This is a genomic window from Marinomonas spartinae (genome assembly GCF_016461715.1).
GTDB lineage: Bacteria > Pseudomonadota > Gammaproteobacteria > Pseudomonadales > Marinomonadaceae > Marinomonas > Marinomonas spartinae_A.
Map to the genome: position 1 here is coordinate 1 of NZ_JAEMUI010000002.1, position 389,511 is coordinate 389,511.

The 389,511-nt window shown below is 44.3% G+C and carries 359 protein-coding genes, 3 tRNA genes, 1 other RNA gene and 1 riboswitch; of the genes, 246 read left to right on the top strand and 117 right to left on the bottom strand.

What is annotated here, in order from left to right; translation table 11 throughout:
* The 5 genes from JHD45_RS01865 to JHD45_RS01885 all read left to right on the top strand — a co-directional run.
* Positions 1-1,631, top strand: a 1,631-nt coding sequence (locus JHD45_RS01865; RefSeq protein ID WP_199474509.1) for a putative Ig domain-containing protein, incomplete at its 5' end; no start/stop codon positions are given.
* A 7-nt stretch (positions 1,632-1,638) separates the two neighbouring features.
* Positions 1,639-2,976 carry an efflux RND transporter periplasmic adaptor subunit gene (locus JHD45_RS01870; protein ID WP_199474510.1) on the top strand — a complete coding sequence of 446 codons (1,338 nt, stop codon included), beginning with the start codon at positions 1,639-1,641 and terminating at the stop codon, positions 2,974-2,976.
* Positions 2,977-5,097, top strand: coding sequence for an HlyD family efflux transporter periplasmic adaptor subunit (locus JHD45_RS01875; protein ID WP_199474511.1), 2,121 nt, complete (start codon positions 2,977-2,979; stop codon positions 5,095-5,097). It begins immediately after the preceding gene.
* A 15-nt stretch (positions 5,098-5,112) separates the two neighbouring features.
* A complete protein-coding gene (locus JHD45_RS01880; protein WP_233407519.1) occupies positions 5,113-5,916 on the top strand; it encodes a hypothetical protein in 804 nt (267 codons plus the stop codon).
* A 105-nt stretch (positions 5,917-6,021) separates the two neighbouring features.
* A complete protein-coding gene (locus tag JHD45_RS01885) occupies positions 6,022-6,525 on the top strand; it encodes a hypothetical protein (protein WP_199474513.1) in 504 nt (167 codons plus the stop codon).
* Between the two features lie 77 nt (positions 6,526-6,602).
* Here JHD45_RS01885 and JHD45_RS01890 read toward each other — a convergent pair whose 3' ends face one another.
* From JHD45_RS01890 to dbpA, 8 genes are all read right to left on the bottom strand, one after another.
* The gene (locus JHD45_RS01890; RefSeq protein ID WP_199474514.1) at positions 6,603-7,139 is read right to left on the bottom strand and encodes an NADPH-dependent FMN reductase; all 537 of its coding nucleotides are present in this window, start codon (positions 7,137-7,139) and stop codon (positions 6,603-6,605) included.
* Between the two features lie 295 nt (positions 7,140-7,434).
* Positions 7,435-7,962 (bottom strand): menaquinone-dependent protoporphyrinogen IX dehydrogenase, encoded by a 528-nt coding sequence (gene hemG / locus JHD45_RS01895; RefSeq protein WP_199474515.1) that lies wholly within the window; start codon positions 7,960-7,962, stop codon positions 7,435-7,437.
* Between the two features lie 108 nt (positions 7,963-8,070).
* Positions 8,071-9,372, bottom strand: a complete 1,302-nt coding sequence (gene guaD, locus JHD45_RS01900) for a guanine deaminase (RefSeq protein WP_199474516.1) — start codon at positions 9,370-9,372, stop codon at positions 8,071-8,073.
* 10 nt (positions 9,373-9,382) lie between these two features.
* Positions 9,383-11,749: a xanthine dehydrogenase molybdopterin binding subunit gene (gene xdhB, locus JHD45_RS01905; RefSeq protein ID WP_199474517.1), complete on the bottom strand. Its 2,367-nt coding sequence runs from the start codon at positions 11,747-11,749 to the stop codon at positions 9,383-9,385.
* Positions 11,742-13,187 carry a xanthine dehydrogenase small subunit gene (xdhA, locus tag JHD45_RS01910; RefSeq protein WP_199474518.1) on the bottom strand — a complete coding sequence of 482 codons (1,446 nt, stop codon included), beginning with the start codon at positions 13,185-13,187 and terminating at the stop codon, positions 11,742-11,744. The genes xdhB and xdhA overlap by 8 nt, the downstream gene beginning before the upstream one ends.
* A 166-nt stretch (positions 13,188-13,353) precedes the next feature.
* Entirely contained in the window at positions 13,354-14,643 is a 1,290-nt protein-coding gene (locus tag JHD45_RS01915) for a glycerate kinase type-2 family protein (RefSeq protein ID WP_199474519.1), read from the bottom strand.
* Between the two features lie 279 nt (positions 14,644-14,922).
* Positions 14,923-15,282, bottom strand: coding sequence for a hypothetical protein (locus JHD45_RS01920; protein WP_199474520.1), 360 nt, complete (start codon positions 15,280-15,282; stop codon positions 14,923-14,925).
* A gap of 45 nt (positions 15,283-15,327) precedes the next feature.
* Positions 15,328-16,710, bottom strand: a complete 1,383-nt coding sequence (dbpA, locus tag JHD45_RS01925) for an ATP-dependent RNA helicase DbpA (protein ID WP_199474521.1) — start codon at positions 16,708-16,710, stop codon at positions 15,328-15,330.
* Positions 16,711-17,150: 440 nt separating this feature from the next.
* Between dbpA and JHD45_RS01930 the strand changes: the two genes are divergently transcribed.
* Entirely contained in the window at positions 17,151-19,391 is a 2,241-nt protein-coding gene (locus tag JHD45_RS01930) for an EAL domain-containing protein (protein WP_199474522.1), read from the top strand.
* A gap of 44 nt (positions 19,392-19,435) precedes the next feature.
* Here the strand turns inward: JHD45_RS01930 and JHD45_RS01935 are convergent, their stop codons facing one another.
* The 6 genes from JHD45_RS01935 to JHD45_RS01960 all read right to left on the bottom strand — a co-directional run bounded on the left by JHD45_RS01935 (position 19,436) and on the right by JHD45_RS01960 (position 26,007).
* Complete coding sequence (locus JHD45_RS01935; protein ID WP_199474523.1) at positions 19,436-20,374, bottom strand: LysR family transcriptional regulator; 939 nt, start codon at positions 20,372-20,374, stop codon at positions 19,436-19,438.
* A 43-nt stretch (positions 20,375-20,417) separates the two neighbouring features.
* A complete protein-coding gene (locus JHD45_RS01940; protein WP_199474524.1) occupies positions 20,418-21,434 on the bottom strand; it encodes an ABC transporter ATP-binding protein in 1,017 nt (338 codons plus the stop codon).
* The gene (locus JHD45_RS01945) at positions 21,431-22,471 is read right to left on the bottom strand and encodes an ABC transporter ATP-binding protein (protein WP_199474525.1); all 1,041 of its coding nucleotides are present in this window, start codon (positions 22,469-22,471) and stop codon (positions 21,431-21,433) included. The genes JHD45_RS01940 and JHD45_RS01945 overlap by 4 nt, the downstream gene beginning before the upstream one ends.
* A gap of 2 nt (positions 22,472-22,473) precedes the next feature.
* The gene (locus JHD45_RS01950; protein WP_199474526.1) at positions 22,474-23,412 is read right to left on the bottom strand and encodes an ABC transporter permease; all 939 of its coding nucleotides are present in this window, start codon (positions 23,410-23,412) and stop codon (positions 22,474-22,476) included.
* Complete coding sequence (locus JHD45_RS01955) at positions 23,409-24,389, bottom strand: ABC transporter permease (RefSeq protein WP_199474527.1); 981 nt, start codon at positions 24,387-24,389, stop codon at positions 23,409-23,411. Before JHD45_RS01955 ends, JHD45_RS01950 begins: the two co-directional genes overlap by 4 nt.
* A gap of 76 nt (positions 24,390-24,465) precedes the next feature.
* Positions 24,466-26,007, bottom strand: coding sequence for an ABC transporter substrate-binding protein (locus JHD45_RS01960; protein WP_199474528.1), 1,542 nt, complete (start codon positions 26,005-26,007; stop codon positions 24,466-24,468).
* 267 nt (positions 26,008-26,274) lie between these two features.
* Here JHD45_RS01960 and JHD45_RS01965 point away from each other — a divergent pair, with 267 nt between their 5' ends.
* From JHD45_RS01965 to JHD45_RS01990, 6 genes are all read left to right on the top strand, one after another.
* Positions 26,275-26,844 (top strand): ACP phosphodiesterase, encoded by a 570-nt coding sequence (locus tag JHD45_RS01965; RefSeq protein WP_199474529.1) that lies wholly within the window; start codon positions 26,275-26,277, stop codon positions 26,842-26,844.
* Positions 26,845-27,188: 344 nt separating this feature from the next.
* Positions 27,189-28,184: a ribosome biogenesis GTPase YlqF gene (gene ylqF / locus JHD45_RS01970; protein WP_199474530.1), complete on the top strand. Its 996-nt coding sequence runs from the start codon at positions 27,189-27,191 to the stop codon at positions 28,182-28,184.
* An 11-nt stretch (positions 28,185-28,195) separates the two neighbouring features.
* The gene (locus JHD45_RS01975; protein ID WP_199474531.1) at positions 28,196-28,576 is read left to right on the top strand and encodes a YacL family protein; all 381 of its coding nucleotides are present in this window, start codon (positions 28,196-28,198) and stop codon (positions 28,574-28,576) included.
* A 68-nt stretch (positions 28,577-28,644) separates the two neighbouring features.
* Positions 28,645-29,244 carry a hypothetical protein gene (locus JHD45_RS01980; protein WP_199474532.1) on the top strand — a complete coding sequence of 200 codons (600 nt, stop codon included), beginning with the start codon at positions 28,645-28,647 and terminating at the stop codon, positions 29,242-29,244.
* 142 nt (positions 29,245-29,386) lie between these two features.
* On the top strand, positions 29,387-31,738 hold the full coding sequence (locus tag JHD45_RS01985) for a fatty acid cis/trans isomerase (RefSeq protein WP_199474533.1): 2,352 nt from the start codon (positions 29,387-29,389) through the stop codon (positions 31,736-31,738).
* A gap of 236 nt (positions 31,739-31,974) precedes the next feature.
* Positions 31,975-32,979, top strand: coding sequence for an LLM class flavin-dependent oxidoreductase (locus tag JHD45_RS01990; protein WP_199474534.1), 1,005 nt, complete (start codon positions 31,975-31,977; stop codon positions 32,977-32,979).
* Between the two features lie 81 nt (positions 32,980-33,060).
* Here the strand turns inward: JHD45_RS01990 and JHD45_RS01995 are convergent, their stop codons facing one another.
* Entirely contained in the window at positions 33,061-33,990 is a 930-nt protein-coding gene (locus JHD45_RS01995) for a lysophospholipid acyltransferase family protein (protein WP_199474535.1), read from the bottom strand.
* Positions 33,983-34,693: a 3-deoxy-D-manno-octulosonic acid kinase gene (locus tag JHD45_RS02000; RefSeq protein ID WP_199474536.1), complete on the bottom strand. Its 711-nt coding sequence runs from the start codon at positions 34,691-34,693 to the stop codon at positions 33,983-33,985. Before JHD45_RS02000 ends, JHD45_RS01995 begins: the two co-directional genes overlap by 8 nt.
* Before the next feature lie 163 nt (positions 34,694-34,856).
* On the opposite strand from JHD45_RS02000, the gene JHD45_RS02005 reads away from it, so the two are divergent.
* A complete protein-coding gene (locus JHD45_RS02005; protein WP_199474537.1) occupies positions 34,857-35,882 on the top strand; it encodes a glycosyltransferase family 9 protein in 1,026 nt (341 codons plus the stop codon).
* A gap of 65 nt (positions 35,883-35,947) precedes the next feature.
* Here the strand turns inward: JHD45_RS02005 and JHD45_RS02010 are convergent, their stop codons facing one another.
* The gene (locus JHD45_RS02010) at positions 35,948-36,910 is read right to left on the bottom strand and encodes a methylenetetrahydrofolate reductase (protein WP_199474538.1); all 963 of its coding nucleotides are present in this window, start codon (positions 36,908-36,910) and stop codon (positions 35,948-35,950) included.
* 217 nt (positions 36,911-37,127) lie between these two features.
* Here JHD45_RS02010 and JHD45_RS02015 point away from each other — a divergent pair, with 217 nt between their 5' ends.
* The 4 genes from JHD45_RS02015 (at position 37,128) to JHD45_RS02030 (ending at position 40,534) form a co-directional block, all read left to right on the top strand.
* A complete protein-coding gene (locus JHD45_RS02015; protein ID WP_199474539.1) occupies positions 37,128-37,736 on the top strand; it encodes a DUF1285 domain-containing protein in 609 nt (202 codons plus the stop codon).
* A 96-nt stretch (positions 37,737-37,832) separates the two neighbouring features.
* The gene (locus JHD45_RS02020; protein ID WP_199474540.1) at positions 37,833-39,182 is read left to right on the top strand and encodes a DEAD/DEAH box helicase; all 1,350 of its coding nucleotides are present in this window, start codon (positions 37,833-37,835) and stop codon (positions 39,180-39,182) included.
* Positions 39,183-39,310: 128 nt separating this feature from the next.
* Complete coding sequence (gcvA, locus tag JHD45_RS02025; RefSeq protein ID WP_199474830.1) at positions 39,311-40,201, top strand: transcriptional regulator GcvA; 891 nt, start codon at positions 39,311-39,313, stop codon at positions 40,199-40,201.
* A 42-nt stretch (positions 40,202-40,243) separates the two neighbouring features.
* Entirely contained in the window at positions 40,244-40,534 is a 291-nt protein-coding gene (locus JHD45_RS02030; protein WP_199474541.1) for a pyrimidine/purine nucleoside phosphorylase, read from the top strand.
* A 72-nt stretch (positions 40,535-40,606) separates the two neighbouring features.
* On the opposite strand, the gene JHD45_RS02035 is transcribed toward JHD45_RS02030, so the two are convergent.
* Both JHD45_RS02035 and gloB read right to left on the bottom strand, forming a co-directional pair.
* Positions 40,607-42,268, bottom strand: coding sequence for a lytic transglycosylase (locus tag JHD45_RS02035; RefSeq protein WP_199474542.1), 1,662 nt, complete (start codon positions 42,266-42,268; stop codon positions 40,607-40,609).
* Positions 42,269-42,322: 54 nt separating this feature from the next.
* Positions 42,323-43,096, bottom strand: a complete 774-nt coding sequence (gene gloB / locus JHD45_RS02040) for a hydroxyacylglutathione hydrolase (RefSeq protein ID WP_199474543.1) — start codon at positions 43,094-43,096, stop codon at positions 42,323-42,325.
* Positions 43,097-43,197: 101 nt separating this feature from the next.
* On the opposite strand from gloB, the gene JHD45_RS02045 reads away from it, so the two are divergent.
* Genes JHD45_RS02045 through dnaQ form a run of 3 tightly spaced genes read left to right on the top strand, consistent with a single transcriptional unit; the run spans position 43,198 to position 45,091 of the window.
* Positions 43,198-43,938, top strand: a complete 741-nt coding sequence (locus JHD45_RS02045) for a class I SAM-dependent methyltransferase (protein WP_199474544.1) — start codon at positions 43,198-43,200, stop codon at positions 43,936-43,938.
* Complete coding sequence (rnhA, locus tag JHD45_RS02050; RefSeq protein ID WP_199474545.1) at positions 43,935-44,378, top strand: ribonuclease HI; 444 nt, start codon at positions 43,935-43,937, stop codon at positions 44,376-44,378. Before JHD45_RS02045 ends, rnhA begins: the two co-directional genes overlap by 4 nt.
* Positions 44,375-45,091 (top strand): DNA polymerase III subunit epsilon, encoded by a 717-nt coding sequence (gene dnaQ / locus JHD45_RS02055; protein ID WP_199474546.1) that lies wholly within the window; start codon positions 44,375-44,377, stop codon positions 45,089-45,091. Before rnhA ends, dnaQ begins: the two co-directional genes overlap by 4 nt.
* Before the next feature lie 78 nt (positions 45,092-45,169).
* Here the strand turns inward: dnaQ and nhaB are convergent, their stop codons facing one another.
* The gene (gene nhaB, locus JHD45_RS02060; RefSeq protein ID WP_199474547.1) at positions 45,170-46,669 is read right to left on the bottom strand and encodes a sodium/proton antiporter NhaB; all 1,500 of its coding nucleotides are present in this window, start codon (positions 46,667-46,669) and stop codon (positions 45,170-45,172) included.
* Between the two features lie 155 nt (positions 46,670-46,824).
* Here nhaB and sohB point away from each other — a divergent pair, with 155 nt between their 5' ends.
* Positions 46,825-47,865, top strand: a complete 1,041-nt coding sequence (gene sohB, locus JHD45_RS02065; protein ID WP_199474548.1) for a protease SohB — start codon at positions 46,825-46,827, stop codon at positions 47,863-47,865.
* A gap of 208 nt (positions 47,866-48,073) precedes the next feature.
* Here sohB and JHD45_RS02070 read toward each other — a convergent pair whose 3' ends face one another.
* The 3 genes from JHD45_RS02070 to JHD45_RS02080 all read right to left on the bottom strand — a co-directional run bounded on the left by JHD45_RS02070 (position 48,074) and on the right by JHD45_RS02080 (position 51,091).
* Entirely contained in the window at positions 48,074-49,411 is a 1,338-nt protein-coding gene (locus JHD45_RS02070) for a TRAP transporter large permease (RefSeq protein ID WP_199474549.1), read from the bottom strand.
* Positions 49,404-49,961, bottom strand: a complete 558-nt coding sequence (locus JHD45_RS02075; protein ID WP_067343449.1) for a TRAP transporter small permease subunit — start codon at positions 49,959-49,961, stop codon at positions 49,404-49,406. Before JHD45_RS02075 ends, JHD45_RS02070 begins: the two co-directional genes overlap by 8 nt.
* A 95-nt stretch (positions 49,962-50,056) precedes the next feature.
* Positions 50,057-51,091, bottom strand: a complete 1,035-nt coding sequence (locus JHD45_RS02080) for a TRAP transporter substrate-binding protein (RefSeq protein WP_199474550.1) — start codon at positions 51,089-51,091, stop codon at positions 50,057-50,059.
* Between the two features lie 824 nt (positions 51,092-51,915).
* On the opposite strand from JHD45_RS02080, the gene JHD45_RS02085 reads away from it, so the two are divergent.
* Positions 51,916-52,137, top strand: a complete 222-nt coding sequence (locus JHD45_RS02085; protein WP_199474551.1) for a VF530 family DNA-binding protein — start codon at positions 51,916-51,918, stop codon at positions 52,135-52,137.
* Positions 52,138-52,374: 237 nt separating this feature from the next.
* Here JHD45_RS02085 and JHD45_RS02090 read toward each other — a convergent pair whose 3' ends face one another.
* The 7 genes from JHD45_RS02090 to JHD45_RS02120 all read right to left on the bottom strand — a co-directional run bounded on the left by JHD45_RS02090 (position 52,375) and on the right by JHD45_RS02120 (position 59,734).
* Positions 52,375-52,857, bottom strand: coding sequence for a MarR family winged helix-turn-helix transcriptional regulator (locus JHD45_RS02090; protein WP_199474552.1), 483 nt, complete (start codon positions 52,855-52,857; stop codon positions 52,375-52,377).
* A gap of 163 nt (positions 52,858-53,020) precedes the next feature.
* Positions 53,021-53,782, bottom strand: a complete 762-nt coding sequence (locus JHD45_RS02095) for a class II aldolase/adducin family protein (protein ID WP_199474553.1) — start codon at positions 53,780-53,782, stop codon at positions 53,021-53,023.
* A 27-nt stretch (positions 53,783-53,809) separates the two neighbouring features.
* The gene (locus JHD45_RS02100; RefSeq protein ID WP_199474554.1) at positions 53,810-54,787 is read right to left on the bottom strand and encodes a ketopantoate reductase family protein; all 978 of its coding nucleotides are present in this window, start codon (positions 54,785-54,787) and stop codon (positions 53,810-53,812) included.
* 87 nt (positions 54,788-54,874) lie between these two features.
* Positions 54,875-55,636, bottom strand: a complete 762-nt coding sequence (locus JHD45_RS02105; protein WP_199474555.1) for an ABC transporter ATP-binding protein — start codon at positions 55,634-55,636, stop codon at positions 54,875-54,877.
* A complete protein-coding gene (locus tag JHD45_RS02110) occupies positions 55,636-57,435 on the bottom strand; it encodes an ABC transporter permease subunit (RefSeq protein WP_199474556.1) in 1,800 nt (599 codons plus the stop codon). The genes JHD45_RS02105 and JHD45_RS02110 overlap by 1 nt, the downstream gene beginning before the upstream one ends.
* A complete protein-coding gene (locus JHD45_RS02115; RefSeq protein WP_199474557.1) occupies positions 57,436-58,473 on the bottom strand; it encodes a branched-chain amino acid ABC transporter permease in 1,038 nt (345 codons plus the stop codon). It abuts the gene before it with no gap.
* Between the two features lie 115 nt (positions 58,474-58,588).
* Positions 58,589-59,734, bottom strand: coding sequence for an ABC transporter substrate-binding protein (locus tag JHD45_RS02120; protein ID WP_199474558.1), 1,146 nt, complete (start codon positions 59,732-59,734; stop codon positions 58,589-58,591).
* Between the two features lie 649 nt (positions 59,735-60,383).
* On the opposite strand from JHD45_RS02120, the gene JHD45_RS02125 reads away from it, so the two are divergent.
* The 10 genes from JHD45_RS02125 to JHD45_RS02170 all read left to right on the top strand — a co-directional run bounded on the left by JHD45_RS02125 (position 60,384) and on the right by JHD45_RS02170 (position 68,315).
* A complete protein-coding gene (locus JHD45_RS02125; protein WP_199474559.1) occupies positions 60,384-61,583 on the top strand; it encodes an acyl-CoA dehydrogenase family protein in 1,200 nt (399 codons plus the stop codon).
* Between the two features lie 60 nt (positions 61,584-61,643).
* Positions 61,644-62,006 (top strand): IacB protein, encoded by a 363-nt coding sequence (locus JHD45_RS02130; protein WP_067015367.1) that lies wholly within the window; start codon positions 61,644-61,646, stop codon positions 62,004-62,006.
* Positions 62,007-62,036: 30 nt separating this feature from the next.
* Positions 62,037-62,555, top strand: a complete 519-nt coding sequence (locus JHD45_RS02135) for a nuclear transport factor 2 family protein (RefSeq protein ID WP_199474560.1) — start codon at positions 62,037-62,039, stop codon at positions 62,553-62,555.
* Positions 62,556-62,608: 53 nt separating this feature from the next.
* Entirely contained in the window at positions 62,609-63,898 is a 1,290-nt protein-coding gene (locus JHD45_RS02140; protein WP_199474561.1) for an aromatic ring-hydroxylating oxygenase subunit alpha, read from the top strand.
* 1 nt (position 63,899) lies between these two features.
* On the top strand, positions 63,900-64,382 hold the full coding sequence (locus JHD45_RS02145; RefSeq protein ID WP_199474562.1) for an aromatic-ring-hydroxylating dioxygenase subunit beta: 483 nt from the start codon (positions 63,900-63,902) through the stop codon (positions 64,380-64,382).
* A 33-nt stretch (positions 64,383-64,415) separates the two neighbouring features.
* A complete protein-coding gene (locus tag JHD45_RS02150) occupies positions 64,416-65,171 on the top strand; it encodes an SDR family NAD(P)-dependent oxidoreductase (protein WP_199474563.1) in 756 nt (251 codons plus the stop codon).
* Between the two features lie 86 nt (positions 65,172-65,257).
* Positions 65,258-66,211 carry a PDR/VanB family oxidoreductase gene (locus JHD45_RS02155; protein ID WP_199474564.1) on the top strand — a complete coding sequence of 318 codons (954 nt, stop codon included), beginning with the start codon at positions 65,258-65,260 and terminating at the stop codon, positions 66,209-66,211.
* Between the two features lie 28 nt (positions 66,212-66,239).
* A complete protein-coding gene (locus JHD45_RS02160; protein WP_199474565.1) occupies positions 66,240-66,743 on the top strand; it encodes a flavin reductase in 504 nt (167 codons plus the stop codon).
* Positions 66,744-66,761: 18 nt separating this feature from the next.
* On the top strand, positions 66,762-66,890 hold the full coding sequence (locus JHD45_RS02165) for an alpha-hydroxy-acid oxidizing protein (protein ID WP_199474566.1): 129 nt from the start codon (positions 66,762-66,764) through the stop codon (positions 66,888-66,890).
* A 135-nt stretch (positions 66,891-67,025) separates the two neighbouring features.
* Positions 67,026-68,315, top strand: a complete 1,290-nt coding sequence (locus JHD45_RS02170; protein WP_199474567.1) for an amidase — start codon at positions 67,026-67,028, stop codon at positions 68,313-68,315.
* A 210-nt stretch (positions 68,316-68,525) separates the two neighbouring features.
* Here the strand turns inward: JHD45_RS02170 and feaR are convergent, their stop codons facing one another.
* The 4 genes from feaR to JHD45_RS02190 all read right to left on the bottom strand — a co-directional run bounded on the left by feaR (position 68,526) and on the right by JHD45_RS02190 (position 73,712).
* A complete protein-coding gene (gene feaR, locus JHD45_RS02175; RefSeq protein ID WP_199474568.1) occupies positions 68,526-69,425 on the bottom strand; it encodes a transcriptional regulator FeaR in 900 nt (299 codons plus the stop codon).
* Between the two features lie 165 nt (positions 69,426-69,590).
* A complete protein-coding gene (locus tag JHD45_RS02180; protein ID WP_199474569.1) occupies positions 69,591-71,072 on the bottom strand; it encodes an NAD-dependent phenylacetaldehyde dehydrogenase in 1,482 nt (493 codons plus the stop codon).
* Positions 71,073-71,086: 14 nt separating this feature from the next.
* A complete protein-coding gene (locus tag JHD45_RS02185) occupies positions 71,087-72,691 on the bottom strand; it encodes a GMC family oxidoreductase (RefSeq protein ID WP_199474570.1) in 1,605 nt (534 codons plus the stop codon).
* A 313-nt stretch (positions 72,692-73,004) separates the two neighbouring features.
* On the bottom strand, positions 73,005-73,712 hold the full coding sequence (locus JHD45_RS02190) for an XRE family transcriptional regulator (protein WP_199474571.1): 708 nt from the start codon (positions 73,710-73,712) through the stop codon (positions 73,005-73,007).
* A gap of 193 nt (positions 73,713-73,905) precedes the next feature.
* On the opposite strand from JHD45_RS02190, the gene JHD45_RS02195 reads away from it, so the two are divergent.
* The 14 genes from JHD45_RS02195 to JHD45_RS02260 all read left to right on the top strand — a co-directional run bounded on the left by JHD45_RS02195 (position 73,906) and on the right by JHD45_RS02260 (position 83,606).
* On the top strand, positions 73,906-74,190 hold the full coding sequence (locus tag JHD45_RS02195; protein WP_067015323.1) for a helix-turn-helix domain-containing protein: 285 nt from the start codon (positions 73,906-73,908) through the stop codon (positions 74,188-74,190).
* A 250-nt stretch (positions 74,191-74,440) separates the two neighbouring features.
* Positions 74,441-76,630, top strand: a complete 2,190-nt coding sequence (locus tag JHD45_RS02200; protein WP_199474572.1) for a Mu transposase C-terminal domain-containing protein — start codon at positions 74,441-74,443, stop codon at positions 76,628-76,630.
* Entirely contained in the window at positions 76,627-77,343 is a 717-nt protein-coding gene (locus JHD45_RS02205) for an AAA family ATPase (protein WP_067015317.1), read from the top strand. Before JHD45_RS02200 ends, JHD45_RS02205 begins: the two co-directional genes overlap by 4 nt.
* Positions 77,340-77,729 (top strand): hypothetical protein, encoded by a 390-nt coding sequence (locus tag JHD45_RS02210; RefSeq protein WP_067015314.1) that lies wholly within the window; start codon positions 77,340-77,342, stop codon positions 77,727-77,729. Before JHD45_RS02205 ends, JHD45_RS02210 begins: the two co-directional genes overlap by 4 nt.
* Positions 77,719-78,369 carry a DUF3164 family protein gene (locus JHD45_RS02215; RefSeq protein ID WP_199474573.1) on the top strand — a complete coding sequence of 217 codons (651 nt, stop codon included), beginning with the start codon at positions 77,719-77,721 and terminating at the stop codon, positions 78,367-78,369. The genes JHD45_RS02210 and JHD45_RS02215 overlap by 11 nt, the downstream gene beginning before the upstream one ends.
* A 170-nt stretch (positions 78,370-78,539) precedes the next feature.
* Positions 78,540-79,250: an AHH domain-containing protein gene (locus JHD45_RS02220; protein ID WP_199474574.1), complete on the top strand. Its 711-nt coding sequence runs from the start codon at positions 78,540-78,542 to the stop codon at positions 79,248-79,250.
* Entirely contained in the window at positions 79,247-79,834 is a 588-nt protein-coding gene (locus JHD45_RS02225) for a hypothetical protein (RefSeq protein ID WP_199474575.1), read from the top strand. Before JHD45_RS02220 ends, JHD45_RS02225 begins: the two co-directional genes overlap by 4 nt.
* Positions 79,835-79,875: 41 nt before the next feature.
* A complete protein-coding gene (locus tag JHD45_RS02230; protein WP_199474576.1) occupies positions 79,876-80,463 on the top strand; it encodes a hypothetical protein in 588 nt (195 codons plus the stop codon).
* 143 nt (positions 80,464-80,606) lie between these two features.
* Complete coding sequence (locus JHD45_RS02235) at positions 80,607-81,050, top strand: Mor transcription activator family protein (RefSeq protein ID WP_083200887.1); 444 nt, start codon at positions 80,607-80,609, stop codon at positions 81,048-81,050.
* 546 nt (positions 81,051-81,596) lie between these two features.
* A complete protein-coding gene (locus tag JHD45_RS02240) occupies positions 81,597-82,091 on the top strand; it encodes an N-acetylmuramoyl-L-alanine amidase (RefSeq protein WP_199474577.1) in 495 nt (164 codons plus the stop codon).
* A complete protein-coding gene (locus JHD45_RS02245; RefSeq protein WP_083208285.1) occupies positions 82,078-82,578 on the top strand; it encodes a holin family protein in 501 nt (166 codons plus the stop codon). Before JHD45_RS02240 ends, JHD45_RS02245 begins: the two co-directional genes overlap by 14 nt.
* Positions 82,579-82,598: 20 nt before the next feature.
* Positions 82,599-82,799: a TraR/DksA C4-type zinc finger protein gene (locus tag JHD45_RS02250; RefSeq protein WP_199474578.1), complete on the top strand. Its 201-nt coding sequence runs from the start codon at positions 82,599-82,601 to the stop codon at positions 82,797-82,799.
* Positions 82,796-83,101, top strand: coding sequence for a hypothetical protein (locus JHD45_RS02255; RefSeq protein ID WP_199474579.1), 306 nt, complete (start codon positions 82,796-82,798; stop codon positions 83,099-83,101). Before JHD45_RS02250 ends, JHD45_RS02255 begins: the two co-directional genes overlap by 4 nt.
* Before the next feature lie 67 nt (positions 83,102-83,168).
* Entirely contained in the window at positions 83,169-83,606 is a 438-nt protein-coding gene (locus tag JHD45_RS02260) for a type II toxin-antitoxin system PemK/MazF family toxin (protein WP_199474580.1), read from the top strand.
* Between the two features lie 326 nt (positions 83,607-83,932).
* On the opposite strand, the gene JHD45_RS02265 is transcribed toward JHD45_RS02260, so the two are convergent.
* The 3 genes from JHD45_RS02265 to JHD45_RS02275 form a co-directional block, all read right to left on the bottom strand.
* Positions 83,933-84,553, bottom strand: a complete 621-nt coding sequence (locus tag JHD45_RS02265; protein ID WP_199474581.1) for a DUF6881 domain-containing protein — start codon at positions 84,551-84,553, stop codon at positions 83,933-83,935.
* Positions 84,554-84,842: 289 nt separating this feature from the next.
* On the bottom strand, positions 84,843-85,871 hold the full coding sequence (locus tag JHD45_RS02270) for a methionine synthase (RefSeq protein ID WP_199474582.1): 1,029 nt from the start codon (positions 85,869-85,871) through the stop codon (positions 84,843-84,845).
* Positions 85,872-85,897: 26 nt separating this feature from the next.
* Positions 85,898-86,875: a DUF1852 domain-containing protein gene (locus JHD45_RS02275; RefSeq protein WP_199474583.1), complete on the bottom strand. Its 978-nt coding sequence runs from the start codon at positions 86,873-86,875 to the stop codon at positions 85,898-85,900.
* Between the two features lie 434 nt (positions 86,876-87,309).
* On the opposite strand from JHD45_RS02275, the gene JHD45_RS02280 reads away from it, so the two are divergent.
* From JHD45_RS02280 to JHD45_RS02360, 17 genes are all read left to right on the top strand, one after another.
* Positions 87,310-87,825, top strand: coding sequence for a phage protein Gp37 (locus JHD45_RS02280; RefSeq protein ID WP_199474584.1), 516 nt, complete (start codon positions 87,310-87,312; stop codon positions 87,823-87,825).
* A 75-nt stretch (positions 87,826-87,900) separates the two neighbouring features.
* Positions 87,901-88,071 carry a DUF2635 domain-containing protein gene (locus tag JHD45_RS02285; protein ID WP_083200885.1) on the top strand — a complete coding sequence of 57 codons (171 nt, stop codon included), beginning with the start codon at positions 87,901-87,903 and terminating at the stop codon, positions 88,069-88,071.
* A 2-nt stretch (positions 88,072-88,073) separates the two neighbouring features.
* Complete coding sequence (locus tag JHD45_RS02290) at positions 88,074-89,531, top strand: phage tail sheath subtilisin-like domain-containing protein (RefSeq protein WP_199474585.1); 1,458 nt, start codon at positions 88,074-88,076, stop codon at positions 89,529-89,531.
* 98 nt (positions 89,532-89,629) lie between these two features.
* The gene (locus JHD45_RS02295) at positions 89,630-89,986 is read left to right on the top strand and encodes a phage tail tube protein (RefSeq protein ID WP_067015274.1); all 357 of its coding nucleotides are present in this window, start codon (positions 89,630-89,632) and stop codon (positions 89,984-89,986) included.
* 95 nt (positions 89,987-90,081) lie between these two features.
* Positions 90,082-90,456, top strand: a complete 375-nt coding sequence (locus JHD45_RS02300) for a phage tail assembly protein (protein WP_199474586.1) — start codon at positions 90,082-90,084, stop codon at positions 90,454-90,456.
* Positions 90,457-90,574: 118 nt separating this feature from the next.
* Positions 90,575-92,083, top strand: a complete 1,509-nt coding sequence (locus JHD45_RS02305; RefSeq protein ID WP_199474587.1) for a hypothetical protein — start codon at positions 90,575-90,577, stop codon at positions 92,081-92,083.
* Positions 92,080-93,294, top strand: coding sequence for a DNA circularization protein (locus JHD45_RS02310; RefSeq protein WP_199474588.1), 1,215 nt, complete (start codon positions 92,080-92,082; stop codon positions 93,292-93,294). The genes JHD45_RS02305 and JHD45_RS02310 overlap by 4 nt, the downstream gene beginning before the upstream one ends.
* Entirely contained in the window at positions 93,291-94,388 is a 1,098-nt protein-coding gene (locus JHD45_RS02315) for a phage baseplate assembly protein (RefSeq protein ID WP_199474589.1), read from the top strand. The genes JHD45_RS02310 and JHD45_RS02315 overlap by 4 nt, the downstream gene beginning before the upstream one ends.
* A 2-nt stretch (positions 94,389-94,390) precedes the next feature.
* Positions 94,391-95,020: a phage baseplate assembly protein V gene (locus JHD45_RS02320; protein WP_199474590.1), complete on the top strand. Its 630-nt coding sequence runs from the start codon at positions 94,391-94,393 to the stop codon at positions 95,018-95,020.
* Entirely contained in the window at positions 95,020-95,487 is a 468-nt protein-coding gene (locus JHD45_RS02325) for a phage GP46 family protein (protein ID WP_199474591.1), read from the top strand. Before JHD45_RS02320 ends, JHD45_RS02325 begins: the two co-directional genes overlap by 1 nt.
* 3 nt (positions 95,488-95,490) lie before the next feature.
* Positions 95,491-96,546, top strand: coding sequence for a baseplate J/gp47 family protein (locus tag JHD45_RS02330; RefSeq protein ID WP_199474592.1), 1,056 nt, complete (start codon positions 95,491-95,493; stop codon positions 96,544-96,546).
* A complete protein-coding gene (locus JHD45_RS02335; RefSeq protein WP_199474593.1) occupies positions 96,531-97,181 on the top strand; it encodes a YmfQ family protein in 651 nt (216 codons plus the stop codon). The genes JHD45_RS02330 and JHD45_RS02335 overlap by 16 nt, the downstream gene beginning before the upstream one ends.
* A gap of 2 nt (positions 97,182-97,183) precedes the next feature.
* Entirely contained in the window at positions 97,184-98,509 is a 1,326-nt protein-coding gene (locus JHD45_RS02340; RefSeq protein ID WP_199474594.1) for a hypothetical protein, read from the top strand.
* 12 nt (positions 98,510-98,521) lie between these two features.
* Positions 98,522-99,025, top strand: coding sequence for a phage tail assembly chaperone (locus JHD45_RS02345; protein ID WP_199474595.1), 504 nt, complete (start codon positions 98,522-98,524; stop codon positions 99,023-99,025).
* Positions 99,026-99,228: 203 nt separating this feature from the next.
* Positions 99,229-100,221: a hypothetical protein gene (locus JHD45_RS02350; RefSeq protein ID WP_199474596.1), complete on the top strand. Its 993-nt coding sequence runs from the start codon at positions 99,229-99,231 to the stop codon at positions 100,219-100,221.
* 276 nt (positions 100,222-100,497) lie between these two features.
* Complete coding sequence (locus JHD45_RS02355) at positions 100,498-101,565, top strand: hypothetical protein (protein ID WP_199474597.1); 1,068 nt, start codon at positions 100,498-100,500, stop codon at positions 101,563-101,565.
* A 12-nt stretch (positions 101,566-101,577) separates the two neighbouring features.
* Positions 101,578-101,958: a hypothetical protein gene (locus JHD45_RS02360; RefSeq protein ID WP_199474598.1), complete on the top strand. Its 381-nt coding sequence runs from the start codon at positions 101,578-101,580 to the stop codon at positions 101,956-101,958.
* Positions 101,959-102,153: 195 nt separating this feature from the next.
* Here the strand turns inward: JHD45_RS02360 and JHD45_RS02365 are convergent, their stop codons facing one another.
* The 5 genes from JHD45_RS02365 to folX form a co-directional block, all read right to left on the bottom strand.
* Entirely contained in the window at positions 102,154-103,260 is a 1,107-nt protein-coding gene (locus JHD45_RS02365) for a class II histone deacetylase (RefSeq protein ID WP_199474599.1), read from the bottom strand.
* Positions 103,261-103,371: 111 nt separating this feature from the next.
* On the bottom strand, positions 103,372-104,370 hold the full coding sequence (locus JHD45_RS02370; RefSeq protein WP_199474600.1) for a helix-turn-helix transcriptional regulator: 999 nt from the start codon (positions 104,368-104,370) through the stop codon (positions 103,372-103,374).
* Positions 104,371-104,659: 289 nt separating this feature from the next.
* Entirely contained in the window at positions 104,660-105,505 is an 846-nt protein-coding gene (locus JHD45_RS02375) for a hypothetical protein (RefSeq protein WP_199474601.1), read from the bottom strand.
* Positions 105,502-108,912 carry a transcription-repair coupling factor gene (gene mfd / locus JHD45_RS02380; RefSeq protein ID WP_199474602.1) on the bottom strand — a complete coding sequence of 1,137 codons (3,411 nt, stop codon included), beginning with the start codon at positions 108,910-108,912 and terminating at the stop codon, positions 105,502-105,504. The genes JHD45_RS02375 and mfd overlap by 4 nt, the downstream gene beginning before the upstream one ends.
* Before the next feature lie 4 nt (positions 108,913-108,916).
* Positions 108,917-109,288: a dihydroneopterin triphosphate 2'-epimerase gene (gene folX / locus JHD45_RS02385; RefSeq protein WP_199474603.1), complete on the bottom strand. Its 372-nt coding sequence runs from the start codon at positions 109,286-109,288 to the stop codon at positions 108,917-108,919.
* Between the two features lie 473 nt (positions 109,289-109,761).
* Between folX and JHD45_RS02390 the strand changes: the two genes are divergently transcribed.
* The 8 genes from JHD45_RS02390 to sthA all read left to right on the top strand — a co-directional run bounded on the left by JHD45_RS02390 (position 109,762) and on the right by sthA (position 117,608).
* Positions 109,762-111,099 (top strand): Na(+)-translocating NADH-quinone reductase subunit A, encoded by a 1,338-nt coding sequence (locus JHD45_RS02390; RefSeq protein WP_199474604.1) that lies wholly within the window; start codon positions 109,762-109,764, stop codon positions 111,097-111,099.
* 3 nt (positions 111,100-111,102) lie between these two features.
* On the top strand, positions 111,103-112,299 hold the full coding sequence (locus JHD45_RS02395) for an NADH:ubiquinone reductase (Na(+)-transporting) subunit B (protein WP_199474605.1): 1,197 nt from the start codon (positions 111,103-111,105) through the stop codon (positions 112,297-112,299).
* Entirely contained in the window at positions 112,292-113,092 is an 801-nt protein-coding gene (locus JHD45_RS02400; RefSeq protein WP_199474606.1) for a Na(+)-translocating NADH-quinone reductase subunit C, read from the top strand. The genes JHD45_RS02395 and JHD45_RS02400 overlap by 8 nt, the downstream gene beginning before the upstream one ends.
* Complete coding sequence (locus tag JHD45_RS02405) at positions 113,092-113,754, top strand: NADH:ubiquinone reductase (Na(+)-transporting) subunit D (RefSeq protein ID WP_067015188.1); 663 nt, start codon at positions 113,092-113,094, stop codon at positions 113,752-113,754. Before JHD45_RS02400 ends, JHD45_RS02405 begins: the two co-directional genes overlap by 1 nt.
* Positions 113,755-114,363 carry an NADH:ubiquinone reductase (Na(+)-transporting) subunit E gene (nqrE, locus tag JHD45_RS02410; RefSeq protein WP_067015186.1) on the top strand — a complete coding sequence of 203 codons (609 nt, stop codon included), beginning with the start codon at positions 113,755-113,757 and terminating at the stop codon, positions 114,361-114,363.
* A 39-nt stretch (positions 114,364-114,402) separates the two neighbouring features.
* Positions 114,403-115,626, top strand: coding sequence for an NADH:ubiquinone reductase (Na(+)-transporting) subunit F (nqrF, locus tag JHD45_RS02415; protein WP_199474607.1), 1,224 nt, complete (start codon positions 114,403-114,405; stop codon positions 115,624-115,626).
* A gap of 330 nt (positions 115,627-115,956) precedes the next feature.
* Complete coding sequence (gene nqrM / locus JHD45_RS02420; RefSeq protein WP_199474608.1) at positions 115,957-116,193, top strand: (Na+)-NQR maturation NqrM; 237 nt, start codon at positions 115,957-115,959, stop codon at positions 116,191-116,193.
* Between the two features lie 20 nt (positions 116,194-116,213).
* A complete protein-coding gene (sthA, locus tag JHD45_RS02425) occupies positions 116,214-117,608 on the top strand; it encodes a Si-specific NAD(P)(+) transhydrogenase (protein WP_199474609.1) in 1,395 nt (464 codons plus the stop codon).
* A gap of 122 nt (positions 117,609-117,730) precedes the next feature.
* Here sthA and JHD45_RS02430 read toward each other — a convergent pair whose 3' ends face one another.
* Together JHD45_RS02430 and JHD45_RS02435 are read right to left on the bottom strand one after the other, a co-directional pair.
* Positions 117,731-118,282 carry a hypoxanthine-guanine phosphoribosyltransferase gene (locus JHD45_RS02430; RefSeq protein ID WP_199474610.1) on the bottom strand — a complete coding sequence of 184 codons (552 nt, stop codon included), beginning with the start codon at positions 118,280-118,282 and terminating at the stop codon, positions 117,731-117,733.
* A gap of 35 nt (positions 118,283-118,317) precedes the next feature.
* Positions 118,318-119,160 carry a YihY family inner membrane protein gene (locus JHD45_RS02435; RefSeq protein ID WP_199474611.1) on the bottom strand — a complete coding sequence of 281 codons (843 nt, stop codon included), beginning with the start codon at positions 119,158-119,160 and terminating at the stop codon, positions 118,318-118,320.
* 366 nt (positions 119,161-119,526) lie between these two features.
* On the opposite strand from JHD45_RS02435, the gene JHD45_RS02440 reads away from it, so the two are divergent.
* The 8 genes from JHD45_RS02440 (at position 119,527) to JHD45_RS02475 (ending at position 128,038) form a co-directional block, all read left to right on the top strand.
* Positions 119,527-119,603, top strand: a tRNA-Arg gene (locus tag JHD45_RS02440).
* Between the two features lie 117 nt (positions 119,604-119,720).
* Positions 119,721-121,049, top strand: coding sequence for a trigger factor (gene tig, locus JHD45_RS02445; RefSeq protein WP_199474612.1), 1,329 nt, complete (start codon positions 119,721-119,723; stop codon positions 121,047-121,049).
* A gap of 74 nt (positions 121,050-121,123) precedes the next feature.
* Positions 121,124-121,756: an ATP-dependent Clp endopeptidase proteolytic subunit ClpP gene (gene clpP / locus JHD45_RS02450; protein WP_199474613.1), complete on the top strand. Its 633-nt coding sequence runs from the start codon at positions 121,124-121,126 to the stop codon at positions 121,754-121,756.
* Positions 121,757-121,770: 14 nt separating this feature from the next.
* Positions 121,771-123,054, top strand: coding sequence for an ATP-dependent protease ATP-binding subunit ClpX (clpX, locus tag JHD45_RS02455; RefSeq protein ID WP_199474614.1), 1,284 nt, complete (start codon positions 121,771-121,773; stop codon positions 123,052-123,054).
* Between the two features lie 206 nt (positions 123,055-123,260).
* A complete protein-coding gene (gene lon, locus JHD45_RS02460; RefSeq protein WP_199474615.1) occupies positions 123,261-125,648 on the top strand; it encodes an endopeptidase La in 2,388 nt (795 codons plus the stop codon).
* 129 nt (positions 125,649-125,777) lie between these two features.
* Positions 125,778-126,050, top strand: a complete 273-nt coding sequence (locus JHD45_RS02465; RefSeq protein ID WP_199474616.1) for an HU family DNA-binding protein — start codon at positions 125,778-125,780, stop codon at positions 126,048-126,050.
* A 7-nt stretch (positions 126,051-126,057) separates the two neighbouring features.
* Positions 126,058-126,134 (top strand) — tRNA-Asp (locus tag JHD45_RS02470).
* A 77-nt stretch (positions 126,135-126,211) separates the two neighbouring features.
* On the top strand, positions 126,212-128,038 hold the full coding sequence (locus tag JHD45_RS02475; RefSeq protein WP_199474617.1) for a SurA N-terminal domain-containing protein: 1,827 nt from the start codon (positions 126,212-126,214) through the stop codon (positions 128,036-128,038).
* Positions 128,039-128,129: 91 nt separating this feature from the next.
* Here JHD45_RS02475 and JHD45_RS02480 read toward each other — a convergent pair whose 3' ends face one another.
* Genes JHD45_RS02480 through JHD45_RS02510 form a run of 7 tightly spaced genes read right to left on the bottom strand, consistent with a single transcriptional unit; the run spans position 128,130 to position 136,117 of the window.
* On the bottom strand, positions 128,130-129,059 hold the full coding sequence (locus tag JHD45_RS02480) for a Dyp-type peroxidase (protein WP_199474618.1): 930 nt from the start codon (positions 129,057-129,059) through the stop codon (positions 128,130-128,132).
* A gap of 56 nt (positions 129,060-129,115) precedes the next feature.
* A complete protein-coding gene (locus JHD45_RS02485; RefSeq protein WP_199474619.1) occupies positions 129,116-130,948 on the bottom strand; it encodes a BatD family protein in 1,833 nt (610 codons plus the stop codon).
* Positions 130,942-132,753 (bottom strand): vWA domain-containing protein, encoded by a 1,812-nt coding sequence (locus JHD45_RS02490; RefSeq protein WP_199474620.1) that lies wholly within the window; start codon positions 132,751-132,753, stop codon positions 130,942-130,944. The genes JHD45_RS02485 and JHD45_RS02490 overlap by 7 nt, the downstream gene beginning before the upstream one ends.
* The gene (locus tag JHD45_RS02495; protein WP_199474621.1) at positions 132,750-133,763 is read right to left on the bottom strand and encodes a vWA domain-containing protein; all 1,014 of its coding nucleotides are present in this window, start codon (positions 133,761-133,763) and stop codon (positions 132,750-132,752) included. Before JHD45_RS02495 ends, JHD45_RS02490 begins: the two co-directional genes overlap by 4 nt.
* Entirely contained in the window at positions 133,756-134,232 is a 477-nt protein-coding gene (locus JHD45_RS02500) for a DUF4381 domain-containing protein (RefSeq protein ID WP_199474622.1), read from the bottom strand. The genes JHD45_RS02495 and JHD45_RS02500 overlap by 8 nt, the downstream gene beginning before the upstream one ends.
* Positions 134,232-135,140 (bottom strand): DUF58 domain-containing protein, encoded by a 909-nt coding sequence (locus JHD45_RS02505; protein WP_199474623.1) that lies wholly within the window; start codon positions 135,138-135,140, stop codon positions 134,232-134,234. The genes JHD45_RS02500 and JHD45_RS02505 overlap by 1 nt, the downstream gene beginning before the upstream one ends.
* Before the next feature lie 8 nt (positions 135,141-135,148).
* Complete coding sequence (locus JHD45_RS02510; RefSeq protein WP_199474624.1) at positions 135,149-136,117, bottom strand: AAA family ATPase; 969 nt, start codon at positions 136,115-136,117, stop codon at positions 135,149-135,151.
* A 129-nt stretch (positions 136,118-136,246) separates the two neighbouring features.
* On the opposite strand from JHD45_RS02510, the gene JHD45_RS02515 reads away from it, so the two are divergent.
* Complete coding sequence (locus tag JHD45_RS02515; protein WP_199474625.1) at positions 136,247-136,468, top strand: DUF2835 domain-containing protein; 222 nt, start codon at positions 136,247-136,249, stop codon at positions 136,466-136,468.
* Positions 136,469-136,508: 40 nt separating this feature from the next.
* Positions 136,509-137,549 carry a quinone-dependent dihydroorotate dehydrogenase gene (locus tag JHD45_RS02520; RefSeq protein ID WP_199474626.1) on the top strand — a complete coding sequence of 347 codons (1,041 nt, stop codon included), beginning with the start codon at positions 136,509-136,511 and terminating at the stop codon, positions 137,547-137,549.
* Between the two features lie 152 nt (positions 137,550-137,701).
* Here JHD45_RS02520 and rmf read toward each other — a convergent pair whose 3' ends face one another.
* The gene (rmf, locus tag JHD45_RS02525; RefSeq protein WP_199474627.1) at positions 137,702-137,911 is read right to left on the bottom strand and encodes a ribosome modulation factor; all 210 of its coding nucleotides are present in this window, start codon (positions 137,909-137,911) and stop codon (positions 137,702-137,704) included.
* A gap of 120 nt (positions 137,912-138,031) precedes the next feature.
* Here rmf and rlmKL point away from each other — a divergent pair, with 120 nt between their 5' ends.
* The 3 genes from rlmKL to JHD45_RS02540 all read left to right on the top strand — a co-directional run bounded on the left by rlmKL (position 138,032) and on the right by JHD45_RS02540 (position 141,591).
* Entirely contained in the window at positions 138,032-140,206 is a 2,175-nt protein-coding gene (gene rlmKL / locus JHD45_RS02530) for a bifunctional 23S rRNA (guanine(2069)-N(7))-methyltransferase RlmK/23S rRNA (guanine(2445)-N(2))-methyltransferase RlmL (protein WP_199474628.1), read from the top strand.
* A 98-nt stretch (positions 140,207-140,304) separates the two neighbouring features.
* Positions 140,305-141,162 carry a formyltetrahydrofolate deformylase gene (purU, locus tag JHD45_RS02535; RefSeq protein WP_199474629.1) on the top strand — a complete coding sequence of 286 codons (858 nt, stop codon included), beginning with the start codon at positions 140,305-140,307 and terminating at the stop codon, positions 141,160-141,162.
* 168 nt (positions 141,163-141,330) lie between these two features.
* On the top strand, positions 141,331-141,591 hold the full coding sequence (locus tag JHD45_RS02540; RefSeq protein WP_199474630.1) for a formyltetrahydrofolate deformylase: 261 nt from the start codon (positions 141,331-141,333) through the stop codon (positions 141,589-141,591).
* A gap of 115 nt (positions 141,592-141,706) precedes the next feature.
* Here the strand turns inward: JHD45_RS02540 and JHD45_RS02545 are convergent, their stop codons facing one another.
* On the bottom strand, positions 141,707-142,792 hold the full coding sequence (locus JHD45_RS02545) for a DUF3549 family protein (protein WP_199474631.1): 1,086 nt from the start codon (positions 142,790-142,792) through the stop codon (positions 141,707-141,709).
* Positions 142,793-142,861: 69 nt separating this feature from the next.
* On the opposite strand from JHD45_RS02545, the gene JHD45_RS02550 reads away from it, so the two are divergent.
* The 5 genes from JHD45_RS02550 (at position 142,862) to can (ending at position 147,789) form a co-directional block, all read left to right on the top strand.
* Positions 142,862-143,224: a YqcC family protein gene (locus JHD45_RS02550; protein WP_233407522.1), complete on the top strand. Its 363-nt coding sequence runs from the start codon at positions 142,862-142,864 to the stop codon at positions 143,222-143,224.
* On the top strand, positions 143,221-144,114 hold the full coding sequence (locus tag JHD45_RS02555) for a DUF1853 family protein (RefSeq protein ID WP_233407527.1): 894 nt from the start codon (positions 143,221-143,223) through the stop codon (positions 144,112-144,114). Before JHD45_RS02550 ends, JHD45_RS02555 begins: the two co-directional genes overlap by 4 nt.
* A gap of 60 nt (positions 144,115-144,174) precedes the next feature.
* Positions 144,175-146,181, top strand: coding sequence for a putative bifunctional diguanylate cyclase/phosphodiesterase (locus tag JHD45_RS02560; RefSeq protein WP_233407529.1), 2,007 nt, complete (start codon positions 144,175-144,177; stop codon positions 146,179-146,181).
* Positions 146,182-146,302: 121 nt separating this feature from the next.
* On the top strand, positions 146,303-147,142 hold the full coding sequence (locus tag JHD45_RS02565; RefSeq protein WP_199474632.1) for a putative RNA methyltransferase: 840 nt from the start codon (positions 146,303-146,305) through the stop codon (positions 147,140-147,142).
* Positions 147,143-147,153: 11 nt separating this feature from the next.
* Positions 147,154-147,789 (top strand): carbonate dehydratase, encoded by a 636-nt coding sequence (gene can, locus JHD45_RS02570; protein WP_067015100.1) that lies wholly within the window; start codon positions 147,154-147,156, stop codon positions 147,787-147,789.
* A 120-nt stretch (positions 147,790-147,909) separates the two neighbouring features.
* On the opposite strand, the gene JHD45_RS02575 is transcribed toward can, so the two are convergent.
* Together JHD45_RS02575 and JHD45_RS02580 are read right to left on the bottom strand one after the other, a co-directional pair.
* Positions 147,910-148,863 (bottom strand): LysR family transcriptional regulator, encoded by a 954-nt coding sequence (locus tag JHD45_RS02575; RefSeq protein ID WP_067015098.1) that lies wholly within the window; start codon positions 148,861-148,863, stop codon positions 147,910-147,912.
* A gap of 86 nt (positions 148,864-148,949) precedes the next feature.
* Positions 148,950-150,155: an AGE family epimerase/isomerase gene (locus JHD45_RS02580; RefSeq protein WP_199474633.1), complete on the bottom strand. Its 1,206-nt coding sequence runs from the start codon at positions 150,153-150,155 to the stop codon at positions 148,950-148,952.
* 193 nt (positions 150,156-150,348) lie between these two features.
* On the opposite strand from JHD45_RS02580, the gene JHD45_RS02585 reads away from it, so the two are divergent.
* Together JHD45_RS02585 and JHD45_RS02590 are read left to right on the top strand one after the other, a co-directional pair.
* The gene (locus JHD45_RS02585) at positions 150,349-151,551 is read left to right on the top strand and encodes an ROK family transcriptional regulator (protein WP_199474634.1); all 1,203 of its coding nucleotides are present in this window, start codon (positions 150,349-150,351) and stop codon (positions 151,549-151,551) included.
* 120 nt (positions 151,552-151,671) lie between these two features.
* The gene (locus JHD45_RS02590; RefSeq protein ID WP_199474635.1) at positions 151,672-153,162 is read left to right on the top strand and encodes a TyrR/PhhR family helix-turn-helix DNA-binding protein; all 1,491 of its coding nucleotides are present in this window, start codon (positions 151,672-151,674) and stop codon (positions 153,160-153,162) included.
* Between the two features lie 167 nt (positions 153,163-153,329).
* Here the strand turns inward: JHD45_RS02590 and JHD45_RS02595 are convergent, their stop codons facing one another.
* The 4 genes from JHD45_RS02595 to JHD45_RS02610 all read right to left on the bottom strand — a co-directional run bounded on the left by JHD45_RS02595 (position 153,330) and on the right by JHD45_RS02610 (position 156,471).
* Entirely contained in the window at positions 153,330-153,491 is a 162-nt protein-coding gene (locus JHD45_RS02595) for a hypothetical protein (RefSeq protein WP_199474636.1), read from the bottom strand.
* Positions 153,492-153,736: 245 nt separating this feature from the next.
* Positions 153,737-154,588: an HAD-IIB family hydrolase gene (locus JHD45_RS02600; protein ID WP_233407531.1), complete on the bottom strand. Its 852-nt coding sequence runs from the start codon at positions 154,586-154,588 to the stop codon at positions 153,737-153,739.
* An 82-nt stretch (positions 154,589-154,670) separates the two neighbouring features.
* The gene (locus JHD45_RS02605; protein ID WP_199474637.1) at positions 154,671-155,024 is read right to left on the bottom strand and encodes a HopJ type III effector protein; all 354 of its coding nucleotides are present in this window, start codon (positions 155,022-155,024) and stop codon (positions 154,671-154,673) included.
* Positions 155,025-155,268: 244 nt separating this feature from the next.
* Positions 155,269-156,471, bottom strand: a complete 1,203-nt coding sequence (locus JHD45_RS02610; protein ID WP_199474638.1) for a Bcr/CflA family multidrug efflux MFS transporter — start codon at positions 156,469-156,471, stop codon at positions 155,269-155,271.
* Between the two features lie 277 nt (positions 156,472-156,748).
* Between JHD45_RS02610 and JHD45_RS02615 the strand changes: the two genes are divergently transcribed.
* Both JHD45_RS02615 and JHD45_RS02620 read left to right on the top strand, forming a co-directional pair.
* Complete coding sequence (locus JHD45_RS02615) at positions 156,749-158,602, top strand: ABC transporter ATP-binding protein (protein ID WP_199474639.1); 1,854 nt, start codon at positions 156,749-156,751, stop codon at positions 158,600-158,602.
* Between the two features lie 82 nt (positions 158,603-158,684).
* Positions 158,685-159,014, top strand: a complete 330-nt coding sequence (locus JHD45_RS02620; protein WP_199474640.1) for a DMT family transporter — start codon at positions 158,685-158,687, stop codon at positions 159,012-159,014.
* A gap of 70 nt (positions 159,015-159,084) precedes the next feature.
* On the opposite strand, the gene JHD45_RS02625 is transcribed toward JHD45_RS02620, so the two are convergent.
* From JHD45_RS02625 to JHD45_RS02640, 4 genes are all read right to left on the bottom strand, one after another.
* Complete coding sequence (locus JHD45_RS02625; RefSeq protein WP_199474641.1) at positions 159,085-160,845, bottom strand: alpha-amylase family glycosyl hydrolase; 1,761 nt, start codon at positions 160,843-160,845, stop codon at positions 159,085-159,087.
* A 94-nt stretch (positions 160,846-160,939) separates the two neighbouring features.
* A complete protein-coding gene (locus tag JHD45_RS02630; protein WP_199474642.1) occupies positions 160,940-162,169 on the bottom strand; it encodes a glycosyl transferase in 1,230 nt (409 codons plus the stop codon).
* A 79-nt stretch (positions 162,170-162,248) separates the two neighbouring features.
* Positions 162,249-163,085, bottom strand: a complete 837-nt coding sequence (locus JHD45_RS02635; protein ID WP_199474643.1) for an HAD-IIB family hydrolase — start codon at positions 163,083-163,085, stop codon at positions 162,249-162,251.
* Between the two features lie 683 nt (positions 163,086-163,768).
* Positions 163,769-164,194, bottom strand: coding sequence for a DUF3010 family protein (locus JHD45_RS02640; protein WP_199474644.1), 426 nt, complete (start codon positions 164,192-164,194; stop codon positions 163,769-163,771).
* A gap of 357 nt (positions 164,195-164,551) precedes the next feature.
* Here JHD45_RS02640 and JHD45_RS02645 point away from each other — a divergent pair, with 357 nt between their 5' ends.
* The gene (locus tag JHD45_RS02645) at positions 164,552-165,784 is read left to right on the top strand and encodes a pyridoxal-phosphate-dependent aminotransferase family protein (RefSeq protein ID WP_199474645.1); all 1,233 of its coding nucleotides are present in this window, start codon (positions 164,552-164,554) and stop codon (positions 165,782-165,784) included.
* Between the two features lie 67 nt (positions 165,785-165,851).
* Here JHD45_RS02645 and JHD45_RS02650 read toward each other — a convergent pair whose 3' ends face one another.
* The 3 genes from JHD45_RS02650 to JHD45_RS02660 all read right to left on the bottom strand — a co-directional run bounded on the left by JHD45_RS02650 (position 165,852) and on the right by JHD45_RS02660 (position 168,525).
* Positions 165,852-166,757, bottom strand: coding sequence for a DMT family transporter (locus JHD45_RS02650; protein WP_199474646.1), 906 nt, complete (start codon positions 166,755-166,757; stop codon positions 165,852-165,854).
* A 128-nt stretch (positions 166,758-166,885) separates the two neighbouring features.
* Positions 166,886-167,605: an AraC family transcriptional regulator gene (locus JHD45_RS02655; RefSeq protein ID WP_199474647.1), complete on the bottom strand. Its 720-nt coding sequence runs from the start codon at positions 167,603-167,605 to the stop codon at positions 166,886-166,888.
* A gap of 11 nt (positions 167,606-167,616) precedes the next feature.
* Complete coding sequence (locus JHD45_RS02660; protein ID WP_199474648.1) at positions 167,617-168,525, bottom strand: DMT family transporter; 909 nt, start codon at positions 168,523-168,525, stop codon at positions 167,617-167,619.
* A 333-nt stretch (positions 168,526-168,858) separates the two neighbouring features.
* Here JHD45_RS02660 and JHD45_RS02665 point away from each other — a divergent pair, with 333 nt between their 5' ends.
* From JHD45_RS02665 to JHD45_RS02690, 6 genes are all read left to right on the top strand, one after another.
* Entirely contained in the window at positions 168,859-169,851 is a 993-nt protein-coding gene (locus JHD45_RS02665; RefSeq protein ID WP_199474649.1) for a Bug family tripartite tricarboxylate transporter substrate binding protein, read from the top strand.
* A gap of 102 nt (positions 169,852-169,953) precedes the next feature.
* Complete coding sequence (locus JHD45_RS02670) at positions 169,954-170,394, top strand: tripartite tricarboxylate transporter TctB family protein (RefSeq protein WP_199474650.1); 441 nt, start codon at positions 169,954-169,956, stop codon at positions 170,392-170,394.
* A 2-nt stretch (positions 170,395-170,396) separates the two neighbouring features.
* Entirely contained in the window at positions 170,397-171,905 is a 1,509-nt protein-coding gene (locus JHD45_RS02675) for a tripartite tricarboxylate transporter permease (RefSeq protein ID WP_199474651.1), read from the top strand.
* A gap of 163 nt (positions 171,906-172,068) precedes the next feature.
* Entirely contained in the window at positions 172,069-172,749 is a 681-nt protein-coding gene (locus tag JHD45_RS02680) for a response regulator transcription factor (protein ID WP_199474652.1), read from the top strand.
* Positions 172,715-174,181 carry a sensor histidine kinase gene (locus tag JHD45_RS02685; protein WP_199474653.1) on the top strand — a complete coding sequence of 489 codons (1,467 nt, stop codon included), beginning with the start codon at positions 172,715-172,717 and terminating at the stop codon, positions 174,179-174,181. The genes JHD45_RS02680 and JHD45_RS02685 overlap by 35 nt, the downstream gene beginning before the upstream one ends.
* Complete coding sequence (locus JHD45_RS02690) at positions 174,178-175,248, top strand: ABC transporter substrate-binding protein (protein ID WP_199474654.1); 1,071 nt, start codon at positions 174,178-174,180, stop codon at positions 175,246-175,248. The genes JHD45_RS02685 and JHD45_RS02690 overlap by 4 nt, the downstream gene beginning before the upstream one ends.
* Before the next feature lie 48 nt (positions 175,249-175,296).
* On the opposite strand, the gene JHD45_RS02695 is transcribed toward JHD45_RS02690, so the two are convergent.
* On the bottom strand, positions 175,297-176,793 hold the full coding sequence (locus JHD45_RS02695) for an ArnT family glycosyltransferase (RefSeq protein WP_199474655.1): 1,497 nt from the start codon (positions 176,791-176,793) through the stop codon (positions 175,297-175,299).
* Positions 176,794-177,451: 658 nt separating this feature from the next.
* Between JHD45_RS02695 and JHD45_RS02700 the strand changes: the two genes are divergently transcribed.
* The 8 genes from JHD45_RS02700 (at position 177,452) to JHD45_RS02735 (ending at position 183,999) form a co-directional block, all read left to right on the top strand.
* Positions 177,452-178,132, top strand: a complete 681-nt coding sequence (locus tag JHD45_RS02700; RefSeq protein WP_199474656.1) for a response regulator transcription factor — start codon at positions 177,452-177,454, stop codon at positions 178,130-178,132.
* Complete coding sequence (locus JHD45_RS02705) at positions 178,129-179,385, top strand: sensor histidine kinase (protein ID WP_199474657.1); 1,257 nt, start codon at positions 178,129-178,131, stop codon at positions 179,383-179,385. The genes JHD45_RS02700 and JHD45_RS02705 overlap by 4 nt, the downstream gene beginning before the upstream one ends.
* A 122-nt stretch (positions 179,386-179,507) precedes the next feature.
* Positions 179,508-180,524: a pirin family protein gene (locus tag JHD45_RS02710; protein WP_199474658.1), complete on the top strand. Its 1,017-nt coding sequence runs from the start codon at positions 179,508-179,510 to the stop codon at positions 180,522-180,524.
* A 190-nt stretch (positions 180,525-180,714) separates the two neighbouring features.
* Positions 180,715-181,230, top strand: a complete 516-nt coding sequence (locus JHD45_RS02715) for an NADPH-dependent FMN reductase (RefSeq protein ID WP_199474659.1) — start codon at positions 180,715-180,717, stop codon at positions 181,228-181,230.
* Between the two features lie 108 nt (positions 181,231-181,338).
* Positions 181,339-181,878: an MOSC domain-containing protein gene (locus tag JHD45_RS02720; RefSeq protein ID WP_199474660.1), complete on the top strand. Its 540-nt coding sequence runs from the start codon at positions 181,339-181,341 to the stop codon at positions 181,876-181,878.
* A 291-nt stretch (positions 181,879-182,169) separates the two neighbouring features.
* The gene (trpS, locus tag JHD45_RS02725; protein WP_199474661.1) at positions 182,170-183,234 is read left to right on the top strand and encodes a tryptophan--tRNA ligase; all 1,065 of its coding nucleotides are present in this window, start codon (positions 182,170-182,172) and stop codon (positions 183,232-183,234) included.
* Positions 183,235-183,271: 37 nt separating this feature from the next.
* Positions 183,272-183,694: a GFA family protein gene (locus JHD45_RS02730; RefSeq protein WP_199474662.1), complete on the top strand. Its 423-nt coding sequence runs from the start codon at positions 183,272-183,274 to the stop codon at positions 183,692-183,694.
* A gap of 191 nt (positions 183,695-183,885) precedes the next feature.
* The gene (locus JHD45_RS02735) at positions 183,886-183,999 is read left to right on the top strand and encodes a hypothetical protein (protein WP_418903769.1); all 114 of its coding nucleotides are present in this window, start codon (positions 183,886-183,888) and stop codon (positions 183,997-183,999) included.
* 34 nt (positions 184,000-184,033) lie between these two features.
* Here the strand turns inward: JHD45_RS02735 and JHD45_RS02740 are convergent, their stop codons facing one another.
* Positions 184,034-185,482, bottom strand: a complete 1,449-nt coding sequence (locus JHD45_RS02740) for an NCS1 family nucleobase:cation symporter-1 (RefSeq protein WP_199474663.1) — start codon at positions 185,480-185,482, stop codon at positions 184,034-184,036.
* 247 nt (positions 185,483-185,729) lie between these two features.
* On the opposite strand from JHD45_RS02740, the gene JHD45_RS02745 reads away from it, so the two are divergent.
* Both JHD45_RS02745 and JHD45_RS02750 read left to right on the top strand, forming a co-directional pair.
* A complete protein-coding gene (locus tag JHD45_RS02745; protein ID WP_199474664.1) occupies positions 185,730-186,398 on the top strand; it encodes a GntR family transcriptional regulator in 669 nt (222 codons plus the stop codon).
* Positions 186,399-186,414: 16 nt separating this feature from the next.
* On the top strand, positions 186,415-187,143 hold the full coding sequence (locus JHD45_RS02750) for an aspartate/glutamate racemase family protein (RefSeq protein WP_199474665.1): 729 nt from the start codon (positions 186,415-186,417) through the stop codon (positions 187,141-187,143).
* 108 nt (positions 187,144-187,251) lie between these two features.
* On the opposite strand, the gene JHD45_RS02755 is transcribed toward JHD45_RS02750, so the two are convergent.
* Entirely contained in the window at positions 187,252-191,241 is a 3,990-nt protein-coding gene (locus JHD45_RS02755; RefSeq protein ID WP_199474666.1) for a non-ribosomal peptide synthetase, read from the bottom strand.
* Positions 191,242-191,655: 414 nt separating this feature from the next.
* On the opposite strand from JHD45_RS02755, the gene JHD45_RS02760 reads away from it, so the two are divergent.
* Together JHD45_RS02760 and JHD45_RS02765 are read left to right on the top strand one after the other, a co-directional pair.
* Positions 191,656-192,537: a DMT family transporter gene (locus tag JHD45_RS02760; RefSeq protein WP_199474667.1), complete on the top strand. Its 882-nt coding sequence runs from the start codon at positions 191,656-191,658 to the stop codon at positions 192,535-192,537.
* Positions 192,538-192,574: 37 nt separating this feature from the next.
* A complete protein-coding gene (locus JHD45_RS02765; RefSeq protein WP_199474668.1) occupies positions 192,575-192,922 on the top strand; it encodes a VOC family protein in 348 nt (115 codons plus the stop codon).
* 78 nt (positions 192,923-193,000) lie between these two features.
* On the opposite strand, the gene JHD45_RS02770 is transcribed toward JHD45_RS02765, so the two are convergent.
* From JHD45_RS02770 to JHD45_RS02780, 3 genes are all read right to left on the bottom strand, one after another.
* Positions 193,001-194,032, bottom strand: coding sequence for an asparaginase (locus tag JHD45_RS02770; RefSeq protein WP_199474669.1), 1,032 nt, complete (start codon positions 194,030-194,032; stop codon positions 193,001-193,003).
* Positions 194,029-195,561 carry an aspartate ammonia-lyase gene (locus tag JHD45_RS02775; RefSeq protein ID WP_233407532.1) on the bottom strand — a complete coding sequence of 511 codons (1,533 nt, stop codon included), beginning with the start codon at positions 195,559-195,561 and terminating at the stop codon, positions 194,029-194,031. Before JHD45_RS02775 ends, JHD45_RS02770 begins: the two co-directional genes overlap by 4 nt.
* Positions 195,562-195,647: 86 nt before the next feature.
* The gene (locus tag JHD45_RS02780; protein WP_199474670.1) at positions 195,648-197,114 is read right to left on the bottom strand and encodes an alanine/glycine:cation symporter family protein; all 1,467 of its coding nucleotides are present in this window, start codon (positions 197,112-197,114) and stop codon (positions 195,648-195,650) included.
* Positions 197,115-197,339: 225 nt separating this feature from the next.
* Here JHD45_RS02780 and JHD45_RS02785 point away from each other — a divergent pair, with 225 nt between their 5' ends.
* Positions 197,340-198,191: a helix-turn-helix domain-containing protein gene (locus tag JHD45_RS02785; RefSeq protein ID WP_233407533.1), complete on the top strand. Its 852-nt coding sequence runs from the start codon at positions 197,340-197,342 to the stop codon at positions 198,189-198,191.
* A gap of 3 nt (positions 198,192-198,194) precedes the next feature.
* Here JHD45_RS02785 and JHD45_RS02790 read toward each other — a convergent pair whose 3' ends face one another.
* Together JHD45_RS02790 and JHD45_RS02795 are read right to left on the bottom strand one after the other, a co-directional pair.
* Entirely contained in the window at positions 198,195-198,392 is a 198-nt protein-coding gene (locus tag JHD45_RS02790) for a DUF2986 domain-containing protein (protein WP_199474671.1), read from the bottom strand.
* Positions 198,393-198,531: 139 nt separating this feature from the next.
* Positions 198,532-198,616, bottom strand: a tRNA-Leu gene (locus tag JHD45_RS02795).
* 179 nt (positions 198,617-198,795) lie between these two features.
* Here JHD45_RS02795 and queA point away from each other — a divergent pair.
* The 5 genes from queA to secF all read left to right on the top strand — a co-directional run bounded on the left by queA (position 198,796) and on the right by secF (position 204,262).
* Positions 198,796-199,857, top strand: a complete 1,062-nt coding sequence (queA, locus tag JHD45_RS02800) for a tRNA preQ1(34) S-adenosylmethionine ribosyltransferase-isomerase QueA (protein WP_199474836.1) — start codon at positions 198,796-198,798, stop codon at positions 199,855-199,857.
* Between the two features lie 32 nt (positions 199,858-199,889).
* Positions 199,890-201,008: a tRNA guanosine(34) transglycosylase Tgt gene (gene tgt, locus JHD45_RS02805; RefSeq protein WP_199474837.1), complete on the top strand. Its 1,119-nt coding sequence runs from the start codon at positions 199,890-199,892 to the stop codon at positions 201,006-201,008.
* A gap of 75 nt (positions 201,009-201,083) precedes the next feature.
* Entirely contained in the window at positions 201,084-201,410 is a 327-nt protein-coding gene (yajC, locus tag JHD45_RS02810) for a preprotein translocase subunit YajC (RefSeq protein WP_067015003.1), read from the top strand.
* A gap of 77 nt (positions 201,411-201,487) precedes the next feature.
* Complete coding sequence (secD, locus tag JHD45_RS02815; protein WP_199474672.1) at positions 201,488-203,338, top strand: protein translocase subunit SecD; 1,851 nt, start codon at positions 201,488-201,490, stop codon at positions 203,336-203,338.
* A gap of 9 nt (positions 203,339-203,347) precedes the next feature.
* Positions 203,348-204,262, top strand: a complete 915-nt coding sequence (gene secF, locus JHD45_RS02820; RefSeq protein ID WP_199474673.1) for a protein translocase subunit SecF — start codon at positions 203,348-203,350, stop codon at positions 204,260-204,262.
* Between the two features lie 160 nt (positions 204,263-204,422).
* Here the strand turns inward: secF and asd are convergent, their stop codons facing one another.
* Positions 204,423-205,280, bottom strand: coding sequence for an archaetidylserine decarboxylase (gene asd / locus JHD45_RS02825; protein ID WP_199474674.1), 858 nt, complete (start codon positions 205,278-205,280; stop codon positions 204,423-204,425).
* Positions 205,281-205,305: 25 nt separating this feature from the next.
* Entirely contained in the window at positions 205,306-206,790 is a 1,485-nt protein-coding gene (locus tag JHD45_RS02830; protein WP_199474675.1) for an HDOD domain-containing protein, read from the bottom strand.
* 95 nt (positions 206,791-206,885) lie between these two features.
* Between JHD45_RS02830 and motA the strand changes: the two genes are divergently transcribed.
* Entirely contained in the window at positions 206,886-207,740 is an 855-nt protein-coding gene (gene motA, locus JHD45_RS02835) for a flagellar motor stator protein MotA (protein WP_199474676.1), read from the top strand.
* 33 nt (positions 207,741-207,773) lie between these two features.
* On the top strand, positions 207,774-208,685 hold the full coding sequence (locus tag JHD45_RS02840) for a flagellar motor protein MotB (protein WP_199474677.1): 912 nt from the start codon (positions 207,774-207,776) through the stop codon (positions 208,683-208,685).
* An 85-nt stretch (positions 208,686-208,770) separates the two neighbouring features.
* On the opposite strand, the gene rsgA is transcribed toward JHD45_RS02840, so the two are convergent.
* The gene (gene rsgA / locus JHD45_RS02845) at positions 208,771-209,808 is read right to left on the bottom strand and encodes a small ribosomal subunit biogenesis GTPase RsgA (RefSeq protein ID WP_199474678.1); all 1,038 of its coding nucleotides are present in this window, start codon (positions 209,806-209,808) and stop codon (positions 208,771-208,773) included.
* Between the two features lie 74 nt (positions 209,809-209,882).
* Here rsgA and orn point away from each other — a divergent pair, with 74 nt between their 5' ends.
* The 35 genes from orn (at position 209,883) to mutT (ending at position 248,855) form a co-directional block, all read left to right on the top strand.
* Positions 209,883-210,434, top strand: coding sequence for an oligoribonuclease (orn, locus tag JHD45_RS02850; RefSeq protein WP_199474679.1), 552 nt, complete (start codon positions 209,883-209,885; stop codon positions 210,432-210,434).
* A 79-nt stretch (positions 210,435-210,513) separates the two neighbouring features.
* Positions 210,514-212,028: an NAD(P)H-hydrate dehydratase gene (locus JHD45_RS02855; RefSeq protein ID WP_199474680.1), complete on the top strand. Its 1,515-nt coding sequence runs from the start codon at positions 210,514-210,516 to the stop codon at positions 212,026-212,028.
* Between the two features lie 73 nt (positions 212,029-212,101).
* A complete protein-coding gene (gene tsaE / locus JHD45_RS02860; protein WP_199474681.1) occupies positions 212,102-212,554 on the top strand; it encodes a tRNA (adenosine(37)-N6)-threonylcarbamoyltransferase complex ATPase subunit type 1 TsaE in 453 nt (150 codons plus the stop codon).
* A 176-nt stretch (positions 212,555-212,730) separates the two neighbouring features.
* Complete coding sequence (locus JHD45_RS02865) at positions 212,731-214,059, top strand: N-acetylmuramoyl-L-alanine amidase (protein WP_199474682.1); 1,329 nt, start codon at positions 212,731-212,733, stop codon at positions 214,057-214,059.
* Between the two features lie 53 nt (positions 214,060-214,112).
* Entirely contained in the window at positions 214,113-216,065 is a 1,953-nt protein-coding gene (gene mutL / locus JHD45_RS02870) for a DNA mismatch repair endonuclease MutL (RefSeq protein WP_199474683.1), read from the top strand.
* 1 nt (position 216,066) lies between these two features.
* Positions 216,067-216,999, top strand: coding sequence for a tRNA (adenosine(37)-N6)-dimethylallyltransferase MiaA (gene miaA / locus JHD45_RS02875; protein ID WP_199474684.1), 933 nt, complete (start codon positions 216,067-216,069; stop codon positions 216,997-216,999).
* Positions 217,000-217,086: 87 nt separating this feature from the next.
* On the top strand, positions 217,087-217,332 hold the full coding sequence (gene hfq / locus JHD45_RS02880; protein WP_199474685.1) for an RNA chaperone Hfq: 246 nt from the start codon (positions 217,087-217,089) through the stop codon (positions 217,330-217,332).
* A gap of 34 nt (positions 217,333-217,366) precedes the next feature.
* Complete coding sequence (gene hflX / locus JHD45_RS02885; RefSeq protein ID WP_199474686.1) at positions 217,367-218,662, top strand: ribosome rescue GTPase HflX; 1,296 nt, start codon at positions 217,367-217,369, stop codon at positions 218,660-218,662.
* A 39-nt stretch (positions 218,663-218,701) separates the two neighbouring features.
* Positions 218,702-219,952, top strand: a complete 1,251-nt coding sequence (gene hflK, locus JHD45_RS02890; RefSeq protein WP_199474687.1) for an FtsH protease activity modulator HflK — start codon at positions 218,702-218,704, stop codon at positions 219,950-219,952.
* Entirely contained in the window at positions 219,952-220,839 is an 888-nt protein-coding gene (hflC, locus tag JHD45_RS02895) for a protease modulator HflC (RefSeq protein ID WP_199474688.1), read from the top strand. The genes hflK and hflC overlap by 1 nt, the downstream gene beginning before the upstream one ends.
* 117 nt (positions 220,840-220,956) lie before the next feature.
* Positions 220,957-221,154, top strand: a complete 198-nt coding sequence (locus JHD45_RS02900; protein ID WP_067014946.1) for a DUF2065 domain-containing protein — start codon at positions 220,957-220,959, stop codon at positions 221,152-221,154.
* A gap of 14 nt (positions 221,155-221,168) precedes the next feature.
* On the top strand, positions 221,169-222,344 hold the full coding sequence (locus JHD45_RS02905) for an ATP phosphoribosyltransferase regulatory subunit (protein ID WP_199474689.1): 1,176 nt from the start codon (positions 221,169-221,171) through the stop codon (positions 222,342-222,344).
* A 37-nt stretch (positions 222,345-222,381) separates the two neighbouring features.
* Complete coding sequence (locus JHD45_RS02910) at positions 222,382-223,680, top strand: adenylosuccinate synthase (RefSeq protein ID WP_199474838.1); 1,299 nt, start codon at positions 222,382-222,384, stop codon at positions 223,678-223,680.
* A gap of 208 nt (positions 223,681-223,888) precedes the next feature.
* Positions 223,889-224,587: a response regulator transcription factor gene (locus JHD45_RS02915; protein ID WP_067014940.1), complete on the top strand. Its 699-nt coding sequence runs from the start codon at positions 223,889-223,891 to the stop codon at positions 224,585-224,587.
* Positions 224,588-224,593: 6 nt separating this feature from the next.
* Positions 224,594-225,940: a sensor histidine kinase gene (locus JHD45_RS02920; protein ID WP_199474690.1), complete on the top strand. Its 1,347-nt coding sequence runs from the start codon at positions 224,594-224,596 to the stop codon at positions 225,938-225,940.
* A gap of 87 nt (positions 225,941-226,027) precedes the next feature.
* Positions 226,028-226,376, top strand: an RNA gene (rnpB, locus tag JHD45_RS02925) — RNase P RNA component class A.
* 307 nt (positions 226,377-226,683) lie between these two features.
* Positions 226,684-227,139: a division/cell wall cluster transcriptional repressor MraZ gene (gene mraZ / locus JHD45_RS02930; protein WP_199474839.1), complete on the top strand. Its 456-nt coding sequence runs from the start codon at positions 226,684-226,686 to the stop codon at positions 227,137-227,139.
* Positions 227,136-228,074 carry a 16S rRNA (cytosine(1402)-N(4))-methyltransferase RsmH gene (rsmH, locus tag JHD45_RS02935; protein ID WP_199474691.1) on the top strand — a complete coding sequence of 313 codons (939 nt, stop codon included), beginning with the start codon at positions 227,136-227,138 and terminating at the stop codon, positions 228,072-228,074. Before mraZ ends, rsmH begins: the two co-directional genes overlap by 4 nt.
* Positions 228,067-228,345, top strand: coding sequence for a cell division protein FtsL (ftsL, locus tag JHD45_RS02940; RefSeq protein WP_199474692.1), 279 nt, complete (start codon positions 228,067-228,069; stop codon positions 228,343-228,345). Before rsmH ends, ftsL begins: the two co-directional genes overlap by 8 nt.
* Positions 228,342-230,105: a peptidoglycan D,D-transpeptidase FtsI family protein gene (locus tag JHD45_RS02945; protein ID WP_199474693.1), complete on the top strand. Its 1,764-nt coding sequence runs from the start codon at positions 228,342-228,344 to the stop codon at positions 230,103-230,105. The genes ftsL and JHD45_RS02945 overlap by 4 nt, the downstream gene beginning before the upstream one ends.
* Positions 230,106-231,587: a UDP-N-acetylmuramoyl-L-alanyl-D-glutamate--2,6-diaminopimelate ligase gene (locus JHD45_RS02950; RefSeq protein ID WP_199474694.1), complete on the top strand. Its 1,482-nt coding sequence runs from the start codon at positions 230,106-230,108 to the stop codon at positions 231,585-231,587.
* Positions 231,581-232,927 (top strand): UDP-N-acetylmuramoyl-tripeptide--D-alanyl-D-alanine ligase, encoded by a 1,347-nt coding sequence (locus JHD45_RS02955; RefSeq protein WP_199474695.1) that lies wholly within the window; start codon positions 231,581-231,583, stop codon positions 232,925-232,927. The genes JHD45_RS02950 and JHD45_RS02955 overlap by 7 nt, the downstream gene beginning before the upstream one ends.
* Before the next feature lie 14 nt (positions 232,928-232,941).
* A complete protein-coding gene (gene mraY / locus JHD45_RS02960) occupies positions 232,942-234,024 on the top strand; it encodes a phospho-N-acetylmuramoyl-pentapeptide-transferase (protein ID WP_199474696.1) in 1,083 nt (360 codons plus the stop codon).
* A gap of 12 nt (positions 234,025-234,036) precedes the next feature.
* Entirely contained in the window at positions 234,037-235,386 is a 1,350-nt protein-coding gene (gene murD / locus JHD45_RS02965; RefSeq protein WP_199474697.1) for a UDP-N-acetylmuramoyl-L-alanine--D-glutamate ligase, read from the top strand.
* Positions 235,383-236,600, top strand: a complete 1,218-nt coding sequence (gene ftsW, locus JHD45_RS02970; protein WP_199474698.1) for a putative lipid II flippase FtsW — start codon at positions 235,383-235,385, stop codon at positions 236,598-236,600. The genes murD and ftsW overlap by 4 nt, the downstream gene beginning before the upstream one ends.
* Entirely contained in the window at positions 236,593-237,663 is a 1,071-nt protein-coding gene (murG, locus tag JHD45_RS02975) for an undecaprenyldiphospho-muramoylpentapeptide beta-N-acetylglucosaminyltransferase (RefSeq protein ID WP_199474699.1), read from the top strand. The genes ftsW and murG overlap by 8 nt, the downstream gene beginning before the upstream one ends.
* A complete protein-coding gene (murC, locus tag JHD45_RS02980) occupies positions 237,660-239,084 on the top strand; it encodes a UDP-N-acetylmuramate--L-alanine ligase (RefSeq protein WP_199474700.1) in 1,425 nt (474 codons plus the stop codon). The genes murG and murC overlap by 4 nt, the downstream gene beginning before the upstream one ends.
* Positions 239,085-239,088: 4 nt before the next feature.
* Positions 239,089-240,042: a D-alanine--D-alanine ligase gene (locus tag JHD45_RS02985; RefSeq protein ID WP_199474701.1), complete on the top strand. Its 954-nt coding sequence runs from the start codon at positions 239,089-239,091 to the stop codon at positions 240,040-240,042.
* A gap of 3 nt (positions 240,043-240,045) precedes the next feature.
* Positions 240,046-240,723 (top strand): cell division protein FtsQ/DivIB, encoded by a 678-nt coding sequence (locus JHD45_RS02990; protein WP_199474702.1) that lies wholly within the window; start codon positions 240,046-240,048, stop codon positions 240,721-240,723.
* A gap of 76 nt (positions 240,724-240,799) precedes the next feature.
* Positions 240,800-242,074 carry a cell division protein FtsA gene (gene ftsA / locus JHD45_RS02995; RefSeq protein ID WP_199474703.1) on the top strand — a complete coding sequence of 425 codons (1,275 nt, stop codon included), beginning with the start codon at positions 240,800-240,802 and terminating at the stop codon, positions 242,072-242,074.
* A gap of 39 nt (positions 242,075-242,113) precedes the next feature.
* Positions 242,114-243,355 (top strand): cell division protein FtsZ, encoded by a 1,242-nt coding sequence (ftsZ, locus tag JHD45_RS03000; protein WP_199474704.1) that lies wholly within the window; start codon positions 242,114-242,116, stop codon positions 243,353-243,355.
* A 120-nt stretch (positions 243,356-243,475) separates the two neighbouring features.
* Positions 243,476-244,393 carry a UDP-3-O-acyl-N-acetylglucosamine deacetylase gene (gene lpxC / locus JHD45_RS03005; protein ID WP_199474705.1) on the top strand — a complete coding sequence of 306 codons (918 nt, stop codon included), beginning with the start codon at positions 243,476-243,478 and terminating at the stop codon, positions 244,391-244,393.
* Between the two features lie 143 nt (positions 244,394-244,536).
* Positions 244,537-247,239 carry a preprotein translocase subunit SecA gene (gene secA / locus JHD45_RS03010; RefSeq protein WP_199474706.1) on the top strand — a complete coding sequence of 901 codons (2,703 nt, stop codon included), beginning with the start codon at positions 244,537-244,539 and terminating at the stop codon, positions 247,237-247,239.
* A gap of 15 nt (positions 247,240-247,254) precedes the next feature.
* Positions 247,255-248,475, top strand: a complete 1,221-nt coding sequence (gene argJ, locus JHD45_RS03015; protein WP_199474707.1) for a bifunctional glutamate N-acetyltransferase/amino-acid acetyltransferase ArgJ — start codon at positions 247,255-247,257, stop codon at positions 248,473-248,475.
* Positions 248,475-248,855, top strand: a complete 381-nt coding sequence (gene mutT, locus JHD45_RS03020; protein WP_199474708.1) for an 8-oxo-dGTP diphosphatase MutT — start codon at positions 248,475-248,477, stop codon at positions 248,853-248,855. Before argJ ends, mutT begins: the two co-directional genes overlap by 1 nt.
* A 149-nt stretch (positions 248,856-249,004) precedes the next feature.
* Here the strand turns inward: mutT and gatB are convergent, their stop codons facing one another.
* From gatB to gatC, 3 genes are read right to left on the bottom strand one after another with little or no spacing between them, the layout of a single operon-like run.
* Positions 249,005-250,450 carry an Asp-tRNA(Asn)/Glu-tRNA(Gln) amidotransferase subunit GatB gene (gene gatB / locus JHD45_RS03025; RefSeq protein ID WP_199474709.1) on the bottom strand — a complete coding sequence of 482 codons (1,446 nt, stop codon included), beginning with the start codon at positions 250,448-250,450 and terminating at the stop codon, positions 249,005-249,007.
* Between the two features lie 2 nt (positions 250,451-250,452).
* On the bottom strand, positions 250,453-251,913 hold the full coding sequence (gatA, locus tag JHD45_RS03030) for an Asp-tRNA(Asn)/Glu-tRNA(Gln) amidotransferase subunit GatA (RefSeq protein WP_199474710.1): 1,461 nt from the start codon (positions 251,911-251,913) through the stop codon (positions 250,453-250,455).
* Between the two features lie 14 nt (positions 251,914-251,927).
* Positions 251,928-252,215 (bottom strand): Asp-tRNA(Asn)/Glu-tRNA(Gln) amidotransferase subunit GatC, encoded by a 288-nt coding sequence (gene gatC / locus JHD45_RS03035; RefSeq protein ID WP_199474711.1) that lies wholly within the window; start codon positions 252,213-252,215, stop codon positions 251,928-251,930.
* Between the two features lie 236 nt (positions 252,216-252,451).
* On the opposite strand from gatC, the gene JHD45_RS03040 reads away from it, so the two are divergent.
* The 7 genes from JHD45_RS03040 to JHD45_RS03070 all read left to right on the top strand — a co-directional run bounded on the left by JHD45_RS03040 (position 252,452) and on the right by JHD45_RS03070 (position 261,703).
* Entirely contained in the window at positions 252,452-253,495 is a 1,044-nt protein-coding gene (locus tag JHD45_RS03040; protein ID WP_199474712.1) for a rod shape-determining protein, read from the top strand.
* A 67-nt stretch (positions 253,496-253,562) separates the two neighbouring features.
* The gene (mreC, locus tag JHD45_RS03045) at positions 253,563-254,351 is read left to right on the top strand and encodes a rod shape-determining protein MreC (protein WP_325097257.1); all 789 of its coding nucleotides are present in this window, start codon (positions 253,563-253,565) and stop codon (positions 254,349-254,351) included.
* On the top strand, positions 254,348-254,821 hold the full coding sequence (gene mreD, locus JHD45_RS03050) for a rod shape-determining protein MreD (protein ID WP_199474713.1): 474 nt from the start codon (positions 254,348-254,350) through the stop codon (positions 254,819-254,821). The genes mreC and mreD overlap by 4 nt, the downstream gene beginning before the upstream one ends.
* A 49-nt stretch (positions 254,822-254,870) precedes the next feature.
* Positions 254,871-255,503, top strand: coding sequence for a Maf family protein (locus JHD45_RS03055; RefSeq protein ID WP_199474714.1), 633 nt, complete (start codon positions 254,871-254,873; stop codon positions 255,501-255,503).
* On the top strand, positions 255,496-256,950 hold the full coding sequence (gene rng / locus JHD45_RS03060) for a ribonuclease G (RefSeq protein WP_199474715.1): 1,455 nt from the start codon (positions 255,496-255,498) through the stop codon (positions 256,948-256,950). The genes JHD45_RS03055 and rng overlap by 8 nt, the downstream gene beginning before the upstream one ends.
* Before the next feature lie 14 nt (positions 256,951-256,964).
* Positions 256,965-260,867, top strand: coding sequence for a YhdP family protein (locus JHD45_RS03065; RefSeq protein ID WP_199474716.1), 3,903 nt, complete (start codon positions 256,965-256,967; stop codon positions 260,865-260,867).
* Positions 260,864-261,703: a carbon-nitrogen hydrolase family protein gene (locus tag JHD45_RS03070; RefSeq protein WP_199474717.1), complete on the top strand. Its 840-nt coding sequence runs from the start codon at positions 260,864-260,866 to the stop codon at positions 261,701-261,703. The genes JHD45_RS03065 and JHD45_RS03070 overlap by 4 nt, the downstream gene beginning before the upstream one ends.
* Before the next feature lie 123 nt (positions 261,704-261,826).
* Here JHD45_RS03070 and yjgA read toward each other — a convergent pair whose 3' ends face one another.
* The 9 genes from yjgA to JHD45_RS03115 all read right to left on the bottom strand — a co-directional run bounded on the left by yjgA (position 261,827) and on the right by JHD45_RS03115 (position 268,838).
* On the bottom strand, positions 261,827-262,360 hold the full coding sequence (yjgA, locus tag JHD45_RS03075) for a ribosome biogenesis factor YjgA (RefSeq protein WP_199474718.1): 534 nt from the start codon (positions 262,358-262,360) through the stop codon (positions 261,827-261,829).
* Positions 262,361-262,366: 6 nt separating this feature from the next.
* Positions 262,367-263,719, bottom strand: a complete 1,353-nt coding sequence (gene mgtE, locus JHD45_RS03080) for a magnesium transporter (protein WP_199474719.1) — start codon at positions 263,717-263,719, stop codon at positions 262,367-262,369.
* Between the two features lie 8 nt (positions 263,720-263,727).
* Complete coding sequence (locus JHD45_RS03085) at positions 263,728-263,997, bottom strand: HPr family phosphocarrier protein (protein ID WP_199474720.1); 270 nt, start codon at positions 263,995-263,997, stop codon at positions 263,728-263,730.
* Positions 263,998-264,021: 24 nt separating this feature from the next.
* Positions 264,022-264,474, bottom strand: coding sequence for a PTS sugar transporter subunit IIA (locus tag JHD45_RS03090; protein WP_199474721.1), 453 nt, complete (start codon positions 264,472-264,474; stop codon positions 264,022-264,024).
* Between the two features lie 17 nt (positions 264,475-264,491).
* Positions 264,492-265,982, bottom strand: coding sequence for an RNA polymerase factor sigma-54 (locus JHD45_RS03095; RefSeq protein WP_199474722.1), 1,491 nt, complete (start codon positions 265,980-265,982; stop codon positions 264,492-264,494).
* An 87-nt stretch (positions 265,983-266,069) separates the two neighbouring features.
* Entirely contained in the window at positions 266,070-266,795 is a 726-nt protein-coding gene (gene lptB, locus JHD45_RS03100) for an LPS export ABC transporter ATP-binding protein (protein ID WP_199474723.1), read from the bottom strand.
* A complete protein-coding gene (lptA, locus tag JHD45_RS03105) occupies positions 266,796-267,326 on the bottom strand; it encodes a lipopolysaccharide transport periplasmic protein LptA (protein ID WP_199474724.1) in 531 nt (176 codons plus the stop codon).
* On the bottom strand, positions 267,310-267,876 hold the full coding sequence (lptC, locus tag JHD45_RS03110) for an LPS export ABC transporter periplasmic protein LptC (RefSeq protein ID WP_199474725.1): 567 nt from the start codon (positions 267,874-267,876) through the stop codon (positions 267,310-267,312). Before lptC ends, lptA begins: the two co-directional genes overlap by 17 nt.
* Positions 267,876-268,838, bottom strand: coding sequence for a calcium/sodium antiporter (locus JHD45_RS03115; RefSeq protein WP_199474726.1), 963 nt, complete (start codon positions 268,836-268,838; stop codon positions 267,876-267,878). Before JHD45_RS03115 ends, lptC begins: the two co-directional genes overlap by 1 nt.
* A gap of 157 nt (positions 268,839-268,995) precedes the next feature.
* Between JHD45_RS03115 and JHD45_RS03120 the strand changes: the two genes are divergently transcribed.
* The 9 genes from JHD45_RS03120 (at position 268,996) to JHD45_RS03160 (ending at position 275,993) form a co-directional block, all read left to right on the top strand.
* Positions 268,996-269,808, top strand: a complete 813-nt coding sequence (locus JHD45_RS03120) for an ABC transporter ATP-binding protein (protein ID WP_199474727.1) — start codon at positions 268,996-268,998, stop codon at positions 269,806-269,808.
* A complete protein-coding gene (gene mlaE / locus JHD45_RS03125; protein ID WP_199474841.1) occupies positions 269,808-270,590 on the top strand; it encodes a lipid asymmetry maintenance ABC transporter permease subunit MlaE in 783 nt (260 codons plus the stop codon). Before JHD45_RS03120 ends, mlaE begins: the two co-directional genes overlap by 1 nt.
* Position 270,591: 1 nt before the next feature.
* Positions 270,592-271,065 carry an outer membrane lipid asymmetry maintenance protein MlaD gene (mlaD, locus tag JHD45_RS03130; protein ID WP_199474728.1) on the top strand — a complete coding sequence of 158 codons (474 nt, stop codon included), beginning with the start codon at positions 270,592-270,594 and terminating at the stop codon, positions 271,063-271,065.
* 20 nt (positions 271,066-271,085) lie between these two features.
* The gene (locus JHD45_RS03135; RefSeq protein ID WP_199474729.1) at positions 271,086-271,706 is read left to right on the top strand and encodes an MlaC/ttg2D family ABC transporter substrate-binding protein; all 621 of its coding nucleotides are present in this window, start codon (positions 271,086-271,088) and stop codon (positions 271,704-271,706) included.
* Between the two features lie 228 nt (positions 271,707-271,934).
* Complete coding sequence (locus JHD45_RS03140; RefSeq protein WP_199474730.1) at positions 271,935-272,171, top strand: BolA family protein; 237 nt, start codon at positions 271,935-271,937, stop codon at positions 272,169-272,171.
* Between the two features lie 23 nt (positions 272,172-272,194).
* Positions 272,195-273,457 (top strand): UDP-N-acetylglucosamine 1-carboxyvinyltransferase, encoded by a 1,263-nt coding sequence (gene murA, locus JHD45_RS03145; protein ID WP_199474731.1) that lies wholly within the window; start codon positions 272,195-272,197, stop codon positions 273,455-273,457.
* A 1-nt stretch (position 273,458) separates the two neighbouring features.
* Positions 273,459-274,103, top strand: coding sequence for an ATP phosphoribosyltransferase (hisG, locus tag JHD45_RS03150; protein WP_199474732.1), 645 nt, complete (start codon positions 273,459-273,461; stop codon positions 274,101-274,103).
* On the top strand, positions 274,103-275,434 hold the full coding sequence (hisD, locus tag JHD45_RS03155; protein ID WP_199474733.1) for a histidinol dehydrogenase: 1,332 nt from the start codon (positions 274,103-274,105) through the stop codon (positions 275,432-275,434). Before hisG ends, hisD begins: the two co-directional genes overlap by 1 nt.
* The gene (locus JHD45_RS03160) at positions 275,424-275,993 is read left to right on the top strand and encodes an SRPBCC family protein (protein ID WP_199474734.1); all 570 of its coding nucleotides are present in this window, start codon (positions 275,424-275,426) and stop codon (positions 275,991-275,993) included. Before hisD ends, JHD45_RS03160 begins: the two co-directional genes overlap by 11 nt.
* A 98-nt stretch (positions 275,994-276,091) precedes the next feature.
* Here JHD45_RS03160 and JHD45_RS03165 read toward each other — a convergent pair whose 3' ends face one another.
* Positions 276,092-277,144 carry a S1C family serine protease gene (locus JHD45_RS03165; protein ID WP_199474735.1) on the bottom strand — a complete coding sequence of 351 codons (1,053 nt, stop codon included), beginning with the start codon at positions 277,142-277,144 and terminating at the stop codon, positions 276,092-276,094.
* Between the two features lie 16 nt (positions 277,145-277,160).
* Between JHD45_RS03165 and JHD45_RS03170 the strand changes: the two genes are divergently transcribed.
* Complete coding sequence (locus JHD45_RS03170) at positions 277,161-277,922, top strand: Nif3-like dinuclear metal center hexameric protein (RefSeq protein WP_233407535.1); 762 nt, start codon at positions 277,161-277,163, stop codon at positions 277,920-277,922.
* A gap of 99 nt (positions 277,923-278,021) precedes the next feature.
* Here JHD45_RS03170 and JHD45_RS03175 read toward each other — a convergent pair whose 3' ends face one another.
* Positions 278,022-278,480 (bottom strand): ZapG family protein, encoded by a 459-nt coding sequence (locus JHD45_RS03175; protein WP_199474736.1) that lies wholly within the window; start codon positions 278,478-278,480, stop codon positions 278,022-278,024.
* A 128-nt stretch (positions 278,481-278,608) separates the two neighbouring features.
* Here JHD45_RS03175 and zapE point away from each other — a divergent pair, with 128 nt between their 5' ends.
* The 9 genes from zapE (at position 278,609) to JHD45_RS03220 (ending at position 286,679) form a co-directional block, all read left to right on the top strand.
* Entirely contained in the window at positions 278,609-279,709 is a 1,101-nt protein-coding gene (gene zapE, locus JHD45_RS03180) for a cell division protein ZapE (RefSeq protein WP_199474737.1), read from the top strand.
* A gap of 152 nt (positions 279,710-279,861) precedes the next feature.
* Entirely contained in the window at positions 279,862-280,290 is a 429-nt protein-coding gene (rplM, locus tag JHD45_RS03185; protein WP_067014800.1) for a 50S ribosomal protein L13, read from the top strand.
* Between the two features lie 14 nt (positions 280,291-280,304).
* Positions 280,305-280,697 (top strand): 30S ribosomal protein S9, encoded by a 393-nt coding sequence (gene rpsI, locus JHD45_RS03190; RefSeq protein WP_067014797.1) that lies wholly within the window; start codon positions 280,305-280,307, stop codon positions 280,695-280,697.
* 159 nt (positions 280,698-280,856) lie between these two features.
* A complete protein-coding gene (gene petA / locus JHD45_RS03195) occupies positions 280,857-281,453 on the top strand; it encodes a ubiquinol-cytochrome c reductase iron-sulfur subunit (RefSeq protein WP_199474738.1) in 597 nt (198 codons plus the stop codon).
* Complete coding sequence (locus JHD45_RS03200) at positions 281,453-282,694, top strand: cytochrome b (RefSeq protein WP_199474739.1); 1,242 nt, start codon at positions 281,453-281,455, stop codon at positions 282,692-282,694. Before petA ends, JHD45_RS03200 begins: the two co-directional genes overlap by 1 nt.
* Before the next feature lie 14 nt (positions 282,695-282,708).
* Positions 282,709-283,428 (top strand): cytochrome c1, encoded by a 720-nt coding sequence (locus tag JHD45_RS03205; protein ID WP_199474740.1) that lies wholly within the window; start codon positions 282,709-282,711, stop codon positions 283,426-283,428.
* A gap of 97 nt (positions 283,429-283,525) precedes the next feature.
* The gene (locus tag JHD45_RS03210; RefSeq protein WP_199474741.1) at positions 283,526-284,158 is read left to right on the top strand and encodes a glutathione S-transferase N-terminal domain-containing protein; all 633 of its coding nucleotides are present in this window, start codon (positions 283,526-283,528) and stop codon (positions 284,156-284,158) included.
* 327 nt (positions 284,159-284,485) lie between these two features.
* On the top strand, positions 284,486-284,869 hold the full coding sequence (locus JHD45_RS03215; RefSeq protein ID WP_199474742.1) for a stringent starvation protein B: 384 nt from the start codon (positions 284,486-284,488) through the stop codon (positions 284,867-284,869).
* Positions 284,870-285,101: 232 nt separating this feature from the next.
* Positions 285,102-286,679 carry an ABC transporter ATP-binding protein gene (locus JHD45_RS03220; RefSeq protein WP_267905945.1) on the top strand — a complete coding sequence of 526 codons (1,578 nt, stop codon included), beginning with the start codon at positions 285,102-285,104 and terminating at the stop codon, positions 286,677-286,679.
* Positions 286,680-286,717: 38 nt separating this feature from the next.
* Here the strand turns inward: JHD45_RS03220 and JHD45_RS03225 are convergent, their stop codons facing one another.
* The 3 genes from JHD45_RS03225 to JHD45_RS03235 are packed head-to-tail and all read right to left on the bottom strand — an operon-like array spanning position 286,718 to position 289,582.
* Entirely contained in the window at positions 286,718-287,311 is a 594-nt protein-coding gene (locus tag JHD45_RS03225) for an SIS domain-containing protein (protein WP_199474744.1), read from the bottom strand.
* A 5-nt stretch (positions 287,312-287,316) separates the two neighbouring features.
* On the bottom strand, positions 287,317-287,700 hold the full coding sequence (locus tag JHD45_RS03230; protein WP_199474745.1) for a YraN family protein: 384 nt from the start codon (positions 287,698-287,700) through the stop codon (positions 287,317-287,319).
* Positions 287,651-289,582: a penicillin-binding protein activator gene (locus JHD45_RS03235; RefSeq protein ID WP_233407536.1), complete on the bottom strand. Its 1,932-nt coding sequence runs from the start codon at positions 289,580-289,582 to the stop codon at positions 287,651-287,653. Before JHD45_RS03235 ends, JHD45_RS03230 begins: the two co-directional genes overlap by 50 nt.
* Here JHD45_RS03235 and rsmI point away from each other — a divergent pair.
* Positions 289,539-290,399, top strand: a complete 861-nt coding sequence (gene rsmI, locus JHD45_RS03240) for a 16S rRNA (cytidine(1402)-2'-O)-methyltransferase (protein ID WP_233407537.1) — start codon at positions 289,539-289,541, stop codon at positions 290,397-290,399. The two genes, JHD45_RS03235 and rsmI, sit on opposite strands and share 44 nt — an antisense overlap.
* Positions 290,400-290,431: 32 nt before the next feature.
* Complete coding sequence (locus tag JHD45_RS03245; RefSeq protein WP_199474747.1) at positions 290,432-291,223, top strand: transporter substrate-binding domain-containing protein; 792 nt, start codon at positions 290,432-290,434, stop codon at positions 291,221-291,223.
* A 195-nt stretch (positions 291,224-291,418) separates the two neighbouring features.
* Here JHD45_RS03245 and JHD45_RS03250 read toward each other — a convergent pair whose 3' ends face one another.
* The 3 genes from JHD45_RS03250 to JHD45_RS03260 form a co-directional block, all read right to left on the bottom strand.
* The gene (locus JHD45_RS03250; RefSeq protein WP_199474748.1) at positions 291,419-292,684 is read right to left on the bottom strand and encodes an Nramp family divalent metal transporter; all 1,266 of its coding nucleotides are present in this window, start codon (positions 292,682-292,684) and stop codon (positions 291,419-291,421) included.
* A 100-nt stretch (positions 292,685-292,784) separates the two neighbouring features.
* Positions 292,785-293,705, bottom strand: a complete 921-nt coding sequence (locus JHD45_RS03255; protein ID WP_233407538.1) for a dihydrodipicolinate synthase family protein — start codon at positions 293,703-293,705, stop codon at positions 292,785-292,787.
* A gap of 32 nt (positions 293,706-293,737) precedes the next feature.
* Positions 293,738-294,535, bottom strand: coding sequence for an IclR family transcriptional regulator (locus JHD45_RS03260; protein ID WP_199474750.1), 798 nt, complete (start codon positions 294,533-294,535; stop codon positions 293,738-293,740).
* 206 nt (positions 294,536-294,741) lie between these two features.
* Positions 294,742-294,846: riboswitch (TPP riboswitch) on the top strand.
* 182 nt (positions 294,847-295,028) lie between these two features.
* Here JHD45_RS03260 and thiC point away from each other — a divergent pair.
* The 7 genes from thiC (at position 295,029) to JHD45_RS03295 (ending at position 302,128) form a co-directional block, all read left to right on the top strand.
* Positions 295,029-297,065 carry a phosphomethylpyrimidine synthase ThiC gene (gene thiC / locus JHD45_RS03265; RefSeq protein WP_199474751.1) on the top strand — a complete coding sequence of 679 codons (2,037 nt, stop codon included), beginning with the start codon at positions 295,029-295,031 and terminating at the stop codon, positions 297,063-297,065.
* A gap of 15 nt (positions 297,066-297,080) precedes the next feature.
* Positions 297,081-298,613: a thiamine phosphate synthase gene (gene thiE, locus JHD45_RS03270; RefSeq protein WP_199474752.1), complete on the top strand. Its 1,533-nt coding sequence runs from the start codon at positions 297,081-297,083 to the stop codon at positions 298,611-298,613.
* The gene (gene thiS / locus JHD45_RS03275; RefSeq protein ID WP_199474753.1) at positions 298,610-298,807 is read left to right on the top strand and encodes a sulfur carrier protein ThiS; all 198 of its coding nucleotides are present in this window, start codon (positions 298,610-298,612) and stop codon (positions 298,805-298,807) included. Before thiE ends, thiS begins: the two co-directional genes overlap by 4 nt.
* A 1-nt stretch (position 298,808) precedes the next feature.
* Positions 298,809-299,585 carry a thiazole synthase gene (locus JHD45_RS03280; RefSeq protein WP_199474754.1) on the top strand — a complete coding sequence of 259 codons (777 nt, stop codon included), beginning with the start codon at positions 298,809-298,811 and terminating at the stop codon, positions 299,583-299,585.
* Positions 299,582-300,754: a 2-iminoacetate synthase ThiH gene (thiH, locus tag JHD45_RS03285; protein WP_199474755.1), complete on the top strand. Its 1,173-nt coding sequence runs from the start codon at positions 299,582-299,584 to the stop codon at positions 300,752-300,754. Before JHD45_RS03280 ends, thiH begins: the two co-directional genes overlap by 4 nt.
* Positions 300,755-300,981: 227 nt before the next feature.
* Positions 300,982-301,446: a Spy/CpxP family protein refolding chaperone gene (locus tag JHD45_RS03290; protein WP_199474756.1), complete on the top strand. Its 465-nt coding sequence runs from the start codon at positions 300,982-300,984 to the stop codon at positions 301,444-301,446.
* 196 nt (positions 301,447-301,642) lie between these two features.
* On the top strand, positions 301,643-302,128 hold the full coding sequence (locus JHD45_RS03295; protein WP_199474757.1) for a DUF192 domain-containing protein: 486 nt from the start codon (positions 301,643-301,645) through the stop codon (positions 302,126-302,128).
* Positions 302,129-302,267: 139 nt separating this feature from the next.
* On the opposite strand, the gene aroA is transcribed toward JHD45_RS03295, so the two are convergent.
* Entirely contained in the window at positions 302,268-303,545 is a 1,278-nt protein-coding gene (aroA, locus tag JHD45_RS03300; protein WP_199474758.1) for a 3-phosphoshikimate 1-carboxyvinyltransferase, read from the bottom strand.
* A gap of 57 nt (positions 303,546-303,602) precedes the next feature.
* Positions 303,603-304,496 carry a MurR/RpiR family transcriptional regulator gene (locus tag JHD45_RS03305; RefSeq protein ID WP_199474759.1) on the bottom strand — a complete coding sequence of 298 codons (894 nt, stop codon included), beginning with the start codon at positions 304,494-304,496 and terminating at the stop codon, positions 303,603-303,605.
* Between the two features lie 374 nt (positions 304,497-304,870).
* On the opposite strand from JHD45_RS03305, the gene alc reads away from it, so the two are divergent.
* From alc to JHD45_RS03325, 4 genes are all read left to right on the top strand, one after another.
* Positions 304,871-305,857 carry an allantoicase gene (gene alc, locus JHD45_RS03310; RefSeq protein ID WP_199474760.1) on the top strand — a complete coding sequence of 329 codons (987 nt, stop codon included), beginning with the start codon at positions 304,871-304,873 and terminating at the stop codon, positions 305,855-305,857.
* A 62-nt stretch (positions 305,858-305,919) separates the two neighbouring features.
* Positions 305,920-306,450, top strand: coding sequence for an ureidoglycolate lyase (locus JHD45_RS03315; RefSeq protein ID WP_199474761.1), 531 nt, complete (start codon positions 305,920-305,922; stop codon positions 306,448-306,450).
* A 30-nt stretch (positions 306,451-306,480) separates the two neighbouring features.
* A complete protein-coding gene (locus JHD45_RS03320; protein WP_199474762.1) occupies positions 306,481-307,380 on the top strand; it encodes an aldo/keto reductase in 900 nt (299 codons plus the stop codon).
* A gap of 234 nt (positions 307,381-307,614) precedes the next feature.
* Positions 307,615-308,124: a molybdopterin-dependent oxidoreductase gene (locus tag JHD45_RS03325; RefSeq protein WP_199474763.1), complete on the top strand. Its 510-nt coding sequence runs from the start codon at positions 307,615-307,617 to the stop codon at positions 308,122-308,124.
* A gap of 11 nt (positions 308,125-308,135) precedes the next feature.
* Here JHD45_RS03325 and JHD45_RS03330 read toward each other — a convergent pair whose 3' ends face one another.
* Positions 308,136-308,654: a YchJ family protein gene (locus JHD45_RS03330; protein WP_199474764.1), complete on the bottom strand. Its 519-nt coding sequence runs from the start codon at positions 308,652-308,654 to the stop codon at positions 308,136-308,138.
* An 80-nt stretch (positions 308,655-308,734) separates the two neighbouring features.
* On the opposite strand from JHD45_RS03330, the gene sbcB reads away from it, so the two are divergent.
* Positions 308,735-310,186: an exodeoxyribonuclease I gene (sbcB, locus tag JHD45_RS03335; RefSeq protein ID WP_199474765.1), complete on the top strand. Its 1,452-nt coding sequence runs from the start codon at positions 308,735-308,737 to the stop codon at positions 310,184-310,186.
* Between the two features lie 16 nt (positions 310,187-310,202).
* On the top strand, positions 310,203-311,261 hold the full coding sequence (locus JHD45_RS03340) for an AI-2E family transporter (protein WP_199474766.1): 1,059 nt from the start codon (positions 310,203-310,205) through the stop codon (positions 311,259-311,261).
* A 131-nt stretch (positions 311,262-311,392) separates the two neighbouring features.
* Here JHD45_RS03340 and JHD45_RS22145 read toward each other — a convergent pair whose 3' ends face one another.
* Together JHD45_RS22145 and JHD45_RS03350 are read right to left on the bottom strand one after the other, a co-directional pair.
* A complete protein-coding gene (locus JHD45_RS22145) occupies positions 311,393-313,153 on the bottom strand; it encodes a methyl-accepting chemotaxis protein (RefSeq protein WP_199474767.1) in 1,761 nt (586 codons plus the stop codon).
* A 168-nt stretch (positions 313,154-313,321) separates the two neighbouring features.
* Complete coding sequence (locus JHD45_RS03350) at positions 313,322-314,062, bottom strand: hypothetical protein (RefSeq protein ID WP_199474768.1); 741 nt, start codon at positions 314,060-314,062, stop codon at positions 313,322-313,324.
* Between the two features lie 242 nt (positions 314,063-314,304).
* On the opposite strand from JHD45_RS03350, the gene JHD45_RS03355 reads away from it, so the two are divergent.
* Both JHD45_RS03355 and JHD45_RS03360 read left to right on the top strand, forming a co-directional pair.
* A complete protein-coding gene (locus tag JHD45_RS03355) occupies positions 314,305-315,039 on the top strand; it encodes a response regulator (RefSeq protein ID WP_199474769.1) in 735 nt (244 codons plus the stop codon).
* 177 nt (positions 315,040-315,216) lie between these two features.
* The gene (locus tag JHD45_RS03360; protein ID WP_199474770.1) at positions 315,217-315,918 is read left to right on the top strand and encodes a dienelactone hydrolase family protein; all 702 of its coding nucleotides are present in this window, start codon (positions 315,217-315,219) and stop codon (positions 315,916-315,918) included.
* A gap of 108 nt (positions 315,919-316,026) precedes the next feature.
* On the opposite strand, the gene JHD45_RS03365 is transcribed toward JHD45_RS03360, so the two are convergent.
* Positions 316,027-317,133 (bottom strand): ABC transporter ATP-binding protein, encoded by a 1,107-nt coding sequence (locus JHD45_RS03365; RefSeq protein WP_199474771.1) that lies wholly within the window; start codon positions 317,131-317,133, stop codon positions 316,027-316,029.
* Positions 317,134-317,142: 9 nt separating this feature from the next.
* Positions 317,143-317,931 carry an IclR family transcriptional regulator gene (locus JHD45_RS03370; RefSeq protein WP_199474772.1) on the bottom strand — a complete coding sequence of 263 codons (789 nt, stop codon included), beginning with the start codon at positions 317,929-317,931 and terminating at the stop codon, positions 317,143-317,145.
* Between the two features lie 209 nt (positions 317,932-318,140).
* Here JHD45_RS03370 and JHD45_RS03375 point away from each other — a divergent pair, with 209 nt between their 5' ends.
* The 14 genes from JHD45_RS03375 (at position 318,141) to JHD45_RS03440 (ending at position 335,357) form a co-directional block, all read left to right on the top strand.
* Positions 318,141-319,016, top strand: a complete 876-nt coding sequence (locus JHD45_RS03375; protein ID WP_199474773.1) for a carbohydrate ABC transporter permease — start codon at positions 318,141-318,143, stop codon at positions 319,014-319,016.
* Positions 319,016-319,867, top strand: coding sequence for a carbohydrate ABC transporter permease (locus tag JHD45_RS03380; RefSeq protein ID WP_199474774.1), 852 nt, complete (start codon positions 319,016-319,018; stop codon positions 319,865-319,867). Before JHD45_RS03375 ends, JHD45_RS03380 begins: the two co-directional genes overlap by 1 nt.
* A 5-nt stretch (positions 319,868-319,872) precedes the next feature.
* Complete coding sequence (locus JHD45_RS03385) at positions 319,873-322,014, top strand: alpha-galactosidase (protein WP_199474775.1); 2,142 nt, start codon at positions 319,873-319,875, stop codon at positions 322,012-322,014.
* Positions 322,015-323,778, top strand: a complete 1,764-nt coding sequence (locus JHD45_RS03390; protein ID WP_199474776.1) for an IlvD/Edd family dehydratase — start codon at positions 322,015-322,017, stop codon at positions 323,776-323,778.
* Entirely contained in the window at positions 323,778-324,584 is an 807-nt protein-coding gene (locus JHD45_RS03395) for an SDR family NAD(P)-dependent oxidoreductase (protein ID WP_199474777.1), read from the top strand. Before JHD45_RS03390 ends, JHD45_RS03395 begins: the two co-directional genes overlap by 1 nt.
* Positions 324,584-325,570 (top strand): 2-dehydro-3-deoxygalactonokinase, encoded by a 987-nt coding sequence (locus JHD45_RS03400; RefSeq protein WP_199474851.1) that lies wholly within the window; start codon positions 324,584-324,586, stop codon positions 325,568-325,570. The genes JHD45_RS03395 and JHD45_RS03400 overlap by 1 nt, the downstream gene beginning before the upstream one ends.
* On the top strand, positions 325,570-326,214 hold the full coding sequence (locus JHD45_RS03405; protein ID WP_199474778.1) for a 2-dehydro-3-deoxy-6-phosphogalactonate aldolase: 645 nt from the start codon (positions 325,570-325,572) through the stop codon (positions 326,212-326,214). Before JHD45_RS03400 ends, JHD45_RS03405 begins: the two co-directional genes overlap by 1 nt.
* A gap of 39 nt (positions 326,215-326,253) precedes the next feature.
* Positions 326,254-327,114, top strand: coding sequence for an SMP-30/gluconolactonase/LRE family protein (locus JHD45_RS03410; protein WP_199474779.1), 861 nt, complete (start codon positions 326,254-326,256; stop codon positions 327,112-327,114).
* 1 nt (position 327,115) lies between these two features.
* The gene (locus JHD45_RS03415) at positions 327,116-329,086 is read left to right on the top strand and encodes a beta-galactosidase (RefSeq protein WP_199474780.1); all 1,971 of its coding nucleotides are present in this window, start codon (positions 327,116-327,118) and stop codon (positions 329,084-329,086) included.
* A gap of 56 nt (positions 329,087-329,142) precedes the next feature.
* Positions 329,143-330,375, top strand: a complete 1,233-nt coding sequence (locus tag JHD45_RS03420; RefSeq protein WP_199474781.1) for an ABC transporter substrate-binding protein — start codon at positions 329,143-329,145, stop codon at positions 330,373-330,375.
* Positions 330,376-330,665: 290 nt separating this feature from the next.
* On the top strand, positions 330,666-332,237 hold the full coding sequence (locus tag JHD45_RS03425) for an ABC transporter substrate-binding protein (RefSeq protein ID WP_199474782.1): 1,572 nt from the start codon (positions 330,666-330,668) through the stop codon (positions 332,235-332,237).
* On the top strand, positions 332,234-333,169 hold the full coding sequence (locus JHD45_RS03430; RefSeq protein ID WP_199474783.1) for an ABC transporter permease: 936 nt from the start codon (positions 332,234-332,236) through the stop codon (positions 333,167-333,169). The genes JHD45_RS03425 and JHD45_RS03430 overlap by 4 nt, the downstream gene beginning before the upstream one ends.
* Entirely contained in the window at positions 333,166-333,966 is an 801-nt protein-coding gene (locus JHD45_RS03435) for an ABC transporter permease (protein ID WP_233407539.1), read from the top strand. Before JHD45_RS03430 ends, JHD45_RS03435 begins: the two co-directional genes overlap by 4 nt.
* Positions 333,963-335,357, top strand: coding sequence for an ABC transporter ATP-binding protein (locus JHD45_RS03440; protein WP_199474784.1), 1,395 nt, complete (start codon positions 333,963-333,965; stop codon positions 335,355-335,357). The genes JHD45_RS03435 and JHD45_RS03440 overlap by 4 nt, the downstream gene beginning before the upstream one ends.
* Positions 335,358-335,434: 77 nt before the next feature.
* Here the strand turns inward: JHD45_RS03440 and JHD45_RS03445 are convergent, their stop codons facing one another.
* Complete coding sequence (locus tag JHD45_RS03445; protein WP_233407540.1) at positions 335,435-336,232, bottom strand: outer membrane protein OmpK; 798 nt, start codon at positions 336,230-336,232, stop codon at positions 335,435-335,437.
* Positions 336,233-336,645: 413 nt separating this feature from the next.
* Here JHD45_RS03445 and JHD45_RS03450 point away from each other — a divergent pair, with 413 nt between their 5' ends.
* The 3 genes from JHD45_RS03450 (at position 336,646) to JHD45_RS03460 (ending at position 341,905) form a co-directional block, all read left to right on the top strand.
* Positions 336,646-336,891 carry a hypothetical protein gene (locus JHD45_RS03450; RefSeq protein WP_199474786.1) on the top strand — a complete coding sequence of 82 codons (246 nt, stop codon included), beginning with the start codon at positions 336,646-336,648 and terminating at the stop codon, positions 336,889-336,891.
* 80 nt (positions 336,892-336,971) lie between these two features.
* The gene (locus JHD45_RS03455; RefSeq protein ID WP_199474787.1) at positions 336,972-341,465 is read left to right on the top strand and encodes a response regulator; all 4,494 of its coding nucleotides are present in this window, start codon (positions 336,972-336,974) and stop codon (positions 341,463-341,465) included.
* Positions 341,465-341,905, top strand: coding sequence for a response regulator (locus tag JHD45_RS03460; protein WP_199474788.1), 441 nt, complete (start codon positions 341,465-341,467; stop codon positions 341,903-341,905). The genes JHD45_RS03455 and JHD45_RS03460 overlap by 1 nt, the downstream gene beginning before the upstream one ends.
* A gap of 96 nt (positions 341,906-342,001) precedes the next feature.
* Here JHD45_RS03460 and leuA read toward each other — a convergent pair whose 3' ends face one another.
* Positions 342,002-343,690 (bottom strand): 2-isopropylmalate synthase, encoded by a 1,689-nt coding sequence (leuA, locus tag JHD45_RS03465; RefSeq protein ID WP_199474789.1) that lies wholly within the window; start codon positions 343,688-343,690, stop codon positions 342,002-342,004.
* A 212-nt stretch (positions 343,691-343,902) separates the two neighbouring features.
* Between leuA and JHD45_RS03470 the strand changes: the two genes are divergently transcribed.
* Entirely contained in the window at positions 343,903-344,376 is a 474-nt protein-coding gene (locus JHD45_RS03470; RefSeq protein ID WP_199474790.1) for an Lrp/AsnC family transcriptional regulator, read from the top strand.
* 97 nt (positions 344,377-344,473) lie between these two features.
* Positions 344,474-345,079, top strand: coding sequence for a GTP cyclohydrolase II (ribA, locus tag JHD45_RS03475; protein ID WP_199474791.1), 606 nt, complete (start codon positions 344,474-344,476; stop codon positions 345,077-345,079).
* Positions 345,080-345,217: 138 nt separating this feature from the next.
* On the opposite strand, the gene JHD45_RS03480 is transcribed toward ribA, so the two are convergent.
* Positions 345,218-346,426, bottom strand: a complete 1,209-nt coding sequence (locus JHD45_RS03480; RefSeq protein WP_199474792.1) for a DEAD/DEAH box helicase — start codon at positions 346,424-346,426, stop codon at positions 345,218-345,220.
* 172 nt (positions 346,427-346,598) lie between these two features.
* Here JHD45_RS03480 and JHD45_RS03485 point away from each other — a divergent pair, with 172 nt between their 5' ends.
* Positions 346,599-347,156 (top strand): DUF1415 domain-containing protein, encoded by a 558-nt coding sequence (locus tag JHD45_RS03485; protein WP_199474793.1) that lies wholly within the window; start codon positions 346,599-346,601, stop codon positions 347,154-347,156.
* Between the two features lie 58 nt (positions 347,157-347,214).
* Complete coding sequence (locus tag JHD45_RS03490) at positions 347,215-348,048, top strand: S1 RNA-binding domain-containing protein (protein ID WP_199474794.1); 834 nt, start codon at positions 347,215-347,217, stop codon at positions 348,046-348,048.
* Positions 348,049-348,084: 36 nt separating this feature from the next.
* Here the strand turns inward: JHD45_RS03490 and JHD45_RS03495 are convergent, their stop codons facing one another.
* Entirely contained in the window at positions 348,085-349,029 is a 945-nt protein-coding gene (locus JHD45_RS03495) for a ketopantoate reductase family protein (RefSeq protein ID WP_199474795.1), read from the bottom strand.
* Between the two features lie 85 nt (positions 349,030-349,114).
* Here JHD45_RS03495 and JHD45_RS03500 point away from each other — a divergent pair, with 85 nt between their 5' ends.
* Positions 349,115-349,600 carry a YajQ family cyclic di-GMP-binding protein gene (locus tag JHD45_RS03500; protein WP_199474796.1) on the top strand — a complete coding sequence of 162 codons (486 nt, stop codon included), beginning with the start codon at positions 349,115-349,117 and terminating at the stop codon, positions 349,598-349,600.
* A 59-nt stretch (positions 349,601-349,659) separates the two neighbouring features.
* Here JHD45_RS03500 and JHD45_RS03505 read toward each other — a convergent pair whose 3' ends face one another.
* A complete protein-coding gene (locus JHD45_RS03505; protein WP_325097258.1) occupies positions 349,660-350,010 on the bottom strand; it encodes an MGMT family protein in 351 nt (116 codons plus the stop codon).
* Between the two features lie 49 nt (positions 350,011-350,059).
* On the opposite strand from JHD45_RS03505, the gene JHD45_RS03510 reads away from it, so the two are divergent.
* The 14 genes from JHD45_RS03510 (at position 350,060) to JHD45_RS03575 (ending at position 365,194) form a co-directional block, all read left to right on the top strand.
* The gene (locus JHD45_RS03510) at positions 350,060-350,539 is read left to right on the top strand and encodes an FxsA family protein (RefSeq protein ID WP_199474797.1); all 480 of its coding nucleotides are present in this window, start codon (positions 350,060-350,062) and stop codon (positions 350,537-350,539) included.
* A 130-nt stretch (positions 350,540-350,669) separates the two neighbouring features.
* Positions 350,670-350,960, top strand: a complete 291-nt coding sequence (locus tag JHD45_RS03515) for a co-chaperone GroES (RefSeq protein ID WP_067014631.1) — start codon at positions 350,670-350,672, stop codon at positions 350,958-350,960.
* 57 nt (positions 350,961-351,017) lie between these two features.
* Positions 351,018-352,664 (top strand): chaperonin GroEL, encoded by a 1,647-nt coding sequence (gene groL, locus JHD45_RS03520; RefSeq protein WP_199474798.1) that lies wholly within the window; start codon positions 351,018-351,020, stop codon positions 352,662-352,664.
* A 253-nt stretch (positions 352,665-352,917) separates the two neighbouring features.
* The gene (locus JHD45_RS03525) at positions 352,918-355,221 is read left to right on the top strand and encodes a FimV/HubP family polar landmark protein (RefSeq protein ID WP_199474799.1); all 2,304 of its coding nucleotides are present in this window, start codon (positions 352,918-352,920) and stop codon (positions 355,219-355,221) included.
* Entirely contained in the window at positions 355,214-356,131 is a 918-nt protein-coding gene (truA, locus tag JHD45_RS03530; protein WP_199474800.1) for a tRNA pseudouridine(38-40) synthase TruA, read from the top strand. Before JHD45_RS03525 ends, truA begins: the two co-directional genes overlap by 8 nt.
* Entirely contained in the window at positions 356,115-356,732 is a 618-nt protein-coding gene (locus tag JHD45_RS03535) for a phosphoribosylanthranilate isomerase (RefSeq protein WP_199474801.1), read from the top strand. The genes truA and JHD45_RS03535 overlap by 17 nt, the downstream gene beginning before the upstream one ends.
* A complete protein-coding gene (trpB, locus tag JHD45_RS03540; RefSeq protein ID WP_199474802.1) occupies positions 356,725-357,936 on the top strand; it encodes a tryptophan synthase subunit beta in 1,212 nt (403 codons plus the stop codon). Before JHD45_RS03535 ends, trpB begins: the two co-directional genes overlap by 8 nt.
* Positions 357,933-358,754 carry a tryptophan synthase subunit alpha gene (gene trpA / locus JHD45_RS03545; RefSeq protein WP_199474803.1) on the top strand — a complete coding sequence of 274 codons (822 nt, stop codon included), beginning with the start codon at positions 357,933-357,935 and terminating at the stop codon, positions 358,752-358,754. The genes trpB and trpA overlap by 4 nt, the downstream gene beginning before the upstream one ends.
* A gap of 23 nt (positions 358,755-358,777) precedes the next feature.
* On the top strand, positions 358,778-359,641 hold the full coding sequence (gene accD, locus JHD45_RS03550; RefSeq protein ID WP_199474804.1) for an acetyl-CoA carboxylase, carboxyltransferase subunit beta: 864 nt from the start codon (positions 358,778-358,780) through the stop codon (positions 359,639-359,641).
* 4 nt (positions 359,642-359,645) lie between these two features.
* Positions 359,646-360,929, top strand: a complete 1,284-nt coding sequence (gene folC / locus JHD45_RS03555; protein WP_199474805.1) for a bifunctional tetrahydrofolate synthase/dihydrofolate synthase — start codon at positions 359,646-359,648, stop codon at positions 360,927-360,929.
* Positions 360,923-361,585, top strand: coding sequence for an SPOR domain-containing protein (locus JHD45_RS03560; protein ID WP_199474806.1), 663 nt, complete (start codon positions 360,923-360,925; stop codon positions 361,583-361,585). Before folC ends, JHD45_RS03560 begins: the two co-directional genes overlap by 7 nt.
* A 45-nt stretch (positions 361,586-361,630) precedes the next feature.
* Complete coding sequence (locus tag JHD45_RS03565; RefSeq protein ID WP_199474807.1) at positions 361,631-362,164, top strand: CvpA family protein; 534 nt, start codon at positions 361,631-361,633, stop codon at positions 362,162-362,164.
* Between the two features lie 83 nt (positions 362,165-362,247).
* Positions 362,248-363,759: an amidophosphoribosyltransferase gene (gene purF, locus JHD45_RS03570; RefSeq protein ID WP_199474808.1), complete on the top strand. Its 1,512-nt coding sequence runs from the start codon at positions 362,248-362,250 to the stop codon at positions 363,757-363,759.
* Between the two features lie 262 nt (positions 363,760-364,021).
* Complete coding sequence (locus JHD45_RS03575) at positions 364,022-365,194, top strand: O-succinylhomoserine sulfhydrylase (protein ID WP_199474809.1); 1,173 nt, start codon at positions 364,022-364,024, stop codon at positions 365,192-365,194.
* Positions 365,195-365,318: 124 nt separating this feature from the next.
* On the opposite strand, the gene JHD45_RS03580 is transcribed toward JHD45_RS03575, so the two are convergent.
* The 4 genes from JHD45_RS03580 to JHD45_RS03595 all read right to left on the bottom strand — a co-directional run bounded on the left by JHD45_RS03580 (position 365,319) and on the right by JHD45_RS03595 (position 371,371).
* On the bottom strand, positions 365,319-366,122 hold the full coding sequence (locus tag JHD45_RS03580; RefSeq protein WP_199474810.1) for an OmpA/MotB family protein: 804 nt from the start codon (positions 366,120-366,122) through the stop codon (positions 365,319-365,321).
* 3 nt (positions 366,123-366,125) lie between these two features.
* A complete protein-coding gene (locus JHD45_RS03585) occupies positions 366,126-366,893 on the bottom strand; it encodes a motility protein A (protein WP_199474811.1) in 768 nt (255 codons plus the stop codon).
* Between the two features lie 167 nt (positions 366,894-367,060).
* Entirely contained in the window at positions 367,061-370,171 is a 3,111-nt protein-coding gene (locus JHD45_RS03590) for an efflux RND transporter permease subunit (protein ID WP_199474812.1), read from the bottom strand.
* Positions 370,172-370,216: 45 nt separating this feature from the next.
* Positions 370,217-371,371: an efflux RND transporter periplasmic adaptor subunit gene (locus tag JHD45_RS03595; protein ID WP_199474813.1), complete on the bottom strand. Its 1,155-nt coding sequence runs from the start codon at positions 371,369-371,371 to the stop codon at positions 370,217-370,219.
* 300 nt (positions 371,372-371,671) lie between these two features.
* On the opposite strand from JHD45_RS03595, the gene JHD45_RS03600 reads away from it, so the two are divergent.
* Genes JHD45_RS03600 through JHD45_RS03615 form a run of 4 tightly spaced genes read left to right on the top strand, consistent with a single transcriptional unit; the run spans position 371,672 to position 378,804 of the window.
* The gene (locus tag JHD45_RS03600) at positions 371,672-373,618 is read left to right on the top strand and encodes an ATP-binding cassette domain-containing protein (RefSeq protein ID WP_199474814.1); all 1,947 of its coding nucleotides are present in this window, start codon (positions 371,672-371,674) and stop codon (positions 373,616-373,618) included.
* Positions 373,619-373,639: 21 nt separating this feature from the next.
* A complete protein-coding gene (locus JHD45_RS03605; RefSeq protein WP_199474815.1) occupies positions 373,640-374,248 on the top strand; it encodes a DUF2760 domain-containing protein in 609 nt (202 codons plus the stop codon).
* Positions 374,249-374,251: 3 nt separating this feature from the next.
* Positions 374,252-376,021, top strand: a complete 1,770-nt coding sequence (locus JHD45_RS03610; RefSeq protein WP_199474816.1) for an Hsp70 family protein — start codon at positions 374,252-374,254, stop codon at positions 376,019-376,021.
* Positions 376,022-376,023: 2 nt separating this feature from the next.
* Positions 376,024-378,804 (top strand): hsp70 family protein, encoded by a 2,781-nt coding sequence (locus JHD45_RS03615; RefSeq protein ID WP_199474817.1) that lies wholly within the window; start codon positions 376,024-376,026, stop codon positions 378,802-378,804.
* Positions 378,805-378,844: 40 nt separating this feature from the next.
* Here the strand turns inward: JHD45_RS03615 and JHD45_RS03620 are convergent, their stop codons facing one another.
* The gene (locus tag JHD45_RS03620) at positions 378,845-379,714 is read right to left on the bottom strand and encodes a lipase family protein (protein WP_233407541.1); all 870 of its coding nucleotides are present in this window, start codon (positions 379,712-379,714) and stop codon (positions 378,845-378,847) included.
* 182 nt (positions 379,715-379,896) lie between these two features.
* Here JHD45_RS03620 and JHD45_RS03625 point away from each other — a divergent pair, with 182 nt between their 5' ends.
* Positions 379,897-380,640, top strand: a complete 744-nt coding sequence (locus JHD45_RS03625) for a class I SAM-dependent methyltransferase (protein ID WP_199474819.1) — start codon at positions 379,897-379,899, stop codon at positions 380,638-380,640.
* A 105-nt stretch (positions 380,641-380,745) separates the two neighbouring features.
* Positions 380,746-381,195 carry a GyrI-like domain-containing protein gene (locus tag JHD45_RS03630; protein WP_199474820.1) on the top strand — a complete coding sequence of 150 codons (450 nt, stop codon included), beginning with the start codon at positions 380,746-380,748 and terminating at the stop codon, positions 381,193-381,195.
* A gap of 316 nt (positions 381,196-381,511) precedes the next feature.
* On the opposite strand, the gene JHD45_RS03635 is transcribed toward JHD45_RS03630, so the two are convergent.
* Positions 381,512-382,429, bottom strand: a complete 918-nt coding sequence (locus tag JHD45_RS03635) for a ParB/Srx family N-terminal domain-containing protein (RefSeq protein ID WP_199474821.1) — start codon at positions 382,427-382,429, stop codon at positions 381,512-381,514.
* Positions 382,430-382,560: 131 nt separating this feature from the next.
* On the opposite strand from JHD45_RS03635, the gene JHD45_RS03640 reads away from it, so the two are divergent.
* Together JHD45_RS03640 and JHD45_RS03645 are read left to right on the top strand one after the other, a co-directional pair.
* The gene (locus JHD45_RS03640; RefSeq protein WP_199474822.1) at positions 382,561-383,040 is read left to right on the top strand and encodes a GNAT family N-acetyltransferase; all 480 of its coding nucleotides are present in this window, start codon (positions 382,561-382,563) and stop codon (positions 383,038-383,040) included.
* Positions 383,041-383,148: 108 nt separating this feature from the next.
* Complete coding sequence (locus JHD45_RS03645; protein WP_199474823.1) at positions 383,149-383,760, top strand: MarC family protein; 612 nt, start codon at positions 383,149-383,151, stop codon at positions 383,758-383,760.
* Between the two features lie 22 nt (positions 383,761-383,782).
* On the opposite strand, the gene JHD45_RS03650 is transcribed toward JHD45_RS03645, so the two are convergent.
* Complete coding sequence (locus tag JHD45_RS03650; RefSeq protein WP_199474824.1) at positions 383,783-384,268, bottom strand: putative 4-hydroxy-4-methyl-2-oxoglutarate aldolase; 486 nt, start codon at positions 384,266-384,268, stop codon at positions 383,783-383,785.
* Positions 384,269-384,410: 142 nt separating this feature from the next.
* Positions 384,411-384,929, bottom strand: coding sequence for a hypothetical protein (locus JHD45_RS03655; protein WP_199474825.1), 519 nt, complete (start codon positions 384,927-384,929; stop codon positions 384,411-384,413).
* Between the two features lie 36 nt (positions 384,930-384,965).
* Here JHD45_RS03655 and JHD45_RS03660 point away from each other — a divergent pair, with 36 nt between their 5' ends.
* From JHD45_RS03660 to JHD45_RS03675, 4 genes are all read left to right on the top strand, one after another.
* Positions 384,966-386,120, top strand: a complete 1,155-nt coding sequence (locus JHD45_RS03660; RefSeq protein ID WP_199474826.1) for a M14 family metallopeptidase — start codon at positions 384,966-384,968, stop codon at positions 386,118-386,120.
* Position 386,121: 1 nt separating this feature from the next.
* On the top strand, positions 386,122-386,475 hold the full coding sequence (locus JHD45_RS03665) for a nucleotide pyrophosphohydrolase (RefSeq protein ID WP_199474827.1): 354 nt from the start codon (positions 386,122-386,124) through the stop codon (positions 386,473-386,475).
* 158 nt (positions 386,476-386,633) lie between these two features.
* Positions 386,634-387,206 (top strand): elongation factor P-like protein YeiP, encoded by a 573-nt coding sequence (gene yeiP, locus JHD45_RS03670; protein WP_199474828.1) that lies wholly within the window; start codon positions 386,634-386,636, stop codon positions 387,204-387,206.
* A gap of 451 nt (positions 387,207-387,657) precedes the next feature.
* A complete protein-coding gene (locus JHD45_RS03675) occupies positions 387,658-389,424 on the top strand; it encodes a methyl-accepting chemotaxis protein (protein ID WP_199474829.1) in 1,767 nt (588 codons plus the stop codon).
* Positions 389,425-389,511 lie beyond the last annotated feature (87 nt).

The following is a 389,511-nucleotide window of genomic DNA, read 5'->3' on the forward strand; positions in this document are numbered from 1 at the left end:
ATTTATTAGATATCAACGCGGTGACAGGTGCGGTGACTCTCAAAGCGTCAGCGGACTTCGAAACCAAGTCCAGCTACAGTTTTAATGTGATTGCGACCGATAATGGTGCTGGAAACCTTAACTCTGGTAGTTTAAGTGTGAGTAAGGCGGTTGTCGTCAATGTGAACGATCTGAATGACAACGCCCCAACGGTCAGCGCAAGTACCGCGACAGCAACTCTAGTGGAAGCTGGAGGTATCAGTAACGCGACGCTAGGAACAAGTAAGGCTTCCATTACCTTAACTAAAGCAGATGTTGATACTGTTGGGACAGTCCATTACGATGCTGCTTATCTTCTTAGTAATGGGTGGAGTACCACGAATGGGGGCTTGAGTTACTCAAAAATAGGTACCTATGGTACGGCAACGTTAACACTGGCAACGGACACTGTCAGTTATGAATTGTCTAATAGTAATAGTGACACACAAGCCTTGACTGCCGGGCAGTCAGTGAGTGATAGCTTTACCATTGAAGTGACCGATGGCAATGCGACGCAAACGACCAAGGCTGTATTTAACATTGTTGGTTCGAATGATGCCCCTATTGCTTCTGGTGTGGTTGGCTCTTTAACTGCGATAAGCGGTCAGGCTTTTTCTCCAGTCACCTTGCCCGCCAATTTATTTAGAGATTTGGACAGCGGCGAAACCAGTAAGCTGGTCTGGCGTGTTGAGAATTTGCCGACAGGGATGGTGTTTAACGCAGAAACACATACCATTTCAGGTAACCCTGTAGGTGGTTTTGAGGGCGTAAACACATTACAAATTATTGCAACGGACCCTCATGGCGCTGAAGTAAAAGTTCCCGTTACTCTAACGATTTCCCCTGCGCCAGTCATTGTACCTGTTGTGCCGACAATTATTCCCACGCCGCAAGCTGAACCACAGGATACGACGGTTCAGCTTGATGCACCAACAGCGACTACCACACCGTTACCTACAGGAACGATTGTATCAGAGCAAGGGGTGAGTGGTTTTGCGGGAGCGCCAGACATTCCTAATGCCAATATAAACACGATAGACAATGGTAATATAAATGTGGGTAACAGCGTGCCAAATGCTATTGGTACTGGTCAGCCAGCGGCTGTTATATCGACATCCCGAGTTGCGGTGAATGTGGGGGCGGATGGACAGGTTCAGGTAACACCCGCATCTGGTGTAGCGGCTAATACGACAGGTTTAAGCATTGCCAATTTGTCCACTCAGCCAGACCGAGTATCCATTGCTATAGCGGATTCAGGCTCGGCGAGTAACTACAGTGCCACATTATCAGATGGCTCGACTTTACCAAGTTGGGTACAAGTCGATCCTGTTACGGGGGAAGTCTCTATGACGCCTCCACCCGGGCAAGGAAAGATATCGTTGAAAATTAATGCGGTGGATGCAAATGGTAATACTCGTGTACTTGAAGTGGATCTAGATCTGGATAAATTGCCAACTTCTCCGCAAGGTCAGCAATCGACAGAGCCTGCACCAGCACCAGCCAGTGCAGCAGGTAATGGGGTGACTTTTATGTCATTGGATGAGCAGTTAAATAAAGCGGCTGGTCAACTTGATGATTATGGTCGTGACTTAATGAAATTATTGGTGTCTTAAATAGATTATGTCAGATCACGTTGTAGCGCAGCTGTTGCAAATAGAGCAACAGGTTAGGCGTTGTGAAACATTAACGGAATTGAGTTTTGTGATGGTCAATATGACCAAAACCCTCGTCCCTTATGAACAAGCGGCCTATTTAATAGGCAGCGAGATTGAACGGCTTACCGTCAATGCTTTGAGTGATCTGTCATTGGTGGATCGAACCACACCGTTTTGTGCTTGGCTGGAACAAATTGCTAAGCGGGAGGACGGTCTTGAATCAGCGGCCAATACGCATACGATAGACAGTGCGTCTTGGCCTGCTGAGTTAGTAAATGACCTAGGTGAATTCTCACCTAACTGTATGCTTTGGTTGCCGCTTTTTATCCCCTCTAAACCCAATCAGCGAGTGGGTGTGCTGTGGTTGGCAAAATCTCAACCATGGACGGAGAAAGAAATAGGTTTGCTGCAGCATTTAGCATCAAGTTATGCCCATGCATTGCAATTTTTTGTTTCTCGTACTGGTTGGCGTTATTGGAGGAGACGCTTTTTTTCTAAACGTGTGCAATGGATACTCTTGATGGCACTGGTTGTCTTGAGTTTTGTGCCTGTTCGTTTAACCGTATTAGCACCTGCTGAAATTGCGGCTAAGGATCCTCTTTTAATTACCTCTCCTTTGGCGGGCGCTGTCAGTCAGGTTTTAGTGAAACCAGGGGAGCATGTGACCAAAGGGCAATTAGTCGTAGAGATGGATAAAACGGAATTTAAGGGGCGCTTTGATGTGGCTCAGCGGGAGTTGGAGCGAGCTCAAGCGGAGTTAAGAACCGCTGAGCAAGCGGGTTATGTTGATCGTAAGAAAAAGTCTGAACTGGCGCAATTGGAATCACAAGTTGAATTAAAAACTATTGAGCGTAATTATCTGAAAACGAAACTTACGCAAACGGATATTCTGGCAGATAAAGCAGGGGTGGCGGTGTTAGATGACCCAGATAAGTGGAAAGGTCATCCAGTAGTAGTCGGTGAGCGCATTTTATCCATTGCTGACCCAAATCATGTGCAATTAAATATTATGTTGCCAGTGAAAGATGCCATTTCACTGAGTCATGGTAATAAAGTAACCTTTTATTTGGATACAGACCCACTCAATCCGATCCCATTTAGTGTGGATTATTCGTCTTTTGAGCCAAGTTTAACACCTGATCAAGTGGTGGCGTATCGAATCGTAGCGAATATTGAGGATCATCATCTTCCCCCAAGAATTGGTTTACGGGGCACTGCCAAGTTGTACGGTAAGCAGGTATCGTTGGCTTACTACTTGTTACGCCGTCCCATCACCTTTGTCCGACAACGTTTGGGTTTGTAGATGCTTGCCGACACAGCGCATGGGGTTAGAGAGCTTCCACTGCTACGTCAAAATTTACGCTTAATGACGGCGTCTCCTGATGAAGATGGTGAGCCTCGTTGGCAAATTTTTGACCCTCTTTCTAATAAGTTTTTTTTCTTATCTCGGACTGGTTTTTATTTGTTTCGGGAATGGCGTCACGCAAAGACGGATGAAGAATTATTAGCGTCAGTGGAAGGTCGCGGGCTTGATATTGACCCGCATGAGCTGGACTTTTTTATTCGCTTTTTAGAAATTAACCATCTTATCGAGGCTCATACTAAAAACGATTTAGCACGCCTTCAGCAAGAGGTTGTTAAGCGTCAACAACACGCTTTAATGTGGCTTTTACATAACTATTTGTTTATCAAGATTCCCTTAGTAAGACCGGACTTGATTTTGAGTCGGTGTTTTTCAAAAATAAAATTTCTATTTCGGCTGCGCTTGCATTGGATCGCTTTTCTATTAGGTGTATTGGGTCTCGTGATGGTGTTACGCCAATGGGATACCTATACCCATACTTTGCAAAACTTCTTTGATGTCTCCTCGATCATTTACTATCTAGGAGCCTTGGTCGTGGTCAAAACGGCCCATGAATTAGGTCATGCATTTGTCGCTAAACGCTATGGTTGTCGTGTTAGCTCCATGGGGCTGGCATTTTTGCTGATGACACCGATCTTATATACAGATACGACAGACGCTTGGCGCTTGCGTTCTCGATTTCAGCGCTTAAGCATTGTCACTGCAGGTGTGCGGGTAGAAATCTATATTGCCTGCGTAGCGACCTTTTTATGGGGTATCGTGCCCGACAGTGGTTTTCGAAGTGTGTTGTTTTTTGTGGCGACGACCAGTTGGATTTCATCGTTGCTAATCAATACTAGCCCCTTTATGCGTTTTGATGGTTACTATGCCTTGTCAGATTTTTTGGGCATGGAAAACCTACAGCCTCGCTCTTTTTTGGTGGGTAAATGGTTTTTGAGAGAGCACTTATTTGGTTTTGGTTTTGCCCCACCTGAGCCTTTAAATCGAAAGAAATGTTTGTTAATGGTCTCCTATGCTTGGGCGACTTGGGTGTATCGTTTTTTCCTCTTTATTGGTATTGCCGTTCTCGTTTATTACTTCGCGTTTAAACTGTTGGGGATTGTGCTGTTTTTAGTGGAAATATTATGGTTTTTGGTGCTGCCCATTATCAAAGAAATAGGGGTTTGGTTCAAATTGAGAAAAGACATGACGATAAATAGAACCAGTATAGTGACCTTAGGTTTCGGTATACTTATTGTAGGGGCTTTGTTGATACCTTGGCAGGGTCAGATAAGTGCGCCAGCGGTGGCTACTTTTGAACGCCATCAAACCTTTTACCCCAGTGAGCCTGCGAAAGTAGTGAACTGGCAGATAGCGCCTGATCAAAAAGTGAAGCAAGGGCAATTGCTTATTTTGTTAGAATCTGCCGAAGTTGAGCAAGATATTCATTTAACGCAAGTTAAATTAGATGCTTTGCAAACCCAATGGCAGCGCGCAAGTTCAGGTGCCTCATCCAGTGATGAGCAATTAACCTTACAAACACAACTATCTCGGGAACAATCCCGTCTACAGTCGCTATTAGAGCGCCGAGAACGGTTAGTGATCCAGGCCCCTTTTAATGGTGACATTGGGGAAACCCTATCGCTCAAAAAAGGCGACTATGTTAATGAAAAAATGCCCTTAGCGACCTTGTACGATACACAAAGTGGTATCGTGAAAGCCTATATTGATAGTCGCTCAGTGAGTCGCTTGAAAATAGGCAGTGAGGCGAGTTTTATTGGTAATGATGGCACGCCGTTACCCACTCAATTAGTGGTGGAAAAAGTGCTTCCTACTGCCATTACGCATCTTAATTATCCAGGTCTATCCTCGGTTTACGGTGGTCCTATTGCGGCGCAGAAAATGCAGGACCAAATCATTCCAGATACCTCCATTTATGAAGTTATTTTATCCTTCAAAGGTAAGTCACCCATAACTCGACAACAATATGGTCGAGTGGATTTATCTGTTGAGCCAACCAGTTTCTTAGTGAATGGGTTGCGCTATATTTATGGAATTTTTATAAGAGAGTCAGGTTTTTAGCGGATGGTAAAAAAGATGAGTGACTCCATTCAATGGGATGAAAAACAGGTCGATATCATTGCGAGAGATTTGGCTTATTTACGTTTGCAGGTGGATTTAGAATTAGTACCTCGTTATCCGATGTTCTTAGATAAAGCTTATCCTTTAGGGCGTTGTAAAGAAATCCGTGATGAAGTGTTTGCTCTTTTGCAGGAAGCATTACCGAAGGCGACTGAACCTGGGCTGGTGTTAATGCGCAAGGCGTTAGCAAAAGGCGCAACATTGAAGAAAGTTTGGGGCTCCCTTCGTGATGAATATTTTCAGAATGCGATGGTGTTAGGTGATTGGTATATTGATGTCTCGAACGATACCGTTAATCCGAATAAACCTAGGGTGGAAATCCTTCCATTAGCCCAGTCTCGTTTCTCTAGTATTGCCAGCTTTGAGCAGTTTATTAAGATCGCAGGATCTTATTGGGGGGTTGAGGTCTATCGTAATGATATTTGTCCAGCCTTAGCGCCATTTTTGCCACTGATGTATGTCGATGCAAAGGGGGGCTGCTGGATGGGAGAGGCGAATGATGACATGCTCTCTCTGACAATGGATAGCCAGTTTCTTCTTTCTGAGCGTATTTTGACGGGACTACCTGCCCTGCCAACGGTGTTTAGTAACAAATGGAAAAACAGCTTGGACTCAATAAAAAATAACGCGTTTATCCATGGAGAAGGTCTATCATTGGATTTTTGCCGAGCGTATCGCCAGCAGCAAAGGTATCTTGATATGTCCTTTCGAGATGACGCTGTGATGGCGTATTTGTCTTTGCCTAAGCGTGTTAGTTAGCTCTTTTAGGACTAAGCTCCCCAATAAAACGCATGTGATGGGTTAGCATTCTTGTGATAAGTTGATGTTATAGTGAGGCCAGTGGGAGCGTTGGTAGGAAGACTTATGCATCAAAGTGAAGAAGAGAAAATCGAGCTCGAGCATCAAGCAGCGAAGATTTTCATGCGCTGGTATGAGAAAAATACCGGTAAGCCTATTCGTCATATTTGGCACAATGAACCAATTCGACCAGATGTTTCCTGCATGCTGGAAGGTGAGCGTTTGGATCTTGAAATTGCCCATTTATATGGCTCGGAAGAAGAAGCGATGGCGATTCTTGGACGGGAACTCACTGATAAAACTCGGCAGGCTATCAGAGATCTAGCTCACGATGAGGTCAATTCTCGATTATTAAAAGCATTAAACCGTATATTAGAAAACAAATCCGGTAAGCGTTATGACTCAAAAAGAGTGTGGCTGGTGATTCGTAACGCGCATCCAGCATGGAGTAAAAATGAGATTAAAGCACTTGAGCACCTTATTACGATCCCGGAACCCCATGCGTTTGAGAAAGTTTGGATTGTTGGGGATATGGAAGGCAAAACCGGAATTGTCAGACTATATCCTTAAATCTCTTTGTGAAAAGAAGGCTTTGTTAAGAAAAGACGCTTGGAAAGCAAAGCGTCTTTGCTGTGTTTCAAAATAACTTAGCGGCGCTTTTCAATAAAACGTAAAAAATCCGTTACGTGCCTTTCTAATCGAGAAAGTGTTTTCTCGTCACTTATCACGCCATTGGTAATAACCTTGCTGATAGGCGTAATCATCATCTCATGGGACACGTGAATGTCCGATAAAATCGCATCCATAATTAATTTTACGTGAGCCTGAGCGCGAGCGCCGCCTACAGGGCTATCAGCCTGCGTAATGATGGTGACGGGCTTGTCTTTTAAGCATGAATTAAACGCGGGACGAGAAGCCCAATCCAAGGCATTCTTCAATACTGCAGGAATACTGTGATTATACTCTGGTGTACAAATGACAATACCATCGGCGTGTTCAATGCTGTCCATTAACCCCACGATACTTGCTGGTTTGTTTTTGTTTAGATCTTCATTAAAGAAAGGCAAGGTATCGAGTTTGGGCGTTTCGGTTGTGTGACCAGACAGTAAATTTTCAACAGATTTGAGTATCGCTAGGCTTTTGCTTTGGGAATGAAAACTCCCAGATAGTAATAGTAATTTCATGTTTTTCCTACAAGGTTTTAGCTAAGGAAGGTAATGGTAGTGCCCAAGTATCTTCATACTTGTGTATAACTACCATACCTTGAGGCATGAAGGAAAAGTCATGAGGAAAGGGAAAGAAGTATGGAAATTTTGTCTGCTATTTCTTTTCTCTGTGCTTTTTGAACAAAAATATAGCAATGATTAATGCAAAACAGAAAAATAGAATGGCAAAGGCACCCAATGCCATCACAGCTAAGTTCATAGTGGCTTCCTTAAATGAATTTTTTATTATTCTAGCAGACTTCTCTTCTGTCTTTTAGTGTTCCGCAATTTGCTGACTAAAGGTTTCAACCAATTGCCAATCGGTATAATCAATCACCGATGTTAGATCGGTTGGGCCTTTTGTCATCCACATAATCAGTTGGATCATGATTCGATCAAAAAAAGCGTACTTTTGGTAATCCACCTTCCCGGCAAAAACGCTTAATAAGCTAGGCTTCCAGTCTAATTCTTGCAGTAATTTCTGCAAATAGGGGTTAGTTTCAGGTGTGTTCTTATCGGCTTTGCGGGCCACGAGATTGACGCTAAAAAAACAGCAGGTTTTATCGTCTAAGATGGCTTTGTTCGAACGGATAAATTCAATAAGATTCTTGCGATGTTTGCCATAACGAATACTAGCACCAATGACGATTTTCCCGTATCGGGTGAGCAATTCGGTTGTTGCTTGCTCGATAGCAATCAAGTGTGTGTGATGGCCTTGTTGTTCTAGATTACGAGCAATGGTGTCGCAAATCTTAAGTGTATGACCATCGACACTGGAATAAAGAATAAGAGTATTTTTCATGATGATTGAGACCACAACAATGGCAAAATGTTCCATTCTCTTCATATATAAGTATGAAAAGAATAAAGAAAAACCACTTCAAGAGAGCGGTTTTTCTTTGCTAAACCCCTAGCGCTGGTGGACACATTGCCCTGCGGAATAGGTTGCTTGAATCGCTCTATCATCACCAAGGGTCATAAAGACAAATAAACTTTCTTCAATGGATTGGGCAAGGGCAAGGCGTGATGTTAATAATGGCGTGGCTTTCTTATCCAGAATCACAAAGTCGGCTTCGCTACCAGCAACAAGGTTACCAATTTTATGTTCTAGGCGAAGGGCTTTGGCACCACCAAGAGTCGCAAGATAAAGCGATTTAATGGGGTTGAGGTTTTCATTCTGCAGTTGAACCACCTTATAGGCTTCATTCAGGGTTTGCAGAATGGAGAAGCTGGTTCCTCCCCCTACATCGGTGCCCATGCCCACATTGACCTTATACTCCTCTGCTTTGCTCAATTTGAACAAGCCACTACCAATAAATAGGTTGGAGGTTGGGCAGAAAGCAATTGCCGAGCCAGTCTCGTGTAGGCGATGGTATTCGCTGTCACACAAGTGGATACCATGGGCAAACACAGAGCGCTCGCTTAACAGCTGGTTTTGGTCGTAGACATCTAAGTAGTTTTTGCTGTTTGGGAATAACTCGTGAACCCAAGCACATTCGTCCACGTTTTCAGAGAGGTGAGTGTGCATGTAGACATCATCGTATTCCCCTAGTAATTTACCCGCCAGTTGTAGTTGTTCATCTGAGCTGGTTGGCGCAAAGCGAGGCGTAATTGCGTAGTGTAATCGGCCTTTATTATGCCAAGTGTCTATCAGTTCTTTGCTTTCTTGATAGCTGCTTTCAGGCGAGTCAGTCAGGTAATCTGGTGCATTGCGATCCATCATCACCTTGCCGCAAATCATGCGTAAGTTTTGTTCTTCACAAGCTTCAAAAAAGGCTTCTACAGACACTTTATGCACTGTACCAAAGACTAACGCAGTCGTTGTTCCGTTGCGCAGTAATTCTTTTAGGAAGCGTTCTGCAACGTCACGAGCATGGGTTTTATCTGCAAACTTACCTTCTTCAGGGAAGGTGTAAGTGTTTAGCCAAGTGAGCAATTGCTCGCCATAAGAGCCTATCATATCCGTTTGCGGATAATGAATATGGGTATCGATGAATCCAGGGGTGATCAAACCATCGGGGTGATGTTCAATCAATATATCGTGTGGCAGAGTGGGTAATAGTGTGTCTGCATCACCAACGGCGCGGATGGTATCGCCATCGACTACTAATAAACCGTCGGCAAAGTATTCGTAGGCGTTTTCAATGCCTACTTCTTTTGGATCAGCAATACAGTGTACGATGGCAGCGCGCCATGCTTTTAGTTGGCTCATGGGTTCTCTCTTAGGCGTTTTTCATTTGTTTGCGAATGGCTTCAATGCCCATTAGTACTCTTTCTGGCGTCGCAGGGGCGTCAATATTAGGGTGAAATTGATAGTTGCCAATTGATGCTACGGCATCCTTGATGGCGCACCACGCGGCAATGCCGAGCATAAAGGGTGGCTCGCCCACGGCTTTAGAATGGTACACCGTGTCTTCTGGGTTTTTGTGACTTTCCACCAGAGAGACTCGTAAATCATTTGGCATATCGGCGATGGCGGGGATTTTATAGCTCGCTGGGCCACTTGTCATAAGACGACCTTGCTCATTCCAAACTAACTCTTCACTGGTGAGCCAGCCCATACCTTGAATAAAGCCACCTTCAATCTGACCAATATCAATGGCAGGATTTAATGTGGCACCCACATCGTGAAGAATGTCGGTACGAGTAAAGTGATATTCGCCAGTGAAACTGTCTACTAAGACTTCGCAGCAGGCTAAACCATAAGCAAAGTAGTAGAAGGGGCGACCACGGGCCTTATCCCGGTCATAATAGATCTTCGGTGTTTTGTAATAACCTGTGCTCGATAAGGAAATCTGATTGACGTAAGCCATTTCTATTAAGCTTTCGAACGACAAGTAGGTTTCACGCACTCTGACTTGTCCGTTACGGAACTCGATTTCCTCAGGATGGACTCGGTAGTAACCCGCTAAAAAATCAATCAAGCGTTGCTTAATGGTTAGTGCCGCATTTTGTGCCGCTTTACCGTTTAGATCGGTACCAGACGAGGCGGCTGTAGGTGAGGTGTTAGGAACTTTTTCCGTATTGGTTGCGGTGATTTGGATTTTATCCGTTTCAACTTGAAACACTTCGGCAACGATTTGCTGCACCTTGGTGTTCAAACCTTGGCCCATTTCGGTTCCACCATGGTTTAGATGAATGGTACCGTCCGTATAAATATGGATCAGCGCTCCCGCTTGGTTGAGGAAGGAGTTAGTAAAGGAAATGCCGAATTTCACTGGCGTTAATGCCAAGCCTTTTTTCAAAATAGGGCTGGTTGCATTAAAGGCTTTAATGGCTTCGCGACGTTCGTAGTAATCGCTGCTGGCCAACAGCTCGTCGGTAATTTCCGGCAGAATATTGTGCTCGACGATTTGGTGATAAGGCGTGATGTTTCGGTCTTCTTTACCGTAATAATTTAATCGACGCACATCTAAAGGATCTTTACCTAGCCTGCGGGCAATGGCGTCCATAATGTCTTCCGTTGGTACCATGCCCTGTGGGCCACCAAAACCACGGTAAGCCGTATTGGATGCGGTGTTGGTTTTACAGCGATACCCAGTAATCGTTGCATGCTCAATAAAATAGGCGTTATCCGCGTGGAACATGGCGCGGTCGACAATGGAACCAGATAAGTCGGGGGAATAACCACAGTTCCCTGCAAGGTCCATATCAAGCGCCAAAATACGGCCAGCATCGTCATAACCCACATCGTAGCGCGCATAGAAAGGGTGGCGTTTGCCTGTGATGGTCATATCTTCCATACGTGGCAGGCGCATTTTGGTTGGGCGTCCAGTGAGATGAGCCACCAAGGCACACAAACAAGCAATCGGCGCGGCTTGGGTCTCTTTGCCGCCAAACCCGCCGCCCATACGGCGCATGTCCACCAGCACCTTATTCATGGATATGCCCAATACGCTCGCCACCAGTTTTTGCACTTCGGTTGGGTTTTGTGTGCTGGAATACACAATCATGCCACCGTCTTCAGTTGGCATAACGGACGCCACTTGAGTTTCTAAATAAAAGTGCTCCTGGCCGCCGATGTGCAGTTCGCCTTGAAAGCGATACTTGGCTTTTTCTAGGGCACTAACACTATCACCTCGTTTAAGCTGATGGCTTTCTTGGACAAAGTGCTCTTTTTCCAGCGCCTCTTTCACATCCAAAATGGGGGTTAGAGGCTCATAATCAATCTTAATGGTTTTCGCGGCTTTTAGAGCGGCTTCGTGGCTGGTCGCGGCAACGGCGACAATGGGCTGACCGTAGTATTCCACAAGTTCCTCTACCAGCAGAGGGTCGCCTTTTAATATCGGACCAACGTCCAATTCACCAGGAACATCTTTTGCGCTGACGACTTGCACCACGCCTGGCATGGTAAGGCATTCTGAGATGTCGATATTGGTCACTTTGGCGTGGGCGTAATCGCTGGTGCGAACATACACATGAAGTTGATTGGGAAACTCTAATTTGTCGTCTATGTATTGGGCTTCGCCACTAACGTGTTTGTCGCCACTTTCGTGTTTAATGCCTTTACCAACACCCGTTTTAAGATTGGCCTTAAACAAGGCTTCCAATTCGGCTTGGCTAAGTTGAGGGGCTGAATGATTAGACATGGGCCGTTACTCGCGTTGTCAGGTAATCTTGGGACGCCGTGGTGGTTTCAACAAAGTATTTGCGCAGCAGGTTTTGTGCGACCAGCTGGCGATATGCTTTGCTGGCACGAAAATCCGTCAGTGGGGTGAAATCTTTTGCGAGGGCGCTGCAAGCTTGCTCAATCGTCTCTTGTGTCCATGTTTGACCAACTAGGGCTTGTTCGCAATGGGAGGCGCGCTTTGGCGTCGGTGCCATGCCACCGAAGGCTAAACGAGCATCCACCACTTTTCCGTCTGCCACCTGAATATTGATAGCCGCGCAAACGGCGGAAATATCATCATCAATGCGTTTAGAGACCTTATAGGCTTTAAATACCACAGCGTTTGGTTTAGGAATGATGATTTTCTCGATAAATTCACTCGATTGGCGAACCGTCTTTTTGTAATCCAAAAAGTAACTTTCCAGAGGAATCCGGCGAGTTTTATTCCCTTGCCTTAGCTGGATGTGCGCATCCAAGGCAATTAATAATGGCGGCGAATCACCAATGGGTGAGGCATTGGCGATATTGCCGCCAAGGGTGCCTTGATTACGAATTTGTAATGAGGCAAAGCGATGTAGCAGTTCGCCAAAATCTGGATAATGTTTTGCTAAGACTTGGTAGCAGTCAGTTAATGGGGCCGCTGAGCCAATTTCAATATGGCTGTCTGTTTCGACAATTTGCTGCATGTCAGACACATTGCCTAGATAGATAAGAGTGCCGAGTTCACGGTGAAACTGAGTGACTTCAAGGGCAAGGTCGGTACCGCCAGCCAGAAGGTGTGCATCAGGATGGTTGAGATAAAGATCGGCAAGTTCGGCGGTGCTCGTTGGTAAATAGGCTTGATGTCCTTTGCCTGCGAATTGATCGCCACTTTGGGGGGCAATGGCTTGCAGTCTTGCAATGGTTTGCGCTTCAACGGCATCAAAGTGGTCTGACGGCTTGTTTGAGCAGCTTTGCTGGGCGGCGTCATAAATAGGGCGGTAGCCCGTGCAACGGCATAAATTACCCGCTAAGGCTTCACTGGTTTGGGCTACATCGTAACTGTCGGCGTTTTTCTGCAGGGCAAACAGAGACATGACAAAGCCGGGGGTACAAAAACCACACTGAGAGCCATGACAGTCCGCCATGGCTTGTTGTGTGCTGTGAAGTGTCTGCTGATGCTTTAAGTCTTCAACGGTGATGAGCTGTTTACCATGTAGAGCAGAGACAAAGGTTAGGCAGGAATTCACACTTCGATAGCGTAGTTTGCCATTAATAACCTCGGCTAAGACAACACTGCATGCGCCGCAGTCGCCAGAGGCACAGCCTTCTTTGGTGCCTGTTTTTCCTAGTGTGTTACGTAGATAATTCAACACCGTGGTGTTTGGATCCAGATTGTCTTCTTGGCGAAGCTCTTGATTTAATAAAAATTGGATCACGGCGTTTCTCCTGAAAATGGTGGCCATATCGGGTAAACTTTGACCGATAGGTTAATGTTTGTCAAACCTTTGTTGCTCATCATGTTTTTGCCCCAAAATGAAAAGGTTTGACACTATTTTGGGGCAGGTTTTTGGGACAGAGAGTAGGGCACTCACTAATCGTGTTTCAGCGAATAAAAATAGCGCGAAAATCATTCACATTGGTCAGTGTCGGGCCTGTTATTAATGAATCATTAAGGGCTTGAAAAAAACTATGAGCATCATTGTTTTTTAAGTAAGCGACGGGATCGAGTTGCGCCTGAAAGGCTCGTTCTAGTGTGGTGTCATCGATGATGGCGCCCGCGATGTCGGCAGCACCATCCACACCGTCTGTGTCGGCAGCAAGTGCGGCAATCCCCGATCGGCTTTGCAAGCTAATGGCGAGTGATAAAAGGTATTCCACATTGCGCCCACCAATACCATTGCCTTTCATTGTCACCGTCGTTTCACCACCAGAGAGTAGCACGCACGGTGGCTTAATAGGCTGGTCAAAGGTGGCGACTTGTCGTGCAATGCCTGCCATCACCAGACCCACTTCGCGAGACTCTCCTTCAATGCTGTCTCCTAAAATAAGACTTGGAATGCCCCATTCTTGTGCGTGGTGGGCGGCGGCTTCTAAGGCCATTTGAGGCGTGGCAATCATGGTTGTCGTGCAGCTCGTGAGGCGTTTATCGTCTGGTTTTATGCTTTCGTAAGCGCCATTCGATAGGTTATCTAGAATGGTTTGAGAAACAGGAATTTGATATTTCTCGATAATATTCAGGGCATCATGGCAGGTAGTCACATCGCCTACTGTCGGGCCGGATGCAATGGACGGTAGGTCGTCTCCTGGCACATCAGAGATTAATAAGGTGGTGACTTTAGCTGGGTAACAGGCAGCGGCTAGCCGTCCACCTTTTAAAGCCGAAAGGTGGCGGCGAACCGTGTTCATTTCGATAATATTAGCACCGCTTTTTAGCAGGGCTTGATTGATGGCTTGTTTTTCTTCAAGACTAATGCCTTCGGCCGGGAGGGGCATCAACGCAGAGCCACCACCAGAGATCAAGACAATGACCTGATCTTCAGCAGTTAAATCCGAAACCGTTTCTAGAATACGCTTCGATGCAGCCAACCCCGCGACATCGGGAACAGGGTGTGCAGCCTCTAAAATGTCAATTTGCTGGCAAGGAACGGCATAACCATAACGCGTGACAACAACGCCCGATAATGCATCCCCTGGATATTTGTCTAGCCATGTGTCCTCTAAGGCTTGTGCCATCGCAGCAGATGCTTTGCCAGCGCCAATAACGATGGTTCGACCTGCGGTTCTTTCTGGGAGATAACGAGGAATGCATTTATTGGGCTGGGCAACGTCTAGGGCCGCTTGGAAAAGCGAGGTTAAGAATTCTTTCGATGAGAAGGTGTCCGATAGCGTCATAGTGTAATCCCTTCTTGCAATAAAATTGATCTATCTGATGTGTTGTACATAGGCAATTGCAAAAGCCTAGCAATAAAAAGCCACCATCAGAAGGTTGTTTTTTTGTATGCAGGTTCTATACCAATGGTTTTGATAGGGTGTCGCCAAACTACTGAGCTTGATCTTTCTGTGTTAAAAACGCCTAAAAATGCTCATTTATAGGCATAAACTCCGCTTTTTCGGTGATTTTTGCCTTGTCTTATCTTTGCTCACTACCTTTTGTGAATCCACTTTAAGGGGTTAAGAGCGTTGTCGAGTAATTAGAATAGCAGGGAGTAAAACGCATAGAACGCCAACACCATCGGCAACAAAGTCGGCAAATTCACGATGGCGGTTAACATAGGGCTGAATCATCTCAATGGCACCGCCCCAGAAGAAGATAAACAAAGCCATCCAGAAAAAGCGTTTTCGAGAGCCAAACACGCAGAGAAATGACCATCCCGCAAACCCCAGAATATGATGAAGTTTATCCGTACCGGGCACTGGCGGGAGTTCATCCATGGGCGTGAGTGTGGCAATGCTAATCATTACCCAGCCTAGAAGAAAGCCTATCCATTGTACTTTAGTTGATTGCCAAATAGGCTGGTTGCGAGTTTCCACGATGCCTTTCCTAAGAGAGGGTTCTTGCCACGTTAATCAGTAAAATTAGCGAAGAATGCGCGCACGAATATTACGACCTTTGATTTTCTTATTTGCCAATTCTTTCACAACACGTTTGGCTTCACGACCATCCACAGAAACATAGGCGTGAAAATCAAAAATATCGATCTTGCCTACCTGGGATTTATCTAAACCAAGACCCGCCGTTAATGCGCCAAGAATGTCACCAGGGCGAAGTTTATTCTTACGACCAGCATCAAAAGCAATGGTGGCTTTTTCAGGAACAAGACGATAACTCGGATCCGCTGCGTCTAGGTTTAAGAAATTTGCCGTGATCCCAAAACGCTCCTCGATATCTTTCACTTTGTAATCTTCTTTATTGGTCACAAGGTTAACGGCTATACCGGATGCCCCAGCACGACCCGTACGGCCAATACGGTGGGTGTGCACATCAATGTCACGAGTGGTGTCGTAGTTCACTATAAGGTCGATTTCTTTCACATCAATACCGCGCGCGGCCACATCGGTTGCGACTAATACACAGCTGCTTTGGTTACTGAATTTGACGAGAACCTGGTCACGTTGCTTTTGTTCCAGGTCTCCATGAATGGCCTGTGATGCGACTTTATGGTCATCCAACCAATCTGCGACCGCTTGAGATTCCGCCTTGGTATTACAAAAGACAATTACTTGGCGCGGGGCAAAATGTTGTAGTGTCGCTAGTAGGGTCTCGCATTTATCCGCATTTTCACTGCGCACGAAGAACTGCTCGATATTTGGCTTTAGATTTTCTTGCTCTTCAATTTTGATGGAGACCGGGTTCTTCTGAAATTCATGACTTAATTCCGTAATGGTGTCACCGTAAGTGGCGGAGAAGAGAAGCGTTTGGCGATTAGTTGGTGTCAGTTCGACCACTTCACGGATGCTGTCGACAAAGCCCATATCCAACATGCGATCAGCTTCATCTAACACTAAAGTGTTGAGCGCATTGAGCTTTAGGGTGCCTTTTCGAAGGTGTTCTAGTAAGCGTCCGGGCGTACCGACAACAATGTGTGCGCCATGCTCTAATGAACCAATTTGTGGTCCAAATGGCATGCCGCCACAAAGGCTCAATACTTTGATGTTGTCTAAATAACGTGCGACTTTGCGAATTTCTTTGGAAACCTGATCAGCCAGCTCACGTGTTGGGCACATAACTAGGGCTTGAACGCCAAAGAAGCGAGGATTGATTTTCAATAACAGGCCAATCGCGAAAGCTAATGTTTTACCACTACCTGTTTGAGCTTGCGCTAGAATGTCTTTGCCATCAATCATAGGAGGCAAACTTTGTTCTTGAATCGGCGTGAACGCGGTAAACCCCATGTCAGAAAGCAGGGCGGTTAATGGACTAGGAAGGGATAGGTTGGAAGAATGAGAAAATTGGGTCACAAAAGGCCTGTCTACATCAGAATAATGAATCTGCGAACAATAGCAGAAATTGTTTTAAATTGCTGGCTTTTGCAAATAATTACGTGTCTCAATATGCTCTTTTATGTAAAGTACTAAGGAATTGTGTCTATAAGTTTTTAAATTGCAGCCTATTAATATGAAACGTCATGTGTGTTGGGAACGGTGGGGAATGTACTGTTTGGGCATGTAGATAAAAGCTTGCTATTCAGATCTTGCCGAGTCTGTTTATTCCAATGACTTAGTTGTATAGGAGGAGGTTATTTGAACTTAATATTAGCTTGCGATGCTCAAAACGGTGAAGAATGTTCGATTCAAAACGTCATTTAAAGAGTTCATATTGGGTAATATCCTGCTTAATTGTTTTGTGCGGTCTGGTGGTGTCCTGTACAAACTACTTTTATGAATTAGAACAATCTAAAGTGAGTCAATTTAAGGCAGGTCAGGTATTTGTCCAAAAAATCTATACTGCTTTGGAAAAAAAAGGCATACAAGTATCTGCCATGGTGTCGTTTATCCAGTCCTTGAATGAGCCTATGAGCCCTGAACAGTTTGACCGTATGACGGCCAGCTTGCGCAGTGAGTTCCATAGCCCGAAAACGGTATATTTTTTCTCTAAATACGTTGGACAAAATAATAAGCAGCAGTATGAACAACAACAAAGAAAGTTCATGAAGGATCCTTATTTTGCCATTACTCCACCAGGCAATCGCCCTGAATACTTGCCTCTGACTTACACTTCGCCAAACGATTTTCCTCTTGGGTATGATCTTTTTTCGCCTTATTTTACGGACCGCGAGCAGAATATATTGGCCCGTAATAATCACAGTTTGTTGCTGTCCAAGCCTACCTATATTGGTTTTAATAAAGGCCCAAATGAACAAATATTATCGCCGAATGCCCTGTTGATACACCATTCCATTTATCTGCCGATCGATTTGAGAGGGGATAACTTCACTGATGAGAATGGATTCTATGGGGTTGTGGGGTTGCATGTGAAGATTAAGTCCTTTTTGGGAGGGCTGGGCGCAGGCTCGAATGGGTTAGCTTTTCGCATTACTGATACGACGGACAAAAGGGCGCCGGGTATCCTTGTCTATGATAGTGAGAGTGGAAACGATTCTTCGCTCTGGCAGAAAGATCGATTCAATCGCTACGCTTTTTCCTATGGTGGTCGTCAATGGCAGATCGATACCTGCCCATACAGGCTTAATCATGCCATTAATTGGTTTCGGGTATTTTTGCCTTTATTGGTTTCTTTGTTATTGGCTTTTTTGATGGGGTCTTATATTCGCATGTTTTATTTTGCCTACAAAAAAAGCTTGCGTTCCATTAGTTATCGCATTGAGACGGATGAATTGACAGGGTTATCGAGTCGTTATCATGTGCAAAAGCAATTCGACCATTTACTGGCCGAGTGTAAAGAGAGCTCGTCTAAATTGGCCGCGTTGTTTCTGGATCTGGATCATTTTAAAACCATTAATGATGCATTTGGGCACGAGACAGGGGATAAACTCTTACTTAAAGTGTCACAACGTTTGACCTCTGTTTTGCCTGATAATGCCTTGGTAGGACGTCTAGGTGGCGATGAGTTTTTGGTGCTGATTAAATTCAAGGAGGAGCAAGATGACTTTTCTGTCGATAGCATGTTGAAAGAAATGATTCTTCAGCTTAGTCAGAGCTACTTCATTGATAATCGTAACTTAAATATTGGTTGTTCCATTGGGGTAGCGTTTTATCCAGAAGATGGGCAAGACTCGGAAACTTTGGTGAAGAAGGCGGATATGGCCATGTACCAAGCTAAGCTGGCAGGTCGTTCTTCATTTCGTTTTTATGATAAACAGATGGGAGCTCAGTTTGCCCGCAATGTGCGCATTGAAAATCGATTAAGACGTGCTTTACGACATGAATTTTTAGAGTTGCACTTTCAACCTAAGGTAGACCTTAAAACTGAGCGTTGTGTTGGCATGGAAGCATTAATGCGTTGGAATGATGAAGAGTTAGGGGTGGTATCGCCTGCTGAGTTTATTCCAGTAGCGGAGCAAACGGGGGTCATTCTTGCTTTGGGGGATTGGGCATTTGAACAAGCCTGCCGTCATATTGTGCAGTGGCAACAAGAAGGTCTTCAGGTTCCACCTATCGCGGTCAATGTTTCAGCCGTTCAGTTAAAACGTCCTGAGTTTTTAACGAATCTTTTGGGACTGTTAGATAAATACAATGTCTCACCATGCTCCCTAGAGCTTGAAGTCACAGAATCGATTTTAATTGAAGATGCTAAAGGCTGTGCTGAATTATTGAGGCAGTTAAGCCGCTTGGGTATCAAGTTGTCGATTGATGATTTTGGCACAGGGTACTCAAGTTTGAGCTACCTAAAAGACCTGCCATTTGATTGCGTTAAAATTGATCAAGTCTTTATCAGAGACATGATTGAAGATCATAGTCATGCGGCTTTGACAAGGGCAATTATTCGTTTGAGCCATGATTTGAATTTACAAGTCATCGCCGAGGGGATAACAAATCAAGCACAATTGGACTTATTGCGCGAATATGGCTGTGATATCGGGCAAGGTTACCTATTCAGTAAAGCGTTGGGGGCCAACTCCATGGCAAGTGATCCGATCATTATGGCTTTGAATCAACATCAGGGTGATAGCGACCATTGAGTCGTTGTCATCCCTATGTAGACAAGATGTTAGGTGTTGCGATTTTATAGGAGCTGATTAGTGCGGCTAATGTGCTCTTTTAATAGCTGCCAAAACTGGTTCAGGTTGGGGTTCGTGTTAAAGCGTGAACGGTACAGGCGTATTTCTAATGGAATATGCCAGTTTTCTTCCCCCGCGAGCGCGACTCTCCCATAATTAAGCGTGTCAGACATTAATCTTTTCGGGATCCAGCCTACACCATAACCTTCTTTCACCATGGCTTTAACACTAATGGCATGATAGTTCTCATTGAGCGTTTGTAGCTGTGGAACATCCCTTTGGCGTTGTAGATGGTGAGTAATAATCGGCTGTAAAAAGGAATTTTCATAATAACCAATATAAGGGAGCGGTTTGCGTCTCATGCCAGGTAATTGGAATTTAGCTTCGCCGTTCGAATCGGTTGCACTGCATGGAATCAGTGTTTCTTGACCAATAACCAAGTGCTCATATTGCTCTTCATCTAGTGCGCGAATAAAGTTGATGGCGGGATGCCAATAACACAGCATCAAGTCACATTGCTTATTCACCAATGAGTTAACGAAGTCGATACCGAGCCAAGAGCTAGATTTCATATTAACGTCCATGTCCATATTGATGCTGTTGCAAAAGGGTTCAATGGCATCTTTATAAAAACTCAAAAATAGTGTCTGTGTTGAAATAAAGCGAATTTGTGATTCTTCTTGCTTGCGAATCTCTTGGCAACGCTCTTTCGTATCACGCAGTTGACGGGTAATCAGCTCCGCGCTTTGTAAAAAAACTTCCCCTGCAGGTGTGAGCGAGAGTGGAAGCGTGTTGCGGTCGATCAAGGTAACGCGCATCTCCTCCTCTAGCAGCTTAATACGGCGACTGAAGGTTGGTTGAGTGACGTTTTGCTCATCAGCTGCGCGGGAGAAGTGTCGTGTTTTTGCCAAAGCAATAAAATCTTCAAGCCATCTTATTTCCATGAGTGACCCCCATGGGATGTTTGCTGTAGGTCAGGTGCGATCATCATGATAAGCGACCCTCCTCAATGGCATGGCAAGCCACACTGCTACCGTCTGTTTGTCGCAGCATTTTAGGCGATGTCTCATAGCAGCGTTGGTTGGCGTAAGGGCAGCGGGCTTGGAATACGCAACCAATGGGCTTTTCTATTTGTGTTGGTACTTCACCGATCAGTCTAATCGGTTGTGTCATGTTGGTGTCTAACCTCGGAATGGCAGACAACAGCGCCCGAGTGTAGGGGTGCTTTGGGGTGCTAAATAAAGTCTTAGTGCTGGCGAGCTCACAGACTCTACCAAGGTACATGACGGCAACGCGTGTAGCAAAATGTTCTACTACCGCTAGATCATGGGTAATAAACAGATAAGTGAGATTGCGCTCCTCTTGTTTGTCCATCATTAAGTTGAGTACTTGCGCTTGTACAGAGACATCAAGGGCTGATAGGGGTTCATCTGCCACGATAAAATCGGGTTCGACAGAAAGTGCTCGTGCCAAGCTAATACGCTGGCGTTGCCCCCCCGAGAATTCGTGTGGGTAGCGATCAGCGCTGGAAGGACTGATGCCAACGGATTCTAATAAGTGTTCTATTTGGCTGTTTATTTCTACACGGTTGAGCTGCTGGTTGTGAAAAGAGATAGGTTCACTCAATGTTTGATAAACGGTCATTCTTGGGTTTAACGACGCATAAGGGTTTTGGAAGACCATTTGCATGCGACGACGAAACATCATGCGTTTATGATCGTTTAGGTGATCGATACGTTGATCTTGGTAGTGTATTTCGCCGCTGGTGGCGGGTGTTAGCCCCATGAGGACACGCGCAAGAGTGGATTTACCACACCCAGTTTCCCCAACAATGCAAAGCGTTTCCCCTTGATTGATCGTCAGGTTAACACCATTCAAAGCATGTACGCTTTCTTTGCGGCGGTGTATTTTTCCCCTACGGAGTTGCCACTGTCCTAACCAGCTGCTTTTGGTTACAAACGATTTTTCAAGATGGCTAATTTGGATGAGAGGGGTTGCGTTCATGCTTGGCCCTCATCATGGGATGTTGTGTATTCGATGTCTAATAGGTCTATGTCTTCTTCTGATTTTTCTTCTTCGAGCATGTCTTCCACAAGAAAACAAGAGACGCTTGAAATGCCATTATAGATAAAGTTGGGCTGTTCTGTACGGCACTTTTGCGTGGCATACGGGCATCGAGGATGGAAAGCACAACCGCTAGGGCGATCATTCAATGCGGGCATGTTACCTCGGATTTGATTGAGTCTTTGACCCGGTAATGACATTTGCGGAAGGGCATTCAGCAAGCCTTGAGTATAGGGATGCTGTGGGTCATTTATCAGCTCCAGAGTCGGTGCTTCCTCTACGATTCGTCCTGCATACATGACTAATGTGCGTTCCGCAACGCGCGACACCACACCAAGGTCATGGCTGATGAGAATTAAAGCCATGCTGTTGTCGTGACACACGTCTAATAAAAGTTGAATAATTTCAGCTTGAATAGTCACATCCAATGCGGTGGTAGGCTCGTCTGCGATAATGATGTCGGGATTCAGTAATAGTACGCTGGCAATGATGACGCGTTGGCGCATGCCGCCGGAAAGTTCATGGGGATACTGATCAAAACGGCGTTCTGGAGAAGCAATTTGTACACTATGCAGTTTTTCAATAGCAATATTTCTGGCATCTTTAAAAGAAATGCGCGTATGGCTGCGAATGGCTTCGACCAATTGAGCGCCAATGGTCAGCACGGGATTTAGCGTCATCATTGGGTCTTGAAAAATCATGGCAATACGTTTGCCACGTATCTCTTGCAGCTGACGCGTGTTCATTTTACTGAGTTCTTTGTTTTCCAATTTGACAGAGCCGGATTTGATGTAGCCTGGCTTATCCAAAAGGTTGACGATAGAGAGCCCAAGGATGGATTTGCCAGCACCTGATTCCCCGACAATAGCAATGCGCTCTCCTCGATTCAGGGTAAAGCTCACATCGATTAAGGCGGCTAGTTCAATGCCTTTGATACGAAAACTGACGTTCAGGTTATTGACAGTTAGTAAGTTCATAGTTAATCCCTGTACGTCCTTGGGTTGAGATAGCTTCGAAGCCAATCACCTAATAGGTTCATCACTAGAATTAAGACAATTAGGGCAATACTGGGAAAAATACAAATCCACCAAGAGCCAGAAAACATGTAATTAAACCCTGCCGATATTAGCGAACCCAGAGAGGGGTCAGAGGAAGGCATACCGAGCCCTAAAAAGGATAAAGCGGCCTCTGTTGCGATAGCGCTGGCTATTTGCACGGTGAAAATGATTAAGACTGGCGATAGGGTGTTAGGTAAAATGTGCTTGAACATGATGCGTTTCGTACCAATGCCCATAATACGGGCTGCATCAACGTATTCCTTTTGCTTTTCGGCTAATACTGAAGCACGTACGGTTCGAGCGAAAATTGGCCACTCTGCTAACCCAATGACTAAAATCAACATTAGCATGGCCAGCTGCTGATAAAGTTCTACACCAAATAGTGTCTGAAAAATGGCCAAAAAAACAATGGCTACCATCATGGTGGGGAAGGATAGTTGAACATCGGCACAACGCATCAAAAAATTATCAATACGCCCACCTAAGTAGCCTGCAGTTAAACCAATACATATGCCTAATGTGACTTGGATGAGAACCGCACAGATCCCGATGGTTAGCGAGAGTCGAGTGCCATACAAAATAACGGATAATAAGTCACGTCCCTGAGCGTCTGTGCCAAGTAAAAAACGCGGGTCGCCACTGATCCAGCTCGGTGCAATCTCTGCGTTATTCAAGTTCATAAAGTTAGGGCTGTTAATATCATAAGGCGCAAGTAACGGCGCGAATAACGCGATAATGCAATAAAAAATAAACACAGCTAGGGCCAAGGTTGCCAACTTATCCCCAAGAAAACCGGACCAGATACGCTGCCATCGACTACCAGCAGAAGGGTGAACAATGTCCTTTTTTAAGTAGCTCATAATCCATGATTCTCTAATTTAACGGTTGGGTTCACCAAACCATAGATGAGGTCAACGACTGTATTGGTTGTCACAAAGATGCCGCCTACGACCATTAAATAGGCAGAGATGAGCGGCGTATCAACTCTGCTCACTGCATCTATGAATAAAAACCCCATACCGGGCCATTGAAAAATGGTTTCTGTTAGAATGGTATAAGCAATCAGTGTCCCAGCTTGAATTCCCCCAACGGTGATAACGGGGAGCATGGTATTTTTCAGGGCATGGATAAAATAAATACGATTGGTTGATAGCCCTTTGGACCAAGCAAAGCGAATGTACTCTGAGTGCAATACTTCCATCATTTCTGAGCGTATTAAACGAATAAAAATGGGCATTAGTGCAAAGGCCAGGGTAATGCTGGGAAGCATTAGGTGGTGTAGGCCACTTTTCGTGAAAAGGCCACTTTTCCATATGCCAAATACATCAACGGTGTGTCCACGGCCAAAGCTTGGCGCCATATGCAGTTGAATAGAAAATACGTAGACTAAAAATATGCCAACAATAAAAATGGGCACAGACAGGCCAAGGGTACTAAACGCCATAATCAGACGAGACAATAGACTACGAGGACGGATGGCGGCGTATATGCCAAACGGGGTGGCAAAAATAGCCACTAATATAATCGCACAAAAAGCCAACTCTAGTGTCGCGGGCATTCTCTCAAATATAAGATCCAGTACTGGCTTTTTGTAGTAATAGGATATGCCAAAATTACCATGGGCAGCGTTTTTTAAAAAATGCCAATATTGCACAGCAAAACTATCATTCAGGCCAAGCTCTTGTCTGAGGTGTGCACGTTCGGCGGGTGACACTGTCATACCGACCATTTGTTGGACTGGGTCGCCCAGCTTTCCTTGTATAGCAAAGCTGATCACGCTAATGGTGAGCATGACAAAGAAGGCTTGTATTAAGCGACGAAAAAGGAAAGCGAGCATCAGTCCTTTGGAACTCCATGTTGTACGAGCATATTAATGAAACTCATAAAGTATTAAGTCATCGGTATCATGTTGGCTAGTTTGACTTAGGGGGCGTTATGACCAAGTCCCCTAGATGGGGGTAATTCTGTTCATTAACGATGTCTTTTATTCCTATGTTGTCCTTCGCTGCCCATGTTAGGTCTTGCCAATAAAGCGGAACCACCGCAGCAGAGTCTGCCACTTTGGTTTCAATGTCTTGCAAGATTTTCGTGCGTTTCTTGAGATTCATTTCCCGGTTAGCTTGAGTGATTTCACTGTTGATACCAGGCACACAATATTCGCTGGCATTATAAGCACCTAAACCGGATTTGGCATCAGGACAAGCGGTTAAAAACTCAAATAAATTATTTGAGTCCATCGTATCTGATTGCCAGCCAAGCATCATAATATCGGCGGCACGAGCATCATATTGTTGAAAATATTGCGCTTTTGGCAGTGTTTTTAAATCGACTGTAATATGCAGCCTGCCAAGCATAGCAGCGACGGCTTGTGCGACTTTCTCATCGTCCATATAGCGATTATTTGGAGCCATCATGCTGACTCGAAACCCATGTGGGTAGCCTGCTTCTTTCATCAATTGCAATGCTTTTTTCAGATTGTATTCAGGTTTGATCGTATCCACATAGCCTAAAAGGGAGCTAGCGCTTAGTTGTCCTGCGGGTCTGGCATACCCTCTCAAGATTTTTTTGACAATGAGTGGTTGGTTAATCGCTAAGTTGATGGCCTCTCGAACTCGAATATCACGGAATTCTTTACGGCGTTTTTGGTTTAGTTGGAGCAATAACAAGCGGCTGGTTGGTAAGGTAATGACTTGTATGTTATCGGCTTCTTTTGCACGGGCAATGTCTACCGGGGAAACGGGAAAGATAAAGTCTACATCACCAGACAACAGGGCGGCTAGACGAGTCGAATCATTTCTAATGGGGGTCAATATCAGTTTATCGACATTGCCTTTTGATTTTGTGTCCCAATAATCTTTATTACGGACTAATACCATACGTACGCCTGGATCACGTTCTTTGATGATAAAAGGGCCTGTTCCTGAGGTATGTTGTGAAGCAAAAGTGCGGCCAAATTTTATAATTTGGTCCCGCCCTTCATAGAACTTTTTGTCCATAGGGAAAACATAGGTCAGGATATTGAGTAGCAAAGGGGTTGGGTGATTACAATGTATATCAACCGTGTATTCATTGACCTTGGTGACCGAATCAATAGAAGTGAACAAGGCGCGAAAGTCTGGTGAACGTTTTAAGCGATCAATAGTGTAGACCACATCTTTTGCCGAAAAGAGATTGCCGTTATGGAAGTGAACATTCTTGCGTAAATAGACTCGAGTTGTGGTTGGCGATATTTGCTTCCAGCTTGTCGCAAGCCGTGGTTGAATTTTTCCATCTTGTGTCCAGCGCACTAATGGATCAAAGACCATGTGTGAAAACTGTAACGTGCTTTCGGAAAGTTGTTCTTGCGGGTCCAAGGAAATTGGCTCAGAGTCGAACGCCATACGTAAGGTGGCAGCAGGCAGAGTATGGCTAATAAGAAGTGCCAAGAAAGACACCAAAAAGGCAAAGTATCTCATTATTCAGTACTCCTATTTATGCGCTATCTACTGCGCGTGGGTATATCGGTGCGAAATATGGGGTGCTGGCTGTATTGCCCGTTTTTCAACATTGAGCTATTCAGATGAACCAACTTGATGATGTTGAGAAACTGAGAAGAAGTTTGTCCAAGCAGTTAACACACTATAATGTCAAAAAATGAGCGCGAAATACAGCAAATAAGAAGATATTACGCACTTTGATTGTGTGACAATTCGCCATGATCAGTCGCTTGAAAGGAATGTAGCTTGAATTACTTTGCACATTTACATATAGCAGAACGGACTCAAACCTCATTTGCGGGGAATTTGTTGGGGGATTTCTCTGTCCAGGTCAATACTCTGCCAGACGATTTATTGAAAGGTTGGCGTCTGCATCAAAAAGTGGATGTGATGGTGGACGAGCATGAGCAAAGTGCTTTGTTTCGTTCTATGGCACGAACCGGTCGGCGTCGTTTTGCGGGCATTGTTCAAGATATTGTGATGGATTATTGGCTGATTCGCTATTGGACGCAGTTCAGTGATATACCTCTACCCCTTTTTTGTCAGCAGGCCGTTATGGCATTGATGGCGGATGTTCATCGTTGTCCTGAGCGTTTGCAAAGAATGATTTTTTCTTTAGAGCAACATAACTGGTTGGCTGATTTAGGCACACAACAAGGTGTGGAGAATGCCATTCGTTCCATCATGAGGCGTTGGCGTCATGGCCAACATTTGCAGCCTTTTATTGAGGAATTACCAGAGGTATTGGCTCAGGGAGAAACGCCTTTTCTGCGACTGTATCCTGATTTATTAGCATTTGTTGATCGCCAAGCATAAAAAAAGCCAAGGCCACACACAGCCTTGGCTAATCGGGGCACAAAGGCCCAATCGAGAGAATATCCTCATGGCGCTGTGGCATTTGTTTGACTAAAAATGCGTCAGGCCACTCGGATAAGGTCTATCTTAAAGAGACGAGTATTTTTTGTTTTGATGTAGATCACAAAAAGATTCAGCCAATGGATAAAGGCGTAATTGATGATGATTATTCGCAGAGTCCTTAACAATTTGTTTTTTAAAAAAGTGGGGCCATATATTAAGAGGACTTATTCACACCTTCTCGAAGAAGTTGTGATAGACTGCGCAGCCGCAAAAATAGATGCAATACAGAGAGGTAAACAGGGGTGAGCGTTCAGTGGTATCCAGGACACATGAACAAAGCGCGTCGAGAAATCGAACAGGTGATGACGCAAGTCGATGTGGTCATCGAGGTGTTGGATGCGCGCATTCCAGATTCAAGTCAAAATCCAATGTTAACAACCTTGCGAGCAGGCGTGCCTGTGCTGCGTTTGTTGAATAAAAAAGATTTGGCCGATAAAGCACGTCTTGCGTTGTGGCTAGAGCACTGGCAGGGGAATGATACGATTTTAGCTCACCCTTTTTCGACTCAGGATAAAGCCGATGTGGCAAAGATTGCTCAATGGGTGAGTCAGTTGGTACCACATCGCGGCACGGCAGAAAAACCGATACGCGCTATGATTGCTGGCATTCCAAATGTTGGTAAATCCAGTTTGATGAATGCTTTATTAGGCCGTCGCGTTGCAAAAGTTGGCGATGAGCCTGCTGTCACAAAAGCGCAGCAAAAGTTAAAAGTGACAAATGGTTTTGTTTTACTGGATACGCCAGGCATTCTTTGGCCTAAAATAGAGAATCCAGACGCCAGTTATCGTTTAGCAGTTACCGGTGCGGTGCGTGATACGGCGATTGATTATGAAGATGTGGCCTTAGTTGGCTTGCGCTTTTTTATTAAGGATTATCAAGACGCATTAGTAACGCGCTACAAGCTTAAAGACTTGAGTAGCGATCCTTATGAAGTATTAAAAGTGATTGGCTCTAAGCGCGGCGCGTTACGAGCAGGTGGCAAAATAGACATGCATAAGGCAGCTGAAGTGTTTTTGAACGATGTAAGAACCGGTGCGATTGGCCCTTATGTAATGGAAACGCCTGAGATGATTGCTTATGAAGAGCAATTGGTAGAAGAGGCGAAGGCCAAAAAAGAAGCAGAAAAGCAGGCTCGATTGGCAGCTGCCATACCGCAGCGTCAGCAGGAAAAAAACCGAGAATACCGAAACCAACAAGCCCAACAGCAGGATGCTAAAGCAGGTGATGAGACTGAGTGAGGTTTAAGGCTATGGATTATAATATTGCCTTTGATCAGGATGAAAATTCCTATCGTATTTATACAGATTATGAATTTGCGGCCATTGCAGAATGGGTGGCATTGTATTTAACAGGTAAGGAAGATATTCAGCGTGTGTTAATGGCCACTACATTGGCGGAATCTGAAAAGGAAACCACCAAAATGAAATATGGCCCTTTCGATGTGTTGATCAACGAAGAGGGAGTCTCAGTATCACGGCAAGTTGACTGGGACTCAGCCGCTGAAGAAATCAAAGCTATGTTTGATACGCAAGAGAGTTTTTACCAAACGTCTTCCGATGGTGTTCAAGCGGAATGCGGACTAGAAGATTTTATGGATTTATTAGAAAATTGGTATGATGTGTTGCAGTAGTTGTTCGATACGTTGGCTGGGTTTACACTAGCGCCTGTTTATTCTTTTTACGCATTAAGGGAGCCGATATGCTCATCGAATTGGAAAAAGCCCGTGCCCGAAATAATGTTGTCCGCATTTTTCGTGAGGATTTAGACGGTCCAGATAATTGGACGGACGGCTTTGTTGTGGATGCCAATGAGGAGATGGTATTACTCCAATTAGTGGATGATGGTGTTCATCTAAATGGCTATCAAATTTTATTTTTAGAAGACATTAGTGATTTTGTTCATCCGGCTCCTTTTAATGATTTTCAAAAACGGGTTTTGGCGCTCCGCGGTGAAGAAGTTGAAGATCCAGAGGTGGATTTAGATGATTTAGCGGTTTTGTTGATTGATATCAGCGAGGAATATGGTCTTGTGACCTTGCACCGTGAAGAGGTCGAACCTGACAGCTGTGAAATTGGTCGTGTCGTAAAAGCCGATGCGGTGACCTATGAGCTTGAAGAAATAGGATCGGATGCACGCTGGTTCGATGATACTTTTGAATACGATCTATACGACATTACGCGTATTGAGTTCGGTGGCGCTTATGAAGAAGCTCTTATCATGGCCAATGATGATATGGGGGATGACGCTTACGAGCTTGCCGATGAATATGAAGATGATGGTTTGCTTGTAGAAGAATAGCTAGCGGGTTACAAATTGTAAGAAAACGCCCATATTATGGGCGTTTTTTTTGTCTTCGTGCTATGTTCCTTTTTTATAATCGGGACTGAGTTTAGTGGTGCGAATTTTCTGACTACTCATTTATTATATTAGGACTGTTCTTATGCCAAGGGCGTTGATCGTTGTTCTTTGTGTTTTGCTTTTTTCCGGCTGTGCGCTATTTGCCAGTCAGCAATTAGATAGTAGTTTCGGCGTGGAAAAAGTCGCAAATCGTGAAGGCCAGTCGGTCTCAGAGGCAGATGCTGAATTTTATAATGATCAGGTTCGCCCCATTTTGGATAACCGTTGTGTTACTTGTCATGCCTGTTATGACGCCCCTTGCCAACTAAAATTCACTGCGCCTGAGGGGATTGAGCGGGGCGGTTCAAAAGAGTTGGTGTACGATGGCACACGCCTGCTTGCGGCGACGCCCACGCGGCTTTTTATTGATGCGCAAACGACTCAACAATGGCGTGATAAAGGTTTTTACCCAGTTTTAAATGAACGCAGACAGTCACCTGCAGCCAATTTAGACGGTAGCTTAGTGTATCGTGCGATAGCCTTACGAAAAAAACAGGGGAATTTTACCCAAGCGGTTTTGTCGGATGATTACGACTTTTCCATTTATCGTAATCAACAGTGTCCTACCATAGAAGAGTACTCTTCTTTCGAGCATGCCTTTCCAAGGTGGGGGATGCCATATGGTCTTCCTGCCTTAACAGACAACGAATTTAATATTTTAGTACGTTGGCTTGCGTCAGGCGCCAAAATGCCAGCAGCTAAGCCCCTGCCGGACCGCGTTCAACAACGTGTAGCTTTGTGGGAAAGCCGATTAAATGGCAATACACTAAAAGAACGCTTGGTAGATCGCTATATTTATGAGCATGTCTTTTTGTACAGCTTGTACTTAGGTAATGATAATGATATCCGCTTTAAGCTAGTGCGATCAAAGACGCCTCCAGGCCAGCCAATTGATCGTATCGCGACGCGTCGCCCCTATGATGACCCGGGTGTAAAGCGTGTGTATTATCGTTTATGGCGAGATCCTGAAGTGAAAGTTCAAAAGAATCACATTCCTTTTGAATTGAATGAGACGGTATATAAACGCTGGCAGTCTGATTTTTATTCTCAGGATTATAAGGTAACGAAAGATCCAGGTTATTCGCCTGAGGTTGCGACCAATCCCTTTAAAGCATTTGCTCAGCTGCCAGTTGGTGGACGTTATCGCTTTATGCTTGACCATGCTCAAGACACTATTATGTCGTTTATCAAAGGGCCGGTTTGCCATGGGCAAGTCGCTGTCAATGTGATTAATGATCATTTTTGGGTGTTTTTTGTGAATCCTGAAAAGGGCATTAATCAGGAAACAGCGAAGTTTCTAGAGACACAAGTACAACATTTAGATCTGCCAGCAGAAAGCAGTAGTAATGCATTGCCTTTATCTTCATGGGTGCGTTTTTCCCAGCAACAAAAAGAGTATTTGTCGGCTAAGGCGAAGCTGATTGATAACAATTTAGGTAATAAAATTCCACTTAATCTGAGCTTAATCTGGAACGGTGATGGCCACAATGAGAATGCGGCTTTAACGATTTTCCGGAATTTTGACAATGCCAGTGTGGTTAAAGGCTTGGTTGGGCAAGATCCCAAAACGGCTTGGGTGATTGATTACCCCTTATTAGAACGTATTCATTACTTGTTGGTGGCCGGATTTGATGTTTACGGAAATGTTGGTCATCAATTAAATACTCGCTTATACATGGACTTCTTGCGTATAGAGGGTGAAATGAACTTTTTGATGCTCTTGCCCAGGGATGAGCGTTCGACTATTCGCCAGTATTGGTATCGTGGTGCGAACCAGACAATTAAGGATTATATTTTTAGTGCTTACTTTAAGATCAGTGCTCAGTCGCAGATTCATTATACGACGTCTCACCACGAGGCTGAATTATTTAATAAATTGAAAGAGCGGTTGGCTAAGGTGCTTAACCATGCTTACGATTTGGATGAAACAAATTTGTCTGAGCATGACATTGCATTACTGAAAAGTTTGCAAACATTGCAAGGTAAAGGTTTGCAGTATTTGCCGAACACTGCGTTGGTGTTAGTAACGACTCATGGTAAGCCAAAAGAGTTGTTAACGCTGATTTTAAATCAGGCGCATAGTAATATTTCAAGTTTATTGAACGAGTCGGCCACACGTTTACCTTCTGAAGACACAGTAACAGTGACAAAAGGTGTCGTTGGTGATTATCCAAACCTCTTGATGCGGGTAGAAGAAAGTGATATTCCGGATTTGGTGCATAGAGTTTCAGCTTTGCAAACGCGAGAGGATTTCACCCAGTTAGTGAATCAATATGGGATACGTCGTACTAACCCAGCATTCTGGACGGTGAGTGATGAAATTGCTGAGCTGAATAAAGAAGAGCGGCCTCGGGCCAGTGGTATTCTGGATTACAATCGACTAGAAAACCGCTAATGTTTCGATAGATCAAAACTGATATCGATAGCGTGTAGATATGGGCTCATGGCTTAACGGCTTTGGGCCCATTTACTTTGTTGGAAACGCCTTCTTGGATATAAGCGGTTCTTTGTTTGATTTTATTCTTATATATCGAAATATTTCGAACTTACACTTTTTCTGCAAACTCTTAGACTTGTCTATTGGTAATTGTCCCCAATTTAAGATGTATAAAGATTAAACGGATATATATTATGATACCTTTTTCCATACTTGATTTGTCGCCGATAGGGCAAGGCAAATCCATTTCAGAATCCTTCTCTTTGAGCTTAGCAATGGCTCAAAGGGCAGAAACTCACGGTTATCAGCGTTACTGGCTGGCAGAACATCATGGGATGTCTGGTGTTGGAAGCTCTTCCCCTGCTGTTTTGCTATCTCATATCGGCGCGGGTACCTCGACCATTCGGTTGGGAGCTGGTGGCATTATGTTGCCGAATCACGCGCCATTGGTTGTGGCCGAGCAGTTTGGTACCTTGGCGGAGCTGTATCCAAATCGAATTGATTTGGGGTTAGGTCGAGCCCCTGGGACAGATATGCTCACTGCGCGAGCATTACGTCGTAATATGCAGGCCTCTGTTGATGACTACCCGCAGGATGTGCAAGAGTTAGAACGTTTGTTAGGGGACGGGCCTTTTGATAAAGGTATTGTTGCCGTGCCGGGCCGACAGACGAATGTGCCACTTTGGTTACTAGGGTCAAGTTTGTATAGTGCGCAAGTGGCTGCCGAGTTTGGTTTGCCTTATTCCTTTGCTTCTCATTTTGCCCCAGATCAATTGATGCAAGCTTTGACGGTGTATCGACGACACTTTAAACCCAAAAAAGAGGGGGATAAGCCCTATACAATGGCTGGCATTATGGCGGTGTTGGCCGATACACAAGAAGAAGCGGATTACCTGTTCACTTCTGCTCAGCAACAGTTTGTTAATTTACGCCGTGGTGGAAACCATGCTTTTCCTGCTCCGGTTGAATCGATGGATACGATTTGGTCTCCCAGCGAAAGTCATATGGTGTCCCATGCGTTGCAATTTGCTGTGGTGGGGACGAAAGCCTCAGTAGCACATCAACTCAGTAGTTTTATTGAAAAAACGGAGATTGATGAGTTGATTATCTCGTTTCCTATTTATGATGGTGAGAAACGACTCGCGTCTCTTGGTTTGATGTCCGAGTTGCGTCATGAAATGGTGGATTATGTGGCTTAACGGCTAGTCTGCTCCCTTTATAAATAAACGCCTTACGGGCTTCCCTGTAAGGCGTTTGTTGTTTTAAATAGATAAATTTGACTACATGGTATCGTACGGCGATGGATCACCATGATTCACCGGGGTTTTAAAGCGGCGGTGAGACCATAAGTATTGCTCTTTTTTGTTCTCAATGGCTTTTTCCATCAGTTGGTTAATGATGGTGGCGTTGATAACATCATCATCCGTTGGATAATCCGGTACTTCGCTAAAGCGATAAGTATAACCCGTCTTTGTACGACCATAATCCAATAACAGCACTGGGGCTTTAGTCATTTTCGCAATGCGTCCAATATGAGAGATGGTCGCGCATTTGCGTCCAAAGAAGGGGGCAAATACCGAATGTTTGCGGCCATAATCTTGGTCAACCGCGTACCAGACGGGTTTATTTTGCTTAAGCGATTTGAGAACTTCGCGCATATCCGAGCGCTCAATGGTTTTGCTATAGACCTTTTTACGCTGATGTTCCATTACCCAATTAAAAACAGGGCTATTTTGGCGCTTATAAATAGGGTGGAGGTCTAAGTGACTGGCGATTAAGGTGCCACATAAATCCAATGGTGAAAAATGGCCACTGATTAAAATACAGCCTCTGCCTGCTTCGAGGGCTTTATCCACCACATATTGAGAGTCAAACTCCACTCTCGGCAATAATTTTGATGCAGGCTGATACCACGCATCGAAGGTTTCCAATAAGCCTTTGCCAGCACTGATAAAGTGTGCTTTGGTAAGGCTCTCACGTTCTTGTGCGTTCATTTCTGGGTAGCAAATTTTAAAGTTTACATCGCAGATATGGCGACGTTTGCGTGCCAGTTTGTATACTAACAAGCCAAGGTATTTTCCAAGGGTTTGTTTGGCTTGCCAGGGTAAAAAGCTGATTAAATAGGTGATGCCCATGACGATCCAAGTGAACCAATATTTGGGTGCTAATAATTGCTTCAAAGTTAAGTCTTTCGTGCTTTTATCAGCCACGATATCCCTCCAGTAAGTCGTGCCACTGCTCGTCAGAGACGGTAAAGTGGGCATGTTTTTGTGATTCTTTATTGAGTGAGCGTTTGAGGCGGTCTAGGTTGTTTTGTGGCCACTCTTCATTAATAGGTCGTTGATCACATTTATCAAAGTCAATCACCCATACCTTTTTATTATCGTCGATCATGATGTTATGGCAATTTAGATCGGAATGATGAATGCCATGGTCGTGAAATTGTCTGATTACTCGGCCAATGTCATACCAATTTATTTCACTGCTGAAACCGTCTTTTAGTATGTCAAAAAGATCTCGGGCACAATCAATAGTTTCTGTGATCAGGGTGGCTTTGTAGTAACCTTTTTTAACGGTATATATTCCACCGATGGGTCTTGGCACAGGCAATCCTATGTCTCGCATGGTTTCTAACAAACTAAGCTCTAACCAAGGGCGTGTTTTTTTGTGCCCTGAAAAGAGGAAATACGATTTGTTAAATTTAGCAACCAATCCACCACGGCGGTAGCGTCGCATAACAAACTGGCCGTAGTTACTGATAATAAACCAGACGGCACCACGACCTTGGGCCGTACCTGTGAGCGCGCCCTGTTTTTTCCAATAGTCTGGAGTGAACCAGTTGGTGTCAATTGGCAAGGACGTATCGCTGGTTAACAATACGGTATGAGCATCAATAATGTGTGTATCAGGCATAACACTCGCTTGAAAATGATACGGATTAAGAATTTGTTGTTCGCATTAATGGTTCTGGTGCGAGACTCTATTATGTCGTTTTCTTTTTGCGGATTATTTTCGACACATTCAAAGCTGGCTATTCTATAATACTCGCCGATTTTAAACAGCCTTTGAGGACAAGATGACACAAGAAAGCATTCAACGTATCGCCGTCGTTCGATTATCCGCTTTGGGGGATGTGTGTCATGCGATGTCCGTAGTCAGTGCAATTCAAAAGCGTTACCCTCAAGCATCCATTACTTGGATAACAGGGCCAGCCGAAGCACAATTGGCTCGGCTTATTCCCAATATCGATGTCCGTGTCTATGACAAAAAATCCGGTTTCAAGGGAATGTTTGCATTAGGAAAGTCGTTAAAAGGGCAAGAGTTTGATGTCTTACTTCATATGCAATGGTCATTGCGTGCCAGTCTGTTAACGCGTGTATTAAAAGCAAAGCGTCGTATTGGTTTTGCTCGGTCTCATTCACGAGAAAAACAACATTGGTTTGTGAATGAATTAGCCCCTGAGCCAAGTGGCAAACATGTGTTGGATGCTTTGATGTCTCTTGCCCGCGCTATTGATGTGCCTGAGCAAGCGCCTGTGTGGCATGTGGACATCCCGCCTAGTGGTCTTGATCTACCTAAGCGTTATGTGGTTGTGAATCCATGTGGTTCAAAAGTGACAAAAGATTGGACACTTGAAGGCTATCGAACCTTGATTGCTTCGTTGTTAGAAAACCACATCGATGTGGTCGTGACAGGGGGGCCGAGTAAGCGTGAGGTGCAGGTTTGTCAGGCGGTAAGCGAGGGGTTTGATGTGCTGAACCTCGTGGGACAGACGAGTATTACCTCGTTGTTTGATGTGATTCAGCGTGCCGAATTGGTGATTAGTCCCGATACTGGTCCTGCGCATATGGCCACTGTGGTGAATACACCTGTCATTGCCTTGTTTGCTTTATCAAACCCAATGCGAACAGGACCTTATAATGATCAAGAGAACGTCGTGAGCGTTTATCGTGAATTGGTCGAAGAGGAAAAGGGCAAGCCTGTGGAAATGCTGCCTTGGGCAACGACGGTTCATCGTGAGGATGCGATGGCACAATTACCGATAGATCGTGTAATGAAAAAGGTCAACAAGGTAATTCGTCAATTGGATTTGGTTAGTTAGTGTGTTGCAAGTCTCTGAAATGACTTCCGCTCAATAGAACTGATGGTCTATTGAGCGGATGTATTTTATTCATCGGCAAACTCTTTTTCTGCCAATTTCAAATCGAGAGTCGCTTTGAGTAGTTTGTAAAGATGAATAGAGGCATCAATCTCTTCTTTACGATTGGTTAAACTTTCAATGTTTAGCCCTAGTGGGACGCCATCCGGTAGGGCTGTTTCGATAATTTGCTCTAAAGCGCTGCGGCAAATCTTGATGGATTCTGCCAAGGGAGCGTCTGAATTTAGGATGCGATTTTTCGTTGCAACAGGCACGGAAATGCCTAACCACTCCATAAACTCTAATGTCTTCGCACTGCCACATGGGGTAAAAGTAAGAATAATACGCTTTGGTGCAACCCCTTGTTCCTTACAGATTTGGGCATATTGGCTGATAAGATCTGCCGTGGCTTGCGGGTTGTATACAGCTTGAGAAATAAAGAATTCACAGCCTGCTTTAGATTTGTTCATCAAACGTACGTGTTCGTCTTTCTTTTTGGCGTGGCGTTCAGCAATGGTGACGCCACCAAGATGAAAGGCTTGAGGCGCATGCTGTAAGGCCAAGTAGGCTTCAGAAAGTGGTAGCTTGATATTGCCTTCAGACGATGGCGAGCCAACTAAAACAATGTCTCTAATATCGAACTCATCCCATGCTTCTTGTAGCCAACCAGAAAATTCTTCTGAAGAGCGTGAAGAGACCGATTTGTAGGTGATGACAGGTGAGCCTGAGGCCTCTTTTAAGCGTTTTGACCATGCCCGTGGGTCATGAGTTTCCAAATAGGGAAAAGGACGAGGTTTATCGATGCGGCTGCTTTCATCTTGAATATCGTAGACAATCAATCCATCAATATCGATGCCATTGAGACGTTCTAGCAACTTTTGACTGATTTGTACAAGTTGTTCATCATCCACAGAAGATTTAGGTGGCGTGGTACCAATAAAATAAACACCTCGGCTAGGGTCTGCAAATTTGGTTGCTAGTTGCGTTTTCATAATGCCACACTCTTCTCTTGTTCTGTATTAGGTCTTTTAAAGTGCATCTGGTTGGGCACTTTTTATAGGATTATTCTGATGGGTGGTATCCTATCAGTGAATCACTTTCAAGATAACTGTCTAGCGATGAATAAAACTAAAGACTAATTGAGATGGATTAATCTGCTCAATAAACATGACATGATGAATATTGTTTTTATCGAAAAAGGAGGGCGTTATGCTGGATGTATCGAAAATTTCGGAATGGCAGACATCTGCTTTACCACCGGTGCATTTATGGTCACCACCATTCTGTGGCGATATGGATTTGATCATTAAGGCCAATGGCGATTGGATTCATGAAGGCGGGAAAATTAAGCGAGAAAAGATGGTGACCCTTTTTTCTCGTATTTTATGGTTTGACAATAACGAATACTTTTTGGTGACTCCCAGTGAGAAAGTACGAATACAGGTGGAAGATGCCCCATTTCTTATTACCCAGTGGCGCTTTCTTGAGAATGAACAGGTTGAGAGTGAACAAGGGCGTATCATAGAGTTTACGTCTCTTACCCATGATGTGGTGCAGTTAGGTGTTGATTGTGACATCTGGATGGCACCGTCAAATGTGGCTCAAAAGAAAAGCGTTAGTCAAAACACAAGTTCGGAAGAAAGGCCTTATATATCCATGCGTTACGGGATGAAAGCGATGCTACATCGTAATGTGTTTTATGATCTTACAAAGTATCTAGAGCCTGTCTCGAACGAACAAGGGGAGGGGCTTGGGCTGGTGAGTGCAGGTAAGTCTTACTTATTAATAGATGAAGCCTCATTAATCCGTGATGAGTAAAGAATCTCCGTGTGTGCTGGTGCTTGGCTGAGGTATAATGCGCAAAACTAACGTGTGTCAAACACATGTATGTCATGTCTTAAAGAGGAAGGTTACTTGTTATTTAAAGAATTTGGTTTTGATAATCGTATTATGAAGTCCATTGCGCATATGGGCTTTGAAGAAGCAACGGAAATACAGGCTCGCGCCATGCCTGAGGCGATGGTCGGGCGGGATTTGCTGGCTTCCTCGAAAACCGGTTCAGGAAAAACGCTGGCCTACTTGTTACCTGCTTTGCATCGTGTTTATAAAACAAGAGCGCTATCAAAGCGGGATCCGCGAGTGGTTGTGTTAGTACCAACGCGAGAATTAGCAAAACAGGTCTACAGTCAGTTGCGTTTGTTGTTAGCGGGAACAAGCTTTTCGTCCATCCTGATTCAGGGCGGTGAAAACTTTAACGATCAGCACAAATCACTGCAAAAAGATCCGCATTTTGTGGTTGCGACTCCAGGTCGTTTAGCGGATCACATTAAGCATCGCCATGTATTTTTAGAAGGGCTGGAGCTGCTAATATTGGACGAAGCGGATCGTATGTTGGATTTGGGGTTTGCTGACGCGGTGCGCGCGATTAACGCTGCCGCGAATCATCGATTAAGACAAACCTTGTTTTTTTCGGCGACACTGGATAATACCGACGTTAATACTATTGCTGCGGAGCTATTGAAAGAGCCTTCACGAGTGGCAATCGGCCAAGGTTACGATGAACATAAAGACATTGAACAGCATGTTTATTTGTGTGATCACCTCGATCATAAACAAGATATGTTAAAGCACCTATTAACCACCCAGACAATTAAGCAGGCTATTGTCTTTACTGCAACAAAAAGTGATACCGTTCGTTTAGCAGAAATGATTGAAGGGTGGGGGTTAACTACGCGCGCTTTAAATGGCAATTTATCACAAAGTGCTCGAAATAAGGTGATGGAAAGCTTTTCAAAGGGGCAGTTTACCGTGCTGGTTAGTACAGATTTGGCGTCTCGTGGTTTGGATATTGCCAGTGTCTCCCACGTGTTTAATTTTGATTTGCCAAAACAAGCGGAAGAATTTGTTCATCGTACGGGACGAACAGGACGAGCGGGTTTTAAGGGAGATGCTTACTCTCTGGTAGGCCCCAAAGATTGGCTTAACTTCAAAGCGATTGAAGCCTTTTTGCAGCGCCAGTTTGCTGTAGATGTTATCGAGGGCCTAGAAGCAAAATTTAAAGGGCTTAAGCCAGAAAAAACCATCAAAAAAGAGGTTAAAAAAGCCCCAGCGAAGAAACTAAAAGCGGTGAAGAAGGCGCCTCGTAAGGCGGCTCCAACCAAGGGTAAGTTTCATGATAATACCCAAGATGGCTTTGAGGCATTCAAATTGCCACCCAAGCGTTTTTCAACGCAACAAACGACCTCAGATGACGAAGAGTCTTAAAGATGGCCTTCTGTTGGCGTTATTATGATCGGCTCTTGTTGCAAAACGGCTGTCTGGTGGGTTGATTTGTTGACAGATTAACCTAATACCAGCTATTTGTTAACTAAGAAACTATTGGAGATTAGCCTATTAATCGTTTACCGCCATTAAACTCATTGAAGTGTTTTGAATCAGCTGCGCGTCATGGCAGTTTCAATAAAGCGGCTAAAGAATTATCCGTTACACCTTCTGCGATTAGCCATCAAATTAAAGGATTAGAAGGGTTTCTTGGGGTTGAATTGTTTCGTCGAACGAAGCGAAAGGTGATTTTAACCGATGCCGGTGAAGCGTATCTTAAGCCGATTAAACGCATATTTGAGCAATTAGAAAGTGCCACGGCAGAGCTTAAAAGCTCACAGCGGGTTGGTTCGCTTCGTTTAGCGGTGGCGCCTGCGTTTTTAACCCGATGGTTGATGCCACGGATGGAGCGCTTTCAATCACAATACCCAGATATAGAGATTGAAATTAGCTCCTCGACTGGGTTGATTGATTTCTCAACTGGTGATATCGATATGGCGGTGTATTTTGGTTATGGTGATTGGGATGATGTGGAGTCTCATTTTCTAACACCTGCTAAATTATCACCAGTATGCAATCCTAAATTGATTCGTGCAGATCAGCCGATCAATACCCCAGAAGATATGCGTTTCTATCCCTTATTGCACGTGACAAAGCGTAAGGATGAGTGGCATGATTGGCTTAAACAAAATGGCTTAGACCCTAAGGTATTCCGCCGGGGGTTGATGTTTTCGAGTGGGTCTTTGACGGCTGGTGCAGCGGCTCAGGGGTTGGGTATTTCTTTGTCTAATGTGGATCTGGTGATGCCAGAGATTGCAGCAGGTACGCTTAAGGTATTGTTTGATCAGCCTTTGGTAACCGCGCGTTCTTTCTATTTAGTATATGAGAAACGTCGCAGTGTCACACCGGCCATGTTGGCTTTTAAAGAATGGATCATCGAAGAGATGGTTGGCAATAAGTGAGTTTTACGTTGTTGTTATTCGTTGAATGGAGTGGTTGTAAACATGAGTAAAGGTCTAACAGTAAATAGTTATTTCGATGATCAGGTGAAGTCCATTGCCTTGGAAAACCAAGAAGGGGTGTCTACTGTCGGTGTCATGATGGTGGGGGACTATGAGTTTGGTACCAGCAAAAGAGAATATATTACCGTGGTCTCTGGTGAGCTGACAGTAAAATTACCGGATGAAGACGATTGGAGAACGTTTTCTAAAGGCGAGAGTTTTATGGTGGAAGCGAATCAAACTTTTTCACTTCAAGTGAAGCAAGCCACTGCCTATCTTTGTCGCTACGAATAAATAACGTATGCAGCACATGGCAAGCATAAAAAAGGCTGATCGAATCAGCCTTTTTTATGCTTAAAGAGAGGGTTAGCCACCAACCACATTGACCAGCAATGTCACCTTGTCGCCAGGCTGAACGTATTTCTGTTCGCCAACTTCAGGGTTCCACTTTTTGATTTCATTCAATGTCACTTTAAATTTATTGGCGACCATCGCTAAAGAATCCCCTGAGCGAATCGTATAGACGACTTTTTTAATGATGCTGCGGTTGCTACTGTTAGCTTGTCGTTTTGGCTCAAGCCAGATGACAAGTTTCTTCCCTGGGCGTAATGGATCAGCCAATCCCATATTATTCCAGCGCGCTAGGGTTGTTGAGTCGGTATCGTATTTATTGGATATCGCCCATAAGCTATCGCCTGGTTGAACGGTATAGTTGATTTTAATGCGATTACGACCTGGTGCTCTGTCTTGCTTGGCGAGCAAGCGTTGATGTGAGCTTAGTGTATAGCTACTGATTTTATTGCCAGCCACAGGAATCATTAATTCCTGACCGACACGAATCAATGTGGAGGACATCTTATTGACGTCTTCTATGACATTGACTGTTGTGTTGTGACTCTTAGCAATGGCTCGTAAATTGTCGCCTGCTTCCACGCGATAGCGAATCCATGTTACACGATCTTTTTTCGGTATCTTCGCTAGGTTGGCGCGAAATAGAGCCGCTTTTTTAACCGGTATTAGCAGTCTATGGGGACCGTCTGGTGCGGTAGCCCATTGATTGAATGCAGGGTTTAACAAATACACCTCGTCAATACTGATGTCAGCCATTTTGGCTGCTTGGGCTAGGTCAAGTTGTCCGCCAATATTCACGCTTTCAAAGTAGGGTTTGTTGGGGATAAAAATAGGTTTGTAATGGTACTTGGCTGGATCTTTGATGATTTTGGCCAGAGCAAGCAGTTTAGGTACATAAGCACGGGTTTCTTTGGGTAAGTCCAAGGCCCAAAAATCAGTTGGTTTGCCTTCCCGTTTGTTTTTCTGTATCGCGTTTAAGACCGTCCCTTCGCCTGAATTATAGGCCGCTAATGCTAATAACCAATTCCCATCAAACATTTTGTTTAGACGGGTTAGATAGGCAATGGCTGCGTGGGTTGAGTCGATAATGTCACGTCGTCCATCATACCACCAGTCTTGGTCCAAACCGTACATGCGCCCGGTCGAAGGGATAAATTGCCAAGGGCCAGAGGCTTGACCATGGCTGTAGCCAAAGGGATCAAAACCACTTTCAACAATCGGTAAAAGCGCGATTTCTGTAGGAATGTGAGCTTTTTGCAGTTGATCCACAATATAGTATAAATAACGTTCACCACGTTTTGAAACACGATCAAGATAGCCAGGATGAGAGCTAAACCAGCGCAACTGAGAAGAGAGTCTAGGTTTGTCAACATTTAAGTTCAGCTTAAAACCATTACGAATTCTGGTCCAAAGGTCTTTGGGAGGCTGTGGTTTACTTGCCTTTTGTTGTTCCTGTGTATTGACGTCTTGAGTTGATGAAGACGTATCATTGTCATCAGGCGAAACAGGTGGAACCGTATCAATAAAGCCGATTTTGTTAACATCGGCAGGAGTGGCATCTGAATCTGCGTCAGCTTCAAGGTCTGTTTTGCTGTTGCTATTCTGGATATTTGAGGCTGTTTGGCAGCCTGTTAGTACTAGGCTTATCAACAAAACCCAAAAAAAATGTTTACTCATAGCTATCACAAATTGATTAAAAGTCGCAACATTTTAAAGATGTGGTATTTTAAATCAACCATAAGTGTCCTTTGCACGCCTTACTTGACTAAATGCAGACGCAGGATCTTGGGCGATTGCTTCGCCAAGTTGTTGGGCTGCGTTCTCAATAATGTGAGTAGAATCAGTCCTTAGAAACGGATTGGTCGCTTTTTCGAGGCCCATTTCACTGGGTAAAGTGACTTGGTTATTTCCTCTTTTTTCTTCACAAATTTTTTGTGTTTTTTTCAGTATAAGGTTGTTTGGATCAAGATGTTCTGCAAATCGGTAGTTTGCTAGAGTATATTCGTGGGTGCAATAGACGAGTGTATTGTCAGGCAATTTGGCTAATTTATTCATGGCGGCAAGCATTTGTGCCGGTGTGCCTTCCATGATCCGACCACAGCCTCCTCGAAAAAGGGTGTCGCCGCATAACAGAATGGGAGTGTCTAAGCTGGAAAAGTAGCATAAATGATCCAGTGTATGCCCAGGTGTCTCTAACACGCTAAATTGACGAGAGAATATGGAAACGCTATCGCCCTCATAGACAGGGTGTGTGACGAGGTGTGAGAGGTGTTCTGGTCCGAATACATCGCAATTGAAATGAGATTTTAACTCAGCAACACCCCCCGTGTGATCGTGATGATGGTGAGTAATGAGAATACCACTTAAGGTTAAGGCTTCTTGTTGACAGTATTGGAGGACGACATCGGCGTCACCAGGATCCACCGCCCAGACTTGTGAACTATCTTTCTCTTTGATTATCCAGATATAATTGTCATTAAAAGCGTGAAGTGGAATCAGTGTCATTGTCACCCTATCCTTATTTCGTGTTATGGGCATTGGCTCATGGGCTTATGTATCCATGTGTTGCTGAAGAGAACGCCAAAATTAATTAGAGATTTCATTGTATGTTGGATGAGCAATCAAGACAATTATTTCAAGCTTGGTATGAAAGCGATCTTGGGCAGCATCTTCGTCATATTGAAGTAACCGAAGTAGAAAGCGAAATCGATCATGAGGTGGGTTATTATTTGGTGATCCAATCTCCAGTCCAAAAGATTGTTCTTGAGAGCCATCGTTTGCGTGAAACGATGGTGATTGCACCAGAGCTTGAGCTAGGGGCACCTAAAAATACAGTAGTCGCCAAATCGAATGAGCTACCTTTTGAATCGGATGGAATTGATGTGCATGTGATGCATCACACACTCGACTTGTCTTTAATGCCTCACGATGATCTTCGTGAAGCGGCGAGAACCTTGTTGCCAAGTGGTAAATTAATCATAGTGGGTTTTAATCCATGGAGCTTGTGGGGGTTGCGGCGTTTTTTCTCAAAACGTACGAGCGCACCTTGGAATGCCCAGTTCATTAATCATCGTCGTTTGGAGGATTGGCTGAAAGTGGCAGGGTTGTCATTAGACAACAAGCGCTTTGTGTCTTTTGAACCACCATTTCATAACAGCCGTTGGCGTCGCCGCTTTTCTTGGGTTCGGTCTTTGCTAAAACCATTAAAGCTCCCATTTGGTGGCGTTTACATTATGACAGCTACCAAGTTGTCACCACGCTATATACCATTGAAGCCTCGTTGGAAAACGGCAAGGGTACATGTGCCACCCTTTACTAAGCCGACAACAAAAGGAATGAAAGATTGAAAAACGTTATTTTATATACCGATGGGGCTTGTAAAGGCAACCCAGGTATTGGGGGCTGGGGCGCTTGGCTCACTTTCGGGCAGCACGAAAAACGCCTTTGTGGCGGAGAGCGTGATACAACCAATAATCGCATGGAGCTAATGGGAGCCATTGAAGGGCTAAAGGCGCTGAAAGAAAAATGCCAAGTGACACTGTATACCGATTCATCTTATGTGCAAAAAGGCATTACGGAATGGCTGGCTGGCTGGAAGCGCAAAGGCTGGAAAACGGCCTCAAAGCAGCCAGTGAAAAATAAAGACCTGTGGCAAGCCTTAGATGAATTATGCCAGTTTCATGATGTAACCTGGAAATGGGTAAAAGGTCATGCTGGTATCGAAGGGAACGAAATTGCGGATCAATTGGCAAATCAGGGTATTGAAGAGTTGAGAGCGAAATCATGAGACAAGTCATTCTGGATACAGAAACTACAGGTATTGACCCTAAGCAGGGGCATCGCATTATTGAAATCGGTTGCGTCGAAATGGTAGATCGCAAACTGACCAATAACCACTTTCATGTTTATATCAACCCAGATCGCGAAGTAGAAGAAGAGGCGTTTAAAGTTCACGGCATCAGTAATGAGTTTTTGGCCGATAAGCCGAGATTTCGTGATGTTGCGCAAGCGTTTTTTGATTTTATCAAAGGAGCGGAATTAATCATTCACAACGCGCCGTTTGATATTGGCTTTATCGATCATGAGTTCTCCCTGTTAGGGGGGTATCCCAAGGTTGCAGACGTTTGTGACGTTTTTGATAGCTTGGTGTACGCCCGTAAAAAACACCCAGGTCAGAAAAATAGCCTTGATGCTTTGTGTAAGCGTTATGGTATTGATAATTCACACCGTGAATTACACGGGGCTTTGTTAGACTCTGAGATCTTAGGGGATGTCTACCTATTAATGACGGGTGGGCAAACCAGTTTAGGATTAAGCAGTGGTTCAGAGCAAGATTCTAAAAGAAATGATGAAACGGGCGGCACCATCTATCGTCTCAGCTCTGACCGTCCAAAGCTAAAAGTCATTCGAGCCAATGAAAATGAGTTGAAAATGCATGAGGAACGCTTGGATCTAATAGAGAAAAAGTCTGGCCAAGCGTTATGGCGCATAAAGCATTAACGATTTCATCCCACTAATCCCTCTGTTGTGGTAACAGAGGGATTTTTTTGGGTTAAATCACCTGTTCATTTCGTGTTTTTACAGTAAGTACGTCACACATAATCCCCCCGTCACACTTAAGATAACCGTGTAAGGCAAGGCCATCCATACCATTTTTCCATAAGAAAGGCGTAGCAGCGGAGCAATGGCAGAAGTCAGCAAGAATAGAAAAGCCGCTTGACCATTTGGTGTGGCGACACTGGGTAAGTTTGTGCCTGTGTTAATGGCAACTGCGAGAGTATTAAAGTGCTCAAGACTGATCATGCCAGACTGCAAAGCGGCTTTGACTTCTGTGATGTATACCGTTGCAACGAAAACGTTATCACTAATCGCCGACAAGAGACCATTCGCAATAAAGAACATGAGGGGTTGAGAATGGGTTGGCATATGCAAAACCGTATCAATGATCGGCTGAAAAAGATGTTGAGAATGAATGACAGAGACAATGGTAAAAAACACCACTAATAGCGCGGTGAAGGGTAGGGCTTCTTCAAAGGCATGACCAATACGATGCTCTTCTGTGATGCCATTAAAGGCCGTCAGTAAGACGATGACCATTAAACCGACTAGCCCCACTTCTGCAACATGAAAAGCCAGTGCGAAGATTAATAGCACCGCAACGATCCCTTGTATGACTATCTGTGCTTTGTGTTTCGGAGTGCTTTTTTTGGACTCTTCCTCTTCGAAGTTTTGCAAAATATTGCGTACGTTCTCAGGTAACGTAGCACCATAGCCGAACCAGGACATCTTTTCTAATACGATGACAGTGAGTAGTCCCATAATCAACACAGGGATAGAAACTGGAGCTATGCGCAGGAAGAATTCAATAAAATCCCAACCAGCGACTTTGGCAATCAATAAGTTTTGTGGCTCTCCTACTAATGTTGCAACACCACCTAAAGCGGTACCAATGGCGCCGTGCATCAATAGACTGCGTAAAAAAGAACGAAATTGTTCTAGATCATTAGCATTGACCGGCAAGATAGTATCATCATTAGTATGATCGTATTTTTCGCTGGGTTGTCCTGAGGCCACTTTATGGTAAACCGAATAGAACCCAATGCTGACGCTAATCAGTACAGCGGTCACCGTTAACGCATCTAAAAAAGCGGACAGCAAGGCCGCAGCAAGGCTAAAAAACAGTGAAATGGCAATTTTAGAGCGAACTTTCACTAAGAGTTTATTGAAAATAAACAGCAGCATGTCTTTCATAAAGTAGATGCCAGCCACCATGAACATCAATAACAGTATAACTTCAATGTTGCTCGTTACTTCATGATAGACCCCTTCAGAGCTGGTCAGGTTTAGCATGACTGCTTCAATGGCAATCAGCCCCCCAGGTTGAAGTGGATAACACTTTAGTGCCATGGCAAGGGTAAAGATAAATTCGACAATCAATAGCCAGCCTGTCACAAAAGGCCCAAGCAAAGCTAATGATAGAGGGTTTAAAATAAGAAAGGCGATAATGACTTGTTTGTACCAAAGGGGTGATCCCCCAAGAAAGTTATGACCAAATGCTTGTGAAAGAGTGCCTTTCATTCGTTGCTCCTTGATGTGCTAGTTGCGGTTGTTGCATATACGATTCTTATTCAGTTGATAATAGCTTATTCGCTCATAATCTTACGCTAGATGTTGCTATTTTTTTCATTTGCCCCAATATCATCAAGAACTTATCACGTTAGAGGAAGAGAATATTGGAAATTTTGACAGATTATGCAGGTTTTTTATTAAAGCTCGCCAGTATCGTGATTGCGATTGGTGTAGTGCTGACCATGATTGGCAACAGTAAAGGTAAATCTCGTTCAGGAAGCCTGTCTGTTACTAAGCTAAATGACAGCTATGATCAGATGAAATCAGAGCTGGATCAGCAACTGTTAGATAAAAAAGCGTTGAAAGAGAAAGCCAAAGCCCGTAAAAAACAGAAAAAAGAAGAGAAGAAAACGCATAAAAAAATGCATTCGCTTGATGCAGAGAACATAAAAAAACGTCTTTATGTATTGGATTTCGATGGTGACATCAAAGCCTCAGCGGTGACCACTATGCGTGAAGAGATCACGGCGATTTTGAGTGTTGCTCGCCCTGAAGATGAAGTGGTGGTTCGCCTAGAAAGTGGTGGCGGTGTGGTGCATGGATACGGCTTGGCGGCCTCTCAGTTGCAACGTATCCGTGAAGCGAATATTCCGTTGACGGTATGTGTGGATAAGGTTGCCGCCAGCGGTGGTTATATGATGGCTTGCGTGGCCGATAAGATTATCGCCGCGCCTTTTGCTATCTTGGGTTCCATTGGTGTTGTGGCGCAAATTCCTAACGTCCATCGCTTGTTAGATAAAAATATGATCGATGTTGAGTTACATACTGCGGGTCGTTACAAACGTACACTGACCATGCTGGGTAAAAACACAGACGAAGGTCGTGAAAAGTTCAAACAAGATTTAGAAGACACTCATGATTTATTTAAGCGTTTTGTATCAACACAGCGCCCTGCGTTGGACATCGATGCGATTGCTACTGGTGACACTTGGTATGGTTCCGAAGCGGTAGATAATAGGCTGGTTGACCAAGTGATGACCAGTGATGCTTACCTCGTCTCTCATTATGAGCAAGCAGATGTTATTCATATTGCTTATAAACAGCGTAAGGCCATGAGTGAGCGTTTAGGTCTGTCTTTGTTTTCAGCCTTTGAGCAAAAAGCCGTCGCTTGGATCAGTAAAGTGATCCAGTCTCGAGGCTATTAAGGTTGACTGAGCAGTCTTACTATCATTTAGCCTTTGTATAGAGTCATTGGGTACGCCGAGGTTCGTACCCGATAACTCATTTATTTATAATCATTAGGATGGTGGACTTTCCTGAGTTTGCATCACCATGAAGTTATCTAAATCTTTCAAGAATTTCTTCTTATCAGAAGGGCGAATCATCAAAGATGTATTCGCCCATATCAATCTCTTAGTTCGGCAGCCAAGTAACCAATGATGGGTAAAGGGCGACGATGGTTAGCGTTAATAGTTGCAGCATGACAAAAGGGATTGCGCCTTTGTATATCTCAGCCATACTGATGTTGCTCGCTGCACTTCGTATGTAGAACAGTGCCATACCTACGGGAGGTGTCAGGAAGGATGTTTGCAGACACAAGGCCATTAGAATCGCGACCCATACCGGATTAAAGCCAAAATTTACTAAAATTGGCATAACCAGAGGGGCCACGATCAAGACGATTTCCATCCAATCTAAGAAAAAGCCTAATAGAAATATGATGAAAATAACGCAGAACAACACACCTTCCGGACTCAATGGTAAGGCGTGAAGCGCGTTTTCAATCACTTCATCGCCACCGTAACCACGTAAGACGACAGAGAAGCAGGACGCACCAAAAATAAGTGCGTATAAGAAGGCGACAGATCGACCTGTTTGATAGCAGACGATACGTAAATCCATCCATTTTAATCGGCCAGAGCTCCAAGCCAAAAAGGTGGCTCCAGCTGCACCAATCCCAGACGCTTCTGTAGGTGAAGCAACACCGGCAATTATGGACCCTAATACGGTTAACACTAATAGGAGTGGTGCAAATAATGCTTTAGATATGTCTAAAATAATGTCGAATTTACTTATGTTGCTCTCTTGATCTAAAACAAGTTTAGGCATATTAGCGGGTTTAAGCAGGGCATAAATAAAGATAAAAACTACGAAACTGGTTGCGAGTAACAGCCCTGGAATGATGGCCCCCATAAACAGGTCACCAACAGGGATTCGTAACTGATCTCCCATCACAACCAGCATAATAGAAGGTGGAACAAGAATACCCAGACAGCCTGTTGCTCCGACGGTCCCAGCGCTGATCCATTTGGCGTAGCCAGCTTTAAACATAGTGGGTAAAGCTATGGTGGAAAGCAAAACCACAGATGCCCCAATAATACCAGTAGAAGCGGCCAGTACGACGCCAATCAAGACCACGGCGATAGCCAATCCGCCGGGGGTTTTACCTAAGACACGACGCATTGCTCCAATTAAGCGCTCAGCAATTCCGGAGCGATCAAGCATGAATCCCATAAAAATAAACATTGACATGGGAATGAGAGAATAGCTTGAAATAGTAGAAAATGTTCGGTTAGCGACAAACCCAATGGTGCGTAATTCTGCTACGTCGTAGATGTTAAATGAGACAAGGATGCTGCCTAAAGTGGCAAATAATACCCCGACACCACCTAAAATAAAGGCAACTGGAAAGCCTGAAAAGAGGATGAGCATAAAGATGGAAAACAGTAGAAAAACGAATAACTCACTCATGATGCGTCCCTTTATTCACTGGAGTTGATGGTGTGGATGTGCTGTTGGGTTGAATCAAAAAAGCCACATTGTGTAGCAGAATAGCCACACCTTGGAGTGCTAAAAGGCTTAATCCAAGGGCCATAACGCCTTTGATAAGGTAGCGAGCGGGTAAGCCAGAAGGCATTGGGGAGCCTTCACGTAATGACCAAGAATAGCTGGCCATTTCCCATGCATGCCATGAGACGAGAATAATATAGGGGAAAAACAAAAATAAAATGCCAAGAATCTCGACCCAAGCTCGGCGCTTAGGGCTGAACCTACAATGAAAAATATCAACGCGAATGTGTTCATCAACTTGATAGGTGTAAGCCAAGCAGGACATGACCACTATAGCATTTAGATGCCATTGTACTTCTTCTAATTCCACCAAGCCGATATTGAACACATAGCGTAATATCACATTAACCAAGATGGTAATGATGAGAATAGGCAAAATGAGAGAGCCCGCTTTGCCGATAGCAACAGATAAGGCTTCTATTTTTTTAACAATGGAGTTTACGCAGCGCATCAAGAAATACTCCGATTATGTATGATTAGGATGGGGAGCTGGTGTTAAAGGTAAAACCGAGCATTACTGAGGGCGATGCTCGGTTTTATTAGGCTTTAATTGCCTTTATATTCAGTCCATAAAGACACTTTTTTACGATAGCTATTGAGTGAGTCTAAGGTGCGTTTGAAATCTGCATCTTTGCTTGCTTCTTCACTCATGACTTCGTCTGTGCTTTTTTTGAAGGCGGCTAGAACGGCAGGAGGGAATGATTTAATTTTGGTACCTGCGGCTTTGAATTTCTTAATGGCTTCGGCGTTGGCGATAGTGGTAGAAGAGATTGTCCATAGTTGAGTTTCACGACAAGTATCTTCAATTAGGCCTTGTTGGGCTGTACTCATAGAGTCCCATTTTCGCTTATTAATAATGAGCTCATTGATTGCAGCAGGTTGATGCCAGCCGGGTAAATAGTAATATTTGGCAACTTTTTCAAAGCCCATTGCAGCATCAATCGCAGGCATGGAAAACTCCGTTCCATCTATGACGCCACGTTCTAAATTAGGGTAGATATCGCCACTACCGAGTAGTACAACTGACGCGCCAGCTTTTTTCATTACTTCACCAGCCAGTCCTGCGAAGCGAATTTTTTTGCCTTTTAAATCATTCGGAGTGTTGATCTCGAAGTTATACCAGCCACCAGCTTCCGAATCCATTAAGCCACATGGGACGGTCACAACGCCTTGTTTGGCATATATATCACGCCATATTTTTAAGCCGCCGCCGTTATAAATCCAATCCAAATACTCTAATGCTGATGGGCCAAATGGTATGCCGCCAAAAAGTTGTAGAGCAGGGAATCGTCCGGCAACGTAGAGTGGTGATGTGTAGCCAGCATCCAGAGTTCCTTGTTGAACCGCGTCAAAGATTTCTAGCGGTGAAACCAGTTTTCCCGCTGAATAAAGTTTTACTCTTATGTCTTTTGAGGTGGCTTTGAGTCTGTCAGCTAAATGCTGAGCACTTTGTCCACTGGCAGGTAGTGTAAGAGGCCAGGCACTTTGAATATCTAGACGGACTGTGGAAGCACTTGCTTCGATGGATCCCATTAGGGCAATGGATGAAAGAAATGTAGTTACTAATGGCTTGTAATGCATTGGGTGTCTCCTTGACGGTGCTCACTATCTAGAGATAGTTTGAGCTGCATTTGGCGGTTTGATCCGCAATAATTTTTATTTGAACTTTAATTCGACTCGCCTGAGAGGGAGTTATAATGCATTTTTATAAAAGCATATTTTTAATTGAATGTTCAAGTAAATGTTCATTCATTCAAGTATTGTGCCAAGCTATATTGTGTCGATTATTTTATTTGGAAGAGTAAGAAATAGCGTGCTCTGAATATTTTTTGATTGAGTTTTTTGATTTTAAGTTTTTGATTTTTAATCTTTTATTCATTATTTATTGGTTTCTAGAGAGGGGCGAGGAAGTTATTGTCGCTTGTCTGATGTGAAAATTTTATATTTTAAAAAATATGTTTCTGATTGCAAAAAAATGTAAGCGCCCCGTGGTTGAGCGATAATCTCACAGGAAATAACTTTGGCGAGTTAGGAGTGTGCAGGTTGGGGGGAGAAGATAAAGTGTTCCGGTTAGCTCTGTGAAGCTTTGTCTCTGCCAGTGCTCTTGATACACAGGGTGGTGTCACCTGATTGCCCTTCCTTATCTGCATCACTTAGAACGTAATAGCTATAATCTACTTCACCTTCTAGGGCAGTACCAGTTCATTCACAGGTTTGGCATATTCCATTCCATCACGGAAGAAAAAAGAATCATAATCCCCGATTGTTTGAGTGTCTCCAATAAACTGGCTTTACTAGGAACTCGCTAGGTGGAGCCTTTTGGTCGCATTATCTTTAAGCGGCTTTTTTTTGCTTGCTGTATACTCTCTATTAAATAGCCAATTGATCGATAGGAATAAAGAGATATGGTCGGAACACAAGTTAATAACCCTTTACACGGTATAAAACTGGAAAAAATTGTCACAGATTTGGTTGAGCATTACGGCTGGGACGAGTTAGCGACTCGTATCAATATTAATTGTTTTAAAAGTGACCCCTCGGTGAAGTCCAGTTTAAAGTTTCTACGTAAAACCGAATGGGCTCGGGGTAAGGTTGAAACACTTTATATAGAGACGTTTGCCTCTTAAGTGGTCAAAGAGTGACTATTTCTCCGAAACTTAAGGTTTAGTCACTTACTCCAATGCTTGTCATAAGCCATGTTGTCTTTGTCTAGTGACCTTGTACAACAGGTTTTTTTATAGCGTTTTCTTTTGAAGAAAAATGAAAAAGTGCACCGAGTTCTAACGAGAGTTTCGCTTAAAATAACTGTGCTGCTTTAAAAGAATGGTGTCGCAGGCGTGGATAAAGTGTTTAAGCTTTTCGTTTTAGTGTTCTGGTAAATTATGGAATAGTTCTTCAAGTAATTTATTGAGTCTTTGTATTTTTGCTTCTGTCATGCCTTTAAAACTTTGTTTGAATAAATCTTTGGTGGCAAAGCGGATATCTTCAACAGCAGCGATGCCTTTTTCAGTGATCAATACTTCTGTGACGCGGCCGTCATCACTTCTTACCCTGGTGTCTACAAGGCCATCTTGTTTCATGCGTTGAATGATTTTTGTTACAGTGGGCAGCTTTGCAATAGCGTGAACTGCAATCTGCGAGACACTGCAGGTGCCTTCTTCTTTTAGCGTGAATAAAATTCGCCATCTTGGGATGTCAAGGTTCACTTTTTTTAATGCTTTTTCAATGGCAGCACTGTAACGACCATGAACTTGATTTAACCAATAAAATGGAAAATCTTCTTTATGGAAGTCATCACTTGCGGGATTAAATCGTTGACTTCGCGGTGTTCTAGGTTTGCTGCTCATTAAGAGTCCTTGATTTTAAGAAGGGTGAAAATGTACAAAAAATGACGTTTTTAGTCAATTGAATTATCAAGTGTTTATATCAATAATGATTCTCATTTGCAACTATTCTGTGAAGTATGCCATGTAAAAGAACCAGCCATAGGCTGGCTCTTTTAAGGTTGTATTACCAACAAGGGCCTTTTTCAGATTCCATTTTGCGTACCATTGCACTGTAAAACTTGTCAGCAAAGCCACTATCTTTAATGAGCATTTGTGTTAGATCAGCACACTTCTTGCTTATGCTTTGTTCTAGTAATACATCTTCACCACCTAGCGCTCCAGACGTTACCTGAATTTCTGCAGCACGTTGTACTGTCCAGAGAAGGAAGAAGGTGCGCTCTATATCAAATTCTCCCACTGCGATACCATGATTTCGTAAGACAAGAATGTGCTTTTGTCCTAGGCTCTCCAGCATGCGGCTTTTTTCATCATCAAATAAAGTAATGCCTTCAAAATCATGATAACCAACACGCCCATAAAGTTGCGCGCCGTAAAAACTGTCATGGCTGAAACCTTGTTTTTTCATGGCGATGGCTGAAACTTCATTGGTATGAGTGTGGATGACACAATGTATGTCTTCTCGTGCAGCGTGAATGGCGCCGTGAAGAGCAAAACCAGCCGGGTTACCATCGTATGGAGAGTCGTCTAATTTATGGCCGTTAACATCCACCTTGATTAAATTTTCCGGGGTGATTTCAGTGTAATTTAACCCGAATGGATTCACTAAATATTCGCCTTCAATGTGGGGTAGGCGGGCTGAGATATGATTAAAAATCGTCTCAGTCCAGCCGAAAAAGTCTATTAAGTGGTAGCAATGAGCCAATTTTACGCGAAGCGCCCATTCTTCTTCGCTAATGTGGGTGGGGCGTTTTGTTGAATTGTTCATGAGTTTGTTCCCTCCATTTCGTCAGTGTTAAGAATTTGCTTGGGGTTGTGAGGCAATAAAGTGGGTAAGATCCAGCAACTGTTGTGTAGTCGCCATTGGAATGCTTACTTTGTTTGCTAGCTCTAAGACGGTGTAGCCGATTGCGTCAAGTTCTAAGGGTTGGCCTGCCTCGTAGTCTTGTAACATAGAGGTTTTAACTGCACCCATGCCTGCTCCAAGTTCCATGAAGGTATGAGGGTCAAAACGAATTCGGGCACCATAGGCCGCGGCAACCAGCAAAACTTCATCGAGTACTTTGCGCACGAGAGGTTTTAAGCGAGTGTCGCTATAGAGTTGCTCAAGTGTGCCTTTGGTCACCACAGAAAGTGGGTTAGAGGTGATATTTGCAGCGACTTTGGTCCATATCTGGTCGCGAATATTGTCTGTGGCTCGCGCTTCGATACCAGCGTCTTCCATTACCTTTCGCACTTGCTCAAGTCGTTCACTCATTTGGTGATTGATTTCACCAAATACGATGAGGTGAGGGTTGGTTGAGGTGACGACACCTGGTGAGTTTCTAAATGCGGTAATAAATACCACGCAACCAATGAGGTGATTGTAAGGTAGCAATTTGCTAACACTGCCTTCAGGGTCGATGGCTTGAATGCAATCACCAGAAAAGCGTCCCTCAATGCCTTGGAAATACCACCATGGAATGCCGTTTACCACAGGAATAACCATGGTTTTTTCCTGCAGCATAGGAGCGATCAGTTTTAACATCGTTGGCAAGGCGGGGGCTTTGCTACAAATAAAAATAAGATCTTGTGAGCCTAACTCTTCTGCAGAGTCTGAGGCAATGACGTTGACTCTGTGTTTGCCGTCTATATCTGTGAGATGGATACCTTTCTTTTGAAGAGCCTCAAGCGTTGCACCTCTGGCAAGTACTTTAACATTTTGACCTGATTGGGTTAGGCGGGCAGCGAGCGTACATCCAATAGCGCCAGCGCCTGCAATACAAATGTTCATAATTCATTTTTCCATTAAAAAATGAGAGAGCCTCAAAGATGAGAGCTCTCTCCGGCTGTTGGTAAACTCTGTTTTTTTGGGATCTCCTTAGCTGGAAAGCAGTTCTTGGTGCTTGCTTGCTAATCCTAAATAGGCTTCGATCACCTTGGGGTCATTGGCAAGCTCTGCTGCTGGGCCTTGCATGGCAATTTGCCCACCTTCTAGAACATAGGCGTAATCCGCTACTTTTAGTGCTGCGCGAGCGTTTTGTTCCACCAGAAGTATTGAAACACCTTGGCTGCGTAAATCGGCAAAAATACGAAAAATCTCACGTGTAATTAATGGCGCTAACCCGAGGCTAGGTTCATCTAGCATTAAGAGTTTTGGTTTGCTCATCATGGCGCGACCAATCGCTAGCATTTGTCGTTCGCCACCGGATAAAGTGCCGGCCTGCTGTTGGCGGCGTTCCCATAGGCGAGGGAAGAGCTTATAAATTTCGTTCAAGGTTTGGTCGTAACTTTTATCCCCGCGGCGGTAACGCTGGAACGCACCCAGTAATAGATTGTCCTGAACGCTCATGGTGGAGAAAAGCTCGCGCTTTTCTGGAACCAGACCAAGTCCATGGCCAACCAGGGTTTCAACATTTGGGCAGATAAAATCTTGGCCATTAAAGTGAATTGTGCCTTTGGAAGGCAATATTCCCATGATAGCCGACAGTAGTGTGGTTTTGCCGGCGCCGTTCGGGCCGATAACGGTGACCAAATTTCCTTCCTTGAGGGTTAGGTCGATACCGGTAAGGGCTTCCACTTTGCCATAGGCAACGTGGAGATCGCTGATGTCGAGTAGGTTTTTTTCTGTGGCTTGAGTCATTATTCTGCACCTCCCAAGTAGGCTTCTAAAACAGCTGGGTTGGATTGGACCTCTTCGGGTAAACCTTCCGCAATCTTTTCACCAAATTCCATTACCACAATTCGATCGGCAAGATTCATAACAAAGTCCATGTCATGTTCAACCAATAAAATGGCTAAGCCTTCTTGTCGTAGTTTCTTGAGTAGTTCTGCAAGGGCTTGTTTTTCCTTGTGGCGAAGCCCCGCTGCTGGTTCATCCAGTAGCAACACGCATGGATCGGCACAAAGCGCACGAGCAATTTCAAGGATGCGCTGTTGCCCAAGAGATAGGCTGCCTGCTTCTGTGTAGAGGTGTTCGCCTAGACCAACTCGCTCAAGTTGGTATTGCGCTTCTTTTAGAAGGCGTTGCTCTTCTTCACGCTCAATGTGAAGTGCTGAGCTGATAATACCTTTGTTGCCGCGCATGTGAGCACCCAGTGCGACGTTTTCTAACACTGTCATTGTGGTGAGTAGCTTTACGTGTTGGAAGGTACGGCTCATGCCCATATGGGCCACTTGGCGAGAGCTTTTGCCTTTTAAGCTTTGGTTCAAAAACAGTATTTCACCATCACTTGGTGTATCGACCGCTGAAAGCTGGTTAAACATGGTGCTTTTGCCTGCGCCATTTGGACCGATTAGCGCGAGTACTTCGCCAGCATGCAGTTTTAGATTCATTTGGTTGTTGGCAACCAAACCACCAAAGCGGCGAGTAACGTTACAGGCTTCTAGTATCAATTTGCCTTTTTGTGGCAAATCTCGACGTGGTAGTTCGGCGGCGGAAGAGGTGATCTTTATATGGTTTTGCTTGCGCCATGAGGCAGGTGCAAGCTTCACTAATAGAGGCCAAATGCCACCAGGTGAGCGTTGCATCATGAAAATAATTAACAACCCCAAAACAATGGTTTCGTATTGGCCATTGCCGCCCATGACAAGGGGTAACCAATCCTGAAGCCATTGCTTGAGCATGGTTAAAATGCCTGCGCCAAGCAGTGCTCCCCAGACGCTGCCAACACCACCAACCAATGCCATAAACAGGTAATCAATCCCCATGCTAAGGCCAAAAGGGGTTGGATTGACAAAGCGTTGAGTGTGCGCGTAAAGCCAACCTGAAATAGCGGCGAAAAGAGCGGAAATTAAGAAAATCACCATTTTTGAGCGAAAAGTGTTCACGCCCATGGATTCTGCCATTAATTGACCGCCTTTAAGGGCTCGAATGGCACGGCCTTCACGGGAATTAAGTAGGTTGCTGGTAATCCAGACAGCTACCATCAAAATGGTCCAAATCAAGTAATAAATCTTTTCGCCCTTATCGAGAAGAACTCCAAACAGGCTCAAAGACGGTAATCCACTGATGCCTGTGTAACCGCCCATGGAGCTCATGGTGCCAAACAAGTAATACAGTGAAATGCCCCAAGCAATGGTGCCTAATGGTAAATAGTGTCCTGATAATTTAAGGGTAAGGGCACCAAGGAATAAGGCAACGGCAGCGGTTAATAGTAAGCCGATAAGTAGCCCCACCCAAGGTGACCCTGCCGACCAAGCGAGCCAACTTGGTAGTTGTTCTGTGGTGGTTAGATAGGCAGAGGAGTAGGCGCCAAGTCCAACAAAAGCCGCTTGACCAAAGCTGGTCATACCACCTACGCCAGTGAGTAATACCAAACCCAATACAACCAGTGCATATAGACCAATATAGTTAAGTAGAGTGATCTGAAATGTGGGTAATACTTGGGGGGCAATGGCAAGTATGACTAAGACAATAATAATTAAATTACGCGATTTCATTTATTCGTCATCCTCTACATTGTGGCTATTCATCGAGCGCCAGATTAAGAATGGAATAATCAGGGTGAAAACGATGATTTCTTTGTAATTACTTGCCCAAAACATGGAGAAAGCTTCGATCATGCCCACCGCGACGGCACCAATGGCGGCAATGGGGTAGCTGACAAGGCCACCAATAATGGCCCCGACGAAACCTTTTAGGCTGATGATGAAACCGGAGTCGTAATAAAGGGTGGTGATGGGGGCGATCAAAATCCCCGATGCGCTGCCGATAAAGGCGGCTAGGGCAAAAGTGGCCTTGCCAGCAAAAATAGGTGAGATGCCCTGTAAACGAGCTCCCATTCTATTTACCGCTGTGGCGCGAAGTGCCTTGCCATATAGCGTGCGCTCAAAAGCGATGAATAAAGCCACAATGAGGAAGATAGAAACCAGAATGACCCATAGTGTTTGGCTTTTTAACAAGACGGCACCTAAGCGGAAGCCCGTGTCTGAAAAAGGTTGTGTGCGAGCCCCTTCAGGACCAAACAATAATAAACCCACGCCTACCATGGTGACATGAAGGGCAATGGAGACAATCAGCAAAACCAGTGCGGGAGCATCTGCTAATGGCTGGAAAAATAAACGATATATAATGGGGCCAATGGGCACGATTAAGCAAAGTGTTAATGCTATTTGGGCGATCATTGGGATTTCTGATAATGACAAATTATTTAGCAAGGCGATTATGATCACGGCATAGCCAAGTTTGAGAGCGACCATTTTCATTTTGTTTCGATCAATGTGGCGTTTGATTTGTTGGTATATATCAAGTGCGCAATCGATTAAAACTAGACCTAATAATAGCCATTCCAATTTTGGTGTTTTGCCCATCTGCATGGCGGCCATTGTTAACGCGCCAAATGTCACGAATTCTCCTAGTGGGATGAGAAGTATTCGTGTGACCGTAAAAACCAGCAAAATTGATAGGGCCAATAAGGCGTAAATGGCCCCATTGGTTAGGCCATCCTGTCCAAGCAGTGTGGCAATCTGAAAGTTCATTTAGTGTGATTCCTTTTGTTCTCATTGATTTTTGTGGCTTCGTGGCAACAAATTTTTAGTTTTTCTTATGGAGGTGGGCTGGCTGGAGTGTGCCCACCTCTTTATAGGGTGGGAGTTATTTTAATAGTGTCCATTTGCCATTTTTGACAGTAATTAAAACGCGGCCGCGCTCGTCAAAGCCGCTGTGGTCTTCTGCTGTCATGTTATAAACGCCCTGTGTAGCAGGCATTTCTTTGGTTTTTTCCAGTGCATCACGGAGTGCGCTACGAAATTCCGCTGAACCTGGTTTGCCTGACTTTAGTGCGCTTGGAATGGCGTTCTCAAGGAGTAGGCCTGCATCTAACACATTAGCGCCGAAGGTAGCGGGTGCTTCGCCATAAAGTTTTTTGTAGTCTGCGATGTATTTTGTGGCGATTTCTTTGGAGGGGCTGTCTGGTACTTCATCTAAAACCAGCATGGAGCTTGCGGCTAGGATGGTACCTTCAACGGCTTTGCCGCCAAGACGGAGGAAGGGGTCGAGTGCTGCACCGTGTGTTTGGTAAATTTTACCGCTATAACCTTGGTCTTTAAGTGTGGTTTGTGGCATTACCGATGAGCTTCCAGGTGCGGCAATCAGAACGGCATCAGGATTGGCCATTAGGATTTTTAAGCCTTGACCTGTCATGGAAGTGTCTTGGCGCTGAAATTGTTCGTTCGCGACAATTTGAATGCCTGCCTTTTGGGTTAGGTCTTTCATTACCTTGGCCCAGTTTTCACCATAGGGGTCTGCTGTCCCGATAAGTCCAATGGTTTTTATGCCAGTTGCTTTCATTTGTTCGACCAATGCTTTGGCAATTAGGTCGTCATTCTGTGTGGTTTTGAAAACCCATTTCTTTTGTTCTGTCATTGGCAATACAACGGCAGCGGTCCCAACTGGTGCTAACATTGGGGTACCTGATTCTGCCGCGAATTGAATAACGCCCATTGCGTTGCCTGAACCACTTGGACCTATGATTGCGTCCACGTGTTCTTCGTCAATTAACTTCTTGAATGCTTTAACCGTCGCGGTTGGGTCGCTTCCGTCATCTAGCGATATGTAGGTGATTTTTTCACCACCGGCAGAGGTGGGGAGGAGGGGGATGGTGTTTTTTTGAGGGATACCTACTAGCGCGATGGGTCCAGTAGTGGAACTGACTACGCCAATTTTTATGTCAGCGTTTGCTAATGGTGTAAGTAGCGAAGAGCTTAGAAGTAAAGCAGATATTACTTTTTTAGATGTCATGAGGTGTTCCTTTTATGTCGTTAACACTATTTGATGTTTACAGCGTTTTTTTATCCCCTAGAGATCATTATTCGCCTCTTTAACGGGTAACCATTTTTCTAGCTATTTTTATTGGATTTATGCACTTTCATACCTTGATAAGAAGGTAGCCTGCCACTGTTTTTTGTAAAAAACAACACAAAAAAACAAATAAAAAACGCACTAAAAATCACTTTTTTCTCATATTTTTATTTTTCATGTAGGGATGGGTGGAGTTTTTGTTTTGCCTTATTTTTGCTGTTAAAAATCGATTTTTTTGCTTTATTTTTGTTTTAAATCAGCTGTTTAGTCCATTTTTATGCGTTTTTGTTGACATTGTTTTTGTTTGATGTGTGGTTTTTAACCTGCTATTTTGTTGATAATTAACTTGAAAAATTAGTTGACAAGTAAAGTAATTAGTAAGACCTTATTAATATTCTTTATGCGTTAGCTTAAGGTTTTTGAGTGGTGTAAAGCGGGATGTTGGATGACGGTGGTTTCTGTTGTTCGATGGTGAAAGAGAGAAGTTCTTAGTCTTTTTATCAATGCAGTAAAAACAATAAGAACCTTCATTTGAACAGTGTATTCGTCCTATAGGGTCGTAACTAAATCTGCATTAGAGGAGCTAATTATGAGTCTGAATAACATAGGTACGCCTTACCAAGAAGAAAAGTCCTCAGGATCTGTATTTGATGCTTTGGGAACTGAGGCGTTTGAGCAAGTGATGAGCGACATTAGAACTCGTGCACGTAATAACGAGTTCGATAGCCAGCAATTTATTAGCCAGGACGTTATTGAGAAATTTCGCAGCTTGGGCATTTACCGTGCCTTGGTTTCTAAAAAATTTGGTGGTGATGAAATAACAGCGGCTCAATTCTGTGAAGTTGTAGAAGAAATTTCTAAGGCTGACGGTTCGGCAGGTTGGGTAGCGAGTTTTGGAATTGGTGCCATCTACCTATCCGCATTGCCTCTAACTACTTTAGAGAAAATTTATGCAGACTCACCAGACATTGTTTTCGCTGGGGGGATTTTTCCACCTCAACCAGCAGAGCTTAGTGCAGGAAATTACAATGTGAAAGGTCGATGGAGCTGGTCTAGCGGCTCTAAAGGCGCCGATATGATTGGCGTGGGTATTTTACCTAAAGACGGCGCAGGTGAAACAATCGGTGCACCTCGCATGGCAGTGATGCCTTCAAGTAAATTAACAATCGAACATAACTGGGATGTGACCGGGATGGCCGGTACGGGTAGTCATGATTTGGTTGTCAATAACGTCGATGTTCCTGAAGACTGGACTTGCATTCGTGGCGGTGCGTCTAGCCTAGAAGGCACTATATTCCGTTACCCATCGCTTTCTTTAGCGACTCAAGTGTTGGCAGTCGTTAGTTTGGGTATTGCGCGTGCGGCGTTGGACGAACTTAAAGCCATGGCGGCTGGTCGTGCTTCGGTGACTGGCGCTCCAAATATTGGCGAGCGTCCTCTAACTCAAGCGGAAGTGGCTAAGGCTGATGCGGATCTGCGTGCAGCACGCTGTTTCTTCTACGATTCAATCAATGATGCTTGGCAGACGTTAGAGAAGAACGAAGACTTATCTGTTCAGCAAATTAGTTTATTACGTCTTTCTTCGACCCATGCTTCTCGTGTTGGCGCTGACGTTGCGCGTAGAGTGCAAATGGTCTCCGGTATGACGGGCGTTTATAAGGCCAGTCCATTGTCGCGTTTTGTTAACGATGCGCAAGTGGTTACTCAGCACGCTTTTATGGGTGACATTACTTGGCAAAATGCTGGTGCTATTTTCTTCGGGCAGAAGCCATTACCAGGTTATTTATAAGAAATTAGCCTGATTTTATCTGTTTTTAGACGAACTTTTTGATTATTGGAGAAATATATTATGAGCGATAAAAAACCATTACGCGTACTGTTTTGCATGGGGATTAACCAAAACTTTATGGATGCAGCACGTGATGAGCAATTAGATGTTTGGGCGGCATTTGGCGAAATGTGGAATGGCATTCACGACATGGATGGTGTTGACGTCATCGGCAATATGGACGATGACCAAAGTATGGTTGGTCCGTCTGCTGGTTACCCTTGGACAACCTATCTGTTGGCTGATGTAAAAGACTACGACACTGTGGTTGCCTGCTGTAACTTGCTACGTACGACAGCGGTAGGCGATACGCCATACAAACTTTGGCGTTATGTGAAAATCGAATCCCGTATCGGTCGTGAACTGATTGTACAACGTGCCTAAGGCCTAACGATAAATAAGAAGGGTACAAGTATGAAGGACACGAATGAGCTAGAAGCGATATTGGCACGAGTTGACGCTTTAGAAAGCGACCGCGCGATTCGTGCTTGTATCAATCGTTATATGGATCTATGCGATCACCTAAACCCAGCGACTCCATTGGATGAATTAGGTAACTTGTTTACCGAAGACGCTAAGTGGGAAGGCAAGGGGGCTCGCTATTCGAAAAGCTTCGGTGGCTATGAAGGTCGTGATGCCATTGTCGCTATGTTGTCGAAATACACCGTTGAACCTGCGCATTTTTCGCTAAACGTGCATTACCTGTCATCTGAAGTGATTCGTGTGGATGGCGATAAGGCTTTTGGCAGCTGGAACATGATTCAAGTATCCAGCTTTAGTGCAGGGGGGTCTCATCTCAACAGTGCTCGTTTGAGCGTGTCGTTTCGACGTGATAACGGTGTATGGCGAATGGCGCATTTTCAAACAGAGAATCTGTTTAGCCGTCCGGTATCGGATTGGAATGATGATGCCACATTGCCTGTACCTAAATAAGCTGGTGCGAAAGCGATAGGGTCGATGTCTAAAAGATTAAAGAGAGAAAGAAGATGAGTGAATTAATTGCGTTGAAAAATATCAGTCAAAAAGCGGCAGATATGGTTGAAGAGGGTCGCGTCCACAAAGCGTTGTATTCAGACCCAGAAATCTTTGAAGAAGAACTGGATAAAGTGTTCCAAAACACCTGGGTCTTCATTGGTCACGAAAGTGAAGTGCCAGAAGCGGGCAGCTTTAAAACGTCTTTTGTTGGTCGTCATCCTGTTATCTTGAGCCGCGACCGTAAAATGAACCTCCATGTTTTGTTGAACCGCTGTCGTCACCGTGGTGCAACCGTGTGTGAAGGCCGTAAAGGTAAAACGAAAGCTTTCACCTGCCCATATCATGGCTGGGGTTACGGCTTAGATGGTGGTTTGCGTGCGATTCCGAAAGCAGAAGAATACGAAGGGGTTCTTGATAAAAACGATTTGCCACTAGAAAGTTTGCGTCATGAGTCGTACCAAGGTTTGGTTTTTGCGACCTTTAAAAGCGACATTGAGCCACTAGAAGATTTCTTGGGCGGCGCGAAAAAATGGATCGACCTGTTTGTTAAACAAGGTGGCGGTTACCCATTGAAAGTGTTGGGCGAGCATCGCTTTAATTTCCCTGGTAACTGGAAAATCCAGCTTGAAAACACAACGGATGCTTACCATTTTCCAATCATCCATAAGTCATTTATTAGCTCGTTGGATAATGCCACTGCGGACATTTTTGATTTCCTAGATGGCGACGGTTTCGTTGAGGATTTGGGGCATGGTCACAGTGTCATGGTAATGATTCCTGACTTAGTGGATTTAGAGGCGGATTTGGATCAGCCGATTCCAGAGCGCTTTGAAGATCTTGCACAGGCGTTGCGTGATGAAGGTCAAGACGAAGAACAAGTGAAACGCCTTGTACGTGCTGCCCATGGCACAGGCTTTAACTTGAACTTATTCCCGAACGTGTCTTGTTCAATGGCGTTTTTCCGCGTCTTACGTCCCGTTAGCGTTGGGGTAACAGAGATTCAACACGTCGCTATTGGTGGTGAAGGTGCTCCGGCGCCCTTTAACCGTAAGCGTATGCGTTTACATGAGCATTTCCAAGGACCTATGGGCTTCGGTACTCCAGATGATGGTGAAGCCTGGGAGCGTGTTCAAAAAGGATCAATGGCGGGTAAAGATGGCTGGATTCTCGTTAACCGCGGTATGGAGAATTTACATACATCTCCAGATGGTAATGTCGCTGGTGCTGTGTGTTCTGAAACAGGCATGCGCGGTGCGTATCAAAAATACAAGCAAATGATGGCCGCCGAAGGGGAGAAATAAGATGGCAATTAATACAGACCTGCTTAATAAGGCAACGGCGTTTATTTGGCACGAAGCTGATTTGTTAGATCACAAAGAATATCAAGAATGGTTGTCTCTTTGGGATAAGAACGGTTTATACATTGTACCGACCGACAACAATGAAACGGATTATGAAAACACCTTGAACCTAGCGTTAGATGATGCCGATATGCGTCGTATGCGTGTGGCTCGTTTGGAGAGTGGTGAGTCTGTGTCGGCTAGTTCGGTCAGCGGTACGGTTCGTATGGTATCCCGAGTGCGTATCTTGGAAGAAACAGCAGACTACGTAGTTGTGCGCTGTGCAATGACATTAAATGAATTGCGTCACGGTAATCTCGTGTCATACCCAGCTGATTTAGAGTATCGCTTAAAACCAACCGCTGACGGTTTTTTGATTGCTCGTAAAGTGGTCAAACTGATGCATGCTGACGGCTTCTTACGTACAGTAAGTTTCATCTTTTAACGGTCTTTGATGACCCAAAAAGAGGGCGAAATAATGTCTCAATTTACACAATCAAACGTGGCACTGGTAACCGGTGCCGCGCAAGGACTTGGATTTCATATTGCATCACGTTTGTATACGGCGGGTTTTTGTGTGGTATTGACCGATGCCAATGTTGAAGCGGCTAAATCCGCTGCGCTTTCTCTTGATCCAGAAGGGAAAAACGCCATTGCTTGCGAGTTAAATATTGCTAAGAAGTCCGATTTCGAAAATGCACTGAAGTTTGCTCAGGCTGAGTTTGGTGCATTGCATGTGTTGGTCAATAACGCGGCGGTAACGAAAGCCACGCCAGTGATGGATATTTCCCCAGAAGAGTTTAATGAGGTGGTGAATATCAATCTTGGCGGTGTGTTTATTGGTTGTCAGGTGATGGGTAAACACATGGCTGAACAAGGCTATGGCCGTATCATCAACATGGCGTCTTTGGCTGGGCAAAATGGAGGCACTTCAACGGGTGCCCATTATGCCGCTTCCAAAGGCGGTATTTTGACGGTAACCAAAGTCTTTGCCAAAGAACTGGCTAGCAAGGGGGTAACCGTTAATGCCATAGCGCCTGGCCCGATTGATTCGCCGATGGTGACCGCTTTGGTACCAGAAGAGCGCTTGCCAACCTTGTTGGGTGCGATTCCTGTTGGTCAACTAGGTGATGCGGACTTTATTGGTGACATGGTCGTGCAATTTGCTCGTCCAGAAGCCTACTTCACCACCGGAACAACATGGGATGTCAATGGCGGTTTGTTTATGCGTTAAGCGGCGTTGTCTGCTTAACGAGTTTTATTTGAGTTATGTTTGTGAACCAGGGTCCCGACTTCGGCCTGGGTCGGGAGGAGAGTTGCATGTCTGAAACATTATTGAAAGTCGTTGTTCGTAAACGAGAAAACCACACTGACGGTGTGATGGCTTTAGAGCTTGCGAGCCTCAATGGTGAGGCATTGCCAGCTTTTGAGGCCGGTGCACATGTTGATGTGCATTTAGGTGATGATCTGATTCGTCAGTATTCGCTGTGTAGTGACCCTGCAGACACCAGTGCATATCGTTTAGGTATTTTAAAAGATCCGAACTCCCGTGGCGGGTCGGTGGCAGCTCATCTTAATTTGCAAGAGGGCTCCGAGCTAACCATTGGGATGCCACTTAACCACTTCCCATTAGAGAAAAGTGCTAAGCGTTCTATCTTGATTGGTGGCGGTATCGGAATCACGCCGATGATTGCGATGGCGTATTCTTTGAAGGCAGAAGGCAAGGCGTTTGAATTGCATTATTGCAGTCGTTCGCCTGAAACAAGTGGTTTCCTTGATGAATTAGCGTCTTGTTCATTCTCCAATCATGTTGATTTACATTTTGATTCTGAAGATCAGCGCTTGGATTTGGAAACGGTTTTGAAAGACGCAGATGCAGGCACTCATCTTTATGTTTGTGGTCCAAACGGTTTTATGGATTGGGTGATTAGTACAGCGAAAAATCTCGGGATGGCTGATAGCAACGTACACAAAGAGTTTTTTAACGTGGAAGTTGAAACAGGTGGTGCAAGCTTTGAAGTCGTTGCTGAGCAAAGTGGCATTACGGTACGAGTTGGCGAAAACGAAAGTATTGCTGATGCACTAAAAGCGGCTGGCGTGAAAGTGAAAGTTTCCTGTGAGCAGGGGACATGTGGCACTTGTCTTTGCGATGTGCTTGAAGGCACGCCAGAGCACCGTGATGTTTACCTGACGGAAGAAGAGAAAGAAGACAATGACCAAATTACTTTGTGTTGTTCTCGTTCACTTTCTCCTCGACTTGTCCTCGATATTTAATATCCCCTGATAAGGGAAGGAGAATACCATGATTGATACAAAACTATTCCGCGATGGCATGTCTATGCTGGGTGGTGCCGTGTCCGTGATCACTACCGATGGTGAAGCTGGACGTTTTGGTTTTACAGCAACTGCTGTAACCAGTGTGACAGATGAGCCACCGACTTTGTTGGTGTGTATGAATCGTAACTCATTCGCTAATCCTCACTTTAAAAAGAACGCAGTATTGTGTGTGAACGTATTGCAAAGTCACCATCAAGATGTTTCTTGGGATTTTGCCAACCGTGATTTAACCAGTGAAGAGCGCTTTGCTAAGCATCAATGGACAACGCTTACAACGGGCGCACCTGCATTGGATGAGGCCTTGGTTAGTTTTGATTGCGAAATCCATGAAAGCCATGAAATTGGCTCTCACAATGTCTTTTATTGCCGTGTGAAAGACGCAAAAGTCGGCACGGATGGTCAAGGCTTAGTGTATTTCAACCGAGCTTACCACTGCTTAAATGAGCAATCTGTGGCTCAAGCAAAGTAATCCGTAGAAAGACTGTGCTTGCTCACTATCGATTACCTGCTTTATGTGAGCAATCATAAGGATCGTCAGCTTGATGGTGCCTTGCCTTCCTTCAGCGCTCTACCTGCCATTATCCATGCGATGGATGGTGAAATAGACATATTGTAAGACAGAGGCTTTCGTCGTCGCAGCAATACAGTGAAAGTCATCTTGGCGCGCAGGGCGTGATGTTAGGTCGAGCCACTTTATTTACTCTAATGAGATTTTAAATTCTTTTTTACAACACGAGTAGGCAGTTTATTTATGAATAAGAGCATTGATGTAAATGAAATGGGCTTGTGCCAAATGCTACGCGCCATAGAAGAAGGGGATTGCACTACCGAAGCGATCATTCACGCTTGTTTTGATCGCATAGAAGCCCGTGAGTCTGAGGTAGGGGCTTGGCAAAAGAAGCGCACTCGTGATGAATACCTTGCTTATTATCGAGCTGATAAAGCCTTCTTTGATGCCAGTTTATTAAAAGGGCTGCCATTGGGGGTGAAGGACATTATTGATACCGAGGAAATGCCAACGGAAATGGGTTCATCGATTCATGCTGGCCGACAGCCAGTTGAAGACGCAACCTGTGTCGCCTTAATTCGTGCTGCGGGTGGCATAGTGTTAGGGAAAACCGTTACGACAGAATTTGCTTATTTCAAACCGGGAAAAACCAAAAATCCTGCGGATTTAGAACGTACACCGGGTGGTTCATCAAGTGGTTCTGCTGCAGCCATTGCCGACAACATGGTGCCAATGGCGTTGGGTTCTCAAACTGCTGCGTCGGTGATTCGTCCTGCTGCTTATTGTGGTGCTATTGGTTACGTAGGAAGTCGTGGCGAATTTTCATTACGTGGTGGCCAGCCATTGGCGCAGTCGCTCGATTCGCTGGGGCTGTTTGCGCGTAATGTTGAAGATATTCAGCTACTGCGTGCGATCTTGTTGCGTCAGCCTGCTTCTATTAAAGCAAGTGAATCAATAGCGCCAAAATGCGTGTTGGTTTGTCGTGGTGAATTGGTCGGTGAGACGTCACCAGCGATGGAAAGTGCTACACAAAAGGCTGTAGATAAGCTCAAGGCGCAAGGCGTCAAAGTGGTTGAGTTGGATGCTGCTAATCGCATAAAAGACATGGTGAACCACCATATTAATATCATGGCCTGGGAAGTGTGTCGTAACTTAGTGATAGAATCCTTTCAGCCGAACCAACTAAGCGACCCATTAGCCACTTTGATGGAACAAGGTCTTACTATGGATCGTTCAAGTTATGTCGCGTCATTGGAGGCGGTGCAAGCGTGTCGAGATTGGTTATGGCGTTATGTGCCAAAGGCTGATGCCATCTTAGCGCCTGCTGCACCAGATATCGCACCGCTAGGTCATGCTGCCACTGGGGCACCACACATGAGCCGTCCTTGGCAAGCTATGGGGCTTCCTGTGATTAACGTACCGGGCATGAAAGATGAAAATGGCATCCCTTTAGGATTGCAGCTTATCGGTAAAGTACGTGAAGACGATGACCTATTGAGCCATGCTAGCTGGTTCAAAGAACTGTTAAATTAAGTCGTCTTGCTCTGATAATAAGTGTGGCTTATTCGATTTATGCTATCTAATGAATAGGGGTGCTAAACTTATGGTTACTTTTCACCATAGTAATACGAGTTTTAGTGTCCTTGTTTAGATCAATATTTCGATAAGGTTTTAATCGTATTAGAGTGTATTGATCTTTTGGGGATAAAAAATAAGCCGCAAAATGTGATTGAGCGAGCTTAATTACGCTTGGCTTTGTCGCCACTGTCTTGGAGAGACCCCTTTTACTCGTTTAAAGGCACGAGATAGTTGTGATGCGTCTGAAAATCCCCAGCGATAAGCTACTTCCGTAATTGACAATGGTTGTTTCATTGCATCCGCAGTAAGCATGTCTTCGCAGCATTTTTCGATGCGCATTTGCAAAATAAATTGTGCTACGCTGAGATTCTCTTCTGAAAAGAGTCGATAGAGTGACCTTTTCGACATATTCATTGCTTTTGCTATATGGTCTGGACTAAGGTCCTCTTCGGTCAAAAGACGCAATATGTGTCGTTTAGCTCGTTCTTTCATAGAACAAGCTGAATCATTATTTGTATAATCAAGAGAGGGTTTGATTAATGCGCTAATGGCGTATTGCATTGCATCGCCATCTTCCTGAAAAGATGGATTTTGGTAATCAGTCGTCGCCAATTGACGTAATATAGTGGATAGCATTTGGCTACTAGAACGGTTTTGAGCAATTTTGGTGATTCGATTTTGTGCGTGTGTAGAGCATAAGCTGTCAACATAAACTTTTGGTAAGTGCACGGACATTTGCTCTATTAGGCCTTGAGGATGCATGTCGTAAGGCAGCGAAGAATCAATAAGGGCGATTTCGCCTGGTAGTAATAGATCATTGTTGTTTGACCAAGAAAAACCCATAGAGCCTTTCTTTTGTAGGATGACAAAATAGTGTTTGTCGTCTTGGCTAGTCGACTTTGAACGGACTATTTTTTCCGCATTGGTTTTGATGTGAACCACATCCAAACCGTTATGATTATCCAGTCTCATATTGCCGATAAAAGGGATGTTACGCTGTGGTTGAGTGTCAAAATTGCCGCAAATAGAGTGTACAGAGTGTTCCCAGTGATCTAAGTCGAGCATTTCTTTCTCCCATCATGCATGGCTCTCTAGAGATCGACTTATTGATGTATAAGTACCTTAAGAGTCATGCGAATTTAGTTGAAATATAAACTATTTTAGCAAGTATTGTTCCAACTAAATTCACATGATGTCAAGGTCTAATCTTTTGCAGTTTTCTCCCTGTTTTTAGTAGCACATGATCACGGATTTGACTTCGGTGTAGTCATTGATGAATTCACGGCCAAACTCTCGGCCGACACCGGATTGTTTAGTGCCTCCAAATGGCACAGAAGGGTCAAGGATAGAGTGCATATTGACCCAAACTGTACCAGACTCAATTTTCGGGATCATTCGCATGGCTTGAGATAAGTTATTGGTCCAGATACTGCTGCTTAAGCCAAATGGCGTATTATTGATTAGATCAATTAACTCTTCCTCGTCTTCATAAGGCATAAAGCTAATGATTGGTCCAAATGTCTCTTCCTGCATTAATGTTTCATCAACACTGGATGCTTGCACTATCGTAGGCTCAACAAAAAAGCCTTCGCCCTTAATCGCTTTGCCGCCATGTAAGACTCGGCTTTCTTTGTGGGCAATTTCTAAGTATTCGCAAACCTTGTTGAATTGCGGTTCGTTGGAGAGAGGACCGAAATAAACACTTTCATCAAGCGGAGAACCAATTTTGGCCTCGCTTAATTTTTGCGCGAGTTTAGTCGTTAATTCATCAATGCGAGAGGAGTGAACATAAACACGTTCTGGTGCGGCACATACTTGGCCTTGATGTATGTAACCCAACTGAAAAAGCCCGCCGACAACACGATCAATATCCGCATCTTTTAAAACCGCAGCAGTATTTTTACCACCTAGCTCTAAGGTACAGCGAGTCAGATCGGCGGAAGCTGTTGCGCTAATTTTCTTGCCTGTCGCGACAGAACCGGTAAAAGAGACTTTGCGCACTTTAGAGTGTTGGATAAGTTGTCCACCAACATCGCCTTTGCCATTTACTATGTTAAGAACACCGTCTGGTACGCCAGCTTCTTTTGCTAATTCAGCAATACGCAGAATAGTCAGCGGCGTGAACTCACTTGGTTTAAGAACAATGGTACAACCAGTACAAAGCGCCGCGCCGATTTTCCAACAAGCAATCATGACCGAAAAATTCCAAGGTAAAATACCGGCAACGACGCCAATGGCTTCTCTGCGAGTGAAAGCACTGTATTCTTCACCTTGCATAGAAGGAAAAGACGGCGTCATGGTTTCGCCGTTTATTTTTGTGCTCCAACCAGCGAAATAACGCAAGAACATCGCGCTTTGTTGCACTTCAAACATGCGTGAAAGGTGGATGGATTTGCCGCTACACAAGGTTTCTAATTGGGCAATCTCTTCCCCGTTCTGTTCAATTAAATCCGCTAGTTTATTGAGGATAACGCCACGTGTATAAGGGGATGTTTTCCCCCAAGTGCCTTTAAAGGCTTGATAAGAGGACTCAATGGCGGCATCGACTTCTTGAGTGGTTGCACTGTGGATTTTGGCAATAACGGCTTCCGTAGAAGGGTTAATAATATCGAAGGTGCTATCGCCAGATGCTTTTGTTTGACCAGTAATGAATTGACCATGATCTTGTTTCAAAAAAGCTTGTGTGGCGTCTAATAATGGAATGTCTGACATAATGTTATTGCTCCTTAATTTGAAGAATTTAGTGTGAAGTGCGCGCCGCGCTCGCCAATCATCATGGCAACGGCGTTGGTGTTACCACTCGGTATTTGTGGGCAAATAGAGAGATCCACCACTCGAAGGTTTTTGGTGCCGTGAACTTTGAGCTCTAAGTCAATGACAGAGTCACTACGAGACACTCCCATTTTGCATGTGCCGCCGGGGTGGTAGACGGTTTTGATATTTTGACGCACAAAGGTTTCCAACGCGTCTGTATTATCAATGGCAATGTTATTTGGCTCGACCACTTTTTTGATAATGCTTTTTAAAGCGGGCTGCTCCATGGCTTTTAGGCCCATTTGAACCGCTCGAATTTGGTTTTTTACATCATCAGGGTGTGACAAAATTTGAGCATCAATTTCGACTAAGTCGCTTGGGTTATTCGATTTTAAGCGTACTTCTCCACGGGATTTAGAGCGTAGATGGCCCACTTTGATCGAAACGCCATGACCTTCTGCCTCGGGCTTTTCGCCTGGGGTGTTGTCAAAATTATCAAGCAGAGGAAGGAAGTGAAATTGAATGTCAGGGCGACCCACATTCTCGCTATCAATAAAGGCACCGCCTTCCAGAATGTTACTGGTGAGTAAGCCAGAGCGAGTTGTCATCCATTGCATCATATGTTTTACGGCCGATAATCCTTTATCTTCATTGAAGATACTGATGTCTTCTTTGGTCGTGGCGTTGATCGACATATGTTGGTGGTCGTGGAAGTTCTTACCCACAGGAAGGTCTATCTTAGGCTCAATGCCCATGGCTTTAAGGTGTTCCACCGGGCCAATGCCAGACAGCATAAGAATTTTCGGGCTGCCAAAAGCTCCTGAACTAATGATGACTTCTTTACGTGCTTTTGCCGTTATTGTTTCACCATCTTTTATTGAATAGACAACACCCGTGGCGACATCACCTTCAATATTTACTTTATGAACAAGGGCATCTGTCAGAACGGTTAGGTTTGGATTATTGATAACGGATTTGAGATAGGTTTGCGATGTACTGGCACGCTCACCATTTTTTGTGGTGGTTTGGTAAAACCCTGTACCTTCTTGTGAGGCGCCATTAAAATCATTGGTATAAGGCAAGCCCATTTGTTGGCAGGCACGAATACAGGCTTGTGTTAAAGGGTGACGGTATCTATTTTCACTGACAGGAACGGCACCCGTTTCACCATGATACGTGTCGCCAAGGCTTTCATTAGCTTCGGCACGTTTGAAAAAGGGTAGTACATCCTCATAGCTCCAACTTTCGCATCCCCAGATAGTCTTCCAATCATCGTAATCTTGTTTTTGCCCGCGAATATAGATCATGCCATTCACTGAACTGCCACCGCCTAACACTTTACCTTGTGCGATGAGCATTTCACGGTTATCGCATTCCGGTTGTGGAAGCGTCATATAGGGCCAAGACTTTTGTTGGAAAACCTTCACAACAGTGGCGGGGATTTTATGAAATAAACTGCTGTCTTTTTCGCCTGCTTCGAGCAGAAGGACAGATCCCGCGTTGGCTTCGATAAGACGCGCTGCGACCACACAGCCAGCTGAACCTGCTCCTGCAATAATGTAGTCAAACTCTTTCATTACATGTTCCTCTTTATAATCTTTTATTATGATTCCCCATTAAACGCATTTGCCTTGATTTGTCGCATGGCAATCAGTGCCAAAAAAATGGCATTTTTGGACAACTTTTAAAGTGTCTGTCACTTCCTGCTTTATTTGTCATGGTCGAGAAATCGGGGGTGAGGGGGTGTTATTTGGCTGAGCTGTGTTTAAAGCCTGTTTTACTAGGCGTTGGCATATTTTTAGGTCAGTTGAATAGAAAAAAGCGCGTCATTTAGGTGATGCGCTTTTTTTGTGTTTGTGGCGTGTCTTTTGTCACTGGCGTTAGCCGGTGTTAGATGTCTTTGCCGATCCAGACCACGCGGCCGATGACTTCTAGGTCGTTGGCTTCGTTGGGTTCGATTATTTGCTCTTTGTAGTCTTTATTGTCGCTAAGCAAGAGTAAGCCTTTATTGATGAGTTTTTGCACACGTTTGACGACGAGGTGGTTGTCGGTGCGTATTACGTAGATGCTGCCGTCGATCATGTCGCGTTGGCTGGTGTCGATCATCAAGGTGTTGTTATCACTGATGGTCGGCTCCATGCTGTCTCCACGGGTGAACACAAGGACGAGATCTTTCTCGTTGAGGCCACGATATTTCAGCCATTTGTGGCGAAAAGCGAGAAAACGCGTAGGTTCTTCTTCCATGGGGGCGGTGCCAGGTCCTGCGGATACTTGGATTTTGTAGCCTGGGATCATAGCGAATTCTTTGGTGATGTCGTCTTTTGGTTGAGCTTCTGCTTGTGAAGCGTTGTCCGTTTTTCCTGTAACGAGCCAGTTGACAGACACACCGCCGGCTTCGGCGAGGGCCAGCAAACGCGTTAGGGTGGGCTCTGAGTCGCCTTGCTTCCATTTACGAACCACAGATTCAGACACGCCTGACAAACGTGCGAGCGCGCTAGTGCCACCCACTTTCTCTGACAGCATGTTTATACGATCCTGAAACGAGTCATACCCTAATTCGTCCAAGTGTGACCCATTATTTGGTATTTTTTCTTTCATTTAGATCGCTCTTAAGTCTCTGATTTATATAAACTTATTTTCATAAACGCACAAAAAGGCGAATTATTGTCTCGTGTGACCGCACAAATGTGTTGATTGGTCGTATGATTGTGCTATCTTATTAAAGGCAAATCATGAACAGAGCAACTCAATAGGGTTGTTCTATAAAACTGCATAGAAGGAAGCCAAAAAAATGAGCAAGCAATGTACTCACTCAACAACACTCTCTGACTGGCATCGCCAAGACATTATGGCGGCGATTCGCAAAAAAGGAACCACACTCGCCGAGTTAGGTCGCCAGCATGGCTATGAAAGCCCAGCGGCGCTCTACAATGTCTTTAACATGTCCTATCCAAAAGTGGAGCGTATTATCGCTGCCTTTTTGGAATCACATCCCAGTGAGATATGGCCATCCCGATACCAAAAGTCGGATATTGATTTTAAAACATCCATCAGTTTAACGCACTTAAAGAAGTAAAAACCAATTAACTTTAGTAAACCAATAGATAAATAACAAAGCAACGAAAACCGCGTCAATAAATCGTCACTAGGACGATTAACTATAGCAAAGGATGCCGTTATGCACAGCAAGCACCATATTGAATCCGTTAAGACATACGCTCTATAGCGTCTTGTAACAAGCCAACCCCATAAAAATCAAATAGATAGGCGATTCCAAGGCATCGTCCTAGGAAAGTTGCGCCCAAAATTTAGGGTCGGAGACACACATGAAACAATGGTTAACCGCAAAAGATATCAGCGAGCAGCGTTTGCCAGGGCTACCTGAAAGCAAAAGTGGCGTGCTGCGTTACGCAAAACTGAATAATTGGGAATGCCAAACCACCGTCTCCAGTGGCGGTTTGCGTTATGAATTCCACATTTCGAATTTATCAAAAGCCGCTCGTGAGGCGTTGCAAGAGCAGCATCGCCTAGCGGTATTGAAAAAAATGACCCTGCGACCCACCGTAGGGCAAAACAATAGGGCGTTAATCGCACCAAGCAGTAAGAACAACACCAGTATCCGTCAGCGAGATACGGCCAATAGTCGCGCTATGGTGTTGCGTGCTATCCAAGGCATGGTTGATGAAGGCATTAGCCAAGAAAGCGCCATCGCGACGATTTTGACGCAAGCGCAGTTGGGCACCTTAGGGCAAAGCAATCCGGTGTTGGAAAAAGCCTTAGCCGAATCGGTGGATGCTCGAGGGCATACTCGTTACGTTCATTCGTGCGATTCACAACCAGCAGGGCGCTCTTATCCGAGTAAACGCAGCATTATGCGTTGGTTTGCCGAAGTGAAAAAGCAGGGCGATTTGATCCCTAAAAAACGTGAAAAAGCCCCTTTGCCCAGTTGGTTTGCCACGTTTCGAACATTCTATAACGTGCCAGAAAAACCCAGTGTGAACGGCGCTTACGAGCAGTTTCGTGACAACTGGCAGGGCGAAGAACCGTGTCCAAGCATTTACGCGGTGCGTCGTGCCTTGAATAAGTTGGGCAAAGTCGAACGAGAAAAAGGCCGTATGGGCTGTCACGATTTAGTGAACATTCGACCCTTTGCTCGACGTCGCTTCGACCATCTTTTGCCCTGCGATATTTACAGCGCCGATGGGCATACCTTTGATGGGGAAGTCTCCCATCCGCTCCATGGTCGTCCGTTTCGTCCCGAGATCACGACCTTTATCGACATTGCCACTCGCCGAGTGGTGGGCGTATCTGTGACCTTGGCAGAATCCGGTATCGCCGTGTTGGATGCCTTGATGGATGCCTGCAAGTGCGGCGTGCCAGCACTTATTTATGTGGACAACGGCTCGGGTTATGTGAACCACATGTTAAAGGACGAAGCAAAAGGCATTCTTGCACGCTTGGGCTCTGAAATGACTCACTCCTTGCCGTACAACTCGAAAGCGCGAGGGGTCATCGAGCGTGTGCATCAAACTTTATGGGTGGCTGGCGCTAAGACTCTGCCAAATTATGTTGGCCAAGACATGGATCGCCAAGCAAGACTGGCCAATTTTACCGCCTCACGCAAAGGCGCTCAGGGGAACGGCCCGATCAGCACCATGAGTTGGGAGGCCTTTATGAAATGGGTCGACGAGCGGGTGGACTGGTACAACAAGCGCCCCCATAGCAGTTTGCCGAAGATAGACGACCAAGGTACTAAGCGCCACCAAACCCCTTTGGAAGTTTGGATGGACAAGGTCGCTACTGGCTGGGAGCCGTTGGAGCTTAGCAACGATGAGATAGCCCATGTGTTCCGTCCCCGTGAAGAACGTACCGTGGTGCGTGGCGAAGTGCGTTTGTTCAACAATCGCTATTTTTCTCCTGAACTTGAAGAGTTTCACGGCCTTAATGTGCAAGTGGCCTATGACATTCATGACGCAAGTCGCGTTTGGGTGTTCGACATGGAAACCGGTGAACTGATTGCTCAAGCCGATTGGAACGCCAACGAGAGCAAATATTTCCCTGATTCCATGCTTAACCAAGCGCGAGAAAAGCGTGCTCAAGGTCGTTTGAATCGGGCGATGAAAAAGGTCGACGAAATTGAAGCGGAGCGCACAGGCAATGGCTCCTTAGAGGCATCGTATTCCGCGTTGTATCTAGAAGAGCAGAACCGTTTGGATGCATGGCAAGGGGCGTTTTCTCTCTCCAGTGCACAACGAATCACTACACAGCAGGCTGAGTCGATTGTTGCTCAGCAAGCAGACAACGCACGTCAACCAGCCAACCCGTATGAGCCCTTGTCGCCTGCGGGTCGCTATGCCTTATACCAAGCGTGTCAGCGTGACCCAGAGCAGGCGCAGCAGCATCAACGTTGGCTGAGCACTTATCCATTAACCAAAGAGTATCAGTATTTTCGTTCATTAGATAAATCGTCCCATGAACGAGACGACATCAACAAAAAACAGGAGCCGTCATCATGATAGGAATCGCGCAAACTGCCAACCTCGCCCTGTGCGATATGGCCATCGAACGCGCCCAAGCGCGCACGCAATCACTGCCCGGCATGGTGTGCCTATATGGCCCCAGCGGCACCGGCAAATCCGTCGCGGCAAGCTTTGTGGCCAATCGCCGTCGCGCTTATTACGTGCAGGCGAAAAGTGTCTGGACCAAGAAGTTTTTCCTACAAGCCATCTTGCGGGAAATGGGCATCAGCACGGTGAAAACCTTGCCAGAAATGCTGGAGATCGCCGCCCAAGAACTGGCGTTGTCGAATCGGCCTTTGATCATCGATGAGATGGATCACCTGATCGACAAAAACGCCGTGGAGCTGGTGCGAGATTTATACGAATCCAGCCAAGCGGTGATCCTATTAATCGGCGAAGAGCGCCTGCCAGACAAGTTGAAAAAGTACGAACGTTTTCACGGTCGAGTCCTTGATTGGGTGCCCGCCCGTTTGGTGGATTTAGACGATGCGCGCCAACTGGCGAGCCATTATGCGCCCAGCATCGAGGTGGCCGACGATTTATTAGACATGCTCATCGCCCACGCCGCAGGCAGCATTCGGCGCATCGTGGTCAACCTTGAGCGCATCCACGAAGTGGCATTGTCTTGTGGTTGGACCATTGCCGACCAAGCGAACTGGGCCAATCGCCCACTGTATACCGGCCATGCGCCAAAAAGGAGGTTGTTATGACACAGCACAGATCGAATACCCAAGCCTTAGTGGATGTATCCGCCTGGGGAGAAGAGCCACCCCATTTTATCCGCTTACTGGCCGATGCGGTGGCCTTGAGTAGCCGCGCCACCGTAGCCCGTCAAATTGGTGTGAGCCGTTCGGCGGTATCGACCTTATTGTCGAACCGTTACCCGAGCAAAACCACCAATAAAATCGAGCAAAAAGTGGTGGATGCCCTGGGGCGAGTGAATTGCCCAACCTTGGGGGACATCACCTCTGCGAAATGCCATCGCACACGGATTCGTCCTTTTATGAACACCAATAACCAAACCATTGCCCAGTTTCGCGCTTGCGCCAACTGCCCAAACAACCCCAATCGCCGGAGTCAACAAGATGAACAATAGTAGGAATCACACACAGCAAGAGAGCCAATCGTCCATCATTCCAATGGGCTACCGCCAGAATGCCAGCGGCCACTTGGTTCCAGAAAGCGCCATTCGTGAGCAAGATTTATTGCGCGATCAAGTAGTGCAAAGTTTGGTACCTAAAGCCCTTGAATTGCATAACGCCTTGCAGACCTTTAAACAACTGGCGTTGCAAGATATCGACGACTTAATCCAAATTGCCGGTGAGCGTTACGGTGCCAAACTGGGCGGTAAAAAAGGTAACGTCAGCTTAACCACCTACGATGGCCGTTATAAAATTCAGCGAGCGTTTCGCGAAGTCTTGGCCTTTACCGAAGAGATCGAAGCCGCCAAAGCGCTGATCGACTCCTGTCTATCACGCTGGAGCGAAGGGGCTAACGACAACATTCGTGCTGTGGTTAGCCAAGCCTTTCGAACCAACACCAAAGGCGAAATCAAAACGGGCAAGATCCTCGACTTGATGCGTTTAAGCATCGAAGACGACGAATGGAACCGCGCCATGGAGGCCTTACGGGATGCCCTCAAATCCATTGGCACCGCCGTCTACGTGCGCATCTACGAACGCATCGACAACACGGACCAGTATCGCCCCGTACCGCTGGACCTCGCGGCCTTATAAGCTAGCCAGCTACGATACTTGTCACAAAAAGAGAAACGACAAAACCACCCATCGAGGTGGTTTTTCTATTTATAAACCACAAGCGTTGTAATAAGAGTGTAAGAGGGGTTGACCACAGCTCCTAATGCCTAAAAAATGTCCGGCATCAATATAGTGATAAGGATATTATTATGCAGCCCCTAAAGCACTACCCACAACCAGAACGCCCGTCTGATCCAACGCCACTCGAAATGGCGATCTACAACTACGAACTCAAAGCCAAAGCCTTTTATGACAAAAAAGCGCGACTTGGCGACGCCAAAGAAGCGGACGTAACCAAACGACTTAACCAAGACTATAAGCACCTAGAGCAAGAGCGGAAGAGGCTTAAGTCAATTACAGTCATACAAGAAGTGTTAGAAAAATACAGAGAGGAAAGTAGATCCTCAGATGAAGACACGCTTATGATGGAAGAGCATCATCCAACCCAAAAACTAGCCAGCTTTTTAACGGCCTCAGGAGAGCCTAAACCCTCCATAAAGCATGAGGCCCATCATATTATTCCAGGTAAAGGGCGCTTCCAACAACCGGCTACAGCAAGAGCAAGGCTTTTTTTACATGGGCATGGCTTGGGAATTAATGATCCAATGAATGGCGTATGGTTATATGGTGTTGAGAAGGGGAAGAAAGAGTTTGATTGGGCAACGTCCGCAGCCACTTCTCACCGTCGAATACATCGCTATAACTATGAAACGTGGATATCTTCGACATTGGGGCGGCATGAAATGTCTTCACAGCGTTTTATAAGCCTACTTCAAGAAGTTAAGTTGAGAATTAAGAATGGTATGATGCCGCAGCAAGTAATGATGAAAAAAGACGAATCTTGGGATGGTTTATCATGATGTATGCAGTTCACAATATTACAAACTCGTATGATGTTATTGAGTACGATTTTTTAGAAGTGGCCAAAAAAATTAAGCCGAAAATGAGCGAAGACATCAAGCCATTAAAGTATTTGATGTATATGCACGGAAGAAATTATACATTATCTGAGTATTGGCCTGACCCTATGGCGTTTAAGTATACTCCTAAGGGCAAGAAGCAGAACAACGATGTGAGTATTTTAGAAGGCTTGGTGGTCTTTAGTGATAAAGCTCACGATGCCTTGCAACCATTGTTGGCTGAGTATGGTGAGTTCTTAAAAATTGATGTGGAAGGGGACAGAAAGTACCTTTTTAATCCGCTTGTGTTCGGTGAGGAAGACCACACACTTAGTAAAAAACGCTATTTCAACAATGTCCATACTGGCTACGACTGCATTGCGTTTAACAAGGATGATGTAGATAGCAAGGTTATCTATAAAAGCAAATTGGGAGGGGCTCTTTTGTACTGCAATGAGGTATTTGTCGAGGCGTTTAAAGCCCATCAGCTTAAAGGGCTGACCTTCACGCCAGTAGAGGATTATATCTATAAAGGTGAGTTCTAATAGACAAAGTACAATAAGCGAAAGGAATGGCGCGGTAAGGCATGATATATGCAATCCACAATGCCATAAACTCAGAGAGCATTATTGATTTCGACTATATATCAGTCGCTAAGAAGCTACAGGTCAACATGGATGGAAGTGTTAATGCACTTAGCGTCTTGATGGATTTGTATGAAGACAATACACCTTTGAGCGATGTCTGGCCTAACTCGATGACGTTTAATTACTTTAAAAAATCGAAAGAAGCGAACTTGGACATTAACCTAGCATCAGGCTGGGGCGTTTTCAGTGAGAAAGCCTTTGAGGTATTAAAGAACCTTCTTGCGCCTTACGGAGAGTTTTTAAAAATTTCCGTAGAGGGTGATACAAAGTACATTTTTAACTGTCTTATGTTTGGCGAAGAGAACACAGCGTTAAGCGATGTGGAGTATGTCGATGGGCTTCCTATTGGCTACAGACATATTGCGTTTAATGAAGCGGATGTTGTTCAAAAAGTGCTATTTAAAAGTAGGTTAAGCGGCTCTATGCTGTTTTGCAATGAGGTACTTGTCGAGTCGTTTAAAGCCCATCAACTTAAAGGGCTGACTTTCACGCCAGTAGAGGATTATATCTATAAAGGTGAGTTCTAGAATCAGTTAATCGGGTTATGCAACGAGTGACTGGCTGTAAACAAAACCACCCATCGAGGTGGTTTTTTATTGCTAGTGATCCGCTAAAAATCATTGACCGTTAGAATTTTTTACTAACGCATCACCATGCTAGTTTTCTTAGCATGATGACTTTAGAACCTTGGCAATCTTTATTGCCCGACTCAGCGCAGCAGCTTATTCATGTAATTGGATGGGCCGATACGGCGCGTCTTATTAATACCTTTGGCGGGACGACGTTGCCGATGCCATCTGGCGTGAATGCCATTGGTCGCGCAACATTGGCGCTCTTAGCCGAGAAAATGGGCGATGAGGTAACACAAAAACTCGCCCAATATTACGGTGGCGCGCCCTTGTACGTACCCCGCTGTTCAGCGGCTCTGCGTCGTGCTCGCGATAATGTGATTATCAGTGAATTTGAAGCGCGTATTCGTGCCAAAGAAACCGCCACCAGTGCGGTGAATCAGTTAGCCATGGAGCATAAACTCACGGATCGTCGTATTTGGAAAATTCTGAAAACCACCCCGCCAGATGACCCTACACCGGATTTATTCCAAGGCTTTGCCTAACTCATTGTCTCTTTCATGGCCCTGATCGGGCCTTTTTTATGTCTGCGATTTTGTTATTTCCCCTTAAAAAAGGTGAATGGTAAGGCTATGAACTCCGTGGTGTATTTCGACGTTTTTCGTAAATACATTGAACTCTTATAACCCCCTCCCTGCCTCCCCCTTAGTAAGGGGGAGGAGTCTTTACTGTGGCATCTCCAGTTCCCTCTCCTTAGTAAGGGAGGTTACGGCATTTCGAGTTTCCTCCCTTAGTAAGGGGGGAGGTGTTTATTACGGCGGCATTTCCAGTTCCCTCCCCTTATTTAAGGGGAGGGTTAGGGAGGGGTTTAAGAAGTTTGAGTGTTTACATTCCTTTTATCTTTTGTTTTGTCATGCAAATGCACCACGAGTAAATAAAGCCATTAAGCTAATCCAACGAAACAAGCATCACAAATCCCCCCTCTATTACTGAATCCGTCCAGTCGGCTTTCCTCTTTTCTCTCTTGTAACTTGGAGCAAAGCTCGCGGCAGTTGGCCGTGTGTGTTGTGTATTTTGAAGAGGAGAAAACGATGGGAGCCCGTCGACAGTTAAGTGTGATCGATAGTGTGATTATTCATCATGCAGAAACCCCTAATGGCCATGTGTTTACGGCTGAACAGATCGACCAATGGCATGAAGCGCGCCATTTCGAACGAGACATGAGTATTTGTCCGGGTTATAGCCCGTTAAAGCACATTGGCTATCACTATGTGATTGAGTTAGATGGCACGATTCAACGTGGCCGACCGCTGGAAGAGGTGGGGGCGCACACCTATGGGAAAAACCCCAAAAGTATCGGTATTTGCCTGATTGGTATGGATAAATTTGCTTTGGTGCAATGGCAACAGTTGCTCAATCTTATTCAAAGTTTGGATGACAAGTTAGCCACTTCGCTGGCGGTGTACGGCCATAACCAATTTAGCCCGAAAACCTGCCCAGGTTTTAATGTTCCAGCTTGGATTAGTCGCAAGTTTCGGCCGTTGGATCAACATATTTTAGAAGGTGACTTCCATGGGGTGGTTTAGCGATTTGTTTACGTCGGGAGCGGGATCCTTGGTGTCGTCCATTGGCGAGGTGGCGGATCGCTTTATTGAATCGCCGGACGATAAAAACGCCTTCAAGCTGCAAATGCAAACCCTGATTCAACAGCGAGACAGCGAGATCGAGCAGAGTTTGCGCAAAAACTTGGAAGCCAAAGAGCGCGTCTTAGTGGCGGAGTTAAACCAAGGGGACAGCTACACCAAACGGGCTCGCCCCACGGTGGTTTACGCTGGGCTGATTTTTATCGCGATTAATTATGTGGTTTTCCCTTTGCTTGCCCGCATAGCAACGGCCACGGGTGTCACAGTGGATGCTTCGCCGTTGGCGGATTTACCCGGGGATTTTTGGTTGGCGTGGGGAGGCATATGTGCGACTTGGTCGATTGGCCGAACCATAGAAAAACGTGGAACGCAGACCCCGCTTACGCAAGCGGCGACGGGCTCTAAGCCAGTAACCAGCTTGCTTAAGTAAGGATGGGATAGGACAAGATTATGGATTTATTAGATTGGGCGGCGGATTTAGAAGAAGCCTTTCGTGCGGCCTCGATTCAACAACACAGACAACAAGGAGAGGTGACCTTCACGACCCATTGTGTGGACTGTGATGAAGTGATTCCCGCCCCACGGCGGGCGGCGCTGCCGCATACCACACGCTGTATCGATTGCCAGCAAGATGAGGAGAAACGCCAATGACAACCGATTGGGGGCAATGGAAATTCTGGTTTGATGTGGGACAGTGGGGGATTATGCTAATGTTATCGGGCTGGATGTTTATTGACAAAGGTCGTGCTAAAAACAGCAACGCCATTCGCGAGATGACTATGAGTCAACAAACCTTGGACAAACGCATTACCCAGCTAGAAAACAAAGCCGCCACCCATGAAGACATCGCCAAACTCACCGCCGAGATGGAAGGGTTAAAAAGCACCTTAACCCGCTTGACGGTGACAACAGACCGAATACACGACTATTTGTTGAATAAGAAGGAGTCTTGATTACTGATAGGTGGGAATGTGTTAGCATTTCAGTGACTAACGTTATAGATACAAGGATGTATTCTGAATGGCAATACAGTTTCACCCAAAAGTAGGTCAAATATTACTGTGTGATTTCTCTGTTGGCTTTAAAGAGCCAGAAATGGTGAAAAATAAAAGACCTGTGCTAGTTGTTGCTTCGGATATAGCGGGCCGAGTAGGCTTGGTTACTGTATTAGCTTTGAGTACTAAGGTGCCAGATCCAATTAAACCCTATCATTATAAAATACCTAGAAGCTCAATGCCTCAGCTAGGTCGTTTTCAAGAAAACGATACTTGGCTTAAAGGGGATATGATTTATACGGTCGGATTTCACCGATTAGATTTAATTATGCTAGGAAAAAGGGATCCGACAAGCGGAAAACGAGTATATTTTCAAAATAAGTTAGGTCGAGATCAAATGAAAGAAGTTTATAAGTGTATGCTACATGGTCTGAATCTTGGTAAGCTTAGCGCCCATTTATAGTATCTTATCAGGTTGATATTTACATCGTCATGTTTTATATTATGAGTGTTCCTGCTCTGCATCGCATCAGGCATTCGAGACTGCATTAAGGTCCGTCCCATGCAGCCAGCCCATTCTAAAGCGATTACAAGCTAGTTTGGTGCTGAGATCAGGCTCCTTTTTGGAGCCTTTGTTTTATGTAAGGTCTAGTAAGGTCGTGGTGAAAGCGTTTCACGAGCGGGCTACAGTAAAACCTATCTTCCCCTATTTTAGTTATAGATTGCTAGTCTTTGTTTCTCCAAGATGCTCAATGGTTTTGACTAATGTGTCGAGTCTGCCCAAAGCATCTAGCTATCAAGTAGGTCATAAATATTTAATGCTATTTTCCTAAAGTGCCAGGCTAAAAATACAGCTACACCGCACATAGTTATCAAAATCGGCCCATTTTCAACAATTGCAGCTTGTAGCTGTTCGATGTCAAAAATGGATATTTTTGGAGAGTCACTAAATATGTTTTTGACTATCACAGACATTGGCGTAGCCACAGCCGAGACAATGACAGACGAAAAAAGCAAATTCGCTATTGCCATAAATGAGTCAGCTGCTTTTTCAAAACTTCTCTTTTTCCTGCCTTTTAAAAAAGGGAGTGATTTTATGACTTTTCTTTTTCTCACAGGGTCGCTATAAAAATTATCGTTTGCCTTTTCCCAAATCTCTTCAAAGGCTTCTTTAGATATTTCCTTTGTGTCAAATTCTGGATCGTCCGTTATTTCGTTAGTGGGGGGAACGGGAATTTCGCCTAATCTAGTTTCACATGTTGATTTTGTGGCGGATGCGTAATTCAGCTTATCATCGGAAAACACTTCCACCTTACGGGTTTCATAACGCTCAGCGTCAAGCTCGCTGTAAAATTCTTTTGGCTGATCTTTAGGAGCATTTATCCATTTTGAGTAGAGATACGTTGTCATGTAACAATCCTTTTCAGATGATGAATATCAATAGTGTCAGCTTTATATCACAAACCTATTCTAACCTCATTTCTCTCATCCCTCTCACGCCTTTCAAGCCTCGACCCACTATATTGCCCTGTGTTTTTCGCGAAATGCGTTTCTAACGGGGGGCTAACGGGGTCTGTGTGGCGGTTATCTTGTGGGGGCTGGGGTATGTTTTTTATTGGAGAGAAAAAATCAGGGTGCCGAGTGGGCAACCTGATTGGCTAAGGGTAGAAATAGGGGAGCGGTATTTGGCAAGGTCGGTTTATTGGCTAAGCTCTTGGCGAATGATGGCGGCGCCGGCGCTTAAGGCTTCGAGTTTGCCTCTGGCAACGTCCCGGGATAACGGTGCCATACCACAGTTGGTGCATGGGTACAGTTTGTCTGCGTCCACGTATTGCAGTGCTTTGCGTAAGGTATCCGCGACTTCTTCTGGGGTTTCGATGGTGTCAGTGGCAACATCGATGGCTCCCACCATGATTTTCTTACCGCGAACGAGCGCCATTAATTCCATAGGTACCCGTGAGTGATGGCATTCTAGGGAGATAATGTCGATGTTAGAGGCTTGCAGTTTTGGGAAGATTTCTTCGTACTGGCGCCACTGTGATCCTAAGGTTTTCTTCCAGTCGGTGTTGGCTTTGATGCCGTAGCCATAACAAATATGGACGGCGGTTTCACATTGCAGACCTTCAATAGCGCGCTCAAGGCAGGCAACGCCCCAGTCATTCACATCATCAAAAAAGACGTTAAAGGCCGGTTCATCAAACTGGATAATATCCACCCCTGCCGCTTCCAGCTCTTTGGCTTCTTCGTTGAGGATTTTGGCGAATTCCCAAGCCAGTTTTTCTCGGCTTTTGTAATGGTCATCATAGAGAGTATCGACCATTGTCATGGGGCCAGGAAGGGCCCACTTTATGGGCTGCTTGGTCTGCTGGCGTAGAAATTTGGCGTCTTCGACGAAGACGGACTTCTGACGAGACACGGCGCCGACCACAACAGGGACGCTCGCCTCATAGCGGTCGCGGATGGTGACGGTTTTGCGGTTTTCAAAATCCACACCGTTAAGGTGTTCGATAAAGGTGGTGACAAAATGTTGTCGTGTTTGCTCGCCATCACTGACGATATCAATGCCAGCATGGCTCTGCTCATGAAGAGACACTCGTAAGGCATCGCGCTTGCCAGCAATAAGGTGGTCACCCTGTAATTTCCAGGGTGACCAGAGTGTTTCCGGTTCAGCAAGCCACGATGGTTTGGGCAGGCTGCCAGCGGTGGAGGTGGGTAATAATGTTTTCATAATAAATGTCTTATCGTTGAGGTGAATTAGTGCGCCGCATTCGCGGACCATTGTTCAAGGATGTTTTGGTAAGGCTTAATAAAGTGCTCCTCAGTAAACTTTCCTTGCTTGATGGCCAGTTGGCTGCGTTCTTCTCGATCGTATTGAATGGGCGTCAATGAATGATCTTGGTGTTGTAAACTGGGTTTGAAACGCTCACCAGCCGGGGTATTGGCGTGATAAATCTCGGGTCGATAGATTTTTTGGAACGTCTCCATGGTACTGATGGTGCTGATCAGTTCTAGATTGCTGTAATCGTTTAGCAAGTCGCCAAAGAAATAGAAGGCCAATGGCGCTTTGCTGTTTTGCGGCATGAAGTAGCGAACTTGTAGCCCCATTTGTTGAAAGTAATGCTCGGTCAGAGAGGATTCGTTGGGTTGGTATTCCACGCCCAATACTGGGTGCTGATTGTTCGAGCGCTGGTAGACCTTGCTCTCCGCGACACTTAAGCAAATAACGGGTAGTTTGCTGAAATGACGCTGAAAAGTGGTGGACTGAACAAAGTGCTTAAATATATTGCCGTGCAAGGTGCCAAAGTTTTCGGGAATCGTAAAGCGTGATTGATCCTTGTTGTGGTCAAGCAATAAAACACTGAAATCGTAATCACGGATATAAGACGAAAAGTTATTACCGATCATGCCTTCAATGCGTTGATTGGTTTGATGATCTAACACCGTGGTTTGCAACATTTCAATGGTCGGGAAGGGGCGTCCGTTGCCTTCAATATCCATATCCACGGAGACAATATCCAACTCAACAGAATAACGATCGCCATTAGGATTGTCCCAATGGGCTAGGGCATTAAAGCGTTGATTAATCATGCGCAAGGTGTCACGCAGGTTGTCATAACGTCTCTCACCCCTGGCTAAATTAGCGAAGTTGGTGGTGATGCGGGTGTTATTCGAAGGCCGATAGTTCTCGTCGAAACGAAGGGTCTTAATGGAAAAGGCAAAATTCTGGCTCATAATGTTCGTTATCCCATTTCTGTGATGTCTCTCAGGGGCTTCCCTGCTTTGGATGATCTTTCGATTGCGTCAAAGTCAGCAAAACAATGTATGCCAGTACTCTAGTCTTGATCTTTATATGAGTAAAATTCTATTGATTCACTATTTATTGAATAAAATTAATAGTTCATGTTTTGTGATTCGAATGCATTCCCCTTTCTAATAGGGCGGCGGCGCTTTTGTGCCGACCTTCTTTTTTCTCCACTGAACTCTCTTTTCCTTACTGAACTCTTCTTTTGCCCTCTCTTCTCTTGTTTGGTTTTTTCTTCTCACGCTGAACTCTGTCTTGGTTCGTGAAAGTTGGCTTGCCTTTAATCTTGCCTTATCGAAACGCAGACGCTTTTCGGCGCTCACCCAGTGGGTGAGATGAGTTTTCAATATGAGGGTTTTATTTGATGTTTGCTCAAGTAGACAGTGCGCTTAAAGCCGCGATTACCACGGCCTTGGGCAGTCATGTGAAAGAGGTGGCGAGCCATCCGGGTCATTGGAGCAAGGATGTGGTGAACAGCATGTTGCTGAGTGCACCAGCGGTGTACACCAGTTTCACTAAGGGCAAGTTGTCCGATGTGAACAAGCTAAAAAGCCGCTGGACGCTGTATTTAATCACCCAGTATCCCGCAGGCGATGAGCAGTCGTCCGCGTATGCCTTGATAGTGCGTTTGCTGCAGGCTTTGCATGGCTTGGAGCTGGAGCAAGCGGATGGGCTGATGTTTAAGTCGGTGAAGAATCTGGCGCACTTGGCGGAGGATCAAACCGGTTATCAATGCCATGAGCTTGAGTTTAGTTTGCTGATGCCATGGCCAGATCAGGTAGCGCTCGACGATCTGGACGATTTTTTACGCTACCACGCCGATGAGACAACGCTCGATGGCAAGCAGGTCTTAATCGCCGCTGACACCAAGGTCTTGTAGGTGGGACTTTCGTCCAACAGGCGACTGTCGGAATGACTTTCGATCCACCAGAGACATTTTAGCAAAGGAGCAAGTATGCAAGCAAAAGCCGCCGTGACTGTTCGCCCTGCCAAAGGGCGTCAGGTACGCAAAGAGAACGGCCAGATCATACCGAAGGACGGTATCGATGTGGTGCTAACGAGCTATTACCGTCGTCGTATTAGCGACGGCGACCTTATCGCCATTCAATCTTTAGGAGACAAATAATTATGGCTATTTCTTTTGACAATATTCCCGCGACGCTACGCAATCCAGGGACGTACATTGAGTTCAATAACGAGCTGGCAGGCGCGTCGTCCACTATGTTCAAAGTGGCCATTGCCGGTCAGCGTTTGAATACAGGCACACAAGCGGCGGGCATTCCGGTGCGTGTAACCGATCCGACTCAAGCAACGGCCTTATTTGGTCAAGGCTCGATGTTGGCGGGTCAATGTGCGGCGTTTTTGAATGCCAATACCGATACCGAAATGTGGGCGATTGCCCTAGACGACAACGCCAGCGGCACTGCAGCAGCGGGCTCGATTACCGTCGCAACCGCTCCGATTAGTGCGGGCACAGTGGCCCTGTATGTGGGTGGCACACGCTTAAGTGTGGGAGTAAGTGTCGGTGATTCGGTGGCAACCGTTGCCTCGTCCATTGCGGCACAAATCAACGCGGCATTGGATCTGCCTTTTATGGCAAGCGCAGCGGATGCGGTGGTGACCGTTACGGCGCGTCACAAAGGCGAAGTCTTTAATGGCTTGGATCTGCGCGCCAGCTTCTACGACGAAGCCATGCCGTCTGGTTTGACGCTTTCGTTTGCAAATCTATCTGGCGGTGCGGGTAACCCAGATGTGTCAGTGGCCCTGGATGCCATGGGTGATGAGTGGTTCAACTGGATGGTCTGTCCGTTCACGGATACCGCCAACCTGGTGTCTCTTGAGACGGAATTGGGCGATCGCTTTGGCCCTATGCGTCAGATTGGTTGTCGTGCCTTTATTGCTTTTGCCGGCACTCATGGGGAAACCGGTACGTTTGGCTCAAAACGCAATAGCCCACACGTAAGCTGCATGGCAACGGGCACTAGCCCAACGCCGACTTATTTGGTGTCGGCGATTAACGCGGCGGTGGCGGCGAAAGCCTTGGCGATTGATCCAGCACGACCACTGCAAACCTTGGTATTGAAAGGCATGTTGGCACCAAGTCGCCATCAGCGTTGGAGCCAAAGCGAGCGCAACTTGTTGTTGTTCGATGGTATTTCCACCTTCACCGTGGGCAGCGATGGCACTTGTCGCATTGAGCGTCAAATCACCATGTATCAAAACAACGCCAGCGGCCTTAGCGACGCCAGCTATTTGGACATCTGTACACCAGAAACCTTGGAGCGCATTCGTTACGAACAGCGTTTGATGATTTCGCAACACTATCCACGTCATAAATTGGCGAGCGATGGCACGCAATATGGCGCGGGTCAGGCGATTGTTACGCCGCAGATTATTCGTGGTCAGCTGCTGTCTTTGTACCGCTCTATGGAACAAAAGGGCTGGGTTGAGGATTTTGATACCTACACGGAAAAACTCATTGTGGAACGCGATGCAGACGATGCGAACCGTCTGAACTGGCGCGATACACCGAACCTGGTGAACCAATTGCGTGTGAGTGCAGGCAAACAACAATTCATCATTTAACTCAGCGGGGCCTTTTCTACAAAGGAAAGGCTCACCGTTTTTAATCCGAGCGTTCAACAGAGCGCTTGAAACAATGCTTAACAAGTAGGAGCAAAGACATGGCTAAGGTCGCAAAGAAACTGTATTTCGATATTCCAACGATTGGACGCGTGAACTCGCTGTCTGGCGCAACGTTTAACCCAGGCGGCAGCAAGCGTGATGCCGTGATGGCCGACACCGGTGTGGCAGGCTTTACCGAGGAGCCAGTGGCCCCATCGTGTGAATTCAAAATCGTTAATACCAGCGATATCGATCAAAACCTGTTGCGTAATTTGGTGGACGTGAATGTCACCGTACAAGACGACAACAACAAAGTGTGGGTCATCAACGGCGCTTGGATGACCGAGCCACCGGTGTTATCCGGCGGTGAATACAGCTGCAAAATGCAAGGCATCAGTGCGGATTTGGTGAAGTAATCCCGATTCGTCGCCATTGGCACAGAGCAACACATAGCAAGGGTGGGCGCTTAGGCATAAGCGCCCCGTGAGACCATTGATTAGAGGAAATCATCATGCATCAAGTCACGTTAGAAAAAGGCCTTATGGTCGGAGAAAAACAGCATCTTAAGGCCACTTTGCGGCCGTTATCAGCGGGGGACATCATCGCCGCCATGGAGGAATCCGAGCGAGTGATAATGGCCCCCAATGGGGAAGGCAAGTTTGAGCCCACTTTATTGCTGTCCAATGCCTTAATGGGCGTCAACACACTGCGTCGCCAAGTGGCCTCCCTTGGGGAGATCCAAGGGCCACTGGAAGTCGAGCAGTTCAAGCTGTTGTCGGATGTCGATTTGGACTTACTGCAAAAGGGCGTGACGGCGATGGACATGGCGACCGCTAAGGCAATGGTTGAACGGGGGCGAGATGTCGCTACGGGCTCAGACGATTGAGCGAGCTTTAGTGCTTTTCTCAACTCGACTCCCTTGGACTCGTAGCGATTTTCTTTCCATGACAGAGCGCCAGCTAGTGCGCCTGTCTAGCAATCTCAAAGGGATTAAGTAGGTATTTATGAGCGATCTAAAGGCATCTCTTGCGATGGGGACAGCGGAGAACTTTGTACAGCGTGCCCAGCAGTATGCGGATGCGGTGTCAGCAATGGGCCAGCGAGGCAAGCAGGTAATGGGTGCCTTTAGCAGCTCGTTAGGGCAGGCATCGGCTTTTATTGAGCGTTTACAAGCGCAACTGGGTGAGCCCACAAAAAAAGACGACAAAACAGGGCAGGACGCGAGCGATAAGGCAGAAAATTCCCCGCTAGATAAGGTACTGGAACAAGCTGAAAGCCTCGTGAATGAGCTTTCCCATGCCGTGGATACAACGTCGACAGTGATCGACGGGGTGTCTAACGCCGCTGGTGAAGTCAACGAGTTTTCTTCGGCATCGGTATCGGCATGGCAAGCCATTACCAGCAATAAGTCGAAAACCAGTAGTGAATACTGGAGTGGCGTATTTCAAAGCGTTAGCAACGCATACAAAGAAGGCAAAGACGTGGTGACTTCCGTGCAAACGGTGGTCGACACGTTATCAGGCAAGGCTTTGGATAAAGGTAAAGAGGCGAAGAAACCGACTGTCTCCACCTCCCCTTTATCCAAAGACGTCTTGGCAACGAACGCAGAAACAGCGTTAACAGAACATAGGCTTGCTGGTGGGGCGAATAACAAAGGGGCGACGCCAGCGGCGAATGTGCAGCGCGTCTTTGTGGTCAACATGCCGAAATCTGGGGCGTTCGCAGTACAGCGCGATCAAACCAATAACACCAGCGAGCCTTCTTGGCTAGACCAGATCAAAAGTGCCGTCGATATCGGCAAGGATCTGTTGGATCTAGGCAAGGGCATTAAAGACTTTCGTAATGGCGGCACAAAAGGCGAGTCCCTGTTGGACTTGAGTGATATCGCTGGCCTGAACGAGAACAGCGGCTCAAAAGCCCATGGTAAACCACAGAGTTTGTTGCCGCATTTAGTGGAAAAAGTGGATGCGGATTTTGACAAGCCTGCGGTGCCTGCGAAGCGTTTTCAGCCATCGAAATGGATAAAGGGCATTAAGGGCAATGGTGTTGTCAACGCCCTGGCGGGTTCAGCTGAGCTGGCGGAGGTGTGGAATAGCGATGCCAGCGTGAAGGAGAAGGTCAAGCAATCCGGCGGTGTGGTGGGCTCGGTCGTCGGGTCTGGCTTAGGTACTTGGGGCGGTGCAGCGGCAGGGGCCGCCATTGGCTCGGTGGTACCAGTGATTGGCACGGCGGTGGGTGGACTTATCGGTGGCGTTTTGGGCTCCATGGGCGGCGGTGCTGTTGGGGAATCCTTAGGCAGCCGTTTAACCAGCTGGTTCACCGGTGACGATGAGGAGAAGGCGCCTAGCACAGCAAGTAAGCCCAACGCACAGGGGGCGGCAGATGCCGCGCTAGATAAAGTGCACGGAGAAATCAAAATCAGCGTGGAAGACAAGCGTGTAACGGTGTCGTCGGTGACGGCCCATAACCTGAACTTGTCCATCGCAGGAAGTTCAATGGGAGGCCATCCATGACGTGGCGAGATCGATTACAGCAAGGCACCTTTCGTGGTGTGCGCTTTTTTACCGAGCAGGCCAGCGGCCAAGCCGGTCGACGGGTGGCGGTACATGAGTACCCGCAACAGGACGTGTATTTTGCGGAAGATTTAGGCAAAAAAGCCGAGTCTGAACGTTTGACTCTCTTTGTTGCAGGGCAGGACTACGACCTGGCGCGCAATCAATTGATGCAAGCCTTGAATAAGCCTGGGGCGGGTAAGTTGGTGCACCCCTATCTTGGCACCTTGATGATTCAGGTAACGGATTACGACTGGACCATCAGTACGCAACGGGGCGGATACTGCCAATTCACCGTGCAATATGTGCGGGCTGGGGCTTTATCTTTCCCTGTGTCGATCAGCAGCGCCAGTGTGTTAGCTAAGGCGATTGACCAAGCGTCGCAAACGGTACAAGCGGATTTTGCCAAGATGTTTAGCGTCGATAAAAACGCGTCTTTTGTGGAAGACGCAGCGCGGGATTTACTGCAGCAAGGCGCCACCTTACTGAGTCATTTAAACGGCCAAATGATGGGATTACTGACGCCGTTATCGCAGGTAGGGAGCAAGGTAGCGGACAAGATCGACGATTTTGTCGGCAAGCTGGACGACTATCTGACGAACCCAGAAGCACTGGCCAAAGGAGTGAGCGAAGTCGTGAGCACGGTGTTTGACGACATGGACGACATGAAAGCCGTGTTGTCTGGCTATCAAGAGACTTTGGACACCTTCGCGACGGATCTGACCAAGCAAGTGAATACCGTGACCATGACCTTTAATCGGCAACAGGAAGCCTTGAACAAAGCGGCGTTGAATACCCTGTTTACGGCCAACGCGACCTTGTCCATGGCCCAGGCCATGGTCACGCAAACGGGCTTGTTTACCACCTTAAATGAGGCGCGTAAAACGCGGGATCTGGTGTTGGCACAAATCGACGATTTGATCGAAGTGGGCACGGATCAAGCCTACGAGGCGTGGGCGGATGTGCAAACCGCCATTATGAAACGCATTGATGAGCTGGAGCCTAACTTAGCGACGGAAGCGACAACGCAATTAGAGCAATCCGTCCCTGCGTTGGTGATGGCTTACAACCTCTATGGGGATGCCCGTCGTGAGTTGGAGTTTATCCGCCGTAATGGATTACCCAACCCTTGTAGCGTGCCCGCTGGTGTGGACCTGGAGGTGCTGAAATGAACGAATTACAGCATGTGTTTGGTGGCAAGGAGGGCGCCACTGATCGATTGTTGGTGAGCATTGATAACAAGGTGCATCGCTTTTGGACGCAAGCCACCATTGCTCGCTCCATGGAGCGGGGGGCCCATTCGTTTGAGTTGTCCCTGACGGACAGCATGGAGGCCACTGGCCTAGGCGGCCACAGCGCGTCAGCCCGTGCTGTGCAACCCGGTATGAGCGTCACCGTGTACGTCAACGATGAGCCCATCATTGCGGGTTATATCGACGATGTGAACGTCTCCTACTCCAGTAAGAGCCATCAACTGAACGTGACGGGGCGCAGCAAAATCGGCGACTTGATCGATTGCACCACCGTGGGTAAGCAATTTCAGGTCGGACAAACTCTGGCGGGCATTGCTCGTCAATTATGTGCGCCTTTTGGAATTGAGGTCAGCGTGGCAGACAGTGCCAAAGACGCCGCCAATGAAGTGTTCAAGAGTGATCAAATGTTGGATCTTGGGCAATCCATTTGGGAATTTCTCGAAGGGTTAGCGCGTTTGAAAGCCGTGCTCCTGGTATCGGATTGGTCAGGGAATTTGCAGATTACCCGAGCGGGAGCGGACTTGGCCGAGGTGGCCTTGGTACTTGGAGAAAACATCCAAAGTGCTTCTGGCCACTTCAGTGCCCGTGGGGTGTTCAGCGAATACACGGTGACAGGGCAACAGATGAAAACCCCATCGACGAATCAAGATGCCAAAGCCATTACCCAGAATCAGGCCAAGGTAACGGCAGCGGGGCGCTATCGTCCGTTTGCCTTGAGCGCCGATGGACCAGCGGATGTGGCTGCCTGTGAAACACGGGCTAAGTGGCAGAAAAATGTGAATGAAAGCCGCGCCAAAACCATGACTTATACCGTGCAAGGCTGGCGACAAACACCGAATGGCACGCTTTGGGCACCCAATGCCTTGGTCTCGGTACAAGACCCTTGGATGGGCTGGGATGGGGAGCTGTTGATCACGGAAACCCGTTTGATGCTCAACGAAGGCGGCTCGACAACGGAGATTCATCTGTTGCCAAAAGGGGCGTTTGATCTCAAGCCCGTTAAGGGGAAGTAAGCATGGATATGGTAAACAGTTTAGTTCGGAAAATCCGCCGTTTGGCGGGGCGTGCCTTGATTCGTCGAGTGCGATACGCCAATAAGATTCGCTACTTTCAAGTCCAGCAAGAGGGCGGCATGCCCCTCGACAATGTGGAGCATATGGAGCCCTTTGGTTTTACCTCGCATCCTTTGCCGAATGCGGAAGCCGTGGTGCTGGCCTTTAATGGCAATGGCTCCAACAGCGTCGCCATTATGGCGGGAGACCAGCGTTATCGCTTGGTGATCGACGAAGGGGAAGCGGCGGTTTACAACCACCATGGGGACAAGGTGCATCTGAAAAAAGACCGCACCATCAGCGTGGAAGCGGCCACTAAAGTGGAACTGGTGACGCCCCACACCCATATGACAGGCAAGTTGACCGTGGCTGAGACGATTGAGGCTCAAGGGCACATCACCTCGCAAGACAAAATCACCGCTGCGAGCGTGGTGCAAGGGGCCAGCTTTGTCAACGCCGCTGGCTCAGGAAGCATGGGAGAAGACGGCACCATGCAGGTGAAAGAGGTGGTCGCCAACGGCATTAGCTTGAAAAAACATACCCATATGGACGCAGAAGGGCGTCCGACAAATCCCCCGACAGGAGGTTCGTAATGATGATTTCTTTAGCTTACAGCAATGAACTTGGCGGTTTAGACATCGTCCCCGCCACCGACGACGCGCTGACTTGGCTGGACAATGCAATTTCCATCTCGCTCTTTACCGATGCGCGAGCCAGTGACGATGATCTCTTGCCCGATGGCAGCCAAGACAAACGCGGCTACTGGGGCGATATGGATTTGCCCGATAAGCAAAGCTTGGGCAGCAAGCTGTGGTTGTTGAGCCGTAGCAAGATTACCCAAGAAACGCTCAACGCCATGCACGATTACCTCACCCAAGCGGTGCAGTGGCTGATCGACGAAGGGCACTTGCAGGCGATCAATATCAAAGTGGAGCGGGATAGGGCAACACAACAAGGGGTTGGGGTTCCGAATCGAGTGAATTTTCGCTTGGATTGCCAACTAAATAATGGCGAGTGGGTGTCGGTTTTTAGAGCACACGACATAACAAATGGAGAGTAAAAGATGGCTTTTTCACGCCCAACACGAACAACAATTCAAGCCCGTGTCGCCGCTGACATAGAGCGACACAGTGGTCAAAAAGCCACTCGCCGAGGGGATGTGTATTACCCATTGGCACAGGCGGTGGCCGGGGCAGCCCATGGTTTGCATGGGCACCTGCAATACAACGTCGACCAATTATTTGACGACACATGCGACGATGACAACTTGCTGCGCCGCGCCGCTGAGATGGGGATCTATCGAACCCATGCCTCTCGCGCGTCGGGCACGGCGACGATCACCGGGAATAACGGCGCCACCGTGCTGGTGGACACCTTATTGCAAACCGACGACGAGGCGACCTATCGCGTCACCCAAGCGGCCACCATTGCCGATGGTCAAGCGGTACTTGCCTTGACGGCAGTCAATGCGGGCAGTACGGGCAACTTACCGGCAGGCAGTACATTGCGCTTTGTCAGTACCCAGTTGGATATCGACGTGGAGGCCTCCGTCATCAGCCTTACGGGCGGTAGCGATATGGAGGCTATCGATCGAGTGCGCAAGCGCCTAGCCGAACGCCGTAAAAACCCCAGCATGGGTGGCAATAAGGCGGATTACATCACCTGGACCTTAGCGGCCCATAACGATGTGACACGGGCCTGGTGTTATCCCCATGAATTGGGACTGGGGACGGTGACGGTGCGCTTTGTCACGGAGGATTTACCGTCGCCCGTGGCCAGTGAGGCACATCTTGCCGCGGTGAAGGCGTATATCGATGAAAAGCGCCCCGTCAGCATGAAACAGCTTTATGTCTTTCCGGTGATCGCGAAGCCTTTGGACATTCGTTTTACCACGGTTGCGCCGAACACCGCCGCTGTACGAGCTGCCATCATCGCTGAGTTAAAGGACTTACTTCGTCGTAAAGCCGAGCCTGGTGGCACCTTGTTTTTGAGCCAAATACGGGAAGCCATTTCCCTGGCCTCAGGGGAAGACAACCACGTGATTGACTTAACCCATGATGTCACCTGTGGCACGGGTGAGTTTCTGGTATTAGGAGAGATCTCATGGGCAGCAGGCTAACGAATCAAACAACGGCGATGAATCAATCATTCGCCAAGCCAGTGCTCAGCGAGCCAGTCAGCGAATACCAGCATGCTTTACTGGCGCTCTTGCCCCGGGGTAACGCCTGGGCCAAGGTGCCAGATTCTCAGTTGGGTAGGCTGATGGCAGGCATTAGCGAAGAGTTGGCGCGAGTGGATCAGCGGGCGTTGGATGTCTTAAAAGAATCCCACCCCAGCCAAGCCTATGAAACCTTTGCTCAATGGGAGGCGGAGTATGGTTTGCCCGATCCTTGCAGCGGGGTGGATCCCTCCTATCAGGAGCGGTTGGCGGCTTTGCTGCAAAGCTATCGTATGAAGGGCAGCCAGAGCCGAGAGTTTCTGATCGAGATCGCCGCCATCATGGGGTATCAGATCACCATTACCGAATACCAAACGGCTCGCTACGGCCAGCCTTACGGCAGTTTGTATGGGGGTGAAGATTGGGCCTTTACTTGGCAAATTAACGCGGCGCAATACAGCCCAAAAACACGGCACTATGGCGATCCATGGGGGGATAGATATCGCACCTGGAGCAACCAACGACTCGAATGTGTGTTCAACCGCCTAAAACAGGCCCATACACACATTATTTTCAAATATATCGAAGAGAAATAATTATGGACTATCCAAAAAGAGATGACCTTCCAAACGGAAGATTTACCGACGGTGATCCGGCTCACAATATTCTCGCCAGTCGGGACAGCGCCGAACAAATGAATGCGGTGTATGACGAAATTCGCGCCGCCATTCAGGCGGGAGGGTTGACGCCGGATGTGAATGATAATACACAGCTTTCGAAGGTTCTGAAGCAATTTGTTGCAAAGAATGTTCAGGGGGATGGCCTTGGTAATACCGTTTCAGGTATTCGGGGAGAAATAACAACAGAAGATTTTTTTGTGGATAGAAAGCCTGGGCTTTACAAAGTTCAAAATGCTTCATCTTCTCCAAATCCCAATAGACCTCCTGTTGATACCTGGGGAGGAAGTGAGCTTTATGGCACATTGATGGTAGATCGTTGTGAGTTTTTCGGGGAAAAAAGAGCCGTCATGATGTTTACGTCTACTGAAAGCGAAATGTTTTGTTGCTGTTCTAATGCTGACTCTTATGGCGAGTGGGTGGCGATTACTCCATACCATCAACGCTCCCATATAAAAGTTGCTTCAGGAAGCGAAAATGCGATTGTTTTAACGAGTCAACCTGGGGAAAAGAAGGTTAAGCTCTTTAAAGGAGATGATGAATTTCAATTTTATGTGCCTTTAACAAACACAACTGGAGCTGTGTCTTTAGCCATAGATGGGATTGGACCAGTTTCCATTGCCAATGTGGTAAATGCGAATCAGTTAATTAAAGGCGCTTTAGCCACCGTCAGATTCTTAGAAGGCAAGTTTTGGCTGGTTCGTCAAGTCAACCCGAAAACGGGCAATGATGTAAAAGATATCGGAAAGCTAATCGTTGATACGACCGACCATGTGGAATCGGGGGAAATCATGTTAGATGGCTCTTCACTCAGTCGTGCGGAGCATCCCATTTATTGGGCCAAAGTACAGACTATCTCCAACCTAATAGATCAATCTCAAAAAAACACAGATCCTCAAGCCTACGCTGGCTACTACGGCACAGGAGATGGAATTACAACTTTTACTATTCCAACACTGAGTGGGGAGTTTATTCGAGGCTACGACAATGGGCGTGGTGTAGATGTTGGAAGGGTTTTTGGTGCTTTTCAGAATGATGAATTTGGTTCTCACTCCCACCAAGCTGGCGCAGCTGGAAATTCATCAGCAATAGGTGATATTTCATTTTCTGGCTGGCGTGCTTGGGTTAAAGGAGGAGGTGTGTCTCAATTAGATGCAACAGGAGATGAGATAAATGCATTAACTATGTCTGGAGGGAATGAGACCCGGCCTCGAAATATTGCTTACTTTTTCAAAACACGATTATAAGGAGAGATCAAAATGCAATTATATACTTTTAAACAAGGCGAGACTTACCCTGTTTTTGTTGGGCAACTAGAAGCCGCTATCGATTCCGTAACGGGAAAAGAATTGATTCCCGCTTATGGTACGCAAGAACCAATCATTGATGAACAATCAGACTTTCAACGCTACTTCAAAGGCGGTAAATGGCAATACGTTGTCGATCATATCGGTAAGGAATATTGGGATGCCGATGGCACCAAGCACACCATTTCTGAATTGGGTGTAGAGGTACCAAAAGAGGCGCTGTTAGAGGCCCCTGTGATTCCTCCTAGCACAGAAGAGCTAGCGGCTCAGGCCCGTGCCAAACGCGATGCTTTGGTGGATAGAGTGACACGTGAAATTAACCGCTTGGAAGACGCGGGCAAAGACGCCAAAGCATGGCGAGACTATCGTGTCGTCTTACGAAATGTGCCAGAACAAGCAGGCTTCCCACAAGAGATTGATTGGGGCAAACAGCCAGCGGCTTTCACTGGAAAATAGGAGTGTAAAATAAAAGCGACTAGTTAAAGCTGAAAATCGCTCTGTCACTGATCTCTAACAGAGGGGACTTGTCCCTTCTATGAACCATTATTCCTCGCAAGAGAGTGTTGCCCTGTTGGATATAAAACAGTGCTTCACTCTCTTTTTTGCAAGCCTATCTCTCTAAGAGGATAGGTAACGAATACATTCAAAGGAGACAGTCGATGAACTACCCAGACAGCAATGATCTTTACCAAGGCAAATTTACTGATGGCGACCCACTAACAGGCCTTCCTGCTAGCCAAGATTCCGCTGAACAAATGAATGCGGTATACGACGAGCTGATTAATCTAATTCGAGAAGGGGATGTGGTCGAAAATGTCAGCGCCTTATCCCAGCTTGCTTTATCTGTGAAAAACCAAATACGTGGCACCTCCGTTATGACCACCACGGGCGATGCGAATGACATCCAATTGACCTCACCTGCTGGTAAGCAAACCGTCCAAGCGCTAAAAGACTATGACAAAATTTACTTTCGAGTAAATCTTTCAAATTCGCAGAGTAACGTCACCCTGACTATCGATGGACTAGCTCCTATTGCCCTGTCCAATGTAGTAGGCGCGAATCAGCTGTTACAAGGCGCATTGGTGACCGTCACTTACCTCGATGGCCGCTTTTGGCTCACCGAACAGATTAATCCCAAAACCGGCAACGATGTAAACGACATCGGCAAACTCATCGTCGACACCACCAACCATACGGCTACTGGGGAAATCGTGCTCGATGGCTCAACACTGAGCCGTACTGAGCACCCCATCTATTGGGCCAAAGTACAGACCATCTCCAACCTAATCGATCAAGCCCAAAAAGACGCCGACCAGAAGACTTATGCTGGTTATTATGGCACTGGTGATGGGGAAACGACTTTTACCATTCCAACACTGGGTGGTGAGTTTATTCGTGGCTACGATAATGGACGTGGTGTGGATGCCGGGAGAAGTGTTGGTAGCTTCCAGTCCAGTATGACATCTATTCCTGATGGTGTGATTATACGAGTTGGATCATTTGGTAATGATGATGGTGCATATGACTCAAATGGAATATCAAATACTCGTAATGTGAATGATCAATCTCCAGCTCCTTGGGGGAATTCTAGTACTAAATATTATGAAACTCGTCCTCGTAATATTACATATTTTTTCAAAACCCGCCTATAAAAACCAATAGCGATTCTCTAAGCCCAGCCGAGATACTTGCTCTGCTGGGCTTTTTTTACGTCTCTTATTTCTATCTTAAAAAGCTAACACTGAACCCTGACAGACAGCACCCATCGCGCTTTCCCTGCATTATAAATACCAAGAAAAGCGGCGGGTTTTGCTCAAAACAAGTCTACCTCTTTTCTTTTTCTTCTCTCAATAAGCGATACCTTGCACCAGCCGCCTTCTGCGTCTGACTCGCTGATTGGAGTAATGACCAAAAATAGGAGACAGTCAATGAACTACCCAGATAGTAATGACCTTTATAACGGCAAATTTACCGATGGTGATCCAGCTGAGGGGCGATTAGCCAGCATTGCATCAGCGGAACATATGAACGCGGTTTATGATGAGTTGATTAACGTTATTGAAGGGGCAGGGGAAATCCCGAACCATACAAACCGTAACCAGCTACTTGGCGCGATCAATAGACTTAGAAAAGACGAGTTATATGATACTGCGACAGATTATTTTGCTACTCAAGGGCGTAAAAACATCTTAGTTAATGGAAAGCCTCAGGTATGGCAAAACGGAGAGTCATTTTCGTCAACAGGATACACGGCAGATCAATGGTATACGGTTCTCTCTTCAGCGACTTGCATTCGTGATCCTGACCCTAAAAAGGGCATGTTGATTATCATAAACAGTGACAATGGTGATGGTCAGTTTCATCAATTGCTAGAACAGTTGGCAGTCAAGCGATTAAGGGGTCATACGCTAACCTTTAGTGCGGAATATGCCGTTAATGCGGCTTTTCGAGGTGACTTAAAACTAGAAGTTTTTTATTCAAATAACAGCGATATGGAGCCTTCCGTCAACGCGTCGATTGGGCATAAAAGCTTTACTCCTTTGTCTTCTAGTACAGGAGTCGAGTCTTTTACCTTTGACGTTCCTACGGATGCAGTAGGGTTGCGAGTGGCATTGCTTCCAGTGTCAAATCAACCGAAAGGGGCAGAAATGGCGCTTTATAATGCTCAACTTGAATTAGGAGAAAAGGCAACTAGGTTTGAATACAGCCATTATTCTGATGAATTGATACGCTGCTTTCGCTACTTTTATAAACGAGATAAGCGTATTCATCTTCACTCATATACTGGCAGTACCTATAACCACGATGTGATGTTCCCTACGGCAATGAGAAGTTTGCCGTCCGTTTCATTAATTGGTGTATACGGAAATGTTGTCGCTCTGTTTAGTGTAAGTACATATAACTGGAGTGTGCTAGGGATCTATCTTCACAATAATGATAAAGGTAGTACTTCGGGAAATTATGTCAATGGGCTTATCGCAGACGCTAGGCTGTAAGGAGAGAATAGTATGAACATTTTAAGTGTAAAAGCATGTAGCAATGGCTACTTGGTTAATAAAGAAACTTTTGTACCTAACGATTTGGCAAACGCCCATTACTTAAAGGTTCAGCAATGGATTGCTTCAGGTAATACAGTCGAAGATGAGTTTACTGAAGCTGAGCAGCTAGAGCAGAAAAAGACGTCGGCTAACGTGGAATGCACTCGTCGTATCAACGCAAAATGGGATCAAATTGGCCAAATTAATGCATCCCTTGGAGTGTACAGCAAAGAGGAGAGTGCCGCATGTGCAGACTGGATAGCACAAAATAGAGGCGCTTTGATGAACCTATTAAAGCGCGAAGATTTAGTCCGTCTAGATATCAGTGATGATCAACATTGGCCTGTTTGATTTTTGTCCCAATAAACACTGATGAAAACATAGTCTACAACAGGAATTAAACCTTCCAATCTAATTCAAAAGCGGCCTATCTTAACCATAGATAAGCCGTTTTTTTGTGATGCCAATTATTACGGAAAACACTGACATAAACAGCAGTACATGACAGAGCGGACTAACTCACAATTTAGTATGCCATTTTAGACGTTATAAAACGGTTTTCTTTAGTTGGTCGATGGTTTGTTTTTGGTATTCCACAAAGTCGGCGCTCGGTTGCTGTAAGCTAATGAATTTTAACAGCGGGTCTTCAACGTCTGTTTTGTGTCCCGATAATGCTTCCATGGTTGCTAAACCACAAAAGGGCACATAACTTTCTGCATAGCCTCCCTCATGGGCCAATACTAATCGACCTTCACAGAGTTGCTCGGCTGCTTTTTTGAGCATTGTTGTCATTGCTCGGAAGGTATTGCTGTGAGCTTGCATTCTCGCTAGAGGGTCAACTGCGTTGGCATCATAACCACAAGCAACGATGATTAAGTCTGGCTTATATGCTTCTAATGCTGGTAGTACAATTTGTTCGAAAGCATAGATATACGCATCGTGACCACTACCGGGTAGCAGGGGGATGTTAATATTATACCCTTCGCCTTTTCCTACTCCTCGGTCGTTCGCGCCGGAATAACCAGGCGGAAAGCAATTTTCTTGATGAAGAGAAATGCTGAGCACATCATCACGTTCTAGGTATATATGCTGAGTACCATTACCATGGTGTACATCCCAGTCGACAACTGCAACGCGCCCTAGGTTGTGTTTCGCTTTTGCTTTTTCAATGGCAATAGGGATGTTTGCTAGAAAACAAAACCCCATTGCTTCGTTAGGTAGGCAATGGTGGCCTGGTGGTCTGCATAATGCGTACGCATTGATCACTTTCCCTAACATAACGTCCTCTACCGCTTGGCTTACTAATCCAGACGATAAACAGGCAATTTCAAAGCTGCCGTTGCCAATGCTTGCATTGGGGCCGAGTTCTCCACCGTTGAGATCACTTAACTCTTTGAATTTTTTAAGATAGCTTTCTGGGTGAATACGTCGTAAATCTTCATAATCAGAAGGAGAGGCGCCATTTACGTTAAGTTTTTGAGTCAAACCCGAGCGGTCCATTAGATTTTTCAAGCGTCGTTTTGTCTCGGGAGACTCAGCATGGCTGGAGCCAGACGGCGGTTGTACCCAGCCTCCAATAGGAAGGGGGCCGACGTAGGATCCAGCAACGTGCCAGAAACAAGTCTCATCATAATAAAAGCCTGTAGTTTTCATTTTATGTTCCTTTTGTGTGTTTTTGAACGTAGTTAGCCCCAAGCGGCATTTTAGTGCTTGTGAGGATTTCTTATTAGAAGGTTGTTATTTGAGAACTGAGCTATGAATTGGCTAAGAGCTATTTGTCTTGGGTATTTCGGCTAATAAACGACTGATATCGGCCTTATTGTGTACTTCAAGTTTGGTATAAATGGATTTTATGTAGTATCGGACGGTATTGGGTGAAATGCCTATTTCTTGGGCGATTTCTTTGTAGGTAAAGCCTTGTCCAAAGCGGAGAGCCACTTCTTTTTCCCTGGTTGATAGTTGATCAATGGCAGAGATGGGGTGGGCAAGCAGTAGAAAAACATCGTCCTTCGCTTGAATATCAATGACCAGATGACGGCCATTAATGCTCTTTTGAGTAGGGTTAAAGGGTAATTGTGGTCCATGCCAATCTGGGTATTCTGTTTGAATTAATTCAGCAAAAGCCGGCTCGCTACTGCGTAAAAGACCATTGTTATCACAGGTGGCAAGTACAACATCGGTACCATTTTGGGAGCCAAAAAGTGCGTGACAGTTTCGAATATGATTAATGGATGAAGCCGCAAGTAAATGGGGCATTAATGCTTGAAAGAGTTGTTGCTCCAATGTTGAAAACATCGGTGCGTATTTGTCTCGATATATACTTAGGTGGTTGCCTAGTCCAGAAATTGTATCATTGTGTTGCACACACATGATTTTGTTAAAATGAAACTCATGACCAAGTTTTATTAAATGCTCTGACACCTTGTCAGTTTGTAGATTTATACTAATGGCCTCACCGAAGTTTTTTTGAACCAATTCGATGGTATTGTCAAAAAAACGCATCTTATGCCACGCATCGAAATAGTTGTCCGGCAAGTTGTAGAAGTAGCAACTGTGCATTGCGCCAGGTGTATAGATGATCTCAGAGCCTCTGCCCCACCAAGCCGACTTAAAGGGAATCATTGATTGAAGACATTCTAGTATCGTTTCCAGAAAACGTTCCAAAGGTTCTTCACGTGCCAACCGATAGACCTCAAGCAGCGTTCTACTGAAAGCGTCGATAATGGCGCCCTCGGAAGTAAAATAGTGATCTAATTTTGGCATTTCGACTCCAGTCTGAGCGATCCTAAAATTGACTATAAATTGATCTTATCCCTATTTTTGATCGGTAAATACCCTACAGATGTAGGGGGAGTGGTAAAAAATAAGCGGGTTTCAAGCTGAAATGTTATGTAAACAGACATTTTCTGGTTGGGTCTTTTGTATGAGCAACTTAACTTATGTTAAGCGGGAGAGTGATGCATTAACAAAGAGAGGAAGCGCTTCCTTGCATTGAGTTTTGGTCTTCCTTTAACCCCTTTATTCCAAATTACCTATCGATTAATGCATTGTCTTAGGGTGTGCTTGTCGTGCTGTTTGTTCCAGTCGCGCTGTTTGTTCCAGTTGTAGTATCTGTTCCTGTTGTAGTGTCTGTCCCTGTGGTATCCGAACTTTGTGATTTGAGTCGATCAAGATCCCGCTGTTGAATGGCATCGTCTAGTTTCATTGGCTCGAAGTAAAGTAGGGTGCCGATAATAGGGTGGTCAAGATAGTTTAGTTTTTTGCTGGCAGTCTTATTTTTCAGCTCAACATTTAACACTTGAGTAGGCATGGGACCAAGGGGTTGATCGCTTGCTTGTCCTGAACTGTCTTGATTGCTACTTTGAAGGTCTGTGCTGTCGTTACTTGTACCCTCTGGCGATGTGGTTTCTGGAAGTGGCGTAAAGAGATAGTGATGGTATTTGATGTCTGTTTCTAAGTAGTGAGCATAGCGAACAGAGATGGTGCCAGTTAGCTCAGGGTAGCCATTAGTGTTGGCATCACTGTGAAACGATTCATGGATAACATCGCCTCTTTTGTCAAAAATCAAAATCCACCGTTCATTGATTAGCACTGGAGCATGTGGAGCAATTTTATTTTTAAAGTCATCAAAAGGAACGTACAAGGGTTCAATATCGGCCCCTTTGGATGAGTTGTCGGCCGTGTTAGTGTTGTCTACGGGATATTGCGGGAGCGCACTAGGGTCTTTGACCTTTTGGTAAGTAATCTGCTCACTAGAGGCATAGCTAGGCCATATAAAAGTCAATAAATAAGCCTGATAGGCTCTGGCAGTATCTGGGTCGATATCGTTACTGCCAGCGGCGAATAGGGGGGTACTGAGTGATATCAGTGCGAGTAAGAGTATGTAATATCGTTTCAATGTAATTGTTCCAGCGTTTTGTAGGTTTGTTGAAAGCGCTCTTCTGCGCTGCTCATTGTTGCCATGTATTTTAACGTATCTGATCCAACCAATTTGTATTGGTTTGGTTTGGTTTGTATAAGCTTGATCAGTTTCATTGGATCAACAGGGGTTTTACTGCTGAAAAATATTTTACCCTCTTTTTGATTCGCTTCAATTTTTGTAATGCCAAGCTTTTCTGCTTTAAGTTTGATGTCTGCTTGACGGAACAAATTTTTTGTGGGATCTGGCAATAAACCAAAGCGATCAATCATTTCCACTTGTAACTCTTTCAATTCTTCATCGGTTGAAGCATTGGCAATGCGTTTATACAGAATTAAGCGCGAATGTACGTCACCTAAATAATCTTCTGGTATCAATGCCGGAACACGCAAGTTGATGTCGGTTTGTGCCGGAGAGCTAATATCCACATCAGGAGATTCACCATTTTTTAGGGATTTGACGGCTCGATCAAGCATGTCCATAAATAAGGAGAAGCCAACGTGCTCAATGTGTCCGCTTTGCCCTTCGCCTAATAGTTCCCCCGTGCCGCGAATCTCTAAGTCATGGGTTGCTAAGGTAAAACCTGCACCAAGGGTATCGGCCATGGTGATGGCTTCAAGACGTTTTTCTGCATCTTTGGTGAGTTTTCTGTCTTTGGGTGTCAATAAGTAGGCATATGCTTGGTGATGAGAACGGCCAACGCGTCCACGTAGTTGATGGAGTTGGGCCAAGCCAAACTTGTCCGCTCGTTCGATGATAATGGTGTTGGCGTTAGGGATGTCTATCCCTGTTTCAATAATGGTCGAACACACTAATACATTGGCGCGTTTGTGGTAGAAATCGGACATCACTTGCTCGAGTTCTCGTTCGCGCATTTGTCCATGCCCGACCAGTACCCGAGCCTCAGGTATGAGTTCGCTTAGCTCTTGCGCGGTTTTTTCAATGGTTTGAACTTCATTATGTAGGAAATAGACTTGGCCGCCACGATGTAGCTCACGCAGGATAGCCTCTTTTATTTGGTATTCGTCTCTTTGTTTGATAAAGGTTTTGACTGACAAGCGTTTTGCTGGTGGTGTAGCAATAATCGATAAATCGCGAATGCCAGACAGTGACATATTCAATGTACGAGGAATCGGTGTGGCGGTTAAGGTTAGAATGTCCACTTCTGCACGCAAGGCTTTGAACTGATCTTTTTGTTTCACCCCAAAGCGATGCTCTTCGTCGATGATAACTAAGCCTAGATTTTGGAATCTAATATCGCTTTGAATGAGCTTATGGGTACCGACAACAATATCGGCTTTGCCTTCTTCAAGCCTTTTTACGGCATCAGTGGTTTGTTTGCCTGAGCGAAAGCGGGATAAGAGCTCTATTTGTACGGGCCAGTCGGCAAAACGGTCACAAAAGTTTTCGTAATGTTGTTGTGCTAACAAGGTGGTTGGCACCAGCACCGCGACTTGTTTACCGCCAGCCACAGCCAAAAAGGCAGCACGCATAGCAACCTCTGTTTTACCAAACCCCACATCACCACAAATCAACCGATCCATAGGTTTCGGGTTAAGCATGTCTTTTATCACGGCATCAATGGCCAGTTGTTGATCTGGCGTTTCTTCGAATGGGAAACCCGCAGCAAATAACTCATATTGTTCGTCGGGTCGACTAAAAGCATGACCAACGCGAGCTTCACGCTTCGCATAAATTTCTAATAGTTCGGCGGCGGTATCACGGGCTTTCTCAGCTGCTTTTTGTTTGGCAACACTCCATTTGTCCGTGCCGAGTTTATGGAGTGGGGCGTTTTCTTCGTCGGCCCCTGTGTAGCGAGAGATTAATTGCAACGACGAAACTGGAACATAGAGCTTAGCGTCGTTTGCATAGCCGAGAGTCAATAATTCAGTTTCTTGCCCATCTATTTCTAAATTGGTAAGTCCTAGATAACGGCCTACACCGTGATCAATATGAACGACGGGGGCGTTGAGACGAAGTTCGGTTAAGTTGCGAATGATGGCGTCTTCATTGACGTCACCATGCTTACGTCGGCGTCGCTGAGAAACACGCTCCCCAAGGATCTCACTTTCGGGGATGAGGGTTATCTCGTCTCGTATTTGGAAACCACGGGAAATACTTCCTTCGCTAATGGCAAGAGGACTTTTTCCTGAGATAAAAGTGTGCCAGCTTTCACTGTAGTCAGGGGTGATTTTGTATTTTTTTAACAGCTCTAACAGGGCTTCACGACGACCAGCGGTTTCCGCGACGATGAGCACGCGAGTGTTTGTTTCGCTAAGGAAACGTTCCAGCTTACCGATAGGGTTGGGGGATTTCGAATCGATTTTTACATCACTGATTGTAGCGTAACGATCGTTTCTGCCGTTTTTTGCAAAGATAACGCTAGAGAACTGGTTCAAGGCCGCAAAGAGTTCATCTTCTCTTAGGCAAATTTCATCAGGTGTCAGAATAGGCCGTTCGATATCATAGTTGAGCGATTCGTGGCGGCTTTTGTAATCAAGTTGAACGCTGGCGACTTGTTCATTAAAACTGTCGGTGCGAATAATCAGTGCTTCATCGGTGAGGTAATCGAAAAAATGACTGGTCTGGTCAAAAAATAAAGGCAAGTAATATTCGATACCTGATGGAATGATGCCACTGGATATGTCTTGATAAATAGGGCTGGACAGTGGGTCGACATCAAAACGTTCTCGGAACGCTTGGCGAAAGTGCTGTATGCCTTGTGCGGTAGTGGGAAATTCTTTTGCGGGTAGCATATTAATTTCAGCGACTTTTTCGATGCTACGTTGGGTCTCCGTATCGAATAAGCGAATGGTTTCAATATCGTTATCGAACCAGTCAATTCGAATGGGGGTGTTGGCCCCCATTGGAAACACATCCATTAAAGCACCACGAACCGCGAACTGACCATGCTCGTGAACATTGTCGACATTCAAATAACCTGCATCCGTCAATTTTTGAGCGAGCTTTTCTAATGGTAGTGTTTGTCCTTCCTTGACATGAAAACGTTGCGCTTCCAAGTGTTGGCGGGGACAAAGCCTGACAAAACAAGACGCGACGGTTGTCAAAATAATAGGGTTGGAGGACTCCGACAATTTCGCTAGGGTCTCGAGACGCTGGGAAACAATGTCCTGATGAGGAGAAAAGGCATCGTAGGGGAGTGTTTCCCAATCACTAAAGCGTAATATTTCTTGCTCTTGGTCGCTTAAGAAGGTGAGTTCATCTTCTAGTTCATTGAGTTCGGATATGGTATCCGTGATGAAAACAATAGGGCGTTTTTCCTGTTTGGCGATAGCAAGCAGTTGTAAGGCACTGCGGCTACCGTCAATGCCAGGTAAGAGATTTTTGTAACCGGGTTTTAAATTAAGCGACAGAGTATCTGGCATGGTATTAATCGATGTCTTTTGTAGCGCAAAGAGTTAAGGAAACAGAATCGGCAAAGCGTAATGCATGAGGTTTTTCAATTTTCACTTTTACTGAGCAAACGTTGCTAGGTTTCATACAAAGAGAGAGCACATCGGAAGTGAGCCTTTCAAGTAATAAGAAGCTATTGGTTTCGACATGATGGATGATTTCTTTGCAAATGGTGCGATAGTTAACCGCTTTATCTATATCATCGGTTTGGCTTGCTTCGACAGCTGGATAATCAATCCAAGCGTTTATCACGACATCTTGTTTGTTTTTCTTTTCCGATTCGTTGAAGCCAATAAAGGTACGTAGCCGAAGGTTCTCAATGTGGATTTGGGCATTAGCTTGCTTCATAAATGTCTTATCTTCCTAATAGAATATTGGTGAAGTTGATTGAAAAAGCCGTTCCAGATAGCCAGCCAGTATTATTGTGTCGTTTTCGCTGAATGATGGCAACTTAAAGTCATAGACATTGTGCCTGCCTATTTTCTGTCGCATTTAAGGGCTTTTTTGTGATTAACAGTGAGTGAATTGTTTAGAAAAAGGATAAAAAGCGTAAAAAATGCATATAATGTGCGTTTTTTGTACAGTTAGCGTATTAATATGGACGAATATCATGAAAACAGTAAAGGATAAGTCCGAAAGAAACTGTGGAATAGTAGTCAAGGCCAACAATGATCACTATAATACCTCGGTTTTTTGGTGAAGTGGATTTGCGTTTTATAACAAACATTCCGTTTGCTATTCGCTTTCGAATGTTTTCCCGGAGGGGGTCGTGAGCAAAACGTACAACGCTTTTGTGTTCAATTTGTTGTTGGGCAGAACATATGTATAAAATTACTAAAGGCCTAGATCTTCCGATCAGCGGCGCTCCCAATCAGGTGATTGAGAATGTGGCAACGGCAAAATCCGTTGCTGTGATCGGTCCTGACTACCATGGTATGAAACCCACCATGATGGTTCAGGAAGGGGATAAGGTCAAAAAAGGACAGGTCATCTTTACGGATAAAAAAACGGAAGGGGTAAAGTACACCGCTCCTGCCTCAGGTGTTATCTCTTCTATTCATCGCGGTCAACGACGTGTGTTTCAGTCTGTGGTGATTGATGTTGAAGGAAATGAAGCCGAGTCCTTTGCTTCCTATGCTGGCACAGAGTTGAAAGGTCTTGATCGTGATAAAGTGGTTGAGAACTTAGTTGATTCTGGCTTATGGACCGCTTTTCGTACCCGCCCGTACTCTAAAGTGCCCGAAATTGCCTCTGAACCTCACTCTATCTTTGTTACGGCAATGGATACCAATCCGTTGGCGGCTTCTCCTGAAGTTGTTTTGGCTGATCAAAGCGAAGCGTTTGCTGATGGTCTGACCATATTAACACGTTTGACATCAGGAAGCGTTTTTGTGTGTAAAGCGCCTGATGCGAAAATTCCTACAACGTCGGATGTTAAAGTAGAAGAATTTGCGGGTATTCATCCTGCCGGTTTAGCGGGTACGCATATTCACTTCTTGGACCCAGTTAGTGAAAAGAAAACCGTTTGGTCTATCAATTATCAAGATGTGGTTGCAATCGGTAAGTTGTTCCTGACGGGTGAACTGTTTGTTGAGCGTGTAATAGCCATTGCTGGGCCTCAAGTGAAAAAGCCACGTCTTGTTCGTACCCAGTTGGGTGTAAACCTTGATGTGTTAATGGCCAATGAATTAAAAGACGGTGAGAACCGTGTTATCTCTGGTTCTGTTTTAACAGGCCGTAAAGCGTTTGGACCATTTGCTTATCTTGGTCGCTATCATAATCAGGTCACTGTGCTTCAAGAAGGACGCGAACGTGAAATGATGCATTACTTGCGAGCGGGAGCAAAAAAACATTCTGTATTAAATGTTTTCTTGTCTAAACTCACAGGGGCGTCATCATTTGATATGACAACAACAACCAATGGCAGTGATCGGACTATGTTACCACTTGGCCATTTTGAACGCTTAATGCCGCTAGATATTTTGCCAACTCAATTGTTGCGAGCATTGGTGGTAGGGGATACAGAACAGGCGCAGAAATTGGGCGCTCTAGAGTTAGATGAAGAAGATTTAGCGCTGTGCACTTACAGTTGTTCGGGTAAGTTTGAATACGGCCCGATCCTTCGGGATTGTCTAACTCTGATAGAGAAAGAGGGTTGATTTATGGGGCTTAGAAAAGTACTCGATAAAATGGAACCTGAGTTTCATGCAGGTGGTAAATATGAAAAATGGTATGCGCTTTATGAAGCGGTTGATACGATTTTTTATCGCCCAAGCTCAGTAACGAAGAACGGCTCTCACGTACGTGATGCTGTTGATATGAAGCGCATCATGATATTGGTGTGGCTATGTACTTTCCCTGCCATGTTTTTTGGTATGTACAATATTGGTTTGCAGGCTAATACGGCTATTGCAGCCATGCATACTAGCGCTGGCGAGTCTTGGCACCAGTCTATTATTGGGGCTTTGGCTGGTCATAATCCTGCCAGTATTTGGGATAATATGGTGTATGGGGCGGCTTACTTTTTGCCTGTTTACCTTGTTACCTTTGTGGTGGGTGGTTTTTGGGAAGTCTTGTTTGCGACCGTTCGTAAACATGAAATAAACGAAGGCTTCTTTGTTACCTCTATTCTATTCGCTTTGACAATGCCACCGACTGTGCCTCTTTGGCAGGTCGCACTCGGTATTACCTTTGGTGTGGTATTGGGTAAAGAGGTATTTGGCGGCACAGGTAAGAACTTTCTTAACCCTGCCTTGGCGGGTCGAGCATTTTTGTTCTTTGCTTACCCAGCTTCCATGTCAGGTGATTCTGTTTGGACGGCGGTTGATGGCTTCTCCGGAGCAACGCCATTAAGCCAAATTGCAGCGGATGGTGTGACAAGTTTGACCACAACCTGGTCTGATGCTTTCTTTGGCTTTATTCAGGGTTCAATGGGTGAAACATCAACCTTGGCGATCTTCATTGGTGGTGCCATTCTAATGGTGATGCGCATTGCTTCTTGGCGTATCGTTGCAGGTGTGATGATCGGTATGATCGCAACATCGTCGCTGTTTAATTGGATAGGTTCCGATACCAATCCAATGTTTGCGACACCTTGGTACTGGCATATGGTGCTGGGTGGCTTTGCTTTCGGCATGATGTTTATGGCGACGGATCCTGTGTCTGCCTCTATGACTCAGCGTGGTAAGTGGTTCTATGGTGCCTTAATTGGCGTAATGGTGGTGTTAATTCGTGTGGTTAACCCTGCCTACCCAGAAGGTATGATGTTGGCAATTTTGTTTGCTAACTTGTTTGCACCTTTTATAGATCATTTTATCGTTCAGGCAAACATTAAACGGAGGATTGCACGCAATGGCTAGCGGTAACGAAAGCATCAAAAAGACGATATTGGTTGCGCTGGCTCTATGTTTGGTTTGTTCTATCTTTGTTGCGGCTGCGGCGGTTGGTTTAAAGCCGATTCAAAAAGCCAATAAAGCTCTAGACCGGAAACAAAATATCTTGGCTGCGGCTGGGATGTTAGAGCCAGGTAAATCTGTTGACGAGCTTTTCAAACGCGTCGAAACGCGAATTGTTAATCTGGACACAGGTGAATTTGCTACTCCAGAAGAGCTCAAAGCAGCAGGGATAAACCCACTGACCTACGATCAAAAAGCAGCGGCTCAAAACCCTAAACTGTCTCGCGCTTTGCCTGCTGATGAAGATCCAGCGGACATTAAGCGTCGTGCGAAATACGCACCAGTGTATTTGGTGATGTCTGGCGATAAAATTAATAAAATCGTCCTGCCTGTTCACGGTTACGGACTTTGGTCAACAATGTATGGGTTTATAGCACTTAAGAATGATTACTCTACTGTTGTTGGCTTTGGTTTTTATGATCAAGGTGAAACACCTGGGTTAGGTGGTGAAGTAGATAATCCAAACTGGAAAGCGTTGTGGAAAGGTAAAGAAGTTTATAACAACCAAGGCAAGCCTGTTATTCGCTTGGTAAAAGGTGGTGTAAACAATGCTAGTCCTGATGCGGTTCATGAAGTAGATGCTTTATCTGGGGCGACCTTGACCAGTCGTGGTGTTACGCATCTGGTGCAGTACTGGATGGGTAAACATGGCTTTGGGCCTTTCTTGGCAAAGCTTCGTAGCAAAGGAGTTCAATGATGTCTGAAGTGAAAAAAGTCCTTTTTGGACCCATTTTAGCGAATAACCCAATTGCTCTACAGATCTTGGGGATCTGTTCGGCTCTTGCGGTGACCAGTAGCATGAGTGTGAGTTTAGTAATGGCGATTGCGTTGACCTTGGTAACCGCCTTTTCTAACTTCTTTATTTCAATAATTCGTAATCATATTCCTAGCAGTATTCGTATCATTGTACAGATGATCATTATTGCTTCTTTGGTTATCGTTGTGGATCAAGTGCTACGTGCGTTTGCCTTTGAAATAAGTAAACAGCTTTCCGTGTTTGTTGGCTTGATCATCACAAACTGTATCGTTATGGGGCGTGCAGAAGCCTATGCCATGCAAAATGGCCCTGTGATGAGTTTCTTGGATGGTATTGGTAACGGCCTTGGGTACAGCGCCATGTTAATGGTGGTTGCCTTTTTCCGTGAGCTACTTGGTGCAGGCAAACTCTTTGGTCATGTTGTTTTTCAAACGGTCCAAAACGGTGGTTGGTATCAACCTAATGGCTTGATGCTTCTTCCTCCAAGTGCTTTCTTTGTTATTGGTCTTATTATCTGGGTATTGCGCTCAGCGAAAAAAGAACAAGTGGAAGAGCCTGAATTCAAAATAGCGGCTAATTCACGTGCGCAGGAGGCTTTATAAATGGAACATTTAATCAGTTTATTTGTTAAGGCTGTTTTCGTTGAGAATATGGCGTTGGCCTTCTTCTTGGGGATGTGTACTTTGTTGGCTTTGTCCAAGAAAGTTGAAACGGCTCTGGGTCTTGGGGTAGCCGTTATTGTAGTGCTTGCTATCACGGTGCCTCTTAACAATTTGTTGTATCAGAACCTGTTGAAAGACGGAGCGCTTGAGTGGGCAGGTTTACCCAATGTCGATTTAAGCTTCTTGGGGTTATTGAGCTACATCGGTGTTATTGCTGCTGTGGTTCAGATTTTGGAGATGACGCTGGATAAGTATGTTCCTGCATTGTACAACGCGCTTGGTGTGTTCTTGCCTCTGATTACTGTTAACTGTGCCATTATGGGTGCGTCGCTGTTCATGGTTGAGCGCGATTACAATTTCAGTGAAAGTGTGGTTTACGGTGTTGGTGCTGGTATCGGTTGGGCTTTGGCTATTGTGGCGTTGGCGGGTATTCGTGAAAAGCTCAAATATTCGGACGTACCAGCGGGTCTGCGTGGTTTAGGTATTACCTTCATCACTGTGGGCTTGATGAGCTTAGGCTTTATGTCATTTTCTGGTGTGCAGCTTTAATTGCATAAAATGGACAACCAAGAATAAGGTTTAACAAACATGAACTTAGAAATTATTCTAGGTGTAGTGATGTTCACAGCGATCGTGCTGGCTCTGGTGGCGATTATCCTTGCTGCTCGAGCGAAGCTGGTGAGTTCTGGGGATGTCACAATTCGCATCAATGGAGAAAAGGAGGTAACTGCACCAGCAGGTGGTAAGTTACTCCAAACCCTAGCAAATAGCGGTATCTTTTTATCCTCAGCCTGTGGTGGCGGGGGAACCTGCGCGCAGTGTAAGTGTAAAGTTTTGAGTGGTGGCGGTTCTATGCTGTCTACTGAGCAGTCTCACTTTACTCGTCGAGATGAAAAAGAAGGCTATCGACTTTCATGTCAGGTATCGGTTAAACAGGATATGGAAGTTGAGGTGCCAGAAGAAGTGTTTGGTGTTAAGGCTTGGGATTGTACCGTTGAGTCTAACCCCAATGTGGCGACCTTTATCAAAGAGTTGACGCTTAAACTCCCAGAAGGCGAAAACGTTGATTTTCGTGCTGGTGGTTATGTTCAGTTGGAAGCGCCACCGCATACGGTTCATTACAAAGACTTTGATATTGAAGAGGAGTATCGTGGAGATTGGGATCAATTCAATCTTTGGAAGTTTACCTCTAAAGTGGATGAAACCGTCATTCGTGCTTACTCGATGGCTAACTACCCAGAAGAGAAAGGGTTGGTTAAGTTTAATATTCGTATTGCGTCGCCACCTCCAAGAAAAGATAATGTGCCGCCTGGTCAGATGTCATCTTACGTTTTTAGTTTAAAACCAGGTGATAAAATCAAGGTATATGGTCCGTTTGGTGAGTTCTTTGCAAAAGATACCGATGCTGAAATGGTCTTTATCGGTGGTGGTGCTGGTATGGCGCCTATGCGGTCTCATATTTTTGATCAGCTTAAGCGCTTGCACTCTAAGAGAAAGATTTCTTTCTGGTACGGTGCACGGAGTATGCGAGAAGCGTTTTATATTGAAGAATACGATAAGCTTCAAGAAGAAAATGAAAACTTCGAATGGCATTTGGCCTTGTCAGATCCACTTCCGGAAGATAACTGGGAAGGTAAAACAGGCTTTATTCATAACGTGTTGTATGAAAACTATTTGAAGGATCATCCTGCGCCAGAAGATTGTGAGTTCTACATGTGTGGACCACCAATGATGAATGCGTCTGTTATTAAAATGCTAGAGGACCTTGGGGTTGAGAAGGAAAATATTCTTCTTGATGACTTCGGTGGCTAGCAGCCAAAAAAGACCCGCCTCTTAGGTGGGTCTTTTTTTTAGTGTCTCTTAAAGAGCAAAGGGACTATATGTAAGTATTTGAATTGGCTTTCAACAACTTATCATATTTTCTCCTAATTTGATTGGCTTTTTAGATGGGGTAGAGTGCGCGCCTTATGCAAAAAGCTTTATAATGGGATACCGAATAATGAAGCGAAGATTGGCTTATTCGCTAATTTTCGAATAAGCAGTCAAGAGATGCTCGGCTTTTGTGATCTATGCTTTAGCTAGCGCCTTGATTGCCTGAGTAAGGAAAAGCTCATGGTGCTTTTCCGGATAGGAGGATTAGTTATGTTAACTGCAGTTTTAGTGTTTGCTTTGATGTTGGCTGTCGTTGCCGCAATGGCAGTCGGTGTCATGATGGGAAGAAAGCCTATTGCGGGTTCATGTGGTGGAATGAGTGCACTTGGAATGGAAGTCGCATGTGATATCTGTGGTGGAGATAAAGGGAAGTGTGAAAAAGAGTCTAAAAAATTAGCCACTCAAAAAAATGTATCGGATGAAGCGTTCTACGATGCATCTAAGTAATTATATTTGAAGGGGATAAAATGACGACGAGACATTATGATGTCGTAGTATTAGGCACAGGCCCTGCTGGTGAAGGGGCTGCGATGAATGCAGCCAAAGCTGGAAAAAAAGTGGCTGTAGTGGAAGCAAGTCCACAAGTAGGTGGTAGTTGTACGCATCTTGGAACGATTCCATCAAAAGCACTGCGTCATGCAGTGAAAGAGATCATCGCTTTTAACACCAACCCGATGTTCCGTGATATTGGTGAGCCTCGTTGGTTCTCATTTCCTAAGGTACTTGATCGTGCGAATAAGGTGATTGATAAGCAAGTGATGGGAAGAACTGAGTATTATGCTCGTAATCGCATCGATATTTATTTTGGTCGTGGTAAGTTTAAAGATGCGAATACGATTGAGGTGAACACCTACGAACGTGGTCCTGAGGAGCTGGTTGCAAAGAATGTTGTGATTGCGACAGGGTCTCGTCCTTATCGCCCCACTAGTATTGATTTCACTCATCCTCGCATTTATTGCTCAGATACGATTCTAAGTTTGAGCCATACACCTCGTTCTTTGATTATTTATGGTGCGGGCGTTATCGGTTGTGAGTACGCTTCTATTTTTTGTGGTTTAGGTGTACGCGTCGAGTTGATTAACCCAGGCAAGAAATTGCTCAGCTTCCTAGATGAAGAAATCACCGACGGATTGAGCTACCACTTACGAGATGGCGGGGTGCTAATCCGTCATAACGAGACTTTCGAATCCGTAGAAACGACGGGTCGTGGTGTTGTGATGAACATGGTATCCGGCAAAAAGTTGCGGGCTGATGCTCTGTTATTTTGTAATGGCCGATCCGGTAATACAGAGTCGTTAGGGCTTGAAAATATTGGTTTAGAGCCAAATAGTCGTGGACAGTTGTCAGTTAATCATGCTTATCAAACGGCAGTAGAGAATGTTTACGCCGCAGGTGATGTTATTGGTTGGCCAAGTTTAGCCAGTGCGGCTTATGATCAAGGTCGTGCTGTTGCTGCTAATATGTTTGGTATAGAGGGTGGTCATTTTGTTAATGAAGTGCCAACTGGTATCTATACGATTCCTGAAATCAGTTCGGTAGGTAAGACTGAGGCCGAGTTAACCGCGGAGAAAGTACCTTACGAGGTTGGGCGTGCTTTCTTTAAAAATACTGCTCGAGCTCAGATCACTGGGGAAGCGGTTGGTATGTTAAAAATTCTTTTTCACCGCGAAACTCTGGCGATTTTAGGGATTCATTGTTTTGGTGACCAAGCGTCGGAGATTATTCACATCGGCCAAGCGATTATGAAGCAACCGGGTGAGCAAAATACCTTGAAGTACTTTTTGAATACGACGTTTAACTATCCAACGATGGCCGAAGCTTACCGTGTGGCCGCATTGAATGGTTTTAATCGAGTCTTCTAATAAGCAATGTTGTTTTGAGTGAGCGTTAGATTGCTTGCTCGGTGAGTAAAATTAAAAAAGGCGCTAGCTTTTCGAGCTAGCGCCTTTTTTCGCGAGAGTGGAAAGAAGGGGTGTGGTGTTGGTTAGCTGTCTTTAATAGCGTAAATGCCTTTTAGATTACGAAATGCACCTTTGTAATCCATGCCGTAGCCAAACAAAAAGCGGTCTTCTACGTCCACGCCAATGTAATTTGGTGTTAGATTGATTTTGCGGTTATGCAGCTTGTTGATAACCGTAGCAGAGTAGACTTTTTTGGCTCCTTGTTGCTCGAACCATTCGATGATGGCTTTTAAGGTGTGCCCTTGATCAAAAATATCGTCAATAATCAAAATATCACGATTTTTTATATCCGTTTGAGGATAACTTAGCCATTTAAGAGAAGTGCCTTCTGTTTCCATCCCATAACGAGTGGCATGAACATAATCAAGCTCTAAGGGAAACGAAAGGCGATCAAGTATGCCTGCGGTTGGTATCAGTCCGCCATTCATGACACAGATGACCAGAGGGAAGGTGTCTTGTAAATCTTTGGTGATTTGTTCGCCCATTTTGTCTAAGGCGTTATCAATTTGTTGTTCGCTGACTAGGCAGTCGGCTTGTTCTAAAATGGTGTTTAGATCGTTAATTTTGTTGATCATGGCTAACTCTGTTAAAAAATTTCAGCAATTTTAACCTAATCTTGATCGAATGCTAAGCTCTTAATGTGATGGATGCTCGCGCATAGGCAAGTTGATGCCAAAATAATGATCCACGTGGACTGAAGCCAGATTAAAAAAATCGGCAAAGCGGCAAATGCACCGTAAACCACTTGGTAGGAGCTGAAAAAATGAGCAAAACTACCGAATAAAGTGTTCAGTAGAAACAATCCAATGCTACCAATAAATGAGGCAAAGGCGGCAATTCTCAATGAAACATCGGTATTAGGTGTCAAAAAATTTAGGGTAAATAACATAAAAAAATACAACGCATAGCTACCAAAGTCGATTAAGTATTTAATCGGTTCGCTCGCTTGAATGTCTCTGATTTCATAAGACAATAATGTGCCGTATAAGCTCAGCGAGGCGGCAAAAATAATCGGGCCAAGGGTGAGTATTGCCCAATAAGTGAGCAGTTTGTCACGAATTTTTCGTTGTTTTTTTATATTCCAAATGGATTGGACGCTGCCCTCAAATGTGTTCAGTAGCAGAAGGGCCGTAATAAACAGTGTCACGATTCCGGCAGCAGGAAGGTTTTTTGCTTGCTGAGAAAATTTAATCAAATAGGGAAAAATGGTGTCTGTTGTTCCTGGTGTTAAATGAGTGCTAAGAAAATTAAACAGCTGTGTTTGCATATCTTTTAGAGCAGGGGTTAGCCCAAGGATGCCGATCACGATAGTGATGATCGGTACGGCGGCCAGTAAGCTTGATAAGGTGAGTTGTGCCGCTCGTTGTGTCAAATTGCTTTGTATAAAACGTGATGAAGTATGATGGGTGTAGCGTTTACTAAGAATATAGAGGTAGCGAAAACGCTCTTGCATTGGGTAATCCTCATAAATAAGCTCAAGTGAGATGATTTTATTATGAATGTTTTTTTTAAGTATATCGCCTATTTGTCATGCAAAAGGTCGTGATAAGTAAAAGTATGTGTACAAAGCACAAATATGGTGCAAAGCGAGTAGAATTGGGGCATTGGGCTTGTTTTATTGTTTGGTTATCGGTAGTATGTATCTTGTTCCTTTTGTGATATTTGTTCCGTTGAAAGCTAAATTTTTTTAGTTGGATTCGGTTCCTTGGTGACGAAAAGTCATTTTTTAGCCCAGTTTACTGGGCTTTTTTATGTCTTTGAGTTGACGATTGATATTCCATCCCTATAATAGCCCACCAAATGAAATGTAATGAGCTTTGTTCCGTTAGCTCAGTTGGATAGAGCAACCGCCTTCTAAGCGGTAGGTCACTGGTTCGAATCCAGTACGGAGCACCATTTCAGTCCATTACTTTAATAGGTTTAAATTTAGGTTTTGTTGATGTTTTCGACTGGTGATTAAGTTTAACCGTGGCAACATCAACAAGTTAAAGCACATTCCCGAGAGGAAGTTTTATGCAAGTTTCTGTAGAGACAACGTCTCCAATCGAGCGCATTCTTACAATCAGCGTTCCTGCTGCTCGAATCGAAGAAAAAGTAAGTTCTGAAGTGGCTAAAACTGCGAAAACTATCCGTATTGATGGTTTCCGTAAAGGCAAAGTGCCTGTAAGTGTTGTTAAAAAACGTTACGGTCAAGGTATTCGTATGGAGGCTATTGAGCAGATTATGCGCGATGCCTACATGGAAGCACTACAAAAAGAGTCTATTCAGCCTGCAGGCATGCCATCTATTGAGCCTAAAAACGTAACGGAAGGCGCAGATCTTGAATTTGTCGCCAAAGTGGAAGTTTATCCAGAAATTACGTTGGCTGATGCATCGGCTATCAATGTTAATCGTGTTAGTTCTGAAGTGACTGATGCTGACGTTGATACTATGCTTGAAACGCTTCGCAAACAAAATGCAGATTGGTCTGCTGTTGAGCGTGAAGCTGCAGACGGCGATCAGGTAACAATCGATTTTGTTGGCTACCTAGGTGATGAAGCGTTTGACGGTGGTGCGGCACAAGGTCATAAATTGGTACTTGGCTCTAAGACTATGATTCCTGGCTTCGAAGACGGTATCCTTGGGGCTAAGACAGGTGAAGAACGCACTATTTCTGTGACTTTCCCTGAAGACTATCAGGCAGAAAACTTGAAAGGTAAAGAAGCAACCTTCAAAATAACCGTTTCTGAAGTTGCTGAGCAAATCATTCCTGAGCTGAATGATGCTTTTGTTGAAAAATTTGGTTTGGAAGAGTCCACTGTAGACGCTTTGCGTGCCGAAGTTCGTAAGAACATGGAGCGCGAATTGAATCAAGCGGTTAAGGCGAAGTTGAAAAACAGCTTGTTTGATGGTCTATTGTCTATTAATGGAGACGTTCAAGTACCATCCGCTATGGTTGATCAAGAAGTAGACGCCTTGCGTAAACAAGCTGCTCAGCAGTTTGGCGGTCAAGGTTTCGATGCTTCCCAGTTACCAGCTGAATTATTTCAAGAAGAAGCTTCTAAGCGTGCTAAACTAGGTCTATTGATTGCTGAAGTAATTAAGCAGCATGAGCTAAAAGTAGAAGATGATCGCGTTCGTGCCTTCCTTGAAGATATGGCTCAGGCTTATCAAGAACCACAACAAGTGATCGATTACTACTTGAAGAACAAAGAACAGCTTTCACAAGTTCAATCTGCTGTACTTGAAGAGCAAGTTGTTGATAAACTGTTGGAAACAGCCCAAATTACTGATGTAACATTGGGTTACGAAGACGCTATCAAGCCAGAAGCCCAAATTGAAAAAGAAGGCGAAGAAGCATAATCCTCTTCTTATCTTTTTAAATAAGGCCGGCATAGCATTTGTTATGCCGGCTTTTTTGTCTTAAGGAATGCGATATGAATTTGAAAAACCCAACTACTGGTCCTGTTGCAATCACTAGCAATGGTCTTGTTCCAATGGTTATTGAGCAGACGGCTCGTGGAGAAAGATCATTCGATATCTATTCGCGTTTGCTCAAGGAGCGAGTCATTTTTTTGGTGGGCCAAGTGGAAGATCACATGGCGAATCTGGTTGTTGCTCAGCTATTGTTTTTAGAGTCTGAAAACCCAGATAAGGATATTCACCTGTATATTAACTCTCCTGGTGGTTCTGTCACGGCGGGGATGTCTATTTACGATACTATGCAGTTCATTAAGCCTGATGTCAGTACCATGTGTATTGGTCAAGCGGCCAGCATGGGGGCTTTATTGCTTACAGCAGGTGCTGCTGGTAAGCGTTATTGCTTACCTAACTCTCGTGTTATGATTCACCAACCATTAGGTGGATATCAAGGTCAAGCTTCTGATATTGAAATTCATACACGTGAAATTTTAAGTATTAAACACAGACTTAATGAAATTATCTCGTTTCATACTGGTAAGGACATTGAGCAAGTTGCCGTCGATACCGATCGTGATAACTTTATGAACCCAGAAATGGCGAAAGAGTACGGTCTAATTGATGATATTTTACAAAAACGAACAGTTTAAAAAGGGTGGAGTAAATGTCGGATGATAAATTTAGCAGCCGTGGTGACCACTCTGATCGGCTACTATATTGTTCTTTCTGTGGAAAGAGCCAAGATGAAGTAAAAAAATTAATTGCGGGGCCATCGGTTTATATCTGTAATGAGTGTGTGGATCTGTGTAATAACATTATTACTCAAGAGTTATTGCAAGGGGATTCATCGGGTGAAGCGAGTGACGAATTACCCACACCATCTAAGTTAAGAGCGGCGCTTGATGATTATGTTATTGGGCAAGATAAAGCTAAGCGCGTTCTAGCCGTTGCGGTTTACAACCATTACAAACGTTTGCGTCATCAAGGAAAAACGGATAATAACGTCGAGCTTGGCAAGAGTAATATTTTGCTGATTGGTCCGACTGGTAGTGGTAAAACCTTGTTAGCTCAAACGTTGGCTCGAGTTTTGGATGTTCCATTTACCATTGCAGATGCAACCACTTTGACGGAGGCGGGTTATGTAGGTGAGGATGTTGAAAACATCATCCAGAAGTTGCTACAGAACTGTGATTACGATGTCGAAAAGGCGCAGCGTGGTATTGTCTACATTGATGAGATCGACAAAATTTCGCGTAAGTCTGATAACCCATCTATTACTCGTGATGTGTCTGGTGAAGGGGTTCAGCAAGCGCTATTGAAATTGATCGAGGGGACGGTTGCCTCTGTGCCACCTCAAGGTGGTCGTAAGCATCCTCAGCAAGAGTTCTTACAAGTAGACACCTCCAATATTCTATTTATTTGTGGTGGGGCGTTTGCAGGTCTTGAGCGTGTCATCAGTGATCGTACTGAGAAAAGTAGTATCGGTTTTGCTGCGACCGTGAAAAGTAAGGATGAAGGAAAGTCTTTTTCCGAAGCTGTTCACAAGGTTGAAACAGAAGACTTGGTTAAGTTTGGTCTGATTCCAGAGTTTGTTGGCCGATTACCTGTGGTCGCAACGCTTTCAGAATTGGATGAAGAGGCCTTAGTGACCATTCTAAGCGAGCCTAAGAATGCTTTAACTAAGCAATATCAGCATCTTTTTGAGTTGGAAGGGGTTGAGCTTGAATTTACCCCTGAGTCTCTAAAAGAGGCGGCAAAACTTGCTCTTGTTCGTAAGACTGGGGCCCGTGGGCTGCGCAGTATTTTAGAATCAGCTCTCTTAGATTGCATGTACGACTTGCCAACGCGTAGTGATGTTGTGAAAGTCGTCATGGACGGTGCCTCAATGCGAGGAGAGTCCTCTCCTCTGATGGTTCTTGAAAAAGAAGAATTAGCGAAAAACGGCTAATTTGGATTTTTAAGCTATAGTTAAAAGCCGAGTATGAATCTTTGTATTCATAGTCGGCTTTTTTTTAGTGTGAGATTTGCAAGCTGCATGTACACTTAATTCAACATGCTGATACGGTTGTTTTTTTTATTATTGTCCTTATCTCTTTCCTAATCATAGAATGAAATGAAAGTGCGCGGTATTTTGCGCCCGGATTGGAAAAAAATATGTCGAAATTTCTGAAAATGCCAATGTTGCCTCTACGCGACGTGGTCGTATACCCCCATATGGTGTTGCCGTTATTTGTTGGGCGTCCTAAATCCATTGCCGCTCTTGAGGCGGCCATGGAAAATGATAAGTACGTTTTTCTGGTTGCTCAACAAGATGCTTCAAAAGATGACCCGCAATTGGATGATTTATATTCTATCGGTACAACGGCGAAAGTCATGCAACTGCTTCGTTTACCCGACGGTACCGTAAAGGTTTTGGTGGAAGGGGGCAGCCGTGCTCGCTTAGATGGTCTTGAAGATGATGGTGAATTCATCTCAGGTCGCATTACTGAGATAGAGTCGGAAGATGATGGCGGAACAGAACATACAGCAATTCGTACCGCACTTCTAAAGCAGCTCGATGAATATGTAGCGGGCAGCAAACGCATTCCTGCTGAAGTTGTTACCTCTGTGAAGTCCATTGACGATTTGTCAAAGCTTATTGATAGCATTACGGGTCATATGAGTCTAAAGCTAGAAGATAAGCAGCAAGTGCTTGAGATCGCTTCATTGACTGAACGTGGCGAATACTTAATGGCATTGATGGATGGCGAACTGGATATCGCTCATCTTGAAAAAAATATTCGTAGCCGTGTCAAAAAACAAATGGAAAAAAGTCAGCGCGAGTACTATCTAAATGAGCAAATGAAAGCCATTCAGAAAGAACTGGGCGACATGGAAGACGGTGGTAATGAACTTGATGTGCTTCAAGAAAAAATCGACGAATCGGGCATGAGCAAAGAGGCGACCGAGAAAGCGGAAGGAGAGTTGAAAAAACTGCGTATGATGTCGCCTATGTCTGCAGAAGCAACAGTTGTGCGAGGTTATATTGATTGGTTGATTTCACTTCCTTGGAAAAAGCGCAGCAAGGTACGAAATGATTTGGCTTATGCGGAAAAAGTGTTAAACCAAGATCACTTTGGTTTACAGGACGTGAAAGAGCGTATTTTGGAATTTTTGGCCGTTCAACAACGGGTTAAAAAGGTCAAGGGGCCTGTATTATGTTTGGTGGGACCTCCGGGTGTTGGTAAAACCTCTTTGGGTCAATCCATTGCTAAAGCAGTTAATCGTAAGTATGTGCGTATGGCTTTAGGTGGGGTGCGAGATGAAGCGGAAATTCGTGGTCATCGCCGCACATACATTGGTTCTATGCCGGGTAAATTGCTGCAAAAATTAGCTAAAATTAAGGTGAAAAACCCGCTCTTTTTACTCGATGAAATCGATAAAATGGGAATGGATCAGCGGGGTGATCCAGCATCAGCGCTACTTGAAGTGTTAGATCCAGAGCAAAATCATACGTTTAGCGACCATTATCTTGAAGTAGACTATGACCTATCTGATGTGATGTTTATTTGTACGTCAAATAGTATGAATATTCCAGGTCCGTTGTTGGATCGGATGGAAATCATTCGCATTCCAGGCTATACAGAAGATGAAAAACTAAATATTGCTAAGCGTTATTTATTGCCTAAGCAAATTAAGCTAGCAGGTTTGAAAGACAAAGAGATTGAGGTGTCAGACGACGCAATAATGGATGTTATCCGTTATTACACCAAAGAAGCGGGTGTGCGTGGTTTGGAGCGCGAGCTGAGTAAGATATGCCGCCGTGTTATCAAGCAACAAACACTGAATAAAGGCGCTGATACGGTAGTGGTTAGTTCTGATAATTTGGAAGACTTCTCCGGAATTCATAAGTTTAGTTACGGTAAAGCGGAAGAGAAAAATCAGATTGGTCAGGTGACTGGGTTAGCGTGGACATCGGTTGGTGGTGAGCTATTGACCATAGAGGCCGCTGGCGTGCCTGGTAAAGGTCGTCACGTTAAAACGGGCTCATTGGGTGATGTGATGCAGGAATCGATTCAGGCGGCTCTAACTGTCGTTAGAAGTCGTGCTGTTGGTTTGGGTATCGATGCGGATTTTCATGAGAAGACCGATTTACACTTGCATGTGCCTGAAGGTGCTACACCAAAAGACGGTCCAAGTGCTGGTATCGCAATGTGTACCGCCATTGTTTCGGTTTTGACCAAGATCCCTGTTAAGGCGTCAGTTGCTATGACAGGTGAGATTACTTTGCGCGGCGAAGTATTGCCGATTGGTGGCTTGAAAGAAAAATTGTTGGCGGCTCATCGAGGAGGTATTAAAACGGTTGTTATTCCACAGGAAAACGCCCGTGACCTAAAAGAGATTCCGGATAATATTAAAGCGGATATGAAAGTTATTCCGGTGAAGTGGATTGATGAGGTGTTGGATATTGCTTTAGAGTACATTCCTTCACCAAAAAAGGAAGAAACCTTAACTTCTAAAGAAAAAACTGTTGATGAACAAGAAGCTGTGAGTCATCATTAGGTCAAACCCAGTGTTGACACGGGGTAGGAAGGGCTTGTATAACTTTGGCTCGGCCTTATCTATGAGCATTTTTTAATACAGTGCCGAAACGATTCTAAGGATCTACTTAAAATACTGAAGGGGTAAAACGTGAATAAATCTGAACTGATTGAGGCTATTGCGGCTTCTGCTGATCTTTCTAAAGCTGCTGCTGGCAACGCGTTGGATGCTACGTTAAAAGCAATAGAAGAAGCGCTGTCTAAAGGGGATCAAGTAACTTTGGTAGGGTTTGGTACTTTTCAAGTAAAAGAGCGTGCAGCACGCACAGGTCGTAATCCTCAAACTGGTGAGGAAATTCAAATTAAAGCGGCTAAAGTTCCAGGTTTCAAAGCAGGTAAAGGTCTTAAAGACGCTGTAAACTAAGGGGTCAGGAGCAGTAGTTCAGTTGGTTAGAATACCTGCCTGTCACGCAGGGGGTCGCGGGTTCGAGTCCCGTCTGTTCCGCCACTAGACACAAAAAGGTGTATTCCGTGCGGAATACACCTTTTTTATTTAGAAACATCATTAACTCATGTGGAGGCAGAATGCTCCAAGATATAAGAGATAAGTCACAAGGCATCGTGGTTAAGATCATTGTTGGTTTTATTGTCGTGACTTTTGCTCTATTTGGCGTCGAGGCCTTAGTCAAAAGCTTTACCTCAACCGATAAGGTCGCTAAGGTGGATGGTACTGATATTACTCGTACTCAGATGTTGCAAGAAGCGGATCTTCAGCGTCGTCAGTTGATTGCTATGTCTAATGGCCAAGTTAATCCAGCGATGCTGCAAGAGAATGTGTTGCAGAAAAATGCATTGAATGACCTGATTCAAGGTGCTTTAGTTGACAATCAAATTGCGTCGCTTAAATTAGGCGTGTCAGATGGTCAAGTCGATTCTTATTTGCTGCAGAACCCTCAGTTTCAAACCGATGGTAAGTTTGACCAGACCAAGTATGTGAACTTTATTCGTACGTTGGGCTTTACGCCTTTAGCGTTTAAAAATCGTGTGCGTGAAAGCATTTTAGCGCAACAACTTGAAAGAGGTGTTGTGAATTCTGATTTTGTTCTTCCTTATCAAGTTGATAGCATCGCTCAGTTGCAATCTCAAGAGCGTTCTTATGACTACGTTAAGTTCTCTTTGGCTGATCAAGCAGAGAAAACGAACGTGACAGACAAAGAGCTAAAAGCTTATTACGATGAGCATAAAAACGAATTCAAAACGCCGGAGCAAGTAAAAATCAATTATGTTGAGCTAACGCCTGCGGATTTTGCCGACAAAGTCAAAGTGACCGATGCTGATCTTCAAGAAGCGTACAAGGCGTTTGTTGCTGGCCTTCCTAAAGAAGAGCGTAAAGCATCTCATATTCTGATTGACAACACTCATACTGAAAAACAAGCGAAAGCGATCTTGGATAAGATCAAAGCTCAGTTGGCGAAAGGCGTAAGTTTTGCCGAGTTAGCCAAAGAATATTCTGATGACATTGGCTCTAAGAAACAAGGTGGTGAGTTAGGTTATATTACTCAAGGAACAATGGTTAAACCATTTGAAGACGCTTTGTTTAGTATGAAAAAAGGCCAAGTTAAGGAAGTAAAAACAAAGTTTGGTTGGCATTTAATCAAGCTAGAAGCCATCAAAGATCCGAAAGTCCCTTCTTTTGAAGAGAAAAAAGCGGCTTTAGAAAAACAAGTAGTTGCCAAAAAAGCGCAAGAAGCACTGTTTGCTGCTCATGAAAATATTTCTGATTTGGCCTATGCAAGTGATCAGCTTAAACCGCTTGCCAATGAGTATGGTGTGAAGGTTCAAACCAGCAATTACTTCAGTCGTGATGGCGGTAGTAGTGCTATTACGTCTAATGCGGCGGTTATTAGTGCTGCATTTGGTGAAACGGTCCTTAAAGATGGGCAAAATAGTGACTTGATTGATTTGGGGGACAATAAGGTGGTTGTGATCCATTTAGCGGATCATAAACCTGAGTCTGTGCAATCTTTCGAGCAAGCGAAAAAAGAAGTGACATCTAAGCTGGTGCAAGAAAAAGCAGAAGCTGCCATTATGGCTCAAGCGAAAGCAGCAGAAACGAGTCCAAATACTAAGTGGACGTCTGTTAAGTTAGCGAAGCGTGGTCAGGATGAAATTGCCTCTTTAGCCTTTACTATGGCGCATCCGGAAGGAAAACCTGTTGTGGCAATTAAGACTTTAGAGGATGGTGACCTTGTTTTAATTCGTTTAAATAAGGTTCAAGCGGGATCGGATAAAGCCTCAGATAGTCAAGAACAGGCTTATGGGCAATATCTTCGTGAGACCGAATCTAAGATGAATCTTATATCACAAAGAGAGTGGCTAAAGAGTAAAGCTGACATAGAAACAAACTTGTGATCTAGTTACTCTTGGACAAATCTGTCAGAGGGTAGAATGAAAAAGCCAGCAAATTGCTGGCTTTTTTCGTTTGACTGATTTACTTACTGGGCTATATATCGTTTCTCAAACTTTCTAACCAAGTAACGGGAGGAACAAAGAAGGCGTTGCCTGTCTTGGCTGTGGTGTATTGCATCAAATGGTCTTGGTTGCCATTTTCATCACCTTCTACCATGCTTTTTAGCATTTGGTTAAAAATGGCGGGCGTTTTACTGTAACTGGCAAACATAAGACCTTTACAGGTTAATGAAGCAAATGGCATGCTGTGACGAAGTATTTCCAGTGATTTTCCATTAGGGTCTTTAATCGACGTGCGTTTGGTATGAGCATGGGCCGATTTATCTTTGGAAGCGTACTCTTCGTTTGCGTACTTAGTGCGTCCGTAGGTGTCTTCTTGGGTCTTAAGGTCTAGCTGCTCCCATTTGGTTAGGTCATGCTCAAAGCGCATAAGATTTAGATAGGAGCCATTTTTAAATTGAGCATCTTCCTCACCAACAAGAGCTACTGCCTTTCTGGCCTCTCCTTCAGGATTCTCGGTGCCGTCGATAAAACCTGTTAGGTCTCGATTATCCAAGTATTTGAAACAGCTGACTTCATCGATGATGTTCAGGCTATCATCAAACGCTTGATAAAGGGCGTTGGCAAGTAGATAGGAGGTATCCCTGCGCATTGATCGAATATGAAATACCAAGTCTCCTTTTGTCTCGCCAACTTCAATACCATTGTGGGAAAAATGAGGGAAGGGGGCTAATTCTGCTGGTCGCCCGTTTTCGTCAAAATACGCCCACGCAGCATCACTGATGCCAATAGAGGCATAAAGTTGTGCATCTGGGAATTGTTGTTGCAGTTCTCCGATAATAATTGGGCTCATGGATAGCGCTTTTTTCGCGCAAGCAATATGCTCTTTTTTGACATCAAAGGTGATAAATAGAGCATCGCTAGATGCTTCTGGAATGATGCCAGACTGAAATGTGTGGGTCATGATTTACCGCTTTCTCCGTCTGTTTTCTTCATGAATACGTAATAAAAGCCAATGACTTAAAAGTTTGGGTAGAGTGTCTTAAGCTGACTGGCTTGAGTTTTTTTAGGTTGCCCTGTTTGATACTCTTCTAGTGCTTCAGCGAGTGAGTTCCCTTGCCATTGGTGAGTCGCCTGATTTGAGTATAGCATCAGTTCTGCCTCCATTAAGAGCTGCGTCAATGTGACGGACCCTGCAAGACGTTTTATGTCTTCTATACTGCGGATTTGTTCGTCCCCCCAGCGATGGCGAGCCCACTCCAAAAGATGTGATCTTAGTTCGGTAATATTGTCTTGTCGACAACATTCAATCAAGCTTTCAAAGGCGCTTTTTTCATCGCTACTGGTTAATGGCGCGAATTCTTTCAGTGTCGGTACATTGGCCTCGTCGTCTTTTGATTTTTTCTTTTTCCAAAATAGTAACAGACAGGCCAGCAGTAGCAGAGTAAGCAAAATAGACAAGCCAATAATGCCATATAGGCGCCAATTGACCTCATTCTGCTCTTTTACTAATTGAGTGTGTATGGGTTTGGGGGTGTCATCTGATGGATTGGCTTGATCGTTTTCAAGCTTGGTCAAAGATATAGGAGCAACAGAGCGCGATTGTGGTGGCAGAGGATTGTCGAGTGCCTTTGGCTTTTGGGTGCCATTGTTTGTTGTTGCACTTGCGCTTGTTGGTAAGGGGACAACGGTCAATTCTGGTGTGCTTTGCGTCACGGTTTTTTCAATGCGCTTGTTGGTATCCCAGTAGGTGACGGAAACATCGGGTAACTTAATTGTGCCCTTTTGTGTGGGAACAACTTGAATTTTAATGGTCTGATGGCCAATGATGCCATTGTCATTCTTTTGGCTGCTAAATGTCGCAGGCTCAGGATAGAGCTTGTAGGCTTTGGTGCTATTGAACGTCAGCTGGGGGATTTGTTCTGGCAACGCATCTTTCGCGTCAATATTAATCGTCCAAATGACCGTATCCCCTACACGAACAGTATCTTTGGGTTTTTCTAGCTTGGTGTTGATGGTAACGCCTTCACTTGGCAGCCAGTTATCGTTCGTATAGCTGGGTGGAATGGGTAAGACCTGCAAGTTAATAGGTTGGCTTTGAATTCTAACAATACGTTGCCCAGCTCCCATTTGCATCATGGCTTGCATGGTTTGTGGGGCGATGGTGATTTGCCCACTTCTTTGTGGAAAAGCGAGATATTTGCGAGTGAGCACTTGGTAGCGAGTGCCGTTAATCTCCTTGAATTCGCTTTGATCATCTGTGAGTTGTTCGAAAATTAAATCAGGGTTAGAGGGCACAGAAATGTTGGCATTACTAAGTGGTACGGATGTATACAGCTTCATTGTGAAAATGACTTGCTGTTGCAAATATGGATTGTCTGATGAAACTTGTGTTTTCAGCATCACCGGAGGATTGCCGTTTTTATCTAACAGTTCAGGCGCGTTTTTGACGGTCAGTGTAAGAGGTTGAGAAGCATATTGGCCAATTTTTATCGGCGGAATGGTAAAGGTTCCGACAGACTTTGGCATGAGTGAAATGACCCAGTAACTCATGGCTGTGTTACTGCCTAGGTTAAAGCTAAATTGACTGCTTTGGCTTTGGCTAACAATGTCGAAGTCTTTTTTTAATGGCGTGAGATCCGGACCGTTACCAGTGTTGGTGAAATCGGCTCTTATGGTCAGTTGAACGATATCGTTCTCGGTCACGACATTTTTATCAAGAGAGGCGGTTACACTATCTGCATAAGCTGGTAACGCCAAAGAAAATAATCCCGTAATAAGCAGTGTTGCCAGAGCACAGTACATTTTTCTGCTTAAGGCGAACATAAAAAAATAAAACTGCTTCATTACCATGGGTTAATCCCATCCTCTTGATTGGTGTAGTTTTCGTGGTTCTTTTCTTGATGTAAATACCACAGTTTGCGTTGCAATAGTGTGCCAGGATTGTCTTGTATTTGTCTTAGCCATTGTTTTAAGGCTTGTTTCTGCTCTCTATTGAGTTCAGCTTTAGCGGATTCCTGTTGCTGCTGCTTTTTTTCAGACGCTTGCTTATTATCCTCAGACGATGGCTTTTTGTCTTGTTTTTCAGGACTTTTCTTATGTTTTTTTGCGGCTGAATCAGAGGTGGTTTTATCCGATGAATGAGGCGGTGTTGTTTGCTTAGATGGATGGTTTTGCTTGGTGTTCGAATGCTTTTTATCTGATGAGTTGTTCTTATCTGATGAGTTATTCTTATCAGATGAACTGTTTTTGTTTGATGAAGACTTTTTATTGGATTGCTTTTTCTGATTGGCGCTTTTTGACTGCTGCTGCTTTTTTTGTTTCTCCAGATATTTTAGATTGTCTTGAGCGTCTTTCATGTTGGGGTTGAGCTCTAGCGCTCTTTTATAAGCATCGATTGCGGGCTGCAGTTTGCCTGATAGGGCAAGTGCATTGCCGAGATTGTAAAAGTCAGCGGCGCTTTTGCTGACGTTGGACAGTGTGCTGGCTGCTTGGTCGTATTTTCCCAAGGCATATTCGGATGCCGCTTTCCAATCTGGCTGCTGAAAATATTGGTTCGCTTTTTTCCATTGATCGTGATTGGCGGCTTCTTGGCCTAGCTGATCTGGGGTTTTGAACCAATCTAATGGTGAGGCACTTGCTTTGTTGGATGGGAGCAAAAAGACTGCCAACATCAGCGTTAAGAGCATGCCACGACGAAACTGAAAGGCGAGCCACAGCAGAAAAGGGAATGCAAACCAATGACCTTGATCGATCCAGTGAAAGCTTCGATTATCCGCTTGTTGATCTTTTGCGTGTTGGTCGGTGTTTTGCGTAATGGCTGTTAACTGTGCGGGCGTTAAACGGCCGTGATAAAAGTGTGCGTGTATTGTTTTAGCAAACGCCCTTAATTGATCAACAGGCGTGTGTGGAATGACATTCTTTCCGTCTGCTGTCAGTATTTGTCCATTGGGTAATAGGACAGTCCCGCCTTTCTGGGTGCCAATTGCGATTAAGTCTGTATGAAGGTTGCGACCAGCCAAAAGAGATGGAATGGTCTTTTGATCCTTTTCGTCCAAACTATCGGTCAAAATAATGAGATGCGCTGCTGTTTTTTTATTGGGGATGAGTGAAAGTGCATCTTTGACGCCACTGGTCAGATTACTTCCGTAAACAGGCATAATGATGGGCTCTAGGGCCAGTAAAAAGTGTGTGATGGTATTTTTATCTTGGCTGAATGGGGTAATGGTGTAAGCATCTCCCGCAAATGCCACTAAAGAGATATTACCGTCTTTGCTTTGCCCTAAAATGTCGCGAACGGTTTGTATTAACAGTGTTTGACGATTGGGCTGGATGTCTCTTGCATACATGGAAAGAGATTGGTCAATTACGAAAATTGTTTTACTACTGGACTCAAACATCATTGAAGGAGCTTTCACCCAGCTTATACCTGCTAGTCCGATTACGCATAAAGAGATAGAAAGTAAGCCTAGCCATTTATTTATTTGGCTTGGTTGTTCGGACTGTTCTAGGTGAACAAGCAAGTTTTGATCAATGGCTTTGTTGAGGGTGTAGCTACCTGTGTTTTTATACCGGATCAGGAAAAACAATAACCAGATTAATGGTAGCAGAAGCAGCCAGTAGGGGCGTTCTAAATGAATCATGGATAATATATTCATGGACGTTTCCTCATGCTTGACTTAAATCGGCTGAGGGAAAGTTTGCCACTTGTGAGTAAAGTCAGGGCAAAAAAGACGAGTGACGCCAGACCTAGCCAGTGAAAATAACTGGTGATAGGGCGCTGCCAGATAGGTTGCGCTTTCGTTGGCTCAAGTTTGCTGATGTCCGCATAGATACGTTTTAAATCTTGGGTGTTTCTGGCGCGGAAGAATTGTCCACCTGTTTTATGAGCAATGCTTTTCAATAGTTTTTCATCCAAATCGCTGGATGGGTTAACGGTTTCTGGACCGAAAAAGCCTTGTACGACCATGCTATCGGCACCTATGCCAATGGTGTAGATTTTTAGGTGTTGTGAGGCTGCGAAGTCAGCTGCTTGTTCTGGATTGACTTGTCCGGCGGTGTTGGCCCCATCCGTCATAAGGATGAGCACTTTTTTATCATCCGGTTTGTTTTCCATGCGTTTAATGGCCAAGCCAATAGCATCGCCAATGGCGGTTTGTTGTCCTGCAAAGCCAATTTGAGTTTGCTGCACTAACTGATTAATGGTCTTTGTGTCGAAGCTAAAAGGCGCTTCTAGGTAGGCTTTGGTGCCAAATACGATTAAGCCAATGCGATCACCGTGGCGCTTTTTGATAAAGTTAGATAACACCCATTTTTCAGCGGTTAATCGGTCTACAGGTTGGTTGTTTAATTGCATGTCTTTAACTTGCATACTGCCGGATAAATCTAGGGCAATCATGATATCTCTTCCGGAGGGGATCACTTGCGTAGGGGCGCCTAGCCATACGGGTCTGGCTATACCAACTACAAGGCATACCCATGCGAGTAATAAGAATATTAGTGGTAAGCGAATAGCATGTTTACTGGGACGTTTTTCTTCATGATTTTGCAAGTAGTGGGCATTGGGGAACCAAATAGCCTGATCTTTCTTGGCCACCTTAGGCAAAAAATAAAATATAATCGGGACAGGAAGAAGGCAAAGAAACCAAGGCCAAGTCAATTCAAACACGGTGCTTCCTTATCCAATAACAAGTTAAACGGATCATGGTTGTTTTTTGTTCAGGTGTTAGTGACACTTCTGCGCGGTACAGGCCGTTAATAAAATCCTCTCCCAGCTGATCAAAACGTCGCTTTTTTGGTAAGGTGCTGTCTAATTGTGCGATTAACGCGTGTGAAGGGAGAGCGGCTTGGCTGACTTTGTTTTCGCTTATCAGACAGCGACGAATGAGCTCGTGGCAGGCAATAATGAGTTCTTTATCATTCAAGTTATCACTGTTTTTTTTGAGAGAGTTCATTGCTTCTTGGCGATACTTTCTTTTACTGCGCCTTTTAAGTAACAGTAAAATAGCGCTAAGCAGGGCGATAATCACGAAGGCAACTACCAACCACGTCCACCATGCTGGTGGCCACATGGGGATGGCTTCGGGTAATAAGTATCCTTTATGAGGCAGTTCAAGCGGTGTGCTTGTCGGTGTCATTAGCGCAATGCTCCTTGATCAAGCAGGTATTTAGCAATTTTTTCAGGGGATTCGCTAATATCAAACAGTTGATGGCGAATGCCGATGGAGGCCAATTTTTTTCGCAATCTAGCATTGTCTTCGAAGAAGTCTTTTTTGGCTTGTTCAGTGCTTTTTTTCGTTACTTGGATGGTCTTGGGGCCATCGGCATCAGCAAAACGGTATTCACCTGGTGGGAGCTCAAATGCATGGTGATCGAAAATTTGTACCCAATGGACTCGATTATGTTTGGCTAATTGCCATAAGGAAAGTTGCTCTTTTTCGTTCCAATGATTCTTGTCAGTTAAAATGATGACATCTCTATTATGAGCCTTGGCCGTGATGGCCGAACGATGCCAACAGGCAATGCTCGGTTCATATTGGCGATTTTTTATTTGGGTGGCAGTGGCTAAGTGAGAGAGAAGTTGATGAATGGAGCGTTTTCCGCTTTGTTCATGACTTTCGTTGCCAAACATGAAGCGATATGACAGTTTGTCGCCTTGCTGTTCACTACGCCAAGCGATGATGCCTGCGAGCTGGCTTAACCGAGTTGAAATAAACGTATGGCGTGTACTAAAATACGCTGTTTGCGATAACCCTAAAAATAATAAACGTTGATGATCATTTTCTTGACTGTAGACGCGGGTATGCGCGTGGCCAGTTCGAGCGGTGACCCGCCAGTCAATGTGTCTTAAATCATCGCTGGGTTGATATTGTCTCAGCTCTAGCATTTCCATGCCGTGCCCTTTTTGATTGGAGCGACGCTCACCATTCTTAAGCGTAAAGCGTGTTGCTTTGTTGGCGCGCCCTAGATGTTTTGCATAATGGGCCAACAGGGCAAAATCCGTTTCTTCAAGTTCTGGTGAATCAGGCGATAATAATGGATTCATGGCAAAAATTATAAAGCAGGTACATGGTTAATTAACCGTGTGAGTAATTCGTCTGTTGAAATGCCGCTCGCTTGTGCCTCAAATGATGTGATAACACGGTGGCGGAGAACCGGTAAGGCGACTTCTCTTACATCGTCGGGTGTGACAAAGTCACGACTATTTAATAGGGCGTTTGCGCGAGCGCAGCGATCTAATGCAAGAGTGGCTCGTGGGCTGGCCCCAAAATCAATTAAGCTTTCACCATTTGGACTGAGTCCTAAGTAGTGCTCCGGATGACGAGTCGCCATGACCAGCTGTACGATATAATGTTCGACAGATTCTGACATATAAAGTGACAAGGCTTTTTGTTGTAGAGCTAAGATATCAGTTGGTGTACAAAGGGCCTTCGTCGTGGTGGCGAGCGTTTTGTGTTGATCTTGTTGGCGGACGAGTCGAAGCACTTCTAATTCGCTTTCCGCACTGGGATAACCTAACTTTATTTTTAGTAGGAAGCGGTCAAGTTGAGCTTCTGGTAGTGGATAGGTTCCTTCCTGTTCAATGGGGTTTTGCGTAGCAATCACAAAGAAAAGAGGCGGTAGTGGGTAGCTGTGATTGCCAACCGTGACCTGGTTCTCTCCCATGGCCTCAAGTAGGGCTGATTGTACTTTTGCGGGGGCTCGGTTGATTTCATCGGCTAGAACGACTTCATTCATAATAGGGCCAGCAATAAAGGTAAACTGCCCGGTTTCCTGCTGATAAATATCTGAGCCTGTCACATCGCCAGGCAGTAGGTCAGGGGTGAACTGGATGCGTTGAAAACGACAGTCAATGGCACCTGCAAGCGCTTTAGCGGCGGTGGTTTTGGCGATACCTGGAGGCCCTTCAAGTAATACATGGCCGTTTGCAATGAGTGCAATCAGTAATTCTTGAGTTAAGTCTGGTTGACCGATAACGGCGTGATTAAGGTGATCTTTTAATCTTTCAATTACTGATTCCATCGAACCTAAGTACCTCATACTTCTGTCAAAAAAGGTGTCAACACAATATAATGCGTACCATCTTATCGGATTCAAAACTTTACATACAAGGCGTTAGTTGTAAGAGTAGCGTAAGCATAGGAAAGAAAATTGGCAAACATTGTCGTAGAAGTGACATTGAGCGCATTACAATACCAGACTTTGTATTCAGGACAAGCCAAGAATGTCGTGGCACATAGTCTAGATGGGCGTAAAGTTCAGTTACCTTTATCTGCTTTTCGGCGCTTTGTTACTCATGGAGGCATTGATGGGGTTTTTGACGTAGAATTCGATGATCAACATAAGTTAGTGGCTATAACGCGAATGCGTTAGCCCGCCCATTTTAGACTTAACACGGTTAGGAGCCTTGTCTATGTATCACCTTGCTCGAGCACTACTCTTCAAGTTAGATCCTGAAGTGTCCCATGAATTATCATTGGATCTTTTAACAGCGAGTAGTCGGTTGGGATTAACGAGGTTTTTTGATGGTTTACCTTCCTCTCAACCAATTGATGTGATGGGGTTGCGTTTTCCTAATGCGGTAGGGTTAGCGGCTGGATTGGATAAAAATGCCGATGCGTTTGAAGCGCTTGGCGCACTGGGTTTTGGCTTTGTTGAAGTCGGTACTGTGACGCCAAAAGGGCAGTCAGGTAACCCCAAACCACGATTGTTTCGTCTACCAGAGTACGATGCCATTATTAATCGCATGGGATTCAATAACAAAGGTGTCGATCATATGGTGTCACGTATTAAATCCCATCGTTATCCAGGTGTTCTTGGGGTGAACATCGGTAAAAACTTAACCACGTCGGTGGAAGAGGCTGCAACGGATTATTTGACTTGTTTCGAGCAAGTGGTGCCTTATGCTGATTACATTACTGCTAATATTAGTTCGCCGAACACGCCTGGGCTGCGTAGCCTGCAATTTGGAGACAGTCTGGCGCAATTGATTAACCCGCTTGTTCTGGCCAGAGATCGTTACCAAGATCAGCACGGTAAGCGTGTTCCTTTGGCCGTGAAAATTGCTCCAGATATGACAGATGATGAAATTAAGTTAGTGGCGGATACGTTAGTAGAGCAGGGAGTGGACGGTATTATTGCAACCAATACCACTTTATCTCGTGAGGCCGTTCAAGGTCATCGATTTGCAAACGAAGCGGGAGGGTTAAGTGGTGTTCCTGTCCGTGAGGCTTCTACTCATGTGGTTCATGTTTTAGCAGAGCGCCTTAAAGGTGCCTTACCCATTATCGGGGTGGGGGGAATCTCAAGCGGTGATGATGCTATAGAGAAACTTCAAGCTGGCGCTCAGTTAGTGCAACTCTACTCTGGATTCATTTATCAAGGGCCAGAGTTAATTAAAGAGGTGGTCGCCAGTACGGACGCATACTACCGAGAGTTACGATTGGGTAGATAAGATAGAGATAGAGGCAGTTGCTCGCTTATTATGGCGACAATGTCTCAGATATAAGTAGAGTCATAAAAAAACAGGCGGGATCGACCCGCCTGCTTTTTATAAGAGCTTTTTTGATTTGCTCATTGTGATACCACATCAGAATAACGAAAAAATTAATGTACCATGCTGAATGTTTTGTGGGTGCCTTCAACGGGAGTTAAGCCACTCCACATGTCTTCACGTCCTTCGCGCCATCCAGCGAGCCAATGAGGACGGGTATTTTCATGGTATTGCATTGAAAGGCCTTTTGTTTTGCCTGCCATCCCTGCACGGTAGCCACGGATGTAAGCGCGATGATGAAGATCTCTTTTCTGCTTCTTCATTAGTTTTTTTCCTCTTATTCTTTTCCATGTTGAACTTTGAAACTAGTAGAGAATTGATGGATTGTCTAAAAACTCTTTGCTCTAACACATTTATAGAACGTTTAAAAAAGTAATTAAAAAATGAACACACAAGTAGAAACCGTGGATACCGTCGGTCAGACGTACCACTTAGAGATAACCTGCCCACTGGGATTAGAGAATGTGCTTGAGCAAGAGCTGCACAGTGAAGGTCTGATGGGTACTCGTCTAGGCGAGGCCCAAGTCAAATTGACGACCGACTTAGAAGGTATGTATAAGGCTTGTCTTTGGTCTCGAGTGGCCACGCGGGTTATGTTGCCCGTTGCCAATTTTAAGATGGAATCAGCTGATGACCTTTATGAAGGCGTAAAGGCGATTGAGTGGTCTGACCATATGACGGCAGCGAATACCATTGCCATCGATTGTCATGGAACAAACCACCATATTCGTAATACGCAATTTGGTTCAGTTCGTGCGAAAGATGCGATAGCTGATTATTTTGTGGCGCTTTCGGGTGAACGTCCCAATGTCGAAAAAGTACAACCAGATATACGTATTTCCATTCGGATTAAGCGTGATATTGTGACCGTCAGTATTGATCTGTCGGGTGACAGCATGCACCGCCGTGATTATCGTCAACAAGGCTCTATGGCGCCGCTTAAAGAAAATCTTGCCGCAGGGTTGCTGCTCCGAGCGGATTGGAACCGTGATTGTGGGTTAACGCAATTGATTGATCCCATGTGTGGTTCTGGAACCTTCTTAGTCGAAGCGGCGATGATGTCACTCGATATGGCGCCAGGTTTACGCCGAGGTTACTGGGGGTTCAAAGGTTGGAAGCAGCACGATCATCGTTTGTGGCAACAATTGATGGATTTTGCCAAAAACCGCAAGAAAGATCCTGCTGAATTGGGTATTCGTTTCCAGGGTACGGATCGGGAGCAGCGTGCCATTGCCGCGTCTCGGGAGAACATTAAGCGTGCTGGGCTGGTGGGCGTGATTGATGTATCCATGGCATCTTTCCAGCAGCATGACTTTGTCATTGAGCAAGAAAAGCCCGGATTAGTTATTTGTAACCCTCCTTACGGTGAGCGATTGGGGGATGAAATGGCGCTGATTGCCTTGTATCGCCAATTAGGTGAGTGGGTTGTGACGCATGTGCGTGGTTGGCAGTTTATGATGCTAACCAGCAATGACCATTTGGCACGTCAAATTCCGGTGCGCCCCGAGAAAAGTACCCGAGTGATCAATGGTGGTTTAGAATGTCGTGCCTATCGATTCCCGTTGCTGGATGGCTATATCAAAGAAGATGCGGTGGCGCAATCTATTATGACTCCAGGCGCGCAAATGTTTGCTAACCGTTTGCAGAAGAACGCCAAAAAACTGAAAAAATGGGTCGAAAAAAATAATATCGAGTGTTACCGGGTTTATGATGCTGATATGCCTGAATACGCAGTTGCTATTGATGTTTATCAGGATTGGGCGCACGTTCAAGAGTATAAGGCGCCCAAAAGTGTTGATCCGGAAAAAGCGACACAGCGATTGTTTGAAGTGGTATCGTCTATTCCCACGGCACTTAATATTGCGGAAGCCAATGTGATTGTGAAGCACCGCCAAAAACAAACCGGTAAAGCACAATATGAAAAACTAGATCAGTCTAATCATGAGATAATCGTCAAGGAGTACGGTTGTGAGTTTATTGTTAATCTGAAAGATTATCTGGATACGGGTTTATTCTTGGATCATCGTCCAGTACGGAAACTAATACAAGACCGCGCCAATGGTAAACGGTTTTTGAATTTGTTTTGTTATACCGCATCGGCTTCGGTCCATGCAGGGGAAGGGGGTGCCCGCAGTAGTTTAAGTGTCGACATGTCTAACACTTATACCGAGTGGGCGCGGCGTAATATCGAGCTAAACGAATTCTCTGAACGTGATCATAAGGTTGAACGGGCCGACTGTATTGAATGGTTGCGTCATAGTAACGATGAATTTGATTTAATTTTTATGGATCCTCCTACCTTTTCTAACTCGAAAAAAATGTCAGAGATCCTGGATATTCAACGGGACCATGGGGAATTATTGCGCTTAGCAATGGCGCGCTTAGCGAAAGACGGTGAGCTAATTTTCTCAAATAACTATCGCCGTTTTGTCTTGGATAAGGATATTGAAGAGGAATTTTCTGTGCAGAATATTACCAAGTTAAGCATGGACCCAGATTTCGAACGAAATACGAAAATCCACCAATGTTGGATTCTTCGTCATCGTTCTGAAGGCTAAGTTAGGTCTTCGATGAGCAAAGTGATATTTTGTCCATTAAAATGACGAGCTGTATAGAGCTCTAGTGATACGTATTTAAAGGTTTTATAAGTTTTAGTATGAAGAAAACATTTCGTCTTGTTATTAGTTGTCCCGACCGTATCGGGATTGTTGCGGCCGTGTCTCAGTTCTTGAATGAGCGTAAAGGATCGATAACAGAAGCCAGCCATCACACGGATCAAGAATCTAAATGGTTTTTTATGCGTCATGAGATTGATGCGGAATCGTTATCGGTTGATGTGGCGACATTTCGTGAAGAGTTTGCACCGATCGCCGAAGAATTTGAGATGAACTGGTATGTTAAAGACAGCGAAGCGCTTCCTAAAGTCATGTTGTTGGCCACCAAAGAATCCCATTGTTTAAACGACATTATGCACCGTTGGCATACTGGAGAGTTGAACTGTGAGATTGTTGGGGTGATTGCTAACCATGAATCCCTGCGTTCTATGGTAGAATGGTATAACATTCCTTATTACTGCATTCCTGTGCCGAAAGAAGATAAGATGCCTGCCTTTCATCAGATTGAGAAATGTATTGATGAGGCACGGGCAGACACTATTGTGTTGGCGCGTTATATGCAAATTTTCCCTGAATTTTTGTGTCAAAAATATCAACATAAGGTTATCAACATTCATCATAGCTTCTTGCCTTCTTTTATTGGGGCGAAGCCTTACCATCAAGCGGCAGTACGTGGTGTGAAATTGATTGGAGCAACCTGTCATTATGTCACTGCTGATCTGGATGCCGGTCCAATCATCGAGCAAGATGTTATTCGTGTCCGACATAGTCATACAGCGACGGATATGGTGCGCCTAGGTAAAGACATTGAAAAGCTTGTGTTGTCTCGAGGTCTGCGATACCACTTGGAAGATCGAGTAATCGTCCACGGCAATAAAACCATTGTGTTTGCTGATTAATTCTATCTCATTGATAGTTATTAAAAAAAGAAGGCCAAGCGCCTTCTTTTTTTATGTAAGCCCCCAAGGATAAATGTAGTTTCTTGTTGTTCACTTTTTGTTCTGTAAAATATTGTCTATAGTTAAGTTCAAGTGGTTCAAAAATAGACAGCTTATGAGGGGAGCGTTATGAAGCTTAAGCTAACACCAACTCAAAACTTATGCGTCGGTTATTTGGAATCAGGTTTCGAGGTCGTTCAGATGGAAGAGCAGTTTTTCTTTGTAAAAGGTGATAAGCGTCAGAAAGTGTTGCCAAAAACATTGGAGGCACTGGTCAACCGAGGGGCTCTGAAATACACCACACAAGGGGACTATGAATTGAGTGATGAGTTTGTCGAGCACAGAAAAAAAATGTGTTCTCCTGTGCGCAGCAAGCATACTCGACATTAATCCTTAGTGAGCTCGACCCGTTATCGAGTGCATTCATGGCTCAGAAAAAGCCAATCGTTTAGGGCGATTGGCTTTTCTTATTGGGTGTTGTTGGCCACGAGAACCCTATGCTTACTTATTGAAGGGTGTTGGGTGCCTGAGTAAAGAGGTGGCTTACTGCTTGCGCCATGGTTGCACTAATGCGCTCTTGTCTAAGTAGAGTCCAAAGTGGTTGCCGCGTTTCAGGGTGTTGGCTTAGCTCAATGGCAATTTGCTTAAACGCGATGAAAGCATCGTCTCTATGAGCCAATTTCTCCATGACGATCCTTAATAGTTGGGCGTCACTGGCCAGCCAATGGGGGCATTTTGCTGCTAATGCTGTGATCGGATGAGTTTGCTCATCAGAGCATTCGGTTAAATTGCCTAACATAGCAAATAATGGCAACAGCAGGTTGTTGTTCAACGGTGTATTGGAAAGCGCCCTGAGGTAACTTGCCTGCATCAATGGATCTTGTTCAGCAAGTAATTTATCTATTAATGTGTTTTCAATGTCTGCTGGTAGTGTTTGATGTTCTAAAGAATGACAAAGGGCGCTAACAAGAGGACTTGGTGCGTGTTGTAAGGCCTTTTTGATAAGAGGGAGGTGTGTTTCGTTATCAACTTGCACGGCTAATTCCGCAATGCCTTGAAGGCCAAGAGTTTGCCACGAGTCGTCTTGTTGATCAGGCATGCTTTCGTTTAGTTTGTTTGTCACGTAGTCCACGACGTCTTCATAATACTGAGAGACGGGCGTTCCTAGTTGTTTTGCTAATATGGCGTGGAAATTGGCCATTCGTTCTTGGTCTGGCTTAAACGCATAGGGGCTATCTTCTAGCGCTTCTGCTAATCCGGCCTCTTCTCCTTTGTGTAATATTTTATCAACGATGGTTTTGATAAAATGATCACGTGTTCCTAAGTTCAAGGCCCCCGACTCATCTAATGGAAGCTTGATAAACCAGATAACAGCATGATCTGCTGTCTTTGCTTGACGGGTATCTTTTGTTTTCAGTAAGCAAGCCAGCCAAGCATGCTGGCGAAATGGGTATGGGTAAGCTTGCTGTTTTTTATCAAATTGGATGGTTTGCTGTGGCGTAATTTTCTTGATGCGGCGACCAAGATCAAAAAAGCTTGCCTCACACCCTACCATTTCAAAAAGATCGCCAAGCGATTCAATGTTTTTCATGATAAATTAGATGCCTGTCAAAGAGTTAACGTTTCCCTTATGGTACCGTTTTTTACAGGAGAAATCAGGTTGAATACTGCCTATCCAATGCACTCTCAACTGGCCGATCTATTAATCGATGTAGAAATAACATTGCGTGAGGGTGGACTTTGGGAATGTGAGCAACCCAGTGAACAGGCAATGCAAAGCAATGTTCCTTTTTGTGTTGATACAATGAGCTTCGCTCAATGGTTGCGTTACATTATGATAGAAAAATTCAAAGTATTGATTGAACATGGCGCACCATTGCCAACGCAATGTTATGTTTCTCCCATGGCCGTCGAAGCGTTTAAAGAGGTGGATCACACGATGCTCAATAGGCTCATTCAGCGTCTTGATAAAATCGATCAACATTTGAGTCAACAAACCTTATTAGATGATTCGGCTCTATGACGATGTCAGGGGGTAATCAATATGTCGCGGATCTGGCCTGGGTTGTCGGTTGCAAGCAAGGAGAATTCAGCCACTACCCTGCCACCAATCTCATTGAGAGCGATATGGATGTGTCTCAGTTTTGGGTGCCAGATATCAATGAAAGGCTGGCTGCATTGGTGATGAATCCCGAGCCATTAGAAAATGCGGTTCGTGCTTGTAAATCTCATTTTTTAGGCAGCTATTTCGAAACGCTGTTTTCGTTTGCTATTCGCCATTTATCCTGTTTCAACATTCTTTGTGAACATGTTCAGGTTATGGATAAGGACAAAAAAACAGTGGGAGAAATAGATATGTTGGTGGAAACGCCAGCAGGAGAATGTATTCAGTTTGAAGTGGCTATCAAGTTTTATTTGGAGCGTACTGATTTATACCCACATCATTGGATTGGCCCCAATAAAAATGACAGTTTGAAAAAGAAAGTGGATCGAGCCCGTCGTCATCAGTTGCAAATATTGGGCACGGAAGACGGAAAGCACTTGTTACGGTCTGTTACTAACGATACCACTTTTCAGGCGAAATTACTCATTTTTGGCCGTTTATATTTGGCCTTATCCAGCCCTGAAAAGGTGATTTCATTCTGTGAGAATTCCCATTTTGGTGGATGGGTTAGAGTGTCCCAAGTTGATCTTTTGCTACCTTTTTTCTCATATTACATACACTTGAACAAACCACATTGGCTAACGGTTTCAAATAGTTCTCGCGATTTATGCTTCTTTGAAGCACAATGCATGAATGAATGGAGAAAATCATTCCAAGAGGATGTTCGCCCAAAACATATAGTGTTGTTTAGGGAGTTGGAAGGTCGTATGTCTTGCCACTTTGTTTTTATAGTGCCAGACAGTTGGTAATGTTTTAAAAGTGAAGGCGCTTTTAATATTCAGCTTTTCCTTATGTAGAATGAATTTTTCATGAGTCAGACTGCGAATAAAATGAATAATACTCTGTGCATTGCACTGTGGGTGGTTGATACTGATCGAGCCAGCATTGCTTGGAGTAACTGTCATGCTAAAACTTTGTTGGGGCAGAATACTTCGTCCGCTCATTTCGAGGGAAATTCTTCCTTCGATGATGATTTTCTAGCCACGTTAAGATTAATGGTCGGAGCTTACGATATTGGTGAGCAAGTCACGTTTGATTGGCCAACGCCCATGGGTAAGTACGCGGCTATCGAATGCGTGAGCACCATTATTTCATTAGGTGGTGAGCGTCGTGGTTTATCTGTTCAGGCTCTTTTTTCGAATGGTTCCCCCTTAGATGCTGAGATCGGATTAATTAAACAGCTTGGTAGTTTATCCGTTGCTATGCTTAATTATGATGGTCGCTTTCTAGAAGTGAGTGATGTGTTTTCTTCTCGCTTTGGTTCTGTCTCATCGATGAGAGATTTATTTGTCACCAATAGCAACGCCAGTGCATTTATGAGTAAGTTGTCTTTTGGTGAACCTTTTACCCAAGAAATTCGATTGTCTACTCTTAATGGTGTTCGTTGGCATCAACTGGAAGTGGTGTTTCACCCAGAGGGTAAAGTGCTCTTAATGGCGAATGATATTCAGCAAGAAAGGGGACGAGAGAATGAAATTTTCCGCTTACATCATTTTGATGTGTTGACTGGATTACCGAATCGCTATCATTTATATCAAACATTAGAGAACATTCTGGAAAGTGGCAGTCAACGCTTTGAGCACTGGGGCATTCTCTATCTGGATTTAGATAATTTCAAAATTGTTAATGATACCTTTGATCATCGAGTCGGCGATGAGTTGATTCAGCAAGTTGCATTGAGGATTCAAGGTGTGATTCCGAATAACGCGGAGTTATATCGATTAGGTGGTGATGAGTTTGTTATTTTTTTAACGAATATATCGGGTGTAGAGAGCTTGCAGCAAGTCGCGAATTTAATTACCCGAAATGCTCTGAATACATATTTTATTGCCAACATGGAAATGATGGTAACAGCCAGTATCGGCATCGCTTGTTATCCTGAACATGGTGACAATGTCGACCACCTGCTTAAAAATGCCGATGCAGCGATGTATCGCGCAAAATCGATTGGTCATAATACTTCCTTTGTCTTTGATGTGGATATGATTGATACCATCCGAGCGCATTTAACGTTAGGTGGTGGCTTACGTAAGGCCATTGAAGAAGAAGAGTTTGAGCTTTTTTATCAACCTAAGGTGCGCTTGTCAGATGAAGTAACGGTTGGTGCTGAAGCTTTGATTCGCTGGTTTCACCCCGAACTGGGGCTTATTAGTCCTGATCAGTTTATTCCTATGGCAGAAGAAAGTGGGATGATTTTACCCCTTGGTGAGTGGGTCATACGCACAGCGTGTAAACAAATTAAAACTTGGCAGGATCAAGGTATTCCCCCCATTAGTGTGTCGGTAAACTTGTCTGGTCGTCAGTTTATGCAGACAGATTTAGTCGAAATGGTGGCGCAGGTGCTTGAAGAGACAGGAGTTGATTCGCAGTACTTAGAACTTGAGCTAACAGAAAGTATGCTCATGGCGGATGCTCAGCAAACGATAGAGAAGCTACATGCTTTTCGTAAGTTGGGCGTAACCTTATCGATTGATGACTTTGGAACGGGTTATTCGTCTTTGGCTTACCTTAAAAAATTCCCTATTCAAACGCTAAAAATAGATCGCTCGTTTGTGAATGATCTTGGAGTAAGTGGTGGAGATGATGCGATTGTTAAAGCTACCATTGCCATGGCAAAGAGTTTGAATCTTAAAGTGATCGCAGAAGGGGTGGAAAACCGTTCCCAAATAGATGTGCTTAATGGGTTTCAGTGCCAAGAAGTTCAGGGGTATCTTTTTGCGAAGCCTATGAGTACTAAAGATTTCGTTCATTATATGAAAACTCAAAAAATGATCGGTTCTAGCGATGCTTTGGACTCTGTGACATCGGCCGTTTAAGTAATATTAGAAAAGATGCGATGGATGATGTTTTGTTTTGGTAGAACAAGTCACCTTCTTGACTTGTTTATCGGCAATGATGCCCATAAACTATGTGAAATTTATAAATTTTGGAAGCATTGTGTCAACGCTGGAAAGCCTTTTGTGTCCTATCGATCAATTACCTCTATGTCAGCAAGAGAGAAGTTTACGCTGTTCTAATGGGCATACCTTTGATCTTGCTAAGTCAGGTTATGTTAATTTGCTTCCAGTGCAAAATAAACGCTCTAAACAGCCTGGTGACAGTAAAGATATGGTGCAAGCGCGCCAAGCTTTTTTAGAGCTGGGTCATTATTTTCCTATCGTCGAAGAAATTACGCGTACTTGGCCTGCGGCTTTAAACGCAAGGCCTCTCGTTCGTATACTGGACGCTGGGTGTGGTGAAGGTTATTACCTGCAGCATTTATCACAACGTTTGGCTGACTTATCAGTGATGACAGAATGCGTTGGGGTCGATATTTCTAAATGGGCGGTCGCGGCCGCGAGTAAGCGAGATAAGTCAACGTCTTGGATAGTGGGTAGCAATGCCTGCTTGCCTACTCCGGCGGGGAGGTTTGATGCGATTTTATGCTTATTTGGTTTTCCTGCTTTTTCTGAGTTTCAACGTGTTTTGTCGGATGATGGTGTATTATTATTGGTTGATGCAGGTCCCGATCACTTAATCGAACTGCGTCAGATTTTGTATCCATCTATTCATGAATACAAAGCGCCTTATAGAGAAGGAATGGCGGATTTTCGTCTTATTCAAGAATCCAGTTTGAGCTATTCTTTTTCTTTGTCCTCTCAAGAGGAGATTCAGCAATTACTTTGTATGACGCCACATATACATAAAGCCTCTTATGCCGGCAAGGAAGCCGTCAAACAACTTAGCAATCTGGCGCTGACTGCTAATATTTATTTTCGTTGGTATCAAAAAGGATGAAGTTATAAAACATGCCTAATAGTTTGGATACGCTTTTTGAGAGGAATAAAGCTTGGTCTGAAAAGGTCACAGCGGAAGATCCTGAATTTTTTTCCACCTTATCCCAGCAGCAGCGTCCTGAGTATCTGTGGATTGGTTGTGCTGATAGTCGCGTGCCAGCCAATCAGATTGTTGATTTGTTGCCCGGTGAAGTGTTTGTTCATCGCAATATTGCCAATGTGGTGGTTCATACTGATTTGAATTGTTTATCCGTGATTCAATTTGCAGTGGATGTGCTAAAAGTGAAACACATTATGGTGGTTGGTCATTATGGTTGTGGTGGTATCAAAGCCGCCATGGATTCCCGTGAGCATGGCCTGATCGATAATTGGTTGCGTCATATTAAAGATGTTTATCGCTTGCATAAGGCGGAAGTGGATGCCATTGCTGATGACTGTGAGCGTTTTGATCGTATGTGTGAATTGAACGTTATAGAGCAGGTTGCCAATGTGAGCCAAAGCAGCATTGTGCAGAATGCGTGGCGTATTGGCCAGGAGTTGCATGTACATGGATGGTGTTACAGCATCAATAATGGTCGCATTAAAGATCTACAAGTGTCAGTAACGAACGCGCAAGAAGCACAAGATCAATTAAATAAAGGGTATTGATATGCGGTTTGCCTTATAACAGTAAGCTTGGAAGACGGCCGTTCAACATAAAAATGTGTTTTCGCTGGTTTATGTTGAACGGTAAAAAAACGCAATGTCTCTACGCTGTATACGTTTACGCTATAAGTGGTTGTTTTCAGCAATGGCTCTTGCACACCCTGCAATGGTCGAACGTAGCCAGATGTGTCCTGGGTCGTGCTGTAATAATGGACTCCAAAGCATTTTCAATTCAACGGGAGGAATTTCAAAAGGCGGTGGCAATACCACAACATTTTTGTTGCCTTCCATTAGCTTGGTTGCCAATGAGGGTAGCGTGGCAATTAAGCCCAATTGTTCCGTAGAGCGCATGGCCACGTTATAGTTACGTGTGAAGAGGCGAATATTTCGCTTAAAACCAAGATCGGCTAAGCTGCCATCCACCCAGCCAAGTTTTTGTACTTCTTCAGGTTGAATGCCAACCCCTACACCAAAACCTGTCTTGCTAACCCAAACGTGAGAAGCCGCTAAATACGCATCCAGTGTAAAGTTTTTTGCTATGTCTGAATCGGCTGGCAATAAACAGGAGAAGCGATCTACCCAAACGGATTTTTGATGAAAAGACTGTGGTAATGTGTCGAAGCGGTTAATCACTAGGTCAACTTTGCCTTTTTCCACATCATGAAAGCTGACATCACTTGGATTCATGACATCTAAAATGACACTTGGTGCTTCACTTTGCAGTTTTTTCATCAAGGGGGGGATTAAGGTGGCTTCCGCATAGTCACTTGCCATAATGCGAAAGACGCGTGAGCTGGATTCTGCTTCGAAGTTTTGTCCAAGGTGCAGCACTTCATCTACAGACTGAAGAATGCGTTGTACGCGGGGCTGTAATTGAATAGACAGTGCCGTTGGCATCATGCCATCACTGGTGCGAACTAATAATGGATCATGGAAAAGATCTCTAAGACGTCTTAAGCCGTTACTCATGGCTGGTTGGGTAATCCCCAGCTGGTTAGCAGCGTGAGTCACATTTTGTTCGCGTAACAGGGAGTCTAAATAACGAAGTAGGTTTAGATCGATTTTATCTAGCTGCATAAGGGGCTCATGTCAATTTGCACTCACTGCATGATACTGTATTTACGTGTCAAATAGAACGATCAGCCCCGAATTATGGCATCAAATTACTTTTTTCGAGTCAGTTGAGAAATGACTTCATAACAGGCCCCCATTGTGTGGTAGTCCGTTTTTCCGGCAGGGCTTTTACAATCATCATAGGCTTGGTTGTCTTGCTGTAAAATACGAAACCAAGCGCCGTACTTATGATCAATCATATGTTGCCAGGCGTACTGCCAAATGGCCTGATAACGCTGCCAGTAGACGTCTTTGCTTGTCACTTGAGCGAGCATAGCGGCAGCTGCAAAGGATTCTGCTTGAACCCAGAAGTATTTATCACCATCGCAAATTTCCCCTTTGGGATCGTAGCCATAGCAAAGACCTTTATTTTTCTCATCCCATGCTTTTTCCCAAGCTTGATCGAAGAGATGGATTGCTTTATCAACGAGCCAGTTCAGGTCTTTTTTTTCAGGGGACACTCGTTGGTGAATAAGCAGTAACAGTTTGGCCCATTCTGTTTGGTGGCCAGGTTGGAATCCCCAAGGACGAAACAAGTGTTTCGGGTCATTTTTGTTGTATTCCCAGTCAATTTGCCAATCTTGGGTATAGTGCTCCCAGATTTCTCCTCCGGCAAGATTGGCTTGTCGTTGGCAAATGTTCTCGGCAAGGAGAACGGCTCTGTCCAGATAATCGGTTTCTCCCGTGGCGTCGTAAGCGGCTAGCATTGCTTCACACGTATGCATGTTTGCGTTCTGTCCTCGATAAGGCGAAACTTGCTGCCAATCTGCAGAAATTTCATCTTTATACAGGCCATATTGCTCATCCCAAAAATGCGTTTCTAATAAATCGACGGTTTCTTGAATCCATGGATAGGCCTCCGTTAGGCCCGCTTGGTAGGCACAGGAGTAAGCCAGTAAGACGAAAGCGAGACCATAACAGTGATTGGTTTCATCAAGGTTGGTGTCTTTATTCAGCAGCCAGACATACCCACCATTATCTCGTCGATGTCTCTCCCTTAGATAATGTATCCCATGTTGTACAGCTGCTAAATATTCGACTTTAGGTTGGCTCTGATAAGCTTTGGCGTAGTTAAAAACAAATCGAGTACTGCTGACTAAATGACGTGTGTCTTTATCATAAATGTCGCCGTTATCTTTAAAAAATTGGAAAAAGCCACCATTAGGGTCGATGCAGGCAGGATGATAAAAATGCATTGTGGAATGTATATGCTGCTGTAAAAAACCCACAGAACGAAAGTTGGGAAGTGTGCTCATATGGTTTTCCTTATTATTGATATTAATGGGTTTTATGATTGTTTTTACGTTCTTTTTTAGACATAGTAACGACCAGAGATAACTGAATACTAGCGCTTTTGTGTCCCTTAAATCCATCTTCTTTCGTCATCTCGTACTAACGGGTCAATACTCAACCATAGAGCGTTTTATTATTTACCAAAGAGTCATGTTTATGAAATCCCTTGGCAGCACGTCAGAACAAAGTCGCATTTATAACGAACGAATTATTTTGCATTTAGTGCGCCGGCGCCCCGGCATTTCTAGGGTGACAATTGCCGAAGAAACAGGACTTAGTACACAAACCATTTCGGTGATTACCTCATCCCTACTGGATCAAGGTTTGCTTGAAGTGTCAGGTAAAGTGCGTGGAAAGCGTGGTCAACCATCGGTTAAGCTAAGCATTAATGCCCAAGGAGCCTATGGACTGGGAATCAATGTTGACCGTGATCATATCAGTGCAGTATTACTGGATTTTAGTGGGCATTGTGTTTTATCTCTGGAACGGGATGTGCCGTTTCCAACGGAGCAAGTGGCAAAAGACATTGCTAGTGAGTTGATCAGTGAAGTGAAAGCGCGCCTGCAGGACGATTGGGTAAAAGTGAAGGGAATTGGTTTTGCGAAGCCGGATTATATGGATGCTTGGCTAGACTCGTTAGTGACCGATAGCGAGTTGCGAATGGATTTAGCTCGCTTACAGGCAGAATTAACCTATTGGCAATCCGATGCGTTTGAGACTTGGTTAGCCAGCGAAACGGGCTTAATGTGCTATAAAGAAAACGACGCTGTTGCGGCAGCAACCAGTGAATTATTATTCACTCAAGGGACTCAGGTAAGGCACTTTTTCTATCTATTTGTCAGTATTGCTTGCGGGGGAAGTATCGTTGCGGACGGTGAGTGTTATCTTGGCGCTCACGGTAAAGCGGGTAGCTTTGGGTTAATTCCTACCTTATCGGGTAAGCATGGTCGTTGGATTCTTGAAGCGTTATCTCTTTCCTCATTAAAGCGTTTTTTTGCTCATCATGGTCAAGAGTATCCAGAGTCGGATGTGGCTTGGCAAACACCAGATGTTGTGAGGTTAATTGATAGATGGAGTGGCGAGGTCGCTGAAGAAATACAACCTGCCCTCAGTGCGGTGATTGCATTGCATGATCCACACATGATTATGATTGGAGGCCGTTTACCCATTGTTGTCGTTGATCAGTTGATTTGTCATATGACTCGGTTACTCAATCAACAGAGCGTTTTGCCTGTGCCTACGATTAGTGTTGCTCAGCATACGGCGACAGGAGTGACCATGGGGGCGGCGGTGCTACCCCTTTATGAAACCTTTGCTCCTCAGCGCGATGTTTTGTTGTTAACTACGAATGCCAAGTAATCGGCATCCATACGAACGGGGCATGCGTGGTGAATTTATGGGTTGCGCTTGATCACTGAAAGAGTGATGTTATTCACATACTATCGTTTACGACAGAGAATATTTACCTCAGAGAAAACTATGCGCTTAGAGATCCAGTGTGAAGATAGAATTGGCATGATAAGGGGGATTCTTGATTTTTTTATCCCTTACCAAATTGATATTCGCTTGATTGAAACGGACTCAAAGCGTCGATGTTTGTATTGTGGTTTTCCTGATATTCCTTTTGCTGATTTGCAGTCTTTGTTAGCGGATATTCGTCGTCTTGATGGGGTTGAGGACGTTAAGACTGTTATGTTTACGCCCTCGGAGCGTGAATATAACGCCTTGAATACGTTGCTTGAAGCTTTGCCAGATGGCGTTGTTGCGGTGGATTTAAAAGGCTATATCACCATGGCCACCGAGTTGGCCGCGGCGGATCTGGGAGTGCCGATTGACGCATTAGTGGGGGAGCCATTACAGCAGTTTATCAAAGGAGTGAATTTCTCCAGAATGGCTTGGGAAGACATGGCAGAGGGAATCAGTAAGCGTATTCGTCTGCAAAATAAATCGGTTCTTTTGGAAATGAAGCCCATTTTTGTTCCTGATGGAAGGGGTCATGCTAATCCAGCTGGTGCGGTTATTCATTTAAAATCCCAAGAAAGGTTGAACCGACAAACTGAGCATTTTAAACAGGCACCGGATATTGAAAAGCATCTTGAGACTTATTTTCAGAAGGACGTGATTCAAAGTGCGGCCATGTGCGACATGCTACAAAAAGCCAAAGCGTTTTCTATCATGTCAGAACCCTTATTGTTATATGGGGATGTAGGGACGGGTAAAAAAGAGTTACTGCGTGCTTTATATCAGTATTGGTTAGAGCAGCAATCGGACGGTGGTACCCTGATGCTTCGTCATGCTCGCGAGATAAGTGCTGAGGACATTGCTAAACTGGATCACGCTTCTGGCTGGTTTGCCATTGAAGAATTGGAATATTTGGCGCCAGAACTGCAGGTAGATTTGGCGAATTGGCTATTGCGTCAGCCAGAGCATTCGACCAGTGAGCAAGGAAAAGTAAGGCTTATCGGATTGACTTCCTTACCAAAAACGCAACAGATTAGCGAACAGATCCATTCGACGTTGTATTTTGCGCTATCTTGTTTGCAATTGCGTGTTCCCTCACTAAAAGAGCGTACAGATGATCTTAAGGGGCTGGTTCAGCAGACACTTCAAGGGTTGTGTGAACGTTACAGTGTGCCTATGCCAAGCTTGACTAAAGCGGCTTTAGTGAAGATGTCGTTATACTCTTGGCCGGGTAATATCAAAGAGTTAGAGAATGTGTGTTTACAATCACTTGGTTTGGGTAAAAGCCAATGGGATGCCGATGACCTTGTCTTAACCGATGATCGGAATGAAGAAATAGCGCTTGAGCTTGTGGATGGCTCTTTAGATAAAACGCTGAAGTCATGGGAAGCACAGTTGCTGCGTCAATTGTACCCACAATTTCCGAGTACGCGGCGTCTGGCTAACGCCGTAGGCTTAAGTCATAGTGCAATTGCGAATAAGCTAAAAGAATACAACATTGGTAGTTAAAAAAGTATTGTTTAAAGAAGGGTATGGTGGGAAAACAATAAAAAAGCCACTTATCGAAGATAAATAGCTTCTTGCTGTACTTGACTTTTTAGTAGGTCAGCAGACAGTTTCATGATAACTCTCATCTGTTTAAACCTATATTCTACCTAACACAGTTTGGTTAAGCGCTAGTAGTAGCGACGATGGGGCATGCGCTTAGGTGTTTTTTTCTCAGTCTCTATTTTAATCGGCTGCATGGTTTTTTTGGTCTGAGAAACTTGTCTCTGAATAGTCACTGCAAAAAATGCAATGGCAGCACAAGCAGCTACGAACATTATAAATTCAAACATCGTGTCTCTCCAAAAATATCTTTATTAAGACAATCATGAGTCATAATCATGACTGCGTAAAGCCTGTTTTGTTGTAATTAAGTAAATGGGGGTGTTAAAGGCAAAAACAACCCTATTCAAAAATGATCACATTTTTAGCAATATTGAACGTTAGTTGACTTGGTTGACTGATTCGCTAAAAAGGCCGACATGCCAGCCTTTTTAGCGAATCATAGTGGTATAACCTATACTAGCTGGAAAAACGGTTAAAGACTGTATCGTTCGCGTAAATATCGCGCAACACCGTCTTCATCATGATGGCCGATAACATGGTCAGCAGCCTTTTTAATATGTTCTAAGGCATTGTCTGTGGCGTATGCTTCATCCGCCATGGCAAACATGGTTAGATCGTTATCGCCATCACCAAAGACGATAACACGCTGGGCCCCAAGCTCCTCCTTTAACTCCATCAATGAAGAGCCTTTGCATGCACCACTATGGTGTATATCTAACCAATAGGCATCTTTATTATAAATACCACCACCGGAATAGGCCGTGATGTGTTTGTGCTCACGACTGTCTATCACAATGCGTTCAATTAACTCTGGTCGACCTAATGCACTGATGTTTGTGATAACAGCATGAGGATCGAGCTCTTCAATTGGGTGAAGGCTTAGTTGATCGTGGCTGCCTAATTCATTGGCAATGTGATCGCTCAGACTGCCTTTTAATGTTGGATGGTAGACCTTATGCGAGCCGCTTTCGTCCAAACAAAACACGAATGGCGTGATCTCGTGCATTTCGAAAGATAAGAGTGTTTGGGAAATCAATTCAGGGGTTAAAAAATTACGATGTCGATAGGTTTGGCTGTTGGGATTCCACCATTCCACACCATTTTTGAAAATTTGCCAGTGTGGAAAGTCATGGCCTGCGATGCAGGGCTTTGCGGCAAAGTGAGTTCGCCCAGTGGCTACCGTATAGACTATTCCGGCGGCTTTTAACCGTTCTAATGTGTCGCATGTATAGTCTGATAGACGCTGACCCTGATTTAATAAGGTACCATCCAAATCAAATGCTAATAAATCCATCTCTACCTCACGTTCATAGGGCTTATTCATAGGGAAGGCACTATGGATAGCACTGTTGTGTTAACAAGCCAGTATAGAGTTGAATACTGACTTGTTCGGGCCGAAAAATTGATTATTCGGCTTTTTTGCTTAACGCAACCCCATCAAAGGCGATGCCATCCCAACCATGTTGCATAAATTGACGAATGTTTTGATGATCTGTCCCTTCTGGGTTTTCTAACACGTCGATGCGGTAGAAGTGACCAAATAAGGGTAAAGTTTCTTCAGGCGAAAGCTGATGTAATTGAGCAAAGTAAAAAATTTTACATGAGCCATTGTTTTCATTTAGTCCATTGACTAGCTGGCCATTTGTAAACGAGGTTGCTGTGAAGGTATATTCGTTTTCAATGACGCTAATCACTTCTTTAAACTGTACTTGATCTGGTGCGCTTTTGACTTGTTCTAATATTGAGTCGGTTGTTAACATGAGTTCTCCATTCTTTAACGACTGAAAGAAGAGGCGAATAAGCCTTGGGCGTCTCGGGTTATCGTAATATTTGCTTTGCCAGCCTCTAATAGCTTGTTATTCAGGCAATGCTGGAACAATAACCGAGCCGCATTTATTGTCATCTTTCCATAAAGCCTGCTATGGCTTAGTGAATTATAAAACGGAATGCTAAATATTTGCACGACCATTACATTGTTAACCGACGGAAACCGCTTCGGTAGATTTATGCAGCCTCTTCTTGCTCCGGGGAGTCGAAGTACCTGATGACAATTTGATAAGTGATTACACATAGCACTCCACACGCTGCCATGGTGCCAAGCATAGGGATAAAGGTGCCGTTATCGAGTAAGCTGACGACAACACCGCTCAGAGCTCCTGAGGAGAATCTTAACGTCCCCGCTAAGGCTGCGACGCTACCGTTATGCTTGCCGGAATGCTTTAAGGCTCCCGCCATAAAACCGCTACCTAAGATACCGATGCATCCAGTAAACAACATACAACTGATGACGAGTGCAGCCAGAGGCGGATGTTTAAAGAAGGCTAAGACAATCATCGCAACGGTGGCACCGAATAACACCCAGACGGTGTATTTAACCAAATATTCAATGCCAAGTTTTTCGACAAAGCGATTGTTAATCGTCGTAGCAATCATCATGGTGATGATATTGAGGCCGAATAGAAAGCCGAAATGAGAAGGCTCCACGCCATATAACTCAATATAGACAAATGATGACCCTGTTACGAAACACATTAAGCCTGCAAACTGAAAGGATCCCGCCAGAATGTAACCCACCACGGCAGGCTTTCTCAGAATAACACCGTAGTTACGTAGGGCAGAGTTAAAAGATAATGGCGAGCGATTATCTCTATGTAATGTTTCTGGAATGGTCTTTAAAAAGAGCCAGATAGCTAAGGCCGCGATAAGCGCTAAGAAAATAAAAATAAAGTGCCAATTAAATAGGGTTAAAATCGCTCCTCCTATAATGGGGGCAACCAAAGGCGCAATGGACATTACTAGGATGACCATGGACATGGCTTTAGCAAATTGATCAGTTGAAAGGCTGTCTTTGACTAATGCCGGAATGCTGACCGCGACCGCTGCACCACCAATGGCTTGAATTGCACGGCCAATGATCAGGGTGTTGAAACTATTTGAGAACGCACAAAAAATGCTACCAACAATGAAAAATGAGAGACCTGCCACGACAACTTTGCGACGGCCAATAGCATCGGAAATAGGACCAAATAAAATTTGTAGTACAGCAAAAACAATTAAGTACATGCTGAGTGTCATTTGTACCAAGTGAATGGGGACATTCAAACTCAATGCAATGGTGGGAATGCTGGGTAAATACGTATCGATCGCCAGTGGCGTAATGCCAGCCAAAAGACCGAGTACTAAAAAAACAGGTAAGGTTAATTTCATAAAGTTGGCTGCGTATCAATATAGAGAAATAGAGCATCAAATCTCGATTTAGACTGTTGTCTGATGCTGGGTTCGATATTATAAGGGGTTATAATCAATATCATTCCTTTGAAATGTGTAAGCACTGTGGACAGTTGCTTTTTTAAGCAAGGTTTTGCCCTGTTTTGCCATCATTTAGTAGTAGACTAGTCGGATTTTCTCAATGACTTTGATCTTTATCATAGATCTTAGCATTAATGTTTGTCGTAGCGTCAAAGATTAATGAACAAGGAAGCATATGTTACGTTTTTTTGAAAAATGGGTGGATCCTTACCCTGAAATAGAGGCACGTGAAGCGCCCAATACGTTGTTCGCTTTTTGTCGATACTATTCAAAGGGGGTTGAAATCCCTTTGCTTGTTATGTCGTTGTTAACCGCCACTATTGCGGTTTTGGAAGTGACAATGTTCAGCTTTATGGGCCAATTGGTCAATTGGCTGGTCAAGAAAAACCCCGACACTTTTTTAAAAGATGAAAGTACTCATCTTATTACTATGGGGGTTGTGGTGCTGGTGGCGATGCCGTTAGTGTCATTTTTGCATTCGGCGGTCCTGCATCAAACTTTGTTGGGGAATTACCCCATGCGCATACGCTGGATGTTTCATCGCTATGTGCTGAAACAAAGTATGACATTCTTCCAGGATGATTTTGCTGGCCGCGTCGCAACGAAAGTCATGCAAACCTCCCTGGCGGTTCGGGAAAGTGTGATGAAGCTGATGGACGTGTCGGTATACATCATCGTGTACTTTTTTTCCATGTTGTTTTTAATAGGGCAAGCGGACTTTCGATTGGTTGTGCCTATTCTTATTTGGATGGTGCTGTACCTTATTTTGCAATTTTACTTTGTTCCTAAATTGAAAAAAGTTTCCTCTGAGCAAGCCGATGCGCGTTCGAGTATGTCGGGGCGTATCGTCGATAGCTACACCAATATTTCGACTGTTAAATTGTTTTCACATACGCAGCGAGAAGCCAGCTATGCAAAAGACAGCATGGACGTTTTTTTGCAAACGGTATACAAGCAAATGCGCTTGGTGACGGGGCTGAATGTAGGGGTACAGATTTGTAACTATCTATTGGCTTTTTCCGTGGCAGGCTTGTCTATTTGGCTATGGAAAGAAAGCATTATCAGTGTGGGAGCCATTGCTATTGCGGTGAGTTTAGCTCTGCGCTTAAATGGTATGTCCCAGTGGATTATGTGGGAAGTCAGTTCGTTATTTGAGAACATCGGCACGGTTATGGATGGCATGAAAACCATGTCTAAACCCTTGTCAATCCAAGATAACGCTGGTGCGAAACCATTGCATATTACCAAAGGCGAAATTTGCTTCGAACACGTTCATTTTCATTATGGGAAAAAACACCGAAAAGTCATCGAAGACCTTAATTTTACGGTCAAGCGGGGTGAAAAAGTGGGCTTGGTCGGTCGATCTGGTGCAGGTAAATCGACCATCGTCAATTTATTGATGCGTTTTCATGATAGTGAATCGGGTCGAATTCTTATTGACGGGCAAGATGTCAGTAAGGTGAAACAAGATTCGTTGCGTTCTCACATTGGCCTAGTGACGCAGGATACCTCTCTATTACATCGTAGTGTCCGTGAGAATTTGTTGTATGGCCGTCCTGATGCAACAGAAGAAGAGATGATTGCGGCGGCGAAAAAAGCAGAAGCCCATGATTTTATCCTGCAGTTGACTGACCCTTATGGCAATACAGGCTACGATGCCATGGTGGGGGAGCGAGGAATCAAGCTTTCGGGTGGGCAGCGCCAACGTATCGCGATTGCGCGAGTGCTTTTAAAAGATGCGCCATTGTTGGTCTTAGATGAGGCAACATCCGCACTGGATTCAGAAGTAGAAGCGGCTATTCAAGAAAGTTTGTATCGTTTGATGGAAGGGAAAACGGTGATTGCTATCGCACACCGTTTGTCTACTATCGCAGCCATGGATACGCTCATTGTATTGGATCAAGGTAATATCGTGGAGCAAGGTTCTCATGATGAATTGATTCAACACGGCGGTATCTATGCCAAACTATGGGCACACCAAACGGGCGGCTTTTTGGGGGAAGATATTGTTGAAGAGGCAGTTTATTAACGATGTTTGAAAAAACTGTTGGATAGTAGAGCGAGTCATGAAAGTAGAATAATCCAGTCCATTGCTATAAGAGGGGAATAGAATGACATACATAATTTTATGTTTGGCGATTGTGTGTGAAGTGTTCGCGACAACGTCGTTAAAAGCGTCCGATTCCTTTTCTAAATTAGGGCCAACGGCCATGGCTCTGATAGGCTATGGTGTGTCCTTTTATTTGCTCAGCGTGGTGATGAGAACGCTCCCTACTGGTATTACCTATGCGATTTGGGCAGGGTTGGGGATTGTGCTGATATCACTGTTTGGCTATCTATTCGCGGGTGAAAAATTGGATCTTGCCGCATGGCTGGGGATGAGCTTGATTGTGATTGGCGTGGTGATTATTAACCTATTCTCCAAAGCGGTTAGTCACTGATTCGTTACAGAGCCATACAAGCGGTGCTGATGGCATGCACCGCTTGTATGGTTGACATGATAACTTATCTTTACTCCACGAGTTTTACTTTACCTTTCTTGTTTGCCAACCATAAAAATTGGTAGGGCATTAAAGTGACTTTTGCTAAATGATCTTCGTATACCGTGTCAGTGACTAAATCAGTCCAATCGTCTGTGGCGATCAGGTTTAATTCTGATAAATTAAAACTTTGCGGTTGATCCGTTATATTGAAGATCGCAAATAGGCTTTGACGACGATCCAAACTTTGGCGCCAGAAAGCAAATAGATTATCTCCCATATGTAAGATGTATTGAGTAGCGTTGGGGTGGAACGCGGTCTGTGCTCTTCGTATCTGGGCTAAATTGGTGATGGCGTTGAACACTTTTTGATGATGGGTTGGGGTGTTAAGGGCATGCTCTAAGTCTTCCATCTTCCAAATATGACGATTAATAGAACGAAATTGCCCTGTATTGTCCACTCGATCTAGGTCGTTTTCTGTGCCAAAAAAGCTGTGTATATAGAACGCGGGTACCCCTTCCAGTGACATCATCACCGCTGCCGCACAATAGAATCGAGCAAACTGCCATTGATCAGGGCCCTGTTGTACCGAGCCAGCTAAGGCGTTCCACAGACTGATGTTTATTTCATACGGCTTGGCTTCGCCTTCAGGCGTAGTTCGAGAGCTAATGCGTCCTCCAAAGCGTTTCATAGTATTGATTAAGGTTTCCAGCTCCCAATCGGTTAGCAAACCTTCTGTTGGGCGTAAGCCAATACCATCATGGGAGGCAATAAAGTTCAGATAGGTGGTGCCCTGTTGAGCGGGAGGCATGCTCATTAACCATTGCTTTAGATGTTTACAGTTACCTGTGACCAAGCTGTTGATCAGTAACGGTGGTAGTGAAAAATTGTAAATAAGGTGAGCTTCGTTAGCATTACCAAAGTAGGTTAGGTTCTCCTGATTAGGAATATTGGTTTCAGTAATGATGACGGATTCGGGCGCGTAGTGTTCGATAACAAGGCGTAACAGGCGAATCATTTCATGGGTTTGTGGCAAGTTGATACTGGGGGAACCTGGGATTTTCCAAAGGAAGGCGACGGCATCAAGACGAAACCAGCGAATCCCTTTTTCCAAATATAAACGAATAATACGTAGAAACTCTAATAAAACGTCGGGGTTCTCGAAATTTAAATCTATCTGATCATGACTAAAAGTACACCAGACGTATTTGGTGCCATTTTTGGTCTGCACCTCACGTAATAGGGGAGAAGTACGTGGCCGAACAACGGCGCTTAGATCGGCGTTAGGATCTGCTTCATAAAAATATTTTGCCCCTGGATCGATACCCGATTTATAGTTTTCAAACCACATACTACGGCTAGAACAGTGATTGATGACTAAATCGCCCATGACCTTAAAGTCTTTCGATATTTCCGAAATATGGTGCCAGCGCCCTGATGCCGGATTAACACTTGTGTAATCCATGACGCTAAAACCATCGTCCGAGCTATAAGGAAAAAAGGGCAATAGATGAATGGCTGAAATGCTGTTGATTAGTTTGGTTTTGACAAACTTTTGCAAAGTTTCTAATGGCGCTTCATCTTCAGATCTGAGGGTGTCCGCATAGGTAATCAACATAATGTCAGACTGATCCCATAAATTCCTGTGGGGACGAGGGGATTCTGTTTTCGGATCTAAATTAAAGGTAGTCAGACAGTTACGGGCAAGTTCGGTGGCGTCACGATTAGGGTATAGAACCTGAAGGTGACCGATGAGCCGTTGCTCTAATTGTGATGGCACTGTATTTTCCATAGCTGTCTACCTGTAAAAATATCTGAAAATAGGGGAGATGAGGTCATGACCTTCATCTGTCTTATCAACTTAACCAAAGAAAATGGACACTGGATTATTTGTTTGGGCCAAATTCCTGCATGTCTTGTTCGACGGCAAGTGCCAGTTGTTTCATCACGCCGGGAAATGCACTCACAACACGGTTCCAGCTTGGAATAAAAGGGGCTTCCATGGGATTATCAAGGTACATATTTCCTGCTTTCATGACATTACTGGCGAACAGTTCAACGGCTTGTTCCTCTTGGTGTACATCTAATTTTAAACCATTAATTTCTGCATCATTGCGGTATGTTTCAATAAAGTCCAGTGCCACTCGATAGTAGGTTGCTTTAATGGTACGGAAGGTTTCTTGATTAAAAATAGTACCATTGGTTGCCAATTTTCGGAAAATGGCTTTCGTAATATCAATGGACATTTTCGAGAGTCCGCCGTCATCGTTATCGGCTGAGAGGTCTTGATGCTTATGATCATAAACATCCGCAATGTCTACCTGACATAAACGGTTGTTTGAATAGTTACGTTTCATCTCGCTTAGAACGCCGATTTCTAAGCCCCAGTCACTTGGAATACGCAAATCTGTCATCACATCTCGACGAAATGAGAATTCTCCAGCAAGAGGGTAACGGTAGCTGTCTAAATAATCTAAGTATTCTAAGTTTCCAAAGACTTTCTTGAGAGAATAAAGCAAAGGTGTAACCAGTAGGCGGCTGACACGGCCATTCATCTTGCCGTTTGCTGTGCGCGAATAAAAGCCTTTGCAGAACTCATAGTTGAAATTGGGGTTTGCGACAGGGTAAATCAAACGAGCGAGCAATTCGCGATCATAAGTGACAATATCACAATCGTGCATTGCGATGGATTCAGCCTTACCCGCTGCCAAGTTGTATCCCATACAGAACCATACGTTGCGTCCCTTTCCTGGGTCAGTAGGTGAGAGCTGCTCACCTTTTAACACGCTATCGATGGCACGAAGGCGAGGGCCATCGTTCCAGAGGACTTTGTGCTTTTGTGGCAGAACACTGAAAAACTCTAAAGCGTGGCGATACTCCGCTTCAGTTGCTCTGTCTAAACCGATAACGATTTCATCAAGATACGGAACTTGTTTGAGGTGTTCGATAATGTTTGGCATGGCATCTGTCGCCAATTCGGAATATAGGCAGGGAAGAATAAGCGACATTGGACGAGTTTTAGCAAATTCGCACAGTTCTCTCTCCATGTCTTCAAGCGGACGGTTGGCTAAGTTGTGAAGTGTGGTGATAATGCCGTTCTGGTAAAAATCGCCCATTATTGTATCTCCTTGAGTGTTAAATCATGTTGCCGATTGCGTAGCACGAATATCGCTTAAAGAACGCGTATTTTTCTTGTTATACAATTCCTCGTGAAGCGAGGGCTTTGTTGACGGCTTGTGCCCATCCTTCTGGTCCATAGGCATCCGTTAACCAAGCATCGTAGCGTCCTGGAATTTCAGGTGGTGCATGAACAGGTGAACGCACTACAACGGGAATATCCGCTTTACTTAACATGCCAATATCGTTTTCCCCGTCCCCAAGGGCCATGCTGGTCACGGTGCTTTGGTAGAAAGCAGCATACTGTTGACTCAGCCATAACATAGCACGAGCTTTATCGCAGGATTTGCCCATAAGGTGAGTAAAGCGTCCACCCTTTTGCACTTGGATGTCAGTGTCTTTTAGCGCGTCTCTAAAAAGGTTTAAGGCATTAGCCGAATCTTTCCAGACCATGGGCTCTGTAAACTCGCGCTGCATCGCCAGCTTGGCACTTTGTTCCGTTAAGCCTGTTAGCTCAGCCACATCTTGCCATGTCATATCGCTAAAGCGTTTAAATTGAAAGCGGCTGTTTAAAGGGGTGGTGATGTCTATCAGGGTTTGTCTATGTGGGCCAAATGCTTTCAGCCAATAATGACCATGGTCTTCTAAGCCGTGTTTATCCTGATCCCCATTGTTTATAAGGCTTAGTTCTTTCGGAATATAGACCGCTGCACCATTTTCAACGATAAACGGATCTTTATGGCGTAGTGATTGGCGTAAGTCGTTAAGTTCAGCAAAAGTTTTGCTAGTGTTTAAAATACACGGGATGGTGAAAGTTTGAAGCGCTTGGAATGTAGAAAGAGCGGGGTGAAAACTGTATGTATGATGGTCCAATAAGGTGCCATCTAAATCTGTGAATACGAGTAGTTGTGTCATATTTTTTAAGATCTTGGTTGGATAGAATGTATCTTCCATCGAACCGTCGATCTATATCCTCCTTCGTCATGCAACAACTGGGAAAGTTAAGTCTCCTTGTTGCTTGTTACCAAATTAAGGAACGGCGTTCAAAAAATGGTAAAGGTTTATTGTTCAAAGCAAATCCAATGCCAGTATTTGAAAGTGTTCTACCTTCCCTAATGACTGTTTCTATTCGTTTTTTAGCTTAGCGGCTTTTATGAACAAATTAATGACAACCTTTCTAAAACACATATTTTTTCCCTTTATTCACATAGATGGAGTGCTGTTAACCCCTATCTGACAACGGCTGAAGGAGGACATTGCCTTCCTACTTTCTTGTGTGAATGCAGCATGTATACTTCCATGGCTTCACCATGTTTTTGGGAAAATAAACGGCTGTTACTTTTGTTTCTTTGATTGGCTTTTGACGGGGATTTAATTGATGTCTCGATCATTATTCACCAAAAAGGTGCGCAACAAAGTAAGGTATTTTATAAGATTGTTCTGTTTTGGTGCGATTTTGAATTTTGCGTAAAATGTACCGATGGTCGGTTTAGAGTAGAAATAGCAAGTAGTTAGAAGAAAGAAAAGACAGACTTTTCTTTCTTAGTGATTAACCGTATTTTTTGACTAGAGTGAAATGCAATGGTGAGTGAGCTAGCTTATTCTTCACAAAGTGCGATATAGCCTACTGTGAATGCGCCTTCTTGAAAGGCACGTAAACCCGTTGCCTTGAATGGAATTGGCATTGGATGGTTTTTTAGCACTTCTTTCACCGTTGCACCACTAAACAAATCCACCTGAACGGTATTGATTAGTTGAATGGCGGCTTCAATTTTAAATCCGATGGCCCCACCAGCAAATTTCCCTTTTGTTGGACGCTCTTTAATTACTGCACGGGTTACTTTGTAATCTTCAAACAGCTTTTTCAGTATCAGTTGAAATTTACGAACGCTTTCACAGTCATTTGGGTGGTTCAATGTGTGACGCACTTGGCGACAGTCGGCGATCTGAAAAAGACCGTCTTGCTTAGAAAGTAAGCAAAGAATGGCTTCGTTGCCTTTGATCTCGATACCACAAGTAATCATATTGGATCCTGTATAAGGGAATTTTGGGCATTATGGCACACTTCGAGGAGTGCTAGCAGAGTAAAAAACACTGCTTTGCGAATTCAACACACGTCATATGTAATGCAAAACAGATTCGTGGTGGTAGATCGTACTCTTTTGAGTTTCATGACTCTTATTTTACAGAAGAATACGCTACTATTTTGGAATATTATTTTGAAAATATGCATTACACGATATTTTATCCTGATAAATGTCAAAAAACTGTGATTCGATCGCGTCTTCTTATTTTCGATTACTGAGACATATTCTCACAAAATTCTTCCTATTTTTGTGAGGTTGTCTCCTATTCTTTAACGAACCATAAGGCTACTTACCATGACTGCTTCATCGCCCAAGGGGATTTCTCGTCCCCAGGTGAAATCGCTAGATGAAATCCTTCCTACTGAACCCCTTTTAATGATGGGCGCAGGCCCTGTTCCAATTCCTGAACGTGTTGCTCGAGCGAACTCGGTGGTAATCAACCATCTCGGCAGTGTCATGGCGCAAGTCATCAATCAAGTAAAAAGCATGGCACGTTACGTATTTCAGACGGAATCTAAATGGGTACTGGGCGTGGCGGGGCCAGCATCGGCGGCGATGGAAATGGCTGTGTCTAACTTAATGGAGCCAGGGGAACCGATTCTGTGCATTAACAATGGCTTTTTTAGCCATCGTATGGCTGAGATGGCAACACGCATTGGCGCGGATGTTCACGAGTTGCATGTTCCAGTATTGGAAGCGGCAGATCCTGAACGTGTGCGTAAAGCCATTGAGACAGTGCGGCCGAAAGTGTTGACTCTAGTTCAAGGGGAGACGTCCAACACGGTTTTCAATCATGCTTTAGAAGACATTGCTAAGATCGCTAAGTCCTATGGCTGTTTAGTGGTTGTTGATGCGGTTTGTACGTTGAGTACCATGCCGTTAAAAATGGATGAGTGGCAAGTTGACGTGGTGATTACTGGTGGCCAAAAAGGCTTGTCGTCTATTCCTGGGGTCTCTTTGTTAGTCTTTTCTGATGAGTCATGGAAAACCGTCAAAAATCGCAAAAAGCCGGTTGTGCAATGGTGTTTTGATGCGCAGCTTGCGGAAAACTTTTGGCACAATGATGGCTACCATTATACCGCTCCTGTGTCGGGTATCATGGCTCTGCATGAAGCGCTGAAACTAGTATGTGATGAATCTTTAGAGCAACGTTTTGCAAGACATTTACGATGTTCTAAAGCATTGCAAGCGGGTATAGAAGGTTTGGGGTTGAATTTGTTTATTCCTGAATCGTCTCGTTTGAATTCGGTGGTGGGGATTCAGTTACCTGAAGGCTTAACCGCAGGGCAAATATGTCGTCATATTTCTGATGTGTATCGTGTGGAAATTGCTGGTTCTTTTGGTCAGCCGATTGTACGTATTGGTCAGATGGGTGAGCAGTGCCGTGAGCATAACTTATTTCGAACCTTGCATGCCTTGGGCAGCAGCATGCGGGATTTAGGGATTAAGGTAGACCAGCCTAATGGTATGGCAGAAATGGAAGCCTGTTTACAACGTATTCCTCGAACGTTATCTCAAGTGGCTTAAAAACGGCGAATTAGCCTTAGCCTTTCCGCTACGACCCCCATTTCCCATTTGGAGATGGGGGTTTTTGTTATGGCTTTTGTACGAGTGATGTTTTGCGTTTTGTGGGCATTAGGCTTGCAAAAAGAGCACTAGCCGTGATCATCACACAAGCAACCACTTGAGTGTCTGTTGGTGTTTGGTGACCAAACAGGCCAAGCCATGCCGTCGACAGTGCCGGAGCGGTATAAGACAAGACCCCCAATAGTGATAGATTGCCGCGCTTAACCCCCATATCCCAACAGAAAAAGGCAATACCAACGGGGCCGAGTCCTAAGCCGATAACGGCCACCCAAGTGTTCGTAGAAAAATGCCAGTGTAAAGGTTCCAATAGTAAGTGAGCGATGACTGCAAGGAGGGTCGTCATCAAGCAATACCAAAGCACAGCACTGGAAGGCACCTTGTGAAAACGACGGTTGGCGACAGAATAGCCTGACCAAATAAACGCGCAGGCAAACGCCGCTCCATAGCCAAGGGAGGTGGCTTGTATCTCATGGCTGGAACCCGCGGCGCGAGAATGAAGCATCATGCCTGTGGCGATAAAAGCGACAATCGCACCCAATAGATGGGTCCAAAGAAGTTTGTTTGTGCTGCTCATCCCTGCCATTAAGACAATAAGTAAAGGCCAAAGGTAGGCAATCAGGCCCGCTTCTATTGGTGGGGCGTGTTGAAACGCATAGAAATAACAGAAGTGATATAGGAAAAAACTGATTCCTCCCATCAGTTTGGCGCGAGTGGGTGTTTGCTGCCAAGAAGAAACGAGCTGACCCTTTATCAAATAGACAATGAAAAACAGCACACTGGCGACACTAAAGGTTAGGGCCAACAGGAGTAATGGCGGGACTGCGTTTGCCTGTGTGGTAAATAACGCCAAACTGCTCCATAGCAGAATAGCGATGCTGCCAATGATGGTACCTCTCGTGCTGGTCAATGCCATGATGCCTTTTCCTCATTTTATTGTTGCATAGGGAGTAAAAGGAGGAGTATAGCTAGGCCATGACAAATGATCGTTGGTAAAAATCCGCCTATCTCTTGTTAAAAAGACGCGATTTGAATGACTCGAAATTAGTGTGACTGAGCTCGGTACTGTCCAGGCGTCTTCCCTAAATGCTTACTGAAAAGTTTGACCAAAGCACTGGCGTCTTGCATACCCGTTAGATGGGCGATGTCATCGAGACTTTTATTAGACTCAATTAATAGCTGCTTGGCTTTGTTAAGACGTTGAGTCAGCAGGTATTGTTTTGGTGTCATGCCAATATAGCGTTTAAATAATATGGTGAGCTGGCTTTGACTAAGGTGAACAGCGTCGGCAAGTTCTTGAATTAAATAGGGTTGGTCAAAATTCCTGTCTAGTTGGTATTTTGCTTTGAGAACACGTTGATCACTTTGTTGGATGTGTTCCTTAGGAATGGGTAATAAATATTCGATGAGGCTTAAAGCTTTTTCTAATGCCAGTGGGTTGGATCCTGTTTCGGACAATTTGGATAAAAAAGGTAAATAGGCAATAGCCTGTTCGGATAATTGGATAAAGGGCTGGTCGCTCTCCAGGGTTTTGTTCCAACAGGCTAGGTTATTGATTACCAAGCAGCGATTCCTTTGTTCCGCAAAATGATGGTGAGCATGCTGATTAGAAATCAAACACGCTTGCCCCGCTTTTACCAAACGTTGTGTTTTTTCTACTTCAAGATAAAGAGCACCCTCAAGTGGCAAGACAATTTGAGTATGGTGGTGCTCGTGAGGCTGGGCGGTACCACTATAAGCCATAATTTCAATGGAATCTCGCATGATTCGTCACCCTATTTTCGGTGGCCTTTTTTAGGTTGGTAGAGGGATATTAGCACGCCAATGACGACGACGATGACCGCTACTATTTGCTCATTCCCGATCGCTTGTTTGCCAAATAACGCAGTCCATAAAATAGACAGGGCAGGGGCTGTATAAGATAAAACACTTAACAGAGAAAGGTCCCCTCGTTTAGTACCGATATCCCAACATAAAAAGGCGACACCTATTGGTCCAAACCCCAAGCCTAAAATAGCGATCCATGTATCTTGAGAAAAGTTGTAAACATGGGGCTCTAGGGCGAAATGAAAGCCTGTTGCAAGTATGGCTGCGACAATACAATTCCACAAGACGCAGGAAGCGGGGACATTTAAGCGCCGTCTATTAGTGAGTGAATAGCTGCCCCAAATGAGGCTGGCGATAAAGGCAGAAAGGTAACCTAATATTGTGGGAGGCGTGCTCGTATTATTGCTAGTGGTGGTGTCCAATATTGTGCTCATTTGCGTGCTTGAGTGAATCATTAGCCCTGTTCCTGCTAAGGCGATGATCCCACCGATCAAATGTGTCCAATTAAAACGACTGAGTTTACGTGAAGACAAGCACATGATGATAAGCAGTGGCCACGAATACGCCAATAGGCCCGCTAATAGTGTTGGCGAGTGCTGTAATGCATAAAAATAAAAAAAGTGATAGAAAAAATAGCTGGAGCCACTTAGTAACATGGACTTAATTGGCGTGTCTTTCCAGGATTGAACGAGTTCACCGCGCACAAAGTATACAATGATTAAAAAAACACTGGCCATGCTAAAGGTGATGGCTATCGCCAGCATGGGAGGTACTGAACCTACTTGTGAGGTGAATAAGGCCAAAGAGCTCCATAAAAAAATGGCAATAAAACCAATACCCGTCGCCTGTTTATTCATTCGTGTCTCTTTTCGCTCTCTTATCTGTCTGAGCTAGTATCACATGGGATGTTTACGCATTAATCAATAAAGATTCATCGTATTTAATTTCTCAATGATAACAACTAATTCCGGCTTTTTATAAACAATTTACATGCCGATTCCTGCCCTTTTTCAATAAACATATTGATAGTTTATTACAAATAACGTGCACTTAATTGTCATAAAATAAGAACGGTGACAGGTTAGTGACAGGTTTGCGTAGTAAGGTGTGCTCACTGGCTATTTTATCAATAAAAAATAACACTTTGATACCAGATGAAAAACAACAAAAATAACAAGCAGGAGAATACCATGCTTAACAAGATATCTATCAAGTCTGTTCTTATTTCAGGTGCGGTTGCACTAACGCTTGCTGGACAGGCTCATGCTTACGAACCCGCTCGTAGTATAGAATGTATTGCGCCCGCGAACCCAGGTGGTGGTTGGGACTTTACCTGTCGTAGCGTTGGTAAAGTACTGGTTGATCAAAAATATATCAAAGGTAATGTTCAAACCGTTAACATGAGTGGTGCTGGCGGTGGTGTAGCCTTTGCTCACACAGTTAGTAAACGCTCAACAGATGACAATCTTATCGTGGCCGCTAGTACAGCAACCACCACTCGCCTTGCTCAAGGCCAATTCCCCGGATTAAATGCAAGCCAAGTGAAATGGGTCGGCACCCTTGGTGCGGATTATGGCGTTATTGCGGTAGGGAAAAATTCCAAATACACATCATTAACTCAAATGATGGATGCTCTAAAGAAAAATCCTGGTGCCGTTAAGTTTGCTGGTGGTAGTGCCTCTGGTGGTTGGGATCATTTAAAAGTATTGATTGCGGCAAAAGAAGCCCACGTAACGAACCTGCCTAAAATTCGTTATTTAGCTTTTAGCGGTGGTTCTGAAGCTTTGGTTCAAGTAGTTGGTGGCCATATCGATGCTTTTACTGGTGACATTTCTGAAGTTAAGGGGTTCATGGAGTCTGGTGATCTTCGAGTATTAGCTGTTATGTCTGAAAAGCGTTTACCCGCTCCGTTTAACAACATTCCTACTGCCAAAGAGCAGGGCATTGACGCGATTGCTCCAAACTGGCGTGGATTTTACGTTCCAGGTAAGGCCGATCCCGCTTCTTATGCTTGGTGGGTAAAAACCATGGATGAATTGTATAAGACACAGGAATGGAAAGATATTATGGTGAAAAATGGTTTAATGCCATTCCATAAATCTGGTGCAGAGTTCACTGCGTTTGTTAACAAACAAACAGCAGACATCAATACCTTGTCGAAAGAAATTGGTTTGATTCGATAACGGTCACTAAATACAGTCGTCCACACGGGAAAGGAGGCTTCTCTCCTGTGTGGATGTACCTATTTCTATATTTAAATGATCTAACTTACTCGGAGCAGAGACATGCGTATTAATGATCGTGTGTTCGGCATGCTGATGCTGATTCTCGCCGTTGCTTACGGTTGGGAGGCAACACAATTCCCCATTCCTTTTGGTGGAAATGAAAGTGTTGGTCCAGAAACTTTCCCTATTATGTTGTCCATTATATTGGGCATCAGTTCAATTTACTTAATTGTAAAACCTGATCCAGATGAAAAATGGGCGCCTATCCCCATGTTGCTTCAACTGTTAAGTGTTGCTGTGGCTTTATTGATTTTTGCTTGGGCAATTGAGCCTGTGGGCTTTATACCATCAGCTGCTCTTGTGGTGAGTTTTATTAGCTGGCGCATGGGGGCAGCAGTGAAGCACAGTGTGATTACTGGCATTGTTAGCTCCATTGTTATCTTCTTCTTGTTCAACTATGTGCTTGAATTGGCATTACCTCTTGGTATTTTGGAGCTGTAACCATGGAAACAATGACTTTATTGATGCATGGCTTCGCGGTGGCCTTAACCCCAGAAAGCGTTATGTTTGCCATTATTGGTGCTATACTTGGTACGCTGATTGGCGCTTTACCAGGCCTTGGGCCTGCCAATGGTGTGGCAATCTTGATTCCTTTGGCGTTTAGTTTAGGTTTATCTGCCACTTCTTCTTTGATTTTGTTAACGTCTGTTTATGCAGGTGCCATGTATGGCGGACGTATTTCTTCCATTTTGTTAAATATTCCTGGCGATGAGCCAGCCATGATGACCTGTTTAGATGGTTATCCGATGGCGTTAAAAGGCAAGGCGGCCGAGGCGCTGGCTATTTCAGCTATTGCTTCTTTTATTGGTAGCTTTATTGCAACTGTCGGCCTAGTTATTTTAGCTCCGATTCTCGCTAAATTTGCCCTTAAATTTGGCCCGTCTGAATACTTTGCTTTGTTTGTCTTAGCGTTTGCAACACTAGGTGGGGTAACTGGAAAAAATCAATTTAAAACCATCATGGCTGCGGCCCTTGGTTTAATGATAGCCACGGTTGGTATTGATTTATCGACGGGGGTACAGCGCTATACCTTCAACATGCTTGAGTTATTTGAAGGTGTTGATTTTATTATTGCCATTGTTGGGTTGTTCGCGATCAGTGAGTTGTTTTTCTTTATTGAGCGTCACGCTGGCGATGGGCTAAAACAAGTTGCGATTAATAAATTAAAATTAACCGCAGCGGACATTATCAGAGTTTTGCCAGCCTCCGTTCGTGGTGGCATTTTGGGCTTTGTTGCTGGCGTCTTGCCAGGTGCAGGGGCTTCTTTAGGCTCGTTTATTAGTTACTCGTTAGAAAAGAAAATTTCCGATAAAGGCGAGTTTGGTAAAGGGGATTCTCGTGGTGTTGCCGCACCAGAATCAGGGAATAATGGTGCCGCATCGGGGGCACTGGTACCGATGCTGACTTTGGGGGTGCCTGGTAGTGGTACCACTGCCGTATTACTGGCGATGCTGATTTCTTTGAACATTTCGCCAGGCCCGATGCTGTTCCAGCAAAACGCTGATTTAGTGTGGGGGGTTATTGCGGCGATGTTTGTGGGTAACCTCGTACTATTGTTGCTTAACATTCCAATGATCGGCATTTTCGTTAAACTATTAAGTATTCCACCTAAGTATCTAATGCCCGTAGTGACTTTAATTGCTTCTGTTGGTATTTATGCGGTGAGTCATAGTGCGATTGATTTGTACTTTATGGTTGCGTTTGGTGTATTGGGCTACATTTTACGTAAAGTGGATATTCCACTAGTGCCCGTTATCTTGGGAATGTTGCTTGGGCCTGAAATGGAAAAAAATCTACGTCATGCCTTAGTGTTGTCTGATGGTGACTGGAGTGTCCTGTTCAACAGTGGTTTAAGCATTACTCTATGGGCCATTTCTATTTTAGGGCTTGTGCTACCGATGATTATTGGGCCGATTATTCGTTCTAAAATGTCAAAGTCTAAAGAGGCATAAATAGGTTAAATGCTTATACTTTCCTCATCAGTGTGAGGTATGCTGATGCTAGTAATAGTAAAACAACCATTGCGTTAGTGATGAAAGTTCGAGTTGCAAAAGCAGCTCGAACTTTGTTGTTTCTGCTTTTTGTCTCGTACTATGAATGTAGTTGTATTTTATTATGCGAATTTTGGTGGTAGAGGATACTCAAGTACTCGGGCAGGCCATTTTAGAACGACTTACCAGTTTGGGTCACGGCGTGGATCTGATTGATGATGGTAAACGAGCCCATGATTTACTTAAGTATCAATCGTTTGATTTGATTTTGTTGGATTTAAATTTACCCGGTTTGTCTGGTTTACAGTTGCTGCAAAAACTTCGTCAGAAAGAGGACGGAACGCCCGTTTTGATTTTAACTGCAAGAGATCAAATTGAAGATCGTATTCGTTTGCTGGATGAAGGCGCAGATGATTATTTGACTAAACCTTTTGATTTTGGTGAGTTGGAAGCCCGTTGCCGTGCTCTGTTACGTCGTAAGCAGGGGTATGCGGCAAATGTCAGTGAACATGGCAATCTATTAGTCAATCGAGATAGCCGACAAGTCTTTATTAATGGTGAGCTCACGGCGATTACCAATCGTGAATTTCGATTGTTAGAGATTTTTTTAGGCCATCTTGGTCGCGTGCTCAGTAAAGATGAGATTACTGACCATCTGTTTAATTTTGATGAAACTCCCAGCCCGAATGCCATTGAGTTATATGTAGGACGCCTTCGTAAAAAGCTTGTCGCCAGTGATTTTTCGATCACGACTCTCAGGGGAATTGGTTATGTGGCAGAAGTTTCTGCGTCGCCAAAAGCCTAATAAAGGGGAGTTAGTGTCAGAGAGTACACCCTCTTTGCGTCGGCGATTTATCATCGGCGGCATTATCATCATTAGTGTCATTGCTGCGCTTGCTATCAACTTTGTTTTTGAGTATAGCCAACGATTGGCGGATATTTCTTATGACCGTTTGTTGCGTAGTGCCTTGCTACAGATGGATGAAAATATTGGTTTAATGCATAATGAAGTAACCATTGATATCCCATGGTCGGCGTTTGCCACCCTTGCGCAAGCGAATGATGACAGAGTGTTTTATAAAGTTGTTAGTTCATCTCAAGGATTTATTACAGGTTACCGCGACTTAAATATTACGCCACCGAAGCCTCCACAATTGGACAAAATACAATTCTTTGATCGCGAATATTCAGGGGAGATGGTGCGTTTTGCTTGGTTGGAACGTCATCTAACCGAGTCAGAGTCAACGGGCACGGTACGTATCATTATTGGTCAGACACGTTTGTCTCGAGAAGAACTGTCCTCATCGGTGACAGAACGAGCCGTTGAGGTCGTGGTAATGATTGCATTGGTGGCTGTGGCGCTGATTGTTCTTGGTAGTCAGTTGGTGCTTAGACCTCTTCATAGAATCAGTCGGGTGCTGGAAGAGCGTCAGCCAGGAGATTTGACGCCAATTAATATTAAAACGCCCAAAGAAACGTATCATTTAAAAATGGTGATTAATCATTTTATGGCGCGTTTACAAACCAACCTAGAGCAGTTAGAAAATTATACCGCTGATGCGGCCCATCAATTGCGAACCCCTCTTGCTAGCTTACGTGCTTTGGCTGAAAATGCTCGCGATAAAACCTCCCCAGAACGGCAGCAAGAAGCCCTTGAAAATATCGTGACGCAATGTGATTCACTCAGTCAAACGGTCACGTTATTGCTGAATCAAGCGGTGGTGTCCCATCGTATGCAAACCAATCCAAAAGAGCCAGTGGACTTGTTGGTTCCTGTTACCGCATCCTGTCGAGAACAGGCCATTACGGCATTGCATAAAGGGGTGAGTTTGTCACTAGAAGCGGATGTAGAGCGAGCGATGGTATTTGGCGATGCATTTGCATTGCAGCAGATGATGCAGAATCTGATCGAAAATGCGGTACGCTACAGTAATCTTGGTGCCGAGCAAGCAACGGAAGTGGTTGTCAGGGTAGAAGAATTTTCCAACTATTATCGAGTTAGTGTCATCGATTATGGTGCCGGGATTCCTGAAGAAGAAAAAAAACGTGTCTTCGAGCGGTTTTACCGTGGTCGTTATGATACAGCTGGCAGCGGGGTTGGACTGGCGATGGTCAAAGACATTATTGATCACCATACTGCGAATATTACTATTCTTGATACTCAGCCAAAAGGCACTACCTTTCAAATTGACATTGCTAAGTATCAATCGAGCAATGATTCTGGGTCATTACTATGATGAAATGGTTAGTTGTTTTTTTTAGTTTGTTTTTGATGAGCTTTAACGCGTTTGCTCAAGCGTTGGTAGAGCCTGAAAGCATTGAGTTTGGTAAGAAAGATGCGCCACGTGTGCTGCGTATTCATTCCTCTATAGATCTTGCTTCGTTTGGTCCCTTGATTAAGGGATTTGTTAAGCGCTATCCCAGTATTCGAGTATCTTATACTGACATTAATACCTCCGAACTATACAAACAAACGATTAAAGAAAGTGCGCACCCTCAGGCAAGCCTAGTGATCAGTAGCGCGATGGGATTACAGATTAAGTTAGTGAACGATGGTTACGCGCAAACCTATCATTCCTATGAAACGGATCATTTACCCAGTTATGCCCAGTGGCGTCATCAGGTGTTTGCATTTTCCTTGGAGCCTGTGGTGATGTTAGTGAATAAAGATCATTACCCTGGGCCATTACCAAAGGATCGCCAAGATGTATTACAAACCATTCGTCAATATTCAGATTTTATGAAGGGACGCATTGGTACTTATGATATTCGCCAAAGTGGCGTGGGGTATTTGCTGGCCAGCCAAGATGCTCGCCAAGCGGACACCACATGGGGGCGATTAATTGAAGCCTTTGGTAGTCATCAAGTAAAAACTTACTGTTGTACCCACGAGATTATTGATGATGTTGCCAGTGGCAAATTAGTACTGGGTTATAATTTATTGGGTTCTTATGCGGCCCAACGGGTAAAAGAGGATACTCGCCTGAAAATGATCTTGCCCAAGGATTATGCCTTAATGGTGATGCGCGTTGGATTGATTCCTAAGAAAGCCCCCAATGCGGATGATGCAGGGTTGTTTTTAGATTATTTACTGACGGACTCGGTGCAAAGGCGCATGCAAGCTGAGACATTGATGTTTCCTATTCAGCCCAATGTGATGACAAAAAATACCCTAAACATACTGGGTAAGTCAGGTCCACAGCGGGTGGTGGAGCTTGATCAGCAGCTATTGGTTGGGCGTGACTATGCTAAGCAACGTCGCTTTATAAAAAGCTGGGAAGAAGCACTAGAAATCCCCCATTAATATTAAATACTCCTTTTTGATGGTGTCACAGTTTTCTAGTGCCTTATCCTATGGGCTAGGTTTCTCAGCTACATTGGTAACGGAGGTGCTTGTCACAGCATCTGACGTAACCTGTGGCGTAGCAGGCTTGCAATAAATAAGCTTTTCGTCAGCCTCTTCAGCTCGCTCTTCACATGACCAATTCGGGTAATGTGAACTGTATTTACTTTTCTGAATGATAAAAAAGGGTGTTGTTTGAGTGCTTAACCATTTAGACAGATCACCAGAGCGAGCTTCGGCTTTACCGTTCGAATAGAACAGAGCGGAAAAAGGGCGTTTGTGAAGATAAAAAAGGTCTGCTGTCTTTGTTTCCGCTTGTATCTTCCAGTCTGAGATGATGGCCATTTGCGAATAATTTTTCGTCAAGTGAAAGTGAATGGCTCCCACCACCATCATTAAAAACACAGGGGTAACAATACCCAGACTATAAAACCATTTAGGCAATGGGAAGTTTGCTTGGTAATAAGTAATCAGCATAGCCATGGCTGGTAAGGAGGGCATGACAAAGCTGATGAGAATATTTCCAGTGAAGGTGTATAGTACTAAAGGAGTGGTTAGCCATAAAAGTAAGTAACTACCAAAACCGTCACTGCTTCCTTCCGTATCACCGCCTTTTTTCAGAATTCGTATCCATTGAACAATGAGTAGTGGCGTCCAAGGCAGCATGGCGATCAAAGCAAAAACCCAAATCATACCGCGTACATGGTGATGAATCGAAGCGTAAAACTCTCCTTGCGTGTTGCCTAGGAAAAACCATTGAATATATTCGTTGCTTAGGTAGTAATGCAGAAAACCAGGCATTTGGTACTCTGCTAATGCTATCCAAGGAAGAGTCAAGAGTAAAAAGAGTAACGAGCCGGAGGCCCAAGGCAGGCGTTTTTTTAGAGACCGCCAACGGGCATTGGATAGTAACCATAATGTTAAGCTTAAACTGATTAAGAGAAGTGCTATTGGGCCTTTTGATAGGAAGCTAATGGCTAGACCAATAAAAAAAGTGTAGCCCCATAAGGACTGTTTTTTACTCCATGCAAACCAGAAGCTCACCATGGTGAGAGTGGTACCGAAAGTCATTGATGTTTCTGGAGAGATGGCCCCGATGAGGATTAAGAACGCGCTGGTTGTCGCCAAAATAGCGCCTGCGAAACACCCCATGCTGGCTGATTTGAAGTAGTGTTTAGCAAAATAATACAGCAAGATTAATGTGCCGATGCCTGCTATTAAATGTGGAAGACGCGCTGCGATACTGTTCATACCAAAAAGTGAAAAGCCAGTGGCACTCATCCAAGCGAACATAGGGGGATTCCCCATATATGGCATATGAGGGTTAAGCATGGGGATGACCCAATTATGGGTGTCTGCCATAAAGCGAGCAATTTCTGCGTATCTCGCCTCTGTTGAGTCTAAAATAGGGTACATAGAAAGTGACAAGAAGCGTATAACCACGCTGCCGATCAGCAAAAATAGCATCCCTTTTGTAGAGGGGAGCTTTTTATATAGATGATGCATAATTTGCTTCCAGAAGAATGAATGTTGTTTTTTCTTCCTTGAAGGTACAAAGGAACGGCTGTTCTAAAGCAAACAAGTGGTCGCGCTTATGGTTTGGCATAATAAACCCTACTTAGATGAAGGACTGCCGAAGCGTCGCGACAAAAACAGGGATGTATAGTAACGATCTTGTAAAAAGCCGCCAAGCTCGCAGTGCCAAGCGAGCGTAAAGCTTTTTTACTAAATGAGATTTTCGCGATTTTCATTATGATTTGAGACATGTCCAGTGTGAAAGAAGTCCTATGTGGTCAAATGTTTTGGGTCGTTTGTGCTTTTATAAATCGAGACAGACATCGTCCTAAGATGTCTGCTGAGTAAGAGATCTGCTGATGATTTTGCTGCACTTTGCCAAATAGTAATTTGGTTTATAATCATATTTAGTACATGCTTTAGATTGTTTGTCGTTCATTTACGTCGTAAACAGAACGACTGGCGACTATGCTGTCTAAGCTATTGGCGTTTTCTCTGTAAGCTCCGAGTCGTAAGTGCCGATAATTCGGGAAATTGCTGTTATCTTAAGTGATGGGGTGTCGTAAAAAAGTGATTCACCTTTTTTTCATTTAAAGACGGAGACAATAGGCAATAATGGGTGTCTAATTTTTTATTAGGAGTGGCGGGCATGAAATTGTTGCTGGTGGAAGATCACAAAGACATAGCGGGTATTATTTTTGATTATTTCGAAATTAAAGGAGACGTACTGGATTACGCCAGTAATGGCTTGCAAGGCTACGAACTGGCTAAAAGCGAGCACTATGATGCCATTATTTTAGATGTTATGTTGCCTAAAATGGATGGCCTTACTGTGTGTCAATCATTGCGGGAAAGTGGGATTGATACCCCCATTTTGATGTTGACTGCGCGTGATACAAAAGAAGATGTATTAGCCGGGTTCGATCATGCAGCGGATGACTATCTAGTAAAGCCTTTTGATTTAGATATTTTGGACATTCGTTTACGGACGTTGGTGCGACGCCGTAATGGCAGTATGGCGAACCGTGTTTTAACGTTTGGCGCATTATCTTTAGATATGAATACCCGCGTGTTACAGCGAGAAGGCAGTCGTTATTCCTTAAATCCATCGCAATATAAAATACTAAAATGCCTGATGAATCGCGCCCCTGAAGTGGTGACCAAAGAAGAGATTGGTGATGTATTATGGGGCGATGAAGAACCAGATAGTAAGGTACTACGTAGTCATATTTATCAGTTAAGAAGTTTGATTGATCGGCCCTTCGAACATGCCTATCTTAGGACTATCTCGAAAGTGGGGTATCGGTTAGTCGCAGAAGGAGAAGAATGAAACGGATAAAAAGTGCTAAACAGCTGACCTTTACCTACTTTTCGATTGTTGCCTTCGCCATTATCACGTTTCATTTTGCCATGTTTGACACGATGTTGGAGAGCATGGAAACCATTTATGCGCAAAATAGGATGCATAAAGACCTCAATACAGCGATACATTTGCTGCAAGGAACCCATCTTACCCACGTGGCAGTGCCACCTTTTTCTGATGCTTATGTCGGAGAAAAAAGTCTGCCACCTTGGATTGTGTTGCAGCCTGATGTGTCAGATGACAGACCCTACCATTTAGACCCTAGCTCAGATACTAACTTAGAATACTTCTCCATGAAAAAGCGGGTAATGCTGAATGGTAAAATGCAAAATATCTATTTGATTCACTACGATGAAATCTATGAAGAAAGTGAATCTCAAATGTTCAAAACCCAGACGACGCAAACCATCATGTCCCTATTATTGCTAGTGATTAGTCTATGGGTCGTGATGCGTATTTCAGCACGTCTCACCAATCCCCTTGCCCGCTTAAGTCAAGAGCTAGAAGGACGCAATGCTCAAGATAGCACGCCTATACCAATGCCTGATGGTGCGGCAACCAGAGAAATTCACCAATTGGTCAATCAGTTGAACAGCTATCGAAATCAAATCCAAGCTTTGTTACATAGAGAGCGTGCTTTTAATCGTTATGCCAGTCATGAACTGAGAACCCCATTGATGGTGATGAAGGGCGCGCTGACGTTGCTAGGAAAGTCCGATTCTAAAGCTTTTTTAGAGCGTCAACGCGGGCGAATGGACAGTGCATGTCAGGAAATGGAAGACTATATCACCACGTTGTTGTCTTTGACGCGAGAAGATGATATCGACGCCATGCTGCTTCGGGAAGTGGATGACAATGAGCTGCAATCCATTGTGCGTGCTCATACTGAATATAATTCAGGAAAACCGGTTGAAGTCTTGCAACACAGCCATGGTGTTGTCAAAACTAAATTACCGATGCCAACGTTGCATATTCTTATCGGTAATTTAGTCAAAAATGCCATTGCTTGCACAGAGCAGGGGCAGATCGATCTGATCATGTCTGATCAAGAAATCAAGGTGGTTGATACGGGGTGCGGTTTACAAGGTAAACCAAGCGGTGAAAGCTATGGTCTTGGCTTAATGATTGTCCGAGATATCTGTCAGAAATACCATTGTGAATTCAGCTTAGTAGATAATGAAGACCAGGGCTGTACTGCCAAAGTGATCTTTCCTGAATGACTCGCGCGGGAAAGGGGAAAACAGATTCAATAATTAGATGGTTAGGATTGAATATCAGCATGAATTAGTGACGCTTGTCGGTGGTATCATACGGGTATTAGTAGTTTATTCAGGAGGTAAAAATGAGTTCTGCTATCCTAAAGCGTTTACCCCTTCAGATGTTCTGGCCAACATTTGACCCATTTTTATTTTGTGCTTTTCATCAGGATCGTTACCCAAAGGCGACACCTGAGATGGAACCTGCTGCATCGCTACAAGGTCGGCCATTAGGGCAAGATTTTCATGGCATAGATGGCTGGCGTATGTATCACGGGCGAAAAGTGCCAGGTTTTCCCGTTCATCCACATCGTGGTTTTGAAACGGTCACCATTGTGAACCAAGGCTTTGTCGATCACGCGGATTCTATTGGTGCCGCTGGACGTTATGGACAGGGCGACACGCAATGGATGACCGCTGGTAGTGGGGTCCAGCATTCCGAAATGTTTCCATTATTAGATGAAGAAAAGGAAAACCCGCTGGAATTGTTCCAAGTCTGGTTAAACTTACCTGCTAAAAATAAAATGGTACCACCGCATTTTGGTATGTTATGGAACGAGGATACACCAGTCGTCAAGCAACCGGACATAAATGGTGTTGAAACGTCAGTCAAAGTGATTGCTGGTGAATTGGGTGCAGTGAAGGCGCTGGATTGCCCACCAGATTCATGGGCCGCTGATAAAGACAATCATGTGGCGATTTGGTTGATCGATATTCCTGAAGGTGGGTTGTGGACTCTACCAAGTGATCACCTAGGGTTGAACCGTACCTTGTATTTTTTTGAAGGGGAGAGTGTCGTGCTAGAGGGCGTAGACGTTTCTGTCAAAGAAGCGTTTGTGTTGAAAAGTGACGAAGCAGCTAGTATTCAAAACACAGGTAAAAAAGCCCGTTTCTTGTTGTTGCAAGGTCGACCTATTGGTGAGCATGTCGAGCAGCATGGCCCATTTGTGATGAACACAAGACAGGAGTTGCAAAAGGCCTTTCATGATTACCAACGAACTCAGTTTGGTGGTTGGCCTTGGCCTCGTAACGACCAAGTGCATGACAAAACAAAAGGTCGATTTGCGCACCATGCAGATAAGCTGGATGAACGTCCAACTTGATCAAAGAAAGGCCTCTTAGCTAGAGGTCTTTTTATTGTGTTCTAGGTCAGGTGAAGCTGAGAGGAAATCAGGTTTAGTAGATTACAAATGGGCATTTTCAGTGTATTTTAACTGGCTGTTGGCAAGTCTATCATTTATCGCAGAAAATAGTTAATCGTTTAAATTTACACTTAAAGATAAGGAATGTTATATGAAAATTGTTGCTTTTGGAGCGAGTTCTAGTCGTCAATCCATTAATAAAACCCTTGCAAGCTATACCGCAAGCTTGATAAACGGTGCTGAGGTGACGTTATTGGATCTCAATGATTTTGATATGCCCATCTTCAGTGAAGACAAAGAAAAAGAGTTTGGCATTCCAAGCGAAGCACAAGCTTTCGTCGATGCAATTGCACAAGCTGATTTGATCATCGCATCATTTTCAGAGCACAATGGTTCCTACAGTGCGGCCTATAAAAATATTTTTGATTGGGCATCGCGTATCGAAAAAGCCGTATATCAAGACAAGCCAATTGTCGTGCTTTCTACCTCCCCAGGCCCAGGTGGAGCGAGCAGTGTATTGGCCCAAGCGGTTAATAGTATGCCCTTTTTCAAGGGTAATGTGATTGGTAGTTTGAGCGTGCCAAATTTCTATGATGTGATGAAAGACGGTGAGATTGTCGACGCCTCTGTTAAGCAATCCATTCAAGATATTCTCTCGAAAGTGTAGTCTTTCTAGGCTCCCATCATGTGAAATAAAAACCGGCTAAATGGCCGGTTTTGTTATGGTGCAGTGGTTGTTTTGTTGGCTAGATATCAAGAAGCAAAGGAGGGTGAAGTGGGTAGAGTCGTATCGCTAAGCAAAGATAAAGTGCATCAATTTTCTAAAAAAGTGGTCGATAGTCTATCCATACTGGAAGGGTTAGGGGTCGAAGGGGATGCGCATTGCGGTAAAACGGTGAAACATCGCTCGAGGGTGGCTGTTGATCCCGCTCAACCTAACCTCAGGCAAGTGCATTTAATCCACTCTGAATTACTTGATGAATTGCAGAACAAAGGGTTTGATGTAACAGCGGGGACGATGGGAGAGAACATCCTCACAGAAGGGATCGACCTTCTTAGCCTTCCACAAAATACGCTATTAAAAATTGGCAAAGACGTTGAGTTAAGAGTGACAGGATTAAGAAATCCTTGCGCCCAGCTAGATAATTACCAGGAAGGGTTGACTAAAGCAGTTCTGGACCGAAATGAAAAAGGCGAACTCATTCGAAAGGCCGGCATTATGACCGTGGTGGTTCGAAGCGGTGTAGTAACGTTACAGGATGCTATTGAGGTCATATTGCCGCCAAAGCCACATTTGCCCCTTGAACGTGTATAAAGTTTTCAATGCCATCGCTTAATGCAATAGCGTTTTGTTCTTTTGACTTCCTGAAATGTCTAGCGAGTTTTGTTAAAAAAGATCATTGCTAAATGCTTGTTTTGCCTGACCTAAATTGATAAGTTAACAGTATGACAACATATTCTAAGTTACGCATTATCGCTATTTTTTGGTGGCGCTCTATTTTTTAGAGCGGCGTTGAATCACGTTTATTCAAAAGCCGTCGGTAGACTGACTGTTTTTGAATCGACAAGTGATGTCTCCGATGGGGTATACAATAGGAGACATACTATGCACAGTAATACATCTAACCATTCTAATACTGCTTTCTTTACTAAAAACACTTTTCAGGAAAGCTATCAAGAAAAAGTCCTTACAGGTGATAGACCAACAGGTCAGTTGCATCTTGGTCATTTTGTTGGGTCTCTCCAGCAACGTGTTGTGCTCCAAGAGAGTCATCAGCAGACGATTTTAATCGCTGATTTACAAGGTCTAACCGATAATGGGCATAATCCGCACAAAATTTCGACTAATATTTTAAATGTGCTTGCAGATTATCTTGCTGTCGGTATAGACCCGTCTAAAACAACCATTAGTTTGCAATCTGCTATTCCTGCTCTGTCTGAATTGACCATGTATTATTCGAATCTGGTTTCTGTCGCGAGGCTGCAGCGAAATCCAACGGTGAAAAATGAGATTGCGACTAAATCTTTTGGTCTCTCTATTCCAGCAGGCTTTTTAACTTACCCAATTAGTCAGGCAGCGGATATTACAGCCTTTAATGGCACATTGGTTCCTGTTGGGGATGATCAACTGCCGATGATCGAGCAAACAAACGAAATCGTAAGAAAGCTCAATCGAATTGCAAAAGAGGACATTTTGCTTGAATGTCGCCCTCTGCTGAGTCATGTTCCGCGCTTGCCTAGCACCGATGGGAAAAGCAAAATGTCTAAATCGCTAGGGAACTGTATTTTATTAGACGCCTCAGAAAAAGACATATCGCAAGCGGTAAAGTCTATGTATACCGACCCGAACCATTTGAAAGTCGACGATCCAGGTCGTGTTGAGGGGAATGTGGTTTTTACCTATTTAGAGGCATTTTGTTCAGATGTGGCCTATGTTGAAACATTAAAATCGCAATATCGACGAGGTGGGTTAGGGGACGGTGCCATCAAAAAAATTCTGGAAGACTGTCTTCAAGAAGTGATAAAGCCAATTAGAGAGCGGCGTCACCTATTTGCTTCTGATAAAGCACAACTTATTGATATTATTCGAGAGGGGAGTGACAAATCTCAGGCTGAAGCGAGTGCGGTGTTGCATCGCGTCAAACACGCTTTTGGTCTTACTCTGTTTTGAATGTCTATATTGCTCTTAACATAAGGACGGCTCTAAGATGACTAGCATTTATAAAGGAAGTTGTTTATGTGGTGAGGTTCGGTTTTCTGTGGAGGGATTTAGTGAGCAAGCGGCAAACTGTCATTGCAATATGTGTCGAAAATTTCATGGTGCTGCTTTTGGCTCTCTTGTTGGTACCATTGGTTTAAAGTGGATATCGGGTCAAGATTATCTCAAAGAGTTTACGGCACCTAATGGCACAGTACGAACGTTTTGTCGTCAGTGTGGTTCGAGTTTAGGTTTTAAAAGCAAAGATAGGCGACCTGAAGACATGGAGATTGCTATAGCAACGTTTGATCAAGACATTCCTGTTCAGATAGACGCGCATATTTTTACAAAATACAAAGCGAATTGGTGTGTGATTGACGATAAATTGCCTGCTTTTTTAGAAGGGCGAGAGAGCGAAGTTGTTTCTGTTTAACATCTAGGTAGTGTAGGGGTGAAATAATGGGGCTAAAAACGCATTTAGGACTAATAGCGGATTAATCTCTCCGAGGCAGCTGGAAAACTAACGGAAGCTGAGCTAGTGCAAAGTCGAGGGGCATTTTTTGCTAAAAACGTTGGCCTTTTGTTGCAGCACTTTTTAACCATCAAACGCACCATCGAGGCCAAGTGTCGACACTGCTTGGTCAAGCAGGTATCGACATAGGTGTGACGAACTTACTTGTTCGTATAGTGAGTGAGCTTAGGGCTAAGGGCATTTGTTTTTATGTGGGTCAATCGTAGCGCTAGCCATTTTTTAGACCTAAGCTCAGGAAGTTTACGCTTGTTTTGCTAGTTTTAATTTTTCAGAGTGCATAATGGCTTCTTTGCTCATTAGCTGTTTGTAAGCGATCGCGGCAATTCCACCACTAATAAACAGTGAAAAATTCGCTAAATCAGTCAAGACAAACGATGTGATGATCGAAGAAACACCGGCAATGATTAGGGCATACACCGCTTTTTTATTGATGCCATTGTCATACCAATAGGCTTGGTCGGTGTCCTCGGTATACAGAGCATCCACATCAATCTGCTGTTTTCGAACGACGAAGTAATCCATCAAGATAATCCCGTATAGTGGACCAATAAGAGCGGCCAGTAAATCGACGGTGTAATGAATCATTTCTGGATTGTTGAATAGGTTCCATGGTGTGAGCAGGACGGAACCAAATGCAGCAATAAAGCCACCCGTTTTAAAGCTGATTTTACTCGGGGAGACGTTAGAGAAATCAAAAGCAGGCGCAACAAAGTTGGCGACAATATTAATACCAATGGTTGCCAGAATAAACGTCAGGGCGCCCAGTACTGTAATCATTCCAGAATCAAGCTGCTTTACTGTTTCAATGGGGTCGGTAATCATTTTGCCAAATAAAGGAATAGAGGCCGCTACTATCACCACGCTAAAAATAGAAAACACCATGAAATTGAGAGGGAGTCCCAACAGATTACCAAGCTTCATATTCTTATAGCTGCTGCAATAACGTGCAAAGTCACTAAAGTTTAATGTTGGACCAGCAAAGTAACCTGCGACCAATGCAGTTGCCACAATCATCATATTAAATGCTTGCCAACCTGTGAGAGATTTTGATGATAAGTCAAAATTGATTGCACTCCAGCCTGTCTGGGTAAGCATGTAAGCACATAAGGCAAACATGGCAATGTATATAGCGGGGCCAGACCAGTCGATTACCTTACGAATCATTTTCATGCCGAACATAAAGACGAATGCCTGAATCACCCACATGGACATAAAGCCAATCCAGCCGAGTGCCGAAAGTCCTAAGAATGTTGTTTTTTGTAGGGAAGCCATTTCAGGAAAGAAGTATAAAATTAGAATGATAAAGGAGCTGGAAGCAAGAAAGGTTTGTATACCGTACCATACCACTGCAATGAGACCTCGAATAATGGCCGGTATGTTTGCGCCTTTTACTCCAAATGACATACGACAAACAACGGGGAAAGGAACGCCAACTTTTTGTCCAGGTGTTCCCATTAAGGTGGCAAAAAAGTATACAATCATGATGCCCATGAGCAGACAAATAAATACTTGCCAGCCAGCGAGTCCGAGGGCAAATAAGCTGGCAGCGAATACATAACCGCCAACACTGTGAACATCGGACATCCAAAAGGCAAAAATACTATACCAACCCCATTCCTGTTTTGTGTCAGGAGCGAGGTCGTCGTTAGTCAGGTTGTGGCTTGTTGAAGGGGTCGGGGGCGTTTTCATTGGATTATTCTCCATTGTTGATTGTATACAATAGTTAATACAATTTTAGTGCCAAAGTGTTTAAACTAAGGAAAAATAAGGAATTTTAATAATATCTTTCCGTTAGCTTACTATTCAAAAACGATTTTTTGTCCTGTTATGGTGCGAAATGGTTTTTTTTAGTGCAGTCGAGCCTCTAATTTTGTTATCTAATAAGTATTGTATTTTTTTATTGTATACAATCTAATAGTAGTAGGTTTGTGAGTATATGAGAAAAGACGAGTTAATTTATCAGCAAATGTTGAAGGCGATCGTCGAGCATCACCTTTTGCCTGGGGTTAGGTTGCCAGAAGACCAATTGGCTGAGACCTTTCAAATCAGCCGTACAGGCATTCGGAAGGTTTTGCATCGGCTGGCTTTGGAGAGGTTTGTCACCATTACGCCTAATAAAGGAGCCCATGTGGCCAAACCGACAGCGGAAGAAGCTCAGCAAGTGCTTGATAGTCGTATTTTGGTTGAGCCAGTGTTGATCGATGACGTGGTGACACATTGGGATGAGTCGAGCAAAACTCGCCTATACGGCATTGTACAACAAGAGGAATTGGCAGAGCAGAATAATAATCTCAAAGATATGATTCAGTTATCGGCGCTATTTCATACGGAGCTTGCGTCGCTTTCAGGGAATCAGGTCATGGCGGAATTTGTTAGTCAGCTTACCTTGCGCTCTTCTTTGGTGATTGCCGTATTTGGCTCGAAACAAAGTGTTGGATGTGATTGCGGCCACCACCATGATTTGGTGGACATGCTGGATAAAAGGGAAGCGGGCCCCGCTAAAATTTGGATGAAACGCCACCTGGAAGCCATTAAAGCGTCTTTGCAATTTACTATCGACAAACCAAAAAGCATTAATTTCAAGGACCTTTTTTCAACGATCTAAGAGTGGAGTATCAGCCATGCGTGTGCACATTATTAACCCTAATGCCAATCAAGAAATAACGGAAAAAATTCGCTCTGCCGCTCAGAGCGTGGCGCATGATGGCACGCGCATTATTGCTCGTAATGTGGCACATGGACCAGAAACGATCGAATGTGCGGTTGATGAGGTATTGGCAAGCGCGGGTGTGTTGGATCTTATCCTTCAAGGAGAGCAAGATCATGTTGATGCTCACGTTATCGCTTGTTTTGGTGACCCTGCCTTAGATGCTGCGCGGGAGTTATCGAGTGTTCCTGTGATTGGTATTGCAGGTGCCGCGTTTCAAATAGCGAGTTTGGTTTGTCATCGTTTTGCGGTGGTGACAACCCGTAAGCGTACCGTGCATTTTGCCAAAAACTTGTTAGTGCGTTATGGCTATGAACATCAGTGTTCTGGTATCTATGCTAGTGATTTGGCGGTTGCCGACTGCGAGTCAAACCCTGAAGCAAGTTTTCTTCAGATTCGAAAAGATGCACTCAAGGCGTTAAGTGAAGGCGCTGAAGCGATTGTTTTAGGCTGTGCGGGGATGGCGGACTGGGAGGACAGATTAACCCGTGAGTTGCAGGTGCCTGTGATTGATGGGGTTAAAGCCGCAGTGACCCTAGCGGAGTCTTTGGGACAATTGAAGATAGGTGTGGCTAAAACAGGTCAATATGGTTTGCCCTTTCCAAAACGCTTTATTGGCCGCTACGAACATTTTTCAGCGTAATGTATAGTCTATTTGGTTATGCGCAAGATGGATTGTCGTGTTGATGAAACAGGAAAAACAAAAATGCCCGATCCTATGACCGGGCGTTTTTGTTTCGATAAACACTTTTTATAGGTTTGTGTTGGACTCAATTAGGTGGGCTTTAATAATCGGCCCTATTTGATTCATGTAATGGGGGTCTAATATTTCCTGATGCCGACACTTGATATTGTGGACATCTAGCTTACCTGTCACTCTTGATTGCCATGCGTCTGCCCGATGTTCCAAGATCTTTCCCATTGAACCGTTCATGCTGTCTTTAGCAACAAAAAATAGTAAATTGGCGTCGATCTGGTGGGGGATAAAGTGGTTAGCAATGGTGAGGTTGTTGGTTATCACCCGCTCGATATGCTCTAAAATATTGGGGTGTTGTTTTTGTATTTCCGCGACGACGGCCAGAGAAGAATCATCAAATTCCTGCCATAAAAAAGCGGCGAGTTCGGTTTTGTTTTTGGGGGGAGTAGGGATGTTATTAAGGTCATAACCAAGAAATAAAAGGGATGACTGAATCATACCCGCTTCATCTTTGGGTTCTGCTACGTTCAATTGATAGGGGTAGCTATCCAGCATGCATAGAAAGGCGATCTCTTCGCCCTGTGCTTGGAGTTTTTCCGCGATGGCGTGAGAGACCAGTCCACCGAACGACCAACCTAATAATCGATAAGGGCCTTTCGGTTGGATTCTTTTAATACGGATAATATAATCCTCGGCCATTTCCTCTATGGACATGGGTAAGCGCGAGGTGTGATTTAGTCCATCGGCTTGCAAACCATATAGCGGCGTTGACTCAGGAAGATAACGCAATAAGTTGGTGTAGCTTAGGGATAGCCCAAGAGCCGGGTGAATACAGAATAGAGCTGGCTCATCGCCGTCGGTTTTAAATGGCAAGACATGGGCGAGCGGGTCGTGCTGATGGTCGTTGTCTAACATTTCTGCAAGGTCTGAGATGGTGGATGTTTTAAAGAGTACGCCCAGTGGAATGTCTATCAAGAGCTGTTTTTTTACTTGATTCACCATTTTTGTGGCAGAGATTGAGTCTCCACCAATGGCGAAAAAGTTATCGTGAATGCCCACTCGACGTACCCCGAGAATGTCTTCCCATAGGAAAGCCAAGGCGGCTTCTGTTTTATTACGTGGGGCGACATAATGGCTTGAGTCGGTCCAGCTGGGTTTGGGTAAGGCCTTACGGTTAATTTTGCCGTTCGGTGTGAGTGGCATTTCTTTGAGCATGACGTAATAGTTTGGCACCATATAATCGGGCAAACTGGCAATCAGTTGGCTACGGATGGTCTGGCTGTCCAGTGTTTCATCCACTGGTATGATATAGGCCACAAGCTGCATATCATCTGTGTTGGAAGCCTGCGCAACCACAACTGCTTGCTGCACTTCACGACAGGACAGCAGGCTTGTTTCTATATCGCCCGTTTCAATACGGAAACCGCGTATTTTTACCTGATTGTCTTCACGGCCTAAATATTCAAGTATACCATCTTGACGCCATCTGGCTTTGTCGCCTGTTGCGTATAGGCGTTTGCCGCTCTCAAATGGGTTGGGCGTAAAACGTTCTTGTGTTAAATCGGAACGTTTGTAATAGCCTAATGCCAATCCTTCCCCTGCAATATATAGATCGCCAGTGACATCAATGGGAACCGGTTCCATTGCTTTATCCAGCACGTAGACTTGGGTGTTGAAAATAGGGCGTCCTATTGGTGGGTGATTAAGATCCCTAGGATTGTCCAGTGCCATGATGGTAGACCAGATGGTGGTTTCTGTTGGACCAAACAGGTTAAGGACAGGATGCCCCAGTTTTGCCATATGATTCGCCAATTGGCCTTGCAGGGCTTCACCGCCAACCAAAGGTTTGATGCCGTGCCATTGCTCTGAGTAGGTGGGTAAAATGGCCTGCCACAAGGAGGGCGTTGCCTGCATTAGGGTGGCATTGTGATCAACGGCAAAATGAGTGAGTAATTCCGGGTCACGCACGATGCTTCGTTCTGCTATCAAGACAGACGCACCTACGGTAATAGGCAAAAATAATTCTAGTATGGAAATGTCAAATGAAATGGTAGTAACGGCAAGAAATCGATCTTTTGGTGTCAGTGCTAAGGCATTTTGCATAGCATATAGGAAGTTGATAAGTGCTTTGTGAGGGATTTCAACACCTTTCGGACGTCCTGTGGAACCGGATGTATAAATCACATAAGCGGATGTGTCTCCCTTAATAGCGATGTTGTCTAAGTGCTGATGTGCCTCGGCTTGCTTAGTATTAAAATCGGGCTTATCAATAAACAGTGTTTGAGTATTTATGCTTGGGAGTTTATTGACGGCCGCTTGGCAACTCAGGACTATTTTAGGTTGGGCATCTTCTAATATTTGTAGAAGACGTTCTTCAGGAAAGTCTGGATCTAATGGTAAATAGGCCGCTCCCGTTTTTAGTGTGGCTAACAACGCCACCAACATATCGGTATTTCGAGTTAATGCGATAGCGACAAGGTCATGAGTGCCCACTGTTTCTTGTTGTAGTCTGCGGGCCCAAGCATTGGCACGGCAATTTAGTTCAAAGTAGGTGAGAGACTGTTGCTTATCGGTGACGGCAATGGCCGAAGGCGTTCGCATTACTTGGGCATCGAAGAGGTCGACCACAGAAAGCTTAGGAATGGGCCTAGAAGTATCATTCCAGTGTTTTACTATTTTATTTCGTTCACTGTCGCTCAATAAACTGGCTTTGCTGATTGGCTGGCTAGGCTCCATGACCAAGTTATTTACCATGCGCTCAAATTGTTCTGAATGGTTGATTAGGTCTTGCTCGGTGTAACGGTTTGGGTTTGCATCAAACTCTATTGTTAATCCATTGTTGTCGTTTCTGTCGAAAATAAACACCGTTAAGTCGTCAATGACAGCATTGGATAGATTGTGAAGGGATGTGGTGCAATTACCAAACGTAAGGTTGTAATCAAAGGGTTCAACATTGACGCCTAACGAGGCAATTTGCTGTCCGTTTGACATCAGTCCTAGGTCACGCTTTAAATCTTCGTATCGGTATTGTTGGTGTCTAAGGGCTTTAAGAACCACCTTTGATGTCTGTTTAATGAGGCTTTCAAAATTCGTGTTGGTGTCGATCTTAAGTCGAATTGGAACCGCGTTTGCCATCATGCCAGGAGTGCTGCGATGTAGGCGACTTGTTCTTGCGCTGACAGGCATGGCAAAGACCAAATCTTCTGCCCCCGTCATGCGGTAAAAATAGGCCGCAACCAAGGCAATCAGTGCTTGCGGAAGGCTGGCCTGAATGTGTTTGCTCATTGTAGACAATTCGTCTCTTAACGCTTGGGGAAGTTGAATGGCCTTACGCAGTAAGTTTTTATTAGAAGGGGTGATCCGCTTGGATAAAGAGACCGCATCTGGGATATGGACAAGGTTTTCCAGCCAGTATTTACGGTCTTTTTTAAAGCGGCTGGAGTGCTTGTAATCTACTTCACTATTGATTAAATCAACTAAGGAGCCAAATGGGTTGGGTCCCGTATCTTGGTTCGTTTCTAGGGCGTTATAGATTTCTGAGAGTCGTTGGGTAAGCAGGTTTCCAGCAAAACCGTCTAGTGCAACATGGTGGCAACGGTGATACCAATAATAGTGTTGTTCTCCAATTTTGATCAGAGCACTGCACCAGAGGGCGTCATCACGCTGGTTAAGAGGTTGCAGCATGTCTTTATGCATCCAGCTTGTTGCCGCAGCATGAGGGTTTGCCGAGGTGCTAAAATCCAGCATGGAATGATAGCCCCGATCATCATCAAGAATGATTTGTAAGGTTTGAGCATCTTCTTCAATAATGCGGCTGCGTATGCAGTCCGCTTCTCGAATCAGCTGTTTGACTGCTAATGAGAATAAGTCGGGATTGAGATTGCCAATGATGTCCAGATATTCCGCAATATTAAACGCAGCATTTTCATCATTGAGTTTTTGGGCGATCCATTGACCTCTTTGTGCTGTTGATAACGGTAGTTTTTGCTCTGAACATGGCGTTGCTTTTTTCAATTCAGCCTGATGCTGGGTTAGCTCAATCATTTTTTTTGCTCCTGCAAAAAGTTATTATCCATAAAATGTCAATGATTATTTTTATAGGCTGACTATAAATTTAACATTCACTTACAGTATAAGAAATAATTAATTTGTAAGTTAGTTAAGTGATTTGTATCAAGTTTGTATTGGCTATTTTACTAAGATAGTTCATTATTCGAATTTGTCTGCAATAAATTATTCTTATATCAATATCTTGGCGTTGATCTTTCTGTGATAGAGAGTGTGTGACCAAAAAGGCGATGCCTATGGGTTGTAGATTTGACGGCTCAAGAAAAAGTCATTAGTGGTACTGTGTATTCCTTACCGGAATCCAATAGATGACTTTTATTCCTTTTACAAATAAATGCTTAGACCTCATGCTTGCGATCTTCGTTTTGCTACTAAGGAAAGGGTTCCAGTATGTGGGTCTTTATCACACTTTTTGCAGCGGCTTGCCAATCTGTTCGTACCGCTTATCAAAACACCTTAGCTCGTGAGTCGGGTTTTTTGCATGCCACTATGTCTCGTTCGCTTTACGGTCTACCTTTGGTGTCGGTTTATGTGTTGGTGTGTGGTTTATGGCTTGGCTGGGTGTCACTACCAGCGGGGTCGATGTTTTGGCTTGCCGCAACGGTATGTGCACTGGCACAAATTATGGCGACTTATCTTATGTTGCGGGTGTTTCAGTCCGGTAGTTTTGCTCTGGGAACCTTGCTGGCAAAAACAGAGGCTGTGCTAGCGGCGCTGATCGGTATACCAATACTGCACAATTCGTTGAGTGTATTGGCTTGGGCTGGCGTTGTGATTGGGGTGCTAGGGGCGCTGGTGATGAGCGTTAAATGGAAAAATATTAAATTGGTTCATAAAGACACTTCTCTGGTATTTGGTTTGGGAAGTGGGCTTTGTTTTGCGATTACTTCTGTGTCAGCCTCGATGGCAAGCCATGCATTGAATGGCTCCATTATTACTTGTGCAGGGGTGACCTTATGGTATGTTCTGTTGCTGCAGTCGATTATTTTATGTGGTATTCAAATAACCAAGAGACGAGACATATTTGCGCCTTTTCGCTCTAATTTTGCATTAAGTTTAAAGGTCGGGGCGTTGAGTTCTCTAGGGTCGATTGGCTGGTTTACTGGGTTTGCGCTGGTGAATCCAGCGTTGGTGAAAACATTAGGCCAATTAGAGGTTATTGGTACCTTGTATTATTCAAAGCGGCGTTTTGCGGAGCAAATTAGCAAGCAGCAATGGGTAGGAGGTGCCATGATTATGATCAGTGTGATATTGGTTGTGACCGCTAAATAGGCTCAAGGTGCCACTTTATTGGGTTGTAGGAGCATTTATGCAAACGAATAAAATTAATTATGTTGAATTACCTGCTCGTGATTTGGCATTGAATAAAACCTTTTTTCGTCAAGTATTCGGTTGGGGGTTTAAGGACTACGGCCCTGACTATACGGCTTTTGAGAACGCAGGGCTGGATGGTGGGTTCTTTCAGGCCGATTTTTGCTCGCGTCCCCAAAATGGGGCAGCGTTAGTCATACTCTTTAGTGATGATTTAGAAGCAACGCGAGATAAGGTCGCGTTTGCTGGTGGTATTATAGAGCAGGAGATTTTTGAGTTTCCCGGTGGTCGACGTTTTCACTTTTTAGATCCGTGCGGTAACGAATGGGCTGTGTGGGGACGTTAAATGGTAAAAATGACACAAGAAAAATAGACTGAAGGCCACTATTTTTTCGTGGCCTAGTTTTGTTTATGCGTCTCTGGGTTATGCTTCGCTGAATTCTCCACAAAGATTGTTGTGCCATTTTTCAATAATGGAGTAGTAATCTTCGCCCTTGGCAAGTAAAAAATGAAGTTTGCAAAAGGCGGCTTCTAAAGTCATATCGTAACCACTTAAAACTTTCATAGAAGACAGCATTGAGCCAGCAGCATAGGTGCCTTGTGATACGCCACCGTGAAGACATTGAGTCAAATTAACAATATTTTTCTTGCGTAGCATGGCCTCGGTTAAGAAATTCATAAAGTGCTCGTTTCTATCGGGTACATTTCCGGCCCCGTAAGTCATTATTACGATGGCCTGACAGTTTTCATCATCCAATAGGCTTTGATACATCGAAATAGGCTGGCTTGGGTGCAGTGTTAATACGGCGACTGCACCTTCTCGAAAGCGGATGATGGCATTTTCTATTGGCTCAACCGTATTCTGTTTAACTGGCTTTATCATGCGTTTTGCATAGATTTGCATCTCAATGGCCAGTTCACCCAATAAATCATCGTTTGGTGTTTGAAAAGCTTCAAAGCGGCCACTACTGACTTTTTTTACTCGATTACCACGCATTAATTTTCCGTCGAACACTAAGCAAACATCGGGGATCTTGTGATTGGCGGCTAGCGAGAGCGCTGCTTGAAGATTGGCCGTGGCGTCGCTGCGGCTCATGCCGATGGGAATTTGCGAGCCAGTCAGTAGGACATTTTTTGTGCAAGCGCCTAGCATGAAAGACAAAGCGGACGCTGTATAGGCCATGGTGTCCGTGCCGTGCAAAATAACAAAGCCTTGGTAATCTTGCCAATGGGTTGCCAGTACGCGAACCAATTTGGTCCAGTTGGTTGGGGCAATGTTAGCGCTGTCTATTAATGGGTTGAGTTCCAGTACTTCAAAGCTCGGTAGAGATTCAAGACTGGCTCCCATTGCTAATTCAATGCGCTCTTGCAAGCCAGAGGCAGGGGCTAAGCCCTGCTCTGAGTGAACCATGCCAATGGTGCCGCCAGTATAAAGGATAAGAATATCTGAACTCATAATTTGTCCTTTTTAGACGGCGATTTTTTCTTTGATGGTGCTTTCTTTTTGGTCGTCACTTTTTTATCAGAAGCGGCTTTCTTTTTTGCAGGGGCTTGAGTATCGGAAGAGGCCTTTTCTGCTGAAGAGAGTAGTATTTTGCTGGGAGAAAGCATGGATTCTGGGCTGAGCAACAAGTTAACTTGTTCTTCTGTAAGTAAGTTTTCTTCAATGACCAATGCTTTAACGGTGTTGCCAGTATGTAGGGCGGTATTGGCAATGCGTGAGGCATTGGAGTAGCCAATGTGAGGAACAAGTGCGGTGATAATGCCGATACTGTTTTCAACATGATCAGCACATTTTGCTTCATTGGCAGTAATGCCATTGATGCAGCGCTTTTCAAGCATTTGGCAGGCTTCTTTGAGCATTTTGAGTGAGTTGAGTAGATTGTAAATGATCATGGGTTCCATGGCATTAAGCTGTAACTGACCCGCTTCGGCAGCCAAGGTAACGGCCAGATCCGATGCAATCACCTGATAGGCGGTTTGGTTCATGGCTTCTGGTATAACAGGGTTGACTTTGCCTGGCATGATGGAAGAGCCAGGTTGCATTGGTGGTAGATTGATTTCACCAAGACCAGTGCGAGGACCACTAGAAAGTAGGCGCAAATCGTTGCTCATTTTGCTGAGTTTGATGGCAAGGCGCTTCAGAATGCCAGAGAAAAAGACGAATGCCCCCATATCGGAAGTGGCTTCCACTAGATTAGAAGCAGGCACTAAGGGTTTAGTCGAAATGGTCGCTAATTTTTCCACGACTAATTTGGCATAGCCTTCTGATGTATTGATGCCCGTGCCGATGGCTGTGCCCCCAAGGTTGACTTCACACAATAGGGCGCAGGCTTCGCTAATGCGGTCAATATCTTCTCCTAAAGTGACGGCAAACGCCTCGAATTCTTGACCCAGTGTCATGGGAACCGCATCTTGTAATTGAGTGCGGCCCATTTTGACAATGTGCGCAAATTCTTTGCCTTTCGTTTCCAGTGATTTTTTTAGGGAGGCGAGACTTGGTACGAAATTGTCCGCAGCGAATTGAATGCCGAGGCAGGCAGCCGTTGGGTAGGCATCATTAGTCGATTGTGAGCGGTTTACATCATCGTTTGGATGCAAATATTTGTATTCGCCTTTCGCATACCCGAGCTTTTCCAGTGCGATGTTGGCGATTACTTCATTCGCGTTCATATTCGTAGAGGTACCTGCTCCCCCTTGAATGACGTCGACAATGAATTGATCGTGATACTTGCCAAGGATTAAATCCTGGCAGGCTAGAACGATGGCGTCTGCTTTCTCTTTACTGAGTAGATTCATGTCCTGATTCGTGCGGGCAGCAGCCGCTTTCACCATGGCCAAGGCCTTGATGAGCTCAGGAAAATGAGAAATAGGGACGCCAGTGATGGAAAAATTTTGCGCTGCGCGAAGGGTTTGAATGCCATAAAAGGCTTCAGAAGGAACGTCCATATTACCAAGTAAATCGTATTCAGAACGCGTATTCATGATTGTTTATCCTGTCAATTAAAGAGAGCACGTTTTACCGTTTGGCTTCCCAATTGAAGCGTTAAGAGAGTAAAACGTGCTTGGGGTTACTGGTTAATAATTCCTGCTTTTAAGCCAGCGGTGTTTAGCTGCTGATCTTGGGTTGTTGGAATTGGCCATGCTGCTTTATCTAAATCTAGATCGGAGAATTGGCTGGCATCAAAAATAGGCTGTGTTATACCTGCTTGTATTTGATCGTCATAATCTTTGACCACCCGTCGGCTGATTTTGAATAACAGCGCTAAAGCAAACAGGTTTACCAGAGCCAATAAGCCCATGGTCAAATCTGCAAAAGCAAATACAGTGCCTAAATCCAACACGGCACCCAAGCAACAAAGACACACAATGGCGACACGAAAGCCATTCATTAAAAATTCATTGTTACGACTTTTCGTTAGGTAGCTTAGGCTGTTTTCACCTAAATAATAGTTATACAAAATGGTACTAAAGCCGAACAATAGTAAAGCGATGCTGACAAATATGCGGCCTGATTCACCGATATGGGTTGCCAGAGAGGCTTGTGTTAGTGCGACTCCATCGGCCACACTGGCGCTACTTGGGTCGTAAGCTGTACCCAATAGAATGATTAAGGCAGTACAAGTGCAGAGCACTATCGTATCGATAAACACTGAAAAAGCCTGTACCACACCTTGGTTTGCTGGATGAGGGACGAATGCGACGGCGGCAACGTTGGGTGCGCTGCCTAAGCCTGCTTCGTTCGAGAATAGGCCGCGTTTTACGCCCATTAAAATAGCAGCACCGACACCACCTGCAACGGCAGGTCCGAGGCCAAAGGCACTTTTAACAATCAACATCAAGGTATCTGGAATGGCGCTAATGTGCAGGGCTAATACGATGATAGCAATGAGTAGGTATCCACCTGCCATAATAGGAACCAATACCTCTGCGACTTTGGCGATGCGTCGAACGCCGCCAAATATGATTAAACCAACGATTAAGGCGAGAGCAATGCCACTATAAGACAATGGAATACCAAACGCGTCTTGTAGAGAGTTGGCAACGGCATAGGATTGTAATGCCGTAAAGGCAATGCCAAAGGTCGCTAATAATAACAGGGAGTAGAGTACGGAAAGCCACTTCCATTTGGCACCAAGGCCTTTAGCGATGTAATAGGCCGGACCACCACGGTAAGTGCCATCTGGCTCTGCGGTTTTATATACTTGTGCAAGTGTACATTCAATGAAACTGGTTGCCATACCCATCAAGCCAACCACCCACATCCAAAAAATCGCACCCGGTCCACCCAGTGCAATGGCGACGGCGACCCCGGCAATGTTGCCCCCACCGACCCGTCCGGCCACGGATAGGATTAGTGCTTGGAATGAGCTTAAATGGCCATCACCTTCGTGATGCCGAGCGGTCAGAATGCCAAACATTTTGCCAAAATAGCGAAATTGCACAAATCGAGATGACACTGTAAACCAAACGCCAAGCCCGATTAGGACGGCAATTAGGACTTTGCTCCAGAGTAGGTCGCTAAGCATAGATAACATTTAACAGAACTCCTTTTCGGTATGAACCGATTTTATATTTTTTGTAGGAAGAGAGAGGTGTTATTGAACAAGAGGTGGGCGATTGTTAGAAGTTTGTAACTTTGTCTTTTTTGATGCGAATTGATGCTATAATAGCGTCAATTAGCATCAGTTTTAGTTGTGGTTTTGTGTTTGGGTGATTTACTATAAGCCGAATAATAATACGTGAGTGAATGGTGTATTGTTTTGCAATGGTTTCACTCAAGCCTTGAGAGTAATGTCACTGTGCCAGATAATTTTAAAGAAAATTTGCGTTTACTTTGTAGTTATTACAAATCCACTTCCGAGGTGTGTCGTCGTCTTGGTATCAACCGACCTCAGTTTAATCGCTATTTAAACGGCACTAATCGACCATCTGCTAACACGATGAGGCGTTTTTGTGAGTTTTTTGGGGTTGAGGAAAGTGAAATAACGTTACCTCACACTCAATTTCAACGGCTAGTGCAAGTTCGCCCCATTCATAAAGCCAATGCATCATCGGTTTCTTTAGAGCAGCAGCACTGTGATAATCTGCAGCGCATCAGTTTGGCGGGTCAGGATAAGTATCTTGGTTATTATTTTGAATACTACCTGTCCATGGCCTGTCCTGGGAAAATTCTTAGGACTTTGGTGTGTATTGAGTTGCGCAATGGAAAAATGTACTTCCAGCGAACGGAGCGTTTGCGAGAAGAGGGGCGAGCCAAACCTTTTCACGGTATTTATAAAGGGGTAGCGTACTTTTTAGCGGATCGAATTTTTTTGACGGACTACGAAACCCTAACGGGTCATGAAGTGACACAAACAATTTTGTTTCCTTCCTTTAAGAATCGTGTTGACCGATTGACCGGATTGAAACTAGGTGTGTCGGGCAGTGGTGAGCGGATGCCCTGTTGTGCAAGAGTGGTTTACGAGCATTTGGGTAAGCAAGTTAACAAACGTGAGGCTCTGGTTTTGTGTGGTTTGTATGATGCGGATAGTGAGCAGATTGATGCCAGTATTCGTCAAGCGATTGCTAATACTATTGCGCCGGGTGAGTGGCACTTTAGAGCGCGCTTTTAAGTGCTAATTTTGTTGTCGGTCTATTTTTTGAGTGTCAATTGTTTCAATGGAAGATGCTTGATTTTCGGTTGCTTCCGTTTCGAGTCTTGCTCGTTCTGCCTTAGATAGATATTTGGGTTTCGCTTTTGGGGGATTGGCTTTGCGATTTGCCTGTTTGCTGCGCTTGGTTAGTATGGCTTTTATTTTTTTACGGCGATTCATTATGCGTCCCTAGATGAGGCTGTGAGCACACTTTTTGGTTGTCTGACGTATTTATATACAAGGCTAGATATTTCTGTTACTGGGATGGTTTTCTAACGACAAAAAAAAGCCCTAATCAACGATTAGGGCTTTCTTACGTTGGTACCAGTAGGCGGACTCGAACCGCCACACCCGAAGGCAACGGATTTTGAATCCGTCGTGTCTACCAATTCCACCACACTGGCCTTGAAAAAGGTGTTGCGTATTCTATTGGTTTTAAATGCGTTGTCAATGCTATTGCTAAATTTTTTGGCTTTTCTTTTCTTCTAGGTGGCTTTTCTCGCTTCTGATGCACATGGAACGTACCTTTTTGGCGAAAAATTCGCTAAAATACCGGGTCATTTTTCTAGGTCGTTTTCTTCGTATGCGTGTTTCTGATTATCACTTTGATTTGCCTGACTCTCTTATTGCCACTTACCCAACTCCAGATCGAACCTCAAGCCGGTTGTTAAAGCTTGATGGACCTACTGGCGAGCTGGCGCATTTGCAATTTTCTAATGTGTTGGACTTAGTTCAGCCTGGTGATCTGATGGTGTTTAACAACACTCGAGTTATTCCTGCTCGTGTGTTTGGAGAGAAAGAGTCTGGCGGTAAAATCGAAATTTTAATTGAACGTATCGTCAATGAGACCGAAGCGTTGGCTCATATTCGTGCGAGCAAATCTCCCAAGTCTGGTACCAAGCTTTTTCTAGGTCAAGATAAGAATGAATCGATTGAAGTGACGATGGTGGAGCGCTCAGGCGCCTTGTTTTACCTGGCTTTTAATGAGCCCGTTTTGCAAGTGCTTTCAAGAGTGGGCCATATGCCATTGCCTCCGTACATTGAGCGCCCTGATGAAGACAGCGACCAAGAACGTTATCAAACGGTTTATAATCAAAAGCCTGGGGCGGTAGCGGCACCGACTGCTGGTTTGCATTTTGATGAAGCCTTGCTTGATAAGATTCACGCGAAAGGGGTGAATATTGCGTTTGTTACCCTCCATGTGGGAGCGGGAACGTTTCAACCCGTTAAGGTAGATCATGTTAAAGACCACATCATGCATGCGGAGTATGTGGAAGTCGAAGAATCGGTGGTCGAGCAAGTAAAAGCCACAAAGGCTCGGGGTGGTCGAGTCATTGCAGTGGGCACTACCAGTGTGCGCAGTCTGGAGTCGGCCAGCCAAAGCGGTGAAATTAAGCCGATGAAAGACGATACCAGTATTTTTATTTATCCCGGTTATGAGTTTAAAACCGTTGATTGTTTGATAACGAATTTTCATTTGCCAGAATCGACACTGATTATGTTGATCAGTGCGTTTGCGGGTTATGAGCAGGTCATGTCGGCTTATAAAATGGCGGTGGAAAAGCAATATCGATTTTTTAGTTATGGCGATGCCATGTTTATAACACGTAATGCGCAGGCTAAAGGCCCGCAGAGTAAGGAATAAGACGTATGTCAGATAAACGTCCAGAATGTTTTATGGACTTCGAACTACACAAGACGTCCGGTAAGGCGCGTAGAGCCACATTAACGTTTCCTCGAGGTAAGGTTGAGACACCTGCTTTTATGCCTGTGGGCACTTATGGTTCAGTTAAAGGCATGTTAACCAAAGATATCGAAGAAATCGGTGCGGATATCATTCTTGGTAATACCTTCCATCTTTGGCTGCGCCCCGGTACGGAAGTCATTAAAGCCCATGGTGATTTGCATGATTTTACTCAGTGGAAAAAGCCCATTTTGACAGATTCTGGTGGTTTTCAAGTGTTTTCACTAGGGGAAATGCGCAAAATCACAGAAGAGGGTGTGAGCTTTCGTTCGCCTATCAATGGTTCTAAAGTGTTTTTGAGTCCTGAAATCTCTATGCAAGTGCAAAAAGATTTGGGTTCGGATATCGTAATGATTTTTGATGAATGTACGCCATACCCAGCAACACCAGAGAGTGCAGCAGCTTCCATGCGTATGAGTTTGCGCTGGGCGAAACGCTCAAAAGATGAGCATGGCGATAGCCCGTCGGCGCTATTTGGTATTATCCAAGGTAGCATGTATGAGCACCTTCGAGATGAGTCCCTTGAGGGATTAACGGAGATTGGTTTTGATGGCTATGCCATTGGCGGTTTGTCTGTTGGTGAGCCAAAAGAAGAAATGATGAAGGTGTTGGATTACGTGACGCCGAAAATGCCTGATAACAAGCCTCGTTATCTAATGGGAGTGGGTAAGCCAGAAGACTTGGTGGAAGGTGTGCGTCGTGGTGTGGATATGTTCGATTGCGTGATGCCTACGCGTAATGCCCGTAATGGACATTTATTTACTTCTGATGGTGTGGTGCGTATTCGTAATGCGACGAATCGCCACGATACGTCCCCATTGGACAAAGAATGTGATTGCTACACTTGTAAAAACTTTTCTCGGTCTTATTTACATCACTTGGATAAGTGTCAAGAAATGGTGGGAGCGCAATTAAACACCATTCATAACTTAAGATACTATCAAACCTTGATGGCGGGATTGCGTCTCGCGCTCGATGAAGGTAGATTTGACGCCTTTGTTGATGAGTTTTACGCGAAACGTGGGTTAGAAACGCCACCTTTGAGCGATTAGTAATCAATTAGCAAGATTTATGTCAATTTTTATTAAATTGATAACAGTTTTTTAAACCATTGGAGAGTTAATAACATGATCTCATTGATCTCATCCGCATACGCAGCCGATGCTGCACCAGCCAGTGCAGGTATTTTTAACCTAGTACTGCTTGCTGGTTTTGTCGTTATCTTTTACTTCCTTATGTGGCGTCCACAGGCGAAGCGTACTAAAGAGCATAAAAATTTGCTTGCTTCTCTGGCAAAAGGCACTGAAGTTGTAACAGGTGGTGGCTTGTTGGGGAAAGTGACAAAAGTTGAAGACAATTACGTAACGCTTGAAGTTTCTGAAAACATTGAGATGAAATTCCAAAAGTCTTCTGTAGCGGCTGTGCTACCTAAAGGAACACTGAAATCCATCTAACCTTTTTAGAAAAGCGCCTTGTTTAGGCGCTTTTCTTCTTTCATTCGTATTATTATTTTAGGTGTAAAGGATTCTTCATGCTCAACAAGTATCCCTTGTGGAAGTATCTCGCAATACTTTTCGTTTTGGCGGTGGGGATAGTCTATGCCTTGCCGAACTTGTATCCAGATGATCCTGCTTTGCAAATTTCTACTCAAAAAGCAACGACCGTCGTAAACGAACAGACATTGAAAAAAGTAGAGGCCGCTTTAGCTCAGGCTCATATTAAGTTGAAAAAAGCAGAATTGGAGTCTACTGGTGCTACCTTGCGTTTTTATAATGGTCAGGATCAATTAGCTGCCAAGCCTGTTGTGGCTGAAACTTTAGGGGACGGCTATGTTACGGCGTTAAACCTTGTGCCGACAACACCTACTTGGTTGAGGGATATTGGTGCGGGTCCAGCAAAACTAGGATTGGATTTGCGTGGTGGTGTGCATTTCTTATTGCAGGTGGATATGCCTGCTGCGTTGAAGCAAAAAATGGAAGTGGCTTCGAGCGAAATGAAAACAGATATGCGTCAAGAGCGCATTCGTTACCGTAGTGTGTCCATCAATAATGGTGTCTTGTCTATTCGATTCCTCAAGCAAGAAGACCGCACACTAGCTGAATCATTGTTGAAAGATAAGTTTAACCAATATGACTATACTGAACGCGACAGCGGTAAGGATTTTTACCTGGACGCGAAGTATACAGATGCAGCGCGTAAAGAAATTGAGTCTTATGCGATTCAGCAAAACTTAACCACTTTGCGTAATCGTGTAAATGAATTAGGTGTGGCTGAGCCATTGGTTCAGCGTCAAGGCAGTGATCGTATCGTAGTTGAATTGCCTGGTGTGCAAGACACAGCGGCAGCCAAACGTATTATCGGTGCTACGGCTAACCTTGAGTTTCATTTAGAGGCTGGCTTAGACCAAGATGGCTCTGATGTGGAAACTTTGCCATTTAGAAACAACAGTAACCGAACCGCTCGGTTAGACCGTGATATTATTGTCACCGGAGACAATGTCTCTGATGCGTCTTCGTCTTTTGATCAGAATGGGCGTCCACAGGTTAATATTAGTTTGGATTCCATCGGTGGTAAGAAAATGGCGCGTGTGACGCGTTCAGCCATCGGTCGCAATATGGCGGTGGTCTTCATTGAGCATAAAACGCGTAATATATATGTGAATAAAGATGGTAAGCTGACTCCTGTGCGTAAGTCATACGAACAGAAAAGTATTATTTCTCTTGCTACCATTCAGACGACGTTGGGGAACTCTTTCCGTATTACGGGATTGGATAGTCCGCGTGAGGCGTCTGAGTTGGCGCTATTGCTTCGTGCGGGTGCGTTAGCGGCTCCTATTTATTTTGTGGGTGAGCGTACTATTGGGCCAAGCTTAGGGGCGCAAAATATCCACTTGGGTATGCAGTCAGCGAAAATTGCTCTGTTGGTTGTTATGCTATTTATGTTGGCTTATTACCGATTGTTTGGTCTGTTCGCTAACATCTCGTTGGTTTTGAACGTGATATTGCTATTAGCTTGTATGTCTGTGCTGGGAGCAACGTTAACCTTGCCAGGCATTGCGGGTATTGTACTGACAATGGGGATGGCGGTGGATGCCAACGTGCTTATTTTCTCGAGGATAAGGGAGGAGTTGGGGAATGGTATGCCAAGCCATCAAGCAATTTATTCTGGCTTTAATCGCGCATTTGCCACCATTCTTGACTCGAACATAACGACTTTGCTGGTGGCGGTTATCCTGTTTGCCGTCGGAACGGGTTCTGTAAAAGGTTTCGCGGTCACATTATCTCTCGGTATTCTTACGTCTATGTTTACAGCGATTGTTGTAACGCGTGCCCAGATTAATCTGGTGTACGGTGGTACTAAGAATAAGAAATTGTATCTTTAGGGGAACTCCATGAAAGTGACAAAAATTCCATTTATGGAGATGCGCAAGATCGTGGCTTGTTTTTCGCTTGCGTTGATTTTGATCTCTATTGTTTCTCTTGCGACAAAGGGAATTAGGTTTGGCTTGGACTTCACAGGGGGGACTCTGATAGAGGTGACTTATAAAGAGGCGCCTGATCTAGTCCAGGTTCGTAAAATGTTAGATGCTGGAGGTTATAAGGATGTTGTTGTGCAGAACTTTGGTTCGCCAACGGATATCGTTGTTCGTATGGCGAACAAATATACTCCTGAATTAGGTGGACAGGTATTGTCAGCACTTCAAGATAACGGCAAAGTCTCAGTGTCTCTGGTTCGTTCTGAGTTTGTTGGGGCTCAAGTCGGTAAACAACTGCGTGAGCAGGGCGGCTTAGGGATGTTGCTGGCTTTATTGGTTGTGATGGTCTATGTCGCTATTCGCTTCCAGTTTAAGTTCTCTGTGGCGTCTGTTGTGGCTTTGGTTCACGACGTTATTATCACCTTAGGCTTTTTCTCATTTTTCGGTTACGAGTTTGATTTAACGGTATTGGCGGCTGTGCTTGCACTGATTGGTTATTCCTTGAATGATACGATCGTAGTCTGTGACCGGATTCGTGAGAACTTTCGTATCATGCGGGATACGACCCCTCACGATTTGATTAACGTATCCATTAACCAGACATTGAGTCGTACTATCGTGACGTCTTTGACGACATTATTCACGGTTGTTGTATTGTTTTTCTGGGGAGGGGAGTCAATTCATAACTTCTCTTTAGCTATGATCGTTGGCATTACCATTGGTACGTATTCTTCTATTTTTGTGGCGGCAAATTTATTGTTGACCATGAAGGTCTCTCGTGAGGATTTGGTGCCAGCACCAAAACCTGAGTTTGAAGATGAACTGCCATAAGTATTCCTAGATAAGTAGTTAGCATCTTTGCAAATTGATGAGTCAGCCTTTAGCGGACTTGTTAACTGTTAACTGTTAACTGAAAGGCCTGTAACGATTGTTATAGGCCTTTTTTTGATCTATGGTCGAGGGGTATAGATGAAGGGGAGTGGGAGGGGGGTTACTTGATAACGGTGCCGAACTTCATGCCCATTTTGGTTTTGCTGTCAGCCTGAAGGTTTTCCTCCCATTTCACGGCGTCTTTGCCGAATAGCACAATGGCTGTTGAGCCTAGTTTAAAACGCCCCATTTCCTCTCCTTTTTGGATTTCAATGTTGCTTAGGTCTTGATAGTCCCAAGTGACTACGTTTTTGTTAAATGGTGTGACTTGGCCTGCCCAGGTGGTTTCAATGCTTGCCACAATCATTGCGCCAACTAATATTACCGCCATTGGGCCAGCTTCTGTGTCAAATAGGCACACGGTGCGCTCGTTGCGTGCGAATACACTTGGAATTTGCTCGGCTGTTACCTTATTGACCGAGAAGAGTTTGCCTGGAATGTGGATCATCTTAGTCAGTTTGCCTGTTAGAGGTATATGCACTCTGTGGTAATCTCGAGGAGATAGGTAGACGGTAGCAAAAGAGCCGCCTAGAAACTGGTCTGATAGTGCTGCATCCCCACCAAGAAGGGAGGTGAGGCTATAAGTGTGACCTTTTGCCTGATAAAGTGTGCCATATTCGATTTTGCCAATTTGACTGATGGCGCCGTCAGCAGGGCAAACGATGCTGTTATCTTCATCGCAAATTGGGCGTAATTCTGGACGAATAGCGCGAGTGAAAAAGTCGTTGAAATTGCGATAAGATAACGCGTTGCTATTGACGGCCTCTGACATGTCGACTTGATATTTTTTGACGAACTGGCTAATGAAAGTATTTTTTACCCAGCTTGTTTCGCATTCAGCGATTTTGCCGATCAATCTGGATAGGGTTTTTTGAGGGGTGATATGTTGTGCAAAGGCAAATATTTGATCTTTTGTCACGGTGTATATGTCCTAATATTGGTGTTTATTTTGCGAGATAGCTGATTAATTGCACTACCTGCTTTAAATAGTTGTAGTCGCTTTCTGTGAATGGGGAGAGGGACGCTAACCATAGAATATGAATTTCGTCTTCTGCGACAGTGGTAGAGGCAAGCATTAGATGGTCACTCCTGCTTAAGAGTTTGCTGGCATTGATGGGAAATTCGCTAGCAAGACGTGTCAATTTGTCGCCGCTCAGTTGAACGGCGGACCTTTTTTGCGATAATTTGCTAAATATGCTGGAAGGGCTGTTCCAAGTCACGGCTTTTATTTTATCTGTCTCATAGCCTTGTTGAAAGAGTGGGCTTATTTTTCCTTTGCTGTACTTTAATATGATGGTGCGTTGATCGCGTTTAATGACTTCGTTTAATGCTTTTAGAGTGGCTATGGCCTTGTGCTTGGGCTGTACATCATTGCTCTTACAAAGAGCCTTAAGTGAGCTTAACGCAGATGGTTTCTTTTGAACTGCTTTTAGCTTGACACCGAATGTTTCATCTTTAGTGTACAGGGTAGGTGACAATAATTGGCATGCTAAGGGAATTTTACCTCTGTTGGGATAAAGAGTAGCGGCCTCTACACTGGCACTATGAGTGAGTTGAATGGTGCGTCCTAGGTGACAATGAATAACGGTCGAGATCACTCGATAGTAAAAGGGCAATGTTTTTGCCTGCCAGCCATAAGTGGCTGCCTCGTGGGCAACCTTGCTTGCGCAATAGGAAAAAATAAGTGGACTGTTGGCTAGTAGTGTTAAGCGTTTGTCTTCCGTATACTTGGGGAGCTCCTCTGGGTTATGAGTATGCTGAGCAAGCTCTTGAAGTTCTTTGGTTGAGGGGATGAATTTGGTGATAAACGAGTGGATGATGTTGATTGGGGTTCCCCAATACTTGCTTATGTGTACTGTAATTTCATCCATTCGACATCCTAGGATATCGCTTTCGGCTTGGTTGGCTTTTTCACCTTCAAGAATTTTTTTCTGTAGCATACGCATGGTTGGGTAGCAGTAAAACCACATTAGCCAGCGTGGAGTATCACGAAAAAAAGTGGTCCAAAAAATGTCTTCTTCGTGGCTCGCACGTTTTTCAATTGCCCAGCGTTTTGCTATGGTTGCAGCCTCGTAGCTAGATTGAACTTCTCTTACCATGGCAGCATGAGCTGGGTCTTTTGCTAAATGTTCATAAGGCACCAAATTTTTCAGCACAGCAGTGATGCCATTCATGCCAATCATCGCGGCGGCATGATGGGGGGTTTTTATGTCACTTCGTTTGTTCGGTACCGATTTGTTGGCTTCATTTAAAAGAGCAAAAGCAATAAATGGTTCAGATGCTATATTTGTTTGTAGGCGGTCAAGAGCCTCATCCGGTGTCTTGGTTTGGTTTTTTAGGCGCGCTAAATTACCTTTCTTGACAGGGAATTTTTGTTTCTTGAGAAAATCTAGCCACTCGTTGAGGCCAAAAGGGGGCTTTTTATCCATAGCTGTTTATTTTAAAGACTCTTAAATGCTTTATATTATTAATCATACTGTATATTTAGAAATGAGCATACTTTGACTGTACTAAGGAAAAAAATATGTTTGCGCTAGCGGGCATTCTAATTGTCATTATTAGTGTTGTGACAGGTTACCTAGCTTCCCATGGTAATCTTTTAGTGTTATGGCAACCGTATGAGCTGCTTATTATTTGTGGTGCTGCGCTAGGGTCTTTTATGATGGCGAATCCGTTTTCGCTGCAAAAGAAAGTGCTCTTTATGTTGCCCCAAGTGATAAAAGGCAGTCGTCATAATAAAGTTTTTTATTTGCAGCTACTAGGTTTGGTCTATTCACTGTTACAAAAAAGTCGTCAGAATGGCTTTTTGTCCATTGAGGAGGATATTGAATCTCCCTTTACGAGTGAGCTGTTTAATCGTTTTCCTGATGTAATGCAGGATCATGAAGTGGTGAACTTTTTAACCGATAATTATCGAGTGTATACGCTAACCGGTTTGCCCGCTTATGAGCTTGAAGCCATTATGGATTCAGAAATTGAGCAGATAGCGGAAGAGTTGTTAGCGCCAAGTCATGCACTAAATCGTGTGGCAGAAGCTTTGCCTGGGTTTGGTATTGTGGCGGCGGTGTTGGGTATTGTGATTACGATGGGGGCCATCGGTGGACCAATGGAAACCATCGGTAATCATGTGGCGGCAGCACTGGTTGGGACCTTCTTAGGGATTTTCTGTGCTTATGGTTTTATTGGGCCTGCGTCTGCACATCTGGAGAGCTTGGGGACTCATGAACTCAAAGCTTACTTGTGTATTAAATCGTGTTTGATCTCCGTTGTGTCGGGATATGCGCCTCCTGTTGCTGCGGAAACGGGGCGTAAGTTATTGCCGCCTGATATGCGTCCCAGCTTCATCGAGCTTTCTGACGAGCTGAAGCAGTATAGATGATGAGTCCTGTTAATAGGCTGATGAGGTGCGTATATGGATCGTGATGGTCTTGTTATTCGTCGTGTCAAAAAAGTAAATAAGGGGGGGCGCCACGGTGGGGCTTGGAAGATTGCCTTAGCCGATTTTGCTTTGGCAATGATGGCGTTTTTCTTGGTGCTTTGGGTTATTAATGTGTCTTCTCCACAGCAATTAGCGGCTATTCAGGGTTATTTTAATGATCCAATGGGTCCCTCAACAGCAGGGTACAGTGCAAGCCCTATTGACCTTGGTGGGAGTCCAGCTAAGAGTAATCAGAAAAAGCTTGATCTTCAGTTACCACAACCTGGAAGTACTGCCAAACCCACTAAAGAACTAAAGCGTGATGTTGGTGGTGGTGTGAAGAGTGAGGATCAAAGTGAGCAACAGAAAGAGGAGCTTGCTAAGAAACTACAAAGCATGGATATTATCCAAGCGAATAAGGACAATATTAAGATTGATATTACCCCAATGGGGGTGCGTATAACCTTATTAGATGACCCTAGAGACCCCATGTTTGAGCGAGGCAGCGCTCGCATGATGCCGGATATGGTAAATACATTGCTGTCTATGTCGCGTTTTTTTAATACGGTGAGTAATCCTATTTCTATTACGGGGCATACAGATGCAACGCGTTATAACGATAAGAGTAGGCTGGATAATTGGGATCTATCCTCCATGCGAGCCAATGCGGCGCGCAGGATATTGGAAGAAGGTGGTGTGAAAGACAGTCGCATTGCTCAGGTGATTGGTCTATCGGATACGGTTCCTTATAATCGTTTCAATCCGGACAGCCCGCAAAATCGACGTATTAGCATTACCTTGTTAACAGACAAGGCTTATAAGGCTCTATTAGAACGTAATCGTTTGAATTATGGTCCTTCTGTTAAGCAATCGGATTACGATTTGACTCCTCAAAATGTTTTTTAGGCAACTGCGCTAGATTTGTAGGTAGTACGAAAAACCATTAAGGGGTAAACGCTTAATGGTTTTGTGCTTTTAAGGTGAGGGATTTCTAAAAAGTGGCGTTGTTATCTCGGATGGATTGTTTGATGCGCAAATAGCTTTCAAAGCGTTGTGTAGATATTTTACCTGCTTCTAGAGCCTTTAAAATTGCGCAGCCGGGCTCTTTTTCGTGGGCGCAATCGCGAAAGCGGCAGTAGCCAATGTGTGGTCGAAACTCGATAAAGCCATTCAATAGCTCTTCTTCTGATATATGCCACAGTCCAAACTCTCGAATGCCTGGAGAGTCAATCAAATCTCCACCTTTGGGCATATGAAATAAACGAGCGGTTGTGGTGGTATGTGTGCCTTTTTTGCGCTTCTGAGACAGTTCTCCCACGCTGATATCGATACCAGGTAGTAAAGTGCCAATGAGGGAGGATTTACCTACCCCAGATTGACCGACAAAGACGCTGGTCTTATTACTTAAAAAATCGTAGAGGGATTCCATGCCTGCTTGATGGGCAATAGATGTGCGAATGATGGGGTAACCAAGTGATTCGTAAGTGCTCATCAATGTATCTAATTGAGTTTTGTTAGACTCATTAATCAGGTCACTTTTATTGAGTAAAATGACCGGAGGAATGCCGACTGTTTCTGCTGCTACCAAATAGCGATCAATCAAGTTGGCATGTGCGACGGGTTCTACGGCAATAACGATAACGATATGGTCGATATTAGCGGCAACGGGTTTGAGTCGCCCATGCATATCCGGGCGAGATAGGGATGTTGTGCGTGGGGTAGTAGCGACCACAACACCGCCTTCATTTTGTTTTGGTCGCCATACGACTCTATCACCAGTGACGAGTTGTCCTAAATTTGCGCGCATATTGCAACGTGTTGCGACGCCTAGAAAAGGTGCTTGAGTGCCTTCGACTTCGACTTGAGTGCCAAAGTGAGACAAGATAACCCCTTCTGTCTCCGGGCCAAGGTCAGAAGACTGTAGTGTTTCTTGGGCTCGTTCATCGCGTTTTTTTGTACGTTCAACGCGTTCTTTTTGTATGCGCTCGATGCGCCAAGTTTGCTGTTTTGTAAGTTTTCTCTTCGACATTCTATTCAGCTGGTCATAAAGTAAGGCGCATAGAGTATAATGCTTGGCATTGATAATAAAGGATTTGGCAGCAGATGAGCTTTAGTAATGAAAATTTAGTGTGGATTGATCTGGAAATGACCGGATTGGATCCTGAAAAAGAGACAATTATAGAGATTGCTACCGTCGTAACCGATAAGCATTTAAATATCTTGGCAAAGGGGCCTAACTTGGCCATTCATCAAGAAAAAGCGGTGATGGATGCGATGGATGAGTGGTGTACCAAACATCATGGTGACTCGGGATTAACGGCGCGAGTCTTATCATCCAACATTAGTATGCAACAAGCCGAAGCCGAAACGATTGCGTTTTTAGAGCAGTACTTGCCATCTGGAGCATCGCCAATTTGCGGTAACAGTGTGGGGCAAGATCGTCGCTTTTTGTATCGTTATATGCCTAAGTTAGAAGCCTTTTTTCATTATCGGTATATTGATGTCAGCACTATTAAAGAATTGGCGAAGCGCTGGAAGCCTGAGGCATTAGAAGGCTTTAGCAAGCAGGGCTCTCATTTAGCGCTAGATGATATTCTAGAGTCGATTGGTGAGTTGGCTCATTACCGAAAAACAGTATTTGGTTTGGAGGAATAGGCGCCAGAGTCACCTTGTCGGTCATTTTTGGTGGGGTTTTACGTAATGGTTTTCCGTCGAATGCTAAAAGGAGAATGGTATGAGTGAGAGTATTGGAGGTTATCCTGTTCGTGCTTTATTCGATGTGAAAACCATACGAATGATAGAACAACAGCTTTTTGGGGTATTTGATAGCTTTGAAGTAATGGCGCAGGCTGCTAATGCCTTGTATAAACGGGTCTTTCAGCGTTGGCCGCAAGTACAGCGTTTTATTATTGTGGCGGGTAGTGGCAATAATGGTGGTGATGGTTTGTTGTTTGCTGGCCTGCTGCAAGAAGCCGGGTATAGTGTTTGTGTATTAGATTGTGTTTTAAAAACTCGACAGGGCGATGCACTTAAAGCGTATGAGTTGGCTTTAAGGAAAGGTGTTGTGTGTCAAGGTTTTGCTGATGGCGTGGTGCAGTTTGATGAGAGTGAACTTGAAAATGTCGTTGTTGTCGACGCGTTATTAGGGATCGGGGCACGATTGCCACTGAGTGAAGAGGTAATTAAAGCGGTTCAATGGATGAACAGTGCGCATGCACAGGGTGCCCATTTGGTGGCGGTTGACATGGCAACAGGTGTTGACTCCGATACAGGGTATGCTGGAGAGCATGCCGTAATAGCGGATCTTACTGTCTCTATGCTTCAGCTTAAGTTGGGAAATGTGCTAGGTAAAGGGGGCGTTGCCTCTGGAGAATTAGTGCTTGAATCCCTTGGCTCATCGTCTATGCTTCCTGAGCCAACAGCATACTGGCTTGAGGTCGAGCGTTTAGATCATCGATCGCCTTGCTCTCGACCAAAAGACTGTCATAAAGGTATGTTTGGCCATGTGGCGGTGGTTGGTGGAGATTATGGTTTTGGTGGTGCAGCCATTATGGCCAGTGAAGCCGCTGCTAAGGTGGGCGCAGGGACCGTTGGGCTGTTAACGCGAGATGAACATATAGCGGCTTCGCTTTCAAGAACCCCGAATGTAATGGCGTTGTCGTCAGAGGTGGAATCCGCTGCACAGCGTCTATTGCGTCATCATTCTATTTTGGTAATAGGGCCTGGTTTAGGGCGAGAGCAATGGGGCAAGATATTATTTAAAGACTGGTTGGCCCTCGCGTATACAAAGGGGTGTCCTGTTGTGCTTGATGCCGATGGTTTGTTTTGGCTGGCTCAAGCAGGGGAGGTTGTGTTGCCGAATGGTTCTGTCCTGACGCCGCATCTTGGTGAGGCTAGTCGTTTATTGGGTTGCTCCGTTGATGATATTCTGAAAGACCCCATTGATGCTTGTTTGACGCTAGCGAAACAATACCGTTGCTCGGTGGTGTTGAAGGGAACGACAACCATTGTGTCAGATGATTCTGGTGCTGTCTATGTGACGGGTAGATCTGAGCCTATGTTGGCAAAAGGCGGCTCCGGAGATGTGTTGAGTGGTATGTTGGGGGCTTGTTTGGCTTACTATTCTAGCGCGCTAACGGCATCTGTTGTTGCAGTTGCTTGGCATAACCATGCGGCTGGATTGTCAGCAAGGGCGTTGGGTGAGCATAGAGCACAACCTTGTGATTTATTGGATTATGTTGACAGATAAGTCTTTGTGTCTATTTGGTTGGCGTGTCTTAGGTTTCTGATGTAATTAAGATGCTGGAGAGGATGGCTGTATAATGCTGGTTGAGCGAGAGGTATTTGGTGAAGAGGCTATGGTGGCATTTGGTCAGAGCTTGGCTGAACATCTCAAAACAGGTGCTGTTGTTTATTTAGACGGGGATCTAGGGATGGGCAAAACCACTTTGGTTAGAGGTTTGTTGCAAGGGCTTGGCTATGTTGGGCCAGTGAAAAGTCCTACTTATACCCTTGTCGAGCCCTATGAAGTGGCAGGATTAGAGATCTATCATTTTGATTTATATCGATTAGGTGATCCTGAAGAGTTAGAGTATATGGGGATTCGCGACTATTTTGGTGGCAATAGCTTGAGTTTGATCGAATGGGCTGAATTGGGTGCCGGTGTGCTGCCAGCAGCTGACATAATTGTACGTTTAAGTTTGATAAGGCAAGGTCGCTATGTGGAAATTAAAGCCAATTCTCCTCATGGGGAAGCTTTGCTAGTAGGAATGTAGGATGTGTCGTTTGATCGGAGTGGGAAACTGTTGCCTGCTCTCGGTCAAGTATTTTGGGAAGGAGTAGGGAGAGTAAGTTATTTATACATTATCTGGCGAAGTCTTTGTTCTTGCTAAGATTGAGATCCCGCTGATCACCAGTTATAGTGTAACAATATACTGGCTAGCTGTCTGATATGCATAATAAATTTCGTAATCTTCTGTTTGTTGTTAGTTGCCTTGTTCTGTTGTTTGTTTCAATGCGGGCTTCGGCCGGTGAAATACGAGATATTCGTGTTGCACAACAAGAAGGCGTCACTCGTATTGTGTTTGAATTATCCAAACCAGCTGAACACCGTTTGTTTCCTCTCTCTAACCCAGATCGTGTTGTGCTCGATATAAGCAACATAGCTCTGAGTCAGGATGTGGTGAACAGTTTGTCAGCGTTGTCTTCTGATGTTCTTATGCGTGTCCGCTATGCTCGTCGGCATGATGGTGTGCGCTTTGTGCTTGATCTTTCTAAAAAAGTGAGAGCAAAGAGTTCTGTGCTTGCGGCTTCTGGGCAGTATGGTCCGAGAATTTTGGTGGAGCTGGAATCTGGCCCGAGTAAAACCATTTCTTCAGTAAAAAATTTAGCAAAGCTGTCTGATGGTAAGCGCGATATTGTGATTGCTATCGATCCAGGTCATGGTGGCAAAGATCCTGGAGCATTGGGTAAATACCGTGTCAGGGAAAAAGATGTGGTGTTGTCGATTGGCAAGGAGTTGGCAAGGCAAATTAATCGAGTAGAGGGATATAAGGCGGTATTAACGCGGTCTACCGATGAGTTTATTAAATTGCGGGATCGTTCGCGCATTGCTCGTGAGGCTAATGCCGATTTATTGATTTCTATTCATGCGGACTCCTTTACTAACGCCAGTGCCCGAGGAGCATCTGTTTGGGCGTTGTCATTAAGCGGGAAGAGTTCCGAAATGGGGCGTTGGTTGGCTCAGCAGGAAAATGCAGCGGACTTAGTCGGCGGTATTTCTTTGGATGATAAAGACCAAGTCTTGGCAGAGGTGTTGTTAGATATGTCCATGAATTCGACGATTCAGATGAGCTTGAATGTCGGAGAGAGTGTGTTGAATGATTTGGATAATGTGGCCAAATTACATAAAAGCTCGGTTCAGCAGGCGGGTTTTGTTGTGTTAAAATCGCCGGATATTCCATCTATTTTGGTGGAAACAGGGTTTGTGTCCAATAGTACTGAAGCTAAAAATCTTGCTAGCAAAACCTATCGTTACCAATTGGCAAGCGCTATCGCCTCCGGTGTTATTTCCTATTTTACGCAGAATGCGCCTAAAGGGACGTTAGTTGCATGGCAGCAAACCCATCGCAGTGGTGAGACCTATACGGTCACCAAGGGGGATACGTTGTCGGATATTGCGCGTCGCAACCGAATATCTGTAAAGTCTCTTCGAGAGGCAAATACCTTGAAAAATGATGTGATTTGGGTTGGGCAAAAGCTGCTTATTCCCGCAAGTTGATTTCTAAAAAGTGCCCCTGTTTAAAGGGGCTTCTTTCTGACTAAAGGCAATTCATGCAAAGAATTAATCTTTTATCTCCTCGTTTGGCAAACCAGATCGCTGCGGGTGAAGTGGTTGAGCGTCCTGCTTCTGTTGTTAAAGAGTTGCTTGAGAACAGTTTGGATGCAGGGGCAACCCAGCTGGATATAGAGGTTGAGCAAGGTGGTGTTCGCCGTATTAAAATTCGTGACAATGGAACTGGGATTGTAAAAGAGGATTTATCCTTAGCGTTAAGCCGACATGCAACCAGTAAAATTGTTACATTAGACGACCTTGAGGCGGTTCGAACCTTAGGGTTTCGAGGTGAAGCTTTGGCCAGTATTAGCTCAGTTTCGCGGATGCATTTAACGTCTTTAGCGCAAGGTGAAGCAGAGGCTTGGCGAGTGGAAGCGGAAGGGAAGGAAATGAATACGGCAATTCGTCCTGCTTCTCATCCACAAGGAACCACTATAGATGTGCGAGATTTGTTTTTTAATACACCAGCTCGTCGTAAATTCTTGCGCACAGAAAAAACGGAGTTTAGCCATCTTGAAGAAGTGGTTAAACGTCTGGCGTTGAGTCGTTATGATGTAGGATTCCGTTTAAGTCACAATAGTAAACAAGTCTATGATTTACGTCCGGTGACAGATCAGCTCCATGCGGAGCATCGGCTAGCAAACCTTTTGGGTAAAAAGTTCATTGAAAATGCCTTGACCATCGATGTTGAGGCGGCAGGGCTCCGTTTATGGGGTTGGATTGGTTTGCCAACGTTTTCCCGTTCTCAGGCAGATTTGCAGTATTTTTTTGTTAATGGGCGAGTAGTAAAAGATAAGCTGGTTGGTCATGCTGTACGGCAAGCCTATCGTGATGTCTTGTATAATGGACGTCATCCTACTTTCGTGTTGTACCTTGAGCTTGATCCTGCCACGGTGGATGTTAATGTGCATCCTACCAAGCATGAAGTACGTTTTCGAGATGGGCGTTTGGTCCATGACTTCCTGTTTAGTCGTATTCATAAAGCCATTGCCGATGTACGGCCTGAAGCAGAGGGTGAGCGCTCTAATGCAAGTGCGTGGCTGCCTTCAGACTCTGTGCCTCAAGAGCTTGTTATGGTTGAACAAGGGGCATTGCCTTTGGTGAGTCAGCGCTCTTCTGGTGCGGATTGGATGAAACAACCGTCGAAGGCGATTGATTCCGGACAAATTACCAGTCAACTTAACGGTATGCGTCAACTATCGGATTACGCGCAAAATTATACTGAGAATCAGTATGAGGAAGTCGATCCAGAAACGGGCGAAGTACGTATAATAAAAAGCAGTGCTCCGGTTGAGAATGATGGGGCTTTTGGCGCGGATACTTACTCGAATCCGTCATTTGAGGTGAAAGAAGGAGGTTATCAGGCGATTCCTCCGTTAGGTTTTGCTATTGCTCAGCTACACGGTGTTTATATTTTATCAGAAAGTGAAAGTGGCATGATATTAGTGGATATGCATGCTGCCCATGAGCGCATAGTCTACGAGCGTATGAAACAATCTTTCTACGATAAGACGATAGCCTCTCAACCTTTGTTGGTGCCGATTAATGTGTCTGTGTCCCAGAGTGAGGCCGATCTTGTTGAAGAGAATGGAGATGTGTTTTTGGCGTTTGGTTTTAAAGTGGAGCGTACAGGGTTAGAAAGTGTGATGGTGCGAGAGGTGCCGATTATTTTGATTAAAGCTGATGTGGAAAACCTTGTGCGAGACGTGGTGAGTGATCTTGCGACCAATGGCGTGTCGGATTTGATTGAGGTGCGGGCCAATGAATTAATGGCGACCATGTCGTGTCATGGTGCTGTTCGTGCAAACCGAAGGTTAACCATTGCAGAAATGAACAGTCTTTTAAGGGATATGGAGATTACCGAGAGAAGCGGACAATGTAATCATGGACGTCCAACTTGGACGCAGATGACAATGTCGGACTTGGATAAGCTCTTTTTGAGGGGGCGTTAATATGCTCAAACCTAGCGTGGTGTGTTTAATGGGGCCAACTGCTTCTGGTAAAACGGGGTTAGCTGTTGAATTGGCTCAGAATCATGGTTACGAGATTATTAGTGTGGATTCTGCGCTTGTCTACAAGGGCATGGATATCGGCACAGCGAAACCGGATGCAGCGACACTAAAGAAAGCGCCACACCGATTGATAGACATTATTGATCCCTTGGAGTCTTACTCGGCAGCAGACTTTGTTGAAGATGCGGTTGAGCATGCTAAAGACATTATTGCCAAAGGGAAAATTCCTCTTATGGTAGGAGGGACGATGATGTATTTTAATGCATTGCAAAAAGGCTTGGCTCCTTTGCCGCAAGCAAATGAGGTCGTACGTAAAGAAATTGAGCAAGAGGCCAGTGTGAAAGGGTGGGCGGCATTGCATGAAGAATTGTCCCGTGTTGACCCTGAGTCCGCCCAACGTATTCATCCAAATGATCCTCAGCGCTTGCAGCGGGCCTTGGAGGTGTTTCGGGTGTCAGGTGTCTCCATGACTCAGTGGTGGTCGGAGCAAGAGCCTGTATCCTTGCCATTTGAAATGGTGAATTTGGCTGTGATGCCTAAAGAGCGCAGTGTTTTGCATCAACGTATTGAGCAGCGGTTTTATGAAATGATGGATCAAGGGTTCTTGTCTGAGGTGGAAGAGTTGTACCAGCGTGGTGACTTATCCATTGAGCTGCCATCTATCCGTTGTGTAGGGTATCGTCAGCTATGGAACTATTTAAATGGTGACGATTTGCTCGAAGATGCTATCTTTAAAGGGGTTGTTGCTACTCGTCAGCTTGCAAAGCGTCAGCTGACTTGGCTTCGAGGTTGGGAGGATTTGATGATTTTTGATAGTTTGTCAAAAGAACTTGTGCCAGAGGCCTTGAAATACTTAGAAAGCAGGATTATATAGGGGAAATACAAAAAGATTTGGTGTATTATCTAGCGTATTGTTTTAACAAGATTAATTTTTATTTTTACCCTGATTAAGGAGATTCCAATGTCAAAAGGGCAATCGTTACAAGACCCTTACTTAAACGTCCTTCGCAAAGAACGGATTCCTGTTTCTATCTTTCTTGTGAATGGCATCAAGCTACAAGGCCAAATCGAGTCATTTGATCAGTTTGTGATTCTTTTGAAAAATACAGTTAGTCAAATGGTGTACAAACATGCCATTTCAACTGTTGTACCTTCTCGAACCATACGCATCCCGACGACTGATCAGTCGGAAGATGCCGTTGAATAGTTTGCCGTTATAGGGCAAACTGAGGTATATTAATTTGTTTTTTGAACGCCCCGATAGTGGTGAAATTGCGGTATTGGTTCATATTGATTTTCATGATCAAAGTGAGTCTTATGGGCCTGAAGAGTTTGTTGAACTGGCGATTTCTGCTGGTGCGGATCCTGTTGCTGTAGTAACAGGGTCACGTCAGCGACCAGATTCGAAATATTTTGTTGGTTCCGGCAAACTGGACGAAATAAAAAATATTGTTGATCAAGAAGGCGCTCAAGTCGTTCTTTTTGATCATGCTTTATCTCCCTCCCAAGAACGTAACCTTGAAGCGATTCTAATGTGTCGTGTGCTTGATCGTACAGGACTCATTTTGGATATCTTTGCCCAGCGGGCACGTACCCATGAAGGTAAGTTGCAAGTTGAATTAGCTCAGCTTCAGCATATGTCAACCCGTTTGATTCGTGGCTGGACCCACCTAGAGCGCCAAAAAGGGGGCATTGGTATGCGTGGGCCAGGTGAAACCCAGCTGGAAACTGACCGACGCTTGCTTCGTGAGCGTATTAAGTCAATTCAGAAACGATTGGGTAAAGTGGATTCCCAGCGCGACCAAAGCCGCCGTTCAAGGGCGCGATCATCGGTGCCGACTGTCTCCTTGGTGGGGTATACGAACGCGGGTAAGTCGACTTTGTTTAATCGTGCAACGGGGGCTGATGTTTATGCTGCTGACCAATTGTTTGCTACTTTGGATCCAACCCTAAGGCGGTTGGACTTAGAGCAGATTGGTACAATTGTTCTTGCGGATACGGTAGGGTTTATTCGTCAGCTTCCTCACCGATTGGTAAAAGCGTTTCAAGCAACGCTAAAAGAATCTTCTGAGGCGGATTTACTTCTCCATGTGGTGGACGCTGCTGATCATTCTCGAGAAGAGAATATGGCAGAGGTTGATAATGTGTTGGAAGAAATTGGCGCTAATGAAGTTCCTACGTTAAAAGTATTTAATAAGATAGATGCTTTGCCAATGACCGAGCCTCGCATTGACCGCGATGAGAATGGCACACCAGTTAGGGTGTGGCTTTCTGCGCGTGATGGTGTCGGGGTTGATTTGTTGCAACAGGCGATTGCAGAGATCTTGGCGGTAGATGTCTTGGATGAGACGCTTATTTTGCCAGGTGAATTAGGTCGATTAAGGGCTATGCTATTTGAGCAGGGGGCGGTTCGTTCCGAGCACTATGATGATTTTGGGCGATCGGTGTTGGAAGTACGGTTGCCTAGAAAGGATTATTTGCAGATTTTATCGCGCGCAGGTATGTCTGAAGATCAGATTGAAGTTGAAGCGGCATAAGACACGACAGAATTATCATTAGAAAAGTGGAGATGTAGTATGGCCTGGAATGAACCGGGTAATAACGACAAGGACCCGTGGAATCCTGATAAGAGCCGTAACAGTGGTGATCGCCCTGACGGTAAAGATAAGGAGACTGGAAACGGTGACCGTGACCCATGGGGTCGTCCGACGGGTGGTAAAGATCAGGGGCCTCCAGATTTGGATGAAGCGTTCCGCAAACTGATGGACATGCTTGGCGTGAAAAAATCGCGCAAGGGTGGATCTGGCGGTGGTAACGGATCGGGGTTTTCTGGCAAATTCAATCGCAACTTGATTGCTATCTTGGTGGTTGGTCTGTTCGTGCTTTGGGCGGCGACAGGTGTTTACCAGATTGACCAGCAAGAGCGTGGTGTTGTCCTTCGTTTGGGCAAATACTATGAGACGGTTAAGCCTGGTTTGCATTGGAATCCACCACTGATCGACGATGTTACCAAAGTGAACGTGACAAAAGTACGTTCCCTTGACCATAAAGCGTTAATGCTTACGGTAGATGATAACATTGTTGAGGTAAGTGTATCTGTGCAATATTCGATACAAAACCCTAAAGATTTCCTATTAAATGTGAAAAATCCAGAAGAGTCGCTTGCTCAGGCAACTGAGAGCGCCTTACGACATGTGGTTGGTAGTTCTGAGATGGATCAGATTTTGACAGAAGGTCGTGAGTTGCTGGCAACTGAGGTGAAAACGCGTTTGCAGGATTACATGAATGCTTACGGAACGGGCTTGTTAATTTCTAAAGTTAACGTTGAAAATACGCAAGCGCCAACTCAGGTGCAGGCTGCGTTTGATGACGTTATCAAGGCGAAAGAAGATGAGTTGCGTGTACGTAATGAAGCAGAGTCTTATGCTAACGGTATTATTCCGCAAGCTCGAGGTAATGCGCAGCGTATTCGTGAAGAAGCAGAGGCTTATCGCTCCGAGATTGTTGCTCGTGCTAGTGGTCAAGCGGATCGGTTTGAGCGCTTGTATCGTGAGTACGTGAAAGCGCCAGAAGTAACACGTCGCCGTCTCTATCTTGAAACAATGGAAAATCTGTATAAAAACACCAATAAGGTGGTTATTGATACGGAAGGTGGTAATAACATGATGTATTTGCCGCTTGATCAGTTGATGAAAAATCAATCGTCATCGAAAAAGCTTGATGTGGATAAGCTTGATCCTGATGGCGTGAGTGCACTAACAGATCAGGTGATTAATGAAATCCGTAAGCGTCAGGGAGCATCGGTAACTAGGCAGGGGAGAAACTAATGAAAGGAACTTCTTTTGCAATTTTATTTGCTGCTTTGGTTGCGATTCTAATTGCGTCTCAGTCGATGTATGTGGTCAACGCAACTCAGCGAGCTGTTGTTTTACGGTTCGGTGAGATTGTTGATCCTGATGTTAAACCGGGTCTTCACTTTAAAATTCCGATTGTGAATGAGGTGAAGAAGTTTGATGCGCGTATTCAGACTATGGATTCTCGGCCTCAGCGTTACTTAACATTAGAGAAAAAAGCGGTTATCGTGGACTCTTATGTTAAATGGAGAATTGAGTCGGTTTCTAAGTTTTATCAAGCAACGTCTGGTGATGTGTTTGTAGCGAACCGAGTATTGTCTTCTCGTGTTGATACAGGGCTTCGTAACCAGTTCGGCGAGCGTACCATGCATGAGGTTGTTTCTGGTCAGCGTGATCAATTGATGACAGAGCTTCGTGATAAGCTGGATAAAGTGGCGCAATCTGAGTTAGGTATCAAAATTATTGATATCCGTGTGAAGCGTATTGATCTTCCGCCAGATGTGAGTGAGTCTGTTTATCAACGTATGCGGACAGAGCGTGAACGTGAAGCTCGTGAGCATAGATCGAAAGGTTTAGAGCTTGCGGAAGGTATCCGAGCGGATGCAGATCGTCAACGTGTTGTTATTGAAGCGGATGCGCAGCGTGATGCTGAAATGATTCGTGGTGATGGTGATGCTAAGGCGGCAGCAATATACTCTAAAGTGTATAAGCAGGATCCTGAGTTCTATGACTTCTACCGGAGTCTTCAGGCTTATCGTGATAGCTTCGAAGGTAATAAAGACCTGTTTGTCATTCAACCTGATGGTGAGTTCTTCAGATACTTGAATAACTCTAATGGCAAGGAAAAAACAGCGAAATAGAATAGTAATATTCAAAAATATTGGGCTATGAGACCTATTTGTTAAAATAGGAAACATGGTATTATTCTACAAACCGGGTTATGCCCGGTTTTTTAATGGTCAAAATAAAGAGAGTCTATGCAGGAATTGTTGCAGTCGCTACTTATTGGCGTCAGCCTGTTATTGATCGCCGAGGGGATTTTGCCTTTTTTAGCGCCTAACTTGTGGCGAGAGATCATGGTGAGAGCACTCGCAGGTTCGGATCTGAATTTGCGCATTCTGGGCGCGGTTAGTATGTTTCTTGGATTAACGCTCCTTTTACTGACCCGAAGCTAAGAGGAAATAGATTAATGACATTAGCAGATCGTTGGTTGCTTCCTGAAGGTGTTGATGAGGCGTTGCCTAAAAAAGCCGCGCAAATTGAACATCTTCGAAGAGCCCTGCTGAATCTCCATGAAAGTTGGGGATATCGCTTAGTAATTCCGCCTCTTTTAGAGTATTTAGACTCTCTTCTTACTGGGGCGGGTTCTGATCTAGAAATCGAAACCTTTAAAGTTATTGATCAATTATCCGGTCGTTTGCTGGGTATTCGTGCGGATTTTACGTCTCAAGTGTCCCGTATAGATGCGCATTGTCTAAAAGGTGAAGGGGTTCAGCGTCTCAGTTATTGCGGTAGCGTGTTGCGAACCATGCCAGCGGGGTTGGATGGAACGCGAAGCCCAATCCAGCTCGGGGCCGAGCTTTATGGTCATGGTGGGATAGAAAGTGACATCGAAGTCTTGTCTTTGATGTTGGAAACCCTCAATGTGGCAGGCTTAAACAATCTGGTCTTGGACTTAGGACATGTAGATGTCGTTCGAGGCGTGCTCGATGCTTGTAACTTATCTAAAGATCAAGAAGCGAGATTGACAGAATTCTATAAGTCTAAAGACTTGCCCGAACTGGATGCGTATGTTGCTGAACTTGACGTCACCAAAGAGCAGGCTGGCTGGCTTGTTTTGTTGCCTCGATTGTGTGGCGGTGTTGATGTTCTGGATCGTGCTACAGCAGGTTTGTCTGGTGTTGGTGCGTCTGTTTTGGATGCGATTGCCTTGCTTGGTGAAGTAAGTGCGCTTATCTCTCGTCGTTATCCTGCTGTTGGGTTGCATTTTGATTTAAGTGATTTGGTGTCGTACAGCTATCACACTGGTCTGCTTTTTGCCGCTTATGTTCCTGGTCATGGTAATGCTATTGCTCGGGGTGGGCGTTATAACAATATTGGCGAAGTGTTTGGTCGCTCACGACCTGCAACAGGTTTTAGTACCGATGTTAAGGCGTTGGTTGCTTTAGTGGATTTTGAAGTAGCGACACCGAAAACAGTGCTGGCACCTATTTGTGCGAGTGATGCCATGTGGCAAGCAGTAAAAGCTCTGCGATCAGAGGGTTACCGTGTTATTGAAGCGCTGGACGATGCTTGGGCAGGTCGTGTTGATTTTGTGTTGAAATTTGCTGGTGATGCTTGGCAATTAGTGCCTGCAGAGAAATAGATCATCCTAAGAATTATTTTGAATGAGACCTGATATTATGGGTAAAAATGTCGTTATTTTGGGCACCCAATGGGGTGACGAAGGTAAAGGTAAAGTCGTTGATTTGCTTACAGAAGATGTGGCAGCGGTTGTTCGGTTTCAAGGTGGCCATAACGCAGGTCATACGTTGGTGATCGACGGTAAGAAAACGGTTTTACATTTGATTCCTTCTGGCATCCTGCGTGAGGGTGTGCAATGTGTTATTGGCAATGGTGTGGTTTTATCACCAGCTGCGCTTAAGCACGAAGTGCTTGAGCTTCAAGAGCAAGGTGTCCCTGCTATTGACCGCTTGAAGATCAGTGCTGCGTGCCCTTTGATTCTTCCTTACCACATTGCAATGGATCAAGCTCGAGAGCTTGCTAAAGGCGAAAAGAAAATTGGTACAACTGGTCGAGGTATTGGGCCGGCTTACGAAGATAAAGTGGCGCGTCGTGCTATCCGTGTGGGGGATTTGTTGGATCCTGAGCGCTTTGCTAGCAAGTTAAAAGAGGTGCTTGAGTATTACAACTTTATTTTGACTCAGTACCACAAGGTTGAGTCGATCTCATACTCTGATGTGTATGCTGAAGGGTTGGAGATGGCTGAGTTCCTGCGTCCAATGGTAACCGATACGATTTCTCTGCTTCATAACTTGAGAAAGTCTGGCGCCAATATTATGTTTGAAGGAGCGCAAGGGTCTCTATTGGATGTAGATCACGGTACATACCCTTATGTTACCTCGTCTAATACCACGGCTGGTGGTGCGCCAGCGGGCACGGGGTTTGGGCCTTTGTACCTAGATTACGTACTAGGTATTACAAAAGCCTATACTACCCGTGTAGGGTCAGGGCCTTTTCCTACCGAGTTGTTTGATGAGGATGGTGAGCGCTTGGGGGCTCGTGGTCATGAATTTGGTGCAACAACGGGGCGCTCACGTCGCTGCGGTTGGTTTGATGCAGTAGCGTTGCGTCATGCTGTACAGATTAACTCGGTTTCGGGTATGTGTCTGACTAAATTGGATGTTCTTGATGGCTCTTCTGTCATTAAAGTGTGTGTCTCCTATACTGATGATAAGGGTAATCCTGTTGCTGGTTGTTTGGTTGACAGTGAAGGCTATGAGCAAGCTTGTCCTGTTTATGTCGAGCTGCCTGGTTGGGAAGAATCTACGGTCGGTGCGGAAAGTTTTGAGGCGCTACCTAAAAATGCACAGGACTATATTCGCTTTTTGGAAGAGCACGTGGGGGTGCCTGTTGATATTATTTCCACAGGTCCTGATCGCTTAGAAACCATTGTTTTGCGCGACCCTTTTAAACAATAGTTTGAATATACTTTTGTTACAAAAAAGCCGCAATTGCGGCTTTTTTGTTCTGTTTTGACCGTAAGGTTCATTTTATTAGCATTAATTGTAAATAGAGTGAAAAAGGGGGGCGGTCTTTTTTGAACTCTAGGGTAGTATTTACAATTGACATTACGGCGCAAGAATAAAGCTGTAAAATAATAAACTTACTGGAAGAGAGATCCTGAATATGATGAAGATATTGCTTGCAGATGATGATGCGCGTTTATCGGACTTGATCAAAGAGTATTTTGATGGAGAAGGTTATGACGTTGCGCATGCTTGGAACGGTCGTGAGGCTCTTGAATTAATGGCAGAGGAAATGCCTGATATCGTTATTCTTGATGTCATGATGCCAGAGTTGGACGGTTTCGAAACACTCAAACAAATTCGAAACAAAAGCTCTGTACCTGTCATTATGCTGACAGCAAAAGGCGATGATATTGACCGTATTCTTGGTTTGGAAATGGGGGCGGATGACTATTTGTCTAAGCCGTTTAATCCTCGTGAGTTATTGGCTCGTATCAAAGCGATTTTGCGTCGTGCTAGTCAAGAGAAGGAAGACGATCCTACCGCAGACATTGAATTGTCTGGTGTTTTGTTGCGTCGTAAAGATCGTAGTGTGTTTTTGGAGGGAGAGTTAGTTGAGTTGACGACCTCTGAATATACCTTATTAGAGTGTATGTTGATGGCGCCAGGTCAGGTGTTGACCAAGCAAGAGCTTTCGGAAAAAGCCCTTGGGCGTAAGTTGACTATGTATGATCGCAGTTTGGATATGCATATTAGTAATCTTCGTAAAAAGATTGGTAATTTAGAAACGGGTGATCCTCGTATTAAAACTGTTCGTGGTGTGGGTTATATTTTTGTTGCCAATGAGCAGGGTGCTTAATACGTTATGAAAAATACCTTTTTGCGAGTGTTTCTGGTGGTTTTGTTGTCCAATACGGTTGTGGTGAGTATTGGTCTAACAATCGTTCAGTTTGTCCAGAAACATAACCAAGTATCAGCTGATTTATTGGGTGATATTGGTGTGCAATTGGTTGCAGGGTATGAAAAATTTGGACTTGAGTCTCTCAAGGAAGAGGCTAGAAAGGCTGAAAAACGTCTTTCAGGTAGTATTTATTTATACCAAGAAAATGGGCGTCCTTTACTAAAGCCCTTGCCTAAAAACTTCCGCGATAGTAATAACTCGACAACGGATTCCCCCTCGGATTCCAGTGGGGATTTGGCAAGAGTTGATGGGCGCCCATCCGCCGATTTTTTACATAGTCAATTTATTCAAGTTATTGGGGCGAATAATGTCCAATACTTGTTGATATTTAAACCTAACCCTGAAATTAATTCGTTAGCGCCAGAACTTGTTATCGGTTTTTCTTTATTAGGGTTGCTTGTTTCAAGTGGTGTGTTGGCTTATTGGTTATTAGGTCCATTGTTAAAGCTTCAGCGTGTTGCTCGTTTGTTTGGCCAGGGTGACATGACGGCACGAGTTGAGGATAAGCTGGTAAGACGAAGTGATGCAATTGGTAAGCTGTCTCGAGAATTTAACCAAATGGCTGTGCGCATCGATACTTTACTGTCATCTAAGGAGCGTCTAATGCGAGATGTTTCTCATGAATTGCGTACGCCGCTTGCTAGAATTGAGGTGGCTTTAACTATTGCCGAAGACAAATATGGCATGGAGCTGCAAAAAAGTTATTTGGCACGGATTCGGACTGAATTGCATGAACTTGATGAGCTAATAGGTCAAGTATTGACCTTGAGTCGTCTAGAAGCGGCAGCATTGAGTAAGCAGACGATGGATTTTCAGCGTTGGCTTGAAGAAATTGTTGAAGATGTCAGCTTTGAGAGTCAATTAAAAGGAATTTCAGTGGTTAAAACGGGGGTAAATCCCAAAACCTTGTTGGGTGACCCACTCCAGTTGCGTCATGCGATAGAAAACGTACTACGTAATGCTTGTTTTTATGCTGGCAAAGGAGGGGTGATTGAGGTTTCCACGGAAGAGAAGGAAGATCATGCATTTATTTATATTCGTGATAACGGGCCAGGCGTTCCTGAGGAAAAGTTAGAAAAGATATTTCATGCTTTTTATCGCTCTTCGGAAGCTCGCGAAGCAAACAGTGGTGGGTTTGGCGTAGGTTTGACCATTTCTAAGCGTATTATTCGTGCTCATAAGGGACAGATAGAAGCTAAAAACAGACCAGAAGGCGGTCTAGAAGTGTGCTTTAAGATTCCGCTGGTATGATGTTTTGTTTTTCTTGGTGTCGAGTATTTTGCTCGGCGTCGAGAAAGTCCTTGTCATTTTTCTCTTTGGTAAGTAACATGCGCGTCGCAAGTTGGCTAGGCAGTCGCCGCTCAATTTATTGGGGGGAGGAAAGTCCGGGCTTCGCAGGGTAAAGTGCCAGGTAATGCCTGGGGGGCGTGAGCCTACGGAAAGTGCAGCAGAAAATATACCGCCTAAGCAGTTTACTGCCGGTAAGGTTGAAATGGTGCGGTAAGAGCGCACCGCGCGACTGGCAACAGTTCGTGGCAAGGTAAACCCCACTTGAAGCAAGACCAAATAGGAACTCTTTGGCGTGACCCGCGCTGAGTTCGGGTAGGTTGCTAAAGACGTGCAGTGATGTACGTATTAGATGAATGACTGTCCACGACAGAACCCGGCTTATCGGCCAACTTGTGTTTTTTCTCCTCGTTTATTCTGTTTGATGAGTGCCGTTTTAGGTTGCTTGTTCGATTTCTTGGCACTTCTTTTTCATTCTTGTTTCTCTAATTATCTTGTTCCCACTTTTTACCGTGGGCAGGCTTCTTTTTGCCCATAAAGTGTCGTTTTGTGGGGTTTTTCCTGTTTTGCTTCTGCTGCCTTTCACTAATTAAGCGCCTTTACAAAATCATTTCATCTATTTTTGCCTATTTGGTTGGTTTTTTTTTACTCTTTTAAAGAAATAGTGTTAAATTGTGGGATAAAGTGTCGATAAGTGGGATATGACAATGTTTCGTGGGATTCATCATGTGAGTGTTGATGCAAAAGGGCGTATGTCCTTGCCTACACGTTTGCGTGATGAGCTCGCCCAATACGAAGACGAAGGCGTTGTTGTCACGATCGATCCAGCTTCTAAGTGTTTGCTGCTTTACCCTCTGATTGAGTGGGAGCAGATTCAGGAGAAGTTAGACAAATTGCCCAGCTTTCAGCCGCAAGCACGGCGCTTACAGCGTTTGCTTGTGGGTCATGCAACGGATTTAGAAGTAGATAAAGCAGGTCGTATTTTGTTGCCTGCTCCGTTGCGAGACTTCGCTAACCTTGACCGAAAAGTGACTCTCTTAGGTCAGGGGAAAAAAATTGAAATATGGAGTCAGGAAGAGTGGGATACGCAACGAGACGACTACTTGTCTCAGGATTCTATAGATAACTTACAACTTGAAACCATGATGGATATCTCTTTATGACAGACACCGTGCCAGAACATATCAGTGTCATGCTGAACGAATCCGTTGATATGTTGGTCACCAATGTAGATGGCCTTTATGTTGACGGCACTTTTGGTCGTGGAGGTCACACGCGTTTGGTATTGAATCGTTTACAGCAAGGTCGTTTATTAGGATTTGATAAAGATCCAGTGGCGATTGATTTTGGTAAAGCTTTGCAACAGGAGGATGAGCGCTTTTCCATCGTTCAAGATAGCTTCGCTAATATGACAGACCATATTGTGACGGTTTTTGGCTGCCACAAAGTGGATGGCATTATGATGGATTTGGGCGTTTCCTCACCGCAGTTAGATGATGCAGAACGTGGCTTTAGCTTTATGAATGACGGCCCTTTGGATATGCGTATGAACCCTAATCAAGGAGAAAGCGCAGCACAATGGATCGCTCATGCTCAAGAAAAAGACATTGCAGATGTGATGTATCAGTTTGGTGAGGAACGTTTTTCGCGACGTATTGCAAAAGCCATTTGCGAGTACCGCGCTCATACGCCAATTGTGAGCACATTGCAGTTAGCCAAAATAGTGGCAGAGGCAAATCCTGCTTGGGAAAAGGGCAAAAATCCTGCTACGCGTGCTTTTCAAGGTATTCGAATCTTTATCAATAATGAATTAGGTGATTTAGAAGTCGGGCTAGAGGCAGCAGCTGAGGCGTTGAAAGTAGGAGGGCGTTTGGTCGTCATCAGCTTTCACTCTTTAGAAGATAGAATTGTCAAACGTTTTATGAAACTGAAGTCTAAAGGGCCTGAGTTACCACGACATTTACCCATTCAGAATGCTCAGCTAGACATTAAATTTAAAACCATTGGTAAAGCAATTAAGCCATCTAAAACGGAAGTTAGCGATAATGTCCGCTCTAGAAGTGCTGTATTGCGTGTTTTGGAGCGAGTCAGTGACTAGATTGCGATTTTCCCCATGGTCTTATTCAGTTGGCGTTGTGCTGTTGTCCATTGTTTCGATTCTGGTCGTAGAGCAGGTTTACAGTTTCCGAATGGATTACTCACATCTGCAAGCGCTGAAACAAGACGAAGCCAACTATGAAGTGACATGGGGGCAGTTGCTACTAGAGCAAAGCGCATTGACTCAACCAAGTCGTTTAGAGCAGGCGGCGGTAAACCGCTTGCATATGCATGCACCTACTAAAGATGAAATAGTAATCGTCAAACCATGAGTATTGAAAACGGTCATCACCGTCCCGACAAATGGCGTTTTAGGTTTGTATACGGCATCGCGTTTATTTTGTTTGCTGTTGTTGCTGGACGCCTATTTTATTTAACTGTTATTGATAAGGATTTTTTACAAAATCAGGGAGAGATGCGTGCCGTTAGGACGGAAACGATTCCCGCTACACGGGGGATGATTTTAGATCGCCGTGGTGAGCCGTTGGCTGTCAGTGCGCCAACGTGGACCTTGGTTGCTAACCCCAAGAAACTCTGGGATATGGATCAAAACCCCGAAAAAGGAGAGACGCCTGAGCAGGAGATTAATCGTCTAGCGGATGCTATGGGGGTTGGTCATTCTTGGTTAACAAACAGATTTGAAGCCAATAAAACACGTTCTTTCATGTATTTGAAACGTCAGGTATCTCCCCATGAGGCGGATCAAATTATGGCGGCTCATGTTATTGGAGTGACAAAGCGTAAAGAATATAAACGCTTTTATCCTGCGGGTGAAATGACGGCACAAGTGGTTGGCTTCACCAGCATTGATGATAAAGGTCAAGAAGGATTGGAACTGGAATATAACTCTGAATTGCAAGGTTCCCCTGGAAAACGTAGCTATATTAAGGACCTTTCAGGTAATGCTATTCGTCCGATTGGTCAAGAAATTCCGGCGCGTCCTGGGGAAAATATCCAGCTTAGCATTGATATGCGCTTGCAGTATTTGGCTTATCGAGAGCTTAAAGCAGCGGTGACCGAAAACCGGGCCACGTCTGCTTCGGCAGTTATTTTAGACGTCAAAACAGGCGAAATTTTGGCTATGGTTAATCAGCCATCTTACAATCCTAATGACCGTTCAACATTGGATTATGATGAATTACGTAACCGTGCGGTAATTGATTTATTTGAGCCTGGTTCCACCATGAAGCCTTTTACTGTGTCAGCGGCCTTAATGTCCGGCCAGTACAATACAGAGTCTATTATTAATACGTCGCCAGGTTATTTACGCGTTGGGCGCTTCACCATTCGTGACGATGGTAACTATGGTAAAATTAACTTAGAAAAACTATTGGAAAAGTCTAGTAACGTCGGGGCTTCCAAGATCGCTTTTTCTTTGCCTCCGGATAGTATTTGGAATGTAGATCATTCACTTGGGTTCGGTTCTTCCGTTGGGATTGGTTTCCCTGGTGAGGTGTCTGGGGTCCTACCAACGCATTCTAGATGGCGTCCTGCAGAGCTTGCTACCTTGTCTTATGGTTATGGGCTCTCTGTTTCGACATTACAGCTTGCTCAGGCCTATATGACGCTTGCTAATGGTGGGTATCGTGTTCCAGTGACTATTTTTAAGCAAGATGCTCCACCAAAAGGGAAGCAAGTTATCCCACGAGCGGTCGCGAAAAGTGTTGTTAAAATGCTGGAAGGCGTGGTTTTGCATGGCTCGGGTAAGCTGGCGCAGGTGCCTGGTTATCAAATCGCCGGTAAGACAGGTACCGTGCACGTCGTCGGTAACGATGGTTATCAGTATGATGAATACAATGCCATTTTTGCTGGTATTGCCCCTGCTTCGGATCCTCGTTTGGTAATGGTGGTGATGATTCATAATCCGAAAGGGCGTAACTATTATGGTGGGGAAGTTGCCGCACCAGTGTTTTCTCGGGTCATGCGTGGGGCGTTGCGGACATTGAATATTCCACCCGATATGCCTGATGGATTACGAGAAGTGAAACTTGATAGTAAAAAAGTTCCCTTTAGAGTGGCACAGGGTAATTAAATGGAAAATTTAACACATGCCCAATTGCTCAGTTTTTCTGCTGTTAAGCAAACAGGCAATAGGGCTGGTTGCTTCTATACTCATATAGAAACAGACAGTCGCAAAATAGACGCTTCGGGCGTCTTTTTTGCCCTTCCGGGGGTGGCAAGTCATGGTTGGGATTACTTGGATAAGGTGGCGTCATTAGGTGGACGTGTGGCGGTTGTGCCTCGTCATCTTAAGCTTTCTCATCCTATTATCGAGCTAATTCATGTTGATGAGCCGGCTAGTGTTTTAATCAAGTGTTTGCACCATATGGTCGGTCTACCTCCTAAACGCCTAGTGGCTGTGACTGGGACAAATGGTAAGTCATCAATCTGTTTTTATCTTACGCAAATGGCGCAAGCTGCGGGCTTTTCGAGTGGTCTGATTGGCACGTTTGGCGTGGGGCCGCTGGACCAACTTCAAGAAGCTCGACAAACCACACCTGATTTATTGGCGATGCATCAATTATTAAGTCAAATGGCTGAGCAAGGGGTTGATTTTGTCGCCTTTGAAGCCTCTTCGCATGCCCTTGATCAGGGGCGTTTATATGGTGTTCCTTTCCAAACGGCAGTGTTTTCGAATTTATCCCGAGATCATTTAGATTATCACGGTACGATGGAGGCGTATGCACAGGCTAAGCGCCGCCTTTTTTCTTTTCCATCCGTCGAGCAAGCAGTTTTGTGTCTAGATGATCCACAAGCGGCTTTTATGGCGGAAGTGGTATCGGATCAGGTGAATACGTTTTATTACAGTGAGTCCAATGAAAAAGCGGATTTCTATGTGAGAGATTTGCAATTTCATCCCGCAGGATGCGAGTTCATCTTATGTCATCCTGAGGGTCAAGCGTTGGTATTTTTACCTTTATTAGGGCGTTTTAATATTCAAAATGCACTTGCTGCTTTGGCGAGTTTATGGCCTTTTTTTGAGGATAAATCATTGCTTATTGCGGCATTGCAGGGGTTAAAAGGCGCCCCGGGCCGAATGGAAAAGGTTTCGACAGAGGCTCTTTTGGATGCCACTAATAGACCAACGGTTGTGGTGGATTATGCGCATACTCCTGATGCGTTAAAAGTGGCCCTTACGGCGCTGAAAGAACATTCTTCAGGTCGTGTGGTTTGCGTGTTTGGGTGTGGCGGTGATCGGGATCGAGGTAAACGCCCCATTATGCTCAGTACGGCATTACAATATGCTGATGATGTTTGGCTAACCTCAGATAACCCAAGAACAGAATCCCCAGAGCAGATTCTTCGTGATGCTGCTGAGGGTGTATCAGAACAGGCAGTCTATCAAGTTGAAGTGGATCGCCGAGTGGCAATTACAAAGGCGATAGCCAGTGCCAATAGCAAAGACATTGTTTTGATTGCTGGTAAGGGACATGAAACCTACCAAGATATTCAAGGGGTTAAACACCACTTTGATGATAAAGAAGAAGCATTGAAGGGCTTAGCATCATGTTAATTGATATGACTCTTTCTACCCTTGCTGAAATATGTGACGGTCAGTTGGCTGCAGATGATCAGCTCTTTACGGATGTTGTAACGGACACAAGGAAAATCGCTAAAGGTGCTTTGTTTGTGGCAATCAAAGGAGAGCGTTTCGATGGTCATGATTTTGCTCAGGATGCGATTAATCAAGGTGCTGTTGCGGTTTTATCTGACAGGGATCTCCCCAACCTTCCTTGTGTGAAAGTAGCGGATACGGTGGAGGCGTATGGGCGAATTGCTCGATATATTCGGGATGCGTTTCACGGCAACATTATTTCAATAACGGGAAGTAATGGTAAAACAACCGTAAAAGATTGGTTAGCTCAATCTTTTACAGGAAAAAGTGTGTTAAAAACACGCGCCAACTTAAATAATCAAATTGGCGTGCCTCAAACTTTGTTGGAATTAATGCCTCAACATGAGGTTGCTGTTATCGAGGCAGGGACAAGTTTTCCAGGTGAAATCAAGAAGTTATCCTATAGCATTCATGCTGATGTGGTGATTTTGACAAATGCAAGTGGTAGTCATTTTGAAGGGTTTGGTAGTTTAGAAGGGATTGCGATAGAAAAGGGTGAGCTGATTACTGGAGCGAAAGCATCGGCAACGGTCATTCTGAATGCGGATGATGGTTTTTTTGATTACTGGTGTGGTTTGGCCGCAGGGCGTCGAGTTATGTCGTTTGGGTTTTCTTCTAGCGCGCATTTGTATGCCAAAGACATTCAGTTAAATGCGCAAACCAGTCATGCTGTATTTTGTTATCAGGGTCAAGAAGTTGATGTTGAAATCGGATGCGCAGGTAAACACCAAATTGCTAATGGTATGGCAGTGGTGTTGGCATTGATGGCGACAGGGACGGCATTTGTTGATGCGGTTAAGGTGTTGCGAACTCCCGTTCAAGTAAAAGGGCGATTGGAGAGGCTAACAACAAAAAATAACGCCTTATTAATTAATGATTGTTACAATGCGAGCCCAAAATCGGTAGAAGCGGCGATTGACGTGTTAACCATGCAACCCGTCGAGAAAACGTGGCTAGTATTAGGTGCTTTGGGGGAATTGGGTTGTCAAAGAGATGAAATACATGCCTCACTAGGGCGGTATGCAAGTGCAAAAAATGTATCGTGTTTAGTGAGCGTTGGGCCCATTGCCGCGATTGCTGCTAAAGCGTTTAAAGACGCAGGTGGTGAGGTCGTCATGTGCCAAGATCATAGTGAAGCGGCGGCTGTGATTCGGTCGCTTAATGAAGCACATGCCATTTTGATTAAGGGGTCGCGCTCTTCTCAGATGGAAAATGTGATTGATATTATAATGAATTAGGAATAAATCCTCTCATGCTACTCTTGTTAACTGACTACTTGAGCAAATACCATACTTTTTTCTCTGTATTTAATTACTTATCTCTGCGCGCTATTTTGGGAGTTTTGACCGCATTAGTTATTTCTTTATTAATTGGTAATAGAGTGATTTCGTTATTGCAGCGTTTGCAAATAGGTCAAGCAGTGCGTAGTGATGGCCCACAGTCTCACTTAAGTAAGGCAGGCACACCAACCATGGGAGGGGCTTTAATTATTTTTTCTATTAGTGTCAGCACCTTGTTGTGGGGTGACTTGCGTAACCATTATGTTTGGTTAGTGTTGATAGTGATGCTGGCATTTGGTGTTGTCGGGTGGGTGGATGATTATCGTAAAGTGGTGGAAAAAAACTCGAAAGGTCTACCCGCACGCTGGAAATATTTTTGGCAGAGTCTGATTGCCATTGGTGCGGCTTGCTATTTGTATTCCATTGCGACAACACCTGCTGAAACCTCGCTATTGATTCCCATTTTTAAAAACTTAGCTTTACCCTTGGGCATATTCTTTGTCGTTTTAACGTACTTTGTAATTGTCGGTACCAGTAATGCCGTCAATTTGACGGATGGTTTGGATGGTTTAGCGATTGTTCCAACAATCTTAGTTGGGGCGGCTCTAGGTGTGTTTGCGTATCTTACGGGTAATGTGAAATTTGCTGATTACCTGCTGATTCCTTATGTGCATGGTTCTGGAGAGTTGTTGGTTTTTTGTTCTGCTATGGTTGGAGCAGGGCTTGGTTTCTTGTGGTTCAACACCTATCCGGCTCAAGTTTTTATGGGGGATGTTGGCTCCTTGGCTTTGGGAGCTGCTTTGGGCACGATTGCCGTGGTGGTTCGCCAAGAGTTGGTGTTGTTCATTATGGGCGGTGTGTTTGTCATGGAAACCGTGTCGGTGATTTTGCAAGTGGCCTCTTATAAATTGACTAAACGACGCATTTTTAGAATGGCACCGATTCATCACCATTTTGAATTAAAAGGATGGGCAGAACCAAAAGTAATTGTGCGTTTTTGGATTATTACGGTTTGTCTTGTCTTAATTGGTTTGGCCACACTAAAAGTTCGCTGATAAGGAGCTGATATGTCGTTAATTGGGTCGGATCGAGTCAGAGCGGTCGTTGGTTTAGGAACGACAGGGCTGTCTTGTGTGCGTTTTTTGGCGAGCCAAAACATCGACTTTTACATAGTGGATTCTCGAGAGAATCCACCCGGGCTTGAGCAAGCCAAGTCATTATGTCCTTCTGAGCGAATTTTTACAGGTAGCTTGTCTGTGTTGGAAACATTGCCTGTGACAGAGCTGTATGTGAGTCCTGGTATTTCATTAAAGACCCCTGTTTTGGCTTCATTAGCGCAAAAAGGGGTAGTAATGCGTGGTGATATTGACCTGTTTTGTGATTACGCCAATGCGCCTTATGTGGCCATTACGGGTTCAAATGCAAAGAGTACGGTGACAACGCTGGTCGCTTTGCTGTTGGAGGCTTGTGGTAAAAAAGCCGTTGCAGGTGGCAACCTTGGTACACCGGCTTTGGATTTGTTGAGCGCTGGAGTGGATTTTTATGTACTTGAGTTATCAAGTTTTCAGCTTGAAACTACACCTGCATTAAAGGCGGATTTGGCCTGTATTCTGAATGTGTCTGAAGATCATATGGATCGCTATGATGATTTATATGAATACCAACGAGCGAAGCAACGAGTTTATCGCGGATGCAAGGCGGCGGTTTGTAATAAGCAGGATATTCTGACTGCGCCATTATTAGCGGAAGGGGTGCCTGTACGTGCATTTACTACTAAAAGCCCAGATTTAAAAGAATATGGTATGTTGCCCGACGATAATGGGGCTTGGCTCTGCAAAGGCGTTCAGCGTTTGTATCATACCTCCGATATTGCGCTGCAAGGATCTCATAATCATGCCAATGTTTTAGCTGCGCTAGCCATGATTGAGCTATTAGGGTTGGATGTTCTGGACCAAAGAATTGCTGAGACATTAAAAACCTTTCGTGGCTTACCTCATCGCTGCGAAAATGTCAGGGTGTATCAAGGTGTTACCTATATTAACGATTCTAAGGGGACTAATGTCGGGGCGACATTAGCTGCACTACAAGGTTTGGGGCGTGCATCACAAAAAAATATTTTGTTGATTGCTGGTGGAGAAGGCAAAGGGGCGGATTTTTCTCCTTTGGCGAGCCCTGTTGCTGAATTTGTTCGTAAAACATATTTATTCGGTAAGGATGCTCAGGCTATCGCTAATGCTTTATTGGAAACGTCTGAATATGCTTTTTTTAGTACCTTAGATGAAATTGTTGAGACGGTTAAACTGGAGGCACAAGAAGGTGATATTGTTCTGCTTTCTCCAGCCTGTGCCAGTTTGGACATGTATAAAAACTATGAAGTTCGTGGTGAGCATTTTGCTCGCTTGGTTAGAGCATTATGAATCTGCTAGGCTTCTTTGATCGAGTTTCTTGGCGTGAGTTTAGCCAAGTGGATTCCATTTTTATCGCTTCTGTTGTGTCTTTGTTGGCGCTGGGAATTGTGATGGTATCCAGTGCTTCTATTTCCATATCGGTTGATCAGCATAACGATTATACCTTTTTTATGTGGCGCCAGATTCTATATTTAGGAATGGGATTGACGTTAGGTTGGGTGATGTTGTCGCTGCCAACGGATCAGTTGCAAAAATGGGGCATACTGCTCATGGCCATTTCACTGGTGTTACTGATTATGGTGTTGTTGCCTGGGATCGGTAAAACGGTAAATGGTAGTCGTCGTTGGATTAATTTAGTGGTGTTTAATTTGCAGGCCTCGGAAGTTGCAAAGGTCTGTATGGTTGTCTATGTATCTGGTTATCTGGTGCGTCGAGCTGAACGGGTGCGTAGTGGTTGGGTAGGTTTCTTCCTGCCTTTATGTTTATGTAGTATTTTCCTGCTTTTTTTATTGTTTGAACCCGATTTCGGTGCTTCTGTAGTGCTTCTTGGGACGGTAATGGCCCTGTTGTTTCTTGGCGGAGCGCCTCTTTATCAGTTTCTGTTGTTGTTAGCGGGAGCGGTTTTGATGCTTGGGGTGGTGGCAATATCAGAAAGCTATCGTATGAAACGGTTAATGAATTTTATTGACCCGTGGGCGGATCCATATAATGAAGGTTATCAGTTAAGCCAGGCGTTAATTGCTTATGGTCGGGGTGAGTGGTTTGGCCTTGGTTTGGGAAATAGTGTACAGAAACTCTCCTATTTGCCAGAAGCCCATACTGACTTCGTTTTTTCTATTTGGGTAGAAGAAACGGGTTTGATTGGCGGAATTGTTCTGATTTTGTTATTTGGCGTAATGGTAAGTCGTGCTTTCAAAATAGGTAATAAAGCGATGGCTCTATCACGCCCATTTGCGGGTTATGTCTGTTTTGGTTTTTCTATTCTAATTTTGGCTCAGGTAATTATTAACATCGGTGTGAATACTGGTTTTTTACCAACGAAAGGTTTAACGCTACCTTTAATAAGTTATGGGGGCAGTAGCTTAATTATTACTCTGGCCAGTTTGTTTGTTATTGCGCGGGTGGATATTGAAAATAAGCGTATAGAGTCTGGGCAAGCAGAACAAAATACACAAACCGCAAAACAAAACAAATCAACCAATATTGAGGCGAGTGATGACTGACATCAAACGTGTTGTCATTATGGCCGGTGGTACAGGTGGACATATTTACCCCGCACTGGCTTGTGCGCAACAATTTAAAGAAAAAGGCCTTGAGGTTTTTTGGTTAGGTTCTAAAGGTGGTATGGAAGAAACCTTGGTTCCCCAGCACGATATTGCGATTCATACAGTTTCCATTAAAGGGGTGAGAGGCAAGGGCGTGTTTGGGCTATTGGCGGCGCCTTTTCGGGTTTTGCATGCGATTGGTCAGGCATTTGCTTTTTTACAAAAAGAGAAACCCTCTGTTGTGTTGGGAATGGGGGGGTTTGTTGCTGGGCCCGGTGGGGTAGCTGCAAAGCTATTGGGGATTCCTTTAGTGATTCATGAGCAGAATGCTGTAGCGGGAACCACGAATAAGTTGCTTGCTAAAGTGGCTAATGTTAGTTTGCAGGCGTTTGATGGGGCGTTGCCTCAGGGGATCAGTGTCGGTAATCCTGTGCGTGCTGATATTTTGAAGCAAGATGTTCGTGCCCCGCGTGATACACTGGCTAGGCCATTAAAGCTTTTAGTTGTTGGGGGCAGTTTAGGGGCAAAAGCCATTAACGATATTATGCCAGAAGTGCTGTCGAAATGGCCTTTTTCCCAGCGCCTAGATGTATGGCATCAGACTGGAAAGCGGAACTTTGATGATGTTTCAGCGCTTTACAAAAAGGCGAATGTTTCCGCTCGTGTAGAGGCCTATTTAGATAACATGAATCAGGCCTATTACTGGGCCGATATTGTGCTTTGTCGAGCAGGGGCAATGACGGTAAGTGAATTAGCGGTGGCGGGGTTGCCTTCTATTTTAGTGCCATATCCTCATGCCATTGATGACCATCAGACAGCAAACGCGCGTCATTTAGAGCGTGTTGGGGCGGCGTTTTTGTTGCCGCAGCCTGAGTTAACCAGTGACAAGGTGATTGAGCTATTAGCTCCCTTGTTAGAGAACGAATCCACATTAGTAGAAATGGGAGAGCAGGCCAAAAAAGTTGCTCATCCTAATGCGACTCATGATGTAGTTGCAAATTGTTTAAGGTTAATAAAATGATAGGAAACAAGTTTCAATACGATATCCCCACAATGCGACGCATTCAAAATATTCATTTTGTCGGTATTGGTGGTGTCGGTATGTGTGGCATTGCAGAAGTGTTACATAATCAAGGGTATCGAGTGTCAGGCTCTGACTTAAAGTCCTCTGCAGTGACTGATCGTTTGGCTGAATTGGGTATTAGCATCCATATTGGTCACCAAGAGAGCAATGTGCACGATGCACATGTCATTGTTGTGTCGACAGCTATTAATTTGCAAAACCCTGAAATCCAGTGGGGAAAAGAAAATCGTATTCCTATCGTTCGCCGGGCCGAGATGTTGGCCGAGTTAATGCGTTACCGTCATGGTATTGCCATTGCCGGAACTCATGGGAAAACAACCACGACCAGTTTAATGGCATCTGTATTGGCGGCGACAGGTGAGGCTCCCACGTTTGTCATTGGTGGCCGTTTGACGAGTGCGGGAGCGAATGCGCAATTAGGCAGTAGTGCCTACTTGGTGGCGGAAGCCGATGAAAGTGACGCTTCGTTTCTGCATTTGCAGCCTCAGACAGTGATTATCACTAATATTGATGAAGATCACATGGATACTTACCAAGGTGATTTTGAAAAGGTAAAACAAACCTTTGTTGAGTTTGTTCATAACTTACCTTTTTATGGTTTGGCTGTAGTGTGTGTGGATGATGCGAATGTCAGAGAAATCTTGCCCTCATTGAGTCGTCCGGTACTGACTTATGGTATTGATGCCGAAGCGGACTTCTATGCGACAGATATTGTACAAACAGGCCGTTATTGTGAGTTTTTGGCGCACTGTCCTGATCAAGAGCAACCACTAAAAATACGTTTGCCTATGCCAGGACGTCATAATGTACTTAATGCCTTGGCAACCATTGCAGTGGCTTCTGATCTCGGTGTGGACCCAGCGGCTATTCAATCGGGCTTGATGGGCTTTGAGGGGGTAGGTCGCCGTTTCCAAGAGCAGACGCCGTTGGTACTAGAAGATGGCTCGCAAGTCATGTTTGTTGATGATTATGGTCACCACCCAAGTGAAGTGGAAGCGACAATTAAGGCAATTCGAGCGGGTTGGCCTGAGAAGCGATTAGTCATGGTGTACCAGCCACACCGTTTTTCAAGGACTCGTGATTTGTACGAAGATTTTGTGAGAGTTTTGTCACAAGTGGATGTCCTTCTGTTGTTGGATGTGTACCCAGCAGGTGAGACGCCTATTAATGGCGCCGACAGCCGCTCTTTGTGTGGCAGTATTCGTCAGCGAGGTACCGTTGATCCTATCCATGTGGCTAATACGTCTGACTTGCGTTCGATATTGTCTAATGTGCTAAAAAGTGGCGACTTGATGATTACCCAAGGGGCAGGTGATATTGGGTTGATTTCAAAAGCATTAGCGAGTAGTGGGATTTAGTTCTATGCCTAGGTTATTAGAAGAGGCGACCATTGCTGTCATTTATGGTGGTCGTTCTGCTGAGCGTGAAGTGTCTTTGCAAAGTGGGCCGCTTGTAGCGAATGGTTTGCAAGAAAAAGGCTATCGAGTGGTAAAGCTTGATTTATACGGTCCAGAAGGGGTGCTTAACCCTATACAACAATTACAAGAAACACATTTCGATTTGGCATTTATTGCGCTTCATGGTGGCGAAGGTGAAGATGGTCATGTACAGGCTTTATTGGATATGCTCGGTAAGCCTTATACAGGGAGTGCGCCTTTGGCATGCGGATTGGCGATGGATAAAGTAATGACGAAACGCTTTTGGCAGGGAATTGGTTTGGCAACACCTGCGTATTTATCGTTTGAATATGAAGCAGATGTTGCACTTATAGAAAAAGAATTGTCTTACCCTATGATTATTAAACCATCGAGAGAAGGTTCGACTTTCGGCATTAATAAAGCCAATAATCGGCAGCAGTTAGAAGTGGCTTTGCAAAATGCCCTTGAATTTGATTCTGATATTTTAGTCGAAGAGTTTATCCACGGCCCTGAGTTTACGGTAAGTATTATTGATGATGTGGCCTATCCTGCTATTGGGCTAAAAGCGTCTTCTAGTCATGAATTATATGATTATGAGGCCAAATATATTGCAGATGATACGGAGTATTTGTTGCCATGTGGTTTAAGTGAAGATGATGAAAATGAACTGCAAAATCTAGCCTTAGAAGCTTACCAATCTCTTGGTTGTCGTGGCTGGGGGCGTGTTGATGTGATGCGTGACGAAACGGGGAAATTTTGGGTGTTGGAAGTAAATACCTCACCAGGAATGACTACCCATAGTTTAGTGCCTATGGCAGCGGCGTATGTGGGGCTTGATTATGCCTCATTAGTTGAAAAAATTGCACAAAATGCTTGGTTGCAATATGGGTGTAATTAAGGGATGAGAATAGCTGCGCTTATTGGTGCTATTTTATTAATTGCGATAGCCGTTTTTCAGGGTAAAGAATCACCGAAAAATTGGTTTGCTATTCATGCTATTGAGATTAAAGGGCAGCTAAAATATAGCTCTCGTGATCAATTACAAAAAGATTACGCTAGTTTGCTGGGAAAAAGCTTGCTAACGACTTCTATTTCGCAGATAAAAGCAGTGACTTTGTCACCGCAGTGGGTGCAAAGCGTCGAGGTTCGTAAAGTTTGGCCAAATACCTTGCAGGTAGTTGTACATGAGCACGAGCCCCTAGCATACTGGAATAATGGGCAAGTCATTACCACAGGAGCGGTGATTATATCGCCTAAAAGTATCCCTAATTTGCCGCTTCCTAAATTATTAGGGCCGGAAGATTCGAGCGATGTGGTATTAGAGCAATTTGGTTTGATTAGTCAGGTATTATCTTTAACCTCATTGCGTATAGATAGTTTGCAATTAAAGCCACGTGGGGCGTGGGTAATCATTTTTAAAAATGGAATTAAGGTAAAACTGGGCCGAGAAGATATTTTAGAGAGATTACAACGCTTTATAGCGGTGTATAAAACGGATTTATCGGGTAGAATAGACCAGATTAGTTCTGTGGATGCAAGATATCCTCATGGTGTTGCAGTTGCTTGGAAAAAACAATGAAAACTTGGCCTGTTTGTTGCTTTTTTGAGCAATGGACGGAAATGGTGATAACAGCCTTAAGTGCTGGGAAGGTTAAATGATAGTCGGTTTAGATGTAGGCACATCAAAAGTTATTTGTTTAGTCGGGGAAGTTCTGGCTGACGGTAGTTTGGAAATTGTCGGTATTGGCTCTCACAGCGCGAAGGGAATGAAGCGCGGTGTAGTTATAAACATAGAATCGACTGTTCAGTCTATCCAGCGTGCCGTTGAAGAAGCTGAGTTAATGGCAGGATGCAACATTCATTCTGTGTATGTGAGTGTTGCGGGTAGTCATGTTAGAAGTTTGAACTCCCATGGCATTGTGGCCGTGAAAAATGGCGAAGTTCAGCAAGAAGACATCGATCGCGTGATCGATGCGGCGCAAGCAGTACCGATTTCCTCTGATCAGCGTGTATTGCATATTCTACCTCAGGAATATCACATCGATTCTCAAGAAGGAATTAAAGATCCTCTGGGGATGTCTGGTGTTCGCTTAGAGGCTAATGTGCATATGATTTCCGGTGCAGCGAATGCGGTGATGAACGTAGAAAAGTGTATCAAGCGTTGTGGTCTTGGTGTGGATGGTGTGATTTTATCGCAACTAGCTTCTAGTGATTCTTCATTGAGCGAAGATGAAAAGGAGCTTGGTGTTTGCTTGGTCGATATTGGCGCTGGCACATCGGATATTGCTGTCTGGTTGGATGGTGCGCTGCATCATACGGCAGTTGTGCCGGTCGCAGGTGATCAGGTGACAAATGATATTTCTATGGCGTTAAGAACGCCGACGCAGCACGCTGAAGACATTAAGATAAAATATGCTTGCGCTATGTCGTCTATGGCGAGCGGTGATCAAGCAATTCAGGTTCCAAGTGTGGGAGATCGTCAACCCAGAACGATCTCTCGCCATGCCCTTGCCGAAGTAGTTGAAGCAAGATATGAAGAAATTTATAGCTTGATTCAAGATGAGTTAAGGCGCAGTGGTTATGCAGAGAGAATCCCTGCAGGCATTGTAATTACTGGTGGTACGTCTCTTATGGAGGGGGCGGCTGAGTTGGCTGAAAAGGTATTTGATATGCCAGTTCGTCTTTCAGTGCCAGATTGTATTAAAGGAATGTCAGACATTGTCGATAACCCTATATATTCAACGAGTGTTGGATTATTGGCTTATGGAAGCAAAGAGGCTGAGATGACTGAGCCATCTGCGCAGACTATGTCTAAGACGCAAAATAAACGAGATTTATCTGTATTGGCGGCAAAAAAAGAAGCTAGGTCTTCCTTCAGTCCAACGAAGGTATGGCACAATTTAAAGCACTGGTTTCAGAGCTATATGTAGTCAATAAGGGTATTGAATTAATAAAGGAGCGATAAGCCCATGAACGTCTTTGATTTAGCCGATGATAATGTATCCGATAACGCTGTTATTAAGGTTGTCGGTGTTGGTGGCGGCGGTGGTAACGCTGTTCGTCACATGCTTGAGAGTCAATTAGAAGGGGTAGAGTTTATCTGCGCCAATACAGACTCCAAAGCCTTGATTGGTTTTGATACGGGTGTGTCTCTGCAACTAGGCTCAACAATAACAAAAGGATTAGGCGCAGGCGCGAATCCTTCTGTTGGCAGAGATTCTGCGTTAGAAGATCAAGAAAAAATTACACAATTGCTAACGGGTGCCGATATGGTATTTATCACCGCTGGAATGGGTGGTGGTACTGGGACTGGAGCTGCCCCCGTTATTGCTAAGGTTGCACGTGAATTAGGCATATTGACTGTGGCAGTGGTGACTAAGCCATTTCCATTTGAAGGTAAGCGCCGTGCAAAAGTAGCAGAAGAAGGTGTTAAAGAATTACGAGATAATGTCGATTCATTAATAACAGTGCCAAATGAGAGATTGTTGCCAGTGTTAGGTAAAAATATTTCTCTGCTTAAGGCCTTTGGTGAAGCGAACAATGTTTTGTTTAACGCTGTGCAGGGTATTACCGACCTTATCATGCGTCCAGGCTTGATCAATGTCGACTTTGCTGATGTTAGAACGGTGATGTCTGAAATGGGCATGGCCATGATGGGGACAGGGTCTGCGTCGGGAGATGATAGAGCGAGAGTGGCAGCAGAAGCCGCTATCCACAATCCGCTTTTAGAAGACATTAACTTGCGTGGTGCTCGTGGAGTGCTTGTCAACATTACGGCTAACGAGGAAGTTGGCTTGTCAGAGTTCACCGAGGTTGGTGGCATTATTGAAGAATATGCATCTGAAGATGCAACGGTTGTTATTGGCTGTGCGATTGATCCAAGTGTGGGTGATGAAATGCGAGTGACAGTCGTTGCGACTGGCTTAGAAGGGCGGATTAGCGCTGAAGAAGTACAAAGCGCAGTAGGTGATTCGATTGTTTCTCAGCCAGAAAAGGTAAAGGTTGAATCGGTAGCTGAAGAGAAGGTTTCAGCTCAGCCTGCTGCTTCGCCTAAGCCAGTATTAACGCCTTCTGCGGTTAAGAAGGATGATGGGGTTGAGAAAAGCTCAGAAGTGGATAAAGGGGAGTTAAATAGCTCTTCATCCTCTTCTAATAGCGATAAATTATCGTATTTGGACATCCCCGCTTTTTTGCGTCGACAAGCTGATTAATTAATTTGTTTAATTTGCGAAAAAAAGAAGCAATGTTTAAGCGGCGAATTGTATAAAAATTACGATATTGATATTATTTCTCAATTGAAATATATCTTGTCATTAAAGTGTAGGAATCTAATGGTACGTCAACACACATTAAAAAACATTATTCGAGCTACAGGGGTGGGTCTTCACTCTGGTGAGAAGGTGTATTTGACATTAAAACCTGCTCCTGTCAATACAGGCATCGTTTTTGTTCGCACAGACTTAGAGCCTGCGGTCGAAATACATGGCGATGCGCGAGCGGTCGGTTCAACAAACTTTGCTACGGCTCTATGTAAGGGTGATGTGACGATTAGTACCGTAGAGCATCTACTTTCTGCAATGGCAGGGTTGGGAGTGGATAATGCCTATGTTGAAGTCAGTGCGAGTGAAATTCCACTGATGGATGGTAGTGCGAGCCCTTTTGTGTTTTTGCTGCAATCTGCGGGCTTGGAAGCACAAAATGCTCCTAAGAAATTTATTCGCATTAAAAAGCCTATTCGTGTTGAGGATGGTGATAAATACGCCACTCTTGAGCCGTATTCAGGTTTTCGTTTGTCATTTACTATTGATTTTCAACATCCAGCAATTGGTGAGGATGTTCAACATACATCTTTTGATTTCTCTGCAACGACGTTTGTTAAGGAAATCAGCCGTGCCCGTACGTTTGGTTTTATGAAGGATCTTGAATACTTCAAAAACAACAATCTTGCACGTGGTGCCAACATGGAAAATGCCATCGTATTAGATGATTACCGTGTATTGAACGATGAAGGTCTGCGGTATCGAGATGAGCTAGTTCGTCATAAGGTGCTGGATGCGATTGGTGACTTGTATTTGTTGGGTCACAGCCTGATTGGTGAATATAAAGCCTTTAAATCTGGTCATGCGCTTAATAATAAATTATTGCTTGCTCTTCTTGAGCATCAAGAGGCTTGGGAATACGTTGTCTTCGAAAATGAGGCGCAAGAAAATCCTATCTCTTTCGTTGATCCCGCTCTAGTGGGTGCTTAAAATTTAAGCGAATTTTCCTCCTACACAAAAAAGCCAGACACTTTGTCTGGCTTTTTTGTGTTTAGGTCATTGATAATTCATGTTTTGTCCCACATTAAAGTGATAGAATCTTTTCATTACTAATTGGCTGCGATGTATTCAAGATGTTAGGAAGCGTAATTAAGAAAGTCATCGGTACAAAGAATGACCGAGAAGTTAAGCGATTTAAAAAAATAGTCATACAAATTAATAAACTTGAAGAATCTTTTACTAACCTGTCAGACAGTGATTTATCAGGTAAAACGAATGAATTTAGAGAGCGAGTTAGCAAGGGTGAATCTTTAGACTCTATCCTGCCCGAGGCATTTGCGGTAGTTAGGGAAGCTAGTAAGCGAATTATGGGTATGAGGCACTTTGATGTGCAGCTTATTGGCGGTATGGTGATACACGAAGGGAAAATCGCGGAGATGCGTACAGGGGAAGGTAAAACCCTTGTTGCGACCTTAGCTGTCTATTTGAATGCGATTTCCTCTAAGGGTGTTCATGTTGTCACGGTCAACGATTACTTGGCTAAGCGTGATGCGAACTGGATGCGCCCTCTTTATGAATATTTAGATATGAGTGTGGGGGTGGTTTTCTCAGGGCAAGATAAAGAAGAAAAACGCTCCGCTTATTTATGTGATATCACCTACGGTACGAATAACGAATTTGGTTTTGATTATCTTCGTGACAATATGGTGTTTCGTTTTGAGGACCGAGTACAGAGAGATTTAAATTTTGCCGTGGTGGATGAAGTTGACTCCATCTTGATTGATGAGGCGCGTACGCCGTTGATCATTTCTGGTTCAGTAGAAGACAGCTCAGAGCAGTATCGTAAAATTAATTACTTACCCCCTCTATTGTCCCGTCATGAAGTGAAAGAAGGTGAGTCACCTGAGGATATCGTTGGTCATTATATTTTTGACGAATCTCAAAAAAGCATTGAGTTGACAGAAGAAGGTCACCATTTTGTTGAGACATGGTTGGTAGAGCAAGGGATGCTTAATGAAGGGGAAAGTCTATATTCCGCTAGTAATCTTTCATTATTGCATCATGTTCATGCCTGTTTGAAAGCGCATGTTATTTTCCATAAGAATATCGACTACGTTGTTCAAGGCGATGAAGTGGTTATCGTAGATGAACATACTGGTCGTACTATGCAGGGACGGCGTTGGTCAGAAGGTATCCATCAGGCTGTTGAGGCAAAAGAAGGGGTGACTATTCAAGCAGAAAGTCAAACCTTGGCATCGACTACTTTCCAGAACTATTTCCGCTTGTATGAAAAGCTGTCTGGTATGACGGGGACGGCGGATACAGAAGCTTTTGAGTTTCAACAGATTTATGACTTACCCGTTGTGGTTATCCCAACTAACCGTCCAGTGCAGCGTAAAGACTTTAATGATTTGATCTATATGTCAACTCAGGACAAGTTTGAAGCCATCGTGACTGATATTGTCGATAATGTAGAGCGTGGAAGACCTGTTTTGGTTGGTACCGCTTCTATCGAATATTCTGAGCTTTTATCTGATTACCTAAACAAGCAAAACATTCCTCATAATGTATTGAACGCCAAGCAGCATGAGCGTGAGGCCCAAATTATTGCTGAAGCAGGTCGTCCAGGTGCTGTGACCATTGCCACGAATATGGCTGGTCGTGGTACGGATATTGTTCTGGGGGGGAATGTTCAGGTTGAGATTGATCAGCTTGGAGAAAATGCGTCTCAAGAAGAAATCGATGCTCTCAAGGCTGAGTGGAAAGAGCGTCATGAAGCCGTATTGGCCGCTGGTGGCTTGCATATTATCGGCACAGAGCGACATGAGTCGCGCCGTATTGATAACCAGTTGCGTGGTCGTGCGGGTCGTCAAGGGGATGTAGGGTCGTCGCGCTTCTATTTGTCGCTTGAAGACAGTCTAATGCGTATTTTCATGTCTGATCGCATCAAGAAAATGATGGTGGCATTAGGGATGGAAAAAGGTGAAGCGATTGAGCATAAGATGGTATCCAATGCCATTGAAAAAGCACAGCGCAAGGTAGAAGGTCGTAACTTCGATATTCGCAAGCAATTGTTAGAATATGATGATGTGGCCAACGATCAGCGTCAGGTTATTTACCGTCAGCGCTTTGATATGATGGTTTCTGAAGATCTTTCCGAAGCGATTATTGCGATGCGTGAAGATGTTGTTACCACTCTGATTGATGAGTTTATTCCACCGCAGAGTATCTATGATCAATGGGATCTGACGGGGCTTGAAGAGAAGATACGCAATGAGTTTGGTTTGGAAATTCCTGTTGTTAAATGGGTGGAAGAGGATAGTAAGCTTTTCGAAGAACCATTGCGTCAGAAGATTTTGGATGCGTTTGTTGCTGATTATGTGAATAAAGAAAACATTGTTGGTGGTGAGCCACTAAGATCCTTTGAAAAACAAGTGTTATTGCAAGTGCTGGATACCTTGTGGAAAGAACATTTGCAGACAATGGATATGTTACGTCAAGGGATTCATTTGCGCGGTTATGCTCAAAAAAATCCTAAGCAAGAATATAAACGTGAGGCATTTGAATTGTTCCAAGGGTTGATGGAGCAGATTAAGTATGAAGTGATTCAGATTGTTTCTCGTGTTCAGGTTCAAACCCCTGAAGAGGTAGAAAAAATAGAAGAAGAGCGTCGCGCCTTAGAGGCAAAAACGCATTTAAGTATGAACCATGAAGAGATGTCGTCTCTTGATGATGGTCGCTCTACGGCTCAAAATTATCCTAAAGTGGGTCGCAATGAGCCTTGTCCATGCGGTTCTGGTAAAAAATACAAACAGTGTCACGGTCGTCTGGTTTAAATAAGGAAAAGCTAAATGGCAGTTGGGTTGAAAGGTTTCCCGAATATCCCTGAAATTGATGGGGTAAAAATAGGTGTTGCTGAAGCGGGTATAAAAAGACCAAACAAAAAAGACGTTGTGGTTTTTGAACTCTGTGAGGGGGCGTCTGTTGCGGGCGTTTTCACGCAAAACGTTTTTTGCGCTGCGCCAGTTCGTTTGTGTCAGAAACATTTGGCGCTAGCGGATGCGCGTTATTTGTTAATCAATACAGGTAATGCTAACGCGGGAACTGGTAAGCTTGGTGTGGAGAATGCTTTAGAAACTTGCCGAGTGTTGGCTGAGCAGGTAGGTGTTCCTGTTGAGGCTATCCTGCCTTTTTCTACGGGAGTGATTGGGGAGCCTTTGCCGGTTGATAAAATTGTTGCAGCAATTCCATCGGCATTGGGTAATCTTTCGGCTGACAACTGGCAATCTGCTGGTGTTGGTATTATGACGACAGATACCTTGCCAAAAGGTGCTTTTCGTACTTTTGAATTTGAAGGTCAGACTTTCACGATTGGTGGTATTTCCAAAGGGGCAGGGATGATTCGCCCCAATATGGCAACCATGTTAGGTTATGTTTTTAGTGATATTGCCATTGAAAAGTCTGTTCTTCACGCTGTTTTAAAAGAGGCGGTTAACAAGAGCTTTAACCGAATCACTATTGATGGTGATACGTCTACTAATGACTCTTGTATTGCTGTGGCAACAGGTAAGGCAGGTAACGAAGCAATCACTTCTCTTGATTCTCCTCTTGCTCAAGCTTTTGTGTCGGCCTTTACTGCCGTAATGCAGGAGTTGGCTCATGCTATTGTGCGTGATGGCGAGGGCGCAACGAAGTTTGTGACGGTTGAGGTGGTTGGTGCTGCTAAGGTATCTGATGCGACGAAAACAGCATTTGAAGTAGCGCATTCCCCGCTGGTAAAAACAGCTCTCTTTGCGTCTGACCCTAATTGGGGGCGTATTTTGGCGGTTGTAGGTCGTGCGGGAGTTGAGGGGTTGGATGTTGATAAAGTCCAACTGCACATCAACGGCTTCGAAATTGTTCGTGATGGTGGTCGGTCGCCCGGTTATTTGGAAGAGCATGGTCAGGAGGCCATGGCTCCAGAGGAGATTCATATTGTAATTGACCTTGGGGCTGGCGATGCTTCTGATACAGTGTGGACAACGGATTTCTCCCATGAATACGTGACTATTAATGCGGAGTACCGTACCTAATGTTGGTTCGGGTTGCGGCAGGTATTATTCTGCGTGAAGGTCGGGTATTTATTGCTCTGCGCTCTTCTGATAAACATCAAGGTGGTTTATGGGAGTTCCCGGGTGGTAAATGCGAAGAAGGTGAAGTTTCTCTTTCTACGCTGGCAAGAGAGTTAAGTGAAGAGTGTGGTATTGAAACGCTTGATGCCTCACATTTTCAGACTGTTGCTCACGATTATGGCGATAAACAAGTTGAGTTGGTGTTTTTTGTCGTGAAAAAATTTAATGGTGAACCACATGGACGAGAAGGGCAAGAAGTGCGTTGGGTTCCATTAGCGGACTTGGCGAATTATGCCTTTCCTGAAGCCAATCAAGTTATCGTCGATCGCTTACTTAAATAAAAAGACGCATTAATTGTTTAAAAAAGGCATCATAAATTTTATGATGCCTTTTTATTGGCCTAATGAATGATTTGTCTGGATTGATGTGGCAAAAAAAGCGACCTTTTTAATTTCGTTTTAAAGGTCGCTTAATTATGGATAGGTCTGTTTTAGCCTTTTAGCATCTTGGCGAGAATTGGATTAACAATCCCTGGGTTGGCCTTACCTTGAGATGCTTTCATGACTTGTCCAACAAAGAAGCCAATCATTTTTTTCTGTTTGTCTGGATCGGCGGCGCGATATTGCTCAACTTGAGCAGCGTTAGCATCCAGAATTTCCTGAATCATGATCTCAATGGCACCTGTGTCGGTGACTTGTTTTAGGCCTTTGGCTTCAATGATCTCATCCGCAGAGCCTTCGCCATTCCACATGGCTTGCAATACGTCTTTGGCGGTTTTGCCATTAATGGTGTTATCCAGTACGCGGCTAAGAAGCTCGCCCAGTGCCTTGGCGCTTACTGGAGATTGTGTGATTTCAAGTTGCTCTTGGTTGAGTAGCTTGCTTAGTTCGCCCATTACCCAGTTGGCGGTTAATTTGGCATCTTTGACAAGGCTATTTGCCTGCTCAAAGTAGTCCGCCATTGCTCGTGAAGCCGATAGTACGCCAGCATCGTATTCGCTCAGTTTGTATTCCTCCTGGAAACGTGCTGCTTTTTGGTTTGGCAATTCAGGAAGGTTGGCTTTGATTTGATCTACGTATTCCTCTGTCAGCTCAATTGGTAGCAGGTCTGGGCAGGGGAAATAGCGGTAATCGTTCGCGTCTTCTTTGGAGCGCATGCTGCGAGTTTCGTTTTTATCTGGGTCATAAAGGCGCGTTTCTTGAACGATTCGGCCGCCATCTTCAAGAATGTCGGCTTGGCGTTCAATCTCTGTATAGATGGCTTTTTCGATAAAGCGGAACGAGTTGACGTTTTTGATTTCAGTTCGCGTGCCATACTCTTTCTGGCCTTTTGGTCGTAATGACAAGTTGATATCGCAACGCATGGAGCCTTCGGCCATGTTGCCGTCGCAAATGCCCAAGTAAGTTACGATAGAGTGGATCATTTTGACGTAGGCAACGGCTTCTTTGGCGGAGCGAATGTCGGGCTCCGAGACAATTTCCAGTAAAGGGGTGCTGGAACGGTTTAGATCGATGCCAGTCATGCCTTGGAAGTCTTCGTGCAAAGATTTACCCGCATCTTCTTCAAGGTGCGCTCGGGTGATGCCAATACGTGATGTTGACCCATCATCAAGCATCACATCAAGATAGCCTTTGCCTACGATAGGGTGATCCATCTGGCTGGTTTGGTAGCCTTTTGGTAGGTCAGGATAGAAATAGTTTTTGCGGGCAAAAACTGAGTGCATGCCAATTTCTGCATTAATGGCATGACCAAACATAACCGCCATGCGGAGCGCTTCTTTGTTTAGTACTGGTAGTGCACCGGGCATGCCTAAATCCACTAACGTGGTTTGTGTGTTTGGCTCTGCGCCAAAACCAACGGCGGCGCCAGAAAATAATTTTGATTTGGTAGAGAGCTGGGTATGAATCTCTAGGCCGATAACAACTTCCCAATTCATCTTTATGCTCCTTTTGCCATCGTTGGCGTTTGTAGGTGCCAATCTGTGTGTTGCTGGAATTGATGAGCGACATTTAATAGTTTGGCTTCGGCAAAATAGTTGCCCATGATTTGTAAACCAACAGGCATGCCATCTGCAAAGCCTGCAGGAACAGACATGGCGGGAATGCCAGCAAGATTCACGGATAAAGTGTAAATGTCTTCTAGATACATGGCTACAGGGTCGTCTGCTTTACTGCCAATGCCAAAAGCGGTGGTTGGTGCAACTGGCCCCATAATAACATCGACTTCAGACAGAGCCGCAACAAAGTCGTTTTTGATCAAGCGGCGAATTTTTTGTGCTTTCAAATAGTAGGCGTCATAATAGCCTTCAGATAGGGCATAAGTGCCCACCATAATGCGCTTTTGAACTTCACGGCCAAACCCTTCTGCACGTGTTCTCATGTACATATCAAGTAGGTCTTTTGGATCTTCGCAGCGGTGACCAAAGCGCACACCGTCAAAACGAGACAAGTTAGAAGAGGCCTCGGATGGTGCAATGACGTAATAAGATGGAATGCTTAGTTGCAGGTTAGGAAGTGAAATCTCTTTCACTGTTGCACCTAATTTCTCAAACTCTTTTACGGCAGTCATGATAACGTCGGCCACTTTCGGGTCCAAACCGTCGCCGAAGTACTCCTTTGGTAGGCCAATTTTCAAGCCTGTCAGAGGGGTGTCGAGGTTGGCTAGGTAGTCGTCTTTTGGTGTTTCTGAGCAGGTAGAGTCTTTGTCGTCAAAGCCTGCGATGGTTTGCATGAGGTGCGCGCAATCTTCGGCGCTTTTTGCCATTGGGCCGCCTTGGTCAAGGCTAGATGCGTAGGCGATCATGCCAAAGCGCGAAACGCGACCATAGGTAGGTTTAAGGCCTGTGATGCCGCAAAAAGAAGCAGGCTGGCGAATCGAGCCGCCGGTGTCTGTACCTGTTGCAGCCACTGTCAGACCCGCCGCAACGGCCGCAGCAGAGCCACCAGATGAGCCGCCTGGTACGGTGTCTAGATTCCAAGGGTTTTTGACCGCACCGTAAAAGCTGTTTTCGTTAGAAGAGCCCATGGCGAATTCGTCCATGTTGGTTTTGCCTAACATTACGGCGCCAGCATCTTTTATGCGTTGTGTAACGGTGGACTCGTAAGGCGGAATGAAGTTATGCAGCATTTTTGAGCCGCAAGTCGTTAGAGTGCCTTGGGTGCAAAACAAGTCTTTGTGAGCCACTGGGATGCCGGTGAGACTAGAGCCTTGACCGTTCGCAAGTCGTTCATCGGCGGCCTGTGCTTGTTGTAAGGCGAGCTCTTCGCTGATGGTGATGTAGCTGTTGAGTAGTGGGTTAAGCTTTGCAATACGGTCTAAAAAAGTGCGTGTTAGCTCAACACTGGAAATGTCTTTGTTGCGCAGTTTCTGCGCTAAAACGGAAATGCTTTGTTCGAACATGGTTTGCTCTCGTATTAGTCGATCACTTTCGGTACAAGGAAAAGACCCGCTTCGGTTTGCGGTGCGTTAGCAAGAAACTCCTCTCTATGGTTGCCTTCTGTTACCACGTCTTCTCTTAAGCGTTGTGTCATTTCAAGCGGATTGGAAAGTGGTTCTACGCCATCGGTATTAACTGATTGCATTTGTTCTACAAGTGATAAAACGCTGGACAGCGAATGTTGGTACTGAACGGCATCTTCCTCAGTGAGGGCGAGGCGAGCCAAGTGCGCAATTTTTTGCACGTCTTGTTTGTCTATGGACATGTTCCACCTGATATTTAATTGTCGAAAATAGTTACCATTGTATCGCTTCGGGCTTATGCTAGAAAGTAACTGGAGTGAAAAAGCGTATTCTTTTCGTCGAAATCAAAATTTTTTGTACAAACAATGAAATACCTAAAGACTTTTTACTATTTTGCGTTGAATCGGCTTGCCCAATTTGCAAGCGATTGTTACATTTTGACGTTATTCGTATCGTATTCATCAGGGTGTGGAAATTCATGTTTAAAAAAATTAGGGGAATGTTCTCAAGCGACTTGTCAATTGACTTAGGAACAGCTAATACCCTTATCTATGTACGCGAGCAGGGGATCGTTCTTGATGAGCCATCTGTTGTTGCCATTCGTCATAATGGAAACCAAAAAACAGTGGCGTCAGTGGGTACTGATGCCAAGCGAATGTTAGGTCGTACGCCTGGTAATATTACGGCAATTCGACCAATGAAAGATGGTGTGATTGCCGACTTTCATGTTACCGAAAAAATGCTGCAATACTTTATTTCCAAAGTTCATGAAAATAGCTTCCTAAAACCAAGTCCGCGAGTCTTGGTCTGTGTGCCGTGTAAATCCACACAAGTTGAGCGTCGAGCGATTAAAGAATCTGCCTTGGGGGCAGGGGCTAGAGAAGTGTATATTATTGAAGAGCCTATGGCGGCAGCAATTGGGGCCGGTTTGCCTGTTGCTGAAGCATCCGGTTCTATGGTGATTGATATCGGTGGTGGTACGACTGAGATTGCCATTATTTCCTTGAATGGCATTGTGACCTCCGAATCCATCCGTGTGGGAGGTGACCGTTTCGATGAGGCGATTACCACTTACGTGCGCCGCCAGTATGGTAGTTTAATCGGTGACGCTACCGCAGAGAGAATCAAAACGGAAATCGGTATGGCCTACCATACGGGTGAAGAGTTGCAGATTGATGTGCGTGGTCGTAACTTAGCTGAAGGTATTCCTCGTTCCTTTACATTGAGTAGTACAGAGATCCTTGAAGCACTTCAAGAACCTCTTGCGCAAATTGTCCAAGCGATCAAAGGTGTTCTTGAACAATCTCCACCAGAGTTGGCGGCGGATATTGGTGAAACGGGGCTTGTGCTAACGGGTGGTGGTGCATTGCTGCGTGAAATTGACCGATTAATCAGTGAAGAAACAGGCCTTCCAGTTATTATCGCTGACGATCCACTAACTTGTGTTGCCAGAGGCGGTGGTATGGCCCTAGAAATGATGGATAAGCACGCTGCCGAGCTTTTTACTGCTGAAAACGAGTAAAAGGTAGGAGCTCACCATTAATAATTCGATTTATTTTAATGGCAAGATATCCAGTGCACGTTTTGTTGTGCTGGTTATCTTATCGATTGCTATGATAGTGGGTGATGTCCGCTATTCTATTTTTGCCCCTATTCGACCCTACCTTACTTGGCTTGTTGCTCCCATTCAAGTTGTCGTAAATACCCCCCAGCAAATACTCTTTTGGGCTAATGATCACTTGCAAAGTCGTGAAGATTTAGTGAAAGAGAATCAAAAGCTTAATCAGGAATTGTTGTTGTTGCGTAGCCGTTTACAACAGTTTGCCTCCTTGCAGGCAGAAAATGTTAGATTGCGCGAGTTACTTGATGCTTCCCAAAGGGTAAATGAGAAAGTTGTCTTGGCTGAGGTAATTGGCTTTGACCAGAATCCGTATAGTCAAAAAGTACTGATTAACAAGGGTTTTTCATCTGGAGCTTATGTCGGTGAACCGGTCTTGGATGCTACTGGTGTCTTCGGTCAAATTGTTGAAACGTCTGCTTATACCAGTCGAGTTCTGTTGATTGCTGATGCTAGTCATTTCTTACCTGTACAACTTGCTCGTACTGGGTTTAGAGGAGTGTTGCGAGGGATTGGGGATTTGAAACATATGAAATTGATGAGTGTTCCTCAATCAGCTGATATTAGAAAGGGAGATATACTGACAACATCGGGTTTAGGCAAACGTTTTCCAGCGGGATATCCTGTCGGTGTTGTTCGTGCGGTCAACCATATTCCAGGGCAGCCTTATGCCGATGTGGATGTGGTGCCTTTGGCTCAGCTTGGGCGTAGTCGTCATGTCATGTTAATTGATAGACCCAAATCGGAGCGAGATAAATGAGAGCTTTCTTTGTTTTCATAGTGACTTTGATCGCGGCATTAATGTTGGAGGCTATGCCCCTTCCTGAATCCTTAATTTGGTATCGACCCGAATGGGTTCTTCTGGTGATCTTATATTGGGTAATTGCCTTACCATTTCGAGTTGGTGTGGGGTTGGCTTGGTTTTTAGGGTTATTAGTCGATTTGCTTCAAGGCGGTATTATTGGTCAGCATTCGTTAACTTATGTCATTATTGCCTATACTTGTGGTGTGTTTTACAAGCGTTTACGGATGTATCACCGTTGGCAGCAAGGGTTGTTCGTATGTTTGTTGGTGAGTGTCAATCAGCTGGTGGATTTTTGGATTGATCATTACTTTGGTGACGCTAAACCGACATTGATGATCTTTATGCCTGCCATTGTGACAGGGCTGCTATGGCCTTGGTCGTTTATTATTTTACGCAGCATTCGTCGAATTTATGCGATTCGTTAGATTTATCGGGTAGGGTGTTTGTTGGGCTATTTTTGATTAGGAAAGGTTTATGCTTGTTTTGGCCTCTGCATCGCCAAGAAGGAAAGAACTATTAGGGACATTGGTGAAGGAGTTTGCTGTTTGTCCTGCAGACATTGATGAAACCCCTCATGAGGCGGAAGCCGCCCATGATTACGTGACACGAATGGCGCTAGAGAAAGCTCAAGCCGTCGCTATGTACTATCGCCAGAATAATAATCTTCTTTATCAAGACTCCACATCAAAAGCTAAGTGCAGTGTTATTTTGGCGTCTGATACAAGCGTGGTTGTTGATGGAGTGGTGTTAGGTAAACCGTCATCTTTTGATGACGCTAAGCGTATGTTAAGGCTCTTATCTGGCCGATCCCATCAGGTGATGACATCATTATGTCTATGCGATGTGGATGGTGATCATGTACAGTTAACTAACGTTGTGACGGATGTGTCGTTTAGATCGATATCGGATGTTGAAATTGCCCAATATTGGCGCACAGGTGAGCCGCAAGATAAAGCGGGAGCCTACGCTATTCAGGGGTTAGGTGCTGTGTTTGTTTCTCATCTTTCTGGTTCCTATTCTGCAGTGGTCGGTTTGCCTTTGTATGAAACGTCCCAGCTTCTAGCATTATATGGGATTCATTCCCTTGAGGAGATGTCTCATGAGTGAAGATGTATTAATCAACGTCACTCCGATGGAGGTTCGAGTCGCCTTAGTAGAGAATGGCGTCCTTCAAGAAGTCTATATTGAGCGTTCCAGCCGCAAGGGGATCGTTGGTAATATTTATCAAGGTAAAGTGGTCCGTGTGTTGCCAGGAATGCAAGCTGCCTTCGTTGATATAGGTTTAGAGCGCGCGGCTTTTATCCATGTTTCCGAGGTGGTGGATCGAGATGCTGTTAACCCAAGTGATCAAATTGGTGATTATTTGCGTGAAGGGCAATCTCTGGTTGTTCAAGTAACAAAAGACCCGATTAGTACCAAAGGTGCTCGTTTAACAACACATTTATCTATTCCGTCTCGTTATCTTGTTTATATGCCGGACCAGTCCCATGTTGGTGTCAGTCAGCGCATTGAAGATGAAGCAGAGCGAGAGCGTCTCAAATCTCTGGTGTCGACAGCATTAACCGAAGCGGATGAATCGAATGGCTATATTCTTCGTACCGCCGCAGAGCGTGCTGGAGAAGAAGAAATTTTGTCGGATATTAAATTTTTAACACGCTTATGGCAGTCTGTTAAAAAGCGTATCAAAAGCGCTAAATCCCCTTCGGTCATTTATGAAGATTTGCCTTTGCATTTGCGTACTATGAGAGATTTAGTGAGCTTGACGACAGAAAAAATTCGTATTGACTCACGTGAAAATTATGCAAAATTGCGTTCTTTCGCGGAAGACTTTATTCCAGAGCTTAGAGATCGCATTGAGTATTACCCAGGTGAGCGCCCTATTTTTGATCTGTACAGCGTGGAAGATGAGATTCAAAAGGCGCTGGATCGCAAGGTGCAACTGAAGTCTGGTGGTTACCTTTTAGTAGAGCAAACTGAGTCGATGACGACCATTGATGTCAATACGGGCGCATTTGTTGGAAGTCGTAATTTAGAAGAGACGATATATAAAACCAACCTTGAGGCTGCCACAGCGATTGGACGCCAATTGCGTTTACGTAATCTGGGTGGCATCATCATAATTGATTTTATTGATATGGAAGATGAGGAGCACAAGCGGCAAGTATTAAGAATGCTTGAAAAAACACTAGAGCTTGATCATGCTAAGACCAAAATTACTGGTGTGTCGGATTTAGGGTTAGTGGAAATGACACGCAAACGTACGCGTGAAAGCCTTGGGCAAACGCTATGTGAGCCATGTCGGGCTTGTCGTGGTAGTGGCTTGGTAAAAACGCCTGAAACTGTGTGCTACGAAGTATTTAGGGAGATTTTAAGAGCCGATAGGGCGTATGACTCCCAAACTTACACTGTGTTAGCCGCCAGTTCAGTGGTAGATCGTTTTCTTGATGAAGAAAGTGCAGGGGTTGCGGAATTGGAGGCATTTATTGGTAAAACCATTCGTTTTCAGGTTGATCCTGTGTATACACAAGATCAGTATGATGTCGTCCTAAGATAAGCGGAGAAACTTGGATGGCTAAACCGCTGCAACGCGCGATTAGTATTATTTGGTGGATTTTAGTCTTCATTGTTGCTTTTTTAGCACTTGCTATTGTCGCTGCTAAGTTGCTGCTGCCGCTTTTGAATGAGTATCGTCCGCAGATAGAACGAAATTTGAGTCAAATCTCGGGCTACCATATTTCTTTGGGAAAAATAGGGGGAGGATTAGAAGGGATTGATCCTACTGTTTATGCTTCCGATGTGAATCTGGATATCGATGGTCAATCTGTTGTTTCTGTGTCAGAAATTCGCATTCGCCTCAATACCATTAAATCTCTTTTAACCTTTAGTCCACAATTCACTTACGTTCGATTTACCAAACCTTCTGTGGCGCTTCAAGAACGACAAGGTAAGTGGCTGTTAAAAGGGGCCAAGGCAAGCCATGATGTTCAGGATGATGTGGGAGTCGAGAGAATTCTCGGTTATTTGATGGCGCAAAAGCGTTTCTCCATGCTAGATGCCAAGATCATTCTGGATAGCGATCAATTGGGGGCTCACGAGTTATTGATTCCAAAAGCGTATGTATTTCAAAGTGACTTTAGCTCTTGGATTAAGATAAATGCGTATTTGGATGGTGAATCAGCCCCATTTACCATCAACGCTAAAGTATCACAGTTATTGGGAGTGATAGGCGATTATCATGTTCAAGCTAATATCAATGTGCCCAATATTAAACTGTCGTTGGCTGACAGTTCGTTTTCGTGGGCCAAACCCTTCAACAGCGTTCAGGTTGGCGGTAAGTTTTGGCTGAATTATCGAGTGGGTCATTCTATTGATTTACAGGGGCAAAGTACCACTCTTGCAGTTGCGCTAAAGAATGGCCAAGCCTATCAAACTCATCCTGATTTCAAACTTCGTTTTAGTCAGCGTTTTCCTAGTTTATCCCTGAGTGTGAATGATCTGTCCATTGAGGATGAGACAGGTCATGTTGCTGCTACCACTAATCTGGTTTATGACTGGTCTGATACTAGTGACCGTTCTTTTATTAAATTTGATCAGATAGATTTAGGTATGGTTAATAGGATTGCTGCTAACTTTTTACAGCCCCAGTGGCATGTTTCTTCATTGTTAAAAGCCTTAAACCCCAAGGGGGCTGCAAGTAACGGATCGCTATTGCTAGATTTTCATGGCAAGGAACCTTCCTATCATTACCTAAGTAATTTTCAAAATGCCTCTATCGACGGGTTTAATGGTATTCCTAAGGCAACTCATCTAAACGGTACCTTCAACTTAACGGACGAAGGTGGAATGGTTAAGTTTAAGGGTAAGAATGGTTATCTTGACTTCCCAACTGTCTATGATAAAGGGTGGGATGTTGATCAAATGTCTGGACAGGTGAAATGGGGGGAAAACCAAGGAGCCTTCATTGTGTCTGGTACGGATTTGTATCTATCTCGTCATAATACTCAAGTTGTTGGGGGCTTTAGGCTAGAGTCTCGGCCAAATGAGTCAGATTGGTTGTCGCTCAGTTTGGGGCTTGATCATGTGGCAGTGAAAGACCGCAACGAATACATTCCCAAAGGGGTGTTAGATCCATCGACACTGGACTGGTTGAATCAAGCATTCAAGTCCGGAAAAGGGACGATCAATAACATGAGCCTCGTTGTCCAGACAGGGCTTAGAAAGGGTGACGATGCGAACGTTCTTATGAAGATGAACGTGAAGGATACTGACGTGGCTTTTGCTAAAGATTGGCCCGTGGCAAGACAGGTAAATGGTGATGTTGAGTTGGAAAAATCGGGTTTGCATGTGGCAGTGAAGTCCGGCACGTTATCAGGTTTTGCCGTTAAAGATGTGTTCGTCGATTTGCCGATTGATAAAAATAAGGCTGATTGGGTGAATGTTCATGGTAGCTTAGAACAGAACTCAACGTCTGTTTTAGCTCTGCTTCGTACTACGCCACTGAAAAATTCTGTTTTGTCCGCCTTTGACAAATGGCGCATATCAGGACCAATGAAAGGGGACTTTTCTGTTAAAATTCCGTTATCCGATGACCATTCTGATCCCAAAATCGGTCTTAATTTGCAATTCGAAAATAATCCGTTGTATATCGGCGATGTCAACTTAAATACAACGGTGAAGCAAGGTCAATTGCACTTTGATTCGAGTAAAGGTTTTTACAATACTCGTTTCGACGTCCAGGCATTGTCGGGTGATACAACTATTTCTCTGTCCTCTAAGAATAAAACAGACGGTAGTATGGTTATTCAGGCAGATATGACGGGAACGGCAAAGATTGGCGATGTTGCAAAATGGCAAAAAGCACCGCAGTTTTTGGTGTCTCATCTATCGGGAAGCATGAAGTATTCCGCTTTTCTTAGTGTTAATCAGGCTCAAGCTGGGCAAGTTGATTTAACCGTTAATAGTGATCTTTCTGGCGTTCGTATCGATTTGCCTAAGCCCTTTAATAAGCAAGCAAAGGTATCTGAGCCACTTTCTCTGAAGATTATGTCCCATCAAGATGACCTTGTTATCCAGGGGCAATATGGAGCAAAAGTTCGCTCTAAGCTTTTGTTTAAATCGGCTGAATTTGTTGGTGGACAAGTTCTAGTAAACAGTAAAAAACCACTGGATCAGGCTCTTTATAAGGGCTTATCTGTTGATGGTCAGATGAAAAAAGTAGATGTGGATGCATGGAAAAAGGCATTCTTTTCAGCGCAGGTTGGCTCTCCAGCCTCTGATGGAGGGAAAACACATAGTGCCAAGAAAGTCGCTGATTTATCCGCTTCTTTGGCAGTGCCAAAATGGCTCCGTAAAGTTGATTTTATTATTGATCAAGTGGTAGTTAACCCTCAAAACACCTTCCACAACATGAAAGTGACCTATAGCGATGGGGATAAACTCCTAAAAGTCGCTTCAGATGAGATGAACTTCATGTTAGATACCTATAAGAATAAACCTAGATTGCGTATTGGTTATTTGAATTGGACGACGGCGCCCAGCTCTGCGGATAAGAAAGGTGCCGAGGATAAGAAAAGTAAGCAAGACCAAGCCGCTAATCAACAAGATATGATAAGTGAGCCGCCGATACATGCTAATGACATCCCTAGTATGTATTTATCGATTAATAAGTTGTTTATTAATCAGAGGCCCTATGGGGACTGGAATCTTACGATTGAGAGCGATGGTAATGAATTACGAATTGACCCTTTGTCTTCTGCTTTAAAACAAGGGAGTTTCGATGGTCGTTTGATATGGGTTGATGATGGTTCGCGCTCGAAAGTTGAGTTGGCAATGGCCATTAAAGGTAAAGATTTAGCGGAATTAACGAAGAAGTTCGCTAAAAGTGCATTTATAACGTCACAAAAATACGATATTAATGTGTCATTATTTTGGCAGGGTAACCCGTTTGAGTTTAACAGAAAGACGGTTTCTGGGCGTATCGCGTTTTCTGCATCCGATGGTAATGCATCAAAAGTGGACGATATGCCTGTTTTTCTTAAGGTCTTTGGTATATTTAATGTTGAGTCATTTACGCGCCGGCTATCACTGGACTTCTCTGATCTTTTTGAGCCGGGGCTGACCTATGACAGCATTAAGGGAGACTTTGTTGTTAATAAGGGTATTGTACAAACAACGACACCCTTATCGATAATCTCTCCATCGGCAGATTTGTCTATTGAGGGTAAGGCTGACATTGTCAATGAGACCTTGGATGAGGTGTTAACGGCAACGTTACCTATTAGTGGTACGTTGCCATTAGCTGGGTTGATTTGGTCTACTCCTCAGATCGCTGGGTTGCTATATTTAACCGATAAATTGATAGGTGATCAGATTTCCAAAGTGACCAGTGTTCAGTATAAGGTTCAAGGGTCGTTTAATAATCCTATTCTTACGCCTATTGTTCACAAATTTAAAAAAGGATCGAATAGATGACAGACACCCTTCGTATTGCTGCGATTCAGTTGACCAGTGGTGCAGATTTTAAAGAAAATTTGCAAGAAGTTAAGAAATGGGTGGTCAAAGCTGCTGATGATGGCGCGCGAGTTATCGTATTGCCTGAGAATGTTTTTTTGTTCAATGGCAAAGCTATGCGTGATCTTGCTGAATCTGATGATCAAGGGGTACTGTTGAGGGAGGTCGCTGAGTGGGCCCGCTTCAATGAGGTCTATTTAGTGGTTGGCTCTCACCCTAGTCTTGTGAATGAGGGGGGAGAGCTTGTCGCTAATCAGCGGGTGCGTCAGTCTTGTATGGTTTTCGATCCTAATGGTGAGTTGATACAGCGTTATGACAAGATTCATCTGTTTGATGTGTCTGTGGACGATAAAGCTGGTTCTTACCGTGAGTCCGATTATATTGAGCCTGGAGACTTGGAAGTCAAAATGTTTGAAGTTGATGGCTTTAAAGTGGGGCTGACCATCTGTTATGACGTACGCTTTCCTGAGCTTTTTAGGCATCTATCCAAAGAAGGGGCGGAACTCATACTCGTTCCTGCCGCTTTCACCTATGTGACAGGTAAAGCACATTGGAATACTCTGCTGGCGGCCAGAGCTATAGAAAATCAGTGTTTTGTGATGGGCGTGAATCAATGTGGTTGGCATACGCAAACGCGTCAAACCTATGGTCACAGTGTTTTATATTCTCCAAATGGCGAGATGTTGCAGCAGTTGGAAGAAGAGCCTGGGTATTTTGTAGGTGAGATAGATAAAAGCAGTCTACAGACATGTCGTACTAAAATGCCCTGTTTAGAGCACCGACGCTTCATTAGCTAGGTTAGTATATTAATTTTATAGGTGATAACGGTTGAAAAGGCTCAAGAGATGGCTCTTGGGCCTTTGTTTTGTGTGAAGGGGTTGACTCATCAGTCAAGTTAATAAAAGGCGCTCGGAGAGAAACTAGTCTTTCAGCCCAAGTTTCTTTTCCTCAACCTCTCGAAGGTAACGGAATAGCTTTTTGCGATTGGTGGTGTTGCCATCCTCTGAGACTTCCTTTTGGGATTGGCGAATAAGCTGTCTTAAGAGCTGGATGTCTTCTAATCCTGGATGATCTTCTAGGTATTGTGAGAGAGCTTCTTTGCTATGCTCACCAATTAATTCGTCACGCTTTGCTTCCAACTGGTGGAATAATTTATTATAGGCCGCTGAGGTTGTGTCAAACATAGCGACTTGCTTGGCGATCGCTTCATGGTCTTCGGTACGCATTACCTTGCCTATGTATTGAAGGTGTCTTCTCATCGCTTCTCGTTGTTTGATGCGATCGGCTTCGACTAGGGCGTCTCTAAGTGTGTCTGACATCACGACTTTTTTTTGCTGATTTTTACTTAGCGCTAACAGCTTTTTACCGACTTCTTGCAGGGCTTCCATTTCGCGTTTGATCTGCGTTTTACTCTTCGGGATGTCGTCTTCATTAAATTGATCAAAGTCAGTCATGGGAACCTATACTAAAAAAATGGTGGCGAGACCAAGGAAGGCTAAAAAGCCGACCACATCGGTCACGGTAGTCAAAATAACACTGGCCGCTAAGGCGGGGTCGATACCAAGTTTTTTTAAGAAAATTGGTAAAAGAGTTCCAGTCAGTGCAGCAATCAAAAGGTTGATGATTGTCGCCCCCGCAATGATATAGGCAATCTTGATGTTGTCAAACCAAACTGCTGTCAGTATGGCAATAATGGCTGACCAAAGGAGTCCGTTGAGTAGGCCGACAATCAGTTCTCTATTTAATAGCCAGCGCATATTGGCTGAGCCAATCTGATCCAAAGCGATCCCACGTATGACCAAAGTGAGAACTTGAGAGCCAGCAATGCCTCCCATGCTGGCGACAATGGGCATTAAAACAGCCAGTGCGACAACTTGATTGAGCGTGTTTTGAAAAAGACCAATGACATAAGAAGCAATAAAGGCGGTGATTAAGTTGATGCCTAGCCAAACGGCACGGCGGCGTGTGGTTTTCATGATTGGCGAGAAGGTGTCTTCGTCATCGTCCAAACCGGCCATACTGAGCATGGAGTGTTCGGCCTCATCTCGAATGACATCGACTACGTCATCAATGGTAATGCGTCCAAGTAGCTTTCCTGTACTGCGATCAATAACGGGGGCGGAAACCAAATCCATTTTTTCAAACACTTGAGCGACTTCGCTTACGGATGTGTTTGAGTGGATGGTGGTGTGGTCAGTTTCCATAATGTCACGTACGGTGGTTTTTGGATCACAGACAAGGAGTTTTGCTAAGGGGAGGATCCCTAATAGTCGATTTGAACGACTGACAACTAATAAGCTGTCTGTCATGTCAGGAATTTGTTTATATTGTCTAAGGTAACGAAATACTCTATCTAAGGTGACATTAGGTCGAATGGTAATAGTGTCCGTGTTCATTAAGCCACCGGCGGAGTCTTCCGAGTAGCTTAATAAGGCTTCAACTCTTAGCCTATCCTGAGGGGACATGGATAAGAGTACTTCGCTTACCACTTTGTCTGGGAGATGTTGTAGTAAATCGGCTAAATCATCGCTTTCAAAGTGTTCAGATACCGCGACCACCCGATGGGTGCTCATGTTTTCCAAAAACTGTAAGCGGATGTCTTCGTTAAGATACTGAAGAACTTCGCCTTGGTTTTTGTCTTCAATGAGTTCCCAAAGTTGCTTACGTTCTTTAGGAGGCGAGGATTCTAGAAGGCTAGCAACCTCTTGTGCAGGTAAGGCGCCATTTAGCAAATAGCGCGTCTGTAGTGTGGCGCCAGACTCTAAAGACTCTGTGACCGTTTGTAGGTGGGCGAGTGTATTTTTATCTGGCATTGTTGTCCTTATTCGTCTTCTCCAAAACGATTATTGATTAATGCAATAATCGCTTTGATGGCATCCTCTTCATCTTCTCCATTTGTTTTTATGGTGATGTTGGTGCCTTTACCAGCAGCTAGCATCATCATTGCCATAATGCTTTTACCATCAACGTTGCGCCCGTCTTTCTCGATGGTAACATCACAAGAAAATCGAGAAGTGGTTTCGACCAGTTTTCCTGCGGCTCGTGCATGTAGGCCAAGTTTGTTGATGATGGTGACCGACTCTTCCAACATACCTTTTTCCTTATTATATTAAATCTAATTCAATAGTGATTCTAATTCATCAAGAAGGGCTTGGTTGGTCTCGGCCGCTCTTAATTTATCGAGTTTTTCGGTAGACTGCGCCAACTCAGCAATTTCTGACAGGGTTGATAAGTGGTTATCGCATTCGCTAGGAGGCACGATTAAAGCAAAAATTAAATCCACGTTTTGCTTATCCACGGAGTCAAAGTTAATGGCGGATTGCAATGACATCACAACCAGAGCTGTATGGTTAGCGCTTTCCAAACGGCAATGGGGGATGGCAATACCATTGCCTATGCCAGTACTACCAAGTTTTTCGCGCCCTAATAATGCATCATAAATTGCTTCGTTGTCGCAATGTAATCGATTTGACGCAACATCAGCAATGCTTTCTAGTACGCGTTTCTTGCTAATAATATCCTGTTTGGCGATAACGAGTTCAGCTTTCAATATAGATTTCAAAGGCATAAAGAAATGTATCCGTATTAGATGAGTCGTTTACGTTCATTAGAAGGCGGAATATTCATCGCCTCGCGATATTTTGCCACTGTTCGTCTAGCAACCTGAATACCCTGTTCCGCTAAAATGCTGGCTAGTTTGTTGTCGCTAAGCGGTTTTTTGGCAGGCTCTTCGTTAACGAGCTTCTTAATCATAGCTCGAATAGCAGTCGAAGAACATTCCCCTCCAGAGGCGGTATTGACATGGCTGGAAAAAAAGTATTTCAGCTCAAAAATGCCTTTTGGGGTATGCATGTATTTTTGGGTGGTTACTCGAGAAATAGTGGACTCATGCATGCCTACTTCTTCTGCGACATCGTGAAGCACCATGGGTTTCATCGCTTCTTCACCAAGCTCAAAGAAATCGATTTGTCGATTTACGATGCAGCTGGTGACTTTTAGTAAGGTTTCATTACGGCTTTGCAAGCTTTTCATGAACCATTTAGCTTCTTGTAAGGAGTTTTTGATATACGTGACGTCTTCTGATGTGGAAGCCGTTGATGCCATGGCCGAATAGGTTTCATTTATCTTAACCGGTGGAAGAGCATCATTGTTCAATTCAACTTGCCAGACGTTATTACGCTTTCTAACAGACACATCGGGGATAACATAATCCGTATCGTCTGCATCAATAATGGATCCTGGCCGCGGATTGAGTTGTTGTATTAGTTCAATCACTTCTTTGAGTGATTCTTCTTTCAACTTTGTTTTTCGGCTTAACTGTGCAAAATCGCGATTACCCAGCAGAGGTAAATAATTGTCTACTAAATTATAAGTACTTTTGTACAAAGGATGATCGCGGAAAAGTTCTAATTGAACTAACAGGCAATCACGCAGATCAATAGAACATACGCCGACCGGATCAAAGCGTTGTAAACGGTGTTGAACAGCAATGACTTCATCAAGCTCAAGGTCTTCAAGTTCAGTGCTTAATGATTCCCAAATGTCATTTGGGGTAATACTCAAGTATCCGTCGGACTGAACGCATTCAATGATGGCGTAAGCAATTTCAATATCCCGATCAGACATGTGCGTGAGATTAAGTTGCCAAATTAAATGGTCTTGAATGCTTTCTTCTGGCGCGCTACGGCTTTCAAAATCCCCATCATTTTCATAGTTATTTGAGTGGCTGACAGACGCTGAATTTTGATAGGTATCATCCCAGTCACTATCAATGGATAACTCTTCTGGAATGCTGTCAGTCCATTCTGATTCGACTTTTGCTTCTTCGCTATTATTTGACTCAGCCTTTTTCTCGGCAGAGTGTGTGTTGTCACTGTCGCGTTCTCTCAATACGGATGAGATGTCACTTGAGGTATATTCCTCATCGTCAATTTCCAGTAGTGGATTAGACTCCAAAAATTCATGGATCTCCTGTTTTAGATCCAGTGTTGAAAGTTGCAGTAGACGAATGGCTTGCTGCAGCTGTGGTGTCATGGTCAGTTGTTGACCGAGCTTTAATTGCAAAGACTGCTTCATAGAGCAACTCTTTTATCGTTAAGTTGAAAGTAAGAAATATGGAACAAGTTATGCATGTTACTCCCTTTGAGTTGCAAAAATAAGAGGTTATAAGCGGAAGTCGTTACCTAAATAGACTTTTTTCACTTGTTCGTTGTTGATAACCGTGTCAGCATCCCCTGATGCGATGATATGACCATTACCAACAATGTAGGCTTTATCACAAATGTCGAGGGTTTCCCTGACGTTGTGGTCGGTAATTAACACCCCAATACCACTTTCTTGTAAGTGCCTGATAATGAGCTTTATATCACCCACTGAAATAGGATCCACACCAGCGAATGGTTCGTCAAGTAATATGAACTTGGGGTTCATTGCCAGTGCCCGCGCGATTTCAACTCGGCGCCGTTCACCACCAGACAATGCCATACCCAAGTTAGAGCGAATGTGAGTGACATGAAATTCTTTTAATAAACTTTCTAGTCGTTCTTTTCTTTGAGCTTTATTAAGTTCTTTTCGTGTTTCAAGAATGGCATAAATATTGTCTTCTACCGACATTTTTCTAAAAATAGAGGCTTCTTGGGGGAGGTAGCCTATGCCTTTTTGAGCGCGGGTGTGCATGGCATTCTTGGTGATGTCTTGACCATCGATAAAGATGCCGCCAGCATCGTTGGTGACCATGCCAACGATCATATAGAAACAGGTTGTTTTGCCCGCACCATTAGGACCAAGCAAGCCAACCGCTTGACCTGACTCGACAGAAAGTGACACATCTTTAACCACTTGGCGTTTTTTATAACTTTTTGCGAGGTTTTTTGCTTCTAAAACAGCCATTTAGTTCTCTTTTTTCTGTGAAGATTCTTGTTGTTTTTCGGTTTGTGGTTGTAGAGTCATAGAGACTCGGCCTGATCCTTCTTTTTCGGCGCTGAAGGTGCCATTGTTAATGTAGTACACAATATGGTCAGCAGTGATTTTATCGTCCATTCTATTCAGGTAGCCGTCTCCAAAAATTTCTACTTTGGACTGAGCCGTCTTATAGACAACTTTATTGCCACGGCTAATCATCATATTACCTTGCCAATCGATTTGCTGGCTAAATTTGGCAGGATGGCCCGTTGCGATTAGCTCGGTAAATTTACGTGTTTTAGGATTGGTGATGACTTTCAGATACTGAGCTTGAATTTCAATCGTACCTTGTTTTACAAATACGTCGCCCGTGTAAACGGCTTCGCCTGTTTTTTGATCAAAGTGGGCTTGATTGGACTGTATATTTAGTGGTTTGCTTGTGTCGTCTGGTAGCGCTACTACCCATTGGCTTATGAATAAGCTGGTTAATAAAGTACAGACCTTAATGTGTTGCTTCATACTGTCCTCTTACAGATCCTGTCATTTTAACTTCTTCTGTGTTGATATAAGTGACAATGACATCGGCAGTTGTTTCGCCTTGTGTTGAGTGGATTTTTGCATTTCCTGTACTCGTAAGTGACTGTTGTTTATCTAAATAGCGAATATTGTCCGCTGTTAGTGTGATGTCTGGTGAGTCTACGTAATGTTTTATGGCAGATGCATCATCTGTTAATAGGATATCACTACTGCCATCTTCAATTATCCCTTTTTTTCCTTGTGCTTCCCAGTTCCCCGTTTTTTCTACTCTTTTTACCTTTGGGTTTTCGAGAAGTGTCTTTGCGCCCTTGTTGTAATGTAGACCTTTATCAGCGGTCAAGGTTTCTATCAGTTTGCCATTTTGATCAAATTCTGTAGCGTGTATTTTTGTAATGAAATAATCGGGGGTGCTGCTCAGATTATCAGTCTGAAGCAAGTTTTTATTATCGGATGAACCCGCCCAGAAAAAAAGAGTAATGATAACAATGCTGCCAGCCCCCAGTAGTAGTTTTTTGTGGCTTGCTTTGATCATTAGACAGAATCCCCAGTGCTAACGAAGAAAATATAGACAGCGTACGAAACGAGTAAGGGAATGGCTATCCAGCGTGGGATACTTTGGTTTTTGGTTTTGGCAAATCCGTAGATGAGCAAGGATAGGGCAACGGTTAATCCTAGAACCCAATAGAAATCCCGTCCTGAAGTGGTTTGATCAATTACGCCAGGTGCGATTAACGCAGGTAGTGGTAACACTGTCGCCAAGTTGAACATATTTGAGCCTAAAATGTTACCAATGGCAATATCATGGTGGCCCTTACGCACACTGCTGATGGAGGCGGCTAGCTCTGGCAGACTGGTGCCGACGGCCACAATGGTCAAGCCAATTACCATGTCGCTGACACCAAGAGCGGAAGCAATGCCAATGGCTCCCCAAACAAGTAATTTCGAGCTGCCAATCAGAACCGCTAGGCTGACAAATGAAATGCATAGGGATTTACTGACAGGGCTGCCATCATCCTCAGGTAACTCGCTGGAAAGTTGTTCTTCTAGGTTTTTGCTGCCTTTGAGCATGATGATCATCATGATAATAAACATGAAAACCAATACGATACCGTCTGAAAAGCTTAATGTGCCATCATGAAGTAGCCAGCCTGTCACCAAGGTGATGGTTAAAACAAGGGGGACCTCCTTACGCATCAAATCTTTAGTAACTGGTACAGCTGAAAACAACAGGGTAGCGCCGAAAACCAATGCGATATTGGCAATGTTGGAACCTAATACGTTACCAATGGCAATGCCAGGTGCATTATCAAATGACGCAATCGCCGACACAACCATTTCGGGCGCGGAGGTGCCTAACCCAACCAATATTACTCCAATAACAATGGGGCTCACTTCTAGTTTTTCGGCAACGAGCGCCGCATGTTCAATGAATTTATCAGAACTAATAACCAGCAAGACTAAGCCTGCAATTAGAGCAGCGGAAAACAGCAGCATAACCTTTTATTTACTCATGAATCAAAAAGATGTCCCATTTAATGAGGTTTACTGTGTAAATTCAAGACTTGATCTTTGAAACAATTTCGATTCCGTTTATTGTGCGATTCTATTTTCTAAGGGCGGGTGTTAGTATCAGCGACTATTATATTGGGAAATGATAGGTGGGTCCGTGCTGGATAGGTATATAAAAGTACAGAATCTTCGCTTTTCAAGAGGGGAGAGGGTGATATATGAAGATGTGTCGCTGGATATTCCTCGTGGAAAAATCACTGCTGTGATGGGGCCAAGTGGAACCGGAAAAACGACTCTCTTAAAGCTAATCGCTGCGCAGCTTTATCCAGACAGTGGTCATATTTTTGTTGATGGGAAGGATATTCATTCCTTGTCCCGTTCAGATTTATATAAAGTAAGAGAGAAAATGGGCATGCTTTTTCAAAGTGGTGCCTTATTCAGTGACATGTCTGTTTTTGAAAATGTTGCTTTTCCTTTGCAAGAACACACCAATTTTGATGCGAGTAAAATCGAAAGCATTGTGCTTGAAAAATTGCACAGCGTGGGGTTGCGAGGAGCAGCAAGGTTATTTCCCTCTGAATTGTCAGGGGGGATGGCTAGACGCGTAGCCCTTGCTAGGGCGATTGCATTGGATCCTGAGCTGGTTATGTTTGATGAACCATTTACAGGTCAGGATCCCATTTCTAAAGGTGTTCTGGTCGAGCTGATTCGTCAGTTAAACGATGGGTCAGGCATTACTTCAATCGTAGTGTCCCACGACGTAGAAGAGTCGTTATCCATTGCGGATCATGTCTGTATTTTGTCTGGTGGTCGAGTTATTGCTCAAGGGACACCCAGTGATATCCGTGCCTCTGACGATGCTCAAGTAAAACAGTTCTTAAATGGTGAGCCCGATGGTCCAGTTCCATTTCATTATCCGGAAAGTGTTGCTGATGAACAGAGGAGTCAAAGATGATGAATAGTTTGATTTCTTTGGGCGCTGGTTTTTTAGATTGGTTGGAGGCGGTTGGAAGAGCGGGGATATTTATTGTTCAAAGTCTCGTTCGTTTACCCGTTCGATTAGGGGAATCCATTAACCTTTTGATTCGCCAGTTGTATTCAGTGGGCGTGTTATCTCTGGTTATTATCATTGTATCCGGTACTTTTATCGGAATGGTGTTATCCCTACAAGGTTATAGTATTTTGGCAAAATTTGGCTCATCAGGATCTGTTGGTCAATTGTTAGCCTTGTCTTTGTTGCGTGAATTGGGACCAGTGGTGACGGCGTTGTTGTTCGCTGGTCGAGCTGGGTCATCGCTTACTGCCGAAATAGGTTTGATGAAGGCAACAGAGCAGCTCTCCAGTTATGAAATGATGGGGGTGGATCCTTTACGTCGTGTGATTGCGCCGCGTTTTATTGCTGGTGTGATTTCTTTGCCCTTGCTTAGTTTTGTGTTTTCGGCAGCTGGTATCATTGGCGGTATGCTTGTCTCTGTTGGTTGGCTTGGTGTGAGTGATGGGGCGTTTTGGACCCTTATGCAGCAATCCGTTAACTTTGATACGGATGTCATGAATGGAGTAATCAAAGCGGTAGTATTTGCTGTTGTGGTGACTTGGATCGCTGTCTATCAGGGCTATGAATGCGTTCCGACATCAGAAGGGATTGGGAAAGCGACTACTCGAACCGTCGTTTTGGGTTCATTGTCTATTTTAGCGTTGGATTTTATTTTAACCGCTGCGATGTTTGGAGATTTTTAGGATGAGAAGTAAGCGTGTTGAGTTATTGGTAGGTTGTTTCATTGTTTTGGGGATAGTAGCTTTTGTTTATCTTGCCATACAAGTGAGTGGTTTGGCATTTACCGGCAAAAAAGATACTTATCAAGTCGTTGCTGAATTTGATGATATCGGTGGTTTGACAGATCGTGCCAAAGTAACCATTGCAGGTGTTACAGTGGGGCATGTTGTCTCCATTAGCTATGATAAAAAGCTTTACATGGCAAAAGTTACCATGGCAATCGATTCGGATATCAACAATATTCCTGTAGACAGTTCCATCGCTATCCTGACAAGTGGCCTGTTGGGTGAGAAATACCTTGGTATTACGATTGGAGCTGATGAGAAAGTGCTGAAAAATGGCAGTCAAATATACGATACGCAATCTGCTTTGGTGTTAGAGAATTTAATTAGTCAGTTCTTGTTTAATAAAACCAGTCAATCTGACTCGAAAAAGTAATGAATTGGAGTGCTTAGACCATGTCAAAGGTAATAAACGTGATGTTTTTAGTAGGGGCGCTGTTTTCGTCCCTAGTTTGGGCAGATAACGAGGAAGGTGCTCGTGATACCGTCGTTAAGGTTGTTAACGAGTTTCGTACTCAGATTGTGGCCGATAAAGCTGAGCTTAAAAACAACCCTGCGTTATTGTCCGAAAAAGTAGATAAAATTCTCACGCCAGTGGTTAATTTTGATGAATTCGCGAAGAGAGTGATGGGTAAGTACTATCGTAGAGCGACTCCTGAGCAGCGAATTCGTTTTGCTACTGTGACCAAGGAAACCTTGTTGAAAACCTATGGTGGTTCCTTGTTGGATTTAGACCCTAGCAAAATCAAAGTATTACCATTAGGTCCTCAAAATCGTAGTGATGAAATTAGAGTAGATGTTACCTTTCAGCAGGATACAGGTAAGCTGATTGATATTAACTTTTATATGGAAGATTATGGCAACAATAACTGGAAATTGAGTAATGTTGTCGTGAGTAACATCAATTTTGGACTGACTTTTCGCAAACAGTTTGGCGTGATGATGCAGCAAAATAGCAATAATATTGATGCTGCTATTACGGCTTGGAAAGATTCTTTATCTAAAAAACAGTCCTAATTTGCTAGTAAGTGGGTAAGGTTCTGGATGATCTCGCTCACTGAATTTCATAAAAAATCCGAATTCGCTATGCTGAATTCGGATTTTTTTGTTTTTGACCGCTTGATCAAAGGTTACTAGCAAAAACAGACGGCTTTTTTACGCGGAGTTGTCTGGATGGGTGTTAAGAAGTTGGCAAGACTAAGGTAGAATGTCTCTATCTGTGAATATTTAAAAATTGGAGTGATTGTGAACGCAAGTGAAGTTAAAGCACTTTTAGAAGCCACTATCAACGATTGCAAGGTCATTGCCGAAGGTGAAGGTTGTAATTTTAGTATTGTTGTTATCTCTTCGGAGTTTGAGGGAATGTCTACCGTAAAAAGACAGCAGCTTGTTTATTCTCATCTTCAAGATGCCATTTCTAGCGGCGCAATCCATGCCGTCACAATGAAAACACTGACGCCACAGCAATACAGCGCGCAATAAATCATAATAAGAGATTGGAATATATGGATAAACTACTGATTTCCGGTGGTGTTAAACTCAATGGTGTTGTGCGCGCGTCAGGTGCTAAAAATGCGGCTTTACCTATTCTGGCTGCCACTTTACTAACAAAAGAATTGATTACTATTAAGAACTTACCGCACCTGCATGATATTACCACCATGTTAGAGTTGTTAGGCTCCATGGGCTGTGGTGTAGTGGTTGATGAAAAAATGAGCGTTCAATTGGATGTCTCGACATTGAACAATTCAGAAGCACCCTATGAGTTGGTTAAAACAATGCGTGCCTCTATTCTAGTTTTGGGACCATTGGTCAGTCACTTTGGTAAAGCAACTGTTTCTTTACCAGGTGGGTGTGCAATCGGCAGTCGACCTGTTGATTTGCACCTGCGCGGTTTGGAAGCAATGGGAGCAAAGATCGAAGTTGAAGGCGGCGATATTATTGCCAGCGTTGATGGTCGTCTAAAAGGGGCGCGAATTTTCTTTGATAAGGTAACTGTCACCGGAACAGAGAACCTATTAATGGCTGCGACGTTAGCTGAAGGCAAAACCATCCTAGAGAATGCGGCCAAAGAACCTGAAGTGGTGGATCTTGCTGAATGTCTGATTTCGATGGGAGCCAAAATAACTGGGCATGGTACCGATACTATTACCATTGAGGGGGTAGAAGCCCTGCATGGTACTACTTATCCCGTTATGCCAGATCGTATCGAAACGGGTACGTTTTTGGTAGCGGCTGCCATTACTGGCGGGAAAGTACGTGTTATTGATACGGATGTGAAGTCATTGGAAGCGGTACTGGCGAAATTGGAAGAGTCTGGTGCGAAGGTGACTTGCGGCGATGATTGGATCGAGTTGGATATGGAAGGCAAGCGTCCTAAAGCGGTTAACATTAGCACCGCACCTTATCCCGCTTTTCCAACAGATATGCAGGCTCAGTTTGTGGCGCTTAATTCCATCGCGACTGGTGTTGGTAGTGTTGTAGAAAATATTTTCGAAAATCGCTTTATGCATGTGAACGAGATGGTTCGCATGGGGGCAGATATTGAGATTACTGGCAATACCGCCATCGTCCGTGGGTGCGAAAAGCTAAAAGGGGCGCCCGTTATGGCGACGGACTTGCGTGCGTCAGCCAGTTTGGTGTTATCTGCTCTGGTCGCAGAAGGAGATACAAAGATTGATCGTATTTACCACATTGATCGCGGTTATGAATGTATCGAAGAAAAATTTGGCTCTTTGGGCGCGAAAATTTCACGAGTGGTAGATTAATATGAGTAATACTTTGACTATCGCCCTCTCTAAAGGGCGAATTTTAGGTGAAACCTTACCGCTATTGGAAAAAGCCAATATTATTCCAGCGGAAGATATTAATAAGAGTCGTAAGTTAATTTTTGATACCAACCATGACAATATTAAGTTGGTGATTTTACGAGCTACAGATGTGCCTACCTATGTAGAGCATGGGGTGGCAGATTTTGGTGTCGCAGGCAAAGATGTATTAATGGAAGCGACCACCAAAAATTTGTATGAATTGGTGGATTTGAAAATTGCAAAGTGCCGATTGATGACGGCTGGAGTGGTGGGGGAAGCTCTGCCAGCTCGCCGTTTGAAAGTGGCGTCTAAGTTTACTAAGACTGCTAAGGCTTATTTTGCTGAGCAAGGTATTCAGGCTGATGTAATTAAGCTTTATGGTGCGATGGAGCTGGCTCCCATCATGGGGTTGGCTGATTTGATTGTGGATATAGTCGATACTGGCAACACCCTAAAAGCGAATGGGTTGGAACCACGAGATTTCATTGCTGATATTAGTACGCGCTTGGTGGTCAACAAAGCTGCCTATAAAACTAAATACGCTCAGATTGAGCCAATTATTGAGATGCTTCGTCGCGCAGTTGACAATAACGAGGATAAGTAGTGAATCTAAATATTAGACAATTCTCCACGGATTCTGAGGGTTTTTTAGCAGAATTGGAAAGCTTGCTGGCATGGGATTCTGTGTCTGATGTATCGGTACAGGATGCGGTAACCCATATTGTTAATCAAGTGCGCCTACAGGGTGATGCATCGGTTATTGAGTTTACCAATAAGTTTGATCGTCGTCAGGTGACGTCAGCCGCGGAACTTGAAATTTCCCGTGAAGAAATGGCGGCAGCAAAAAGTCGTGTGAGCGATGAGCTGATTGCTAGCTTAGAGGCGGCCGCAAAACGTGTCCATGATTATCATGAGCGTCAAAAGCAGCCATCTTGGCAGTATCAAGAAGCGGACGGTACGATTCTTGGTCAAAAAGTAACGCCTTTGGATCGTGTAGGTGTATATGTTCCGGGTGGTAAGGCTGCTTATCCTTCTTCTGTTCTAATGAATGTCATGCCTGCGAAAGTGGCAGGTGTTGGCGAGATCATTATGGTAGTACCGACGCCAGATGGTTTTGTGAATGACATCGTTCTGGCGGCTGCATACATCGCGGGTGTTGATCGTGTATTTACCATCGGTGGTGCGCAAGCGGTGGCAGCCTTGGCATACGGTACAGACTCCATTCCTAAGGTAGATAAGATCGTTGGTCCTGGTAACATTTTTGTTGCGACAGCCAAGCGTATGGTGTTTGGTGCGGTTGGTATTGATATGATCGCTGGGCCGTCTGAAATTCTTGTGGTTTGCGATGGCAAAACCAATCCAGATTGGATTGCCATGGATCTATTCTCTCAAGCAGAGCATGATGAAGACGCTCAAGCTATTTTAATATCACCTAATAAGCAATTTATTCATGATGTTAAAGCCTCTATGGAGCGTTTAATTGAAACCCAAAGTCGCCGCGACATTATTAAAGTGTCTTTGGAAAATCGTGGCGCGTTTGTTCATGTCAAAGACATGGATGAAGCTATGGATATCGCGAATATTGTTGCGGCGGAGCACTTGGAATTATCGGTTGATGAACCTGAAAAATGGGCCCAGAAGATTCGTCATGCTGGTGCTATTTTTATGGGCCGACATACGCCAGAAGCCTTGGGTGATTACTGCGCTGGGCCGAACCATGTATTGCCAACATCTGGTACGGCGCGTTTTTCTTCTCCACTTGGTGTTTATGACTTTCAAAAGCGCAGTTCTTTGATTAACTGTTCACCAGAAGGCGCGAGTGCATTAGCTAAGATTGCCTCTCCGCTAGCCCGTGGCGAGTCCCTTGAAGCGCACGCTATGTCTGCTGAATATCGTATTATCGATGAACAAGCAGCAGGTCCATATGACAAGTAAGAAGTCAAAGGCATCCGAGCATCCAAAAGCGCTCTATAAATTACGCACCGTAACGCGTATTTCTGCCTTTGTGATTTTGGCAGTGGTGATCGTCGGATTGCTACTGCCAACGAATTATAAAGTAGAGCGGTCTGTGACAATAGACTCATCCAAGCAGACTGTGATGAGTGTGTTGTTGGATGGGAACGCTTTACCAAACTGGATGTATATTAGTGATGGGCGAGTGGAGGCGTTTAATGGGGTTTATACTAACGGACGCTCTGCAACCATTCACTATAATAAGACCGATAAGGTAGGTAGCATTACGATGACCAGCATTGGAAATGACCAAATTACCTTTGATGTCAAGCCTAAGCCTGAAGTCGATGTGGTTCGAAATGTGATTCGCTTGCAATCTATCGGAGGCAAAACCAAGGTTGATTGGCTTATTCAAGGTAAGTTGCGAGCTGGTTTGCTTAGTCCCTATGTGGCTTTATTGGCCAATCGTATTGCTGGCAGCAACTTTGAAAGAAGTTTGGAACGTTTGAAAGACATCGTTGAAACAAAAGTAGGTCGGTAAGACCTACTTTTGGTGTTGTGCTGGTTTGCTTTGTTCTTATAGGCCATTGTTCATGGCGCTTTTCATCTTTAATCACTTTTTAAATCAATCAATTGTTGCTAATTGATTAAGTGTTGCATGACCGGTTGTTTTTCTAACTTGATATTGGCTTGATAGGATTGCAGGCCTCTGATACCAAGTAACGAAATGACTGAGCCGGGTTTCATATTGGCGATTCTTTGTCTGGTTTCAAATGGATTGGTACTTGGGGTGTTGTTGATTTTAACGATAATATCGCCCACTTCGATTCCCGCTTTATCTGCTGGACTTTGCTGAATGACGTGACTGACTAGCAAACCATGGTCAACAGGTAAACTTAGGCTTTTTGCTAACTGTTTATTGACTTTTTTAGCATCCATACCAAGATATGAGCGCGTCACTTTACCATATTTAATCAGTTGAGACATGACTTTTAGGGCATCATTTACTGGTGTAGCAAAGCCTATTCCCTGAGAACCTCCTGTGCTTGAGTAAATAGCGGAGCTTATGCCAATCAATTGACCTTTTAAGTTAACCAGCGCACCGCCAGAGTTGCCAGGATTGATCGCCGCATCGGTTTGTAAAAAATTCTCATAGGAATGGAGGCCAATACTATTTCTGGCCTTAGCGCTAATGATACCAGCGGTTACTGTTTGGCCAATGCCGAAAGGGTTTCCGATAGCGAGGATTTTGTCTCCTACTTGAATTGTCTGGCTATTTCCCAACTCTATCGGAGTAAGGTTAGGTAGATCTATTTTCAATACTGCTAAATCCGTAGCGGGATCCGAACCTATTAATCTGGCTTCCGCCTGTCTATCATCGTGTAGACCGACAACAATGTGGCTAGCATTTTGTACAACATGATAATTGGTCAGTATGTATCCGCTTTTGGACATAATGACGCCTGAGCCAAGGTTGATGGTATGTGGGTTGTTGTTACGCTCTAAAATGCTGTTGGGAGATGCCGTTTGAGTATAGATGTTGACCACGGAAGGTGCAGCTTTTTTAACGGAAGAGGTGTAGCTTGTGTCTGCTAATTTGTTTTTTTCTTGAATGAGAAGGGTGCCTAGTCCTATACAAGTGCCAAGTAGAATGGCGATAATGAGAGGTGTCCACTGTTTTTTATGTATCATAAATGTCGAGGTTGTTTTGCTACGTAGTGAATTTGAATGGTTATTAGACCGAACATTGAGCCCAAATTTGTTTAAAGATTATGCCCCTAATGGCTTGCAGGTGGAAGGGAAAGCCGAGATTAAGCGTGTTGTCACCGGTGTGACGGCCTGTCAGGCATTAATTGAAGCGGCAATTGACTACCAAGCCGACGCCATTTTTGTGCATCATGGGTATTTTTGGAAAAATGAGGCGCCACAGATTGTGGGAATGAAGTATCGTCGAATTTCTGCTTTGATCAAAAATGATATCAATTTATACGGTTACCATTTGCCCTTAGATGCCCACCCAGTGCTTGGCAATAATGCAGGATTGGCGGATGCCATAGGGTTGACGGATCGTTCGTCTTTACAGCCATCGCTTCCTTTGGAACAGTCGATTGGTTTGATAGGATGTTTGGATAAGCCTCTTGATGCTAATGCATTCAAAGCCTTGGTTGAGCAAGCTGTTCAACGAGATATTCTGTTTGAGGTGGTCAATGAAAAGGCTATTCATAAAGTGGCGCTCTGTACCGGCGGTGCGCAAGGTTATATCGAACAGGCTGCCGAGCTTGGTGCAGATGTCTTTATTACTGGTGAGGTGTCCGAACAGACGATTCATATTGCCCGAGAAATGGACATTCATTTTATCGCCGCAGGACATCATGCGACGGAGCGTTTTGGTGCACAAGCTATGGCAGAATTTTTATCGAGTGAGCATGGCCTTGAAGCGATATTTATCGATATAGATAGTCCAGCATAAGACAAGTGACTTGACTAACAACTCAAGCACAAAAAAAGCGGCTTAGTTGGCCGCTTTGTATTGTGTGCTGATTGCTCGTATTGTATGACGAGCTTAGTGTTAGATTGTGCGTTTTGGCTCGGTGAATTCAGCTTGTTTTTTGAGTCCAAACTTCTCGCTTAGCATGCCTTGCCCATCGTCGCTTTTTGGCGCGTAGTCTCTTGGTGGTTCAGATAGGCTGTCTTCATTTGCCAACTCTTGTTGTGGTGTTGAGGGAGAGGCTGGCGCTATTTGGACATGGCTTAACTGACTTGCACCATTCGATAGGCTGCTTCGTAACTCAGCAAGACGTTTTTCTAGGGCCAATAAATGATCATTGCTGTCTGAGAAAAAATTATCAATAACGACTTGTTTTTTGTCTAGTTCTTCCTGTAGTGACTTAATGGTAATGGCATTGGTGTTTGAGACAGTGTTTTTCTTTGTGTTTTTGGTGGTGATGCTCTTTAAAATAAGGGCGATCGCGAACCCTGCGACAACGCCAGTAATAAAAACAATAATGTTGAATTCTTCTAAGATCATGGCTTACTCCTAAAAATCAATAAAGCATTATAGCCTGAAATCCTCAAACGATGACACCATGGTAGGTGTTGTTTAAGTATCTATTTGTTAGAATGCCTTCACTAATTTAATCGAATGAATGAGCAACAATGACACCTATTACTCGGTATAAGCAAGATTTAGAAAGAGAAGATTTTCATTATGATCCGGCGCAGGAAGAAGCGGTGCTGGCTCTTCAAGATTTATTCGATCGTCTGGTAGCACGCCAAAATGAACCTGAGTCTAATGGCTTGTTCGGAATTTTCCGTAAAAAGAAAGGCGTCGATGTTGAGAAAGGTCTGTATTTCTGGGGTGGCGTAGGTCGCGGAAAAACCTATTTGATGGATACGTTTTACGAATGTCTACCAACCGACAAAAAAATGCGTCTGCATTTTCATCGTTTTATGCAGATGGTTCATAAAGAAATGCGTAAGCATGAGCATGTTAAAAATCCGCTGGATATTGTTGGTAAGGATATTGCTGAAAAAGCCCAAGTGCTCTGCTTTGATGAGTTCTTTGTAACGGACATAACCGATGCCATGATATTAGCAGGCTTGTTGGACGTACTATTTAAGAATGGTACCACGCTGGTGGCGACGTCGAACATTGAACCGGATGGTTTATACAAGAATGGTTTGCAACGGGCTCGTTTCTTACCTGCGATTGATCTGGTAAATAAGTATACTAGAGTAATGAATGTGGATGGCGGTATTGATTATCGCCTGCGTACCTTGAAGCAAGCAAAGTTATATCATTTTCCGCTGACAGAGCAATCAGATCAGATACTCGAAGATCGCTTTATGAGCTTGATTTCTGATGCATCTCACATTCAAACGGGTGGGGCGGTAGAGATAGAAGGCCGTCAGATACCATTGGTGAAAAGCTGTGACCATATGGCTTGGTTTGATATCTATGCCCTATGTGATGGACCTCGTAGTCAGGTGGATTACATTGAGATTGCGAAACTCTATTCAACGATACTGATCTCCAATCTGCCGCAAATGGATGCGACCCGAGATGATCTAGCGCGGCGTTTTATTAACCTGATCGATGAGTTTTATGACCGTCATGTGAAGGTCATTATCACAGCAGATGTCGATATACCTGATATTTATAAAGGCGACCGCTTGGCTTTTGAGTATGATCGTACGGTGAGTCGTTTGCTGGAGATGCAGTCTGAAGAATACCTTTCTCTGGAGCACCGGCCGTAACGCTAATTCGACTTTATTATTTATACAGACTCATGTATACTTCGCTCGCCTTTTTAAGGGTATGTGTACGTTGCTCAAACATGTGAATGTTTGGTCAACCAATAATAATAGGTATAGCGTGCAATGAGCACGCGTATTGAAAGGGTTTTTTGATGAAAACTTTTACAGCTAAGCCTGCTGAAGTACGCCGCGACTGGTTCGTGGTTGATGCTGAAGGCAAAACACTAGGCCGTTTGGCTACTGAAATCGCTCGCCGTTTACGCGGTAAGCATAAAGCGGAATACACTCCACACGTTGATACTGGTGATTACATCGTTGTTATCAACGCTGAGAAAATTCACGTTACTGGTAACAAAGCAGCTGCGAAACAATACTACCGCCATACTGGTTACCCAGGCGGCTTGCGTTCTATGAATTTCGAGAAGTTGATTGATCACGCTCCTGAGCGCGTTCTTGAAATCGCCGTTAAAGGTATGTTGCCAAAAGGTCCTTTGGGCCGTGCAATGCACAAGAAAATGAAAGTGTATGCTGGTGCTGAGCATCCACATGCTGCGCAACAGCCTCAAGAACTTAACATTTAATACGGAAGATCATTATGTCAGCTACTCAATACTACGGTACAGGTCGTCGTAAAACGTCTACCGCTCGTGTGTTCCTTAAAGCCGGTTCTGGTAACCTAGTTATCAATAACCGTTCAATTGATCAGTACTTCGGTCGTGAAACTGCTCGCATGGTTGTTCGTCAGCCTCTTGAGCTAGTTGAAGCAACTGAGAAGTTTGATGTTTACATCACTGTTAAAGGTGGTGGTATCTCTGGTCAAGCTGGTGCAATTCGTCACGGTATCACTCGTGCATTGATGCAATACGATGAGACTCTACGTCGTACTTTACGTTCTGCTGGTTACGTTACTCGTGACTCTCGTGAAGTTGAACGTAAAAAAGTGGGTCTACGCAAAGCTCGTCGTCGTCCTCAGTTCTCAAAACGTTAATTTTCGTTTTCAGATTACTATCAAAGCGCTTGGTGTTTTCTCACCAGGCGTTTTTTTTGTTTTGCAATTTGTTGAAATATATTTTTTGAGCTAGGACATAGAGTTAATTGTGTTTATTCAATAGAATATTGTTTTGCTGTTCAATGAGGTGTTGGTTGTTTGGAAGAAAAAATCAATAAAAGTCGTCGTCGATTTTTAATTGGCTCGACCACCGCTTTGGGAGTGGTTGGGGGTGTCGGTGCGACCGTGCCTTTTTTGTGTTCTTGGCAGCCAAGTGATGCGACAAGAGCGTCTGGTGCCCCTGTTCAAGTAGATGTCAGTAAGCTTGAAGAAGGCCAACAAGTGACGATTGCTTGGCAAGGAAAGCCTGTTTGGGTATTACGTCGTACGGCTCAAACCATTAACGATTTGCCAAAGCTAAACGCGCAGTTGGTGGATCCTTTTTCCTCTGTTGATCAACAGCCAGCCTATGCCGATAATCTTTATCGCTCCATTAAGCCTGAATATTTGGTATTAGTGGGTATTTGTACCCACCTCGGTTGCTCACCAAACTATCAACCCAACTCAGCGGCTGATGATAATGCGCAATGGTATGGCGGATACATTTGTCCATGCCATGGTTCGCGTTTTGATTTAGCAGGACGAGTCTATAAGCATTACCCAGCGCCAACCAACCTTGTTGTTCCACCTTATTATTTTAAGAGTGATCGCGTGATTGTGATTGGTATCGGTCAAAATGCCAAGGGAGAAGTGTAGTGGGCTTTTTTTCTGGGCTGCTTGATTGGCTGGATGAACGTTTCCCAATTAAGGCATTTTATAAAAAGCACTTCTCTGAATACTATGTTCCCAAAAACTTGAATGCCATGTATGTTTTTGGTGTTTTGGCAATGTTGCTGCTATTTAATCAGCTAATTACGGGGATTTGGTTGGCGATGAGCTATACGCCCACTGCGGCCGGTGCGTTTGCCTCTATTCAATATATTATGCGTGATGTGCCCTACGGTTGGCTGATTCGCTATATGCATACAACCGGAGCTTCGGCTTTGTTTATCGTACTGTATATTCATGTGTTGCGAGGTTTACTGTACGGTTCCTATCAACGACCTAGAGAATTGGTATGGCTATTGGGGATGACTCTGTATTTCATTATTATGATCGAAGCGTTTATGGGCTATTTGCTGCCTTGGGGGCAAATGTCTTATTGGGGCGCGCAGGTTATTACCTCATTATTTGGAAGTATTCCCGTGATTGGCAAAGGCTTAGAGCAGTGGGTTCGAGGTGATTATCTCGTTTCTGGTGTGACGTTGGGTCGGTTCTACGCATTGCATATTATTGCGTTCCCTATATTGATGGGGCTTTTGGTGTATTTACACTTGTCAACGCTGCGTCATGTAGGCTCAAACAATCCTCAAGGTATCGACATTAAAAAACATGTGAATAAAAAAGGCGTGCCTTTAGATGGGGTTCCTTTTTCTCCTTATTTTATTACCAAAGACATTTTAGCTATTGCCATTTTTCTTTTTCTTTTTTACGCGGTGATTTTCTTCTTCCCTGATGGTTTTGGTTTTATTCTAGAAAAAGCGAATTTTGAGCCTGCTAATCCTTTAATAACGCCTGTGCATATTGAGGCCGCTTGGTATTTTTCGCCTTTTTATGCCATGTTGCGTGCTATTACCTTTTCGCTGTTTGGGTTGGATGCGAAGTTCTTGGGCATGGTCGTCATGTTATCGTCAGTACTTATCGTATTTTTTGTGCCCTGGTTGGATAAAAGTCCTGTTCGATCCATTCGCTATAAGGGCTATTTAAGTAAATGCTTTTTATGTGTTTTTGTGGTGAGTTTTCTGGTGCTGGCAGTGATGGGAAGCTTGCCAGTTGGTAAAACGACGACTTGGGTTTCACAGCTTGCCACTTTGGGGTACTTTTCTTATTTTTTATTAATGCCTTGGTATTCCCGTGTTGAAGCGACTAAGCCTGTTCCGGAAAGAGTGTCCCCGTGATGCGAAGAGCCATCTTGATTACGTTGTTTTCCTGTTTTTTTAGCATTGTTGCCGTAGCAGGAGGGAGCGACCAAGGGGTAATGACGCCTGATTTTAGTGATCAAGCCTCTTTACAGCGGGGGTTAAAGATTTATTCAAATTATTGTTCTGGCTGTCATCAGCTTAGTTATATGCGTTATAAGGAAATTTCTATTGATTTAGGTATTCCTAATGCATTATTTGAAGAAAATTTATTACCAAAATATGCTAGAATGGGCAGCCAAATTACAGCGACTATGGCATCTGTTGATGCAAAACGTTGGTTTGGTGCAAAAGCACCTGATTTAACACTTGAGGCGAAGCGAAGAAGTCCCAATTGGATATATCATTATTTGCAGGGCTTTTATCAAGATAAGTCGCGGCCATTAGGGGTGAATAACCTGTTGCTTGAGAATGTTGCGATGCCCAATGTGCTCGAACATTTGCAAGGGCAAAGGTTGCTACAATGTCAGCAAGAAGAGAAATCGCTTAAGTCTGGTCATAATTGCCGCACAGTGGCTGGAAAGATAAAAGGAACGGTTTCTGAGCAAGAATTTAAGCAAATCGCATATGATACCGCGAACTTTTTGGCCTATACAGCGGATCCTTCGCGTTTTCAGCGTGAGTCTTTAGGGTTAAAAGTTTTGCTCTTTATTGCTTTGTTTTGTGTGTTTGCTTATTTACTAAAAAAAGAATTTTGGCGTGATGTTAGATAAGTTATCGTCCGGTCATATCCCTCAATAATGGATTGAACTGGTCAATTTTAAGTTTGCCCGTCGTGGGTGTGTGTTGTTTTTAAGAAAGGGGTTATACATGGGTGTTATTGCTAAGCGCTCTTCAATGACGTTCTTCTCCGATGGTGAAGATCATTACAGCCATCGAGTTCGTATTGTATTGGCAGAAAAAGCTGTTACGGTGGACATCATTGATGTGGACCCATTCAATAAGCCAGAAGAGTTGGCTGATGTGAATCCATACAATGAATTGCCTGCGCTGGTAGATCGTGATTTGGTTCTTTACGAGCCTAATGTCATGATGGAATATCTTGATGAGCGTTTTCCTCATCCGCCTTTGTTGCCTGTTTATCCGGTTGCGCGTGCAGAAAGTCGTTTGTACATGTACCGTATTCAGCGTGACTGGGCGAAGTTGGTCGATTTGATTCTTTCTAGTAAAGACAAAGAAGCCGTTGCTCAAGCGCAAAAAGAGTTGCGTGAAGGTTTGATCAGTGTTTCTCCAATTTTTGCTGAGAAGCCTTATTTTATGAGTGATGAATTCACTATAGTTGATTGCTGCTTGGCTCCTATCCTATGGCGTTTGCCTTCTTTGGGTATCGATATTCCTAAAGAGCAGGCACGTGCTTTATACAAGTATATGGATTTAGTGTTTGAGCGTGACTCATTCAAAGAAAGTTTGTCTGAGGCGGAGCAAGAAATGCGTTTGGATTAAGTGATTTACTTAATCTGTTGTTATCTAGTGATTGCAACAAGCATAAAAAAGAGGGCCGATATTGGCTCTTTTTTTATGTCTTAAATGAGCAATTTTACACTTTGATGACCTTTATCGGTGTATTTTTCCATATGTCGTCTTGGTGCTGAGTAACATGAGCGAATACCATGTGTTACCATCTTCTCATCAATTTGCTTGAGTTTTGCATCATGAGACGCATGCTGTATTTGAAAGAGGTATGGCGGGGTATTTCATTGAGAGGAAGACTTGAAACACAAACTATTTTGATTCGATCAAGCGTTAGGCTAGATGGTTGTAGGAGTAAAAATGTTACCGAAAAGATCGTATTTATTGAACGCGGCTTATAGCTGGATTGCCGATAACAACATGACACCGTATCTTTTGGTGGACGCGGATCAAGCGGGTACGATTATTCCGCGAGAATTTGTAAAAGATGGACAGATTGTGCTGGATATTAGCATGTCGGCGGTTCGTAACCTGATAATGGATCAGAATGGCGTGTCCTTTGGTGCTCGTTTTGGTGGTAAGCCCATGGAAGTCTATGTCCCCATTCAGGCAGCTTTAGCGTTATACGCACAAGAGAATGGTGATGGCTTTGTTTTTCCTGATGAAGAATTTCCTGAGGAAGCGCCTGAGCCAACGCCGCCAACGCCACCTAAGAAAGGTTTTACCTTAAAAGTGGTTAAATAATGGCTTTCTTGGTTAGAGTAAACAGGAAATAACCGATGGTTTTATATCTACAAAAGGGCTTCCAAAGAAGCCTTTTTTTATATCGATGGTATGCCGTTTTTTTTAGGAAAAATTAAAAGTAATATGTGGGGTCTTTTGGTTATGGAAGAAAAAATAGATTCTCAAAAAGTTATTGTGTCTTTTGGTCAAATTATTCGTAATTTTATCAAGACCTCCCGATTATTTTTATCATTTGTTTTTTTTAGTTATTTTATTTTCCTCATTCATTTCCGTATTGGCGCCATATGTTTTCTCAAAGATGATCGATGACATGACAGGAAATCAATGGCAAGAGAAGATGACTGTATTAGTCATATTTTATGCAGTATTGATTGGACTATCGTTAACTCTGAATAATACGGTGAATTATTTATCCGCAATGCTGGCTGAGAATCTTAATTTTAGTGCAGCGACCAATTTTTTTGAACGGTTAGTCAAAAAATCACCGCATTTCTTTATTGAACATAATCCTGCTGAAATTCATGCAGTACAACGGCAAGGCGCACAAGCGGTCAATATTCTGGTTCAGCTCATGTTCATGGTTATTCTACCGGGATTGGCTCAACTTATTTTCACTCTACTGGTTTTGGGATTGACAATTGATATAAGGGTTGTATTGATTGTTCTGGCTTATGGCATCATTTATATATCGCTTACCTATTTTTCTAATAAAATCACAAGAAAATATCTTCAAGCAGCAACTCAAAAAGGACAAAGCAACGCACAATTGGTTGGTAATGCAGTGACCTTAATGGAAACGCTGCGTTATTTTGATGCGACAGATTGGATGAGTCGCCGTTTTCGTCATAGTGCTAAAGAAATATTGCATAACTGGAGACGTTATTCCTTGAAGAAAATCCTATTTTCAGGGGGGTATGGTGTGGCACTTTGTCTCCAATTCACAATTACTTTGACTATATTTCTACCCAAATATCACGATGGTGAGCTTTCTGTTGGTAATATCGTATTGTTTAATATGCTGTTATTGCAGCTCAATCGGCCATTTGAAATGGCTGGCCTTGCTATTGAAGGGGTTATGCGGGCTTTGACTGAGTTCAGACCTTTTGCACAGATGTGGTCTGCTCCTGAAGAAGTAGCATTAAGCTCCCAGACATCGTACTTAGATAAAAAAATTGTAAAAGGTGTTTTGACATTTAACAATGTGAGCTTTTTTTATAAAAATGGTCGGGGAGTATCGGGAATTAGTTTTACTGCTAAAAGGGGAGGTATTACCTTTATTACGGGTGAGACTGGCAAGGGTAAATCAACGCTTCTTAAGCTTGCTTTGAAGTATGCTGAGCCCTCTAGCGGAGCTATCTACATTGATGACCAAGTATTACATCAAATCAATCGCACAGATTGGTATCACTGTATTGGAGTGGTGCCACAGGAAATTATTTTATTGAACGATACGTTAGAAGCAAACATCACTTTAGGGCGACCGATAGATCAACAACAGTTAGAAAGTGTGGCAGCAAAGGCAGCCATTCTGAAAAAAATTGAATCGCTGCCAGATGGCTTTGCAACGCAAGTTGGTGAACGTGGCCTAACCTTGTCTGGTGGAGAGCGTCAGCGTATTGCTATTGCACGAGCGCTTTACAGTAAACCACAGTTTTTATTTTTGGATGAAGCCAGTTCCAGTCTTGATGAGGCAACACAAAACGAAATTATGCAATACATCAGAAATATTGCTAAAGATGTGACCGTTATTGCCATCACTCATCAGACAAGTTTGATTCATCATACTGATAATGTTGTTCATTTAAACTAATACATGGTACGGCTATATTTACCTGAATATATGTCGGCTTATTCGTCGTAGCCAAAAAGTTGACGCTCAATCAGGTCAATGATGGTATGAACAACGGTGATTTGGCATTCATGAACGCGTGCGGTGCCTAATAAGTTCACTTTGATCTCCGTATCGTCTCTAGAGGTCAAGGAGGAAATGTTTTTCGCTTCTGGGCTGGTGAGTGCAACAATGCTCATTTTGCGCTCATGGGCGGCTTGAATGGCTTGAATGATGGGAGAGGTGTTCCCCTTGTTTGCGACGACAAATAGCACATCACCAGGGTTGCCAATGGCGGTAATCGGCTTAGAGTACACATCATGATAACTGTCGTTATGAGAAATGGACATTAAGGCGGCAGCATCGCCGCTGAGGTTGATCGCGGGTAGACCCGGACGTTCTCGATCCATTCTGTCTAGCATTAGAGTACTAAAGTACTGGGCAAGGTGGGCGCCAGTACTGTTACCAACACAGACGACCTTGCCACCGCCAGCAATGCTAGCGAAAATAACGCGAGCAGCGTGCTCAATATAAGGGGGCAAGCTTTCTAGTGCTTGCTGTTGAGCCTCGAAACTTTGCGCAAATTGAGTATAAATTGCTTCTTGAAAATCCATAGTAATTAAAATGCTGCTCTTAGCCAGGTTAAATGTTGATAGTCGATTTTTTCATCAAATAGTACCGCGTCAAAGCGACAGCCACTGGTATCTTGATGATGTTTATGTAGCCAGTAGGATGCAGCTAATCTTACTTTTCTTAGCTTGGCTTCACTAAGGCTTTCAGCTGCCGTTCCATGGGTTGAGTTTGCCCGATAGCGGACCTCAACAAACACATAAGTCGTCTTGTCTAAAAAGATCAGATCTATTTCACCACCACGACAATGGTAGTTGCGGGCGATAAATTTGAGGCCTTTTTTAGTTAAAAAGGCCTCAGCACATTGTTCTGCTTTGTCACCGTTATTGTTCGGTTTCTTCTTTTTTCGGAAAAAACTGCGTGCTAACTGCATGTACCAACTGTCCATTTCGGTAAGTCATGATTTCTGGACGTCTATGGAAGGTACCATATTGATCCATCGTAATAATGCCTGTGTTTGCAGATAATCGCGTGGTCGGCAGCTGTACAAACAGAGGATAGCGGTTTGCTAATAGATAAGCATCTGCTCCTAAGGCTTGTAGGCGTCGTAAAATATTTGAATCACGTCCTGATGATACGTCTTTTAGGGCACTATCTTTATTGACAATAGCAGGTATTTCAGCAAATAAAATGCGCTCAATGTCGTTATAGTTAATGCCTTGTTCTGGTGGTGAATCATTCAGTGTGCTACTGGCTAGCATAGGAACATCGCTTGCAAAATAAAAATCCAAAAGAGGACGAATTTGCTTCGCATCGCTCAATTTGCCAGCATAAAAAATATAGTTTAGATCCTGACGAGGGCGTACTTCAGTGTCTACTTGCTCGCCGATCCATTTTTGAATGGTATAAATACGAGATTTACTTTCGTTTATCAGCAATAATTTTTGAACTGCTTGTTGACGACCTTTGGAAGTATCTTGATAAGACAAATCACCCGTGATGGTAATGTTGGCTTGCTTGGCTGCCTTGCGAAACTCATCACTCTGTCTCAGTGCCCATGTATCTTGAGAGCTTAAAATGGCGGCCCTAGTGGCGCCAGCTTGTTTGGCGAAAGAGATTAGTTCATTAATGTCATCTTCTGCGTTTAGCGAAAAATGATAAACATTAGGTATACGCTGATTGTCAGTCACCTGGTTCAGTGCGATGACAGGGTGTTGAGGAGATAAGCGATTAATTTCGGTCACGTTAGACTTTTTAAGAGGCCCAATAATCACGTCTGGGTTTTGTGCATCCGCTGCTTTAAGCGCCTCTGCAATGTTCTTGTAGTTGTCAGTATTTACTACGGCGATCTGTGCTCTGGGTTGCTTCTGATGGTAATAGGCACTGAAGAAGCCATTTACAATCGCTTGAGAAGCGCTTTCAAGCTTACCTGTCATAGGGAGCATTAAGACAATTTTCTTTGGGGCCATATCATTTAGGTTAGCTATCACCCTAAAATCTTGTGGCACATCAATGGCGGCAGGATGATCCGGATGGGCTTGCTGCCAGGCTTTAAATGCTTTTAGCTGTTGTTCAATAGACAGTGACTGATTTCTTAAAATGCCACTAATTGTCAAAAATCCCTTGAGAACAGGTGAGTCGGTTTGACTCAATTCAGCCATTTCTGCTTCGGTTAGGTTTTGTACGGCACGCCATAATTTGGCTTCGTTTTCTTGTCCTTCGCCTTTTGGTAGGTGTTCAAGTAAGTCTAAGCGGACTTTGACGACTTCAGGCCAATTGTTTGTGTGCTCTAGAATGGTGGCTTTGGTTTTGTTCAACAGGTTCTGATTGTCTGGAGAATCCGCTGCGGGCAGTTTTGAGGCCTGATTCAACATATCCATCGCTTTACTTGGGTCATCTAATTCTGAGGCAATGGCCGCCGCCAATAGATGCGCTTTAAAACGAATTATAGATTGAGTATCGAGCAGTTTATCAGTCAGTGCGTCTCTTGCCAGCAAGAATTGACCATCGCGGTAGAGTTGTAGGGCTTTGTTGTAGGAGTCGGCCAGTTCCTTGGGCGCTTTAGTCGGTAATGGATGATATATGCTAGGAGGCAACTCATCACCTTTTGTCTCCCCTTTTTGTGAGTAGGCATCAGGTGAGTAATAGCCCGGCTGCGTATTTAAATTGACCGAACTACAAGCACTTAGCAGAAAAGTACAGACAGTTAATGATATGATGCGGTAATTAATCAGGCTCATAAGCTTATAAATGACAGATAAAAGAGGCAACATGGTATCACATAGTTCCGATGATGCGAGAGGGTCGCTGTACATAGTTGCGACTCCAATTGGTAATCTAGACGATTTTAGTAAAAGGGCAGAACAAATCTTACGTGATGTAGACTATATAGCAGCGGAAGATACACGACACTCTCGCCGTTTGTTGAATCATTTTGGCATTGAGGCAAAGCTGTTTTCCATTCACGATCATAATGAAAAAGACAAGGCAAATTACGTCGCCAGTTTGCTGGATGAAGGTAAGAACGTTGCATTGGTTTCAGACGCTGGTACGCCATTGATTTCAGATCCTGGCTATCATGTCGTTCATGCTCTTCGTAAACAAGGTCACAAGGTAGTGCCTGTTCCAGGTGCATGTGCTTTGGTGGCGGCTCTATGTGCCTCTGGGTTACCAACCGATCAGTTCTTTTTCTCAGGTTTTGTCCCAGCAAAATCCAAAGCTCGTTGTGATCTTTTTGAGTCTTGGAAAAAGCAGCCAGGCACGGTTGTATTTTATGAATCTACGCACCGTGTTTATGATTCGATTGTTGATGTGCAAAAAGTCTATGGTGACGATGCGCAATTGGTTTTGGCTCGAGAAGTTACTAAAACCTTTGAAACCTTTTTATCAGGAACGGCATCAGAGATTCTGGCTATGTTTGACGCCGATGCAAACCAAATGCGCGGTGAATTTGTGGTCATGCTGAGTTTTACACAAGAGAGCGGTAATGAGGCTGAATTAGAAGCAAAACGCATTCTGACCATCTTATTAGAAGATTTACCAGTTAAACAGGCGGCAGCGCTGGCAGCCAAATTAACTGGCGAAAAGAAGAATAGCCTGTATAAAATGGCATTGGACATGCAAAGTGCATGAATCATTACCTCTTAAAAGAACGAAGGTTAAATATGCTTAAAAAGAATAATAAGGATCGGTTAACCCTTATATCGTTTGTCGCGTTCACATTGCTCGCATTAAATACGCAACAGGTACAAGCTCGAACTTGGCAGGAAATTCAACAAAGTGGTGTCTTAAAAGTTGGACTAACGGAGGATTATGCGCCCTTGTCTTTCCATGCTAAATCAGGAAAGTTAGAAGGCTTTGCTGTGGATATGACCTCAGCGTTAGCCAAATCCTTGCATCTAAAAGTACAATTTATCAAAACCACTTGGCCTAGCCTATCTCAAGATCTAGCGGCTGATAAATTTGATCTCGCGGCTGGTGGCGTTACACGTACCAAAAAACGTGCTGAGCAGTTTTTATTATCTGATCCCGTGGCAAAAAATGGCAAAATTATTCTGAGTAATTGTCATAACAATAAGCCATTGAGTACTTTGAAAGATATTGATAAACCCAGTGTGAAAGTGATTGTTAACCCAGGTGGTACTAACCAAACCTATGTGGATGATCATATAAAGAATGCTGATATCATTCTGACAAAAAATAATTTTGCTAATTTACAGGGGATTCGTGATCGCTCAGCAGACGCGATGATTACAGATCTAATTGAAGGAAATTATTACCAATTACATGAGAAGGGTGTATTTTGCGTGTCTTCCAAGACCATCTTAGCGGGTACCTCTAGTGTTAAAGTCTATATGATGAAAAAAAACAATAGCCACTTACTTAAAAAGGTTAATAATTGGCTTCAAGGGAATGAAAGCTCTACTTTAGCTCAACGTTGGGGGATTGCCCAATAAAGTATTTACTGGGTACGGAAGGCGTTTTATTGCTTTTTAGAAAAGTATCGCTGTTTAAAAATGATATTATTGCTAGGGAAGTGCAACCCTGATAAAGGGGATTTCTCGCACCCTCCCTAAAAACTAGTAGGCAATAATATCATTGTTTCTGTTATACAAATTGCATGATGTTGGCTTGGTTATTCTCTAGCTATATTAGCTTGATAGGTTCACAATCAATCTAAAAGAAAGTGAAAATATGGCAATAAGACCAATAACACCTACTATTTTATGATACGTTTTATTCACTAATTCTCCCATAATATCCTTTCGCGAAGACAGTATGAAAATGATCACTCCTAAAAATGGGGCCACTAATACAGTCAACGCTTGAGCGATAATAATTATCCTTATTGGAGATCCACTGTTAAATATAGCCACTGAGGCGCCAAAAATTAAAATAGCGTATGTGAAAAATTTAACTTTCATCGAGGATAATTTGTTTCCCCAGCCAAGTGCATCGCATAATAGTGTACCGCCAGCAGAAGCATTGGCGGCCATTGATGAGAATGCTGCTGCAAAAAAACCAATGCTGAAAATAATGGAGCTCATTTTTCCAGATACAGGCTCAAGAACTTTTGTTAACTGAGTAAAGTTTTTAACGGTTTCTCCCGTAGCACTAAATACCCCAGCGGCAACAATAATGACAAGCATCGTCATGGCGGCAGTGGCAATATTTCCTGGGATCGTATCGATTAATGTCAAACGTTTATATTGTTCAGGCTTTAATCCTCTTTCGTGAATGGAGTAACCGCTATAGAGGGCAGAGTTAATTGAAAAATTTGTTCCAATTAAAGCGATCAGCAAGAAGCCGGCGGAGTCTGGGATACTTGGTATTAAGCCACGGGAGACACCTACCCATGACGGATCACTGATAATTGCCGATCCTAAAAAGCCAATTGACATAATTGCGATCAATGCAATAAGGAGCTTTTCGAGGGCTCTATACGCATTTCTTAAGGCAATCAAGATAGCTACCGCCACGGTGGATGCTAACACCCAAGCTATTACTGATCCTCCGAAGAGTAGTTGCAGGGCTATTCCTGAGCCAATTGCATTCCCTACAGAGAAACATAGGGTGATAAAAAAAACGCCAAAGCCTGCCAAAATACCGACAGTATGACCAATTTTGCTTTTTATTGTATCAACTAACGAGACACCTTTTGTTGATAGTCCTATTCGAACGGCCATGTCGTTAAAAAAGAACATGAGAATGCCCGATAAAACGATGACCCAAAGTAGTTGATAGCCATACAGGCTACCTGCCTGAACGGCTGATGTAAGTGCTCCAGGACCAAAGCGCCATGCACCAGCGACAAATGCAGGCCCCATAAGTAAGAGTATTTTGTACTTATTTGCTGCATTTTTGCTATTATGGTAAGGCTCCAAAACGTCTTTTGGGGTACGGTTTTCAATTTTCATGGGATACCACACTATTATTTTTATTGAGTAGTAGAATAGCGATGTAAGTTTGCCCGCTCAGCATCGCTATTTTGGTTATCGTACGAAAACTGTTTGCTTATTAAATTAAGCCAGCAGATTGAAGTGCTTTTTTGATTTCCTCGCTTGCACCTTCTTGAAGAGGTAATAGTGGACTTCTCACTGTTGCGTGCTCCAAAATGCCACGTGCAACGAGACCTTCTTTTAAAGCAACCGTACCTTCCATATGGGAGCCGCGGTGGTAAACGTTTTGGGTGACAGGGAACAGACGATCGTGAATGGCTCGTGCTGCTTTGTAATCCTGACGTTTACCCGCCGCAATCAATTCAATTAGTGGTTCAGGAGTGAGACCGCCGTAACCCACTAGTGCACCATCCACATCAAACATAGTGTGCAGTAGATATTCGTCATGGCATGTCAGTACTTGTAGGTCTGGATTTTCACGACGAATGATTGGGATTTCTGTATCCCAACGACGCATATTACGAACGCCGTTTTTCATTGCGAAAACACCGGGCTGAGCAGCGATTTCTAGTAAGGTATCTAGGTTGTAACTTGCTTTTGTCACATCAGGGTATTGAAAAAGGATTAAGGGTAATCCTGTTTCTTCATGGATCGTTTTGTATCTATCTTGAGGAGCACCTTCTTGAAATCCAAAGCGCAACCAGCCGTGGGATGGATAAACAAGACCTGCTGACGCACCCGCAGAGATAGCGCGTTTGGTTTCCTCTACAGCCACTTTGGTTCCTTCACCTGTGATACCAGCAATAACAGGAAGGCGTCCATCAGTAGATTCAACAAAACTTCTAATAACAGACATTTGTTCTTCAGAAGTCATAAATGTGCCTTCACCAGCGTGACCAAGCACTACTAGCCCTTTTACACCATCAAAGCTACCTAACCAAGCACCTAGTTTATGGATTGCTTTATGGTCAACCTCTCCATCGCGAGTGAAAGGTGTGACTGGTGCGGGTACTAAACCTCTTAAATCAATATTATTCATGATCATTTTCCTTATTATTTTTGGGTTTTTAGTTAAATGGCAGATGTTGCACTGCCGCTAACATTAATTGCCTTTGATAGTTTTTCAGACGTTTCAGCCATGCCATCAAAGGCTTTAATGAAGAGTTCATCTTCAGATATTCTAATACTTGGAACGACAACACTAATTGCCCCAATTGGATAACGGTCTCGGTCAAAAACAGGTAGTGCTAATACCGTTAATGAAGAATTGAAACTGGAGCGTTTTAAAATATAACCTTTTGCTTTAATAGATTTTAATTGCTCCATGACGGGTATATCGTCTTTATCCAGCGGAACAACTTCATGAAAATCCGGCTCAAGGTTTAACACATGCTCTAATTCTTCCTCAGGAAGAAAAGCTAAAAGGGCTTGTCCAATCGCGCTGCAGTAGGCAGGAATCACTGATCCGACACGAATATCGACTCCCAGACGAGCTAAGCCAACACGTACCCGTTCTAGGTAAACCATGTTTGCCCCTTCAAGAGTGGCAAAGCTGACGGTTTCTCCAATGCGTTTAGCTAATGAACGTAAAATAGGTAATGCTAAGTCACGAATATCGCTGCGCCCGATCGCATTAAAACCGAGATTGGCGACTTTAAGTGTTAAATGAAATTGCTTTGTTTCTTCTAACTTTTCTATATATCCCAGATCGACCAATGTATTCAGGATGCGGAAAACCGTTCCTGAATCCAGTCCGGAGCGCGAGCAAACTTCGCTTAACGTTAAGGCTTCAAAAGCATGTGTAAAAGATTCCAGTACTTTGAAACCTTTTGCGAGGGAGCCCACTTTATTTTTAGAATCGACAGCCATAAAACTCACTTTTTCGGAATGCGAAATTTTTTTCATTTTATTGTTTGACTATATAAGGACATTAAATTTTTATTGTCAATAGGAATTCATCGAAAAATTGAAGAAAAAAACGCATGTCTCATTGTGTTTTGCTTTGATCAACGATTGTGGGTCGGGTAGATATTGCTTTTGCGTTTACAAAATCCATTGTCTAGGGGTATACTCAAAATCACTTGTCGGAGTGCCATTTGGCTGAGATCGCATAATTAAGTGCGGGATCCGCAGAACCTGATCGGGCTAATACCCGCGTAGGAAACAAGAAAGTCTCCATTTTTCTTTTCTGCATCGAATGAACTCCTGATTTTTATGGAATCGATGCGGTCATACCACCTAAAGCATCTTTTTTAATAAACTTCAGGGTTCATGTTTTGCAATTAACGCCCGTCGTGCGTTTGTCTGTAAAACAGCACCCCAGACAAGCAATTCTCCATTTTTTGAAATAAGGGAAGTGCTCATGTCGACTACTAATGAATCACACAAGAAGCCAACGAACCTGTCTAAAAAGCAGACCCGCGAGGAATCTCGTCAAGCGGCGAAGTCTTTTATCGAGTCATTGCAAGCTAAACCGTTCCCAGCCTCAGAGCGAATCTATCTTACAGGATCAGACACTTCGATCCGTGTCCCAATGCGTAAGATCAATCTAACCGATACGCCGATTGGCTCTGATCCAAATAATCTAACGTTTGAACCCAATGAGGCGATTTACGTCTACGACTGTTCCGGTCCATACGCTGACCCGCAAGAAAATATCGATGTGTATAAAGGTTTAATGCCCATGCGTGCGTCTTGGATTGAAAAACGTAACGACACAGAGATCTTGCCAAGTGTGTCATCTGAGTTTGCTCAATCGCGTTTAGAAAATGCTGCGCTGGATGAATTGCGTTTTAAAAAATTGCCTAAAGTACGCAAAGCTCGCCAAGGTAAGTGTGTGACGCAAATGCATTACGCTCGACAAGGCATCATTACCCCAGAGATGGAATACATTGCCTTGCGTGAAAACCAAAATATCGATGCCATCAAAAGTGAGTTGTTATTAAAACAGCATCCAGGGCAAAGTTTTGGTGCTAATTTACAAAAACGGATCACACCAGAATTTGTCCGTGACGAAGTAGCAAGAGGTCGCGCTATTATTCCTAACAACATTAATCACCCTGAATCCGAGCCGATGATTATTGGTCGTAACTTCTTAGTAAAAGTGAACGCCAATATTGGCAATTCGGCGGTGACGTCTTCTATTGAAGAAGAAGTAGAAAAGCTGGTCTGGTCGACACGCTGGGGGGCGGATACCGTGATGGATTTGTCGACTGGCAAAAACATTCATGAAACACGTGAATGGATTTTGCGTAACTCCCCTGTGCCAATCGGTACCGTCCCCATTTATCAAGCCCTAGAAAAAGTCGACGGCGTAGCAGAAGATCTGAACTGGAATGTGTTTCGCGATACTTTGATCGAGCAAGCGGAGCAAGGGGTGGATTACTTTACAATTCATGCTGGTGTTTTATTACGCTATGTGCCAATGACCGCGAAACGTCTGACAGGCATCGTGTCTCGTGGTGGTTCCATCATGGCGAAATGGTGTTTGGCGCACCATAAAGAGAGCTTCTTGTACGAACGCTTCCGTGAGATTTGTGAGCTGTGTGCAGCCTATGATGTGGCGTTGTCATTGGGGGATGGCCTGCGTCCTGGGTCGATCATGGACGCCAATGATGAGGCGCAAATGTCGGAGCTGCGCACCTTAGGAGAACTGACGAAAATAGCTTGGGAATACGATGTACAAGTAATGATCGAAGGGCCAGGGCACGTTCCAATGCAACTTATTAAAGAGAATATGACTGAGCAATTAGAACATTGTCATGAAGCACCGTTTTACACCTTAGGACCATTAACCCAAGACATTGCACCTGGCTATGATCACTTCACTTCAGGTATTGGTGCTGCGCAAATTGGTTGGTACGGCTGTGCCATGCTGTGCTACGTCACCCCCAAAGAACACCTTGGCTTACCGAATAAAGAAGATGTGAAAGAAGGTTTAATCACTTACAAAATTGCTGCCCATGCGGCGGATTTGGCAAAGGGGCATCCGGGTGCGCAAGTGCGTGATAATGCTTTGTCAAAAGCGCGTTTTGAATTTCGTTGGGAAGATCAGTTCAATCTGTCATTAGATCCTGAAACCGCTCGTTCATACCATGATGAAACGTTGCCGCAAGCTTCTGGCAAGGTGGCACACTTTTGTTCTATGTGTGGCCCGAAATTTTGCTCCATGAAAATCACCCAAGAAGTTCGTGACTATGCAAAAGGGTTAGAGAGCGAAAAAGCTTTAGAAGATTCACAGGCTATAGATGTCAGTGCTTTAGAAGTCAGTGATGCTGAAGCGGGTATGCAAAAAATGTCGGAACAATTCCGTGAGCTGGGCAGTGATGTCTATTTAACCACGGATAAGTTAACCACAGACAAGCTAACAGCTGATAAATCAAAAGAAAAATCACTGTAAGTGAAAGGAGGATTTATGTCGATAAAACCTCCTGTAGTCTGGTGTGTGGGCGGGTCGGATTCGTCCGCCCACGCAGGACTTCAAGCGGATTTGCGCACTGGGCAGGATTTGGACTGTCATGTGCAAACCATTGTCACTTGCATTACGGCGCAAAACTCCAAAGAGGTGCGTGCTGTTGAGCCAGTTTCTTTGGCTATGTTTGATGAGCAGTGGCAAACCTTACTCGACGATGTGCTGCCAGATGCCATTAAAGTGAGTTTGTTACCTTCAATTGATATTGTGGAGGCGTGCTCCAAATGGCTAAAACGAATAAAAACGGACTTTCCTGGCATTCAGGTCGTCTTTGACCCTGTGATGGCGGCGAGTAGTGAGTCGGGTAATCAACTACAACAAACGGACGCGGGGGCTAGTTTACTGGATCATATCCTACCTTATGCGGATGTGATAACGCCAAATCGGATGGAATTCTCGGCACTGACAGGTTTGTCTGCTGAGCTTGCCCCTAAGGATTTGCAAGCTGACATGGCAGTGTATTTTGCTACTTCTAAAAGTCGTTGGTTGTTGAAAGGGGGGCATGTCGGTGAGCTTAACAAGCAGAAAGAAGACCAAGCAACCGATTGGCTGGTGGATCGCGATACTATCGTTGGTTTCGCAGGCGAAAGACTCTCTGCACATAATACGCGTGGCACGGGTTGTACCTTATCGACGGCGCTGGCGAGTTTTATCGCCCATGGTTATGACCTACTGGATGCCATGACCATGGCAAAAGCCTACATAACGGGGGCGTTAAAAAGCGGTGTGCAAATTGGTGAAGGGGCTGGACCACTCGGTCGCTCTGGTTGGCCGTTACAAATTGACAATTTGCCGAGGATTGTCACGCCACATAAACCACTGATGTCTATTAGTCGGCCTTTTGCCGAGATGGATCTTAAAAAAATGGGCTTATACCCAGTGGTCGATTCGATTGCTTGGTTAGTATTAGTGCTTAAGCAAGGAGTGAAAATCGCTCAGCTGCGTATCAAAGACCCTGATGATGTCGACCTAGAACATAAAATCCAACAGGCGGTTGCCTTAGGCAAAGAATACGATGCTCAAGTCTTTATCAATGATTATTGGCAACAGGCGATTACTTATGGTGCTTATGGTGTTCATCTTGGTCAAGAAGATCTAGAACGGGCGGATTTGGCGAAAATCCAAGCGGCAGGTATGCGACTTGGTATCAGTACCCATGGCTACTATGAAATTGCCCGCGCCCAATCTATTCAGCCAAGCTATATCGCTTTGGGCCATATTTTTCCCACACAGACCAAAGACATGCCCTCTCAGCCGCAAGGCTTAACCCGATTAGGCCATTACGCGAGCTTATTAAAAGGCGTGTTTCCTACGGTGGCGATTGGTGGCATTAATGCAGAGCGTTTGCCTGCGGTTGTCCAAACAGGAGTGAACAGTGTCGCCTTAGTGACGGCCATTACCAAAGCAGCGGAACCAGAAGTCGCCACTCAGTCACTCATAACCTTGTTTGAGCAAAGTACTAGAGGTGAGCAATGAAGATTATGTTGAACGACGCACCTTATGAGTTTGCTGGGGAAACTCTCGAAGACTTAATCATTGAGTTGGATAAGAGTCAACAAGGCATTGCCATCGCGCTTAATCAGCAAGTAGTACCAAGAAGCTTGTGGTGCAGCACAGGGCTTGATGAACAGAGCCTTGTGTTTATTTTTGAATCCATTGCAGGGGGTTAATATGTCATCTTTATTGATTGCAGGGCACGAATTTCGCTCTCGACTTTTTACTGGCACGGGCAAGTACGCCAGTGCCAATGCCATGATGGACTCGATTACCGCCAGTGAAAGCGAACTGGTGACCTTGTCCTTGCGCCGTATGGATTTAAAACATCAAACGGACAATATTCTCCAACCCTTGCAAAAGAAGGGAATGAAACTGTTACCCAATACCTCTGGTGCACGCACCGCAAAAGAAGCGATTTTTGCGGCTGAATTGGCCAGAGAGGCATTAGAAACTAACTGGGTAAAGTTAGAAATTCATCCTGATCCACGTTATTTAATGCCGGATGGTATGGAGACATTATTGGCGGCAGAAGCGTTGATCAAAAAAGGCTTTGTGGTGATGCCTTATGTTCATGCTGACCCCGTATTGTGTAAACGGCTAGAAGAAATAGGGTGTCAGTGTGTGATGCCATTAGGTTCGCCCATTGGTTCTAATATGGGGTTAGCAAGTCGCCCATTTTTAGAAATCATTATTGAGCAAAGCCGTGTGCCAGTGATTGTCGATGCCGGCATTGGCGCGCCGTCAGATGCGGCGTTGGCTATGGAAATCGGAGCGGATGCGGTATTGGTTAATACCGCCATGGCCGTTGCTAATCAGCCTAGCAAAATGGCTAACGCCTTTCGTCTAGCCGTGGAAGCAGGGCGTATGGCCTATGAATCGGGGTTAGGTGAACGACGGATACAAGCGCAAGCGACTAGTCCACTGACGGATTTTATCGGAGCCTTGTCATGATAGATGGAGCCAGTCATAAAATTCGCTTATTAGAACAAAGTCCCGCAGTAGAAGGTCAGTTTAGCCATTTTGTGGAAAGTACAGACTGGCATGCCATGACGCAATGGCATCAAGAGAAAACCGAGCAAGATGTGTTGCGAGCCTTGAGCAAGAGCAAACTGAATGTGGAGGATTTTGCGGCTTTAATTTCTCCAGCAGCAGAGCCTTATTTACTGGAAATGGTGGCAAAAAGCGAACAGCTTACTTTGCAGCGTTTTGGCAAAACCTTAAGCTTATTCGCGCCTTTGTATTTGTCTAATACGTGTGCGAACGAATGCACTTACTGTGGATTTTCCATGAGTAATGCCATTAAGCGCCTGACGTTGAATGAATCTCAAGTAGAAAAAGAAATCGCGGCGATTAAGGACAAAGGTTTTGATCATATTTTGCTGGTGACTGGGGAAACCAATAAGGTCTCTATGCCGTATTTTGAACGAATGATTCCCTTGATCAAACCGCATTTTAGCCAGCTTTCCATGGAGGTGCAGCCACTTAACTCAGAGGAGTATAAGCGGCTGCAGACAATCGGTCTTGATGGTGTTCTGGTCTATCAAGAAACTTATCGTCGCAAGACGTATCTTGAACATCATTTGAGAGGTAACAAATCCAACTTCAATTATCGATTGGACGCGCCAGATCGCATTGGTCAAGCGGGTATTCATAAAATCGGTTTGGGTGTTTTGCTTGGGTTAGAAGATTGGCGTACGGATTCTATGATGATGGCGCATCATCTACGACACTTGCAAAAGCGTTATTGGCGCAGTCGTTTTAGTGTGGCGTTTCCACGTATTCGCCCTTGTGAAGGGGGCATAGTTCCTAAGTCAATTATTACTGATCGACAATTAGTGCAACTGATTGCTGCATGGCGCTTGTTTGATTGGGATCTGGAGATGAGTTTGTCAACGCGTGAGTCGCCAGAATTTCGTCACCATGCAGTGAGAATGGGCTTTACCACCATGAGCGCAGAGTCCAAAACCCAACCAGGTGGTTATGCTGAAGACGCTCAAGCAGCCCTTGAGCAATTTGAAATCAGTGACGAGCGGCCAGTGGCTGACATTATCGCTATGATACGCAGTCAGGGACGGGAAGTGGTCTGGAAAGATTGGGATCCTGCTCTTTCTTACGTATAAGCTGTTTCAAGTGCAATAAAAAGGACGGAGCGTCAGGCCATTCTTTGCCAATTCTAAGAATATGTTTAAGCGTACTTGGTTATTAGGAAAAATCCGTGAATGCGCATTTTTCCTTACATTCTCATGACAAGTTATGCATCTCGTTTCACTCTCTTTGATACTGTCTGACGCAAATTTAGACATAATGGATTCCAACAAAACAGGAAAGCGATAACTAAGGAGCCATTATGATGAAACGTAGAAAGGCGGGAATGCTAACCGTTATTGGGTTGAGTGCAGCCCTTATGACAGGAATGGCAACCAACGCTGTTGCGAGCTCTAAAGAGCCGGCAACTCAAGGTCACATCAGTGCGGCCCCAACCAGTGATCAAATTGCTGAAACAATGGCAAAACAACTCGGTTTGAGTAATGCCACTCGGGATAAACTGTCTAAGTTATTCAGTACCGATGGCAAGCAGATTCAGAATCTGCAAATGAAGTTGAATGAAAAACGTCGAGAATTGAATGCATTAAACCCAACTGAAAAGGGTTATATGAAAAAAGTGGACGCTCTGGCAGATCAAAGCGCAGATCTTACCAAGCAGTTGACCATCAAATACGCGAAAAGTCGTGCTGAGTTGTACTCTCTGCTAACACCTAAGCAGATCGAAAAGTTAGAGCACGGCGGTAGGCCAAAAGCCACAGCCAAATAAAGGAGTGATCGTCCTTAAACGATTGTCGTTGAGAGTGTTGCCCCAGCCGTCAAAAGCTGGGGCTTTTTTTTATGCTCAACAAATACTGAATTGAATGCCTTATACCGCGTTTTACTCTAAAATCGATTTATGTCTTTTGGTAGTTGTTTTGTTGTCTGTTTACAATCACATTCCTTTTTTATGGTGGAGTTTTGGAATGCCCAAGAAACGCTTTCATTCTCAGGAATATCTATCCATATCTAGAAAGGTGATGTTGTTAGGCGCTCTGTTTCTACTTGCCCACACGTCACTCACCCAAGCCTCAGCAATAACAAAACATTGTGACCTGTATTTTTCCAATGGCATCACGTTAAAAGCGGTTCCCACTGTTGAAACAGATGCACAGCGGCGAAAAGGCCTTTCTAATAGGAGAAGTGCAGGGGCTGGGATGTTGTTTGTCTACCCAAAAGCGGCGCCTCGCGCATTTTGGATGCATAACACACTGATCCCATTAACAGCTGGCTTTTTAGATGCCAATGGCGTGATTATTAACCTTGCTCATATGAAGCCTAATACCAATACGCTTCATAAATCCGCGCAACCGGCTAAAACCGTACTGGAACTTGGCGAAGGAGGCTTTAAAAAATATGGTTTGAAAAAAGGCGTACGGTTGGAAATGACGGTCTGTCTGCAAAAAGGATAATCGTTAATATCTTCAAGAGCCTAAAAAACACCAGCTCCTAAGGCAAACAAAACGCCCACAGAGCCTATGTTTGAAGGAATTGCCTGAGCTAACATGCAAGTCTTCCTCTTGAATAAAGAGAAAGACCTGCTGGAAGTTTTTAGCTTGCTATAGAGTTAAACAACTCAAAATAAGTGGGGAAGGTTTTCGATGTACAACCAGGGTCGTTGATGGTGACGGGAGTATCTGAAAAGGCCACCAAAGAGAAGCACATGGCAATGCGGTGGTCGTTGTAGGTGTCGATAGCCGCATGCTGTAGTTTTTCAACTGGTGTAACCGTAATGAAGTCTTCCCCTTCGATGACATCGGCGCCCAGTTTTTTCAGTTCAGTCGCCATGGCGTATAGACGGTCAGTTTCTTTGACACGCCAGTTATAAATATTGCGAATGGTGGTTGGGCCTTTAGCGAACAGAGCGGTGGTGGCGATGGTCATGGCAGCATCTGGAATGTGGTTCATGTCCATATCAATGCCATTTAGCTCGTTTCGTTCTGCTTCAATCCAGGTTGGACCGTAGGTGATGTTGGCCCCCATTTTCGCCAGTACATCAGCGAATTTAACATCGCCTTGTACGCTGTCTGCCCCTACGCCGTGAACTTTGATTTTTCCGCCTGCTATTGCAGCGGCGGCTAAAAAGTAAGACGCAGATGACGCGTCACCTTCGACCATGATTTCGCCAGGGCTTTGGTAAGTTTGTTGGCCTTTAACGATGAATGCTTGGTAGTTTTGGTTTTCCACTTCCACGCCAAATTGTTTCATGACATCTAAGGTGATGTCGATGTAAGGTTTGGAAACGAGCTCTCCGTCCACTTTTATGGTGAGGTCGTCTTTCGCCATCGGTGCGCTCATTAGAATAGCGGTTAGGAACTGGCTAGAGATATTGCCCTTGATGGATACTTCACCGCCAGATAAACCGTTTGCTTTAATGCAAAGTGGTGGGTAGTTTTTCTCGCCTTCATAAGTAATATCAACACCTAATGCTTGTAAAGCATCGACAAGATCGCCAATAGGGCGTTCATGCATGCGAGGTTCACCATGCAGGTGGAATTCGCCTTTGCCTAGGCACAATGCCGCTGTTAGTGGGCGCATGGCGGTTCCAGCATTGCCTAGGAATAAGTCTCCAAACTCGGCTTGGATTGGACCGCCAAGGCCTTCCAGAATACAAGTGGTGTCATTGTCTTCTAGAGAATAGGTGACGCCAAGTTTTGTGAGGCTTTCTAGCATGCGACGGATATCGTCGCTGTCGAGCAAATTCGTAATGCGTGTGGTGCCTTTTGCCAAAGTTGCCAACAATAGTATACGGTTAGAAAGGCTTTTCGAGCCGGGGATCTGGATGTCGCCATTGGCTTTGGAAAGGGGACCAAGTGTGATTGAGTTCATTTTTATGTCCGTTATATAGTCAGTATGTGTTTGTTGATGACGACTTGTTTAATAGGATTAAGCGTCATCATCAAAGTCGTCAATAATGGCACCGTTATTTAAAGCGGCCATGTCTAATTCATTGAGTGCTTGATAGGTATTTTCGATGTCTTCAATACGCTCATTGGCCTGATCGTAGTTTTCTTGATAGACGCTACTGGCGATCATGCTGATTAAGTTCATCACGCTGGCATAAGAGTCAAAGGCGGACACGCCACGAACCACACATGAAAAATGTAGGTCACTAATTTGTTGTGGGTTAGCGTCTGCATGATCGGTAATATAGATCAGTCGGCAGCCATTTTGACGCAACGTGATCATGTGGTTTTTTAGCCAAGCGGGTCTTCTCCGTACCCCCATGATGATAACGATGTCATCCTTGGAAAAGCTGACGATCTCTTCACCGAGAGTTTGCCCGGGTAAGGGTAATAGTTGCACATCGGGTCGACACTGAATCAGTTGCTGACGCAAGTGTAAGGCAAGGGCGTGGTTGTTTCGATAACCAATGATATAGACCCGGCTGGCTCGTGATATCCAGCGAATGGCCGTTTGGTAGTGTTTTGTATTAATGGACTCCAAGGTTCGGCGGATATTGTTTTGATCACAGTTAACATAATCCTGAAACAGATTCGATAACGGTTGATTATCAGGCTGTTTATCTGCAATCGGTGCGCCCCAACGACGAGCAGCGCGTACTTGCTTTTTGACTTCCGTGAAATCTTTATAGCCAAGACGTTGCAATAGACGAGTGACGGCTGACTTGGACACATCTGCCAATTTTGCAAGCTCTGTTGCAGAGTAGGTCGCAATGTCACCTTGATGATTCAAAATGCAGGCGGCTAGCTTTTGCTGAGTCGGTGAAAGTTGGTCGTATATTTGCTTGATTCTGTGTTCTATCGATTTATCAGACATTATTTAGATCGTGTTAGTTCGCGAGTAAGCAAATAATGAAGGAAAACAGGGCGTCAGGGAAGCCTTTCTAGCGTTTCTGTTCAGAATAGACGAATGAAACGGGGCGTTTATCAAAATAGGAAAGAAATTGAATGGGTTCATTAATTTTATTTTTGGTTATTATGAAACAAATGTATTATATTGGTTTACGCTGCATGATAAAACTGACCGTTAAAAGTAGTGAACTCTAGAATACCGATGCTCGCATATACCCTGTACGCTTGTCCTACTTTGTTCAGGGGGGCGTAGTGCATTGATCATGCTACACCCATTTTGCATTTTAATTTTTTGAATTTGCTTTGTTTATGGAATCGGCAAAGCCATAAGGAGTTGTTATGTCTCTCAGTCAAAAGCCATGGTATGGCGTTAACCTCGCTTCTGAACGTTTAGGAGCGAAAGCGTTATATGCCAATGATGATTTTTTTGCTCCTAAGGAACGCATGTTACAAGACAGTGATCCTGTTTTTATTCCTGGAAAATACGATGACAACGGAAAGTGGATGGATGGCTGGGAAACACGACGTAAGCGTGGGGAAGGGTATGATTATTGTATTGTGAAGTTAGCCGTACCTGGACGTTTGAATAAAATCGAATTAGATACGCGCCATTTTACGGGGAATTATGCGCCTGCTGCTTTGGTGGAGGCGTGCTTTAGCACCACAGAACCGAATGCTGACACTGTTTGGAGGCCAATTACAGATACCATAGCGTTAGCTGGTAATGACCAAAAATTGGTGGATATCGAGCACGATGAGGTATTTAGTCATATTCGCTTAAACATTTACCCAGATGGTGGGATTGCGCGTTTACGTGTGTTTGGTCAACCTGAGGTCGACTGGAGCACATTGGCAAATCGTTCAGTAGATCTATTGGCTCTAGAAGTGGGTGGCCGTGCGATTGCTACTAATGATGAACACTTTGGCACGATGCATAACCTGAATTTGCCCGGTAAAGGCATTAATATGGGAGATGGCTGGGAAACCCGCCGCCGTCGAGAGCCAGGTAATGATTGGGTGATTTTAGCCCTTGGTCATCGTGGTGAAATTGATCAAGTCGTCATTGATACTGCCTTTTTTAAAGGCAATTACGCTGCCGCTTGCTCTATTCAGGTTGCCGATATTCACAATCTACCAGACAGTACTTTACCTGCGCAAAGCCTTTACTGGAAAGAGTTGTTGCCAAAATCCGAACTGGGTGCAGACCAGGAGCATTTGTTTACAGATAGATTGAAAGAGGTCGGCCCCGTGACGCATTTAAGAGTGAATATTTATCCAGATGGTGGGATCAGTCGTATTCGAGTGATCGGTAAACCTGTTATCTGATTGGTCATCGTTTTGGGTCGTATAAAAAACATTCTGTACATCTATTTATAGAAGGATTTGCTATGCCTTTTGTGTTAGAGCCATTAACGGCTGAGGCGTTTGCTCCCTTTGGGGAAGTGATTGCTGCGACGGAGTCTGCCCATTCTTTTGCGATTAACGGTGGAACCACAGAGCGTTTTCACGATCTTGCTGCAGTTGAGGTGGATGGTGAAGCTCGTGGGGGCATTAGTATTTTTCGTGGGCAAGCCCGTGAGTTTCCCATTGCGATTCGCATGTTAGAGCGTCATCCAAAAGGGTCTCAGGCGTTTATGCCTTTACAAGGTCGTCCCTACTTAGTGGTGGTGGCGCCAAACGGCGCGAATGATGTGCCCAATCTCTCTCAAATTCGACTCTTTTATGCAACCGCCGAGCAAGGCGTGAATTATCGGTCAGGAACTTGGCATCATCCGTTATTGGCCTTGCAGGCGACGTCAGACTTTTTAGTCGTGGATCGCATTGGTGAGGGGCACAATTGTGATGAGTTTTTCTTTTCCGATGAGCAAGTCATGACCATTGAACAAAACTTGTTAGTTGAGTGTGATGGTTTAGAATGAGGAGATACTCAAACAAATAAGGGCACTTTTATGCGTCATCAATATCATCCTCTTGGGTTTGAAGGGTCTCGAATTGCGCAGGGTTTTTGGCGTTGCCATGAATGGGAGATGTCTGTTTCGGAACGTTTGGACTTTATTATGTCCTGTTTGGATTTAGGGGTAACCACTTTCGACCATGCAGACATTTATGGTGATTATCGTTGCGAAGGTTTGTTTGGCGAGGCCTTAGCGAAAAAGCCCGCGATGCGGGATAAGATGGAAATTGTCACTAAATGCGGGATTTTGCTACCGTCTGAGAGCCGCCCCGATATATCAGTACATCGTTATGATTACCGTGCCAAACACATACACGAAAGTGTGGATCGTTCTTTGGCTAATCTGCAGTGTGACTATATCGATACTCTACTATTGCACCGTCCGAGTCCATTAATGGATGCGGACGAGGTCGCTCAGGCGTTTGATCTATTGTTTACGCTTGGCAAGGTCAAGCATTTTGGCGTGTCTAATTTTACGCCTGCGCAATTTGATTTACTGCAATCACGCTTAGATGCCCCTTTGATTGTGAATCAAATTGAGCTGTCGCCTCTTTCTTTAGCACCTTTTGAAGACGGCACTTTGGATCATTTGCAGCAACACGCGGTTACGCCCATGGCTTGGTCTCCTTTAGCGGGAGGTGAACTGTTTCGTGGAAATGGGGATCGAGTTGTTCGAGTGAAAGAAGTGGTGTCAGATATCGCCAAATCGATGGGGGTAAACTTTGATCAAGTGGTGATCGCTTGGTTGTTACGTCATCCATCAGGTATTTGCCCTGTAATGGGCTCAGGTAAGATTGAACGTTTGGCTTCGGTTTGCCAAGCCGCCAATATTGTCTTAAGTGACGATGACTGGTTCAAGATTTGGATTACGTCGCAAGGTCATCCCGTTCCGTAACAAAATCTGCTAGTGGAGGGCTGTTGGCTCTTCACTGGCTTGCTGTTCATTGTTTGAGTTTATTCCCGTTTTTTTGTTGTCCTTTACTTCCCCTGCTTTGCTATAAAAACGTCTATTAGATGTTTGCCAGCATATGCCTAGTATAAATAATCAAAATAACCAAAAAAAAAGACAATATATGCACATTATTTGCTATAATGGCGCGTCGGTTATTTTCAGTCTGGGGGTAAGATTATGTGTAAGGTTTATAGGATAATACTCACTAGCTGTATGTTGTTATTGGTATCTGCAGCGCAAGCGATCACTTTACCAGATCCTCAGGGGAAGGTGATTTTAGTGATTGGCGGCAAGATTACCAATACTGGAAAGGATGGCAAAACCGTGCGGTTAGACCGTCAAATGTTGACAGACATAGGTATTGTGGAAAGTACCACCTCGACACCATGGGCGAAAAAGGAAGAGAACTATACCGGTCCATTGCTTCGCCAAGTATTAGAATACGTTGGAGCAAGGGGCGCGATTATGCGAGTACAGTGGCGTAATAAGCATAGTACCGTTTTGCCGATTAGTGATGCTTACAATTACAGCTTATTGCTGGCAATAGACGTGAACGGTAAGCCCGTTGATAGCCGAGAAAAAGGTCCATTGTTTCTCCTTTACCCAGTAGAGAAAATCCCTGGGTTGGATACGACAGCTCTGCAAAATCGCTCCCTGTCTCAAGTGGAAAGCATCATCGTTGAGTGAATTGAGCTGGGCTAACCACAACATTTTTTGAATTTTTTTCCAGATCCACAGGAACAAGGAACGTTCCGGCCAATGTTTTTTGGTTTAGCGCTTTTAGGGGCAATGGTTTTGACAAGTGACGCTGATTTGATGTCATGTTCCCCTGCAATATACAGCCACTGACTTCCTTCTTTTTTAAACCAAGACTTTTCGCTTAGTTCACCTTTGTGCGTGCCTTCTTGAAAGTAAGCACGAAAGGTCACTGTTCCAGTCTCGTCGCTGGTTTGTCCTTGTTCCGTTGCTAAAATCTCAAGCCGAGTCCAGTTGGTTAAAGCGTTACTGTTATCTTCTATTCCTATTTCACTCTCATCTTCGTTTTCTAGGCGCTGAGTGGCAAGGATATAATCCATTTTATTCAAGGCAAATGCTGCATAACGGGAGCGCATAAGAGCTTCTGCGGTAGGAGCGAAAGCTCTTCCACTATGATAAAGGCCGCAGCATTCAGGGTAGGGGATTGCACTGCCACAAGGGCAAGGGGTTGGGAGTGTCATTGATAGATCACCTTACATCGCCAAATAGTCAATAAGATGCGTATAATACCGCTTTATTTAATGGCTAACAGGAATTATTTGTGACCTCATCGGGACCAACTTCATTTTTCTGGTTTGATTTTGAAACCACAGGAACAGACCCCGCACGAGATAGGCCGATGCAATTTGCAGGCATCCGGACGGACTTGAATTTTCAACCCATTGGCGAGCCCATCATGCTGTATTGCCGCCTTTCAGAAGACGTCTTGCCACAGCCAGAAGCCTGTTTGCTAACTGGGATTACCCCGCAGGATGCAAACCGTGAAGGTTTGTGTGAAGCCGAATTTATGCAAGCAATTGAAGCCGAATTGTCTCAACCAGGCACCTGTGCTTTAGGCTATAACACCATTCGATTTGATGACGAAGTGGTACGTTATGGCTTTTATCGTAACTTCATTGATCCTTATGCCCGTGAGTGGCAAAACAATTGCTCACGTTGGGACATTATTGATCTGGTTCGCATGGCGTATGCAATGCGTCCAGAGGGCATCGTTTGGCCGAAAGACGAAGAAGGTCAGGTGTCTATGAAATTGGAAGCCTTAACGAAAGCCAATAACATTGCCCATGAGCAAGCCCACGATGCTTTGTCAGATGTGTATGGCACGATAGAGATGGCAAAACTGATACGGGACAAGCAACCTAAATTATTTCATTACTATCTAAAAATGCGTCAAAAGCACGAACTGCAGCAGTTCATTGATCCAGTTCGGATGAAACCTTTTTTGCATATTTCTGGGATGTTTGGTCAGGCGCGCAAATATACGGCCTTTGTGGTGCCACTTGCCGCGCATCCAACTAATAAAAATGGCGTGATTGTTTATGACTTAATGGCTGATGCTCAGCCGCTGGTGGATTTGTCTGTAGAAGAGATTCGTCACCGGGTTTTCACTTCCAAAGAAGCGCTTGGTGAGGTAGAACGGTTGCCACTCAAAGTGATTCATTACAATAAATCACCAGCGGTGGCACCGGCGACTTTTTTAAAAGACAAAACGGTTGTTGAACGTTTGGAGTTAGATGGCGATATTTGTCGTCGTAATTTGGCGTTACTGAAACAGCATTCTCATGTGGCGGCAAAAATACGTGATGTGTTTATGCAAGAAGAACGAGCAATACCCAATGATCCAGATTTGATGTTGTATTCAGGGGGCTTTTTCTCTAGGGACGATAAGGCGCGAATGGAAACCATACGCTTAACACCGCCTGAGGCGCTGAATGAATTGGAAATGTCGTTTGATGATCGTCGTTTACCTGAAATGCTGATGCGCTATATTGGTCGTAATTATCCTGAATATTTAAGCGAGCAACAACGTGGACAGTGGGAGGAATATCGTATGATTCGTTTAATGGAAAGTGATGGTGGGGGCTCGATTACTATGTCGTCCTTTTTTGAGTGTTTGAATAATCTTGCACAAACTGGTGATCTCAGTCCTGCTAAACAAATTATGTTGCAGGATCTTGCGGACTACGCACAAAGCATCTATCCCATTGGGTAAGTAGGGTAATCAAATCATGAGTGAACAACATAGAGGGACACATTGGCTGGTTGGTTTGGCGGCTTTTGTGATTATTATTGCTGGGTTAAAAACGGCATCGCAAATAGTGGTGCCGTTTATGTTGTCAGTATTTATTGCCATTATTTGTGCTCCTTTTATGGCCACACTGCGACGATATGGTTTGCCAACATGGCTGTCTATTTTGATTGTGGTATTGATTGTGTTAGTTGGCATTGGAAGTTTGGCCGCATTAGTGGGCTCTTCAATGGACAATTTGTCTGAGCAATTGCCAACCTATAAGCAGAACTTTGCAAAACAAATGGAAGTGCTTTTCTCCGGTCTTAATACTATTGGTATTCATATTTCTGATAGTCGTATCCAAGAGTATCTTGATCCGTCCTCTCTTATGAAGCTCTTCACCAAGGCGCTAACCAGTCTAGGTAGTGCCCTAACCAATATTATTTTGGTGATTATGACGGTTGTTTTTATTTTATTTGAAGTGGTTGAGTTACCCAAAAAATTAACCTTAGCCGTGTCCAACGCAGAAAAATCCTTAAGTGGGGTTCGTTCTTTTGTTGAATCGGTCAATCGTTATTTGGTTATTAAAACCCTAGTTAGTATTCTAACAGGAGTGATGATTGCTATTTGGCTGTGGGCGATAGGGGTGGACTTTCCTATTTTATGGGGCGTGTGTGCCTTTTTGCTGAATTTTGTCCCGAATATTGGTTCTATTATTGCGGCGGTGCCCGCTGTAATGTTGGCTTTTGTTCAGCTCGGAGCGTTTTCAGCAGGGTTAACAGCGGCGGGCTTTGCTGTCGTGAATTTAGTGGTTGGTAATGTGATTGAGCCGCGCTATATGGGGAAAGGATTGGGCTTATCCACGTTGGTTGTCTTTTTGTCACTATTACTTTGGGGGTGGGTATTTGGTCCTGTTGGTATGTTGTTATCCATCCCGCTGACCATTATCATGAAATTGGCTTTTGAAGCGAATCCACGGATGCATTGGCTAGCGGTTATGATCGACTCAAATACGTCGACAGCGGATACCAATAAAGATAAAGGTGAAAACAAATAAGGTAATCAAGGTCGGTTTATTACTACAACGACAAGCCCTTTACAAATTTGCTGTTCTTCCCTAGACGAAAAAACCAACTTGAAGGCAAACAAGTTGGTTTTCTTAGGCAAGCGAGCCGAACTCGACCTCCATTAGAAGTTAGCGATTTTCTTTAAATGACTGTGAGCGTCGTTCTCGTTGTCATTCAGTTGGTACTCATTCACGTCAGAAGCTAATTGATCCGCTTGACTGAGTAAACTTTCAGAGGCAGCAGCGGCTTCCTCCACCAACGCGGCGTTTTGCTGCGTCATTTCATCCATATTACTAACGGTTTTACTCACCTCATTCAGGGCGATGGATTGTTCCGATGAGGCATCGGCGATTTCGGTCATAATCTCATTTACTTGTTTGATAGCATTGACGATATTTTTCATCGTTTCACCGGATTCACTAACAAGCTCATTGCCGTTATTAATGTTATGGGCCGATTCCGAGATTAAATCTTTAATTTCTTTGGCGGCGTTGGCTGAGCGTTGTGCTAAGGATCTGACTTCCGACGCAACCACGGCAAACCCACGTCCTTGTTCTCCTGCGCGAGCTGCCTCAACGGCAGCATTTAATGCCAATATATTCGTCTGAAATGCTATACCATCGATCATGCCGATGATATCCGATATTTTTTGTGATGAGTTATTAATAGAAGACATAGTATTCACCACTTGCTCTATTAACTCTCCTCCTTTTGTTGCAATAGACACTGCGTTTGAGGTCAGTTCATTGGCCCGTTTTGCGTTCTTAGCATTCTGCGAAACCGTACTGGTCATTTCTTCCATGGTTGAGGAGGTTTCTTCTAAACTGGCTGCTTGTTGTTCAGTACGAACAGACAGGTCGCTATTTCCTGTGGAAATTTCACGTGCACTCACATGAACGGTTTCAGAGGCTTGACGTATTTGCACAATAATCTGCGTCATAGTATCGAAAAGCGAGTTAACCCCTTTGGAGATTGCCAACGTCCCTTCAAACTTGCCCTCAGTGGGAATTCTCTTTCTTAAATCTTTTCCTGAAGCGGCCTCAATAGCAGAATTGACCTGTTTAATGGTTTCTTGCAGTTGTTGTTCAGCAAGTACTTCCTTCGTGATATCGGTGGCAAACTTAACGACTTTGTATGGTTTGCCGGAAGAGTCACGAATAGGGCTGTAGTTTGCTTGAATCCAAACGACACTGCCATTTTTATGCACCCGAGGAAAACGTCCAACAAAATGCTTGCCTTGAGAGAGATCCTGCCAAAACTTTTTGTATTCGTCGCTTTTTTTGTAGTGAGAGTCTACAAACAAACTATGATGCTGGCCTCGGATTTCGCTGATCGAGTAACCTAATGTGTCTAGGAAATTTTTATTGGCATCAAGAATAGTGCCATCCAATTTGAATGCTATAACGGCTTGCGAAGCAGAAATTGCCGCTAACTGACTTTCATAATCGGCATTTTGATTCTTTTTATCAGTGATGTCTGTGGCATACTTAACGACTTTATACGGTTTTCCATTATCGTCAAAAATAGGGTTGTAGCTTGCTTCAATCCAAACAGGCTTGCCTTCTTTGGAGTAACGACAAAATTCACCTGCTTGGAACTCACCTTTTCCGATGTTATTCCAAAAGGTTTTATAGTCTTCACTGGCACGATATTGAGGATCAACAAAAATGCTGTGGTGCTTACCTTGTAGCTCTTCTAATGTATAACCAAGGACATTTAAAAAGTTTTCATTGGCAAAGAGAATGTTTCCTTTTAAATCAAACTCTATGATTGCTTGTGAACGAGATATGGCAGCTAATTGGCCTCGTAAATTAATTAGCTCGTCCTTATCAACAACGACTTTACTGTCGTCTACAGGTGTTGAAAACCAGTTTTTAAACATGATCTAAGCATCCTATCCTAATAGCGGTTTAGTTGGACTTTTTCTGTTTTTAAAACAGTGTAATTTTTTTGTTGCTCTTTGGTTGTGATAAAAAATTGATGCTAAATGCCTTATCCTAAGACTAGTAAAAAAAATCCAAAAATCCAAAAATCTTGAGAGAAATACGTTTCAATATGTAAACTCTTTTTTAATCAATGAATTAAGTGCTTTTTTGGCGCTTTCAAAGTCAATGGATTGCATAGCATTTCTGAGAACATTCACTTCGTCAAAGTGAAACTTTTCTAACTTCTTCTCAATATATTGATAGTGATCTAAAGAGCGTAAGTTACAATTCTCAACAAGGTTTAATAGAAAGACTAATTCTTCATCTAAATCCATTTCAGCTGTTTGGGGGCGCTGAGAGTCTGTGGGACGGGTTGCGTCTGATAATACCTGCGTCGCAAGTGAGATTTTGTTTGCATGGGAGGTTGTTTGAAAAGAAGAGACCGATGTCTGGTCGCTATTTTTTCCTTCGATTTGCTCAAAATAACATGAGATGCTGTCGTTAAACGCATAACAGAGTCGCTTTGTTTCACCTATCTTTTCTATTACAGAAGAAGGCAGAGGGGAGGGGAGACTTTTTAATTGAGTTTCTAAGTGATATGCGTGGGTTGATAGAGTCATAAAGCCAAATGTGGCAAACCCACCTTTTAAAATATGTAATCCTTTTGCTGTCTGATCGTTTATTTCTTCAAGATAGGTTACTGCGGTCATGATTTCTTTTTGAAAAGCGAATAACGCCATTTTATAGGTGTCAAATGAGTCTAAAAAACGCGATAGGGCAAGATCGAATGTTGAGTCACTAATATCAAATCCATTGCTTTTAAAGTGATTGATAAAATCCAGTTTATAGCTGAGTTCGTTATCCATTTTGTTACCCTTTAATTATTTGATAAATAAAACTTTTTCTATGGGTAGATTGCTTAGCGTCAAAAGGAGACGTGTTATGGTCTGTAGATTGGTATGCCATCAAGGGAGTGACAGTCAATGAGGTTGTTTGGGCCACTGATATTTTTTCACTCATCTTTATATCCATTAATGGCGACATAGGGATTCTTCACTATACTCATGATAAAAATAGGTGCTATTTTAGGATTGGACAAGGCCATAGAATGAAATTGATTACGAAAGAATTTGATCATACCCCGACCGTTCTTCTGGTTGATGACCAGCCTTCCGTTGCTTTTATTGTAAAAAAGATCTTAGAAGGCTATTGCGAGTTGCTCTACGCCTCCCATCTTAGTAAAGCCCATGAACTATTGCTAAAGAGCGAAGTCGATCTGGTGCTATTAGATATTGAGTTACAAGGAGAAACTGGCTGGGACTTCATCGAACAGCTTAAGGTTGTATACGAGTTGTCCGAGCTGCCTCCCATTATGTTCATTACCAGTCACACAGGTAGTGATATAGAAGAAAAGGCTTTAGAGCTTGGGGCCGCTGATTTTATTGTGAAGCCTATTGTCCCTGCCATTTTAAAATTGAGGGTCATGAACTTATTGAGAATTAAAGCACTTGATAGGCAAACTTTATTCTATAAAAATCAATTGGAAGATATTGTCGAGCATTCTGCACTAGTGATCTCCTTTTGGTCACCTGATTGGCAATGTTTGTACTTTCGGGACGGTGATAAGGAGTTGAGCGCACCTAACATACTGAAATTAGTTGATATTATTCCAGCATCGTTAGCGAGCCAAGTGATGCAAATCGGCACTGAAGAAGGATCTTATCGGGTCCAGACAAGCAGTGATATTGATGGTATCAGTGGCCTGACGATGACAATGCGGCACTCTAATATCTTTGGTGATTACATTTTTCTTTCATTCACACGTGCGTCAGAGACAGCTTGATGGTCAAGTTGTTGACTCAGTTATCTATTCGTGTCATGTGTCGGCAAACGAGTTGGCGAAATGCGCAAATACATCGACATTTATCGAAGTAAGTTTGTGAATTAAAATCGACTAGGTAAACTCTCTAAAACATAATGCAATTAGCATTTAAGCTAAGTCATTGCTTTGGAGGAATTTATGAACGGTTCATTTCAATCTCTTTTTGTTGATAATGTGTCTCGTCAGCATTATCAAGCCGATCCTGCTACAACGGAAAAGTCACATGTACAGGTCGTTATATGGCCAACTTTTTCCGGCCTGACACAGTTTGAAAAAGACATTGCTGATCAAATTGCAGCCTTCGGGTACTCTGCAACAGCTTTGGATCTCTATGGTACGAATACTCCTGAAAGCATGGAAGATAAGCGCTCCATCATGGGGGTCTTACTTTCTGAAGAGGCACCATTACATGATTTGCAACGCTCACTCGTGGAAACGGCTTGCCCAAATGCTTCTAGTAAAACCATTGTTCACGTTGGTTTTTGCTTAGGTGGACGTTTGTCTCTGGAAGCTGGGCTTCATTTGACTGGCAGTGCAGGGGCAGTAAGTTTTCATGGATTGATGAGTTTCTATCGCGGTGCCAAAGAAGACGTCAACCGAGATGTGAAAATTATGGTGCTAAATGGCTATGATGATCATTTAGTCAGTGATGAAGATTCACAGTCAGCGAAGCACTACTGGACAGAGTTAGGCATTGATTTCCAATTTATGGATTTTGGTAATACGATGCATTCTTTTATGTTGCCAAGTGCGAACAATCCAGACCATGGTAGTATGTACAACCCAACGGTTGCTAAGCGTGGCTACCATTATCTAGAGCATTTTTTGAGTGAGTTTTAAATCTATATTAAAACCGCTCCTATCCTAGCTAATACGATTAAATGCCCTCACTTGAGGGCATTTTTATATGGCGTCGGTTTTTTGCTGTTTTACCGTGGTCTTATTTTGTTATCCACGCACCGGTACGGGCCGATCAATTAGCGCTTCCCCTTTTTGGTTAAAAAGGTAGCAGTCTTGTTTATTGATACCGACCTCAACAGATTCACCATTCTTAGTTAAGTTCTGACCGCTGGCTTCGATGGTTAGTTTGTGGCCCTTATGTTCACCATATAGGAAAGTGGTGCCACCTAAATGCTCTGCAACATCGATTTTTACACTCAATGTAAAGTCGGCATTTTGTGTGGTTTCACTGACATGTTCCGGTCTCAGGCCCAGTTTTACATGGTCGTTTTTCGCGACCTTGACGCCATCCACTTCTAATTGGATGATTTGCCCTGCCACATCAATGGTGGCAAGATCGTTGCCATCGATTTCCAGTACTTTTGCATCTAAGAAGTTCATTTTTGGCGAACCAATAAAACCTGCGACAAACTCATTGGCGGGGTTATGGTAAAGCTCAAGTGGCGAACCAACCTGTTCGACTCTTCCGTCGCGTAATACGACAATTTTGTCGGCTAAGGTCATAGCTTCGACTTGATCGTGGGTGACGTAAATCATCGATGACTTTAATCGGTTATGCAGCTTAGCTATTTGAATGCGCATGTCGACGCGAAGCTCTGCATCCAAGTTAGATAGGGGTTCGTCAAAAAGAAACACATCCGGTTGTCGTACAATGGCGCGACCAATGGCAACCCGTTGACGTTGGCCTCCGGACAGCTGTTTGGGTTTGCGTTTAAGAAGTGGCTCCAGTTGCAGTATGCTGGCGGCATTGGCCACTTGCTTTTTGATTTGCTCAGGATCGCCTCCTGTCATGCGCAAACCAAAACTCATGTTTTCCTCGACAGTCATATGCGGATACAAGGCATAGGACTGGAATACCATGGCAACACCGCGATCAGCCGGAGCAACATGGTTCATGTTTTGTCCATTGATCTCTAGAGAGCCTTCGGTGATGTCTTCTAAGCCAGCAATTAAACGCAGTAGCGTTGATTTACCACATCCAGATGGACCAACAAAGACGACAAATTCACCATCTTCTAGGTCTAGATTGACTCCATGAATGGTTTCGATGTCATTAAAGCGTTTGATGACGTTTTTTAAAGTTATTGTTGCCATGAAATTACCTTACTGCTTGTCGGAGGCGATGGCCCCCATACGAGTGGAGACTTTCAAGCAAGCTTCTTTAACCAGTGCTTGAAAGTGTTGAAAACGCGCGTCATCGACTCGAAATTTCGGGGCGGTGATACTAAGCGCAGCGATGGGTTCGTTTAAATGATTAAAGATGACCGATGCGGCACATTGAATGCCTTCTTCATGCTCTTCTAAATCCAGTGAAATCTTACTCTCACGAATGTCGGCCAATCTGGCTTTTAGGTCGTCCGCATTGGTAATGGTGGTTGGTGTGTGACGAATAAAGGATTGCGCTTTTATTGCTTCATCTAGTTGATCCTCCTTTAGAAATGCCATCATGGCTTTTCCTACGCCAGTACAATAACCGGGGCCTTTTTTACCAACAGCCGAGAATAAGCGTAAGCTTTTTTGGCTTTCCAGTTTGTCAATGTAAATGACATCACCACGGTCTAACACGGCTAAGTGGATGGTTTCACCGGTTTCCTTCCATAGATGCTTCATTTGGTCTGCGGCGATATCTCTTACATCAATTTTTGACCAAGACAGATGAGCTAACTCTAATAAACCATACCCTGGATGGTAGGTTTGGGCGTCTTCATCGAAGCGTAATAAACCTTTATCGACAAGTGAGAGCAAAATACGATGAGCTGTTGCTTTAGGTAAATCTGCGCTTTCAACAATCTCGGCGAATCTTAGAGGTATCTCAGACATGCACACCTTCTGGAGCAAGCTTAGTGCTTTATCCAGAGAGGAGCCTCCGCTTTTGGTCTCCGATTTTGTCATGGTAGTTCTCCAAAAAGTAAGCTTAATAATCTTGATGTCTATATATGGAACTCGGTTCCATTATTTTTTTATTAAGTGTTGCAAAAAATGGAACTTTATTCCATTATTTTTTTAGGTGAGTTGTTCTGTCAAGAATGATGACCCTTTATTTTAATAAAAATAGTTATAACTCTAACAAAAATAGTAATAAAAATAAGAGGTGGGTTAGCATGCAGAAATTGCATCGCAAACAACAACAATGGATGCCGATTGCCTTCCTTGCACCGGCCGTCATTTTGTTTTCAGTGTACGTTATCTTCCCCATTGTTCAGAGTGTTTGGTTAAGCTTCTATCAATGGGATGGGCTTGGTGAAAAAATCTTTGTTGGCTTTGGTAATTATATTGAGTTGTTTCAGGATGATCAGTTCTGGACTGCATTTGTCAATAATATTTACTGGTTGATTTTTTTCATGCTAGCGCCACCTATTGGTTTATTGCTGGCGTTGTTTTTAAACCAAAAAATGATGGGCATTCGCTTTGTTAAGGCCATGTTCTTCTTTCCTTTCGTTATCTCCCAAGTGGTGGTTGGCTTAGTCTTTTCCTGGTTCTATGATCCGAGCTTTGGTCTGTTCAATAAATTCATTGAACTGTTTGGCTTTCAGCCGATTGCGGTCTTGTCGGATCCAAATGTGGTTACCTTTGGCATTATTGCAGCGGGATTGTGGCCGCAAATTGCCTATTGCATGATTTTGTATCTCACAGGGTTAAACAATCTTAACCCAGACCAAATTGAAGCGGCCCGCTTAGATGGTGCTTATGGCTGGAAAATGCTGCGTCATGTGATTCTTCCTCAGCTAAAGCCAGCGACGTTTATTGCTATTGTGGTTACTGTCATCGGTGCTTTACGAAGTTTCGATTTAGTGGCGACCATGACTTCTGGTGGACCATTTGGTAGCTCCAGTGTACTGGCTTACTTCATGTACGAACAGTCGATTTTCAATTATCGCGTGGGCTATGGCGCTGCTATTGCCACGGTCTTGTTCCTGATGATGGATATCTACATTGCCTACTTTCTATGGCGCATGCTGAAGAGTGAGAAAGCCTAATGTTTCCTACCCCAATCGAAAAAAGATCATTACCTTTTAATATTAGTTACCGTGTCGCGGTTTGGATTGCCTTAATTTTATGGCTCCTACCTTTGATTGCAGTGTTATTAACCTCAGCGCGTTCTACGGCGGATTTAAATGCGGGAAATTACTGGGGGATTCCCACCCAGTGGATGCTTGTTCAGAACTATGAGCAAGTCTTTACGCAAACCCCCATGCTGCGTTATTTATTAAACTCCATCATTATTACGGTGCCCGCTGTGATTGGCGCGGTGTCATTGTCGACATTAGCTGGATATTCCCTAGCGAAATTTAAGTTTCGTGGGCGTATGGGATTATTTGCGACTTTTATCGCTGGTAATTTTGTTCCCTTTCAAATTTTAATGATACCTGTACGAGATTTAACCATTCATATGGGCTTGTATGATACCGCCAGTGGTTTGATTTTATTCCATATTGCCTTCCAAACAGGGTTTTGTACCTTGTTTATGCGCAACTTCATCGTGGGCTTGCCTGATGAATTGATCGAAGCGGCAAGGGTGGAAGGGGTGAGTGAGTGGAAGATTTTCCGCCATATCGTCTTACCCTTGGTCAGGCCTGCGCTAGCAGCTTTGGCTGTGCTTATTTTTACCTTTGTTTGGAATGATTATTTTTGGGCCTTGGTCTTGGTGCAAAGCGATGATGTACGCCCGATTACCGCCGGTATCGCAGCCTTGAAAGGTCAGTGGATGGCATCCTGGCAGTTAATTTCGGCTGGCTCCATTGTTGCTGCATTGCCTCCGGTGATGTTGTTTTTTGCCATGCAACGACACTTTATTGCGGGTCTAACGCTCGGTGCAACGAAGGGGTAATGGTGATGAAAAATACACACGATATTGCTCTGTATCGTCAGGATAGACAGAATCAAACGTTGGTGATTGCTTGCCCACAAGATGGCGCGCCAGAATTGCTTTACTTTGGACGAGCTTTACCAAAAGACACTCACTTAAACAGTCTTTATTGGTCTCAGCAGCAAGCAACTCAGCAGGCATCCTTGGACGTACCCGCTTCAATGAGTTTGATTCCTGAAGCAGGCCGGGGTTGGTTGCAATCTCCAGGGGTAGAAGCCAGCGCAGTGGATCGGCCTGCTTGGGCAATGTGTTGGTCTCTGTCAAGCGTTCATCAGCAAGCGGATGGTTTTTTGATTGAGTTGGAAGATACTCGGGCTCAGCTTGCTGTGGCATTGTCTATTGGTTTGCAATCATCTGGGCTGTTACGGCAACAGCTGACACTGACGAATCAGGGACAAGCTAATATTACTGTTCATCGTCTTGCCTGCACCCTGCCAATTCCACCACATTTCACTCAGATGCTGAGTTTTTATGGCCGTTGGTGCCAAGAATTTCAGCAACAACGAAGTGAGTGGCAAAGTACCTGGTTGCAAGAGAACCGTCATGGTCGTAACTCTCATGCTAATTTTCCGAGTGTGATTCTTGGTGAGCAGGGTTTTAGTGAAGAACAGGGGGAGCTGATTGGCGCACACTTAGCGTGGAGTGGCAACCATCGGCTTAAAGCAGATTACACCATGGAAGGCCATCGGTATTTGCAAGCGGAGGCCCTCTATTTACCTGATGAGATCGTGCTAATTTCCAATCAATCGATCAGTACCCCAGAGTTATTAGCCAGTTACAGTCGTGCGGGACTCAATATGATGAGTCAGGTATTTCATCTGTATGCTAGGGAACGACTCGCGCTAAGCAAGCCCCGTCCGGTGCATATTAATACCTGGGAAGCTTTTTATTTTGACCATGACATAACGCGTTTAAAGGCCCTCGCTGATAGTGCTGCTCATGTTGGTGTTGAACGCTATATCTTAGACGATGGATGGTTTCGAGGGCGCAGTAATGATCAAGCAGCACTAGGGGATTGGTTTGTTGATCAGGAAAAATACCCTAACGGTCTGACGCCGTTAATCGATCATGTGAAAGGGCTGGGCATGGAGTTTGGTTTGTGGTTTGAGCCAGAAATGGTGAATCCCGATTCCGACCTTTATCGCTCCCATCCAGAGTGGGTTTTGCAACTGCCACAATACGATGCGGTTCTCGCTCGCCATCAACTGGTATTGAACTTAGCGAAACCAGAAGTGTATGACTACCTACGAGAACGCCTGTTTAGCTTATTAAAGGACTATCCAATTGATTACATTAAATGGGATATGAACCGAGATTACACCCAGCCAGGTGGTGAGATCCGACCACAAGCTTATGAACAGGTTGTTGCTTTGTATCGTCTGCTTAGCGAATTAAATACTGCGTTTCCAGACTTAGAAATTGAAAGTTGCTCATCCGGTGGCGCTCGCGTGGATTTCGGTATTTTGAACTTTACTAAGCGTTTCTGGGCATCTGACTGTAATGATGCTTTTGAGCGCCACAGTATTCAGCGAGGTTTTAGTTATTTTTTCCCGCCTGAAGTGATGGGCTCACACATCGGGCCGGATCAAAGTCATACCACAAATCGCATCCACGATGTGGCGTTTCGTGCAGGTACCGCCATGTTGGGGCATTTGGGTATTGAGTGGAATTTGTTGGATGCTAATGCTGAGCAAAAAGCGACTATTGCCCGTTGGATCTCTCATTATAAAGCCTATCGTTCAGTTCTGCATTCAGGCCGTAATTGGCGTTTACCCAGTGCCGATGGTCGAGCGCAAGCTCAGTGGGCGTTGAGCGAGGATGGTCAAGAGGGTCTATTGGTTTATAGCCAATTGACGATGCCGAAACAGGCGCAAACCTTACCCGTTCGTTTACCCGGGCTAGAAGCTGAGCAGAACTATCAAATTAGTGTATTGGAACACAGTCCATTACCTGGGCACTTGATGAAAGCTTTACCTGCGTGGTGGAAAAACGACCTTATTTTAAATGGCGCGACGTTAAGTCAATTAGGACTGCAACTACCAATATTGGATCCAGAATCCTTATTAATGCTGTCTATTCGCGCTGTATCCCGTTTGGAGGCTCAGTAAATGACCGATTCTACGAAAGACAAAAAGGATAGCCAACCAGTCAATGGCGAGAAAAAACCACTCCGTAGCCAACAATGGTATGGCAAGTTAGATAAGGACGGTTTTATTCATCGCAGCTGGATGAAAAATCAAGGTTTGCCAGACCACAGTTTTGATGGTCGTCCTGTGATTGGTATTTGCAATTCTTGGAGTGAGTTGACGCCTTGTAATGCCCACCTTCGTGAATTGGCTGAGTACGTAAAACGTGGTGTATGGGAGGCAGGAGGAGTGCCCCTTGAATTCCCGGTAATGTCCCTTGGCGAAACACAAATGAAACCCACCGCCATGTTGTTTCGTAATTTGATGAGTATGGACGTGGAAGAATCCATGCGCGCCTATGGAATGGACGGTGTGGTGCTTTTAGGTGGTTGTGACAAAACCACACCAGCGCAATTAATGGGCGCTTGCTCAGTGGATTTGCCGACCATTGTTGTCTCATCTGGCCCCATGTTAAACGGTAAATATCGAGGCAAAGACATTGGCTCTGGCACGGATGTGTGGAAATTCAGCGAAGCAGTTCGTGGTGGAAAAATGAGCCTAGATGAATTTATGAGAGCGGAATCCAGTATGTCTCGCTCCCGTGGTACCTGTATGACCATGGGCACTGCCTCGACCATGGCGTGTTTGGTGGAAGCACTGGGAATGTCCTTACCTGAAAATGGCACCTTGCCAGCTGTGGATGCGCGCCGTCAGGCATTGGCGCATTTAACTGGCGGTCGAATTGTTGAGATGGTCAAAGAAGATCTAAAACCCTCTGATATTTTGACGAAGGCGGCGTTTGAAAATGCCATTCGAGCCAATGCAGCCATTGGTGGCTCCACTAATGCAGTGGTGCACTTGCTCGCAATCGCCGGTCGTTTGGGAGTGAAACTGACTCTCGATGACTGGGATCGCATCGGTGCCGAGATGCCTTGTTTGGTGGACCTAATGCCATCGGGTCGCTTTTTAATGGAAGATTTTCATTATGCTGGTGGTTTTCCTGCGTTGATTCAACGTTTAAGTCACCTGTTTGATATGTCGGCCAATACGGTCTGTGGCGCAAGTTTAGGCGAAATCACCTCTGCTGCAGAGTGTTTCAACGATGAGGTGATTCGTCCCCTTGATAAACCGCTGAGAAGCAATGCAGGGATTGCTGTTTTGCGGGGAAATCTGTCACCGCAAGGGGCGATTATTAAACCCAGCGCAGCGACCCCCGAATTGTTACAGCACACAGGTAAAGCTGTGGTGTTTGAAAACATTGAGGACTACAAAGCTCGTATCGATTCTCCTGAGTTAGCGGTCGACAAAGATTCCATTCTTGTTCTGAAAGGTTGTGGGCCAAAAGGCTACCCAGGTATGCCAGAGGTCGGCAACATGGCATTGCCCAGTAAATTATTAGAACAAGGTGTCACGGACATGGTGCGTATTAGTGATGCGCGTATGAGTGGTACTGCGTTTGGTACGGTGGTTTTGCATGTAGCACCGGAGTCGACCATGGGCGGGCCATTGGCCTTGGTTCAAAATGGCGATGAAATTACGTTAGATGTGGCAGGTCGTGGTCTGCATCTGCATATCAGTGCGGAGGAAATGGCGAGTCGCAAAGCCGCATGGCAACCAGAAGAGAGCCAATATCACCGTGGTTATGCCAAGTTGTACATTGATCATGTAATGCAAGCGGATGAAGGTGCTGACTTGGATTTCTTAGTCGGCAATAGTGGCTCAAAAGTGAGTAGGGAGTCTCATTAATGTCAAACAATAAAAATAATAACCAGAACCATCTGAATTCGACTCAAGCTTATCCTCAGTACCCCAGTTTGTCGGGGCGTCATGCTTTGGTGACAGGGGGCGCATCGGGGATAGGTGAGGCATTGGTTCGTGCGTTGGCGCAACAAGGTTGCTTGGTGAGCTTTTTTGATATTGATCAAATCGCAGGCAAAACCTTGTCGGAAGAGCTAAACGGCAAAGGGCTGAAAACACATTTTAGCAGAGTAGATTTAACGGACATTGAGACACTGAAAAGTACGATTATAGAGCGGATAGCCGATTGGGGAGCCATTCGTCTTCTCGTCAACAACGCCGCCAACGATCAGCGCCATAGTCTACAAGATTTTAGTTCAGAGCAGTTTGATCAATGTATGTCGGTCAATTTAAAGCCTCACTTCTTCACGGCTCAAGTGGTTGCTCCTGCCATGGCTGAAGCTGGGGGCGGTAGCATTATTAATATGAGTTCTAATTCTTGGATGTTGGGCTTGTCTGGTTACCCAGGTTATGTCACGGCCAAAGCCGGGATTTCTGGTTTAACCAAAGGCTTGGCTCGAGAACTTGGCGGGCAAAAAATTCGGGTTAATACGGTTTTACCGGGTTGGGTGATGACGGAAAAACAAAAGCGTCTTTGGCTGACTCCAGAAGCAGAAGCAGAACTAATGGTTCAGCAAGCTCTTAAGGAAAAAATTGAGCCAGAAGATGTGGCGGATCTAGTATTGTTTTTGGGGTCTGACAACAGTCGTATGATTTCAGGACAAAGTCTTGTTGTCGACGGAGGGCGTTTGTGATGACACAGACTCGTCCAGTGTTTGACTCAGATCCTTTTGTGCCTTTGTGTATCGCTGTGGATTGGGGAACGACCAATTTACGTGCTTTTCTAATGGATCAAACTGGACATATTCACGCCCAGAGAAGCAGTGATCGAGGCATGCTAACCCTCGATAGCGACGAGTTTGAATCTGTTTTACAGGATTTTTTAGGCGATTGGTTGCACCCTGATGTGCCTATTTATATGGCAGGCATGGTGGGCAGTCGTGGAGGCTGGCAAGAGGTACCTTACCAAGTTTGTCCTATGCAACTCGACACACTTGCTGATCACTTGTGTTGGCTTGATAGTCATTTGCCTTGTGAGGTAGCCATTGTACCAGGGCTTCAAGGGATTGGTATCAGTGGGCATTTCGATGTGATGCGCGGTGAGGAAACTCAGCTGTTAGGGGCGATGGATTGGCTGTATGAACAAGGTCAAGCGGATCAAGCTGTGTTGTGTTGTTTACCAGGCACCCATAGTAAATGGGTCCCCCTGTTGCAAGGGGAGGTAACTCAGTTTTCGACCAGTTTTTCGGGGGAAATGTTTGCGCGATTGAATAATGAATCCAGCTTGGTAAAGGGGCTACCTAAGCAGGATTCCCTGAATAAAGAAGGCTTTCAACAAGGTCTATTAGCCAGTCAGCAAGCGGGTGGCTTATTGCATCATCTATTTAGTGTTCGCAGTGACTCTGTTTGTGGACGTTTACCAGCAGAGCAGGTGCGAGATTATCTCTCCGGCATCATTATCGGTCACGATGTGAACGATATGTTGGCTGCGCAACCGAAACCTATCAGCAGCGTGTTGATTGTTGGTAGCGAACATCTCTGCGAACGATATCAAGTCGCCCTGTCGTTTCATCAAGTAGCTTCTCAATGTTTGGACGCCAGTGAAGCGAGTATTCGTGGTTTAACACGCTTGGCTCGCCAGCAAGTGCGTCAGGAGCAACAAATAGGAGAAAAGAAGTAATGAACACATCTTTTAATGAGTTAATGACTGAGTTTCCTATGGTTGCCATTTTACGAGGCATTAAACCAGAAGAAGTGGTTGAGCATACTCAAGTGTTAATTGATTCTGGTTTTCGATTGATCGAAGTGCCACTGAACTCGCCGGATGCCTTTACCAGCATTCGCTTATTGCAGCGTACTTTTGGTCAGCAGGCTTTGATTGGTGCGGGTACAGTTTTAACCATGACGCAATTGACAGAGCTGGTGGCTACGGGCGCTAAGTTGATGGTCTGCCCCCATACGGATGTGGAATTGATTAAGGCCGCGAAAGTCGCAGGCTTGTATGCCATGCCTGGCTTTTTTACGGCGAGTGAAGCTTTTGCCGCACTTCATGCGGGGGCGGATGCCGTTAAATTATTTCCAGCGGAAGCTTTACCCAACATAAATGTCGTGAAGGCATTGGGTGCGGTTATTCCTCAGGATGTTTGGTTATGTCCTGTTGGCGGTGTGACACCAGATAATGTACCAGACTATTTTGCTGTTGGTGCAAAAGGGTTTGGTCTGGGGTCGGCTTTATACAAAAAAGGTCAATCTGTTGAGGTGACTAAAGCTAATGCCGATGCCTTTGTGGCAGCTTGGAACGATTATAGACAGGCGTCTGCGTAAGTGACCAGAGAAGAAAAGGTCATAACAAGGAGAATAATAATGAAACAGATTAGTACCCAGCGTCATCAATTGGCAGAAGGGCCTTTTTGGAGTGAAGCGGAGCAAGCTTTGTATTGGGTCGACATTCCAGCCTGCCAAGTATGGTGTTGGCATCAAGAGGATGATCGATACGAGCATTGGACCTTGCCAAAGAAAGTGTCTGCGGTTTTCACCACACAAAGTGACCGGCTGTTAGTGGCAATGGCCGATGGTATTGCTTATTTGGATAAAACAACCGCAATGCTGGATTACCTGTGTGATTTGGACAGTGATCTTCCTGGTAATCGTAGCAATGATGCCAAATGCGATCCTGATGGTGTGTTGTGGGTAGGTACGATGGATGATTTAGAGCAACAAATGACAGGGCGGTTATGGAAAATCACGCCAGCAGGCAAGAAAACATTAATGCTGGAAAACCTTGGTATTAGCAACACGTTCGCTTGGGATGAAGGGCGTGGACGCTTGTACTTTGGTGACTCAATGACACGTCAAATTCACGCTTATCCTCACCCTGAGTTCTACGATGTACGAATGCAAAAGCCTTTTGTGGAAGTGAAAGAAGGGATCGGAAACGATGGTTCTTGTATTGATCTAGAAGGCTGTCTCTGGAATGCAAACTGGAATGGTTCTCGTATTGTGCGCTATAGCCCGGAAGGTGAGATGTTGCAGACTATAGAATTGCCTTTTGCCAAGCCGACCTCGTGTGTGTTTGGTGGGCCAGAAGGAAAAACCTTGTTTATCACATCCGCTAGCGTGGATACCCCCGCTGAGCAATTGGCAAATCAACCACTGTCAGGTCATGTGATAGCGATTGAAATGAATGTAGCTGGCGCGCCAAGTCAGCCATTTGCGGGAGCATAATATGAAGTTAGGCGTATGTTATTACCCGGAGCATTGGCCCAAAAGTCGTTGGCAGCACGACGCTCAAGAGATGCGAGAAATTGGTCTTGAGTATGTGCGTATTGGAGAGTTCAGCTGGAGTACCATTGAGCCTGAGCCCGGTGTGCTGCATTGGGAATGGTTAGATGAAGCATTAGATACCCTCCACCAACATGGTTTAAAAGTGATTTTAGGGACACCAACAGCGACCCCGCCGAAATGGCTGGTAGATCGTTATCCTTCTATGTTGGCAAAAGATGAACACGGCAGGGTTCGTCATTTCGGATCGCGTCGTCATTATACCTTTTCCAGCCTTGATTATCGGGACGAATGTCGGCGAATGGTAACCTTAATGGCTGAACGTTACGGCCAACATCCTGCGGTGGTGTCTTGGCAGACGGATAATGAATATGGTTGTCATGATACGGTGCTGAGTTACGCGGAAGCGGATTTAACGGCGTTTCGTCTCTGGTTAAAAGACAAATATGGCACCATCGATCGCTTAAATACTGCTTGGGGAAATGTCTTTTGGAGTATGGATTACCGTTCGTTTGAAGAGGTTGACTTACCGAATTTAACGGTGACAGAAGCCAACCCCTCCCATCGTTTGGATTTTCAGCGTTGTTGTTCTGATCAAGTGGTTGCGTTTAATAAGTTACAGGTGGACATTCTACGTCAGTATTCAAAAGGCCGTGATTTAGTGCATAACTACATGGGCTTTTTTACTGCTTTTGATCATCATAAAGTCGGTCAAGATTTGGATGTGGCAAGTTGGGATACCTATCCGTTGGGCTTTTTAGATCAAGAGGCCATCTATAGCCAAAAAGAAAAGCAGACTTACTTACGAGTAGGACACCCAGATTTTGGCGCTTTTCACCATGATCTATATCGTGGCTGTGGCAAAGGGCGTTTATGGATCATGGAGCAGCAACCAGGCCCGGTAAATTGGGCACCTCATAACCCGACCCCAGCTGAAGGGGCGGTACGACTATGGACTTGGGAGGCGTTCTCCCATGGTGCTGAACTGGTCTCTTATTTTCGCTGGCGACAAGCGCCATTTGGTCAAGAGCAAATGCATGCAGGTTTGCTACGTCCCGATGGTCAAGGGGCAGAAGCAGCCAAAGAAGTGGCTCAAGTAGCGCAAGAGGTGCGTGATTTATCACATGCGCTAGGGTTGAATGCCGAGGAATTAATGGCGTTACCTAAATCAGGTAATGTTGCCTTGATGTTTGATTATGATGCTTGTTGGTCACTGGATATTCAACCGCAGTCTCGTGCTTATCGTTATCTTTCTTGGTGTTATCGCGTTTATGAAGCGCTGCGTGAGTTAGGTTTGTCGGTTGATATTGTTTCTAACCAAGTAGCTTTAGATACCTATCCGTTACTCGTACTTCCCGCTCAGGCGCATATTTCTAAAGACCTGCAAGCAAGACTAAATAGCTATCAAGGGGTGTTATTAGCGGGGCCGCGTACGGGTAGTAAGACGGATACGTATCAGATTCCTGAAAATCTAGCGCCAGGGCCGCTGGCGAACTTATTGCCATTGACGGTCGAGCGGGTCGACGCTTTACCAGACCATACCAAGCCACCAGTCTTTGGCCTTTGGGGGGAGGGCTCGCTGTGTCATTGGCATGAACAAATTTCCACGGATTTACCTTGCTTGTTAAAAGACGAGGCGGGCAAGCCTGTTTTAGTGGGTCATAATAAACATTTCTATCTTGGATCCTGTCTTGAGAAGCCTTTGCTTAAAGCGAGCCTTGCTAAATTGTGTGAAAAAGCGGGATTGGCAAGTGAATATCTGCCATTAGGAGTGCGTGTTCGAGAGCGAGGCAAATTGATGTTTGCCTTTAACTACGGCCCACAAACAGCTCACTATCGACCTAATAATGCGCAGTGTCTGCTTGGCGGTGAGGCGTTACCACCTGCTGGGGTCGCTATTTGGCAGCGTGAATGAACGGATAATCAATAAAACTGGTTTCCATTAATAACAACAAAAAGAGGATGTATCATATGAAAAAACTATCTTTGTTTTGCATAGGGGCCCTGGCGTCTGTCGCGGCTTCTTTATCCTATGCAGGGACCTTGGTGATCAATTCGGATCAGGCGGATCCTGCGCCGAAGAAAGCCTTTGCGGAAGTGATTAAAAAGTTTGAAGCGGAAAATCCCGATATTAAGGTCCAGTATAATCTCTATGATAAAGAGGGTTATAAAACTGCTATTCGTAACTGGTTGGTGACCAGTCCGCCAGATGTGGTGTTTTGGTATGCTGGTAACCGAATGAAGACCTTTGTGAAGAAGGGTTTGTTTGAAGATGTCAGTGGCATGTGGAAAAAAGAAGGCCTTAAAAAATTGATGCCCTCTGCCGTCAGAGCTATGACGGTCAATGATAAACAGTATGGTATTCCTTACACTTATTATCAATGGGGGATTTATTATCGAAAAGATATTTTTGCGAAATTAGGCTTAAAAGTCCCTAAGACCTGGAAAGAATTTTTAGCCGTCAATGCTAAATTGAAAGCCAATGATATTACACCAATTACTATAGGAACCAAGTACTTGTGGCCTGCAGCTGGTTGGTTTGACTATCTCGATTTGCGTATTAATGGCTTGAAATTTCATATGGATTTGATGGATGGAAAAATTGCCTATACAGACCCGCGCGTGAGAAAAGTATTTGAGTACTGGGATCAGTTGGTAAAACCGGGTTACTTCTTGAAGAATAATGCATCTTACTCATGGCAAGAGGCACAGCCGTTCTTGTATAACGGTAAAGCAGCAATGTATTTAATTGGGAATTTTATTACACCCAACTTCCCAAAAAATCTTGAAAATAAAATGGGCTTCTTCCCATTCCCAACCATTAATCCTAAAGTACCTGACGCGGAAGAAGCGCCAATGGATACTGTTAATATACCGAGTAAAGCGAAAAACAAAAAAGACGCGCGGAAATTTTTAGAGTTTATGGCGCGTGCTAGCACTCAGACACTGGTTAATGCTGCGTTACTGCAGATCCCTACCAATAAAGATGCCCATGCACCTAATGATGTATTCTTAAAGGAAGGGGAGAAAATTCTCAAAGCGGCTTCTGGCACCTCACAATTTTATGACCGTGATACCGATCCGGCAATGGCGCGAGAAGGTATGAAAGGGTTTCAAGAGTTTATGATGGAGCCAAATCGTCTTGATTCGATTTTGAAACGTTTGGAGCGAGTCAGAGAGCGTGTGTTTAAAGTGCAAAATTAGTACTTGTCTGATGTGTAAAACAAAAAACCACTAGGCATTCTGAAGAGATCCCCATTCATTGGACCATCCAATGACTGGGGATCTTTTTATGCATCATATACGTGCGGTTTGATGAACAACACGTTTCTCTAAAAGTATAGTTTTTATAAATATTGTGTAATTAGATTGCATTGAATGGTTGATGCATATTTTGGTTATGATATATCATAACGTTTTTAAAATGCTTCTAAAGGACTCATTGCCTGCTCTGGGCGATGTAATACCTATTTTTATAGTAAGGATGATAAATAATGCAAAGTTTTCTGCGTCTTTTTGGGCGACCGACAAGGTTCTTTTTACTGTTAAGTCTCTTCATCACAATGACCGCTTCTGCGGTAGCCGCCGACAACCCAACACCAACCTCACAGAATACGCTTTCTATCAGTGGCCCATTTGAGTTTACGAGTCTAGACCCCTCTAAAAATGGCTACATCTACACTCGTATGCAAGTGTTAGAAACCTTGTTAGGCGTCGATAATCAAGGTCATTTGATTCCGGAATTAGCCACCAAATGGCAGGTGAGTGATGATGGCCTAGCGTGGCGTTTTACGCTCAGAAAGGGGGTGGTTTTTCATGACGGGCAACCTCTAGATGCGAATGCCGTTGTGAAGAGTTTATCGATCGCTATGGGTAAGCATGGCACTCTAGCAAGGGCACCTATAAGTAACATTCATGCTGTGAGCGAGGACGAAGTTGAGATACAGCTTACTCGACCTTACACCTTATTAGGGGCTGTGTTAGCAAATTACGCTAATAGCATTCTGTCGCCAGATAGCTATGGGAGGAAGGGTAATGTCTTAGCTATGTCAGGTACTGGGCCTTATGAGCTTTTCCAATACGCGCCGCCCCATAAGCTGGTGGTGAAACAGTTTGCTGGTTATTGGGGGAAGAAGGCGAGCATTCCTTTTGCGAGCTATTTGACGGGGCATCGCGCAGAAAGTCGTGTGCTGCAAGCACGAAGTGGTCAGGCAGACATTGTGTTTGGTGTCGATCCGGCAAGTATTCCTATGCTGCAGCGTCTTCCTAATGTGTCTGTATTTGATGACGCTCTGCCACGGACCATTGTTTTAAAGCTGAATAGTGGCTATCCATCTCTTAATGATGTTCGTGCTCGACAAGCTCTGAGTTTGGCCATTAATCGTCGCGGCATTGCGAATGCAGTGCTTCGTTCTCCTGGATCACAAACCGAACAATTATTACCCGCCTCATTTGCCGACTGGCATTTACCCAATATCAAAGCACCTGAACAGCCAGTCGTGAAAGCGCAAAAACTGTTGGCATCATTAGGCTGGCATCTTAATCAAGATGGTGTTTTAGAGCGCGATGGTAAGCCTTTTGAGTTGACGTTAATTACTTATGCGGATCGCCCTGAGCTGATCACCGTTGCCACCGCCATTCAAGCTCAGTGGGCGAGAATTGGCGTGAAGTTAAAGGTGAATATGAGTAACTCTAGTGCGATCCCCGCTGGTCATCAAGATGGATCTTTGCAAGTCGCCTTGATGGCGCGTAACTATGGTTTTGTTCCTGATCCGTTAGGGGTGATGTTAAGTGATTATGGCCGCACTGGCGGCGATTGGGGCGCGATGAATTGGAATGACGAATCGGTTGATCGAGACCTTGCAACATTGCAATCAGTAACGGATAAGAAAGTCCGCCACCAATTAGCACAGCATGTTGCTCAGGTCATTTACCAAGATCGGCCAGTGATTCCTGTGACATTTTATAAGCAACATACTGCGGTAAATAGTCGGGTAAAAGGTTTTCACTTTGATCCTTTCGAGCGTACTTTTTATCTAAATGACATGGTGTTTGTTTCACGATGAAAAAAATATTCTTTCCTCGGCTGTTTCAATTATTGTCCGTGATTTGGGGGGTAGGAACGCTGACTTTTATCTTGATGCGAGCTTTGCCGGGCGACATGGCCTACCGGATCGCCGCTAGTCGTTATGGACAAGATAATGTGAGCAGTGACGCTGCGGATTTGGTTCGTCAGGAACTGAATTTGGATCAAGGAGCCGTTGTTACGTATTTTTCTTGGCTGAAAGAATTGCTGCAAGGTAACTTAGGGCGCTCTTTAGTCAGTGATGAGCCAGTGTGGCAAATATTGCAGCATATGCTAGGACACTCTTTGCTGTTGGCCTCAGTGGCACTGTTCTTATCCTTCTTTATTGCCATTCCCTTAGGTTTATTGGGTGCGACTTTTGGTAAAAAGGTCGATCAGGGTATCGTGGTATTTTCGACGACAATAAGGGCTATGCCAGTGTTTGTGGTGGGGTTAATTTTTATTCTGGTGTTTTCTATTCATTGGAATTGGTTGCCTGTGGCAGGGTTTGGCTCGCCAGAACATATCGTATTGCCTGCGCTAAGTCTGGCTTTTACCTTGGCCGCTATCTCTAATCGTGTCGTGAGAAACGCAGCCATTAAGGCTTTTTACGCGCCTTTTTATCGTTTTGCTCAGATCAAAGGTTTGTCGTCAGGCCGGACTTTTTTGCGTCATGGTTCGCGTCATATTGCCTTACCTGTGGTGGCCTTTTTAGGCATCCAGCTGGTGGGGATGATCGAAGGGATTGTGATGATTGAATCCTTGTTTTCTTGGCCCGGAATTGGTCACGGTTTGGCTCATGCGATTTTTGCCCGTGATATTCCGGTAATTCAAGGTGCCGCCTTGTTAATGGGGATTTTGTTTGTGGTGTTGAATACCCTTGTTGATCTTGTTTGTTATCGATTAGATCCGCGAGCGAGGAGGCAAGCATGATGGTGTCATTGTTAAAACATGCCACATTTGGACAAAAGTGTGGTGGGCTTCTATTACTTGTGCTGTTGGCTTTTGCACTATTCGGCAATGGCCTAGCCCCCAACGATGGTGCTTATCAGGATTTAGATGCCATTCTAGCGCCTCCTAGCGAGACTCATTGGTTAGGAACGGATCACTTTGGACGTAGCATGGTAGCGCGAATGGCAGATGCGATTCGTTTATCCTTTATGCTAGGGGTGCTGTGTGTCGTAACGTCTTCGATCATTGGTGTATCTCTTGGTGTGTGGGCTGCTTGGTCGGGGAAAAAAGTTGATGCGGTGCTCAATGTTTTTGTGAATATCCTATTAGCTTTACCCGGACTTGTCATTGTCTTGCTATTCGCAGCTATTGTTCCAGGGTCGTTTTTTGTTCTGTATTTGGCTATATCATTGGTTCAATGGGTTGAATATTTTCGTGTTGTACGAGCCGTTACGAAAACGACAGTAGATTCCCCTGCTATGCAATCTTCACAGATGATGGGCTTTGGTCGTTGGTACCTGTTTAAACGACACATTTGGCCTGCTATCGCCCCTTCTGTATTCACACTAGCGACCTTTGGTTGTGCCACGGCCATTTTAACCATGGCGTCTCTGGGTTTTGTGTATGTTGGTATGCAGCCGCCTTTAGCGGAGTTGGGATTGATGATGGTGGAGTTGTTTCCTTATTACTCTGATGCACCTTGGCTACTCGCTGAACCGCTTATTGCCATCGCTTTGTTGGTACTGGGTTTTCATTTATTAGGAAGGAAATCATCATGAATCCTCTTATTTCAGTGGATCAACTAAGTGTCTACTCAAAGGCGAGTTGTTTAGTCTCTCCGTTAACTTTTAACTTACACCAAGATCGCCCTTTGACAATCCTTGGCCAAACTGGCTCCGGAAAAAGTTTGTTGGCTCAGGCGATCATGGGGCTTTTGCCGGATTCACTCAGAATTAAAGGTAAGGTGAGTATTTTTGCAAAGACCCTGACGAAACAAGAATGCCGTGCTATGTGGGGAAAAGAATTAGTGATGTTGCCCCAAGAACCATGGCATGCCCTTGATCCATTAATGACCAGTCTGAGACAGGTCCGTGATGTATATCAATGGGTTGTGGGCCAAACAGAACACACCGCAAACAGTAGTGCAATGAAAGCATTGACGTCTCTTGGTTTGGACAAGAGCGCGGATAAGCTGCCAGGTGAATTATCGGGTGGTATGGCCCAGCGCCTAGCGATTGTTGCTGCGACAGCGGGTGGTGCTTCATTGATCCTAGCAGACGAACCGACTAAAGGGCTGGACGTTAGTCGCCGGGAAGAAGTCATTCGCCTTCTACAGGATAAATCACAGGGGGGCGGTTTATTAACCATTACCCATGATGTTCATGTTGCTAAGCAACTGGGCGGTGACATCATGGTGATCAAAGATGGGCAACTGGTGGAGTCGGGTACAGTCGAGCAGGTGCTTTCTAATCCACAAGCTGAATACACTAAATTATTATTGCAGGCTCAGCCGAGTGAGTGGCCTATAGTAGATCGTGACCCGGGCTATTTTGCTAAGTCCGATAGGATAATGCAGACAGAGGCGCTTCGCCTAGTACGTGGCGGTAAAACGATCATTGAGGATTTGTCGTTTACTATCGCAAAAGGCGAAGTGGTGGGGGTGGTAGGTGATAGTGGCTGCGGTAAGAGCTCATTAGGTGATGCGTTGCTTGGGCTGTTGCCATTAGAGGCTGGATCTATTGAGCGTTTTGACAAAAAAGCAAAACCACATCAATGGCTGAAGTTGTATCAAGATCCTCCGTCAGCCTTTACTGGGAGTGTTTCGCTGGCGACGTTATTAGATGACTTAGTTAGTTTGCATGGGGTAGATCAAGCGCGAATTAGACCGCTTATGACTCGATTGAGCCTGTCGCAAGAAATATTAGAGCGGACTTGTCTTGAGGTGTCTGGAGGAGAATTGCAGCGCTTTGCGATTCTACGAGCTTTGTTGCTAGACCCTGTCTTTTTATTTGCGGATGAGCCTACTTCACGATTGGATCCGATTACCGCAAAAGAAGTGACCATGTTGTTGGTGGAATTAGCAAGGGAGCAAGACTGTAGTGTGCTATTAGTGAGTCATGATCCTGATATGATTCGACACACTTGTGATCAGGTAATTGACTTGTCTTAGTGAATGGGCTGACTTCGTTGAAAAAAAATCCCCGTCTCGTGCGGGGATTTTTATGTATAAACGAATAATACAGCGTCTTAGAATTTATAAGATACGTCGATATATTGACCAAAACCAGTAGACTTAAGGGCATCAGAGTTTTTAATGCCATAAACATTATTGAAGTATTTCAAGCCGTAACCTACTGCATAACGCTTAGAATGCCAGTAAATACCGTTGAAGTTATCAAACCCTGTACTTGAGGTTGCATAGCCTTTATCTGTTTTCATGCCGAATTGGTAATCAAAGTAACCTTGGTAGGCGATAAAAGAGCCATTATCAAACGTCATGAAGGGTTTGAACCAGTTTGCGGATAATTGGTAACCATTCCAATCTTGGCGATGGTCTGTGCTATCGTAAAGAGCGTATAGATTTACCCCAGTCTTACCTAGCCAAGGGATTTCGATATCGGAGCCTAAACCAATGAAGTTGTTATTTACTGCATATTTACCAGAACCACCATCCATACTGAATAGTGTTGCAATGTAAAGCTCTTTCACAGGACCAAAAGACAGGTCTTTGCCAGTAATTGCATCCAAAGAGAAACGCGGTGCAATTTTCAAGAAGAGTTTATCTTGACCGTATTTATCGCTGCTTGTGCTGTTGGTCAGGTTGAATACATCAATGTATCCGTAAAGATCAACAATACCTGAACGTCCACCAAATTCCATTTCCATGTAGTCATGGCTGTTTTTACCTGGTAGCTCTTTTGATGCATACATCAGGTTGAACTGCTTCCAAGAGTAGTCATTTTTATGAATATTATCAGAATAATCGGCGGCAAGAGTTGTCGTTGCTGCGGCAGCTAACCCTAGTCCTAAAAGTAGTTTACGCATTAGCGTCTCCATGAGTGCAATAGTGAGCGGTGTTTAAAATATAACCAATTAGTCAATATTATGACTGAAATGCGAATATTACATGATTTTTTTTTGATTACAATGGGTTTTTGATGAAGAAAATGTGTGCACCTAAATGGTTCATTTATGAGTTCTCTTGCACCAAGTGAGCGTTATAATCAATTGTGAAATTTTATTAACTTTCAATGTGTTAACTGTTTTGGTTGACATCATAAGGTCTTCTGAAATATTGCTGTGCACAACCAGTAAAGAAGAAAGAGTGGTAACAAGTGGGTCATAGTAGAAGGCTAGCTATCCTATATAAGAGAGTAATAAAGAGGCATGTGTTTTATTTATAGAGGGGGTATGGTCTAATTTTGACTTATCACATTCTCTTTGACTAAGCAGGAATTATGTCTTTGAAATTACCCCTTATTGTAATGACCACCGCCCTTGTTTTTTCCTCTTCTAGTGTGTTTGCTACGAAAGATGACTGCACTCCGAAATTAAATCTATACTTGCAAGGTATCCATGACACGGTGAGTTCTAAATATGTATCTGAAAGACAAAAAGAAGTTGCTCAGAAAATTTTAGAAAAAGTGAAAGCGAATCGTGACAAGATGGGGGATTGTGCCTTGTTGGATAAGCTGCTGCCCTAGGGAGTGGATTGTTAAGGAGCAATAAGCTCACCTTATACTGATTTGCTGTAAAGCTACATTATGAAAAGGTATTTTTATTTATGTTAGGTTCTTTGACTGCTTTACAGCAAATAGACAGTGCCAAACAGTCGTTAATTGCGACTCTTTCTGTTGTCGATAGGCTGTTTGCTTGCTCTTATACTGGGTTAATTTTTCAGGATGATTGCTTACTGTCTAGTGAGCAAAATAAAGAGCATTTTTTGTCGCTCGCCCAGCCAATTCGTCATCATTTCACGGTGGATCGTTTAGCTATCGAAAAAATCGTCGACATAGAGGATTTGCCTGATTTTCTACAGCATGCATCGTTAATACAGTTTTTAACTCAAGGCTCTGTGTTAATAGAGCGGGTTTGTTTAGGTAATCAGACAAGTTTCCTATTGTGTATTGTGAGTCTGGATACTTCTTTATCATTCGATCAAGCATTTTTCGATTCACTTTCCTCCATTGTGAGTATTTTTACGGGCCTACTGAACAATCAAACTGTCGGCAAACCGACTTCTTCGTTCAATAAGAGAGATCAAGGCGCTATTTCTCTGGCTCATAATGAGCATGACTATATCGCTTTATGCAATATGTCTCCTGACTTTCTCGCCGCTTATGATAACGATCTAAAGTGTGTATATGCTAACAAAGCCCATGAAAGAGTTTTAAAAAAACGAAGTTTTGATGTTGTCGGTCTAACTGTTAAAGAGTTGATGGGGGAGGGTTGTTACCAGTTTATTGAAGGGAGAGTATCGGATGCCTTGGCGGGTAATGAATCGAATTTTGAATATAGTTCCTATCATGGTTTTAATAAAGAAAAGGTCACTATTAAAGTTAAAATAGTGCCTCGCTATATAAAAAATAAACAGGATGGTTTTTATTTATTCTCTCAAAATATTACAGTATTAAGGCGTACACAGACGACGTTAAGAGCGCTGCACAGTGTTACGAATAATGAGTCGTTGTCTACGGATGAAAAAATACAGAAAATGTTGGAGATAGGGTGCGAACAATATGCTTTGCCCCTTGGTGTTGTGAGCCATGTTGAAGGGGGAAAGTACACGATACAGTATTGCCAATCTCCTAATAATGAACTGTCGGCTGGCATGGTGTTTGATTTGCAAGAAACCTACTGTGTATATACGCTTAATAGTGAGGAGCCAACATATTTTCATAATAATAAAAAACACATTAAACCGCCTTCTTATTATCAATATTTCGTTTTAGAAGCCTACATAGGTATTGTTATTAGGGTTGGTGGTGAGGTATGGGGAACGTTAAATTTTTCTAGCACTTATCCTAAAGATGTACCTTACGAAGAGGATGAGATCGAACTCATCAAATTATTAGGACAATGGATAGGCTATGAGATCTACAGAAACCGAGCGCTTGAAAGCCTAAAAGAGTCAGAATATCGCAATCGCCTATTATTGGATTCTCTCCAGGAAGGGGTGCTGGGCTTAGACTCTGATGGTAATATCTCTTTTGCCAATTCAGCAGCCTGTCGCTTAACTCAGTACAGTCAACATGAGTTGTTGGGCCAACACCACCATGCCTTTTTACATCATACCGCTCCCGATGGGACGCCCAATTTAGTAGAAAATTGTTCCGTCCGAAATACGTTAGAAACAGGGGTAAGCTCCCATTCAGACAATGAATTTATTTGGGGTAAGCAGGGGCCTTTTGCTGTCGAGTTCAGTTGTGTTTCTTTAAAAAGAAATGATCATGAAGTTGGTGGGGCGGTGATTACTTTTCAGGATAAGACAAAACAAATAGAGTCGGAAACCGTTATTTTAGAACAGAAGCTAATTTTCGAATCTTTGTTTATGGATGCTCCTACAGCGATTGCTTTCTATGATAATACAAGAACCATTCGGATGATAAACCCTGCTTTTTCTAGGCTGTTTGGCTATTTGGAAGAGGAGATTATTGGCTGTTCAACGCGCCAGCTTTATGCGAAGGAAGAGGATTTTATTTGGCTTGGCCAATTCTATAAAAAAAAGGCTGAACGGCCTAAAATTTATGTGGATTATAAAGACAAATATGGCCGTATTTTTGCCTCTGAAACTTTTGGTAGTTCTCTTAAAAAGACAGATGGTAGTTTAAATGGCTACATTGTTCATATCAATGATATTACGGAAAGAATTAAGTCTGAGAATGAAGTGTTGACAGTGAATCAGCGTTTTTCTCTGGCGGCTAATTCTGCTGGCATCGGCGTCTGGTCCTGGGACACACGCACCAATGAAGTCATCTGGGATGATTGGATGTTGAAAATATTTGGCTTTAATAAAGGTGATGATATTGACCCCTTTTTGGGTTGGCTGAATTTGATGCACCCAGATGATGCACCGTTACTTTACCATTCACTTGGTGAGTCCTATCGAAAAAAAGAAAATTTAGATACGGACTTTCGTATTATTCGGCTTGATGGTCAAATTCGCTATATAAAGGCAACAGGCATAATTGAATACGATAAAAAAGGCATTGTTTCTCGTATTACTGGCGTGAACTTTGATATTACCTCTCGCAAAGAGGCGGAAGAGGTATTAAAGAAAGCCAGCCATCAAGCGCAAATGGCGAATCAGGCAAAAAGTGATTTTCTTGCGACAATGAGTCATGAGATCAGGACCCCTTTAAATGGCATTCTTGGGGTGACTGAGTTGTTGCAATCTTCCTATCTGACGGATGAGCAGCGAATGCAAGTGGATATTCTTCGGGAGTCTGGAGAAAGCTTGTTAAGGCTTATCAATGACATATTGGATTTCTCTAAAATAGAGTCCGGTCAGTTGACCATGGAGAAAGTGGAATTTGACTTAGAAAAGAAAATTTTTTCTGTCATTAGCTTGCTGTTGATCAAAGCGGAAGAAAAGGGGGTTGATCTTCTGGTTGAGTATCCTGTACAGATGCCAAAGCATTTTATTGGTGACTCATTTCGCATGCGTCAAATTCTGATTAACTTGATTAGTAATGCTGTGAAATTCACTCATGAAGGTCAGGTAGTGGTGCGCGTTTCATGTGAGTCAAATCAACAGGGCAATGTGAATGTCTCTATTGAAGTGCAAGATACGGGGATTGGCATTCCTGATGGGGCTCAAGCGTCTCTATTTAAGGCGTTTACTCAAGCGGACACCTCAACCACGCGCCGTTTTGGTGGGACCGGATTAGGGTTGGCGATCACAAAACAATTGGTTGAGTTAATGGATGGCTCGATAGAGCTGGAAAGTAAGGAAGGGGTTGGTTCTACTTTTGTGGTACATGTGCCTTTGGTGGAAAGTTACGCTATTCATAAAGCGGAAGAGACAGTGCTTCCTTTGTCTTTGGTGGGGCGGAGTAAAATATTGCTTGTTGACGACAATGTGTCAAATTTGGCGATTCTATCTAATCAGTTAAGAGAGTTAGGCATGGCATGTGATGCGGAGCGCAATGCTAACTTGGCGTTTGATAAATGGTTCGATGCTTATCGTAGTCAGCGTCCTTACGACGCCATCATTTTGGATTATCAAATGCCAGATTTGGATGGATTGGATTTATGCCGTTTGATTCGCGAGCACAGTAAACAAATGCATTCCCCGGTGATATTAATGTCTACATCAGCAGGCCGCCTCAGTCAGAATGAATTGACTGAGGCTGGCGTGAATGTGTGCTTAACAAAACCACTTAACGTGAGAGTATTATGTGAAGGACTTACCTTGGCGCTGAACAGTACCGTTTTGGGTAAACAATTTTCCTATTGGGACGTGACAAGCAGTAAGGATCCGCTGCCGACTGTTACAAAGCAATATATTGGCCGAGTATTGGTGGTAGAGGATATGGCCGCCAATAGAGTCGTTGCTCGAGGTATGCTCAAGAAGTTGGGTGTCGAGATCATCGAGGCTGAAAATGGGGAAGTGGGTGTTGCAAAATGGCACTCTGAACGTCCAGACTTAATTTTGATGGATTTACATATGCCGGTGATGGATGGTTTTTCTGCTATGCGAGCAATTCGCCAGGCTGAAAAGGGGCGGGTGTCTAAACGTGTCCCTATATACGCTTTAACGGCAGATGCGATGGTGGAAAGATCTAGTGAAGTCTATCAAGCTGGCGGCGATGGTTTCATTGCGAAGCCGTTTAAACAAGCTGATCTAGAAGTTGTTTTGATAAAGCATTTATTACTTAAGACTTCATCGAATGCAAGGGTGAGGTCCGAGGCGGAACAGCTCGACCACTTAGTCTCAGTGCCGTGTATTGACATAAATATGCTAATGGAGCTAAAAAGCCTTTTGGGGGAGGATTTGCAAATACTTATTGATACCTTCTATGAAGACTCTCTTTCCATTATTAATCTATTAAAACGCCATCGTCTTTCTCCGGATTTAGATGCTCTGCATTCTGCCAGTCATAGTATGAAATCCATTGCGATGAATGTGGGGGCTAAGCGCTTGTCAAGCTTGGCGGCTCGTTTAGAGGCAGATTCGAAGCGAGGAGTGGAAGATAATATTGTCGAGCTAATTGATCTTATAGTAGAAGAGTACAGTGCGTTTTGTTCTGAGTTAAAACATCTGGTTAGTGTGTAATGAAAGTATTGATTGCAGATGATACCAATACGGATCGATTGTTGCTCAAGCTACACTTGTCTAAATTGGGCCATCATATTATTGAAGCCTCAAATGGTATTGAAGCGATAGAGCAATATATTCTCCATAAAAATGATATTGATTTGATATTAATAGACGCTCAGATGCCGCAATTAAACGGCTTTGAGGCGGTGAAAGAAATTCGCCAAATTGAGCAAGAGCGAGAGCTGGAGTGGGTGCCAGTCATTTTCCTGAGTGCAAGTGCCGAAATGGAAGATGTGGAAAAAAGCATTTCAGTAGGGGGGGATGATTACCTAATCAAACCGGTTCAACAGAAAGTTTTATTGGCCAAAACGCTTACCATGCAACGTATTGCCGCTATGCGACGAAGGTTGATTGCGCTTGATGCTAGGTTGGCAACACAAGCGTCAGATCGCTGACGAGCGGTGTCCAAAGTCCAAGGGAATAAAAAAACCGAAAGTCGCGGGAGTGACTTTCGGTTTTTTTATCAAAGAAGAAAGGGTTAACTGGATAAGTTAAGCCACGGCTTCTTGTTTGCTTTGAGTCGACTTTTGGTTGACTGTTGCAAGTAATGCTTGGATAGAAGCGGATACAATGTCGTTGTCGATGGCAACCCCATTAAAGCGATCACCATCAATGTTGGTTTGAACATAGGCAATGGCTTGCGAATCACTGCCCACTGTTAAGGCATGCTCTTGATATTGGATAATATCGACTCGAACATTAAAGTGTTTGCCTAGGGCTTCAGCAAAGGCCGATAATGCACCATTGCCTTTGCCTGAAATGTTTATCTTGCTACCAGCACCGATAAGTTCGGCATGGATGGTGTCTACTTCGTCTTTGCTATGATCATACTTGCCTAGCTTATATGGCGTTGTTCCTGTCATAAAATGTGTTTCGAACAAGTCTTTCATGGATTCTGCGTCGACTACGCCGCCATCTTGTTCTGCATATTGTTGAATAATTGGGCTGAACTCTACCTGTAACCAGCGCGGCAAAGCTAGACCATATTCTTGCTCTAAGGTATAAGCCACACCACCTTTACCTGATTGGCTGTTAACACGAATAACTTCTTGATAGCTACGACCCACATCGCGTGGATCAATGGGTAAATAAGCCACATCCCAAGGTTTGTCATCAGTCTGATTCGCCAAGCATTTTTTGATGGCATCTTGGTGAGAGCCGGAAAACGCGGTAAACACTAATTCACCTGCGTAAGGGTGACGAGGGTGAACCTGTAGCAAGGTACATGCTTGAACTACACTAATGATGCGATCCATGTCGCCAAGTGCTAACTCAGGGTCAACCCCTTGGCTATAGATGTTCATTGCCATGGTGACGATATCCATATTGCCTGTGCGCTCGCCATTGCCTAATAAGGTTCCCTCGATGCGGTCTGCCCCGGCCATCACGCCAAGCTCTGCAGCGGCCACACCACAGCCTCGGTCATTGTGTGTGTGTAGACTAACGATCATGCAGTCACGTTTTTTCACGTGACGACAGAAGTATTCAATTTGATCGGCGTAACGATTTGGTGTGGATACCTCTACTGTCGCAGGAAGGTTGATGATAATTTTACGCTCTGGCGTGGGTTGCCATACCTCGGTAACCGCATCAACGACTTCTACCGCATAGTCAATTTCTGTTCCTGTGAAACTCTCAGGAGAATATTGAAATACCCACTCTGTTTCAGGGTATTTTTCGGCGTGTTCCTTAACGCATTTCGCTCCATTAACGGCGATTTGTTTGATGCCTTCCTTATCCAAGCGGAATACTTGTTCGCGTTGTGTTGTGGACGTTGAGTTGTACACATGGACGATGGCTTTTTTGGCCCCTTTTAGTGACTCATAGGTGCGAGCAATTAGCTCAGGACGCGCTTGCGTTAGCACTTGAATGTAGACATCGTCAGGCACTTGATCTTCTTCGATTAACCAACGAACGAAGTCAAAATCCAGCTGAGACGCCGCCGGAAAGCCCACTTCTATTTCTTTAAAGCCCACATCAACAAGCAGGGCAAAGAACTGTTTCTTTTGTTCCACTGTCATAGGTTCAACCAACGCTTGGTTGCCATCACGCAGGTCTACGCTTGACCAAATCGGCGCCTTGGTAATGACTTTATCTGGCCAAGTGCGGTTTTCAATGGCAACCGGCGTAAACGGTTTGTATTTTCTGTGATTAAACGTTGTATGGTCAAAAGACGACATGATCTTGTCCTTATAAATGGGAGGTCGATAAACCTCGTTTATTAATGCGTCTTGTATAGGCGCTTGTTTTGTAGTGTGCGTATTTGTTTTCTCAGTATGACTATCATAGCGAAAAAACTTGAGTAAAAGATTGCGTTTTTCACTAGAAAAAACAATAATTTTGGCATTATATTGCTAAATTTTCCGAAAACGAAGCAAAAGGTGGGTGTAAGATGCGATTTGATAAAATTGATTTGAGTATTTTGCGAGAGTTGCAGCAAGATTCTAGCTTAACCAATCAAGAGTTAGCCGATCGTGTTGGCTTGTCAGCTTCACCTTGTTTGCGACGCGTAAAGGCGCTTGAAGAGAGTGGTGTTATCGACCGCAAAGTGACTTTATTAAAGCGATCCAGTTTAGGGTTAAAATTAACGGCTTTTTTGCAAATTAGTATGGATCGACATACGCCAGATCGATTTAGTGTGTTTGAGGAACAGGTAGATCTCTTTCCGGAAGTAAAAAATTGCAATTTGGTGACTGGGCAAAATTGTGATTACTTGTTAGAAGTCGTCGTGGAAGACATGGAAAAATACCATGATTTTTTATTGGGCAAGCTCACGCGCATTCCAGGGGTGACGGGTGTACAGTCAAGTTTTCTATTGCGTAGCGTAAAAGAGAGCACGGCCCTGCCATTAAATCATATCATTTAGCAGGGTATTTCCTCATTTAGTGTTGATATTTATGCTTTTGACCAAATTAATGGACGTTATAATTGGCAAAGTTAAAAATCCCTAGTAGAGAAAGATTATGAGTAAATTGACGGAGAAGCGGCGAGTTGTCATTCCTGTCCGTGCAGGTGATGTGATGGCTGAGTTCATCTCATTTGATGGTGATGATTCTGGTAAAGAACATATAGGGATTTTCTTTGAAGGAAAAAGCAGTGAGAAGAACGACATTCCGTTAGTGCGCTTGCATTCCGAGTGTTTAACGGGAGATGTATTTGGGTCGGGTCGTTGTGATTGTGGTGAGCAACTTGATGAAGCCATTGATCGCATCAATCAAGAAGGAGGGTACATTTTATATTTACGCCAAGAAGGGCGTGGTATTGGGCTGTACTCAAAGCTTGATGCGTATGCATTGCAGGATCAAGGTTATGATACCTATCAGGCTAATGAAATGCTTCATTTACCTGAGGATGGTCGAGATTTCGGTGTCGCCGCTGAAATGCTTAAAGCCGTTGGTGTAACCAAATTGCGTTTATTAACGAATAATCCAGATAAAGCAAAGCAATTGATAGAGCACGGTATTGATGTGGTGGAGTTGGTTCCGACAAAAGTGCATATGAATCAGCATAACCGCCAATATTTAGAGACTAAAGCCAAGCGCAAGCATCATACGCTTAAGTTTGACTGATGACTCTTAGTTTTATTGGTTTTAGTGAAGTTATAAAGACCATTGTAGGCGTTTCAATGAGCTAGGCGGGTATTCCGCCTAGTCATATCCATATCGACACTACGTTTGAAAGTTTGAGTGTCGCTTAGATTTGGTGTATTACTTTTTAGTAGTGGTTGTTTTTTTCTTTTTCTTTGGCTTATTGCTTGGTGAGCGTGTTTTAGTTTTGGGTTCTAAACCTTCAATGCGGCCGAATTTGATATTGGCTTGCATAAATCGCTGAATTTTTTCAATCATCGGCAGGTCGTTGATGTCAATCAGGGAGTAGCATTCCCCTGGGGCGCCTTCTCGTGAAGCACGGCCAGCACGATGAATGTATGAGTCTGCTTTACGCGCCAGCCTTAAGTTAATAACGGTGTTGATTTCGGGAAGATCGATGCCTCGTGAGGCCACATCCGTTGCGACCAGAACCTGTAATCGGCCACGTTTCATTTGTTTTAAGTGTTCGCTGCGATCCCCTTGTTTCATTTCTCCATGTAAGCCATCGCACATGAGCCCCATGTTGCGAATACGTTGTACCCATACATCCACGTGTTCACGATTGGCGACAAAGACAACCGCTTGTTTGACTCGTTCTTGAGTTAATAGGTGTTTTAAAACGGCTTCTTTATGGGCGTCGTCATCGACACGGTAAGCAATTTGGCGAATTTGTGTTGGCACAGTGCGAGCGGACTCACCCAGGCGCAATTGTTGGGTATCGTCGTCGAGTAAGGCGCTGGCAAAGCGTCCCATTTTTTCACCTTCTAATGTGGCGGAAAACATTAGGGTCTGGTGTTCTTTTGGTAACTCTTTCGCAATGCGGTTAATGGCATCAACAAAGCCCATATCTAACATTCGATCAGCTTCATCGATGACAAAATAAGAGACATCGCTTAAATCAAGCCACTGCTTTTCGTCTAATTCAACCAGTCGACCTGGGGTTGCCACTAAAATGTCGCAAGGTTCACTTAGTTGCTGCTGTTGCATGCCGTAAGGCGTGCCGCCAATAATCAATTGAGAGGCAATGCGAGTGTGTTGTGTTAGTTGTTGCACAACATTAAAAATCTGCCGTGCCAATTCTCTGCTCGGCGCGAGAATCAACACTTTTGGCGCAGTGGTTGACTGTTCATCACGGTCAAGAATGTGCTGAATGGCAGGAGCACAAAATGCAATGGTTTTCCCTGTTCCTGTTGGTGCCGTTGCCAATAGATCGGATCCATCTAACGCAATGGGTATGGCTTGTTCTTGTATCGGTGTAGGGGACTCAAACCCCAAGTCGCTAATGGCTTGCTCTATGGTGAAATCAAGATCTAATTCAGCAAATGACATGTAAACTCTCTGTTGCGAGGAAAAAAGGTGCGCCATTCATTCTATTTGCGCACAATTAGTCAATCATACCTTGTTTTATGGGCTTTCGAAATCGAAACATGCTGGGATTATCTATACCCTCTGGGGCGTTTGCTCTAGAATGGAGAAAACATTAGTAAGAAATAAGAGTGGTATGCAGCTGTCTGATGAATTGGTCACAACCCAGACCATGAAATGGGTAAAAAATTTCATCGTTGACTTGAATATTTGCCCTTTCGCTAAACGAGAAGTGGAGCGTGAGTCGGTTCGTATTGTGGTACTTCGTTCCAAAAAGACGCAAGTTGCTCTTGAGGAGTTAATGGCTGAAGTGCAATGGTTGGATGAGCACCCTGAAACGGAAACGACTTTATTGGTGTTTCCGACGCTGTTTAGTGATTTTTACCGTTATCTGGACTTTGTTGATCTGGCAGAAAACCTGATGTTTGAGCAAGAATGTGAAGGGGTGTATCAATTGGCCACTTTTCATCCTGATTATTGTTTTTCTGGCACAGAACCCAATGATGTGTCGAATTATACTAACCGCTCACCTTATCCAATGCTGCATTTGTTGCGAGAAGCAAGCGTTGATAAGGCCATCGGTTTTTATGGGGATACGGATGTCATTCCAGAACAGAATATAGAAAAGATGGATGAGCTTGGCAAAGACAAGCTGGAAGCTATTTTATCCGCTTGTATGAAAACAAGCGATTAGCGCTGCCTTTTTCATGGGTAATTAATGGTAGCGTGTAAAATGAATAATAGGAAAAAATATGACGACACAAGTAGGGCGTTTAAATACGTTAAAAGTAGTCAAAGAGAAAGAGTTTGGAATGTATTTAGACGCCGATCAGTTGGGGGAAATCTTATTACCCAAGCGCTATATTCCTAAAGGGTTGAAAGTGGGTGAAGAAGTTGAGGTGTTGGTTTATCTAGATTCTGACGATGAGCTTATCGCCACGACTGAAACACCTAAAGTGCAAGTGGGGGAATTTGCGGCGCTAACCTGTGTTGCGGTCAATCAAGTCGGTGCTTTCTTTGATTGGGGGCTGCCAAAAGATTTGTTGGTGCCATTTAGTCAGCAAAAAAATCGAGTGGAAGAAGGCGAAACACACCTCCTGTTTGTCTATCTAGATCAACTGACTAATCGCATTGTCGCGACGACCAAGGTTGATGCTTTGCTGAATCGTGAAGAGGCGCCTTATCGTACGGGCGATCAGGTATCTATTATCATTGGGGATAAAACCAATATTGGTTTTAAGTGCATTATTGATAATCGTTTCTGGGGGGTCTTGTTTTTTCAAGATGCCTTTCGTCAATTACGTAAAGGTGAGAAAACCACCGCTTTTATTAAGCGTGTTCGTGAAGACGGAAAGATCGACTTGAGCTTGCAAGAAGTTGGTTATAAGAAAGTCCGTAACATCTTAGACGATATTATGGACTACTTAGAGGCGCAAGGGGGTGAGATGGCCTTAACGGATAAAGCCTCTCCTGAAGCGATCTATGCTGTTTTTAAAGTAAGTAAAGCCACTTACAAAAAAGCGCTTGGTGCGCTTTATAAAGATCAGAAAATTGTGCTCAGTAAAGAAAAGGTTACGAAAAAATAGCCTGTTGAGATGAGTTATATACCCATTGAAAAGCTCCTAAGCAATGCTCAGGAGCTTTTTTTTCGTTTCTTCCCGTTGTTCTGGGTTGTTAATGGCTTGATAAAGCATTTCTTGGATAGGAAGTGAATGATTGCTCGTCGCAGCGAGGTAGCCAGAAATATACTCGTTTTCTGTTGGTCGGTTTAAGCGAATGTCTTCGTGCATTGAAGAACGATTTAAATGGGTGAGCTTGGCGACCGTGGTGATCCGATTCGTCATATTGGTTTGGGTAAGATGTTGGCTGTGTTGGTAATATTCGAATTTAGGGTTGGTGAAAAAATCAGAGAGTTCTTTTATAGTCGCTTTTAACAGCGGCGAATATTCATCGTTTAAAACATCGCCGTTTTGGATGGCAAATAGGGCCGTAATAGGGTTAATCACCGCATTGATTGCTAGCTTTTCAAGCAATCTTTGATGGATGTTAGCTACGCCTAGCTCTTCAAGGTGAAAGCTTTGTTTATCTGCTTGCTGGTTCCATAAGCCGAAAAAGGTATCGCCTTTTCCCGTATGCTTTACTTTATTGCTACTGAGTTTTAACGCGCCTTCGCTGGTCGTGCCAGCCCATAATGTTTGCGTACTTTTTATTTGTGCAGCCAACTCTTGTTGGGCACCCATGCCATTGCATAAGCAGCAAATATCGGCATCGTCAGTTAAATGCTCTTGTACTTGTTGGTACGCCGAAACAAGGTCAAAGGCTTTAGTGCAAAAAATAACTTTGTCATATTGTTTGGTGAGGTTGTCAGGGGAAAAAGATTTGATTTTATAATCGACAAGTTTGCCATTAGGGTGCTCTGGGTCCGCCTGATCATCAAGGGTAATGGCATTACCCGTTTTTTCAGATCGGTAAACTAAATGGACTGTCTGATCTAAGTGTTTTAGTTTGCATGTCACCAGCATACCTATGGCGCCAGCGCCAACGACAAGCCAAGGAGTTGTTTTCATAGTCATCGTTCCATTAGGTGTTTTATTTCAATCCCTGTTATTATCGCGCCAAACTTTATCATTGAAAATGCTAAGGAGCATAAAAATGCCATCATTTGACGTTGTTTCCGAGCTGGATTGGCACGAAGTGACCAATGCTGTTGACCAAGCAAACAGAGAGATAACTACACGCTATGATTTTAAAGGTGTAAAAGCAAGCTATGAGATCAAAGATAAAAGCAGTGTCGTGATGGAGGCAGAAGCAGAGCCTCAGCTACGTCAAATGGCGGATATTTTGAATCAAAAGCTGGTTAATCGTGGTATTGATTTGAAAAGCTTGGAAAAAGAGGAAGTTGTGAAAGGGAATTTGCGTGCGTCGCAAGCCGTTAAAATGAAAGAGGGTTTGGAAACAGACGAAGCGAAGAAAATTGTGAAAATGATCAAAGAGAGCAAAATCAAAGTTCAAGCACAGATTCAAGGCGATCAATTGCGTGTGACAGGTAAAAAGCGTGACGACCTCCAACAGGTGATGGCGCTATTGCGTGGTGCGGATTTGAATCAGCCGGTACAGTTTACCAACTTCCGTGACTAGGGGGAGTTGTAGAAAAGCAGAATCGTCAGCAAGTGCCTAATTGTTTGGTCTTGCTGACGCTATTTTCTGTTACTGGTCTTGTTCTGGTTTTTTTTGGGGCTTGTGTTGTCATTATGCGCTAACTTTGTGCCGACAATAAGCCAACCTTCCTGCTCTAGTCTCTTTCTTTGTCTAAGATAGCCGTCAGTGTTTTCAGCAAAACTGATGCGCCGTTGAGCATTGACAACTCTATGCCAAGGCAGCTTGGTGTCCTTGGGTAAGTTTTTCATTAATTGGCCGACTTGTCGCGCATAACCGGGAAAACCAGCAAGTTTTGCCAATTCTCCGTAAGCAATGCACTCTCCCTTAGGGATTTCGCTCAATATAAGCAAGACTTGAGATTTAAATCTGTCTATTGGTTGATTCGTCACGTTTAGTCCTTAGATATGAGGTATAGCAATAATATTTAAGAAGGTATATATGAGACTTGCACTTTTGCTCTTTATTCTCGTGCCCATAATTGAAATGACCGTTCTAATCAAAGTGGGTAGTCATATCGGTGCGTTAGCAACCATTGGTTTGGTGCTTCTAACGGCTATTTTAGGTGTGACCATCATTCGTAAGCAAGGCCTTGAAACCGCTCTTAAAGCTCAGGAAAAAATGGCGCGTGGTGAACTGCCAGCTTCTGAGGTTGCAGAAGGTATTATGCTGATCTTCGCGGGCTTATGCTTAATGATGCCAGGGTTTATAACGGATGCCATTGGTGGTTTGTTGTTGATTCCACCGCTGCGTCGCTTGTTTGCAGCCGGGTTGGTCGTCAACTTTATTGCCTCTATGGTAAAAAAAGGTTCTAGGTGGACATCCTATAGTCGTTATGACTATCACGCTCAAGGAGAGACGATTGATGGTGAGTATTCGAAAGAATCTAAAAATGACAATGACTTAATTGATAAAAAATAATTTATCGGAAGGGTTGAAATCGGTTTACCTAGCCGTATATAGGACTTTGTTAAAGATTCCTACTCTGTATGCAGTAGGGTAATCCAGCCAGGGGAGTCCTGGTATTGTTTTTAATTGGAGAGATTGATCAATGAATATTCGTCCTTTGCACGATCGTGTCGTTGTTCGACGTAAAGAAGAAGAAACAACAACTGCATCTGGTATCGTTCTACCTGGATCTGCGACAGAAAAGCCTACTCAAGGCGAGGTTTTGGCTGTTGGCACTGGCCGTATTCAATCAAATGGTGATGTGCGCGCTCTGGCTGTTAAAGTCGGTGATACTGTTTTGTTTGGCCAATACTCAGGTCAAACGGTTAAGATCGAGGGCGAAGAACTGCTTATCATGAAGGAAGACGAAATCTACGGCATTATTGAAGCCTAAGTCGTCCTGCAGTTTTATTACGATTCATAGCATTTACAACAGTTAAGGTATAAAAAAATGGCAGCTAAAGAAGTGAAATTTGGAGATAGCGCTCGTCAGCAAATGCTGAAGGGTGTGAATGTTCTTGCAGATGCAGTAAAAGTAACCTTGGGGCCTAAAGGTCGTAACGTTGTTATTGAAAAATCTTTCGGTGCGCCTCTTGTTACTAAAGATGGTGTGACAGTGGCGAAAGAAATCGAACTGGATAACAAGTTCGAAAACATGGGCGCTCAAATGGTGAAGGAAGTTGCTTCTCAAGCCAATGATGTGGCAGGTGACGGTACAACAACTGCAACCGTTCTTGCACAAGCGATCGTTTCTGAAGGTCTTAAAGCTGTTGCCGCTGGTCGCAACCCAATGGATCTTAAGCGTGGTATCGACCAAGCAGCAGGTGCTGTGGTAAAAGAACTTGCGGCGCTATCTACACCTTGTAAAGACAATCGTGCTGTTGAGCAAGTAGGTACTATCTCTGCCAACTCTGATGCATCTGTCGGTAAAATCATTGCTGAAGCAATGGACCGCGTTGGTAAAGAAGGCGTAATCACTGTAGAAGAAGGTTCAGGCTTTGAAGATGAGCTTGCAGTGGTTGAAGGTATGCAATTTGACCGCGGTTACTTATCTCCTTACTTCATCAACAATCAAGAAACTATGAGTGCGGAGCTTGAAAATCCATTCATTCTTCTTGTTGATAAGAAAATCTCTAACATCCGCGATTTGCTACCAGTATTGGAAGGCGTTGCTAAAGCGTCTCGCCCACTATTGATCATTGCTGAAGATGTTGAAGGTGAAGCATTAGCCACTCTAGTTGTGAACACAATGCGTGGTATTGTTAAAGTGGCTGCGGCTAAAGCACCTGGTTTTGGTGATCGTCGTAAAGCGATGTTGGAAGATATCGCTATCCTAACGGGTGCGACAGTGATTTCCGAAGAAGTTGGCATGACCCTAGAAGGTGCTACTTTAGAGCAACTAGGTACGGCTAAACGTGTTACTTTGACAAAAGAAAGCACAACCATTGTCGATGGTGCTGGTCAAGCGGCTAACATTACAAGCCGTGTTGAGCAAATCCGTGCAGAAATCGCGAACTCTTCTTCAGATTACGACAAAGAAAAACTTCAAGAGCGTGTTGCGAAATTGGCTGGTGGCGTTGCTGTGATCAAGATCGGTGCGGCAACTGAAGTGGCAATGAAAGAGAAGAAAGCTCGTGTAGATGACGCTCTTCATGCAACTCGTGCAGCGGTTGAAGAAGGTGTGGTTGCTGGTGGTGGTGTTGCTCTTGTTCGCGCACTAACGAAAGTAATTAACCTTAAAGGCGACAACGAAGATCAAAACGTTGGTATTTCTCTAGCTCTTCGTGCGATGGAAGCCCCAATGCGTCAAATCGTAACTAACGCTGGTGCAGAAGCCTCTGTTGTTGTAGATAAAGTGAAACAAGGCGAAGGTAACTACGGTTACAATGCGGCGACGGGCGAGTACGGCGATATGCTGGAAATGGGTATTCTAGATCCTGCGAAAGTAACTCGCTCTGCGCTTCAAGCAGCCGCTTCTGTTGCAGGTCTAATGATTACTACTGAAGCAATGATTGCAGATCTTCCTAAGGACGATGGTCCTTCTATGCCTGATATGGGTGGCATGGGCGGAATGGGTGGCATGGGCGGCATGATGTAATATCATCCCCTAAGCTACTTAGCTTAATAGAAAGCCTCGCTGTTTAGCGGGGCTTTTTTTTGAAATAGGCTTTTCCGTTGAAAGGGCGAGTTTTGTTGTTTTTTAATAGATTAAAATGGTGCGACATTGATCATTGTTCTATTCTTAAGCCGATAGTCCAAACCATTGATTCTAAAGCTATTGATAAATAGTGACCTGTGTAAGATACTTGGTACGTAATAAAAGCCATTTTTTGAATAGAAAAGGGAAGCTTATGCTCAGGAAAACCCTCGTTAGTTTAGCCATTGCTGGTGCGTTGTATTCGGTAAGCGGTTATGCGCTGGAACTGGGTGAATTAACCTTAAAATCGAGCATAGATGAACCTTTCCGGGGGCAAATTGAGTTATCTGATGTGGGCTCACTGACTCCCCAAGATATATTAGTGCGTTTAGGGAGTGAAGGTGAGTTTCGTCAGGCTGGGTTTGCGCCTTCTCCTGAGTTAAATGATTTGTCCTTTGATGTTGCCCGTGGGAACAATGGTAAAGGCTTAATCATTGATGTAGTGTCGAAAAAAGTTCTCAAATCCAAAGATCTGCATTTTGTTTTGGCTGCGCGCTGGCCCAGTGGGCAGGTGGTACGAGAATACGATGTGCCATTGACTCAGTCGGCTTTGGTAGATAAATCTCAAAAAGAGGTGATTCAGTCGCCTACCGTTGCCTCGCGAGCCGCAAAACCGAAGGCTGCGACTAATTCAGCTAGCAATAGCCATAGCGTCTTCAAAAAAGAATCTCAGGCGGCGAACAAGTTACCAGTAAAAGGTAATGCGTTCACTCAAGCTGGCAATACTTTATGGCGTATTGCTGAAAAGAATCGACCATCGAATAATTTTACGATTTATCAAACGATGATCGCGATTCAAGCATTAAATAAAGATGCATTTTATTCGAATAATATCAATCTCCTTAAGCAAAATGTCGTACTACGTATTCCGACAGAGCAACAGATTGCTTTGTTTAATCGTTCTATGTCGAAAGAAGAATTTGAGCGACAAGTTCGTATCTGGCAAACCATTAAGTCCGCGTCCTCTAAGCATTCTCCTATTGCCCGTGAACAATTAAATACTCAAGCCAAAGGGAAGGGTGCATCTAAGCAGCCTATTTCTGATTCAGACCGCTTAACATTGGTGTCTGGACAAAGCGCGCTTGCACAGAAAAATTCAAGTTCGAATGAGGGCAGTGGCAATGAGTCTTCTAAGTTAGAAAACAAACTTTCTGCCACGGAAGAGATGCTAGACAAAGAGAAGCGTGAAAAAGAGGACCTCTCGAATCAGTTAGGCGATCTAAATAAGCAGCTTCAGACGTTGCAAAAACTGATTAGTTTAAAAGACCAGCAAATGGCGGAGCTTCAAAAACAACTCGCCAGTGCGAAACAGTCCATGCAAGAACAAAAAAATACAGTGGATCAATTGCTGGAAACTATTCAACAGCGTACTGATAAGGAGAAAGCAGAAGCTGACTCATGGCAGCACAAGATCTTTGGTAACCCCATTATTGTGTCGGTGGGAGCGGTGGTTCTTCTCATGCTGGGCTTCTTGATTGGTTTGTTGATGCGCCGTATGGGCAAGAAAAAGTCTGATACAACGAAAATGGATGGTGATGAATTTGACTTAGCTGCTGCTACGCCACTAGCGGCTGCCGCAGGTGCCGCCGCTGCAACTGGCGCTGCCGTGGCGGCAGTCGAAACAGAAGAGGCTAAGCCAGAGGAGGAAATAGAGGAAGAAGATCCTTTTGCTTTTGATTTTGGAGAGCCGGAAGAAGAGGCTGATGGATTTAGTGAGTTCGATAATTTAGAAGATCCAGATCAACCAGAAGAATCGGATGTGGAGGATTTTGAATTGCCTGATGATTTAGCCTTTGCTGATGATTCAGTGTCTGATGACGACGATGATGAAGAAGAGGATCCATTTGCCTCTTTGGATTCTCAGATGGACGATCTAAATGAGCTGGATGAGCTAGATGACGATGCTGCTAACGAGGGATTCGACTCCCTTGATGACGAGCTTGAGGCCATTCCAGAAGACGAGACGGCAGAAGAAGTGATTCCGACCGTTGAGCCAGTGAATGAGGATGAGGCTGATGAGGGCACATCTGACTCAGAAGCAGATTTTTCTGAAGAAGAGTCATTTGTCTCAAATCTACTTGAAGATACGGATGGTGAGAATGAAGAAGGTCCAGATGAGTCGGCAATCTTTGATCAAGAGCCAAACGAGTCGCTGGCGTCGAGCATTGAAGAGACGCTAGCCGAAGCACAAGAAAATGAAGCGGATATAGATGTTCCTTCCTTTGGTGAAGCTGAGGCGGCTGATGGTGAAGCAGTCGATGATGACGAAGAAGAATTTGATTTCTTCGATGCCAGTGGTGATGAGGCCGCTACGAAATTGGATCTGGCAAGAGCTTACATGGATATGGGCGACGATGAAGGCGCTCGTGTTATACTTGAGGATGTAGTTTCATCCGGCAATGAGCAACAAATTGCCGAAGCAAAAAGTATGATAGAGCGAATGTTCCCAAGTGACTAAAAAGAAAGTAGTTCTTGTCGTTGAGTACAACGGCGCCGCCTATAAAGGTTGGCAGGCACAAAAATACGGTGTGCCAACGGTTCAAGAAGAAGTTGAAAAAGCGGTCAGTATTATTGCGAATCATCCTGTCAGTATAATCTGTGCTGGCCGGACGGACACGGGTGTTCATGCCAGTGCGCAGGTAATTCATTTTGAGACGGATGCGGTTCGAAATGAGCGTTCTTGGACACTCGGGGTGAATACACATCTTCCTCGTGATATCTCCATTGTAGCGGCTCGCTATGTGGATATGGATTTTCATGCACGCTTTAGTGCCTTGAGCCGTCGCTACCGCTATGTTATTTACCAATCAGAGCTGCGTCCTGCCATTTTAATCGATGGTGTTACTTGGACGTACAAAAAGCTCAATGTTCAAGCCATGCAAGAAGCGGCCAGAGTGTTTGTTGGCGAACATGATTTCTCCTCTTTTCGTGCTGTCGGCTGCCAGGCAAAAAGCCCAGTACGTACTATTTTAAACTTTTCTGTCCAGCAGTTTGGTCAGTATGTGGTACTAGATGTCAGAGCTAACGCTTTTTTACACCATATGATTCGTAACTTTGCTGGCGTATTGATTGCTATCGGGGCAGGTGAACAGCCAGTTGAGTGGGCGAGGCTCGTACTTGAGGCAAAAGACAGAGCTAAAGGAGGAGTGACCGCAGCCCCTTTTGGTTTGTATTTTGTCGATGCCGAATACCCCGAACATTTCAATATCCCTAAACCTACTCTAGGTCCGCACTTTCTGCCGGTTATTGAAGAATCGGTTGGTACTGTGAAGTCATACTATCGGAAAGACGACTCAGTATGTTCTACTTCGTCCAACCAAAAAGCACTTTCGACTGATAAAGAGTTGTCTTATGACCTGTCGAGTTAAAATTTGTGGCATAACAAACCTTGAGGACGCGTTGATTGCTTGTCGTCATGGGGCAGATGCGCTGGGTTTTGTGTTTTATGAAAAAAGCCCACGGTATATTGATCCTCAAGCGGCCAATGACATAGTGGCTAAGTTGCCACCTTTTGTGGTGCCTGTGGCCTTATTTGTCAACGCAGAACCCTCTTTGATTGAGCGTGTTATCTCGGGAAGTGCGCGCTGGACGATTCAGTTTCATGGTGATGAAACAGAGTCGGCTTGTTTGCCGTATAATCGTCCCTATATAAAAGCCTTAAGGGTTAGAGAGGGGGAAGATATCGCGGCGCTTGGGCAGGCTTACTCCTCGGCCAGTGCCATTTTACTGGATGCTTATAAAAAAGGGGTTCCAGGAGGCACAGGCGAATTATTTGACTGGCAGTTGATTCCGAAGGAGTTGCCTTTTAGTGTGATTTTGGCGGGTGGTTTAACGCCTCAAAATGTTCGTGCGGCGGTTGAGCAAGTAGCTCCCTACGCAGTGGATGTGAGTGGTGGTGTCGAGCGATCCAAGGGGCTCAAAAGTGAGTCACGTATTCAAGAATTTATTATTGGAGCGAAATGTGAGTGATAGTCCAATTGATTTAAACCTGCCTGATGCGCAAGGGCGCTTTGGGCAGTTTGGTGGAACATTTGTATCCGAAACCTTGATGTCGGCACTTGATGATTTGACCAAGATGTATGAAGAGTTATCTCAAAGTGCAGAATTTCAGGCAGCGTTTGATAAAGATATGGCGCATTATGTTGGGCGCCCGTCACCTTTGTATTTTGCCGAGCGCCTAACCGAAAAAGTAGGTGGTGCGAAAATTTATCTGAAGCGTGAGGATCTCAATCATACAGGGGCTCATAAAATCAATAACACCATTGGACAAGCCTTGCTTGCCAAACATATGGGCAAGCCAAACATCATTGCTGAAACGGGGGCGGGTCAACATGGTGTGGCATCAGCGACTGTGGCGGCTCGCTTGGGGCTGAAGTGTAAGGTCTTTATGGGGGCCGAAGATATCAAGCGCCAGTCTTTAAACGTGTACCGTATGAAATTGTTGGGGGCAGAAGTGGTTCCCGTTGAGTCTGGTACAAAAACCTTAAAAGACGCTTTGAATGAAGCCATGCGTTACTGGGTGAGTAATGTCGATGATACTTTTTATATTATCGGTACCGCTGCTGGACCACACCCTTACCCCAAGTTAGTGCGTGATTTTCAATCTGTGATTGGCCGTGAAACGAAAGTGCAATGTATGGAACAAGAAGGTCGTCTACCAGATGCGCTTGTTGCCTGTGTTGGAGGGGGGTCTAACGCAATTGGCTTGTTCCATCCGTTTATTGGTGACAAAGATGTAGCGATGTACGGTGTTGAAGCCGGGGGGGATGGCATCGAAACGGGCCGTCATGCGGCGCCGTTATCGGCAGGTCGTCCAGGTGTGTTACATGGTAATCGTACGTATGTAATGGCCGACGAAGATGGTCAAATTATCGGTACTCATTCTATTTCTGCAGGTTTAGATTACCCTGGCGTGGGGCCTGAGCATTCTTGGTTGAAAGATGTTGGTCGTGCCAAATATGTGGCCATCAATGACGATGAGGCGATGGAGGGGTTCCGTGATCTTACTCGTCTAGAAGGCATAATGCCCGCCTTGGAGTCCAGTCATGCAGTTGCTTACGGTATGAAACTTGCCGCCACCATGAGCAAAGACCAAATTATCGTAATCAATTTATCGGGTCGTGGTGATAAAGATATTTTAACCGTTGCAGAATTGGATGGGATTGAAGTATGAGCCGTATAAATGCATGTTTTGACAGTTTAGCAGCTTTAGGTAAGAAAGCTCTGATTCCTTATATTACGGCAGGCGATCCTACACCAGAACACACGGTAACCATTATGAATGGCTTGGTGGCAGCAGGGGCTGATGTCATCGAGGTTGGTATGCCTTTTTCCGACCCTATGGCCGATGGCCCGGTTATTCAGCTGGCTTGTGAACGCAGTCTGGCCGCTGGGACGAGTGTGCGTAAAGTATTAGATATTGTTCGTCAGTTCCGAGAGCAGAATACTGACACACCTGTTGTGCTTATGGGCTATTTGAACCCCATTGAGTTTTTTGGCTATCAAGCATTTGCCCATTCTGCTAAAGAAGCAGGGGTAGATGGCATTTTATTGGTGGATCTGACTCCAGAAGAGGCGACAGATGTAGTAGAATGCTTCCGCGAAAATGATATTGATCTCATTTATCTGTTATCACCTACGACGACACCTGCTCGAGCGAAGAAAATTTGTGAGCTTGCTTCCGGTTATGTTTATTACGTTTCTGTGAAAGGGGTGACTGGTTCGACAGCGTTGGATGTGGATAGTGTGAAAAAACACGTTGATTCATTGCGAGAAATTACCCACTTACCTATAGGGGTAGGTTTTGGTATTCGAGATGCTCAAACAGCAGCAGCGGTGAGTCAGTGTTCGGATGGTGTAATTGTTGGCAGTGTATTGGTGAATGCCATCGCAGAAAATCAAAATCAAACAAAAGAATATATCGCTGACGCTTTACAGTCTATTCTTGCACCAATGCGTGTACAGATGGACGCTGAGCAAAGCGGCAGTTAGTAAATAAGGATTTGGAGAAATAAATGAGTAGCTGGTTAGATAAATTTTTACCTTCGATTGTGCGCAGCGAATCAAAGCGTGGTTCGGGATCTGTGCCTGAGGGGCTTTGGAAAAAGTGCCCGAAATGCGACAGTGTATTATACCGCCCTGAGTTAGATAAAAATCTCGATGTTTGCCCAAAGTGCCAGCATCATTTGCGTGTTAGTGCGCGTCGTCGTTTAGATATCTTTTTGGATCATGAGGGTCGCTATGAGATTGGTGAGCACTTAGAGCCTGAAGATAAATTGAAGTTTAAAGACTCTAAACGCTACAAGGATCGTTTGGTTGCTGCGCAGAAAGCCACTGGTGAGAAAGATGCTTTAGTCGCAATGGAAGGGGCATTAAATGGCATGCCTGTAGTTGCCGTTGCGTTTGAGTTTAGTTTCCTCGGGGGCTCTATGGGAGCAATTGTTGGGGAGCGTTTTATCCAAGCAGTGAATGTGAGCCTTGAAAAACGTATACCTTTGATTTGTTTTTCAGCCTCTGGTGGCGCGCGTATGCAAGAAGCGTTGATTTCTTTGATGCAAATGGCGAAAACCAGTGCAGGCCTTGAACGCATGAAACAAGAAGGTATTCCATACATTTCGGTGATGACGGATCCTGTGTTTGGTGGGGTGTCTGCTTCATTGGCTATGTTAGGGGATTTAAACGTTGCTGAGCCAAACGCGTTGATCGGTTTTGCCGGGCCTCGTGTTATTGAGCAAACGGTTCGTGAAAAATTGCCTGAAGGGTTCCAGCGCAGTGAATTCCTGATGGAAAAAGGCGCATTGGATATGATCATCAAGCGTAACGAAATGCGTGATCGCCTCTACAATATTTTATCTATGTTGACAAATAGAGCGGCTTAATTGAATGACATCCGAGTCGTTGACTGTGTGTAAGTCTCTAGATGACTGGCTTTCGTATATTGAGAGCCAGCATCCTTCAGAAATTGAATTGGGCCTAGAACGAGGGGCATCGGTTTTAGCTAAGCTTAATATTGTCAGACCCAAAGAAAAAATCATTACAGTAGCGGGTACCAATGGTAAAGGCTCGACTTGCGCCATGTTGACCCAGTATCTGCAATCTCAAGGTCATTCTGTAGGTACCTACACTTCTCCCCATTTTATCGATTTTAATGAGCGCATTACGATCGATGATCGGCCCTGTGAAGACGATCTGATTTGTCAGGCTTTTAAGGTGATCGAAACGGTTCGTGGTGACACACCTCTGACTTATTTTGAGTTCAGTACTTTGGCTGCATTGTGGATTTTCTCTCAAGCAAATTTGGATTATTGGGTTCTAGAAGTAGGTCTTGGTGGTCGGCTGGATTCGGTGAATATGGTCGATACCGATGTGGCGGTGGTGACGTCCATTGCACTGGATCATACCGATTGGCTAGGTGATTCCCTTGAGGTAATTGCACAGGAAAAAACGGGGATTGCCCGAGCTGGAAAACTGTTGGTCAGTGGGGTTGTTAACCCTCCCGCATCGTTGGCTAATACAGCAAATGGCATTGGAGCTGTATTGCGTCAAAAAGGCACGGATTTTTCCTACGTTAAGAAGGGGAATGTGTGGTCTTGGTCTGGCAATAATGTTCGCTTTGATGATCTACCTGTCCCCAATCTACCGATTGAAAACGCGGCGACTGTCGTGGCGATATTGAGTTATATGGGATTGTCTCCAACAAAAGAGGCTCTAGCGTCGTTGTTTCACTCTGCGCAGTTAACCGGACGTTTTCAAAAAGTATCCAGTGAGCCGTTGGTGTATATTGATGTTGCTCATAATCCTGAGGCGGCCACTGAACTGGCCAATCGGATTGCTGATTTTGAATCTGCTCCTATTGCTGTTTGTGGTATGTTAAAAGACAAAGACATTGCCAGTGTTATGGTCATTTTAGGTTCGCAATTCTCAGCATGGTATTGTGCGGACCTGAAGGGTATACGAGGAGCGAAGGCGGATGAACTATTTACCAAGCTGACTCATCCATACAAGCAGTCTTTTCCATCGGTAGCACAAGCTTATGATGCCGCCGTCGCTCAGGCGATTGAGGAGTCAAGGGCCGTCGTTGTATTTGGTTCTTTTGTAACGGTTACAGACTATTTAGAGCATGCTCGTTATTTGCAGCATGATCGAGAAAAAGGTGTTCCATGTTAGATAAAACTTTGACTCACAGGTTAATCGGTGCCGGCATTATGATTGTCGCTGCGGCGATTATTCTACCGCAAGTTTTAAATGGTAAACGTCCCCCTGAGTTGGGGGTTCAGGTAGAAGTGAGTAAAGCCCCCGTGTTTCCAGAGGCAAAAATAGCGGCAACTCAGCCTGTAGACAATTTGCCGGATACGTCTTCTACAAATGATGTCACTCATGTTTCTGTCACAAACAAACACTCCACCACAGCGATTCCTATCAAACAACCTCAAGATATTACACTTGTACCAGCCGATAAGGCGTCTGTTAAGAAAGACACTTCGGTGTCAAATCAATCTGCCCAAACAGGCTCCTCTTCATCCAGTGCGGCAAAAGCGTCAACAGATAAACAAACCAGTGTCGCCAGCAAAAGCCAGCCTAAGCCACAAATGGCCGTTCGTTGGACAGTACAAATTGCCACCTTTGCGAATGAGGCGAATGCAAAACGTTTGGTGGATAAGTTAAAAAAGGCAAATTACTCGGCATATAGTATCACCAGCAGCTCTCTGAATAAGGTCTATGTTGGTCCTGAGTTTGAGAGAAGTGCGTCTGAGAAAACTATGAGTGACATTAAAAAGAAATTTGGTCTGAAGGGATTTGTGACGAAGTTTTCAGAGAATTAGCGATTCGCTTCTGTTAAAATCCTCCGCGATTTTATGGAGACCATTATGAACACAGTAAACTCTATTACTACAATAGATTGGCTGATCATCGCCGTTGTTCTTGTATCGACTTTGTTGAGTTTAAAGAGAGGGTTTGTTAAAGAAGTATTGTCTCTGGTGACTTGGGTTGTAGCGTTTGTTGTAGCTGTTAAGTTTTCGGATAATATGCAGGCTTTATTGGTTCAGCAAATTCAGAGCGATCAAGTCCGTTATATAGTGGCCTTTATTGCTCTATTTGTTGCTACTTTAATCATTTGTGCCTTGGTGAGTTACTTAATAGGCTCACTTATACAAGTTACTGGATTGTCTAGTACTGACCGGGTATTAGGTATGGTATTTGGCTTTGCGCGAGGGGCCTTAGTGGTCGTGGCGTTTGTATCCTTACTAAGTTTAAGTCCATCAATTGAAAAAACTCAGATGTGGAAAACCTCGACTCTGATCCCTCAATTGGTGTTATTAAAAGACTGGACGCGAGATATGTTAGGCAAGAGTTCGGATGCGGTCAGTCCGTCTCTCATAAATCGTGTTCTAGGTAGTTAACTGGTTGCTTATGATGAGTAACCACCCGAAGAAGAACCTTTTTGCGTATTTTACGTAATTTCCCCAATACGAGGATCTAATACATGTGTGGTATCGTTGGTGTCGTTGGCACGTCCATGGTTAACCAAACCATTTTTGATGCTTTGACTGTTCTGCAACATCGTGGTCAAGATGCAGCTGGGATGGTGACAAGTCATAATGGACTATTATGCTTACGCAAAGACAATGGACCTGTGAGCGAAGTTTTTCGTACACGTCATATGAAAAAACTACATGGTAACATTGGCATTGGGCATGCTCGTTACCCCACCGCTGGAACTTCCAGTTCTGCAGAAGCGCAGCCTTTTTATGTTAACTCACCTTACGGTATTTCACTGGCGCATAATGGTAATTTAACCAACACCGCCAAGCTTAAACAAGAAGTGTTTGAGTCCGACTTGCGCCACATCAATACGACGTCTGATTCAGAGGTTCTATTGAATGTCTTAGCTCATGAGATGAGTTTAGAAAACAAGTTAATTCCAACGCCTGATGATATCTTTAATGCGCTAGAGCGTGTTTATAAGCGTATCGAGGGTGGGTATGCAGTTGTTGCTCTGATTACGGGCTATGGAATTTTAGCCTTCCGTGACCCTGATGGTATTCGTCCACTGATTTACGGCTCAAAAATGAGTGAAAATGGTGGCATTGAGTATATGGTGGCCTCTGAAAGTGTCGCCTTGGATGCTGCAGGTTTTACTATTGAGCGGGATATTCAGCCCGGTGAGGCGATTTTCTTCGATGTGAACCATAAGGTTCATGTGCGTCAGTGTACACCGAAGAAAGTGCCTCGTCCTTGCTTGTTTGAATACGTATATTTTGCGCGCCCTGATACAGTGATTGACAATATTTCCGTCTATAAGGCGCGTATCAATATGGGGGATCGTTTAGCGGCGAAAATCCAGAGAGAGTGGCAAGATCATGATATTGATGTGGTTATCCCCATTCCGGACACGAGTCGTACGGCGGCATTGCAAATTGCACAAACGTTGAATATCCCGTTTCGAGAAGGCTTGGTGAAAAATCGTTATATTGGCCGTACGTTTATTATGCCGGGTCAGGCTGTTCGTAAAAAATCGGTGCGTCAAAAACTCAACCCAGTACCCTTTGAATTCAAAGACAAAACGGTTTTATTGGTTGATGACTCCATTGTGCGTGGCACTACCAGTAAAGAAATTATCGAGATGGCTCGCGAAGCGGGTGCGAAAAAAGTGTACATTGCCTCTGCTGCTCCAGAAGTACGCTATCCAAACGTTTATGGTATCGATATGCCTGCGGTAACGGAATTGATTGCTCATGGCCGCAATGTTGATGAAATTTGTGAGCTAATCGGAGCGGATAAACTGATCTTCCAAGATCTGGACGATTTGATTGAGGCCTGTATCGATGAAAAGCATTCTGAGGTGCGTGAATTTGATACTTCGGTCTTTAATGGCCAGTACATCACAGGTGATATCGATGACGCGTATTTGGAACGTTTGCAAGAAGCGCGCAATGATGCCAAAAAGGCAGCTATCACAGTGAGTTCTAGTAGTGACATGATGTACCCTATGTAGAAAAATAGACTGTCTATGGTAAATTTAGAGAAGGACATGTGAGCGCTGGTTTTCAGTGACATAATCCCGTGAAATAAAGCCAGGTTGTCGCCTGGCTTTATTGTTTTTTAATCTGTCGATTTTTAGCCTGATTAAAGTGGTTTAGGATGCCTTGGGCTCGATAGGTTTAGTACGGATGAATTGGAAAAGGCTTTTTCAAAAGCCTCCCATAGAATTGTGATATGTAGGGTTTATAAGTAGTAACCAAGTTGGAGAGACAGGAATGCCTGATTATAAAGATGCGACGAATGCGATTCATTCTGGTGTTCGTCAGACGCAGGAGCAGGAAAATAGTGAAGCGATTTTTGCTACCTCTAGCTTCGCTTATTCAAGTGCTCAAGAGGCCGCGAGTAAGTTTTCTGGAGAAGAAGATGGCAATGTATATTCTCGCTTTACTAACCCCACCGTTGAGTTGTTTGAAAAGCGTTTAGCTACCCTGGAAAAGGGGGAAGCGGCGATTGCGACCAGTTCCGGTATGGCGGCTTTGATGACCATGGCATACAGTCTGTTGAGTACTGGCGATAAAGTTGTTTGCTCTCGTAACATCTTTGGATCTACGGTTAAATTCTTTAGTACCTACACAACCAAATTTGGTGTGGAAGTGGTGTATGTGGATGCGACGGACTATCAAGCTTGGGAAGAGGCTATCGATGAAAACACTAAGCTTTGTTATTTTGAAACACCGTCCAACCCACTATATGAAGTAGTGGATGTACAGCGTGTGGCAGACCTTGCTCATGGGAAAGGGGCATTACTGTGTGTCGATACAGTATTAGCAACACCAGCCCTTCAGAACCCTTTAACGCAGGGGGCGGATATCGTGATGCAATCGGCGACGAAGTTCATTGATGGACAAGGCCGTACTCTTGGTGGGGCATTGATCTCAAACAAAGAGATAGTAGAGGTGTTTACGGCCTTTATGCGCAGTGCGGGGCCATGCATGAGTCCATTTAACGCATGGGTTTTAGTTAATGGTTTAGAAACCTTGGCGCTACGGATGACCGCACATTCAGCGAATGCGCTTAAATTGGCACAGTTTTTAGAGGCTCACCCGAAGGTCAAAAAAGTGAACTATGGTGGTTTACCAAGCCATAAATATCACGAGCTTGCCAAGAAGCAGCAAAAAGATTTTGGTGGGCTATTGTCGTTCGAAGTTGAAGGAGGTCGTGAGGCGGCATGGCGAGTAATTAATAGTGCCAAGCTGGTGTCTATCACGGGTAATTTAGGTGATACTAAAACCTTGGTGACGCATCCTGCTACCACTACACACGGTCGGTTAACCGATGAGGAAAAAGCCAAAGCGGGCATTGTGGAAGGTTTGATTCGTGTATCGGTAGGTTTGGAAGACATCGAAGATATTATCACGGATTTTGATGGGGCTTTGTCTCAGATCTAACTGAAAAGCTATTGCCTTGATAGTATGTCACCCGAAAAGAGAATGCAGTCCTATTGCTGCATTCTCTTTTTCTATCTGAAGGTTTAAGTTGTCCCTTTTTTAAGGGGCTATCTACTTCTTAAGGTTACGGAAACGCCAAAGGCTTGGTTTCCTGAGGTTGCTCTTTGGTGGCAGACTTAGGCATCCTTTCCAAAACAAACTCAGCACGCCGATTTTTAGCGCGGTCTGCAGGCGTATCATTTGGCACGAGCGGAATACTGTCTGCATAACCTGTTGCCGTCATTCGTTCGGGTGAGATGCCTTTGTCTAGGAAATAGCGCAAAATGGTCGTGGCACGGATCGCTGACAGCTCCCAGTTGCTTGGAAAGCGTGCTGTTTTTATGGGCACATTATCCGTATGTCCTTGGATGTTGATTGTATAATTTGGGTACTTCTTAAAGGTATAGAGCAAGGTGTTTAAGATAAAGTCGGCATCATAACCAATCTCGGCCTCACCTGAGGCGAATAAACTTTTTCCATCAACTCGGATGATGAGTTTGTCACCATTTTCTGAAACAGACACCATTTTATTCAGTTTATAGGCATCAAGTTGCCGTTGTAAGTCTCGTTCCATCTTGGGAAGGTTCGCATCAGGGGCGTCTTCGTCTGCTTGTGAATCGCTTTTACCGGATTTCGTGTCGGTATTTTTTAGTGGGATGGGGGTTATGATTTTGTTGCCACCTTGAGCCGGTTTGTTGTCCGTTCCTTTGATATTATTTTTGTTCGAGATAGCAATTTGAATAGAGGATAAAGTTGACTCTAAAGTCGATTGAGTCATTCTCGACAGTGAAAATAACAGAATAAAAAACACCAAAAGCAGAGACATTAAATCAGCAAAGGTGAAGATCCATGTTGGAACCTCATCATCTTCGAAAAAAGGATCATCCATCGTCTAATCCCTAAGACCAACAGGTTTACGCTGATGAGCGGGGACATAGGAAGAGAGTCGCTCATACACGGCTAGATAGTTATTGCTGCCCATCATGGCGATGGTACCATCTCGGATGATTTCCAGAGTTTGTATTTCTAAAATGGTTCTGGCTTTGAGCTTGCCAGCAATGGGCTGAAAAATCACTGTCGATAAAATGGAACCATAGAAGGTGGTTAATAGTGCAACAGCCATAGCAGGACCAATGGCATCTGGGTTATTAAGATGGGACAGCATCTGAATCAAGCCAATTAACGTCCCAAGCATGCCAAACGCAGGGGCGTACATGCCCATTTTTTTAAACACGTCCTGAACCACATAGTGGCGCATTTTTAACGAGTCAATATCGGCTTGTAGGGTATGACGAATATAGTCCTCATCGGAGGCATCAGAGGCCATATTGAGTGCTCTTTGTAAGAAAGGGGAGTCGGCTTTTTCACGACTTAACGCCATTAAGCCTTCACGTCGAGCTACTCTAGTTAATTGCAGCATGGTAGCAATCATCTGTTGTGGATTCTGTTTGTCCTGGGTAAAAACAATGGCGGCTGCACGAAAAGCGGCCATCGTGTCTTTGAATTGAAACGTAAATAGCGTGGCGGCAATGGTACCGCCGATGACAATCATAATGCCCGGAACGTTGACAAAAATACTGATATCGCTACTACCATAAAGAATCGCAGAAACGATTAACGCGAGACCTGAGATGATCCCTACAAAAGACGTAAAATCCATAAATTAATAAGCCTAGCACGATTCATAATGTAATGAGATTGACATTATGTAGAGGGTTTATTGACATGACAAGTTATGAATTGTCGATAGTTTTTAATTTTGTTTGGCTTTTGTCTCTGATTGTGTGTTTTTCCCATCCCTGATCTCACTGTTTTTGCGCCATCGATTCAAAGGCTATTTAACCTTTCTTTGCGGCGATACCCTAATACCAATAAGCATGGGGTGAGTATAAGAGTTAATGGCGTGGCGAAAGTAAGGCCGCCTGCAATGGCTGTTGATAGCTGAGTCCACCACTGAGAAGAGGGGGCGCCTACACTGATATCTGCTTGCAGCAGGTCGATATTGAGTTGAAACACCATAGGAACCAAGCCTAGAATGGTGGTGATGGTGGTGAGCATGACAGGGCGAAGGCGCTGTACTCCCGTTCTCACAGCCGCCTCTTTTACCGACAACCCCTGACTTCGCAACACATTAAAGGTGTCAATCAATACAATATTATTATTAACGACAACACCCGCCAGAGCAATCACACCGACACCGCTCATGACGATCCCAAAAGGGTCTCCTTTTATCATTAAGCCAACTAACACCCCCATGGTGGAGAAGATAACCGCACTTAAAATCAATAAGCATTGGAAGAAGTTATTGAACTGTGTCACCAATATAATGGCCATAATGAAGAAAGCAACGCCAAAGGCTTTCAGTAAAAAGGTTTGAGCCTCTTGTTGGTCTTCGGTATTACCTCGAAATTGATAGCTGACAGCTTTGGGTAGGTTCGAGGCATCAAGCTCTTTTTTGATTTGCTTTATTACTTGGTCAACGATCAATCCGTCTTTTACGTCAGCATTAATTTTCACCGTTTTCTTGCCATCGGTACGGTTGATCACACCTTGTTTTTGGGCGGCGTAGCGATGAATAAAATTACTGGCAGGGATCGGGCCTTGGTTAGATGGAATTTGTAAATGATCCAGTTGCTCTAAACTACGATTGTTAATAGGGTAGCGTAGGACGATGTCAATTTTGTCGTCCGCGCCTTCTGGTAGGAAGTCACTTAGTTTAATACCGTTAGTGACCAACTTGATGACGCTGCCTAGTGTATTGACATCAACGCCATAACGGGCGGCTTTGGCCCTATCAATGTCAAAACGCCACTCTATGCCAGGCAAGGATCTATCGTCATCGACAGAGACTATGGCATCGCTGGCTTTTAACTTTTTGATCACGGCATCGGCGGTTTTATTGAGTATCTGTCCGTAGTCAGAACTGAGTTGCAATTGAATATCGGTGTCGGACTGAGGGCCATTTTGTTGCACCACAGAGGTGACTTGGATACCGGGGATTTGCTTTGTTTTCTCTCTAATGCGCTGCAAAATGACGCTGGCAGGTTCACGTTTATACCAGTCGACAAATTCCATAGTGAGTGTGCCTATGCTATCTGGGGCATCATTATTATTGACTTTGGCGTAGGAGGTGGCGACCAAGCTGGTAATGTTAGGGTTACCTAATACGAGTTTTTCAACCTTTTGTACCAGCTTGTCTTTTTCTTCCAGCGATAAGTTGCCCCGGGCATGGATTTCTAATTGCGCCACTTCAGGCTCTATATTGGGGAAAAACTCCACCCCTTTGCCAAATTTCCCATAGCTGATAAAAATAGCGATCAGTAACAAAATGGTGGCAAGCAGTACCCAAATAGGATACTCAATTAGTTTGCTGAGCACTCGGCTGTATGTCCCGACAAATCCTTTAAGTTGTTTTAGATCGCCTGATTCCGCCAAGGCTAACGTCTTGAGCATTTTAGGGGAATAGGCGCCTTTTTTGCCGATTAAAGAGCCGATGGTGGGGATAATGATAAGGGCCATGACAAGAGATGATGAGAGGGTTGCGATAACAGTGATTGGCATGAAGCGCATAAACTCTCCGGCAATGCCTGGCCAGAAAAGTAGCGGGAGAAAGACCGCTAATGTGGTGGCAGTGGAAGCGGTAATAGGCCATGCCATGCGTTTGGCGGCTTCAGCATAAGCTGCTTTTTTCGTGGCACCTTCTGCAAGTTTTCGATCAGCGTATTCGGTTACAACAATCGCTCCATCTACCAGCATGCCAACACTTAATATCAAAGAAAATAGCACAACCATATTGATGGTGTAGCCTTGGATATTGAGCAGTAAAATACCTGCTAAAAAGGCCCCGGGTATGGCGATGCCAACTAAGAGGGCACTACGAATACCTAACGCCCAAACAATAACAATCATCACCAATAACGTGGCGATTAAGACGTTATTGAAGAGATCGTTGAGGGAGGTTTCAATTTGTTTGGATTCGTCTTGGGTAAACTCATACTTCACACCTGCAGGCCACTGCTTACTGGCTTGTTGGGTGATGGCTTTGACCCCATTGATGGTTTCTATGATGTTGGCTCCGACCCGCTTAGACACCGCCAGCGTAATACTATTGCGGCCTTCTACACGGGCGTGGCTGGTTGGGTCTTCGAAGCCGAGTTCTCCGCTGGCAATATCCCCTAATAACACCACTTGATCGCCATTCACCTTAATCGGTAAATTTAAAATATCGTCTTTTGTTTTAAGCAGGCCAGGTACTTTAAGAGGAAAACGGCCTGCACCCGTGTCTAGGTTACCAGCCGCGACGAGGCGGTTATTCTTATCAACAAAATTCATTACATCAGGCAATGACAGGTTGTAGGTGTTGAGCTTATCAGGACTCACAACAATGTGCGCTTGTTGATCACGATCACCACTGATTTTTGCCTCAAGTACGCCTGGACTAGCTTCTATTTTATCTTGTAAGTTGTTGGCTATTTTGCTTAAGGTGGCAAAATCCAAATTGCCATACAGATTGATTCGCAATACTGGGAAGGTAGATAAATTAATCTCGGTAACTGTGGGTTCGTCTACATCGCTTGGTAGTTCACTCTTGGCACGATCGACCTTTTGCTGAGCATCAATTAGTGCTTGATCAATGTTTGTGCCTTGCTGGAATTCTAAAATAATCGATGCATGTCCTTCGGATGCGGTGGAGCGAATTTCCTTGAGGCCTTCTAAACCTTTTAGTTCTTTTTCTAAGGGCTTGACTAAAAGACTGTCAGCGTCCTCAGGAGAAATGCCTTCTAATGAGACCGATACGTAAGCCATTGGAATGGTAATATCGGGGGTGCTTTCCTTAGCAATGCTGATATAAGAAGCGATGCCAGACACAATCACCAAGGCAAATAATAATAATACCGTGCGGGAGCGAGCGAGCGCAGCGTCAATTAAGGTTTGCATGGTGTAAATTCCTTTTTGTCCAAATGCGTAGACCGTGTAGCCATTCTAGTTTGCTTGTTCTGCTGGTGGTGTGGTTGCATTGGTGTTCTCATTGTCAAAATGAGGTGCTACTTTTTCTCCGGCTTTTACAAAGCCTTGGCCGACGGTAATGATGGTTACCGTATCCGGTAACCCCCCCACCCAGACTTTGTCTCGTTCCGATTTAAGAGGCGTAACGGGTAAGATCTGAACAATATTGTTTTTATCAAGAATTTTAACTGCTGTTTCCCCAGCCCCATTCAATGTTAACAAGGCCGCTGAGAAGGCATGGGCATGTTGTTGATCCAATATAAAATCGACATCGGCGGTTATGCCTGCTGGGGCCGTTTGATTAGGGTTGGCGATGGTTAGTTCTACCGGAATTGTTCTGCTTTGCTGGTTTGCGACCGCGCTGATATAGTCAACTGTGCCCATAGCAGTATAGCCGGAGTCGAGTTTCACCTGGCCTTTTGTCCCTATATGGATGTGTTGTATTTTATTTTGTGGAATGGCCACTTGGATATGTAAGGGATCAAGTGAGACAAGGGTTCCTATGGTCGCGTCTTTTGCTAACTGTTGCCCCTTTTCTACATCTACCGTATTCATTACTCCATCAAAGGGGGCGGTAATTGTCGCGTTTTCGAGCTGCACCTCAAGTTGCTTAAGGTTGCTTGTGGCTGTCCCTAACAAGGTTTTCGCTTCAGCCAATTTGACCTGAGAAGAAAGGTTGCTTTTGCTTAATTTCGTGATGCCATCCAGTTCTAAATGGCGTTGTTTGACGAGGAGCCGAGCTTCTTCTAATTGAGCTGCTAATGTCCGAGTATCGACTTTGAGCAGTACATCACCTGCTTTGACATGATCGCCTTTTGTAACTGGCAGAGAGGTAATTTTGCCAGCATATTGATTATGTAGCGTGACCGTCTTCCCCGCCATGGTTTGACCCGATAGCGTCAAATGCAAATCAATGTTTTGGGCGTAAATCCGTTTAGCTTGTACCGATGTCAGTGAGGCTGTTTGTGGGTGTGCGTTAGCCATCGAATCGGGCTTAGGAGGCTGCGATTCTACTTTATGACTATTGTGTTGCGCTGTAATAATGCCTTTTCCGCCGATCAATAACCAACATGCTATTGCTGCGACGATGAGAATCGCCGTCACCGGTCCCAGCTTAGTTTTCAACGCCATTCATATCTCCTTATTAGCTGACATTGGCTTCCCATCATGGATCAATCAAGTCTAGATATAGCGTGGAATTATAGGCATAAAAAGAATTCATTAACACATTATTGCCATGATTATTGCAAAAAGCTTAAGGTGTCGGTCGATAGGCTTATCTTGAAAACGCTTAAAAAAACAGACTTGGCATAAAAACCGTTCATCTAAATAGGATTTTTGCTTTTTGGTGTGCGGTATTCACTAAACCTTCATTAGGAAGGGTGCTACTATAGCGCCACAAAAAATTTACACTATTTTATATGGATAGATATGAGTCTATTGTCGTTAGAACAGGTTAGTGTTGCATTCGGACATAATCCGTTGCTGTCGAAAATCAGCTTTTCTGCTGAAGCGGGTGAGCGTGTTGCCATCATTGGTCGTAATGGTGCGGGTAAATCTACTTTTTTAAAAGTCGTCTCTGGTGAGCAAATACCGGATGAAGGGGTAGTTCGTATTGAAGGGGGCATGAAAATCGCCCAGCTCCCTCAAGAACTACCAGACGCTAATGAGAAAACCGTTCGTGAAGTTGTCAGTGAAGGGGCAGGTCAAGCCCATCACTTGATGAAACGCTACTTTTCCTTGTTAGAGGATTTTGAAAACGATCACTCCCATGAGCTTGGTGAGATCCAGGCAGAGTTAGATAAAATCCAAGGGTGGGATTTAGAGCAGCGAGTGAACCACATGGTTCAGCGTTTAAGATTGCCTGCTGACAAACTCATGTCGGAGTTATCTGGTGGTTGGCGTCGTCGTGTTATTTTGGCACAGGCGTTAATTTCGAATCCCGATATTCTACTACTTGATGAGCCAACTAACCATTTGGACGTACCAACCATCGAATGGATGGAGCAACAACTCCAACAATTCCGTGGCTTGATCTTATTTATTACCCACGACCGCCGTTTTCTAGAGAAGCTGGCCAATCGTATCGTGGAACTGGATCGCGGTAATTTGATTTCTTTCACTGGAAACATTCATGAGTTTCTTGTTTTCAAAGAAAAATTGCTCGAAGAAGAAGAACGAGCCAATGCTTTGTTTGATAAGCGTTTGGCTGAAGAGGAAGTCTGGATACGCCAAGGGATAAAAGCCCGTCGTACGCGTAACGAGGGGCGTGTACGTGCCTTGAAAGCTTTACGTCAAGAACGTTCCGAACGTATTAATCGTCAAGGTAATGCTAAAATGGCGATTGAAACGAAAGATAAATCGGGCAAGCTGGTAGCGGAATTCACACAAGTCGGTCATGCATTTGAGGATAAAGTGATTCTCAATCCCATGGATTTTATTGTGAACCGTGGTGATCGTATTGGCCTGATTGGACCAAACGGCTGTGGTAAAAGTACGTTTTTGAAAATTCTGCTGGGGGATTTGAAACCAAAATCCGGCACTGTTCGTCAGGGGACCAAACTGAACGTTGCTTATTTTGATCAGCTGCGTGAGCAACTTGACCCTGAGCAAACGGTGGTAGAAAACGTTGGCGAAGGCAAAGATACCATCGAGATTAACGGTCAGAGCAAACATGTGATTGGCTATCTTGGGGATTTTCTGTTTCCTCCTGAGCGGGCACGTACCCCTGTTAAGGCGTTATCAGGTGGTGAGCGAAACCGTGTATTGTTGGCGAAACTCTTCACGAAGCCTGCTAACTTGCTGATCATGGATGAGCCAACCAACGATCTAGACGTCGAAACCCTAGAGCTTTTGGAAGAACTGTTAATGAATTACGATGGCACTTTGCTGCTCGTGAGTCACGATCGTTCATTCCTAGATAACGTGGTGACGAGTGTGATTGCGTTTGAAGGCGAAGGTAACGTAAAAGAGTACGTCGGCGGTTATCAAGACTGGATCCGTCAAGGTGGTAAGTTCCCCGCAGAATCCACGTCGCAAACGGATGATGTACCAACTAAAAAAGAACAAGCAAAAGCCGAAGCGAAAAAAGTTGCAGAAGCCACCCAGCAAACGACTACTAAAGCAGCAGCCTCCACTCCTAAACCAAAAACAAAGCTGAGTTATAAACTGCAGCGTGAATTTGATGCAATGCCAGAGACCATTGCTAAGTTAGAAGAGGACATTGCCGCTTTACAGGACATAACAAGTTCTCCTGATTTTTATACAGGTGATGCACAAAACATTGAGCAAACCTTGGCAATGATGGCAGACAAAGAACAAGAGCTTGAAACCATGATGGAACGTTGGCTAGAGCTTGAAACTATGCAGAATGGATAAACCGCGCAGAATGGGTAATTTATGACACAAAAAATTCAACCAGTTTCTTTTATATCGCGTTTTTTTGGTGCCTTTGGCCAATTCTTCAAATACATGGGGAGTGGTGATTATGCTGCTCGCTGTCAGCATGTAGGGCAAGGCGAGTTACTTGCATTTGAAGCTGAGCCCAAAGTGATTACCAAAGAAGTCGAAATCATTCGGGAAATCGAAGTGGCGTCGCCAACATTGGATACAGTCAATGAAGACGGTGCTCATCAATTATTGCAGTTGCTTCAGCAAGGGGCTCGTTTTATTGATTTTCTACAAGAAAGCATAGATGAGTACAGTGATGCTGATGTTGGAGCTGCGTCTCGGCAAATTCATGCGGGTTGCGCAAAAGTATTAAAACAGCATTTCACTATTGATGTGGTGTCCCTCGACGTAGTGAACAGCGCTGCCGAAAATAGCCGAGTAGAAGTGCCTGCGGATTACGATGCGAAGCAAATTAAGCTGGAAGGGCGAGTGGAAGGCAAAGGGCCTTATAAGGGCACCTTGATACACCCAGGCTGGAAAATCACTGAAACGCGCTTACCCAAAGTCAGTGATACTGACAATCTAACCATATTAGCGCCAGCCGAAATCGAGGTATAAATCATGAATCAATATTTTATTGGTATCGATTTGGGTACCACGCATTCGGCTGTCTATTATTCACAGTCTGCTCTGGCGTCATCAGACACTCACTCCATGCCAGCGGCTATTCAGCAGTTATTGATTCCGCAGTTTATTGCTGCGGGTCAAGTTGATGCTCGACCTTTACTACCTTCTTTTGTGTATTTTCCCCATCAAAGCGAGTTTTTAGACAGCGATTTACAATTGCCTTGGGGAAGTACGTCATCAGTGGTTGGACAATTGGCTCGTGAACTGGGGACCAAGTCAGCTGGTCGACTGGTTCAAAGTGCCAAAAGCTGGTTATGTCATGCTAGGGTGAGTGCCGATGAAGCTGTCTTGCCCGTTGATGCCTTACCAGAAGTGCAAAAAGTATCACCTGCACAAGTGACAGAAACCTTATTATCTCATTTAGTGAGTGCTTGGGAGCATCAATTTCCCAATGCGCCTATCGCGGAACAAACCGTGGTGATTACTGTGCCAGCCTCGTTTGATCCAGCGGCTCGGACCATTACCGAGCAAGCGGCCGCGAAAATCGGCTTGCGAGCTCGCTTGATTGAAGAGCCATTAGCTGCCTTTTATGCTTGGTTAAGTGATCAGCAAAACTGGACCGACAGTCTGGACGTCAACGAGCACATCCTTGTGGTCGATGTGGGGGGCGGCACGACGGATTTATCGCTTATCAAAGCTGTCGACCAAGAAGGAGCGTTGGGTTTAGAGCGTGTAGCGGTTGGTCGACATATTTTGCTTGGCGGCGATAATATGGATCTAACCTTAACCTACCATATGGCGGCACAACTTGCGCAAAATGGTACGAACCTTGAGCCTTGGCAAATTAGTGGTTTGACGCAAGCTTGTCGTGAAGCGAAAGAGCGTTTGCTGTCGAATCCGGATTTACAAGATGCGAGCGTGGTGGTGCCAAGCCGAGGTCGTAGTCTGTTTAACAACAGTATCAAAGCGACATTGACGCAAAACGATGTACAGCAATTATTAATTGACGGTTTCTTCCCGCAAGTCACGCTAGGTGAGCAAGCTCAAAAGAATGCCCGTAGCGGTTTTAGCACCATCAATTTAGAGTACGAAGGCGATCCTGCGATTACCCGTCATATTAGTGAGTTTTTATCTCAGCACGATGTAACGCCGAGCAAAATATTGCTAAACGGTGGTGTATTTAATGCTGGTGTCATTCGCTCAACACTTGAGGCGCGTTTGGCCTATATGTTGGGGGATAGCAAATTTACCATGCTGACGCCTTCACATTTAGACCACGCTGTTGCTAAGGGCGCAACTTACTATGCCCAAGTTCAGGCGCAAGGCGGTGTTAAAGTAAAAAGTGGTTTGGCGGCGAATTACTATATTGGTGTGGCAAGCCCGATGCCAGCAATTCCAGGTATGGCACCGCCAGTCGACGCGATTTGTGTGGCCCCTTTTGGGTTGGAGGAAGGCTCAGAAGAGCAGATGCTGCCGAATGAATTTTCTCTGGTGGTGGGGGAAAGCGTGACATTCCGCTTCTTCCAGTCGCAAAGCAGTGATGTAGATGAAGTAGGTAACGTTATTTCTTCATTCTCTCTTGGTCAGTTAAATGAGTTGAATCCTTTGTCGATTCGTTTAGATGCTGGGCATTATCATGAAGGGGACATGGTGCGTGTTTATTTGACCGCACGAGTGACGGAGTTGGGCCTACTATTATTGCAAGCACATGATACGCAATCTGACCTAAGTTGGACCATTGAGTTTCAAGTTAGGGAGGCGTAAACATGGCACAACCGACGTTTCGCGTAGGGATTGATTTAGGGACAACCAATTGTGTTGTCTCTTATATTCCAGCCTCGACAGAGGCTTCTTCTATGAATGCCTCGTCAGCATTGCCTACGCCACAACTGTTACCCATTCCTCAAGTAATGGCGGATGGGTCGGTGCAAGAGTTTACCCATTTGCCGAGTGCCATTTATTTATTGGCGGCAGATGAAATAGGCAAACTGGACCCTGTATTGCCTTGGCGTCACCATGATAAAGAACGAGTGGTGGGGATGGGGGCATTAGCACTTGGACAGCGTCGGGCGGGGCAACTGGTGCAAAGTGCGAAGAGCTGGTTGAGCCATCGCCAGGTCGATCGTCGTTCGCCAATTCTTCCTTGGGCAAGTGAGTTCACGAAAAAAGTCAGTCCACTAGAGGCGAGCAAAACCCTTTTACAACATATTAAACAAAGTTGGGATCATCGTTTCCCTACGGCGCCTTTAGCTTCTCAATCCATTGCCTTAACACTCCCTGCTTCTTTTGACGAAGAGGCAAGAGCCTTAACGTTAGAAGCTGCTAAATTGGCTGGCTTGGACAACCTATATCTGCTTGAAGAGCCTCAAGCCGCTTGTTACCACTACATCAGTGATGATAATCGTCTCGCTGCCCTGTCCGATAAGAAAATGCTCTTAGTGGTCGATATTGGTGGGGGAACCTGCGATTTTAGTTTAGTGGCGATTCGCTCTGTGGAAAAAACAGCGAATGTGGAAAGCGAGCAGAATGCTGCGATTTCCCTAAAGCGTATTGCCGTGGGCGAGCATTTGTTACTGGGGGGCGATAATTTAGATCAAGCACTGGCATTTCAGCTCGATCCTAAGCAAATTTCCGCTTTATCAGCGACACGACTGGCGGCTTTGGTTCAGCAGACCCGTCAGGCGAAAGAAACGTTTCTAGGACCGAACGCGCCAGAGTCGTTAAGCATCACTGTTTTGGGGGGCGGTAGTCGATTAATAGGTGGGTCACAAAAGTTTAATGTCTCTAGAGCGGCGCTATTAGAGCAAGTCAGTCAGGGTTTTTTCCCCTTAGTCGGTGCTAATGATAAGGTGCAAAAAAACGATTACGCTATGCATACCTTGGGCTTGCCTTATGAATCAGACCCTGCTTTTACACGTCATCTAGCGGCTTTTTTACAGCAACATAAAGTGGCGATTGAGGCGGTGACGGGGTCGGCTATGCCGGATGCCGTGTTGTTTAACGGGGGATTATTTAATAGCCCGGTGTTAAAAGATCGCCTAGTGGAACAGTTGAACGCTTGGTGTGCTGAGCCCATTTTGGTGTGTACTGCCGACGAGCCCAATAATGCTGTTGCTAAAGGGGCCGCCATGTACTTAAACGCGTTGGCGGGAGAAAGTACGCGTATTGAAAGTGGCGTGGCGCACAGCTTGTATTTGAAAGTGGGCGACGATCAATTTGTGGGTATTTTGCCTAAAGGAACGCTTAAGGGCGAAACCATTACTTTAGGACAAGCCTTTTTTGTCACCTTGGGTCAGCAAGTGCAGTTTCCTTTATATCGTTCGGATGATCATGTTGAGTGCTTAGTGGGAGCGGTGCGTAGTGAAGATGGGCTACATTATATTTCTACATTAACAACAGAGCTTGATGGCTCAACGGAGTCAGAAGAATGTGCTGTGACTTTAGCGGTTCAGATGACAGAAGTCGGGGTATTACAAGTATTGCTGAAGGCGAATAATCAGCGAGACCAGTGGCGTTTGGATTTTTCCACGCAATCTCGTCCTTCACAAGGCTCTTCACAAGGAACGTCTGGACATGATGATTCAGGGCAAGTCGATGAAAGTGGTTTGCTGCATGCTCATATGGGGCAAGCAGAAGAGCATCTGGCCAAATGCTTTTCAAGCGTAGGTCAAAAGCAACAGCCCGACTTAGTCAAATCGCTTAAACAAGATTTGGAACAGTTACTAGGTAATCGAGATGATTGGAACCTAGCCACATCTCGTCGTTTGGCCGATAAATTACTTAGCTTAAAGTCTGGTCGACTCAAAAGTGCTCAACATGAACGTCAGTGGTTACAGCTTGTTGGTTACTGCTTACGTCCAGGTTATGGTGCCGCTGAGGATTTAGCGCGTGTTCAGCAAGTGGTCAATATCACAAAAGCGGGCACACAATTTGATACCGCACCAGTGTGGGGACAATACTGGACGCTTTACCGTCGCATTGCAGGCGGCTTATCTACCGAACAGCAAACGCATCTGTTTAAACAGTTTAGTCAGTATTACTCACCATCAGGGCAACGCTCTCGAGATAAAATGAAAGCACTAACGACCAAGTCCAGCGACGACTTGATTCGCCTTGTGGGAGCCTTAGAAAACCTATCGATGGATGACAAACAAACTGCGATTGATTGGTTACTCAAGCGTTTGCAAAAATCGTCTGAGCCGGATACTGCATGGTGGACAGTTGGACGTATTGCTTCGCGCCATTTGTTATCAGGCCAGCAGGAACAGCGTATTGAAGAGAAGAAACTTCTTCCGATATTGGACTTGGTTCTCAAAGAAGATTGGAAAAAACGCAAACAAGCGGGTCTTGCAGCGGTGCTGATGAGTCAAATGAGCCTTGGTGAATCTAAGGAGTTAACTGGTTATCGCAAGAAAATCGCCAACAAACTGAAAAAAGACAAATGCCCATCCCAATGGCTAGAACGCCTAGAAAGTCGCCATGAAATTAATAGCGATGAACTGAATGCGTTAGTCGGTGAAAGTTTACCCATAGGGCTTCGTTTATGACATGTGTACCCTCTTTGCTTTTTAACTGCAAAGAGGGGATTCAGTCTATGGAAATCCCAAACAGCTTAATATCGGCTTTATAAGGCACTTCAATAGGGTCTGTTTGCAGTCCATCAATTAATTTTAGATAAGTGGTCATCATATGAGCTTGAAGATTCTTTTCGTTAGGAATGGACGAGGTGAATTTGGTGGCTCTGAGCATGCTTTTTAGTCCGCTAGTTTCGGCGTATGTTTTATTACCTTCCAAGATGATCTCTTTCCCCATATGCCAATAAATGTCCAAGTCTTTAATCTGCATTGGGCTAATAGGTGGGACCAGCGGCACAATATCATCAAAGGTAACGACGCGTATTAACGGCAAATCGGAAAATTTAGTTGCGCCTGTGACGTTAGTGACTTTGGGTTGACCGAAGGTAATGATCTGTCCAATAGGGTAATGATCTTTTTCCAAGTACATTGCAAGCACGACGGCGATAGCGCCACCTAAACTGTGCCCAGTAATATGAATTGGCTGGTTTTTCACTAAGTAAGGTTTGATATTGTCATAGACGGCTTTTGCAGCCGAGTCAAAGCCTTGGTGTAGTTTGATGCCTAGAGTCGGGTCGAGCTTTAACTCAAGGTCTAAATCCAACATAGCGTTTTCTAGATTGTCTGTACCTCTAATCGCAATGGTCTGAATACCCTTTTTCTGACTTAAAAAATAACTCACTTGAGAGCTTGGAAGGGTGGCCTCATGCACCAGTGTTTGTCCTTGTTTTTGCAAAGACTTTTTTAGCTCTGATGGCGTTAGGTAGGTATCCGCTGATAGGGTGGCTTGTGTCTTTATCTCCGTGAAGTTTTGGGCGCCAAAAGCCAATTGAAACGGGGTGAGTAAGACGAGAGAAAGAACCATTAACAGTGTTTTTATCATAATACTCAGTATAAAGGTCGCAGTTGGTGGTGCCAGAGTACAAGATGATAATGTTATCTTGTAGCCACTTTTCACGAAATAGACACTTTCTATAGACATTATTTGATAACGTGAATAAGTTAAATCAGTCTAACACATGACTTCCACATAACTTTGCCTATTCTCTATGGCGAGGAGTGTTTATGGCGTTTTTTTCTCTAGAGGAAGCCGCAGCCCGATACAATGAATATCGGCCAAAGGTGCACGATGTGATTAAAACATGGCTTGAAGAGGCAGGTTGTAATAATGATTTTTCCAGAGGGCTGGATGTTGCCTGCGGGACGGGAGACTCGACATTACCGTTAATGGCTCTATGTGATGAGGTGATCGGAATCGATATCTCGGAGGCGATGTTAAAATACGCTAACGAGAAATCTATCTCAACCGCGTTGATGTCTTATCAGCACGCTTTTGAATTGGGCAAATTCGACCTGATTTCTACCTGTATGGCATTTCACTGGTTTGATCTGGAGGAGGCGATAGATGCCTATAAGTCGGCTTCACAAAACGGAGCGGTCTGGCTCATTTATAATTTTTCCTTTGGGGGTAGTGACTCTAGCGAGGCGTTTAATTGGTGGTTGATTAACTACTATTTCAAGCACTATCCAACTCCCCACAGAAACAGCCAAGTTGCCAATATTCAATATGAACAGGGCATCACTAAGCTTGCTGATGGTAAAGGGACATTGCCCATTCGTATGAGTGTTGAGAGATTAATCAAATACCTCACGACTCAGTCCAATGTTGAAGTGCAAGTCAAAGCAGGGAAAGCCTATGAGGAGATTGAAAGAGAATTAATGGAGCAGATTACACCGTTTGGACTTAATTCGCATTTTAGTTACAAATATACCTATGAAATTTATCGCTATGACAGTCATGATTTGTAGGGCAAGCGTGAGGGCTATTTCGCGTGTAATATGTCTTTTATATTATTGAAAAACGCATGATAATGAAAGGCTACCGTCATTATCATTGCCTATGGAGTAAGCAGTATGGAACAGGTATATTTTGAAGAGAAGCGACTCTTAGGGTTAAGTGAACGCACTAACAATGCCAATGAAACACAGCCAGAAACCGCCAAAATCGCTGGTTTGCATCAATCCTTTGCTCAGCAAATCAAAGTTAACTACGCCAACGGTGCCAGTCTATACGGCGTATATTACAATTACGAGTCAGACTATACGGGAGACTTCTCCATATTGGTCGGAACAGAAAAAGAGACAGTTCGAACTTCTACACCCCTAGAAGGTGTGACGCTTCCTAGCGGCGATTACCTGCGTTTTTCCAAAGAGGGAGAGATGCCACAAGCGGTGGTCGATGCTTGGGGCGAAATTTGGCAGTACTTTTCTAACCCTGATTGCCCACACCAACGCGCTTACACCGTGGATTTTGAGCACTACACCAGTGACAAGAAAGTCGATATTTATATTGCTATTAAATAGTGGTACTTGAGCCGTACAAGCGATTTTTGGTGGTTGTGGATGCAAATCCAGCCACCTTGTTTTATTTGAGGTCGCTTTTGCAACAGAGAGCGCACCATACTGGGAGGCGTGGAGACTCAGTTAGGTTCAGCTGTATTATTGGCGGAACTTATTGTGATTTGATGCAACGAATCGTTGCTTTAGCTAAGGCAGCAATGTTCTAACTTCACATGCAAAGCATAGTAGGGTGAGCTAGAACAAATAAAATAACCCCATCACTGGTATAAGTGATGGGGTTATTGAGAATAAACGAATAGATAAAAATAGCGGCGGCGAGCTACAAGCTATTTTTATATGCCAGCATATAAGCGATCTTTCCTTTTTTGGCTTTGAATAATTTCTTAAAGGCTTTTTCATGAAAGCTAGCCAACTGCCCCATGGCTTTAGCGGATTGACCGGATCCCCCCACATTGCTGCTTTTAATATCTAGAATAGCATGGCTGATCGCCATAATGGCTTGTCGGTAGCCTTTTTCTGTTTTCAGATTGTATTTATTTAGGTCAACGTCTTTTCTAAGGTCTTTAGCCCAATAGAATTCAAGAAACGGAATGGGGTGCTGTGGCTTTTTCCAAGCAATACCTCTTGAAAAGTACATCATGGAACGATACTTATCATTCTCAAAATTTTTCATACCGAGGGATGTTGGTAACTGTTGATAGGTAATGGGTTGGCCTTTATTGTTTTCTAACCAAGTGTTGCCATCTTTTCTCATGGCGCTCCAGAATTGCTGCATATTGGCAAGGTTGCGGTAATCTTTAGCTACCAGTACGTTTACTTTAAAATGTGCACCCCCACCTTGCATTTGCCAAAAAGAATTAAAGGTATGGTGTCCGTCTGTGAGGTAATATTGATTATTCGGCGCAATGACAATGGTTTTCATATCTTTTGGGTAGGTGCCGACCTTATCTTTACACTCAAAGCTTGTTGGGTCGTTTGGTTTTGATGACTTATCAAAGTGCGCCAAGCCTTTTTGTCCATTTACTTCGCAAATTTCATCAAATAGCTTTTTAGGGTCTTTCTTAAAACGACCTAGCTTATAGTAGACTTGGTCGTAACCGATGGCAGGCTGAGTGGGATGTATCTGATCCAGCGATACCTTAGTCACACTTCCTGCGTGTAGTGCTGCCCCATTGACAAAGCTAGACGCGACTAATAAAAGGGCCAGCATCGGAATATATAATGTTTTGAGAGTCATGATTAACCTTTTGTGGAATGAAAAATTGCGATTTTAATGATCTTATATGACACTTCTGTGTGAGTGACAACTCTTATTAACTAACTGAAGTAGTTTGTTTTTCAGCTGATACCACGGAGAATAAAAGTTTCATGACTCAAATCCGCTCATATCAACCAAAGGATGCCAATGCTCTCTGGTATTTGTTTTTCAGTACAGTACGAATGATTAATATTAAAGACTATTCTCTGGCCCAAGTGACAGCCTGGGCGCCGGAATCCTTTGATATGACTGTGTGGGAAAACAAGATGGCCTCTATTCAGCCTTTTATTGCTGAATTGGATGGTGTGATTGTTGGCTATGCGGATTTACAGCCTGATGGCTTGATTGATCACTTCTTTTGTCATCATGCGTACCAAGGAAAAGGGGTGGGTAGGGCCTTGATGAATTATATTTTTTCCCTTGCGGATGAGCGAAAAATTCCCCGTCTATACTCTCATGTCAGTATTACAGCAAAGCCTTTCTTTGAGCACTTTGGCTTTTTTACCGAGAGTGAGCAGACCGTTGAAATACGTGGAGAAGCGTTAAGCAATTTTAATATGGTAAGACCATTGGCAAAGAGTACTTGTTGAGCGTTGTATTCTTGCCGATTCTAAATGCTCTAGGGTATCGTCACTCGTCGTAATACGCTAAACTGCGCGGCTTTAAAATTCTCCCTACAAAGACAGTTTGAGTGTTTAATGAGTACTGAGTTTTCTATTTTATCGACGTTTCTTTTATTCCTGTTTGTTATTGATCCATTCGGAAATATTCCAATTTTATTGTCTGTGATGAAAGGTGTACCGCAATCGCGTCAGTACCGCATTATTGTGCGCGATGGTGTGGTTGGTTTGGCAATTCTGGTGGGCTTTTTATACTTTGGTGCACAGTTTATGCAATTGCTGCATTTGGAAACAGAATCGATTTCCATCGCCGGCGGTGTGGTGTTGTTTGTGATAGCGCTCAAAATGATTTTTCCTTCCTCGGTACCAAAAGAGAAATCTGTTCTGATAGAGCCTTTTATTGTACCAATTTCCATTCCCATGTTGGCTGGGCCGTCGACCTTGGCGACGTTACTGGTAATGGTAAAAAGTTATCCTAATGACCACAGTGATTTGCTGATTTCCGTTTTTTGCGCCTGGGGCGTTTCGGTGACGATTCTGTTTTGTGCACCACTATTAAATCGTCTTTTAAAAGAAAAAGGATTAGCGGCTCTTGAACGTTTGATGGGGATGTTGCTATTGATGATGTCTGTACAGATGGTGGTGAATGGTGTGCGCAGTTTGTTCACACACACCTTAGCCGTGTTATAAAAGTAAATGGAAGAGCGATATGCTATGGCAACGCCAGTGGTTGTTTGGCTACGGCAATGCCATTGAGATCGCAGTAAATGTGGTCTCCAGGTTGGATAACGATGCCCGCAAAACGCAGTGTTTTGCCAATCTCTCCTAAGCCGCGTTTTTCCGTTGGCATGGGGTAGGCTTTTAAAGCGTGAATTCCTAAATTCACTTGCGACTGTGCAGCAACGTCGCGAATAGCACCATAAATAACAATACCTTCCCAGCCATTTGATGCCGCTTTTTCTGCAAGCATATCCCCCAGTAGGGCTCGTCGAATGCTGCCACCCCCATCAACTACCATGACTTTTCCCTTACCATTGGTGCTGACCAATTCACGAACTCGGCTGTTGTCTTCAAAGCAGGAAACAGTGACCACTTCCCCATGAAAGACTGTCTTTTTGCCATACGATGTAAAAATCGGATCGGCAATTTGCAGGTGTTCAGGGTAAAGGTCGCATAAGTCAGGGAGAATGTCTTTCACGGGCTTACTATTCCAAAGTTGGGTTCAGTATTGACTTTAGAGAGCTACGCCCATGAAAACCAATTTTTGATTATTATGTTCAATATTTCATTTGAGTGATAACTGTAAAGAATCTTTACTGTTTAGTTGTGAGGTTTGGTACTCATTCTTCAGAAGACTCGGGAATGTCTGAGGCGTTGATCAGCCCATGCTCTACTGCAATTTGCAATAACAGCACGATGATTTCATCAGGTGGAAGAAGGTGTAGAGGCGTTGACTGTCCGTTATCGGCCAATGCGTCATCTAAATTGATGTCGCGTTCCGCAAACCAGCTGTGAATACTGTGAACTTCAAAGCTGGGATCCAGATTTTTTGTCTCGTAAGTGGCTTCAACGAGCAGACTTGTTTCTTCTGGATGCAAGGCATAGATGACATCTGTATCGAATTCATTTGTCCACTCGGCCAGAATATCGCTGGCTTCGAAACCAAATTCATAAAGCTGGGTTTCGTCGATATCCAGTGTGTTTGGTTCAATGACGTGATGTTCAAGCCACTCATCGTCAGGTATTACCAATACCTCTTTGACTTGGGCTTCTGGTGTTGACCAAGTAAATAGTAGAGGAAATGCTGGGTTGTCAGATGAGTTGGCGACAGATGTTATGAATATAGGTAAACTTGCCATAATGTAGAACCAATGTTTGATTGTAAGGAAAAGCGAATGACCAGCCGAATCAAGATTAGTAGTGCGTTTGATGGCGGTAACATCTCCGTTATTAGTGCCTCGGAGCCGGACAATATTAGAGTAAAAATCCCTAATGATACAAACTCTAAATTCCTTCAATGGTTTTATTTTCGCTTGCAGGGGGGAATGGGGGAGCAGTGCATCATTCAGTTTGAAAATGCCAAAGAGGCGGCTTACCCAGACGGTTGGGTAGATTATCAAGCTGTGGCTTCCTACGATCGTGAGGACTGGTTTCGTGTGCCAACAGAATACATCGATGGAAAATTGGTGATTTCTCACCAGCCTGAACAAGACAGTATTTATTATGCGTATTTTGCGCCGTACAGCTACGAACGTCATTTGGATATGATCGCTTGGGCTGCAAGCCATGAGGATTGTATAACAGATCACTTGGGGGAAACCGCTGAAGGTCGTGATATTACCTTGCTAGAGATCAGTAAAACCCAAGGCTTGGCAAAGAATATTTGGATCATTGCGCGTCAGCATCCTGGTGAAACCATGGCTGAATGGTTTATCGAGGGGTTGTTAGAGCGTTTGTTTGATGAATCTCACCCCATTGCACGAGCATTGTTGAAACAGTGTCGTTTTTACGTGGTTCCTAATATGAATCCGGATGGGGCAGTTCATGGTAACTTGCGGGTGAACTCTAAAGGCGTCAATTTAAACCGTGAATGGAAGAACCCAAGTAAAGAGTTCAGCCCTGAAGTGTTGGCGGTGCAAAGCAAGATGGCTGAAACCGGTGTGGATCTGTTTTTAGACATTCATGGAGATGAAGCATTGCCAGTCAACTTCGTTGATGGTTGCCAAGGTGTGCCATCATTTGATGAGCGCATGGAGGCTATGGAGGCCTTGTTCAAAGAGGTTTTTCTCGCGGTTAGTCCTGATTTTCAAACTGAGATTGGTTACACGCCAGATCAATTTGGTGAAGCCAATCTGACAGTGGCGACTAAATGGGTAGGAGACACGTATCAATGTTTATCCTTTACCTTGGAAATGCCGTTTAAAGATAACCAAAATTTACCTGATGAGCGCGTTGGCTGGTCGCCTGAGCGTGCAAAAATTTTAGGAGCAGATGTGTTGTATCCAATTTATCAGGTGATTAATAGTAAACACATGAAAGCGGATAAATAGAATGTCGGTTGATTCGTTGGAATGGCTGACAATAGCCATGCGAGAGTTTGCAAAAGAGCGCGAGTGGGATCAATTCCACTCGCCAAAAAATTTATCCATGGCACTGGCGGGTGAAACGGGAGAGTTGCTGGATTGCTTTCGTTGGTTGACAGAGGAGGCCAGTTATCAACTGGATGCTCAACAGGCGCAGGCGGTCAAAGAAGAATTGGCGGATGTGCTGCTGTTCACGGTGTGTTTAGCTGATAAATTGGATATCAATTTATTTGAGGCGGCGCAAGAAAAAATGCTTAAGAATGAAAGCCATTATCCTGCGGATCGGGTGAAAGGCTGCGCGAAGAAGTACACTGAGTACTAGACTACGTGTCCTTAGCAGCGGTTGATGTGCATTATCCGGGATATTTTACGAAAAATCTTTGCTTGAACTATAGCGCTTATTTGCGAAGTCGATTAGCATCACGCGCGAAGAACCCCATTTATTTGATTGTATAAAACCTCATTTTAGGACGAGAACAAATGCCTAAGGCTAGTGAAATTAAAAAGAATATGGCCATCGAATACGACGGTAAAACTTGGATTGTTCGTGATATTGAACGCTCTGTACCTCAAGGTCGTGCTGGCGGTAGCTTATACCGTATGCGCATGTACGATGTGGTAACTGACCGTAAGTTAGACGAAACCTTTAAAGATTCTGAAATGTTGAATTTGGCGGATTTAATTCGTCGTCCTGTGATGTTCTCCTATGCCGATGGCAATGAGTATGTCTTTATGGATAATGAAGATTATACGCCTTACACGCTAAACAAAGAGGCGATTGAAAACGAGTTGTTGTTTATTAATGAATCAACCGCTGGTATTCAAGTCATTCTTGTTAACGAAGCTCCTGTGGCTTTGGAGTTGCCTACCAACGTAGAGTTAGAAGTCATCGAAACTGATCCTTCTATTAAAGGGGCTTCCGCTACGTCTCGTAATAAGCCTGCTAAATTATCGACAGGTGCCACCATTCAGGTACCAGAGCATATTTCTATCGGTGACAGGATCAAAGTTAACGTAGAAGAACGCAAATTTGCCGGTCGCGCTGAAAAATAAGCGCTAAAACAATATTATAAAAAGGCAGCTTGCGGGCTGCTTTTTTTTGCCTTTAAAGATATTCTTTTTTCCTTGATTATTTTGGTGTGATAGTGTTGCTATTGATATTAGGTATATCAAAAAATGCTATTTTATATGAGGTACGAAAGGCTGCCTTTCTATCATCAACACAAAAGATAACAATCAGACATGCTTCACTACATAAAAACTAATGTTTACCGTTTTTTTTTAATATAAAAACTATAATTTAATCATGTTGCTAAGGATAAAGGAGTAAAAACATCGAATTGTGCTCAACGCTTAATTTTAATCTATTGGTAGAATGATAATGAAATTACATAGAAAACTCATCCTAGCAAGTTGCTTAACACTTATTTTAGCGGCTTGTACCCTATCTACAATCTCAATTTTTTCAATGCAGTCGCAGCTTTTAAGCAATTTAGAAAGTACGATGAATCGCTATGGTGTGAGTAGTGCGAGTCGGATTAGTAGCTGGTTAGATGATAGACATCAGGTGGTCGCCTCTATTAAAGAGGTAATCGAGAAACATCCTCATAATGATGCGTATATCGTGCAAGCGCTTACTCAAGGTAAAGCGGCAGGAGACCTAATCAGTACACTTTATGGCACTCGGGATGGTGATACGTATCGTGTGAACGGTAAAAACACCAAAGCTGGGTACGACCCAAGAGTGAGAGATTGGTATAAATTAGGAGTTAATGCAAAAGGACCTGCTGTTTCTGAGCCTTTTTTCGGCTCTTCTTCAAAAGTGTTTATTTTTTCAATTGTCAATCAAGTGAGCATTGATGGACAGTTCGCTGGTGTCGTGTCTGCGAATGTGGCTTTGACAGGCATAAACGATGTGGTTGCTTCTTTAAAAGTACCTGGAAAGGGAATAGCATTTATTGTTTCCAAAAGCGGCAATATTATCTCTTATCCTGATGGTAGTATGAACAATAAGCCACTTAGTGAATTAAACTCGACGTTGACCCTCGATAATATTGACTCTAATGTTAAATCCACAAAGTTGGATGAAGTTAGTTTAAATGGCACTAACTATTTAATGTCGTCAGTAAAAATTGCTGGTACCAACTGGTTTTTAGTTTCCTTAGGAAACGAAAAACTACTCAAAGCCCCCATTAAAAAACTTATCATTTATCAATTAATTGCTGTCATTGTAATGGTAGTGCTTTCTATTATTGTACTGACGATATTAATACGGTTCCTACTGACTGATCTATTAAGAGTATCCAATGCTTTAGAAGATATTGCCAAGGGGCAGGGGGATTTAACCGTTAAAATTGAAACGAAGAGTCGTGATGAAGTTGGTAAGTTGGCATCTAATTTTAATGATTTTGTCTATAAGCTGCGAGATATTATAAAAAGCATTGATAAGCTAAGCAGTGTTCTATCGGATCAATCTAATACGAGTGCAAAATCGGTAGAGCAAAGTACTAAAAAACTTAATATGCAACAGAATGAGATTGTGTCTGTTGCCGCTGCGGTTGAGGAAATGACCGTCGCAACGCAAGAGATTGCGAGCAATGCGGAGCAAACAGCACGCAATGTGAGTAAAACGGTTGATATCAGTAACAGTGGGAAACAGCTGGCCAATGCGAGTTTGGAGTCTATTAATCAATTAGCGAAGGAAGTGGATTTAGCGAGTACCGTAATTGGTGAGCTGAGTGAGCAGGGTGATAAAATTAATACTATCGTTTCGACAATCAGTGGTATTGCCGAACAAACTAACTTGCTAGCACTCAATGCCGCTATTGAAGCGGCACGTGCTGGTGAGCAAGGGCGAGGATTTGCGGTTGTGGCGGATGAAGTACGCGTATTGTCTCAGCGTACTCATACGTCGACCGAAGAGATAAGTAGCATGATTGGCATGTTGCAAACAACTACATCAAAAGCTGTTAATGTTATGAAACTTTGTCATACGCTTGCGAGTACGAGTGTGGAGGACACGAAAAAATCAGGAGTTAACTTTGAGGAGATTGCTGAGGCAATAGGGCATGTAGATGGCATGATGATACAGATTGCCACCGCAGCAGAAGAGCAAACCAGTGTGACCGCTGAAATTGGGGTTAACACACAGGCGATACGGGATGTGTCTTCTCAAATGCAAGCTGAGATGGATGAAGGGCTAAAGCAAGCTCATACCCTAAAAGTCTTGGCTGACTCTTTACGTGAGCAAGTAGAAAAATTCAAGTTGTAACTTTATTATTGATTGATAAGTGAAAAAAAACGCAGCCAGTTTGGCTGCGTTTTTATTTTATTCTTCCTTTTTCCTAATTAATTCTTA

Excerpts from the sequence above, each read along its gene's own strand:
- rmf (WP_199474627.1), bottom strand. The coding sequence starts at position 137,911 with ATGAAGAAGCAGAAAAGAGATCTTCATCATCGCGCTTACATCCGTGGC.
- JHD45_RS02405 (WP_067015188.1), top strand. The coding sequence starts at position 113,092 with ATGTCTGAAGTGAAAAAAGTCCTTTTTGGACCCATTTTAGCGAATAAC.
- JHD45_RS03655 (WP_199474825.1), bottom strand. The coding sequence starts at position 384,929 with ATGGCAAGTTTACCTATATTCATAACATCTGTCGCCAACTCATCTGAC.
- JHD45_RS03175 (WP_199474736.1), bottom strand. The coding sequence starts at position 278,480 with ATGATCTTAGAAGAATTCAACATTATTGTTTTTATTACTGGCGTTGTC.
- JHD45_RS02070 (WP_199474549.1), bottom strand. The coding sequence starts at position 49,411 with ATGAGTGAGTTATTCGTTTTTCTACTGTTTTCCATCTTTATGCTCATC.
- JHD45_RS02330 (WP_199474592.1), top strand. The coding sequence starts at position 95,491 with ATGGCTTTTTCACGCCCAACACGAACAACAATTCAAGCCCGTGTCGCC.
- JHD45_RS03295 (WP_199474757.1), top strand. The coding sequence starts at position 301,643 with ATGCCCAAGAAACGCTTTCATTCTCAGGAATATCTATCCATATCTAGA.
- hflC (WP_199474688.1), top strand. The coding sequence starts at position 219,952 with ATGAAAGGAACTTCTTTTGCAATTTTATTTGCTGCTTTGGTTGCGATT.
- JHD45_RS01950 (WP_199474526.1), bottom strand. The coding sequence starts at position 23,412 with ATGAGCTACTTAAAAAAGGACATTGTTCACCCTTCTGCTGGTAGTCGA.
- JHD45_RS02500 (WP_199474622.1), bottom strand. The coding sequence starts at position 134,232 with ATGACACCGACAAGCACACCGCTTGAACTGCCTCATAAAGGATACTTA.
- JHD45_RS01945 (WP_199474525.1), bottom strand. The coding sequence starts at position 22,471 with ATGAACTTACTAACTGTCAATAACCTGAACGTCAGTTTTCGTATCAAA.
- JHD45_RS03375 (WP_199474773.1), top strand. The coding sequence starts at position 318,141 with ATGCAGAAATTGCATCGCAAACAACAACAATGGATGCCGATTGCCTTC.
- JHD45_RS02715 (WP_199474659.1), top strand. The coding sequence starts at position 180,715 with ATGAAAATTGTTGCTTTTGGAGCGAGTTCTAGTCGTCAATCCATTAAT.
- tig (WP_199474612.1), top strand. The coding sequence starts at position 119,721 with ATGCAAGTTTCTGTAGAGACAACGTCTCCAATCGAGCGCATTCTTACA.
- JHD45_RS02000 (WP_199474536.1), bottom strand. The coding sequence starts at position 34,693 with ATGCCTGATACACACATTATTGATGCTCATACCGTATTGTTAACCAGC.
- JHD45_RS02140 (WP_199474561.1), top strand. The coding sequence starts at position 62,609 with ATGAGTGAATTAATTGCGTTGAAAAATATCAGTCAAAAAGCGGCAGAT.
- JHD45_RS02240 (WP_199474577.1), top strand. The coding sequence starts at position 81,597 with ATGGGAGCCCGTCGACAGTTAAGTGTGATCGATAGTGTGATTATTCAT.
- JHD45_RS03095 (WP_199474722.1), bottom strand. The coding sequence starts at position 265,982 with ATGAAGCAGTCTTTGCAATTAAAGCTCGGTCAACAACTGACCATGACA.
- gatC (WP_199474711.1), bottom strand. The coding sequence starts at position 252,215 with ATGTCCATAGACAAACAAGACGTGCAAAAAATTGCGCACTTGGCTCGC.
- JHD45_RS02210 (WP_067015314.1), top strand. The coding sequence starts at position 77,340 with ATGACACAGCACAGATCGAATACCCAAGCCTTAGTGGATGTATCCGCC.
- lpxC (WP_199474705.1), top strand. The coding sequence starts at position 243,476 with ATGGTACGTCAACACACATTAAAAAACATTATTCGAGCTACAGGGGTG.
- JHD45_RS03460 (WP_199474788.1), top strand. The coding sequence starts at position 341,465 with ATGAAAGTATTGATTGCAGATGATACCAATACGGATCGATTGTTGCTC.
- gatB (WP_199474709.1), bottom strand. The coding sequence starts at position 250,450 with ATGAATTGGGAAGTTGTTATCGGCCTAGAGATTCATACCCAGCTCTCT.
- JHD45_RS02755 (WP_199474666.1), bottom strand. The coding sequence starts at position 191,241 with ATGATTGAGCTAACCCAGCATCAGGCTGAATTGAAAAAAGCAACGCCA.
- JHD45_RS02370 (WP_199474600.1), bottom strand. The coding sequence starts at position 104,370 with ATGCCAAAATTAGATCACTATTTTACTTCCGAGGGCGCCATTATCGAC.
- can (WP_067015100.1), top strand. The coding sequence starts at position 147,154 with ATGCCTAATAGTTTGGATACGCTTTTTGAGAGGAATAAAGCTTGGTCT.
- hemG (WP_199474515.1), bottom strand. The coding sequence starts at position 7,962 with ATGAAAAATACTCTTATTCTTTATTCCAGTGTCGATGGTCATACACTT.
- JHD45_RS03115 (WP_199474726.1), bottom strand. The coding sequence starts at position 268,838 with ATGCTGCTGTTTTCCGCTGCTCTAATTGCAGGCTTAGTCTTGCTGGTT.
- JHD45_RS02790 (WP_199474671.1), bottom strand. The coding sequence starts at position 198,392 with ATGAATCGCCGTAAAAAAATAAAAGCCATACTAACCAAGCGCAGCAAA.
- JHD45_RS03515 (WP_067014631.1), top strand. The coding sequence starts at position 350,670 with ATGAATATTCGTCCTTTGCACGATCGTGTCGTTGTTCGACGTAAAGAA.
- JHD45_RS02650 (WP_199474646.1), bottom strand. The coding sequence starts at position 166,757 with ATGGCATTGACCAGCACGAGAGGTACCATCATTGGCAGCATCGCTATT.
- JHD45_RS02740 (WP_199474663.1), bottom strand. The coding sequence starts at position 185,482 with ATGAAAACGCCCCCGACCCCTTCAACAAGCCACAACCTGACTAACGAC.
- JHD45_RS03645 (WP_199474823.1), top strand. The coding sequence starts at position 383,149 with ATGAGTACTGAGTTTTCTATTTTATCGACGTTTCTTTTATTCCTGTTT.
- JHD45_RS02390 (WP_199474604.1), top strand. The coding sequence starts at position 109,762 with ATGTATAAAATTACTAAAGGCCTAGATCTTCCGATCAGCGGCGCTCCC.
- JHD45_RS02035 (WP_199474542.1), bottom strand. The coding sequence starts at position 42,268 with ATGAGTAAACATTTTTTTTGGGTTTTGTTGATAAGCCTAGTACTAACA.
- JHD45_RS02235 (WP_083200887.1), top strand. The coding sequence starts at position 80,607 with ATGATGACTTTAGAACCTTGGCAATCTTTATTGCCCGACTCAGCGCAG.
- JHD45_RS03250 (WP_199474748.1), bottom strand. The coding sequence starts at position 292,684 with ATGAAAATTGAAAACCGTACCCCAAAAGACGTTTTGGAGCCTTACCAT.
- mutT (WP_199474708.1), top strand. The coding sequence starts at position 248,475 with ATGTTGGTTCGGGTTGCGGCAGGTATTATTCTGCGTGAAGGTCGGGTA.
- JHD45_RS02640 (WP_199474644.1), bottom strand. The coding sequence starts at position 164,194 with ATGATTACTTGTGGTATCGAGATCAAAGGCAACGAAGCCATTCTTTGC.
- JHD45_RS02865 (WP_199474682.1), top strand. The coding sequence starts at position 212,731 with ATGCATAATAAATTTCGTAATCTTCTGTTTGTTGTTAGTTGCCTTGTT.
- feaR (WP_199474568.1), bottom strand. The coding sequence starts at position 69,425 with ATGCTCGACTTAGATCACTGGGAACACTCTGTACACTCTATTTGCGGC.
- JHD45_RS02770 (WP_199474669.1), bottom strand. The coding sequence starts at position 194,032 with ATGAGTTCAGATATTCTTATCCTTTATACTGGCGGCACCATTGGCATG.
- JHD45_RS03135 (WP_199474729.1), top strand. The coding sequence starts at position 271,086 with ATGTCAAAGGTAATAAACGTGATGTTTTTAGTAGGGGCGCTGTTTTCG.
- JHD45_RS02730 (WP_199474662.1), top strand. The coding sequence starts at position 183,272 with ATGACTAGCATTTATAAAGGAAGTTGTTTATGTGGTGAGGTTCGGTTT.
- JHD45_RS02610 (WP_199474638.1), bottom strand. The coding sequence starts at position 156,471 with ATGAAATTAACCTTACCTGTTTTTTTAGTACTCGGTCTTTTGGCTGGC.
- JHD45_RS02215 (WP_199474573.1), top strand. The coding sequence starts at position 77,719 with ATGAACAATAGTAGGAATCACACACAGCAAGAGAGCCAATCGTCCATC.
- rlmKL (WP_199474628.1), top strand. The coding sequence starts at position 138,032 with ATGAACACACAAGTAGAAACCGTGGATACCGTCGGTCAGACGTACCAC.
- JHD45_RS02765 (WP_199474668.1), top strand. The coding sequence starts at position 192,575 with ATGCAAACGAATAAAATTAATTATGTTGAATTACCTGCTCGTGATTTG.
- JHD45_RS03575 (WP_199474809.1), top strand. The coding sequence starts at position 364,022 with ATGCCTGATTATAAAGATGCGACGAATGCGATTCATTCTGGTGTTCGT.
- thiS (WP_199474753.1), top strand. The coding sequence starts at position 298,610 with ATGAAGATTATGTTGAACGACGCACCTTATGAGTTTGCTGGGGAAACT.
- JHD45_RS02255 (WP_199474579.1), top strand. The coding sequence starts at position 82,796 with ATGACAACCGATTGGGGGCAATGGAAATTCTGGTTTGATGTGGGACAG.
- JHD45_RS02030 (WP_199474541.1), top strand. The coding sequence starts at position 40,244 with ATGAGTAAAGGTCTAACAGTAAATAGTTATTTCGATGATCAGGTGAAG.
- JHD45_RS03625 (WP_199474819.1), top strand. The coding sequence starts at position 379,897 with ATGGCGTTTTTTTCTCTAGAGGAAGCCGCAGCCCGATACAATGAATAT.
- JHD45_RS03400 (WP_199474851.1), top strand. The coding sequence starts at position 324,584 with ATGACACAGACTCGTCCAGTGTTTGACTCAGATCCTTTTGTGCCTTTG.
- queA (WP_199474836.1), top strand. The coding sequence starts at position 198,796 with ATGCGTGTTTCTGATTATCACTTTGATTTGCCTGACTCTCTTATTGCC.
- JHD45_RS02430 (WP_199474610.1), bottom strand. The coding sequence starts at position 118,282 with ATGATCAACAAAATTAACGATCTAAACACCATTTTAGAACAAGCCGAC.
- mraY (WP_199474696.1), top strand. The coding sequence starts at position 232,942 with ATGCTACTCTTGTTAACTGACTACTTGAGCAAATACCATACTTTTTTC.
- JHD45_RS03090 (WP_199474721.1), bottom strand. The coding sequence starts at position 264,474 with ATGCCTTTGAAATCTATATTGAAAGCTGAACTCGTTATCGCCAAACAG.
- JHD45_RS02335 (WP_199474593.1), top strand. The coding sequence starts at position 96,531 with ATGGGCAGCAGGCTAACGAATCAAACAACGGCGATGAATCAATCATTC.
- JHD45_RS02110 (WP_199474556.1), bottom strand. The coding sequence starts at position 57,435 with ATGAAATCGCGTAATTTAATTATTATTGTCTTAGTCATACTTGCCATT.
- thiE (WP_199474752.1), top strand. The coding sequence starts at position 297,081 with ATGTCGATAAAACCTCCTGTAGTCTGGTGTGTGGGCGGGTCGGATTCG.
- hisG (WP_199474732.1), top strand. The coding sequence starts at position 273,459 with ATGAGTAATACTTTGACTATCGCCCTCTCTAAAGGGCGAATTTTAGGT.
- JHD45_RS02135 (WP_199474560.1), top strand. The coding sequence starts at position 62,037 with ATGAAGGACACGAATGAGCTAGAAGCGATATTGGCACGAGTTGACGCT.
- JHD45_RS02285 (WP_083200885.1), top strand. The coding sequence starts at position 87,901 with ATGCAAGCAAAAGCCGCCGTGACTGTTCGCCCTGCCAAAGGGCGTCAG.
- JHD45_RS02290 (WP_199474585.1), top strand. The coding sequence starts at position 88,074 with ATGGCTATTTCTTTTGACAATATTCCCGCGACGCTACGCAATCCAGGG.
- JHD45_RS02945 (WP_199474693.1), top strand. The coding sequence starts at position 228,342 with ATGAGTATTGAAAACGGTCATCACCGTCCCGACAAATGGCGTTTTAGG.
- JHD45_RS03395 (WP_199474777.1), top strand. The coding sequence starts at position 323,778 with ATGTCAAACAATAAAAATAATAACCAGAACCATCTGAATTCGACTCAA.
- alc (WP_199474760.1), top strand. The coding sequence starts at position 304,871 with ATGTCTCTCAGTCAAAAGCCATGGTATGGCGTTAACCTCGCTTCTGAA.
- mreD (WP_199474713.1), top strand. The coding sequence starts at position 254,348 with ATGAGAGCTTTCTTTGTTTTCATAGTGACTTTGATCGCGGCATTAATG.
- JHD45_RS02095 (WP_199474553.1), bottom strand. The coding sequence starts at position 53,782 with ATGAACAATTCAACAAAACGCCCCACCCACATTAGCGAAGAAGAATGG.
- JHD45_RS02545 (WP_199474631.1), bottom strand. The coding sequence starts at position 142,792 with ATGAAAAACATTGAATCGCTTGGCGATCTTTTTGAAATGGTAGGGTGT.
- murA (WP_199474731.1), top strand. The coding sequence starts at position 272,195 with ATGGATAAACTACTGATTTCCGGTGGTGTTAAACTCAATGGTGTTGTG.
- JHD45_RS03510 (WP_199474797.1), top strand. The coding sequence starts at position 350,060 with ATGAGACTTGCACTTTTGCTCTTTATTCTCGTGCCCATAATTGAAATG.
- JHD45_RS03445 (WP_233407540.1), bottom strand. The coding sequence starts at position 336,232 with ATGCGTAAACTACTTTTAGGACTAGGGTTAGCTGCCGCAGCAACGACA.
- JHD45_RS02590 (WP_199474635.1), top strand. The coding sequence starts at position 151,672 with ATGCGCTTAGAGATCCAGTGTGAAGATAGAATTGGCATGATAAGGGGG.
- JHD45_RS02520 (WP_199474626.1), top strand. The coding sequence starts at position 136,509 with ATGTATCACCTTGCTCGAGCACTACTCTTCAAGTTAGATCCTGAAGTG.
- JHD45_RS02315 (WP_199474589.1), top strand. The coding sequence starts at position 93,291 with ATGAACGAATTACAGCATGTGTTTGGTGGCAAGGAGGGCGCCACTGAT.
- JHD45_RS01885 (WP_199474513.1), top strand. The coding sequence starts at position 6,022 with ATGCATCAAAGTGAAGAAGAGAAAATCGAGCTCGAGCATCAAGCAGCG.
- nhaB (WP_199474547.1), bottom strand. The coding sequence starts at position 46,669 with ATGAAAGGCACTCTTTCACAAGCATTTGGTCATAACTTTCTTGGGGGA.
- JHD45_RS03385 (WP_199474775.1), top strand. The coding sequence starts at position 319,873 with ATGAAAAATACACACGATATTGCTCTGTATCGTCAGGATAGACAGAAT.
- JHD45_RS02400 (WP_199474606.1), top strand. The coding sequence starts at position 112,292 with ATGGCTAGCGGTAACGAAAGCATCAAAAAGACGATATTGGTTGCGCTG.
- folX (WP_199474603.1), bottom strand. The coding sequence starts at position 109,288 with ATGAAGCAAGCTAATGCCCAAATCCACATTGAGAACCTTCGGCTACGT.
- zapE (WP_199474737.1), top strand. The coding sequence starts at position 278,609 with ATGACACCTATTACTCGGTATAAGCAAGATTTAGAAAGAGAAGATTTT.
- JHD45_RS02260 (WP_199474580.1), top strand. The coding sequence starts at position 83,169 with ATGGCAATACAGTTTCACCCAAAAGTAGGTCAAATATTACTGTGTGAT.
- JHD45_RS01990 (WP_199474534.1), top strand. The coding sequence starts at position 31,975 with ATGATACCTTTTTCCATACTTGATTTGTCGCCGATAGGGCAAGGCAAA.
- rng (WP_199474715.1), top strand. The coding sequence starts at position 255,496 with ATGAGTGAAGATGTATTAATCAACGTCACTCCGATGGAGGTTCGAGTC.
- JHD45_RS02505 (WP_199474623.1), bottom strand. The coding sequence starts at position 135,140 with ATGAATCCATTATTATCGCCTGATTCACCAGAACTTGAAGAAACGGAT.
- JHD45_RS02695 (WP_199474655.1), bottom strand. The coding sequence starts at position 176,793 with ATGCATCATCTATATAAAAAGCTCCCCTCTACAAAAGGGATGCTATTT.
- JHD45_RS02630 (WP_199474642.1), bottom strand. The coding sequence starts at position 162,169 with ATGGGCGATTTTTACCAGAACGGCATTATCACCACACTTCACAACTTA.
- JHD45_RS02200 (WP_199474572.1), top strand. The coding sequence starts at position 74,441 with ATGAAACAATGGTTAACCGCAAAAGATATCAGCGAGCAGCGTTTGCCA.
- secD (WP_199474672.1), top strand. The coding sequence starts at position 201,488 with ATGCTCAACAAGTATCCCTTGTGGAAGTATCTCGCAATACTTTTCGTT.
- JHD45_RS02105 (WP_199474555.1), bottom strand. The coding sequence starts at position 55,636 with ATGACTCAAGCCACAGAAAAAAACCTACTCGACATCAGCGATCTCCAC.
- JHD45_RS01975 (WP_199474531.1), top strand. The coding sequence starts at position 28,196 with ATGGATTATAATATTGCCTTTGATCAGGATGAAAATTCCTATCGTATT.
- JHD45_RS02250 (WP_199474578.1), top strand. The coding sequence starts at position 82,599 with ATGGATTTATTAGATTGGGCGGCGGATTTAGAAGAAGCCTTTCGTGCG.
- JHD45_RS03600 (WP_199474814.1), top strand. The coding sequence starts at position 371,672 with ATGAGTCTATTGTCGTTAGAACAGGTTAGTGTTGCATTCGGACATAAT.
- groL (WP_199474798.1), top strand. The coding sequence starts at position 351,018 with ATGGCAGCTAAAGAAGTGAAATTTGGAGATAGCGCTCGTCAGCAAATG.
- JHD45_RS02225 (WP_199474575.1), top strand. The coding sequence starts at position 79,247 with ATGATGTATGCAGTTCACAATATTACAAACTCGTATGATGTTATTGAG.
- JHD45_RS02350 (WP_199474596.1), top strand. The coding sequence starts at position 99,229 with ATGAACTACCCAGACAGCAATGATCTTTACCAAGGCAAATTTACTGAT.
- JHD45_RS02120 (WP_199474558.1), bottom strand. The coding sequence starts at position 59,734 with ATGACATCTAAAAAAGTAATATCTGCTTTACTTCTAAGCTCTTCGCTA.
- JHD45_RS03430 (WP_199474783.1), top strand. The coding sequence starts at position 332,234 with ATGAAAAAAATATTCTTTCCTCGGCTGTTTCAATTATTGTCCGTGATT.
- JHD45_RS02625 (WP_199474641.1), bottom strand. The coding sequence starts at position 160,845 with ATGGAAAATACAGTGCCATCACAATTAGAGCAACGGCTCATCGGTCAC.
- JHD45_RS02585 (WP_199474634.1), top strand. The coding sequence starts at position 150,349 with ATGAAATCCCTTGGCAGCACGTCAGAACAAAGTCGCATTTATAACGAA.
- JHD45_RS01940 (WP_199474524.1), bottom strand. The coding sequence starts at position 21,434 with ATGAACGCAACCCCTCTCATCCAAATTAGCCATCTTGAAAAATCGTTT.
- lptA (WP_199474724.1), bottom strand. The coding sequence starts at position 267,326 with ATGAAGCAACACATTAAGGTCTGTACTTTATTAACCAGCTTATTCATA.
- JHD45_RS03665 (WP_199474827.1), top strand. The coding sequence starts at position 386,122 with ATGTCGGTTGATTCGTTGGAATGGCTGACAATAGCCATGCGAGAGTTT.
- JHD45_RS01955 (WP_199474527.1), bottom strand. The coding sequence starts at position 24,389 with ATGCTCGCTTTCCTTTTTCGTCGCTTAATACAAGCCTTCTTTGTCATG.
- JHD45_RS03120 (WP_199474727.1), top strand. The coding sequence starts at position 268,996 with ATGATAGGTGGGTCCGTGCTGGATAGGTATATAAAAGTACAGAATCTT.
- secA (WP_199474706.1), top strand. The coding sequence starts at position 244,537 with ATGTTAGGAAGCGTAATTAAGAAAGTCATCGGTACAAAGAATGACCGA.
- JHD45_RS03260 (WP_199474750.1), bottom strand. The coding sequence starts at position 294,535 with ATGGCTGTCGATTCTAAAAATAAAGTGGGCTCCCTCGCAAAAGGTTTC.
- JHD45_RS02190 (WP_199474571.1), bottom strand. The coding sequence starts at position 73,712 with ATGAAAGAAAAAATACCAAATAATGGGTCACACTTGGACGAATTAGGG.
- JHD45_RS02780 (WP_199474670.1), bottom strand. The coding sequence starts at position 197,114 with ATGTTATCTATGCTTAGCGACCTACTCTGGAGCAAAGTCCTAATTGCC.
- JHD45_RS03455 (WP_199474787.1), top strand. The coding sequence starts at position 336,972 with ATGTTAGGTTCTTTGACTGCTTTACAGCAAATAGACAGTGCCAAACAG.
- JHD45_RS03675 (WP_199474829.1), top strand. The coding sequence starts at position 387,658 with ATGAATCGCTATGGTGTGAGTAGTGCGAGTCGGATTAGTAGCTGGTTA.
- JHD45_RS02605 (WP_199474637.1), bottom strand. The coding sequence starts at position 155,024 with ATGTTAACAACCGACTCAATATTAGAACAAGTCAAAAGCGCACCAGAT.
- murC (WP_199474700.1), top strand. The coding sequence starts at position 237,660 with ATGATAGGAAACAAGTTTCAATACGATATCCCCACAATGCGACGCATT.
- JHD45_RS02670 (WP_199474650.1), top strand. The coding sequence starts at position 169,954 with ATGCGTATTAATGATCGTGTGTTCGGCATGCTGATGCTGATTCTCGCC.
- JHD45_RS03415 (WP_199474780.1), top strand. The coding sequence starts at position 327,116 with ATGAAGTTAGGCGTATGTTATTACCCGGAGCATTGGCCCAAAAGTCGT.
- JHD45_RS03500 (WP_199474796.1), top strand. The coding sequence starts at position 349,115 with ATGCCATCATTTGACGTTGTTTCCGAGCTGGATTGGCACGAAGTGACC.
- JHD45_RS02775 (WP_233407532.1), bottom strand. The coding sequence starts at position 195,561 with ATGAATACGCGTTCTGAATACGATTTACTTGGTAATATGGACGTTCCT.
- JHD45_RS02560 (WP_233407529.1), top strand. The coding sequence starts at position 144,175 with ATGAGTCAGACTGCGAATAAAATGAATAATACTCTGTGCATTGCACTG.
- JHD45_RS02155 (WP_199474564.1), top strand. The coding sequence starts at position 65,258 with ATGTCTGAAACATTATTGAAAGTCGTTGTTCGTAAACGAGAAAACCAC.
- JHD45_RS02320 (WP_199474590.1), top strand. The coding sequence starts at position 94,391 with ATGGATATGGTAAACAGTTTAGTTCGGAAAATCCGCCGTTTGGCGGGG.
- yajC (WP_067015003.1), top strand. The coding sequence starts at position 201,084 with ATGATCTCATTGATCTCATCCGCATACGCAGCCGATGCTGCACCAGCC.
- JHD45_RS02620 (WP_199474640.1), top strand. The coding sequence starts at position 158,685 with ATGACATACATAATTTTATGTTTGGCGATTGTGTGTGAAGTGTTCGCG.
- ftsA (WP_199474703.1), top strand. The coding sequence starts at position 240,800 with ATGATAGTCGGTTTAGATGTAGGCACATCAAAAGTTATTTGTTTAGTC.
- JHD45_RS03480 (WP_199474792.1), bottom strand. The coding sequence starts at position 346,426 with ATGTCATTTGCTGAATTAGATCTTGATTTCACCATAGAGCAAGCCATT.
- JHD45_RS02360 (WP_199474598.1), top strand. The coding sequence starts at position 101,578 with ATGAACATTTTAAGTGTAAAAGCATGTAGCAATGGCTACTTGGTTAAT.
- JHD45_RS02830 (WP_199474675.1), bottom strand. The coding sequence starts at position 206,790 with ATGGATAAAAAGCCCCCTTTTGGCCTCAACGAGTGGCTAGATTTTCTC.
- JHD45_RS02490 (WP_199474620.1), bottom strand. The coding sequence starts at position 132,753 with ATGAATATATTATCCATGATTCATTTAGAACGCCCCTACTGGCTGCTT.
- JHD45_RS02220 (WP_199474574.1), top strand. The coding sequence starts at position 78,540 with ATGCAGCCCCTAAAGCACTACCCACAACCAGAACGCCCGTCTGATCCA.
- JHD45_RS02305 (WP_199474587.1), top strand. The coding sequence starts at position 90,575 with ATGAGCGATCTAAAGGCATCTCTTGCGATGGGGACAGCGGAGAACTTT.
- JHD45_RS03490 (WP_199474794.1), top strand. The coding sequence starts at position 347,215 with ATGACGACACAAGTAGGGCGTTTAAATACGTTAAAAGTAGTCAAAGAG.
- yeiP (WP_199474828.1), top strand. The coding sequence starts at position 386,634 with ATGCCTAAGGCTAGTGAAATTAAAAAGAATATGGCCATCGAATACGAC.
- JHD45_RS02325 (WP_199474591.1), top strand. The coding sequence starts at position 95,020 with ATGATGATTTCTTTAGCTTACAGCAATGAACTTGGCGGTTTAGACATC.
- JHD45_RS02435 (WP_199474611.1), bottom strand. The coding sequence starts at position 119,160 with ATGCAAGAGCGTTTTCGCTACCTCTATATTCTTAGTAAACGCTACACC.
- thiC (WP_199474751.1), top strand. The coding sequence starts at position 295,029 with ATGTCGACTACTAATGAATCACACAAGAAGCCAACGAACCTGTCTAAA.
- rplM (WP_067014800.1), top strand. The coding sequence starts at position 279,862 with ATGAAAACTTTTACAGCTAAGCCTGCTGAAGTACGCCGCGACTGGTTC.
- JHD45_RS03425 (WP_199474782.1), top strand. The coding sequence starts at position 330,666 with ATGCAAAGTTTTCTGCGTCTTTTTGGGCGACCGACAAGGTTCTTTTTA.
- JHD45_RS01915 (WP_199474519.1), bottom strand. The coding sequence starts at position 14,643 with ATGACGCTATCGGACACCTTCTCATCGAAAGAATTCTTAACCTCGCTT.
- JHD45_RS03485 (WP_199474793.1), top strand. The coding sequence starts at position 346,599 with ATGCAGCTGTCTGATGAATTGGTCACAACCCAGACCATGAAATGGGTA.
- lptB (WP_199474723.1), bottom strand. The coding sequence starts at position 266,795 with ATGGCTGTTTTAGAAGCAAAAAACCTCGCAAAAAGTTATAAAAAACGC.
- JHD45_RS03495 (WP_199474795.1), bottom strand. The coding sequence starts at position 349,029 with ATGAAAACAACTCCTTGGCTTGTCGTTGGCGCTGGCGCCATAGGTATG.
- rsmI (WP_233407537.1), top strand. The coding sequence starts at position 289,539 with ATGGTATCACATAGTTCCGATGATGCGAGAGGGTCGCTGTACATAGTT.
- JHD45_RS02990 (WP_199474702.1), top strand. The coding sequence starts at position 240,046 with ATGAGAATAGCTGCGCTTATTGGTGCTATTTTATTAATTGCGATAGCC.
- JHD45_RS03580 (WP_199474810.1), bottom strand. The coding sequence starts at position 366,122 with ATGGATGATCCTTTTTTCGAAGATGATGAGGTTCCAACATGGATCTTC.
- JHD45_RS03560 (WP_199474806.1), top strand. The coding sequence starts at position 360,923 with ATGTTAGATAAAACTTTGACTCACAGGTTAATCGGTGCCGGCATTATG.
- JHD45_RS03070 (WP_199474717.1), top strand. The coding sequence starts at position 260,864 with ATGACAGACACCCTTCGTATTGCTGCGATTCAGTTGACCAGTGGTGCA.
- JHD45_RS02355 (WP_199474597.1), top strand. The coding sequence starts at position 100,498 with ATGAACTACCCAGATAGTAATGACCTTTATAACGGCAAATTTACCGAT.
- tgt (WP_199474837.1), top strand. The coding sequence starts at position 199,890 with ATGGACTTCGAACTACACAAGACGTCCGGTAAGGCGCGTAGAGCCACA.
- JHD45_RS03305 (WP_199474759.1), bottom strand. The coding sequence starts at position 304,496 with ATGTCTGATAAATCGATAGAACACAGAATCAAGCAAATATACGACCAA.
- folC (WP_199474805.1), top strand. The coding sequence starts at position 359,646 with ATGACATCCGAGTCGTTGACTGTGTGTAAGTCTCTAGATGACTGGCTT.
- mgtE (WP_199474719.1), bottom strand. The coding sequence starts at position 263,719 with ATGCCAGATAAAAATACACTCGCCCACCTACAAACGGTCACAGAGTCT.
- JHD45_RS02985 (WP_199474701.1), top strand. The coding sequence starts at position 239,089 with ATGCCTAGGTTATTAGAAGAGGCGACCATTGCTGTCATTTATGGTGGT.
- JHD45_RS02300 (WP_199474586.1), top strand. The coding sequence starts at position 90,082 with ATGCATCAAGTCACGTTAGAAAAAGGCCTTATGGTCGGAGAAAAACAG.
- JHD45_RS01985 (WP_199474533.1), top strand. The coding sequence starts at position 29,387 with ATGCCAAGGGCGTTGATCGTTGTTCTTTGTGTTTTGCTTTTTTCCGGC.
- JHD45_RS01980 (WP_199474532.1), top strand. The coding sequence starts at position 28,645 with ATGCTCATCGAATTGGAAAAAGCCCGTGCCCGAAATAATGTTGTCCGC.
- JHD45_RS02130 (WP_067015367.1), top strand. The coding sequence starts at position 61,644 with ATGAGCGATAAAAAACCATTACGCGTACTGTTTTGCATGGGGATTAAC.
- leuA (WP_199474789.1), bottom strand. The coding sequence starts at position 343,690 with ATGTCGTCTTTTGACCATACAACGTTTAATCACAGAAAATACAAACCG.
- JHD45_RS03440 (WP_199474784.1), top strand. The coding sequence starts at position 333,963 with ATGAATCCTCTTATTTCAGTGGATCAACTAAGTGTCTACTCAAAGGCG.
- JHD45_RS02185 (WP_199474570.1), bottom strand. The coding sequence starts at position 72,691 with ATGAAAGAGTTTGACTACATTATTGCAGGAGCAGGTTCAGCTGGCTGT.
- murG (WP_199474699.1), top strand. The coding sequence starts at position 236,593 with ATGACTGACATCAAACGTGTTGTCATTATGGCCGGTGGTACAGGTGGA.
- JHD45_RS03235 (WP_233407536.1), bottom strand. The coding sequence starts at position 289,582 with ATGTACAGCGACCCTCTCGCATCATCGGAACTATGTGATACCATGTTG.
- JHD45_RS03210 (WP_199474741.1), top strand. The coding sequence starts at position 283,526 with ATGGGTGTTATTGCTAAGCGCTCTTCAATGACGTTCTTCTCCGATGGT.
- JHD45_RS02080 (WP_199474550.1), bottom strand. The coding sequence starts at position 51,091 with ATGCATTACAAGCCATTAGTAACTACATTTCTTTCATCCATTGCCCTA.
- JHD45_RS02855 (WP_199474680.1), top strand. The coding sequence starts at position 210,514 with ATGAGTGAGAGTATTGGAGGTTATCCTGTTCGTGCTTTATTCGATGTG.
- JHD45_RS02595 (WP_199474636.1), bottom strand. The coding sequence starts at position 153,491 with ATGTTTGAATTTATAATGTTCGTAGCTGCTTGTGCTGCCATTGCATTT.
- JHD45_RS01890 (WP_199474514.1), bottom strand. The coding sequence starts at position 7,139 with ATGAAATTACTATTACTATCTGGGAGTTTTCATTCCCAAAGCAAAAGC.
- JHD45_RS03605 (WP_199474815.1), top strand. The coding sequence starts at position 373,640 with ATGACACAAAAAATTCAACCAGTTTCTTTTATATCGCGTTTTTTTGGT.
- JHD45_RS01870 (WP_199474510.1), top strand. The coding sequence starts at position 1,639 with ATGTCAGATCACGTTGTAGCGCAGCTGTTGCAAATAGAGCAACAGGTT.
- JHD45_RS03160 (WP_199474734.1), top strand. The coding sequence starts at position 275,424 with ATGACAAGTAAGAAGTCAAAGGCATCCGAGCATCCAAAAGCGCTCTAT.
- JHD45_RS02395 (WP_199474605.1), top strand. The coding sequence starts at position 111,103 with ATGGGGCTTAGAAAAGTACTCGATAAAATGGAACCTGAGTTTCATGCA.
- JHD45_RS02100 (WP_199474554.1), bottom strand. The coding sequence starts at position 54,787 with ATGAACATTTGTATTGCAGGCGCTGGCGCTATTGGATGTACGCTCGCT.
- JHD45_RS02615 (WP_199474639.1), top strand. The coding sequence starts at position 156,749 with ATGTTACGTTTTTTTGAAAAATGGGTGGATCCTTACCCTGAAATAGAG.
- JHD45_RS03525 (WP_199474799.1), top strand. The coding sequence starts at position 352,918 with ATGCTCAGGAAAACCCTCGTTAGTTTAGCCATTGCTGGTGCGTTGTAT.
- sthA (WP_199474609.1), top strand. The coding sequence starts at position 116,214 with ATGACGACGAGACATTATGATGTCGTAGTATTAGGCACAGGCCCTGCT.
- JHD45_RS02340 (WP_199474594.1), top strand. The coding sequence starts at position 97,184 with ATGGACTATCCAAAAAGAGATGACCTTCCAAACGGAAGATTTACCGAC.
- JHD45_RS02075 (WP_067343449.1), bottom strand. The coding sequence starts at position 49,961 with ATGCGCTGCGTAAACTCCATTGTTAAAAAAATAGAAGCCTTATCTGTT.
- JHD45_RS03630 (WP_199474820.1), top strand. The coding sequence starts at position 380,746 with ATGGAACAGGTATATTTTGAAGAGAAGCGACTCTTAGGGTTAAGTGAA.
- JHD45_RS02270 (WP_199474582.1), bottom strand. The coding sequence starts at position 85,871 with ATGAAAACATTATTACCCACCTCCACCGCTGGCAGCCTGCCCAAACCA.
- JHD45_RS02485 (WP_199474619.1), bottom strand. The coding sequence starts at position 130,948 with ATGGTAATGAAGCAGTTTTATTTTTTTATGTTCGCCTTAAGCAGAAAA.
- JHD45_RS02920 (WP_199474690.1), top strand. The coding sequence starts at position 224,594 with ATGAAAAATACCTTTTTGCGAGTGTTTCTGGTGGTTTTGTTGTCCAAT.
- JHD45_RS03435 (WP_233407539.1), top strand. The coding sequence starts at position 333,166 with ATGATGGTGTCATTGTTAAAACATGCCACATTTGGACAAAAGTGTGGT.
- JHD45_RS02475 (WP_199474617.1), top strand. The coding sequence starts at position 126,212 with ATGCTCCAAGATATAAGAGATAAGTCACAAGGCATCGTGGTTAAGATC.
- JHD45_RS02090 (WP_199474552.1), bottom strand. The coding sequence starts at position 52,857 with ATGAGCAGCAAACCTAGAACACCGCGAAGTCAACGATTTAATCCCGCA.
- JHD45_RS02115 (WP_199474557.1), bottom strand. The coding sequence starts at position 58,473 with ATGAACTTTCAGATTGCCACACTGCTTGGACAGGATGGCCTAACCAAT.
- JHD45_RS02015 (WP_199474539.1), top strand. The coding sequence starts at position 37,128 with ATGCTGGATGTATCGAAAATTTCGGAATGGCAGACATCTGCTTTACCA.
- mfd (WP_199474602.1), bottom strand. The coding sequence starts at position 108,912 with ATGCCAGATACTCTGTCGCTTAATTTAAAACCCGGTTACAAAAATCTC.
- JHD45_RS02955 (WP_199474695.1), top strand. The coding sequence starts at position 231,581 with ATGTTAATTGATATGACTCTTTCTACCCTTGCTGAAATATGTGACGGT.
- JHD45_RS03420 (WP_199474781.1), top strand. The coding sequence starts at position 329,143 with ATGAAAAAACTATCTTTGTTTTGCATAGGGGCCCTGGCGTCTGTCGCG.
- motA (WP_199474676.1), top strand. The coding sequence starts at position 206,886 with ATGTTTGCGCTAGCGGGCATTCTAATTGTCATTATTAGTGTTGTGACA.
- JHD45_RS02575 (WP_067015098.1), bottom strand. The coding sequence starts at position 148,863 with ATGCAGCTAGATAAAATCGATCTAAACCTACTTCGTTATTTAGACTCC.
- JHD45_RS02910 (WP_199474838.1), top strand. The coding sequence starts at position 222,382 with ATGGGTAAAAATGTCGTTATTTTGGGCACCCAATGGGGTGACGAAGGT.
- JHD45_RS01875 (WP_199474511.1), top strand. The coding sequence starts at position 2,977 with ATGCTTGCCGACACAGCGCATGGGGTTAGAGAGCTTCCACTGCTACGT.
- JHD45_RS02265 (WP_199474581.1), bottom strand. The coding sequence starts at position 84,553 with ATGACAACGTATCTCTACTCAAAATGGATAAATGCTCCTAAAGATCAG.
- lon (WP_199474615.1), top strand. The coding sequence starts at position 123,261 with ATGTCGAAATTTCTGAAAATGCCAATGTTGCCTCTACGCGACGTGGTC.
- JHD45_RS03340 (WP_199474766.1), top strand. The coding sequence starts at position 310,203 with ATGAGTGAACAACATAGAGGGACACATTGGCTGGTTGGTTTGGCGGCT.
- JHD45_RS02195 (WP_067015323.1), top strand. The coding sequence starts at position 73,906 with ATGAGCAAGCAATGTACTCACTCAACAACACTCTCTGACTGGCATCGC.
- miaA (WP_199474684.1), top strand. The coding sequence starts at position 216,067 with ATGCTCAAACCTAGCGTGGTGTGTTTAATGGGGCCAACTGCTTCTGGT.
- JHD45_RS01960 (WP_199474528.1), bottom strand. The coding sequence starts at position 26,007 with ATGAGATACTTTGCCTTTTTGGTGTCTTTCTTGGCACTTCTTATTAGC.
- JHD45_RS03365 (WP_199474771.1), bottom strand. The coding sequence starts at position 317,133 with ATGGCAACAATAACTTTAAAAAACGTCATCAAACGCTTTAATGACATC.
- JHD45_RS03040 (WP_199474712.1), top strand. The coding sequence starts at position 252,452 with ATGTTTAAAAAAATTAGGGGAATGTTCTCAAGCGACTTGTCAATTGAC.
- JHD45_RS02665 (WP_199474649.1), top strand. The coding sequence starts at position 168,859 with ATGCTTAACAAGATATCTATCAAGTCTGTTCTTATTTCAGGTGCGGTT.
- gloB (WP_199474543.1), bottom strand. The coding sequence starts at position 43,096 with ATGACACTGATTCCACTTCACGCTTTTAATGACAATTATATCTGGATA.
- JHD45_RS02710 (WP_199474658.1), top strand. The coding sequence starts at position 179,508 with ATGAGTTCTGCTATCCTAAAGCGTTTACCCCTTCAGATGTTCTGGCCA.
- lptC (WP_199474725.1), bottom strand. The coding sequence starts at position 267,876 with ATGATCAAAGCAAGCCACAAAAAACTACTACTGGGGGCTGGCAGCATT.
- JHD45_RS02365 (WP_199474599.1), bottom strand. The coding sequence starts at position 103,260 with ATGAAAACTACAGGCTTTTATTATGATGAGACTTGTTTCTGGCACGTT.
- JHD45_RS02555 (WP_233407527.1), top strand. The coding sequence starts at position 143,221 with ATGACGATGTCAGGGGGTAATCAATATGTCGCGGATCTGGCCTGGGTT.
- JHD45_RS02685 (WP_199474653.1), top strand. The coding sequence starts at position 172,715 with ATGTGGCAGAAGTTTCTGCGTCGCCAAAAGCCTAATAAAGGGGAGTTA.
- JHD45_RS03230 (WP_199474745.1), bottom strand. The coding sequence starts at position 287,700 with ATGCAGTTAGCACGCAGTTTTTTCCGAAAAAAGAAGAAACCGAACAAT.
- JHD45_RS02230 (WP_199474576.1), top strand. The coding sequence starts at position 79,876 with ATGATATATGCAATCCACAATGCCATAAACTCAGAGAGCATTATTGAT.
- JHD45_RS02635 (WP_199474643.1), bottom strand. The coding sequence starts at position 163,085 with ATGACACAACTACTCGTATTCACAGATTTAGATGGCACCTTATTGGAC.
- JHD45_RS02245 (WP_083208285.1), top strand. The coding sequence starts at position 82,078 with ATGGGGTGGTTTAGCGATTTGTTTACGTCGGGAGCGGGATCCTTGGTG.
- JHD45_RS02680 (WP_199474652.1), top strand. The coding sequence starts at position 172,069 with ATGCGAATTTTGGTGGTAGAGGATACTCAAGTACTCGGGCAGGCCATT.
- JHD45_RS02905 (WP_199474689.1), top strand. The coding sequence starts at position 221,169 with ATGACATTAGCAGATCGTTGGTTGCTTCCTGAAGGTGTTGATGAGGCG.
- mraZ (WP_199474839.1), top strand. The coding sequence starts at position 226,684 with ATGTTTCGTGGGATTCATCATGTGAGTGTTGATGCAAAAGGGCGTATG.
- JHD45_RS02580 (WP_199474633.1), bottom strand. The coding sequence starts at position 150,155 with ATGAGCACACTTCCCAACTTTCGTTCTGTGGGTTTTTTACAGCAGCAT.
- JHD45_RS03610 (WP_199474816.1), top strand. The coding sequence starts at position 374,252 with ATGAATCAATATTTTATTGGTATCGATTTGGGTACCACGCATTCGGCT.
- tsaE (WP_199474681.1), top strand. The coding sequence starts at position 212,102 with ATGCTGGTTGAGCGAGAGGTATTTGGTGAAGAGGCTATGGTGGCATTT.
- JHD45_RS02275 (WP_199474583.1), bottom strand. The coding sequence starts at position 86,875 with ATGAGCCAGAATTTTGCCTTTTCCATTAAGACCCTTCGTTTCGACGAG.
- JHD45_RS03640 (WP_199474822.1), top strand. The coding sequence starts at position 382,561 with ATGACTCAAATCCGCTCATATCAACCAAAGGATGCCAATGCTCTCTGG.
- purF (WP_199474808.1), top strand. The coding sequence starts at position 362,248 with ATGTGTGGTATCGTTGGTGTCGTTGGCACGTCCATGGTTAACCAAACC.
- JHD45_RS02915 (WP_067014940.1), top strand. The coding sequence starts at position 223,889 with ATGATGAAGATATTGCTTGCAGATGATGATGCGCGTTTATCGGACTTG.
- JHD45_RS03535 (WP_199474801.1), top strand. The coding sequence starts at position 356,115 with ATGACCTGTCGAGTTAAAATTTGTGGCATAACAAACCTTGAGGACGCG.
- nqrM (WP_199474608.1), top strand. The coding sequence starts at position 115,957 with ATGTTAACTGCAGTTTTAGTGTTTGCTTTGATGTTGGCTGTCGTTGCC.
- JHD45_RS03330 (WP_199474764.1), bottom strand. The coding sequence starts at position 308,654 with ATGACACTCCCAACCCCTTGCCCTTGTGGCAGTGCAATCCCCTACCCT.
- JHD45_RS02180 (WP_199474569.1), bottom strand. The coding sequence starts at position 71,072 with ATGTCAGACATTCCATTATTAGACGCCACACAAGCTTTTTTGAAACAA.
- JHD45_RS03620 (WP_233407541.1), bottom strand. The coding sequence starts at position 379,714 with ATGATAAAAACACTGTTAATGGTTCTTTCTCTCGTCTTACTCACCCCG.
- argJ (WP_199474707.1), top strand. The coding sequence starts at position 247,255 with ATGGCAGTTGGGTTGAAAGGTTTCCCGAATATCCCTGAAATTGATGGG.
- JHD45_RS02510 (WP_199474624.1), bottom strand. The coding sequence starts at position 136,117 with ATGGAATCAGTAATTGAAAGATTAAAAGATCACCTTAATCACGCCGTT.
- rsgA (WP_199474678.1), bottom strand. The coding sequence starts at position 209,808 with ATGTCGAAGAGAAAACTTACAAAACAGCAAACTTGGCGCATCGAGCGC.
- nqrE (WP_067015186.1), top strand. The coding sequence starts at position 113,755 with ATGGAACATTTAATCAGTTTATTTGTTAAGGCTGTTTTCGTTGAGAAT.
- JHD45_RS03315 (WP_199474761.1), top strand. The coding sequence starts at position 305,920 with ATGCCTTTTGTGTTAGAGCCATTAACGGCTGAGGCGTTTGCTCCCTTT.
- JHD45_RS03165 (WP_199474735.1), bottom strand. The coding sequence starts at position 277,144 with ATGATACATAAAAAACAGTGGACACCTCTCATTATCGCCATTCTACTT.
- accD (WP_199474804.1), top strand. The coding sequence starts at position 358,778 with ATGAGTAGCTGGTTAGATAAATTTTTACCTTCGATTGTGCGCAGCGAA.
- JHD45_RS03320 (WP_199474762.1), top strand. The coding sequence starts at position 306,481 with ATGCGTCATCAATATCATCCTCTTGGGTTTGAAGGGTCTCGAATTGCG.
- JHD45_RS02345 (WP_199474595.1), top strand. The coding sequence starts at position 98,522 with ATGCAATTATATACTTTTAAACAAGGCGAGACTTACCCTGTTTTTGTT.
- JHD45_RS03245 (WP_199474747.1), top strand. The coding sequence starts at position 290,432 with ATGCTTAAAAAGAATAATAAGGATCGGTTAACCCTTATATCGTTTGTC.
- JHD45_RS02900 (WP_067014946.1), top strand. The coding sequence starts at position 220,957 with ATGCAGGAATTGTTGCAGTCGCTACTTATTGGCGTCAGCCTGTTATTG.
- JHD45_RS03595 (WP_199474813.1), bottom strand. The coding sequence starts at position 371,371 with ATGGCGTTGAAAACTAAGCTGGGACCGGTGACGGCGATTCTCATCGTC.
- JHD45_RS02760 (WP_199474667.1), top strand. The coding sequence starts at position 191,656 with ATGTGGGTCTTTATCACACTTTTTGCAGCGGCTTGCCAATCTGTTCGT.
- clpX (WP_199474614.1), top strand. The coding sequence starts at position 121,771 with ATGTCGGATGATAAATTTAGCAGCCGTGGTGACCACTCTGATCGGCTA.
- JHD45_RS03635 (WP_199474821.1), bottom strand. The coding sequence starts at position 382,429 with ATGACTCTCAAAACATTATATATTCCGATGCTGGCCCTTTTATTAGTC.
- mlaE (WP_199474841.1), top strand. The coding sequence starts at position 269,808 with ATGAATAGTTTGATTTCTTTGGGCGCTGGTTTTTTAGATTGGTTGGAG.
- JHD45_RS03660 (WP_199474826.1), top strand. The coding sequence starts at position 384,966 with ATGACCAGCCGAATCAAGATTAGTAGTGCGTTTGATGGCGGTAACATC.
- JHD45_RS02295 (WP_067015274.1), top strand. The coding sequence starts at position 89,630 with ATGGCTAAGGTCGCAAAGAAACTGTATTTCGATATTCCAACGATTGGA.
- JHD45_RS03350 (WP_199474768.1), bottom strand. The coding sequence starts at position 314,062 with ATGGATAACGAACTCAGCTATAAACTGGATTTTATCAATCACTTTAAA.
- JHD45_RS02600 (WP_233407531.1), bottom strand. The coding sequence starts at position 154,588 with ATGAATAAGCCCTATGAACGTGAGGTAGAGATGGATTTATTAGCATTT.
- JHD45_RS02145 (WP_199474562.1), top strand. The coding sequence starts at position 63,900 with ATGGCAATTAATACAGACCTGCTTAATAAGGCAACGGCGTTTATTTGG.
- JHD45_RS02125 (WP_199474559.1), top strand. The coding sequence starts at position 60,384 with ATGAGTCTGAATAACATAGGTACGCCTTACCAAGAAGAAAAGTCCTCA.
- dnaQ (WP_199474546.1), top strand. The coding sequence starts at position 44,375 with ATGAGACAAGTCATTCTGGATACAGAAACTACAGGTATTGACCCTAAG.
- hfq (WP_199474685.1), top strand. The coding sequence starts at position 217,087 with ATGTCAAAAGGGCAATCGTTACAAGACCCTTACTTAAACGTCCTTCGC.
- rsmH (WP_199474691.1), top strand. The coding sequence starts at position 227,136 with ATGACAGACACCGTGCCAGAACATATCAGTGTCATGCTGAACGAATCC.
- clpP (WP_199474613.1), top strand. The coding sequence starts at position 121,124 with ATGAATTTGAAAAACCCAACTACTGGTCCTGTTGCAATCACTAGCAAT.
- JHD45_RS02750 (WP_199474665.1), top strand. The coding sequence starts at position 186,415 with ATGCGTGTGCACATTATTAACCCTAATGCCAATCAAGAAATAACGGAA.
- trpS (WP_199474661.1), top strand. The coding sequence starts at position 182,170 with ATGCACAGTAATACATCTAACCATTCTAATACTGCTTTCTTTACTAAA.
- JHD45_RS02480 (WP_199474618.1), bottom strand. The coding sequence starts at position 129,059 with ATGACCCACACATTTCAGTCTGGCATCATTCCAGAAGCATCTAGCGAT.
- JHD45_RS02655 (WP_199474647.1), bottom strand. The coding sequence starts at position 167,605 with ATGCGAGATTCCATTGAAATTATGGCTTATAGTGGTACCGCCCAGCCT.
- JHD45_RS02085 (WP_199474551.1), top strand. The coding sequence starts at position 51,916 with ATGGTCGGAACACAAGTTAATAACCCTTTACACGGTATAAAACTGGAA.
- guaD (WP_199474516.1), bottom strand. The coding sequence starts at position 9,372 with ATGAGCCAACTAAAAGCATGGCGCGCTGCCATCGTACACTGTATTGCT.
- JHD45_RS02280 (WP_199474584.1), top strand. The coding sequence starts at position 87,310 with ATGTTTGCTCAAGTAGACAGTGCGCTTAAAGCCGCGATTACCACGGCC.
- JHD45_RS03590 (WP_199474812.1), bottom strand. The coding sequence starts at position 370,171 with ATGCAAACCTTAATTGACGCTGCGCTCGCTCGCTCCCGCACGGTATTA.
- gatA (WP_199474710.1), bottom strand. The coding sequence starts at position 251,913 with ATGTTCGAACAAAGCATTTCCGTTTTAGCGCAGAAACTGCGCAACAAA.
- JHD45_RS02170 (WP_199474567.1), top strand. The coding sequence starts at position 67,026 with ATGAATAAGAGCATTGATGTAAATGAAATGGGCTTGTGCCAAATGCTA.
- JHD45_RS03280 (WP_199474754.1), top strand. The coding sequence starts at position 298,809 with ATGTCATCTTTATTGATTGCAGGGCACGAATTTCGCTCTCGACTTTTT.
- JHD45_RS03405 (WP_199474778.1), top strand. The coding sequence starts at position 325,570 with ATGAACACATCTTTTAATGAGTTAATGACTGAGTTTCCTATGGTTGCC.
- JHD45_RS03325 (WP_199474763.1), top strand. The coding sequence starts at position 307,615 with ATGTGTAAGGTTTATAGGATAATACTCACTAGCTGTATGTTGTTATTG.
- JHD45_RS03290 (WP_199474756.1), top strand. The coding sequence starts at position 300,982 with ATGATGAAACGTAGAAAGGCGGGAATGCTAACCGTTATTGGGTTGAGT.
- ftsW (WP_199474698.1), top strand. The coding sequence starts at position 235,383 with ATGAATCTGCTAGGCTTCTTTGATCGAGTTTCTTGGCGTGAGTTTAGC.
- JHD45_RS02690 (WP_199474654.1), top strand. The coding sequence starts at position 174,178 with ATGATGAAATGGTTAGTTGTTTTTTTTAGTTTGTTTTTGATGAGCTTT.
- rpsI (WP_067014797.1), top strand. The coding sequence starts at position 280,305 with ATGTCAGCTACTCAATACTACGGTACAGGTCGTCGTAAAACGTCTACC.
- JHD45_RS03390 (WP_199474776.1), top strand. The coding sequence starts at position 322,015 with ATGACCGATTCTACGAAAGACAAAAAGGATAGCCAACCAGTCAATGGC.
- mlaD (WP_199474728.1), top strand. The coding sequence starts at position 270,592 with ATGAGAAGTAAGCGTGTTGAGTTATTGGTAGGTTGTTTCATTGTTTTG.
- JHD45_RS03585 (WP_199474811.1), bottom strand. The coding sequence starts at position 366,893 with ATGGATTTTACGTCTTTTGTAGGGATCATCTCAGGTCTCGCGTTAATC.
- JHD45_RS02310 (WP_199474588.1), top strand. The coding sequence starts at position 92,080 with ATGACGTGGCGAGATCGATTACAGCAAGGCACCTTTCGTGGTGTGCGC.
- aroA (WP_199474758.1), bottom strand. The coding sequence starts at position 303,545 with ATGAACTCAATCACACTTGGTCCCCTTTCCAAAGCCAATGGCGACATC.
- JHD45_RS02160 (WP_199474565.1), top strand. The coding sequence starts at position 66,240 with ATGATTGATACAAAACTATTCCGCGATGGCATGTCTATGCTGGGTGGT.
- JHD45_RS01935 (WP_199474523.1), bottom strand. The coding sequence starts at position 20,374 with ATGGAAATAAGATGGCTTGAAGATTTTATTGCTTTGGCAAAAACACGA.
- JHD45_RS02675 (WP_199474651.1), top strand. The coding sequence starts at position 170,397 with ATGGAAACAATGACTTTATTGATGCATGGCTTCGCGGTGGCCTTAACC.
- thiH (WP_199474755.1), top strand. The coding sequence starts at position 299,582 with ATGATAGATGGAGCCAGTCATAAAATTCGCTTATTAGAACAAAGTCCC.
- purU (WP_199474629.1), top strand. The coding sequence starts at position 140,305 with ATGAAGAAAACATTTCGTCTTGTTATTAGTTGTCCCGACCGTATCGGG.
- JHD45_RS02950 (WP_199474694.1), top strand. The coding sequence starts at position 230,106 with ATGGAAAATTTAACACATGCCCAATTGCTCAGTTTTTCTGCTGTTAAG.
- JHD45_RS03450 (WP_199474786.1), top strand. The coding sequence starts at position 336,646 with ATGTCTTTGAAATTACCCCTTATTGTAATGACCACCGCCCTTGTTTTT.
- JHD45_RS02010 (WP_199474538.1), bottom strand. The coding sequence starts at position 36,910 with ATGAAAACGCAACTAGCAACCAAATTTGCAGACCCTAGCCGAGGTGTT.
- JHD45_RS03470 (WP_199474790.1), top strand. The coding sequence starts at position 343,903 with ATGCGATTTGATAAAATTGATTTGAGTATTTTGCGAGAGTTGCAGCAA.
- JHD45_RS03565 (WP_199474807.1), top strand. The coding sequence starts at position 361,631 with ATGAACACAGTAAACTCTATTACTACAATAGATTGGCTGATCATCGCC.
- JHD45_RS03055 (WP_199474714.1), top strand. The coding sequence starts at position 254,871 with ATGCTTGTTTTGGCCTCTGCATCGCCAAGAAGGAAAGAACTATTAGGG.
- JHD45_RS02150 (WP_199474563.1), top strand. The coding sequence starts at position 64,416 with ATGTCTCAATTTACACAATCAAACGTGGCACTGGTAACCGGTGCCGCG.
- mutL (WP_199474683.1), top strand. The coding sequence starts at position 214,113 with ATGCAAAGAATTAATCTTTTATCTCCTCGTTTGGCAAACCAGATCGCT.
- murD (WP_199474697.1), top strand. The coding sequence starts at position 234,037 with ATGTCGTTAATTGGGTCGGATCGAGTCAGAGCGGTCGTTGGTTTAGGA.
- JHD45_RS03360 (WP_199474770.1), top strand. The coding sequence starts at position 315,217 with ATGAACGGTTCATTTCAATCTCTTTTTGTTGATAATGTGTCTCGTCAG.
- JHD45_RS01880 (WP_233407519.1), top strand. The coding sequence starts at position 5,113 with ATGAGTGACTCCATTCAATGGGATGAAAAACAGGTCGATATCATTGCG.
- hflK (WP_199474687.1), top strand. The coding sequence starts at position 218,702 with ATGGCCTGGAATGAACCGGGTAATAACGACAAGGACCCGTGGAATCCT.
- nqrF (WP_199474607.1), top strand. The coding sequence starts at position 114,403 with ATGAACTTAGAAATTATTCTAGGTGTAGTGATGTTCACAGCGATCGTG.
- JHD45_RS03085 (WP_199474720.1), bottom strand. The coding sequence starts at position 263,997 with ATGTTGGAAGAGTCGGTCACCATCATCAACAAACTTGGCCTACATGCA.
- JHD45_RS02005 (WP_199474537.1), top strand. The coding sequence starts at position 34,857 with ATGACACAAGAAAGCATTCAACGTATCGCCGTCGTTCGATTATCCGCT.
- secF (WP_199474673.1), top strand. The coding sequence starts at position 203,348 with ATGAAAGTGACAAAAATTCCATTTATGGAGATGCGCAAGATCGTGGCT.
- JHD45_RS02705 (WP_199474657.1), top strand. The coding sequence starts at position 178,129 with ATGAAACGGATAAAAAGTGCTAAACAGCTGACCTTTACCTACTTTTCG.
- JHD45_RS02045 (WP_199474544.1), top strand. The coding sequence starts at position 43,198 with ATGTTGGATGAGCAATCAAGACAATTATTTCAAGCTTGGTATGAAAGC.
- JHD45_RS03380 (WP_199474774.1), top strand. The coding sequence starts at position 319,016 with ATGTTTCCTACCCCAATCGAAAAAAGATCATTACCTTTTAATATTAGT.
- JHD45_RS03255 (WP_233407538.1), bottom strand. The coding sequence starts at position 293,705 with ATGAATAATATTGATTTAAGAGGTTTAGTACCCGCACCAGTCACACCT.
- JHD45_RS03215 (WP_199474742.1), top strand. The coding sequence starts at position 284,486 with ATGTTACCGAAAAGATCGTATTTATTGAACGCGGCTTATAGCTGGATT.
- ftsZ (WP_199474704.1), top strand. The coding sequence starts at position 242,114 with ATGAACGTCTTTGATTTAGCCGATGATAATGTATCCGATAACGCTGTT.
- JHD45_RS22145 (WP_199474767.1), bottom strand. The coding sequence starts at position 313,153 with ATGTTTAAAAACTGGTTTTCAACACCTGTAGACGACAGTAAAGTCGTT.
- JHD45_RS03370 (WP_199474772.1), bottom strand. The coding sequence starts at position 317,931 with ATGACAAAATCGGAGACCAAAAGCGGAGGCTCCTCTCTGGATAAAGCA.
- xdhB (WP_199474517.1), bottom strand. The coding sequence starts at position 11,749 with ATGTCTAATCATTCAGCCCCTCAACTTAGCCAAGCCGAATTGGAAGCC.
- JHD45_RS03615 (WP_199474817.1), top strand. The coding sequence starts at position 376,024 with ATGGCACAACCGACGTTTCGCGTAGGGATTGATTTAGGGACAACCAAT.
- JHD45_RS02540 (WP_199474630.1), top strand. The coding sequence starts at position 141,331 with ATGAAGCTTAAGCTAACACCAACTCAAAACTTATGCGTCGGTTATTTG.
- ribA (WP_199474791.1), top strand. The coding sequence starts at position 344,474 with ATGAGTAAATTGACGGAGAAGCGGCGAGTTGTCATTCCTGTCCGTGCA.
- JHD45_RS02700 (WP_199474656.1), top strand. The coding sequence starts at position 177,452 with ATGAAATTGTTGCTGGTGGAAGATCACAAAGACATAGCGGGTATTATT.
- JHD45_RS02745 (WP_199474664.1), top strand. The coding sequence starts at position 185,730 with ATGAGAAAAGACGAGTTAATTTATCAGCAAATGTTGAAGGCGATCGTC.
- JHD45_RS03225 (WP_199474744.1), bottom strand. The coding sequence starts at position 287,311 with ATGGATTTTCAAGAAGCAATTTATACTCAATTTGCGCAAAGTTTCGAG.
- orn (WP_199474679.1), top strand. The coding sequence starts at position 209,883 with ATGAGCTTTAGTAATGAAAATTTAGTGTGGATTGATCTGGAAATGACC.
- yjgA (WP_199474718.1), bottom strand. The coding sequence starts at position 262,360 with ATGACTGACTTTGATCAATTTAATGAAGACGACATCCCGAAGAGTAAA.
- JHD45_RS02840 (WP_199474677.1), top strand. The coding sequence starts at position 207,774 with ATGGATCGTGATGGTCTTGTTATTCGTCGTGTCAAAAAAGTAAATAAG.
- JHD45_RS03355 (WP_199474769.1), top strand. The coding sequence starts at position 314,305 with ATGAAATTGATTACGAAAGAATTTGATCATACCCCGACCGTTCTTCTG.
- JHD45_RS02660 (WP_199474648.1), bottom strand. The coding sequence starts at position 168,525 with ATGAATAAACAGGCGACGGGTATTGGTTTTATTGCCATTTTTTTATGG.
- JHD45_RS02205 (WP_067015317.1), top strand. The coding sequence starts at position 76,627 with ATGATAGGAATCGCGCAAACTGCCAACCTCGCCCTGTGCGATATGGCC.
- JHD45_RS02645 (WP_199474645.1), top strand. The coding sequence starts at position 164,552 with ATGACTGCTTCATCGCCCAAGGGGATTTCTCGTCCCCAGGTGAAATCG.
- JHD45_RS03410 (WP_199474779.1), top strand. The coding sequence starts at position 326,254 with ATGAAACAGATTAGTACCCAGCGTCATCAATTGGCAGAAGGGCCTTTT.
- trpA (WP_199474803.1), top strand. The coding sequence starts at position 357,933 with ATGAGCCGTATAAATGCATGTTTTGACAGTTTAGCAGCTTTAGGTAAG.
- JHD45_RS03065 (WP_199474716.1), top strand. The coding sequence starts at position 256,965 with ATGGCTAAACCGCTGCAACGCGCGATTAGTATTATTTGGTGGATTTTA.